Here is a 461373-nt window from a genome sequence, read left to right as displayed (position 1 = left end):
TGTTTTTTCAGATATAATTTTAGAACTATCTAACAGCTTTTTCAGACTTAATAAAATCTGATTAGGATTAACGGGTTTAATTAAATAATCTGCAATATGCTTACCAATTGCGTCTTCCATTATATGCTCTTCTTCAGATTTAGTCACCATAATAACAGGTAAATTAGGTCTTAATTCTTTAATTTTAGGCAAAGCTTCAAGACCAGTTAATCCGGGCATGTTTTCATCAATTAAAACCGCATCATAATTCTCATTTTCTAAAATTTCTAACGCATCAGTTGCATTGTTGCAAGTGGTTGTTTCGTATCCTTTTTTTTCTAGAAATAATAAATGAGGCTTTAAAAAGTCAATTTCATCATCAACCCATAGTATTTTAATTGGCATATTGTTTTTGATTTACGCATTATATTTTGTCACAATTCTTTCAAATATAAAGATTTTATAAGCATTAATTATCCAAATTCTTTGTTAAGATTTTCCCTACAAAAAATCAAATTTATACTTAGTTATAATATGATTATCTTTGTTGTATAAATTGGTAATTTATTACAATAAATGAAGAATAAATTTAAAATCATAAACGATCCAGTTCACGGGATTATTACGATCCCAAACGCATTAGTTTATGATATTATTCAGCATCGATATTTTCAAAGACTTCGTAGAATTTCTCAAAACGGTTTAACAGAATTAGTTTATCCAGGTGCTCAACATTCACGTTTTAATCATGCGTTAGGTTGTATGCATTTAATGCAAGTTGCAATACAAGTATTAAAGGAAAAAGGTGTTGAAATATCGGAAGATGAGGAAAAGGCTGCATATATTGCAATTTTATTACACGATTTAGGACATGGTCCATTCTCACATTCATTAGAATACTCTATAATTGATGGTTCTCATCATGAAGAAGTTTCTTTACAATTAATGGAGAAATTAAATGTTGAATTTGACGGTCAGTTAAACGAAGCGATTCAAATTTTTAAAGGACAACATCCTAAGAAATTTTTATCTCAATTAGTATCGAGTCAATTAGATGTTGATCGACTGGATTATTTAAAAAGAGATAGTTTTTTTACCGGAGTAGTAGAAGGAAATATCAATCCGGAACGTATTCTTTCAAGTTTAAATGTCTATGAAAACGAGCTTGTTCTTGATGCTAAAGCAATTGCATCAGTAGAAAAATTTTTGATGGCCCGTATATTTATGTATAACAATGTGTACTTGCACAAAACGTCTTTTTCAGCTGAAAATTATTTAATTCAGGTTTTAAGAAGAGCGAAGGAATTAATTGCTTCTGGCGAAAAATTATTTGCAACATCAGCATTTAGTTATTTTTTAGAAGGACATGAAAAGGGAAAATTATCGGATTATGGTTTAGAATTGTTTACCAATTTAGATGATAGCGATGTAATGTCAGCAATTAAAGAATGGCAAAATCACGACGATATTATTTTAAGCAAACTAGCAAAAGCTATAGTTGAAAGGAAATTACCAAAATCAATAATTCTATTACAACCATTCTCTGAACAAGAAATCGAGATGGAACAGGATAGAATTAAAAATGCTTTGAATATTGATGATGCTAGCTATTTTGTGCAACAGTCTGAAATTAAAATAACTCCATATCAGGTAAATAAATATCCAATTAAACTAATGTTTAAAAATGGAAATGTTGAAGAAATTATTCATTCTGAACAAAGTTTATTGAGAGAAGTTTTAAAACAAGACGTTGTTAAATATCATTATCATACGTTAAAAGTAAAATAAGATTTGACAAATTTGTTAAGTTTTGAAAGAAATCGTATAAAAATTTAATTAAAATTCTTAGTTTTGCAGACTATGAAATTTAAAGCTGCAGAAATTGCAAACTTATTAAACGGAGAGGTTAAAGGTAATCCTGATGCGGAGATTTGGACATTGTCTAAGATCGAAGAAGGTGCGGATGGAAGTATTTCATTTTTAGCAAATCCTAAATACGAAGAATATATTTATACAACTGGTTCTACGGTTGTAATTGTAAATAAAAGCTTTGAACCATCTCAACCAATTAATACAAATTTAATTGTTGTTGAAGATGCTTATTCTGCTTTCACAGTGTTATTAAATCATTACAACAAAATAAAAAATAACAAAACTGGTATCGAAGAATTTGCACGTGTATCTGAAACTGCCATATTAGGAGAAGATATTTATGTGGGAAGTTTTTCGTATATTGGTTCTAATGTAAAATTAGGAAACAATGTAAAAATTTATCCTAATTCAACAATTAGTGATAATGTTGTTATTGGTGATAATACGATTATTTATTCCGGAACTCAAGTTTACGAAGGGTGCGAAATAGGTAAAAACTGTATTATTCATGCAAATGTTGTAGTAGGTTCTGATGGTTTTGGTTTTGCACCAAATCCTGATGGTACTTTTGAGAAAATTCCTCAAATCGGTAACGTTGTTATTGAAGATAATGTAGAAATTGGATCAGGTTCAACTATTGATCGTGCAACTATGGGTTCAACTTATATCCGAAAAGGAGCTAAGTTAGATAATCAAATCCAGGTGGCACATAATGTAGAAATTGGTGAAAATACTGTAATAGCGTCACAGTCTGGAATCGCAGGTTCTACAAAAGTAGGTCGTAACTGTATGATTGGTGGGCAAGTTGGTATAGTAGGTCATATTAAGATTGGTGATTTTGTACAAGTACAAGCTCAATCTGGGATCAATGCTGATGTGAAAGATGCACAACAAATGTATGGATCTCCGGCAATCAATGCGATAGATTATAAAAAGTCTTACGTATATTTCCGTAAGTTTCCAGAAATTGTGAAGAGATTAGATCAATTAGAAAAAGAAAACAAACAAAAGTAAAAGTTAATGTCTGATAAGCAAAAAACTTTAGCGAAAGAAGCTGTCCTTTCAGGAGTTGGGTTACATACAGGAAATCATGTAACAATGACTTTTAAGCCTGCAAACGTAGATACAGGATTTGTATTTGTTAGAACAGATTTAGAAGGAACTCCATTAGTAGAAGCCGACGCACAATATGTGGTTAGCACAGCTCGTGGAACAACTTTAGAAAAGAAAGGTGTAAAAGTACATACAACAGAGCACGTTTTAGCAGCTTTAGTTGGTATGGATATAGATAACTGTATTATTGAAATTGACAACGCAGAACCTCCAATTATGGATGGTTCTTCTAAATTTTTCGTTGAAGCAATTGAGCAAGCTGGTATCGTAGAACAAGATAAAGAACGAGAGTATTACAAAATTAAAGAAATCGTAACTTATGTTGATCCTGAAACTGGTTCTGAAATCACAGCTATCCCAGCAGATGAGTATCAAGTAACTACTATGGTAGATTTTGGTACTAAAGTTTTAGGAACTCAGAACGCGACATTAACATCAATAAAAAACTTCAAAAAAGATATTTCTGATTCAAGAACTTTCTGTTTCTTACACGAATTAGAACAACTTTTAGCTGCAGGTTTAGTAAAAGGAGGTGATTTAGACAACGCAATTGTTTACGTTGATAAAGAAATTACTCCAGAAACTAAGGAAAGATTATGTAAAGCATTTAACCGAGAAGATGTTGCAATACGTCCAAACGGCATTTTAGATCATTTAACATTACATCATCCAAACGAAGCAGCTCGACACAAATTATTAGATGTTGTAGGAGATTTAGCGTTAATCGGTACTAAGTTAAAAGCAAAAATTATTGCGACTAAACCAGGTCACCAGATTAATACAAATTTTGCAAAAAAATTAAGCAAGCAAATCAAATTAGCTCAACGTAACAAAATACCTGAGTTTGATTTAACTGCTGAACCGGTATACGATATCAATGATATCATCAAATTATTACCTCATAGACCACCATTTTTATTAATTGACAAAGTAATCTCTAAAACTGATACTGAATTAATTGGTGTGAAGAATGTAACAATGAACGAGCCTTTCTTTGTTGGACATTTTCCCAAAGAGCCAGTTATGCCAGGAGTTTTACAAATTGAAGCGATGGCTCAATTAGGTGGTTTATTAATTTTAGGTGAGTTGGAAAATCCGCAAGAATATTCAACTTACTTCATGAAGATTGAAAATGCTAAGTTTAAAAGAAAAGTTGTTCCTGGGGACACTTTAGTTTTTAAATTAGAATTATTAGAGCCAATTAGACGTGGTATCGTACATATGCAAGGTTACGGATATGTAGGGAATCAAATTGCTGTAGAAGCAGAAATGATGGCCGTTATTACTAAAGAATAATAAACAAATGGAAGTTATGAATTATCCGATGGCTTATGTACATCCAACAGCTGTAATTGGGGAAAATGTAACAATAAGTCCTTTCTCGACTATTATGAACGATGTCGAAATCGGTGACGGAACTTGGATTGGTCCAAACGTAACGATTATGGAGGGATCGAGAATTGGGAAAAATTGCAAAATTTATCCAGGTACTGTAATTTCAGGAGAACCACAAGATTTAAAATACGAAGGTGAAAAAACCTTAACTTTTATTGGAGACAATACAACAATACGTGAGTGTGTTACAGTAAATAAAGGTACGAAAGCTTTAGGCTATACAAAAATTGGAAACAATTGTCTTATAATGGCAACTGCACATATTGCACATGATTGTATCTTAGGTGATAATGTTGTTGTTGTAAATGGATGTGGTTTAGCTGGACATATAGAAATTGGAGATAATGCTTTTATCGGAGGTATGAGCGCAGTTCATCAATTTACTAAAATTGGAGAGCACGCATTTATCGCTGGTGCAACACAAGTTCGTAAAGATGTTCCACCTTACGTAAAGGCAGCTAAAAATCCAGTAGCTTACGCTGGTGTTAACGCAATCGGATTACGTCGTAAAGGTTTTTCTTCTGAAGATATATACGAAATTCAAGGGATGTACCGTATATTATTTCAACAAAAGAATAATGTATCACAAGCAACAGAACAAATCCTAAATAACTTTCAACCTTCAGTTCATCGAGATAAAATTATTGATTTTATCACTTCAAGTGAACGTGGTGTCATGAAAGGATATGGTTCAGGATCATAAACATAAATAAAATATAAAGCATAAATGGCAACAACTTCTGATATCAGAAAAGGTTTATGTATCATTTTTAATAACGATACATACAAAATTATCGAATTCTTACACGTAAAACCAGGTAAAGGTCCTGCTTTCGTAAGAACGAAATTAAAATCATTAACAACAGGTAAAGTTTTAGATAATACATTCTCTGCTGGTCATAAAATTGATGAAGTACGTGTAGAAACTCGTAATTACCAATACTTATACGAAGATGATAATGGTTTCCACTTTATGAACAATGAAGACTTTGCACAAGTATATTTAAACAAAGACTTAATTGAGAATTCTCAATTTATGAAAGCTGGTGATGAGGTTAAGATTATCTTCCGTGCTTCTGATGAAGTTGCTTTAGCAGCTGAGTTACCAAACACAGTTGTTTTAGAAATTACTTACACTGAACCAGGATTAAAAGGTGATACTGCAACAAATGCAACTAAACCTGCAACGACTGAAACGGGTGCTGAAATTCGTGTTCCTTTATTTATCAACGAAGGTGATAAAGTAAAAATCAACACTGAAGACGGTTCTTACGTAGAGCGTGTGAAAGAATAATTGAATAATCAATTTAACATACAAAAGCCATCATTTTTTGATGGCTTTTTTTATTTAGGGCGTTCCCTTCGGTCGGGTTTTTCATTGCAATCTTTTGTTTTTTCTAAAAAATAATGTAATCCAAAAAAACAAAAGGATTTCCATTACAATCCCTAACGCGTTTTTGCATTAGTCTAACTTTTTTAAACTTATTAATCTTAGTTGTCAAAGAATTTTGTAGATAAGTTTTCTTAAAATTATTCACCTAAAAAATTTCACTATTTTAGCTAAAACTATTTGAATGACTGCTCAGAAAACTACTCTCGAAAAATTAGATCAGAAAACTCTTTTAAAATACATCCAGCCAGAAAGTCAATTTACAAATGATGCAAAAATTATTGCTTTTCAAATATTAATAGAAAGAAATTATAAATTCTCAGAATTAGAACAGAATTATCTCACTGAATTAAAAATTAAAAAGACTGATGAAATTGAACAAAATAAATTTATTCATCCAAAATACATAACAGCATCTAATTTTGTTTTTATTTCTGCTGGATTAGGAATTATTAGTTTTTCTTTCTCATTATTTGTAAGAGATATAGGAGAAGTAATAGGTGGAGCTATTTCTTTAGGTTCAGTTTTTTTAATTGGATATCTTATCAGAAAAGGAATTTCTGTTATGAAACATGTATTATTAGTCTTTTTTCTGTTAGGAATTTTACTTTCATTAAAATTCCTTCCTGTACTTATTGTTTTTTATCCTATTGAAGCGATTATATTCTTAATTCAATCAATTTTACAATTCCTAGCAATTATTTTTTTGTATCGTATACCAAAGGTTGGTAAATAAAATATTAATAAAGTTATTAAATCTATATAAAAAAGACTTGGATTAATGTTCCAAGTCTTTTTGTTATATAAAATTTGTTAAATAATCTTGTCTATTCAATTCCCAATAAAAAAAATCATTTTCTTGATCTATTTTAATGAAATGTAAACGTTCTAATAACTGTATAGAAGCTTTATTATCAATTAGAGTTGTAGCTGTTATTAAAGATAATGATTCATTCTTATAAGCCCAATTGATTAAACCTTTTACAGCTTCGATTGCAAATCCTTTTTTTCTTTCGGCTTCGATAATACCATATCCAATGTCAGCTTTGTTAAAAATGGTGTTATATCCTTTAAAACCAACATCGCCGATAATTTCTTTTGTATCTTTTTTTACAATCATCCAAGATTCGAAACCTGTAGGAGCGATTACTTTAGATAAATTGAATACTATTTTCGGTAATGTTTCAATAATTTCTTGATCAGGCCAATTTTTACCACATGTTAGATTTAAAGCTTCAATTGATTTAAAATTTGAGTCTAAAATTTCTTGCGCAATTTCTTTTGTATAAGGAATTAGGGTTAATCTTTCCGTTTCAATTGGTTTAATTTCAAATGGATTTATATACAAAGTATTTTATTTAATATTTGAAAAATAGGCTCTTAAAATTGAATCGTTTGCAGCGTTTTTAGTATCAATTTCTAAAATTTTTGGACGATCACTTTCAGCATAAAAATCAGCATATTGATTTTCTAAATCACTTAAATTTGAAACTGATTGATATTCAAAATTGAACATTTTAGCTAAATGTTCAGCCGTTAAATGATGTTTTGTTTCAAAATAATCTTCAACAACATCTGTTTCGGAAGGTCCAGGAATAAATTTAAAAATATTTCCACCTCCGTTATTGATTAAAATAATTCTAAAATTCTTCGGCATATTTACATTCCATAGCGCATTAGAATCATAGAAAAACGAAATGTCGCCAGTAATCAAAACTGTATTTTCGCCTGAAGCAATACATGCACCAACTGCTGTAGAAGTAGAGCCATCAATACCGCTTGTCCCTCGATTACAGAAAACAGGATTTGAAGCGTTGTGATCAAACAATAATCCATAACGAATTACGGTAGAATTTCCGTATTGAATTTGCCAATTTTCAGGGTAATTTCTGATGATTGAATCAAAAGCTTTTAAATCCGAAAATGGAATCATTTGAATATATTCTTGGTGCTTTTTCTCATTATTTAAACGAATTGCATTCCATTTATCGTAATAATCAGATGTTTTTGGATTAACAAAACCAATTAATTGTTCTAAAAAGAACTCTGGTTTAGTTTCAATTTTATCCGTTAAAATTTGATAAGTATCAGGTTGCCAAAATTCATCTAAATGCCAATGTTGTTCAGCTTTATGTTCACGTAAAAAACGTTTTACTTTTTTAGAAACAATATTCTGACCAATTGTCAATAAAATTTCAGGTTTCAAATCTTCCAATTCTTCTTCAGGATAAGGAAATATTACTTGATCAATTTTATTAAAAAATTTTGGATGATGAATATTTGAAGTTACTTCGTTTAAAATTACAACAGAATCATCTTGAGCCAATTGGCCTAATAAATTATTTAAAGCTTCATTTGGGGAATGCATTCCGACTAATACCAATTTTTTAGCAGCAGAATTCCATCTACGCATATAATCAAATACGTCAATTTCTGGAAATTCTTTTTCGTCTATTGTAATATTATCAATCACAATATCAGGTTCTGTTACAAATTCGTACAAAGGTTCCGAAAACGGCATGTTGATATGAATTGGTGCAGATTTGTGGATACAATCTGTTAAAGCATATTTTGTAAGTAACATATTGCGAGTCAAATCGTCTGTTTCTTCACTTTCAGATAATTGAACGTTATGTACACTATGCGTTTCGAATATATTTTTTTGTCGGATTGTTTGTCCATCAAAATTATCTACCAAATGTTCGGGACGATCTGCTGAAAGAACAATTAATGGAACATTCTGAAAAAACGCTTCAGTAATAGCAGGGTAGTAGTTTGCAGTTGCAGAGCCGGAAGTACAGCAGACTACAACAGGTTTTTTGATTTGTTGCGCCACACCAAGTGCAACAAATCCAGCCGAACGTTCGTCTACAACGCTATATGTTTTGAATCGTTTATCATTTGCAAATTGCATGGTTAGAGCACCATTACGAGATCCTGGAGAAAGTACAATATGATCAATTCCAAAAGCTATTAAAGTTTCGGCAATTAATTGTACATTCAGTTTTTTTGATATTTTTCTCAAGATAAATTGTCTTTAAAATACAAAGGTTTTGAATAGCAAATGTACTAAACAAAACCTTTGAAAAGATATGATATTTTTAAGATATTATGTGTGCATACCTCCGTCAACACTTAATACTTGTCCTGTTACATAGCTTGATAAATCTGATGCTAAGTATAAACATGCGTTAGCTACATCTTCTGGTTGGCCACCACGTTTTAATGGAATTCCAGCTCTCCATTCTTCAACCACTTTAGGGTCTAAAACTTCAGTCATTTCAGTTTCGATGAATCCTGGTGCAATTGCATTACAACGGATGTTACGAGAACCTAACTCTAAAGCGACAGATTTAGTAAAACCAATTAAACCAGCTTTAGAAGCGGCATAATTTGCTTGACCAGCGTTACCTGTAATTCCTACAATAGAAGACATATTCACGATAGATCCTGAACGTTGTTTCATCATAGGTTTGATAACAGCTTTTGTTAAATTGAATGCAGAATTTAAGTTTGTTTGAATTACTTTTTCGAAATCATCAGAAGACATTCTCATTAATAATCCATCTTTTGTAATACCTGCGTTATTAATAACAATATCAATTTGTCCAAATTCAGTTAAAACATCATCAACTAATTTTTGAGCTGCCTCATAATCTGAAGCGTCTGATTGATATCCTTTTACTTTTCCAAATTGAGATAATTCTGCTTCTAATGCTTGTGCTTTTTCAACAGAAGATGCATATGTAAAAACTACATTGGCACCGTTTTTTACAAAAACTTCAGCAATACTTTTTCCAATACCACGAGTAGCACCAGTAATAATTGCAGTTTTTCCTTGTAATAAATTCATTTTATTGATGTTTATTTTCACCAAAATTACACTTTTTTGTGAGACTTAAAAATGTTAAAATTTAAATTTTTATGCTCAGATTATAAAGAATGATGATTTTTGGTATTATGGTTGTATTTCAGATTGTGATAATTATTTAAAAACAATCTTATTATGAAAAATCTATTAAAGTTATTTTTACTGTCAATCTTTGCTTTATTCGTTTTTACAGCATGTTCTAATGATGATGATCCTGCTGATAATGATTTATTTGTAGGGACTTATAATGGTGCTGTGAGTTATATTTCTGGTGATACAAATATAAACAGTAACGTAGGGAATGTTAGAGTAGTAAAAGTTGGAAACAAGTACAATTTTATTTTTTCTAATAATATTCCAAACATCACTGGAGTAGAATTTATTAAAGAAGATGCGAATTACAGTATTAATGTAGGTGGTTCTGATTTGTCTTATATCAGAATTAATGCAAATACATTAAAAATATTGTATGTAGTAGATGGTAAAACTTGGAGAGCAGACGCTACAAGGTAAAATAAAAAAAACTCGGTCATTTGACCGAGTTTTTTTATGAATTATATTTTGAATTAAATATTAAATGCTGATTTAACTTGATCAACGAAATCTAATTTCTCCCAAGTAAATAATTCAACTTCAACTTCAACAACATCGATTCCGTTAGCTGATTCAAAACGTTTTGTAACAGTTTCCGGTTGACGTCCTAAGTGTCCGTAAGATGCAGTTTCTTTGTAAATAGGATTTCTTAATTTTAATCTAGTTTCAATTGCGTAAGGACGCATATCAAAAATTTCAGATACTATTTTAGAAATTTCACCGTCAGTTAAGTTAACTTTTGCAGTACCTTTAGTATCAACTAATAAAGAAACTGGAGCAACTACACCGATAGCATAAGAAACTTGTACTAAAACTTCGTCAGCAACACCAGCTGCAACTAAGTTTTTAGCAATATGACGAGCAGCATAAGCAGCTGAACGGTCTACTTTTGATGGATCTTTTCCAGAAAACGCACCACCACCGTGAGCACCTTTACCACCATAAGTATCAACGATAATTTTACGACCTGTTAAACCAGTATCTCCGTGAGGTCCTCCAATTACGAATTTCCCTGTTGGGTTGATGTGATACGTAATGTTTTCGTTAAATAATTCACGAATATGAACAGGTAATTGCGATTTAACTCTTGGAATTAAGATGTTGATTAAATCGTTTTGGATTTTATCACGCATCGCTTGTTCATTAGCAAAATCATCATGTTGAGTAGAAATTACAATAGTATCTATACGAACAGGATTATTATCGTCATCATATTCAATAGTTACTTGAGACTTTGCGTCAGGGCGTAAATATGGTAATAAATCATTTTCGTATTTACGAATATGAGCTAATTCTTTTAAAATACGGTGAGATAAATCTAATGCTAAAGGCATATAGTTATCTGTTTCGTTTGTTGCGTAACCAAACATCATACCTTGGTCACCAGCTCCTTGTTCTTCATCAGAAGTACGGTCAACACCTTGATTAATATCAGGAGATTGTTCGTGGATTGCAGATAATATACCACAAGAGTTAGCATCAAACATGTATTCGCTTTTCGTGTAACCAATTTCTTTAATTGTTTCACGTGCTACTCTTTGTAAATCTATATATGCTTTAGATTTTACTTCACCAGCTAAAACTACTTGTCCTGTTGTAACTAAGGTTTCACAAGCAACTTTACTTTTAGCATCAAAAGCAATAAAGTGATCTAATAATGCGTCTGAAATTTGATCAGCGATTTTATCTGGATGTCCCTCTGATACTGACTCAGATGTAAATAAATATGACATTTTGTATAAATTTAAATATATAAGTCGAGAGGAAATGCGATAACTGAAGTATCCTGGTTTAGCATTTGTTTAATGAGGTTGCAAGCAGTCAAATCATTCCTCTACCTAAATTTGTAGGGCAAATATACAATCTGTTTATGAATCTAAAAATTTTTTGATGTTAGATTTTCTTTATTTTAAAAATATTTCAGAATCTATATTCTACTTACTTCATAGACAAAATAATTATTTGTTTATTTCAATTCTTTAGAAAATTTTTCAGTCTATCTGAAACCAATAAACTTAAGTTTTGTATAATAATAAGTGTTTGACGATAATTTATGAAAATTATTCTATTAATAATGGTTAAATAAGAAATTAATCAAGTTGTTTTTTGTTATATTATATGTAATTTAGAATAAAATTTTTTCTACACCTATTATGAAAATAGACGAATTAGATCAGCAACTATTAATGCATTTGCAAGAGAATAGTAAAATAACTTATAAAGAATTGTCAGATAAATTGAATTTATCATCAACAGCAATTCATGAAAGAATAAAAAAGCTTGAAAAAGCAGGAGTAATTAACAAATATGTAGCTTTAATTAATAGAAGGTTTATTAATAAAGAGTTATTAGTTTTTAGTCATGTAAAATTAAGTCAGCATTCTCAAGAAAATATTTCAGTATTTGAATCTGAAATTAAGAATTTGAAAGAAGTACAATCATGTTTCCACGTAAGTGGCGATTATGATTATATTGTAAAAATGGCTTTTGAAAGTATGGACGAGTACCGTGATTTTATGGTTAATAAACTAACAACAATCAAATCTATCGGAAGTACACATAGTACTTTTGTGATTGGTGATATAAAAGATGATACATCTTATCAGTTAATTTAATTTTTTTTAATTTATATAACTTAATTATTTATGGCGATTGAAACAGCAATTTTTGGAGCTGGATGTTTTTGGTGTGTTGAAGGAGTTTATAATTTATTAAAAGGAGTAGAGCTTGCTACTTCTGGATATTCGGGAGGTGATATAGTTAATCCAACATACAAAGAAGTTTGTACAGGAGAAACAAACCATGCCGAAGTTGTTAAAATTGATTTTGATTCTTCTATAATTTCTTACGAAGAATTATTAGAAGCATTTTGGGCAGTTCATGATCCAACTAGTTTAAATAAACAGGGTGAAGATGTAGGAACTCAATACAGATCTGTGATTTATTATTTAAATGAAGAACAGAAATTGAAAGCTGAAGAATCTAAGGTAAAATTGGATGCGTCGGGTTATTATGATAAACCAATTGTAACAACGATAGAACCTTTTGATGTTTTTTATGCGGCAGAAGATTATCATCAAGGGTATTATAATGAGAATCCAACCCAACCATATTGTTCAGCAGTTGTTGGACCAAAAATTCAAAAATTCAGAGCAAAGTTCAGTGATAAGTTAAAATAATTTTAAATTTTAAGATAATTTTGGCATAGTCATTGATTAAGTTTAAATAACCAATCTAAATCAATAAAAACCAACCAAACCAACCGTAGGCGAAAGAAGGGCTTAATTAAATAAGAACTGCTTTCGCCTTTTTTATTAATTATTTTTCCAAAATGCTGGAGTAAATAGAATCAAAATAGTAAATAATTCTAATCGACCTAGAACCATTAAACCTGAGCATAATAATTTCGCAGAATCAGTTAGATTATTCATAGTTTGTCCTGGTCCAAAATCGCCAATACCAGGCCCTACATTACCTAGAGTAGAAGCAGTAATGGTTAATGAAGTTAAAACATCTTCCATATTCATCGTTATTCCAAAGTTTAATAATCCAAATAATATTGAACTAATGATCCATGTAAACATGAACATAACAAAAAATGCCATTACATGGAAAACAACAGCTTCAGGTAAAGATTTGTTATTGTAACGTACAGGTACAATCGCGTTTGGGTGTAAAATTCGTTTAAATTCTACAAAACAGTTTTTTAATAAAATTACTTGTCTTATTACAGTTACACCTCCAGAAGTAGACCCCGCAGATCCACCAATAAAAAATAATGCAAAAAATATTAGTGTAATTATGCTTAACCAATTGGTGTAATCTTCAATATAAAATGCAGTTGTAGAAACAATAGAAATTACATGAAATAAAGAAGTTCTGAAAGAATGTTCGATGCTAGCCAGACTATAAATATCACTTCCAATACTAGGAAAAACCACAAAAAATAATCCTGAGAAAACGACTAATGTCGTAAGGCTAATCAATGCAATATACCATCTAAATTCTTCATTTTTCCAGATTCTTTTAAATTGTCCTTTGGTCATCAGATAAATCAAAGAGAAATTAGTTCCGCCAATAAACATCAATATCATTAATAAATATTGTACAGGAATATTGTCGCTCCAAAAAGCAATTCCTTGATTTTTGGTTGAAAATCCACCCGTTGAAATAGCACTCATTGCATGATTGGTTGCATCAAACAAATTCATACCAGAGAAATACAGGAAAATAGAAAATATTAGCGTTAAAGCAACGTATAAAATCCAAAGATTCTTAGCAGTATCAGTAATTCTTGGGTGTATTTTATCTGTATAAATTCCTGGAGCTTCAGCTAAAAATAATTGTCGACCTCCAATACCTAAAAATGGTAATATGGCAATTGTTAAAACAATAATTCCCATTCCTCCAATCCAATTGGTTGTGGTTCTCCAAAACAAAATACTCTTTGGTAGATTTTGAGGATCATTAAAAATGGAAGATCCAGTTGCTGTATATCCAGATACAGTTTCGTAAAGGATATTGATAATATGAAACTGATTATGAACTAAATCATCATCAGGTAAATAGAAATATGCTAAAAAATAGGGTATACAGCCAGTTAAGATTAAAAATAACCAGCCTATAAACACAACGAGGTAACCTTCTCGTTTTGAAACGTGTTTCCGACTATCTTTTGTTGAATAAACCATTAATCCTCCTAAAATTCCGATTATCGAACCTGAAAATAAAAATGAATATGTTAAAGCGTCACCAAAATAAATGCTTACAAACATGCTTACAAACATAAATAATGCATTTAAAAGTAATAAAACTCCAGAAAGATTAAGGATTACTTTATAATTTATGGATTTCATTACTTAAAATATTTTGTCACTTTAGAAATGATATTGGCTTGACTAAATACAACAACACGATCTAAAGGTTCTAAAATAAAATCTTGAGTAGGAATCCAACCTTCGTTTCGACGCACAATTCCGGCGATGATTGCATCTTGTTGATAAGGAAAATCGCTAATTTTTTTGTAAGCTGCAGTTGAGTTTTCCTGAATTTTAAACTCTAAAACTTCTGCATCTAAATCAGAAATTCCTGTTACATCCATTACTTCACCTGGACGAATATATCTGAAGATACTATCTGCGGTTAATAATTTTTTATTAATAAATGCATTAATCCCAACTTCTTGAGCCAAATGAATGTAATCGATATTTTCAACCAATGCAATTGTCTTTTTAACACCTTTTGATTTTGCTAAAAGACAAGACATTATATTAGTTTCTGAACTACCTGTTACCGCAATAAAAGCATCAGAATCAGAAATTCCTTCTTCAACTAAAAGTTCACCATCACGACCATCACCGTTGATGATAAGCGTACTACTCATTTCATCAGCTAAATCAAAAGCTTTATGACGATTGATCTCGATTAGTTTTACATTATGCTTATTTTCAGAAAGAATTTTAGAAGTTTTAATTCCGATACTGCCACCTCCAAGAATGATAATGTTTTTGAAATATTCTTGTTTTTTACCTAAAATCTTATAAATCTCGATAATTCCAGATTTTTTTACAATAAAGTATATTTGATCTCCGATTTGGAATTCGGTATCGTTTTCAGGTATGATCGTATAATATTCACCACGCTCGTTGCTACGAATAATAGCGATAGGCATAAAAAGATTTTCAACACCTCCTTTGGATGTTAAATACATATCTTTAAACTTTTTATTCAGAATTTTAGCGTCTTTGTCTAAAATTGTTCCAGCTAAGAATAATTGCCCATTTGCGAATGAATGCATGGTATTAAATGCTGATTGCTGAATTAAAGAATATATTTCACTAGCAGCTAATTGTTCTGGCGAAATAATAATATCAATTCCTAAACTTTTAACCCAAAGTTGATTATCTGGATGTAAAAATTCGGGGTTAGAAATACGCGCAATAGTTTTTTTTGCACCCATTTTCTTCGCAATCATGGCGCTAGTCAAGTTTGTGTTCTGAAGATGAGTTACCGTGATAAACATATCAGCTTCGTCTGCTTTTATTTCGCGTAAAGCTTTAAAAGAAGTAATATCGCCTCGAAACGCCATTACATCTAAGTTGTTCTCGATAAAAGCAAGTTTATCTTTATCCATATCAACGATAATAATATCGTTTAACTCATTGGATAATAATTTAGCCAGATGGAAACCAACTTCTCCAGCGCCACCAATAATAATTTTCATAATAGCAGTGTGAAATTACACTATTAATTAGATGTTTCTTTTTGTCCCATTAACATTAGGAAAGACTTTAAGAATTCATCAATATCACCATTCATTACAGCATCAACATTTCCTGTTTCAGTACCTGTACGAACGTCTTTTACTAATTTATATGGATGCATAACGTAATTACGAATCTGAGAACCCCATTCGATTTTCATCTTATTCGCTTCAATTTCGTTACGAGCAGCCATTTTCTTTTCTAATTCAATTTTATATAACTCAGATTTTAACATCTCCATTGCACGTTCACGGTTGGCTAACTGTGAACGTTCTACTTGACAAACTACAACAATACCTGTTGGTTTGTGAGTTAATTGAACTTTTGTTTCAACTTTATTTACATTTTGACCTCCAGCACCACCAGAACGAGAAGTTTGTAATTCGATATCGGCTGGATTAATTTGGATATCAATCGTATCATCTACGATAGGAGAGACGTAAACCGAAACGAATGATGTGTGACGTTTTGCATTAGAATCGAAAGGCGAAATACGAACTAAACGATGTACACCATTTTCTCCTTTTAAATATCCAAAAGCAAACTCACCATCAATTTCTAAAGTAACTGTTTTTACACCAGCAACGTCACCATCTTGGTAGTTCAGTTCTTTTACTTTGTAACCGTGTTTATCAGCCCACATTAAATACATACGCATTAACATACTAGCCCAGTCACAAGATTCTGTTCCACCAGCTCCAGCAGTTATTTGTAAAACGGCTCCTAAATTATCACCTTCTTCAGAAAGCATGTTTTTGAATTCGATGTCTTCTATGATTTTTAAAGTTGTTTGGTATTGTTCCTCAACTTCTTCATCAGTTACATCGCCTTCACGATTGAATTCAGTTAAAACTTCTAAATCATTAACAGCAGTTTCGATAGCTTTATATTCGTCAACCCATTTTTTCTTACCACGAAGAGTTTTCATAAAAAGTTCTGCTTCTTTTGGATTATTCCAAAATTCTGGAGAAGCTGCAGTTTCTTCTTCGTTTTGTATTTCGATTTCTTTTTGTTCGATTTCTAAATACGTATATAAATCAGCAGTTCGCTGTTGTAAATTTTTAAGTAACTCTGTATTAAACATAGTTTTGATTTAATAGATTAGATTTTAACCTTTAATTAATTGATCTTCTGATCCGTCCCAAGATAAAATTTTATATTCAATACCTTGTTCCATTTCCATCTCGTGACCTTTCAGGGCAAAGAAAGAATCGTCCCATTCACCTTCATCGTAAGCAACTACCCAAAACATTTCGTTTGAGATAATTCCACCTATAATATAGATAAGCTCTTCTACAGAATCAACAGCATAAGTAGTAAAGGGATGATCAGCACGAATCCAAATTTGATCATCATCTGATGTTTGAATATAAATGCTTCCCATTGGAGTTTTTTGATCGTTTTCGAATGTAAACTCTAATAAATCTGTATCTTGTTTATTTAGTCCCTCTAACTGAGGAAATAAAGTAATTATTTCGTTGTAAACTTCTGTAGAAAATGAATTCATAAATTCTTAAAATAAGGTGGCAAATGTATTGCATTTTGCTCAATTTTACATTAAACGGACTTTATATTTCCATTCAATAAATTGGAAAAAGTTAAATAATTTATACTCAAAATCTAAACCGTAATCTACATTAGAATCTAAATCAATGCTCACGGCATATAAATTTTGATCATAAACTGATGGCATCATGTGTCTTTGATTCCAAATTGAAGTATACATTCTATTTTTTGATTTATAAAATTCGTACGTGTTATATGTTTTAGGACGAGCGATAGATTTTAAAAATATATCATACTGAGGATCAAAAACAATAATGTCATATTCTCCATTATCATTTGGTTCAAAAGTTAATTTATTACCAGTTGTAGCATTGTTATTTGAAACTGAATTTGTTGTACAAGAGGTTATAAAAATTGAAAGTATTAAAATAGAAAAGAATCTTATCATTGGATTGAAATTTATTAAATTTATCAAAAAAATAGCAAAATGTACACCGTTTTACATAATTCAAGATGTGGAAAAAGTAGAGATGCCATTAAAATGATGGAAGAAGCTGCTGTAGAATTTGAAGTGAGAGAATATTTAAAAGATGAATTGTCTTTTGATGAGTTAAAAAATGTGATAACACAATTAAAAGTTTCCCCAATTGATATAGTTAGAACAAACGAATTGATTTGGAAAGAACAATTTAAAGGAAAAGATTTCTCTGATGATGAATTAATTAAAATTATGGTAGAAAATCCTAAATTAATTCAGCGACCAATCGTTTTACGAGATGGAGAAGGAGTAATAGGGCGACCTGCGGAAAATATAACAGAATTTATAAAAAAATAAAAGGTTCGAAATCGAACCTTTTACTAACCTAAATTACTATAAAAAAACACTATGAATTAAAACTAATTTTAAAGCTCAATCTTCTTTAAAATTTCGTTTTAGAATGAATATGAAAAAATTAATTTTATATTGCAAAGTTGTAGAATATTTATTCAGTTTTAATAAAAATATATACAAATTATTCTATTAAGAAATAGTTAGAAACTATTGTGTTCGTTATAAATGAGTTTTATCTCGATAAACACTAGGAGTTTTTATATGTAAAACAATGGTTAAAGGTTTATTCAATAATTGAAAATTTAACACAAATCAATTTTATAACTCCTTTTGAATTAATAAATTATATAAAAAAAAGGTTTTGCAAATGCAAAACCTTTTTAACCAACCTAAACTACTATAAAAAAACACTATGAATACAAAGGGATAATTTTTCAATCTTAATAATCAACTTCATTTGATTACCCCTTTACATGTCGAAAACTTTAATTTTCTATTGCAAAGATTGTTTAAATTTTTTAGCCGAAACGAATAAAATTAAGGAAATTTATCTATTAACAAATAGATTTAATTTATAATTTTAATCATGTTTTGTGTAAAGTTCCTATTCATGAGTGTTGAAAGCAGATTTTATTTTGAATAAATTAAATTCAAATTTTGAAGATTTAACAATTTTAACATATTGTTTTAATGATATTACATTTTCAAATAAAAAAAAACTACAGATTTCTGTAGCTTTTTTTATTGAATTATAAATAATTATTAGTTTAAAACTTCCATATCGAAGTATAAAGTTGCATTTGGTGGAACAACACCTCCAGCACCTCTTGATCCATAACCTAATTCAGCCGGAATGATTAAAAATACTTTAGTACCTTTTTTGAATAAAGTTAAAGCTTCCATCCATCCTTGAATTAAACCAGTTACACCAACTGTTACGTCTAATGGTTGATTACGATCGTATGATGAATCTAATTTTTCACCATCTGCTAAACGTAAAGTGTAGTGAGTTTTGATTGGTTCTCCATGTGCAGGAACTTCACCATTACCTTCTTCTAAAATTACATATTTTAATCCAGAAGCTGTTGAAGTAGCTTTAGATTCTAAATCTTTTTGACGTGCAATTTCAGCATCTAATTCAGCTTGTTTTTTAGTAGCAGCTTCAGCTTGTTTTTTAGCGTGATTTTCTTTTGCAGCAACAAATGCTTCAGCACCGTCATATTTAGCGTATTTATCACCTTTACGAGCAATTTCAACTTTCTCAATTGTTACAGGAACAACTGGTTTGTCGCTTGGTGTTTTTTCAACATTCGCAATAGAATCAATAACTTCTAATCCTTCGATAACTTTCCCGAAAATAGTATGACGACCGTCTAACCATGGAGTAGGAACTTCAGTAATGAAGAATTGAGAACCATTAGTTGCAGGTCCTGAATTTGCCATTGATAAAATACCTTTTGAATCGTGTTTTAAATCAGCATCAAACTCATCTTCAAAATCGTAACCTGGACCACCTGTACCAATACCATCAGGATCACCACCTTGAATCATAAAATCTTTAATCACACGGTGGAAAACAATTCCGTCATAAAATGGAACTCCTTTTGCTTTTGCTTTATTTTCGATTGTTCCTTCTGCTAATCCAACAAAGTTAGCTACAGTCATAGGAGCTTGTTCTTCGTAAAATTTGATTGTCATTGCTCCATGACTAGTAGTCATTTTAGCGTACAATCCATCTTCTAAATTTTTAAATTCTTCTTTACTCATCGTCTTTGGTATTTTAACGCCACAACTAACAAGAGTAGTTATGACTGTTAAGATTAATACTAATTTTTTCATTTAAATAATTCACAGGTGTTTTAATTATATTCGTTTAGTGTTTTTTAATTTCGTTAACTTTTACATCAAGTATAAGTGGCTGATTTGGTTCGATTTTATTATCATCACCATAACCAGCATAACCAAGAAATGAAGGGAGTAAAACACGCGCTTCCTGACCTGGTTCTATTAATTGTAAAGCAGCATGTAATCCACGTGCAATATCGGCTTTTCCTAAAATAATTTTTTGAGTTCCGATTTCACTATACGGATAGATTAAGTTTCCTTTTACATCATAAACTTGGTAAGTGAAATTAACATAATTTCCAACATTTGCCATAGTTTCTGTTTTTTGACCACTGTTAGAAATCCATAAACCACTTTCAGTTTTATTAAAAGTTAAATCTGAAGTTTTTTTGTATTCTTCAAACCATTGTATTTCTTCTTGTAATAACATTTTACCTCGTTCTTGTGAACGTTGCATAAAATCGTCGTTACTATAGCTTACTGGATATTGTACAATTTGATTATCACAACTTACAAATCCAATACTTGCAATTATTAATAAGGCAAATTTATTCATTAGATAGTTACTTTTGTAAGATTATCTTGATATTGAGGTAACAACGATTTGAAATAAGTTATAGTATCTTCCATTGATAAATCACTTCTTCCGCCTGCAGCATTCATATGGCCACCTCCGTTGAAGTGTTTACGCGAAAAATCGTTTACGTCAAAATCACCTTTTGAACGTAAAGATATTTTAATAAAATTATGAACGGTATCTTCGATAAAAATAACTGAAAATACATAATTCTCAACGCTTAAACCGTAGTTTACAAAACCTTCTGTATCTCCTTTCTGAAATCCATTTGCAAATAAATCTTCACGCTTTATGTACATAAAAGCTGTGCGAGATTCTGGAATAAAGGAAAGATTATTTAACGTTAAGGATAAAAGTTTTAATCGCGCTTCTGATTGTGAATCGTTTACGTATGAAGTGACTTTATCAACTTCAACTCCACGATCAATTAAATTGGCAACTATACGGTGAGTAGAGGCAGAAGTATTTCTAAATCTAAATCCACCGGTATCGGTCATCATTCCTGTATAAATACAGTCGGCGATATCTTTATCAATTTTGTCAACTTCTCCCATAGCCTCAATAAAATTGTAAACCATTTGGCAAGTTGCTGGCATTTCAATATCAGAATACATAAAATCAAATGTATCTGGTTCTCTGTGATGATCTATTAAAACTTTAGGGGCTTTTGATTTTTGTACCCAATCTCCTAAATCATCAATACGTGTTACCGTATTAAAATCTAAAATAAAAATAATATCAGCTTGATGAATAATAGCTTCAGCACGTTTTGCCTGATAATCTGCAATTACAATTTCTTTTGCAGCTGGCATCCATTTTAAAAATTTAGGAAAATCGTTAGGAGCTACAACGTTACACGTGTGGTTAAATTTCTTTAAAAAATGGTACATGGCTAAGGTTGAACCTATGGCATCTCCATCTGGATTTTTATGAGGTAAAATTGCAATCTTCTTTGGAGTAGAAAGCAATTCTTTTAACGTGTCAAAATTTGTCATTTGCATTGAGCAAAGATAATAAAACGAATTAAAAACTTCTGTTGTTTTACGGAATAAAAAAGCATGTTAAAATCTTTTTTTAACATGCTTTGTTTTATGATATTTTGAAAAATTTATTATAAATCTCTCTTTTTAATTAATAGGTATGATAAGCCTAAAAACAGAATCGTATAGAAAATATTCATCCCGAAATGATCCCATTGAACATGAGATTCTGTAAAGAACTTACCGTTCATCATGTATTGTGAAATACTTCCTGGAGGAAATCCTATAATTTTACCATTAGATGTAATTGGTAAATAAGATGTTATGAATGTTAGTTCTTCATCATTTATCTGATTATTTTTTAATCTAATAAAAGCTTCAGATCCTCTAAAAATAGATTCGATAATAAAAAGAACGAAGATTGATAATGTTGCAAACGTGCTTTTCTTAAGAAGAAACGCTAAAAACATAGCAAATGAAATGAATGTTATAATTTCTACTAAAAATCCAGCTAAAAATTCGATTCCATTAGTCAAATTAAATTCTTTTGAAAAATTTAACCCCAAACCTAAAACAATAAATAGTACTAATAAAGATGAAGCTATAGCAAATAAAATATTCATTATTAATTTACTACTGAAAAATTCTAACTTCGTTAATCCATCAATTGTATTTTGTTTAAAAGTTCCGAAAGAATATTCATTGGAAATATTATTAATTACAATAATAGCTAAAAAGAATTTACCAAATCCTACAACCCAAGCAATATTGTGCCAAATTACAGGAAATTCTAAAGCTCCAAGTTTTATAAAATCAACTTCAATCCCGTTTAAATTTGGTTTTATGTTAGGTAAAACCGCACCCATAATCGCAATTAAAATAAAATACAAGATTAAAAAAATTCTTGTTCCTTTGTTATAGAACATTTTGTTCCATTCGATACGTAATAATCTATTCATTTTATTTATTTTCTTGGATTAATTGGAAGAATTGATTTTCTAAACTTTCTTTTCTTTGAACTAAGTGTGATAACACAACACCTTTTTCAAATAAGATTTTATTTAATTCTGCAGAAGAAATTGCTTGATTAAGTTTAGCTTCAATGAATTTGTTTTTCTCGATAACTGAATCAAAATAGGGTAATTGATTTAATGCATTCGTTAATAATTGCTGATTTTCTGCTTGTAAAATGAAGATACCAAAGCTATTATTCATATTATCAACTTCACCAGCATAAAGCATTTTTCCCTGTTTTAAAACTACAACGTGAGAACATACTTTTTCTACTTCATCTAATAAATGAGAAGCTAAAATAATTGTAGTTCCCATTTTAGCAATTTTCTGAATCAATTCTCGTATCTGAATAATTCCTTGAGGATCTAATCCATTCGTTGGTTCATCTAAAATCAAAACCTCAGGATCATTTAACAAAGCACCAGCAATGGCTAAGCGTTGTTTCATTCCTAAAGAATATTGTTCAAATTTATTTTTTTTTCGATCTAATAAACCAACTAATTCAAGTTTTTCATCAATTTTAGAATAAGGAACTTCTTTGATATCAGCTACGATTTGTAAATTTTTTTCGGCTGTTAAATAGGGATAGAATTTTGGACTTTCTATAATTGCTCCAATTTTCTTTAAAGAATTATTATCAGAAGATTTTCCAAACCATTTCCAACTACCGTTCGTTGGGTTTAAAACATTTAAGATCATTCCTAACGTTGTAGATTTCCCACTTCCATTAGGTCCTAACAATCCATAAACGTTTCCTTTTTCAACTGAAAAACTTATATCATTTACAGCCGTAAATGTTCCGAATTTTTTAGTCAGATTATTAATTTCAAGTACTTTTTGCATATTAAATTCAGATTCTTTATCAATTTAGTAGATGATTTCTTTAATTTGTTACATCAACACTATTTTATAATTATGAGAAATAAATTATTTAACCTATTTATATTACTCTTTACCCTTATTTCTGTATCAGGACAAGATTTAAAAGCTTTTCAATTTTACAATCAAAAAGGAAAACCTGTTGTGTTTGATAAAATGGTCAAAGAGTTAGTAAATTATGATGTCGTATTATTTGGTGAACATCATAATAATTCGATTAATCATTGGTTGCAACTAAAATTAACCGAGGCAATATATCAAAATAAAGGCAACAATTTAGTTTTAGGTGCTGAAATGTTTGAACGAGATAATCAAGAAGGTTTAAATCATTATTTAGCAGGGAAAATTCTAGATAAAGATTTAAAGGATCAGGTTAGATTATGGAATAATTTTAATACGGATTATAAACCTTTGTTGGATTTTGCAAAAAATAATCAATTACCATTTATAGCAACTAATGTTCCTCGTAGATATGCATCTGCTGTATCAAAAAATGGGGTAGATTCTTTAACTGATTTACCAGATTATGAAAAAAAATGGATGGTAAAATTACCTTATACAATTGATTATAATGCGCCAGGTTATCCAGAAATGATAAAAATGATGGGCGATCATGCGGGAACTAAAGCGAAACAATTTGTTGCTGCACAAGCTATAAAAGATGCTACAATGGCAGAGTCTATTATATTGAATCTTAATCAAAATAAATTGTTTTTACATTATAATGGTGATTATCATTCTAAACAATATGGAGGGATTTATTGGTATTTAAAGTTATATAAACGAAGTTTAAAAGTAGCAGTGATTCAAATTTTAGAATCAAAAAATATTTCGCTTAAACTAGAAATACCTGAAAATGAAAATTTCATTTTAACTGATTTTACTTTAGTTTTACCAGAAGATATTACAAAAACCTATTAATTAAATATACATAACACATTATGAATAGAAGATCTTTCTTACAAAACGCATCTATTGCAACATTTGGTGCATTAATTCTACCACAATCTTTGTTTGCGTTTGATTCTACATCAAAAAAAGTTAGAGTTGGATTAATAGCTGTCGGAATGAGAGGACAAGTTCATTTAGACGAGCTTTTAAAACGTGAAGACGTAGAAGTTGTAGCGATTGCTGAACCAGATCAAAGAATGATTGAACGTTCAAATAAAATTTTTGCTAAACACAACAAAAAACCGGTTCAATATTTTAGTAACGGAAATTATGATTATCGTAATTTATTAAAATTAAAAAACTTGGATGCGGTTATTATTTCAACACCATGGGAATGGCACGAGATTCAAGCTATCGAAGCTATGAAAGCTGGTAAAATCGTTGGATTAGAAGTTTGTGGAGCAATTTCTGTTGACGAATGTTGGAATTATGTAAAAGCTTACGAGGAAACGAAAGTTCCGATTTTTATGATGGAAAATGTATGTTACCGTCGTGATATAATGGCTGTGTTTAATATGGCTCGTAAAGGTAAATTTGGTGAAATTGTGCACGGACAAGGTGGTTATCAGCACGATTTACGAAATGTTTTATTCAACGATGGTAAACAACCGTATGGCGGAGGTGTAGAATTTGGTGAGAAAGGATTTTCAGAAGCTGCTTGGAGAACAAATCATTACCTAAAGCGTAATGGAGAATTATATCCAACGCATGGTTTAGGTCCGGTAGCAACAATGATGGATGTAAATCGTGGAAATAGAATTACACATTTAACTGCAATGGCTTCTAAACAAGCAGGTTTAACGGATTATATTATTAAACAAGCTGGGAAAGATCATCCAAATGCAAAAGTAGATTTTAAACAAGGAGATATTGTTCAAACAATCTTAAAATGTGAAAATGGTGAAACGATTCTTTTAACACACGATACATCATTACAACGCCCATATAATCTTGGATTTAGAGTACAAGGTACAAACGGGATTTGGCAAGATATAGGTTCAGGTGGTTTTAATCAAGGATTCTTATATTTTGAAGATGAAATGCAAAAAAATCATAAATGGACAAATTCGGAAGATTATTTAAAAAATTATGATCATCCTCTTTGGCAAAAAAATGAAGCAAAAGCAGCTGGAGCTGGACACGGAGGAATGGATTATTTCTTAATTAATGATTTTATTGAATGTATCAAGAATAACCGAGAATTCCCATTTGATGTCTACGATTTAGCAACTTGGTACGCTGTGACACCTTTAAGTGAAAAATCAATCGCTGAAAATGGTTCATCACAAGAAATGCCAGATTTTACAAAAGGAAAATATAAAACAAGAAAACCAATTTTTGGATTTGAAAACAACATCTAATCTTCTTTCATTAGTTATACTAGCTGGCGGTATGGGAAGTAGATACAATGGCCAGAAACAAATTGATCCTATCGGTCCAAATGGCGAAAGCTTAATGGAATATGCAATTTTTGATGCAATGGAGGTAGGAATTATGCATTTCGTGTTTATTATCAATCAACAGTTTGAAAATGAAACACGAAAATATTTTCAAAAAATTATTGAATTAAAAGGTGGTAGTGCAGAGTTTGTGCTTCAAACCACTTATACGTCAGTTCCAAGAAATTATTTTGATGATATTATAGATCGCAAAAAACCTTGGGGAACTGCACACGCATTGTTGGTTGCAAAAAATCATTTACTTAATAATTTTATTGTAATTAATGCAGATGATTTTTACAGCAAAAATTCGTTTCAGAAAGCAGTTACATTAAATTCTGAAGGTAAAATTGCGGCCAATCAATATGGAATTGTTACTTATTTATTAGAGAATACTTTGAGTGATAACGGAAGTGTTTCGCGTGGAATTTGTAAAATAGAAAAAGGAATTTTGTACGACGTTGTAGAACGAACAAATATTTTCAGATATGAAGATAAAATCATTTTTGAGGATGAAAATATTTCAGGTGTAATTGACAATAATACGTCAGTTTCTATGAATTTTTGGATTTTAAATCCTTCTATTTTTAGATTTTTAGAGGATAAATTCGATTTATTCATGAAATCGTATGCAAATGATCAAAAAAAGGAATTCTTTTTACCACAAGTAATCAATCAATTGATTCAAGAAAATAAAGTTGAGGTTTCCGCTTCAATATCGACTGATCAATGGTTTGGAATGACTTATCCAGGTGATAAAGATCTTGTAAAAGAAGAAATTTATTCTAAAATAAAACAAGGTTCTTATCCAAAAAAGTTGTGGTATTAATGGAAAACGTATTATCAAATTATTTCGAAAGACCTGAAGATGTTAACGTTTTTCCAATAAATCAAGGATATATAAATTCTACGTATAAATTATCGTTAGGTTATAACAATTATATTTTACAAAAGATAAATACTTCGATTTTTTTACAGCCCGAAATTATAGTTTCCAACATGTTGACGGTTGCAAATCATCTAAAATCGAAAAATTATACCAAAGCGATTCTTGATGTTATTCCGAATAAAAATGGAAATTATTTAACTTTTTTAAATGGTGAAACTTGGCGTATGACGAGTTTTGTTCCGAATTCTGTTTGCTACGATAAAGTGCTTTCAAAAGAACAAGCTTTTGCTGCAGCAAGTGCTATAAGCGAGTTTCATAATGTTTTAAATGATTTGTCAATTAATCGAATTTCTGAAAGTATTCCAGGTTTTTTAGATTATAAGAAACGTGTTTCAGATTATAAACTTGCCTTAATCAACGGAAATAAAAATAGAATTGAACGTGCTCAGAATGAGATTAATTTTATTCAAGATCATATATTTTTAATAGATAAATATTTAGAAATTGAGTTTCCTAAAAGAGTTGTTCATGCGGATGCTAAAATCAGTAATTTTTTATTTGATTCTGAGAACGAAACCAAAGTTGCAGGACTTATAGATTGGGACACGATTTTACCAGGAAATATTTTATGCGATTTTGGCGATATGATTCGTACCTATTCAAATTTAAAATCTGAAGATGATCCAGATCCAATCAATAATTTCTCATTGGAAAATTATCAGGCTGTAAAGGATGGTTTTATTTCGAATTTAAAAGATATTTTAACAGAAGAAGAGTTAAAATCTATTGATTTAACGGCATTTGTTGTTATTTTGATTCAAGCCATTCGTTTTTTAACTGATTTTATTTCAGACGATGTGTATTATCACACTTCAAAGGAAAATCAAAATTTGGATAGAACGTTAAATCAAATCAATCTTTTAAAATCTATAAATCAGCATATATGTATAAATTAAGTTACATCAAATTTGAAGAAGTAGATTTCGATAGCTATCATAAAATTGTGAATTCAGATAATGTTATGAAATATATTACAGGTTCTGCTTCTACTTTAGAACGTAGTACTGAGCGTTTCAAATCAATTATGGAAACGAATGAATCTCATCAATTGGGTGGATATTTTAAAGTCTATGATCGCAATCAAATAATTGGTTTAGCTAAATTAGAAAATTACATACATGAGGAAGATACTATTGAAGTTGGATATATTTTGATGGAAGATTTTTGGGGAATGGGTTATGGAACAACTATTTGTCAAGATTTAGTATCATTCGCCCGTCAGCATGAGTTGGCTAAATTTATCATTGGTATTATAGATCCCGAAAATATAGCATCTAAAAAAATATTGATGAATGCAGGTTTAGAAAGTTATTATATAGGAGAAGATAATAATTTACCTACAGAAAAATTAAGATTAAAATTATAATTTCGTATTTATGAAAGTAAAAGATTTTACATCAGCTTTAGAAGAAATTGCTCCGCTAAATTATGCGGAAGATTTTGATAATGTTGGTTTATTAGTTGGTGATTATAACGATGAGGTAACAAAAGTTTTAGTTTGTTTAGATACAACTCCAGAAGTTGTTGAAGAAGCTAGGAGAGAAGGTGCGAATTTGATTATTAGTTTCCATCCAATAGTTTTTTCAGGATTAAAGAAATTGAATGGGAAAACCTACGTTGAACGTGCCGTTATTAACGCAATAAAATACGGAATAAATATATATGCAACTCATACAGCTTTAGATAATTCTTTCGATGGTGTAAATCGTGGAATTGTAAATCAATTAGGTTTATCTAATGCAAAAGTTTTGATACCAAAAAATGAAGTATTAAAACAATTAGTTACTTATGTGCCAACTGATTCTGCAGAAAAATTAAAATTAGCTTTATATGAAGCAGGAGCGGGGAAAATTGGTAATTATGATTCATGTGGATTTTTAGTTGATGGAATTGGAAATTTCAGACCATTGGAAGGTTCTGATCCTACGATAGGAAATATCGGATCGTTAACGGAAGTTCCAGAAACAAGAATAGAAATTGTAGTTCCACAACATTGTGAAGCTACAATTATGAAAGCTTTGTTTGATAACCATCCATACGAAGAAGTGGCTTATAGTCTTATCAATTTAGTCAATAAAAATCAGTACATCGGTTTAGGTATGATTGGTGAACTAGAATCTGAAATGGACGAAAAATCATTTATATCTTTTGTAAAGGAAAAAATGAACACTCCAGTTGTACGTCATTCTAATTTGTTAAATAAGCCAATTAAGAAAGTTGCCGTATTGGGTGGTTCGGGTGCTTTTGCAATAATAAATGCTTTAGCAGCAGGTGCTGACGCTTATATTACATCAGATTTAAAATATCATGAGTTTTTCTCGGCTGAAAACCAAATAGTTTTGATGGATATTGGGCATTATGAGTCAGAACAATTTACAATTAATTTAATTTCTTCGTATCTTAAAGAAAAATTTAGTAATTTTGTCATCTTTAATTCTGGAATTATTACCAATCCTGTTAATTATAGTTAACTATGTCTGAAACAAAAAATATTAAGGAAATGAGCGTTGAAGAAAAACTACGCGCATTATTTGATTTACAATTAATTGACTCACGTTTAGATGAAATCAGAAACACAAGAGGTGAATTACCTTTAGAAGTTGAAGATTTAAAAGATGACGTGATTCAAATGGAAACGAGAATTCAAAAAGTCGTTGAGGAAGCTAAAGGTTTGGAAGAAGAAATCAAATTAAAGAAAGAAGCAATTAAAAATGCTGAAGCTTTAATAAAAAAATATACTAAGCAACAAGATAATGTACGTAACAACCGTGAGTATGATGCCTTAGCTAAAGAGGTTGAGTACCAAGGATTGGAAATTGAATTAGCTGAGAAGAGAATTCGTGAGTTCACTATTAAAATTGAACAAAAGAATCACCAAATCAGTGAAGCAGAAATTAAATTAGCTGAAAAAAGAGAACATTTATCTCATAAACAAGCTGAGTTAGAAACTATTGTAAAAGATACTGAGAAAGAAGAAAATTTATTAATTAAATTATCTGCTGAGTATTCTGCAAATATCGAAAATCGTTTAATTCAAGCTTACAATAGAATTCGCGGATCTGTTAAAAATGGTTTAGCTGTTGTTCCAGTAGAGCGTGGAGCTTCTGCAGGTTCATTCTTTACTATTCCACCACAGCGTCAAATGGATATCGCTCAACGTAAAAAAATTATTACTGATGAGCATTCAGGACGTATTTTAGTTGACTTAGAATTAGCTGAAGAAGAAAGAGCAAAAATGGAAGTTATCCTTAAAGGGTAATCCTTAAAACTCTTACAAAATATAAACTCCTTAAAGTAAAATTTTAAGGAGTTTTTTGTTTTTAGTAATTATCACATTGCATAAGTAGATATAAAAAAAAAGAAGAAGCTTTAGGCTTCTTCATGTTTTTTACGATTCTTAGGGAATTTTCTATAATCCTTAATGTTGTGTTTGTAATCTTTCTTTGTAGGTCTTGTGATAATTCTTAAAGAAGTATCGTCAGTAAAGAAAGACTGCATCCAGTTCATAAAAATAAATAATTTGTTACGAACGCTTAAAATTAACATTAAGTGTAAGAACATCCAAGTAAACCAAGCTAAACGTCCTTGGAATGAGAATTGAGGTAAATCTACAACAGCTCTGTATTTTCCTACAGTTGCCATAGATCCTGGATCGTTATATTCAAAATCCACCCAGTTTTTTTCTTCAGTTCCATGTCCTAAGGCTATAAAGTTTTTAGCTAAATTTAAACCTTGGTTAATTGCTACGTTTGCTAATTGAGGGTGCCCGTTTGGATAATTAGGAGTCTCCATGTAAGAGATATCACCGATAGCAAAAATATTATCAGTCCCAACAACTTTGTTGTGTCTGTTTACAGTAATACGGTTACCTCTTTGAATAGCAGATTGATCAATTCCATCTAAAACATTTCCTGTAACACCAGCTCCCCAGATTACAGTTTTAGTTTTGATGCTACGACCATCAGCTAAAGAAATTACTTTACCATCGTAACCAGTTACACGTCCTTCTGTCCATACTTGTACACCTAATTCCTCTAAATATTGACGAGATTTTTGGTGAGACGCAGAAGACATTGGTCCTAATAAATTTGGTCCACCTTCAATTAAGAAGATGTTTAATCCTGAAAAATCAAAATCAGGATAATCTTTTGGAAGAATCTTAGTTTTCATCTCCGCAATTGCACCTGAAAGCTCAACACCAGTTGGGCCACCACCTACAACCACGATATTCATGATTTCTTCTAATTCTTCCGGTGATGCAGAATAAGCGCTCTCAAAGTTTGTTATTAATCTATTCTTAAGCGTAATTGCTTCGTCTGTAGATTTCATTGGGAAGGCTAATTCCTCAATTTGTTTATTACCAAAGAAATTTGTGGTACATCCATTGGCTAAAACAAGGTAATCGTAAGAAAAATCTCCGATTGTTGTTTCAATTTCGTTTTTATCTTTATTAATTCCTGTTACGTCAGCTAAACGAACTTGAACATTATTACTTCCCTGAAATACTTTACGTAATGGGAAAGAGATGTTACTAGGTTCAATCCTTGCAGTGGCAACCTGATAAAACAAAGGTTGAAATTGATGAAAGTTATAACGGTCTATAAGTGTAATAGAAAAGTTTGGGTTGTTTTTTAATTCTCTAGCTAATCTAAGGCCTGCAAATCCAGCACCTACGATGACAATCTTTTTCTTTTCCAAAATTCACTTTTTTTGTAAAATTACGAAGTTTATGAAGTATAATGCAACAAAATAGGTTAATTTTTACAAACATTTTAAATCGTTTATACTACTACTTTGATTGATAATGAGTTGTAGATCGCCTATATTTCGTGTTTTTTACGTGAATTTTTATTTATATTTTAGTTTACTAAACAATAAAAAAAATGTCATTACTTTTTGAGCCAATAGAAATAAATGAAAATCTAATTTTAAAGAATCGTCTTGTCATGTCTCCGATGTGTCAATATTCTGCTATAGATGGATTTCCAAATAGTTGGCATTATACACATTATGTAACTCGTGCAATAGGAGGTGTCGGTACAATAATACAAGAAGCAACAGCGGTTAGCCCAGAAGGAAGAATTTCTTACGGTGATTTAGGAATTTGGAAAGATGATCATATCGAGGCATACATTGATATGGTGGAAGAAATTAAAAAATATAATTGTGTTCCTGGTATTCAACTTGCACATGCTGGCCGAAAAGCGAGTTGCGGTAAACCATGGTTAGATTATCATCAAATAAAACCTAATGAAGTGCATGGATGGCAAACTTTTTCATCTTCAGAAATTCCATTTCATTTAAGTGATCATGCTCCAATAGCTTTAACTAAAGAAAGAATTGATAAGGTTATTAATGATTTCAGAAAAGCTGCTAAAAGAGCAATCAAAGCTGGATTTCAAATCTTAGAAATTCACGCGGCCCACGGATATTTAATACATCAATTCTTTTCACCTTTAATTAATAATAGAACTGATGAATATGGTGGAAGTTTTGAAAACAGAATTCGCTTGATTATAGAAATTGTAGAAGCAATTAAAACTGAAATCACATCAGAATCATTATGGATCAGAATCTCAGCTACAGATTGGGCTGAAGGTGGTTGGAATATCGAGGATTCTAAAAAGTTAGCTCTAATTTTACAAGAAAAAGGTGTTGATGTAATTGATGTTTCTACTGGAGGCGCAGTATCACATCAACAAATAAAAGTTGAAAAAGAATATCAAGTTTCATTTGCCAAAGCGATTAAAGAAGTTGCATCAATTAATATCGGAGCTGTTGGATTAATAGAATCTGGAACAGAAGCAGAAGCTATACTTCAAGATGATAAAGCAGATTTAATTTTCGTTGGTCGCGAATTATTACGAAATCCATATTTTCCACTTTTTGCTTCACTAGAAATAGGAGCTGAAGTAAAATGGCCCAATCAATACGAACGTGCGAAACCAAAACATTAAATAATGTTACAATTAAAAGACATTCATCATATTGCAATAATTTGTTCTGATTATGAAAAGTCCAAAAAATTTTACGTCGATATTTTAGGGTTCTCAATAATTCAAGAAGTTTACAGAGAAGCAAGGGATTCTTATAAATTAGATTTAGCTTTGCAGAATAAATATTGTATAGAATTATTTTCTTTTCCCAATACACCCGAAAGAGTTTCTCGACCTGAAGCAAGAGGTTTAAGGCATTTGGCTTTTTCGGTTGATAATTTAGAAGAAAATGTTGAATTCTTACAATCTAAAAATATAATGGTAGAACCTATTCGGGTGGACGAATTTACAGGTAAAAGATTTACTTTTTTTGAAGATCCAGACGGTTTACCATTAGAGCTGTACGAATTATAAGAGAAATGATACAAAAAAGTTTAGTTGCATTAGCGTTAGGAGGATTAGCCATCGGGATGACAGAATTCACTATGATGGGTGTGTTGGAGGATTTTGCAAAAGATTTAAATATTACAATACCGCAAGCAGGGAATTTTATTTCGATGTATGCATTAGGAGTTATGGTCGGTGCACCAACATTGATTATGGCGACGAGTAAATATTCACCTAAAAAAGTACTGATGTTCTTCATGGTACTTTTTGCTATTTTTAATGCACTATTTGTCATTGCCCCAAGTTATTACACTTTGTTAATTGCTCGATTTTTATCTGGTTTACCACACGGAGCCTTTTTCGGTGTAGGATCTGTAATTGCAAGTCAATTAGCAACAAAAGGTAAAGAAGCGCAAGCCATAGCTTTTATGTTTATGGGATTAACAGTTGCAAACTTAGTAGGAGTTCCGTTGGGAACATGGTTAGGACAAGCAATGTCATGGCGCTATACTTTTGCAATTATTGCAGCTTTAGGATTGGTAACTGTTTTAGTTGTTCAACTTTGGGTACCGAATGTTAAAAATTCAAATAAAGGAAGCATTTTAGATCAATTATCTTTCTTTAAGAAATGGCAAGCTTGGATGTTAATCGCAATGATTTCAATTGGTACTGCCGGTCTTTTTGCTTGGATTAGTTATATTTCTCCTTTAGTAACTGAAGTTGCTAAATTGAGTAAAGAAACCGTTCCTGTCATCATGATTTTAATCGGATTAGGAATGTTTGTAGGTAATTTAATTGGTGGAAAAGTAGCAGATTCATTATCGCCAAATAAAGCAACGATTATTTCATTTGCTGCAATGTCAATTTGTTTAGTTGTGGTTTATTTCACTTCCGAAATTCAAATTATGGCTTACATCATGTCGTTTATTACAGGTTTAATTGCATTTACAATTGGTTCTCCAATTCAAATGATGTTAATTAATAATGCGAGAGGTTCCGAAACGTTAGCAGCAGCAGCTGGTCAGGCAAGTTTTAACATCGGAAATGCATTAGGTGCTTATTTTGGAGGAATTCCTATCGCGATGAAGTTAGGTTTTAATTCTCAATTATGGGTTGGTGTTGTTATGGCTTTGATAGGAGCTTTAATAGCTTTCGCATTTTTGAAATTGAATCCGACAAAGCAAAAAATTAAATTTTAGCAAAGTTAAAATATTGAAGTTGTGCAAATTTGCACAACTTTTTACATTTAAATTAAATATATAATCAATCAAACTATTACCATGTACAAAGCAATTATAATCGACGATGAATATCATGCACAAGAAGGTTTAAAAAAATTGATTGCTCATACAGCTCCCAATTTTTTTTCTAATATTTTGGTGGCAGATTCTGTGAATCATGGGGTAGAGTTGATACGAGAATTTAAGCCTGATTTAGTGTTTTTGGATATTCATTTACCTAATGAATATGGTTTTAAACTATTTGATTATTTTGATGAAATCAACTTTGAGATAATATTTACAACCGCACATTCTAATTATGTTTTAGAAGCTGTAAATCAATGGGGTTGTTTAGGTTATTTAATGAAACCAATTTCAATCAGCGATTTAGAATTTGTATTAGATCGATTCAAAAACGTGTTAAATCAAAAGAAATCAAAAGAAAATTCTGATTCTTTAAATCCTAATTCTGAAGAATTTGAAGTTGTCAATGAAATTAAAACAACTTTAAATCAAGAAAATGGAATTTTACTTTTTTCTTCTGTTAATGAATTGAATTTCATTAAAATAGACGAGATTATTTATTGTAAAGCTTCAGATAATTATTGTGAAATTTATACCATTTCAAAGTCTTTTACAATTTCAAAGCCACTTAAGGAAATTGAAAAATCAATCAATAGAAATGTATTTGTCCGAGTTCATCGTTCCTATTTAGTTAATCTGGATTATGCTGTTCGATTGGATAAACGCAATAATATCTTAATTGTTCAAAATCCAAAATTAGATACAGCAAGTGAAATTTTAGTTCCTGTAACTGCTTCAGGTTTAAAGATTTTAGTCAATGCAATTTCTTAGACTTTTTATATTATCTATTTTCATTTTAACAGGAATAAATGTTAAAGCTCAATACATTGTATCTGAGAAATACATGGATGGAAATAGTTTAGATTCTAACGAGATTTTAGATATGTATATGGATTCCAGACAGTTTTTGTGGGTAACTACAAAGTATGGAATTTATATAAAAGACATGGGAAAATTTAAACTCTTAAAGAGATTTAAAGAGATTAAATTTAATAATGTTTATGACATTTTCGAGGATAAAAATAATAATATTTGGTTCGCAAGTTATGGTCATGGAGTGGCTCGTTTTGATGGATCTAAAGTTGTGCATTTAACCGAAAAAAATGGTTTAGTATCTGATTTAGTTTCTAAAATAATAACACACGATGGAAAAATTTATGCTGCTGGTGTTAATGGAATTTCGATCATAAATATGGATGATTTTTCCATCAAAAAAATAGAACAAAAATCTACAACTAAAAGAAATTTTCATGTTATTACCTTTTTCGAACTTGGTAAAAAATTATATGCATGTACCAAATATCATGGTGTTTTTGAAGTAACAGATAATGAGCTAAAATTTGTTTATGATTCTGGCGAAATTTTAAACTCTTATTCATACAGAAATAACGTAATTTTTTCTTCGATAAAGGGAATTAAAATTTTATCGAATACTGAATTTTTAAATAATGTTCCGAAAGAAAATAGTGTTGAACTTCCAATTATTTGGGACTATGAAAAAGTTGCCAATAATAAGATTTGGATGGTTACACACGATATTGTTTCTTCAGCGGGTGGAATCCTTGAATTTGATGGTACTTCGATGAAAAGTATCACGTCAGAATTAAATTTAGCTGACATTGTTCCTAATCGTATAGTTTACGATAAGTTTAATAATGTGGCTTATATTTCTACATTAAACCAAGGTTTGATGCGTTTTGTATTTAATACCCCTTATAAATATTATCCTACAGATCATTCTTCAGTCGAAAGTATCAAAGAGTTTCAGTCGAAAGAGTATTTAATTACTTCTAACGGTTTATATGTAAACGATGGTGATAAACCAAGAATCATAACTTCTAAAAATGAATTTTGGAAAAGTTATCAGAATAATAAAGAGAAGTTTAAGAAAATATTAAGTTCTAAACCAAAATTCTTTAGAGTAAATGAAAATCTAAGAGAATTTGATATGAAATTTTACCGTTTAGAAGTCGAAAATGGAAATCTTTGGGTAAACTCAAATATTGGTTTATTTAAGATTAATACTTTTGGTAAAATCTTGTCTTATTATCCTATTTACACTCAGTATTTTTCTTTTAATAATAATCAGTTAATCGAAGCTCAACCGAGTGGTGGGATGAAAATTTATCGAAATTTAGATCAAATCGATTACGATTATATTTCAGATGGTGGAAATAACATTCCTGATAATGTTGTTTCAATATCAAGAAACTCAAAAGCGATTTTTATCGGATCTGAATTTGGTGGGCTTTATAAATACGAGAATGGTGTTTTTACTTCATATTTTAGAAATAATCAGTTTAATGAAAAGAAAATTAAATTGGTTAAAGCTCTGGGAGAAGATAAATTAGCAGTCGCAACACAATTTGGAGATGTTTATATTATTAAAATTAATAAGGATAAACTTCACATCATAAGAAAAATTTCAAGCAAATCGATTGATTCGGTTAATATCAATTTTGTTGAAGAAGTTGATGGAAAATTAATAATCGGTTCATTTTCAAATATCGTTGTAGTAAACGGCGATAAATTTTATTATATAGACAAAGCGCAAGGAGTTAATTATAAAACACTTTCTGCTTCAGCTGTTAATCAAGGAAATATTTTAGTTGGAACTGATAATGGTTATTATCTTATCAATTTAGAAAGTGTTGCAAACATACAGCCCACGCAACCTAAAATTTCAATAACAGGTTTACAGATTAATAATCATAAGTTGGATCGAGATCAATTTTATTGGTTTGATTTAAAGAATAAAAATTTAAGTTTAACTCATGATCAGAATAATATTTTTATTGATTTTACGATTCTAAATCCTAAATATTCTACAAAATATAAATACAGATACAGGTTTAATAAAGAAGAGTGGAGCGAATATTTTACTGATGAAGTAATTCGTTTTAATTCTTTAAAAGCTGGTTCGTATGCAATAGAGTTGGAGATTACAAATTTAAGCGATGGTAATAAATCGATAATTCCGTTGATTGATTTAAAAATTTATCCACCATTTTATTTCAATCCATTTTTTTTAAGTGGTTTAAGTATACTTATCATTTTGTTATTTTTAAAATATTATCGCAACAAGATTCGAAGTATAAATGAAATTAACCAACTGAAAATTAAAAATATACAAGAAATAAAAGACGAGGAAAATAAACGTATTACCTTAGAAAAAAAGTTTTCAGAAGTAAGATTAATGGCTCTTCAAGGGCAAATGAATCCACATTTTATATTTAATATTTTAAACTCAATTCAATATTATATCATTGATAATGATGTGAATAATGCTTTGGAATCATTAAGTCAATTTGCAAAATTGATCCGAAAAATGCTTGAATTATCAAGTAAAAATGAAATTACTTTAAAACAAGAGATAAATTTCTTAGAACTGTATGTTAAAATTGAAAATTTCAGGTATAAAAATAAAATTGATTTTAAAATTGATATAAATCCTGATATTGATATTTATAACATTCACATTCCACCAATGCTGTTGCAACCACTTGTAGAAAATTGTTTCGTACACGCATTTAATCCATCTGTCGCAACTAATAAGATTAATATCTACATCACGAAATGCAGTAATTTCTTAGAAATTATAATCGAGGATAATGGAAAAGGAATGGAACAAAATAAAAACAAGGATAAATTTTACGAATCGAAAGGTTTAGGAATCATTAGAGAGCGTCTACAACTTTTCAATGGATCGAACGACGAATTTTTAAAATTTGAAACAAATTCGAATGGAACAAAAGCAATTTTAGCTCTCAAATTGTTTAATTAATGCTTGTTGTGAATAAATTCACCCAAGTTTTATTGTAATTCACCTTACGAAAATGCACTTTAACGAAAAGCGTTTAAAAACATTTTTATGCAATTACAAACTATTCTACATTTGCAGTAACAATATTAATAAAACAACCGTTCTTTTTACTAACCATAGAAGAACTACTATGAGAAATATGTTATGTTTCTAATTAACTTACTATCGTAACATTATAAGTTACAACCAACTGAAAAAGCTATGATTTTATCCTAGCTTTTTTTTTGTGTTATCAATTTTTTGTTTAACTTTGAATTTCAAAGCACTTTTATCATGAACGAAAATCCATTAGATAGTTTAAACGAAATCAAATCGATGATGCAAAAATCTTCAAAATTCACAAGTATTAGTGGATGGAGTGGAGTATGGGTTGGATTTATAGGTTTGCTATCTGCAGCCATAGCATATTTCATTATATTAGAAAGTAAGATGCAATTGTATTCGTTACAACCAGATGATAAAAGAGATTTGTATCTCGTTTTACTTGCTTTAATTACTTTAATTTTAGCTTTGGTTGGAGGTTTTTATTTCATGATAAAAAAGTCTTCAAAAGATAATATTACTTTTATAAATCCTACAACGAAGAGAATTCTAAAACGTTTTTTGTTTGTATTGATAATTGGAGGTTTCTTATGTTTAGCTCTTTATAAACACTTAAGTTTTGTCTATATAGCGCCAACAACTTTGTTGTTTTACGGTATGGCTTTGTTGAATGTAGAGCGTGATACTGTGACAGAAATTAGATATTTGGCTTATACAGAGATTTTTTTAGGTTTATTGGCTTTTATATTTATTGCCAACGGTTTAGCATTTTGGAGTGTAGGTTTTGGTTTAGTTCATATCATTTTTGGTGCGTGGATGGTGCGTAAATACGATTACAAATCTTAAATTTGCAATATGAATTTTGATTTAAATAAGTTAAATAAAGTCTTTGATAATCGTATTCGTGTCGGAATTATGAGTGCTTTGATTATGAATGAAGAAATTTCATTCAAAGATCTAAAAGAGTATTTAGAATTAACTGACGGGAACTTGGCTTCGCACCTAAAAAATTTAGAAGAAAACGAGTATATAACTGTACATAAAGGTTTTATTGGTCGTAAAACCAACACGACATACGCCATAACAGAACTTGGAAAATTTGCTTTTCAGGAGCATTTGGCGTATTTAGAAAAATTAATAAAAAACATGAAATAGTATATTTTTTTGTATTTAAACTTTGGAATTCAAAGCACTTTTAAAAACAAGTAATTCATAACTTATGGAAAATCAATTCGAAGAAGAAATTCAACAAGAAGTTGAAACTTCAAAATCTACAATGACTAAAGGATTAATAATTTTAGGATTAACATTATTGATGTTAATTCCGATTCCTTTCATTTTAAATTTAATTATAGAAAGGCAAGAATCGCAAGAGAATGTAATTAAAGAAATATCTACAAAGTGGAGTGGAAGTCAGGTTGTTTACGGGCCATTTTTACAAATAAAACACAATATAGTTGGTAAAGATGAAAAAGGAAAACAGACCATTTCTCAAGAAATTATTTATGTTTCTGCAAATGAAAATTGGATTGATGCAGATGTAAATAACACGATTAAAAGAAGGAATTTATATGATGTTGTTGTCTATAATTCCAAATTAAATTTAAAATCAAGCTTTCCTACTTTTGATAAAATAGTAGCTGAAGCGAACATCAAACCTGAAAATATAGTTGATACCAAATTGGTTTTTGCAATAAAAGATGAAAAAGGATTTAATAATAAAATAATCGCAAAAGCCGGAAATAAAAGTTATCCTTTAAACTTTGATGACCAAATTAAATTCAAATCTGGTGAAGTTGTAGTTGTAAACAACGGGTATGAATTAGAAATGCCAGAATCTAATAATGTAGATTTAAACTTTTTGAGTCGCTCAATCGATCCCAAAACATTCGATTATAATTCAGTTATTTTAAATATTGATATTAAAGGATCTAACAGTTTAAAATTTTTACCATCTGCGTTACATACAAATGTTAATTTATCTTCCAATTGGAAAGATCTAAAATTTGATGGTTATGTTTTACCTTCAGATTCATTAATTACCACAAATAACAAAACTACGGCTCAGTGGAAAGTGTATCAACAAAACCCGATGAATGGCCAATTTTGGAAAAATAATATTGATTTTGAAACGTATGCATTTGGTGTCGATTTCTTACAAATGAACGATCATTACGATAAAACGTACCGTTCAACGAAATATGCAATATTGTTTATCGGACTTACTTTTGTGGCATTTTTCTTCATAGAAAATAGAAATAAATTCAATATTCACATCGTGCAATATGCATTGGTTGGTTTTGCAATCTGTATCAATTTTGTCTTATTACTTTCAATTTCAGAATATTTAGGATTCGATTATGCTTATTTTATTTCTGCGTTTGCAACTTTAGGTTTAATCACGTTTTTTATCAATAGTTTCCTAAAATCTTGGAAATTAACCGTTCGCATCACAATGATTATTTTATTGCTTTATCTATTTATTTATAGTGTATTGCAATTAAAAGAACATGCATTATTAGTAGGAAGTATAGGTTTGTTTATTATCCTAGCAATCATTATGTATTACTCTAAGAATATAGAATGGATTTCAAAAAAATAACTCTAACTGAGTGTTTATTTGCAGTCATCGTTATAGGTTTTATACTTGTAACGATGACATTTTCAGCGCCATATTATAATGAAAATTATGATATTTCATTCGATTTTCAAATGTATAGTTTAAGTGCCTTTATTTTAACAACATCTATTTTTGTATTATTAATTCTGTATTATTTTAAAATAAATACTTTAAAAGAACTTCAATTTATCATCAATTTTAATTCATCCTATCATGTTTTAATATTGGTAAACATTAATATCTTATTTTTCGTTATAGCCTTTGTGTTTGATAATTTTATGCATAACAAAAATTGGTTAGATACGATTGAATTTTTTATTTTATTAGCACTTGTACCGTTTTTAATTGGAAATTTAGTCGCAGTTTTTTCGGTTGCTTTTATCAATTTTAATAGTCCAAAATTCTTTTCCATTGGAAAAATAACTTTAGAAAATTCTTTCGGGTTATTGTATTATTTATTCTGGAGTTTACTTTTTTTCGTTCTCACTTTTGTATTGGTTTATGAAGGCTATCCCTTAATCGGAGTTTCGATGATGATTTTTGGTTTGATTAAAGTCAATTTACTATCAAATTGTTCCTATTAGATTTAATTATTTAAAATTCTTCACGTTTTATTTAGTGATAATATTACTGTATTTATCAAATAATGACAAAAACGCAATTTTTTAAGAATCTTATGCAACTTTTTGCTATTAAGTTTAGTTATAGATTGAAATATTTATAATTTGCGACCGCATTATAACGAAAAAATAATAATCCAAAGTAGAATAGAGGATGGAGAAAAAGAAGTTAAATAATATCTTAACATTAGGTTTTGCACTTTTTGCAATGTTTTTTGGAGCCGGAAATTTATTGTTACCACCATTAATTGGGGTTCAAGTTGGTTCTAATTTTTTAATTGCAATGATCGCTTTTGGTTTAACAGGGATTTTATTGCCATTTACAGGAATTTTATCTGTCATTCAATCAGGTGATAATTTCAATGATTTAGGAAATAGAGTTAATAAATATATTGCTGCAATTTTGGGTACAATTATTATGATTTGTATTGGACCATTAATTGCAATTCCAAGAACTGCTGCAACTACTTTCGAGGTTGGTTTAAAACCTTTTTTTCCAGAATTAAATCCTTTTTGGGGTTCTTTAGCATTCTTTATTATAACATTAGTTTTAGCCATACGTCCATCTAAAGTTGTTGATGTAATCGGAAATTATTTAACTCCGATTCTGTTATTGTTATTAGCAATTTTGATTTTTGTTGGAATAGTAAATCCAGTGGAAACACTAGAAGTTTCTAAATTAACGATGATGGATTCGTTTTCATTAGGATTTATTGAAGGATACCAAACCTTAGATGTATTGGCTTCAGTTATATTTGCTGGTATAATTATTTCAGCTGCAAAAGCGAAAGGCTACAACGATACAAAAAGTAAAACTGAAGTAACTATTATTTCCGGAGCATTATCAGCGATATGCTTATTATTTGTTTACGGTGGATTAATTTATTTAGGAGCAACTTCGGGAGTTTCTGATTCTACAATCAAAAGATCTGACTTATTGATTCAGATTTCTACAAACTTACTAGGTCAATATGGTTTAATTGCAATAGCAGTATGTATGGCATTTGCGTGTTTAACAACAGCAATTTCTTTAACATCTGCAGTAGGTTCTTTCTTTAGCGAATTATTCAATAATAAAGTTAGTTATACAACAGTAGTTATCGCATGTACTGTAATCTCATTCGGATTATCGATCAAAGGAGTGGATGAAATTATCAATTTTGCATATCCACCATTAGCATTTATATACCCAATTGTCATAACGCTAGTTTTATATATTGTTTTATTTGGTAAAGTAATTAAAGACAAAGCACCATATATAGGAGCACTAATAGCATCTACAATAATTGGAACTTTAGGATTATTTAAATTATTAGGATTTTTTAGCGATGAAACAATTACAACTTTAAATAAAATACCATTTTTTGAATATGACTTAGGGTGGGTTTTACCATCAGTAATTGGATTTGGTTTAGGATTTTTATTCAGAAAAAAGTAATAATTATACAATTTAAAAAATAAAAAAGGGTTGAAGCTATTCAACCCTTTTTTTATAAACCAACCTAAAATACTATGAATTCAATAAAGCTTGTAATAACCTTACATCTGAATGAATTATTGTACTGCAAATTTATAGTTGATTAGTATTGTTTTAAATAAATCCTTAATGAATTTATTTATAATGGTAGTGATTTTATTTATAATCCTTTATTAATCAATGTTGTAGAATGATTAATTAAAGAAATTAGTAATTTTTTCTCTTAAACTATTTGCTTTAATAGTTTCATTTGTAGCGTCTAAAGCATCTGCATATTCAACTAAAAATTTCTTAATCTCTTCATCCTCTGGATTCGAAAAATTCTCTAAATATTGATTAAAACCAATCGGTTCGATAATTTCATCAACAGTTTCAATAACCTTTTTCATATCGTTCATTTTAAAGTATAAAGACGCAATTGTATGATTGATATAAAAACGATTAATATTCGCTTGTTCTTGATTTTCCTCGTTTTTGAAATAGGGATGATCTAAATATTGGTTGTAAGATTCAATAGCTTTATCATATTCATTTAATGCCTCGTAACAACGTCCAATGAAAAACTTAATTTCATGAAATTCATTAGCATCTAACTTAGAAAAGAAAGTAATAGATTCTTTAGGATTTACATAAAATTTGCGGTAGCCAATGATAAAATCTTCAACAAAATCAACATTTGTTTGCTCTAGCGCATATTCTAAAACTTTAGCAGATTGCTCTTCCGTTAATTGTCCGATAAATGCTTCCCAATAATTAACTAAAGTGTTGAAATCATAAGATAAATCTTCAACAAAAATTTGAGCTGCAGTACGTAAAAAATGTGATTGTAACTGATCGATTATCGTATGATCTTCATCTGTTAAATCAGAAGGATTATATAATAAAGTTTCGATAACTTCAGAAGCTGATTCTTCCGAATATTCGTTTAATAATTTTTTTAAAGCTGATGTTATATCAAATTCAGACATGGTCTAATGTTTTTAAAATGAACTGCAAATATACGTTATCTTAATTTTGTACGAATTGGATCTTCAAAAAGCAAGTTAATTAATTATATTCGTTTAATTATTTTATAAATTTTTACCTTAATTGAAATTTGAAAATGAATAAATTTACAAGTTGAAATATTACGATTTTCAAATTTTATTTGATTCAAGTATTATTTATAAATTATAATTTGATGAGATCAATCTTTGTATTACTATTTATAGTATTACCATTTTTTTCTTTTGCACAAAAAGAAAATCATCTTAAAGCATATCAAAATTTTAGAAAAGATTTTAATTCTAAAGATTTTAATGCAATTTATCAAAGTTTTACTCCTGCCATGCAAAAACATATGGCATACCAAGGATTAGAAAGATTTTTGATGGATTTAAGATTTAAAGCTGGACCAATCGAAACGTATGAATTTATAAAATATGAAGATGAAAAATTAGCTTCTTTTCGAAGTGATTTCAATATTAATTCGTACAAAATTGATATTTCAGTTGATAAAAATGATAGGATAAACGGTTTATTTGTTAATCCATATAATGGTCCAAAAAAGGCGCCAGTTGTAAATAGTCTTGCACATAAACAAAACAATGTAATTGAAGCTATTTTTTCTAAATCAAATCCAATTGTAGATTTAATTTATTCACATACAAAGTATCTTCCAAATAATTCTCAATTATCCATCGCTTTAATAAATAAAGATAAAACTGAATTTTTTGGCGTAAAAAAGGAAAATGACACCATAAATTCAATTGAAAATCAAAATAATAATTTTGAAATTGGTTCTATTTCACAAGTTTTGACTTCTTCCGTATTAGCTTCATTAGTAACAAATAATAAATTGAAATTATCAGATGAAATTAATCAATTCTACCCATTCGAATTTAAAGATAATCACAAAATTACTTTTCAGGAATTAGCAAATCACACTTCAGGTTTAGGTAAATTATCAATAGAAAATAAAGTTATAAATGATACGATTAATCCTACAAACTTGCATCAAGAAAAGCTGTATTATTATTTAAGAAATGATCTGAAGATTGATCATATTTCATCTAAATCTTATGTTAATTCAGATTTTGGAACAGAATTATTAAGCCTTAGTTTAGGCTTATCACAAAATTCAGCGTTTCAAAAATTATTTCAGGATAATATTTTATCTCGTTATCATATGACGAAAACAATTTTATCTAAAAATGGATTAAATTCTGAGTTGGCGAAAAATTCTAATGATTTAGTTCCTGATTTTAGCATTTTGTCAACGGTTGTTGATTTAGAAAAATTTATTCAAGCTCAATTCAATTCTTCAAACAAAGATTTAGCATTAACACAACACCCAACTTTTGAAGTAAATAAAAATAAGTCCATTGGTTTAGGATGGAATATTATGAAAAAAGGTAGGGATATTCTGTATTTAAATGATATTGGAACTGCTGGTAATTCTTCAAGCATAATTCTTAATGCTAATAAACAAACGGCAATTATTATACTTTCTAACGTTCCAATTTCTGATGAAAGAGCATCAAATATTCATGATTTAGCTGAAAAATTGGAAAAAATTAACAGATAAATATCTATATAAATCCATTTTAAAATGCTGAAAATGAATACTTCTGATTAAGTAAAATTTTAACCAAACTTACTCGTTAAACCTAATTTTATTCTGTTTATAATCATTTTAAAGAATATTTTCAACTATATTATTAACGTTTTATTAATAATACACATAGGTTAAAAGTAAATAATACTTCATAATTTTGCAAAACATTTTTAAAACTAAAACTTAGAGTTAAGATTTCTCCTCATCTGTTATTTTAACAGCATTAGAATTCCTTAACTCTTTTTTTGTGCCATATAGTTTGGTTTCCTAACTTTGAAAAAAATTATAAAATGGGTGTTGCAGAATTGTTATTTAAACGAAAACAAGAATTAATCGAAAAAAATAGATTAGAAGGAATTGCTTTTCGAGAAGAATTTGCCAAAGAAGAAAACGTTATTGTGTTGCCAAGTGGTTTGATGTACCAAGTTATTACAATGGGTGAAGGTCCAAAACCAACAATGGCAGATAAAGTTTTGTGTCATTATCACGGAACAAATATTCATGGAGAAGTATTTGATAGTTCAGTTCGTCGTAAAGTTCCTGCATCTTTTCCATTAGAAAATGTAATTAAAGGTTGGGCAGAAGGTGTACTTTTAATGCCTGTTGGAAGTAAATTTAAATTTGTTATTCCACCAGAAATTGGATACAAAGAACGCGAAATCTCAAAAGAATTAGGACCATATTCAACTATGGTTTTTGAAATTGATTTATTAGCTATATTATAAAATAAAAGCCAAAATCTATAGATTTTGGCTTTTGTTTTATGTAGGGATTTCTACTTTATAATTTTGTATTGATTCTATTTTTGGTAAAGTATTTCCAGGGTAATAGAGTGCAAACATTTCGTTTGATTCTATAATTTTTAAATCTGAATTCCAAACTTTCCAATCAAATGAAATTGGCAATAATACTAAACGATCTTTTGTTTCAATTTCGTTTGCCTCTTTAAAAATCTCTGTAGCTTTTTTATTCAATTCAAATTCAAACAAATCCTTTGGTTTAGACTTTTGATTGGTATAATAGTCGATCGCGATTAATTGTAACAATAATTCATCGTTGAAATTGGCTTTAGTATATTCTAAAATTGTTTCATAAATTTCAATGATTGTAAATTTATATGCGTGATTTCTTTCACCAAAATATTTACCTAATCCCATTAAATAATCGAAAATACTATAATTTTCAGAAACATATTTTAAGGTATTAAATGCTCTTGGTTTGTTCCAATAAATCTCTAAAGCATTTTCTAAATCTGTAATATCCTGTAATTCTTGTGCGCTTAAAAAATTACTTTCAATGATTTGATACGGTGGTTCTGGATCAAATTTGTAACCATAGTTTTCGTATTTTTCACGAACAGGAGTTCCTTTCAAAAACTTTAAAAAACCTAATTGTAATTCGGGTGGATACAATTTAAATGTAGATTCAAAACTAAATTTTAAATCTGAAATATATTCTAAAGGTAATCCTACAATCAAATCTAAATGCATTTCGATGCGCTCTTTTAATTGATGAATTACGTTAGAAGTTTTCTCGAAATTCTGTTTACGACTAACTTCTCTATTACTTTCTTGATTAACAGTTTGAATTCCAATTTCAAATCGAAATAATCCAGGAGGAACTTTCTCGTTGATAAATTTGATAATATCAGGATGCACAATGTCAGCGGTAATTTCGAATTGGAATACATTTCCAGGTTTATGATGATCTAAAATAAACTGGAATAATTCTATTGTGAAATCACGTTTAATATTAAAAGTTCGATCCAAAAATTTAATCGTTTTCCCATGTTCCATTAAATACAACAAATTTTGTTTAATGGTATCCATTGGTAAATAACGCATTTTGTTATCTAAACTGGCTAAACAAAATTCGCATTTATAAGGACATCCACGAGAAGTTTCGATGTAGCAAACTCTATTTATTAAAGTCGATGGATCATCGTATTGATAAGGATTTCTGCCTTTTAGATTTTGAATATCGAAGGTTACATTTTCTTTATTAAAGATAATTTTTCCCTCTTTTTTATAAACTAAATTAGGAACATTTTCAACAGTTGGATAATGCTCAACGAACTTTTCAAACGGAATTTCACCTTCACCAACAATTATATAATCTACACAATCTTGTGCAATTACATCATCGTATTCGTAACTAACTTCGGGTCCACCCAAAAGTATTTTTGTGTTAGGAGAAATTGATTTGATTCGTTTACAAACTTCTAAAGTTTGAGAAATATTCCAGATATAACAACTAAAACATACAATATCATATTTTGCACATTTCGTTGCGATTTCATCAAAATCTAATTTAATCGTAAATTCTTTCCAATCAATATTTCCACGCTTGTGGTTAAGATCATAAAGAATTCTAATCGCAAGATTTATGTGTATATATTTTGCGTTAAGAGTTGTTAATAATATTGAGGGTTGCATCAATTCTGAATTTAAGATGCAAAATTATAATAATTTAAATTAATTTAACGATGACCAAGCCCGACACTAGCAGAAATAGTAGTTTTTTTGATTTTTTTAGGTAAATTTTTCTTGATTTTGATGTCAAATATAATTGGTTCGATTGGAACATCGTTTTTATCTGTAGCTTTCTGACTTATTTTTAAGACATGATCTAAACCTTCCACAACTTCACCAAAAACTGTGTAATCATTATCCAATCGAGGTAAACCACCATTCTTTAAGTATTCTTCTCGTTGTTGAGAGGTGTATTTTATACCTTTTTTCTTTTCGAAAAGTTCTAAATCAATTGGATTTATTTTTTTTCCGACAACAAAATAAATTTGATTAAAATATGATCCTTTACTAGAATTATCATCACGACCCGCACCTAAAGCACCAATTTTGTGAAATGCCTTTGGATGAAATTCGGGATTTAATCTAATAGGTTTTACATTAGGATTTTTAGCTTCTTTTAATAAAATTGAATCATCTAATTCTCCACCTTGAATTACAAAATCTTTGATTACACGATTAAATTGAGCGTTTTTATAGGTTCCTTTTTTTATTTCAGTTAATATTAAATCTCGATGATTTGGAGTGAAATCATATAGCATTACGCTAAATTTTCCTTGATTAGTTTTGAACTTTAACGTGTAGGTTTGAGCTTGTATTTGAACACCAAATAGTAATACTAATATTGCAGAAATGAAGTAAGTGATTGAGAATTTCATTGTGATTCAAATAATTTATTCAACGTAATTTATTATGCTATAATAGTGGCAAAAAGTGCCTAGCAACACAAAAATATGAAATATTGCATGGTTGAATGGAATTTTTTTAATGCTATATAAAACGGCTCCAACAGTATAGGAAATACCTCCGGCAATTAGCCAGTTAATACCTTCAACTGAAATGTTTTTTTGCAAATCTGTAAACGAAAAAACAATCATCCAGCCCATTAATACATACATCAATGTAGAAATGATTTTTAATTTTCCGGTAAAAAATAATTTGATTATAATTCCGATTAGTGCGAACAGCCAAACGATTACAAATACATTAATACCTCCATCATTTATCAAAGAAATTAAAGTGTATGGCGTGTAACTACCAGCAATTAATATATAAATAGCGACGTGATCAAAAATTTTTAGTTTAAATCTTTTTTCAGGATTGGTAGCAGAATGGTAAAGGGTAGAAGCAAGGTATAACGTTATCATACTTAAACCAAATATGATAAAGCTTATAGTTGCCCATTTATTTTCGATTACGAGTGATTTTTTAACTAAAAAATATAATCCTATAACACTTAAAATTAAGCCTAATAAATGGCTATAAATATTTAACTTTTCTTCGTTTGGATTGTATGTATTTAGGCTTTCATTTTTCATATTACAAAAGTAAAGAAACATTATTCACCGAAGAAAATAACTAACAGTTTTTAATGATTAATAGTTAGAAACAATGATTCATTTTTATATTTGACTAAATTAAGAATGACGATTAAAACGTATTGATTTTTAGTGTTATAATAATTTATAATCATATAAAGATTTATTTAATTCGCATCATGGTAACTAACGAAGTTGCCACATGTTTTTCATTTGTTAAATCATCATTTACAGTAAAAATTTCTGTTCGTATCACACATATTTTTTTTCCACCTTTCACAACATAAGATTTAGACAATAAATTATCGCCTAAAGCTGCGTTTAGGAAATTTACTTTTAATTCTACCGTAACAACATAACAATCATCTTCGTAATTACTCACTGCAGCATAGCCTGAAGAAACATCGACCAATGACGATATTGTAGCACCGTTAAACATACCGTGTTTACGCGTCATAAGCGATTGTTTTGGAATTTTTATTGAAATAAATCCAGTTTTAGATTCAATTAATGAAGCATTATAAAATTTTAATGTTTCTGATCTGTTGAAACTTTCTTCAATTAATTTTCTTTTTTCAGGTGTCATAATTTGATTTATACTAATTGTTTTGCAAGAATAAATTAATTTTGTGAAAACAACTCAAGAAAAGATGACTTTTATAACTGCTCAAGAAGCTGTAAAAGCTGTACAATCTGGCGATAGAGTTTATGTACATGCTGCATCTATGACGCCAACTATTTTAACAGATGCATTAACTGATCGTGCTTCTGAATTATCTAATGTTGAAATGTGTCATATCCATACTTATGGTGTGGCAAAATATGCTGATATCCAATACAAAGACTCGTTTTTTGTCAATTCGTTGTTTGTGGGCGCAAATGTAAGACACACAATTAAACAAGGAAATGGATCTTATACTCCAATATTTTTGGGGTCGATGCCAAAGGCAATTTTAAACGGTGATTTAAAAGTTGATGTATTATTAATCCAAGTTACCGAACCAGATGAACACGGTTATTGTTCATTGGGAACATCAATAGAAAATATACATGCAGCTGCAGAAACTGCTCGTGTGATTATTGCTCAAGTTAATAAATATGTACCTCGTACTTTTGGTGATTCATATATCCATGCATCAAAAATTAATTATTTTGTTGAAAATCACACTCCTTTGTACGCTTTTGCAATGCCAGATTCTACAAAAGATGAAATTACAATTGGGAATTATATTGCAGAATTAATTGAAGATAAAAGTTGTTTGCAAATGGGAATTGGATCTATTCCGAATGCGGTATTGGCAAATTTAACGAATCATAAAGGTTTAGGAATACATACTGAAATGTTTTCTGACGGTATTATTCCTTTGGTAAAATCAGGTGTTATAACAGGTGAACATAAAGGTATTTTAAAAGGAAAAATTGTTTCAACCTTTGCCGATGGATCACAGGAATTATACGATTTTATTAATCAAAATCCTGTGATTGAAATGAAACCAACTTCATTTTCTAATGATCCTTATAAAATTGCAAAAAATAATCGCTTAATTTCTATCAATTCAGCAATTGAGGTTGATGTAACTGGACAAGTCTGTGCTGATTCTATCGGAACAAATGTTTTTTCAGGAGTTGGAGGACAAATTGATTTTATAACTGGAGCATCTATGAGTAAAGGAGGGAAGTCAATTCTTGCATTAACTTCAACTACGAATAAAGGTGTAAATAAAATTGTACCAAGCTTAAAGCAAGGTGCAGGCGTTGTAACTTCACGTGCTCATGTCGATTATATTATAACAGAATTCGGCGTAGCAAAACTGTCGGGAAAACATATCAGAGATCGTGTAAAGGCAATGGTAGAAATTGCTCACCCAGATTTTAGAGAATCAATTGAAAGAGAATATTTTGAATCTATTAAATAATAAAAAACCGATGATTATTCATCGGTTTTTTTTATTTGATTTCTATTGCAAATTCTTCCATTGGAATACGAACTTTTTTCAAATTTGCATTCCAATCATTTTCCATATCTCTATAACCTATAGGTAACATCAAAACGCTTTTTAAACCTTTCGATTTTAAATCTAAAATTTCATCAACTTTATCATTTTCAAAACCTTCCATAGGTGTAGCATCTATTTTTAACTCTGCAGCTTGCGCTATTGACATTGCCATACCAATGTAAGCTTGTTTAGCTGTGTGTGAAAAATTTTCTTCTATTGATTGTGATAATAATACACGTTTTAATTTTTCTGTATAAGAGCTAAATTGTCCACGAGGTAATTCTCTAACGTCTGTAGAAAAATCAGCGGCATTATCTATAAGATCTTCGGTATATTTTTCCCAAGAAGCAAAGACTAACAAATGCGAGCAATCTTTTACAATTTCTTGTCCAAATGATACTTCAACTAATTTATCTTTAATTGTCTGATTAGATATTACAAGAACACGAAATTGTTGTAAACCTGAAGAAGTTGGTGCTAAACGTGCAGCTTCTACAATTTTTTGAACATCAGTTTCATTTACTTTTAGAGATGAATCATATTTTTTTGTGGCATATCTCCACTGTAAATTATCTATTAATGACATTTATAATCTAATTTGTTTGCAAATTTAAGGTAAATTAAACCAACGATTAATTGATTTATGTCAATTAACAAATTGTAATGAAATGATTTTTATTAAATTAATAATATAGTCTAAAACCCATTTTAACGCACAAATTATAATGTTTTTCGAATAAATTTTCAACCAATTCTACAGGATCATAAAATTCTTTCGCAAATTCAAAAAAATGTTGATCCAAAATTGTGCTTAATATCGGAGCTTCATTTACATAACCAGATACAGCTTTTGCACCTGTAACGTCTAAAAAATATTGAAATGTATCATCCTCAAGATCTAAACATTTGGTGTTAGAAAAATGGATGATTTTGTCAGTCAATCGACCCTGAAATAATTCAGAAATTTCCTCTAAAGAATAATAATATCCATCAATTTCGATGTTGTGATTTTGTCCATTAAAAACCAGATAAATGATTTGATATTCCCTAAAATATCGATCATGAAACAATAAATTTGAGATGCTTTCTTCAAAACCTTCAAAACTATCACAAGCCTGATAAACATTCGTAATTCCTTTATTTAGAGCTAAATGTTCTAAAAAAGGATATAATTTTGATTTTTCTTCATCCTCAATGTCTTTAACGCCTTCGAGGCAAAATATTTTAAAGTCATCAAATTCTTCATCATATAATTTCAAATCCATAATCTGTTTTCAACAAATTTAAAGATTCAGGATTAAATACTTTTAATTGTCTAAAATACCTATTTGGTTAATTAAAAACAATGATTCATTAATTCATATAAAAACGAAAGGATTGGGTGGCTATATTTGTTCAAGAAAATAAGATTTTCCTAACTAACTAAACTTTTATGTATCATTAATTAAATCTCTTTATAAGTTATTTAATTTTGATGCGATTATCAAGGTAATCTCAATTATAATTAAAAGCTTATAATGTAGATTTATGTATTTAAATATTGTAATTTTTTTTTGTGTAATTTTTATTTCAAGTTGTCAATTAGCAGAAAATGAATCAATAAAAGATTACACTATAAACGAATCAAGTATTAATAATAAAATTAAATTTAACGAAAATAATACAGGAAAACCATTTGGAAATATATATAGATCTGATGGTTTTTCAAAAGACGTTAATAGTGAGTGGTTTCAGATAGCTTTCGATAAAAGTACTAACCGAATTTTAGGAATTTGGTATTGGACATCTAATAATATGGATAAAAAATTTATCGAAGTTTGGAGTCAGAGTTTAAATGAAGGTGGAATTTCATTAATATCTGGCGAAATATTATTTCAGAAAGAAATAATTCCATTTGAAATTATCGAAGATAGATTCATGATAGTTAATGACAATAAAAAACAAGCTTTTGATTACGAAAATGTAGAAGAAAACGAATTGTAATCTGTTTTGCTTTTTATGATAATTAATGTTTTTTATAATTTTTCAAGTTAAAACCTTCTGTCTGAAAATACAGAAGGTTTTTTGTTTATATATAAGTTACAGAAATTTTGAAATTTTTTGTCCTTCTTGTTTTAATTATCATATAATTCAGGGAAAACTAAAATTATGAATGATAAACTGAATGAATAACCGTAATTTTGCATTCGATTTCTGAATTTGAAATCAAAAAGTAGTTGTAGTAATGATTATAGAGACTGAAGAAGAGTTAATTGGTATGAAAGCAGTGAGTGAAGCTGTTGCAATTACTCTTAAAGAAATGAAAGATTATGTTAAACCAGGAATGTCAACTTTGGAGTTAGATATATATGGTTCTAAAATTTTAGAAAAATTTGGAGCTAAATCTGCACCTTATGAAACATATAAATTTCCAGGTTTTACTTGTTTGAGCGTTAATGAAGAAATCTGTCACGGAATTCCAAAAGCGGATAAAATCATAATGGAAGGTGACGTAATTAATATTGATGTTTCAGCTGAATTAAATGGTTTTTGGGCTGATAATGGTGGTTCTATTGTTGTTGGAGATGATATTAATGGGTATCAAAAAATTGTTGATGCTTCAATTTCAGCTTTACAAAAAGCGATTAATGCAGTAAAATCTGGTGTTAAAATTGCTGATATTGGTGGAATTATTGAAAAGGAAGCTAAAAAACATAAATTTAGTGTAATAGAAAATTTAACAGGTCATGGCGTTGGTCGTTCGTTACATGAAGAACCCTTAGATTTATTAAACTTTCGTGATCCTGATGATAAACGTCGATTACGTAAAAATTCGGTTATCGCATTAGAAACTTTTATTTCAGAAAACTCATACGAAGCAATAGAACAGGCTGATGGTTGGACAATGATTGGAAATGAACCAGGAGTTTTTGCACAACATGAACATACTGTTTTAGTAACTTCTGAAGGTCCAATGATCTTGACGCACATGAATGGGAATTGGTAATAATATTATATGAAGAAAAATACATACGAACAAATCGATCGTGAAATCGTGAAAAAAATGAGTGCTGATATTCAAGCTTATTTAATTGAAAATAACTTAGAGCGTGTAAAAACGAAGGATATGATGCCATTTTTAATCGAAAAAGGATATTTTCCACACGATCGAAAAAAAGGTTATCCTTTACGTCAAATCTTAACAGATTTAAAAAAGTCTGAAGAATTACATCTAATGCCACAGGCAACTCCGGAGTATTTAGAAGTAGAAAATAAAAAAACTTCAACGTATTGGTACTTTAGCCCGATCAAATAAAAAAAAACACTTACAAATTTGTAAGTGTTTTTTTATTGTAATAATTTGATTTTCATCTATTTTGGAATATTTATTGAGAGGTTTTATGGATCATTCAAGATAATTTTTTAAAAAATTAATTTCTTGACTTACATCAATATTCTGTAGAAAAAACCATTCTACATTTGCCTTGTTCAATTATTAAAGTGAAACAAAATACAATGAAAAAATTATTATTATCTGCAATGTTCGTAGCTATGTCTGCAACAGCTTTTGCTCAAAACTATACAAACGATAAATATCACTCTCAATTAAATTTCTCAGTTCCTCACTTAACAATCTCTGACGTTAGTGGAGAATTTAAAAATTTTGATGTTCATTTAAACTTTACTAAAGCTGATTTATCAGATGCTAAATTCCATGTTGTTGCTGATGTAGCATCGATTAATACAGGAATTGAAGCACGTGATAATCACTTAAAGTCAGCTGATTTCTTCAATGTTGCTAAAAACGGTAAATTAGAGTTTTCATCAAAATCTATTTCTAAAGTTAAAGGAAATCAATACAAATTATCTGGAGATTTATCATTAAATGGTGTTACTAAACCAGTTGTTTTAAATTTAATTTACAATGGAAGTGTAGATAACCAAGGGGTTAAAACATACGGTTTCACAGTAAAAGGAAAAATCAAAAGAAGTGATTTTAATGTAGGAACTTCAATTCCAGATGCAGTAGTTGGTGATGTTGTTACCTTAACATCAAACCTTGAATTTGCAACACCAAAAGCAAAATAATTAATCAACATAAACGACATAACATGACACAATGGAATTTAGATGCTTCTCACTCAGAAGTACAATTTAAAGTAAAACATATGGTTATTTCTACTGTTACAGGTAGTTTTGATCAATTTTCAGCGAATGCTGAATCATTAGCGAATGATTTTTCAGATGCAAAATTTGCATTTACAGCAGATGTTGCATCAATTAATACAAAAAATGCTGATCGTGATACTCATTTAAAATCGGAAGATTTCTTTTCAGCAGATCAATATCCACAAATTAAATTTGAATCTACGTCAGGAATTGTAGATGGAAAAATTGCAGGAGAGATTGAAATTAAGGGAACTAAACAACCTATTGTTTTATCTGCTGATTTTGGAGGTGAAATTGTAGATCCATGGGGAATGACAAGAGTAGGTTTTGAGTTTGAAGGTGAAATTAATCGTAAAGATTTTGGTTTATCTTGGACTGCTACTACTGAAGCAGGTGGTTTAGTGGTTTCTGATAAAGTAAAATTAATCGTTAATCTAGAATTTGTAAAGGCATAATTTATTTTATCCACTTTATTAACTATATGAGGTGTAACATTTTTGTTACACCTCTCTTTTTTAAGTTTTTCTTGGTCAAAATTGAATATTCAATATATTTGTTCAAACTATTATTATAATATGAAAAATCGATTTTTATTGTTAAGTTTTTTATGTGCAAACTTTGCGTTGGCACAGGAAGAAATTACTCTGCAAACCGAAGATCAAACTTCAAAATTATTGGATCAATATCGTTTAGAAATTAATCAATTAAAAAATGATAAAGAATCTTTACAACATACGATAAAATTACACGAGGAGTTATTAAATTCTTTACAAAAAAATAATAATTACAATAATAGTACAAAGTGGACTACGATAAAAAACAATATCATAAATGGTGTTGAAAGTTATCGTCATTTGAATGATAAAATCCAGATTTTAAAAACAGTTTCTAAAACAGCAACTTATGTGAATTACACTAATTCTTTGAGTGGAATTACAGATAATCCACTTGGATTTTCTTTTAAAGATAAAATAGAAAGTTCATACAAATCTAATTTTACAGATAAGAAGAAGCAGCCTAAGTTTGCAAAGATAATTGAGGCGATTACAACAAGTCCTTTAATTCAATTAGTTCCGATAGCTTCTCAAGCTTCAACGGTTACAAATTCTGTATTAAATATTTTGTATACAAATGAAGCGACAGCGAAAGAAAGTGAGTTAGCTAACATACAGAAATTTGAAAAAGACATCAGTAAATATTTAAAGTATTTCAACGAAATGTCTGCTCAAAATCAAGAGTTAAGCGTAAATAACACAACTTACGTAAAAGGTTTAGAAAGTATCCAGCAAGATATGGTGAAAGACGTTGTTGTGATTCGTGAAAATTTAGGTTTAAATGTAAGACCTCGAAACGAAAAAACAGAGACGATTGATGCCTATTTAAATTACTTATTAGAGGATATGAATTCTGACTTTGTTTTAGCACATTTAACAAAATTATCGTCTAAGCATAAGAACATTGAGATTCTATTACAATCTGAACCATCTGTTTTTACCATTAATAATAATTTTGAAAATTTAGAAGAATACGCGAATCGTTTTAAAAGTACGTATGATTTTTATATTTCATTTAATAAATCATATGTAGCCAATTTAACTAAAATTGTAAACGAGGCTAAATCGAATAATATAATCGAAGCGAAAGATAGTAAGTCGGTAGATAAAATTCATCAAGATGTAATTGATCAATTAAGTAAAATTAGCAACGAGAATTTACAATCTTTAGAAAATACAATTAAGATTAATCAATTAGAAAATAGCGTAAATAAAATAAATTATATCAAGTTTTTGTAATTTGATTTCAATTAAAAAAGGGATTTCAATTTTATTGAAATCCCTTTTTTAGTGTTATATTTTTAAAATTATTTATTCCAAAAATCAGCATTTTTAATACCTACATCTTTCGCATTAAAAGTAGGGTTTAAAATACCTTGTTTCTTTTTCGTACGATAGTCATTCCATACTTTAATGGCAACTCCACCTAAAAGTAAAATAGCTATAATATTAACCCAAGCCATCAATCCAACTCCGATATCACCTAAAGCCCAAGCTGTTTCTGCAGATTTTACAGTACCATAATATACAGCTAATAAGAACACAATGCGTAAAATCCAAATAACAACTTTAGTATTTCCATTTTTAAAAATATAAGTGATATTAGTTTCAGCATAATAGTAATATGCCATAATTGTAGTAAAGGCGAAGAAGAATAAAGAAAATGCAACAAATTCATTTCCAATTGAAGGGAAATGGTGCGAAACAGCAGCTTGTGTAAATCCTGTGTAATCTTTTCCTGCTACATTTTGTACAATAAATTCACCGGCTTCGTTTTGTACATTATACTGACCTGTAAATAAAATCATAAAAGCGGTAGCTGTACAAACAAATAACGTATCGATATAAACAGAAAAAGCTTGTACTAAACCTTGTTGTGCAGGATGAGATACTTCTGCCGCCGCCGCCGCATGTGGAGCAGTACCTTGACCAGCTTCGTTTGAGTAAATTCCACGCTTAATTCCCCATGCAATGGCCATTCCGAAAACACCGCTATATAATGATTCCATATTGAATGCTGAAGCAAAAATTAATTTTAAAACTGAAGGAATTTGAGAAATATTCAACCCAATAATTACTAAAGCCATTAAAATATAAGCACCAGCCATGAATGGTACGATGTATTCTGAAGCTTGACCTAAACGTTTAACACCTCCAAAAATGATTATCGCTAATAATGCAATTATTATTAATCCGATGTAATTGATTGGAATTCCACCAACATAAGTTGTTGAGATTTGGAAAGCGTTGTTCATCGACGAAGCGATACTGTTACTTTGCACACCAGGTAATAAGAATCCTGTACTAATAATGGTTACAACTGCAAATAAAATCGCATACCATTTAATTCCTAATCCTTTTTCGATATAATAAGCTGGACCTCCACGGTATTCACCACCAATTTCTTGTTTGTAAACTTGTCCTAAAGTTGCTTCAACAAATGCTGATGCAGAACCCATTAATGCAATAAACCACATCCAAAATATAGCACCTGGACCACCCATTGCAATGGCTGTTGCTACACCAATTATATTTCCAGTTCCAACTCGCCCTGAAATAGCTAATGAAAAAGCTTGAAAAGGTGTAATTCCTTTATCAGTTTTTTTACCACTAAATAATAAGCGAACCATTTCTTTGATGTGAGTAAATTGTAAGAATCCTAACCTTACAGAAAAGTAAATGCCAGTTATACCACATAATGAAATAAGTGCGGTAGACCAAACATAATTATTAATCGATTGAATAATCGCGTCCATGTGTTTGTTTTATTTGTGATGCTAATTTGTAGAAAAAATTACAAATATTTCACATGGTTTCTTAACTATTTTTAACAAATTAAAAAAAAGCATACAATTTTGTATGCTTTTTTGATAATTATATAATTTTCTTATTTGATTAAGATATTATTTTAAGTTTTGCGAAATTAAGAAGTAGCTTTTTTTCTCCTGCTGTATCAAAATGAATGATAGCTTTCATGTCAGATGGATCACCTTGTAAATCTTTAACCTCACCACGTCCAAAACGATCGTGTAAAACAACTTGACCAATTTGTAATCCCAAATGATTTGCTGTGTTTGCTGAAGTTGATTTTGTTTCTCCAACTGGTTTGAAATTAGCTTTTGGTGGAGTAGGTGTTGCTCTTCTGATATTAGGGTTTTGTCTAGCTGCTGATTTTTCTCTTGATTCTGACGAATATCGAGCTGGAGCAGAATAATTATCATCTCCAAATAAATCTGCCGAAAGGCCACTGTTATTAGAATTTCTTTGGGTTGGAATATGTAAATTCTTCCAATCTAAATAATTGGAGTCAACTTCTTCTAAGAAACGAGATGGTTCGCAATCAATAATTTTTCCCCAACGAAAACGTGAAACAGAATATGTAAAATAAGCAACTTTCTCTGCACGTGTTAAAGCAACATAAAATAATCGACGTTCTTCTTCTAATTCAGCTCTTGTATTAACAGCCATCATAGATGGAAATAGATTTTCTTCTAATCCAGCGATGAAAACTACAGGGAATTCTAAACCTTTAGCTAAGTGAACAGTCATTAAATTAACTTGGTTATCATCTTCATCCGTATTATCAGCATCAGTTGCTAATGCAATATTTTCTAAAAATCCACTTAATGAAGCATCACCATCTTCCAATTGTTTTTGCTCGTCAACATAACCTTGAATAGAGTTTAATAACTCTTGTACGTTTTCTAAACGTGAAATTCCTTCCGGTGTAGAATCTTCTTTTAAAGTTCTTAATAAACCTGTGGCTTTTGCCATTTCCATCGTTACTTCGTACACATCATGTGTTTTAAGCATCACTTGGAAACGTTTAATTAATAATGCAAAATCATTCAATTTATTTGAAGTTCCAGCATTTATACCAATTGTTGGCGCATACATCGAAATATTTTCAACAATATTAAATAAAGTTGATTGATGCTGATCTGCAGCAACTAATAATTTAGAAATTGTTGTTTGCCCAATTCCTCTTGCTGGATAATTAATGGTACGTAATAACGCTTCTTCATCATTTTGATTAATTAACAAGCGCATATATCCAACCATATCTTTAATTTCTTTACGTTGGTAAAATGATGTTCCACCAAAAACACGGTATTTGATACCACGCTTACGCAAAGCTTCTTCTAACGCACGAGATTGTGCATTGGTACGATACAAAATTGCAAAATCTTTCGGTTGTAGATGGTCACTAATTTGTCTTTCCCAAATCTGAGAAGCAATATAGCGAGCTTCATCAGCGTCTGATAATGCACGATAAACAGCAATTTTTTCACCTTCCTCGTTTGATGTCCAAACATTTTTTTCTAACTGATCTTGATTATGAGCAATAATCGTGTTAGCAGCTTGAACAATATTTTGTGACGAACGATAATTTTGTTCTAAAGGATATAATTGTGCGTCTGGATAATCTTGTTTGAAAGATAGAATATTACGAATATTAGCACCACGGAATGCATAAATAGACTGCGCATCATCACCAACAACACAAATATTTTCATAACGAGAAGCCAAAGCTTTTACAATTAAATATTGTGAATGATTGGTATCCTGATACTCATCTACCATAATATATTTAAAACGCTCTTGATATTTTGATAAAACTTCAGGAAAACGAGTTAATATTTCGTTAGTTCTTAATAACAAATCATCAAAATCCATTGCGCCTGACTTAAAACAACGATCGACGTAAGCGCGATATATATCACCCATACGTGGTTTCATTGCCTCAGCATCAGCTTCTATTAAAGCTTGATTATTATGGTATGCACGAACTGTGATTAAATTATTTTTATATTGAGAGATACGCCCTAAAACTTGTTTAGGTTTATAAATATCCTTGTCTAAATTCATTTCAGTAATAATTTTAGACATTACAGATACTGCATCTTGTTGATCATAGATTGTAAAATCTGATGGATAACCTAAAAGTGGAGCTTCAACGCGCAGCATACGAGCAAATACCGAGTGAAAAGTTCCCATCCATAAATTTTTTGCTTCTGAATGGCCAACCACATTTGCAATACGTTCTTTCATTTCTTTCGCTGCCTTATTCGTAAAAGTTAGCGATAAGATGTTGAAAGAATCTACACCTTTATTTAGTAAATGCGCGATACGGTACGTAAGTACACGCGTTTTTCCAGAACCAGCACCTGCAATTACCATTACAGGACCTTCTGTTGCTTCCACCGCTTTTCTTTGCGGCTCATTTAATAAGTCTAAATAATTTTCCATCGTTGGCAAATTTAAAGTTTTCTGATTACTTTATCATAGGAGCTGAGGTTTAAAATTTCCTAAAGTTTCAGATCTATTTATTTTTAAATGTTTAATAAAAGAATATATTTGCAGCAATTAACACAATAATACATAATGAAAAAACAACTATTTAGATTTGCGTTTGCATTTTCTATGGTAGCAACTATCACATCTTTTTCTTCTTGTACCGATGATGATACTGAGGAAATTGATGAAGTAAATAACAGAACACACTTTAATCCACCAGCATGGATTCAAGGGAAATGGATCTTAGGAATAATTGCTGGTGAACATCATTTGTTACAATTTAAAACAAATAATTTTTTAGAAGTATTTCCAGAAGCACATCTAGAAAAAGATTATAATGATAATATTAATCAAAGAATTAATGAATTAAACCAACCAACAATAGTAACTGAAACGACAATTTCAGAAACTATCTATGAATTTAATATTGATTATTCTCCAGAACCTGATACATCTAACGATAAAGTAATTTATAGATTTACTAAAGTTAGTAATGATAAAATTCAGCTACAATTTTTACATGAGAATGGAGAAGCGTGGTCAACAAATTTATTAGTTAGATATACAAGATAATTAACAATAAAACATAAAGAAAAAAGCGACAAAATTTTGTCGCTTTTTTTTATTGATTTAACTTATATTATTATTGAATATTCGTTTAGAAAAGGACGTTGAAACGCTTATCTAGATTAATTTTAATTCATATATTTACAGCAAATTTATTTTATGACAGACGAATCAGTAAAATTAAGCAACTACGAAACAGTAAAACAGGTTTTTACAAAGTTCTTAGAAGATAATGGACATCGTAAAACACCAGAACGTTATGCTATTTTAGAAGAAATATATTTTACAGATGATCATTTTGATATTGATATGTTGTACATCAAAATGAAAAATAAAAAATACCGCGTATCTCGTGCAACTCTATATAATACGATCGAATTATTAATGGATGCAAAACTTGTGCGTAAACACCAATTTGGAGATCAACAAGCTCATTACGAGAAATCATATTTCGATAAGAATCACGATCACATTATTTTAACGGATACTGGAGAAGTTTTAGAATTTTGCGATCCACGTATTCAAACGATCAAAAAAACGATTGAAGAAATTTTTGATATTGAAATCGAAAATCACTCGTTATACTTTTACGGGAAAAAGAAATCATAATAATTTCAATTAATGAAATATAGTTTTTCGCTCTTATTACTACTTCTTTGTTATTCGACTTTTGCTCAGATTCAACCGCAAAAACCTCGATTAAATCTTAAGAATTTTGATGTTGCCGAACGTAATCCAACAGATTATGAAGGTAATCAATTAATACATGGAAATGTAGTATTAGAGCATAACGGAGATATGCTTTATTGTGATAGTGCAGTGTATTATCACGACAAAAATAAAGCTGTTGTATGGTCAAATGTTCGTTTAGTTAGTAAGGATAAAAATATTACAGCTAAAAAAATGGAATATGACGCCAATACTACAATTGCAAAAGCTTGGGATAATGTACAATTTCGTGATGCAACATCTTCTGTTGATGCTGATTTCATGGAGTATAATCGTACGTCAGAAATTGCTCATGCTTTGGGAAATGTAGTCGTTCGTAGTCCTGGAAATAATATTGATACCAACGAAATCTTCTATAATCGTAAGACAGAAACTGTAACTGTTCCTGGAAATTATAAAACGATTGACAAAGATGGTACGATAGTAGAAGGAAAAGACGCCGTTTATAACGTAAAAGATAACGGAGCTGTTTTTAATTCGGAAGTTTATATTACGTCGAAAGATTATTTAATCTATTCTCGTAAAATGACAACGAATGACAGAACTGGTTTAACAACTTTTAGAGATTATTCTAAAATTACTTCACGCAAAGATCCAACTCAGTTTGTTATTACGAATAATGGCGATTTTAATAAAATTACGCGTGAAGTTTGGTTAAGAGATAATTCTGAAATTCATTACCAAGGAAAAACTTTAAAGGCAAAGGATATTTATGCGAACGATAAAACTGGTTACGGAAAAGCAACTGGAAATGTAACGCTTGATGATCCGGAACAAAAAATGTTTATCAAAGGAGAATTTGCTGAAGCATTTCGTTCAGGAATCGATTCAGTTTACTTCACAAAAGATGCATATTTTGTAAAAGGCTTTGAGGAAGATTCTCTTTATATTCATGCGGATACTTTAATGGCTGTTCGTCGTCATGATAAAGATTCAACTGAAATTGTAAGAGCTTTTCACAATGCTCGTTTTTACAAATCGAATGTTAATGGTAAAACTGATTCATTAGTTTATAAAAGAACTATTGGTGAATTAGAATTTCATAAAGATCCCTTATTTTTCTCTGGTGAAAATCAGTTATCTGGTAAATTTATCAAAGGTTATTTGAATCCTAAAACAGAAAAATTCGACTCTATTAATATTTTAGAGAATGCATTTGCAATTTCAAAAGTAGATTCTTTAAAAGAAAACGAATTTAACCAAGTGAAAGGAAAAGATATGACGGTATATTTTTATAACGACGAAATTGATTTTATGCGAGTTGTAGGAAATGCTGTTGCTTTAAGTTATATGGATGATACAGATCAGAAAACAAAACTGAAAGAACGTATGGGAATCGATGTAACGTATTGTGGTATTATTGAGGTTGATGTTGTTGGAAAAGAGTTTGAAACAATAGCTTGTAGCGTAAAAGCGAACGGAAAAACATATCCAGAATCTAAATTTCCGGAGGAATTAAGATATTTACCCGATTTTAAATGGCGTTTTGCTGAAAGCCTAAAATCATGGAAAGATATTTTTATAACTAAACCTTAATATATTTCTATCTTTGATAGATTAGACACTATAAATCATGAAAAAATATACCTTACTACTAGTTTCATCTTTAGTACTTTGTAGCTGTTATTCGTATAAAGTTTATGAACCAGAGACAGATTCACAAGCAGTTGAAAAATCTAATAATTCGCCTTTGTCTTTGCGTGAAACATCAGTAAGAACAGCAAAACAAGCCAAAGAATCATCAGACCCAAATCAAGATATGTTGAATGAAGGTAAAGTTGGTGCTTCTACAAAAATTGCAAATTTAAAGAATACAGAATCAAATTCTACAGGAGAAATTTCTGTAAAGTCAATCATAAAAGAAAAAGGGTATTACCAAGCTGAAGTTTTCGACAAAACATATAAAATGGAAGCTGTAAAATGGCTAGGAGATACATTAGTGGCTCATGTTAAAGGTCAACCAAAGAAAGAATTAAAATTTCACGAAAAAGATATCCAAAATTTAAAAGTAAGACAATTCTCTAAAGGTCGTTCAGATGCATTAACAGTTGCAGCTTACGCCACAGTAGGAATTGGGGTATTTTTATTATTAAAATAAATGGAAAATTTAAAAGAAGGTTTTTTTAAATACCAAGCACAAACTACAAATTTTGCTTCAGGTTTTGAAGTAGATTATGCAAAAGGATCTTATATCTACGGGAAAGATGGCAAAGCGTATTTAGACTTTGTTGCCGGAGTTTCTGTAAATACTTTAGGGCATAGTCATCCTCGCATTAATCAAGCGATTATAGATCAAGTCAATAAATACATGCATGTTGCTGTATATGGCGAATATGCACAGGAAAAACCAGTTGCATTATGCAAGAAATTGGTTGACATGACTCCAGATGGTCTAGATCAAGTTTATTTAGTTAATTCAGGAACAGAGGCAATTGAAGCATCGTTAAAATTAGCTAAAAGAGCTACAGGTCGTCAAGAAATTATTTCTTTCAGAAATGCATATCATGGTAATACGCATGGTTCATTAAGTGTTTCTGGAGATGAAAGAAAAAAAGCTGCCTTTAGACCTTTGTTACCAGAAGTGTATTTTATCGAGTTTAACAATGAAGATGATTTACAACGAATTACAACAAAAACTGCTGGAGTTATTGTAGAAACAATTCGTGGTGCATCTGGATTTAGAGTTCCACTAAATGATTATTTAAAAAAATTAAAAACTCGTTGTGAGGAAGTTGGAGCAAAGTTGATTTTTGATGAAATTCAGCCTGGTTTCGGTCGTACAGGAAAACTTTTTGCTTTTGAACATTATGGTGTTACGCCTGATATTTTGGCAATAGGAAAAGGTATGGCTAGTGGTTTGCCTGTTGGTGCTTTTATGGCTTCTAATGAAGTGATGAGCACGTTAAAGGAAAATCCACATTTAGGACATATTACCACATTTGGTGGAAATCCTGTAATTGCAGCAGCTGCTTTAGCTTTATTGGAAGAGTTGGAAGAAACGAATTTAATGCAAGATATTGATCGTAAAGAAGCATTGTTTCGTGAACATTTAAAGCATCCAAAAATCAAAACTATTCATGGTCGTGGACTAATGTTAGCACCAGAATTATCTTCGCCAGAATATACTTTGAGAGTTCAAGCAGAATGTATGAAACGTGGTTTAATTTTATTCTTTTTAATGTATAGTATTGAAAATTTAAGAATTACGCCACCAATTAATATTTCTGATGAAGACATTATCAAAGGATGTAATATTTTGAAAGGTGTGTTAGATGATTTAGAAGAATAACAAAATTCGATATAAAATAAAAGCGAACTCATAAAGTTCGCTTTTTATTTTAATCTCTCGGTATCGAATCTAATGGTACACCAATAAATAACTCCTTTTCATCAATTTCTTTTTTGTATTCCTTGTTTATCCTCAACTTGAATAAATCATCAATATATTTCTGACTATAATCTTTCAAAATTGTTTGTACTAAGAAATAATTAGGATTAAATAAATGTTGTTTGTTGTTCGTATTTAACAAAGCGGTTTCAATAAATTCATTGATTTTGTAGCCAGGAATATTCAAGTCAATCTTAAAATAATTATCTCCATAATAAGCTCTAATTTCTGAAATTTTGTACGCTTTAGTTTCATACTCAATCAAAGCTTTTCGTTTTCTAAGATCACCAGAAAATACATCATAAATACGACCTACATCCATCCCAGTTAATCGAATGTCACCATTAAATAAACCAGTTTTTAAAGCTGCTGTATCCTTCATTGGTTTAATGTCTGGATTTATGTTTAGCAAACGATATATACGAGTAACATCATCTTCTTTTTTTCCTACAACAACATCTTTCTCAAGTATTCCAGTAAGTTTTTTTGTGATTAATGCTTCGCTTAAATTAATTGTTTTGATTGCCAAATGAACTACAATTTGATCTTTATTGTATAAAACTGGTCGAAGAATTATATTTCTATTTTCATACCAATCTGAACGGAAAATAATTGTATCATTTGGTTGAACTTGCATAAAAAAAGTACCAGCAAAATTACTTTTTGTCGTATGATTTGTTCTTTTATTCGTTACATAAACTCCTTCAGCAACTTCTTCTGAATTATCAATAATAATATTTCCTTGTATCCATTTTTGTTGCGCATCTATTTGATTTGGTACCAAGAAAAATACCATATAAAGTAGCGATAATAAAAATGATTTCTTTCTTATAGACATCTGTCTTTTTCTGCTTTAAATCTCTTGCTAATATAAGTGAAACAATAGATAAGGTAGAAATGTTAACGAATATTTGTAGATATTTTATCAATATGTTAAGATTTTAAATATCATCTGTTGTATTTGAATTATGATTGATTTAATTCTTTTAAGTATAATTCGGCAATTGGTTCAAGTTCTAAGCCAATTAATTCAAATTGACGATTCAGAACTCTTGATTTAATATTAATTTTTTTATCTGCATATTGAAGAAATTCGTGAACTTTATAATCAGGAATTTTTAAATCATTAATAAAAAATTCGTCAGGAAAATAATTAATCACTTCATTCAGAATCCCTTGATTGCGTTCGAATAATTGAATTTTACGTTGTTTTTTATAATGACCATTCACATGACCAATTAATCGAACAGGATTCATAATATCAGTCGCTCTAAATTTCGAAATATCTTTTTTAGGTTCTAAATCTCTTAATCTTTGATTTAAACCTATTTGATTATAAATTTCTCCCTTTAAATCTCGTCTGTAATGTAAATTATTACGCAAATTTTTATCTAAATCACCAATCAAAGCTTCGCTTAATTCTATCGTTTCTACGTCCAAATGGGCTTGTAAAACACCTTTGTCGTATAAATTTTGTGAAATAACAATTTTACGAGGAACAAGATAGCTTGAACTAAATTGTATTGTATCGCCAACCATTACGGGAATCGAATAATATCCGTCTGCATTTGTTACAGTTTTTGCAAAAGATCGCAAATTGTCTATTCGTACATTGGATGGCGAAGTATATTCGTCTACTTGATCTATAATCACAGCACCAGTAATCAGTTTTGTCTGAGCAAAACTGAAAGAGCATAAGATAAAAAGAATTAAGGAAACGAGTTTTTTCATTAAAATAATTTTTGTTTCATTTTTTTCCAACGGTAATTACGAATAAATCTTTCTTGTTCTACAGTTACCATTTTAGGTTGTTTTTTTTGCCAAGCTTGTAAATACCCTTGAATATAATATCCAATGTACGATAATTTTTTCTTGCGTAAAGCTAATTTAGAAGCCGCGATAAGCGTTATCCAAAATCCATACCCAAGCGCATAATATGCAGTTCCTTGTTTGTATAAAGCACTTTTGGAATAAACTGCTCCCGTTGGTTTTAGATGTTTAATTTGTAAAGTTTCGTCAGTTTTAATTTCCCAATTATAATAACGACATAATAATTCATCTACCGTGTCCCAACCCATGTGAGAACGTAATCCACCAATTTGATCGTAAGTTTCTTTTCGATAAGCTTTAAAAGCACCACGAATATGATCTTTATCTGTTAGATTTTCTAATATCCAATTCCCATTTTTCTCGATATAAGCAAATCCACCAACCATTCCATATTTTGAATTAGCATTGAAATGCATCAATATAGTTTCGAAATAATTCGCAGGGATGTCTAAATCAGCATCCAATTTTACAATAAAATCGAAGTCTTTTTTCAAAATTTCGTAACCAGCTAAAAAGGTTTGAATTACTTTACTTCCTGGTTGATGTTCACCCTTCGAAATTCGATTTAATATTGAAATCCAATCATATTTTTTCGCATATTCTTCAATAATAGATTGTGTATTATCAGTAGAATTGTCATTAACAACAACAACTTGATAAGGTGTTACAGTTTGATGTACCAAACTATCCAAAGTAATTTTAATAAAATCTTCTTCGTTATGAGCTGGAATTACAATTGAGTATTTATTTAAACTCGAAATCTTTGTTTCGTTCTGCGTAAACGGCATAATATCTGGGTGTAATTTTTCTTAAAAATGGACGTATTCCAATTTTATTTGTAGGATGTGTCCATTTGTGACGATGAATAATTTTCCATCCGGCTTTTTCCAATAACATATCAAATTGCCAATCTTCAAATTCGTGATAATGCACATCTCTTGGATCATTTTTATTTCGATAAGCAGGAGCAAACCATAATCGCATAGGAATAGTAGCTAATAATTTATCGCCAGGCAGATTTCTTAAAACTTCCATCGGATTTACTAAATGCTCTAAAATTTCTAATGCAGTTACAAAGGTAACATCATTATTCTTTAAATTATGATAATGATAATCTAAATCTTCGCCTGAAGTATTAATAATGGTGTATCCGTTTTCTTCCATCACATCAGAAAAAGGATTTTTAACACCCAAATCAAGAATTTTATCTTCAGTTGATGCGAATTTATGGAGTAGTTTTAATGTCTCATTATATCTTTTTTCAGGATATATTTTATACATAGTTGGTTATATTTTCGGTTATAAATGTAATTGAAAAATCATTTCTATAGATGAATAATTTCGTATTTCCGAGAATATTTTACAATTATATTTTGGCTGAAATTGATAAATGATATTTTTGAATTTTTAATTAATTAGATGTATATCAATTATTAAAAAAAATATTTGTATAAATTTATTATGCACGAATAACGACTGTTACAAAATGTTAAGGTTTGTTTGAATATTTCTCCTAAATTTGAAATGAAAAAATAAATACTATGTCATACGGATTACTTAAAGGTAAGAAAGGAATCATCTTTGGAGCATTGGATCAAAATTCAATCGCTTGGAAAGCGGCTGAACAATGCCACGAAGAAGGAGCAGAGTTCATTTTAACAAATGCCCCTGTAGCTTTAAGAATGGGTGAATTAAATGCATTAGCAGAAAAAACAGGATCTGAAGTTGTTGGAGCGGACGCTACTTCAATGGAAGATTTAAATAAATTATTTGATATTGCAATTGCTAAATTCGGTAAGATTGATTTCATTTTACATTCAATCGGAATGAGTGTAAACGTAAGAAAAGGAAAACATTATACAGATTTAAACTACGATTGGTTAACTAAAGGATGGGATATTTCTTCTGTATCTTTCCACCGAGTAATGAAATGTGCTTGGGATAAAGACGCTATGAATCAAGGAGGTTCTATCTTAGCTTTAACTTATATTGCTGCTCAACGTACTTTCCCTGATTACAATGATATGGCTGATAATAAAGCATATTTAGAATCTATTGCTCGTTCATTTGGATATTTTTGGGGTAAAGAAAGAGGGGTACGTGTAAATACAATTTCTCAATCTCCAACGCCAACTACTGCTGGTAACGGTGTTAAAGGTTTCTCAGGTTTCATGGGGTTTGCTGATAAAATGTCTCCACTTGGAAACGCAACAGCATTAGATTGTGCAAACTATATTGTAGCAATGTTCTCTGATTTAACTGCTAAAGTTACTTTACAAAATTTATTCCACGATGGTGGTTACAGTAATACTGGAGTTTCTCAGGAAGTTATTGAAGCTATGGACGCAAATAACAAAGAAGACTAATTATCTTTTTATCAAATACAAAAAAATGAAGAGCCGGATTTTATCCGGCTTTTTTTATGTCCAAAATTGAAGATTTATAAATGATTTTTAAATAAAAAACACTTTGGTAACCTTTTTGATTGTAGCATATTACGAGTTTAATAATATAGAAATTTAATGTAAAACACTATCAACCTAAATACTAAATTATGATGATTCAATTAAATCCTACAATTTTAGTAAATACTCCACTTGGACGTGGTCACGCAATTTTTTTGATCGATTATGGAATGCATCAAAATACATGTTGGGTAGTTACCATGGAAACAAACGGTGTCGTTAAACATTTTGATTGCAATGACATTATTGTTTGTACCAATTATACCTATCATATCAATACCGAAAAAAACTGTTTTCAGAAATCTGAAAAAGAAACTTCTTTAGTATAATATTAACCAACCAAAATTTTGAGAATGAAAGAAAATTCGAAAACAAAACAAATGAAAGAGCACGTAGTGGATTCTTTTGATAAGTTGATGACTACCAATGATGGATCGCCTGTACATGATAATAATAATACTCTGAAAGCAGGTGATAGAGGTCCATCTCTTTTACAAGATCATATCTATTTAGACAAAATGATGCATTTTGACCGTGAGCGAATTCCAGAAAGAGTTGTTCATGCTCGTGGTTCAGCGGCACATGGTGTTTTTGAAGCAACAGAAGATATTTCTGATTTAACAGTTGCTAATTTTTTAAAAAAAGGGACTAAAACACCAGTTTTTGTTCGTTTTTCAACTGTAGCAGGTTTTAAAGGTTCAACTGATTTGGCACGTGACGTAAGAGGATTTTCAGTTAAATTTTATACTGAAGAAGGTAATTATGATTTAGTTGGAAATAATATTCCTGTATTTTTTATTCAGGATGCAATGAATTTCCCAGATTTAGTACATGCTGTAAAACCAGAACCGCATAACGAAATTCCACAAGCAGCTTCTGCACATGATACGTTTTGGGACTTTATCTCATTAATGCCAGAAGCAACTCATATGGTTATGTGGGCAATGTCCGATCGTGCCATTCCTCGTTCACTTCGTATGATGGAAGGTTTTGGAGTTCATACTTTTAAACTTGTAAATTCAGAAGGGAAAGGAACATTTGTTAAATTCCATTGGAAACCAAAATTAGGTGTACACGCAGTTGCTTGGAATGAAGCTCAAAAAATTTCAGGATTTAATTCAGATTTTCATCGTGAAGATTTATGGGAAGCAATTGATAAAGGAAATTTTCCAAAATGGGATTTAGGAATTCAAATTATACCTGAAGAAGATGAATTGAAACATTCATTTGATATTTTAGACCCTACGAAATTAGTACCAGAAGAACTGTACCCTGTGAAAATCATTGGTACAATGACTTTAAATAGAAACCCTGAAAATTTCTTTGCTGAAACCGAACAATCTGCCTTTGATCCAGGTCGTTTAGTGCCAGGAATAGACGTATCTAACGATCCATTATTACAAGGACGTTTATTTTCTTACATGGACACACAGAATTACCGTTTAGGTGGACCAAATTTCCATGAATTACCAATTAATCGACCAATTAATGGAAAGCATAATAATCAAAAAGATGGTTTTTCTCGATTTGATATTCCAAAAGGAGAAGTAAGTTATTTCCCGAATAGTAAAGCAACTGGTTGTCCATATCATGCAATGTTAAAGGGTGAGAAAGGTTTTCAATCACACGAAGAAAAAATTGATGCTTCAAAAGTGAGAAAACGTTCAGATTCTTTTGCTGATCATTTCTCTCAAGCTAGATTATTCTTTAATTCTCAATCTAAACCAGAGCAACAACATATTATCGATGCATTTTCATTTGAATTAAGTAAAATTAATGATGCAAAGATTAGAGAAAGAATGTTAGCAAATCTAAACCAAGTTAGTGAAGAGTTAGCTACAAAAATTGGTGATAATTTAAACATTAAACCATCCAAAGAATTAGACGAATTAACGCTGAAATTTGCTCGCCAAAATCATCCAGATTATCCTTTAAAAAATAAAAAATCAGAAATTGAAAAGTCTGAAGCTTTATCAATGCTTGTGAAACCTAACGAAGGGACAATTGAAACGAGAAAAGTCGCATTTTTAGTTGAAGATGGAGTTTCTAAAAAAAGTGTTGACGATTTAAAATCAGTTTTGGAGAAGGAAGGAGCAGAAGCAGTATTAATTTCAGGAAAAGTAGGTCCTTTAAAATTTAAAGAAGGCGATACAGAAGAAATTCAACACACTTATAAAACTGATGTTTCGGTATGTTATGATGCAGTTTATACTCCTGACGGGGATTCTATTGCTAAATTAATGAACACGCCAGAATATTTTCAATTTATTGAAGAGGCATTTATGCATTGTAAAGCTTTATGTTTTGGTGAAGAAGCAATAAAACTTTTAAACCATTCGAAAGTTAAAAAAGATAAAGGTGTCATTACTGCAGAAGATAAAAATTGGCAAAATTCATTTGTTGATGTGATGAAGTTACATCGAGTTTGGGATTTGGAAGAAGATCGTAAAAATCCTTCTTAAATCTTGTTAAAAATATAATAAAACGGATAGTTTGAACAGTCAAATTATCCGTTTTACTTTTATCCTGCAATTAACCTTACTATTTTTGCAAAAACATTGTTATGTACATTATTGATTCACCTTCGCACGACGCATATTTTAATATTGCTTTAGAAGAATATCTTTTATATAAATATCCAACAGAAGACATCTTTTTATTATATGTCAATGATCCGTCAATTATCGTAGGTAAATTTCAGAATACTTTAGCTGAAATTAATCTTAATTATGTAGAATCAAACAACATTAAAGTTGTTCGACGTATGTCTGGTGGTGGTTCTGTTTATCATGATTTAGGAAATCTAAACTTTTCGTTTCATACCTTATTGGGATCAAATGATTTTATGGATTTCTCTAAATTTACCGAGCCAATTGTAACTTTACTTAACGAACTTGAAGTTCCGGCTAAACTAGAAGGTCGTAATGATTTATTGGTAGATGGTAAGAAATTTAGTGGTAATGCAAAATTAGCTCGAAATGGAAAAATGATTCAGCATGGAACAATTTTGTTTAATTCGGAAATGAATGTTTTAGGAGATGCACTTAAGGTAAATCCTTTAAAGTTTGTGGATAAAGCTGTAAAATCAAACCGAGCTCGTGTTACAAATCTTGCGCCTTACTTACCGGAAGGAATGATTACAGATGATTTGAAGGAATTGTTGATTGAAGTTATGCTAGAAACGAATGAAGATGCAATAATTTATGAACTAACATCTGAAGATAAAGAAGGTGTACAGCAATTAATAAATGAAAAATACAGTACTTGGGATTGGAATTTTGGATTTTCGCCGAAATATAATTTTAAAAATGCAAAGAAAATTCCTGCTGGATTTATTGAAGTTCACTTGGATGTTGATCGTGGTGGTATTATTGAGAAAGCTAAAATATTTGGAGATTTCTTTGCTTCAAAACCAATTGAAGAGTTTGAAGAAATGCTAATTGGTAAAAATCATAACTTCAATGAATTAAATTTATTTTTTGATACAATTGATCTTACCGCTTTCTTTGGAAAAGTTGAAAAAGAAGAAATTTTAGATTTATTTAAATAAAAAAATTAAAACCATTACAATTAGTAATGGTTTTAATTTTTTGATCAATTCTATTGAGATTTTAAACAACATATTTTCGGATGTATTTATAAAAATCTGATTAATAATATTTTAATTTGAAATAATTGTTAAAAATGATGATTTATAAATTGTCTAAAATTGAATATTTGGACTGTTTTTTGATTTTGAAAATTAAAAATTAATCCATGTTATTAAATAATCCAACCTTAGATTACTTACCTCAACACATAATTGATTTAATTCCGAAACACGAAAAAGGGAATAACAGAGATACTATTGTTTTTAAAACTTCAGCTATAGAGTTGGCTTCATCTAATTTTGTGTTTATTAAACAAAGATTATTAAACGTAAATAACTGGGGGAATTTCTGTACAAAAACTCCTGTTGAATTTAAAGTTTACGATTCAAATTGCTCATTAAATGAAGGCTATGTTAATCTAAACGATTATATTAAAATACAAATTGATTTACCTACATTTTCGCGTAGATTAAGTGAACTTGTTTCTGATTGGGTTGAGGTTGTTAGGATTGAAGAACATACAGATTCTAACTCTGCTTATTTTTTAATGCAATTAGCACCTATAGAATGTCCATCTAAAGAAACCAAAGAAATTGAACATTTTTATTCGAATAATGCAACAAAAACTTTTATTTTATATAGAAATAATCAGACAATTTCATTATCTATACATGGTAGAAATGAAGAGGTAAATTTTAAAGTAAAGAGTAAGACGAAAGCATTTCGAAATTTTTTGGTAGCTAATTTTGGAGTAATTGGAATTGATAATTATTTGTGGAACGATTTTGCAATAAAAATTTTAAAGCATTAAGATGAAAAATGATGTAGTAATATACGATGGCGATTGTGGTTTTTGTAGCTTTTGGGTTCAATGGTTGTTGAATAAAGACAAAAATAATATTCTGAAATTTGCTTCTTTACAAGGAAGTTATGGACAAGAATTTCTCAAAAAAAACAATTTAAATACAACTGATTTTGATACTATTTATTATCATAAAGAAGAAGGTATTTTTTATGATAAATCAAATGCTATTCTTGAAATTCTTTCCTCGTTAGGAGGATTATATTCATTGATGAAGGTTTTTAAAATTATTCCTCGATTTATTAGAGATGAGGTTTACATGCTGGTATCAAAGAATCGTAAAAAGTTCGCGCAGAATAATTGTCTTTTACCAAGCCCTTCGCAACGCTCACAATTTCTAGACTAATATTTATATTTTTTTTAACAATAATATATTATAGTTATCGTTATGCTTTTAAATTATTAATTTTCATGAGATTAAAATAAATTTCTTTTGAAAATTCTGATATTAAAGTATAATTGATATGAAAGAATTAAATTCAATTAATAAAAAATCGTTTGATTTTATCAAAGAAATTCCATACTTCGAGGAATTACAAGAGAAAATGACAACTGCAATCATGGAATCTTTTGATGATATCATAAAAGATAGAATTTCATATCATTCTAATTATCAATTTTACCAAATAGATGAATCTGCATTAAAGAAAACCTATAATTCTTATGCAAATAAGGATGGAATAATGAATGGATTGGGAAATATAGTACCTGGAGGATCTTCTTATTTTACAATGTTGCCTTTGATTATTAATTCCTACAAAAATCAAACAAAAATGATTTGTGATTTGGCTGTTCAGATGGGAAAAAAAGATTCATTGCATTCAAAAGAAGTGGTAATGGCCATTTTATTATCTACGGCGGGAGAATCAGCAAATCAATTGATGGCTAATCAGGCTAATAAAATTTTAATCAAAAGCATTTCATCATCACTAACACCTAAATTGATGGAGAAAATTGGAACAAATCTTTTATCAAAAAGTTTAAGTTCAATTTTTACAACTGCAGTGCCAGGAATTGGAGCGTTAGCAATAGGTATGTTTGTAAGATATAATACGAAACAATTAGGAAAAATGAGTATTTCTATATTAAGTAAGGATATTCAAATTTCTAATCATTTTAATTCAGAAGCACCTACGGAAGATATAAATGTTAGTTATAATGCAACAGAAATTAGGGTAGAAGTGATAAAAGTATTTGTGAATTTGATGAAAATAGATTCAAATAAACAAAGTTCTGAAATTGGATATATTTTATCTCTTATCAAATTTTCTAATTTAGATGATAAGGATAAAATAATGTTGTTTGACTCGCTAACTGATGAAAAATTCTTTCATTTAAATTATGATATTTTGAAATTAGTATCTGATAAAAATCTATTAGTTTTTGATATGCTTGCTTTTTGTAATATTGATGGAGCTATTTCATTAAAAGAAATTGCTTATATAAGTAAGATTTTAAAAAGGCTAGAATTGGGAACAATTTGCGATTATGTTATTTAATCAATTTGAATATTATCGAAAATAATCTAAAAATCAAGATATAAAAAAAAGTGTTGAGATATAATTTCAACACCTTTTTTCTATTAAATAAATCAAATTAAATTGCTTTTGTTTTATTTCTTAACCAAGATTTCTCATCTACAGATAATTTAGATTCTAATTGATTGTAAACCCATTCGTTGTAGTTGTTTAACCAATCAATATGAATTTGATCTAAAACTGATTTTTCAACTAAATCTGTATCAATGTAACAAACAGTTAAAGTTTCAAAATCCATAAAATCTCCATATTGAGATGATTTTAAATCTTTAGATAAAACTAAATTTTCGATACGAATTCCGTATTCACCTTCTTTGTATAAACCTGGCTCGATAGATGTTATCATTCCAGCTTCTATTGCAATATCCGTAGGTGTACCATTAAAAACGTGTGGACCTTCATGTACATTTAAGAAGAAGCCAACTCCGTGTCCCGTTCCGTGTCCGTAGTTTCTAAGTGTTTGCCACATTGGTCTACGCGTAATAGCATCAATTTGGTAACCACGTGTTCCTTTTGGATAAATAGCCATAGATCCTTCAATAGTTCCTTTTAAAACTAATGTGTAATCTTCTTTTTCTTCTTGTGTAATATTTCCTAAAGAAACAACACGAGTAATATCTGTTGTTCCAGTTTCGTATTGTCCACCAGAATCAACTAATAATAATCCATTTTGTTCTAATAACGAATTACTTTCTGGTGTAGCTGAATAATGAGGTAAAGCTCCGTGAGCTTTATATCCAACGATTGAACCAAACGAAATATCTTTAAATCCAGGTTGTTCAGCACGTAAATTTGCTAAATAATCAGCAACCGAGATTTCAGTTAATTCTCCCGAAGCAACATTTTCTTCTAACCATTTAAAGAACTTTGTTAATGCAACACCATCGTTAATCATTGCATTACGTGTATGTTTAATCTCTACATTGTTTTTTATTGCTTTTAACATTGTAGAAGGATTCATGTCTTCGATAATTTTTACACCATCAGGGATAGAATCATAAACAGCGAAACAAGTACGTTTTGGATCGATTAAGATAGAAGTTCCACCTTGTAAATTCTTTAATTTCTGATAAACTTCTTCATATGGTTTTAATACAACACCATAACTATTTAATTCTGCAATAGCTTCATCATTTAACTTACCATCAGTAATATATAAAATAGTTTCTGAATCGCTGATGAATGCAAATCCTAATACAACAGGGTTACAAGGAACATCCGTACCTCTAACATTTAATGCCCAAGCTAAATCATCCAATGAAGAAATTAAATGAGCATCTGCACGTTTAGCTTTTAACTGAGCTTTTATTGTATTTAATTTATCAATTGTTGATTGACCAGTTGTAGAAACAGGTAATGTATACGCGTGATTTATTGGTAAACTTGGGCGGTTTTCCCAGATAGAACTTAATAAATCTGCATGTCCGTCAATTGTATATCCTAAAGGAGCTAATGTGTTTTTTATCGTATTTGCAACTAATAAAGATGCTAAATTCCCGTCGAAAGCAACTTTTGCTCCAACTGGTAAATTTTCACTAACCCATTGTACATATTCAGGTGAGTGTTGAACTTTTAATTTTACTAATTCAAAACCAGTACCATCTAATTGATCTTTAGCTTGTACAAAGTAACGAGAATCAGTCCATAATCCAGCAAATTCTTGTGTAATCATAAGTGTACCAGCTGAACCTGTAAAACCAGATGTCCATTCGATACATTTGTAAAAATCAGGTAGATATTCGCTAATATGTGGATCAGAAGAAGGTATGATGTACGCATCAATGTTTTGTTCTTTCATCAAAGAACGAATCGCTTGAAGCTTTTCTAAATGTGTCATTTTAATTATGAATTAATTGTAGTCTAAAGGTATAAACATTGTCTTGAATATACCAATGAAATATCGAATTTCTTTTTTACGTTAATATTCATTAATTCTTAATAAAATCAAAAATAAATCTAAAAAAAGTGCAGTATTTTCGCATCTTTATAGCGATTATGAAAGAAGCAATACTGAATCATTTTAAACCAAACGGTCCAATTAACATCAAAAACGAAATTTTAGCAGGTTTAACCGTTGCTATGACGATGATACCTGAATCATTATCGTTTGCAATTCTTGCTGGTTTAACACCGTTAGTTGGTTTGTATGCTGCATTTATAATGGGAATTGTGACTGCAATTTTAGGTGGTCGTCCCGGAATGGTTTCTGGTGGTGCAGGTGCAACGGTTATAACCTTAATTGTTTTAAATCAAATACATGGTGTTGAATATATTTTTGCAGCAGTTGCGTTAGCCGGAATATTTCAAATTTTGGTCGGAATTTTTAAGCTTGGAAAATTTGTTCGATTAATTCCTCAGCCAGTTATGTACGGTTTTTTGAATGGTTTAGCTATTGTAATCTTTATGTCACAAATCAATCAATTTAAATCTTCGTCGGATGGAATGGTTACTTGGTTAGAAGGAATGCCTTTATATACGATGATTGGATTAACAAGCTTAACAGTTTTAATAGTTTATTTTTTCCCAAAAATCACGAAGGTTATTCCAGCTTCTTTAGTTGCAATTATGGTTGTTTTTGCTTTAGTAATTGGTTTAAACATTGACACGAAAACTGTTGGAGATATTGCTGCTATCAAAGGTGATTTACCATCATTTCATATTCCAAGTGTGCCTTTTACTTTAGAAACTTTAGAGATTATTTTACCTTATTCAATAATCATGGGTTCGGTAGGATTAATTGAATCTTTATTAACGCTAACTCTTGTAGATGAAATCACTAATACTAAAGGAGAATCTAATAAAGAGTCAATTGCTCAAGGAGTTGCTAATATTACGAATGGATTTTTTGGTGGAATGGGAGGATGTGCGATGATTGCCCAGACATTTGTTAATTTAGATGCAGGTTCACGATCTCGAATAGCCCCGGCAATTGGAGCAATTACCATCTTGATTATTATATTAATCGGAGCTCCGGTTATTGAAAAAATTCCGATGGCAGCATTAGTAGGAGTTATGATGATGGTCGCCATTTCAACATTTAAGTGGGGATTTTTTAATCTTTTATTTAAAATGCCTAAGTCAGATATTTTTGTTGCAATTGTAGTGGCAGCAATTACAGTTGTATTACATAATTTAGCATTAGCTGTTTTAATAGGAGTAATTATCAGCGCGTTAGTATTTGCTTGGGATAATGCAAAACGTATCAGAGCTAGAAAATCTATAGATGAAAAAGGTCAAAAAATTTATGAAATTTATGGACCATTATTTTTCGGATCTGTATCGGCTTTTAATGAAAAATTTGATTTTATAAATGATCCAGAAGTTGTAGTTATTGATATGAAAGAGAGTCGAGTAGTAGATATGAGTGCAATTGATGCTTTAAGTGTAATAACAACAAAATATGCATTAAGAAATAAGCAAGTTATCCTACGACACCTAAGTAAAGATTCTATCAAATTATTAAAAAATGCACATGGTGTAATTGAAGTAAATATAGAAGAAGATCCAACTTATAAAGTTATGCCTAATCATTAATACTATAAACGTTAATAAACAAAACACAATATGAATAAAAACATTCAAATTAATAAACTGTCATTTAATTTAGCAACCAGCTTATTGGCATTAGTACTAATTGTTTTAATCTTATATTTTACTCAAACAATTGTATTACCAATTTTATTTTCAATTATTTTGGCAGTAATGGTTTATCCAATAGCGAATTTATTAGAAAAGATTAAATTCAACAGAACATTTTCTACTATTTTCAGTTTGCTAATAGCCATGTTAGTTTTTTCTGCAATTAGTTATTTAATCGTAAATCAAGTGATTGATATTTCGAAAGATGCAGCAACAATTACGGTTAAGCTAGAGAAATTGTTCAACGAAAGTTTAAAATGGGTGACGAAAACATTTCAAATCTCAGAAAACGAATTAGCCAATAAAGCTTTAAAGGAATTAGAAAGTGCAATGGCAACGATTAGTAAATATGCGATGACCTTTTTCTCTTCTTTTGGTAGCATATTAACTTCCGGAATTTTAGTGCCAATTTTTGCATTTTTCTTTTTGTATTACCGTGATTTTTTCAAAACGTTTTTCTTAAAAGTTTTCAAATCAACGCCACAAGATAAAGTAGAAGATACATTAAGTAAAATGTACGATGCGCTTCAGAATTACATGGTTGGTCAATTAACGGTAATGGCTATTGTAGCAGTTCTAAATACGATTGGATTATATTTAATTGGTTTAGAATACGCATGGTTTTTTGGAGTTTTAGCTTCATTGTTAATGATTCTTCCATACGTTGGAATCGCGATCGGATCTATTTTCCCAGCAATTTTTGCTTTAGCCACAATGGATTCTCCTTATTATGCATTAGGTATTATTGGTTGGTTTCAAGTTGTACAATTTTTAGAAGGAAATTTTATTACACCAAATATTGTGGGTGGTAAAGTTTCTTTAAATCCAATGGCTTCTATGATTGCAATTATTCTAGGCGGAATGTTATTTGGATTTGCAGGTTTTATTTTAGCATTGCCAATAGCTGCTTTATTAAAAGTTGTTTTTGATTCAATTCCTCAATTAGAAGCATTTGGTTATTTATTAGGAGATCCTGAAATTGATAATACAAAACAAGAAAATCAAACGAAAGCTCTTGAGAATGAAGAAGAAATTGAAGAAGAAATACCAGATGAACAAAAAGAAGAATCAATTTAATTTGATCAATTAAAACTTAATTTTAAACTCTACAAACTACTAAAATGTTACTTGAAGAAAAAGATTTTACCCAATTACGCTCTAATAGAGCACGCATGAAAAATGTGTTGTTAAGCTTTTATAGCTTAATAGGGTTATTAATTCTGAATGCAATTTTTGGCATTTATTATTACTTCCAACTTATTAAATTAAATAATTCCGATAATTATGATATTTCAACAATAGAATTGATTTATGGTGTTTTAAATATACTTTTAGGTATAAATATTATTGCAACAGTTGTGTATTTTATTCTTTGGTTTAGAAGGTCTTATGCAAATTTAGGTCGTATAGGATTGTACATGGAAAACAAAGAAAATATGGCTTTTTGGGGATTTGTTATACCGATTCTTAATTGGTTTAAACCGATTAAAATGGCCAAGGAAATAGATTTAAAATATGATTATTTGGTTGAAGAATTAGATGAAAATCATAATAAGAATTTAAACAATTATTCTATCATTACGGCTTGGTGGATTTTGTTTTGGGTAGATTCAATTTATACGCGAATTACATATAAAATAGATTTTGAAACTATAGAACAAATGATAGAATATCAATTGTATGATATTATTGGTTTTGCTATTACTTTATTATCTGCAATTCTAACAATATTATTAATTCAAAATCTGGGAAAAACACAAAATAAACTTGAAGATCTTATTGAATTAGAAACATTAAATAGCAATAACGATAATCAGTAACAATAATTCTTAATGATTATAAATTATAAAAGCAACTCTAATGAGTTGCTTTTCTATTTTAAATGATCTAACAACATTTCGGCTGTTGCAGGGTTTGTAGCTAACGGTACATTATGCACATCACATAAACGTAATAACATATTTACATCTGGCTCATGAGGATGTTTTCCCATCGGATCACGGAAAAAGAATACCATATTTGTCTGACCTTCAACTACTCTGGAGGCAATTTGAGCATCGCCACCTAATGGTCCTGAAAGAAATTTTGTAACAGTTAAACCTGTTTGTTCAGCATATTTACCAGTTGTTCCTGTGGCAATAAATGTTATTTTGTTATTCTGTAAAGCTTCTTTGTGTTTCATCAAAAAATTCACCATTTCAGCTTTTTTACCATCATGTGCAATCAATGCAATTTCCATACTTCTAATTTATTTTTAATGGATAATATATTACTTTTGTACAAATTTAATCAAGATATTAATTAGTAAAGGGATTATTTTACAATAGTTCAAAAGCTTAAATAAAGATATATAATGAAATTTCATTTATTAAAAATTAAAGCCATTCAACGCTTAACTGCCGATGCTGTTCAAATTACATTTGACGTTCCGACAGATTTACACGAAGAATTTTCATTCACAGCCGGTCAATATATTACATTAGACATTAATGGTGAAAGACGTGATTATTCAATTTGTGAATCTCCGTTAAACAAGGAATGGAGTATAGGTGTTAAAGCGATGCAAGGTGGTAAGATTTCTACTTACTTAGTAAATGATTTAAAAGTAGGAGATGAGCTAAAAGTTTCTACACCAAACGGACGTTTTACAATTCCTTCAAAACCGAATGAAAAACGTACTTTATTAGCATTCACTGCTGGATCAGGAATTACGCCAATTATATCTATGGCCGAATTTGCTTTACAAACGGAAGAATGGGTTACGTTTAACTTATTTTATGTGAACAAAAATAGCGAATCGGTTATGTTCAAGGAAAAAATAGCTGATTTACAGGCTAAATATCCAAACCAATTTAATGTCTACAATTTATATACAGCGCAAGATCAAGAAAACTTCATTTTTAACGGACGTATTGATGAACATAAATTCGATTTAATTTTAAATCAAATTATCGACATCAATGAAGTAGACGAAGCGATGCTTTGTGGTCCTGAAGAGATGATTTTTACATTAGCTAAGAAAATTAACGAAGCCGGAATTATTGAAAAACATATTCATTTTGAATTATTTACAACTTCCGTAAAACCTGAAGAGATTTTTGAGAAGAAAGAGGATGAGGTTTTAGAAGTAAATGTAAAAGTTACTTTAGATGGTGAAGAGTCTGAATTTGTTTGGAATCGTGAGAAAAACTTGATTGATGCAATGTTAGATAACGACATCGATGCTCCTTACTCTTGTAAAGGTGGTGTTTGTTCATCTTGCTTGTGTAAGATAACTGAAGGTGAAGTTCATATTGGTGATAATTTTGTTTTAACAGATTCTGATTACGAAGATAAAATGACGTTGGCTTGTATTTCAAGACCAAAAACTTCTAGTTTATCAATTGATTTTGATGATGTTTAATCATTAATGAAATAATATTTTAAAGGCTATTCTATTCAGAATAGCCTTTTTATTTTGTATCTATTTCAAAATTAATTATGTAGATGATTGTGATGGTACTTTTTTTGATACTGAAAATCAATTAATAAAATTTATAAGTGGTATTAATTTTTAATATTTAATTAATATTAATTAGTTCGGTTAAAAACGAACCAATTTGTATATTTGCAAAATTATTATTGAAAAAATGGATGAAAATAATATAGCATGTGATTTAGAGCTTTTTGAAAGTTTTAGCGCACATTTAGAGAAAACGTACAATTTTCCTCCTTTATCTGCAAAGATATTAGCTTATATGGTCATGCAATCAAGTGTTGATGGATATTCCTTTGACCGATTGCTTGAAGTATTTAAAGTAAGTAAAAGTTCGTTATCCAATTCAATCAATTTGTTACTTTCCTTAAATCAAATTGAATACATCAATAAAATTGATTCACGCAAAAGATTTTTCAGACTTAATCCAAATTATGTTCCTGAAAAATTAGATTATTTGTATGAAATGATTTCGAATGATATCTATTATACAAAAAGAATAAACGATTTCAGAATCGCAAATAATTTGAATAGTCAAATAAATAACTCTGGTATCTTAGATGTCTATTTGAACTATTTGGCGGAAGCTCAGAAATTATTAAACGACACAATAAATAAAATAAAAACAATTCAACTAGAAAATAAGTAATATGAAGAATGTTAACGTTATGTTAGTTGGTGCATTAGCTATTGCACTTAGTTCTTGTGGTAAAAAGGACGGTCAAGGAGCACAACAAGCACAAGGGCCTATGCCTTATGATGTTGTAGATGTACCAACAAAAGTTGTAACGAGTTATGACGAATTCCCAGCAAATATAGAAGGGGTTGTAAACAATGATGTTCGTGCTAAAATCCAAGGGTACATTACGCAAGTATTAGTAGACGAAGGACAATATGTAGAAGCAGGAAAACCATTATTTAGATTAGAAACTAATGTTTTATCTCAGAATGCTGATGCTGCAAAATCTGGTGTAAGCGCTGCATCTGCAAGTGTTAGTGCTGCAGCAGCTAATGTACAATCAGCAACTGCTAATGTAAAAGCTGCGCAAGTAGAAGTAGATAAATTAGTACCATTAGTACAAAAAAATATTATCTCTAATGTACAATTAGAAACTGCAAAAGCTAAATTAGCTCAAGCTCAGGCTCAGGCGGCTCAAGCAAAAGCTGCTTTAGCACAAGCACAAGCAGGGAAGTCACAAGCTCAGGCTAATTACAAAGGAGCACAAGCAAATGTAGATTACTCTGTCGTTAGAAGTGACATTTCAGGTGTTGTAGGTGCAATCAATTTCCGTCAAGGAACATTAGTTGGTCCATCAGATCCATCTCCTTTAACTGTTGTTTCAAATACAAGTAGTGTTTATGCGTATTTTTCTATGAACGAGAAAGAATATTTGAATTTCATCTCAAAAACGGAAGGAGCTACATTACAACAAAAATTAAATAATATTCCGCCAGTAGAATTAGTTTTAGCGAATGGTGAAGTTTATCCAGAAAAAGGGAAAATTCAAACTGTTACAGGTCAAATTAATCCAACAACTGGATCAATTCAATTCCGAGTTAAATTTAGTAATGCGGCTAAAATATTATCAAACGGTAATTCAGGTACAATTCGCGTTCCTAAAACGTATGTTGATGCTACTGTAGTTCCAGAAGCTGCAACGTTTGAACAACAAGGTATTGTTTATGTTTACAAAGTAAGAAATGATTCTGCTATTGCAACTCCAATTAAAGTTACTGCAAGAGCTCAGAATATGGCTATCGTTACTGATGGAGTTAAGAAAGGAGAAAAAGTTGTAGCGCAAGGTGTAGGAAAATTACGTGATAAAACTCCAATTGCACCAAAACCAGCGAAATTTGAACAAATCGTAGAATCTACAAAACCAATTTTCTAAAAGGTAGAAATATGTTAAAAACATTTATTGAAAGACCCGTTTTATCCACGGTAATTTCTATCATGATATTCGTATTGGGTGTCTTGGGATTGGTTACTCTCCCAGTTACTCAATATCCTGATATCGCTCCTGCCACAGTTAAAATTTCTGCTTCATATCCTGGAGCGAATGCAAAAACTGTTATGGAATCGGTAATTATTCCTATCGAGGAACAGGTAAACGGTGTTGAAGGAATGGATTATATCCAATCTACAGCATCTAATAATGGTTCGGCATCTATTGATGTTGTTTTCAAACCAGGTATTGATGGAGATATTGCACAGGTAAACGTACAAAATCGTGTGGCTCGTGCTACACCTTTATTACCAGCAGAGGTAACTCGTTCTGGTGTTGTTACTCAAAAGCAACAAACTTCTGCTTTAATGTTCGTTTCATTTGGATCATCTAATCCAAAATATGACAACATTTATTTACAGAATTATCTGAATATTAATATTATACCTGCATTAAAACGTATTAATGGTGTTGGTGATGCATCAGCATTTGGTGCACAAACTTATGCAATGCGTATTTGGTTAAAACCAGAACGTATGGCAAATTATGGTTTAGTTCCATCTGATGTACAAACTGCTCTTGCTCAGGAATCTTTAGAAGCTGCAGCAGGTTCTTTAGGAGAAAATTCTGGACAATCATTCCAATACTCAATTACATATTCTGGACGTTATAAAACGGAAGCACAATATGAAAATATTGTTATTAAAGCTTTACCAGGAGGTCAAGTATTACGTTTAAAAGATGTAGCTGATATTACATTCGGAGCACAATCTTACGCTGGACGTTCAGAAATGAGAGGTAATCCTGCACAAGCATTTGCAGTTTATCAAACTCCAGGATCTAATGCGCAAGAAATTACGAAAGCATTACATGAGGCATTAGAAGAAGCATCAAAAGATTTCCCAGAAGGATTATCTTACACGGTAATGATGGATACGAATAAATTCTTAGATGCTTCAATTTCTAAAGTTGTTACAACAATGATTGAAGCTTTTATCTTAGTTTTTATTGTTGTATATATTTTCTTACAGGATTGGCGTTCAACTTTAGTACCATTAATTGCGGTACCAGTTTCGATTATTGGTACATTCTTTTTCTTAAATCTTGCAGGATTCTCAATTAACTTATTAACGTTATTTGCATTAGTACTGGCCATCGGGATTGTTGTGGATGATGCCATCGTTGTAGTGGAAGCTGTACATGCACGTATGGAAACTAATCACGAATCGCCAATGGATGCAACGAAGAATGCAATGGATGAGATTTCAGGTGCGATTATATCGATTACATTAGTAATGTGTGCGGTTTTCGTTCCGGTTACATTTATTACAGGTCCTACGGGAGTTTTCTATAAACAATTTGGTATTACATTAATTGTAGCGATTTTAATTTCTGCAGTTAATGCCTTAACGTTATCTCCTGCATTATGTGCTTTATTCTTAAAATCACATGATGCTAATGAAACGAAAAAACGTAGTTTTATTCAACGTTTCTTTGACGGATTTAATAGAATGTTCAACAACATGACGCATAGTTATGGACGTTCATTCAATTTCTTATTCAAACACAAATGGGTTACATTCTTAATCTTAATTGCTAGTGTAGGAGGTATTTTTGGAATCAGTAAAATGATGCCTTCAGGATTCGTACCTACAGAAGATCAAGGATTTATTATCGGTAACGTAGAATTACCAGCAGGTGCTTCTATGGATCGTGTATATCAAGTTCAAAAACAATTTGAAGCGCAAGCATCACAAATCCCAGGTATTGATGGAGTTACTGTAATTTCAGGAAACTCAATTATTTCTGGAGCAGGTTCTAATTACGGGATGATTTTAGTGAAGCTAAAATCTTTCGAAGAGCGTACAACAGAAGATACATCAATCAAAACGATTACAGGGAAATTATTCGGAGTAGCCGCTGGATTTACAGATGCACAAATGATTTTCTTCCAACCACCATCAATTCCAGGTTTCGGTATGTCATCAGGATTTGAATTAAAATTATTAGATAAATCAGGTGGAGATATTAATTCTTTTGACAAAGTAGCGAAAGAATATTTAGGTGCATTAATGCAACGTCCTGAAGTAATGTATGCTCAAACATCATTAAATACAGGATTCCCACAATACGAAATTGACGTAAACATTGAACGTGCAAAACAAGCAGGAGTTTCAGTTAGTACAATTTTCTCAACTTTACAAGGATATATTGGTGGATTATATGCTGCAGATTTCACACGTTTTGGTAAACAATATCGTGTGTATGTACAAGCAGATCCAAATGATCGTATTAACGAATCTTCATTAAATAAAATGTTTGTTCGTACTACTGATGGTCAAATGTCGCCAATCTCTCAGTTCGTTACATTAAATCGTGTATATGGACCAAACTCTGTTAACCGTTTCAATTTATTTACATCAGCAAATGTAACAGGAGGTATTAATCCAGGATATTCAACAGGGGATGCGATCAATGCGATTAACCAAGTTTCTGAACAAACATTAGCATCAAATTATGGTGTAGATTTCGCAGGTTTAACTCGTGAGGAGATTAAATCTGGTTCTCAAACGGTGATCATTTTCGCATTATGTATATTATTCGTATACTTCATTTTATCAGGTCAATACGAATCTTATATTTTACCATTTGCTGTTTTATTTTCAGTTCCATGTGGTATTATGGGAGCTTATTTAGCTCAGTGGTTAGCTGGATTAGAGAATAACATCTATTTCCAAATTGCCTTAGTTATGTTGGTGGGGTTATTAGCCAAGAATGCCATCTTAATTGTTGAGTTTGCTTTACAAAGACGTCAATCAGGAATGTCTATTGTTGCATCTGCAATTGATGGAGCAAAAGCTCGTTTACGTCCAATTTTAATGACTTCATTAGCATTTATCGTAGGTTTATTACCATTAGTTTTTGCTTCTGGTGTATCATCTGTTGGTAACCGTTCGGTAGGAACTGGAGCTGCATTTGGATTATTAATCGGAACAATATTAGGAGTATTTGTTATCCCTGTATTATTCGTAATCTTCCAAAATATTCAGGAAAAAATCAAACCAGTTAAGTTCATTCAAAAAGAAGAAACAAAATCAGTTCACTAATGAAAAAGTTTAGAATTTTAAAAGTTTCGTTAATTGCATTTGGATTGTTTTCTATTCAATCTTGTTTTGTAGCGAAGGATTATAATCGTCCAGCAAACGTGGAAAAAGAAGCACAATTCAGAACTGATATTGTAGCTTCACAAGATCAAACAATTGCAAATGTTTCTTGGCAAGAGTTTTTCTCAGATGCTACGTTAAAATCATATATCACAAAAGGTTTACAGAACAATCTTGATATTCGTACAGCTTTACAAAATATTGCTGTAACGGAAGCTTATGCAAAACAAGGTAAAGCCGGATATTTACCAACATTATCGGTAGGTCCAGGTTATACTTATACTAAAACTTCTGCGAATACTCAATTTGGTCGTATTACTGGATCACAATCTTTATCTCAATATGATGTAACAGGAAATTTCTCTTGGGAAGCTGACATTTGGGGTAAGATTAGAAGCAATTACCGTGGAGCAACAGCGAATTATTTACAAACAGTTGAAGCGCACAAAGCAGTGCAAACTAACATCGTTTCAACTATTGCAAACACGTATTATCAATTAATTGCTTTAGACGAACAGCGTAAAGCGATTGTACAAACGATAGGTTTTCGTGAGCAAAGTCTTGAGACAATAAAAGCGTTAAAGGAAGCTGGAAATGTAACGCAAGTTGCAGTGAACCAAACTGAAGCACAATTGTATAATGCAAAAGCATTATTAGTTGATGTTGATGCGAATATAAAATTGAATGAAAATATCTTAAGCGTTTTATTAGGTGAAACACCGAAAGTTTTAGAACGTGGAACTATTGATAATCAACAATTATATTCATCATTAGGAGTTGGAATTCCAGCGCAAATTTTGGAAAATCGTCCTGATGTTAAAGCAGCTGAATATGCATTAGTTAACGCATTTGAGAATGTGAATATAGCAAATGCAAATTTCTATCCTTCTTTAACCTTAACTGCTTCAGGTGGTGTACAAGGAATTGATATCGACAAATTATTTGATGCCCAATCTTTATTTGCAAATGTTGTGGCTCGTTTAGCTCAACCAATTTTGCAAAAAAGACAAATAAAAACAGCGAAAGAAGTAGCTTTAGCAAATGAAGAAAAGGCTTTATTAGCTTATAAGAAAACGATTCTTACTGCGAGTAAAGAAGTTTCAGATGCATTGGCTAGATTTCAGGCAGCTGACGAAAAAATTCCGTTAAAAGATAAAGAAGCAGCTTTATACAATCAGTCGATTGAATATTCTGAAGAATTATTAGCTTACGGAATGGCTAATTATTTAGAAGTTATTACGGCTAGAGAAGCAGCTTTGAATGCTGAATTAAATGCTATTAATGCTAAACTTACAAAACTTAATTCTGTTGTAGAATTATATCGTGCTGTAGGTGGAGGTTGGAAATAATATTTCTTTCATCAATATAATAAAATGCATCTCCTTTTGGAGATGCTTTTTTTATTGTTAAAACTTTTTGAAGTTTAGAATTTTTTCTAATCCGAAAACACATAAAACACTAATGCAAGCTATTGTTCCTAATAAACCTCCAAAACCAGAAAACATGTTAGAAATATGCTCGTAAAGTGTACAGAAAATGAAGGATGATATTATGAAATCTATTTTTTGATGTTGATGATTTTTTGCAATCATACCCATAAATGTTGCTCCCATCATAATTAAAAAATAATCTTTTAAAAATTCTGTATTGAAATTTGTTTTAATTGATAGTTGATAACATAAGCCAATAAGTACAGCTAAAGTAGCAGATGCTTTTACACTTCCCCATTTTCTTGTATTATTTAGATGATATGTTAACCAATATATTACAAAACAGCAAATAACTTTACTAAAGAAGATCATAAGAAAAGTATTTATAAAGTAACACACCAACGATTACAGAAGATAAGGCAATTGTACCTAATTTACCACCAACGCCTGAATAGAAATTTTTGCTCAAATAAAACAGAATTCCAGCAATTAGTCCAATCATCAAGATTAAATATATACTATAATTGTTGTCTGGATTTGTCATCCCTACAAATGCTCCACAATAGATAGGTAAAGATGAAATTGTTTCACTTCTTTTTTCAAGAAATACAGCTATTAAACCAACTATTCCTGCAGCTAATATTGAATTGAAATCAGCATAAATCTGTAAAAAATAGGTAGTAATAGTTCCGACTAAAACCAATGGAATAGAAATTAATTTATCGGTTTCGAAATCAGTTTTTAAAAATTTTGGTTGTCCAATTCCTATCAATAATAATATTCCTACAATTAAAACGAATAGTAGTTTTTGAATTGAATAATAGTTTTCTGCTCCTGCGAAATAAAGGAAAATTATAAATGGAAAACAAAAAAATAGATGGAATATAAAAGCTAAAAATTTCTTCATATTACAAATAAAAAAGCCTTAACAAAGTAAGGCTTTCGTTTAATATTTAAGATTTGAATTCTTTCAATAACATTGCATGTACAGCTGTTTCGTAATATAAAATTGCACACGTTTGTAAAAATTCGGCATGAGTAGAATTTTCAATTACATCATCAATTTTCATTTCATAATAATTTTCTATTAAATGTGAAATTGATCCTTTAAAATCATCGCGCGTCATGGTTTTATCTTTCAATTCCTTCATAATATAATTATCAGATTGTAAAAAGTGTGATCTGTAATTTCCTATTATGGTTTTACGAATATTCATCGCATTATGAACAATCTGAGATATTATTACACCACGTTTTTCTTTCTCAAAATTCCATTCTTTACGAACTTTTCTTGGATTTTGTGTGTAAAATAATTGGTGATGGTATTGATGAACATATTTCGCAATATCCGTATTTGCATTTAAGTAAAAGAATTGTAAAATAGAACTAAACAAATGGTTCGCATTCAATTCATTTGGATGATATGTATATAATAACGGATATGAAAATAAGGTTTTAAATACTGGTGATAACGTATCAATAATCGTTAAGTTCAGGAAATTTGTTCCTTCAAAATCAATCGATTGATATTTTTGATAAAAGTTAATTCCGGCAACGTAACATTGTGTATTATCTAAATGTAAAGCTTTTAAATACTGACCAATGTATTCGAAAAACTTAAGGTTTAAACGATGTAAAGTAGCTAATTTATATTTACTGTCCTTAAAATCGTTCGTCCAATCCTCTAAAACATTAGCATCAGAAATGATACTTGAAAAATTAGGGTTAGATTTTACATATTTTCCGATTTCATCTTCTTGCTTTAACAACTCATGTAATACGATATGATTATACGTTAATATTGCAGATGAAATAGGAGTAGACTCAATTTCATTAAATGGATCATAAGCTTCATTTGGTTTAGCATATAATCTAATTAAATAATGTAATTCTTCTTGTATTCTAGTTTCGTCAGTATAACGATTTAAAATTTGATCTGTATTTGCAGTAACAATGCTAGTTCCTAAAAAAAATAATAAACCCTTTTGAACTTCTTCGCTCCATCCACATCTTTCTAATGTTTGGTCAAAAAAGGTTTTAAATACTGTATCTGTATTGGTTAAGTTTTCCATTGTGTATATCAATAATCATGGTAAAAGTACTTTTTTTTTTCAAATAGATTATAACAATCTCTTGTTTGAGCGAAAATCAAAAGTTGGAGTTTTATAAAATTCTGATTTTTAAAATTTTAATATTTATAATCTAAAGTTTAATGATTGAATCATTTATAAAATTTAACCATCATAAAATTTTTAGAAATAGAATCCTCTTTTATTCAATCACAATTTTATTACGATTATTCTTTTTGTTGATTATGAAAATATAACTTACTAAGCAACAAAGCCCAATAAGAGCAGCTAAGAAATATGTTAATTTGAATCCAAAATTTGAAGAAATCATTCCAAATACAAATGATCCTAATCCGATTCCAATGTCGTATAATAAGAAAAATGTTGCAGATGCTGTTCCAGCTCTAGCAGGTTCTGCTGAAGAGATACATAAGGTTTGAAATGACGGAAATACAGCGCCATAACCTAAACCAATAATACCAGCAGCAACCAATAAAATTGTTGTATTTGTTGAAAATCCAACAATAAATAAGCCAATAATTAGTAATGTTAATCCTGGATAAACTAATGTATTTGAACCTTTCGAGTCATAAATTTTTCCAATTTTAGGTCGAGTAAGGATGATTACTAAAGCCAAACAAATAAAGAAAAACATAGAATATTTAGCTTGTCCAATTTCAGAGAAATAAAGCGCGATATAAGCAACAATAGCACTATAAGCAAATGCTAATAAAAAGGCTGTAAAACATATTGGTAAAGCTTTTCGTTCTATATATTGATCAATGCCTTTTACTTTTGGTTTATCATTTTGCTTTAGTTCATTAATTGGTTTTTCAGCTGTAAAGTAGCTAAAAATCATCGATAAAATTGCAAATATAGAAGCAACAATTAATAAAACTGAATAATCGAAATTATTAGCTAAAAAGATTCCTAAAGCTGGACCTACAACCATTGCAAGGCTCATAAATAGTCCAAAATAGCCAATTCCTTCTCCTTTTCTTTTTGATGGAATCCAATCCATTGCTAATGCAGCAGTAGATGTTGTAGCGGCCGAAAATCCGAATCCATTTATAAATCGGACAATTAACAATGGTACGATCGCTTGTGTTCCTAAATAGACAAGATTACAAATGATAAATATGGTTAAAAACACCAATGCAATTTTTCTTTTTCCGTACTGGTCGGCCCATTTTCCAGTAAATGGTCTTAATAATACAGTTCCTAAAATATACAACGAAACGATTAAACTGATATGTGTTGCGCTACCTTGTAAATCGTTTTTTACATAAATTGGCATGGTAGCAGTTAACAAATAAAAGTTAGAGAATATGAAGAAAGAACTTAAACATACATTTATAAAGTTTTTGTTCCAGAGTTTTTGTTCCATTGAAAATCTTAAATAATTTGAAAGCGCAAATGTCTTTATTTATTCTACGTCTGTATGTTTAATTCAGGACATAGATTTGTTTAATCGAGCCAATTTATCAAATCAAAAATTTTATGGTCTTTGTTTTGTTAGCAATTAGAAAAAATAATTTATGGATTGGGATGTAATAATTAAAAATTGGGAAAATGAAGATTTAATTAAAATCATATTATCCTTATTTGCTGGTTTATTATTAGGGATTGAAAGGGAAGTTAAAGATAAATCTGCAGGTTTTAAAACGATAACAATTATTTGTTTGGGTAGTACATTATTTACGATATTATCCTTTAAAATAGGAGCAGGAGATTCTGAAGATGCGACTCGTATTGCGTCTTATGTTGTTAGTGGAATAGGTTTTTTGGGTGCAGGTGTAATTTTTAAAGATGGTGTTAATGTAAATGGTTTAACTACAGCTGGAATAATTTGGATTTCTGCTGCAATCGGAATGTCATTCGGTTTTGGAGAATATTTAATTGGAATTGTGTTTTTAATATGTAGTTTCTTAATCATATTTTTTGGAAATCTTATTTCTAAAAACTTTATAAGTAAAACTAGTTTTAAAATAATTTCCATTAAATTTAACAGAGATAATTATGATTTTAAAAATCATATTATCAATGATTTAAGTGAGTTTTGTTTAACTGTAAATTCAAGGTCAATTACCGTAAACGAAAATGATATTACATGTATTATTGAAATAACTTACAAAGTAAATAATCTTGAATTAATTGAAAACTATTTGGTTACAAACGATAAAATAATAGAAATGGATTTTTAATTAAATTTTCATAAAATCTTGTTCTAATAAATCATCTAATGGACTTTGTGCGATTGAAGTTGGTAATTTTCTAAAGGTAAAATCACGAATTGTTGTCAAAAATTTATTCTCTAATTGCGCGACTTTTCCTGCTAATCTCGAAGTTTGAATAATGTAATGCGTTCTTTTTAATCGTCTTTTATTATAGTTTTCAAAACATTTAATAATATCATCAGGATTTCTATTTAATTCGTCAACCAAAACACAAACATCTTCAACAGCCATACAAGCACCTTGGCCCATGTTAGGCGTTGTTGCATGCGCAGCATCTCCAATTAATAATATGCGATTATATTTATAAGCTGCAATTGGTTCCAAATCCATAATTGGCGTTGTAATTAAATCTTCTTGTTTTGTTTTTTGAAGCGTAGAACGAATAATACCAGAATATTCAGCAAAATTTCTTCTAATATCTGTCAAATCCCATTGATAAACTTCACTGTTTAGAGGAGTATTTTTACATGCATACCAATAAATTTGATTGTCTTTTAATGGAGTCAATCCAAAACGACCATTTGATCCCCACGTTTCAATAGATTTTTTAGTATTGTAATTTTCATCTTTGATAACACCTCGCCAACAAATATAGCCAGCGTATTTTGGAGTAGATTTAGGAAGTAATTTTTGTCTAATTGATGAACCTATACCATCAGCTGCGATTACAAAATCAGCTGTAACTGAAGTCTCATTATCAAAGTATAGAATTACCTTTTCGTAATTTTGTTGTAAATCAACAACTTTTTTTCCTACAACTACATTTTTTGCATCGATAGATTGATATAGAAATTGATGTAAATCAGCACGATGTATTGCGAAATTATCAGTATTGTAATTCTTTCGTAATCGGTTGGTATCAGCTTTTAAAATTGTTTTTTCTTTCCAATTCTGAATTTCAAAATCTTCTAACATGTGGCCAAGTGGAATAATTTTGTCTTCATAACCTAATATTTCAAATGCTTTCATTGCATTTGATGCTAATCCAAAACCAGCACCTATCCCACGAACTTCGTCAGCTTTTTCATATAAAGTGTATGAAATATTTAAATCTTCAAATGCTTTGGCTAAGCATAATCCAGCAATTCCGGCACCAACAATTATAAAATTCTTATCAGTCATTTTTTAATTTAAAAAATGCCTTAATCGATTAAAATTAAGGCATTAAATATATAATTCGATTATTAAATTTTACTCTTCAGTATAATATTTAAAGAAGTATGGAATAGTTTCAATTCCTTTATAGAAATTGAATAAACCATAATGTTCGTTAGGAGAGTGGATCACATCAGAGTTTAATCCGAATCCCATTAATACAGATTTTGTTCCTAATTCTTCTTCAAATAATGCTACAATTGGAATTGATCCTCCAGCTCTTTCTGGTAAAGCCTCTTTTTCAAAAGTTTCAGCTAAAGCTTTTTTAGCAGCAATATAACCTTTATCAGTAGTTGGTAAAATATATGGTTTACCACCGTGATGAGGTTTTACTACAACTTCTACAGAAGATGGAGCAAGAGTAGGGAAATATTCTACAAATTTGCGTGTAATATCTTCATGGTCTTGACCTGGAACTAAACGCATAGAAATTTTAGCATAAGCCATTGATGGAATAACAGTTTTTGCACCTTCACCAATGTAACCACCCCACATTCCATTAACATCTAAAGTTGGGCGAATAGAAGTTCTTTCTATCGTTGTATAACCTTCTTCACCTTGAATGTCAGCAATTCCAATTGATTTTTTGTAATCATCAATGTTGAAAGGGATTTTAGCCATTTCAGCTCTTTCTTCTTCCGTTAATTCGATTACATTATCGTAAAAACCTGGAATCGTAATTTCTCCTTTTTCATTGATTAATTTAGCAATCATACCAGCTAAAATATTCAATGGATTTGGAACTGCACCACCATAAACACCTGAGTGCATATCGCGATTAGCTCCTTTAACTTCAACTTCTACATAAGATAATCCACGTAATCCAATTGAGATTGATGGTTGCTCGTTAGAAATCATTGAAGTATCAGAAATTAAAATCACGTCGTTTTTTAATTTCTCTTTATTGTTTTTAACGAAGTTAACTAAAGATGGTGAACCAATTTCTTCTTCACCTTCAATCATAAACTTAACGTTACAAGGTAATTCGTTAGATTTGTTTAAAGCTTCAAAAGCTTTCACATGCATAAACATTTGACCTTTATCATCAGCAGATCCACGTGCAAAAATTGCTCCATCTGGATGAATTTCTGTTTTTTTGATAACAGGTTCAAAAGGTCCTGATTCCCATAATTCTAAAGGATCAGCTGGTTGTACATCATAGTGTCCGTACACTAAAACAGTTGGTTTTGTAGGATCTACAATTTTTTCTCCATAAACAACTGGGAAACCTTCAGTTTCACAAATTTCTACATTATCAGCACCAGCGTCTGTTAAATATTTAGCGATTAAATCAGCAGTATTTATAACATCCTGTGTATAAGCTGTATCTGCACTAATTGAAGGTATTTTAAGTAATTCGATTAATTCATCAAGAAATCTATCTTTATTTTCTTGTATAAATTTTTGCGTATTGTTCATTTCTGTTTTTTATGAATAATGCCTAAAGTTAATGATAAATATTAATAATGATGATATAATTTAGTATTTATTAGGATTCAAAAAGTGGTGTATCTTTGTAAAAAATTGAAATATGATATTATATAATACAACTTTTGTTGTTGAAGATAGTGTACACGATGAGTGGTTGCCGTGGTTTAAAGAAACGCACATAAATGATTATCTAAATACGAAGTGTTTTTTAGGAGCCAGATTAGGTCAAATTACTTCACATGCAGAACCAGGATTTCAAACATATTCTATCCAGTTTTTTGTAAATGACGATTTGACTTTGGATCAATTTAAAAATAATTTTTTATCTGATATTCAACAAAAATCATTAGAAAAATTTGCTACAAAGGTACTTTCATTTTCTACCGAAATGGATCATTTAGGAGATTTTAGTTTATAAAAATAAAAAAGCAGATTCAATTTTGAATCTGCTTTTTATCTTTCTAATAGAGAAGTATTTTATAATTCGAAACTTCTTACAGCTTCTAAAGTTTTATTAATTTCAGCATCTTTGATTGCATCAGAAATAAACCAAGTTTCATATCCAGATGGAGCAATGTAAACTTGATTTGATAATAAATGATGGAAAAATTTATTAAATGTTTCGTGGTTGCATTTTGTAGCAACGTCATTAAAATTATTGATGTCTTTATCTTCTGTAAAGAAAACTGAGAACATCGAACCTAAACGATTGGTATGATGTGCGATTCCTTTTTCTGCTAAGATTTTAGAAATTTCAATATCTAAAATTTCAGTTGTTTTATCTATACGATTAAATAATTCGCGATCGTTATTAATGATATTTAAAGTTGTAAAACCAGCGCGCATTGCAATCGGATTTCCTGATAATGTACCTGCTTGATAAACAGGACCAAGTGGAGCTAAATGGCTCATGATTTCTTTACGAGCAGCAAATGCACCTACTGGGAATCCACCACCAATAACTTTACCAAAAGCAACAATATCTGCGTTGATGTTTAATCTTTCTTGTGCACCACCCATTGCTTGGCGGAAACCAGTCATTACTTCATCAAAAATTAATAAGGCTCCGTTTTCAGTACATAAAGTGCGTAATCCTTCTAAGAAACCTTCTTTTGGTACAACACATCCCATGTTTCCTGCAATTGGCTCAACAATTATTGCAGCAATTTCACCTTTATTTTGTTCAAATAAAGTTTTAACAGATTCTAAATTATTATATTCTGCTAATAATGTATCTTTTGCTGTTCCTTGTGTAACTCCTGGAGAATTTGGGTTTCCGAATGTTGCAGCGCCAGAACCAGCCTTGATTAAAAATGAATCTGAATGTCCGTGATAACAACCTTCAAATTTTACAATTTTATCTCGGTTAGTGTAACCACGTGCTAAACGAATTGCAGACATACAAGCTTCTGTACCTGAATTTACCATACGAACCATGTCTACGTTTGGTACAACAGATGTAATAAGTTTAGCAATTTCAGTTTCTAATTCAGTTGGAGTTCCGAAAGAAAAACCTTTCTTCATTTGCTCAACCGTAGCTGATAAAACTTCTGGATGAGTATGACCAATAATCATTGGACCCCAAGAATTGATATAATCTACATAATCACGACCATCTTCGTCGTAAATGTATGCACCTTCTGCTTTAGAAATGAAAATTGGAGTTCCACCAACTGATTTGAATGCTCTTACAGGTGAATTAACTCCTCCTGGTATATAATTTTGTGCATCTGCAAATAATGCACTACTTCTTTGATACAACATAATAAACTGTAAAATAGTTATGCAAATTTAACGAAACTAGCTTGAATAAAGAAAGATAATCCTCCTGATTTGCCTAAAATTTATATCATTTTAAAATATTTAATAAATAACAAATTACACATATATAGGTATATTTTTAATTAAATGACTACCTATATTTGCATCACAAACTAACTAAATTAAACTTACTGTCAGTAATGACTGACGATAATCTAAGTAGAAAATCAAATTATTAAGGATTTGATTTTCTTTTAGAATATATTTATTCCCAATCAAGAATAATTGTTCCTTCGCTCTAGTTAAAGCCACATTTAATTTTCTATCAACATCACCATTATCATTCATATTAACTAAAGAATTTAACTGTGCAAAATGTGTTACAGCAAAACTATAAATGATAATATCTCGTTGGCTTCCTTGGTAACGTTCAACTGTATCTACCGTAATTTGGTCGAAATCAGGAATGTTAGCTAATTCTAATTTTTGTTTTATTAAAGCAATTTGATTTCTAAATGGAGCAATAATACCGATCGTCTTTTTAGGATTGAATTCTTTTTGATTGAAGTTATATATTTTAATAATTTCTCTTACCAATTCAACAACCAAATCAGCTTCTTGGTAATTTGTTTTTGGTAACGATGGATGCTCTTCAACTTCTAAAAATGCAAAACGTTTAGTTGTTAAAAGCTCTTGCAAATGATTGTTTTCAAACGATTTTAAATTCAATTCTGCACGTTGTCGAGCTAAATTTTGCTTTGCATCATTATTTAAATGTTCCAAATCATAAGCTACGTTCAACTTTCCTCCATAAAAATGTTGGTTCGGAAAATCAGCAATTTCGTAATGCATACGACCTTGATAAGTTAATTGATCGTAGGCATTTTCATATTTATTTTTCTCACAAAACTCATATAATCTTTCAAATAAAGAATTTTTACGGTTTACTAATCCGATTTCTTCTAGTTTTTCAGAATTTGTTTTAGATAATTCAGGAGATTGTAAAACAATAGCAGGTAATTGTTTATGATCTCCAATCATAATAAAGCGTTTAGTTTTTGGTAAAATTCCAATGATTTGAGGTTCTAAGATCTGTGAAGCTTCATCAATAATAATCGTATCGAATTTTTTAAGCTTTAAAATATCCGATTTATTGGTAATAGAAGCCACTGTTGAAATGAAAATTCGTTGATTTTGAATTAAATCAATAATTGTTTTACGAGTAAATTTTTCGCCAATTTGTTTTAATTCTTCTTCTTTTTTACGAATAATAACATTCAATAAATTTTTATGATGTTCAGGCGAAGTTGTTAATTCGCTTCCGATTCGAATAAATTTCTGGTTGATTGAATCATCAATTGCATCATTTATACTTTCACACAATTCATCTACGGCACGATTGGTATAGGCTAACAGCAATATATTGGACTTAGAATTTTGGTATAATTCTTTGACCAATTCATTGATGATGATTGAAGTTTTACCCGTTCCTGGAGGGCCATTTAATAAGAAATAATCCTCGCAAGAAAGTGCTTTTTTCAAGATGCGATTTTGTTCTTCAGATAAATAATCTTTATGGAAATTATAATCCAAAGGATTAATTGGTTCTCGTTGATTAAGTAATAATTGTTTGGTGTCGGATTTACTTTTCATAAATGCATAAATATTTCTATACATTGATATGAATGAATTATCCATAAAATCACGTTCTAAAGCCCATTTGGTATCAGTTCCTAATGTGTCAAAGAAGTGAGTATTTGGTTGTTTATATCTGAATTGAAGTGTGATTGAATCTTTTTTAATTGAACGAATTGTACATTTAAAAATTTGATTTGATAATGCTGTTTCTCCATTGTTGTTTCTTGGATATAGTACGCAAATATCTCCTTCGCGAATTGATATAAAATCGTTTGCCGGATTGGTACGCTTCAAAACAATTTGTCGTTTGTCTTGATGAATAGAATTTTCTTGAATCACTAAATCATAAATGATTTCATAATTTCTAGCTTTTTCATCAAATGTATTCAACCACAAACTTGCTAATCCGTTATTCGAATTTGATTGTCCAAGTCCTAATTGCCCCAAATATTGTTCTTTCGCAATAAAGCTTGCAAAACTATAGAAATATTCTTTTTCTAAGGGTGTGCTTGTTTTTATCGGAAGCTGAAATGCTTCTATCTGATTACCAACTAATTCCTTAAACTTTGGGTTTAAGTTTTTTAACTTAATTAGCTCATTTACATTAACTTGATTAATTAAATTTTCAGTTAAATTTCTATCACCAGAACTTAAAATATGTTCATTAATAATGATTAAATTTCTTAAATCTAAGATCGATTGAACTCGACTTAAATTAGGTTTGTCGTAACGTAAATTTCCAGAATAAACTTTAGAATAGAAAATGTAACCATCAGTATGATTCGCAATATCTTTAAATTCTAAATCGAATAATACACCAATTATTTGATAATATAAAAATAACTGAACCGCATGATTTGGCTTAATTTTCACACCTTCATGATCTCCAAAAGGAGCACTTCCAGATTTTAATTCTATAATTTTATTTTTACCATCAGGATTTAAATCTAAAATATCTAAACGACCTTGAATCCCAAATTGTTCACACAAAAAAGAAGGTTCTAAAAGGATGCGATCTAATGAAATATCATACTTTTTAAAATCTTCTTCCATTACTTTTTTTATACGATCGTAATGGCCTTTGGCTTCTTGGTAATATTCTTTAAATTTTTCTGAATTAGTTAAGTCTTCACAAGACGAAAATTCTAACGGATTTGTTTTAAAATCTTCCATAAAAAGCTCATCGAAATCTGTGTTTTCAATTCCTTCAGTGGTTAAAGCATCAACAACTTGATTGGCAAAATTTCCTAATCGGATGTGTTTTGAATTCGGAGATTCTTCAAATTTGCTTTTAATAAATTGCATAGGAGAAGTTCCATAATCTTGGAAACATTCAGCAATAGAGGAAATATTGATTAAATAATCAGGTTCTAAAATGATAAATCTTGGGTGATAAATATCTTCTTCATCAACCGAAACATTAATCAAATTCAGTTGTGCGCCAATCCAGAATTTAGAAGTTGATTTAAAACGTTCATTGATTCCATCTTCATCAATTCGAACTGTAATATATTCGCCGTCTTCAACTTCTTCGTAATCACAAATCAAACAATCCATCTTAATTTCAATCACCTGAACACGCATTTTTTTAATGCGTTTGCGCGTAGTGATTTTATTTGTATAATAGGCTTTTGCAGGAAAAAAGTACATTAATTCTGCAGGAGTCATGACTTCGTAAATTGAAGCAATAAACTCCGAAACATACATTAAATGTGTAAAATATTCTAATTCTTCTGGCTGATAAGATTGTGTTTCGACTTTTTTAACTGTTGCACGAAACGAATGAATTTTTGTAGAAACTTTGTATGTATTACAAATAAACGAAAGTTTAGAGAAAAGATTCGAGAATTGTAAACTTTCGTTTTTAGTTAATTCGAAAGCCAAATTTTCAACCACACGTTTTAGGTCTAAATATTTAGAAACTATTGGCTTGTTAGTTTGTTGTATGGCTAAAACTTCCTCTAAATAACGAGTTCCGTTCTGTGAATTCATGCAGGTGATATTTTTGCAAAAATACGTTTAATCTTCAATAAAATTACTCCCAAGTTTTCCAATCATCACTTGTGAAATTCCATTCAGGTGTATAAATATTTCCTTCTTGAATTTTATACCAAGGCGATTCATCTGAAGTATTTGGATTATTTAAAATTTGTAACTCTTGCGCTGGCATGTAGCTTTGTGCAATTAAAACATATGTTTCAGTATCATTTTTAGCTAAATCAACAACCATTACCGCATGACCATAAGGATTTCCTTTTTGAATCAGAATATCTCCAATTTTTATATTTTGATAAGAAACAGATGGTAATTGATTTTTTAATGAAGCCGTATTGGCATAATTGAATACATGTTCTAAATATTCCCAATATTTCGATTCAGAATAATCTCCGTTTACATATTCTGTGTAATATCGTGGTTGTCCGTCCGAAACGAAGTTGAATGCGATATTTTTGTAAAGTTTTTGTTGATATAAATAATCTGCACGTAAACGCATGGCTGCATCTGCACATTGATGCAAATCTTTCGTTCCAATTGGTAAATCAATTACTGCATTATATACATTTTGGTTGTCTTTTTCTTCTCCAGAATAATATAAAACGCTACTTCCATAAGGTTTTAAGGGTAAATTTTGCAAGAAATAACCGAAATCAGATTCGCTGTAATTTTCTCTTTCCGTTCCGTCTGGAGTATTATATCTATCCAAAATAGTACTCCCGTTTGTATTGATAAAATTTCTTTTATTTTCTTGAGAAATTTCAGTGGATTGTATAGGATTTGAATCTTTATGACCAGATTTCGATTCGCATGAAAGCATGAAAACAAGTAGGAGTAAAGGAAGTCCTTTTAAGGTATTAATTGTAATTTTTGTTTTTGGATATTTTGTAACTGAACGGACTAAAGATTTTGCTAAATCTTCAACTTTTAGCGGATTATATTTTTTTAGTAATCCAAATGAATTTAATAAATGAATAGCTTTTACACCAAAATTTTCGCCAAAACGGTTACTATTTGGGCGTTGTAATAGTCCTGGTTGAAAAATAATTAATTGTTCGAAATTTAATTTTTTAATTTCATCTTCAAGTTCACCTTTTATTTTAGAGTAAAAGATTTTTGAATTACTATCAGCATTCATACTAGAAACTAAAACAAAAGAATTGACTTGATTATGACTAGCAATTTCTGCATATTTTAATTGGTAATTATAATCAATAATTCGTTGTCTTTCTTTACTCCCAGCATCTTTTAGCGTTGTACCTAAACACGAAAATGCAACATCTCCTTTGATGAAATCAGCATAATTTTCGAGTTGATCAAAATCTACAATGATTTGCTTCACTTTTGGATGTGAAATTTTAGCATCACGACGTACAAGAATTACGATTTCTTGATAATTAGAATCATTAATTAATTCTTGCACTAAAGGTTTTCCAGTTGCGCCAGTGGCACCAATTACAATAGCTTTCATATTCTACAATAGAAATTCTAAGATAAAGAAAAAGCCTCAATAAATTGAGGCTTTATATTATTTCAGTAAATCTGGTCTTCTTTCTTTTGTACGTTCAATTGCTTGTTCGTGTAACCATTCTTCAATTTTAGGAAAATTACCTGAAAGTAAAACATCAGGGACTTTATGCCCTTTATAATCTGATGGACGTGTATAAACAGGTGGCGCTAATAAATTATCTTGAAATGAATCTGACAGAGCAGAAGTTTCATCACCAATTACACCTGGAATTAATCGTATAATTGAATCAGCTAAAATAATTGCTCCAAATTCTCCACCAGAAAGTACATAATCTCCAATCGAAATTTCTTTTGTCACATACATATCACGAATACGTTGATCAATCCCTTTGTAATGACCACAAATCATCATCAAATTACCTGCAGATGATAAATTATTTGCCATATTTTGGTTTAATGTTTCACCATCTGGCGTTAAATAAATGATTTCATCATATTCACGTTCATCTTTCAATTTGGTAATCATTTTATCTAATGGTTCACACATAATCACCATTCCAGAAGTTCCACCATAAGGATAATCATCAACGTGGCGGTATCTACCTTTACCAAATTCTCTTAAATCATGTACATGAATTTCAGCTAAACCTTTGTCTTGCGCTCTTTTCATAATTGAGGCTGAAAAGGGACTTACTAATAATTCAGGTAAAACTGTGATAATATCTATTCGCATACTGCAAAGATATTTTTAAAAAATGGTTTAACAAATTGATTAGTTATTAATCTTTGTCATGTTCTGTCCACACTAAACGATCTAAATCATATCCAGCTTCTTTGGCTTTCTTTAAGTAATTTTGTTTAGTTTCTTCTGATATTGTTTTAGTTCGAGATAAAATCCAAATGTAGTCTGTACTTTCACCAAAAACTAAAGCTGTTTGATAATTAGGATCCATTGCAACCACATTATAACCGGCATAAAAAGGTCCAAAAAATGAAACTTTAAGAGCACCTTGTGTGATTGGTCCATTGAATTTAGCTTTTCCAATTTTTTCTTTCCATTCATTTTTGATGTAATCAAAACCACGATTTACAACTTTGATAGATCCATCTTCATTTATCGTATATTCAGCAGTTACATTGCTCATATCTTTTTCGTATTTGAAATCAAAACGTGCAATTTCATACCATTTTCCGCTATAATCTTTGGAGTTAAAATATGATACTGGTTTTACATGATCAGGAACTTTTACACTACAAGAAGATAAGAATAAAAGAGTTGATAGTGCAATTGTGCTAAATAATAGTAAATTGTTTTTTCTCATAAATGATGTTTACTTATTTAAATCAATTTTTATTCCATTAATGAATTGAAAAAAGTTGAATATTATCATAAATAGAATTGATATTATTCATTCAGAAATTATAAACAAAAACAAGTAACTTTGTTTAAATTCTAAGAATAATAAAATGTTCATTTATAACAGACATAGAAGACTTCGTAAAAACGAATCTATTCGTAGTATGGTTCGTGAAAATCATTTAACAACTAATGATTTTATCATGCCATTATTTATTGCTGAAGGTGAAGGAGTAAAGGTGGAAGTGCCATCAATGCCAGGTATTTACCGTAATTCTTTAGATAATGTAAAGAAAGAAGTAAAAGAAGCTTGGGATTTAGGAATTAAATCTGTAAACATATATTGTAAAGTTAGCGATAACTTAAAAGATAATACAGGAAAAGAGGCATGGAATCCGAATGGATTAATGCAAAATACAATCAAATTAATTAAGGATACTTGTCCTGATATGATTGTAATGCCAGACGTTGCATTAGATCCTTATTCTATTTTCGGTCATGATGGTATCATTGAAAATGGACAAGTTGCAAATGATCAAACGGTTGATGCTTTGGTTCGAATGACTTTATCTCATGCAGAAGCTGGTGCTGATTTCGTTGCGCCATCAGATATGATGGACGGACGTATTGGTGCGATGCGTGAAGCGTTAGAAGAAAATGGTTTTGATAACGTAGGAATTATGTCTTATGCGGCAAAATACGCTTCTTCATTTTACGGACCTTTCCGCGAAGCTTTAGATAGTGCTCCAGTTGATAATATGGAAATTCCGAAAGATAAAAAGACCTATCAAATGGATTACCACAATTCGCAAGAAGCATTACGCGAAGCAATGGCTGATGTTGAGGAAGGTGCGGATATTTTAATGGTAAAACCAGGTATGGCTTATTTAGATATTGTGAAGTTAGTAAAAGATAATTTACAAGTTCCTGTATCTGTTTATCAGGTTTCTGGTGAATATGCAATGATTAAAGCTGCTGCTGAAAAAGGTTGGATTGATCATGATCGTATCATGTTAGAAACATTAACTTGTATGAAACGTGCAGGTGCAGATTTAATCACAACTTATTTTGCAAAAGAAGCTGCAAGATTATTAAATGATCAATAAAATAATAATATATAGATAAAAAAAACCTCAACATAAATGTTGAGTTTTTTTTATTTATCTATCCCACTCATCGGTAGAATTTGTTTTTTTATTTGTATTATTTTTATTATTCTGAGTTGGTGCTTTCGGTGTAAATTGTTGATCTACTGTGCCGAATGGATTTCCTCCAGGCATTGGTGGAACAAAATTTTCATCTTCTTCACTGGTTACTTCAGTGTTAGAATTACTACCTTCTTTATCCGTATTTTTTCCTGAACTTGCATTTGTTAATGCCGATTTATCAGGATTTCTTAAACTTTCTAATAATTGTTTCGCTCGTTTCGCTTCGTCCGTTTTATCGTAAGCTAAAACCACAATTTCTAAAGCTTTTTCAAAATTTTCTTTTGATTCGGTTTTCGAAACTGCAAAAGCATTAAGTAAAGCAAATTTAGCAATAATAATCTCAGTCGGATATTTTGTAATTGCTGCGCTTACACGTTGTTTTACTTCTTCATATTTCTCCTCTTTATAAAGCGTATAAGTTGCTTCGTAATCAGCTAAAGCTTCTTTTGTTTCGGCTGTAATAAAGTCAACTTCAGGATTTAAAATATATCCAGCGTAAATCGTATTACCATACTTTTCAAGAATAATATTTTTGTATTTATCTTCTAACGTTTTGTCGCGATCTTTATGAATACGATACAATTGATACAGAGCTTGAACTTCGACTTCTTTTTGCTTAGGCGGCGAAGCTACCAACTTTTCTAAAGTAGATGCGGATAATTTAACATCGTTAAAATGATCGTAATAACCTGTACCTAAAGAAAGTTGTGTTGTATCTCTTGTAATTTTTAAATTGTTTAAATCATTAGCAGTTTTAGGAATTTTCTCTAAATAATAATCAATCTCAAAACGACGAGGATCTCCAGCTGCAATATTTCCTAATAATTCGTTTTCACGATCTGCTAAATTTCCACCTGGATTGGAAGCCGAATTTCTCCAATTATCTTTTAAAGAAGGTGAGTTCCAAACACGTTGGAATTCAGCCAAACCATTATTTTTTAAACTTTGATTGTAGAAGTAAAATTTATTAGAACCTGAATTATCAAAACTTGATGTAAAACTTGCAACTTTTCCACCCAATTGGAATTCTGCCATTTCTTGCTGTTCTTGAATAACTCGTTCTTCTTCTTCTTTTTTAATTTTTGCAATATATGCCGTAAAATGATCTTTTTGCTCATCTTTAGACATAGAAGCAATGCGCAAAATACTATCATTCTTTTGTACCAAGTAATGCATTTCCATTAACTTTTTAAGAATAGTATTTTTTTCATTAATTCTGTTCTTGTCAGATTCTTTTGTGAAATTTGTTACAGCAGAATCAAAATAAGAAGTTGCATGAAGATAATTTCCTTGGCTAAATTCGATATTTGCATAATTTTCATATGCTTTAGCTCTAATGTAAGGGTCTGAAATAGGTTCTTTTAGAGATAATTTTGAATATTCGATAGCTTCATTAATATTTCCATCACGAAACGCCATTTCAGCAATAGCGTAATAGAATTCATTCTTTTTAGAAGTATAAATACCTTTTTTACTTTGGTCTAAAATATGTTCTTTGTACGAACCGTAGGTATTGATTTTTGGATCAAAATTTTGAGCAATAGCTAACTGTGATTTTACTTCCATATCAAATCCTGGACGAATTTTATATACTTGTGTAAAAGCTTCACCAGCTTCTTCTTGCATTCCTAATTTAGAATAAACTTGACCTAAAGCAAATAAAACACGCGCTCTATTATCAGATCCTTTGCTGTAATATTCAGCTCTTTGTAGCGATTCTAAAGCTTCTTCGTACATTTTATTTTCGATCAAGAAGTCTGCATAATTAGCTGCAGTTAAGTAATTTAATTCTTTACTTAATTTGTCTTCTTTATCGTAAAGTTTTAATAGTTTTTCTTGACCATCAAAATAATTTCCACCACGAATATCAGCTAAAGTTTGGTATAACAATGCTTCATCGTAATATTTTGATTTTGGGAAGTTTTTGGTTACATAATTTAAAGCATCTAATGCTTCATAATATTTACCTCTGTTAAACCTTGCCTTTCCAATTAATAAGTACGCACGCGCAATCATAGTGTTTTTCTCATTACCACTAATCATCATAGAGTGTTTCTCTATTACTTTATTTGCTTTAGATTCAACAGCTTCGTAACCTGTAGGTTTATTTGAATTATTATCGTTTCCATTCAAATTACCTGGAGTCATATTAAGTAAAGAACCATCAAATTCTTGTGAATTATCATTTTTTCCAAAATAATTTTCACCCAATGGTAAAATCTCACTGTAATCTTCAGTATAGGAAGATTTCAGTTCAATCTGTTTTTTATTTAATTCTTCTTCTGCGTTAAAAAGGCCATTAAACCAAGAAGTCATTTTGTGGTAATTTCTATTCTGAAAAGTATCTTTTCGTGTAGAACAACCCACCAAAAGACTTGCTACAATGATGCTAAATGCGTATTTCTTCATGGTCAACTATATCGACAAATCTACAATAAAACGAAAGAATACAAAAAATCTTGTATTCACAAAAAGTTTTAGATATTTGTACTATTGGATTATGTTGGTTAGGTTAATTTAATAATGTAAGCTAATCTACAACATTTTCATTAAAAGTTATGTAAAGTAACTAATTGAAAAGGATAATTATAAATCGAAAACAATAAATTATTTGCGTTCGGTTTTATTAATTTTAAATGAAGTTTATGAAAGCTATTTTAGCTAAATTTTATGCAAAATATATTGTCAATAAAGATCTAAAATGGATGAATAATCCAATTTATACACAAGAAAAGACTTTATTAGACCTTGTAAAATTTGCAAAAAACACAAAATTTGGTCAAGATCATCATTTTGATAAAATCAAAACTTATGATGATTTTAAAAAATATGTACCGATCAAAGATTATGAAGGTTTACGTATCTATTTTGATGAAATGGTTGCAGGTAAATCTGATGTACTTTGGCCAGGTAAACCAATTTATTTAGCTAAAACTTCTGGAACAACTTCAGGTACTAAATACATTCCATTAACTAAAGAATCGATTCCTTTTCATATTAATTCTGCAAAAAATGCTTTGTTGCATTATATCAAAGAAACTGGAAACGCTAAATTCTTAAATGGTAAAATGATTTTTCTACAAGGAAGTCCAATTCTTGAGGAAAAAAATGGATTAAAATTCGGACGACTTTCTGGAATTGTAGCGCATTATGTTCCTAAATACCTTCAAACAAATCGAATGCCTTCTTGGGAAACGAATTGTATAGAAGAGTGGGAAGATAAGGTAGATGCAGTTGTTAAAGAAACTATACCTGAAAATATGACTTTGATTTCTGGTATTCCGCCATGGTTAATTATGTATTTTGAAAGATTATTAGCTGTATCTGGAAAAGAAAATATCCAAACTTTATTTAAAGATTTACAATTAATGGTTACTGGTGGGGTAAATTATGAACCTTATCGTGAGAAAGTAAACCAATTAATTGGTAGAAATATAGACTGTATACAAACCTATCCAGCATCGGAAGGTTTTATAGCATATCAAAACACACAAAAAAGCGAAGATTTACTGTTATTGTTAAACAACGGAATGTTCTATGAGTTCATTCCAGTAGATGAATTTCACAACGAAAATCCAACACGTATCTCAATAAAAGATGTGGAGATTGGAAAAGATTATGTATTAATTCTGAACACAAACGCCGGTTTATGGGGTTATAATATTGGTGATACAGTTCGTTTCACTTCTACATCTCCTTATAAAATTGTAGTATCGGGAAGAATTAAACATTTTACATCAGCCTTTGGCGAACACGTAATTGCACATGAAGTAGAACAAGCATTGCAAAAAACATTAGAAAAATATCCAGCGAGTGTAAATGAATTTACAGTTGCACCTCAGGTTAATCCAACTTCAGGTTTACCTTACCATGAATGGTTTGTTGAATTTGAAAATTATCCTGAAAATATGGAAGTTTTTGCTGGTGAATTAGATGCACAAATGCGTTTACAAAATGTTTATTACGATGATTTAATTGGAGGAAATATCTTGAAACAATTGGTTTTATCGCCAATTAAGAAAGGAGGTTTCCAAGAATATATGAAATCAATTGGAAAATTAGGTGGACAAAATAAAGTTCCTCGATTAGCCAATGATCGTTCTATTGCTGATGAATTTTATCGATTGAATTTAATAAACATCACACAATAACAAAAATGATTTATAAAACAGTAGAAAGTTCCTTGATAACTTTTTCGCAGTTAATGTTACCATCACACTCGAATTTTTCGGGTAAAATTCACGGAGGATATTTATTATCATTAATGGATCAAATTGCATTTGCATGTGCATCTAAATACTCCGGAAAATATTGCGTAACAGCATCTGTTGATCGAGTTGATTTTTTAACTCCAGTAGAAGTAGGGGAATTAGTAACATTAAACGCTTCGGTGAATTATGTTGGGAATACATCGATGGTCATTGGAATTCGCGTAGAAAGTCAAAATGTACAGACAGGAGAAATTAGACACTGTAATTCGTCTTATTTTACAATGATTTGTAAGGAAGAAAATGGTGAAAAAGCAGATGCTCCTAAATTAATTTTACGCTCAGCGAACGAGGTAAGACGTTTTTACAAAGCTCTGCATCGAATTGAAGAGCATAAAAAAGCTGCCTTACAAGTAAAAAATCCAATGGATTATCATTCAGAAGATTTAATCAATTATTTATTAGAACATTATAACGTTAAGATTCAATTAGATTCAAGATTATAATAAAAAAACCTCCATTAATTGGAGGTTTTTTAATACTTATTATTTAAATATTAAATAGATCTTTATTCATTTCGAAATACATTTTCTTATGTCTTTTTACAAGCTGCGAAATCAAAATTACATTCCATTCTGCTAGTTTATCAATTCTTTCAAAACCTTCTTTATTGTAAATTCCTTTTTCGTAATAAACAATATTGCAATTTGCTTCGTTTAATAAAAAATCAATAATTGAATTGGGAAATAAATTTCTTACTTCTGAATTGTTTAAATTCTTATTTATTTGAACTTTTAATAAATTGATTAGTTCATCATATTTCTTAAATAAATCTTCTAATAATTTATGTCTTGTTTCATTATAAATCTCATTCTTTATGTCATATAATTGATAATATATTTCATTTGCTGTACTTTCATAATCAATTAATTCGTTAATTGTTTTAATAAGGTTCGTACTTTCATCCGCATGATTACTTTTAAGAAAGATGTACAAATTTTCTGTAAAGTTATTAATGAAGCTAAAGTTGTTATTTATCTTATTTTCAATTGATAACAATAATTTATTTATTTCCCTATCTGTTTCATAATAAATACCTTCATATTCTAAAGAATCCAAATTTCTTATAAATTTATAATCTATCAATAATGAGTTTGCCTGTTTGATGAAATCAATATTTTCTTGGTTAATAAGATTTTGTTTCGTGATACTATTTGATGAATCTTTTGGTGAAAATTGAATTTTTTTAAAGTCAAATTCAATAAAATTATTTAAAATATTAATAAACTCAGGATAATTAGTTTTTTGAAATAAATTCTGAATTGTATTTACAAAATCTACTGAATTTTGCATCTCATTACAGTTATTGTTTTCTGTTAAATTTACTTCATATTTTTCTTGAAAATTTAATTTAAAGCGATCAACAGATTCTTTATTTTCTGTTATAAATTTTTCTTCCTTAGGTTCAAATTTTGAATAATCTTGAAAATAATAATTTACTAAATGAGTATTAAAAAATGCTGAATAAAAATTGACATTGTAATGTGAAACCAGAATTTGTTTTTTAAACTCGAATCGATTTAAAATTTCTCGAGTTAACTCAAATTTATTCAGTGTACCGTAATAATTATTAAATGTTTGAGAAATCTGATTTTCTACAAAATTATTGATTACAATAAATTCTGTGATTTTTGTTAATGCGCTATGGTATTCCTTTGTATATACCTTTTCTGAAGAATTTATTTTCTTTAATATTTCTTCATATTGCTGAGTTAATTTAGATAATTTTAAAAAAGTTCTGATTAATATTTTTTCACAGCAATAGATATAAAAAAATAAAAAATAGTAAATCGATCTTTTACTTTTTTCAGTTAATTCAGACGTGTAAAATTTTATACTTGTACTAAATTCCCAATTACGAAACTTAATTAAATCTAATTCATTTTTATTATTATACTTACTTAATTCGTTGATAATTAATGATTTTAATTCTTCTCTTGTAAGTGATTGAAAATGATAAATTCCTACGATTAAATTAATTTTAGAAGGACGAAAAAGTGAATCAAATTGGTTTGAATATTCAGTTAATATCACATCAACTTGTTCTAAAAATAGTTTAGGAATTCTTTTTAATCCCAATTCAATTTTAATTTCATCAACGAGATCATATAATTCAGGTTCATCTTTTTTAGTAATTTCATTTCGCCCAAAACTAATTTTTTGAAATAGTGTAAGTACATATCTTATCGGTAACAAACTCGTAATAAAGCCCAGAATGATTAAAAAACAAGGCAGCATAACACCAAAGTGCCAATTGTAAATATTAAAAATGTTAAATGAAACAGCTGTTAGAAAAGCAAAATAAATTAATGCTCCAATTGAGAAAAGCAAAAACCCAATTCTAAGTAGAATAAGAATTTTGTTTATATTATTTCGAACAAGAATAAGTTGTTCATGTTCAGGAGATTTAGTGGTCATTCGAGTTAGTTTGAACGAAAATAAAAAAAACCTGAAGAATAATCATCAGGTTTTCATATGATTTATTGTATTTTATAAAATTTAAAATTCTGCAGCTGTTTTACGGATGATTTCAATACATTCCATTAACTGTTCTTCATTCATTACTAACGGTGGAGCAAAACGAATAATGTTACCATGTGTAGGTTTTGCTAATAACCCATTTTCCATCATTTTAACACAGAAATTCCAAGCTGTTTCAGATTCTGGAGTATCGTTGATTAAAATCGCATTTAATAATCCTTTACCGCGAACAGATTTGAATAATGGAAACTCTTCAATTAATTTATTAATTTCTGAACGGAAAATTTGACCTAATTTTTCGGCGTTATCAGCTAATTTCTCATCTAAAACTACTTGTAAAGCTTCACGAGCCACTGCACAAGCTAACGGATTACCACCATAAGTAGAACCGTGTTGTCCTGGATGAATAACATCCATAACTTCGTTGCGTGTTAAAACTCCAGATACAGGATAAACACCACCAGATAAAGCTTTACCAAGAATTAACATGTCTGGTTTGATATTTTCATGATCAATGGCTAACATTTTACCTGTACGTGCAATTCCTGTTTGAATTTCATCAGCGATAAATAATATGTTATTTGCTTGACATAAATCGAAACATGCTTTTAAATATCCATCAGAAGGTACATTAACACCAGCTTCTCCTTGAATTGGTTCGACAAGGAATCCACATATTTTATCACCTTTTTCAGCTATAATTTCTTTTAAAGCATCAACATTATTATATTCTACCGCAATAAAACCAGATGTATATGGATCAAAATGTTTACGCGCATCTTCGTCATTCGAGAAAGAAATAATAGTTGTTGTACGTCCATGGAAATTATCTTTACAAACAACGATTATACCTTCACCAGAAGGAATCCCTTTCTTTTCGTATCCCCATTTACGAGCAATTTTTAAAGCAGTTTCTACCGCTTCAGCTCCCGTATTCATTGGTAAAATTTTATCAAAACCGAATAATTCAGTTACGAATTTTTCATAAATGCCTAATTCAGCATTGTAAAAAGCACGAGAAGTTAAAGTTAATTTATCTGCTTGTTCTTTTAATTTATTGATGATTCTTGGGTGTGAATGTCCTTGATTAACTGCTGAATATGCAGATAAAAAATCGAAATATTTCTTTCCATCAACGTCCCAAACATATACACCTTCACCTTTTTCTAGTACGACAGAAAGTGGATGATAGTTGTGTGCACCGTGTTTTTCTTCTAAATTAATTAATTCTTGAGCAGAATAAGTTGTGTTCATGTTTTATGTTTTTGTTTGTTATTGTTTATAAAAAAAACCGGACACTTATAGCGCCGGTTGGGTATCTAATCTTTTCTCGATCAATTTAATATCTTTTCCAAAAAATCTTTTTGAAACTTTTAAGAAGTTATCCGTATAGTCAGATAGAAAGAAATCATAAGTCGCATTATGATTTTTAGAAGCTAATTTTCCATCTCTACCTAATAAATAAATCAGATGATTTACAACAATTAGTGGAGAATTAATAATGTTAACTTTCCCTTCAAAAACCTGATTAATTTCTTTTTCTACAAGTGGATAATGTGTGCATCCTAAAATTATAGAATCAATTCCGTCTAATTTTTTATTGGTTAAATATGCTTCTAAAACAGCCTTAGAAATAGGCGAATTCGCATAACCTTCTTCGATCACAGGCACAAGCAAAGGAGTCGCCATTTCGATGACTTTTACATGTTTGTTGTATTTACGTATCGATTTTTTGTAAGCTCCAGAATTGATAGTTGCTTTTGTAGCGATAACACCTATTTTTTCTCTTAACTCGAATGCAACTTTTTCGGCAACTGGCGATATCACGTCAATTACAACAACATCTTCTCCTGCAGCATCCTTAATAGCGTCAATAGAATTTGCTGTTGCAGAATTACATGCAACTAAAATTGCCTTACAATCGTGTGATTTTAAGAAATTAGTAATATCAACAGAAAAACGCGTTATTGCTTCTTTCGATTTTTCACCATAAGGCAAATGTTGAGTATCACCAAAGTAGATCAAACTTTCGTTAGGTAATAAACGTTTAATTTCTTTCGCAAAAGTTAATCCACCTACACCAGAGTCAAAAACCCCAATCGGTCTGTTATCATTCATAGTTGCAAATTTATAAAATTAATCAACGTAAAATAGGCGAGAAGCTATTCCGTCCGCGAAAAATTTAGCTTCTTTAGTTAAAACAATTTTACCGTCAATTTGTTGCACTAAATTTTCTTTAAATAATTGTTCAATTTCTAAATCAAAATGAGCTGAAATTAATTTACCAAAAGTAGATTTAACTAAAATTGGATCAATTCCGTAAATTGTTCTTAAGCCAATCATCATCATTTCGTTGTATTGATCTTTTAAATTTAATGTTTCTATCTCTAATGGTAAATTGTTATTTTTTAAATTATTAATATATTTTGCATTATTTGCTATATTCCAAGCACGTTTATTTCCAAAAAAGGAGTGAGCAGATGGTCCGAAACCAATATATGGAATGCCTTTCCAATAATTAGAATTGTGTTGGGAAAAATATCCTGGTTTACCGAAATTAGAAATTTCATACTGAATAAATCCGTTAGATTCCAGGAAATTAACTAAATAATCAAACTGATCTGATTGGTGTTTATCATTGATCGGCTTCCATTCACCTTTTTCAATTTTACGATTCAAAATTGTTTTTTCTTCAACCGTTAGCGCATAAGATGAAATATGATTTATTCCTAAATCAACCGCTTTTTGAAGATTTTGACGCCACATTTCGTGCGTTGTTGTATTTGAACCGTAAATTAAATCAATCGTTAAATTATCAAAACCAAAATCTTGCGTAAGTTTAATGCAATTTTCAGCTTCTAACGCGTTATGAGCACGATTCATTAAGCGCAAATCTTCTTCAAAAAATGATTGAATCCCGATTGAAAATCGATTGATTGGTGTGTTTTGGAAATAGGCTAATTTTTCTTTCGTTAAATCATCGGGATTGGCTTCTAATGTAACTTCTTTTACTGATGATAAATCGAAGTGCTTATTTAATTTATTAAATATAGAATCCAATTCTTGATTGCTTAGAATAGAAGGAGTTCCGCCACCAAAATAGATGGTTTCGATAGGTTCGTTGATTTCCTGATACCTTAATTCAATTTCTTTTAACAATGAAGATATAAGCTCATTTTTAGAGTTTAAATTCGTTGAAAAATGAAAATCACAATAGCTGCATTTTTGTTTGCAATAAGGTATATGTAAGTAAATTCCGGCCAAAAGTAAATATTTTTACAAAGGTAATTTTAAAAACTTTAAATTATCAAGTAGTGGATTTTGAAAATTATTTAAAATTAATTATTAAAAATTATAATTTTTTAAATAGAATGATTTATCTTTCCACAATAATTATAATACTATGAACAAAGGAACTGTTAAATTCTTTAATGAAGAAAAAGGATTTGGATTCATTAAAGAAGATGGGTCAGGAAAAGAATATTTTGTACACGTTACAGGATTAATTGATAAAGTATCTGAAAACGATGAGGTTACTTTTGAATTAGCTGAAGGTAAGAAAGGTACAATGGCTGTAAATGTAAAATTATCATAATCATTACATATTTCTTGAATACAAAACCACTTCCTAAAGAAGTGGTTTTTTTATTTAAAATTTAAATGTTTTAGGGTATGATTTTATAATAATAACCTAAAGTTTTACATTTTTTTATCTTCATAAAAATCAAGATCATTAAACACTTGATCAATAAATTTATAAATTTCTGCTAAATGATCTTTTGAAATGTGTTGACCAATTTTTGAAGCGACATAAGTACCTAAAGCTAATAAAATAGCTGAAGGAATGACCCAAATCCAATTACTCGAACCGGTTACATAATATTCAGAAATAGAATATGTGCCTAAAGTAATAAATAAAGCTCCGGATAATCCGTACAAAAACATAAACATAGTCCAAATACTTGGTCTTGGTCCAATTACACCACGAACAACCGTTACATTATGATGTTCTTCATCAATTTCCCATCTAATTTGTAGTTGTGGAGCCCAATATTTTTCCTTCTCACGTCTTAATCTTACCATAGCAAATTCTTGGTTTGCATATCCACCGATTTCTTTATTATGTATGGCTAATTGAATTTTTATTGTATTGATTAATTCTGTTTTAGAAGCTTTTGTATAAACCTTAAAACGAGGTCTACTCTTAAGCGTTTTGATTCTAACTTTATTCTCCATTATATATTAGCATTCATTAAATTTACAATAAATCAATTAATTATGGAGAATGAAATATCGGAGAATTATAAAATGATATACGATATTGTTAAGCAAATACCAACCGGAAAAGTAACAACGTATGGAATTATTGCAAAAATAATTGGGGCTGGATTCTCTGCGCGTGTTGTTGGTTATGCAATGAATCGAGTGCATCATTTAGATGATATTCCTGCACATCGTGTGGTAAATAGGAATGGACTATTAACGGGAAAACATCATTTTTCACCTCCAGAATTAATGATTCAACTTTTAGAAAATGAAGGTGTCAAAATAAAGAATGAGCAAGTGGTAAATTTTAAAGATCATCTTTGGAATCCTTTGATAGATGAAAATAATTTGTAACGTTTTTCATTATCTTCTTACTAACTTTGTAAATTCAATTTATATACAAAATGGACTACTTATTACAAGCAGAAAATTTAACAAGACGCTACAAAGATAAAGTTGCATTAAACAACTTTAGTATAAATATACCTCAAGGTTCAATTTATGGACTTTTAGGACCAAATGGTGCAGGAAAAACTACTTTTATTAGAATTGTTAATCAAATTACAGCTCCAGACGAAGGTCGAATTTTATTAAACGGTGAACCTTTAACCAAAAAATCAATTGCTCAAGTTGGTTACATGCCAGAGGAACGTGGGTTATATAAAAATATGAAAGTAGGAGAGCAAGCCATTTATTTCGCAAGATTAAAAGGTATGTCATCAGCCGAAGCTAGAAAACGCACCCAATATTGGTTTGAAAAATTAGACATGATGTCTTGGTGGGATAAAAAATTAAGTGAGCTTTCTAAAGGGATGGGGCAAAAAGTTCAGTTTGTGGTTACAGTTATACACGAACCATCTTTACTGATTTTTGATGAACCATTTTCAGGTTTTGATCCAGTTAATGCGCAATTAATTGCAAATGAAATTTTAGAACTTCGTAAAAAAGGAACAACAATTATCTTTTCAACTCACAGAATGGAATCGGTTGAAGAAATGTGTGACCATGTTGCTTTAATTAATCAATCCAATAAGGTATTAGATGGAACTATAGAAGAGGTTAGAAATCAATTCAAATCAGGTGAGTTTAATATTGGAATTCATAATATTTCTGAATATAATTTAGCACTTTTAGGAAATAAATATCAAATTAGAGATGTTAATGTAAAAGGTGATATGACTTCTTTTAATTTATTGATTGATAAATCGATAGCGTCTAATGTTTTGTTGAATGAATTAATAGAAATGGGACAAATAAATCAGTTTAAAGAAATCATTCCATCTATGAATGATGTATTCTTACAAGCCGTAAAACAATCAAATTCAGCTCAAAACATTTAACAAATAAAGAAGATGAAAAATATATTTTTAGTAGCATCAAGAGAGTTTTTTTCGCAAGTAAAAAATAAATCTTTTTTAGTCATGACGGTTTTAGCACCTTTGTTAATTGTTGGTGCAGGAGGTGTAATATTTTGGCTGACGGCAACTAATAATGCTGAAGTTAAAAATATTGCTGTAATCGACGAAAGTGCTCAATTCGTAACAACATTTAAGTCAGACGAAAATATGATTTTTAATATTTATACGCCTGACGAAGCGAAAGCAATAAAAGATACTTTAAGTGGAAGCGAATATTTAAATGCAGTATTAGAAATTCCGGCCAATACAGATGGTAATTATACCAATATTGAGAAAAATACAAAACTTTCAACGAATGGTAATTTAGGAATTACAGATCGTGAAAAGATTTCGAGCATGATGTCTTCAAAGATTGAAGAATTTAGAATGAAAAGTTCTGGTATTGATCAAGAAAAATTAAAACAAACTGATTCTAATGTTTCGCTTAATGTATTTAATGTAAAAGAAGGTAAAGAAGATAAGGGAGTTGAACTTAAAATCGCATTATCAGGTGCATTGACATATATTATTTTTATGTTCATCATGATTTATGGGGTAAAAGTAATGCGTTCTGTTGTGGAAGAAAAAAACAACCGTGTTGTAGAAATTATCATTTCTTCGGTTAAACCTTTCCAGCTGATGATGGGTAAAATTCTTGGAACAACTATGGTTGCTGTTACCCAATTTACTATTTGGATTACCATGACATTGGGACTTTTAATGATTTTTCCAGCAATCGCTGCAAGTCGAGTGGAAATGGCTACAGATGCGATGCAACAAGCAAAAATTACAGAACAAAATCCTGAATTAATGCAAATGGTGGCTGAAACAAGTGAAATATTACTTTCATTCAATTACCCGTTAATTATCTTTACATTTATTATTTATTTCATTTTAGGATATTTATTTTATTCAGCAATTTTTGCAGCAATTGGTTCTGCGGTTGATAACGATACAGATACGCAACAGTTTACTTATTTCCCGTTAGTTCCTATGATGATTGGACTTTATGGTTCATTCTCTACTTTACAAAACCCTGACGGTCCGGTTGCATTTTGGCTATCAATGATACCATTTACATCTCCAATATCAATGATTACAAGAATACCTTTCGATATTCCGATATGGGAATTGGTATTATCTATTTCAATCTTATTTGTAAGTACAATAGGAATGATCTTTTTAGCCTCAAAAATTTATCGTATTGGAATTTTAATTTACGGTAAAAAACCAACGGTAAAAGAAATGTTGAAATGGATTACTTATAAAAACTAATTAAATTTCTAAAAATTAACTACATCATAATTTCAACTTAAAAGAATTTGTAATGTGGTAGAATTAGCGGTAATAAATTCAAAGATCTATACTGATAATAAATAAAAAACCAGCCTTTATGGCTGGTTTTTTAATTCTTTATAATTTATCAATCCTATCATTTTTAATGATTTTTTGAAGTAAAATTCATAGTTGTCCCAGAAGTTCATTTTTCTCAATTGGGTATCAATACCAAGTAAAACCACATCTTAGTTGATGTGGTTTTTTTTTGTGTATAAATTTCTTTTTGTATCTTTTTTCCACACTCCATTTCGTATATTTAACCACCAATAGAACAAAAATGTCAGGAGATCAAAAACAGCAACTAGAGCAAAAGCTTTGGGATATTGCAAATACCTTACGAGGACGAATCAACGCAGATGAATACCGTAACTACATATTAGGATTTATCTTCTTTAAATACTTATCAGAGAAGCAACATTTATACGCTAACACTCTTTTAGAGGACGAGGAAGTGAAGGAATACACACTTGTGTCTGATCCTGAAACTTTAGAAGCTATTCAGGAAGAGTCGTTGGCACAATTAGGTTATTACCTTGCACCAAACCAGTTATTCGAGATCATTGCAAAGAAAGGTGAGAAAGAATACATTATTGAAGAATTAGAAGCGACACTGAACTACATCGAGCAATCGACAATGGGTACAGAGTCTGAAGAAGATTTCAATGGTTTGTTCCAAGATGTGGATCTAGCTTCAAGTAAGCTTGGTAAGACTCCAGACAAACGTAATGAAGTAATTGTAGAAATCTTAGGCAAGTTAGCTGAAATCGACTTTAAACTTAACGAAATCGATTCTGATGTTTTAGGTGATGCTTACGAGTATTTGATCTCCAACTTCGCGGCTGGTGCAGGTAAAAGTGCTGGAGAATTCTATACACCTCAACAAGTTTCTACGATTCTTGCGAAGATTGTAACATTAGGAAAAGATAAGATCCGTTCGGTTTATGATCCTACATGTGGTTCTGGTTCCTTATTGCTTCGTGTTGCGAAAGAATCTAATGTGGCTGATTTTTACGGACAAGAATTAAACCCAACAACATACAACTTGGCTCGTATGAACATGATTTTGCACGATGTGCATTTCTCACGTTTCAACATCGAGCAGGATGATACACTAGAAGAACCTCATCACTTAGAACAACGATTTGAAGCAATTGTCGCAAATCCTCCATTTTCTGCTAACTGGAAAGGTGATGCGAATCCTTTAAATGCTTCAGATCCACGATTCAACCAATTTGGAAAACTAGCACCCAAAACAAAAGCCGATTTTGCGTTCTTACAACACATGTACTACCAATTGGCAGATAACGGAACAGTGGCTTCTGTTTTTCCTCATGGGGTATTATTTCGTGGTGCAGCAGAAGGTGTAATACGTGAGTATTTCATCAAAGAATTAAATGCCATTGATGCAATCATTGGTTTACCTGCCAATATCTTTTACGGAACATCGATCCCAACATGTATAGTGGTACTGAAGAAATGCCGTAAAGCGGATGATAACATTGTCTTTATTGATGCAAGTGGTGAAGAGAACTATACCAAAGAAGGTACACAGAACAAACTTCGACCAGAAGATATTGATCGTATTGTGGATGCTTATGCGAACCGACAAGAGATAGAAAAATATTGTCATATCACGACTTTAGCAGAGATTGCTGAAAACGATTATAACTTGAATATCCCACGTTATGTGGATACGTTTGAGGAAGAGGAAGCAATTGATGTAGATGTGGTGTCAGATCGTTTGAAAACGATTAATAAAGAACTTTTAGAGGTAGATAAACAATTGGCTGACTTCTGTAAACAATTAAATATCCCAACACCGTTTTAATATGGAAATACAATTACAGCCTAAGTTGAGGTTTCATGAATTTAATGGGGATTGGAAAAGTTATAGACTAGGATCAATAAGTCATATAATAACAGGTTCTACACCATCAACTAGTAATAGAACATACTATGGAGGTGAATATCTTTTTGTTAGTCCATATGATATAAACGAGAATAAATATGTTACCCAAACAAAAACAACTTTAACTAAAAAAGGATTCGATAAATGTCGTAAGGTTTCAGGAGGTAGTATTGCATTTGTATGTATTGGTTCTACAATAGGTAAATTAGCTATTGTACCAATCGATTATACAACTAATCAGCAAATAAATTCATTAACAGCATTTGATGATTTCTCTAATGATTTTATTTATTATTCCCTGGAGAAAAGACAGAATATTATTAAAATGATAGCTGGTACACAGGCTGTCCCTTTAATAAATAAAACTGATTTTTCTAATATCAAAGTATATACAACTTCCCTCCCAGAACAACAAAAAATTGCCGATTACTTAACAACCATCGACAAGAAGATCGAGTTACTCGAAGAGAAGAAAACAGAATTATCACGCTACAAAAAAGCGATGATGCAAAAATTGTTTACACAAGAAATTCGTTTTAAAGATGAAAACGGCAACGACTATCCTGAGTGGGAAGAGAAACGTTTGGGTGAGATTTTTATAGAGATTAAAGATAAAGTAGGAAACAAGAAAATTGCAACTTACAGCATATCTGCTGGTAAAGGATTTATAAGTCAAGAAGAAAAATTTGGAAGAGATATTTCAGGAAAACAGAACGCAAATTATATTATATTAAATAAGGGTGATTTATCGTACAATAAAGGTAATTCTAAGACATATACATATGGTTGTGTTTATTTATCTAATTTTGATTATCAAATTTCAGTTCCTAATGTTTTTATAAGTTTTCGTCCATTAAATGTCAGTGAAGTTTCAACTAATTTCTATGCAAAACTTTTTGAAAATCATTATTTAGATAGAGATTTAAGAAAATTAGTATCTAGTTCTGCAAGAATGGATGGATTACTTAATATTAGTAAAGATGGTTTTTTTAAAATAAAATTACCGTTTCCAAATTACCATGAACAACAAAAAATTGCCGATTTCTTATCTGCAATTGATGAAAGTATCACCAAAGTAGAGCAACAGATCAAAGAAACCCAAAACTTTAAGAAAGCGATGTTGCAGCAAATGTTTGTATAAGCATATTAATCCTAAACTTAACTAAGCCATTATGAAAAAATATTACCTATTTATTGATGAGAGTGGAGATCATGGTTTGATTAATCTTGATCCGTCATTTCCAGTTTTCCTTTTGTGTGCTGTACTTACAAGTGAGGATAATTATCAAGTGATTAAAGACTCTATTAATTCTATCAAGACAAAATTCTGGAGAGATAAAAAAGTAATTTTACATTCAAGGGATATACGTAAATGTGAAAAAGAGTTTCAGATTTTATTTGATATGGAGTTAAAAAAAGAATTTTACCATATGATAAATTCTTTAATATCAGATAGTAAATATAGAATATTAGCATCTGCTATTAAAAAAGAAAAATATATTAATATGTATGGTAAGCTTTCAAACGATGTATATGAACTTGCCCTCTCTTTTATTATTGAAAGAGCAATATTTTCATTAGATGAAGTAAGAGGTGTAAGGAAAGAGTTAGAGATTATAATTGAAAAACGAGGTAAGAGAGAAGATAAGAAACTTGAGGAACACTTCCAACGACTTTTATCAAGAGGAACTTCCTTTGTTAAACCTGAAAGATTAAAAGAAGTTAATTTAAAAATTTTCTTTAAATCAAAAAAAGACAATATTAATGGATTACAATTAAGTGATCTGATAGCATATCCAATAGCAAGATATGTTATTGAGCCAGATAGAGCTAATCCATCTTTCGAAGTGTTAAAGGAAAAAATTTATCAAAAAGAAGGGAAGATATATGGGATTAAGATTTTCCCTTAAAAACAAAAGCCAATCATAAGATTGGCTTCTGCTCGACCGGGGACACCCCAATCCTTTTTATATTCTTTTGTTAAAGACTTAATTATGGTACAAATATAGTTATAATAATCATATATATAACAATTTTATAAAAAAATGTGTTGAAAATAATGAACGCACAACCAGAACAACTACTAGAAAACAACTTAATCGATCAGTTGGTGGGATTAGGCTACGAACGCATTACACTTCGTCAGGAAGCAGATGTTGTGGCTAACTTCAAACAACAGATCGAAAAACATAATAAAATAACCCTAACAGATTCAGAATTTAACCAGATTCTAATCTATATCAACAAAGGGAATACTTTCGACCGTGCAAAGACATTGCGTTCGCGTATTCCTTATGTCAACGAATTGGGTGAGAATAAAACCATCCAACTGATCGATGCTAAGAATTGGTGTAAAAACGAGTTCCAAGTTTCGAATCAAATTTCGATGAAAGGTGATTACCAAAACCGTTACGATGTTACCATACTAATCAATGGTTTACCTTTGGTGCAGATCGAATTGAAAAGACGAGGTTTAGAACTAAAAGAAGCTTTCAATCAAATCAACCGTTACCAAAGACATTCGTACGGTGCAGGTTTCGGATTGTTCCAATTCATTCAACTTTTCGTGATCAGTAATGGCGTTAATACGAAATATTACTGCAACGGACGAGTAAAGGATCGATCGTTTAAACAAACTTTTTACTGGGCTGATAAAGAAAATGAACTCATCACTAATTTATCTGAATTTGCTGATGCGTTCATGAATCCATGTCAGCTATCAAAAATGATCACACAGTACATCGTACTGAATGAAACACAGAAAGCGTTAATGGTTCTTAGACCTTACCAATACTATGCTGTTGAAGCGATTATCAACCAAGTAAAGACGACAACAGATTACGGTTATATTTGGCACACGACGGGATCAGGAAAAACTTTAACATCATTTAAAGCTGCTCAGATCTTAACAACATTACCAGAAGTTCATAAAGTGGTGTTTGTGGTCGATCGTAAAGATTTGGACACACAAACGGCAAAGGAGTTCAATAGTTTTAGCAAAGGTTCAATTGATTCTACCAACAACACCAAAACACTGGTTGATCAAATGACGGGTAAGAATAAACTGATTGTAACAACGATACAGAAGCTAAATAACGCGATTTCTAAGCCATATTACCTAAAGGATATGAAAGCCTTAGAAAACGAGCGTATCGTCTTTATTTTTGATGAATGTCACCGTTCACAGTTTGGACAAACCCACGAAACCATTAAGAATTTCTTCAAAGGTTGTCAGATGTTCGGTTTCACTGGAACTCCAATTTTTGCTGCAAACGCAGGAACGAATGATTATGGAAAACGAACGACAGAAATGTTATTTGGTAAACCGTTACATAAATATGTGATAACTGATGCCATTCGTGATGGGAATGTTCTTCGTTTCGCAATTGAGTATATCAAAACCTTCAAAGGTAAGGATGATATTCAGGACATCGAGATTGAAAAGATCGATGAAGCTGAGGTAATGAATTCTCTAATACGTAGAAAAGCCATCGTTAATCACATCATCCAAAACCATCAAAAGAAAACCCATAATAAGGAGTTTACAGCAATGTTTTGTGTTAGTGATACAGATGCAGCAATTGCTTATTATAAACTCTTTAAGGAAGCAAAAGAGCGTGGGGAACATAACCTGAAAGTGGCTACTATTTTTACTTATGCAGCGAATGAGGAGGAGAAGAAAAATCCAGAATCTAGTTTCATTCCTGATGAAGATGAAATGGATGTTGCAGCTGAAGAACAAACACCATATTTAGCAAAATACAAACGTGAGGAGTTGGATGATTTTATCAAGGATTACAATGCCATGTTCCAACGAAATTATTCAACGAAAGACTCAGCGTTGTTCTACCAATATTACAATGATATTGCAGACAAAGTAAAAGCAAAACAGATTGATATATTATTGGTCGTAAACATGTTTTTAACGGGATTTGACAGCAAAACCTTGAACACGTTATATGTTGATAAGAATTTGAAATATCATGGATTAATTCAAGCCTATTCACGCACAAATCGAATTCTTGATGAGGTTAAGAGTCATGGGAATATCGTTTGCTACCGAAACTTGAAAGATGCTACGGATGAAGCGATTGAATTATTTGCAAACAGAGATGCTGTAAGTGAAATTATCGAACCACCATACGAAGCATTAGATGTAAAGTTACAAGAGAAATATCAATCATTACTGGCAATTACACCAACTGTTGATAGTGTAAACAAATTGCGTAACGAAGAAGAACAAGCTGAATTTATTCAAGCGTTTAGAGATGTGATGCGTTTGATCAATAAAATGAAGCAGTACGGTGATTTTAGTTTTGATAATTTACCAATATCTCACCAAGAATTTGAAGATTACAAAAGTAAATATCTGGACATTTACGAAGAGAAAATCAAACCTCCAACAGAAGATTCTACTTCACATTCAATTTTGGATGATTTAGATTTCGAGCTAGAATTAATCCATCGTGATGAGATTAATGTTACTTACATTATGAACCTTTTGATTAAGTTACAAGCAGCACCAGTTGCTGAGAAACCATCACAAGAGAAGATGATTCAGGATCTTTTAAACTCAGACATCAAATTACGAAGTAAGAAGGAATTAATTGAGAAGTTTATTCAGAAAAATTTACCATTGGTAACAGATCCAGACCAAGTGATCCAAGCTTTCGATGATTTCATTGTAGCTGAACGTAGAGAAGCAATGTTATCATTGAGTCAAGAAGAAGCTTTAGATCCAACGAAAGTTGAAAACGTTATTGGTGAATACCTTTTTACGGAGAAGAAACCTTTGCGTGATGACATTGTAGGCACAATGCTGACGAAACCAACTTTAAAAGAAAGAAAAACAAAAATAGAAAGAGTAACACACCGAATCTACGACTTTGTAAATACTTACGTTGTAGGGTTTGGTAGATAATCATTGATTATGAATAATTTATACATTGTGGCAGTAATGCTAATTTCAGGGTTTGTTAATGCTCAGGAATGGGTAGAAATAGGTGAAACATCAGAAGGAAATACTTATTTTATGCAAGATAAATACTCAAAAGTTTTTGCCTCTAATAATAGAAAAGTATGGACAAAGTATTTTAGTGATGAATTTGAATTATCAAATAACGTTAAAATTAAAAATGGTTATGCATTAATCTTACATGAATATAACTGTGAAGAAAATACATCTATGATGCATGAAATGATATTCTATAATTCAGAAGGTAAAATTGTAGAGAGACATAAAGTAGAAATTTATAATAGAGAATGGACTGATGCAGTACCAGACTCTTTAGGAGAAATAATGATGGAATACGCATGTTCATTATAACATACAAAGCAGGATTTATTCCTGCTTTTTTTTGGATTTGATTATTGTAATGGTTTCACTAAATTTGCTTATATTTATTTGGAAACTATTTTCAATAAAACCTTTCAAAATGAACAAAGACTCAGATATACTAAAATTAGAAGAAACTAACGTTCTTAATCGTTTAGCCAAGTCTGCATCTCAAACTGCAATAAGAGTTTCGGAAGCATTAGATTTATCGGTTCAGTATGTTCAAGGGAATCGAATTGTAGAAAAACAACCAAATGGTGAGATTAAGGTTATCAAGACTATTGATCGTGTTAAGGTTCCAGCTGAATTAAAAAAAGGTTCTAAACTATGCCTAAAATAAAACGTTTACGCGTTTTTGCTGGTCCAAACGGATCTGGAAAGTCTACACTATTCGAAACCATTTCATCTAAATTTAATGCAGGATATTTCATCAATTCTGATCTGATCGAAAAGGAAATTTCATTAAAAGGGTTCATAGATCTTGATCGATATGAACTGAAACTTACCGAAAAGGATTTTTAAGATTTTAAAACAGAATCAGCATCAATTTCTCTTTTTGAGAAGGCAAAATTAGAGGGTAAATCCATTGATGTTATATTCAAAAATAATGTGTTAGTGGATAAATCGAAATCTACGCACAGTTATGAAGCAGCATTTATTACATCATTTATACGCAAACACTTATTAGTTAAAGGTAAATCCTATTCATTCGAAACTGTAATGAGTCATCCATCGAAATTGGATGAGATTATGGATGCTAAAAGGCGTGGGTTCAAAACATATATGTATTTTGTATGTATTGAAGATCCTTTGATTAATATTTCTCGTATAGAGAATAGGGTTGAGAAAGGGGGACATCCAGTACCAGAAGAAAAGGTAATTAAGCGTTATTACTCTACTTTGAAAAATTTATTTCCAGCACTAAAATTGGTTGATAAAGCCTATATTTTTGATAATTCGACTAAAGAAATGAAGCTTTTCGCACAAGTTAAAAAAAGTGAATTAGAAATCATGGATGATAAAGTACCCAATTGGTTTATCAAATTATTACAATAACTTCAGCAGGATTCATTCCTGCTTTTTTTATACCCATAGATTTTTAAAACGTGATTCAAGTTTTTAATGAATTGAATATCATTCTAAGGCATAATAATTGTTAAGATTAGTTGTAAATAAACCATTTGAAATCAATTTCAAATGGGAAGGTTATTGCTAGTGGTTTTAATCTATTAAGTTTTTCATGCTTTTAAAATTTACAAACAAAGGAATATACTGTATTCCGGGCAAATTTTACATCGATCCTTGGCGACCAGTTGATTTAGCTGTGATAACGCATGGGCACGCAGATCATGCTCGTAGTGGAATGAAAAAATATCTTTGTCATCATTTTACCAAACCGATTCTACATTCTCGCATTGGTAAAGACATCACTTGTCAAAGTATTTCTTATGGTGAGGTTCTAAATATAAATGGGGTTAAAGTCTCTATGCATCCTGCTGGTCATATTATAGGTTCTGCTCAAATTCGTATGGAATATAAAGGTTTTGTTTCAGTCGTTTCAGGTGATTACAAAACACAAGATGATGGGATTTCAACTCCTTTTGAAGTCGTTAAATGTAATGAATTTGTTACCGAAAGTACTTTTGGACTTCCTATTTATAATTGGTTAACTATATCTGAACAAGAGCAAATGTTAAGAAATTGGGTTTTGAAAAATCAAGAAATTGGAAAAACATCAGTTTTCATTGGGTATTCATTGGGTAAATCGCAACGTATAATGAAAGCTTTGGAAGGTTTAGATGAAATGTATGTTCATTATTCTATTGCGAAATTAAATGAAGCCTACGAAAGTGTTGGAGTCCGATTACCAGATTATAAAATAGCGGATTTACGCGAAGACAAAAAAATTCTTGATAAAAAAATAGTTATTTTACCTCCTGCATTAGTTGAAAATCCTGGAATGAAGAAAATTCCAAATTTAGCATATGCTATTTGCTCTGGATGGATGCAGATTCGTGGAGCTCGTCGTTGGAGAAGTGCTGATGCTGGTTTTGCTATTAGCGATCATGCTGATTGGCAAGGTTTGATAAGTGCTATTAAAGATACAGGTGCCGAAATGGTTCATGTCACTCATGGTCAAACTGCTGTGTTTTCAAAATATCTAAATGAAATTGGAATCAAAGCTGCAGAAGTTAAAACTGAATATGGAAATGATGAAGTAACTCTTGAATCTGAGAACGAATGAGAGAATTTGCAATTTTAATTAATGCATTAGAAAGCACAAACAAAACTTTATTAAAACAGGAAGCAATAATTCAATATCTAAATGTTGCTTCTTCAGAAGATAAATTGTGGTTTTTGGCTTTGTTCACAGGTAAAAAACCAAAGAGAAATGTAAATTCTACTTTGATTAAACAATGGGTGATGGAAATTACTCAAATCCCAGAATGGTTGTTTGTCGAAAGTTATTCTTCTGTTGGTGATTTGGGCGAAACGATTTCACTTTTACTTCCTCCGCCAAAGTATAAAATAGAGAATTCTTTAGCAGATTGGATGCAGAAAATTATTGAATTGAAAGATAAATCTGAAGATGAAAAAAAAGATTTTGTGCTTCAAGCATGGGAAGGTTTAGATACGATTGAACGTTTTATTTTCAATAAATTATTAGGTGGAAGTTTCAGAATAGGTGTTTCTTCAAAGGGATTAATTAATACACTTGCAAAGTATTATGACATGGATTCTAGTGCTGTTGCACACGCAATTATGGGAGATTGGAATCCTCAAGATGTGGATTTTGATTCCTTGATAAAAGGCGAGTATACTGACACTAATTTGTCAAAACCTTATCCATTTTGTTTGGCTTATTCACTCGAAAAAGATTTGGAAGATTTAGGTTCGGTTAACGAATGGCAAATCGAATACAAATGGGATGGAATTAGAGGCCAAATGATTAAGCGTAATGAAGAAATTTTTATTTGGTCGCGTGGTGAAGAATTGGTTACAAATCAATTTCCTGAAATTCATGAAGAACTTTTAAATTGGAAAGGAAATTTCGTTTTAGATGGAGAAATTCTAGCTTATAAAGAGGGGAAAGTTTTAAATTTTAATGAACTTCAGAAAAGGTTAAATCGTAAAACGTTAAGTAAAAAAATGTTGGATGAAATTCCTGTCGTTGTTTTTGCTTATGATTTATTAGAGTTTGAAGGCGAAGATTTACGAGAGATACCACTTGCTGAAAGACGTAAAATGCTTCAACATATTTTAATGGATAATCCTTCTGAAAGAGTTTTTATTTCAGAAGCTATCAATTTTAAGAATTGGAACGATTTAATAAGCATACGTGAAAATTCTAGAAATATTAATTCCGAAGGATTGATGTTAAAAGCGACTAATTCACCTTATCATACTGGGAGAAAAAAAGGGGATTGGTGGAAATGGAAAATTGATCCATTAACCATAGATGCAGTTTTAGTTTATGCTCAGAAAGGTAGTGGTAGAAGAAGTGGATATTATACAGATTACACATTTGCAGTTAAAAAAGAGGGAAAATTAGTTACAATTGCTAAAGCTTATTCTGGTTTAACTGATAAAGAAATACAAGAAATCAGCAAATTTATTTCTAAAAACGTGGTAGAAAAATTTGGTCCCGTTCGTACTGTAAAACCTGAACTTGTGTTCGAACTGGCTTTTGAAGGTATTGGTTACAGCAGCCGACATAAATCTGGAGTTGCCCTACGATTTCCACGAATTATAAGATGGAGAAAAGATAAAAAAGTTGATGAAATAGATGATATCGAAGAGATAAAAAAACTAATAACGTGAGCAATAAATTTGAACAATCAACAGGATATCAAATAATTCATAACTGGATGACCGAGAAAAATATTGAGCCTTTTTCTTTTCAGAAAGAAGCATGGCAAAGATTTTCTAATGGTTATTCAGGTATGGTCATTGCGCCAACAGGTTTTGGTAAAACTTATTCTGTTTTTATCGCAGTTTTAATTGATTTTTTTAATCAACCAGAGAAATATTCCAAAGGTTTAAAATTAATTTGGGTTACTCCATTACGTTCGTTAGCAAAAGATTTAGGTCGAGCGATGCAACAAGCGATTGATGAAATAGGATTAGATTGGGAAGTTGATGTACGAAATGGAGATACCGATCCAAAGAAAAAAACACAGCAGGTTAAAAACATGCCTGATGTTTTATTGGTAACGCCAGAAAGTTTACACTTGCTTTTAGCACAAAAAGATAATCAACGCTTTTTTAAATCGACTGCTTGTATTGCTATTGATGAGTGGCATGAATTGTTAAGTACGAAAAGAGGTGTGATGATTGAATTGGCTTTGGCTATTTTGAAACATCGAAATCCAAAACTTAGAATTTGGGGAATCACTGCTACAATTGGAAATTTAGATGAAGCTTTAGATGTTCTGATTCCTTATGAAAAGAAAAGAACTAAAGTAGTTGCCAAAGAAAAGAAAAATATCGAAATCATATCTGTATTTCCTCCAGAAGTCGAGATTTTACCTTGGGCAGGTCATTTAGGTGGAAAAATGGTAGAAGAAATTGTACCGATAATTTTAAATTCAAATTCAACACTAATTTTTACTAATACCAGAAATCAGGCAGAAATGTGGTATCAATTATTGTTAAATGCATATCCTGATTTTGCTGGTCAAATTGCTTTACATCACGGTTCTATTGATGCCAATTTGCGAGAGTGGGTAGAAGATAATTTGAGTAATGGAATGCTAAAGGCAGTAGTTTCAACATCTTCTCTTGATCTTGGTGTCGATTTCAAACCTGTGGATACCGTGATACAAATTGGTTCTAGCAAAGGCGTTGCACGTTTTATGCAACGCGCTGGTCGAAGTGGTCATTCACCTTTTGAAACTTCAACCATCTATTTTGTTCCAACACATTCTTTAGAATTAATTGAAGCTTCAGCATTAAAAGAAGCAGTGAAACAGAAAAAAATAGAAAGTCGTGAACCTTTTGTTTTAGCATATGATGTTTTGGTGCAATTTTTAGTGACTCTGGCATTAGGAGGTGGGTTTAAAAGAGATGAGATATATCCAATTATAAAGAAAACTTTTGCGTTTTCAGAATTGACTGAAGATGAATGGAAATGGTGTATTTATTTCATCACGCAAGGCGGTAAAACGGGTGAGAATTATGAAGATTTTCATAAAGTTGTTCAAAATGAAAATGGATTACTTGTCGTTGAAAAACGTAAAATCGCAATGTTGCATCGAATGAATATTGGAGCTATTGTAAGTGAAGCCATGTTGCGCGTTAAATTTATGTCGGGTGGATATATCGGAATGGTCGAAGAATATTTTATTACGAAATTAAATAAAGGCGATAAATTTATATTGGCCGGTCGTGTGCTAGAATTTGTGATGTTAAAAGAAATGACTGTGCTCGTTAAAGCTTCTAGTGGAAAGGCAATTGCACCAAGTTGGTTAGGAGGACGTTTACCATTAACATCAAATTTAAGTTTCTTTTTACGAAAAAAATTAGCCGATTCTTTAAGTTCAAACGCTCGTGAAAAAGAACTGCGTTTTTTACATCCATTATTATCAGCTCAAAGTGAAAATTCTTTCATTCCAAAAGAAGACGAATTTTTAGTCGAGAAAATTAAAACGAGAGAAGGTTATCATTTGTTTTTTTATCCATTTGAAGGTCGATTAGTTCACGAAGTCATGTCTGCATTGCTAGCTTATCGAATTTCGAAATTATATCCAATCAGTTTTTCTATGGCAATGAATGATTATGGTTTTGAATTATTCTCGGATACAGAAATAAACTTAACTGAAGAAGAATTAAAAATTGTCTTGTCTAAAGAAAATCTTATGCAAGATGTTATTTCTAGTGTTAATGCAGCAGAAATGGCGAAACGTAAATTTAGAGATATTGCTGTTATAGCAGGTTTAGTAGTGCAAACAATGCCTGGCAGACAAGTAAATAATCGTTCGTTACAATCATCTTCGGGTATAATTTTTTCGGTTTTAGATGAACACGATCCTGAAAATTTACTTTTAAGACAAGCGTACACGGAAGTTTTTAATTTACAATTGGAAGAAGCTCGTTTGCGTGCTGCCTTTGAAAGAATTCATGACAGTAAAATAATTTTAGTAAATTCAGATCGTTTTTCTCCTCTAAGTTTTCCAATAAAAGTGGATAGTTTAAGACAATCATTATCGAGTGAAGATTTAGCAACACGAATTCGTAAAATGCAAGAAGCGACTTTAAAAAAGAAAGCAAAAAAGAATGAAAATCGTCGAAAAAGAAGTTAAGTTAGGATTAGAAAATTTGATATTAACGAATCAAAGGGCGATGTTTTGGCCAAAAGAAAAATCTTTAATTCTTTCCGATTTACATTTAGGAAAAACAGCACATTTCAGAAAACATGGAATTGCGTTGCCTTCCAACTTGATTAATGTGGATTTGCAGCGTTTATCAAATCTTATCAATCATTTTTCAGCTCAAAAATTAATAATAGTGGGGGATTTTTTGCATGCTGGTAAAAATTCAGAGTTTGAAACGTTTAAAAATTGGAAATCGCAGTTTAAAACTTTACAAATAGAACTTATAAAAGGAAACCATGACAGAATTTCTAATGAATATTTTAAAGATTTAGGAATTCTTAACATCCATTCAATTCTTAAAATGGATACTTTATTATTCAGTCATGAAGAGGTTGTAGTTGATAAAGCTTTCGTTATTTCAGGGCATATTCATCCAGGTGCATGTATCAAAATGACAACAAGAAATACTATAAAACTTCCATGTTATGTAGTCGATCAAAATCAATTAATATTACCTGCATTTAGCTCATTTACAGGATTGGATACGAAAGATTATTTTCCAAATTCTAAAAAATATGTATTTAACGATGATTTTATAATGGAGTTGTGAGATGCTTGTTTATTGAATTTTGAGGTTCATTTATGTAAAGGTATTTATATATACCTTTTTTGTTATGATCAAATGTATATTAAAAAATCTTCGACTTAAGTTAGTTATGTAATCACATAATTATTTCTATAAAAATTTTAAATCATAACACATCTATTTATTACTTATCAATACTTTTCTTTATAAATTGAAAATGTATTTTACCTAATCATATTTTATTATAATAGTAAATAGAATTTTATAATACTATATAATCTTATATTTATGTTAAAATAGTGCTAAAAAAACCTAACATTAAAAATAATAGTATAATTTAGTACTATAATTAAAACCAATAAAATAAATATGAAATTAAAATCAATGGTAAAATCGATGACTAAAGTTGGTCTAGGTTTAGTAATGGCAGGTTCAGTTTTGGTATCTTGTAATGATGATGACGACAATCAAGGGATTGCCCCTAATGATCAGACAATAGCTGGAATAGTAACTTCTAATTCTTCATTTTCAACATTAAGTCAAGCAGTAACTAAAGCCGGATTAGGAGCAACTCTAAGCGGTAACGGTGAATTTACTGTTTTTGCACCTAATAATGCTGCTTTCGAAGCGAGTGGAATTACAAGCGCAACTTTAGCTACACTAACTACAGATCAAACTAAAGATATATTATTGTATCATACTTTAGCTAGTAAAGTTGCATCTTCGGCCGTGCCAGCAGGACCAAATGCAAAAGTTACAACAGCGCAAGGAGATCCTATTTATGTTACTAAAGATGCTCGTGGTGTATTTGTAAACGGATGGAAAGTAAATCAAGCAGATATTATGGCGTCTAACGGTATTATTCATTCAATTGAACGAGTGTTATTACCAGCTCCAGGCAATTTAGTTGAAACAGCTCAAGGAAATGAGAATTTAACTTATCTAGTTGCTGCTGTAGTAAGAGCCAGTCAAGGTAATACAAATGTTGCCAATGTATTAGCTTCTACTGAAGGTTTAACTGTTTTTGCACCAACAAACCAAGCGTTTATCAATGCAGGTTTTCCTACAATTGCTTCTATTCAAGCAGCAGATCCTGATGTTCTAACATCAATCTTAACTTACCATGTAGTAGGAGCGAGAGCGTTTTCTTCGGATTTAACGAATAATCAAGCTTTAAATACAGTTCAAGGTGGAACTTTATTGGTTAATATAGGAAATCAAGTAACTATAAAAGGTAGAACAAATTCAACTGCATCAACTGTTATAGCTCCGAATGTTTTAGCAACAAATGGAGTAGTTCACGTAATTGATCAAGTTTTGTTACCGTAAATTAATTTATGTGTGTAAAGCCTCAAGATTTCTTGAGGTTTTTTTATAATTATATTTTATTGATTGAATTTGATCATTACTTTATAAGAATTATATCTAATCCATTTGTTAAAGTTTTCCGCTTATATATTTTTTATTCATACTAAATAGTGCAAAAAATATCATTCCTATATTGATAAAACTAACTTTGTATTATTAATCAAACCAACTTAAAATGAACTACTTCGACAACATCAGGAATTGGTTATATACATATATTTTTTATTATGGGATTGACGAGACACTATCTAAAGATGACCGCGAATTTAAAATGGTGATTAATCAATATTCTTTGGTATTATTTATTGTTTTCTTCATCATTTCTGTTTTCAATTATATCCACTTCAATTTTTCAATAGATGTTTTTATCATTTCAATTTTGGCGGTTGGATTTGGAGCTTCACCTTATATTTTTAAAAATTTAAAACCAAATCGAAAGATTATCTATGTTATAACCGTAATCATTACACTTATTATTAATTACTACTCACATTTTTGTGGGCTAGAAAGTGGTGTATTTTTATACTTTCTGCCATTATTGATTACAGTAGGTGTATTATTTAATCAAAAGAAAGATCCGATTTATTTTCATGGTCTTATTTTATTCATCATCCTAAATATGTATTGTGCAGTAATCTTGGAAGATGTACTAATAGTTCCAAAAAGTGAAATAAATCCTTTTGAACAAAAAGCATTACAATTATTAAATCTGAGTTGTATTCTGATTGTTAAGTTTTTAATTTATTTAATAATTGTTGATAAATGGGAAGGGTATCATTTATTAGAGCATCGAAATATTTTGAAAAGAGAAGAAATTAGTCACCTTCAATCAGAAGTAATTCGCTTAAAAGCTGTATTAAATTCTAATATGATTTCTGAAGATTTCTTAAATGAATTAATAGAATGTATTCCTTTAAGTGATACTATTTTTATAGAAAAATTTGAAATTATATATCCCGATTTCTTTGATAAAATTAAAGCTTTAGCTCAACAACCATTAAATCAAAGTGATTTAAAATATTGTGCTTTATTTAAATTAGGATATTCAACCAAACAAATAGCAATTTATACTGATACAACGATTAAATCTGTTGAATCTCGTAAATATCGCATCAGAAAGAAACTTAAATTAAATTCTAATAGTTCTACTTTTTTAGAAAATTTTTGATGTAGTCAAACGATTATATATATCAATCCTTAAAAATTCTGCAATTAAATTTTATAATATCGGAAAAAATCCCTCAAATATTCTTTTGAGTGGTTTTGAAGGTGCTTAAAATTCAATCTTATACCTGATGATAAATACATTTGCGGTGTAATTATAAAACACGAAACAAATAACATTTAAAAGTTAAATAACCAACCTATATCTATTATTATGAAAAAAATTATTTTTATTCTCTTTTCTTTTTTAATCATTTCGCCCCTCATTGCGCAGGTAGGTATTAATACCTCAACACCTGAAAAGAATACGTTGTTACATGTTTCAGAAAAGATGGACGATCAGTCGATTATTAAAAAAGGTATAATGATTCCCCGTTTGACTGAAACTGAAAGAGATGAATTAACCTACGAAAATCCATTGGCAAATCCGAAAGTGTTACAACTTCAAGCAAGTGACAATAGTTTATTAATATACAATACAACCGAAGATTGTTACAATTATTGGAACTTTATTGAACAAGAATGGAAAAGTTTATGTGGTAAACTTGGAAAATCTGAGTTTACGTTTAATTGTCCAACGGATGTAGCCGTTTTCGGAACTTATATTGAAGGAAAAGAAGTCACAGCTAACAATTATGTAAGTATAAAAGTAAATGTTACAAAACCTGGTGATTATGCAATTTTTGCTATATCAGGAAATGGATATAGTTTTTCTTCTACAGGTACATTTTTAGAAAAAGGTACTTATACCGTGCGATTAGAAGCACAAGGTACACCAATTGAAGTTGGAACAGATGCATTATCGATTTCTGCGAATGGAATTGACGTAGAATGTGATCCTTTACCAGAGGTAAATGTTTTAACAGCAGCTGCTACTTATAGTATCAATTGTCGCACTGCAATCGTTAATGGTGTATATAAAAAGGGTATCGCTTTAGATAATTCGAATACAATTACACTAACAATTCAAGTTTCAAAATTAGGTAGTTATGACATTACGTCCAATACTGTAGATGGAATTTCTTTCCGTGCTTCTGGAACGTTTACAACGATAGGTCAGCAAATTATCCAATTAATAGGGAATGGAACACCTACATCTATTGAACCAAAAACGGTTACATTACTTACTAATAGTGCAGATGGAGAAGCTTCTTGTTCCGTTAAAATTACAATGACTATTCCAGTAAAACGATTACTAACTATTGGTTCGGGAGAGAATGGATTTGGTTATAATTTTTCTGGTAATGCCGCTTCAGGAAGAATGATTTCTGCTCAAGATAATTTTGGATCAATAGTTAATAGTTTAGTTAAATCTGAAGGATTTACTCGAATCAATGGGACATCGCTTCCAAGTATTTCAAATTTGCAAAATTGGTTAATCAACGATCCTGTAGATATTGTTGTAATTGGATTTCCTTGGACAATGTCTGAAGCAGAGGCTGATCTTTTTACCGAATATCTGTCAAAAAAAGGTGTTGTATTAGCATTTAGTGAATCTAATGTGGGAAATCAACGTTTAATGCGAAATATATTCAATGATAATACAATTACAAGTGGAACAGTAAATGCTGCCGGTGCTTTATATAAATTACCTTTACTTAACGATAAAATTGTCAATGGTCCATTTGGAGATTTAAGAGGAAAATATTGGGGAGAAGATGCTTCTTTTACTTCTTATCTACAAGGTTTACCAACGAATGAAATTGATATTTATTCAACCGATTCAGATTATTCTCAAAATAATCCTGGTGGTACAGCCGGACGAGTTACAGCATTCAAGCACAAGTCACTCCATCTTATTTGGGTTGGTGATGGTGGATTTAATTCAAATTGTGGTACAAGTAATACCATTTGCCCTTTCAATGTTAATGGTAGTAATCGACCAATTGCCAAACCTAATTATGGTCGAAATAACCGAGCTGATGTTTACAATTCACAATTTACAGCAAATGCTTTTGCGTGGGCTATTGAACAAGCAGAATTTGATGGAATCAATTCTTTTAAATATTAACCAATTTAAGCCAAAGCCTTGTCTTGGTGTAAATACTATTGTTTATTTATGGGGGGATCTAGTTTTACTAGGTCCCTTTTTGTATTATTTTCAATGATAAATTTTATTTTTGTTTCAAATTAAATTAAAATGATCAATCCAAATTATCGTTTACTTGTAATAAGCACAAGTACAATTCATGGTAGTGGATATTTAGAATATATTCGAGAAGAGATTTTAGATTTTTTACAAACCAATGAATTATTGTTTGTACCATTTGCTCGCCCTTCTGGTATTACACATGATGAATATACGCAAAGTGTTAAAAATGCATTAAATCCTTTTGGAATCAATGTTACTGGGCTACATTCTTACGAAAATAAAAAAGAAGCAATTCTAAATGCTAAAGCAATTTTTATTGGAGGTGGAAATACATTTCTATTACTAAAAACTTTATATGAATTAGGTTTAATTGATACGATAAAAGAAGTTGTGGCGAATGAGATTCCATATATGGGAAGTAGTGCTGGAAGTAATTTAACTGGTTTAACTATTGGTACAACCAATGATATGCCTATTGTTTATCCACCAAGCTTTGATGCCTTACAGTTTTTGCCATTTAATCTAAATCCGCATTATTTAGATCCTGATCCAAATTCTACGCATAAAGGCGAAACGAGAGAAACACGTATTAACGAATTTCATAAATTTAATACTCAAACAGTGATTGGATTACGAGAAGGAAGTTGGTTACGTGTTGAAAATTCGGTAATCGAATTAAAAGGGAATTTAACAGCTCGAATTTTTAAGCCAAATCAAATTCCTGTGGAAATTGTGGCTGGAATTTTAAACGAAGAAATTTATAAATAATTTAATATAATGAGCAGCGAACAGAAATGTTCGCTGTTTTATTTTTAGTACATTTATAAAAACAAGCATTTGTATTTATGGAGAATTTAAATTTATCAGACACAATTTTGAATGTGATTAGAAAACTGGATTATATTTCTTTAGATTCAGATAATGAAGAACAGAAAAATATAATTGCTGAATGTAGAAATCAACTATTTAAGTTTTTTCCACAGTCCCAAATGTCATATAAATACAAAGGGAAAATTGAAGATATTATCATCGAAATGAACGAAAAATATAGTAATCGTATCATTGATCATCATGAAAAATTTGGGATCACGATGGATGTATTTTGTCCGAAAGAATCTGAACTATTTTTTGGAGATATTCATTTATTAAATGATTGTATAAAACTTCATTTTCCAGAATGTAGTTTTAAATTATCTGTATTTAATTCTGAAGCGATAGATACCGATGAATTATTACTTTTGGTAAATTTTGTAGATAAAATTGACGATGAAGATGAATACTAAAGTTTTTAAAATGACCTTCGCCAGCGTCTATCCACACTATTTAAAGAAAGTGGAATCAAAGGGTAGAACTGTTGAAGAATTACACCAGGTAATTGAATGGTTGACAGGTTATACTGCATCTGATTTGAATCAAATAATCGAAAATAAAATTGATTTCGAAACTTTTTTTAATGAAGCAAAACTAAATCCAAACGCTGCTAAAATTAAAGGTGTTATTTGTGGGTATAGAGTGGAAAATATAGAAGATCCTTTATATCAAAAAATTCGTTATTTAGATAAAATCATTGATGAATTAGCTAAAGGCAAAGCTTTAGATAAAATCCTAAGAGAATAATTTTACAATAATGTAATGAGTTAAAATAGAATGACAAATAAAAAAGCGACCCGTTGAGGTCGCTTTTTAATAATAAAATATTTAAATTACTTTTTAGAAGTCATTTTATCAGCTAATTGTACAGCTTTTAAGGCATCAACAACACCACCTGTTACAGATATTTCAGTTAATTGATCATTTTTATTAACCGATTCCATAATAATTTGTTTTACTTGTACTGCAGTTAAGCTTGGATAATGAGACCAAACTAATGCCGCAACACCAGCTACTACTGGAGAAGCCATAGAAGTACCTGAGTTAGATTTATACGCACCATCTCGTGTAGGGATAGCTGAATAAATTTCAGATCCTGGAGCAAAAACGTCAACAGATTTTTTACCGTAGTTTGAGAAACTTGATTTTAATAAAGATGAATCACTTGTAGATGATCCTACAGTAATTACGTTATTAGAAACTGCAATTCCTTTATCATTGTAAACTGTTGGGTAATGAATATCTGTATCAATATTTAAATCATCGTTACCAGCTGCTTTTACTAATAAAACACCTTTGTCAGCAGCATATTTAAATGCTTCCCAAACAATTTCTTTGTCAGGAGAATAATCTTTACCAAAAGACATATTTAAAATTTTAGCTCCATTATCTACCGCGTAACGAATTGCATTTGCTACATCTTTGTCACGTTCATCCCCATTAGGAACCGTACGTATAGACATAATTCTTACGTTACCATCACCAGCGATTCCGTCAATTCCTAATCCATTTCCACGTTTTGCAGCAATAATTCCTGATACATGAGTTCCGTGGTTAGAATCTGGCCCATCAACATCAGCATTACCATAAGATTTCTCTTTGATATTAGCATAGTCATCACCAACAATAGAACGAGGATCAAAATCTAAATTTAAATTATATTTCTCTTGATCTGAATAATGTTTGTAACCTTCGTTTATTTCGTCTAAAATTTCTTTCCCGAAAACTTTCATTGTTTTACCAGCCCATGCTTCCTTAGGAACCATAGCAAATAGCATCATTCCTTGTTTAGCTTCTTCAGATTTAGGTTCGTACGATAGCATAAATTCTTCAGTTAACTTCTGATCACCTAATTCATTGATTAAAACATCTAAAGGTTTAGAAAGATTATCAGAAATCATTTTCATTTGCGTTGCCATTTGTTTAGCTTCAGCAAATTTAGTTTCATACTCTTTCTTTAACTTAGTATATTCTTCGTACTCTGCTGGGAATTTAGTTTTGTTAGTAGCAGCGTCTTTACTCGTTTCAAATTTATCTTTTAATTTTTTGAATAATCGAGTTAATTCTAAAGTATCAGCATCTACATTTTTTCCATCTTTTCCACCGATAAAATTCCATCCATGTATATCATCAATGTAGCCATTTTTATCGTTATCTTTTCCGTCCTTTTTTTCTTTCGGATTGACCCAAACATTATCTTTTAAATCTTCGTGTGTAACCTCAACTCCAGAATCTAATACAGCAACAACAAGTGTATTTCCTTTCTTATTTTTTTGTTTTAAAAATTCTAATGCTTTCTGAGTATTTACACCATAAACTCCTGATTCCTCATATGACTTATGTTGCCATGATTTTAAATCTATATCTTGTCTTGGCGTTTGTTGAGCAAAAGTTGATGTTGAAACCATCAAAGCTACAGCTAAACTGTAAACTATTTTTTTCATATTGTTAATGTTTTTTGTCAATTTTCAAATTAGTAGATTAAAAGTATAAAATGTTACGCTATTAACCTACAATTACATTAAAACAAAAAAGGCTCCAAACTAAGTTGGAACCTTTTTATTTATAGAAATTTTAAAAAAATTATTTTAATTTTCTTTGTTTGTAGATTTCTTCAGCACGTTGTACAGCTTTGTAAGCATCTACAACACCACCAGTTACAGAAATATCTTTTAATTGTTCATTTTTGTTTACTGTTTCCATTAAAATAGTGCGGATATCAGCAGCACTTAATTTTGGATAATGTGACCAAACTAAAGCAGCAACACCAGCAACAGCAGGAGATGCCATAGAAGTTCCGTTTAAGAAACGGTATTGATCTACACCTGGGTAAGTAGCGTAAATTTCAGCTCCAGGTCCGAAAACGTCAACTGATTTCTTACCAAAGTTAGAGAATCCAGCTTTTAATTTATCAGATGTACGAGTTGATGCACCAACTGTTAAAACAGCGTTAGATACTGAAGTACCATCAGCTTTGAAATTTGTAGGGTAGTGGATGTGCGTATCGATATCTTCGTTACTATTACCAGCCGCTTTTACAATTAAAACACCTTTGTCAGCTGCATATTTAAATGCATCCCAAACGATATCTTTGTTAGGAGAGTATTTCTTTCCAAAAGACATATTTAAGATTTTCGCACCATTATCTACAGCGTAGTAAATAGAGTTTGCAACGTCTTTGTCTCTTTCGTCTCCATTAGGAACTGTACGAACTGACATAATTTTTACGTGATTTCCTCCAGCAGTACCTTCGTTTCCGATTTTATTTCCACGAACAGCTGCAATAATTCCTGCAACATGAGTTCCGTGCGAAGACTCAGGTCCATTAGAATCACCGTTTCCGTAGTGTCTTTCTTTTAAATCGTTTGGATTATCTACATCTTTACGATCAACTAAATTTAAGTTGTAGTGAGAAGTTAATCCATCAGCTTTTGCTTGACGACGAGCCATTCCTAAGTAAGAATTTGCTACTTGAGTCATTGTTTTACCAACCCATTGCTCTTCTTTTAACTCACCAAAAATCCATAAAGATTCGATAACTTGATTATCGATTGGTTGGTAATTAGCGATAATATCTTTAGTTAATTTAGTATCACCAAATTCTAAAACCATTTTATTTAAACCTGGCTCGATAGCGTTTAATTTTGCTTGAGCAACTTGTTGGTTATATTTAGTTTTTCCAACTGTTTCTAAATATTCTCTTTTGATTTTTACATATTCAGCATATTCAGTAGGATTTTTTACGATAGCATCATGATTCTTTTTTTGATCGTAAGAATCGTATTTTTCTGCTAACGTTTTGTAGATACGAGTTAATTCTACAGAATCATCATTGTAGTTAATTCCTTTAGCTGTACCTAAATAAGACCATCCGTGTACATCGTCAATGAATCCGTTTTTATCATCATCGATTCCGTTACCTGGAATTTCTTTTTTGTTCACCCACATGTTCGCTTTTAAATCTTCATGGAAATGTTCCACACCAGAATCTAAAACACCAACAACAATCGTTTGTGGCTTTCTTTTTTTATCTTTTAAAAAGTCTAACGCTTTTTCAGTATTTACACCGTAAACACCAGTTTTTTCAACATCTGCATGATACCAAGTTTCTTTTGGAACTTCAACAGTTTGTGCTTGTGCAAAACCTACAGAGAAAGCAAATGAAAGGGCTAAAACTAATTTTTTCATTTTTATGTTTAATTTATAAATTTTTTAAATAAATGGCTGCATGTGGCCCTTGGCTAAATAAAATATCAAGAATACTTAAACCTGATGTAAAGCCAAATTTTTCGTCAAATACTTGTACATATTCAGGGAAATGTACTTCAGGATCTTTTTTTGCGCTGTATTTATTTCTGAAATCGAATTGTTCATCTAATTTTTGATATGATTCTGTCTTTGTAACTACAGTATCAACTTTTAATTTTGATAGAATAAATTCGATTGTTTTGATGTTAAAATCTAATAAATACGTTTCTTTTTCATCATAAAATTTAGCAATCTCATCTTCATAATATTCGAAATAAGGAGAGCTTAAATATGCAGATCGTAACGATTTGAAATGTTCTTTTTGCCAATTATGATCGTACGAAAGTTTAATGTCTTTCATGCTACGTTTTCCGTCGTGTACTAAGGGAATAGTTAAAGATAATTTACCATTAGCTCCTAAAATGTTTGTACGACTTCTGTACGTTTGTTTCTGAAAGTTTTCGCAAACTTCTAAATCAATTGCTTCACTTTTTACGATATCAGCGAAATAATTAATCGGTCCAAAGTAAAAAGCTGGAAATGTATTTTTCATTTCAATTATTAATCTTAATATTTATTTTTCTGTTTTTCTTTTCTTGCTTTCCAGATATCATATCCAATCCATCCAATAAAAGCGATTAATACGTAAATACCGTATGATGTTTTATTTGGGTTATCGTTATTGATTGATGTAAACCATCTTTCCCAAATGAATTTTTTAGGTGCTTGTTCGAACATTCCATTCATGTTTGCCCAAATTAAAATTGGACGTCCAATGATATGATCTTCTGGAACATAACCAAAGAAACGAGCGTCTAACGATTGGTTTCTGTTGTCCCCAACCATAAAGTAATAATTTTGTTTGATTTCGTATTTATCCGCTTTTTGATCGTTGATAAAAATATCATATTTTCCATTTGCAGAATCAACACGTAATGTGTTTTGCTCGTATTTACGAATTACGTTGATGTATTGTGGTAAAGTTTCTTTGTTAATGTCAACTACATCTCCTTTTTTCGGTATGTATAATTTACCATATTGATCTTCGTTCCAATCCTTGTTTACAGGGAAAATTGTATAAGTACTATCAATTTGGTTACCGTAACGGATACGCTCAGTTTTATCACCTTTTGCTTTTAAAACTGGCTCTACACTGATGATGTTAGAGTTGTTTTTGAAGGCAGTTACGTGTGCTTCAGTTAAAGCTGGGAAACCATAAACAAATGTGCTTCCTTCTTGGTAAGATGTTCCTTGGTAATCTGTTGGGATTATTCCAAAATCTTGATATAAAACTGCTGGAGATAATTGAATTTTAGAAACAACTTTATAAGAATGTTGTACTAAAGCATCTAATTTTGGTTGGAATTTTTTTCCGTCAACATATAATATTCCGTTGTTAATTTCAACCGTTTCACCTGGCATACCAACTAAACGTTTAACGTAAGCATCTTTACGATCAATTGCCGAGTAAACTGAATCTGTTGGGTAGTTGAAAACGACAATGTCATTTGATTTTAAATCTCTCCAACCTGGTAAACGCATATAAGGTAATCGAGCTTTGTCGATAAATGCATCACGATAAATAAATTCAGAAAATGGAATTCCTAATGGAGTAGTAGGTACGCGAGCACCAAAACTAACTTTTTCTACAAATAAAGCATCACCAATTTTGATTGTATTTTCCATCGAACCTGTCGGAACAATCATCGGTTGGATAAACCAATTGTGTACCAATGTTGCTAAAACTAAAGCAAATAACAATGAAGATACAATTGTAGAAGTACGTTTTTCAGCTCCTAAATATTTTGGATTATCTGAATAATTGATTGCGAAAATGTATAAACCTAAAGTTAAAACCATAATGATTTTATCCTTTAATTCTACTTTTCCGTATGTATCAGCTAAATCTACATACATTACTAACCAAAAAATAGGACCTACAATTGGTAAATAGAACAATATAATCCACCATTTAGGTCTATCAATAATTTGTAATCCGTTCCAAATGTTTAAAAAGGGTATAAATGCTGACCAAGCTGGTTTGCCTGCATTTCTATATAATTTCCATGTACCTGCTCCGTAAAGGATGTTATAAAGTACAAAACCAATAACCCAATAAATGATTAGTGACATAAGTATTTTTTATTTGTAGTTTGTTAATTCAATTCTAAAACGTCTTTCATCGAGAAGACACCTTTTTTATCAGCAATCCATTCAGCTGCAATAACAGCTCCTAATGCAAAACCTTTGCGAGAATGTGCAGTATGAGAGATTTCGATAGTATCTACTTCACTTGTGTATTGCACAATATGTGTACCAGGTACATTTTCAATTCGTTTCGCTTCAATAGGAATAATAGCATCACCTTGTTCTTCCATCGACCAATTATTGTAAGATGAATTATCAATAATTCCTTCAGCAATTGTAATAGCTGTTCCTGATGGTGCGTCTAATTTTTGAGTATGGTGAATTTCCTCTAAATTAATATTGTATTCAGCTCTGTATTTATTCATCATTCGAGCTAATTGTTGATTTAACTCAAAAAATAAATTAACACCTAAACTAAAATTTGATGCATATAAAAATGCAGTATTATTTGAAATAGTTAATTGATTAATTTCTTCTTGCTTATCTAACCAACCTGTTGTTCCACAAATAGTTGGTGTGTTTGATTCTAGTAATACTTTAAGATTGTCGTAAGCATATTCAGGTCGAGAAAATTCAATTGCTACATCAACATTTTTTAATTCTTCAGGTGTTGGAGTATGAGAAATTTTTAATACAACTTCATGTCCTCTTTCAACAACAATTTCTTCAATGGCTTTACCCATTTTTCCATATCCAATTAATCCTACTTTCATCATTTATCCTTCTTAAAATTTAAAATTTAAATTCAACCCCATTACAGGCTGATATGTATTTTGATCTTGAATAATTACTGGTTTCCAAGTAAAATCAGGATCATTTTTGATGCTAAATAAATGCGCATCAACAGTTGCATCAACAATATTAAGTATATATGCTAATACCGTTAGAGCCATGCTATAATCACGATTTCTTTTATATTCATCCTGATAAACAGCTAATTGCTCAGCATTTAAAATTCCAGTATATTCATGCGTTCTACCTTCAAGTTCAGCGATGTAAGCTGATCTAAATTTATTTTGCAATCCATTGTAATACGCTGTAAAACCAATTCCTGTTCCAACTAATCCCAAAGCAATAGGTGCTTTCCACCATTTTTTATTGTACAATTGTCCTGCACCTGGTAAAACTGCAGAATACAAAGAAGCTTTTATAGGGCTTAACTCTTTAAGAGTTAACTTATTGATAGAGTCTGTTTTTACTGTATCTACAACAATTTCATCCGTAATAATTTGTTGACCATATCCAAATTGAGAAAGGAAAACAAATGTTAGGATTAAGATTTTAGTTTTCATTTAAAAAACTTCTTAAACGTTCAAATTCTTCATCAGAAGCAAAATCAATTATGATTTTACCTTTTCCATTTTTCGCACGTTGAATTTTAACAGCTGTATTTAATCGTTCTTGGAAACGATTCATAGCAGTTTGATAATGTTCTGGCAATTCAACTTTATCCTTCTGTTTTTCTTCTGGTTGTTGTCCTTCTTTTACAGCTTTTATTAACTTCTCTGTTTCACGAACAGATAAATTATCACGAACAATTCGTTCATAAATTTCGAACTGCTTATCCGCATCAACAATAGCCATTAATGCACGTCCGTGACCCATCGCAATCATACCATCTCTAATTCCGGTTTGGATGATTGGATCTAATTTTAAAAGACGTAAATAATTAGTAATAGAAGAACGTTCTTTACCAACTCGTTTGCTTAATTCTTCTTGCGTTAACTTTACTTCATCAATTAATTGTTGATAGGAAAGCGCAATTTCTATGGCATCTAAGTCTTGTCGTTGAATATTTTCAACTAATGCCATTTCTAACATTTCCTGATCATTCGCTAATCGAACAAAAGCAGGAATTGTTTTTTTATCGGCAATTATTGAAGCACGAAAACGACGTTCACCAGAAATTAATTCGTATGTGCCGTCGTTTTTCTTTCTTACTGTAATAGGCTGTATTACGCCTAATGCTTGAATAGAAGTTACTAAATCTTCTAAATTTCTTTTATCAAAATTTGTCCTTGGTTGCCAAGGATTAGCAGTAATCTTATTTAATTCAACTTCGATTATGTTTCCAACTAATTTCTTAGCACCATCATCCGAAGCTGAATGCACAGTAGGTTCATCTTTTAATAAGGCTGATAATCCTCTACCTAGACGATTATTCTTATTAGATTTTGCCATATTATACGGTATCGTTGTTATTTATTAAAAATTCTCGAGCTAAATTTAAATAATTTTCTGCTCCTTTACTTCCTGCATCGTATTGTATAATCGTTTCACCAAAACTTGGAGCTTCGGATAAACGAACATTACGAGCAATTATCGTCTTGAAAACCATTTGTGGAAAGTGATTACTAACTTCATCTAAAACTTGGTTAGATAAACGTAAACGCGAATCATACATCGTTAATAAAAGACCTTCTATATCTAAATCTTTATTATGATGTTGTTGAATTCCTTTAACGGTGTTTAACAATTTACCTAAACCTTCTAAAGCAAAATATTCACATTGAATTGGAATAATCACAGAATCTGCTGCAGTTAATGCATTAAGAGTGATTAAACCTAAAGATGGAGCACAATCAATCACAATGTAATCGTAATTATCTTTGATTTCTGCCAAAGCAGTTTTCAACATATATTCACGATTTTCATAATCTACAATTTCAATTTCTGCTGCAACTAAATCTAAATGTGCAGGCATTAAGTCTAGATTTGGAGATTCAGTTTCAAAAATTGCTTCACTTGCTGCAATTTGATTTTCTAAAACTTCATACGTACCACATTCAATGGTTTCCAAATCGAAACCTAATCCAGATGTTGCATTTGCTTGTGGATCGGCGTCAATTAATAATACTTTTTTCTCTAATACTCCTAATGAAGCTGCTAAATTAACAGAAGTCGTAGTTTTACCTACACCACCTTTTTGGTTTGCTACTGCTATTATTTTCCCCATATTTTATATTCAAAACGATTTCAAAAATACAATAATTCAGTTATGGAAACCATTAGATATACAGAAATTTATAAACAGATTTTAAGAAATATCATCCGTATAGTTATTTAAGTGTTGGTTTTCAATTCATAAATTGTAAGTGAAAGTAATTAAATTTTACGATTAATTTATCATTCATACTCTTTTAAATTCTATATATTTGCAAAAGCAAAAGTTTTTTAATTATTAATGGGTGTTGACCTTTTATTCGAGAGAACTGAGGTAGGGAGGAACCTAGGTTTTCTGGCTTTTCAAAAAAGCAGCGGATTAAAAAAAATATCTTCTCAAAATTTACTTCGCCAAGTATATTATGCTATACGTGTTTAATGGTTATTTCTAAAAGTAAAATTCTTTTAGAAACGCATTTTTAGTACCATAAATTTTACACGTAACATTTTATAAAAATAATAGCATAATGAAAACTAAATACATCGACTTAATCACTCAATCTTTTGATTTTCCACAAGAAGAATTCACTTTAGACGGAGAATATTTAAAATTTCATGGAATCGACTTAATGAAGTTGGTTGAAGAACACGGAACTCCATTGAAATTTACTTATTTACCTAAAATTTCTCAGAATATTCAAAAAGCAAAAGGTTGGTTTGAGAAAGCACGTCAAGAATTGAACTACGAAGGAACTTACAATTATTGTTATTGTACTAAAAGTTCTCACTTTAAACATATTGTAAAAGAAGCTTTAAAGAATGATATTCATATCGAAACATCTTCTGCTTACGATATTAATATTGTTGAGAGTTTATTGGCGGAAGGATTAATGAACCATGACCAATACGTTGTATGTAACGGTTTTAAACGCGAAGAATATGTTGAAAATATCGCGCGTTTAGTTAATAATGGTCATCGTAAAACAATAACTGTAATTGATAATTACGAAGAAGTCGATTTATTCTCGGAAGCAATCGAGGGAGATTTTGAAATCGGGATTCGAATTGCATCGGAAGAGGAACCTAAATTTGAGTTTTATACATCGCGTTTAGGAATAGGTTATAAGGATATTGTTCCTTTTTACCAAAATATGGTAAAGCCTAATGATCGTATTAAATTAAAGATGTTACACTTCTTTATCAATACAGGAATTAAAGACAACTCGTATTATTGGAACGAATTAACAAAATGTTTACGCGTTTATGTAAACTTAAAGAAAGTTTGTCCAGAGTTAGATAGTTTAAATATCGGAGGTGGTTTTCCTATTAAATCGTCTTTAACTTTTGAATACGATTATCAATACATGGCAAAGGAAATTTTATCTCAAATCCAATCAATTTGTGAGGAAGAAGGAATTCCTGTGCCAAATATTTTTACAGAATTTGGTTCTTTTACAGTTGGTGAATCTGGAGGTGTAGTGTATAAAATCTTATACCAAAAGAAACAAAACGATCGTGAATATTGGGATATGATTGATTCTTCTTTCATGACAACATTACCAGATGCTTGGGCAATTTCTAAGCGTTTTATCATGTTGCCTGTAAACCGTTGGTATGACAAATATGAGCGAGTTTTATTAGGAGGATTAACTTGTGATTCTGACGATTATTATAACTCAGAGCAGCACACAAATGCAATCTATTTACCAAAATACGATTCTGCAAAACCATTATATATTGGTTTCTTTAATACAGGTGCTTACCAAGATAATATCGGTGGTTTTGGCGGTGTACATCACTGTTTAATTCCACAACCAAAATATGTGTTAATTGACGAAAACTACGATACAACAGTTTATTCGGAAGAGCAAGGACACGAAGGAATTTTAAAAACATTAGGTTATACAGTTTAATATAATAAAATAATAATAAAATGAGCAAAGGGCCAATCAGTCAATTTATTGAGCACAACTACCGTCACTTCAATGCTGCGGCATTAGTTGATGCTGCGAAAGGATATGAAGCACACTTAGATGCTGGAGGAAAAATGTTAATCTCATTAGGAGGTGCAATGTCTACTGCAGAGTTAGGTGTATCTTTAGCTGAGATGATTCGTCAAGATAAAGTTCACTTCATTTCTTGTACAGGAGCAAACTTAGAAGAAGATGTGATGAATTTAGTGGCACACTCTCACTACAAGAGAATTCCTAATTATAGAGATTTAACTCCAGAGCAAGAGCGTGAATTATTAGATCAACACTTTAATCGTGTAACTGATACTTGTATCCCAGAAGAAGAAGCATTCCGTCGTTTACAACAACACTTAGAAGATGTTTGGCACGCAGCTGAAGCTAAAGGAGAAAGATATTTACCACACGAGTATTTATACCAAGTTGTAAATTCAGGAGTTTTAGAGCAATACTATGAAATTGATCCTAAAGATTCTTGGATTGTTGCAGCTGCAGAGAAAAATTTACCAATCGTTTGTCCAGGATGGGAAGATTCTACAACAGGTAACATTTTCGCATCTAACGTAATTAAAGGAAATTTAAAAGCTGATACTGTAAAATCTGGTATTGAGTACATGATTTACTTAACAGAATGGTATCGTGCAAATTCAGACGGACACGGTGTTGGATTCTTCCAAATTGCTGGTGGTATTTCTGGAGATTTCCCAATTTGTGTGGTTCCAATGATGTACCAAGATTTAGAGTGGACAGATGTTCCTTTCTGGTCTTATTTCTGTCAGATTTCTGATTCAACAACATCTTACGGTTCTTATTCAGGAGCTGTTCCAAATGAGAAAATTACTTGGGGTAAATTAGATGTTGATACACCTAAATTCATGATCGAATCTGATGCAACAATCGTTGCACCTTTAGTATTCGCTTACATCTTAGGTCAATAATAGAAAATTCTATTTAACATATTAAAGCGGTTGAATTTATTCAATCGCTTTTTTTTTGGATAAAAAGAATTAACTTAACATTATAATGATTATAGAATAATGAAACAGAAATTCAACGTTAATCACATACCAGCTTTAAAACAAGAAATTCTTGATTTACCTGAAAAAGAGAAAAATCAATTATTAATTCGATTAATTAATAAAGATCAGGTTTTAATAGAGCAGCTTCTTTTTAGATTATTAGAAGATGAATTTGATTTGAATAAACGTTTTGAAGATTTAAAAACTGAAATTGAATCAACTTTAAATGATAATTATAAAGCTATCATGAATGTAAAATTTAATGATAAAGGAAGAATGTATTTACGATTAATTCGTGGATTATCTTCAAAAATCAATCATTTTGCTAAGGTTACTAAAGATGTTAATGGTGAGCTGCGTTTAAGAACATTTTTATTGATTGAATCGACAAAAAAATATAATCAATTACAAAAAGAAGATACTGTAATTGGTTATAAAACAAGATTATATCAGGTTTCTAAAATTAAAACTATGATTTCTTTATTTGGAAAGTTACACGAAGATTTGAAATATGATTATTCATCAGAATTTTATGAAATATTAGAAGAAATTATCGTCAATAATTTGGGAACAGAAATTAATCAATCAAAATTAAAATATCAAATTCTATCTAATGATTAAATTGTAGAATAAAGCTAATGTTGTAGAATTCTACTATCTTTGGAGCCTATTAAGAATAAAATGGCAGAGATATTAAACTTAGGAGAAGAACAAATTCGAATTAGTCAAAAAGTTTACGGACAAATCGAATATTCAATTACGAAAGGTAAAACTTGGAAAATGCGTTTTAAAGGGGATTATCAAGTCGGTGAATTTAAAGATTTGATTGATCTTGGTCCAGTAATTTTAGCAATTGCAGAAAAGGGTTTATTCTTTTCTAACGACAACGGAATTAGTTGGGAAAGACGATTTAAACCAAATGCATTTACAGGAGATTTTATTAAATTAAACTTTAATGGAACTCATTTATCTGCAGAAACAACAAGAGGAATTAGATATTCTCCAGACGAAGGTCGCCGTTGGGAGAAAAATCCAAGATAATTATGAAAAAAATCTTTTTTATACTTTCGCTATTCAGTAATTTTTTATTTGCTCAAATTTCTCAGGAAGAAATTGAATTAATAAAAACTTACAAGCAAAATATAATTGATAAAGATTTAAACAAGACAATTCAATCTTTACAAAAATTGATTGAATTTCATAAAGATGAAACACATTATCACATTTCGTTAGGTTTTATTTATCAATTACAGCGTAATCGAAAATTAGCCAATCGTCATTTAGAAAAAGGGCGTTCATATGTTATTGATGAATTAGTAACATCTACAAAATTATCGATGTCCAATAAAGAATCGATGGATCATATAGTAGCACTGTGTTTTGCTGGTTATGAAAAAGATTGCGAGGAAATGTTTATGTTAACCGAATCTAGATTTGTGAATGATGATTATTATAAAGATTATGATTTCGAAACAATAAAAAAGTTAGGTGAAAAACAACGTAACGTGATGAAATCATTTTTTAGCACAAAATAAAAAAACGGATATCTTAAAGAATCCGTTTTTTTTGGTTTAATTAATTTTAACTGAATAGAAGTAATTTTCGATTAAATTAACATTTTTAAATTCAGTTGGGGTTTGCTGAGCATATTTGCTTCTTCTAACACTGTTTCTATCTGATTGAAAATTCAGAAATAATGTTTCATCTGTATCGCTTTTATTTGTATACATAAATGATAAAGCAATTTCTAAATCATTTCCTTGTAAGCCTTGAAATCCTGTTGTACCAATAATTGGTGTATCTTTAGTATTTTGGTTAGTAACTTTACTCCAATCAAGCGTACTCACATAAACTCTATTATATACATTTCTTGTACTAGAAAGTGAAGAGTTATTATTTAGTATATGAATACGATAATAGATCATGTGCGTTACAGGAGTAACTTTAAGATTCGCAATGGAATTCCAGTTTACATTATTTATGTTTGTGTTAGCTGCCCATGTATATGTGCCATAAATTTCATCTGCTGAAAAAAGACTTTTCCAAGAGGCAATTCCATTTTTATCAGACATTAATACTTTTCCATTTCCTTGTGTTCCGTCTACTAATTTTAAACCTTTAGCAGTTTCTTTCGCTTCTATATGTAAAGCAGTTTCAGGTTTTTCAGTATTAATACCTACTTGTGCATAAGTAAACATAGCTAAGCATACTAAAGCACCTGATGATAATTTTTTCATTAATGATTAATGTCGTTTATATTTTTTCCGGGCGCAAAATTATATGGCTGCATTTTTATTGATCTATGATAATTAATAGAATATTGTGATTTTATTTAAAAACCAGCTTTAAGCGTAAATTCTATAAATCTCATCATTATTTATATAAAATATAAAATGGTTATTTATGATAAATCATGACAAATTTTCACATAAATTCTCTAGAATTGTGAATATGGTCAATTGGCACAAATTGTGCTTAGTTAATAAAAACTAAGAATTATGAGTGATTTCAATATCAATTTTCAAAATATAGAAGATAGTGACGGTTTAAACAAAGAAGATTTCTACGTTAAATTTAAAGAAAGATTAGACGACGTTACTTCTTTTCCTGCAGATTATACTTACAAATTCATATATCCTACAAGTGAGGAAATTATGAGTAAAGTAAAGGAAATCTTTAAAAATGCAAATCCTAATTTTGAATATAAAGCTTCTAAAAATAGAAAATATACATCAATAACAGTTGTAATTTATGCGTTAGATTCAGATCAAGTTATCAGTTTTTATCAAGAAGTTTCCCAAATTCCGGGAGTTATGATGTTATAATACAAAAAAAGAGTTCAATATTTTGAACTCTTTTTTTTGTAATTATATAGGATGTAATCTTGTACAAGATTGCCAATGACGTAATGTCATAAAATACAGCCAAATAATTTTGAATTTGAATTATGATTTTGCGTTATTTCTTCTTCTCTTTTTTTCTCTATTTGTTGATTTTAATAACTTATACGCAGGATCTTTTAACTTGTTAACTAATACTTCTAAGTGATTTTTTTGTTTTTCGTTTGTCATAATGATAGATTTTGATTTGTTTAAATTAAAGTTAAATCATTGATAGTAAACAAAGAAAAAAACAATGTTAAAGTTGTGCTATAAAACTTATTAAAATCAAATAAATTTGTTTTCATTAGAAAACATTCATGAAAAAAGCAATTCAACTCACATTCGGAAACTACGGTCATACACTGCATCATTGTCAAGTTTTTTCTCCAGATAATCATTGGATAGTTTATGATACACGTAATGAGGATTCACAGATTGGTACAACAACTCGTATAGAACGTGTAAAAATCAATACTAAACAAATTGAAGTTTTATACGAAGTTCAAAATCCTAATGAATTTGGTCCAGGAGTTGGTGCGGCTACTTTTTCGCCCGAAAAAGATAAAGTAATCTTTATACATGGTATTCAGAATGCGTCACAAAGTAAACCTTATGGTATTTCTCGTCGTACAGGTGTAGCAATAGATCTTTCAAATCCTAATATTCCGATTCATATGGATGCAAGAAATATTTATTCTCCGTTCTCAAAAGGTGCATTACGTGGAGGAACGCATTCGCATTGTTGGAATTATGATGGATCAATGATTAGCTTTACTTATAATGATTATGTGTTAGCATATAATAAGGTAAAAGACGAACGTGTAGTTGGTGTAATGTTTCCTAAAAAAGTAAATATTCCGTCAGATTCTTCTTTAGAAAATATAACAGGAGAAATGTTTTCAGTTATAGTTTCTAAAATTGTTGATGATGCAGTTCATGGTTCAGATGAAATTGAAAAAGCATTTGATGAATGTTGGTTAGGAAATACGAATAAATTGGTTTTTCAGGGTTGGGTAAGAGATTTAAATGGGAATCGTAAAACAGAAGTTTTTATGATTGATTTGCCTGATGATTTAACACAACCAAATGATGTTCCGCTAGAAGGTACAGAAATTCTTCGACCTGGTGTACCAAAGGGTGTAATTCAAAAAAGAATGACTTATACAGAAAATGGAATTTCAAATTTTAGACATTGGCTAAGATCAAATCCAGCAGGTGATGTTGTTTATTTTTTAAAAGAGGATAGTGTAGGGAATACTCAATTGTATTCTTATAATATAAATCAATCAGAAATTAAAAAATTAACTGATCATACAACTTCTATTCAATCTCCATTTAATATAGCTCCGGACGGAAAAACAGCCATCTACAAACAAAATGATTCTTTAATACTCCTTGATTTAGTATCACTTAAAACTGAGGTTATATATAGTAATAAACACATATCTGGTATTCCAAATTTTGATAAAACAGGAAATAACATTGTTTTTAATCAATATGTATTAAATGATGAAAATAAACTTTGGTTACAAATATTCACGATTAATTTATTAAATGGGTAACATGTACACTTCTATGTTTTTTTGGTGTCTTTTTATGATAAACTAACAAAAATTGATTTTTAAAGGTATAAAATTGTTTAAAATATTGCTTTAATTAATAATTTTATATTTATTTTATCGTTAGTGTACAAAAAACACTTACTAACATTTGTTCGTTTCATTTTTTTGTATAATTTTAACACATTATCACAAATAAAATGAAGAGAACATTATTAAATTTTTCCCTGCTAACCATTATGTTTACTGGTGTAGAAGGGGTTGCGCAAGATATTGTAACGTTAAAATCTAATGATACAATTGTTAAAATTGATAAACCAGATTTAACAATTGGTAAAGATCAGAAGGTTGATGTTAATTTTTACGGATTTGTTCGTAGTGACATATTTGCTGATAGTAGGCAAAATATTGGAGCCGGAGAAAATGTTGTAATGTTATATCCTAAAGATAGACAATTAGACGCCAACGGACAAGATATTAATGCAACAGGTAAATTTCACATGTTATCTGTAATTTCTAGAGCTGGAGTTACACTTAAAGGTCCAGAAATTTTAGGAGCTAAATCATCAGGAGTTTTAGAAGGAGAATTCTTTGGAGCTACTGAGGGTGGTATTAACGAATTTCGTTTACGTCATGCGTATATCATGTTAGATTGGGAAAAGACTCAATTAGGAATTGGTCAATATTGGCATCCATTTGTAGTTTTAGAAGCGTTACCTAATGTTGTAAATTATGGTACAGGTGCACCAATCTATGGTTTAAATAGAAATCCACAAATTAGATTAACTCATAAATTCACTGATAATTTAAAAGTTATCGCTACAATTCATTCTCAAAGAGATTTTACTCCAAATACAGATCCTTACCGTAATGGTGGTCCTGCTGGACATTTACAGGTACAATATAAAACAGATAAATTTGTAGTAGGTGTAGCAGGTCAGTATGAAAGCCAAAAACCTAAATTAGTATCTCAGGATTTAAAATCTAATGAACGTGCTGAAGGTTTTTCTGCATCGGCTTATGCTAAAGTGATTACAAAACCTGTTACAATTACAGCTACAGGATATTTAATGCAAAATGCATCTTCTTTTGTACAATTAGGTGGCTATGTTGGTTACCAATTACCAGGACAAGTTGAAACTTATAAGCCAATAGATACAGAAGCCGTTTGGTTAGATGTGCAACAAAATACAACTGGTAAATGGGCATTTGGTGCTTTTGCTGGCGTAGTTTACAACAGAGGAGTTGATGAGCCAATCGAAGGAGCATCTTCTACATCGTATGGAGTTACGACAAATTGGGGTGCTGTATCTGCAACGCCAGGAGGTAGAACTGTGAATTATTTATACAAAGTAGTTCCACGTTTGGATTTTACTCCTAATAAAGCTCTTAAATTCCGTTTAGAAATGGAACGTTCTTCTGCTCAATGGGCTGACGCAACAAATAAAGCAATTGGATTTGATAACAAGTTTTTAGCAACAAATTATCGTGTTCACTTGACAACTACTTTTAGTTTTTAATTTAAAAATCATTTAATATAACACAAACATGGAGACATCTGCAAATTCTTCACAAATTGAAAAAAAGGATAATAATATTTTACAAGTTATTATTGCCTCTTCAGTTGGTACACTTATCGAGTGGTACGATATGTTCTTAGCTATTATTTTAGCTGGAGTTTTATCTACACAATTATTTCCTAACGACGGTTCATCTCACTTTTTAGAGACTTTGGCTGTTGTTGTTTCATCATTTATGTTCCGTCCAATTGGATCATTGGTTTTTGGTAGTATTGGGGATAGAATAGGTCGTAAATATTCGTTCTTAGTTTCATTAATCATGATGGGAATTGCAACTTTCGGTATTGGATTAATTCCAACTTTCGAATCAGTAGGTTGGTTTGCACCAGTTCTTTTATTAATCTGTCGTATTTTCCAAGGTTTAGCAATTTCTGGTGAGTATGCTGGAGCAGTAATTTACGTTGCTGAACACGCACCTCAAGAAAAACGTGGACACTACACTGGTTTTATTCAAGCAACAGTTCCATTAGGTTTATTAATTTGTTTATTAGTAGTATATTTTACGAAAGCTATTATGACAGAAGAAGCATTTAACTCTTTTGGATGGCGTATTCCTTTCTTATTTTCAGGAGTATTAGTTTTAATCAGCTACTTTATCCGTAAAAAATTACACGAATCACCAGTATTCGAACAATTAAAAAAAGAAGGTAAAACTTCTAAATCTCCAGTAAAAGATACTTTCACAACTCCAGGTAATATTAAAGTGATGTTAAAAGCTATCTTTGGAGGAAATGCTGCTCAATCTACAATTATGCAAACAACATTATTTGTTACGTTATTCTTTTTACAACGTGCTGTAATGTTACCTTACGAAACGGTATTAGTAATTGTATTAATTGCAACATTATTCAGTTCATTCTTCTACCAATACTTCGGTTCATTATCTGATAAAATTGGTCGTAAACCAGTAATGTTAGGAGGTATGATTGCTTCATTTATCTTAATTCCATTTTCTTTCTATATGTACATGTCGATCGGAAATCCAGAAGGTTTAAAAGAAGTCCACGAAATTGGTACTCCAGCAATCTTAGCAATAGCAGGTATTAGTTTAATAACTTCTATTGCAGGTGCAGCAACTTATGGACCATTAGGAGCGTTTATGTTAGAAATTTTCCCAACAAAAATTCGATACACAAGTATGGGATTCGCTCAAAATATGGGTAATGGTTTTATTGGAGGTGCAACAACTTTCGTAACCGAATTATTAAAAAGTACATTAATTGTATCGGCAGCTATGTCACCATATGTTGGTTTAACTTATCCGTTAATATTAATATTTATAGCAATCCTAGTCAACTTTTTTACAGTTCCAGAAACTTACAAAACAGATTTAACAAAGGATTAAAAACAACAATAAAAGGCTCATTTATTTGAGCCTTTTTTTATTTGAACTAACATTCGTTTGTTTCAAAAACAAAAATATTTAATATCTTCAACTTTCAAACTGCAAACTACTAAAATGAATATAATTGAACTTACTATTCCTAAGTTAGGGGAAAGTGTATCAGAGGTTACTTTATCTAAATGGCTAAAGCAAGTTGGTGATACGATTCAACTTGACGAAACTATTGCCGAAGTCTCTACAGATAAAGTTGATTCTGAAGTGCCTTCTACGCATGCCGGAATAATTAAAGAGTTAAAATTTGAAGAAGGTGATACAATTGCGATTGGTGATGTGTTCGCTGTGATTGAAATTTCAAATTCTGATGTAACTAATCCAATTAAGGAAGAAGTTGTTGTAGATAATTCCAATACCGAGATCAATAAAAAAGAAACTTCTACAAAAATAGATCAATTTCTTTCTCCTTTAGTGAAACGAATTATAAAAGAAGAAAATCTTAATCTTGATGAAGTTTTAAAAATTAAAGGATCTGGTTATAATGGTCGTATTTCTAAAAATGATGTTTTAAATTTTATCAATAATACTTCAGAGCAAACTTCAAATGATAATCCAGTTATTTCTTCTGCTTCTCTAAATGGAAATTCAGAAATTATAGAAATGGATAAAATGCGTCTTTTAATTGCAAAACACATGAAGAATAGTAAAAAAACTTCTCCTCATGTTACTGCTTATGTAGAACCAGACGTAACTAATTTGGTGAAATGGCGCGAAGCGAATAAAGATAAATTTGAAGCGAAGTACAATCAAAAATTAACATTTACACCAATCCTTGTAGATTGTGTCGTTCGAGCAATTAAAGATTTTCCTTTAATTAATGTATCTGTTGATGAAACAGAAACAAAGATTATAAAACACAATGACATTAATATCGGAATTGCGACTGCTTTACCAAATAATAATCTGATTGTTCCTGTAATTAAAAATGCAAATACCTTAAATCTTGAAGGACTTGCAAAAGGAGTGAATACCATTGTAGATAAAGCGCGTAATAATAAATTATCTCCTGATGATATAACAGGTGGAACATTTACTATTTCTAACGTTGGTGTTTTTGGAAATTTAATGGGAACTCCAATTATTAATCAGCCAGAAGTTGCCATACTTGCTACTGGTGTAATTAAGAAAAAACCTGCCGTTTTAGAAACTGAATATGGAGATATTGTTGTCGTAAGACAATTTATGTATTTATCACTTTCTTTCGATCATCGCGTTGTTGATGGTTCATTGGGAGGAGTTTTCTTAAAACGAATTTCAGACTACATGGAAAATTGGGATATTAATCAATCCATTTAAAAACCACAAAATCATTAAAAAATGGAACTTCAAAAAAATCAAATTCATATAGACATCGTAAAAAAGGCTTTCAAACATTTAGTTACTGCTAAAACATTGGCTGAACTTTACGAAGATCAAAAACATATAACAGGTAAATACGTTCATGCAACATCTCGTGGTCATGAAGCAATTCAAATCGCAACCGGACTTCATTTAACAGCTCAAGATTATTTAAGTGCATACTATCGTGATGATGCGATGCTTTTAGCTATCGGGATTACACCTTACGAATTAATGCTACAATTACTAGCTAAGCGTGATGATGTTTTTTCTGGTGGTCGTACTTATTATTCTCATCCAAGTTTAAAACGTGAAGGTTTTCCAAAAATCCCTCATCAAAGTAGTGCAACAGGAATGCAAGCGATTCCAACAACTGGTATTGCAATGGGTATACAATATTCGCAACAAATAGGTCTTTTGAAAGATGAAAAACCTTTAGCTGTTTGTTCTCTTGGTGATGCTAGTTGTACTGAAGGCGAAGTTTCTGAAGCTTTGCAAATGGCTGTGCTAAAAAAGCTTCCTATTTTATATTTAGTTCAAGATAATGAATGGGATATTTCAGCATCGGCTGATGAAATTCGTGCACAAGACATGACGCATTTTGCAAAAGGTTTTAAAGGACTTGAAACATTTACAATTGATGGTACAGATTTTATAGAATCTTATACTACGATTGAAAAAGCTTTTAATATCATTCGTAATGAAAATCGACCGGTTTTAGTGCATGCAAAAGTTCCTTTATTAAATCATCATACTTCTGGTGTTCGTAAAGAATGGTACCGTGATGATTTAGAAGAAGCTCAATCTCGTGATCCTTATCAAAAACTTAAAGAACTTTTATATTCTTATGATGTGGAGGTTTCTGAAATTGATCAAATTGAAAAAGAAATTTTTGAATTAGTTCAATCTGATTTTAAAAAAGCTTGTGAAGCGGAAGATCCAAAACCTGAAGATCTATACACGCACGTTTTTGCACCTACACCAATCACTGAAGAAAAAGGTAATCGTTCCCCAGAAGGAAAAGATAAAACTGTTATGGTTGATTCTGCTCTTTTCGCTATCCGTGAATTAATGGCTAAACATCCAGAAGCTTTATTATATGGTCAAGATGTTGGTTTACGATTAGGCGGTGTTTTTAGAGAAGCTGCAACTTTGGCAAAACAATTCGGTCAAGAACGTGTATTTAATACGCCAATTCAAGAAGCTTTTATTATAGGTTCTACTGTTGGTATGTCTGCAGTTGGTCTAAAACCTATTGTTGAGGTTCAATTTGCAGATTATATTTGGCCAGGACTTAATCAATTATTTACAGAAGTTGCTCGTTCGAATTATTTATCAAATGGGCAATGGCCAGTTTCTATGATTCTTCGTGTTCCAATTGGTGCTTATGGTAGTGGTGGTCCTTACCATTCAAGTTCAGTAGAAAGTGTTTTAACTTCTATTAAAGGAATTAAAATTGCTTATCCATCTACGGGTGCTGATTTAAAAGGTTTAATGAAAGCTGCATATTATGATCCAAATCCTGTTGTGATGCTAGAGCATAAAGGATTGTATTGGTCTAAGATGAAAGGGACTGAAGATGCTGCAACGATTGAACCTGATGAAGATTATGTCCTTCCATTTGGTAAAGCTCGTATTGTAAATGAAGTGGCAGTTCGTCCAGATAAAAACACTGTAACGATTATTACTTATGGTATGGGTGTATATTGGGCAAAAGAAGCGGCTAAGAATTTTGACAATCAAGTTGAAATTATTGATTTAAGAACTCTTGTTCCTTTAGATGAAACTACAATTTTTAATAGTGTCAAAAAACACAGTCGTTGTATCGTCTTAACAGAAGAGCAAATATCTGGTTCTTATGCTGAATCAATTTCTGGCCGTATTTCGAAAGAATGTTTTCAATTTTTAGATGCTCCAGTTGAAGTTTTAGGTGCTAAAGACTTGCCAGCTATACCTTTAAATAGTGTTTTAGAAGCAGAAATGTTACCAAATGCTGAAAAATTAAAACGTCTAATTGATTCATTATTAGATTATTAATATATTAAATTGGTTGTGGTGTAAAAAAAACAACAACTTTTACTAACAAATGTTAGTTTGTTTCATTTTTTTATTTAAATTTGGAATAACGTATTTTAAACACCACAACCAAAATATGATCTTCAACCCAGAAATGGAATTGATGCCAATCGAGAAATTGCGCACAGTTCAAAATGAAAGATTAGTTAGTACGCTGCAACGTGCTTACAATAACATTCCTTTTTACAAGGATTTATATGATCAAGCAGGAGTAAATCTTAGCGAGATTAAATCGGTTAACGATTTACACAAACTTCCATTTACGAAAAAAAATCACTTACGTGATAACTACCCTTTCGGAATGTTAGCTGTACCACAGACAGAATTATCTCGTGTACATTGTTCTTCTGGAACTACAGGAAAACCAACTGTAGTAGCTTACACTAAAAATGATATTGAAGTGTTTTCTGAAGTTGTAGCTCGTTCTTTAGCAGCTGCAGGATGTAGGCCAGGTATGAAATTACAAAATGCTTATGGATATGGTCTTTTTACAGGTGGTATCGGAATTCACTACGGAGCTGAAAAATTAGGAATGGCAGTTGTTCCAATTTCAGGGGGTGGAACTGAGAAACAAATCATGTTATTAAAAGACTTCCAAGCAGAGGCTTTAACAGCTACTCCATCTTATGCTTTAACTATCGCAGAAGAATTAAAGAAAAGAGGAGAAGATATTAGAGATTTTAATTTAAAAGTTGCTGTTTTAGGAGCAGAACCATGGTCTGAAGCTTTACGTACTGAAGTTGAGCAAGGATTAAACTTAAAAGCTTCTAATATTTATGGTTTAAGTGAAATTATAGGTCCTGGAGTTTCGAATGAAGATTTCGAAGAGCAAGGAACTGGAAGCTATATTTGGGAAGATCATTTCTACCCAGAAATTGTAGACAAACTTACAGGAGAACCATTACCATACGGTGAGCCAGGTGTATTAGTTTTAACTTCTTTAACTAAAGAGGCAATGCCAATGGTTCGTTATTGGACAGGTGATATCACTACAATCACTTACGAACACTCTGAAAAAAGAACTCACATCAAAATGGGACCAATCATTGGTCGTGCAGATGATATGATGATTATTAGAGGTGTAAATTTCTTCCACACACAAGTAGCGGATATTTTACCAGATTTCCCACAATTATCAGTAAATTATCAAGTAGTTTTAACTCGTCCAAAAAATATGGACGCAGTTGAGGTTGGTATCGAAATTAATCCAAGTTATTTCAATCACTATGGTATTCCATTTGATGATTTAAACGGTGGTGCACCAGATGAGGTTAAAAAATTAGTTTCTAACATTCAAAAGAAAATCAAAGATAATATTGGTTTAGGTATGAGTGTTAAATTATACCAAAATGGTACTTTACCTCAAAGTGATGGAGGTAAACTTAACCGTATTATTGATAATCGATAGTTGAAAATATATGGCGAAACAGAGTAGGAAAGAACTTATAATTAATGAAGCTGCCATTATTTTTAAACAAAAAGGGTATTCGGCAACATCTATGCGTGAATTAGCCGAAAAAGTTGGAATAGAAGCAGCTAGTCTTTATAATCACATTCGTTCAAAAGACGAAATCTTAGAAGAGATTTGTTTCAGTGTTGCGCACGAATACTTGTCTTTTATCACTGAAATTGAAGAAAGAGATTGGACGTATACTGATAAATTAAAAGGTTTAATAGATTTACATATTAAATTAATGATTGAAAGACCAAATGATGTATCAGTTGCAAACAACGATTGGAAAAATCTTTCAGATCCTAAAAAGAAATTATACAAAGAAGTTCGTAAAGGATATGAAAATCGTATTGCTAATATCTTAACAAAAGGTATGCAAGCCGGCGAATTCAGACAGTTACATGTTTCAGTGGCTCTTTTCACCTTATTATCATCTTTACGTTGGATTGAATTATGGTATCGTCCTGGACGTGATGTAACACCTGACGAATTAAAACATGATTTAACAACGTTTTTAGTACACGGATTAAAAAATTAAGCTTAAAGTAATGGCAATCAATTTTCACAAATTAACAGTTAAACAAGTAAAACGCGAAACGCCTGAATGTGTTTCTGTTGTTTTAGATGTGCCAACTGAATTACAAAACGAATTTAAATTTAAACAAGGTCAATACCTTACGTTTAAAGATATTAAAGACGATCAAGAAATTAGACGTTCTTACTCTATTTGTTCTTGCCCAACTGAAGGCGAATTAAGAGTAGCAGTTAAAAAAATTCAAAACGGAGTTTTTTCAACTTATGTAAATGATTCTTTACAAGTAGGAGATACATTAGATGTAATGACTCCTCAAGGAAATTTCTTTACAGAAGTTGAAAGTACTAACGAAAAATTATATGTAGGAATTGTTGCAGGATCTGGTATTACTCCAGTAATGTCAATCATGAAAGCAGTTCTTAACACAGAACCTAATAGCAAATTTGTGCTATTATACGGAAACCGTAACAAAGGAAATATCATCTTCAAAGAAGAAATTGAAGCATTAAAAAATAAGTACATGGATCGCTTAAGTGTTTACAACATTTTGAGCCGTGAAATCGCTGATGCTGAAATTTTAAGTGGTAGAATCGATCGTGAAAAAATTGATTATTTTTTACAAAACATTATCGATCCTAAACAAGTTGATGAAGTATTCTTATGCGGACCGGAAGAAATGATTTTAAGCGGTCGTGACGCTTTCGTTGAAGCAGGTGTAGATAATAAAAAAGTTCATTTCGAATTATTTTACAGTGCTACAGCAGAAGCTAAAAAGGTTGAACACCAAAATGCAGTAACAGATTCTGATGATACAATGAGTAAGTTAACAATCAAATTAGATGCTTCGGCTTTAATTATTGATTTAGGTTACCATGGTGAGACAATCTTAGATGCAGCTTTAAAAAATGGTGCCGATTTACCTTATGCTTGTAAAGGTGGTGTTTGTGCTACATGTAAGTGTAAAGTTGAAAAAGGTGAGGTACATATGGATATCAATTACTCATTAGAGCTAGATGAAGTTGAGGCAGGATTTGTTTTATCATGTCAAGCGCATCCTCGTTCAGAAGAAGTAGTAGTTAATTTTGATATCAAGTAATTTATTCAACTGAAAAAAGAAAAAGCTATGAGCGCTAAAGAAATTGATTTACAAAAATTATTCGACGAAAAAATCGATAATGAGGTTCGTATCGAACCAAAAGATTGGATGCCTGAAGCATACCGCAAAACATTAATTAGACAAATCTCACAACATGCTCACTCAGAAATTGTAGGGATGTTGCCAGAAGCAAATTGGATAACAAGAGCTCCTTCTTTAAACAGAAAGAAAATCTTGTTAGCAAAAGTTCAAGATGAAGCTGGTCACGGATTATATTTATATTGTGCAGCAGAAACATTAGGTGTTTCTCGTATTCAAACATTAAATGATTTACATTCTGGTAAAGCAAAATACTCATCAATCTTTAATTACCCAGTTTTAACATGGGCTGATATAGGTATGATTGGATGGTTAGTTGACGGAGCAGCGATTTTAAATCAAGTCCCATTATGTCGTACTTCTTACGGACCATACGCTCGTGCAATGGTACGTGTTTGTAAAGAAGAATCTTTCCACCAAAGACAAGGGTACGAATCTTTAGTAGTTTTATCTCGTGGTTCAGAAGAGCAAAAAGCAATGATGCAAGATGCAATGAATCGCTGGTGGTGGCCAACTTTAATGATGTTTGGTCCAAAAGACGAAGATTCTTCAAACTCAGAATTATCAATGAAATGGAGAATTAAACGTTTCTCTAATGACGAATTACGTCAACGTTTCGTAGATATTACTGTTCACCAAGCTGAATATTTAGGATTAACTATTCCTGATCCAGATTTAAAATGGAACGAGGAAAGAGGTCACTACGATTTCGGAGAAATTGATTGGGAAGAATTCTGGAATGTTGTTAAAGGTAACGGAAAATGTAACAAACAACGTTTAGATGCTCGTCGTAAAGCTCATGAAAATGGAGCTTGGGTACGCGATGCTGCAACAGCTTACCAAGAAAAGAGAAAACAAAGACAATTAAATCAAGAACAACGCAAAAACGCATAAAATAAAATGGAAAATAGAGATTGGCCTTTATGGGAAGTATTCATTAGAAGTAGACAAGGATTAGATCACAAACACGTTGGAAGCTTACACGCTGCTGACGAAAAAATGGCATTAGAAAATGCTCGTGACGTTTATACTCGTCGTATGGAAGGTGTTAGTATTTGGGTTGTTGAATCTTGTAATATTCATGCTTCAAATCCAGATGAAGCGGAGCAATTTTTTGATCCAGCTGAAGATAAAGTTTATCGTCATCCAACATTTTATGATGTTCCTGAAGAAATTAAAAACATGTAATTTATGACTGCAACAGTATATCAAAACAATCAAAATTACATCGATTTTATCTTGCATTTAGCAGATACTAATCTAATTTTAGCGCAACGCCTTGCTGAATTATGTGGTCATGGACCAATTTTAGAGCAAGATATTGCAATCACAAATATCTCATTAGATTTATTAGGTCAAACATCTAATTACTATGAGTATGCTGCTGAAATGATTGGTAATGGAGCTACTGAAGATACTTTAGCAATGTTGCGTGAAGAACGTGAATACAAAAACTTATTATTAGTTGAATTACCAAACGGTCATTTCGGTGATACAGTTGCACGTCAATTTTTCTACGACACTTACCATGTAATGTTGTTAGAGCAGTTGTTAAAAGCAAAAGATTTAAAATTACAATCTATCGCAGAAAAATCATTAAAAGAAGTAAAATACCATGCTAAATGGTCTTCTGAATGGATGATTCGTTTAGGTGATGGTACGCAAGAATCTCACGATAAAATTCAACAATCTGTTAATGATATTTTGCCTTACGTAAATGAAGCTTTCATTCCAGCTTCTTACCAAAAAGCTTTAATCGAAGAAGGTTTAATTGATGATGCAGCTGATTTTAAAGCAGCTTGGTTAGCAAAAGTAAACGAAATCTTAGAAGAAGCTACTTTAACTGCAGATATTGAAAATGCATTTGCACAAAAAGGTGGTAAAGAAGGTGTTCATACAGAACATTTAGGTTATATTTTAACAGAGTTGCAATATATGCAAAGAACATATCCAAACTTACAATGGTAACAGAAAAAGAGATTTGGCAATGGTTGGAGGAAGTTCCTGATCCTGAAATTCCAGTGATTAGCGTCCTTGATTTAGGAGTCGTTCGTAAAGTTGAAATTTTAGAAGACGACAAGGTTAATGTAACCATTACACCAACCTATTCAGGATGTCCTGCAATGAGCGCAATTTCAATTTCAATACGACTAAAGTTAGTAGAAAAAGGATTAAAAAATATTAATGTCATCAATCAGTTGAGCCCTCCGTGGTCAACTGATTGGATGTCAGAAGAAGGAAAACAAAAAATGAAAGCGTACGGAATTGCGCCACCTACAAAAAATCCTTCTACAGACGCACTTTTCTCGGATGAGCAAAATATTGAATGTCCACAATGTGGTTCAGACAACACGCGTCTAATCAGTCAATTCGGTTCGACTGCCTGCAAAGCGATGTATCAATGTAATGATTGTCACGAACCGTTTGATTATTTCAAATGTCATCACTAAAAAATTATGGAAAATTCAACATCAATCCTATATACACAAGAAGGAGGAATTGCTACGATTACGTTGAATCGTCCTTCGGTCTTTAACAGTTTTAACCACGAAATGATTCATTCACTTCAACATCATTTGGATGTTGCAGCTCAAGATTCTTCTGTTCGTGCAGTCGTTTTAACGGCTACAGTAAAGGCATTTTGCGCTGGACAAGATTTGGGTGAAGTGTTAGAGGAAAAAGACATCGATTTCAATAAAATTGTAACAGAAAATTATAATCCATTAGTTCTTAAAATTAGAAATATGGATAAACCAGTTATTGCCGCTGTTAATGGTGTTGCTGCTGGAGCAGGTGCAAACTTAGCTTTAGCTTGTGATATTGTAGTTGCAAAAGAATCAGCAAATTTTATTCAGGCTTTTTCTAAAATTGGTTTAATCCCAGATTGTGGAGGAACTTATTTCTTACCTCGATTAATTGGAATGCAACGTGCATCAGCCATGATGATGTTAGCAGATAAAGTTTCTGCTGCTCAAGCCAAAGAAATCGGAATGATTTACGAATTCTATTCGGATGATACATTCGAAGAAGAAGTTTCAAAATTAGCTTCAAAATTAGCAAATCTACCTACGAAAGGCTTAGCTTATACCAAGAAGTTATTGAATCAAACATTCCAAAATACAATGGAAGAGCAATTAGCACAAGAAGGAATTTTTCAAGACAAATCAGGAAAAACTTCAGATTACCAAGAAGGAGTAGATGCGTTCTTAGAAAAAAGAAATCCAATTTTTAAAGGAGAATAAGCCATGAAAAAAATAGGTATTATTGGTGGTGGAGCTATGGGATCTGGAATTGCACAAGTATTTGCGCAATCTGGACATGAAGTAGTTTTATATGACACAAACCAAGACGCGTTAGATCGTTCAAAACAAAATTTAGCAAAGACTTTTGAAAAGTTAGTTGCGAAAGAAAAATATACTTCTGATCAAGCACAAGAAATTCAAAATAATATTGAATATGCAGCAGATTTAAATGCATTTGCAACTTGTGATTTAATCATCGAAGCAATTATCGAGAATCTTGATATCAAAAAATCAGTTTTTAAAAACGTGGAAGAAATCGTTTCTGAAAACTGTATTTTAGCTTCAAATACTTCCTCTTTATCGATTGCATCAATCGCTTCAGCGTGTGCAAAACCAGAACGTGTAATTGGAATTCACTTTTTCAACCCAGCGCCATTAATGGCTTTAGTTGAAATTATTCCAGCAGTACAAACGCATGAAGGATTAGCTGAAGAAATTAAAGCTTTAATTCAATCGGTTAATAAATTACCGGTAATTACAAAAGATACACCTGGTTTCATTGTAAATCGTGTTGCTCGTCCATTTTACAGCGAAGCTATTCGTTTGTTAGAAGAAGGCGTTGCTGATGCAGAAACAATCGATTATGCAATGACTTCTGTGGGTGGTTTCCGTATGGGACCATTCGAATTAATGGATTTCATTGGCCACGATGTCAATTATCGTGTGACTGAATCTGTATTCGAATCATTCTTTTATGATCCTCGTTTCAAACCTTCATTTTCTCAAAAACGTTTATTCGAAGCTGGTTTTTACGGTCGTAAATCTGGACGTGGATTCTATAACTACGCGGAAGGAGCAACGAGAAATGAACCATCGCAAGATCAGGCTTTATTAGAAAAAATCTACAAACGTATTTTAGTGATGTTAATTAATGAAGCAGCTGATGCATTATTCTTAAACATTGCGACGAAAGAAGATTTAGATACAGCAATGACGAAAGGAGTAAATTATCCAAAAGGATTATTGAAATGGGCGGATGAATACGGGATTGAAAATGTGCAAAATGATTTAGACGAATTGTACAACTATTACCACGAAGATCGTTATAGATTGAGCCCAATTATACGTAATATGGTGAAAGCCAATCAAACTTTTTACTAAAATTTTATAAACTACAAAACACACAAAAAATGGAAGCTCAAAGATTATTATCTGCAATGACTGAACACGATAATTTTAGTAAATGGTTAGGTTTAGAAGTTTTAGAAGTTAAAGAAGGGTACTCAAAATTACAAGCAACAATTCGTCCAGAAATGATGAATGGATTTGGAATTGTTCACGGTGGAGTTACTTTTTCAATGGCTGATTCAGCTTTTGCTTTTTCATGTAATATGTATAATAATATTTCTGTGGCTTTAGATGTTCATATTTCATTTACAAAACCTGGTAAATTAGGTGATGTACTTACAATTGAATCTAAAGAAATTTCTACAACAAGAAAAACAGGAATTTACGATATCACTATAACAAATCAAAACAACGAGTTAATTGCTTTATTTAAAGGAACTTGCTTTAGAACAGGTAAACCTTTAATTGAAGAATAAATTTAGTTTTAAGTTTTATGTAATAAGTACTAATTTTTAGTTACTTATCATGTAAAACCTAATACGTAAAACGTAAATAAAATGAACCAAACATATATAATTGACGGAGTAAGAACTCCAATTGGTAAATTAAAAGGTGGATTAGCTGCTGTACGTCCAGACGATATGGGAGCAATGGTAATCGCTGAATTATTAAAAAGAAATCCATCAATTGATCCTGCTGCTTTTTACGATGTAATTTTCGGAAATGCGAATCAAGCAGGGGAAGACAATAGAAATATTGCTCGTATGTCGGCTTTATTATCAGGATTACCTTACACGGTTCCTGGTGAAACAGTAAACCGCTTATGTGCTTCAGGTTTATCAGCTGCAATTGCTGCATCAAGAGCAATTCAAGTTGGAGATGCACAATTAATGATTTCAGGTGGAGCTGAATCGATGACTCGCGCCCCTTTAGTTGTTTCTAAATCAGCTTCTCCATTTGGTGGTGATGCTCAGATTTATGATTCTACTTTCGGATGGCGTTTCATTAACCCTAAAATGAAAGAAATGTGGGGTGTTGATGGTATGGGGTATACAGCCGAAAATTTAGCTGAACGTGATAATATTTCTCGTGAAGATCAAGATTTATTTGCTGTTTGGTCTCAACAAAAAACTGCTGCTGCTCAAGCAAATGGTCGTTTAGCAAAAGAAATTGTTCCTGTTGTTATTCCTCAACGTAAAGGTGATCCAATCATTTTTGATACAGATGAATTCCCTAAGAACAATACTACAATGGAGATTTTATCAAAGTTACGTCCAGCGTTCAAAGCGGATGGTACAGTAACTGCTGGTAATGCTTCTGGTTTAAATGACGGTGCTGCTGCGAACATTTTAGCTTCAGAGCAAGCGATCAAAGATTTCGGATTAACGCCAATGGCAAGAATCGTTTCTTCTGGTGTTGCTGGAGTTGAACCTCGTATCATGGGAATCGGACCAGTTAATGCATCTAAAATTGCATTAGAAAAAGCTGGTTTAACTATGAATGATATTGATGTTATCGAATTAAATGAAGCTTTCGCTGCACAATCATTAGCGTGTACTCGTGCCTTAGGTTTAGCAGATAATGATTCTCGTATCAATCCAAACGGTGGTGCAATCGCTTTAGGTCATCCACTTGGAATGTCAGGAGCGCGTATCTTAAACTCTGCTGCTTACGAATTACAAGCTACAGGTAAACGTTATGCATTAGTTACAATGTGTATCGGATTAGGACAAGGATATGCTGTAATTATTGAAAGAGCGTAATATTCGTGATTCGAAATTCGAGATTAGTATTTCGTTAAAACTAACTTCGAATTTCGTTAAACGAAAAACTATATTGAAATGATTTACGAATTCAAAGGATATAAACCCGTTGTTCATCCAACAGCATTTATTCATCCACAAGCAGTGGTAACAGGAAATGTGATTATCGGGAAAGATGTATATATCGGTCCAGGATGTGCTTTACGTGGCGATTGGGGACAAATTATTATCGAAGATAATTGTAATGTACAAGAAAATTGTACAATTCATATGTTTCCAGGAACGACTGTTCGATTAAAAGAAAAGGCACATATTGGTCATGGAGCAATTATTCATGGTGCTACAATCGGACGTAATTGTATGGTTGGAATGAATGCAGTCGTAATGGATAATGTAATCATCGAAGATGAATGTATTATCGGTGCTTTAGCTTTTGTAAAAGCTGATACCCATATTCCAACAAGAAGCGTTGTAGTGGGCAATCCTGCGAAAATCGTAAAACAAGTTTCTGATCAAATGATCGAATGGAAAGATCAAGGAACTCAACAATACATGCAATTACCAAGTGATTGTCATGAAAGTTTAAAACCTTGTGAACCATTAACTGAAGTTCCAGATTACTATTACGAGTCGATGGCGAGTAATTATAAAACTTGGAATGAAACGAAATAATTGTATTATGTAAAATGGATCAAGTATTATGTTATTCTGAAATCGTCACTGAGCGAAGACGAATTGCTACATCACATCAAAACTATGAGATTGTGCTATTATTTCAGATTGACAAAACATAATACTTACGACTTAATACTTATAACTAAACACAACAAACAACATAAAAAATGGCTAATCAATTAGAAAATTATGCTTTAGGACAATGGACAAAAGGTTCGTCTGAAGGGCAAATGTTATATAATGCGATTACTGGAGAAGAAATCGCAACAGCATCATCAGCAGGATTAGATTTCGGTGCGATGATGGATTATGCGCGTACAGTTGGAGGACCAAAATTACGCAAAATGACTTTCCAAGAAAGAGGTTTAATGTTAAAGAAATTAGCATTATACTTAATGGAAAGAAAAGAAGAATTCTATGCAGTTTCTTGGGCAACTGGAGCAACGCGTTCAGATTCTTGGGTTGATATCGAAGGTGGAATTGGTAACTTATTTGCAAACGCATCATTACGCCGCCAATTTGGTGATCAACCTTTTTATGTTGAGGGAGAAACACACAAAATTTCAAAGAATGGAACGTTCTTAGGAACACATATTTTAACACCAAAACGTGGGGTTGCAATTCATATCAATGCTTTCAACTTCCCAGTTTGGGGTATGTTAGAAAAAATTGCAGTTAACTTTTTAGCAGGTGTACCAGCAATTGTAAAACCAGCAGCTATTACATCTTTCTTAACAGAAGCTGTAGTTCGTGCAATTATCGAATCAAACATTTTACCAGAAGGAGCTTTACAATTAATCACAGGTTCTGCAAACGGAATTTTAGACAATGTAGAGTCTGAGGATGTGGTAACATTTACTGGATCAGCTTGGACAGGACAAATGTTAAAAGCACACCCAAGAATTACATCAGAAGGTGTTCCTTTCAATTTAGAAGCAGATTCATTAAATGCGTGTGTATTAGGAGAAGATGTAAAAGTCGGATCTCCAGAATTTGATATTTTCATCAAAGAAGTAACACGTGAAATGACTACGAAAGCAGGTCAGAAATGTACGGCTGTTCGTCGCGCGTTAGTACCAACACATTTAGTAGAAGATGTACAAATTGCATTAGGACAACGTTTAGCTACGACTACAATTGGAGATCCAAATGTGGAAGGTGTTCGTATGGGAGCATTAGCAGGTGCTGCTCAAGTTAAAGAAGTTCGTGATAAAGTTGAAGAATTAGCAAAATCACAAGAAATTGTTTTTGGTGATTTAGATAACTTCGAAGTGAAAGGAGCGGATAAAAACAAAGGATCTTTCATTTCTCCAATTTTATTCTTAAATAACGATCCATTCAATAAAACAGATGTTCACAACATCGAAGCATTTGGACCAGTTTCTACAATTATTCCTTACAACGGAACAGCAGAAGCGGTTGAATTAGTTCGTATGGGTAAAGGATCATTAGTTTGTTCAATTGTAACGGCTGATAACGATATCGCAACAGAATTTGTTTTAAATGCAGGATCTTTACACGGACGTATCGTTATTTTAGATGCAGAATGTATCAAAGAATCAACAGGACACGGTTCGCCATTACCATTATTAGTACACGGTGGTCCAGGTCGTGCAGGAGGTGGAGAAGAAATGGGTGGAAAACGTGGTGTTTTACACTATATGCAACGTACTGCAATCCAAGGTTCACCAAACAAATTAACAGCTGTAACTCAACAATACCAATACGGAGCAGATTACATCGAAGAAGATAAACATCCATTCGCGAAACACTTCGAAGAAGTTAAAGTTGGGGATACATTAATCACAGCGAAACACACAATTCAACAATCTGATATTAATGCTTTCGCTGCATTATCAGGAGATAATTTCTATGCTCACGTTGATGCAACTTCATTAGAAGGAACTATTTTCGAGCGTAATGTTGCGCACGGATATTACTTATTATCTAAAGCAGCAGGTTTATTCGTTTTAGCGAAAAAAGGTCCAGTTTTATTAAACTACGGATTAGATGAGTGTCGTTTCGTAAAACCTGTTTATCCAGGTTCTACAATCGGAGTTCGTTTTACTTGTAAAGAGAAAATCGATCAAGAGAAAAAGGACGAAAATGATATCGCAAAAGGTATTGTTCGTTGGTTAGTAGATATTTATGATGAAACTGGTGAAACAGTTGGAATCGCGACTATTTTAACAATGGTTAAAAAATTAAATCAAGACTAATTTTATTAATTATATAATGTGATAGTTCGTTAATTATCGAATTAATTTTCAAATTATCACATTCTCACATTAACAAATTAAGACATGGAAGCTTACGTAAAATCGGAAATACAAAACGGAATTGGTACTATTGAATTTTACCACTACCAAAGTAATTCAATGCCAGGAAGTCAATTAAGAAACTTGGCAGCTGAAATTGAAAAATTAGGAAACGATGAAACGGTAAAAGTAATCGTTTTAAAAAGTGCTGGAGAGCGTACATTTTGTGCAGGAGCATCTTTCGACGAGTTAATCTCAATCAAAGATCGTGAAACTGGATTAGAATTCTTTTCTGGATTTGCACACGTAATTAACGCGATTCGTAAAGCACCAAAATTTGTTTTAGCACATATTCAAGGTAAAGCTGTTGGAGGTGGAGTTGGTATTGCTTCTGCTGCAGATTATACTTATGCAACACAACATGCATCTGTAAAATTATCTGAATTAGCAGTAGGAATCGGACCTTTCGTAGTTGGACCTGCTGTTGAACGTAAAGTTGGAACTTCAGCTTTTACTCAAATGGCAATTAATGCAACTGAGTTCCAAACAGCAGAATGGGCAAAAGAAAAAGGTTTATACGCAGAAGTTTTTGAAACTATTGAGGAAATGGATGCGTCGATCAATTCTTTAGCTACTAAGTTGGCTAACTCTAATCCAGATGCAATGATGCATTTAAAGCGTGTATCTTGGGAAGGAACAGAAAATTGGGATGAATTATTAATCGAACGTGCGAAAATTTCAGGTGAATTAGTTTTATCGGAATTTACAATCAACGCGATTAACAAATTCAAAGCTAAATAAGATTACTATTTATTGATTGTATTATTTATTATGAGAAAAAAACCACTTCAATTGAAGTGGTTTTTTTGTTTTTATAGTTGATAATATGAATCGTAAAAATGGGAATTTGACTTAAAATAAATCGTTTTAAAATCTGGAGAAAAAATCCAATTAAATCGTTTAATTAAATCTCCTCCAAAGATATTGATATATTGAATTTTTACTTGGCTATCAAAATAAGAAATTGGCACGTTCTTAAATTTAATAGTATTAATGTTTAATTGATTTAATATAGCAGTTTTCGATATAATTTCATTTCCAGCTGCATCGCTAAATTTAGTTTGTCCAGTTGGTTTAATTTTTTCTAATAATTGATTATTTCTTACATACTCGTCCGAGAAAATAATTGCGCCTGAATAACCAGTATGAAACATAAATTCGGATTGGATTGGAAGATTTTCTATCATTGGAAAAAGCTTCAAAAAATAATGATTGATTTTCATACCTCGATTTTAGTTTTTGAAATGTTGTAATCGATTCAGGCATCTCATCATAAACTTTTAATTTATTTGAATCAAAATCAATTTCGAGATATTTATTTTCGAAATATTTCATTCCAATTTTTCCATCTGTTTCATGTCCGGATTGTTGATCGATGAAAATTGGAGTTTTTTTGAATTTTTTTTTACCAAGAATGATCAAATTATTAAAACTCATTGCTTGATCTGAATAACCCGCCCACGAAGTAACATCTTTAATTGTATCATTTAGTTCAATAGTTTTAAACTTTGGTAAACTTTTTTCAATGATAGAAATATAATCAGATCCTGTATGAAACATTAATTGCAAAGTATCTTTATTATTCAAAATCACTGGCAATACAATATTGTTGAATTTCGTAAGACGGAAAGGGATTTCGTTTTGAGGATTTTGAGCATTTGCAATGAAACTCAAAAAAAATAAATAAAAAAATAGGGAAACCTTTCTCATAGAATTCATTTCCCTAAATCTACAACAATTTTTAAATATAAAATTTAAAACAACATTTTGAAATCTTTAGTTTGAAAGAGATCATTAAAAATTGAATTTGTAAATTCGTTTACCTTTGCTTGTGTTTTATTTCCGCTACTAATACGATGTATTCCTAAAGATTTTATTTGGTTGTAATCGTTTAAATTTGGAGTTAAAAATATGTTCAAAGCAATATTAACGGTTTGTAATAACGTTCTGATTTCGTGTTCGTCTTCGATTAATGGTACAAATATGCCATCGGCTCCAGCTTCTTCATAAATTTGTGCACGATTCAACGTTTCATTAAATGCTTCAGGATGTTTTGTTGTGTATGTATCAATTCTTGCATTAATAAAAATGTCTTTACCTTTTGAATGCAAATGTGATTTGATTGATTTTATTTTGTTTTCTAAAATACTTGTATCGGCTAATTGACGAGCTGCACCATTAGTAATTCCATCTTCTATATTAATACCGCTAACACCAATATCAACCAGTTTTTCGATATAATTGTTTAGAGTGTTTAAATCTTCTGTATAACCAGCTTCAATGTCCAAAGAAACAAGGAGTGGAGTAGTGCTTGAAATACGTTTTGCAATATAAAAAAGTTCTTCAAAATCCATCGTTTGCCCATCTTTATGTCCAAGCATATCAGCAATTGGATGACTAGAAGCGGCTGCAACAGTAAATCCAGCTTTTTCAGCAGCATTTGTACTTATCACATCCCAAACATTTGCAACAAGTAATGGTTCATTTTTGTAGTGTAACTTTTTAAATTCTTGATATTTATTCATAATGTTTTTTTTTAATTGAATCAATAATTATGCTAAACATTAATATATTTAAATAATATAATCTATCGTATTACTAGGATTATATTGTTATTTCTAATGAAATTTAATCAAAAAAGGGGTGAAAATCCGAAAATAAAAAAAAAATCGAACACTAAATGCTCGATTTTTTTACTTCTATATTTTCAATAATTTTATCAAATTCAAAAGGGGAGAACCACTCCACAGATTCATCTTTTTTAAACCATGTCATTTGACGTTTAGCAAATCGACGAGTATTTTTCTTAATTTCTTCGATTGCGAATTCTTTAGTAATATTACCCTCGAAATAGTCGAATAATTCTCGATAACCCACAGTTTGCAAAGCGTTTAATTCTTTTAAATGAAATAAATTTTTAGCTTCACTCAACAAACCGTTATTCATCATAATATCAACTCGTTTGTTAATTCGGTCATACATTTCTTCTCGTGGTAATTTTAATCCAATTTTAATAATATTAAAAAATCGCGGATTAGTATTTTGATTTCTAAAAGATGAAAATGGTTTTCCTGTTCCTCTAATTATTTCTAAAGCACGAATAACTCGTTGTTTATTTTGAATATCAACTTCGTTATAATAAGTTAAATCTGCCGCTTTTAATTCTTCTTGAAGTTTTTCAATACCAAATTCTTCCAATTCTTTATTTAAATCTTCACGAATTTTAGGATCTACATCAGGAAAAGAATCAAAACCAACAGTAATCGCTTTTTCGTATAATCCAGAACCACCAACCATGACACAAACGTCATTTTCTTTGAAATAATTTTGTAAAAAGGCAAGTCCATCGCGTTCAAAATCTCCAACAGAATAATCCCCATTTATTGAAATATTTTGTATGAAATGATGTTTAATTTCAGCCAATTCATCATCCGAAGGTACTGCTGTTCCAATTTTCATTTCTTTATAAAATTGTCGACTATCGCAAGAAATAATCTCGCAATTAAAGTGTTTCGCAACCTGAATAGCTAAATTAGTTTTCCCAATTGCAGTTGGACCAACAATACTGATAAGTGTTTTTGTATGTGATAAATTTTGCATTTTCTTATTTCAACCTTCGTTTAATAGGCATGCAAGATAGTTTGTATTTTTAGGATAGAAAAATAGTATGAAAAAAGTCCGTTCAATTTGAACGGACTTAGAAATAATTTTATCTTATGATTTTAGCATCTTCTACATGCTCATATTTTTTATGATTTGATTCCCATTGCAAGAAATTGATAACTTCTTTATCAAAATATTTCATTCCGAACATTAGAATACCAAAATCATCAATTAATCCAAATGGCCCTAATAATGCTTCTGGCAAAATGTCAATTGGTGATACAATGTATAACACTGAAAGAAATCCAAATATTAGATTTGATAATTCAGGTTTGTACTGTTTTTTTCTGAAAGCTGACACCATTCTGAAAAAAGCTTTTACTTTATCAAAGAAAGATTTGTCTTGTTGTGCTTTCATCGCAGCAGCACCTGCTACTTTAAAAAACTTAGATTTGTTCATTTTCAATATATAAAAATTTAATTAACGTACTATGTATTACAAAGTATATGCCAAAACAATATTTAGTTTTATTAATAGATTATTAAATTTGAAAAGATTTTAATCTTCACTATCAAACGCTTCTTCCTCAAATTCTCCTTGGTCATTTTTTGCAAAAGCAATTCCGTGTGGAGCCTCTAAATATGGGATAATGCTTTTATCATAATGAGCAATAATATTGATATTCATTAACTCGATATTCGCTTCATTGTCTAAATAATCTTCATCTTCATCACCAGCAAAAAAACGCCATCCACTGTCTTGTTTGTTGTCAGGTTCTTCACGATACATGTAGTTAATTGATTGTCCATCAACTAATATTCTGTCAGTTACTAATCCATAACCCATAGGTTTTGTAATTATTTCACTCACTTCATCCATGCTTTTTAAGAAAATTTTATCTTTCATTTTGTGTATTCAAACTCTTTTCGCAAAGATTGTTATAAAATATGAAACAGCATTCTAAAAAAATTATAATTTAATAAAAAAGCCCTAGAAATATCTAAGGCTTTTGGTTTATAAACTATAAAAATCTTTTGGTTTGTAAGGACTTGGTACCTGTTCTTGCTCGTTAATTAATTGTTTCAAATTAATATCTATAGTTGTTGCAATAGATGTTACAGGAATATCAGATGGTCTATTTTCGAATGGATCTTGCATATGTGTTGCAGTTTTCTCTAACAATAAAAATGTTGAAGAAACTACAATTAATAAAGGAAGTTCAAAAACACTATTTATCTCACCAAGTGCTAATGATAAAGTAATTACGAAAATATATATCATAAAATGCAGTAACATACGATAAGTCATAGGGAAAACTGTGTTTTTGATGCGTTCTGCCATTCCCATAGAATCTGAAAATCTGCTCAAAATATTTGATAATTGTACATGGTTAAATTCAGATAATTGATTCTTATTTTTCAGTTCAGCTAAATGCAAAGTATTTAATTGTAAAATACCTAATGGTTTGTTTTGATGATTTGATAAGTGGTTTCTTTCATTTTCATCAATCAAATTTTCAGTGTTTTCTAAAGGATTTAATCCTCTTAAATTCTGTCCTAACGAATAACACCAAGCAATTTGTCTGTAAGTTATTTTTCTAATATCATCTTTATTATCATCCGATAAAAAAGATTGTAAGTACAAAACCAAAGTTCTACTATCGTTTACAATGGCTCCCCAAACTTTACGAGCTTCCCACCATCTGTCATAAGATTGGTTTAATTTGAATGATAAAATTACAGAAATGGCAGTACCAATAAACGCTGGGATAGATAAGGGCATTTCAGGAATATAATCTCTGAATTGACTGGCAAGAAATTTTACTATAATAGCAATTACTACAACATAGATTAATTCAATTTTAATCTTTTTGATAATGTAAGTAAACGGAATTTTAGTATTTAAAAGCATAAATGAATAAAAAATTCAATTTTTATTCCAATTATCAAGAATAAAACCAATATTGTTTTGCAATATTAATTTAATGTTAAGTTTAATTTTTAATTCATATCAAATTTTGAAGAAATGAATAATTATAAATCTAAAATTCTAAGGTTTACTAATAAGTTTTATTTTAAATTTGTACTTTTAAATAGTTACTTATTATATAATTAAATGAGTTTAGAAGATCAACTAAAAGCATTATTTCCTGATCATATTCCTACTGTAGAAGAGGAAGTACAAGAAGAAGCACATGAATTATGGATTCAGAAAGAACCTTTAATTTGTAAGTTTGAAAAACGAAAAGGAAAGGTAAATACTATCATAGAAGGTTACGAAGGAGAAATTGAAGATTTTAAACTTTTAGCCAAAGAAATTAAACAATTTTTAGGAGTTGGTGGTAGTTTTAAAGACGAACAAATCATAATTCAAGGTGATTATCGAGATAAGATTATGGCCTATCTTAAGGACAAAGGATTTAAAGTGAAAAGAGTAGGTGGTTAATAACTTTTTTTGATAGATTAACTTTTCAGTAGTATCTTAGTTGTTTATTTTTAATATTAAATACCATGAGTAAAGCATCATCAGAATTGATATTAAATGCAGACGGGAGTATTTACCATTGTAATATTAGACCAGAACATTTAGCAGACATAGTAATTACGGTTGGAGATCCTAATCGTGTAGAAAGAGTGTCACAACACTTTGATTCAATAGAACATAAGGCTTCGAAAAGAGAAATTGTAACACATACAGGTACTTACAAAGGTACGCGTATGACTGTAATTTCGACAGGAATGGGAACTGACAATATTGATATTGTTTTTTCTGAATTAGATGCTTTAGCAAATATTGATTTAGCTACAGGCGAGATTAAATCAGACTTTAGAAAATTATCTTTCGTACGTTTAGGTACATCAGGAGCTTTACAAGCTGATATTCCAGTAGATTCTTATGTGATTGGTTCTCATGGTCTTGGTTTAGACGGGTTATTACATTATTATAAAGGAAGTGAAGATGTAATGATGCCAGAGGTTGAAGATGCTTTTATTTCTCACGTGAATTGGTCTGATAAAAAATCTCGTCCATATTTAGTAGAAGCTTCAGCATCTTTAATGAATAAATTAGCTTCTGATCAAACAAAACAAGGGATTACTGCAACTGCATGTGGATTTTACGGTCCTCAAGGTCGTTTTTTAAGATTAGAACCAAATCCATCTGATATTAATGAATACTTAACATCATTTTCTTATAATGATTTGAGAATCACAAATTTTGAGATGGAAACATCTGCAATTTATGGTTTAGCAAAAATGATGGGACATGAAGCGTTATCATTAAATGCGATTGTAGCCAATAGAATTTTAGGAGAATTTAGTCAAGATCCTTATACAACTGTAGATAATATGATTGTATATGCTTTGGATCGATTAGCACTATAAAATCAAATTATAATAAAAACCGGTATACAAAGTATATCGGTTTTTTTTTGAATATGAATACAAAAGATCAACAAAAGCTCTGGACTCCAAGTTTTATTTTTGCTTGTTTGGCAAATTTATTAACAGGTGTTGCGTTTTACCAAATTAGTGTAACACTGCCATTTTTTATAATCGAACAATTCAAAGTTGATAAAGCAGAAATGAGTATCATCATCTCATCTTATGTTTTAGCAGCACTTTTCATTCGGCTATTTTCTGGATATTTAGTCGATAATTTTTCAAGAAAAAAAGTCTATTTAATTTCATTCATTTTATTTGTATCTCTATTTTTAGGTTACACTATTGCATCTTCCATTGCATTTATTTTTATACTTCGAATTTTTCATGGATTAAGTTGGGGAGTGATCACAACATCAAGTAATACTTTGGCAATAGATTTATTACCAGCCAAAAAAAGGGGAGAAGGAATTGGATATTATGGATTGATGTCTACTTTGGCAATGTCAATTGGACCAATTATCGGAATGTATATTTATGAAAATTACTCGTTTAACTATATTTTTTATTCCGCTTTAATTTTTGGAATTATTGGGATTATCAGTGTAATTTTTATAAAAGATCCGAATGTAAAAATTAAGTCTATCAAACCAGAATCAACTAAAATATCATTAGATAAATTCATTATAACTTATGCAATTCCTTTAGCAATCAATGTTCTAATTTTAGAAATTACTTATGGTGCGTTATACACTTTTGGTGTAATGTATGGTAAAGAATTAAATATTTCCGGTGCAAGTTATATGTTTTTAAGCATCGCACTTGGTATTGCTTCATCAAGAATTTTTAGTGGAAAATTAATAGATCGTGGTTGGATTAACCAAGTTAATATTTTAGGAATTTCGTTTATAGCTTTAGGATATTTTTTTATAGCATTTCCGTATTTTGATTGGTTTTATTTTTTAGGAGCTTATTTAATTGGATTAGGATTTGGAGTTTCAATTCCAGCTTTTCAAACACAATTTATGAATATGACTTCACCTGAAAAAAGAGGAACTGCGAATTCAACTTTTTTCATTGCGATTGATTTAGGTTTAGGAATTGGAATGGTTGCTGCAGGAAAATTTGTAAATTCTTTAGGCTTTCAAATGCTATTTTTAGTATCAGGAATTCTATGTGTTTTGGCAGTTTTATACTATTATTTTATTTCATTGCGTATGTATAACAAACATAAAAAGGTTTAAATATTAAAAATTTCATTTAACATAATATATGTCAATTTAAATAAAAAAATCCATCTTTTAAGATGGATTTTTTTATTTATTGGTACATTAATTTTTGAGCCTGATCTATTGCAGCATCGGTGATATCTGAACCAGAAATCATCTGAGCAATTTCTCTAAGTCGTTCATTTTCTGATAATTCAACAACATTAGTCTTCGTCATTTCATCAACAACTTCTTTGTAAACTTTGATTTGATAATTACCTTTTGAAGCTACTTGTGGAAGGTGTGTAATGACTAAAAGTTGCATATTTTCAGCCATAGATTTCATTACTTTTCCAGTTTCGTTTGCAACTTTACCAGAGATTCCTGTATCAATTTCATCAAGAATTAACGTTGGTAAATGTGTATGTGTAGCAAGTAACTTCTTGATTGCCAGCATCAAACGTGAACGTTCACCACCAGAAACCGATTTTTCAAAAATACGTGGTTCCATTCCTTTATTTGCTGAAAATAGAAATTGAACTTGATCTTTTCCAGTAGGAGTAAAATCTGAAACTTCATCTAATTGAATAGTCAATTGAGAATTTTCCATTCCTAATTGAGCTAAAGTTGCTAAAATATTATCCTTAATTGTATTAATCGAACTTAAACGATTTTTACGAATTTTTTGAGCTAATTTTTCTAAATTTTCTCCAATTAAATTTAATTGCTTCGTTAATTGAATAATTAAATCACTTAAATTATCAAAACCAGAAGTTTGAGTTTCTAGTTGATCGCGTACAATTATTAATTCGTCAATTGTATTCGAATTATGTTTTCTTAATAAACGATGTAATAAATCAAATCGTTCATTTAGCTCTTGTAATTTTTCTGGATTTAATTCCGTACTATCAATTCTTGCTTGTAATTCACTTGCAATATCATCCAATTCAATTTTAGAAGAAATCATACGTTTATACAAATCTTCTATATCAGAAGCATAACCTGTAATTTTGTTAATTTTATTACTCGCTTCGTTTAATTGTGAAACGATTCCCATTTCTGGATGATCCAAAAATTGATAAGCTTCTCCTAAAGTAGAAAGAATTTCCTCCACATTAGCAAGTGCTTTAATTTCTGTTTCTAAATTTTCTAACTCGTCTGCTCTTAAATTTGCATTACTTAATTCTTCCCAAAGATGAAGTTTGTAATCTAAATCTTGCGATTGATTCTCTAAAGAATATTGAGCTTCTTTAATTTTCTTTCTAACATTTACATATTCAGTATAAGACTTTTTATACTCTTTCAGTAAATCTTTATTTTCACCGTAAATATCTAACATGCTTAATTGGAAATCATGTTCGAAAATTTTTGGAGTATTAAATTGTGAATGAATATCAATTAATTGTTCAGACAGTAAATGTAGATCATTAATTTTTACAGGAGTATCATTGATAAAAGCACGTGATTTTCCTGAAGGTAAAAGTTCACGACGTAAAATAGATTCATCTTCGTAATCTAAATCATGTTCTTCAAAAAAATCTTTTAAATCTAAATTTTTGATGTCAAAAACAGCTTCAATAATACATTTTTCATTACTGTTTTTCAATGCTTTAAGATCAGCTCTTTCACCAAGAACTAATTTTAAAGCACCCAAAAGAATTGATTTTCCTGCTCCGGTTTCCCCTGTAATAGTGGTCATACCTTGTTGAAAATCGATTTCTAATTGATCTATAATTGCAAAATTATTGACGCGTAATGTTTTAAGCATTTCTATTTTTTCAAATTATTCCAAATACTAGAATTCTTAGGAGAAATTGAATTAAAAGTTTCTTTTAATTTCTCAATATTAACAGTTGAAACTTGACCTCCTCCAAAGATTTTACCAATTTCATCTTTTTTAGCTGTTATGAAAATTTCTAAAGGATAGAATTGAGCATAACTTCCTTTTGTGTAAAACTCTAATTGTAATAATGCATTACCAATCGCATTTTTACCACGTAATTCATTATCAGCCATGATATCTAAACCATTACGATGATATTGATAATTTAAAGTTCTTAACGTTTTATTGTCAGCTTTTAAAATGTTATTAATCAATGAAGTACGTGATTGTAATCCATCCAATTCACTCCAGCCACTAAAGCGAGAACTTTGTCCAAAGCTTGAGATGCGCTGAGCTGTTTTAAAATATTCAGTTCCGCCATCGCGTGCAAATGAATCTGCATCAAAACCTAAAATCAAATAAATATAATATGTAATTACATCTGTAAGATTTTTACCACTAAACTTTCTTTCATTAAAAATTAATTCTTCATATTCTGTATATTCGAATGTGAAGTTTGTGTCATTCAAATTTAATAAAGGAGTGTAGTACGTCGAGTTGAAAACAGGGCGACGAGATTGAACTTGGATACTAGCCGTGTATCTGTTATTTTCTCTTTTTGAAACTAAAATTAAAAAATTAGCTTCTATTCTTTCATGTGGTTTTAAACGATCATCAGTCCATTTTGTTGAATTAATAAAATTAATTAATGAACGTTGTAATGTTTCATAAACCTGTGTATTAGAACTTTGTACTTGTGAATAATCCACCTTTACATCTGCAATAATACTTTGCGAAAGAGCAACTGCACAAACACATACAGAAAAGAATAATGATGCTAATTTTCTCATTTTATAGTTTTTTTACAATGACATTTAGGATATCTTTTGCAACCTCAGCTTTAGATTTTGCTTCAAAAGATTGCATAGACATATCTTTGTCAATAATAGTAATTTTATTGGTATTTTTTTGAAATCCTGCGTCTTTATCTTGTAAAGAATTTAACACGATAAAATCAAGATTTTTCTTTGCTAATTTTCCTTTAGCATATTCTTCTTCATTATTGGTTTCTAAAGCAAAACCAACTAATAATTGATTTTTCTTACTATCACCTAAAGATTTTAAAATATCAGGATTCTTAGTTAACTCAATAGTTAAATCCTCATCATTTTTTTTAATCTTTTGGTTAGCAACTTCTTTTGGTCTATAATCAGCAACAGCTGCAGACATAATTACAACATCAGCTGCATCATATTTTGCATGCATAGCTTCATACATATCACGAGCAGAAACTACATTAATTCTTTCAATTGGAAACCCAGCAACAGATTCGTGACTTGGTCCTGAAATTAAGTGTACATTTGCACCCATCTTAGATGCTGCTTTAGCAATTTCAAACCCCATTTTTCCTGAAGAATAGTTACCAATAAAACGAACTGGATCTATGTTTTCGTATGTAGGACCTGCAGAAACAACAATGTTTTTCCCAAAAAGAGGAAGAGTAGAAGCAATATGATTTTCCATGTAAGAAATAATATTCTCAGGTTCAGCCATACGACCTTCTCCGACTAATCCACTAGCTAATTCTCCACTTTCGGCAGGAATTAAAATGTTTCCATTTTTTACAAGTTGATCAATATTTTCTTTCGTTGTTGGATGTTGATACATATCTAAATCCATTGCAGGAGCAAAAAATACAGGACATTTTGCTGATAAATAAGTCGCCAACACAAGATTATCGCATGTACCATCGGCCATATGAGATAGTGTATTAGCTGTACAAGGAGCAATAATCATATAATCTGCCCAAAATGCATATTCAACATGATTATTCCAATCTCCTTTATCACCAAAAAATTCCCATTCAACAGGATTTTTAGATAAAGTTGAAAGTGTAAGAGGAGTTACAAAATGTTGAGCATCAGGAGTCATAATCACTTTAACTTCAGCACCTTGTTTAATAAGTCCTCTAACAAGAAAAGCGGCTTTATAGGCCGCTATTCCGGCAGAAACTGCCAATAAAATTTTCTTACTATGTAAAACAGACATTATTTATCCTCATTTGGATTTCTGTAGTAAACATCGTTATCTAACCATTCTTTAACCGCAATAGATGTCGGTTTAGGAAGTCTTTCGTAAAATTTAGAAACTTCGATTTGTTCTCTGTTTTCAAATACTTCCTCTAATGAATCAGTATGTGCAGCAAACTCATCTAACTTCTGAATTAATTCAGATTTCATTTCTTGATTGATTTGCTCAGCTCTTTTCCCCATAATAACGATCGATTCGTAAATGTTTCCAGTTTGCTCTTCGATTTTAGTACGGTTGTAAGTTTGTGTTGTCGTTGCAGCACCGATATCTTTGAAATTCATATCAAAAGAATTTTATATAATTAACTTATTTTATTTATTATTTGCGATTGCCTCTTTTTTAGCTTTTTCAATTTCAGCTAATTCTTTTTTGGATTTTTCTAAATCTGCTTCAATATTTTTCAATAATTTTTCAGCTTCTGATTTATATTGTGAATTAGGATAAAATTTACTTAACTGACGGTATTGTGTTCTAGCTTCTTGTAAACGTAAATCTTTATTTTCTATACGGCTAAAATTAATTGCTAATTCAGCTTTAGAACGTAAAGAATACATCATTGCTTCCTCACGGAATTTAGAATCTGGATATTCATCAACCATGTTATCAAAAGCAACTCCAGCTGCTTTATATTTCATGGTTTTGTAATATACTTTACCAATTTCAAAGGCTTTTAATTCTAATTTCTGACGTAGTTCTGTGATGTATTTATTTGCATCATTTACGTGTTCAGAATTAGGGTATGAATTGATAAAACCTTGTAACTCATCAATAGCTGTAAAAGTACTCGTTTGGTCTAAGTTATACTTAGGAGAGTCTTTATAGTATGAAAAAGCTGATAAATACAATGCTTCTTCAGCACGTTTATCCATTGGATATGATCCAGAAAAGTTTTTAAATAAGTGACCCGCTAATTTAAAGTTTTGATCATTAAAGTGTGCATCAGCTGTATTGTAAGCAATATCAGCAGCTTGCTCAGTTCCTACAAAAGATGTTGAAATACGATCATATAATTCAATTGCTTCAGTATATTTCTTTTGGTTATATAACTGAGTTGCAATATTAAAGATCTCATCTTTATCTGTACTTTTCATGGCTTTATTATATTCTTTGTTACAAGAAGATAATGCAAGTCCAACTAAAACTATTAAGGTTAGTTTTTTTAACATTCTGCAAATTTAGTAAAAAAGAAGACTAATGTAAAAAATATTTACATTAATCCCTATTTTATAATAAAAAGTTATTATTCAGCTCCAGCAACATCAAGATTAACGATATCACGGTCAAATAAATATAAACCACCTTTATCGCTACCAATCATTTCTAATTTATCTAACACAGTACGAGCTAAACGTTCTTCTTCGATTTGTTCAGAAACAAACCATTGTAAGAAATTATGAGTTGGGAAATCTTTGTGTTCTAAAGTTAAAAAAACTATTTCGTTGATTGATTCTGAAACAAAAATCTCGTGTTTTAAAATTGCAGAGAATACATCTTTTAAAGATTCAAAGTTTTGTGCTGGTTCTTCGATTTGAGGAACAAAAGCTTTTCCACCACGTTCGTTAACGAATTTGATTAACTTTAACATGTGTGTTCTTTCTTCGTCTGCATGAGAATATAAGAAATTTGAAGTTCCTTCAAATCCTTGACATTCTGCCCAAGATGCCATTGCTAAATATAGTTGAGAAGAATCACCTTCTAATTTAATTTGCTTGTTTAAAGCATCTAAAACTTCTTGCTTAATCATAATGTATTAATTTAAAGATTAAAATTGGTTAAGTAAATCAGCAATTTTTGCCGATAAATTGTCAGTTGCCTGTACTAATGGTAAACGTACATAAGGTTGACAAATACCTCTATTAGCTAAAACAGCTTTGATTCCGATTGGGTTTCCTTCCTCAAAAATAGCACGAGTAATTTCAACTAATTTATAGTGAGAATCATATGCTGCATCAACTTCTTTGTTTAAACCTTTTCGAATCATATCTGTAAATTCAACTGGTAAACCTTGTCCCATTACAGAAATTACACCTTTTCCACCAGCTAAAGTCATTGGTAAAGCAAATTCATCATCACCAGATAAAACAATAAAATCTTCACGCGTATTTAAGCGTAAGATGTTAGTTGATTGTAAAAAATCTGGAGATGCTTCTTTTATCGCAACAATGTTTTTAAACTCATTTGCTAAACGAACAGTAGTTTCTGGTGCAATGTTAGACCCAGTACGTCCTGGAACGTTATATAAAATAATATTTGCATCAGTACTTTCTGCGATAGCTTTGTAATGCTGATAAATACCTTCTTGTGATGGTTTGTTGTAATATGGTGAAACTGTTAAAATTGCAACATAATCAGATAAATCTGTTTCGGCATATTCTTTAATAATTTCAGCTGTACTATTTCCTCCAATACCAAGAACCATAGGAACACGACCATTATTATATTTCTTGATAGCAGAAACAACTTCCTTTTTTTCTTCTTTAGTTAAAGTTGCAGATTCTGCAGTAGTTCCTAAAAGAACTAAATATTCAACACCACCATCGATTGAATAATTAACTAAATTTTCTAAACCGTTGTAATCAACGCTACCATCTTGGTTGAAAGGTGTAACTAAAGCAACACCAGTTCCGAATAATTCTTTCATTTTGTATTAAAAGTTATTTTTTATGAAATCTATGATAAAGGTCGTGATTTAAATTTAAATTTTCAAACCTTAACATTTATTTACAATATGTTTTAAATTAATTTAAAATTAGAGATAAATTGAATAAAAAGCTGCAAATTTGCAAATAATAATTTTCTAAATATCACTTTTCAAAAGTAATCAATAATGAAACTTTTTAAAAATAATATTCTTGCAATTTCTATGATATTGCTTACCTCTTGTAGCAGTTCATATTTGCAGTTAGCACCACAATACAAGCCTAACACAACTATTAATTCTGATATAGAATCTGATCAAGAAATAGTTTCAATCATCAATCCTTATAAAGAAGAATTAAAAGCTAAAATGGATCGCGTATTAGCATACTCGCCAATCGATTTACACAAAAATGGATATTCATCGCCATTGTGTAATTTGGTAGCAGATGTTACTTTTGAATCTATTCAAGATATTTACACGAAACAAAATAAAGGGAAAATTGACGCCATTTTATTAAATCATGGAGGTATTAGAAGAACTTTTACAGCAGGAAATTTAACTGTTGGGAACGTCTTCGAATTAGCACCATTTGATAATGAAATTTTAGTTTTAGATCTAAAAGGTGAAACTATTAAAGAAATGGTAGATTTTTACTTTAAACAAACTGTGGCACATCCAGTGGCTGGAATTACAGCGACTTCTACCGAAGATATTAAAATAGGTGGTCAACCATTAGATTTAAATAAAGTTTATAAAGTTGTTACTAGCGATTATTTATCTACTGGAGGGGACAATATGTTTTTCTTTACTAAGGCTTTAAATAAAGATATCCTAAACATCAAGCAACGCGATATTTTATTAGATTACTTCGAAAAAATTGATACTGTACAAGTTAATACTAACAAAAGAATTTATAATTAATGGAAAGAAGAGATTTTATTAAAAGAACATCTTTAGTAGCTGGATTATCTCTGTTACCTAGTGTTCCATTATTAGCGAATGATAATAATAAAGTAAAACGTATCACGATTTTACATACAAATGATCAACATTCTCGTATTGAACCTTTTGAAGTTTCAGCAAATAAAGTAACATCAGACAAAGGCGGATTTGCTCGTCGTGCAACAATGATTCATAAAATAAGACAAGAAGAAAAAAATGTTTTATTATTTGATGCGGGTGACGTTTTCCAAGGAACACCTTATTTTAACATGTTTGGTGGAGAATTAGAATATAAATTAATGTCGAAACTAGGATATGATGCCGGAACTTTCGGTAATCATGAATTTGACAATGGTTTAGAAGGTTTACAAAAAGCTATACCACACGCAAGTTTTGATTTATTAACTTCTAATTATGATTTTTCTAATACCATTTTAGATGGTTTAACGAAACCTTATAAAATCATCAAAAAAGATGGAATCAAAATCGGAGTTTTTGGGGTAGGTATTGAATTGCACGGATTGGTTGATCCACGCATGTACAAAGAAACTAAATACTTGGATCCAATTGAAATTGCGCAACATTACGCAAACAAATTACGTCACGAAGAAAAATGTGATTTAGTAATATGTTTATCACATATTGGGTATGGATATAAGAATTCAGATCAAGTTTCTGATCGAATTTTAGCTCAAAAAACAAAAGACATCGATTTTATTATTGGTGGTCATACACATACATTTTTACCAGAACCAGAAGTTCATCAAAATGCTGATAATAAACCAGTTTTAGTAAATCAAGTTGGTTGGGCAGGATTGTATTTAGGTCGTATTGATTTTAATTTTCAGAAAGGAAAACTTAAAGGGTTTACATCTTATAAATTAAATGAAATGGTAATTAACGAGTTTGTATAAACAAGTTATATTCATTGATAAATATAAAAGCCACTTTGTTGAGTGGCTTTTATATTTGAATATTTTCTATAAATCCATCATCGGATAACAAATTTTTATTTACTATATGTTTAAAATTTAATAGAGAAAGAGGTAAGGATTCTACGAGAACTATCTTTTTTGCACTCAATTTATATAAATCATTACTAAAAGGTAATTCGGCCCATTCTTTTGTTAAATGATAACCAGATACAATTTTCATATTCTTAGGATTAACTTCTAAAACCATCAAATCATTAAAAGTTTGTATTTCACCAGTAAATGATTCACCTATATAATTCGCTGCAAAATGATAGATTCTATTATTTCCTTTATTAGTTTTGAATTGATTATTTGAGAAATTTTGGTAAGATTTAATTTGTATTGAATTTAAGTCCTTAATAGCTTTTTGATCAATTATAGCATTTTCTTCTATTGAAATTAATTGATATACTTTTTGAGGCAGAGAATAATTAATTTTAACTATAATTTCTTTTTCACCACTATGTAAATCTGGTGAATTAATAAAAATGATTTCATCTATTAAATCAGGGTTTAATTCTAGAAAATTGAAAGTTTTTTTCAAATGAATACTATCGGTTTTTGTATAATAATGTTTTTCATTTATAACGAACCTATCATACTCACTTATAAAATCAATTAAACTATATTGAGAATATACGTTTTGGAATATTAAAAAGAATAGAATTGTAATTTGTTTCATGATATTTTATATAAGTATTTCAAATATACAGATTAATTTATAGAAAATGTTCCGTATATAAACGGAAAAATTGTATCTTTATTACAAAGTTCTAATTATGGCAACAATTGAATTAAAACGTAGAAAAAAAATTATTAATGAATTACCAGAAGTAAATGATTTTACAAACGTATATTTCTACGTAAATCATTATAATGTAGACCAAGAATATATTAAGCTTTTAGATGAATTATCGGGTTTAAAGGACGAAATTATATCTAAATGGTTAAATATTACGACACGAACATACCGTAATTACAAAACCAAAAACGTTTCTTTAAAAGACAATACAAAAGAACATCTTGTATTAATTTTATCTTTATATAAACATGGTTTAGAAGTTTTTAATACAAAAGAAGAGTTTGAACAATGGTTAACTACGCCAAATTTTTTATTGGATCATAAAGCTCCTATGGAATTTTTAGATACGGTTTCTGGGTTGAAATTTATAGATAATCGCTTAACAGCTATTGAATTTGGTGAAAACGTATAAATATGTTCGTTTATAATATTCGAAAAGAAAAATATGCCAATTCGTTGCGTGCGTCTGGAGTTGCCAACAGATGGAACAAAAATGACGAATTTGTTATATATACCGGAAGTTCAAGATCTTTATCAACTTTAGAATTAGTTGTTCATCGTAGTGGAATATCAATCGATAATTCTTACAAATTATTGGTCATCGAAATTAATTGTACAACCGAAGAAATTCTTGAGATTAAAACTTCAGATTTACCAAAGAAGTGGCAAAATGTTGAATCCTACCCAAAATTGCAAGCCATAGGATCTGAATGGTATAAAAGTTTTAAATATTTGGTGATGAAAGTTCCTTCTGCAATTATACCTAAAGAATGTAATTATTTGATTAATACCAAACATCCTGATTTTGAAAAAAAAGTAAAAATTTATGAGATTGAAGATTATCAATGGGATAAAAGATTGCTGTAAATGTATTAATTTAAATATAAAAAGGCGAACCAAATGGTTCGCCTTTTCTATTTAAATTTTACGGTAATTCAATAAAATACTATTCGTTACCACACTAATGCTACTAAACGCCATAGCTGCGCCGGCAATCATAGGATTTAAGAGAAAACCGTTGTAATTGTATAAAACGCCAGCTGAAACTGGAATACCAATTACGTTGTAAATAAATGCCCAAAACAAATTCTTTTTAATCGTTTTGACTGTTTGTTTTGATAAATTAATTGCTTGAACAACTTTATTCAAATCTCCATTCATAATAGTGATTTGCGCGACGTCCATCGCGATATCAGAACCATTTCCCATCGCAATAGAAACATCAGCTTTGGCTAATGCAGCAGAATCATTAATTCCGTCACCAACCATTGCTACAATTTTACCACGCTTTTGCAATTGTTCAACATAATCTAATTTTTGGTTTGGTAAACAATTTCCAATCACATGATCAATTCCGACTTCATTTGCGACTTTTTCACCAGCTTTTTGTTGATCTCCAGTTAGCATAAAAACTTCAATTCCTTCCTTTTTAAGATTTTGAATTGCGATTTTTGATGTTGATTTAATCTGATCTGCAATCCCAAATATTCCGATTAATTCTTGATTTTTTAAAAAGACTGAAATCGTATAATTTTGATCAACATATTGATCTATAATTTGTTTTTGATCAGAATTAATTTGAATGTTTTTTTCATTTATCCAATCTAACTTACCAATAGAATAGCTAGAATTATTGAACGTAGTTTCTAATCCAAAACCAATGACTTCAGAAATTTTTAAATTATTTTGAACAATAATATTATGCGGAATAACATTTAAAATAGCTTTAGAAATTGGATGATTAGTATTTTGTTCTAAACTTTTTAAAACAGAGTAATCTTCATCATTTCCAAACCATTTAAATCCAAGGACAACAGGTTTACCTTCTGTAATTGTACCAGTTTTATCTAAAATTATGGTATTAACTTGAATTGCTTTTTCTAAACTTTCGGCATCTTTAATTAAAATTCCATTTCGTGCACCTTTTCCCATCGCAACCATTAAAGCAGTTGGCGTAGCTAAACCAAGAGCGCAAGGACATGCAATGACAAGAACCGTAATAGAAGTTAATAAGGCTAAGTTTAAATTTTCTGATGGATTTGAAATAAACCAAATTAAGAAAGTTAACAATGCTAAAATCAACACAATTGGAACAAAAATTCCAGCAATTTTATCTACTAATTGTTGAACCGGAGCTTTTGAAGCTTGAGCCATTTGTACAGAATGTATAATTTTAGCCAAAACAGTATCATCTCCAATTTTATCTGCACGATAATGTATGATTTGCGTTTGATTAATTGTTCCAGTAAAAACTTTAGAATCAATTCCTTTATCAACTGGTAAAGGTTCCCCAGTTAAAGAACTCTCATCAAAAGAAGATTCACCTTTTAAAATAGTTCCATCAACAGCAATTTTTTCACCTGCTTTCGCAATTAAAATATCATTGATTTTAACCTCTTCAATTGCTTTAATTTTAATCTCATCTCCATCTAAATAACTCACTTCTTTTGGTTGCAATTCCATTAAACCTTGTATGGCTTGAGTGGTTTTAAATTTTGCTTTTTCCTCTAAATATTTTCCAATTAAAATAAAGACGACAATGATCCCAGCAGCTTCAAAATAAATAGGAGCGTGGTGTTCGCCAGGTTGATGAAAAGTGTGTGGAAAAATGTAGTTGTACAAACTAAAAATGTAAGCTATTCCGGTACTTAGTGCAACCAAAGTATCCATGTTAGCAGTTCTATTTTTTAATTGCTGTAACGCATTTACAAAGAATTTTTGACCAAAAATGAATAGAATCATTGAACTTAAAACCCACATAGAGAAATTAGCCCATTCCCAATTCATAAAAAACATACCAATGATAAACAAAGGTAAACCTAACACAACAGCGCCTAATGTGTTATTTTTTTGCAGTTTAAGGCGTAAAGCCATCATTTCATCAAATGGCATTACATCATCATCTTCCTCATCCGGAACTACAAGTTCAAATCCAATTTCATCAAGTTTTTCTTTTAAAATTTTAGGATTTGTTTTTGACGGAACATACTTGATTGTACCAGATGTATTGGCATAATTTACATCAGCAGATATTACGCCATCTTGTCTTCTTAAAAAAGATTGAGAACTCGTTGCACAAGACGCACACGTCATGTTTAGTATAGGGAAAGTTTCAGAAGTAAACTCGTATTTAATTCCAAAATCATCAAGAGTTTTGTAAACAAATTCTGTTATTTTAAAGATTTTTTTCGCTTCAATTGTTATTGATTTTGAAGAAGAATTAATAGATACTTGATCTATCAATTCATTTGTTTTAAGTTGATCCAAAACCTTTTGATAATCGGTGTTTTGATCAAAATTTAATATATCTATAGTAAGGGTTAACATGTGTAAAATATATCTTAAAGATCGTGATAATTCGTGTTATGATTCAATAACTTATATCAATTAATTATTTTTAAAAACTATTTAATCCAATTTTATAAGTTTCAATCGCACGTTGTCTAGCAAAATCGTGCGGAACAATTGGTTCAATATAATTTTGTTCATCAAAATTTGGGATCCATTTTTTGATATATTTAAAATCTTTATCAAATTTTTGTTGTTGTAAAGTAGGGTTAAAGACTCTGAAATATGGAGTTGCATCGCATCCAGAACTTGAAGCCCATTGCCAATTACCAACATTAGAAGCCATTTCGTAGTCATTTAATTTTGATGCAAAATAAGATTCGCCCCAACGCCAATCGATTAAAAGATGCTTACAAAGAAAACTTGCTACAATCATACGTACACGATTATGCATAAATCCTGTTGCATTTAATTCTTTCATTCCTGCATCAACAATTGGGTAGCCAGTTTCGCCTTTACACCAAAGATCAAACTCTTTTTCGTTATTGATCCATTGAATGTTATCATATTTAGGCTTGAAAGCAGAATAAGTTGTAGCAGGGAAATGAGCTAAAATTTGTATAAAAAAATCTCTCCAAATTAATTCATTTAACCAAGTTTCTAATTGATGATTATGAGCAAATCTTACACATTTATGAATAGAAATGGTTCCGAATCGTAAGGGTAAACTTAATTTAGTAGTAGAATTTAAACTTGGAATATCACGAGTTTCCTTATAATTGGATAAAGAATCGAGTGGGATATTGGGTGAACTAAATTCTATATCAGTTTTTTGAAAACCTAGTGATTGAAGCGTTGGAAAATCAAATTTTGAAGTATAAAAATTATTTAAATTTAGTTCATATTCCTTAAAATCTGAATCAGTAAGTTTTAATTTCCATTGTTTAGAATAGGGTGTAAATACGGTATAAGGAGTATTATCTTTTTTAAGAATTTCATCAAATCTGAAAATCACATGATCTTTGAATTGATGTAAATTGAAATGCTTTTTTACTTCGTTATCACGATTAATTCCATACAATTCAAAATCTTCATTACAAAAAATGTTTTCAATATTATATTCATTTTTTAATTGTAGTAAAACTTCAATTGGATTACCATATCTAATTAATAATGATGAATATAGTTTTGAAAGTTGATTATTTAAATTTTCTAAACTTTGGTGTATATAATCTACACGACGATCGTACTTATCGTTTAATTCACTTAAAATATTATGATCAAAAATGAATAAAGGAAGTACTGGTAAATCTTGCTTAAGTGCATGATATAAACCAATATTATCTTCTAATCTTAAATCTCTTCTAAACCAAAAAATATTAACTCTATCCATAGTAGTATTCTAATTTAAAAAAAAAGCGACTTTTTTTAAGTAAAGTCGCTATTTGTTATATATTCATAGTCCAGTTTTATTTTGGTAATTCTGGAGCTCTCATTTTATATTGATTTTGTTTTAAACTCATTAAGAAAGCTTCTAAAGCATCCATTTCAGCTGCATTTAAATTCAATTTCTGAATCAATGGAGAAGTTTTAGGAAACAAAGAATCATTCTTTTGCTTTTCGTTTGGTTGAAAATGGAACATTCCTGCGTTATACATATTTAAAACACCACGAATAGTTGGGAATAATCCGTTATGCATATAAGGTGCATTTTGTGGAACTTCTCTTAAAGATGGAGTTTTAAATTCACCAACATTTTTAGCTAATTTAGTAGTGTTGTATAATCCTAAATCTTCGTATTCACGACCATAATAAGTTAAACCAATATTATGGAATTTACTATCAGAAAATAATGCTGTATTATGACAGTTTATACAACGCGCTTTTGTACGAAATAGGTGTAATCCTTGAACTTCCTGATTAGTTAATTGGGTAGAATCACCTGCAATAAATTTATCAAATCTAGTTTTTGGAGATAAAATCGTACGTTGAAAAGTAGCTAAAGATTGTACAATTCTTTCGTTCGTTACTTTTTCATCACCAAATGCATCTTTAAAAAGCTTTTTATATCCTTGGATTTGCGCAATTTTTTTTGTTGCAAAATCGATGTGATGATTCATCTCTTTTGGATCTTTAATAGGAAAAACAGCTTGTTCTTCTAAAGTTGTTGCACGACCATCCCAAAACATTGCTTTTGTGTAAGCAACATTCATTAATGAAATAGAATTACGAGCACCTTGCTGACGATCTTCCCCATAAGGAACACGTCTTGCATCACCCCAATTTTGTTCAGGATCGTGACAGTTGGCACAAGAAATTTGATTCGAATTTGATAAACGAGGATCAAAGAATAATGATTTTCCTAAATCAGCTTTTTCTTTCGTGTATGGATTATCTTCAGGAAAAGGAACTTTTCCTAATGAGCCAATATCCTCGAAACCATCAGCGTAAACGCTAGCATCAACAGTTGGTTTTGGCCATTTTGATTGGTCACCACTTGAGTATAATGTTTTCAATTGATCGATTGTATAACCTTGATCAATTACATTATTAGGTTTCAAAGCTAAAAAAGTAAAAGTAACACCAAGTGCAACTAAAGGAATCGCCTTTTTCATTCTCATTTATTAATAATTAAGTTGAATACCAAAGTTTACTTGATAAGTAGTTTCTGTATTCAAATCAACATTTAAATTTCTATTATTATCTAATGCGAATATACTTCTTAATTGTGTATATATTACGACATTTTTGTTATTTTTAAGAGGCAAAATGTAGCGTACATCAGCATTTGCATTCAATTTATCCATCGAGTTATATGCAAAATCATGTGCTATAACTTCCTTAAAAAATACATTATCTGTAGCACCTGAAAGGTTTAAGAAATTTAGTTCATTTTTTAACGCTGTATAGTAATTGAATCCAACTCCAACATTAAATTTCGCCTGATTTTTAGAATCAATATCTTTATTAGCATAAATCCCAGCAGTTAAAGAATTAATTTTTTGATCAACATAGCCTAATTGATCCATGTATCTATTTTGGTTATACGCAGCAAATGCACCGATATGATATTTCACAAATTGCTTATCATTTTGGTTCAATAAATTAACATCGAAAGTAGCATTTCGCTGACGATTCATGTAATTCGTTCCTAATGATTTAATATCATAATTTTTAGAAGTAGTTTTATAACCACTTAGCGATGAACGTAAAACTTTTCCATCAATATTTTGGCGTAATTTCACGCCTCCTTGATAAGAAATTGTTTGGTATTGAAAACGTTTGAACTTATCATTTTCAAATTCATCATCAAACCAATTTTCTAAGTTTTTTTGATAGATATAATGAGCAGTTATAAGCGTATTTTCTAAATTCAAATTATATCCAGCACCAGCTTTTTTATAAGTTGTACGAGAAAAATATCCAGCACCATAATTTAAATAAGGACGATTGACTACGCGACCGAATCCAGAGTTGAAACGCATGTACGTTTCTGGATAAGCAATATTATTTAGCTGAGAATTGCTATAATAGTAATTATAATCTTTGTCTTTGCGACCATAACCAGCTAAAACAAAAAGTTGATGCGCACCTAAAGTATATCCTGCTTGAATTTCTCCACTTAATTTACGGTTAGAAATTTCTGGTCTTGGATCTACCTGACGAGCTAACTTATTGGCATATAATCCTGCCTTAGCAGCCAAATTAAATCCACCAAAATTCTTTATGATTCCTGCATTTATATCATATTGTTGATTGCTCCAATCTGAAGCTCTTGGCACAAAATAATATTGAGGATGCAATACTTCAATGTCGTCTGTTCGGGTATCATCTAAAGTATAAGCCAAGTTTTTCTCGTTATATTTTTGTAAATCAATATTTCCGAAAATTTTTAAATCAGGATTTACATTATATAAACCATGTGTTTTGAAACCGTAACGTGTAGTTTCAGCTGCAGTTTGTTTACGAGCAAATTCGTTTTTTTTGAATTTGAAATAAACTTCTGTATGCGTAAAATCTTTTACATTTTGGTTTGCATAGGTGATAGGTAACAAATTTAATTGATCAATATCTTGTTGGTGTAAAGGATTTGAATCAATTTTTATTGTATCGTTATTTTGAGCAAACGAAATACCGCCTAATGTCGCCGCCATTAAGAATAAAGCCTTGTTTGTACTTTTACGCACAAACAAGGATATATCATATGAATTTAAATCTAATGTAGATTTCATTCTTTAGTTTTTTGATTAATTAGCGAAAGCTTTTGGCTCTGCTTTAATTGTTACGAAATCTTCAGTCGAATTATTCGTGTCTTTTAAGATAATACGACCATTGATTACTTTCTGAGTTTTTCTAATAACTGACTGAGAACTAAACGCTCCAGTTGGTAAATAAGTTACACCAGCATCATCTCTAACATTTAATTTTTTAGGGACTAAATTATTAGCTAAATCTCGCGTTGTATCTAAACCATCAATAATTAATGAATTAGGTATTTGTAAGTATAAATTATTATTAGCTCCACTCGGATTTCTAAGTTTATCGAAAGAAGCAATTTCGTCAGGAGTTGCTTTAAAAATTATAAATCCATCACGTCCCTGATTATCTAAAATCATATCTTGCCCAGAAACCCAATGTACAATTTCTAAATCTGGAACATTTGGATTTTGGATGTCGTAACGGTATTGATTTCCTGTGTATGAAGTTAAATTAGCTTCAAAATCAGCGTTAGATAAATCAACAGTTAATTCAGGTTCTTGTATACTTACTGAATTTCCGTTATTGTCTGTGTAATTTGATTTATGATTAATTGCTGTTGCTGCAATGATAATACTTTTTCCTGGTTGAATAGGATATTGCTCTCCTGAACCTGGAATACGATAAACATTATCTGCATAAACATAATCTGTATTTGCTGCATTACCTTTCGTATTACCTTCGCTCATTGCCCAATTTAACTGGCCTGATGGTAAGTTAAAAGGTTCTGTACCAATTGTATTATTACCAAATAATTGTGCGAAAATTAATCCATCTGCGTAAATAACTTCATTGGAATTGTTGTAAATTTCAACAAATTGATCACGGAAAGAAGCGCCTCTTGTTGTGTGCGATCCACCATAATAAACTTGTTTAATAACTAAACCACCGATAGAATTTACTGAAAATAATTCAACTGTAATTGTTGTGCCACTTGTTAGAATATCAATATTCTGTGTAACTCCATTGAAAATAATATCATCTTCTGAACCAGAATTATATCCAAAATATTCTTCGAATTGAGTAGGAGTTAGAGAAAAATTAACTGTTGCTGTATATTTTCCAGGTAAAATTGTTGGTAAAACATAATTACCGTTTGCATCTGTGATACCTATATATTCTACACCTGTATCTACATTACGAAATGTAACATTTGCATTTACGGCTTGTTTATCCGTTACAAAATCACCTCCAAATTTAACGTGAGTTGTTACACTTACAGGAGTTAAATTCATTCCTCCAAAATCATCATCCGAACATGAATTAAATAATAATCCAGCGATAAATGGTGTTAAGACAAGTAACTTTTTGTACATATATAATATGTTTAGTAGTAATAATTATTAAAATGAATATTCTAATTTTCCACCTAATGAAAATTGTGCAATAGGGTAAATTTGTTTTACTCCATTAGTATCGAAATATGTTGGTTTTAAACCAAACACATTTGTTGTGTAAACTGAAATTTTAAATCCATTCATGAAATCTTTAGATAATCTAAAATGAATGTTATGAATTGAATTTTGTAAACTTTCTTCCCCTTTTACAGATGTTTTTATAAGATGACCATACAAATCAGTATTCATTTGATCTTCGACAGGAATTGCATGATATTGCATTTGATCATCTAAATAACCAATTGGAAATCTGTTCTGATTTCTATTATGATTCATTCTTAAAATATGCTCAGTTCTTAAAGAAACTAATAAACCTACCTTGCGTAAGTGATAATTAAAATTAGAACCTAATGTTAACTGGTCAGTTTTAGATTCTAAACCGTTATACACTGCATATTTTTCTGGCTCTGTTAAAACCGTAGATTGTGAATATTGTAATTTATTTGGTGTATTCGTCGTCTTAATGTAAGATGAATTGACTTGAATATCTAAATTAAGTGGTTTGATACGTTTGAATGTCATAAACGCCTCAAGTCCTAAATCTTCAGATTCTAAAGCATTTCTTAATTGTGAACCAAAGAAACCTATATTTCTTTCACCGATTACATTATAAGATGGTGTTGAAGATGATGTATCTAAAGCAATTTCGCTTATTGTACGTTGAAAAGGATCATCGATCGATGTAATTCCATCAGTCATTTTATTGTAAAATCCAGTAACGTTAAGCGTACCAAATTTAAAATTAAGATCAACTCCAAATTCAGTATTCATTGAACGAATTGGTTTTAAATCTGGATTATCAGCTGGTAATTCAAAAGTCTGAATCCAACCAACTAATCCTGCACCTGGTACAGAATAAATTCCGTCACCTAATAAATAATCGTAGAAACGATTACCAGTATATAACTGATTAAGAGAAGGTGTTTTACTCGCCATACCGAAACCACCTCGTAAACGTAAGAATTTATTAAATCCATAAGATGTATTGATACGAGGTTGTAATGTTGAAAATCCTAATTGATTTTCGTAACGTAAACCAAGATCTAATTTTAAAACTGCATCTCCATCAAAATATTTTGTAATTTGATCTTCTGCATAAGCGGAAAATTGAAAAACAGTTTTTGTATTTCTGAAATTATAATCACGATAACCTAATGAACCACCAGCACCACTTAAAGTTAAATAATTAGGTACACCATTTCCCGTAGTATAACGACCACGACCTTGATTTGAACTTGTACGAGTTGATAAACCAGCAGAAAATGTATGAATCCATTCGTTTTTAGATTGCAAAGATTTAACACCTTCAATGTTTAAATAAGTCGAAATAGGAATTCCTTCCACATTCATGTTATAAAAATATTGAGCAGGAACTATAATCGCTTGATGAATTCCTTCTGAAGTTGAATCAGTTATAGCTGCATTACCTAAATTTCGCCATTCTTCTTTATACGAATTTGATTTTTCGTAGTTTAAATTCGCATCAACATTAATTGTTTCAATCCAAGATTTATTTAAATTCCATTTCAGATTATTAGAAATACGAATTGTAGTTCTATCATCTTTTACTTTTGCATCTGCAAAATCATCTGGATTATTTTTTAATTCATCCGCACGATAACCAATATTTGCAGTCAACGTATTTGTTAGAGTAGAAGCAAGGTTGTTCGTTTTCCAAGAGATATTTCCGTTTAAACGATTGTATTTTGTTAAACTATTTCGAGGATCTGAATTAGATTCTAAAAAGTTAATTTGTGCATTAACAAAATTTCTTGAGCTTAGTCTAAATCCTTTAGATAAATTGTATTCTGTTGTTGCATCGCGCATAGAAATTGAAGCTCGGTAAGGAGTTTCACCAACTTTAGTCTGTATTAAAACCAAACCAGAAGTCATGTCACCATATTTTGCCGAAGCAATACCTTGTACAACTTTAATTTCTTCTATGTTATTGGTTGCAACTTCGCGTAAATCAACTCCGTAATTTGCATTAGAAAACGAGTAATCAGAACCATCTCCAAACGTATTTCCTGAATTATAACTGAATGCACCAGAAGTATTAGGAGAGAAGGTTTGCATATTTTCGTTGTTAGATAACGGGATATCATTAACGACGATAGATGTACCAAAAGCACGATTGGCAAAATAATCTTGTCTATCTCCAGAAGCATTTGTTAATTTCGTAATATTAGCATTGTTATTAGCTGTACGAAAAACAATGTTTTTGAATTGATTATTATTAAAATCAGGAGTAAATTGCCCAGGCAATTGTTCTAAAACTTCGTTAATAGAAAAAGCTTGTACATTTTCAACAGCTTCTTTACCTAAAACGATTTCAGAATATTCTTTTTTACGTTTAGGGAAAATAACAACTTCTTCTAAACGCAAGTTTTGTTTGAAAAGAGTTGTTGTAACATTATTAAAATCCGGATCAACAATTACTTCTTGTAAGTCTTTCCCTAACTGAGAAATGATTAAAGTTGTATTGTCACTTGAAACTTCTATTTTATAAGTTCCATCTTCTTTTGTATGCGTCCATTTTTTACTAATTGGTTCTTGTACCAATACATTAGATAATGGTTTATTGTTCTCATCAACTATTTTACCTGTAATAATCTTCTGAGCTTGTAAACTAGTTAGTGTACCAAGTAATAAACCTAATGTAATTAACCCTTTTTTCATTATAACTGAATTCGGGTACAAATTTATTTTAAATTAATCTAAATAGCAATAGTTTAGAAAAGTAATTAAGACCGATATATATGATATAAGTAAGTTTTTATTCAATGATGATTTATTATGTTAAATAGATAGATCTCAAAATTTAATTGTGAAGAAGGTATGCAGCTTAGAATCTTGTTATAAAATGAATAATTAGAAGTCTATTAATGTTGAACAATGTTGTAGGTAGTTTAAATATCTAATCATAGAGATAAGGTTTAACTAAATAGTATAATCTAAGCAATTAGGAATTAAGATATAAGTAGAAATAATTATTATTTAACATAATAAAGATTATTAATAATAAAATATCTATGATATTTTTATTATTATAATATATATTATGTTAAATTGATATATTCTGTATACACTATTAAGTATAGAAATATTTAAATCATTCTGGTGTTACAGGTTTTCTTTTAGTATGAATTGGATAAATAAATTTTTCTGGTTGCAGTTCCGGAATATATTTTAGAATTATATAATCTGTAAACATTATGATTGAAGAGATTTCTTTGTTCTCGTAAACAGATTTAGGATTATTAATAATTATATTATTATCTATAACGATTTGATGACCGATTCTAAAATCTAAAATTGTATCTGTCTTAATACTTTCTTTCGATAGCTTAGCTTGTATCATTCTATAAAGCATAACATCTTTTGGTTCTAATTTAAAATTATAACCTCCAGCGTAATCAGTTTCAGAAATTTCCAAAGGAAAGTTTTTACCAGCTTCTATATTTGCCTTAACCATAAAATTATCGCTTATATTAATTTCATAAGGCATTGTAAAATTTTTTGGTTGTGCGTAATAGTAATGTAATTCGTTGCTTACGATTAAATCTACAAATTCGACCTCGTTTTTTGTAACCTCGTTTGCTAAAGCTTTATAATGATGTTTAATCTTATAATTATTAGTAATAGGTTTCTCATCAGCTGTTGTAATTGAATCCACTATTTGAATTGAATCTTCATCTGACAGTTGATTTTCATTTTTTTTACTATTATAATGATATTGTATTAAATAAGAATATTTACCATCATTTAAATTCCAAATCAACTGTTTATCATTATTTGCCAATTCATAACGTACATCAATTAATTCTTTATTTTTAAATTGATGACAACTACATATTATGCTCCCAGCTGCTAAACAAATTCCTATAAAAATTTTATTCATTTTAGTCTTAGTTATATTAAATATATAAAAATTCACTTACACTTAGTCTAAAACTTGATTGGTTGTAATTACAGAAATTTCTATTTAACATAATATTTCTTGATAAAATAAAAAAAACCTCCAATTTCATGAAGGTTTTAAATTATATAGATTACGATCTAAATTACATTTTTGGCATACCACCTGGCATTCCTGGGAAACCACCAGCCGGCATATTTTTAGCCATAGATTCCATCATTGATTTTCCTTGAGAAGAGTTCATGAATTTCATCATTTTACCCATCTCAGAGAATTGTTTTAATAATTGATTAACCTCCTGTAAAGTTGTTCCAGAACCAGCTGCGATTCTTTTCTTACGAGAATTATCAATAATATTTGGATTCTTACGCTCTTTCGGAGTCATCGATTTTATGATTGCTTCAACACCTTTAAAAGCATCATCATTAATTTCAACATCTTTTAAAGCTTTACCAGCACCTGGGATCATTCCGATTAAATCTTTCATGTTACCCATACGTTTAATTTGCTGAATTTGCTTTAAGAAATCATCAAAATCAAAACTATTTTTTGCAATTTTCTTTTGTAAACGTTTAGCTTCTTCTTCGTCGAATTGCGCTTGTGCACGTTCTACTAACGAAACAACGTCCCCCATACCTAAGATACGGTCAGCCATACGTTCTGGATAGAAAATATCTAAAGCTTCCATTTTCTCACCAGTCGAAATAAACTTAATTGGTTTATCTACAACTGTACGAATTGTTAATGCAGCTCCACCTCTAGTATCACCATCTAACTTTGTTAAAACAACACCGTTATAATTTAATACATCATTAAAGGCTTTTGCAGTATTTACAGCATCTTGACCAGTCATCGAATCCACTACGAATAATGTTTCCGTTGGGTTAACTGTTTGGTGAACACGACGAATTTCATCCATCATTTGCTCATCAATAGCTAAACGACCTGCAGTATCTATAATAACAACATTATTTCCGTTTTGTTTGGCTTGCGCTAATGCGTTTTGTGCAATTTCAACTGGATTTTTGTTTTCTAAATCAGCGAAAACATCAACACCAATTTGCTCACCTAAAACTTGTAACTGATTAATAGCGGCAGGACGATATACGTCACCAGCAACTAATAAAACTTTTTTGTTTTTAGAAGTCTTTAAATAGTTAGCTAATTTACCAGAGAAAGTTGTTTTACCAGAACCTTGTAAACCTGCAATTAATATAATAGCTGGGTTAGCTTCTATATTTAAATCGGCTTGCTTACCTCCCATCAATTCAGTTAATTCGTCGTGAACGATTTTAACCATTAATTGACTAGGGTTTAATGATGTTAATACATCAGATCCTAATGCTTTTTTCTTTACTGTATCTGTAAAATCTTTAGCTACTTTATAACTAACATCGGCATCAACTAAGGCACGCCTTACCTCTTTTATCGTTTCAGCAACGTTAATTTCTGTAATTTGTCCTTTTCCTTTTAAGGTATGTAAAGCTTTGTCTAATTTATCTTGAAGACTTTGAAACATGTCTATATTGTTTTTTTAAAGGTTTACAAAGATAATAATTTCTTTCTATTTGAATAGAATATAAAAATTTTAGTATCTTAATAAATAAATGTTTAACTTTAATTTATTGACACTAAACATAATATAATTATGAAACATTTTTACCTTTTTGTAGTTGGGTTATTCATTTCAACCCTTGTTTCTTCTCAAACAAGAACAAAAAATAATGTTAGCGAAGATTCAACTTTCTATTTTTACACCATTCATTATGGCTATAATAAAGATATTTATGTATCAGATGTATATGCTTTGGATATAAATAGAAGTGATTTATATAAAAACACAAAAGAAAGATTTGAAGATGTAAAAGAACATATTATCGGTCATGGGATTGCGAAAGAAATCCAAACAGGATATGAGAAAAACTACTTCAAAAAAGTACAAGCAGATACTGAAAGAGATTATTTGATGAGTCAATTTAAAAATCAAGATTATAAAGTAATTACGTTTAAATATAAATAAGAAAAGCCGTTCGATTCGAACGGCTTTTTTATATCTGTATATTGAAATCTTATTTTAAAGATCCAACCATTTCTTCAGGTTTAACCCACTCGTCAAATTCTTCAGCAGTTACATATCCTAATGCAATTGCAGTTTCTTTTAATGTAGAGTTATTTTTGTGAGCTGTTTGAGCGATTTCAGCCGCTTTGTAGTAACCAATTTTAGTATTTAAAGCAGTAACTAACATTAATGAGTTATCTACTAATTCTTTAATACGATCATAGTTAGGCTCAATTCCTTGTGCACAGTGCTCGTCAAAAGAAACACAAGCATCACCGATTAAACGTGCTGATTGTAAGAAATTAGCAGCCATTACTGGTTTGAAAACGTTTAATTCGTAGTGTCCTTGTGTACCACCAATTGTAATTGCAACATCGTTACCCATTACTTGTGCAGCAACCATAGTTAAAGCCTCACATTGTGTAGGATTTACTTTTCCTGGCATGATAGAAGATCCTGGCTCGTTTTCTGGAATTAAAATTTCTCCAATACCTGAACGAGGTCCTGATGCTAACATACGGATATCATTCGCAATTTTGTTTAATGAAACAGCTAATTGTTTTAAAGCTCCGTGAGTTTCAACGATTGCATCGTGTGCAGCTAAAGCTTCAAATTTATTTTCTGCCGTTACAAATGGGTGTCCTGTAAATTCAGCAATGTATTTAGCAACTAATACATCATATCCTTCTGGAGTATTTAATCCAGTTCCAACAGCAGTTCCACCTAAAGCAACTTCAGATAAATGTGCTAATGTATTACGTAAAGCTTTTAAACCGTAGTTTAATTGAGCTACATAACCTGATAATTCTTGTCCTAATGTTAATGGAGTTGCATCCATTAAGTGTGTACGACCAATTTTTACAACGTTCATGTACTCAGCAGCTTTTTTAGCTAAAGTATCACGTAATTGTTCAACACCTGGAATTGTAACTTCTACAACAGCTTTGTAAGCAGCAATGTGCATACCTGTTGGGTAAGTATCATTAGAAGATTGTGATTTATTTACATCGTCATTTGCTTTTAAAACTGGTTCACCTTCACCAATTTTACCACCAGCTAAAACTTGAGCACGGTTTGCAATAACTTCGTTAACATTCATATTAGATTGAGTACCTGATCCAGTTTGCCAGATAACTAATGGGAATTGGTCAGCTAATTCACCTGCTAAAATTTCGTCACAAACTGCAGCAATCGCATCACGTTTTTCAACTGGTAAAACACCTAATTCAGCATTTGCATAAGCAGCAGCTTTCTTTAAGTAAGCAAAACCTTCAATGATTTCTTTTGGCATTGAAGCAGCTTCACCAATTTTGAAGTTATTTCTTGAACGTTCTGTTTGAGCTCCCCAATATTTGTCAGCAGGAACTTTAACTTCCCCCATTGTGTCTTTCTCAATTCTGTATTCCATTTTTTTGTAAATTATTTCGTTAATTGAAATGTTATATGTTACAAATTTAAGCAATCGATTTGTTAAAGAAAAGTGATAATTATTAGTTTTAATACTAAAAATATTATCATACTTTTGTAAAACTAAATTATATGTCATGGCACAATTCTTAGGATTTTTTGCATGGTTATTTATGGAATTTGCTGGATTCTGGTGTATTGCTTTCTTAGCAACTATCCCATTTATCTGGATTCCAATGTGGATGAACAATACTCGTAAAGAAAAAGCTGGTATTATCACTGCTGAAGAGCCACGCCAAACAATTGCAAATCAAGAAGGATATACTGTTTTATACAAAAAGTAAGACCTTCATTTTTTCGAAAAAATGAAAAGGATTCAATATTGAATCCTTTTTTTATTTGTCTTCGACGTAATTTCTTAATGAAATTTCTAATAACTCTTCCCACCCAGCCTCAAAACTATTTCTTGAAAAATTAGTATCATCTTGTGGAAAACTTGCAATTCCTTCATGAATTAGTTTTAAATGACTAACATTATCAAATTCAAGATCTGGATTTATGATAAAACTTACCACCGATTCACCATCATACATTGGATATGTCCAGGTGTAAACCAATTTGTGATATAAAAAGATATCTTCTATTTTACATTCATGAAGATATTCACCAGCATAAAATTCAAATTTATTTCCAATTTTTAGCTCAAAATCCTTTACATCAAAATACCAATCTTTCATCGCATCTGGTTTTGAAATGGCATTCCATAAAGCTTCAATTGAGCAATTGTATTGCTTTTCGATAATTATAAGATTTCCTATCATAATATGTGGTTTTAAGATCAATTAGAATTCATTCAATTATAATTCCAAAATTCACATTTAGATAATATTGCATCATTATTAATATGCTTAAATTTGTGATCTAAAACAAATACACATGAAATTTAATAAAACATTTATTGGTGTTTTATCTCTATTTGCGAGTTTATCGCTTAATGCGCAACAAAAACAATCTGATAAACCAAAATTAGTAGTTGGTATTGTAGTAGATCAAATGCGTTGGGATTATTTATATCGTTTCCAAGATCGATATACAAATGAAGGATTTAACCGATTATTAAACGAAGGTTTTTCTAACGAAAACACCTATATTCCTTACGTTCCTACATATACAGCAATTGGCCATAGTACAATTTATACAGGATCTGTCCCTGCTATACATGGTATTGCTGGAAATGATTTTATCATTCAAGCGACAGGACAAGATATGTATTGCACCCAAGACGATTCGGTAAATGGTGTTGGTACGACATCTAAAGCTGGAAAAATGTCTCCTAAAAATCTATTAACTTCAACTGTAACTGATCAGCTGAAATTATCAAATAATTTTCGTTCAAAAGTTTATGGTGTTTCATTAAAAGATCGTGGTGGAATTTTACCTGCTGGTCATTTTGGTGATGCAGCTTTTTGGTTTGATGGCGAGACGGGAAATTGGATTACGAGTACATTTTATATGGATGAATTGCCAAAATGGTTAACGAAATTCAATGAAAAAAAATATGTTGAAAAATACTTAACAAAATGGAATACATTATATCCTATTGACACCTATTTACAGAGTGAAAAAGACGGAAATCCATACCGAGCAAATTATAAAGGAAATGAAGCGATGAGGTTTCCTTATGATTTAAAAGCAATGACGAAAGAGAATGGATTAGGTTTAATTCGCTCAACTCCATTTGGAAATACGTTAACTAAAGACATTACTTTAGCAATTATAGAAAATGAAAAATTAGGTAAAAATGCCGAAGGAATTACAGATTTTATTGCTGTTTCATTTTCTTCTCCTGATTATGTAGGTCATCAATTTTCGCCAAATTCGATCGAAATTGAAGATACTTATTTACGTTTAGATCAAGATTTAGGTGAAATTTTTAAATATTTAGATAAAAACATCGGAAAAGGTGAATATTTAGTTTTCTTAAGTGCTGACCATGGTGGTGCACACAATCCAAAATATTTTCAGGATAAAAAAGGTAATGCTGGTTATTTTCAGACGAGTACAGTAAAAAAAGATTTAAATGCAATTCTTGAAAAAGAATACAATGCGAAAGAAATTGTACGCTCGTTATCGAATTATCAAGTTCATTTAAATTATGATGTAATTGAAAAACAAGACCTAGATGAAGAAGAAATTCGTGAAGATATTGTAAACTATTTACGAAAAGTAGATGGTGTTTCTTTTGCCGTTGATATGGATAAAATTGGACAAGCTCCAATTCCTGCATTATTAAAAGAACGTATGATTAATGGATATAACAGAAAACGAAGTGGAGTTATCAATTATATTTTAGATCCACAATGGTACGGTGGAAAATTAAATGCTGGTGGAACAACACATGGAACTTGGGGTTCTTATGATTCGCATATTCCATTCGTTTTAATGGGTTGGGGAATTAAACCAGGTAAAAATTACAATCCGGTTTATATGACTGATATTGCTCCTACAATTTCAGCCTTATTAAAAATTGAAGAACCTAACGGAAACATAGGAAAACCTGTTGTAGAAGTTTTTCAAAAATAAATTTTAAAGCGACCCGATGAGGTCGCTTTTTTTTATAATTTAATCAATTCAACTCGCCTATTTTTTGCTTTATTTTCTTCTGTATCATTAGCTACTAAAGGATTTTCTGCACCCAAACCCTTTGCTGAAAGTCTATTTTTATCAATCCCAGATTGAACTAAATTTTTTAGCACTTCATTCGCCCGTTCACTTGATAATTTTTTATTGTAATTTCCATCACCCGAATTATCTGTATGTCCTTCTATCGATATTTTTAAAGAATGATCTTTTTTCAAAGCTTCTGCGATTTGTGAGATAAGTTCTTTACCATCATAAGAAACTTTAGATTTATCAACTTCAAAATTAATGTATAAAATAGATTTGCCTTTTTCATTCAAATCTTTCACAATTACATCAGATGTAACTTTCTTAATCGTTTGATTTAGTTTGCCTTCTTGTAAAATGTTTAATTTACCTGAAGCATTATCAGCACTAAATTGTACGTAAATATTTCCTTTTTCTTTGGTACGAATTATATAACATTTAACTGCTTCATTTTCATATCCAATATCTCCTTCATTGCCAATGTTTGGATCATTGTCCTTTCTTTCTTGATATTGCTCTTTCGTCAATTTTCCATCAAAAACCTTCACTGCACCTATAGAGGTTAAATAATCTTCTAAACTTTTGATAAAATAATGCTGTGAAAACGGAACCTCACTTGTACCTTTTATATTCGCTTTATATATTTTACCTTCAATAGGCTCATATTCCTTTTCTATTGGGAAATATATGATGTCAAAATCTCGAACCAAAGGTTTGTTCATTTCTACAATATTCTCAGGAAGGGTGAAAAATGGAAAATCGCCAATATAAGCGGTTATAAATGGTATTTTTTCGATAGAAAATGGATTTGAAACTGTGATACTATCATTGATAATTTTTTCATTCGTTTTTATCTCAGTCTTATTTTCAGATTTACTACACGAAAATAATAAAGTAGTTGTGCCAAGTAATAGTATAATTCTTTTCATAAAATGCTAATTCATAATTAGATAAATATATGAAAGCTCTATAAATAAACAAATTACAAATAGTTAAATAATTATTATTTGTTTCAATTACAATAATGATTTAAATGAAATATTTTACAATTAATTCTCGAAAAATTATATTTTTACACTAAACACTACAAAACGATGAAGTTTCAACAACCTATTATTTCTATACAAGCATTAGAAACTATTTTAGATGATCCAAATCTTATTTTATTAGATTGTTCTATTGATAAAGTTGGAAAAAAATTAGATGATTTGAATATTGAATTGATACCAAATTCTCATTTTTTTGATATTGAACATCGATTTTCTGACTCACGTTCTGAATTGCCACACACACTTGTTGATGAAAAAACATTTACAAAAGAAGCACAATTTTTAGGTATAAATAAAGATAGTGTAATTGTTTGTTACGACCGTTGGGGAGTTTATTCAAGTCCGAGAGCTTGGTGGATGTTCAAGGTAATGGGATTTGCTGAGGTTTATGTTTTAAATGGTGGAATTATAGCTTGGAAAAATGCAAATAAAAATATTTCAAAAACATATCAAATCGCTGAAAATTTAGGGAATTTTGAAGCAAAATTGAATGAAAATTGGTTAGCTAATGTTAACGATGTTTTAGATGCTATTGAGCAACCTTCTATCAAAATAATTGATGCTCGTTCTTCTGTAAGATTTAATGCTGAGGTCGATGAGCCACGTCCAGGTTTAAGAAAAGGTCATATCAAAAATGCTGGAAATATTCCTTTTGAATTGGTTTTAGAAGATGAATTTTATAAATCTAATGATGATTTGGCTATAATTTTTGAAAAATTCAATGATAAAGAAGAACTAATTTTTTCTTGCGGATCTGGAATTACGGCTTCTATTTTAGCTTTAGCGAATCATCAAATTAATCAACAACAAGTAATAAAAATATATGATGGTTCTTGGGCTGAATGGGGAAAAGATGAAGAATTACCGATTGAATAACAAATGTTGATTTACAAAAACTACGACGAGTCTACGTTACAATTAAATAATATTTTAAAGTATAGTTTCTATATTATAATTTTAATACTTGGATCAGTAATTTTATATATTTTGATTCAAGAAATCATCTTTGAATTCACCATATTCTTTTTCATTTATTTAATTCTATTCGGATATTATATTTACAAAAAAACATTATCTGTTGAATATTTCGAATTGCATGAAGAATATGTTTTAACGAAAGGATTATTTGATCTTAATTGGAAGAAAACACCAATTCAAGAAATTACGTATGATTATAATTACAAAAAAGATATAGAATATTTAACCATCCATTTGGGTGATAAACTATTTGAATTTGAAGCATCATCAAATCTGACTATTTCAGCTTTTTTTGAATCAAATTGTGAAAAAAATATCTTTTATCAACGATCTTGGAAATATAAATTCTATTATTTTTTATGTTTTACACCTTTACTATTAACAATTATTTTTGGTGTTGTATTAAGACGTAAGCAAGATCAATTAATGCAAGCTTCTGTTCAGGAAATTGGATGGATTGAATTGAAAGATCAAATAAATGAGATTCGTTTCAAAGGAAGAAGCGCTACTGCAACCATTGATTTAAAAAAATACAAGGATTTTGATTTTTCATATGAAGATGATTCAATTCGATTAAAAAATTTAAAAATTGGAGATTCAATAAAATTCTATATTTCTCCTTACGAATATGAACGAAAAATCTTGAAAACTAAACCATTAAATTGGTACGATCGAAATTTTGGATACAATTCCTTTAATCCATATAAAGTTGAAAAATTATAAAATTCTTATCATGTTAATTTACAAAAATTACGATGAATCCAAAGCTCAGTTACATCGATCAATTATATATGTAACTTATGGTAGTTCAATTCTTTTATTAAATTCCAGAACGAAAATATTTTTAAAAATCTGAGTGGTTTGCTCCTTTTGTTTCATAAATTTCATTTGAAATCACATATTACTCTATTAATACTATAGAATATATTATTTATATGTATTATTAAAACAAATAAAAAGGTTAAAATACTGAATTCTAACCTTTTTTATATTATTTTCTTAAATGTCCGAAATCTAATCGTAATGAAAAAATGTTTGAGTACAATCCTAAACCTTGATCTCCGAAATTAGTTAACGCATAATCGATTGAAATTCCACCATACTTAAAACCTACTCCTATATTTGGTTGAATACTCGTTTTCTTATCGCCGTTAAATTGCTCTATTTCTTGTAAATTATTTAAACCACCACGAACAAAAACCATATCATCGTAACCTAATTCAAAACCAACCATTGGATTGATTGAGAAATTACCCATAGATAATGCTGCATTTGTTTCTTGGAATTCCATCCCTAAATCGACTTCACCTAATAACGACCAACGATCATCAAATTGGAACTTCTTCCCTACTCCGACTTGTAATTTTGGTAAAGTTAATTCTGTCCCTTCAGCTGGTAAATCATTCAAAATTGTTTCTTCAGGATCAGCAGGTCCATCAACTATGATTGGTTTTAATTCGTTATAATTAATTTTCCAAGCATTAAAAGTCGTTGTAATATCACGAGCCATAGCACCTAAATACCAACCATCATCTGTACGATATTGTAGACCTAAATCTAATCCAAAACCTATCCCTTTCGCAAATTTCCCAATGTGGCGATATACAACTTTTGCATTTGCACCAACTTGTAAATCTTTATTGCCTAAGAAATAACCTGCATAAGACATTGTTAAAGCATAATCAGCAGTAGAAAATTTTGTGATTTTATCGTAATTAATATTTCCTTGATTATCGATTAATTCAGTTGTATTTAAAATATCATCTACACCAAAGCGCATCAATGAAAAAGCAACTGTCGAATTACTTTCTCTTAATGGAATAGCAACAGCAGCATAGTCAAACTTAGCAACCGATTGGAAATATTCAGCATGCATTGCAGTAGCATCAACTCCCCAATATACTTCTGTTAAACCCGCAGGATTCCAATAACTGGCGTTCGCATTTCCAATATTGGCAACAACTGCATTACCCATTGCAAAAGAACGTGCATCAACACCAATATTGAGAAATTCGTTAGAGTATTTTCGAGCAGTTTGTGCCTGAATGCCTAAACTTGTAAATACGCTTATAAGGAAAACAATTTTTTTCAAAGGTTTTAAATTATCAATTTAGAACTCAAAATTAAATGAAATATTGTATTTTCTTTACTATAATCGCTTTTGTTTGTACTTTTGTAGCTGAAATTTATTTACATGAAATTATTTACAATCCCTAATTATCTGACCTTATTAAACTTATCGTGCGGAGTTTTATCTTGCGTTCTAATCGCATCAAGCAATGGAAACGTAACTACACAAACGGTAACTTTAGTAATGATATTCATGATTATTTCTTTGGTTGCAGATTTTTTAGACGGAATGGTCGCACGTTTATTAAAACAAAGTAGTCCAATTGGTGGAGAATTAGATTCATTGGCAGATTGTATTTCTTTCGGAATGGTTCCAGGTTTAATGTTATTTGCAATGCTGAATAATTTATCGTCAGATTTTATATTTGAAAATGAAAATTTAAATATTTCTGCATTGTCTCTAATTGCTTTACTTGTTCCAGCATTTTCAGCTTTACGTTTAGCTAAATTTAATTTAGACGAAGATCAAACAACATATTTTAAAGGATTAGCAACACCATCTAATACTTTATTTATATTCTCTATTTTTTCACTTTATTATACAAATGGAAAAATCATTAGCCCTGAAATTGATACGTATTTATTAATTGCAATTTCTATTGTATTTAGTATTTTATTAATTGTAGATTTACCGTTGTTTGCTTTCAAATTCAAAGGATTTGGGTGGCAAGAAAACAATTATAAATATATATTTTTAATAATTACAATTGCCTTATTAGCATTATTTCAAATATCAGCTATTCCTTTTGTAATTTTATTATACGTAATCATTTCAATTTTGTTTAGAAAAAAAATCACAAATGAACTTGACTAAAAACATCTGTTTCTTTGATTTAGAAACGACAGGAATCAATATATCTAAAGATAGAATTGTAGAAATTTCTATTGTTAAAGCATTAACGAACGGAGAAAAAGAAGTAAAAACTTGGAAAGTAAATCCAGGTATTCCGATTCCTCCAGAAACAACTGCAATTCATGGAATCAGTGACGAAGATGTAAAAGACGCTCCATCTTTTAAAGAAATTGCGCCGCAAATCATGGAAATGATAAAAGATTCTGATTTAGGCGGTTTCAATTCAAACCGATTTGATATTCCTTTATTAGCTGAAGAATTAATCCGTAATGGTTTTGATTTTGATTTAACGAAACATCGTCCTATAGACGTTCAGGTGATTTATCACAAAATGGAACCGCGTAATTTATCTGCTGCTTATAAATATTATTGCGATAAAGATTTAGTTGATGCGCATTCTGCTGAAGCTGACACTTTAGCAACTTACGAAATTTTTAAAGCACAGGTTGAGAAATACGAAGAATTAGAAAATGACAATCAATTTTTAAGCGAATTTTCGAGCCAAAGAAAAACTGCAGATTTAGCAGGTTTTATCCATATTGATGCGCAAGGAGATGAAACGATTAGTTTCGGGAAATATAAAGGTCAAAAAGTGAAAGATGTATTCGCTAAAGATCCGGGATATTACGCATGGATACAGAATGCTGATTTTCCATTATATACCAAAAAAGTTTTTACAAGAATTAAATTAAAATCATCATTCTAACGATATGAAAATTATTTGTGTTGGTCGCAACTACGAAGAGCATGCTAAAGAACTAAATAATGAAGTACCTGATGCGCCAATGTTTTTTATGAAGCCTGATTCTGCTATTTTAAGAAAGAATTTCCCGTTTGTAATTCCTACGTTTACAAAAGAAGTTCATTTTGAAACTGAATTAGTCATAAAAATTGATCGTGTTGGTAAAATGATACAACCTCAATTTGCAGATCGTTATTTTTCTGAAATTGGTTTAGGTATTGATTTTACAGCTCGTGATGTGCAACAAGAATTAAAAGAAAAACGTTTTCCTTGGGAAATTGCCAAAGCATTTGATGGATCGGCATTTGTATCAGAATTTTTTCCGAAAGAAAATTTTGATTTAGAAAACTTAAATTTTTCAATGAATCGAAACGGAGAACAAGTTCAAACTGCAAATACAAAAGATATGATTTTTAATATCAATACGTTGATTGCGGAATGTTCTAAATATTTCACATTAAAAAAAGGAGATTTAATCTATACAGGAACTCCGGCAGGCGTTAATAAAATCAATTCAAAAGATACATTGGAAGGTTTTATCAACGATGAAAAAGTATTCGAAGTAAAAGTATTATAAAAGTTAAGCGTTCCAAATGGAACGCTTTTTTTATATTTAAACTTTAATACACTATATGAATAAACTTTTACTTACTGCATTTTTATTGCTATTTACAAATGAAATGAAGGCGCAAATGCCTGTTGATTTAGCACGAATTGAGACTTTAGCAAAAGATTCAACAAATACAGAATTTTATTTCGAAAACTTAAAAGAAAAATTTGAGAAGAACCCACAAGATTTATCAAAACATCAGTTACAAGTGTTGTATTATCAGCCGATAAACACGTTAGGAAGTTTTAAATATGATATAAGTACTACAGGAATATATGCTAAATTTAAAGAGCTAAAATTCAAAAAATTCATACAAGAAGCTGAAGCTAAATTAGAAGAAATGCCTGCTAATTTAACTATATTGTTCTTACTTTCTCTTGCCTATGGAGAAACAAAAGATGGAACTAATCAAGCAAATAATTACTCGAAAAAATTTAAGCTTGTATTTGAAGCTATAAAAGAAAATAAAAGTCTAACAGATTTAGACCATTTAATTGAATTAAACTGTGTTGTCGATGAATATATTATTTTACAAATTTTAGGATTAGATTCAAATTCATTAAATCGTACTTCTAAAATGAGTAAAGATTATACCATAGATACATTTGAAAAAAATGGTGAAAAAATTCACTTTAAAATTTTAAGAAATAATATTTTTAAATAAAAAAAGGAGCTTTAAAAGCTCCTTTTTTTATGATAATTGCTGAATAAAATTCGCATCAATAGTATTAAAATCTTCACAAATCCAAGTTGCTTTTGATAAATCTTGTCGTTTCGTATTTTGACTTACATAACCTAATACTTTAATATTAGCTCTAACACCGGCTTCAATTCCGTTGGTCGAATCCTCTATAATGATGCATTCATCTTTTGTAGAATTTGCTAAAGAAGCTGCGTGTAAAAAAATTGCTGGATCTGGTTTAGATTTAGGAAAATCTTCGCCCGAAACTTTAGCTTTAAAAAATTGATTCAAATCAAAACGATTAAACACACGATCAATCGTTGATTTAGAAGCCGAAGAAGCTAAAATTAATTCAAAACCATTGGTATGTAAATCTTTAATCAAATTTTCAACACCTGAAATTAATTCTAAATTAGGTTTCGTATCAAATGCTTCGTTGAAAATTGCTCGTTTTCTTAAAACTAACTCATTCACCTCTTTAGTCAAATTAAATTTATCCTTTAAAATTTGATAAACATTTTTAGTCGATTGACCTGTGAAAGTTGCAAATAATTCTGGAGTTACTGGAATATTTAATTCCTTATAATGTTCATGATAAGCATAGTGGTGAACAGGTTCCGTATCCACAATTACACCATCCATATCAAAAATTACAGTTTTTATCATTTGTGTTTGTTTGTGCAAAAGTAAAAAACTAAACTTACTTTATGGATTGTAATTCATTATTAAATTCTGAATAATTACTTTTTTTAAATTACCGAGATACTAAAACTATTTTTATCTGATTTATAAATGAAAAAAGCAATTCGTAAGAATTGCTTTTTATATTTTATTTATGTTCAATTACATCAGGATTTTGATGATTTGAATTTGCTTCTAATTTCTTATCATATTTCTTTTTGATATAATCAGCAGCTAATGACACCGCTACACCACCAACAATTCCGTATATAGAACGTTTCCCTAAAAAACGAGCTACAGTAACACCTGTAGTCGCTGCAGTTGCTAATAAACCTAATTTTGTACCTTTTGTTTTAGAATTATTTCCTAAAATATTTAATAATGTTTTCATAGAATTTATGTTTAGAAGGATTAAATCAAACAATATTCCAAAAATTAAATCCATAAAAAAAGCTTAGATTTCTCTAAGCTTAAAAGTTATTAATATTGAATAACGATGTAATCTATTTGTTTTTTTAAGTCAACAAATTCAATTAATAATTGTTGTTCAAGTTCTTTTTCAATCACATAGTTATGTAATTTCTTTGCTATTTTTGCTGTTAGATCTTTCTTTTTATCGTCTTTATTAGATTTTTTGTCCTTCTTGTTTTTGTCTTTTTTCTTCTTAGACTTTTTCTTTTTCTTCTTATCTTTTTTAGACTTTTTATCTTCTTTTTCTTTTTTCTTAACTTCTTTACGAATAACTTCTAATTGATCTAAAATTTCTTTAAAAGCTGGTAAATCGTCAATTTGCTCTTCTAATAACTCGTCTAAATCTGTCGTTGCAGCTAAAGTAATTAATTCTGCATGTGCATTATCTAAAATAATTGGACGAATTGTAAATGCTAAACCTTCGTTATTGTCATCAACTTCTTCTTCCTCATCTTCCATTACAAGGTACGAATCTTCATCATCCAATGTAATTTCTTCATTTAATTCGTATTCTTCAATAATTTCATCACCATCAACTACAATGTAAGACTCTTCATCATCTAAAGAAATTTCAGCATTTTCTTCGTATTTAACACCTTCTGCTTCCTCTTCAAAATTTTCATCTTCATCAACTTCTGCAGGCTCTACAACTTGATAAGTTTCTCCTTTAACGATTAAAAATAATTGATCATCTTCATCTGTAAAAAACTTTTCAACTTGCGAAAATTCAACTGTTGAAGTAATGCCATCTTTATGTACGAAAAAGATTAATTTTTCTAATGCTTCTGCTACTAATTCGTTTGAAATATTAAAATCAATATCATCAAATAAACGAACAAACATTACGGCGATTGGACGTAATTTTTTTTCAACTTCTACTGAAGCTACTCTTTCTTCAATCAATTGAAATAATTGTGAAGTAATGTAATAATTATGAATTGAACTCATAGCATTTTTATATTGAATTTACTCAAATTTAGCACATCCGATTCATAAAAACAATTGTAATACAAAATCAAATTTTAGAAAACTGAAGATTAAAGGTTTAACATAAGAAAATAAAGCAATCAATCCATAATTACTCCATAATGCTCCACTATCCTTCACTTATTAGTATAATTAAATATTTACTTTGATATGAATTGATTTTAACTTATTTTAGATTATCAAAGAAACTTAAAACTATGGCTCGCATTGATAAAGATGGTTTAATAAGAGGTAAAATTGGAGATTTTGTATATCGTAATTATCGAGGGAAACAAATTGTACAACGTGTAGCTGATGAAACTAAAACTTCAGAAAAAGTAAAGAAAAATAATAACGAATTCGGTTACGCCAGTTCTAAGGAATCAGCCATTCGTAATTTTTTCATTCATCAATTAGATCTAATCAATGATGGAAATTTACACAACCGTCATCGCAAAGTTTTATATGAATTATTAATCCATAATCATGCGAAGGATGCAAACGAACGTAAACTTTTAGATGGAAACCCGAAACAATATATTGGTTTAAATTTTAATGTAAATTCCAAATGGGAAGATTTTATGCCATATTATCTGCCTGTTAATGAAGATAACAATAAATTAACTATTACAATACCTGAACTTTATACCAAGTCATTTCAACAAAAAGTAAAAGATAAACCTTTTGATCATCTGAAATTGAGCCTAATATTATGTTCAATCGATCCTGATTTAGAACAAAATCCAAACGCAATTATTTACAATCAACGTGAAATTACGTTATATCAAAATCAGAAAGTTGAAGAAATGAAATGGGAAATCACAAACCTCCCTCCTAACCGATTCTTATTACTTTTAGGTAAAATCGAATATTTTGAGATGAATTCTATTTTTGGATTAAAAAGTCTAAAAACAAAAGATCTATGCCCCGCTTGTGTTTTATATGCTGCGAAATTTTAGCTTTTCGATCTGGAAATTTCAATTTGAATCATTAACAAATCAATACTATTTAAGCGTATAAATTATATTTTATCTAATTCGTTTCGGGATTGAATTATGAATATCTTAATAAACGAAATAAAAAGGCATTTTTAAAGCTTTTACAAGCAAATTATGTAGTGGAAATCTAAAGACTTTGGCTTAAATATTAGATTATTTAAAAATTTAATAATTATTTATACTTTTTGTTGGGTTTTATCTAAACCTCATCGAGAAGGAATTATCAAATTCACAACACAAAAAAAGCCAAATCGATTAGATTTGACTTTCTATATTTTTATTTTGATTTGGTTAAAAATTGATTAATACAACACTACTTATTATCCAATAATAATTTTTGAAACTCTTTTCCAATCACCGGATTTATAAGATAACTTTTATCTTGTTGCAAAGTAAAAATACTAATCGTCGCATTAATTTCTGGTGAATATAAAACTTCAGTTCCCCAAAAACCACCATGTGCATAAACGCTGAAACCTAAATCAGAATGAAAAGTATTTGAAATTCCTAAACAATAATCCGTTTTCTCAACTGGCAAAACATAAGAAATCATTTTATTTAAAACCATTTGATTTTTGATGATATTACCTTCAAACAAATTATGGTAAAATAATGCTGCTTCTTTTGCTGTCGATGCATAACCACCACCGCCATAAAGATCCCAAGAAGGATTGATTTGATAAGAATCCATCTTATTTTTAGTAGAATATTGATGTGCCAAAGCCAGCGTTTGATTTGGATACTTCTCTAAATTAATAAACCATGTTTTCGATAAACCTAATTCTTTAAATTTAAGTAAATCTCTCATCGATTTATAAAACGGCTTTTTATTTATTTGCTCAATAATTTCCGTTAAAAGCAAATAATTGATATCTGCATACAAGAAATTTTCACCTACTTTTTGAGGAGTTCCAACCTCAACAGCTCTTTTCATTTGCTCTTCTTTCGTCCAATTGTAAGTTGGATTCTGAATAACAAAATCAAAATAAGATTGGTCAGCGTAATCTTGAATTCCAGAAGTATGTGATAATAAATTTTTTACAGTTATTTCTTCTAAATTATATCCATCATCCTCAAATAACTTTCGAGTTTCTTTAGATAATAGATACTTAATTGGTTGATCTAAACTAATTTTTTCGAGTTCAACTAAACGTAAAATAGCAGCAGAAACATAGGTTTTCGTATTACTAGCGATTAAAACTGGTTGATTTGAATTTAAAATCGAATTAGTTGTAACATCAGAAACACCTTTTGCATAACTCCAAGATATATTATGATTAGGAGCTTCAACATGTACTATAATTCCTATCGCATCCTTATTTTTTTCGTAAATAGAATCGATTTTTTCTTGAAAAACAGGTTGTAATTGACTAAACGCTAATGTTGGCAATAATAATATTGAAACGATAAATGGCTTATACATAATGAATAATTTAACGAAATAAATCTTGATTTGAAATACTTATATATTTTTAATATTGTTTTGAATTGGATTGAAATGATAAAATATCATAAAAATAGATGATGCTAGCCAGAATAAGTAACCTACGGGAAAAGATTCATAATTTATCACATTAATTAAATTTATTCTTAAAATCAAATCCAAACCGAATAAGGACATTTGTACAAATGCTAAAACACTTAGAAATTTACTTACTTTATTTTTCCTAAAGAAAATCCAACTTAGTAAAATTGTTAAATTTCCAAGCCAACAAATAAAGTCTATTTTTTCATCAAAAATTGTTATATAACCACAAAGTAAATACAATAAACCAACTGAATGAGAAAAGTTGAATTCTTCAAATGATTCTGACAAATCATATTGTACTGGTAATGCAAGACTTAATAAAAAACAAGCTATACTTATTAAGAGATAATTTTTAGTTTTCATCTGCTATAATAGCTTTTTCTTTTTGGAACAATTTTGTAGCTACAATCTGTAAAAGCATAGCTATAATCCAAAACCAATATCCAAATAATGTTAAATCATATTCACGTACTTGCATAAAATTTAACTGAGTGACATGATTAATTCCGAAAAGAAAAGCTAAAAAAGTTCCGATTGAAACCAAATAATTAGCAAATTTTTTACGATAGAAAATCCATGAAATCAATAAAGTAAAATTAGCTAACCAACAGAAAAAATCAACGTAAGCAAATAACATCCATCCTAATGCAACAGCTTGATAACCAAAAAAATCATAAGAAATTATTTTATCAGCTATAATATCTTTTGGAAAGTAGATCGGACAAAACAAACTGATTGTATAGACTACAATGCTAGCGATCAAAAAATATTTACTTTTCAAACTTATTTTCTATTTCCTTGATTTGATTACCTATTGCCTTACCTACTTTTTTTAATTCACTTTTCGGTGCAAATAAAGTATAAATAGCTAATCCGACTCCAATTCCAACTAAAGCACCTATTTTTTGATTTCTATTAATTCCTTTCGAAATTGCAATTCCTGCAGCAGCCCCAGTTGTAACAATTGAAACTGTATTTTCAAAATCTTTAGATTTTGTATTTAATGTATCTAAAATGTTATTCATATTTATTTCTTTAAAGTAATTAAATATAATGACTCTTAATTTATTTTAAAAATTGTGCTTATTAAATCTACGAATTATCTTTGCTTACAAGTTTTAAGACTATGAATATTCAAGAAAGAATCCTTGCTTTACGCGAAGAAATCAGTCAACATAATTACAATTACTACGTTTTAGATAATCCTTCAATTTCTGATTTTGAATTTGATTTGAAATTGAAAGAATTGATAAAATTAGAACAAGAAAATCCACTATTTTTTGATGTCAATTCACCTTCTCAACGTGTTGGTGGTATGATCACTAAAAATTTCCCAACGATTCAACACGAATTTAGAATGTATTCTTTAGATAATTCTTATTCAGTTGAAGATTTACAAGATTGGGAAAAACGTATCGAGAAACAATTAGGAGACGAAAAAGTAGAATTTGTTTGTGAATTAAAGTATGATGGTGCGTCTATTTCTATTTATTACGAAAATGGAGAATTGAAACAAGCCGTAACTCGTGGTGATGGTTATCAGGGTGACGAGATTACAAATAACATTCGTACAATTCAATCCATACCTTTAAAATTAAAAGGCAATTTTCCGGAAAGATTTTATATGCGAGGCGAAATTACGATTCCTTTGGATACGTTTAAATTGATTAATGAAGAACGTGCGAATAATGGATTAGAATTATATGCCAATCCTAGGAATACAGCCTCAGGATCTTTAAAATTACAAGATAATACTGAAGTATCTAAACGTGGTTTACAATGTTTTCCGTATTATTTTGTAGGTAACAATTTACCATATGCTACACAATGGGATATGCTACAAGGTGCAAATGAGCTTGGCTTTAAAGTTCCGAATACGTCAAAATTATGTTCTTCTTTAGAGGAAGTTTTAGAGTTTGTGAATTATTGGGATACTGAACGTAAAAATTTACCTTACGAAACTGACGGAATTGTTATAAAAGTTAATTCATTAGCACAACAAGAAGAATTAGGATATACAGCTAAAGCTCCACGTTGGGCAATGGCTTATAAATTTAAAGCCGAAGCTGCCGAAACTGAATTATTAAGTATCGATTACCAAGTTGGTCGTACAGGAGCAATTACACCTGTTGCTAATTTAGCGCCTGTATCATTAGCTGGAACGATCGTAAAACGTGCATCAGTTCACAATGAAGATATTATTAAGAAATTGGATATTCGCATTGGAGATAAGGTTTATGTGGAAAAAGGTGGAGAAATTATACCAAAAATTGTTGGAGTAAATACAGATGTTCGCGAACCTGGAACTCAAGAAATCGAATTTATTAAAGAATGTCCGTCTTGTGGTACAGAATTGATTCGTAAAGAAGGTGAAGCGCAACATTATTGTCCGAATGATACGGGTTGTGAACCACAAATTATCGGAAAATTAGAACATTTTATTTCTCGTAAAGCGATGAATATTGATAGTATTGGTGGCGAAACTGCGGCTCTACTATTCCAAGCTGGGTTAGTTAATAACGTAGCTGATTTCTATACGTTACAAAAGGAAGATATTTTACCATTGGATCGAATGGCTGAAAAATCTGCTCAAAATATTATTAATTCGGTTGAAAAATCGAAGGAACAACCTTTTGAGAAAGTGCTTTATGCAATAGGAATCCGACACGTAGGTGAAACGGTTGCCAAGAAATTAGTAAAACATTTTCAAAATATTGACCGATTAATGGCTGCTACGATGGAAGAATTAGTTTCGGTTGGAGATATTGGAGAAAAAATTGCGATTTCAATCAAAGATTACTTTAAAGATGAAGATAATTTAGCTTTAATTGAACGATTACGTGCATACGGATTAAATTTTGAAATTGGCGAAGAAGCTAAACCATTATCAGATGCATTAGAAGGAAAAACTTTCTTATTTACAGGAACTTTAACAAAATTTACACGAACTGAAGCGCAGAAAATGGTCGAAGCCAACGGAGGAAAAAATATATCTGCCGTTTCTAAAAACTTAAATTACTTAATTGCAGGAGAAAAAGCTGGAAGTAAATTAAAGAAAGCTGAAGAAATTGGGACAGTTGTAGTTTTAACTGAAGATGAATTTTTAACAATGATTAACGGATAATGGGTGCTGGTTTTGCTGTGATTCTTTTAGGAATCATTATTTTATTGTTGGTTCCATTTATTTATTTCGGAATCAGAATGGCAGGTTATCCAAGAGCTGCTATTGGTATAAGTTTAGGTGTTTTTTTAGTTGTTTCTATTCCTTTGATAAGTTTGGCTTACAGAGGGAAAATGTACAGTAAAGATGATGCTTTAGTTGACTTTCAAGCGGCTAAAATTCAGGTGAAAGGACCTCTAAGAATTCTTACCAATGATATTTCAGGTTTTAAGTCTGTTCAACAGGAAACTACTTTTATTTTAGATTCGACTGAAGTGAATGAAATCATTAAAAGAATTGAAAATAGAAATGATTTTTTAATCTCTCCAACTTTATTGAATTTGAGAGATGAAATGAACCGTAAGCATGGAAATAATGTAATACGAAACTATCGACATAAAGAAATGTATATCATTGAAACTTATGATAAGTTAGATGAATATACAGTTAAATCTTCTGAGTTTATTTTTAAGAAAAATAACGATACCGTTCAATTTAAGAAGTTAGAAGATTATTAAAACTTAAAAAGCGACCCGATAAGGTCGCTTTTTTTTATTTAATTATATCAATCATTTATCGTATCAAAATTGTAATTAATATCACCGTATCGATCTTCAATAGACATAAGATATAGACCAAAACATAGAAATCCGGCAATTATAATTATAATAAAAGCAAATAATAAAATCACCCATTTTAATTTCACTTTACTCAAATATCTATTTTCAATCATTTATCGTATAAATTTTATAATATGCTATTTCAGATTGATTTATTTTCTTTTGCAGTTGAGCTGAATCAAGTTGAAAGTGATTAAAATCTTTAGCCGTTCTTGGTTTGGTTAAGTACATTCCTAAGACAGAATCTTTACGATTTATTATTCCAAATTTATATTGGTTAATCTTTAAAGTATCAAAATATAACGTATCATTCCTAACTATATAATTACCTACTTTTCTACTCGGTCCGAAACAAAAAGATTCTTGAATATAGATCCCATTCTTTATAAAAGAAAATGAAGAACTACAACTTGCTACACCTTCTTTATAAATAAACAAACAAAACATCATCACCATAAATCATTTTATCATTTATAAAACCGAATGGTTTATATGCAATTAGTCCTAATATAATACTGCTTATACATAAAGCGACTATATGAGAACGTATTGGATTATTCATCCATTTATAAATCCCAACTAGAATCATTACTAGAATTGAAATGAATAATAAAATTTCAACGATATAAAGGACAAAGCTTATTACTTGCAGATTTAAAAATCTTTGAAATTGGATAAAAATAAATAATGATAAACTTATAATTAATAGTGTTTTGAAATATCTAGACATTTCGAATAATTTTAAATAAACCCAAGATTAAACTAACTATACATAATGCAAATCCAAAATACATTATTGCTATAGCAATGAAAATTCCTTGATTAAACCAAGGAATGAATCCAGTCCAAATTAATGCGTTAAAAATCCATCCGATAATTATTAATAATATCGATAATAGAAACAATTTAGTAAACGGAAATGTTTTAAACATAAATTCAAAACGGAGAATAATTAAATCTATTGCAAAAAAAAAGCGACCTCATCGGGTCGCATATATATTAGATCTAAAACAATTTTTATTTAGAAGTTTCGTGGAAACGATTTGCTCTTCTGAAAGTTCCCAAATCATTAAATCGTACACCATGAGCCTTCATTACTTCGTGAGCTTTTTTACGAGCAATATGACGTACATAAAATGTTTCGTTAACAACAAAATGATGAATTGCATGTGTCCAACCAAAAAAGAAACAAAAGATTTGGAAAGGATAAGTCCACCAAACAGTTAAAACTTGTGTTTGTTCAATTACATTTCCTTTTTCTACATCACCAAAATAATGAAGATTAGAAGTAATGAAATGCAAAGAAAATTGACGTAATAAGTTTGGTAATAAAACAATGTAAATAATAGGATTACTCCATTGTAAAACAGCGTCTATCCAAGTAGGTAAAACAAAATCTGTATTAAAAATTCCATTAATAAAATTTACTACCGCATCAGCAGAATAAATGTATAACAAAATGTGAGCAATAATTGTTAAAGGAATTAAACCAAATACCCCGTAAAGTTTTAATTTATTTGCAACTTCAAATTTTAAGTTACCATTTTCAACTTCTTTTTTGATGTCACCAAATAATCCAACAACGCGTAATAAATTACCTAATACTAAATCTGGCGTAAAGATTAAACGTTTTAATGACCATTTTTCTCCATTCGTTACTCCACGCTCTTCAACATCATGTAAAGTTCCAGAGAAACGATGGTGATGGAAATGAAGAGTTCTACGGAACCAAGGATTAAGTGTTAATGGTCTTAAAATCCAAATCCATCCTAACATAAAATTATGAACCGCTCTGTTACTTTTAAAATACATATAATGGATTAAATCGTGTTCTAATTCGTGTAATAATCCAAATAAAAATGCATTGGCAGGTATTAAAACCCAAGCAGGAACAATACCGATGTACCATAAATAACCTAATAATAAACTTAACACTACTGCAAATGCAAAAATTGCAAAACCAATAGCATTTTGATGTTTAAGAACGGGATATTTCGCCTTTAAGTCTTTATATGATTGTGTAATTTCTTTACGAATTGCACTTGTTCTTTGTTGATGCGTCACGTTATGAATTTTATTAATAAATCGCAATTTAGTCAATTATATGCAAACTAGATATAAGTATTTATTAAGTTAACTAAATCACAACATATTAATTTAATTTATTAACACTTTTTCTGCGATATTATAAACTAAAAATCAATTATCTAATTAATGTTTTATCTATAAACGAACAAAGAGAAATTATTTCTAATTTCTCTTTGTTTTGATATTTATTTTAAAGTTTATATAACTTCAATCGTAGTTTCAACAGTATTCCCTTTTTCAAGTAATTTATGAACTGGACAAGCATTTGCAATTCCTCCAATTCTTTTTTTCTGATTGTCATCAAATGATCCTGTAACTCTAACTACACGTTTAAAAGTAACTGGATAAGAAGAATAATCAAAATCGATATCCACTTCAACTTTATCGTATTCCCAACCTTTATGATTAAAATACATTTGTAACGTAATAATTGTACAAGACGATAATGCACCACCAATTAATTCCATCGGAGTTACTGCGGTATCTTTCCCACCTTTATCAAATGGCTCGTCAACAATAAAATTTAAACCTCTTGTCGATAATTCTGTAATATAATTTTCTGAAGTAGAATTTCCTTTAATTTCAACACTCATTTTACTTATTTTCTATTTTTTATAATCAGGCATTGGAACATAATCGTCGTCTCCCGGAACTAAAGGAAAACGATGGTTTTTCCAATCTTCTTTAGCTTGTTCTATTCTATCTTTCGAAGAACTAACGAAGTTCCAATATATAAATCGTTCTTCAGGAAAAGGTTCTCCTCCGAATAAATAAATTGTTGTACCAGCTTTTAAATTTAAAGTACATAATGTAGAATCTTTGGCGATTAATAATTGTTTTTCACCATAAATTTGACCTTCATCTATTACTTCACCTTCTAAGATATAAAGTGCTGATTCTCCGAATAGTCCTTCACCTAAATTTACAACTCCATCTACGTTAGCTTTTGCTTCAATATAATATAATGGAGAATGTACAGGAACTGGAGATTCTAAGTCTTTGTATTTACCTGCAATCAGTTTAAAATCGATTCCATTTTCTGACCAAGTTGGTAATTTATCGGCTTCTATATGCGTAAAACTTGGATCAATTTCTTCCTTTTCTTTAGGTAAAGCAATCCAAATTTGTAAACCATGTAAAACCTTATCAGTTGTACGTAAATATTCTGGTGTGCGTTCTGAATGCACTACACCTTTACCACCATCCATCCAATTGACAGCTCCTGGAGTAATTTCTAAATCATTTCCTAAACTATCTTTATGTTGGATAGAGCCTTCGAAAAGATAAGTTAATGTAGAAAGTCCGATATGTGGATGTGGGCCAACATCTAAATTTTGATAATCTTTTAAATGTGCAGGTCCCATATGATCTATAAATACAAATGGTCCAACTGATCTTTTTTGGCGGAATGGTAAAAGACGACCAACAAGGAAGTTTCCTAAATCAGCAGCTCTTTCTTCTATAATTAAATCAACGTTTGACATAGTGATTGTTTTTACAAATTTAGGATTAAAACTAAATTTAATAGTTGATGTAAGATAATAAAAAAAGTCAGCCTTATGGGCTGACTTTTGAAATATTTTAGATATAAATCTTAGTAATCGTAAGAGTTTTGTGTTTCACCACCAAAATTCCAAGATACGCCGAAACGTAAAGTATTTTCTAAAGCATTGTTCGTTTTAGAAGTTGGAATTAAGTAAGAAAAATCAATTCCGAAAGAATTATATTTTAAACCAGCTCCTAAAGTTAAGTGCTGACGATCTCCTTTCATTTGATTTTCATGGAAATAACCTGCTCTAATAAATAATGCTTCGTTATAAGAATATTCAGCACCAACAGAGTAAGTGATTTCTTTTAATTCTTCTGCACTTCCACCTGGAGCATCTCCGAAAGAACTAAAAATTCCATCAATTGGACCTTTGTTAGGAATGTATCTGTAACGTACATTTCCCTCTTCATCAAATTCGTATTGTGGAGTTGGAACTAATAATTTTGCAAATTCCGTAGACACAGATACTTTATTATAATCATCAAATTTGAAATCATAACCAGCTCCTAAACGTAAAGTTGTTGGTAAGTATGATGAATTATCTTCTTGATTAGAGTAATCTAATTTTGGACCAATGTTAGATACTTGAAAACCTGCACGTAATTTACCATCAAAACTATTTGTACTCATCGTTTCTGATTGGTAGAAACCTGCAATATCAACTGCAAAAGAATTTGCTGGTTGTACCGTAGCATCATTTAATCCGTTGAATAAATCTGAACGAATAAAACGACCTGTTACAGCCATCGAATAATAATCTGATAATCTTAAACCGTAAGATAAATCGATAGAAAATTCGTTTGGTTTGGCAATACCATCATTTTGAATTTGACCAGTTGCTGCATTTAAACTATTTAACTCGATTTCACCCATGTTAAAATAGTAAATACTAGCAGCTAATGTACTACGTTCTTCCGTTCCTAAAAATGTGAAATAAGTTGCGTTTAACAAGAAAACATCGCTTGTTAAAGAACTCATATATGGTGTGTAAGTAAATGCTACTCCTGAATAATCTTTACTGAAAGCATATTTAGCTGCATTCCAATATTGAGAAAAATTATCTGCTGATGTTGCAACCCCTTGATCTCCTAATGATCCAGCACGGGCATCAGGCGAAATTCTTAAGAAAGGTGCACCTGTTAAAATTGGGTTTGGTTCATTTGGAATTTCTTGCGCAAATAAAGCTACCGACATTAACATCAACAAGCTACTGGTAATCTTTTTCATCCTCGTATTATTAGTTATTTATTTTTTAATAGTAAAAGCTTGTAAATATACACCCCTTTTATGTAAAAAATGGATTAACAATGTTAAAAATTAAACTTTTCAAGTTGTTGTGTATTACTGCAAGCGTATCTTTCTTAATTTCAAGTCTTATTCGAATAAGAAAAATTAATTTTTTATTTAAATACGTAATTTAGGTTGTCTAAAATATATGTTTATAACGAAACTTAATTTAATATATTGCAAAAAGGTCAGTTAAAGAACTGACCTTTTTTATTATTTAAGTATAACTAATTTTTCGATTGCTGTTGCATTCCCTTTGCAAACTTCAGAATTAACTCCTTTAACATTTACTTTATAGATGTATGTTCCTTTTCCGATTTTATCACCAAAATCATCTAAACCATCCCACTCTATATCATATTTACCAGTTCGGTAACCTTCTCTAAAAGGTTCTGCAGATACAGTTTGCTTAATTGTTCTGACTAATCTTCCTGAAACCGTGAAAATTTGAACTAAAACTTCTAACTCAGAATCACAATTATGTTCGAAATGAAAGAATGTATTATTTGTAAATGGATTTGGCCAATTTAATAACTTGTCAATATGCAATTGGTTTGATCCATTTTCCATCACTACGAAATCTAAAGTAGCTGTATTAGAATTATTATTAATGTCCCAAAATTTAAGTTCAACTTTATGATTACCTAATTCTAAATTTTTTAATTGATATAAAACTTGTCCTTTTTGATAATCTTCAAAATTCTTGTTCACACATGGATTACTATCTCCAGATTCAAAATATTCATTTAAAACATAAGAATCCTGAATACGCCCATCTAATGTTGCAACAACATCATGCCCAATACTTGTACCAGTTGCATTAATTCCTGTGTTATCAGTTAAACAACCAATTAAATAAGGATCGCGATCTGTAATTCCTCCATTCGCAAAGTTTAAATTATTCATATATAATTTTCCTTGTGGAATTTCGTCATCATTGATTCCATTTTCATTTAATCCTCCAACGATAACTTTAGAATTCATTACCGCATCACTGTTGTCACTGTACGCATAAAGAACTAATTTTCTTTCTCCTACTTCGTAATTAATATCTTTAGGAACGTAATATTTAATCGTGAATTGACCATCTGTAACGTTAGAATTTCCTTTGTAAATCGTTTTAAATTCTTCGGTAAATGAATACGGCGTAAAACCACTATGGCCTTTATTGTTTCTTAACGCTTTTTCTACAGGTTTTTCATATAAAATATTCTGTACATTCCCGTTAAAATTGTTATCAATAGCTAACGATTCATTTAAAACTTCTCCTTGAATCTCAACAAAATCTAACGCTTTAATTTGATGAGAATTATAATCTACATCTACTCCATTAACTTTAAAATTTGTTATGCGGATATCTTGTTTTGGACGCGAAACCGCAACCATTGGATCTCCTAATAAATTTACTCGAGAATGATCTGTTGCTGTAACTGCATATGATTTCTTCGCATTCATTAAAGCTTTTCCTGTCGAAATGTTTTGATGATTATCTAATCGAAATAATTCTTTTAATATATATCCATTAAAAGCAGAACCGTAAACTGTACCAATTGGTCGATTAGTAGTTAACATTGTTAAAGCACCACCGTTGTTATTTTTCAGCATCATTTCTCCAGCTGAATTATATTGAGGTAAATCCCAAACAGTAAAATCACATGTTATTGTCGCCACAATTGGAACACGCGCGAAAGTATTTGTAAAATTAGAAAGATTCGTTAATTCTTCTCCTGTAATAATACGTTCTTGCGCCCAAGATCTTGGCCCTCCATGACCATAATACATCATGAAATTAGTTCCTAACTCTAAATTATTTAAAATAGAACTGTTAATCATTGGATAACGAAGACCAGCAGAAGTTTGTTCAGGTTGATAGGCATCAATATATAACTTATTTACAGCATAAAATTTATTTTGATTTTGATCAAAAACCGAATTAAAATCTTGGTCAAATCTTGGTGTATTTACTTCAATACTTGAATATTCAGGATCATCAGAAATTGCAGCAATTTTTGTTCTCCAATCTCCGTACGAATTCCCTTTATTCGGAATTTTCTCGTAATAAGAAATAATTTTATCTACTAACGTTTTAGCTTCTGACAAATTAGCAGCTGGTAAACGACCAATCGCAATGTCTAAATTATTTGCATTATAAGTATATGTTCCATTCCCTGCATCCAAAGCAAAATTTGCCTGATCACCTAACATTGCATAGTAATCATCGGATGTAATCGAATTTTCTAATGATTCAGAATTTAGATTGTAAAAAGATGGAATCAAATTTATATTACCTTGTACTCTATCTTTCGGATCGTAAGTTGTTGCTCCTAACAGGATCGCATATTCTAAAGGATTTCCATTATCTTTTAAATGTTTTAAGAAATCACGAATTGCAATAGGATCTTTAGAACCCGAAGAGAAATCATTGTAAATTTCATCCGTAGTAACAACTGCTACTTTAATATTATTGTGTCGCTCTCTAAATTCAGCTAACCTTAAAGCCTGTTCTTTTAAACTTGGATGGGTAATAATTGCTAACGTTACATCATTAAAAGATCTAATATTTTGATTAGCTATACGTCCAACAAACGTAACATCTGTAAATAAATGTTCATCTTTAAATGCTATAAATTCATTCTTAAAATCTTGAGAACTTGAAGTGTAATTATAAGTTGATCCGTTTGGAATAATTTGATACGCTGAAGTTATATCTGATACATCCCAAACTTTTACACCTGAATTGTTATTTAACGTAAATCCATAAGTTTCACCCGTATTTAGATTTGATAAATTTCTGAATGAAAACTGATTTACACCATATTGTAATTTTTCCTTGTACTTTAATTCAATAAAATTAATAAAGGCTAAACCTGCTGGATTTGAAGCATTATTATAAGCAACATTTACATTAAAATCATTTCCCTGAATAGGAAATTGAACTTGATTTGTTCTATTATTAAATGCTGTAGAATTAAACGATTCTGTACCTATTGTTGATCCATTTAATGTAATTGTTGCAGTCGTTGATTGTGCATTTTTCCCAACAACAGAATATTTTATGAATCCTGTTTCACCAGCTTGTACATCATTAGCTTTAAAATTTTTAGTAAAAAAATTACTTCCATTAAGCATTTCTCCTACCCACTGACGTCCAACTTGATTGATATTTAAAGAATCATTTTCATGAAATTGGTAAGCATCGTAAGTATTGAAAGTCCTAATCGGAGTTGAATTATTTTCACGAGAATTTATTCTTTTACCATTATTACCATCAAAAGTGATATAATAATATGAATAATCATCATATATATTATAACGTAGAAATACATCAGCTAAACTACTCTCATTTTGTCTGTACCATTGGTGTGGTCCTTTTGCATAAAAAGTAATATAATCATTCGCATCAAACGAATTATCTTCACTTCCTAAAAACTCAATCGGAATTTCTTGTAAAGAACCGTAACGAAATTCGCTAGCATTTTCCATCATTCTTCCATTACCGTTTCCATAAATCTTTAATGAAGAAAGATTGTAACCAGAAGTTGGAATACCGTGAGTTGTGAAAAAACTTTTGTTTAGTTTAAAAACTCCAGTTTTATCTACTTTTATCTTAAACCAGTTTCCTTCCTTTAAAACACTACTTCTATCATCACTAAAAATTCTTGATTGAACTAAAGATTTATTGCTATTTGTAGATTTTTTAATGTCAAAAGAAAGTAATTTATGGATAGAATTACCTTTTTTCACATAAGGAAAAACTGAAATTAAAGTTTTTTGAACATTATTATCAAAATAATTCTGTCTTGAAAAACTAATTTTTTCAGCTACTATCTCAAATGCTCTAAATTGTACTAATTCAGCTGTTGTTAAAGGACTTGTAACCGGATTTATAATTTCAACTTGATCTACTCTTTCATTTAATACGATATTAAAATTAGGCGTATAATACTCATTCAGAGAATATTCTGTTGAATTATCAAAAAATGGAACCTTTATTTTTTGACCATTAGTTAATGTATAGTCTTTGTTATTTTCCCAATTTATTTTGTAATTTTGGGAGAATAAATGACTATAATTTAATAATGATATTGCTAGAATTATGTATTTCTTCATACTTGGAAAACGATTATAGCACAAATATATTTTTAGATTGATAAAATAAAAAAATAAATATTTCGTTTGAGTTAAATAAATAAGCGTTCAGCGTTGTTAAATTGCTGTTAAATGCTTTTATTTGCAATAAATTTAATATTAGATAACCATTAAGTATTCTATGAAAATGAATAAAGGACGTATTTTTTCTTTAGTGCTTGCTGCAGCATCTCTTACTGCTTTTGTAAGTTGTGCATCAAGTGGCGGAAAGAAAAAAGGTGGTGGAACAAAAAATTTCACAAGCCGTACAGGTTGGAAACCTAATGATAGCAAAGGGTGGTTTTTTTCCGGAAAACAAAAACAAAATATTAAAGGATGGCCTGGTATGGTTTACATTGAGGGAGGATCTTTCACTATGGGACTTACTAAGGATGACGTAATGCGTGACTGGAATAATTCTCCTGTTCGTATGCAAGTTAAATCTTTCTACATCGGAGAAACTGAGGTAACTAACTACGAATATCGCGAATACTTAACTTGGTTAAAAGTTGTTTTCCCTCCTGAAGAAACTTTATACAAAGATATCTACAACGGTGCTTTACCAGACGAGTCTATCTTCAATAATACATTATCTCGCGATGATTTCTCAACAGAAAACTACATGTTTTCACCAGAATTTAGCTACTATCCTGTAGTTGGAGTTACTTGGTTACAAGCTGTAAACTACTGTGATTGGTTAACTGACCGTGCGAATGAAAAAGAATTAATGAACAAAGGAATTCTTGCTAAAGACTACTACTCTAATGAGGAGTACAACTACGGTGAGAAAACTTTTAATGCTGAACAATACAAACAAAACGATTCAAACGTTGCTGAAGCTATTGATTCAACTAAATTATTAAAGTCTTACCAAATTAAATCGACTAATACACGTATCCAGAATGCTAACCGTTCTACACGTTCATTAGAGATTCAACCATTCCGTTTACCTTCTGAGGCAGAGTGGGAATACGCTGCTTTAGGATTAGCTGGAAACAGAGAATTCAATCAATACCAAGGTAAAGAAGTTTCTCAAAACTCTTTCCGCCAAGAAAAAGGTAAAAACAGAGGTCAATATTTAGATAACTTCAAACAAGGTCGTGGAGATTATTCTGGTATTGGAGGATTTGGAAATGATGGTTCTGCAATTACTAACGATGTTAAAAAATTCCCATCGAATGATTTCGGAGTTTATGGTATGTTAGGTAACGTTGCTGAATGGACTGCTGATATCTACCGTCCTATTATCGATGATGAGGCAAACGATTTCAACTATTTCCGTGGAAATACTTTCAAACAAAATATTGATAATGGATCTGGAGGTTTTGTTAAATACGATGAAACTAACTTAGAGTTTGATACATTAAACAATGGACGTTTAGTCTACAAAGGTTTACCAGGTTCTTACAAAAAAGAAATTACTAAGGATTACGGTAACTACCGTGACGGTGATAACAGATCTTCATTAGTAATTAATAATGATGAAAATGTTGGAACTGATGATATGTATAACTCACCAGTACGTACTTTCGTAGTTGATGCAAACGGAAAAGTTGTATTAGAAAAAGATGGTGCAGAACGTGTTACAGAAATTTCTGATGGTGTTCGTGTTGTAAAAGGTGGTTCATGGAACGATCCTATTTACTGGGTTGATGCTGGTCAAAGAAGATACATGCACCAAGCTGACGCAAAATCTTGGATTGGTTTCCGTGTAGCTCAAGATTACAAAGGAACTAAAGAATCAAAACGTAAAAGAAGAGGAGTTTAATTCTCTGATGATATAAATTAAAAGCTCGATGTTTTCATCGAGCTTTTTGTTTTAGATCTAATTATTTTTACAAAATCTTAAGTCATTCTGCACTATCTTTACACTAACTAAAATTAATAGTATTTTTAATATAAATGAGAACTCAAGAATTATTCAATTACTTTTTAAAGACTAAAAAAATTACAACTGATACACGTAATATTTCAAAAGACTGTATCTTTTTTGCTTTAAAAGGAGCTAATTTTAATGGAAATCAATTTGCTGAAATGGCAATTAGAAACGGAGCATTAGCTGCAATTGTTGATGAAAAAGAATATGAAAATACTTCTAAAAACATATTTTATGTAAATGATTCTCTTGAAGCGTTGCAAGATTTAGCAAGAGCGTACCGCAATTATTTAAAAATACCATTTATTGGATTAACAGGTTCTAACGGAAAAACAACTACAAAAGAATTAATTTCTTCTGTACTGAAAGAAAAATATAAAGTTCATTTCACTTTTGGAAATTTGAATAATCACATCGGTGTACCATTAACAATTCTTTCTATTCCTGAAGGAACTGAAATGGGTGTAATTGAAATGGGTGCAAATCACAAAAAAGAAATTGAACTTTTGTGTACAATTGCTCAACCTAATTATGGTTACATAACAAATTTTGGAAAAGCACATTTAGAAGGATTTGGTGGATTCGAAGGTGTTATTAGAGGAAAATCAGAATTGTATGATTATTTAAGAAATCACGAGAAAATTGCTTTTGTGAATTTAGATGATCCAATTCAGATTGAAAAAACGAAAGATCTTGAAATTATATCTTTTGGAATTGAAGAAGGTAAATACATCATATCTCCTATCGAATCAAATTCAGATTATATTGCTGTAAAATTTGATGAGACTAAAATTCAAACAAATTTAACTGGATCTTACAATTTCAGTAATATTTCTTGTGCCATTGCAATTGGAAAACACTTTGAATTAAGCACTGAAGAAATTAAAAGAGGTCTTGAAAATTATTTTCCTACAAATAATCGATCACAAATCATTGAAAGAGAAGGTTATAAAATAATCATGGACGCATATAATGCAAATCCATCAAGTATGGAAGCTTCATTAAAAAACTTTTCGACTTTTACTGGAACTAAAACTGTAATTTTAGGTGATATGTTCGAATTAGGTGAAACATCTGATAATGAACATCTTAACATTGCAAAAATAGCTTTATCTTACGGATTTGAAAATATTTATTTGTTAGGAATTAACTTTCAAAAAACTGATATTCAATCAGATAGAATTAAGAAATTTGAAAATCGTAATGATTTTGAAGATTATGTTAAATCAAATTTCACGTATACAGATAACATTCTAATCAAAGGTTCACACGGAATGAGATTAGATTTATTAGAATCTATTTTATAAAATTATTTTGTCATTAACATAATTTTATAGTTTATTTTTTGTTATATATTTAACCAAATATAAAATATGATCATAACACTCGCTTATATATTATTGAACACTGTTCAACCAAATTTTATAACACAACAAAAAGTAGATCCATCAATCGATTGGTCTGAAAAAAAATTAACTTTCAACGAATTTAAAGCAAAGCCAAAAACAACAAAAGGTGTTGAAGGTGAATTTTCTACTAAAATTTCATGGACGATTACAGAAGAACCTGGAAAGTTACCAAATTATCGTGTTTACAATAAAATGAATCCGAATGAATCTTGGATGTCAGTAAAACATGATGAGCTTTTAAAAGAATATCAATTTACTTGGAATTTATCTGAATTATACACAAGAAAAATCCGCAAGGATGTTGAAGAATTAAATCGAAGAAAAAGTAAAGACAAAGATGCATACAGGAAAGTAATAACTAAACATGTTGCATATTTTCAGAAAGAAAGATTTAAATACAAAGGTGTATTGCAAAATCAACCAGATTTATATAATATCTTAGATAAGCAATATCAAGATTCTATAAAAATGTTCAGTAAGTACAAACAAAATTTTAAATAATAAAAAAGCGATTCAAAATTTGAATCGCTTTTTTTATTTTATGCTTTAGGTAAAAAGATTTCTGCCATCATACAACGGGCAGAACCACCACCCAATTTTTCAATCATATCAATTTTCACTGGTAAAATTGGATTGTATTTTTCAATTGCAGCAATTTGTTCTGTAGTTAAAGAATTAAAAGCAGTTTGTGACATTACTAAATATTTCTGCCCTAACCCACCAACTTGTAACATATTTCCTGCAAATTGATGCATTTGCTCTTCCGTAATTGCAATAATCTCTTTTCCAGTATCTTTCAAATTCTCAACAACGTATTTTCTTTCCTTTTTATCGTCTATTGTAGACAAACAAATTACTGCATATTCATCAGCAATACACATCATTACATTTGTATGATAAATAGGTAAACGCTTACCATCAACTGTTTGATTCGCTGTAAATATCATTGGAGAATATTCTAATTCTTCACAAAATTCTATAAACAACTCTTCATCAGTACGTTGAGAAATTGCCGCATAAGCAATATCATTTTGACGATCTAAAATAATACTACCTGTACCTTCTAAATAAATTTCTTCTTCCTCTGCAGTTGTAAAATCTAAAACATCAATTATGTTAAATCCCTTTTCCTCTAAAAGTGAAAGCACATCTTCTTCCCTACGTTCAAGCCTTCTATTTTCAGCATACATTGGGTATTGTACCACAGTTCCATCTTCATGAAATGAAATCCAATTATTTGGAAAAATAGAATCCGGAGTATGAGGATTTTGGGTATCTTTTATGGTGATAACATTTACTCCTTTTGATCGTAAAGCCGAAACCATATTTTTAAATTCTTCTAACGCTTGATTTTGAACAATTTCTGCTTGTTCATCAGCTTCATTCTGAAAATAATTGTTTACAGCTGTCTGTGGATTATAATTAAAATTCACAGGTTCAACCATCAAAATTGTATTAGTATATTGTTGTTTTTTCATTTTATTTATTCTCTTATTAATGGCATTGTTGAACAACGTAAAAGTCCTCCCATTTTTGAAACATTTCTATAATTAATAGGTTCTACAGAAATATTCCAAATATTTTGTAAATGATCATTCAGTCTTGTAAAATTCTTTTCGCTAACAACTACATTTTCTGAAATTGAAAAAACATTTGGACTCATCCAATACATTTCTTCTTTTGTTACTTCAAATAAATTTTCTTGACCAAAAATATCAACTAAGATTTGAAAATCTTTTTCGAACAAAAATCCATCTTTATAAATTATTGCTTTGTCTTTTCCAACTGGCTGAAATGTACAATCTAAATGTAAAATACCTTCGTATGGATTAGTATCATGCTTTTTCAAATCAAAATTTAATACCTTTTTATTTGGAAATTTTTCTTTAATATAATTTACAAATTCAATATTTGTTCTACCGGTTTTAAAGTTTTTAAAATCGGGTTGATCGTATGTTCCAACAAAGATATAATCATTATATAAAATAACATCACCACCTTCCACATAGATATTTTCATCTAAATATGTGATTTTATTTCCTTTAAATTTTTCTTTGATTTGGTTATAAGCTTGCACTTCTTCAGCACGATCCGGAATGATATTCGAAACAAAAAATTCATCATCAATTACAAAACCAACATCGCGAGAAAATACTTGATTTACATTTTCAATTAAAGTTGGACGTAAAACTTCAACATCATATTTTTTTAAAATAGATTCAAATTCAGCCATTTCACTGACTAAATCTTCTTCTTTAGGAAAATCATTATTTAAAACAGTTTCATAAGATTTTGCATCGAATGTTTCTTCTAATGTCGGAATTGCTCCGTTAGATTCTGCTCGTCCAAGTACTACAACTTTTAATTTTGCACTTTCATTCTTTACGTTTAATTTCATGGCTTTTTAATTTAAGTAAAATGAGATTCCAAAAAAAATCTCGCATAAAGCGAGATTTTTTTATTCTGTATAAATATACATTTTATTTTTTAATTCCTAAGGCTTTTAAACCATTATCAGTTGCAATTTCTGCTAATTTATCAACATCATAAAAGTGACAAGACTCTAACATTACACGTAATTCTGTAAGTAAATGTCCATCAGAAAATGGTTTATAAATATCATTAATATTATCTGTACCAAAGGCTACATTTATTCCTCTTGGAATCATCTCATCTACAGGTGTAACCGAATTGTGAGATGGCGCTAAACGTTCTGTACGGTTATGATCAATCCAAGCAGTTGGACAAGAAATGATATGCATATCAGCTTCTTTAATTAAATCATATAATTCAAAACGATATTTTCTTGGATGCGCAGCAACTGAAATTGAGTGAACCGCAGAAACTTTACCTTGCATTCCGTGTTCTATTGTTTTGCGAGCTAATTGTTCAGTTTCTTTTTCTTCGTCTGTATTAAATTGATCCACGTGAACATGAACTAATTTATTTTTAGCTTTTGCAGTTGATAATAAAATATCTAAATGTTCATCTTCTCTACCGAAATCTTTCGCAGGTAAACCTCCGATAATATCAACGAAATCTGAAGATAAATCAAACCACTGACGAGCTTTTGGATCAATAACTCCTTTTAAAACTTGATTCGCAAAACGAATTTCAATGTCTTTTCCGTAGTTATCTTTTAATCGTTGAGCCGCTTGAATTGAGCGATCTTCAATTACCTCATCACAATCAATAAAAGAACCAATTGCCTGAGCACCTTGTTCTAACATATAAGTTATGGCTTTTTCCATACGGAAATAGATGTCGTCTACTGACGAATTACGCTTCATATCATCTACTAAATGCCATTTTTCTTTTAAGTAAGAATTTGATAATGCAAAAGTATCTGGTGTTAATGAATAAGCACGATCTAAGTGAGAATGTGCATTAACCCACCCTCCTTTTGATTTCACTTTTTCTAATACTTCTTCGATTGGATTATAGTTCTTTGAGTTCATTGTGTGTTGTTTGTTTTCGGGATGTAAAATTAGTAAGGATTTGCTTGATTTCTTAACGAAATACATAGGAAGTATTCTAAAAGATTTCTGTAACTTTGTGCCTTTATTACTAGTTTCAACGAAAAAGTCCGACAATCAAAGTCGGACTTTTTTATTTATATTTATATGTGATTTTAACTAATCCATCTGGATATTTTGGATCGTCTTTTACGATGATTATATTTTTAATTAAATCAAGATTTAGTTTTAATGCTAAATTTCTATCTACAATACTATCATTCACCATAAAAGTTGGCTCTTTTATAGATTTAGAAATTCTATCATTAATTTTAATTTCTGTTTTTGTAACAGATTTATCTTGAGCAAAATTAAAGATTGGAAAAAATCCTAAAATAAGTATTAGTATTTTCATCTTAGTTTTTATAAGTTCTTTTAACTGTTTGTATTCCTTCAATTTGCTCTAACTCTTTCATTACATCTTCTAATTGAGATTTATTTTTAACCGAAAGTGTAATTTTTCCATTAAAAACACCTGCTTCTTCAGACAGGTTAATGCTATGCATGTTTAAAGCATTGTTTTTAGATACAACCAAAGTTATATCCGAAACCATTCCTGGACGATCCAATCCTTCTAATTCTAACAAAGCCTTGAATTCTTGTTGAGTAGAATCAATCCATTTCGCTTTAATGATACGATAGGCGTAATTGGCTTGTAATGAAACTGAGTTTGGACAATCAACTTTATGAACCTTAATTCCTTTTGAAACTGTAATAAATCCAAAAACTTTATCACCAGGAATTGGACTACAACAAGTTGCTATTTCATAATTTAATCGTTCTTCATCATTTCCAAAAACTAAGCTATCTAACTTAGATTTGTCCACAAATTCTTGCGGTTTTGGTTTTGCTGGAGATGAACTGAATGTTGATTTTCTGAATCTATTAAATAATCCTGTAAATCCAGTTGTACTATCTACATACTTTCTTAATTCATTATTATCAATGATTCCCATCGCAACGTTATAAAATAAATCCTGACTAGAATTTAATTTAAAAAATTGCTGTAATTGATTGACTGTTTGTTCTGAAAAATCCACTTTTAAATGGCGAAGTTTACGCATTAAAACTTCTTTACCATCTTCGGCAACTTTACGTTTATCCGAATTTAATGAAGCTTTAATTTTACTTCTTGCTTTAGATGTAATTGCATATTCTAACCATTCAATCTTAGGTTTTTGCTGATAGGATGTGATAATCTCAACCTGATCACCCGATTGTAGTTTATAAGAAAGTGGATATAATTTTCCATTTACCTTAGCACCTAAACAACGATCGCCAACGTTCGTATGTATAGCATAAGCAAAATCTAAAGAACTTGCTCCTTTTGGCAACGAATGTAAATCTCCTTTAGGCGTAAACACGTAAATTTCTTTAGAATACAAATTAAACTGGAAACTATCCATAAATTCAATCGCATCTTTCGTGTCCTCTTGCTCTAACATTTCACGAACTTGATGAATCCACTCGTCTACTTTTGTATCTTCTTCGTTATAATTTTCTTTGTATTTGTAATGTGCAGCGATACCCATTTCAGCAACTTCATCCATACGCTCAGAACGAATTTGAACTTCAATCCAACGAGCTTCCGGCCCCATCACCGTAACGTGTAAAGATTCGTAACCTGTTGATTTTGGATGAGTAATCCAATCTCGCATACGCTTAGGATTTGGAATATAAATATCCGTAACCATAGAATATATTTTCCAGGCTAAGAATTTTTCATTTTTACGATCTGAACGATAAATAATTCGGATTGCAAAAAGATCATACACCTCTTCAAAAGGAATTCCTTGTTTTACCATTTTACGGTAAATGGAATTAATAGATTTTGAACGGCCTTTAATTTCAAATTCTAAACCTTCTTCATCTAACTTATCTTTTAAAGTACGAATGAAATCTTTTATATATTTCTCCCTTTCTTCCTTAGTTTCACTTAATTTACGTTCAACCCCGAAATAATCTTCAGGTTTTGTATAACGTAAACTTAAATCTTCTAATTCAGATTTTATATTATACAAGCCCATTCGATGAGCTAAAGGTGCATAAATAAAAATCGTTTCAGATGCGATCTTAAGCTGTTTATCTTCACGCATACTTTCAAGCGTACGCATGTTGTGTAAACGATCAGCTATTTTGATTAAAATTACTCGGACATCTTCAGAAAGCGTCAATAATAATTTTTTATAATTTTCTGACTGAATAGAAACATCTTGTTTATTTAAAACAGAAATTTTAGTTAAACCGTCAATGATTTTAGCAATTTTCTTCCCAAATAACTTTTCAATATCTTCTATTGTATAATCAGTGTCTTCAACTACATCGTGCATCAATGCAGCAGCAATAGAAGTAGCTCCTAACCCTATTTCATCTGCAACTATTTGAGCAACTGCAATCGGGTGATAAATGTATGGTTCACCTGTTTTTCTGCGTTGATCTTTGTGCGCTTCAACTGCTAAATCGAATGCTTTTCTAATTAATTTTTTATCATCATCTGACAAGGTTACATAGGTGTTTTTCAACATCACTTTATAACGTCTTGTAATCTCTATATTTTCTTGCTCAAGTTGCTCTTGAGTCATCACTAACGGAGCTGTCATCTTTAATTTAGTTTTGGGTAATAGTTAGCTTAGTCTAAACTTTAAATTTAAGTTTATAAAACTAAATATACGAGATTTTCCTTTAATTTATTTAAATGTTATTACTATTAATGATTATAAATAATCAAAATAAAATATTATAAAAATTAAAATAACTTAACCTTTATTCACAAGTATAAATTAAAGAATTAATCACAAATTAATTTTCAATAATTTAAACTTAATAATAAAGTTAAATATGACGATTAAAACTGAAAATTTGATCATAAAATTTAAACAAAAAAGGAGAACTTACGTTCTCCTTTCTTATTATAAAAGATCTAAAATCTCTTTATTTTCTTGCAAGATAGCGTGATCTTTTGCCGTTTTCCCACTGCTATCTTTTATTGTCAAATCAGCTCCGTTTTCAATTAACAATTTAGCAATATCATTGCGACCAAATGTTACCGCAAAAATTAAAGATGATGCATTATTAAAATTAACTTGGTTTACATCAGCTTTATTTTCAATTAAAAGCTTTGCCATTTCAGTATAACCTTTAAAAGCAGCACCCATTAAGGCATTATTTCCAGATTTATCTTGCGCATTTGGGTTTGCTCCTTTGTTTAATAATAATTTAGCAACATCTAAATTATTGTTGTAAACAGCTAAAATTAATGGTGTAAATCCACGTTCATTAGCTTTATTAATATCTGCTCCTTCACTTATTAATTGTTCCATTAAAGCAACATTATTCTCTCTTGATGCAGAATATAAATCCTGAGCTATTGCCAAATTTGAAGCAAAAACTAAGGCTAATGTTAAGATAAACTTTTTCATAATTGATTGTTTATTTTGAAAGTCATGGAGCCGAAATCAATCGACTCCAATCTATAATTAATATATTAAATATTATTTTGGTAAGTATTGTTTTACATCATTCATTGAAGTATTTGTAGCCTTCATTAAACGTGTACCGTACTCAGTATTTGCTTGGTAGAAATGAGCAATCATTTTGTGAACGATTACTTTATTTTTAACAGCATTTAAAGCTCCAGATAAATTTTTAATTAAGTTATCTTGATCTTTTTTAGAGAATGATTTATATAAATCTCCTGCTTGTGCAAAGTTATTTTCTTTATCAATTTTTCCTTGAACTGTAGTTGTTCCAGCTGGGAAAACTGATTTAGAATATTTGAATTTTGCGTTATCTACAATTGCTGGTGCATTTGTAGATGGTTGATAATTAACATCTCCTTTTTGCTCACGAATAGACATATATCCATCAGAATTGTGAGTTGTTACTTTGTTTTTAGCTGCGTTCACAGGAATCTGTTGGAAGTTTCCAGTTAAACGGTGACGCTGCGTATCAAAGTAAGAGAATAATCTACCTTGTAATAATTTATCTTCAGACGGCTCGATACCAGGAACTAAAGTCGCTGGAGAGAAAGCAGCTTGCTCAACTTGTTGGAAATAATTAGATGGATTTTCGTTTAATGTCATTGTTCCAACTTTAACCATTTTAGCAACAGATTCTGGCCAAATTTTAGTTACGTCAACTGGATTGAAGTCTAATTTATCAAAATCTTCTCTCTTTAACATTTGAACGTACAAATCCCATTTTGGGAAATTTCCTTTAGCGATTTCGTTATGTAAATCTAAAGTTGCATGCTCAATACTATTTGCTTGGATTTGAGAAGCTTCTTCAGTAGTTAAATTTCTTTCACCTTGGTGAGGTTTGAAGTGGTATTTTACATAAGTAACCTCTCCTTTTGCATTAACCCATTTGTAAGCGTGTACTCCGTTACCAACCATTTCACGGTAGTTTGCTGGAGTTCCGTAGTCTGAAAATAACCAAGTTAACATGTGAGTTGATTCCGGAATATTAGAGAAGAAATCAAAAACACGATTTGGATCAGACGCTCCGTTTGTTAATGGAGATGGTTTGAATGCGTGTACCATGTCTGGGAATTTGATGGCATCACGAATAAAGAAAACTGGTAAGTTATTTCCAACTAAATCGTAGTTCCCTTGCTCTGTATAAAACTTTACTGCAAATCCACGAGGATCACGGTAAGTTTCAGGAGAACCAGCTTGGTGAGTTACAGTTGAAAAACGTAAAAATAAAGGTGTTTTTTTACCTGCAGTAGATAAAAAATCTGCCATCGTAACGTCAGAAAAATCTGCAGCAGCAACGAATTCTCCGAAAGCTCCAGCTCCACGAGCGTGTACAACACGTTCTGGAATACGCTCACGGTCGAAAGCAGCTAATTTTTCAATTAAATGGATGTCTTCTAATAAAACTTGTCCATTGTTACCGATAGTTTTTGAATTTTGGTTGTCTCCTACTGGCGTCCCAGTATTTGTAGTTAATTGTTGTGCGAATCCTATCGTAGATAAGAAAGCTAACCCTAAAACTAAACTTCTTTTGATCATTTTATATTTGTTTTGTTCTATTACTAAATTTTTACAGAGCAAAACTAATGATGGTTGTATTATAAATCAAATCTATAAAATCTATGAATTATAATTAAATCTTATAACGTTTGAATTTAAAGATATTAGAGCGGTAAATTGTAAATATTGTATTTTTTGATAAATAAATAAGTTTTATCTATCCTGCGCCAATAAAGACTTTTCAAAGTTAAATCAAAAAAAAAATAGCTTACAAAATCGACTTGTAAGCTATTTAAACTTGATCTTTCATAAAATAAATATTAACGTGCTCGTTGGAATGAAAGATTTGGTTTCGATGTAATGGTTTGATTTTCTAACAAAACCATTAAATTTTGATGATGGTTAAATAACCATAAAGAATTACCTTCTACATCTACGCCTTGTAAAGACCTCACATGATTAGTGTTATAATACTTCATTTTAAAAAGATTTAAAATTAAAATTATGTTAAAAATTGTTATATGTGTTAAAATTCAATATTAAATTAGAGTTAAATCTAAGAAAACCTTTATTAATAACGCTCTCTAACACACTAATTTATAAAACATTAATCATGCCAAAAATATTTAAACGCAAATAATTAACAACATTAAACTACGAAATTTTACTCCAACCAACTTTATCTTTAAAATTGTCTACAAAAAAGTTACGAGTATTTTGATGTTCTGGAAGATTTAAATTTGGATCAATTTTTAAGATATGTTCAACGCAAGTCCTCGCCGCTTGTAGTATTTTTTTATCTTTCGTAATGTCTGCAATTTTAAAATCTAAAACACCACTTTGTTGAGTGCCCATCATATCTCCAGGACCACGTAATTCTAGATCGATTTCAGCCAACTGAAATCCATCATTCGTTTCACACATTGCCTCAATTCTACGTTTGCTCGTTGGATTTAATTTACCACCAACCATCAAAATACAGTATGATTGTTCGGCTCCACGACCTACTCTACCACGCAACTGATGCAGTTGAGAAAGACCAAAACGCTCAGAATTTTCAATAATCATAACTGAAGCATTGGGCACATTTACACCCACTTCAATCACAGTAGTAGCAACTAAAATTTGTGTTTCACCACGCTTAAATCGTTGCATTTCAAACACCTTATCTTTCGCTTTTTGTTTTCCATGAACTATTCCGACAGCATATTTTGGCAACGGGAAATGGCGTGTAATAGAATCAAAACCGTCCATCAAATCCTTTAAATCTAATTTTTCAGATTCTTCAATCAGCGGATAAACCACATAAACCTGACGTCCTTTTTCGATTTCTTTTTTCATAAAATCGAACAATTGTAAACGATGAGCGTCAGTTTTATAAAGTGTTTGAATTGGTTTACGACCTTGCGGAAGTTCATCAATAATAGAAACATCTAAATCACCATACATCGTCATAGACAACGTACGAGGAATTGGCGTTGCTGTCATCACTAAAATATGTGGAGGAAGTTTAGCTTTTCTCCAAAATTTAGCTCGTTGTGCAACTCCAAAACGGTGTTGTTCATCAATGATTGATAAACCTAAATTTTGAAATTGTACCGTATCTTCTAATAAAGCGTGTGTACCTATAATGATTTGTAATTTTCCTGACAACAAATTTTCAAGAATTGGTTCTCTTTTCTTTTTTGTTACCGATCCCGTTAAAAGTGCAACCTCAACATTCATATCTCCCAACATTTCTACAATACTGTTATAATGCTGCTGAGCTAAAATTTCAGTTGGAGCAATTAAAGCTGCTTGATATCCATTATCCAAAGCAATTAACATACTTAATAACGCAACCATGGTTTTACCAGAACCAACATCTCCTTGTAACAAACGGTTCATTTGCGCAGGTTGTTTTAAATCCATTCGGATTTCTTTTATAACTCGTTTCTGAGCACCAGTTAGTTCAAAAGGTAAATGATGGTTGTAAAATGTATTAAAATAATCTCCAATTACAGGAAATGAATTTGATCTATTTTTAGCTTTATTTTGGATTTTTTGAGAAAGCATACTCATGTTCAGAAAAAATAATTCTTCAAATTTCAAACGATTTTCAGCTTGTTTTAAATCATCTAAATTCAAAGGAAAATGTATTGTTTTATACGCTTGTTCCCTTGACATCAGTTTAAAATGTTGAATTAAATTTTGTGGAAGATTTTCTTCAATTTTGATGTGCTCATCAAAAATAGCAGTTACCATTTTCTGAATTATTCTGTTCGAAATTCCTTTCTTTTGAAGTTTTTCTGTACTTGAATAAACAGGAAATAAACCTTGAGGAGCTTGTTTAGCATCTTCAATAGTTTCAATTTCTGGATGAACTATACTGTAATTGCCATTAAATTCGTTCAATTTTCCATAAACAACTACTTCTTTATAAACGTCATTCTGAAGTTTTTCTCGTTGCCATTTTGTGATTTTAAACCAAGTTAATTCCAACGTGCCAGTTCCATCCTGAAATTTAGCAACTGTACGTTTAACTTTGCCTTGATTAATATCTTGAATTGAAACAATTTGACCTTTCAATTGAATTTCAGCAGCTGTAGATCTAATTTCATTTATAGAATAATACTTTGATCGATCTACATAACGAAATGGAAAATGATTCAATAAATCTTCATATCTAAATATTCCTAATTCAGACTGAAGAGATTTTGCACGTTCAGGACCACAACCTTTTAAATATTCAATTGTTTTTTTTAGTGGATTACGATACATCATTTACTGCTTTATCTTGCGAATTTAGTGATTTTTAGCGACAAGAAATGTCTCGCTATATTCAAATCATAACCATTAATTTAAACTATATTTGCAAAAAATAAGAACAATGACTTTATTAGACTACATAAAGAATGGATATAGTTTTGAAGATTATCTTGAAAAGATTGAAGATCAATTAGAAGAACAAATAGAATTGGATGATCCGAAAGAATTAGTACCTTATTATGCTATCAATTTAAAGCAAAGTAGAGAAATCAGAAAGAATTTTAGATATAATCCAGGGATGGAAAAAAAGGCAAAATCATATAATGCCGACATAAAATTCCTTATAATTTCTGAAGGTTGGTGCGAAGATGCTTCACAAATTGTTCCAGTTGTAGATCGTTTGGCTGAAACTATTGGTGTGGAATGTAAATTTGTTTTTCGTGATGAGAACATTGAATTAATGGAGGAATACAACACAAATGGATCACATTCAATTCCTATTATTATTGGTGTAACGCCAGATGGTGACGAAGCATTCCGTTTTGGTCCACGCCCTGCTAAAGCAATGATTTTTACAGAACGTTTCAAAAGAGATCCAGACAAATATTCGAGAGCTGATTTTGAGGAAGATTTAGATCGATATTATTTAGAAAATCATGGTCAGGATATTATTACTGAAATTTTAGAACTAATTGAAGAATATACAACTTCATTATCATAAACAAAGAGAGGAAATTATCCTCTCTTTTTTATTTATAAATGTTTTTAAATACTTATAAATAATAATTTGAAATTAATTGAAAATTTATATACAAATTGTTTTAATTAATTGATTTTAAATAATTAATTTAATGTTAATTATCCAAAATATGATAAACCATAAAACTAAAGCTGAATGGGATTTTTGGTTTAAACATCCTAATAATATTGATACCGTACCAACTAAAAAACCAAAGATAAATCCTAGTTATTATTTTATATTTAACTGTTTAACGAATGAAATACTTTATACTAGTGAAAGTTTTAAAGAAATTTTAGGGTACGATAAAGAAGATTATACATTTCTTGAAATAATAGAGTTTTTGCATGCTGATGATTACAATTATGTGATGGAATGCGAAAGGAAAGCAATTAATTTTAACCTGTCGTTATCAGAAAGGGAACAGTTTAGATTTGTTGTAACATATACTTATAGAACTAGAATTTTGTCTGGTCAATATATCCGCGTGAAACAAAGTTACCATGCTTTGGACGTGAATGAAAATGGGAATATGACACGCGCATTGGTTTTTCATGAACTGATCAATTATAATGAAGAAAGATCAAGTGACGATTTTAAAATTTTTGACAGACAAACCAATAAGTTTGTTCAAATTGAAAATAAATATAATTTAACTAAAAGAGAAAATCAGATTTACGATTTAGTGAGAGAAGGATTTACAAGTCATGAAATTTCTACCAAATTACACCTAAGCAAACATACAGTAGATACCCATCGAAAAAACATACTATCAAAAACAAATTCCCGCAACTTTATGACATTAGTAAAGGAGGAAATCATTTTATAAAATTTGTGCAATATTTTTTTTGTCATCATCTTTGTAAACAGAATTAAGAATTAAAGGATTTAACATGAAATCAAATAAACAAATTCTTTTGGCTGTAGCTGTAGTCGTGGGTTTAATCGCTATAATGTTTACTCCGATTGGAACTGCAATCAAGAATATGATGGAAGGAGATGAACACTTAGTAGCTTCGAGAGATGAAAATTTAAGTGACAGTGATTTTGATATTGATTTAGCTGGACATAATGGAGCAACTAATAGCAATTTATTAGATTTTAAAAACTCTGGAGATGTTGTGTTTATTAATTTTTGGGGAAGTTGGTGCCCTCCTTGTGTAGAAGAAATGCCAAGTATCCAGAAGTTATATGAAGCAAAAGGACAAAAAGTAAAATTTGTTTTGGTTACCATTCAAGATAAACCAAAAACATTCAATGCATTTTTACAAAAAAACGGTTATACAATGCCTGTTTACGAACCAACAAGTCCGATTTCTATCAATATGTTACCACACGTTTTTCCAACGACTTATATCTTAAATAAAAAGGGAGAAATTGTTTTAAAAGAAACTAAAACAAGGGATTGGAACGATGCTGAAATCAACCAATTATTGGATAAATTAATCGCAGAATAATATAAAAAAGCCACTCAAATGAGTGGCTTTTATTTTATTTATAATTTTTCTTTTAAAAATTGGCCGGTAAACGAAGCTTCTATTTTAGCAACATCTTCTGGTGTTCCATCAGCAACTAAGTAACCACCATTTTTACCACCTTCTGGACCTAAATCTAAAATCCAATCTGCTACTTTTATAATATCCATATTATGTTCAATCACAAAAACTGAATGACCTAAATCAATCAATGCACGTAAAGCTTTTATCAATTTTTGAATATCATGAAAATGCAGTCCTGTGGATGGTTCATCAAAAATAAATAATGTTTTATCTGCTGCTTCTCCTTTTGTTAAGAAATACGCAAGTTTTACACGCTGCGCCTCTCCTCCAGATAAAGTATTTGAGGATTGACCAAGTTTTACATAGCCTAAACCAACATCTTGTAAAGGTTTTAACTTATCTACAATTTTCTTTTGCTCGAATTTTCCAAAGAAATCTATTGCTTCATCTATTGTTAAATTTAAAACATCAGAAATTGAAAGATCATTAAACTTAACTTCTAAAACTGATTTTTTAAAACGTTTTCCGTTACATTCTTCACAAACTAAATCAACATCAGCCATAAACTGCATCTCAATCGTAATTGTTCCTTCTCCTTTACATGTATCACAACGACCACCATCTACGTTAAACGAAAAATATTTTGCTTGGAAGCCGTTTAATTTACTCGCTTTTTGAGTTGCAAATAAATTACGTATATCATCGTATGCTTTAACGTAAGTAACTGGATTAGATCGAGAAGATTTACCAATTGGATTTTGATCAATTAACTCAATACCATTTAATTGATTTAAATCGCCAACTAAACCATCGTGTTCCCCGATTTTATTTCCAAAAATCTCAAAATTACGTTCTAATGCAGGCGTTAAGATTTCTTTCATTAATGTTGATTTTCCAGATCCAGAAACTCCAGTAATAACTGTAAGCATATTCAGTGGAAATTTGACATCAATATTTTTAAGGTTATTTTCTCTCGCTCCTAAAACTTTTAAGTAATTCTGTGGTTTGATACGATGTTTCGGAATTTCGATTGCTAAATCTCCATTCAAATATTTCGCAGTTAAAGTATCAGCTTTTAAAAGTTCTTCGTAAGTTCCTTCAAAAACAACTTCTCCTCCATTTGTTCCAGCTTCAGGCCCAATATCAATAATATAATCAGCAGCTTTCATGATATCTTCATCATGTTCCACTACAATTACAGTATTTCCTAAATCACGCAAACGATGCAAAATTGAAACAAAACGCTCTGTATCTTTTGAATGTAAACCAATAGAAGGTTCATCTAAAATATACATCGAACCAACTAAACTACTTCCTAAAGATGTTGCTAAATTAATACGTTGTGATTCACCACCTGACAAAGTATTAGAAGCACGATTTAATGAAAGATATTCTAAACCTACATCTAATAAAAATTGTAAACGAGAACTGATTTCATAAATTATTCGACTCGCTACTTGACGATCAAACGCTGAAAATTCAATTGATTGGAAGAAATCATTTAACTCATTTAATGGCAAATCAACTAATTCTGAAATTGCTTTACCATTAATTTTAACATAAGTAGTTTCTGGTCTTAAACGACGACCTTTACAAGTAGGACATGTTGTTTTTCCTCTGTAACGAGACAACATTACACGATATTGAATTTTATATGTGTTTTGTTCTACCATAGAAAAGAAACCATCTAAACCTTCCCATTTCTCATCTCCACGCCACAAATAATCTTTTTGTTCGTCAGATAATTCGAAATAAGGTTTATGAATTGGAAAATCTACTTTTATAGCAGCTTTCATAAAAAATGATTTCCATTCGCTCATTTTATCTCCTTTCCAAGCTACAACAGCATCTTCATAAATAGAAATAGCTTTATTCGGTATGATTAGATCTTCGTCAATTCCGATAACTTTTCCATAACCTTCACAAGTTGGACAAGCTCCGTAAGGATTATTGAAACTGAAAAAATGAGTATTTGGTTCGTTGAAAATGATTCCATCCATTTCGAATTTATTCGAAAATGATTTTGTCACTTTATCTTCTAAAATCTGAAGTTTAATATCTCCTTTTCCTTCAAAAAATGCAGTTTCTAAAGAATCCGCTAAACGATGAAAAAATGATTCTTCTGCATCTTCAGGAATAGAAATACGATCGATAATTAATGCAACTTTATTTTCGGGTTGCGGTTCGAAATTAAAAGAAATTAAATCTTCAATTTTTACTTGATTATCATCTACAGCTAATCGAGTAAAACCTTGTTGTTGTAGAATATTTAGATGTTCTACAAAAGATCTATCCTCTGGAATTATTAAATCAATCGATAAGATAAATTTAGATTCAGCTGGATAAGATTTCATAAAATCAATAACATCCGTAACCGAATCTTTTTTAACTAATTCCCCCGAAATTGGCGAATAGGTTTTACCGATACGAGCGTACAATAATTTAAGATAATCATAAATCTCAGTTGAAGTTCCAACAGTTGAACGTGGATTGGTAGAATTTACCTTTTGTTGAATCGCAATAGCAGGTGCAATTCCATGGATAAAATCAACCTGAGGTTTGTCTAATTTCCCCAAAAACTGTCGTGCATAAGAAGACAAACTTTCTACATAACGTCGCTGACCTTCTGCATACAAAGTATCGAAAGCCAATGTTGATTTTCCTGAACCTGACATTCCGGTAATCACGACTAACTTATTTTTAGGAATTGCAACATCAATATTTTTTAGATTATGAAGCTTTGCTCCTTTAATCAAAATATATTCCTTCGGATCTAATTTGCTGATATCTTTTTTCATCGAATCGCAAATTTAATCAATTCAATTTGTTTCAAAAAGTTTAAGAGTTTTAATCTTTCACTCGATTCGACTTATCTTTGCAGAATATGACAATTCAAGACATTCACAATCGTTTCATTGAAGAATTACAAAATTTGTATGATTCAACTGAAATTCAGGCGATTTTTAGATATTATATAGAAATTCGATTAAATATTATTGATAGCTACTTATTTAATGATGATAAGTTAGATTTTGAAATTAAAGGTTTTGATTCTGATTTAAATCAATTAAAAGAAGGAAAACCAATACAACAAATCGTAGGAAGAGCATTTTTTTATGATTATTTCTTTAGAGTTAATGAATATACATTAATTCCACGCCCAGAAACGGAAGAACTTATTTATTTAATCAGTGAGCAATATAATAAAGAATTAGAGCTAAATGTAATTGATTTAGGAACAGGATCAGGCTGTATTCCTATCACGATTAAAAAGATTTTCCCACGAGCAAATGTTTCAGCAATCGATATTTCCAATGAAGCTTTAGCTGTTGCAAAACAAAATTCTGAAGAATTAAATGCTCCGGTTAATTTTATTCAGCAAGATTTACTTTTGGAATTTGATTTGAATCAAAAGTTTGATATTATCGTATCCAATCCACCATATATCCGCGAATTAGAGAAAGCTGATATGCATAAAAACGTATTGAATTATGAACCTCATTTAGCCTTATTTGTCACAAATGAAGATCCTTTACTTTTTTATCGTCGTGTTGCAGAATTCGGATTATCACATTTAAATACAGGTGGAAAAATTTTTTGTGAGATCAATCAATACCTTGGAAAAGAAACAAAAGAAATGTTTCAACAATTTTACAAAAATGTAATTCTACACCAAGATATATCAGGCAATGATCGTATCATTGAAGTTTATAATTAACTAAAAATTATAGTTTTATAATAATAATTTTATTAATTTTAATATGATATTTAATTAAGTAAGAATTAATCGGCTTAATTATTGTATATATCAAAAACCATTAAAATAAACTTAAAATTACAATTATGAAAAAAATGTTCGTATTAGCTGCTGTTGGAGGATTAGCTTTTGTAGCTTGTAAAACTGAAACAGATAAAACTGTTATAACTGATGCTAATGCAGATACTGTAGCTGTTGTTGAGACAACAACTGAAGTTGGAGTTGTTTCTGAAGCTGAAGCGAAAGCTGCTGTTGATAAAGCACAAGCTGATTTAGATGCTGCTATTGCTAAAGGAGATAAAGCTGCTGAAGAAGCTGCTAGAAAAGCTTTAGATGATGCAAATGTAGCTTGGGAATCTGCTAAAAATGCTGTTGGAGCTGCTGCACAAGATGTAAAAGAAGGTGTTAACAATGCTGCTGATGCTGTAGATGCAAAAGCACAAGACGTTAAAGCTGATGTAAAAAATGCTACAGCTGAAGCAAAAGAAGACATCAATAAAGCTGCACAAGACACAAAAGAAAGTGTAAACAAAGCTGCTGAAGATGCAAAACAAGGTATTAACAATACATTAGAAAAAGCAAAAATTAAATAATAATTTTTGATACAATAACTAAGTGCCTTGATTTTTATCAAGGCATTTTATTTTTATATAAATATGAAAAACTTTAGAAAAGCCACACCAAATGATGCATCGATAGTTGCACAACTTTTAATGTTTTCTATGCAAGAAATCGTTTTTGATTTTATTGGTGAGAAAAATTCTGAGAAAGCAATTGAATTTTTAACAGAATTGATTAAAATTGAAAATAACCAATACAGCTATGAAAATACATGGATTTATGAAATTGATGATAAAATAGCAGGAACATGTATTTTATATGATGGCGCTTTATTGGAAATATTGAGAAAACCTGTGTTAGATTTATTAGCATCGCAATATAATAGAAATATAAACCCTCAAGACGAAACAGAATCTGGTGAAATATATATTGATAATGTAGCTATTTTTCCAGAATATAGAGGAAAAGGAATTGGTTCTGAAATTTTTCAATTCATTATTGACGAATTTGCCATTAAACAAGGTAAAACACTTGGATTATTAGTTGATTTTAATAATCTAAGAGCTAAAAAATTATATGAATCTTTAGGTTTTAAAGTAGTTGGAGAAAAACAATTAATGAGCGAAAATCATTTTCATATGCAATTAAAAAAAGGAAGCTAAAAACTTCCTTTTTATTTATATCATTACTCCTATTTGTTTTAAAATTTTTTCCTCATAAGGATCAATTTTAAACTGTTCAAACGGAATAAATTCTTGCTTATCTTTTAAATAACCTAATTGGTAATTTTGCCTAATAACTGGTTTTCCATCAAAACTTTCTAATATTGGTAATTCCGAAATTGCATCAAGAATAACTTTATTATCAATAGTAATTAAACCAAATTTCATTAAATAATTATCTGGATTCAGAAAATATGGGAAATAAGCTAATATATCCGGACGATCTACTTTAAAATCGGATGCTTTCCCAAAAGTTAAGAAATTTTCATCCACTGGTGTTAAATATTCATATTGATAATCAAGAATTAATTCATTTTTCTTATTAATCACACCCCATTTATCATTTTTTACAACACCTGCTATTCCACATCTAAAATCTGTACAACCCTCATAATCAAACGGAATAATAATAGAATTTAATAAATCAATAAAACCCCATTTACCGTCTTTTTTAACTGCACAAACATTCTCGATAAAATCTGATGTCAAATCATATTCAATCGGTATTAAAATTTGATTCGATTTCGTAATGAAGCCCCATTTACCATTCTTAGAAACGCTATAAGCATTAACTGTCGACATAACAATTGAATCGTATTCGAATGGAATAATTACATCTCCGGAAGAATTTATCAATCCGAAAATATTGTCTTTGGAAACTGGAGCCAATCCATTTCGATCGAATGTAGTTAATTGATCAAATGTAGTTTCATCACCATGAATTAAGCTATCAAATTGATCTACATCTTTTGGTATAATTTTCATTTACTATAATTATAGCTGCAAAATTATAGAAACTTTCAAATCTTGACCACCAAATAAAGTTTAATTAATGATTTTTTATTATTTTCACAACTAAATGTAAGAAAGAATCTAAAATTTATCTTAATTTTGTAAAACAATACTTAAAAGAGTACCTATGAATAGCTTTAAAAAAATCTTAATAACAGCAGCAATTATATCTGGAAATTATGCATTTTCACAACACACGGTTGTGATAAATGATTTACCTGCTAGTTATAGTAGTCAACAATATGAATTTCGTGGTTCTTGGGCTATCAAGAGTGACGATATGAATAATTCATATATTATAAATGGTTCTCAGATCATGAATAATACAAATACATTATCAAATGACTTAGGAATTGAAGTGTATTTTGTACCAACTCAAAGTAAATATTCTATTAAAGAATTACCAAACAAATTAAATAAAGAAACTGTACTAGGTAAAATTGAAGGAAATAGAACTAGTTTTAATAATGTTCGTATTCAATTCAGCCAAAAAGAAATGGAACATTTAACACCAGGTTCTTATAATACAGTTTTAGTTTTAAGAGATTTAAAAACGAAAGAGATTAAAAACTATAATGTTTTAAACAATACATTTAGATTCGTTGATGAGCAATTTAGATTAGTTGATGAAACTAGTACAAACTATTTATTAAATGGTGAAAAAGCTGACAATACTTTATCTAACATTTACTCAACTGTAAAAAGTTCTATTAGTTTAGCTTACGTTCCAAATCAAAAAGTTTTAGCTGGTGAATGGAAATTAGACGTTGATTTTGCAACATTAACTGTGAATATTGATGGTACTAATAACAGCATCCAAAATAGAACACAAAAGGATACAAATAATTTAAAATTATTAGTTTATTTCTCTGAAACTCCTGCAGCTGAGTATGCAACGGTTGAAGGTTATGAATTATTAAATGTAGATATTAAACCAATTTCTAAAGGATCAGAATTAAGAAATCCTGTTATTAAAACAAATATCACAAAACCAATTCCATCTGGTGAATACTATCCAATTTTAGTTTTAACAGAAGCTGATGAAAATGGTGATTATAAAGTAAAATCTGCGATTCGATTTGCAGAAAAGTATACATTATAAAAAATTATTGATATAATATAAAAAAAAAAGCTAATCGTTACTGATTAGCCTTTTTGTTTTGCATAGAATTATAGTAAACTACCAATTCGATATATTTAGAATAAGAAACTATTCCCTCTTGGTTATTCGCTTTTAAAAATTGATCATTGATATTGGAAAACCAATCATTCAATTTTCCATCATACTTTTTATAATATTCTTTTTCCGCTTCACGATCTAATTTGATTCCTTTCGGAAGGTTATCCAATTCGTTTTTTACGAAGATAGAATCATGTCTATAAATTGCATTTAATAATGAAAATGTAGTTTTAAAATGTGCTGCATATTTTATCTCAGGATTAGATGAATTTACACCCAAATAATAAGCTATAAAATTTGCTTCATTTTCAGTTGCGAAACCTAACTGATGTGCTAATTCATGGCTTATTGTAAAAGGAGTTTTTAAATCAGAATTATTACTATTAATGTTACTCTCTATCGTAAATGGATTATAATATCCTAATACACCTGAATAACTTAATAAAGTTGAAAAAATTGACTCTTTAACTACTAATTTTTCCGGTAAAATTATTTCATTTATCCACGATTCTTTTTCTAATTTTTTTAGATTTTGTGAAACATCCTTCAAATAAACATCATTATTATAAGTAAAATCTATCGTACCTTTTTCGTTAATTTTCAATTCTTCTCTAAGGATGTTTAATTCTTCTAAATTATTGTAATACAATAATTTCAAATCATTTACTTCAACTTTAAGTTTATCATTATTTATATTAAAATTTTCTTTATAATTGACTACTCCCCAAAGCGAATTATAGATAAATAATACAATGGAAAAGACTTTGAAAAGAAGCGAAATTTTTTCGGTTTTAGATTTTTTTCTAAGAATTACAAATAGCAAATATACCAGGCCGATTATTAAAAGAGTATAGACTATTTCACCAATTGGAAAGTTAATTTTACTTGTTAAGTTGTAGATTATTTGATTATAATTCTGGGTTATATTTTCATACCAAAACGCAACAAAATTTTGATTTCTAAACAATAATTTCCAACCAATAAATTGAATAAAAAATATAACAACCCAACTACTCCATTTCATTTGCATATTGTGTCGCTTTATAACTTATAAATAATAATTGAAAAGTATGATAAACCATGATTGGCAATAAGAAGATTCCAATTTCTGAACCGAAAATTACACTTCCCATAACCGAGCCGTGTACTAACGATTTTTTTGTACCACAAAATTGAATGGCTATAAAATCTTGCTTATTATATTTCCAGAAACGATTGTTTAAAAATTGTATTAAATAAAATACGATGAAAAATAAAATTACAACTCCGAAAATTGTTATTAATAAATTCAGAATACCTACACTTCCGAAAATATTTTCTTGAAAAGTATGACTAAAACTAGTATACACGATTAAAACGATAGTTAGTTTATCTACATTAACTAAGGTGGTTTTATATTTATCATACAACTTACCTAAGTACGGTTGAAGTATCGCACCCAAAACAACCGGTAAAACAACATTCAAAATCAAACTAAAAAATATTGAGCTGGAATCGAAATCACCATCTTGTTTAAAAACCAAGCTAATCCATAATGGTGTGAAAATTATACCTAATAATCCTGATAAACTTGCATTAAAAATCGCTGAGGTTACATTTCCTTTAGCTAAAGAAACCATCACAACTGATGAAGAAACCGTGCTTGGTAGACAACATAAATAAAATAAAGCTAAGAACAATACATAAAACTGTTCATCTATCATAACCATCGGATAAAAAATAAATCCTAACAATGGAAACAATAGAAAAGTTATTAATTGTATACGAACGTGTAATTTCCAGTTTAGTAAATCTTTAAAAACTTCGTTCCATTTTAATTTTAATCCGTAAAAAAAGAATACAATTAAAACCCCAATATCTATAACCATATTTATATCAAAACCTTTATAATTTATAAAACTTAATTGGGGAAAGATATACGCCAATACTAATGATATACCCAAGAATAATATAAGTGGATCAGGAAAAAGTTTTTTATAAAGAGACATTATTATATATAGTTTTAGCAACACAAGATAATATAATCTGTTAAATTATAAGATAAATTTTACCATCTGAAATACAAAGGTTTAAATAAAATTAATTAAATTTATTACCCAATTTTTTACACAAAGTATTTATGAAAAAAAATCTATTTAGTATAATCATTATTGCCTTATCTCATTTTGGTTTGGCTCAGGCACCAAGTGGTTATTATAATTCTGCTACCGGAACTGGTTTCACGTTAAAAACCCAATTATACAATATTATTAAAGATCACAATACTAAATCTTATGGACAACTTTGGGGCTTATATACAGGTTACCCAAATGCCTTTAATGATAATTGGTATGACGCAAGTGACGCAGATAAAATAATGGATATTTATAGTGAAAACCCAAATGGTCCAGATCCATATACATATATACCTGGAACAAATCAATGTGGAAATTATTCAACAGAAGGAAATTGCTATAATCGCGAACATTTAATTCCTCAATCGGTTTTTGGTGAAAGATCTCCAATGGTTTCGGATCCATTTCATATATGGCCGACAGATGGTAAAGTTAATGGAGAAAGAGGTAGTTACCCTTTTGGAGTTGTAGGTAATAACGTGGATTTTAGATCCAGAAATGGTTCTAAACGAGGTAATAATTTAAATTCTGGATACTCAGCTGGATATTCCGGAATAGTTTTCGAGCCCTTAGATGAATTTAAAGGTGATATTGCTCGTGCGTATTTCTATTTTGCTACACGTTATCAAGAAAATAACATACAAAGTTGGAATTATGCAATGTTTGATGGAACAAAAGACAAAGTATTTAAAGATACTTTTCTTAAAATTTTAATGACATGGCATATTAATGACCCAGTTTCACCAAGAGAAATTGCTGTAAATAATGCGATATTTACTTTCCAAGATAATAGAAATCCATTTATTGATAATCCAGAATATGCACAACAAATTTGGGGTTATAATTTAGGTTCTACAGATTTTGAATACCAAGAAAGATATGATATTGATGTATTCAAGAAGAACAATAACACCTATACCGTAACATCAAAACAAGATGACGGAAAAATAAAAGAAATCTATATTTATAATTTAAACGGCCAATTAATTCAGAAAATTGAGAATGTTTCAAACAAAAAATCAATTGATATAACAAATTTAAAAAAAGGAGTTTACATCATAAAAGTTATGGGTAATTCATTCGAAATCAATAAAAAGATAGTAATTTAATAAATATTTAAGTTATCGTTTAAATACCTAATTGTAGGTAATTTATTTAAGTATTATAATTATTTTTTAATTTAAATTAAATATTTAATACTTTTGTAAAGTATAACCTAACTTAATTAAATTTATGAGAAATTGCTTGCAATGCGACCAACGACTGTTTGGCCGTAGAGATAAGAAATTCTGTAATGACTTTTGTAGAAATACGTTTAACAATCAACTAAATAAGGAAAACGTTGAAGTCATTAGAATCACAAATAATAAATTAAAAAAGAATCACAAGATTTTAAGAAATTTATTAGAAACTAACAAAGATACAGTTACGAGAACAGAATTAGAATTATTAGGATTCGACTTCAATTTAGTTACTAGCTTTGACTTAAACGATGGTAAAATTTTTAGAAGAGTTTACGATTTCGTATTACAACAGAATGAGGACAATAACCTCTCATTAAAGCAAATCATATAAGAAAAGGGTTCCAAATTTGGAACCCTTTTTTTATTCATATAATCTTATTTCGATTGATATTTTTCAATACCATTTTTCAACCAAACGTAGTATTTTTCAATATCTAATTCTGCTTCTAATGGAGCTGTATATCTATTTAAATCTTTATCTACAATAATGTAATAAGGTTGCGCATTTGCATTAAAATGTTCAATTTCAAATGCTGTCCATTTATTTCCAACTGTTTTTAATTTTCGACCATTTAAAGCCGTTGAAATTACTTGTTCCTCTAATGGTAATGGTTTTTGATCATCTACATATAAAGAAACTAAAACAACATCGTTCGATAAAATTGATTTAATTCTAGGATCTACCCAAACTTTTTCTTCAACCTTACGACAGTTGGCACAAGCAAAACCTGTAAAATCTAACAACAAAGGTTTATTCGTTTTTTCAGCATAAGCTACTGCTTGGTCAAAGTCTTTAAAAGTTGGAATTCCATGAGGTCCAGCAACCATATTTGGATCTTCAAATTTTGCAGAAGCTCCACCTCTATTATTTACGCCTTCGTGAAATCCTCTTGGAGATTCAGCATACGTCATTGGCGGAGTTAAACCACTTAATAATTTTAATGGCGCGCCCCATAAACCTGGAATTAAATACACTACGAAAGTAAACGTTATTAATGCAAAAAATAATCTCGGAACTCCTATTGTTTGAGTTGGTGCGTCTAACTCTAATCTAAATTTACCTAATAAATATAAACCTAACATTAAGAAAACTGCGATCCAAATTGCTAAGAAAATTTCACGAGGTAACCAATTCATTTGCCAAACTAAATCTGCATTCGATAAGAATTTGAAAGCAAATGCTAACTCGATAAATCCTAATGAAACTTTAATTGTATTTAACCATCCTCCAGATTTTGGCATCGAATTTAACCAACCTGGGAACATTGCAAATAATGTAAATGGTATTGCTAAAGCTGATGAAAAACCTAACATACCGATTACTAAAGATAAGTGATTCCCATCTTGGGTTGCTTGTACTAATAATGAACCAATAATTGGACCTGTACAAGAAAATGATACCAATGCTAATGTAAAAGCCATAAAGAAGATTCCAATTAATCCTCCTTTGTCAGCTCCCTTATCAGCAGCGTTAATCCATTTACTTGGTAATGTTAATTCGAATGCTCCAAAAAATGAAATCGCAAATATGATGAATGTTACAAAAAATGCAATATTTACCCAAGGATTTGTAGACATTTCATTTAAAACGGATGGACCAAAAATTACAGTAGCTAATAAACCTAATGCAACATATATAACAATAATAGATAAACCATAAATAAATGCTTTACCAACTCCTTCTCCTTTAGATTTACTTTGCTTCGTAAACATACTTACAGTTAAAGGAATCATTGGGAAAATACATGGCATCAATAATGCGGCTAAACCACCTAAAAATCCTAAAGAGAAAATTTTTATTAGTCCTGAATTTTTCTTTTCATTTTCTCCTAATAGTTCCTCATCAATTGTTGAAGCATCCTTATTTGTTGAGCTGTTTATAGAATCTTCCGTAACTGATTCAGTAGTGATACTATCAATTATAGTAGTAGAAACCGAATCAATAACTTTGTTTTCTTCCTCTGCTTCATCCGCTGCCTTTTCTTCCGCAGCAATTACTTCTTCTGCTTTTGCCGATGGAGTTACTTTCACTGATCCTGAAGTTTCATCAGGTGGTAAACAACGTTCTGCATCACACATCTGAAACTCGATGGTATAATCTACATTAACCGGTTTATCACCAGTTACTTTAACTTTTTGAACAAATTTTACGTTCTTTTCGTAATATTTTTCATCTTGCTCAAAAACAGTACTATATTTATCAATACGTTTTCCAACTTCTTTAAAACCTTCAATTAGTTGACCTCCATTGCTCGTTTTAAATGTAGCACTCGCAGGAATACCAATTCCACCATCTGGGTGTTTTGATGAATATAAATGCCAACCTGCATCAATTTTACCTATTACTTCTACCTCAAATTCATTTTTTCCTAAGTCTTTAACATTTGTAGACCATTTTGCTGGTGTAAATAATTGAGCTTGTACTAAAATTGGAAACAAAAAAAGTATCCAAAGTTTTTTTAACATTCTATAATATTTAAAAAGTTCTTACTATTCTCTTCTATTTTAAATCGTTCGTCTAATCTATAATTAACGATCCAAATTATTTTTTCATCTGCATTCACTAACAACCAAGTATCTTCTTTTTCAACTTTGGAAAGTTTAATATCCTTATAAAACTTACTAACCAACTTCTTCTTACCGTTCATACCTAGTGGATAAAAGAAATCGGCAGGCTGAGCTTTTCTAAGCTTTAAAGGATATTTCAATTTATCAAAATCTAAAATTTCCTTAGCCTTACTTAGTTTAGTATTTGACTGAACGAATTTCAAATTTAATGAATTGATTTCAACTTGTTCTTGTTCTATGATAATTTCATTAATATCCGACTTTACAATTTTTTGTAAAATTAAATCTTCACGATCTTTTATCAAACGATATGTTTCAGATTTAAGCTCACTACTATTATCAGCAACCTTCAATTTATTAATTAACTCAACCTTATTAAATCCATATTTATCAAATAGATAGAATAGAATAAAATCACTATTCTGTAGATTTTCCAATTTATTAATTGAGATTTTACATGAGCTTTCATTTGAAATTAATTCACTTCTAATCTTTTCAATTTGATTATCAATAAAAGAAGATGTATCATTTAAAATTGATAAAGTTTTTTGAAAATTATCTTCAAAATTAGGATGAACTTCATTCAGAATTGGCGTAATGTGATGTCGAATTTTATTCCGAACATAATCATCTGTTTGATTCGTGTAATCTTCTCGCCACTTTAATTGATTAGATTCAGCATAATCTATAATGGATTGTTTTGAAAACTCAATTAATGGTCTAAAAATATTGTCTTTATTGATCGCCATTCCTGTTAAGCCTTTAATTCCAGTACCACGAGAAAGATTAATCAAGAAAGTTTCGATATTATCATTTAAATGATGAGCCGTAACTAAATAATCCAAATGATTTAATTTCATCACTTCTTCAAACCAATCATAACGCAAATTTCGGCAAGCCATTTCGGTAGAATAATTTCCTGTTTTTTTATAATCATCTACATTAAAACGTACTGAATGAAATGGAATCAGATTTTTTGCGCAATAATTTCGTACAAATTCCTCATCTCCAATAGAATCGTCACCTCTTAATTGGAAATTACAATGTGCAACATGAAATTGAGTTGATGTTTGACGAAATAAATCCAATAATACCATACTGTCTATTCCACCACTAATTGCCAAAAGATATTTAAATTCTTTTGTATTATGTTTCAGTAAGATATCTCTAAATCTAGCGTAAACACTGATATTCATAGCAATTCTTAAGGATTAATACTTTTATATTTGCTTTTCAAAAATAAGAGATATTAATGAAGAAGGTACTATTTATTTTCGGTTTTTCTGCCCTTACAATTTTAAATGCACAAATGCCGAAATATTATAAATCAATCAATTTTAATAAAAAAGGAAATGATTTAAAAAAGGAATTAGCTAGTCTAATTAAAACTACACATAAAAATAATTTAACATACAAAGAGCTTTGGAAAGCTTTAGCTATAACAGATGCTGATACTAAAAATCCTAAAAATGTCGCGTTGATTTATGGTTTTAATGATCAATCTAAAAATAAAGATGAAAACAGAACGCGTTCTAAAACAAACACAGGTGGGAATAAAGGTCAATGGAGCCGTGAACATGTTTATCCAAAATCATTAGGGAAACCAAATTTAGGTCAATCTGGTCCAGGTGCAGATGCGCATATGATGAGACCAGCCGATGTTACAAGAAATACAAAACGAAGTAATTTACCGTTTATAGACGGAACTGGAAAAAATTCTAAAAGAGATAACAATGCTTGGTATCCTGGCAATGAATGGAAAGGTGATATCGCGAGAATCATAATGTATATGTATGTACGTTATGGAGATCAGACACATCCAAATCGTGTGGCAAAAAGTAAAAATACTTATCACAAAGACATGCCAGATTTATTCTTAAAATGGAATGCTGACGATCCTGTTTCTAAATTAGAAATACAACGTAATAATTATTTGGGTAACTTAGCCAATACTTTTGGTCAAGGAAATCGCAATCCATTTATTGACAATCCATATTTGGCAACTAAAATTTGGGGTGGACCAAAAGCAAAAAATAATTGGAAAGAAATTAAATAATTAAATTAACAAAACATACTTATATTAATATATGACAATGAATTACAAAATATTAATACTATCACTATTTATATCTATTCAAACTTCAATATCTTTAAATGCACAAGTTGTAAATCAAGATGAAATTGGATATGATATTAGTACAATGGAAGAAAAATATCCAGAGGTTTTTACAACTATTAAACCTCAAAATCCTGATACAGCATACGAAATTGGTAAAAGAACTCAGGGATTTTTACAAGATTTTATTGGTGAAAATGGAAAAGCTCAATTTTATTTAATTTATGCGCAACATTTACAAAAATTAAATCAATCTGAACAAATCACAGCTTATAGACCAAAAGTAATTTTATTATTACAATCAATTAATAGAATTAATCAACTAATAGACACAAAAGTTGCGTATTACGATCAAATGCAAAGTTTATTAGTCGCTTATGCAGAACATGCGCTATTTGAAGCTCAGTCAATAGATCCATCGAAGTTTGAAAAAGTTGATGTGAATAAACAAAAGAAACTATTCATTAAAAGTATTCAGCAAAAAGTAAAAACTAAAAATCAGCAATTAAATTTGAATACATTTCCGAATTACAATAAAAATCAAGAAATTATTGAGCAAGAAATTAAATCAATTGAAAACTTAATTTCAGATACATTTTTACTAAAATCAGCTCAAATATTTCATTATACATATTACTAAAAAAAAGCCTGAAATTTCTTTCAGGCTTTTTTTTATCTTAAACTAGCTAAGGATTTATTTTCTAATATTTCCAAAGTAGAATCTCTCAGTTCAGTCATTACTTTATTCAACTGACAAACGCCTTCATTAGGGCAATCATCACATTTTTCGTAGTAATTTTTACTCACACATGGCAATAAAGCAATCGGTCCTTCTAACACACGAATCAAAGAAGCTAACGATATTTCTTCAGCAGTACGCGCCAAATAATATCCTCCTCCTTTTCCTTGTTTTGAGTTTACAAATCCTAATTTCTTTAAGTCTAATAATATAGCCTCTAAGAACTTCTTAGGTATCATTTCAACCTCAGAGATTTGCCCAATCAAAACTGGCTTACTACTTTCTTGTCTGGCAAGGTAAGCCATCGCTTTTAAACCGTATTTAGTCTTCTTTGATAACAATTTAGTTTATTTTATTACAACAAAAATAACCTTTGAAATGATATTTAACAAATTTAAGAGCGTAAAACGGTTCTATAAATACTTTATCATTAGATTAATAATTTTTTTTGTGAACGAATTATAAGGATAATTTAAAAATTTCGTTAGAGAAAACATTTGGTTCACTTTTAAAACTGGCTTTTGATGTGAAAAATCTAAAAATCCAAAATACCCAGTTGAAGATCCTATTCCTGAATGATTTAATCCACCGAACGGTAAATTTGGATGTAAAATATGAATCAATAAATCATTTACTAAAACAGCTCCAGAAGATGTATGATTCGTCACATTTTCTATCAATTCTTTATTATTAGAAAAAATATATAATGCTAATGGTTTTTCGTCTGAATTGACATAATTAATTACATTTTCAACCGAATTATAGGTAATAATTGGAAAAACTGGTCCAAAAATTTCTTCTTTCAAAATTTCTGCATCTTTAGGAACATTCGTTAAAATTGTAGGTTTAATATATAATTCATACCCATCATATTCGTTTCCATAAGGACAATTCGCTCCTAATTCGATTGCATTCTGAATCAAATCTTTTACACGATTAAAATTACGTGTATTAATCATTCGGGCTAAATCTTCAGAATTCTTTGGATCGGATCCAAAAGTTTTATCCATTTGTTTAATAAATTCATCAACAAATTCTTGCGCTTTATCTTCATGTATTAAGATATAATCAGGCGCGATACAAGTTTGACCATTGTTGATTAATTTTCCCCAAATAGCTTTAGAAACAGCCTTTTTTAGATCAAAATCTTCTCCAATAATTAAGGGTGATTTACCTCCTAATTCTAAAGTTACTGAGGAAAGATGTTTCGCTCCAGCTTCCATTACAATTTTCCCAACATTTGGCGAACCTGTAAAATGAATATGATCAAATTTCTTAGACAAAATATATTTTGTTTCCTCAACTTCGCCATATATCAATTGTACATGATTAGAATCAAAAACATTCCCCAAAATTTTATTTAAAACGCTATTTGTATGCGCTGTAAATTCAGAAGGTTTTATAATTGCTGTATTTCCTGCTGCAATACATGGAATTAGATGCATTAAAGCCAATTGAAAAGGATAATTCCAAGGCGAAATAATAAGACAATTTCCCTTTGGTTCGTTTACAATCTCAGCTTTAGAACCAAAAAATACTAGATTATTTGAAACTGATTTAGATTTAGACCATTCCGACAGATTTTTGCAAAACAATCTAATTTCAGATAAAACTGGATATATTTCAGTTGATTCGGTTTCAACTTTACTTTTTCTAAAATCTTTTCCTAAAGCTTCTACAATCTCCTCACGATGTGCAATAATTTCCTTTTCAAGCTTTTTAAGTAATGCTATTCGTTGTTTAATGGTCAAATTTTGAACAACACACTTATTCTCAACTTGCTGATTGTATATTAAATCGATATATGGATAATTTTTATCAGACATTTTACTATGATTTTATTAAATATAGTTAATTTTAAATTCATTTTAGAATTAATACAATGTCCGAAAAAAATACATCAATTATTGATAAGTTAAACTTAATTAAAAACCTTATTTTACTTGGAAAAAGTGATGATAATTTAACTGAAAGAGAAATTGATATCATTACACAAATTGCTAAACATCACCAATTAACTTACAAGGACATTGATTATATAGTTTCAAATACAGATAAAATTCCATTTAGTATTCCCTCAACTTTTACAGAACGCTTAGCTGCCTTATATGATTTAGTTGTTTTAATGGTTTCTGACTTTGATATTCATGAAAATGAAGTAAATTTCTGTATTGATTTAGCTAAAAAATATGAATTTAATCCACAAATAATTGAAGAATTAATTGAAGATGTATTATCCTTTATTGTAGATGGAAAAGAATGTGATGAAGTGATGGATTATTTAATTAAATATGCACATCCAAAACCGAATTTAAACTAAAATTTTATGCAAAATATAGAAGATCCACAAAAGTATTTTTGTGGATTTTTATTTGAAAAAAACTTGATAAGTCGTTAATAAAGAAACTACTGAAGTAATTCCTCCGATGATGTAGTTTATGTTCTTTAAGATAAATGAGTTATCTTCTGATTTTTTACTGAAAAACTTCAGGTATAAACCAAAAATTATCATTGAACCGATTGCAACTCCTAAAGAAAAAATTGAACTATTAGGTTGACCAAATACTGATATTTTATACGAAACTAATGTTGCGCTTAAGAACACATAAAATGGAATAGGGAAAATATTTAAAGCTGCTAAAATTAAACCATAAATAAATTTATTTTTTTGCTTCACCTCTCCTATTTGTTCCATTTTTTTCTTCTTCTTTTTATTGTCACGTTTTTGTGCAAAAAACAAAAAATAAATCGTGATAAGAACAAAAACTAACAATCCTATTTCTCTGAAGATTTTGGTCACTTCTTCATTAAAATTGATGAATTTTGCTAAGAAAATCGCGATATAAACTTGCAATGTAATCGTGATAGCTGTGCCAACCATAAATGTATAAGCACTTTTATAACCTTCTTGTTTGCCAATTTTAACAACAGTCATATTTAACAAACCAGGGATTGAAGATCCTATGATTGCAGTGAAGATTCCGATTAATAAAAGTTGAATATAATCCATGGTAATTGGTAAGTTGTGCAAATTTAAGGATTATCAATTCTAATCAAAATAATAAAACAAAAAACCACTCTAATATTAGAGTGGTTTTTAAATTATGTTAATCTAAAATTTACACTAAATTATAATGAAGCTAATTGCTCTTCGATTTGTGCAATTTTAGCTAAAGCATCAGCTTCTTTTTTACGTTCTGCATTAATTACCTGTTCTGGTGCACCAGCAACAAATTTTTCGTTAGATAATTTTTTACGAACTGAATTTAAGAATCCTTGGTTGTATTCTAATTCTTTTTGTAATTTTTCGCGTTCAGCTTCAACATCGATATTATCTGACATTGGAATCATAAACTCTAACGTACCCACACGGAAACCGAAACCTTTTTCAGGTTTATCACCTGTATTAAAGTTAGAAACGTTTCCTAATTTAGAGAATACATCAACAAAAATTTCGTTCGCTGCATTTTCGTCTGCGAAAACTTCTAATGCTTCTTTTGGAGACATTCCTTTTTCTGAACGTAATCCACGAATAGCAGTTGTCGCTTCTTTCGTATTTTCGAAAGCTTTGATAATTGTTTCGTCGAAAGAAGTAACTGTTGGATATTCAGAAATAATTAAAGCTTCATCTTCTGTACGATCAGCAATTAAGTGCCAAATTTCCTCTGTTAAGAAAGGCATAAATGGATGTAACACTTTTAATACATTTTCTAAGTAACCGATTGTTGCATCATATGTTTTACGATCGATTGGCTCACTAAATGTAGGTTTAATCGCTTCTAAATACCAAGAACAGAAATCATCCCAAATTAATTTATAGATCGCCATTAACGAATCTGATAAACGGTATTGATCGTAGTTGTGCTCGATATCAGCTAAAGCTTGTTGGAATTTATTCTCGAACCAGTTTACTGCTTTTGCTTGCGCAGAAGTTTGTTCTAATTCTTCATTAATCTCAAAACCTTTGATTAAACGGAAAGCATTCCAAATTTTATTTGCGAAATTACGCCCTTGTAAACATAAATCTACATCAAATGGTAAGTCATTTCCTGCTGGTGCAGTTAATAACATTCCCATACGTGTTGCATCAGCTCCGTACTCGTTCATTAAATCAATTGGATCTGGGGAGTTTCCTAAAGACTTAGACATTTTGCGTCCTTGCTTGTCACGAACGATACCTGTGAAATATACATTCTCGAAAGGTAATTGTCCTTTAAACTCATACCCAGCTACAATCATACGCGCAACCCAGAAGAAAATAATGTCTGGACCCGTTACTAAATCCTGAGTTGGATAGTAATATTTGATTTCTTCGTTCTCTGGATTATTGATTCCATCAAAAACTGAAATTGGCCATAACCAAGAAGAGAACCACGTATCTAATGCATCTTCATCTTGACGTAAATCTTCGATTGTTAATGCAACATTTCCTGATTTCTCTTGTGCTAATGGTAACGCTTCTTCTTTTGTTAATGCAACAACGAAATCTTCGTTTCCATCACCATAAAAGAATGCCGGAATTTGGTGTCCCCACCATAATTGACGAGAAATGTTCCAATCTGTAACATTTTCCATCCAGTTACGATATGTGTTTTTAAATTTCGCTGGGTGAAATTTAATTGTATCGTTCATAACATTGTCTAATGCAGGTTTAGCTAAATCTGTCATTTTTAAGAACCATTGGTTCGAGATTTTAGGCTCGATAACCGCTCCTGTTCTTTCAGATGTTCCTACATTATTTTTATAATCTTCTACTTTTTCAAGTAAACCTTTTTCTTCTAATTCTTTTTCAACCTCTTTACGTGCTTTGAAACGATCCATTCCGGCATAGTTTAATCCGTAATCGTTTAATTTCGCCTCATCCGTAAAAATATCAATGAATTCTAAGTTATGTTTTTTTCCTAATTCGTAGTCATTTGTATCGTGAGCTGGAGTTACTTTTAAACATCCAGTTCCGAATTCTAAATCAACATACTCATCTTCGATGATGTTTACTTCACGACCAACTAAAGGAACAATTACTTTTTGTCCTTTTAACCATTCGTAACGCTCATCGTTTGGATTGATACAAACAGCAGTATCCCCAAAAATTGTTTCTGGGCGAGTTGTTGCAACAACGATATATTTATCAGAACCTACTACTTGGTATTTTAAGTGGTATAATTTTCCGTTTTTCTCTTTGTAAACAACCTCTTCATCAGAAATATTTGTTTTCGCTTCAGGATCCCAGTTTACCATACGGTAACCACGATAAATTAATCCTTTGTTGTATAAATCAATAAATACACGTTGAACTGATTCAGATAAATCTGGATCCATCGTGAATTTTGTACGATCCCAATCACAAGAAGCTCCTAATTTTTTTAATTGATCTAAGATGATTCCACCGTGTTTGTGAGTCCAATCCCAAGCGTGATTTAAAAATTCTTCACGACCGATATCAAATTTAGAAACACCCTCTTCTTTTAATTTAGCAACGACTTTCGCCTCTGTTGCAATTGAAGCGTGGTCAGTTCCAGGAACCCAACATGCATTGAATCCACGCATACGTGCACGACGAATCAATACGTCTTGAATCGTATTGTTCAGCATGTGCCCCATGTGTAAGACGCCAGTGACGTTTGGTGGTGGAATTACAATTGTGTAAGCTTTTCTCTCGTCTGGTGTAGATTTAAAGTATTTTTTCTCCATCCAGTACTGGTACCATTTTCCTTCAACCTCTGTCGGCGTATATTTCGATGCGATTTCCATTGTGTATTTATTCTTAAAAACAAATTTGGGCAAATTTAAACAATCTACCCAACAAATATTGTATTTGAGTAATTTTATTTAAATATATTTATTTAGGATAATTATTATTTCTGTGTTCTTTTCTATAACGTCTAATTTGATCTAAATGTTTTTCAATTTCTTTAATATCTTCCTCACGGTTTTGAACCATTTTAAAACCAGATTTAATATTATTTGGATTAATTAATTCAGGATGTGATTTTTGACGTAAGTAATGATTTAATAATTTACTAGCAATCGTAGGTTGTCTTAAGTCTAAGCTACGATCACTTGTAATATTTACATTTGTATTAAAATTAAAAATATTGCTCTTATACCCTTTAGTATAACGATTTTTTGTAAGGATTAATTGATTAAATTTATATTTAGAGGGTCTATTACGAATTACAAAATTTTCATCTTTTATACTAAATAAACTTTTTGAAAAAACGAAACTAAAAGATGCTAAAATAATTATTGGCAAAAAAAGTTTAAGCTTAAAGTTTTTATTATATAAAAACACACAACTAATTAGTAAAAGTCCGTCAAAAACAAATCGATACTGCATACTAACATTTAATAAAAAAACCATTTTTATAAATATTAATATTCCTAAAACAACCCAATCAATATTCTTTTTTACTATAAAATATATTGTAAAGATGAATGTAGTTAATATTAATGTGAAATAAATCTTAATCGATATATTAAAATCTTGCACAAGAAATTTATAATAATCTAAATTAGTCCATTTTTCATATACATCAAAAGCTGGTAAATTATTTATATCAGACTTAGAAATTATTAAAAATCTGACCAATAAATCATTTAATTTATACATCTCTACAGAAACTGAATGTATATTATTTGTGATCCCAGATTTTAACGGAAAAAACAAATTACCAGTCAAATAATAATTCTTACTTAAGAAAATCAGTAAAATCGAACCTATGATTAAAAATACTTTATAATTAAATCTTTTCAGTTCTTTAAAAATTAAAAAGAGAAAGAAAAAAGGTAAAACTATTGATAAAGGCTTGATTAATACCAATATTGCTGCTAAAATGATTCCAAGATATATAGAATCTTCATTTTTAATATTTAAATAATTTAATATTACAATAACAGAAAAAATAAAAACCGGCAATTCTGTAGATGGTGAGGCTATGAAGAAATAAAACAAAGGCAAGAAAAAACTAAATTTCTCTTGCTTGGTTTCGAAAAGATATATTAGAAAAATTACAACTAATGTAACATTAATTTTATATGTAAAATCTATTGTATTATTAAAAGAAGCTTGTAAAATATGCCACAAAGACATTTGACCTAAATTGAAATCAAAATTTGCTAATCCTTTCACTAATCCATAATCGTCAAGCCATTTAATAGAAGGTAAATAATATAAAAAAGTATCATAAATAAATGCATTCATACTACCTACAAATAACGTAAGAACCATTAAAATCGAAAACATCCACTTATAATTAAGCTTAAATTTTTTGAAATTTAGCCATGCTTTATGAGTGATAAATAGCAAGATTCCCGAAATGATTAAACAAATTTCATAAGTGATATTTAATGGCAAAAAAAATGAAATTATACAAGAGATTATACCAACAATGCTAAGTCCTTTTAATAATTCTAAACTTAGTAGTTGATTTGAATTATATTTAAATTTTGCAAGTAAACTAAAACTATAAATTACAAACAATTGAACTATTACTGTAACAAGTAAAAAAAACATGGCTATTAATTTTTATTAGAGCTTAAAATATTTTGAAGATGATTTTCTATATCTTTTATATCAATTGATTTTAAAGGGGTGCTTTTAAAACCTTTCTTTATCGAAGTTGAGTCAATTAGGACAGGAATTAATTGATTATTACTATAAATATTTAATAACCTTTTATTTATTGCTGGTTGTTTTGCATCAGACGAAACATCTAAAGTAACAACTACATTAGTTATTATATTTGAAATTTTACTTTCATAATATCCAACTGAGTAATTTATTGGTTTTAATAAATTTAAAACCTCATAACCACTAACCATTCTCATAAAACTATTCGAATTATTCAGTTTAAGGTCTTTCGCAAATACTAAAGTTATTGCTGCTAAAAAAATGATAGGATATAAATACTTTAATATATTATTGTTTATTTTATATAGTAAAAATACATTAATTAGTAAGAAAATATCTAATATAAAACGGAATTGCATTGATATATAAAGAAATACAAGTGTTTTACAAACAAAAAGTGCACTTAATAAAATTAATACCTTACTCCTTATTGCACAATTATAAGAAAAATACAGAAAAGTGACAAACGTTAAAACACAGTAAATAAAAATGGAAATTTGAAAATTTGAAAAAGATAAATATAATATTGTACACTAGACCAATTTAAAAATTCTGAAAACTCAATCTTATTTTCTGTATCTAATAAAATATAACGCCCTTCTAAAGTTGAAATTCTATACAATTCAACAGGGACAGAAAATGGAAGTTCACTTATATTTCCAAATCCAATAGGAAAAGTAAAATTACCTGTTAAAATTATATTCTTAATAAAAAATAGTATTGCTAGACAACCTACTATAAAATATAATTTAAGATAATTGTTATAATTTTTAAGTGAAATTATTAAAAAGAAAATTGGTAAAACAAAAGCAATTGGTTTTATTAAAACCAAAAATGCACTAAGCAATAATCCGTATCTTATTGAATCTTCATTTTTATAAATAATCCAATTTAAGATAGTAATTATTGATAATACAAATATTGGTAAATCAGGAGATGGTGAGGCTACAAATAAATAAAATAGAGGTAGAAAAATTATATATTTTTTTAAATTATTTTCATAAATATAGATTAGATAAATTATTATCAAATAAGCATTCAATTTATACGATAAATCAATTGTATTATTTGTAGATGCTTGAATTATATGCCATAAAGAAGTTTGGCCTAAGTTAAAATCAAAGTTTCCTAAACCTTTTAATAATCCAAAATCATCAAGAAATCTAATTGTTGGTAAATAATAAGAGTAAGTATCATATATAAAAGAATCCATACTTGCGATAAGACAAGTTATTACCGCGGGGATTATAAATGAATAATTAAATTTAAATTCTACTTTCCAGAATTTATAATATATAGCTAAAATTATCCCAGCTAATGAAATAACAATTTCATAATTTATATTTAATGGTATGACTATTGAACTAATAAGAGAAATAATACCGATAAATAGAATTCCAATTAATAATTTTAAACTTAGAAGATTATTAACTTGAAAATATTTATTTATCAAACTTCCAAATCCAAAGGAAATAATAAAATAGATAAAAATTGATATAATTATAAAAAGCATATTTAACGTAATAAATTGGTCACGAATTAAATAATATTTTTTTAAATTTTTAACGTATTTAAAAAAATCTTTTTATAAATTTGAAATAACAATTGTGAAATAATTATGAAAAAAATAATGTTATTAGGTGCTTTTGTAATGGGGTTTTCAACTTTATTTGCTCAAGAACTTAAATTAGGATCAGATAATTTAGAATTAGGAGATGTTAAATTAGGAACAACTGTAAATTCTGTAATGAAAATTACAAATACAGGGAAAGAACCATTGGTTATCAAAAGTGTTGTGGGATCTTGTGGTTGTACAGTACCTGAATATCCAAAAACACCTATTGCTCCAGGAGAAAGTGCAGATATTAAAGTAAATTATTCTGTAGGATCATCGGCAGGAGTTTTTAATAAAACAGTTACAATTACTTCTAATGACCCAGTTGCTTCTCGCAAAATCTTTAGAGTTAAAGGAACAGCAAAATAATATAAATTGAAAAGGAAGCAAATTGCTTCCTTTTTATTTTACTAATAAACGAGAGGTAACTTCTAAACTAAACACCTCAACTCTATTATCCTTCAAAAATCTTACAGTCATTGACTGATCGAAATTCTCAATATGCTCAATTATAATTTGGTCACCAAGATGAATATTCTTCGAATTCAAAAATTTTAAAAATTCATCTGATGATTTTGTAACAGCACAAAATTCCACTTTATCTTCAATTTTAAATTCATTCAAGAATTTATAATTCACACTTTTAAAATTTCCATCTTTATCTGGAATCGGAGATCCATGCGGATCAATAGTTGGATAATTTAAAATTTCATCCATTTTGTCAAAAAACAATTGACTTTTTATATGTTCAACTTGCTCGGCAATGTCATGAACATGTTCCCATCCAATTCCCATCTTCTCTACCAAAAACATTTCTGTTAATCTATGCTTACGCACAATTAATGCAGCTTTCAGCACACCTTGCTCAGTTAAACGAAGTGGTTTATAAGTTTCATAAAACACTAAATCCTTTTCAGCCAACTTTTTCATCATACTATTTACAGTCGGCATTTTAATATTTAGTGACTTACTCAAATCCTTAACATTTACTTCACCTCGACCATTTCCTGATAGATGAAATAGTGTTTTTAAGTAATTTTCTTCAACTAATGAATTCATTCAACAAATATAAATTATATATAAATACATCTTATTTGTTTTAGCTTAATTTAATTTTTGTTAGATTTGTCTAACAAATAAAATACATCAATCTTATTATGAACAAAAAATTCATTTCCTTATTACTTTTAGCAACTTGTATAACACATGCACAAGAAATAACTAATGATTCAGTTCAAATTGAGAATGAACAAAATGAATCTCTAAAAGAAGTAGTTTTAACAGGAACGATGAAACCCGTTTCTAGAAAAGATTCATCTGTACCGGTTGAAGTTTATACATCCAAATATTTTAAAACCAATCCCAATCCATCATTATTTGAATCCATCGGAATGATTAATGGTATTCAACCACAAATTAATTGTAATGTTTGTGCAACTGGAGATATTCATATCAATGGTATGGAAGGACCTTATACTATGATTTTGATTGATGGTATGCCAATAGTTTCAGCATTATCCACTGTTTATGGATTGAATGGTATTCCTAATAGTTTAATTGACAGAATTGAAGTTGTAAAAGGACCTGCTTCATCGCTATATGGAACTGAAGCAATGGGTGGTTTAATCAATATCATCACAAAAGATGCTAGCAAAGCAAATACATTTCATGCCGATATATATTCTACAACTTGGTTAGAAAATAATATCGATTTAGCCTATAAATTTAAAGTCAATGATAATGCAAGTAGTTTAATAGGTCTTAATTATTTTAATTTTGGTAATAAACAAGTCAAGAATAACGACAACTTCACAGATGTAACACTTCAAGATAGAATTTCAATTTTTAATAAATGGAATTTTAAACGCACAGACAACAAGATTGCAAATTTAGCTGCACGATATGTTTATGAAGATCGTTGGGGTGGTGAAATGCAATATGATAAAAATATACATCGCGGAAGTGACGAAGTTTATGGCGAAAGTATATTTACTAATCGTGCTGAAATTCTTGGTATGTATCAACTACCAACAACAGAAAATATTTACACTCAATTTTCTTACAACTATCATCAACAAGATTCATTTTACGGAACAGATTCTTACCAAGCTAAACAACATGTTGCATTTGGACAAATCTATTGGGATAAACTAATTGGTAAACATAGTTTATTAACTGGAGCTACGTATAGATACACACTTTATGACGATAATACACCTGGAACGTTAAGTAACGATGGATTATCTAATTCACCTATGGAATCTCCTTTACCTGGAGTTTTTATACAAGATGAAATTACATTTAATCCTACTCATAAATTATTATTAGGTTATCGATTTGATTACGATAAACATCACAAAGGAATTCACTCGCCTCGTGTTGCGTATAAATTATCACCGAATAAAACTCATACAATTCGTGCAAGTTTTGGAACCGGATTTCGTGTTGTAAATCTATTTACAGAAGATCATGCAGCTTTAACTGGATCACGAGATGTTATTATTAAAAATGATTTAAATCCTGAAAAATCATACAACGGAAACATAAATTATGTATACAATAATACATTCAATTTCGGTAACGTAAATTTAGATGCAACTGCATTCTATTCCTATTTCACAAACAAAATTATTGGCGATTTTGAAACAAATCAAGATCAAATTATTTATGATAATTTAGATGGTCATGCCATTTCACAATGAATTTCTGTCAATGCGGATATTGTTTTCAATTTTCCTTTAAAAATTAATCTTGGAGTTTCTTACATTGATGTATTTCGAAAAGAAAAAAATGAAGAAAATTTAGAAGTAACTATTCAACAATTACATGCACCAAAATGGTCTGGGAATTATACAATTTCCTATGCTTTTCCTAAAAAATGGAACATCGACTTGACAAGAACTTGGTATGGAAAAATGAGATTACCAATTTTAGAAAATGATTACAGACCTGAATTTTCTAAAACGTACATGCTAAGTAACGTTCAATTAACTAAATCTTTCAGTAAATTTGAAATCTATGGAGGTTTGAAAAATATTTTCAATTTTGTACCAGACAATCCTTTAATGCGACCTTTTGATCCATTTGATTATGAAGTTGACGATCCGATTAATAACTCAAATGGTTATACGTTTGACACTGGTTACAATTACTCTCCTTTACAAGGAATACGAGGATTTTTAGGTGTTAGATATACGATTAGATAATATGAAAAATTGGCTATTTGCAATTTTATGTTTTGGTTTAAATCCTGTTCATGCTCAGATTGACTTAAAAGATTTTAATCAACAATTTAAACAAAATCCAAAACCTATTTTCCTGTATTTCAATACAGATTGGTGTAGGATTTGTAAAATTCAAGAGAAAGAAATTGAAAAAAATGAAAGTATTAAATCTGAACTGAATTCCAATTTCTATTTTATAAAATTGAATGGAGAATCTTTGAACGAAATAGAATTTTTAGGTCAAAAATATCAACCTAATATTCAAACCAAAACTCATTCTTTTGTTACAGAATTTATTGCATATCAAGATATTGCATTTCCATTATGGATAATTTTAGATGAAAACTTAGAAGTTATAGGAAAGTTTTCTGGATTGATAAAAAAGAAAAATTTTAATCAATTATTTCAACAAATAAAAAAAGAGTAACACAAATGTTACTCTTTTAATTAACCACAAAAATTACTCGAATACGATTAAAGATAATCTTTTATCATTCAACAAATTCACATTCTTTAGTTGATGAATAGAAATTGTTCCTATAATATGATTGTAAGAATTACTTTGGTATCGTTCTTCAATATCTTCAAAAAAATTCTGGATTCCAGAAACTTCCGTTTTATAACCCAAGTAAACTTTTAACTTACCTGATTCATTTATTTTTAAAATTTTATCAGATTTTTTCCTAATCGAATATTCATAGTCATATTGCAAAGCCGAAATATCACTTAAAACTGCCGAAGCAGTAGGAAATCTACCAGCGCCATTACCATATAAAAACTGCTCATCCGACAAAGAACTTCCGATTAAAACGCCATTATACTCATTATTTACTAAAGCTATCGTTTTATCTAGCTTGACAAATGTTGGCAAAACAGTCGAATTTAAATCTCCATTTTTATTAATGATTTTAGAATTTGCAATCAATTTTATTGTATAACCTTTTTCTCTTGCATACTCAAAATCCTTAGTTTTCAATGAAGTAATTCCTTTTCTAATCACATCAGCTATCTCAATCTTCGTACCAAAAGCATGTAATGTAATGATTGATAGTTTATGAGCCGCATCAAAACCCTCAACATCTGCTGTCGGATCGGCTTCTGCAAATCCATTTTTTTGTGCAGATTTTAATGCATCTTGATAGGATTCATTTGCATTTGCCATTTTAGTTAATATATAGTTTGTTGTTCCATTTACGATTCCAAAAACATAATTCAATAAATCATTATCAAAATATTCTTCAAGATTTCTAATGATCGGAACCGAACCACAAACTGAAGCTTCATACAAGAAAGAAACATCATTTTCTTTTTGCAATTTTATTAATTCAAGATGATGTTCTGCTATCAATTTTTTATTTGCACTTACGACATGTTTATGTTTAATAAACGCTTTTTTTATGATTGAATAAGCTGCATCAGAATCCGAAATTAATTCAACCACCACATTTATTTCATCATCATCTAAAATATCATCAGGATTTGTAGAAAAAAGTTCATTTGGAGCATTTCTAAACTTGTCTTTATCCTTGATAACAATTTTTTTGATTGATGCATTTAACTTCGGTTTATCCTCTAAAACCTTATAAATACCTTCCCCAACTACTCCAAACCCAAAAAGGCCTATATTTAATTTTTTCATGATTTTAACGGAAATGGATTAAAAGTTGAAGATTTATTTTCGATTTTTTTAGAATTTAATTTCGAAAAATCACTGTAATAAAATAGTAATTCGAGCCTTGATTGATTCATATTTATTTTGTTTTTTATTAAATAATACAAACAAAATATCACAGAAGAAGTAGTTGAAAATTGATAAAATATCAATCAAATTACGATATATATATTATGACCTAATCGTAATGATTTGATAAAGATTTCTCTCATCTTTCCTTTAACTAAGGATGGAATTAGCACCTTGATTAAATAAATCAGGTTGCTAAAGTTTCTCAGGGCCATGTCCCTCCACTTTTCTTGATAAATTGAAATATTAATGAACTAATTTTAAGCAAATTTAGAGAAATTAATTTCTAAAAACCTAATTTATAAAATGTTAAAAATTAATAATTTTCTATTACAACAACATAATAATACATTTTTTAGAATAATATTTTTTATAAAACTTGGTTATCTGAAAATTATCAACAATTTAATCTGTATTCTAAAAAACAATTTCTACTTTATTATTCTACTAAATCCATAGATTATTTATAAATATGAAAAGATTTCTAATAATTTAAAATAAAATGAAAATAAACATCACAATAATAGTATAAATTTCAATCTTATTATGTTATTTCAATTCAAAACAGAATACAATACTTAAATTAATACACTTACTTAGAAAAATTTTCTAAAATTAAAATTATAATTATAAATTTGCATTAACCTTATAACGAAAGATGGAGGGAATAGGCCCTATGATATCTTAGCAACCCAAATTTTGTTGGGTGCTACATCCTACTCTATTTAGAGAAAAATAAGGAAATGGAAATTCTTCTACTTTCGCTATATGGTTTAAAATTTTTTAAATGACTTTAAACGATATACTAAAAGAACGAATCTTAATTCTTGACGGTGCGATGGGAACAATGATCCAAAAGCACAATTTACAAGAAGAAGATTATAGAGGTGATAGATTCAAAGATTTCCATACTTCTTTAAAAGGAAACAATGATTTATTGGTCCTGACTCAACCTGAAATTATCAAGAATATTCACCGTGAATATTTAGCAGCTGGTGCAGATTTAATTGAAACCAATACTTTCAATGCCAACATCATTTCGATGCAAGATTATGATATGGTCGATTTAGTGGACGAGTTAAATCATGAGGCGGTTCGCTTAGCGAAAGAAGCTTGTGCTGAATATTCTACACCAGAAAAACCTCGTTTTGTGTTAGGTTCTTTAGGTCCAACTAATAAAACTGCTTCAATTTCTCCACAAGTTAATGACCCAAGTTTCCGTGATATTGATTTTGACACATTAGCCCATGTGTATTACCGTCAAGCAATAACCATGATTGAAGCTGGTGTCGATGCTCTTTTAGTGGAAACTATTTTTGATACTTTAAATGCAAAAGCCGCATTTTATGGGATTCAGGATGCTTTAGAAGAAATTGGAATGGATATTCCTTTAATGGCTTCTGGCACCATTACCGATAAATCGGGACGAACACTTTCTGGTCAAACAACTGAAGCATTTTTGATTTCATTAGAACATATCGATTTATTATCAGTTGGTTTAAACTGTGCGTTAGGTGCAACAGATTTAATTCCATACTTAGAAGTATTAGCAGATAAAGCGCCATTTTATGTGAGTGCTTATCCTAATGCTGGATTACCAAATGCGTTTGGTGGATACGATGAAACAGCAGAAATGATGCGCGAACATATTAAACCATTTTTAGAGAAAAAATTAGTTAATATCATCGGTGGTTGTTGTGGAACTACTCCAGATCATATCCGTATGATGGCGGAGATCGCTAAAGAATATGAACCAAGAAAAATAGCTGGACAATGTCAGAAGTAAAAATTCAATTAGCTGGATTAGAACCTTTAATTGTACGCGAAAATTCAAACTTTGTAAATGTTGGTGAACGTACTAATGTGACAGGTTCGAAAAAATTCTTGCGTTTAATTAAAGAAGAAAAATACGAAGAAGCACTGCAAGTTGCCCGTGATCAAGTTGATGGTGGGGCACAAATCATCGACATCAATATGGATGAAGGAATGATCGACGGTGTAGGTGCAATGACAAAATATTTACGTTTAATCGCTTCGGAACCGGACATTTCTCGTGTCCCAATTATGATTGATTCATCCAAATGGGAAATCATTGAAGCCGGTTTAAAAAACGTTCAAGGAAAAGCGATAGTCAATTCAATTTCCTTAAAAGAAGGAGAAGCTTTATTCATCGAACACGCAAAAAAAATCAAACGTTTTGGTGCAGCTGCCGTCATTATGGCTTTTGATGAAAAAGGTCAAGCAGATAAATACGACAGACGTATCGAAATAGTAAAACGTTCGTATGATATTTTAGTAAATGAAGTAAAATTCAATCCAAAAGACATCATTTTCGATGTAAATATTTTCCCTGTTGCAACTGGAATGGATGAACATCGTCGCAACGCGATTGATTTCTTTGAAGCTACAAAATGGATCAAAGAAAATCTTCCACACGCATTGGTTTCAGGTGGCGTTTCTAATGTTTCGTTCTCGTTCCGTGGAAACAATACAGTTCGCGAAGCAATGCATTCCGCTTTCTTATATCATGCAATTCAACACGGAATGGATATGGGCATTGTGAATCCAGAAATGATTGAGATTTACGATGATATCGATCCTAAATTATTAGAACACGTGGAAGATGTTTTATTGGATCGTCGTGAAGATGCTACTGAACGCTTGATTGAGTTTGCGGAAGGACTAAAAGGCATTACGAAGGAAAAGAAAAAAGATGATTCTTGGCGCGAATTACCATTAGAAAAACGTATTGAAATTGCTTTAGTTAAAGGAATTACAGAATTTATTGATGAAGATACTGCTGAAGCGCTGGAACAAATCGGTTCTCCACTTCGCGTGATTGAAGGTCCACTGATGGATGGAATGAATGTCGTTGGAGATTTATTCGGTAGTGGAAAAATGTTTTTACCGCAAGTTGTAAAATCGGCACGTGTAATGAAAAAAGCCGTAGCGTATCTTACACCTTATTTAGAAGAAGAAAAATTAAGAAATAAAAGCGATAAAGAACCTGCTAAAATTTTAATGGCCACTGTAAAAGGTGATGTTCACGATATTGGGAAAAACATCGTTTCTGTTGTTTTAAGCTGCAATGGTTTTGAAATTATTGACTTAGGTGTGATGGTTCCGCCTGAGAAAATTTTAGAAGAAGCACAAAAACAAAAAGTAGATGTCATTGGACTTTCTGGTTTGATTACACCTTCGTTAGATGAAATGGTTCATGTTGCCAAGGAAATGAAACGTCTAAACTTAGAGATTCCGTTAATGATAGGTGGAGCTACAACTTCTAAAGCACATACTGCTGTAAAAGTTGCTCCTGAATACGACAAGGCGATTCATGTGTTAGATGCATCTCGATCAGTAACGGTTTGTCAGAAATTAATTGGGCAACAACAGACTGAATTATTAGAAGATACTCAAAAAGATTATGATAAAATTCGTGAAGGGTTCTTGAATCGTGCAGTTGCAAAAGATTATTTGACGATTGATGAAGCGAGAGTCAATAAATTAAAACTTGATTTTAATGAAAATGCGCCTTTCAAACCCAATCAATTAGGCGTATTTACGCACACAGCAACTGTTACTGAATTAAAAGATTTCATCGATTGGACACCATTTTTCCAAACTTGGGATTTACACGGAAAATTCCCAGCGATTTTAGATGACGATGTGGTTGGAACAAATGCAAAAGAATTATACGTAGATGCTTTAGCAATGTTAAATCGCATTGAAACGGAAAAATTAGCACAACCAAAAGGAGTATTTGGTTTATTTAAAGCCAATACAATCAATGATGATACGATTGAATTGTTAGATGAAAACGGAAATAAAATCGATGAATTCTACACCTTACGCCAACAATCGAAAAAATCAAAAGAAGCTCCTAACCTATCGATTGCTGATTTTATTGCACCGAAAGATTTAGAAATAGACGATTATATCGGTGCATTTGCAGTAACAGCTGGAACTGAAATTGAAGATTTTGCGAAATCATTTCAAGATAATTTAGATGATTATAATTCGATATTAGTGAAAGCGATTGCTGACCGTTTAGCAGAAGCTTATGCAGAATTTCTACATAAAGAAGTTCGAACAAAATATTGGGGCTATGCGGCAGATGAAAATTTAGAAAATTCCGAATTAATCGCTGAAAAATACAAAGGAATTCGACCTGCGCCAGGTTATCCCGCTTGTCCTGATCATTTAGAAAAACAAACGATTTTCAAGATTTTGGATGTAGAAAATAATGCTGGAATCAATTTAACGAGTTCATTAGCGATGTATCCCGTTTCTTCAGTTTCTGGTTATTATTTCGGAAATCCGAAAGCGAAATATTTTGGTGTTGGAAAAATAAAAATGGATCAAGTTGAAGATTTTGCACAACGCAAAGGAATTACGATTGAAGAAGCGGAACGCTGGATAAGTCCGAATTTAGCTTAATTGATTTGATTCTGAAAAATTCAGAATGACAATTCATTAATTCGACAGGCTAAATTTAGTTCAGCTTCTCATTAAAATGATAAAAATTTAGATGCGATTCTGAAACGAGTTCAGAAAGACAAATCACTTAGAACTTAGAAAAAAACACGAAAAACGATTTTCGAATTTCGTTAAACAATATAAAATGAAAGTTACTGAACATTTAGAACGTGCAAACGGAAAACCTTTGTTTTCGGTGGAGATTTTACCTCCATTAAAAGGACAAGATGTGAATTGTACGTTTAAAACTTTAGATCCTTTAGTGGAACTAAATCCAGCTTTTATCGATGTAACCTATCATCGACAAGAGTTCATTTACAAGCAAAAAGATAACGGATTATTGAAGCGTTACCAAGTAAGAAAACGACCTGGAACAGTAGCGATTTGTGCAGCGATTCAAAATCATTATAAGATTGACGCAATTCCACATTTAATTTGTGGCGGATTTACGAAAGAAGATACTGAAGATGCTTTGATAGATTTGAATTTTTTAGGCATTGACAATGTATTGGTTTTACGCGGAGATCCTATTAAAACAGAAAAAACATTTGTACCTGAGGTTGGTGGAAATGCGTACGCATCTGAATTAATTGAACAAATAACATCATTAAACAAAGGAAGTTATTTAGATGACGAAATTCAAGAATCTCACCCTATGGATTTTTGTATTGGAGTTGCAGGTTATCCAGAAAAGCATTTTGAATCTCCAAATTTGGCAATGGATATGTATTACCTAAAAAAGAAAGTGGAATTAGGTGCTGATTACATCGTAACTCAAATGTTTTTTGATAATCAGAAATATTTTGATTTCGTAAATAAATGTCGTGAAATGGATATTAATGTTCCGATAATTCCGGGCATTAAACCATTAACAACCTTTAATCAATTAACTAAAATTCCTCAGAATTTCTACATTGATTTACCAGAAGATTTAGCCATCGAAGTTTTGAAAGCAAAAGAGAAAGAAACAATTAAGGAAATTGGAATGGAATGGTGTATTAATCAATGCAAAGAATTAATAGATTTCGGAGTTCCTGGATTACATTTTTATACAATGAGTAATTCAATTAACACTCAAAAAGTTGCAAAAGCTATCTTTTAAAAAAATAACCTCATTTTATAAATGAGGTTATTTTTTTAAGAATTAAGTAAAAATGATTGAATCATATATTAGATGTTATGTTTAACTTCTATATTAATCAAAATATTTATGGTGTTGTTACTGAAGGTGGTATAGGATTTTGAGTAGCAGAACCACTATTAGAATCAAGTTTATGTAATTGTGAATCTAATGTATTTATCGAATTGTTATTGATAACAAGCACATCAATTTCCCATAAGAAATAAGAATCTACTGCAGAATTTGCTCGGTATGGTGCAGTATTCACAAAGTCAGCTCGTACTCTCCATGTATTTCCTTCTACAAAAGGAACAATATTCGGTAACACTTGTTTGTAATCTTTAACATTTTCAGAACCAGCGTTGGTATTGAAAAGATTGATATATGCATTTGCATCCGAATTATTAAATGTTTCTCCATTAATATTTGATTGACGCAATACCGCAGAAGTTATAATTAAAGTATATTTAGTTGCATCAATTAATGTATTAAAATTATTAATCCAATCTTCATTTTTACTTGCTCTCAGCTTATATTTAAAATTATAAAATGGTCGTTGTACCAACGTTGTAGATAATGATTTAGTCTCCGGATTCCAATAAACTGGTTTAGCTACATCCGCATTATAGGTATCCATCGTTTCAACTTTAAGATTTCCATTCACGTGTAATTTTGCAGTTGGTGTTTGCGTCCCAATCCCTACATTGCCAACATCTTGAATAAAAAAATTATTGTTCGCTGTACGAGTTTCACCTTTAGATGTAGTAGCTAATTCTACCCTAGAATTCGTTTCATTATTAACCCAAGCATCATTTCGCAATTGGTTGCCAGCGTTGACCATCAAAATAATAATATCCAAGCGTTTTGATGTTTGAAACTTGCGAAAGACTTGTCCCAGAATTTACATTTGTAATCGTATCGACATAAACTATTGCACCAATATGATCGATGGTATAAACACCACTTGCTTTATTAGCCAAATTCTATTTAGAAATTTTTGGAGCAATAACACCATCAGCGACGTTAGCGACGTTTGGTTTTCCTGCAATGACTAATGTTGTTTGAGGTAGATTAGTGCCAATCCCAACTTGGGCAGACACATTTGTACATGTATAAATAGCACATGCACTTAGAAATAAGAATGTCTTTTTCATTAAATTTTAAGTGTGATTTAGTGTGTTTTTTATAATTATAAAAAACAAGTTGGTTTACTTCTTAATTAAGAAGTGTATATAAATAGAAAATTCTATTGGATGGTAGTATCGGATTTATAAGAAGTAATCTAAATCCTTATCGAAAGTAAATGCATAAATATATGGCTATTTTTAGGTTGGTTGATATACAATATTTGGTTAGAATATTGTGGTCCAAATATAGAATATTATTATAATCATTACTGTTAAAGTTTTTTATTTAACATTTCTTAAAAAAGATTAATAAAAATTATCATATTAATAAATTGATTTATTTTAATTAATCTTGAATAAATATTTATAAATGAATAAGTTTCTATTTATAACGTGATTTCTAGTAATAAAAACATTATCAAATAAAAAAAGGAGTGCTCCGATGGAACACTCCTTAAATTTTGAAAACTATAATAGATTTATAATCCTTGTTTTTTGAATATTGATTTAGTCGCAACAGCATAAAATGCTAAATAAACAAAACATAAAACACATAGGATATAACTAAAATGGATTGACGTAAAATCTGCTAACATTCCTTGAAGAGAACTGATTATACCTCCACCAAAAATCATCATAATTAAAAAAGACGAACCTTGAGATGTATTTTTACCTAATCCATTAGTTGCTAACGCAAAAATACAAGGCCATAACGTACTACAAAATAATCCGACAGATGTAATTGCATATACAGAAACTAATCCTGAAGTATTCATTCCGATTAGTAAAGCTATAATACCTATGATAGAGAATATTAATAACATACGCGCAGGATTTCCTTCTGTAGCAATATCAGCGATGATTAAAATCAAAATAATTAATGCGTAAAAATAGAAAGGTTTTAAATCGTGTCCGGCGATGTAATTCACTAATAAGAAAATTCCAAAAGCTAAATATGGAGCAACAACTTTCAAAAACATTGTTTTAGCTTTATCTAAACCAAAAGCCTCTGCAGCACCACCCCAGCGACCAATCATCATACTTGCCCAATATAAGGAAACATATGGTGTAACTTGAGAAATAGAAAATCCTAATTCGTTTTCCATATAAGCTGGGAAATTACTTACTGTAGAAACTTCTACACCAACGTATAAGAAAATAGCAATCATCCCTAAAACCAACTGAGGATATTTTAAAGCTGATGATCGATCAACTTTTTTAGCCACAGCAGGTTTATCTTCTTTGTCTAATCCAAAATATAAATCATCTTCTTCAACTTCTTCCTCAATATGATTTGGTAATTTCGAGAATTTTAAGAAAACTGCAACCAATGTAAATGCGATACCTAAACAGATGTATGGAATTTTAACAGCTTCGATGCTAAGATCAGAATCTTTCGCATCAGCACCACCGAAAATTGCATAAGCAACAATTAATGGACCAATGGTAGTTCCTAAATTATTAATTCCTCCAGCAAGTGTTAGACGTTGAGAACCAGTTTTTACATTTCCTAATGCGATTGCTAACGGATTTGCAACAGTTTGTTGAACCGAAAACCCTAACGCAACTGTAAATAAACCGGCTAACATTAATTCGTAAGATCCAGTATTAGCTGCTGGTATAAATAGTAAAGTACCTAAAGCTGAAACTAATAATCCAAAAACTAAGCTATTTTTATAACCGAATCTATTGATTAAATCTTTTCCTGTGGCTAGAGAAATTAACATGTAAATAACTGAACCTACGGTGTAGGCAATATAGAATGCTAATGATACGAATTGACTTTGTCCTTGTGTTAAATCAAACGCTTTTTTAAATACTGGAATTAAGATGTCATTACTCGCAGCAACAAATCCCCAGAAGAAAAAGACCGTAACTAAAGGTATAAATTGTGCCCAATTAGTTTTTTGTGATTGACTCATATGTTTGTAATAGATTTAATTAAAAAAAACTACCTGAATAATCAAGTAGTTTCTAAATATATGTTAAATCTAACTTAAAATAAAAATCTTTTTAACTTATCTTTAAATTCACTTCAAATACTTCTTCAAAGTGTTTTTGAACGAATCCTTTAATTTCTTCCATGTCAATTTCTCGATTAAGTTCACGATCAAGAGAAGCCACAGCTTTGTCTTTTATCCCACAAGGAATTATATATTCAAAATAACGTAAATCCGAATTTACATTTAAAGCAAAACCATGCATAGTAACCCATCTAGAAGCTTTAACACCCATTGCACAAATTTTACGTGCATATGGTTTACCGACATCTAGCCAAACACCTGTTTCACCTTGAGAACGCTCACCTTTTAATCCGTATTCTGCTAACGTTCGGATAATAACTTCTTCCAAATTTCGCATGTATAAATGAATATCAGGTTTAAAAGTCTCTAAATCAAGAATTGGATAACCAACCAATTGCCCTGGTCCGTGATAGGTAATATCTCCACCTCTATTTGTTTTTACAAATGTCGCTTGGATTTCGTTTAATTTATCTTCGTTGGCTAACATATTTTCTACATCGCCACTTTTCCCTAAAGTATATACATGAGGATGTTCAACAAAAAAAAGATGATTTTTTGTCGCTTTAAAAGCTGTTGAACCTTCTTTTTCTTGACTTCTATTATATTGCTTAATGGCTACATTTTCTGCTAATAACTCTTCCTGAAGATCCCAAATCTCTTGATAATCTCTATTGATTCCTAAATCCTGGAAGAACACTTCTTGCTTCATTAAATAGTAATTTTGTGCAACAAATTTACAAAACGTTTTATAGATAGCATCAACAAAAAAAACACCTTAAAAAGGTGGTTTTATATTTAATCTTCTAATTCTACTTTAAAATTTCCTAATGCTGGATCACCAATTAATTGATCTAAACTATATTCTTTAATAAATGATTTTCCGTCTGATGTAAACATAACATCTTCAATATTTACAGATTTAATTTTACGAGGGAAAGTATATTTGTATTTAAATTTCATTTGCTTCATCATTCCCGCAAACATTTGCTTCTCCTCTTCTGTTTCAAATTCTTCAGATTGATAATCTTTTAAATATTTTTCCGAATCTATTGTTTTAGAAAATGTTTTCCCATCAAAAGCATATTTCATGCTCGAAAAATTTGAAAGTGGATTATCCGAAAATAATTCGTCAAATGGTGAACCTTCCTCCTGATTTTTTTTCTTTTTCTTCTTTTTCTTTTTAGATTCTTCTGCTAATTTTACTGCTTCAATTCTAGCTTTTTCTTTTTGGCTAATTGTAGCAAAAGTATTTTCTATGATAACAGAATTTGAATTAAATTCATCAACAGATTTAGATCTATTAATAACTTCTAAAGCAAAATTATCTCGCATATCTAATCTAAACTTCACAAAATCAATAGCATCCAATTCATCTTTATAAATTGAAAAATCTTTCAAATTATTAGCTGATTTTTTTGAACCCATCGTTTGCATTTTCTCTAGAAATTCTAAATATGTAAATTCAGTATTAGAAATCTGATTCATTTCTATTTTCTCATCCATATCAACTGCACCCATCATTGCTGCCATTTGTGGCATTTCAATTTTTTGTACATAGTCAACTCCTCCTGTTTCTGTTACAACAACTTCTTCTGCAATGGTACAAGAAGTAATAGTTGCTGCACCGATAAATAGAGTAAAAATTTTCTTTAGCATCTTTATATAATAGTTTGTTAATTTAAGTATTGCTAAACTAATTTAAATATTTAATATTTTCTATGATAATAACTAGTAAATCAACTTTAGGAACTGGCTCATAATTTTTACAAATTATATATGGGAATCCACTCCGAATCTGTTATATTTGGGAAAGTTTATATATTATAAAAAGAAGAATCATGAAAAAAATGATGGTTAGAGGATCATTATTATTCACTTTGTTAGCAAGTTATATGGGATTTGCACAACAAGGTGGTGGAATGTGGATCCCTACAGAGTTGAATGAGAAAGAAATGAAAGAGATGGGATTACAAATCTCGTCTAAGGATATTTTTAGTACAGGTGATAAAAGTATTAATAATGCAGTAGCACACTTTGGTGGCGGATGTACTTCTGAAGTAATTTCACCTCAAGGATTATTATTAACAAATCATCACTGTGGATATGGTCAAATTCAATCACACTCATCATTAGAAAATGATTATTTAACTGATGGATTTTGGGCTAAAGAATTAAAAGATGAATTACCTAACAAAGGTTTAACCGCAACTTTTATTACTAAAATTGAGAACGTTACAAAGAAAATCTTAAAAGGTGTAAAACCTGAGATGACTGAAGAACAACGTGAGTCTATTGTGAAAGCAAATATTGAAAAATTAACTGCTGAAACAAAAACATCTCAATACCAAAAAACTTTTACAAGAGCATTTTATAAAGGAAATGAATACTACCAATTTACGACTGAAACATTTAACGATGTTCGTTTAGTTGGTGCTCCTCCATCTGCAATTGGTAAATATGGTAACGATACTGATAACTGGGTTTGGCCACGCCATACCGGAGATTTTGCTATGTTCCGTATTTATGCAGATAAAAACAACAATCCAGCGGATTATTCTCCAGACAATGTTCCATACAAACCAAAGCACCACTTACCTGTAAATATTGGTGGAATCAAACAAAATGATTTTACATTTGTTTATGGTTTTCCTGGATCAACAGACGAATATTTACCAGCATCTTCTATCGAGCAAATTAAAGAATCTTTAAATCCTGCTCGTATCAATGTGCGTACTATTGCTTTATCACACATCGATAAAAAGATGAGAGAGGATGATGCAACACGTATCGCGTATGCTTCTAAACAAGCGCGTATTTCTAATGCTCATAAAAAATGGATTGGTGAAAACTTAGGTTTAAACCGTTCGAATGCAGTTGAAAAACGTAAACAATATGAAGCCGAGTTTACTAAAAGAATTCAGAACAACAAAAAGTTAAAATCGGAATATGGAACAATTATTAACGATTTAAATACTGTTGTAAAAGCAAACGAAAAATACAATTTAGCTTATAATGTTTATGCGGAAACTTTCGGTTCAAATTCTGAAACGTATCGTATGGCATTGGCTTTAAACAATGTATTAAATGCTGTTGGTAAACCAAATTACGAAGAAGTTAAATCTCGTGCAGTAAACCAATTAGCTGGGATGCACAAAGATTATAATGCTGAATTAGATGCTGCAATTTCTTCAGACTTAATTGATAATTACTTTAAAGCAATTCCGACTGAATTATTACCAACAACTACAAATCCTGCTGCTGTAAAAGCTGCTATAGGAAATTCTGTTGTAAACGGAACTAAACAAGTTAACGGTAAATCTTTCGTAGGAAATATTAAAGAAATCGCTGCTAATGATGCTGCATTTATCGCTGCATTAAAAGAAGATTCTTTAATCAATGAATTACAAAAAGTAGTTGATGCAAACCAAACAAATGTTGCTCCTTCTTACTTAGCAAACAACGCGCAGATTACTAAATTAATGCGTACTTATATGAAAGGGCAAATGGAAGTTTTCTCTGACAAGAAAATTTTCCCAGATGCAAATTCAACATTACGTGTAACTTACGGAAAAGTTGATGGATATAATCCTCGTGATGCTGTTCGTTACGAACCAATCACTTATATAGATGGTGTAATTGAAAAATACGTTCCTGGTGATTATGAATTCGATTTACCAAAACACATGATAGAATTATATGAGTCTAAGGATTACGGAGATTACAAAGATGCGACAGGTAAATTACCAATTAACTTTATCGCAACTAACCATACAACTGGAGGAAACTCTGGTTCGCCAGCTTTAAATGCTAAAGGTGAATTAATTGGTTTAAACTTTGACCGTGTTTGGGAAGGAACAATGTCTGACTTAAATTACGATCCAGAAATTTGCCGTAACATTATGGTAGATGCTCGCTACATTTTATGGGTAGTTGAAAAATATGCTGGAGCTCAACGTTTAATAGATGAAATGACAATTGTAAAATAAAATATTTTCAATTAACTTTAAAAAGCGCTTACATTTTGTAAGTGCTTTTTTTAATAAACATTATTATGGTTACGAAAAAAACAATTGAGTTTCCGTTTTATATCAAACTTGCTTGCTGCTTAATTTCAATATTACTCCTTGGTTGGTTTGCAATAATTGGGCAAACTATATTAATTCCATTAATTTTAGGTTCTATCATTTCGATATTACTTGTACCCTTTTGTAATTTTTTCGAAAGATTTTTATTTTTCCCTCGTGTATTATCCAGCCTTTTTACAACTATTCTATTTTTTGGATTTATAACTGGAATACTTTATATTTTAATCAATCAATTGATTGATATCGCTGATGAATGGCCCGCTTTCCAAGCACAGATAACAGAATTAATCAGCGATTTACAACGTTGGATTTCTAGAAACTATGGTGTAAGTTCTCGTATGCAAATCAAGTATTTGAATGATAATTTGAATAAAACCTTTGATTTTGGAACTGTTATTATTGAACGAATCTTGAGTGGAATTACACGCTACTCTATCTTATCCCTGTTTACATTTTTATATATTGTTTTTATCTTAATTTATAGAAGACATTTAATACGTTTTGTGTTTTATATCTTTCATGAAAGACAACACAAAGACGTTCTTTCTGTTATTTATAACACACAAAATATGGTAAAACAATACTTAATTGGGTTGTTTTTACAAATGTTAATTGTATCCGTTTTAACTTATATTTCATTAAGTTTCTTAGGTGTTAAATACAGTTTTGTATTGGCATTATTAACAGGAATATTAAATATTGTGCCTTATGTAGGGATTACAATTTCTGTAATATTATCGGCAATTCTAACATTAGCAACAGGCTCGCCAAGTCAGGTTTTATTTGTCTTTATAGCTTATATCATTGTACACGCAATTGATGGAAATATTGTAATGCCAAAAATTGTTGGATCTAAAGTAAAAGTAAATTCATTAATCATCATTATTGGATTAGTAATCGGCGAAATGACGTGGGGAATCATGGGAATGTTTCTATCAATTCCGATATTAGCTATGGGAAAAATAATATTTGATCATATTCCTGAAATGAAACCTTGGGGATTTTTATTAGGCGAAGAAAAGTCTGAAAAGTTAAATCCAAACGTTGAAAATTATTTTAGAAAAAATCGAAAAAAATTCTTTCAAAATCAGAAAAAAAATAATTCTGATAAATAAAATATTTTAGAATACTAATCGATCATCCCGAAATAATAAAATTACTATTTAACATAAAAAAGCTCAGATTATATTTAATCTGAGCTTTTTTATTATGTTTTAAAATTTATTCTAAACTTGATTTATATTTTTTTGTAATCCAATAATAAATATTCAAATAAAGGATTCCGAAGAAAATACCGATTAAAGTTCCGAAGAAAATATCACCCGTATAATGTACTCCTACGTAAACTCTACTATAAGCAATCATCAATGCCCAAATCAATAAAGCATAAATTAACCAACTGTAATATTTCCGTAAAACCATTCCTACAAAAATCGCAACTGCCATGTGATTAGAAGCATGTGCAGATGTAAAACCATATTTACCTCTACCCTCGCAACCAATTGCTCTGAACATTCCTTGAATATCAGGATTATGACATGGTCTTAAACGTTGAAAACCATTTTTTAAAACATTCGTTAATTGATCTGCACAAGTAATCATTAAAGCTATGCATATACCAGCAACTAATGTTTTTTTCCAACCTACTTTTTTATAAAGTAAAATTAAAAATATGATGTATAATGGTATCCATGTTTCCTTTTCAGTCGCTATTAACCAAAAATTATCCCATTTTTCAGTTCCTAAATTATTAAAATACAAAAAATTTTGTACGTCCCAATCAAAAAAATCTTGAATCATTAGCGACTAATTGAACCTCCGTTACCTAGTTCTTGTTCCGTTTTAATTTCAATTTCAGTTTTAGCAATTTCAATTGTTTCTTGCACTTGCTTCACTTTATCTTCTACAACTTCTTTCGTTGTATTTTCTTGATCTAAAATAGATTTTTCTAAATCATTAATTGGATCTTCCAAAGCTTTTGTAATATCCTGAGTAGGATCTGCAGATTTAAAAGCATCTTGTATATCTTTTGTAGGATCAAGATCTGCAATAGTTTCACGAATTTCTTTTGTAGGATCTATGTCTGCAACAGGATTCATAATTTCTTGCTTAATATCTTCTGTAGCTTCCTTCATTTTACGAACTGCTTGTCCAAGTCCACGTGCAATTTCAGGGATCTTTTTAGGTCCAAAAATTACAACTGCTACTACTAAAATAATCATAATTTCCTTGAATTCAAGGAAAGCTGGGTATATCACTAACATATTCACTCAACAAAGTTAAAAGACAAAGTTACAAAAACAAAAAAACCGTCAAGTAACTTGACGGTTTTTTCTATAAAAATTATTTTATTATGCTTTTGATTTATTTTTTTCTCCTGTCATATCGTATAATAACGGTGACGCTACGAATAATGATGAGAATGTACCGATTGCAACACCGATTAACATTGCGAACATAAATCCTTTGATTGAATCTCCACCGAAGATAAAAATACATAAAACAATTAAGAACGTTGATAACGAAGTATTAATTGTACGAGATAATGTTGTACTTGTTGAATCGTTGATGATATTGTAAAAAGATTCTGATTTCTTTAAACCTAAGTTTTCACGGATACGGTCTAAGATGATGATCGTATCATTTAACGAATAACCAATTACAGTTAAAATCGCTGCGATAAATGATTGATCAATCTCCATGTTAAATGGTAACCAAGTTCTTAAGAAAGAGAAAACTCCTAATACAATGATAACATCGTGCGCTAAAGCGATGATTGTAGATACTGAATATTGCCAGTTTCTGAATCGGATAAAGATGTAACCACCTGTAATTAATAAAGCTAAAGCTACTGCAATAAATGATGCACGAGTCGTATCATCCGCAATTGTAGGACCTACTTTAGCAGAAGACATTAATCCGATAGTTGCATTATCTTCAGAGAAATCTTTAGTAGAAATTCCTTGAGGTAAATATGGTTTTAAACCTTCAAATAATTTAGCTTTTATTTCATCATCAACATCAGTTCCATCTTGATCTGATTTGTAAGATGTTGTAATTTTTACTTGGTTTGCACCACCATAAGTTTTTACTTGTGGAACAACTGCTTCCCCATCAATAACAAATACTTTTCCTAAATCTTCAGCAATTTCAGTAGCTTCAACATTTTTATCAAAACGAACTGTATAAGTACGACCTCCTTTAAATTCGATACCTAAATCAAATCCTTTTGTGAAAATAGAAACTAAAGACGCAATTACTAAAATTATAGAAATGATGTAATTTACTTTACGTTTCTTTAAAATATCTACATTGATATTTTGTAACCAGTGCATTGTAAAATTCGTGTAGAACTCAACACCTTTACCTTTTGCCATTCTACCTTCAACAAAGTATCTCGTAATGAAAATAGCAGTAAATGTAGAAGTTAAAACACCAATCATAAACGTTGTTGCGAAACCTACAACTGGACCTTTACCTAAGAAAAATAACACTAATGCTGTTAAGAAAGACGTAACATTCGCATCAATAATTGCAGATAAAGCACCTTTCCAAGAATAAGCAAAATCTACAGCTTGGCGTAAAGTTCTACCTTTTCTAATTTCTTCTTTTACACGTTCGTAGATGATAATGTTAGCATCCATTCCCGTTACTAAAGTTAAAATGATCCCCGCAATACCAGGTAATGATAAAGTTGCTTTTAATGAAACTAAGAATCCTAATAAGAATAATAAGTTAACTACTAAAGCAATATTTGCATAAATACCAGCACGGCTATAGTAGAATACCATCCAAACTAATACAATAATAAATGCAGCTGCAAATGCTACTACAGAACTAATGATTGCTTCTTGTCCTAATGATGGACCTACAACTTCAGCAGAAACAATTTTAGAAGATGCTGGTAAAGAACCTGCTTGTAAAATGTTTGCTAAATCTTGTGCTTCGTCTAATGTAAAGTTTCCAGAAATCATTGATGATCCACCAGAAATTTTATCATTAATATTTGGAGCAGAATATACTAAGTTATCTAAAACAATTGCTACACCTTGACCTAATTGACCAGGACCTGCAGGTTTTAACTCGTCAGTAATACGAGCCCATTCTTGCGAACCTTGTTGGTTCATTTGCATTGAAACTACTGGTTCATTAGCGATAGAACCTGCGTTACGTTCACCAGATGCTGATGCTACTTTATCACCAGTTAATAATGGTTCTTTTGTACCGTTTGCACCTTTTAATGCATATAATTCTAATACTGTTGGTTGCCCAGCTCCTAAAGCTAAAGGTTTATTTGCCCAAGAGTATTTGTAGTTTCTAATATTAGCTGGTAAAGTCGTCATTAACGCTTTATCTGCTAAAACTCTGTTTACAACAGCTGTATCTTTTACGTCAACTACAAATGATGCGTTAGAACCAGATGGTTGTAAAACTTCACCTAAAGTTGCGTAAGGTTTTCCTGTTGCTGGATTATTTACGTTGTATTTATCTGTTTTGATTCCCATGAAATGAGATTGAACAGTTAAATCACCACGTACCGCTTGCCAAAATTCTAATTTAGCAGTAGATTGTAATAATTTTTTAACACGATCTGTATCAGAAACCCCTGGTAACTCAACCAAGATACGTCCGTCACCTTTATCCCCTAAACGTTGAATAACAGGTTCTACAACTCCAAATTGGTTAATACGAGAGCTAATTACGTCATAAGCTGTAGAAACTTTAGCTTCAACATCTTTACGAATTACTTCTTTTACTTTATCGTCAGAATCGTTAAATGCAACTTTGTCTGCATTAGATTTATTTCCGAATAGATCTGGAGCAGCGTATTTTGTAGCTCCTTTAATCTTGTCAAATTCTTCAAAGAAAATTTCAACGTATGGTTTATTACCATTCGATTTATGTGTTACATCAGCATTATCCAAAGCTGTAGTTAACATAGGATTTTCTGAATTAGAAGCTAATAACATGATTAAATCACGCTCAGATACTTGTAAGATTACGTTAATCCCACCTTTTAAATCTAAACCTAAGTTAATTTCCTTGTTCTTCGCATCGTTATAATCATACTTGATGATCCCTAAATCTAATGGTTTTTGTGCCAAACTGTCTAAGATACGTGGCTCGTCGGCTGGCTTAACTGCTAGACGCTTTGCTTCTTTCTCGACTTTGTTTGTGTACCAAGTATAGCTTAGCTGCTTGATGCACAAAAGACCTAAAATAATTGCGAATATCGCAATCAGTCCTCTTCCTCGCATAATTGTGTCTTTAAAAATAATTTTTAACGGGCAAATATAATAGTCTTAAGAAAACTTTCACAATTATTTGTGCATTATCTTATCGCAAATTGACCCATTTTTTTACAAAAATTATGTGTTGTTTATATAAATTAATTGGTTTTAGTATATATCCTGAAAATTTTTTGAAACATTTAATTCATAAATTTTAGATGTAACTGAATCATCATCGTTGTCTTCACAAACTAAAAATGTATAACCTTTTGATGATTTCTTTTTTAATGTAATCCCTTCAATTTTCTGTTTTTCTGCAATAATATGATATTTTTCTACCTGAAAAGTTTTCATATTTATTATACCTATAATAGATTCTTTTACTTGCCCATCTCTTTGTGTTGATGACTCAGCTTCTATTGTAGCCGTAAATATAATTTTATTATTTACAATTATTGCATCAGAGAACGTAGTTAATTCATTATTTATTATTGGTAACTGAATTGGAATAAATTCAGACTTATTTAATTTTGTATCATGAGGCAATCCTTCAAATATAAAAATTCCATTGATTTTATTTTTCCCATTACCTCTATTAAAAAGATAAGATTTTCTTTTTTTGTATGCAAAACCTTCAATATTAAAATCTTTTACATCAAAATCAAACTTTGTTCTTAATTCATTATAATTATCTGAAATATCATATCTCGAAAAAATTTTAGTTTCTAAATTATAACTATGTAATTCGTTACGATTTGCATTAGAACCTGAACCTAATGCTAATATTTGATTATGAACAATTGCTAACGATTCGAAATCTAATTTATTCTTTTTTGTCATCTCCTCTATTGGCAATAATGTATTAAAATTAGATTTGTTTTGAGAATTATCTAAAATATCATACTGAAATAAATATGGTAAATCATCAGAAACAACATAAAGTTGATTTTTATGATAAACAATTCCTGAAGAAGCTCCAAGTCCATTAATTAATATGAATAGTTTTAGAAATAAAGATTGCAACATCGTTTGCTTAGGTTTATGAAATTAAATTTTCTCAAATGTATAAAAATCTAGTATTAAAGCGTAATTGATAGAAAAAAATAATAAAATACATCTTACTTTTGCACCGGAAAATTTGAATATGAAAAAGATACTAAAAATATATATAGATTCGTACAGTGGTTTATCAAAAGAATCTTGGATGTTGGCTATTGTAATGCTATTAAACAGAACAGGATCTATGGTATTACCATTTTTAGGAATATACCTAACTGATAAATTAGGATTTACGTTAGAAGATTCCGGAATCGTTTTAAGTTGCTTTGGAATTGGTTCATTAATTGGTTCATTCTTAGGTGGATATTTAACAGATAAACTTGGAAATTTTAAAGTCCAGGCAATAAGTTTATTTCTAAGTGCTCCATTATTTGCTATTTTACCTCATTTCCAAACTTTAGAATCAGCAGCATTAATGATGTTAGTTTTAAGTACGGTTACCATGATTTTTTTACCAGCAAATTCGGTAGCAATTACAAAGTATGCAAAGAAAGAAAACATTACGCGTGCATTTTCATTAAATCGTATGGCTGTTAATTTAGGATTTTCGTTCGGTCCTGCTTTAGGAGGATTTTTATCAAATTACTCTTATGATTTATTATTTTACGGAAACGCAATCGCAGCTGGTATTGCAGGAATCGCCTTTATAAAATTCTTTTACAATAGAAAAGAACGCAACGAAGTTGATCCTACAGAAGCTGAAGTACAAGAAGTTGAAACTCCTGTAAAAGAACGAAATGCATATACAGATTGGAAATTTATATTATTTACAGTTTTCTGTTCAACGTTTTGTATTGCATTTTTCCAAATTTTAAATACACTTCCATTATTTTATAAAGAAGTAGTTAAATTATCTCAAAATGAAATTGGATTATTAATTGGTTTCAGTGGTTTTTGTGTATTCTTATTAGAGATGTTATTAGTGCATTGGGCAGAAAAGAAATTTACAATTACAGAAATTTTATTTTATGGTTCTATCATTACCGCAATCAGTTATTCAATTTTTGGATTTACACATGCATTAATTATCATGTATATGGCAATTTTCTTGATGAGTATTGGCGAAATGTTGGTTTTACCTTTCCTGTCTACCGTTACCGCTTTACGAGCTGGTGTTAAAAATAAAGGTGCTTATATGGGAATAAATGGACTTTCTGGAGCATTGGCTTTTATAGTTTCACCATTTATTGGAACATGGATCGCAACGAAATATAATTTTGAAATGTTATGGTTTGGTACTGCAATAGTTTTATTAATTACGGCTTTTGGTTTCAAATTATCAACTAAGCTATTAATTGGTAATAAATAAAAATCATTACTTTTAAAATCATTAAAAAAACAACATGAAAATTTATACGAAAACTGGAGATAAAGGAACTACATCATTATACGGAGGTACAAAAGTTGCAAAGGATAACATTAGAATTGACACCTACGGAACTGTTGATGAATTAAATTCTTACATTGGATTAATTAGATCTTATCCTATCGATGCTAAGCTTAATGAAGAATTTATTACAATTCAGAAAGATTTATTCAATATTGGTGCTGAATTAGCTACACCAGCTGATAAAATTATGCTAGCAAACGGCACACCTCGACTAAAAGTAATGATAAAAGAGGAAGACATTACACAATTGGAAAATTGGATTGATGCGATTGATGCTGAGTTAGAAATAATGACACATTTTATTCTTCCAGGTGGAAATCAAGCGTCTTCTCATGCACATGTTGCTAGATGTATTTGCCGAAGAGCTGAACGATTAATCGTTAGTTTATCGCATGTTGAAGAAATTAGACCAGAATTAGCAAAATACATTAATCGTCTTTCTGATTATTTATTTACAGCAGCTCGTAAAATAGCAAAGGATAATAATCACGACGAAATTAAATGGATTCCTGGTGAATAAAAAAGCGATTCTATTTCTAAACGGAGAAGTTCCAGATAAAACTCCAATCATCACAAAGTATCAAAAGATTTTTTGTACTGATGGATCGTATGAATATCTTAAAGATTTAGGAATAATACCAGATATCATCACAGGCGATTTTGATTCGATTCAAACAGAAAAATTTCCCGAAAGTTCTGAAATAATACATACTCCGGATCAAAATTTCACGGATTTTGAAAAAGCATTGCAAATTATCAAAAATCAAGGCTTTAATTCAGTTGATGTTTTAGGAGCAAGTGGAAAACAACAAGATCATTTTTTAGGAAATTTAAACGCAGCGTATAAATTTAAAGATTCATTATCGATTACTTTTTATGATAATTATTCAACATATAGCTTCATTTCCAGCCCTTTTAAATTAAATAATATTTTAGGGAAAACCATTTCACTTTTTCCATTTCCTGAAACGAAAGGAATTATTACAAAAGGATTAGAATATCCAATAAATAATGAAGATTTGAATATTATAAATCGAATTGGAACAAGAAATATAGCTGTTGATGATGAAATTGAAATCACTTATCAATCAGGTGATTTAATTTTGTTTATCATGGATTAATATCATTCGCATTTCATTCATATTGGCATATCATTTGAAATATTTATAATGTAACCTAAAATCTATATTATAAATATGAACAAAACATCTTTAATTGTTGCAACCATAGCGGCAATTGCTTTAGTAACTGCTACATTAATTATCGGAAATGCCTATAAATATAAATTTAACAGCAACGAAAATATAAATGTAACAGGAAATGCTTTAAAGGATTTTGATGCTGACTTAGTTAAATGGAGAGCTACTTATAGTCGTAATAATTTTGATTTAAAAACGGCTTCAGATCAATTAAAACAAGATCAAATTGTAGTTAAAAATTTTTTAATATCGCAAGGAATTAAAGCTAATGAAATAGTTTTTGAAGCGGTTAATATTACAAAAGATATACAATATGGAACTGATGTGAATGGAAATTCAATCAGCCATTTTAATGGATATATTTTATCTCAGGATGTAACAATTGAATCGAAAGATTTGGATAAAATTGAAAAAGCTTCAAGAGAAATTTCAAATTTAATAAGTCAAGGAATTGAATTAAATTCATCAAATCCGAACTATTATTATTCAAAATTAGAAGATTTGAAATTAGAATTAATCGCACAAGCTTCAGAAAATGCAAAACAGCGCGCTGAAAATATTGCAACGAAAGCTGGAAGCAATTTAGGTGAATTGAAAAAAGCTGATTTAGGAATTTTTCAAATCACAGGTAAAAATGATAATGAAGTTTATTCTTATGGTGGATCATTTAATACGACTTCCCGACAAAAAACTGCTCAGATTACAGTAAAAACTAGTTTTGGAACGAAATAATTAAAAAACCACTTCTTATGAAGTGGTTTTTTTTATCTAATTGATTAGAATTTCTCACAAAGTAAAGTGTAACTATTTGTATCTCCCGAACCACTTAACGATTGCATTGTTCTTGCAATAAAAGTTAATCTATAAAAATCTTCGTCTCCTGGATAACTTAGATAAACTTCAATCAATTCATTTATAGAATAAGAACTACTTGTTTATAGCTAAATTTATAAAATTAGATTTATCCACTGTGATCGTCTTATTTGTTTCTAACTTAGCAGAATTACCAAAACCATTTTAAGAACTATTCTTTTTAGAAATAATCGAATAAAAAATATTTTCTTGTAAATTTTCTGTATTACTATTTAATTTAATCTGAGGAACTGGATTTACCGTTGTATTATTTGGACTAGCTTCAGCAAATCTAATTAAAAATTTACCACAAGGTACTTGTTTTGTAATATCTGGTGTTGTAGATATATAATGTTTTTTGTCTCTACACTATATTCATATACATTATCAATTATATTCTGTTTTATCGTGATAATCAATATTTCCATCTTTATCGACAACTAACACATTTTTATAGTTGGATCAGTATTTTTAATTTCTGTTTTATTAATTTTTAGGTCACCATTTATATCTAGTGTAGCTTTTGGATTTAAATTATTGATACAAACTTGGGCAAAAGAAAATTATTATCCAAGTCTGAAATTCTTAAATCACCATTAATGTCCAATTTTCGTGTAGGTTTATCTGTATTAATCCCTACTTGTGCATTTAATGATGATACTAAAAATTAACTTAATAGTATAAACAGTTTATTAATATACATAATTTTTTTTTGTTATTTCCCTTATTTAAAAACACTTAAATTTTAAGCAGCCGCAAATATATACTATAAACCTATAGTAAAAAAATAATACGTAAATTATAATCAGACTATATTAATTAGATTTTAATTATTTTTGTACAATGATAAATAACGATACAATTTGCGCTTTAGCTACAGCCAACGGAATGGGTGCCATAGCCGTTATACGAATTTCAGGACCAGAAGCCATCACCAAAGTAGCTCAGATTTATCAATCAAAATTTAATAAGAACAAATCATTAACTGATGCAGAATCACATACCATACACTTAGGTTATGTTATGGATGATGACACAATTATTGACGAAGCTTTATTTTCTATATTTAAAAATCCACATTCATACACAGGTGAAGATGTCGTAGAAATTTCTACACACGGTTCTATTTATATACAGCAAAAAGTTTTAGAACTTTTAAATAAAATAGGCATTCGCAATGCCAATCCAGGAGAATATACATTTAGAGCATTTTGGAATGGAAAAATGGATTTAACTCAAGCCGAAGCCGTTGCGGATTTGATTGCCTCAGATTCTAAAGCATCGCATGAAGTTGCCATTAAACAAATGCGTGGAGGATTTTCTAATCAAATTAAAGATTTGCGTGATCAGATGATTAATTTCGCAGCTTTAATGGAATTAGAGTTAGATTTTTCTGAAGAAGATGTAGAATTTGCTGATCGAACTCAATTTTATGCTTTATTAAATCAGTTACAATCAATTTTAAAACGTTTGGCAGATTCGTTTGCCTTCGGAAATGTTATTAAAAATGGTGTACCTGTTGCTATTGTCGGAGCTCCAAATGCAGGAAAATCTACTTTATTAAATGCCTTATTAAACGAAGAACGTGCAATTGTTTCGGATATTGAAGGAACAACTCGTGATACCATCGAAGAAACAATCTATATCGAAGGTGTTGGATTCCGTTTCATTGATACTGCCGGAATTCGTAAAGCTGGAGATACAATTGAACAAATAGGTATCGAAAAAACTTTCGAAAAAATTAACGATGCAACTATCGTGATTTACCTGTACGATGCTAATATTACCGAAGAAAATCAAATTGCGCAACAATTAGATGAACTTCAAGGTAAAGGAAAAATCCTATTTAACGTTGCCAATAAAATTGATGTAACAAACAAGCAATCGGCGATTTCTGATGCTATTCGTCAAGAATTTAAAGATGTAGTTCATTTAGAAATTTCAGCAAAAGATCAATACAATATTGATGCATTAAAAGAGCAGTTGGTTTATCAAATGAAATTGAAAGGTTCTAGTCAAGATGATACAATTGTAACCAATTCACGTCACTTAGAAGCTTTACAAAATACGTTAATCCAAATTGGTAAAATTAAACAAGGAATGGACAGTGGTCTTCCAGGTGATTTATTAGCCATGGACATCCGCGAAGCCTTAACTTATTTAGGACACATCACCGGAGAAATTGACGTGGACCAAGATATTTTAGGAACTATTTTCGGGAAGTTCTGTATCGGAAAGTAAACTCATCTAAGTAAACCATAACAAAACATATAACAAACCTCTTAAAACGCTGATTTTAGGAGGTTTTATTTTTCACAAAATACACTTTATTTATATCCTCTTAGATATTGATTTTTTTACTATAGTTTTTCTTAGAAATGAGTGAAATAAAGGTCCTTAATTCCTCTTAATAAAGCTATAGTAATTTTATATTTTTTAAATGAATTAGCTAAAATCTTTGATCCTAAGCAATTATACAGATCTGTGTATCTGATTATTTAGAAAAAGTTGCCACAACTAAACAACGTAATAAAGGATATGATTTAGCTGATTTTCTAATTAATCACAACTGGCAATTGTTCAGAAATCATAATTAATGTAGATAATGTTATTTATGTAGCATTTAATAAAACTTCAGACCCTCATTTATTTGAGGGTTTATTTATATATTTAAATAACAAAAATTACATTATTATGGAAGTAGAAATTAAAAACGTCGAAGTAATTCTTAAAAAAACTAAAATTAGTAGTACAATTTTAAAACAAACTATTAAGACTACTTATTCATTATCAAAAAACAAAAATTATGAGATACTGGGATGGTGTTTATATAATAATATAAAGACTGCGGTATTCTATAATAAAAATGATAATACAATAAAAAAGTGTGAGCTTTATACTAATATTATGATAAAAGATAATATTCTAATCCTCAAATTTCAATCAAAAGATAATAATGATAATTATACTAAAAGTAAAGAATATAAAGACATTAATCAATTAAATGAAGATTATGAAAACTTGAAATCTATACATAAAAACATTATAGATAAAGGGCAATTTTATATTTAAAAAATGAAAAAACTAACCAACCCTAAAGAAATACTTGTATTAACAACCACAACAGTTGGAAATTACAAAATAGTACAACATTTTAATCCAGTAACTTCTCATGTAGTAGCTGGTACAAACTTAATCTCTGATTTTATCGGTGGCCTTTCAGACGTATTTGGAGGTCGCTCTATCGAATTTCAAAAACAAATAGCTTCTATCTATGATGAAGCAATTAATAAGCTGAAATTAGACGCTTATAGACTTGGTGCAAATTGTATCGTAGGACTTAAAATAGATGTAGATGAAATCTCAGGAAAGGGAAAATCTATGTTTATGATTACTGCAATCGGTACACCAATATTATTTGAAAATAATGAGGTTCAAAAAGATCAAAACAACATTGTTTCAGCTGATTATTTAAACAACCTAATTAAAACTCGTAAAACAATTAAAGAATTAACTGAAAATAAAGCTAATATCACAAATGAATTTTGGGAATTAATAATCAATAATGAAATAAAAGAAGCTTTTGATTTCTTAATTGTTATATATGAATATCTATTAAAAAATAATGCAGAAAATGAAATAGAACCTTTTAAAGTTCAATACTCAAGATATTTACAATCCTTAGATAGTGATATTGTAATAGATAAACTTTACAAATACTTAAAAAATAGTAATAATACAGAAATGAACGTTGCTATATATAAAATCATAGAAGAATTAAATCTAATAGATTTTAATAAGATTAAACATTTATTACAATCTGAAAACCACATAGATAAAAAAATAGCTATTCTTCTAACAAGATTTGATAAAGCAATTTATGACTCCAATGATATAGCAGAAATAGAAGATGTTTTAAACTCGATAAACAACAATGTAAAAGAAATTGTAACATATACGACTAAGAAAAAAGGAATGTTTTCTTCAGAAGAAATTGAAGTTTGGAAGTGTACAAATTCAAATTGTGGACATACAAACAATAAAGAAAATGAATATTGTGAACATTGTTACCATGATAAATATGGCTTTAATGCTAAGTTTTATAATAAAAATTCAGCAATTGAAAATCTAACAGAAAAAATTGAAATATTGAAAGAGCAATTGTTATAAAACAAGCAACCTCAACTAAAATTAATAGTTGAGGTTGAAATATTTATAATTTACACTCAGAATAATCAATATTGAAATTATACTTTTTATCTGAAACTTTCTCAATTGAATTATTATGTTTATGATCTGGTTTATATGAAGCTCCTGAAGCTAAATCAACAACAATTCCTGGTAATCCCCATGAAATAACACTTAAAATAAAGTTTCCAGTTCTAAATGTTTTTTCAAAATTCTGTGACTTTGGTTCACAACCATCTTGTTTTACTTCAATCTTTAAATCTTTGTTTCTTTTAAATGATTTAGAAACTTCTCCTTCTCCAATCTTTTCTCCATTTGCATAAATTTGAGCATTTGGATGTTCAGCAACTTTTATATTTGCATCATAATGGCTACCTCCAAACATTACTCCACAACTACTTAAAGAGAATGTAAAAGTTATTAAACCTGCTAATAGAACAGCTTTTTTCATAATTGTACTTTATTGTATTTAGTATGTTGCAAACATATTAATTATGAAATAAATATTCTAATTTTTTTTCATTTAAAGATTTATTGATTTACTACATTATGTAAAACAAATATTTATATCAATACTATTCCAGTCATTCTACCGCAAGTATCCTGCCTTTATCTTGCCTTTATCCTGCCTTTATTTATAGTATCTTATTGCCACTAATTAACTATCATCATCACTATTTTATGTGAGAGATGAGTAAAAATAAAATGATAGATTAGACTAATTAATAAAATAAGTTCTCCGATAATTATATACTGGAGAAGAGTATGAATTATCATTATTCTAAAGTTAAGAGTCTAAATGTTACTATTGTATACTTATCATTGATTGTAAAAAACATTTAAATACTTTATACAAAAGCAGAAAGTACAATAACTATATTTTTATTATAAAAGCAGTAAACAAAAAATAGTCTATGAATTAAATTCATAGACTATTTTTACTTATATAATATAGTGTGCTTTTATAACAATTTATTTTTTTAATAATTGCTCTATATAAGTTAATTTTTCCTTTTCAGCAGCTAACAGACGCTCGTATAATTTTTTATTCTCTTCATATGCCTCTACCAGTTTATCTAAAGGGTTGAAGGTTGTATACATTCCTTGGTTAAAACTATTACCTTGAGATGAGCTATTGTCGTAGAAATTATTTACGTAATTAATCATTCGTTCATCCGAATATTCTTTAATGGCTTGTGTAGGTACTTCAAGGGCTTTCGCGATATTGTCCAGTTTTGCATCTTCCAAATCCGGTGTGTTTTCAATTACCGACATTTTTTGTTGGCTAATACCTAACAGTTCAGCTAAAGTTTCTTGTTTCATTCCCTTCATTTCACGAATGCGACTGATGTTGCGTCCTATATGTTTTTTTTGTGTCGTTACCATAAGCCAAAATTATATATACTCAAATATAGGCTATTTTCTTAAAATATTCTCTAAAAATTTTCCCTCAATATGTTATTTACCACGTAATCATGGTACGTTACTTTACTTTATGGTTCGATACCTTGTTATAATTAATCAATTTTGATGTATTCATTATTTAAATTGTTGATTATGAAAGAAATAAATACATTAAACCTACCAAAAGACTTGGCAATGCCTGTTCAAAATTTTATTACCCATGCGGTATGTAGTTTAGAACTTATGTTGGTGTTTTATACCGTTGTGGTTCACAGTAAACTAAAAATATTAACCATAGTCGTTGATAAACAAAATTATGATGCTTTAGTTTGTGAGTTACAACCACAAATAGATGCCTTAAATGCTTTAGAAAAGTATGATATTTTAATAACCATAAATTATCATACCGTTTCATCAAATGATTCCCATTTCCATTTTAGTTATTTGCAATTGCATTTACAACCTTATTATGTTATTTACAGCAATCATATTAAGCGATGGAACAGTTTATTCCAAAATTATTACTGTACAGATAAACAAAAGTCTAAACTTCATTTCCGAAATTACATTAAGGAAGTTGATAATAAAGTACATGAAGCTATCTCTGTATTTGTTGATCCATTGGTCAAACAGCAACATTACCAATCGGCACATTTAGCTTTACTTGAAGTCTTTTCTTACTATTATGACTTGTTAAAAAATATGCTGCTTCCAAATAGCCTCCATCACAGGTATAACGAGGAAGAATTTATTTTATTTATAGATGCGTATTATCCAATGTTCTCAAAAATCGTCTATAAAATCACTAAAATGAAAGAGGTTTTATTTATCGATCAATCGCACTATACACTGGGAGAAACTCCCAAAAGTATTTTCGATAAAACCATGAAAAGCGCATTAGATCTCCTAACGCATGGATTTAAACGAACGAATATCTTTTACTCGAAACGAATCGATGCACAACTACCGGATCGTTTAAATGAAAAAACGCTATTAAAAAATCTCGTTACTTTTTTAATCAGTAAATATAAAATAGATGCCATTTATCTATTAAGTACAGAAAAAATAAATGACTCAAATGGCACCCATACTTATAAGTTTAATCTGCTTATAATTGCCCCAACACTTCGTATTCAACAACACGATGCATTAGTTCAAGAGGTTTCTAATCATTTCAAAAAGGAAGTAGAAGTATTTTGTTTAATTCATACGTTGGAATGGCTTCAAAAAAATGAAGAAACTTTACAGCTATTTTTAAATAAATACATATTACATCAAAATGTTTTGTATATGAAAAACAACTTAGTAATAAACAAAAAGCTTTATAAAGCTAATAATACCAAACAATTACAAGAAAAGTATTGGACACAACGCTTAACCTATATTTCGCCTTGGTTTACTGCTTTTCAAAAGCAGGATTTAGTCTACCAATCCGGACATATTTTACTTCTTAAAAACATCTTGCAACAGTTAATTCTTGGGCTTTTATATCAAAAGCTACAATACATTCCTGCTATTTACAGTAGCAGATATTTAATAAAATTATTTCAAGCCCTTTTACCTGAAATATACTTTAAATATATTGACTCTATTGAAGTCCAAACTATACTTCATTTACTAAGTACTCCAATAGACTTCTTACCTAAAAATAATATCCTATTAAGAGATATCGATCAGCTTTCATGTGCAAAAACCTTAGGACTTTGCGAAAAGCTGTTTAATGAAATACAACTTGAGAACAATTAAACTATAGTGTAATGAATATTCAAGAAAAAAGAAACAGTAAAACAGTTCGATTCCCAGATGAATTAAACTGTAAATTGGAAGAAAGTATTCGTTCAAAAGCAATTCGAGCTATTTGGTTTGATAAAACCGAGCGTACGGAGTATCATATTTTATGGTTAAAAGTGATAGATAAAAAAGAAATTGAAAAATCAATTTCTGTCGATTACCAAAATGCTATTTTAAGAGAAAATCAAATTTTAATTGTCTTTCTTGATAAGAAAGATTTTGAATATTCTCTGCGATTTAACGATTTCATACTCGCTCATTTACTTTATGAAGATAATTGTTTGTATAGCACTGAAAAAGTAACACAGCATACGTATTTAAAAGAGACCTATCATATGAAAATAAGGGATAGTTATGAAGAAAAACATCAGCTATTAAATAAGATAAGTACAGATTTTATAACAGAAAAATTACAAGGCGCTTGGCAATTTATCATAAAAGCATTTGCAAATGATATTACGTATTTAGAACTCATGGTTTTCGGAACTTCATTTGAAAATAAAACAATAACGCAACGCATGTTGATTTTAGAGCGTTTTATTCCAGAAATGAAAAAACTATTGGTTAAAAAAGATGAACAAACTTACTTTTTAATTGATTATATCATTCATGATGATGATTCAGGCTATTACGACGATTTTGGAAAAAGTCTTCAAAAGATTCAGAAATTATTCTACAAGTTAGTTCATCAAAATATCACACTATATACGGATAAATATAATGGTAGTCCCATACTAAGGGTTGAAAAAAGTAATGAAGTTTACGGTCATGAATTAATGCATCATGAAGCTTTAAATCAATTGAAAAAGTTTGATGAGGTTGAAGAATTGTTTGTGTTTCATCAAATCACAACTTTTGGTAATAGTGGACTGCACGAACATCTTTATGTATTTGTTGTAATTAAACAGAAAGCAACAGAAGAACTAAAAACCTATTTGCAACACATAGAACATAATCCCATTGAAGATGTTTGTTTAACAAGTATTTGCTATACACGCTATCAAATTCAAAGTAAACTTTATAAATATCAATGTTTTTTTAAAAAGGTAATGAAATCCAAGAATAAAATTTATAGCGCTGGTTATTATCCTAAAATTCATTGGCACAATGAAGAAATCTGTACTATAGATGATTTAAAAGGATTATACGAATTGAATTTGTTTCATTATGAATCCAACATTAAACCGATATTAGAAAGTAAAAACACTAGAAAATATATTTCCAAGAAAATGTTAGTTGATTTCTTCATAAATCATTTAAAAACATTTATTTATAGTGAAATTATTTACAAACCACAATCAAAAAACCTCATAACACTATGGAATTTAATGATTTTTGCAAATAATACTTTACTTGATAAATTTTCTACTACCGAAATAAATCAGCTTAGTTCCTTATTGCAAAAATTACAAAATGAATTTATAGAAGAAGGTCAATTGCTCTTAGATGAATCCACCTGTACCTTAGTAGATAAGTTTGTTACCACATTATTTGCCCACCTTCAATCTTCAAACGAATTTAAAAATTAGATCTCATGAAAAAAGAAAAGTTATATCTAAGAGCCGAGCTTTGGCATGGAAACAAAATTAAAGATCCATATAAACTAATTCAAGTGTTTTTTGAAACGGAATCGATCACTAAAATAAAGACAAATTTTAATCAAATCTTAAAACATGCATTTGATGATAAATACGAAATCTACACAAACCCTTTTGAGTCTTTAAAGTTTTTCACAATGACAAATTCGTTAATTCGCGCAAGTTTTAAAATTTTAAGGAATATTGATCAATATGAACGTAAAAGTGAGTCTAATGATGTATTACATTCGAAGTATTTAGTCTATGCATCTGGTTTAACCTACGAGCAATACTTAAATCCATACCTGATTATTAAGCATGTTTTTAATGAACAAAGCTTTTCACAAATTGAATTAGATTTAGAAGATATTATGGAGCATACTTTAGGGAGTTATGGCAGTTGCCCATCAGAAGATATTTGTATTTCATTTATCAACATCAATAGGTTGTTAGATGCATGCTGGTTAATTTATAATCGTGAAATTTATGATGAAGATGTTTGAATTAACTTTAGATTCCTATTATTGGACGAAAGATCAGGTTGAATGCCCGTATGAACTTTTGGTTTTATTAAAAGAACAAGCAGGTATGGAATATTTTCATCAACAATTAGATCATTATTGTTTATATTCCTTAAGTCATGTAATGTATGATAGAAGAAGAGTTTCAGAAGTAATCTATGATACCATTGTTTTTCAGTCTATTATAAAATTAGGGTATAAAATTTTTATAAATCCAGAGGAATTTAATAGAAGGAATTTTTGCGAATATCATTTCTCTGAAAAACGGTTGCAAGAAGTGAAATATTTAGATCTAAATGAGACTGAAAATCCCTATATCGTTTTCGAAAATATTTTTAAAAAGCATCGAATTGAAAAGGTTAGTAAATCATTTTTTAATCTAATACTTGCCGCAATGGCTGATGACACTTATGGAAAAGACTTTGTTTGCAGTGTATCAATCCTTGATTATCATAAATTACTTGAGGCTTGTAAACTTATACAGCAGCGATGTTTAACGAGTGAACGGTAGATTTTTATCCAAATGTAATTTAATAACTAAGACTAAAATGTTCGTTATTTCATACAAAATAGATGTTTTTGATTGAAATAACGGTCATTTGTAAATTTTTTCGAGGCAGATATCAAGAATGCTAACAGGATTGCCGTCAAGATGGTGTGTAGGCTGGCCAGCATGACAGCATGCAATTCATTATACCCCCTCGAATGAAAGCTGAATATTATTTAGCAGAGAAATGAAAACTATACTGAAAAATTAAAAGTTTTAATGCTTATTACAATATTTGCATTCAACTAAGATGGGGTAGCTATTACTAATATAAATAAGTATACTTTCTTTTTCACCAGAAGTAGTTCGACAAAAGAGTTTTGAAAAAAAAGTTCCCGAATTGGGAAATAATTTGTAAATTTGTATAAAATATTTTAATTGAGAGTTATAGCAATAAAAACATTACGTGTTTTTTGGACAAAACATGCAGATAGTGAACAGCAATTAAAAGCTTGGTATCAAGAGGCAGAAAAAGCAACTTGGAAAAATAGTAATGAGATAAAGACCGAGTATCCAAGCGCAAGTATTTTAGAAGATAATAGAATATGTTTTAATATTAAGGGAAATCATTACCGATTAATTGTTAAAATAAACTTCATGCATCAAATGATGTGGATTCGTTTTATAGGAACCCACGCAGAATATGATAAAATTAATGCCAATACCATTTAAATTATGAAATTGAAACCTATAAAATCAGAACAAGATTACGAAACAGCTTTAGAAAGACTAGAGGTGATTTTTGACGCACTTCCTGGAACGGAAGAAAGTGATGAATTGGAGATTTTGGGAATGTTGATTGAAAAATATGAAAAAGAACATTATCCTATGGATTTACCAGATCCAATTGAAGCAATTAAATTTAGAATGGAACAAATGGGCTACACACAAAATGATTTAGCAGAAATGATTGGATTAAAAAGTAGAGCAAGTGAAATTTTAAATAGAAAGCGAAAATTATCTCTTGAAATGATCCGTACTTTAACCCAAAAATTACATATTCCTTCCGAAGTTCTAATTCAAGTATATTAAATAAAGCCTCCAACTTCGGAGGCTTTACTAATTTTAAATCGACTGTATAATCTCAACAAGTCGATTAAAAAGCCTACGAATCAATTAATTATCATAAAGATTAATGAGGGGTTAATTTTCATTCAATAGCTCAATCAGTTTTTTAATGTGGTATTTATACACATCAGAATATTCAAAGCGATTATTTTTTTTAAAAACTCACCATTTCTAAAGATTTCACTTCTTTTTTGTAGCGTTTTTCCATTATACTATTTTAATGAGCGTCTTCTAATGCTTCGTTACTTACAATTCATAAACTTCTTCATTCAAAGGAACCAAATTAATTAATTTTATATATACTATTTCAATTCTGTCAACGGTTGTATGAATAACTGTTTTATTCTACTAGTCAATTCAACTCCTACAACATTTGCCTAAATATTAATTGTCTATTTTTCCACTTCCCTCCTATCTTATTCTATGTTATTTGATACAACACATTTCCAAACGACTTATTTTGACGTTATAAATATTTATGTTTGTTAATATCATTACAAATAGGTTTAATAGTAAGTAATTATCTTTTGTTATGATTTCATTAGCAGTAAAACGATTAGTATATTTACAACTTAAGTACAGATTAACAATATGGCCAAAAAAGTACAAACCAAAAGTACAGAAGAAATCCTTTGGGATGCAGCAAATAAATTACGTGGTTCAATAGAACCTTCAGAATATAAACACGTGGTATTGAGTTTAATCTTCTTGAAATTTGCAAGTGATAAATTCATCAAACGCAGAGAAGAATTAAAAGCTGAAGGTAAAGAAGCCTTCTTAGAAATACCAGAATTTTATCAGGCAGAAAACGTATTCTATTTGCCTGAAGTATCGCGTTGGGAATACATTATCGAAAATGCCAAACAAGAAGACATTACGCTAAAAGTAGATACCGCACTTAAAACCATAGAACGTACCAACAAATCTTTAGAAGGTGCGTTACCTGACAACTATTTCTCAAGATTAGGATTGGATCAATCTAAGTTTTCGGCTTTATTGGATACTATCAATAACATCGATACGCTTCGTGATGAAGCCCAAGATATTGTAGGACGTGTGTACGAATATTTCTTGAGCAAATTTGCCATTGCCGAAGGAAAAGGGAAAGGAGAATTCTATACGCCAAAGTCGATTGTAAACTTGATTGCCGAAATGATTGAACCCTACAAAGGGAAAATCTATGACCCTTCTTGTGGTTCGGGTGGTATGTTTGTACAATCGTTGAAGTTTATTGAGAAACACCAAGGAAACAAAAAAGACATTTCCATTTACGGACAAGAGTTAACGAATACCACGTTTAAACTGGCTAAAATGAACTTAGCCATTCGTGGGATTTCTGCCAATTTAGGAAACAAAGCGGCCGATACGTTTGGTGACGATCAGCACGCAGCATTGAAAGCTGATTACATCATGGCGAATCCTCCGTTCAATTTAAAAGATTGGCGCGCGGAAAACGAATTAACGGATGATCCACGGTGGACTGGTTACGAAGTTCCTCCAAAATCCAATGCCAACTATGCGTGGATTTTGAATATGATTTCTAAACTATCGCAAAACGGTGTCGCTGGTTTTATCTTAGCCAATGGTGCGCTTTCGGGTGGTGGTGAAGAATACAAAATCCGTAAACAAATTATAGAAAACGACTTGGTAGAAGCAATTGTAATTTTACCAAGAGCGATGTTTTATTCTACAGATATTTCGGTGACACTTTGGATTTTGAACCGTAATAAAATGGAACGCACTGAAGTAAGGGCGAATTGCGATTCTCCCCGACATTACCGTAACCGCGAAGGTGAAGTGTTGTTTATGGATTTACGTCAAAAAGGTGAACCGTTTGAAAAGAAATTCATTCAGTTTTCTGAAAAAGATATTGAGCAGATTGCATCAACCTATCATAACTGGCAGACACTTAGCGGTGAAGAAATTGGCGACGATGAGAGAGAGAAAGAGCGATTGTACGGGCGAATTGCAATTCGCCCCAACTTACGCAAACGTTCCCGAATATTGTTACAGCGCAACTTTAGAAGAAATTCGTAAAAAGGATTATTCGTTGGTACCAAGCAAATACATAGCGTTTGTAAACCGTGACGAAAACATCGACTACGATACCCAAATGCAATCGTTGCAAACCGAACTGAAAGAGTTATTTCAACAAGAAGAAGCATTGAAGCAAGAAGTAGCAAACGTATTTAAATCGTTGGGCTATGAGTTATAAAAAGTTGGGTGATTATATTCAACAAGTAAATAATCGTAACAGAGATTTACAAGTTGATACATTGCTTGGTGTAAGTATTACAAAAAAACTGATTCCATCCATTGCAAATACGGTTGGAACGGATATGTCTACATATAAAATTATTGAAAAGGGACAATTCGCATACGGAACCATTACATCAAGAAATGGAGATAAAATATCTATTGCATTAGCTGATGAATATGAAAAGGCTTTGGTTTCTCAAATCTACATAGTATTTGAAGTAATAGATAAAAATGAATTGCTACCTGAATATTTGATGATGTGGTTTTCTCGACCAGAATTTGATCGTTATGCTCGTTATCATTCGCATGGAAGTACAAGAGAATCTTTTGACTGGGAAGATTTATGTGAAGTAGAATTACCTGTTCCCTCCATCGAAAAACAACGCGAAATTGTAGCCCAATACCAAGCGGTAGCAAAAAAAATCAAAGTCAACGAACAAATCTGCGAGAAGTTAGATGCCACTGCTCAAACCTTATACAAGCAATGGTTTGTCGATTTTGAATTTCCAAACGAAGAAGGTAAACCTTACAAATCTTCTGGTGGTGCAATGGTGTACAACCAAGAATTAGAAAAGGAAATCCCTGGAGGTTGGGTTATTTCAAATTTAGGAGACATAACTTATGTAATAGATTGCTTACATTCTAAGAAGCCTGAAGAAATAAAAGAAAGTAATAGTCAAAATATTCTTTTGCAGGTAAATAATATAGGTAAATATGGGTTATTAGATCTTAGCAAAAAATATAATATTTCAGACGAAGATTATGAGTTATGGACATCACGTATTGAGCTAAATAACAGTGATTGTTTTATTACAAATGTTGGTGTTGATGGCATTGCTCAAATACCAAAAGGTGTAAATGCAGCATTAGGTAGAAATATGACTGCTTTAAGGTTAAAGGAAGGTTTTAATTTTCCATCATTTTTAATAACGTTATTACTATCTGATTATATGAAAAAAGAAATTGATGATAATAAAGATACAGGTACTGTAATGCAAGCATTAAACGTATCAACAATCCCAAAGCTAAGATTTTTAAATCCTACATTGGATTTAGTTGAAATATTTGATAATAATATATTAATTATAAGAAAAAAATTAGAGAATTTATTTTTGCAAAACCAAAAACTCACTCAACTCCAATCATTGATGTTAAGTCGCTTAGCAACGTTGGAGGGGTAAAGAAAAACTAAACACTGATAACTTAAGAAACACTATGAATTATGTATATTTCTAACTTAAAAATAACTAATTATCGAGGAGTAAAAGAAACGCGCTCAATAAATCTTGCTAGATTTTCATCAGTAGTTGGTAAAAATGATGCTGGTAAAACAATAGTATTAAATGCAATTGCAACATTTTTAGACATTAAAAGTTTCACCATAACACAAACAGATTTTAATGATTTAAGTAAACCAATTGAGTTTGAATTTCAATTCAGCTCAGATTCAATTTCTGATTTACTTGAAACTAAAGTAAAATCAAAAGTAAAGAAGACTGAAGGGTTAGATGAATTTATTAATGATTTGATTTTCGATAATTCTATTATTTATAAAAGAATAGCATATAATATCGGAAAATCTTGGAGTGAAGAGCATATTCTAATTAATGATTTTGAAAATTCTGAAATTCAAGGTTTATATTTTAAATCTGATGAAGAAATCACAGCAATTGTAGAAAAATTTGGAATTGTAATTCCAGTAGAAGGTAAAGGAAGAAATTCTAAAGCTGAGAAAATAAAATTTATAAAGGAGCATTTTAAAGATGAGCCTAGAGCTAATTTTTGGATTCCTGATGACATGAAGATTTCATCATTATTTCCAGAAGTAGAAATGTTTAAAGCAGATTATGGCTTAGAAGCTGATACAAAATTTAAAACAGCTACGGTCACAGAAATTGAGGAATATTTTAGTCGTGTTGAAGATAGGTTAGTAATTTTTAAGAATGAGATTAATGCTGAAATGAAAAAAGAAGCTGATATTCTTAAAACTTATATGCAAGAATATGCTTCTAATTTATTAGATATTGATATTAGTCCAAATGTTGCGTGGAAAGATGCAATCAAAAGTGTTGATGTTTCCTTTCAATTCGCAGGTGATGATAAATTCATCCCAATGACTCATAAAGGTACAGGCTATCGTAGATTATTTATGGTTGCTAGATTTAGATATCTGGCTCAGAAAAGTAAAGGGAATAATATCATTTATTTAATAGAAGAACCTGAAACATTTTTACATCCAACGGCTCAGCAAGATTTATTGAATGCTTTAAAAGAATTATCGAATGAAAACCAAGTTGTTACCACAACACACTCTCCTGTATTTGCAGGTGCAACACATATTGAAGGTGTCGTTTTATGTACAAAAAGAACTCAATCAAATTATGAAAATGCAGTTGAAGGTAATGAGAGAGAATTTTTATTTAAAATCATTGATGAGTTAGGAATTAAACCATCATTTAATTTAAGAGATAATCATGAAAGTATCTTATTTGTTGAAAGTACAAATGACATGAAATTTTATGATATAATATGTCGAAAACTATTAGATTTTAATTTGATTGGAAATCCAAAAGTTTTGGTATTACCATTTGGCGGAGGAGCTGATATAGATAGCTTTTTAAATCTTGACTATTTTGATAATTCTGGTCGAAAATTATTTTTATTAATTGATAGTGATAAACAACAAAATAAACAAGATTCACAACATCAAAAAGCTCAAGATTATATCAATCGAAAACAAAACGCTCAAGCATACGTAATATTCCGAAGTTGTATTGAAAATTACTATCATCCTAGATGTATCGAAAGAGTTTATGATTGCGAATTAGAAACTTTTCCAAATTTTACACCAGAAGATAATGTCAAAACTTTAATAAAAAATATTGTTTCTGAAAAAGGTTTAGGTTACAAGAATATTAGAGAAAAAAATAATTTCAAAATTTTCGAAAATATGACGGTTGAAGAATGGCAAGAAGTAGTTGAAGAAGAATTGTTAGATTTTCTTGTGTTACTTAAATAATTATGAAACACTTCTAATCACATACAAACAAAGTTTATAAGCCTTTTAAAACGAAAAAAACACAAAAGCTATTTTGTAACAAATTTTCACTAAATTTGTTACAAAACAAAAAGATAAAACAAGGTGAAATCATCTAAAAATCAAATAGAAACAAAGATTTTAAAATCATCATTAGGCGAAATATTTTTCGCTGAAGATTTCTATGCGTATGGTTCACCAGGTAATATCCGTTTAACACTTTTTCGTTTGGTTAATGAAGGTATATTAGAACGTTTGGCTCAAGGCATTTATCTAAAACCCAAAAGAGATCCTTTGTTAGGTATCCTCTATCCTACTACGGAAGAAATAGCCAAGCAAATAGCACAACGCGACAAAGCACGTATTGCACCAACGGGTGTGTTCGCTTTGTATTTGTTGGGGCTAACCACACAAGTTCCTCTAAAAGCGGTGTATCTGTCCGATGGTTCGCAACGAGAAATTAAAATAGGAAACCGTACCATTCAATTCAAAAAAACGGTTCCTAAAAGTTTTGCCATAAAAGATGAATTGTTGCATTTGATCGTGCAAGCATTCAAAGAGGTGAGCCAAAATAAAGTAACCGAAATTTTTTTAGAAAAAATAAAGCCTTCTGTAGTGCAGCTAGACTCCCAAGTGGTCCAAAAGCAGGTAAAATATGCACCGGTTTGGATACAGAAACACATCAATAATATTTATACACAAAGATAAAATTTGTAACAATTTCTACTATACTAATTACAAAAGCCAAAAAAACACAACATGAAAAATTTCTTTGAAATTCACCGAACACTAATTAACAAGCTTTTATTAGCCTTTTGTTGATAGAGGATTAATCAAGTTTTTTGAAACAGTGGCCAAAGTTAGTATGGGCGAAGATAGTATGGGCGAATTGCAATTCGCCCCAACAAAAAACTATCAGTATATTATACTTTTAAATAGCTAAGTTATGGAACAATACAACCCTTATAAACACCATCGAAAGTCGATACGTTTGGTTGGCTATGATTATAGCCAAGCGGGATTGTATTTTGTTACTTTAGTTTGCCAAGATAGAGCGCATTTGTTTGGTGATATAAAAGATGATATCATGTATTTGAATGAATTTGGGCAACTTGTAGCTGATGAGTGGTTACATACGCAGGAAGTTCGAGATAATGTTGTAATACACGAATTTATAGTAATGCCTAATCATATCCATGGTATTATAGAAATACTATATCCTAAAGAATCCAGCAATATTGTAGGCGCTTTTAAATCGCCTTCCCAAACCATAGGTGCAATCGTAAGAGGCTATAAAATAGCTACTATAAAAAGAATAAAAGAACTTATAAAACGAACAGAAGATAATAAGGGCGAAGATAGTAAGGGCGAATTGCAATTCGCCCAAAAAACTATCAGTATATTATACTTTTAAATAGCTAAGTTATGGAACAATACAACCCTTATAAACACCATCGAAAGTCGATACGTTTGATTGGCTATGATTATAGCCAAGCGGGATTGTATTTTGTTACTTTAGTTTGTCAAGATAGAGCGCATTTGTTTGGTGATATAAAAGATGGTATCATGTATTTGAATGAATTTGGGCAACTTGTAGCTGATGAGTGGTTACATACGCAGGCAGTTCGATATAATGTTGTAATACACGAATTTATAGTAATGCCTAATCATATCCATGGTATTATAGAAATACTATATCCTAAAGAATCAAGCAATATTGTAGGCGCTTTAAAATCGCCTTCCCAAACCATAGGTGCAATCGTAAGAGGCTATAAAATAGCTACTATAAAAAGAATAAAAGAACTTATAAAACGAACAGAAGATAATAAGGGCGAAGATAGTAAGGGCGAATTGCAATTCGCCCCAACCGCCCCAACTTTCCCAACTAATCCAACGAGGGAAATCATAAAATCCTTAGATTATAAAATCTGGCAACGTAACTACTATGAACATATCATAAGAGATGAAAAGGCTTTTATCAATATTAGTAATTACATTATTGAAAATCCTAAACGATGGATAAACGATGAATATAACCTATCACAGTAATATCATAAGTATGGGCGTAGATAGTAAAGGCGAAAAAAGTAAGGGCGAATATAGTAAGGGCGAATTGCAATTCGCCCCAACCGCCCCAACTGACCCAATGGAAATAAAGGAGAATATAATCTATTATGAAATACACTGAATCACAATTAGAAAAAGCATTTATAAGCCTTCTGGAAACAGAAGGCTATCACTATATTAATGGGAAAGAATTAATTAGAACTTCTAATCAAGAGGTTTTACTCAAAGAAGATTTACGTTCTTTTCTTTTCAACCGCTATCCCGATTTAGAAGAAGTTGAAATTGAAACGTTAATCAATGAGTTAGCTTTTCAGTCGACTTCTACTCTATACGAATCGAATAAAACAATTTGTAAGCTTTTGGCAGATGGTTTAATTTTTAAACGTAATAATCCCAGCAAAAAAGACTTGCATATTCGCTATATTGATATAGAAAACATCAAAAATAATACCTTCAAGATTGTTAATCAATTAGAAATTCAAGGAACAGAATTACGAATTCCTGATTTGATTTTATACATCAATGGGATTCCTGTCGTGGTTTTTGAATTCAAAACATTAATTGAGGAAGAAATAACAATCTTTAAAGCATACGAACAATTAACTACACGTTATAAAAGAGATATACCCGAACTATTGAAATACAATGTGTTTTGTGTGATTAGTGATGGGGTGAATAACAAAGCCGGAACAGTATTTTCTCCTTACGAATTTTACTACGGTTGGAATAAAATTACTGGAGCAGAAAAGAAAGCTTTAACAGGTATTGAAACTACGACTTCTTTGGTGCAAGGAATGTTGAATCAAACACGATTGGTTGATATTATCCATCATTTTGTTTTGTTTCCTGATACTTCAAAACACGAGCTAAAGGTTTTAAGTCGTTATCCGCAATATTATGCAGCCAATAAATTGTATCAAAACATCTTAGTCCATCGTAAACCTGAAGGTGATGGTAAAGGAGGTACGTATTTTGGTGCTACGGGTTGTGGAAAGAGTTATACGATGCTGTATTTAACGCGTTTATTGATGCGTTCGACCGATTTTGCTAGTCCTACGATTATTATCATTTCAGACCGTACCGATTTAGACGATCAATTGTCGAAGGATTTTACTAATGCCAAGAAATTTATTGGGGATGAAAATATCATCAATATCGAATCAAGAGCTGATTTACGATCTCGTTTAAGAGGAATTGAAAGCGGTGGTGTTTATTTAACGACTGTTCAGAAATTTGCTGAAGATGCTGAAATCTTATCCGACCGTACCAATATCATTTGTATTTCGGATGAAGCTCATCGATCGCAAGTCAATTTGGATTTAAAAGTGACTATTGATCACGAAAAACAAACGGTAAACAAATCGTATGGTTTTGCAAAATATTTGCACGATTCGTTACCGAATGCAACTTATGTAGGATTTACAGGAACACCTATCGATAAAACGTTAGAAGTGTTTGGAGACGTGGTGGATCAATACACCATGTTTGAATCGGTAAATGATGAAATTACCGTTCGTTTGGTTTATGAAGGAAGAGCCGCCAAAGTCAATTTAGATTACAATAAAGTTCAAGAAATTGAAAATTATCACGAAAATGCAGTAGCCGAAGGCGCATCTGAATATCATGTAGAAGCCAGCCAAAAAGCCATTGCCAAAATGGAAGTGGTATTAGGAGATACCGACCGAATCAAAGCTATTGCACAAGATTTTATTGCGCATTACGAAAAGCGTATCGCAGAAAAAGCTACGGTAGCAGGAAAAGTGATGTTTGTTTGTGCTTCTCGCACCATTGCTTATAAATTGTACCAAGAGATTTTGGCTTTACGACCTGAATGGGGAGAAGTAAATATTTCGGAAGGATTAAATGAGAAAGAGCAAAAAGAAATCAAGCCAATAGAGCGTGTCAAAATGGTGATGACACGTAATAAAGATGATGAAAAAGAGCTTTGGGAACTTTTGGGTAATAAAGATGAACGAAAAGAATTAGATCGACAGTTTAAACAAATCAAATCCAATTTCAAAATTGCGATTGTCGTGGATATGTGGTTAACAGGATTTGATGTGCCTTTTTTAGATACCATTTATATTGATAAGCCTTTACAAACGCATAATCTAATTCAAACGATTTCTCGTGTCAATCGAAAATACGAAGGAAAAGATCGTGGATTAGTGGTTGATTATATTGGAATCAAAAAGAACTTGAACAAAGCGTTAGGGATGTTCAATAACCAAACAGCCGATGATGATTTTGAGGACTTAAATCAAGCTGAAATCATCGTTAGAGACCAAATGGATTTATTACGTCAATATTTCCATCAATTTGATGCTACTGATTATTACCAAGGAAATCCTGTTGAGCGTTTAAATTGTTTAAACAAAGCTTCTGAATTTGTTTTACAAACCGAAGATTCAGAGAAATTCTTTGTCAATGTAACGAAGAAATTAAAGTCAGCTTATAATTTAGTGAGTGGTTCTGAATTGTTCACGCCTAAAGAAGTTGATGAAATTCATTTCTATTTTGCTGTCAAATCAATTGTAGTAAAATTGACGAAAGGCGAAGCACCTGATACGGCTCAAATGAATGAGAAAGTAGCTAAAATGGTAGAAGATGCGATAATTTCTGAAGGTGTAGAGGAAATCTTTAAACTGGATGATCATAAAGCCAATGCGATTGATTTGTTTAACGATAAATTCATTGAGAAAATCTCTAATCTTGAATTACCGAACACAAAGATTAAAATCTTAGAACGTTTACTTAAACAAACGATTACTGACTTTAAAAAAGTGAATAAAGTTAAAGGTCAAGATTTTGCTGATCGTTTAAAAAGCATTGTGGATCGTTACAACGAACGTAGTGAAAAAGATATTTTAGATTATGATGGTATTCAAGCTGATACAGCAGAACAAATGCTAGATTTAATCATCAAATTACGCACTGAAATGGCTTCATTTGAAGATTTAGGAATCGATTATGAAGAAAAAGCATTCTACGATATTTTGGATGTCATCTGTAAAAATTATGGATTTGAATTCGATAAAGATAAAATGCTAGAACTAGCTCGTGAAATAAAAAAGATTGTAGACAATGCCTCTCAATATCCAGATTGGGCTGAACGTGATGATATTAAAGCACAATTGAAAATGGATATTATCATCAAGCTTCACGAATTTGGATATCCTCCAATCACGCAAGAAGATGTGTATAAAAATGTTTTAGAGCAAGCTGAGAATTTTAAGAAGAATAGATGATGGAAAATTATTTTAATGATTTAGTACTTAATAATGATACTAATTTTTATTTAGGAACTGGTAATCCTTCTTCTAAAATTTTAATCATTGGTAAAGAGTCTGCGATTGATAAAATTTCTAATTATGAACAATATGAAAGAGAAATTTTAAATAACGCATTAGATTGGAAAAAAAATATAGAGGATAATATCCATCAAGATTCTGTAACTTCTTGGTTTATTGATTATCCATTATATAACCCTTTATATCCTTATAAAGGTCAGTTAAATAAAATTCAAAATAAAAGAACTGGTAACAACGGAGGTACAAGTAGAACATTTTATAATTATCAGAAACTTTTAGATAAAATTTATAATGAAAATCGAAAAAGCTCAAACATTAATTTTCATGAAAAATGCTTTATTACTGAGTTAAATAGTTCTACTGCAAAATATAGTCATTTAGTTAATACAATTGATCGTAAGAATAGTATTAATAACCGACAAGAATTGTTAACACATCCTTACTATCAAAGCTTTCCAATAGTACTATTTGCTGTTGGGAATTATGTAAGAGATTTTAATATTGATATACAAAAACTCTTTAACGTAAAATTTGATGCTGAAACTGGAACTCTACCAATCACTAAAACTAATTACATTAATTTACATTACGATGATATCACTAATCCATCACGATTAGTAATCCATACAAATCAATTAAGTATTAATATTTCAGACTTATTATTAAATGAATTAAGTCAATATATAAGAGAGCACTTAGAATTAATATAGATTTATTATTATGAATCAATTCTATTTATAAATATTTCCAAAATGCACAAGGAGAATACTCTTTAGTGCATTTTTACTTTATATCTATTTTAATTTCTTTAATCGATGCTGATAACTTTGTAAATAATTTCGTTTTAGTTTCTCTGATAAAAACGATCTTTCAATTAAATCTACCACTTGATCTTCTTTCGAAGTTAGATTTTGAAGGACTTTTATGATAGATTTCTCTGTTATTCCTGCCTTCTGTCCAAATACCATCAATTGATCAATAACTTTTCCTTTTGAAATTGATTTGGGTAATATTCCTTCTTTCAAAGCAAAGTCAGCATCCTCAATATGAATTTTGGTATTAAGTAAATCATAAGCAGGACTTAGTTTAAAACCACTTTAGATCTCCTGCCCTTTTTCCTTTATATAAAATTTGAGCTATTCTCATGATTCAATCGATTTAACCTCTAATTTAATTTCTAATCCTAAGGCATCACACAACTTTTGAAGGGTTTCTAACGTTGGATTCCCTTTGCCACTTTCAAATTGTTTTATCGTACGTAAACCAACACCTGAAATCTCAGCTAATGTTTCTTGTGAAATAGCTAAAACTTTACGTCTTTCTTTGATTTGATGAATTATCAATAGTGTCATATATTGCACTTTTATAGATATATTACTGTTTATTTAATATAAAGCGTAAAATTAGTGCTATATATTGCACTAATTTATTAACCTGACTACATTTTTACAATCATATACCCTAAAGGGTATAAATATAGTTATAAAACAAAATTTTATACCCTAAAAGGTATAATTAAAAATTATTTCATATATTTATACCTTAAAGGGTATAATATGAATTTATCAATTGCAGATTTTGTAAAACAAACAAGTAGAAAATGAAAAGCTCCATAGTCTAAACTCGGTGTAATTGCTAATACTAGTTTCTAAGAGATTTTCAATTAATTTCTATGAAATAATGTTAAACTTTCATTAAAATCACTTCACCAAAACTACACCTAATTATGTATAAACACTTATAAATAAAGACTTTTACATATTCTGTATCGGCAAATAAGAGCCAAATACTACCTTTGACTGCCACATTTCTATAATATATAAAAGAATATTTTATCTTTAAAAATTTGTGTTATTTGCTTCTCCAAATTTCTCATTTTATGTGATTAATTAATCGTTTTGAAGTTATCTAAGCTTGTCGTACTTCATAACCTCGTAGACTTTAAATATAATTATTTTAGTTTAGATTTTAGTATTTCATAAGGTGTTTTTCCTTTAAATGAACCCATGAGGCCTATTGAAATTATAAAAGTTTTCCCATTCTTCCAGTTTCTGATTTAAATCCACATCATCTGTGTAACTTAAAAGTTGATAAAACTCTTTTTTATCTGTTAAATGAGATCGTTCAACTTTTCCATTTAATTGAGGTGTACCCACTTTTATAAATCGGTGTCTCATTCTTAAATCTTGAACATGCCAATGAAACTTTGATTGAAATTCGTGTCCATTATCTGTTTGAATTGTATTAATTCTAAAAGGGAATTTTTCTACAACATAATTTATGAAATCAATTGAACTTAATTGATTATATTTATCATAGATTTAAACGCTCTAATTCGTGTAGCATTATCAATCGCTGTGTATTGAAATCTCTTGATTTTAGTTCCATTTACCTCATGGAATATTAGAAATTTAACATCAACTTGTACATGATGACCAGGTGTTTCTTTTTCATACCTGATACTATGCATGGCTCTTCTAGTCACCTTTCTGTCTAATCTAGCAACATTATTACGCTTTAGAATACGATAAACACTTGATTCCGATATCAAAATATCATGATAACGTTCTAAATACCATTTAATTCGCCAAGTCCCTAATTTATGTTCTTTTCGAAGTTCTAATACTTTATTTACAATCTCTTGCTTAATTTGATTGGGAAAAGTCCGAGGAATTGGTTTCTTTCTAAGTAAACCTTCTTCTCCATGTTCTTCATAGCTTTTTTCCATTTGTAAAACGTACTCTTTTTTATACCATAAAATTTATAAGCGATTGAATTATTTCCATATTCTTTAGCGTATTTTAGAACTTGCAATTTTTTAATATAAGTTAAGTAAGCTTCAATTTCTTTTGTCTTTTTCATGATCATAAGGCTATATTAGTTTTTTACTAATTTAGTCTACGAGGATCGGACGTACCCACAATTTATATTTGTTATTTAGGCTAAATACTGAGAAAACAATGTTAACTGATATTATTTTTAAATTATAATGTAACTAATTTCAATCTTTGTTGTCTTATAGAATAACGATAACATGAACAGACTATTTTTTCTATAGCCTTCCTTAGAAGCTCAAATTTTTCAGAATGACAGTCCAAAAACATTTATAGAAAAGTCATTGAACATTATATTATGCCGCTAAGTTTATTAAATTAAAGAATAATTTTTTCTTTGTTTAATTGGTTTATATAATTTCCTGGTGTAATTTGTTTCTCTTTTTTAAAAGCGTTTATAAACTTACTAGATGATGAAAAGCCACATTTATCAGCTAAATAACTGATTTTATATTTGCGATAAACAGGTTCTTGATTTAATTTATCAACAATATAATTAATTCTTAGTGAATTTATGTAGTTATTAAAATCTTTATTTTTATGTGAATTTATAAAATGAGACATATACTTTACATTTGTATCGCAAAATGTGGCTAATGAAGCTAAAGTTATTGTTTTCTTATTAAAGAATAAATTGGTTTCAAACAGTTCTAATTTTGCCAATATTTTTTTTTCAACAACAGCAGATATAACAATCTCTCTTTTATCTTTTTGAAATTCCTTATCTTTCAATTGAAAAAGCTCTCTTTTAATTATTTTTAGATTATTTTTATATTTATTTCTATATAATAAGAAACATAAAATTCCAATAAGGCTAATTATTGAAATTGTTAATGCATAATAAAGATTATAGGATTTTTTTTTGTTTAAATTCTGATTATTTATCAATAATTTTTCTTGCTCTTTATTTACTAAAGTATTAATATTCTCTTGAATTTTATTTGATATAGAGTCTCGTGATTTACGAATTTCCAAGACCACCTCTGTTTTATTTTCTAATTGACCAAATTCTTCAATCGTTTTTAAAAGTTCTTCTTTTAAAGATAAATATTCAGAACGGTTAAGAACATCCTTTAGTAATATTATATATTCTTTTGCTTTTGAAAGATTATTTCTTTTTATATAAATCTTAGCCAAACCATTGTAGGACAATATTTTTATATGATTATTAGGATGGTCTTTGAAAAGATCTAATGATTTATTATAATGCATAAAAGAATTTTCCAAATCATTTAATTGATAATAGCATAAACCTAGTAACTGTTCATTACTTGCTGTAAAAAAATTATAATTGGAATTTTTATTGATTGTAAAATATTTTTGTGATGAATTGATATGATTAATAGCATTAAGATACCTTTTTTTATCTATTTCTAAATAAGCTTTTTCTTGGTATATAATACCCAAAAAAGTTGATTTTTGCTCAATCGCTTTTATTTTTTCTGATTCTTTTATTGCAGTTTGTAAATAAAAATTGGACTGATAAAATAAAGAAGACAATCTATATTGCGTTGCTAAAAAACCATATATTTTCATTTTCTGAATTGGTTCCTCTGTATCTTCTGCTAGTTTCTGTGCGCTAATCGCATATTCTATTGCTTTTGTATAATTACTTTTTTGTTGCCAAAGCGTAGCGGTAAGCATTAAACTTTTAATACGATACGGTATTGACTCTGAAATCGAATATAATGAATCTGAAATCTCCAAGGCTTTCTCGAAATTCTCTTGGGAGATTTCTAAATATACCTTCTTATAAATTTCTTCAAATTTATCCGGATTTTGAGCTAAGCCCAAATGTGGAAAAAATAGTAGTGAGATAAATTTTATAAAAATTTTCAAAATTATTAATTTGTTTTAAATGTAAATATTTAACAAAATATTGAATATGCTTACTTAAGATTAATAGTATAAGTGGACTAAAGGTTTACTTTGAAAAACTTATAGAATTCATTTTTGATATTAAAAATATTATGGTTGACCCTCAATCTATACGTGAACAAAAATATTGTTATAAATATAAATATATAAACGAAATTTATTTGATAAATATCTTTACAATACTCTAATTGTCATATTTGGGTTAATATAAATACTCCTTTTTATCATTATTACTACTCACAAGCGTTTGCTCTCACAATTGTTTATTTCATTACGGGTTACATTACACAAGATCTTTAAAATAGTATTTTAAGTTTTATTAATAATATAGGAAAGATTGGCTACTTCTTATATTTAGAGGTTGAATTTTCTGATTCAACCTCTTTATCGAAGATCTGTATATATTCTATAAAGAGTAATTATTCCTTTCTTATTGCATTTTAATTGCAATCTTTTATAAAAGAGTCCAAAACAATACTTTTTAAGTGTAATTTCATATTCATTCGATGTAATCTTTTTTGCTGTGCTATTATAAAGAGCTTCTGTCTCTTCTAATGTTTTACCTATTAGCGACATACTCTAGTTTTAATTTGTTTTAATTTGATTATTACATTTTGACGTTTCAAAACTACCTTTTGCTTTAAATAGGTTTTTAGGTTTTTCATAGATTACGTAGTTTATTTTATACTAAAAATAGTTTTTTCCATTTTGCAACTGTATTTCGACTTAATCTAAAATGAGTTGCTAATTGAGAATTATTGAGACCTTTTTCCTTTTGGTAATCTATTATCTTCAAAATATCTGATTTTTTATACGAACGAAATTTCTGACTATCATTAATAATTCCTTTGCCAAATATTTTTGCATTTATTTCTATAATGTCTACAATTGAGAGCGTTGTTTTATTAAGAATATTTTCGCATGCATTTCTTTTTTCAGGGTATTTTCTATCTAAAATATCTTTAAAAATTTGTTTATAATTAGGGCTTGATTTTTCCATATTCTTATTTAACTTTTATTCTTATTACTCCATCATAATTAAAATATATAAAGAGTTTTTTTTCTACTTAACAAAAATTTTTAATCCTTATTATTAATCATAGGTACTATATATTCTATTACCAAATATCATATTCTGAGTGATATTTACTGTATCCCAAGATGTTCTTTATATCTATTTTGGTTTTGTTTTGAAACAAAGTAATCATTTTTTGATGACGAATTATTTTTATCATTTTTTGATCAGATTTTTATACTGTAAAATGAAATTGGACTATACCTTATTTGGTATATTTACTTATCCATTTATATAGAGTCGTTTTTGGAATCCTGTAACAATCCATTATTTCATTTTTTGTCATCTGTTTTGTTTCTAATTGTTCTAATATAAATTCTATGATTTCTTTTGTATAGATATTTTTACGAAACTGTGGAAGACTAGTTTGTTTCTTTATACTATCTTTCGGTTTGTCTGCTCCTATTGGTGCATATAGAATAAGATGTTGAGAGTATAATCTAAAAAAATCATATTCTAATAGTTTACTCCATTTTAGTAAAATCTCTGTATCCAATATTTTTGATTCATACATTTTCTTTATTCTCCTTTCATCACAATTTATAAAATTGCAGATACGACCTATCTCTATTTCACTTTCTACAACAGCTTTTTGAATAACCGATCCAATATGGATATCTTTATAATTATCACTCATTATTTCTAAATGCTTATTTTTTTTAATAAAGCAGTCTTTATAAAAAGACTGCTTTATTCTACTTATTTCCAGTAACTCCAATTTGTACCATCGTACACAGCTAGAGTATCTGATGTTGTATCATACACTATATTACCTGCAACAGGACCTATTACAGTGGTATTAGGATCAGCAACTTTAGGTAGAACCAATGTTCTTGTTTCTGATTCTAAAATCAAAACACCTGGTTTACTACTGGTTTCTGCTCCAATAATTATCCCTTGTTTGTTAACAGATTCTCCAGTACTCACATAAGGATTTAGTTTGCCTCCTTCTTGAGATGCGTATAACTTCGCTGAAAGAGAAGTCCAACGATCATTTGTACTAGTTCTTCCTTCTCGAACTTGCACCTCTTTAGTTGCTACATTGAATATGAATGTTCCGTTTACAGCATCTGTAGGAGCTGTAGTAACAGAAGGCAAAATAATACCTCTAAGATTTGTAGCTTCATCGCCAAATTCTAATAATACACTATTATTTGTAATGCTACTTTTTCCGATAGCGACTTGAGCTGATACAGCTACAGAAGCAAAAAAACTCGCTGTTACTAACATTTTAATCGCTAATATTTTATTTATACTCATTTTATTTATCTTTTATTTTGAGATTACTATCTCATTATTTTGTTGTAATAGTAACTAGAAAAAAGTTTTTGGTAAAACAACTAAGTTTTACCAAGATTGCTTTTCTTATCAAAAAAAATTATGAAAAACTCTTATTCGTTACAACCTCTTTCCAAACAGTTCCATCCTTTTCTTGAAGGATCAATCAATGGGGATTCACCTCTGTATAATTGGACACATTTTTCTGTTGTGTTGTAAATAAGCATTCCTTCAACCGCTGTTAGTGCGTCTCGTTGTGTTGTAGTCATATGAGGAATTACTAAACCAGCATTTGAACTTTCTAATGCGATATATCCATTTGGTACAACTTCTGGCCATCCCGATGTTACATTTGCTTTTGTTGAAACTCCTACATTCGTACGAACTGATGAGGTACCTGAAGCAGCTGGTTTAACACATTTTGGTGCAGCACATGGAACTGCTTTTTTACCATAACCAGTACCTATCATAGCTGTAGGTGGCCATAAAGTACTTTGTGTAGCTAGTATTGTATTACTTGAAGTTACATTCCAATTAACACGGTTTAAAGTAGCACCGTTTATCAATTTCAGTTTTTCAAATGGAGCTGTTGCACTTCTTCTACCCCAAAGTGTAACATTACCTGTGGGGTCTATATCTATGCGTAATGCAGGTACTTTACTGGCTGCATTTCCGATTTGCCAAATATTTGGTATACCATTTATAAAAGTAGGGCCATATCCAGCATCGTCTGACTCAAAACGAACATTAGAAACCATGCCTCCTTGATTATGAAATTCTATTTCCATATTTGACAGTTTACTACCATTAATTTCCATATTAAATGAATTATCTAAATAGTAAATATCTAATGTAAAGCCTTGATCTGCTCCAGTTGGTTGAATAAAAGTTTTGCTAATTGTATTATTAACGATTGGATCTGTAGCATTACTCATACTGAAATCTTCTCCTAAAATTGGTTCTGTACATTCAGAAGGCTCAAAAATATCGACTGGCACTACACAAGATGGTACACCTACTTTGTTTTCGAAGTACATAATATCATCTATCAATGTATGCCCAAAAGTTGTACGGTTACCACGGATTTGGATATCCATTGTTTTTCCTGTAAAATCTATTGTTCCAATATTAATAGCTGCTTTTAGCGGCACCCAACCAAAAGAAACTGCTCCTGGTCCTGGTAGCGGATTATCTGCTTTTAACTGTGCTGACGCATATACTTCACCAGTATTACGGTCTACCAAATCCATGTACATATAATCTGTGTTAGCCGTATAGTTTATATACGAAAACAATTGTAATGTATATGTTTTACCCATCTCTGGCTTAACATCATCTATTCTATAGAATGGTCGAATGCCTTGATATTGAGATACATTACCCTTTACAAGAAAAGCTGCACCGTTTAAATGACCTGACATATCTAGTACATTTAGAACAGAAGGATCTGCTGGGTTGTCCCAAGGGTAGGTATTTGTCCAGTCATATACTTGTGGATATGATTGTCCAGGTGCCCAATGTGGAACTATTGCAGAAGAACCGTTTACAGTAGTATTGTCTGTAAACGAACGAGGATCCCAGCCAAGTCTAACAAAAGCAGGCGGTACTACTGCATAGCTACCATCCCCAATATGGGAATCGAAATACTTGATAGGGCCAGAAGGTGTAGCTCCAATACCTGTTGGTAAGTGAGTTCCAATATAATTAGGATCATATAGCGGATCGTTGTAACCTGGTGAAAAACGGTAACCGTTGGTAATAGCACCTCCATTAGAAGTTAACGTAGATGACAATATATTAGGTTGATTCACCCACGGGATTCTACCATCTTTAATCAATGGAGATGAAGTATTAAAATTCTGATAGTGAATAACTCCAGCGTTATAACTAGCTCCTTCATCATATATATAATCCATCATACAATCTTGTAAGATGAAAATACTAGCACTACTCATATTTCTATTCCCTCCGTTAACAGTATTTAAAGCAATCTCATTATAAATATCTGTTGGAGGTGTATTTACCGAATTGTTAGTTGCCATAGGGTCCACGTAATCTGCTGGGCGCAATACACTTGCTGTAAAAGTACGTACAACTGGTGCAAAACTACCAGTAATACTGGTTGCATTGGTATCTGTATGGTCAACCACTGCAGAAAAAATAAATTCTATATGACCTACACCAAAATTAGACTTCTTACCAGTGTATCTTCTTAATACTGGATCATAAGTTAATGTAACACCTCCGTTATTTGATACATTGGTGATTCTTACACCATTTGGTATTTCAAACATTATTGTTGCTTCTGCATCTGAAGAAATAGCATCTGGACCGTTATTCCAAATATTTGAATAAAACCCAAACGCATCACCTTCTGATAAAGATGGATTTATGCCCGAAACCCCTAAAACATCTGTTATATTAGCTGTTGCTGATAAATCACTTTTTTTAATAGCAACTGTTGTGTTAACTGTTGTTACAGGTCCTTTTATATATGACCAAGTATCTATAGATTTATTGTTACCAAATCCTTGAGAAAGGTTAGTACTACTTAATGGACTGGTATTGTTATTTTGCTGTCCCCACATATGTCCTCCAGTACCTGTAGGTCCACTAAGCGAACCTGCTACACTTGCATCAAGTGGATTAGGGGCTTTCCCGTTATTGTTTGTGCCAGCAACTCTTGAAATATCGCTATCATCCCAATAAACACGAAAACGTTCTTCAGAAAGAGGATTGTTTCCGTTCAAAAGTTCTAATACGAGTCCATTAGGATTAATTTCCATATCAATAAATGGGAAATGCACCTCTGCTCCACGTAACTGTACTTTCACTAACACAGAGGCATTAGTTCCTGGAAGATAGTTGTTATTACCATCCTTACCATCCCAAAATATTTTGTTATTACCCGCAATCGCAGTTCCCGTTAAAGTTCTGGTTGCAAAAGAAGGCAGGCCAGAACTTTCTATTGTAATAGTATAAATCCCTTGCGCATCTGCTGTAAAATTAATATACCCTCCTTTTAATCCCAATTCTCCAACTGTTCCTTCAGCTCCTACAATACTAATATTACTTGCATTTGGAGTAATAGGGGTATTTTTCAACCATGTACTATTATTTGGGACGCTACCATTAGCAGAAGTAGGTAAATCTTGAGCTGGTTGACTATAAAAAATTTTATGTGTTATATTATCCTCTGCATCTGCTGCCAAAGGAGAATGTACAAAAGAAGAAATACCAGTTGTGAAATTTTTACTTTTATAAGAAGGGCTAGTATCATTTACGTCAGTCAAAAAACCTTTGTTATTTATAAAAAATGTAAAACCTACACCATTATTCCCGTTATTATTTACCTTATAAATATATCCATCTTTTGTCAGCGCATACATATTTCCATAAAAACCTGCCGTTTGACTACCACTAATGTGTAAATTCATTACATTGGTATAAACTCTTCCTGGCACCCAAGCTCCTGCACTCTCTACAGATACATCCCAAGCTGCAATAAGCTCTGAGCTTGTACCTTGCGTCCAGCTACCATTAGCTGCAATATTAGAAACAGTAGGAGTTCCTGTAGAAGATACATTTCCTGTCGGTAAAAATTCTATTTTCCAAACCCCTTCTTCTGCCGTTAAAGCAGTACGGTTATAAGTTGCATATCGATTGCCTCCTGCAGCTTGCGACGCTAATCTTGGACCAGCAAGCTCTGCTGTTCTATTGGTTATTTGTCCTGTTGTTCCTGAGGAAGTATAAACAGTACCATTTGGTGCTGTTAATCTAATTATACCATTTCCTATTCCTTGTGCACTGGAAGCTGTATGCAGTATTTCACCAGCTTTAACGTAAGCATAATGTGTTCCTTCTGTTTTGAAGGGCCATGATCCTACTGTAGATCCTATAGTACCTGTATAAGAGTTACTATACAAAAAAGCACGTCCACCTGTTACTCCATTTGGATATAGATCTTTAGATCCTTCTGCATAGGCATTACTCCCACAGAGTAAGGCTATTGCAAGAGGTAAAACTTTTCCACCTTGAGAAAGTAGTTTTTTAATATTCATATTATTTAAGTTTGTTTATGTAAAGCAATACATGTTTAACACTTTATATTTTTGTTTCGTTATATATCGTTCGAATTTTACTTACCATAACTGTAACTAGTTAATTACAGTAACCGAAATTCTGAGTACCCATTACAGAGTAATATTCTAAACCTATCCACTCTGTGTGCTACCAGAAAAAATAAAAGGATATATGGTAGTGGACGATTTTTAAAATACGCCACAAGGGTTTTGTGTACAAAGACTTCTTTTCTATATTTATTATTTTCATCTCTTAGTATGAGAGACATGTATAGTTCTAGATCATTGGCTGATGTTGCAGATATGCACTTATTATTTTGATAAGTTTGTACTGCCATTATTTGTATCCGTTTATCTGAAGAAAGTCGACTGCTGGAAGTATTAGAATAATATAATGATTTTACTTTTTGGGTAACTTCACTCAACTGTTTTGTTGTTGAGGTAGCATTCTTTTCCCTTGGTCGAGATTGAACAATATGTTTCTTCGCTTTTTTCCCGACAACTTTACCACAATGTATAATCTCAGTATTTTTTAACTGATCAGCATTTGTTATAAATGAATTTCCTTTTATATATAGCTTTGTTTTTTCTGTTTTTGCAGGAGTAACAACATGTAGTAGATAAACATTTCTTATTGTTGTCTTCTCTCCAATATATAAATAAGTTTCACTATTTTTTTGAGAATCATTAACCGATGAATTGCTATACACCTGTGTAGATATAGCCTGTACAATAACACACAAAATATAGGCATACAACTTCATATTAAACTGTATGCCTGAAAATAATAGGTTTATATGACGATTATTATTCATCATCTGGTTTTAGTTGGGTATAAAATAGGTTTTAGGTTTAAGTTTTCAACTTAACTTACATATGGTTTAATTTTCAGAATAATGAAAATAATAGTTATGCAATTTTAGAACAAAAATGACTTTAGATACAAGTGTACCTATTGCCGTATGAATGAATACAGCACTGTTTTTGAAAACATTTAAAACAATGATTTTGAATATTATAACTTTTATAAAAAAGGAATATAAAATATCTACAAAATGCAGGTTAATTCAAAGAAAAAGATTTCTTTATTACAAGAAACAGATCAGATAAATTATAAAAATTGGGGTAAAATAAATTGAATTATTAGACTATTCTTTCGAAATATTTTAGGACTTATACCTGTTTTCAATTTGAAAAATTTCAAAAAATGACTCACATCATTAAAACCTAATATATATGATATTTCACTAATATAACATTCTTTCTTCCTCAAGAGGATTTTCACCTCAAAAATAATTCGACTATCAGTAAACTCTTTAGCAAAATTTTATGTAAAGCATTTAAATAATATATGTTATTTAGTCAAATTATAAATTAATAATCTCTATTGAGAAAGTACTAAGTACATATAAGTGGAGTTATAAGGTCACGGATTGCAAATCCACAACATCAAGGGTATATTAATAAAAGCAATAGACTATATAGGAGGTAGAGTTAGTTTTTTTATGAGTATAGAAATATCCTCTACTCTTATGACCATGCCTTACACTAATACTACATAACCTGTATATAATTAACTAAACAAATTTATAATGAAAATAGTCAGACACATAGAAGAGTTTAATAATTCAAATGATAAATTAAATAATGAATATTGGAATTACAAACAAAATTTAGACAAAATGAAGTTTAGCATTTAAGCCGCATTAATACTATTTAGTTGTTCGTTTTCAAAAATTGTTAAATTACATAAATGACTATGCCTTCTTTTTTTATAGTACCAAGTTTCTATATACTCAAAAACAGATAGTTCTAGTTGTTTTCTAGTTTGGTATTTATTGTGATAAATAAGTTCTGTTTTTAAAGTTTTGAAAAAACTCTCGGCTACTGCATTGTCCCAGCAGTTTCCTTTACGACTCATACTTTGAATGATATTTTTAGATTTTTAAAGTTCGTTTCTAAAAGCATCACATGCATATTGAACTCCTCTGTCTGAGTGAAAAATAAGTTGTTGTTGGTCACTTATCGGTCGATTAATTTTTGCCATTTTAAAAGCGGGTATAACTGTTTGTGTGGCGTGCATTCTACTACTCAATGACCAGCCAATAACTTTTCGATCATATAAATCAATAATGGTAGTAAGATAAAACCATCCTTCTTTTGATCGAAGATAGGTTATATCTGAAACCCAAACTTGATTAGATGTATCAGTGATGAATTCTCTATTCAAGTGGTTTTTAGCAATGGTAAACTTATGTTCAGAATTTGTGGTAATCCTAAACTTTTTCTTCACAATGCTTCTTAATCCTAATTCTCGCATTAACTTAGCCACTAAGGGTCTTGACGCCTTAATGCCTTGACAATTCAATTCAACAGTAATCCTAGGGCTACCGTAACGTTTTTTACTTAATTCGAAAACACGTTTTATTTCGGCTTTAAGTTCTTCTCTACGTTTTTCGCGTAAAGATATCTTTCTATTAAGCCAGGCGTAATAACTACTTCTTGATATTTTCAAAATAGTACACATCTTCCCAACCCTAAACTCATCCATATATTTTTGGATAAATAGATATAAAGTAATTATCGGTCTTTTTTCTCGGAGAAGATGCCCACCACCTTTTTTAAAATATCTCGTTCTTCTGTAACGTCTCGTAATAATCGCTTTAAGCGAATAATTTCTTCCTGTTCAGCTGAATGGTTAGGTGCACCTTTTTCAAACTTACCTTCAGCGTAGGCTTTGTACCAACGCTGTAAGGTTTCATAGCTAATATTCAATTCAGAAGCTACGGTGCTTAGATTATTTCGTGATTTACTTAATTCTACAGCTTTTATTTTAAATTCGGTGCTGTAACGAGTGCCTTTACTATTCATAATTTCAAAGATAAAGACTTAAAATCAAACTCTATTTTGTCTATGTAAAGTTAGCAACTCCATCCTGAACGTGCTGGTATTTCTAGATCAACATTAAGTTTAATAGAAAAAAGAGAATCTAGTGTTGCTATGGGAGCTTATTTTAATGTTTTAAGAGTGTTAGGTTTACAAGATGATTTCTTTCAATTAGCAGCAGATGATGAGTTTGGTAGAAAATTACAAGATATAGAATTACTGTAATTAACCCGTAGTGCATTTAGATAATATTAATTTTTAAGTTGTTAATATTTCTATTTTGGTTTCTGTTTATTGTTTGAATAATAGTAAGCGTTAGTATTTTTGATAGTATCCTTGTTTTAAAGCCTAATAAGCTTTTAGTATAATTACGTCTAATCATGAACTGGTCACAGAGTTGAGAGAATAACGTTTCTATCCTTTTTCTGTATTTGCGTATTACAAAAGGCTGATCTTTATAGTTTTTTTGATTTGTTCTCATAGGAACTTCCAGCTTTATATTGTGCGATGTAAACAAATCCAATTGGTATTCTGCGGATAAATATCCTTTATCAGCTAAGAGCGTACAATTTTTAAACTGCTGTTTTATATCTTTCAGATAATGAATATCATGCACTGAAGCTGGACTAATATCCAAACTTTGAAAGACACCTTCCGCTGAGCAAACCGCATGAAGTTTATACCCATAATAATGCATTTTCTGTGAAGCATAATAACCTTTATTTGGAATTGCATAATCGGTTTCTCTGCATATTTTACTACGTGAGCTTCTTGATAATTTGCAAACTTCTAAAGGCATGCTATCCACAATAAAATACTTTTCAGAACCATTAAATTTTTCTGCTAACAGTTTTCGAATACGTTCCATATGTATAAATAATCTTCTTTTTCATCTATTATAAACACTGCGTTCTATAAGTGATTTAATATCAGAAGGTAATATTCTAAAAAGTTGATATTCACTATCAATACTCATGTATTCTGAAGTCAGATTTAGGGCAACTAGTTTCAAGTCAGATAATCTGGGCTTTCGTATCTGAAATAAAAAATTCTCACTTTCAAGATCTAAACTCTTTAATACTTCTAAAATTTTATCGTAATTTGCTCTAAAGTTGTGCATTGAATTGTTTGTGTAGTAACTACAATTTACTGCTTTTTAGCAGCTTGTACAACTTTTATATACAATATAATACAAATGCACTACCGGTTAATTACATTTTTTAAATTAATATTTGTCACAAATTTTTACTAAATTTGTGACAAATATTACAGTATAAATATGGTAGAAACATCTAAAAATAAGATACAAACAAAGATTTTAAAATCATCTTTTGGCGAAATATTTTTTTTAGATGATTTTTCAAAATTTGGTTCTTCAGATAACATTCGTAAAGTACTTTCTCGTTTAGAAAATGAAGGTTTAGTTGAGCGTTTAGCTCAAGGTATTTATCTTAAACCTAAAAAAGATCCGTTGTTAGGTACTATTTATCCCACAACTGAAGAAATTGCGAAACAAATCGCAAAACGAGATAAAGCACGTATTGCTCCTACAGGTGTATTGGCTTTATATTTATTAGGGTTAACAACTCAGGTTCCTTTAAAAGCTGTATATCTAACTGATGGATCTCAACGCGAAATCAAAATAGGAAATCGTACCATTCAATTCAAAAAAACAGTTCCTAAAAGCTTTGCCATTAAAGATGAATTATTACACTTGATAATTCAATCTTTTAAAGAAATAGGTCAAAAAAATGTGACAGATGAATTCTTAAATCAAATACATCCTAGTATGCTACAACTAAATAATGAAGTAGTTCAAAAACAATTAAAGTACGCTCCTGTTTGGGTTCAAAAACAAATTATTAACCTTACGAAAGACAATAACAATGTGGATTAACCTTACGAAAGAACAAAAAATTCAGATACTTGAACAGACAGGTATAGCCAAAGGTTTACCTGCCTTTGTAATAGAGAAAGATTGGTGGGTTTGTATTTTGTTGAAAGCTATTTTTCAATCACAATATGCTAATTCAATTATCTTTAAAGGTGGAACATCATTAAGTAAAGCTTATCATTTAATTGATCGGTTTTCTGAAGATATTGATTTAATTATTGATCGTCATTTGTTAGGATTTGATGAATTAAATTCAAAATCTCAAATTAAAAAATTACGAAAAGCTTCAGGTGGATTTATTATCAATGAGTTTAGAGAAGAATTAATTCAGCAGTTGGATCAATTGGGAATTAGCAAAGAATTATATGAAATCAAATATAACGATCATGTTGATGATACGAGTGATCCCAATACATTAGAAATTCATTATCATCCCCTAGTACCTGTAAATAATGCCTATATTCAACAACAAATTAGTTATAAAAATGTAGCTTAACTTATTCTCCAATTTTTGTTTGCATTTCAAGTATTTTTTTAATTTCCTTTACGATAGAATGAATATCTTTTCCATTTATTTTAAGATATTTGTAATATGGATGGTAAAACAAGAGCAAATATAAAATCAGGAACACTGGTTAATATTGTATTGAAAAAGGATCAACGAACTGGCGAATTAACTGAGGGTGTAGTGAAAGATTTATTGACTTCTGCGCCTTATCATCAACGTGGTATAAAAGTTCGTTTGATGGATGGACAAATTGGACGTGTACAGGAAATTATTGAAGACGATTTTTAGAACGCATTAAACTATAAATTAAAAGCTCTTATCATTATTGATAAGAGCTTTTAACATTTTTATTTCTATTATTTCACTTATAAAATTACGTTGAAAAGAAGGAATAACTACCCTATTTTCCTTGTATGATAAATTATAAAAAAAGTGATAAGGAAATCTCCTTGTTCATCTTTTTTACTCTGTAACTATTCTCAGTTTCTTCAATTGACGCTGATAACTTTGTAAATAATTGCGTTTTAGTTTCTCTGATAAGAACGATCTTTCAATTAGATCCTTCACTAAATCATCTTTCGAAGTTAAATTTTGAATAACTTTTATAATTGATTTCTCTGTTATTCCTGCCTTCTCACCCAATACCATCAATTGATCGATAACTTTTCCTTTTGAAATTGATTTAGGTAATATTCCTTCTTTTAAAGCAAAATCAGCATCCTCTATATGAATTTTAGTATTTAGCAAATCATAAGCTGGACTTAATTTAAAAATCACTTTAGAACTCCTGCCCTTTTTCCTTTATATAAAATTTGAGCTATTCTCATGATTCAATCGATTTAACTTCTACTTTAATTTCTAATCCTAATGTATCACACAGCTTATATAGTGTTCCCAATGTAGGATTCCCTTTGCCACTTTCAAATTGTTTCAACGTACGTAAACCAACACCAGAAATCTCTGCTAATGTTTCTTGTGATATCGCTAAAACTTTACGTCTTTCTTTGATTTGATGAATTAATAATAGTGTCATATAATGCACTTTTAAGGAGTCTTTTTTTATATAATGTTTAAAAAAGTGAAATTAGTGCAATATAACGCACTAAATAGATAATCTAATCATATTTCTATAATTATATACCCTAAAGGGTATAAAAAAAACTATATAACATTTTCTATACCCTATAAGGTATAATTAAAAAATATCTTCTATATTTATACCTTAAAGGGTATAGTATGAATTTATCAATTGCAGAATTTGTAAAACAAAAACGAAAAAGATTAAAGATTACTCAGCCAGAACTTGCAGAAAGAGCTGGTGTTGGTCTTCGTTTCGTCCGTGAATTAGAACAAGGTAAACCAACTTTAAGATTAGATAAAGTAAATCAAGTATTAGCATTGTTTGGATCTGAAGTTGGCGTTATTGATAAAATTGAGATATGAGAGAAGGATTAGTATACTATAAAAACAAATTTGCAGGTATAATTTCTGAAAATGAGGACGGATTTATATTTAAATATGACATAGAATATTTAAAAAATGAATATTCTAAACCTATTAGTTTAACCCTGCCAAAGCAATTTGAAAGCTATGAAAGCAAAATATTATTTCCATTTTTTGATGGCTTGATTCCTGAAGGTTGGCTTTTAAATATAGCTGTGAAAAACTGGAAATTAAATACAAAAGATCGATTTGGGCTACTACTTATACTTTGTAAAGATTGTATAGGTAGCATATCTATCATACCAAAAAATGAGGAAAAATGAATAAGTGTTTAAGCTGTTATAAAGAACTATCAGAAAACGAAATTGATTTCCATTCTAAATGTGCTAAAAAAATATTTGGTAAACAAACTTTACCACAGATTGATTTCGATAATAAACAAATTGAAGAATTAGCTAAGAAAATTATTAATAAAAGTATAGCACTGACAGGAGTACAACCAAAGCTATCTTTAAGCTTAGTTAATGAAGAAAATAAACAAACGAGATTTACGATTGTTAATCTTGAAGGAAACTATATACTAAAACCTGCATCAAATGACTATATAAATTTACCTGAAAATGAAGATTTAACTATGCATCTAGCTGAATTAGTAAAAATTAAAACAGCTAAACATACATTAATTCGACTTAAATCAGGTGAATTAGCTTATTTAACAAAAAGATTTGATAGAAAAGAAAATCAAAAAATTTCAGTTGAAGATTTTTGCCAATTAAGCGAAAATCTAACTGAACATAAATACCGTGGATCTATAGAAAAAATAAGTAAATTAATCTATAAATTCACCCGAAATAGTGGTTTTGAAGCACAAAAGTTATTTGAAATAGTACTATTCAATTATTTAATTGCTAATGCAGATATGCATCTTAAAAACTATTCATTAATTGAAAATGAATTTAATGAGTATGAGTTATCACCGGCTTATGATTTATTAAATACACTAATTCTTATACCAGATGACAAAGAAGAAACAGCATTAACCATTAATGGAAAGAAAAATAGATTAAAAATTGAAGATTTTGATCAATTAGCAAAATCTCTTAAAATCTCTGAGAAATCTTTACAAACTATTTATAAAAAATTTATCAATGTAAAACCAAAATGGGATGAATTTATACAACTAAGTTTTTTAAATGAAGATATTAAACTAGAATATCAAGAAATAGTAAATAACAGATTTAAGAAGATTTTCAATTAATTTCTATGAAATAATGTTAAACTTTCATTAAAATCACTTCACCAAAACTACACCTCATTATGTGTAAACACTTATAAATAAAGAGTTTTACACATTCTGTATCGGAAAGTAAAACACCTAAATATAGCTTTATAAAACAAAAAAAGTTCTGAATAAATCAGAACTTTTTTTTTGTTTTTACAATTTGAAAATTACTATTTAATAATAATTTTTCTAGAAATTTTGATATTATCTCCTTCTAAATTAATGATATAAACACCTGCAGGTAATTGTAATGAATAGTTTTTAAGTAATTCTCCACCATTGTGATTAATTACTTCCTTCTTAACAACTTTACCAGTTAATTCGATTACTGTTACAGTAATTTTATCTTGTTTTAAATTTTTAGCACTAATATTAATATCTCCTTTTGATGGATTTGGATAAATATTTAGATTGACATCTTTTACAACGTCAGTCACGTTTAAAACTTGTACATCACGTTTACAAACATCTATACTAAAAGAATTAATTTGTCCTGTACTACCAGGCATATTATCCGAAGCATAAATTTTCCATTGACCTTCTGGACTTTTTCCGTTAAAAATCTTCAATAATTCACTAGACTTAATTTCACCTGAAATTGGAGAAACTGTACAATTTACAGTAGTACCATCATCTATGAAAGTTGCATTAATATTTGGTCTATTTGCACACGTTCTGTCCCAAACTAAAGCTCTATTCCCTTGTGGATTTTCAATACCAATATTTAAGTTCCCTACTCTTGGATGCGTTACATTTAAAGCTACCTTAATTTTAGTAATATTTCCGTCTTCTGTAATATCTAATGGAGCTGTAACTTCAGGAGAAGTAATCGAGTTTCCTCCAGGACCATCTGTAATTACAATCGGACTTCCTGTGTATGTGTATGTACTACAAACCTCGCCTCTTACTTCATAATCTACCACGAAACTTGGACTTATTGCATAGTAAACATTATTTACAGCTTCTACAATAAAGTAGGCATTATCAGTTTGAGAGTCTGCAGGAATAGTCACTGATTCTTCACCATCATTAGCAGTATCCTGAACTAAATAAGTAAATGTTTTTCCTCCATCTTTAGAAAATTTAATATTAACTAACGAAGTATTGATCGGGGCTACATCTGTATTTGCTACATCCCACTTGACTAAAAATGGTTGACCAGATTGAGTTGATTCACCAACTACAGGTGAAGTAACTACGAATGGTCCTGCCTCTGCCACAACCGTTACTTTAGCATCATCTCTCGTTGTTTGTGGATCTGTTGGGTGATTGTTACGAGTAGTTAATGAAAAATTTAAATTTCTATTTACATTAGAAACTGATTCCCATTTCGTCGTTAAAACACCAGCTAATACATTGTTAAAATTTGGAAAATAACGGTAAGTTTCCGCTACAGGTAACAACGCTTTAAACATTGGTCCCGCAATTTTGGCAGGATATGCAATTGAATTATTTCCTAGCTGAGCAGTTGTAGCTAAATCGATTTGCTCCCAATTATTGGTGTAATTTGAACTTTCTGGTCCTGTCACAACTCCATTTAATACAAATGGTGTACTAGCAGGAATAGTATAATCAAGTCCTGCATCTACAACCGGAGGTTCAGTTGGCATTGGTGTCGCTACACCACATGAAGTTCCGTTAATTCTACTTTTAATTTGAGCAATACTAGCGGAATGAAAATAATCATATGAATTCGCTTGTACATCTAGATTTCCTGTAATTCCTGTGTACGCCATAATTGTATTACCACTACCTAACTCTACAGTTCGATCAGATTGAGTTGAATAATAGGTATAAGTATGTCCTGCACCCAATTGATGCCCCATTTCGTGCGCCACATAATCTATATCATAAAATGCTCCGTCAGGAATATTATGTGCAGTCCAGCCACCAGCTTTACTACTGTTGTTGCATAAACTTCTTAGATAAGCTGCTCCATTTGCATTTTCTTTGTCCAACAAGTGGCCCATGTCATAATCGTTCACATTAATTAAACCACTAATAACACTATGCGCTTCGTCTGGACCTCCACTCGAATATGGATCTGTAGAAGGGCTTAAAAATATTAATTTATCTACAACATCTTCAATTAGATTAAAATGGATCGATAAATCTTTCTCAAATACACCATTTAGACGCGTCATTGTATTATTCATAGCTGCAAGAACATCTTCTACCGTACCGCCATGGTAAACACCATATTCACCTGTATTTGATAAAGCTAAACGATAAGTTTTAAAATTTCCAGCTAATACTTTTGATTCGTCTATAGTAGAAGTTGAATCTTCAGCGTTTTCATTTGCTACTGTACAATTGAATTCTTTAAATTCTTCTGGCTTTTTCGTATTTGTATCGTATAGAATATAATTCTTGTTTGAAACATCATAAGGCTCTATATAAGTAGAGATTCCTTTGTCCATAATCATTACAGACAATCCTTTTTGAGATGAACTGAAACGAACGATTTTGTTTGGAGATGTTTTACTATACCCTGTAAATGCTCTAATATTTGGAAAGCGACGTTGTAATGCTTCATCAAAATTTGATGTCTCCCACACTACAAACGTTTCCATTTTCCCATTAGAATTTGGGAAATTAATTTCCGTTCTTTGCTCTGGAAATTTATAATTTAATTGATTTAAAGAATTTTCGATTGATTGGTGATCCAAAGCATAAATAGTAATAGGAGCTATATTCTTTTTAGAATCTTTTATTTCCACAATATTTTTAGAATTTGCTTGATTCCATTGTGAAAACCCAAATATTGGCAAGCTTAATGCCGATAAAAGAATAAAATATTTTCTCATAGATTTATAATTGATTAATTTATAAAATGTTAACTTAGTAAAAATAAAAATTATTATGAATTTAAGGCTACAGTTGATAATTCTTTTTTTTATTACGTTAATTATTGGATGTAAATCAAATACAATCTTTGATTCAAAGAATAAAACCACTAAAATTGAATTTATCGAACTCGTTCAAAATACAGACACAACAACCAGTAAAGTTAAAATTTACCCTAATTATTATATCGTTACTAATTTTAATAAGGATTATAAATATCCATTAGAAGAAAAACAGTGGAATGACTTATTAGAACAAATTAGTGTTATTGATTATAAAAATATGGATGATATTATTTCACCTTCATCAGATGATCTTAAAAACGGTAGATTTAATATCACAAATTTAAAATCTGTAATAAAAATTAAAGACAATAAGAATATTTATCAAACAAAATCATTCGATTCAAATGCTAATCTTAATGAGTTAGAAAATTTATATAAATCGCTCGAGTCATTTTTACCTCAACATTAAAATTGAATTGCAATCACATTTATTAAAAATAAAATCAAACACCTCTTAACTTTAGTTATAGAGGTGTTTTTATTTAAAAAGATTATTCAATATTGACATTAGCGAAATATAAACTTAAATCTTATTTTTGCACAAAATTTAGTAAACCTACCATCAATTGAGCGTAATTCAACATTCTATCTTTTGTCCATCATGCTATGGAAATGGGCAAAAAAGTCAAGGCATTTCTAAACGAAAATTGCAACGTTACGAAGCTGCTTTAAAATTATATCAACAGAATGAATCTAAAATTGAAGAACCTATAAAACCAAAAAGTTCAATTCAATTGTGTGCTAATTGTTCGGGAACTGGTTTAATAAAAACAAACGAACGACCTACAGCTAATCATGATCAATTTCCACATATAGCCATTATTGGTGCAGGTATTGGCGGAATTGCATTGGCATTGGCATGTTTACATCGTCAAATTCCTTTTACACTTTTTGAAAGAGATAAATCTTTTAATGATCGATCTCAAGGATATGGTTTAACGTTACAACAAGCCAGTAAAGAGATGAAAAAATTCGGAATTTCTAATTTCGAAGAAGGTATCGTTTCTACACTTCATTTTGCGCATAAAACTACAGGTGAAGTCGTTGGCGAATGGGGTTTACGAAAGTTGGAAAACAAAGATGAAATCCAAAATAAGAATAAAAATAAATCAACAAATTTTCATATCGCTAGACAAGCTTTACGTCATAAATTATTAGAGCAATTAGGTGGTAGTGAACATGTAAAATGGAATCATCAACTGATAAATTATTCGGTTGACGATAAAATTGAATTGACTTTTGACGTTGATGGAAAGCTAACTAATTACAAATTTGATTTATTAGTTGGTGCAGATGGAATTCGTAGTACTGTTCGTCGATTAATGAAACATAATGATACACTTCCGCTTAAATATTTAGGTTGCATTGTTATTTTAGGAATTTGTCCATTAAGTAAAATTGAGCACACAAAAAGCCATTTATTAGACGGAAAAACTGTTTTCCAGACAGCAAATGGAACCGAACGTATGTACATGATGCCGTACGACCAAGATTCGATTATGTGGCAATTTAGCTTTCCGATGGATGAAATTGCTGCGAAAAATTTAAGTAAAAATGGCGCGATTGCTTTAAAAGATGAGGTTATAAAACGTACCCAATGGCACTCTCCTATTCCTGAAATTATTGAAGCTACATCTACCGAAAAAATTACAGGTTATCCGGTTTATGATCGTGATTTATTGACTCCGGAATTTTTTGATGAAGCTGGACCAGTATCTTTACTTGGTGATGCTGCACACCCAATGAGTCCCTTCAAAGGGCAAGGTGCAAATCAAGCATTATTAGATGCACTTTTACTTGCTAGAAAAATTACATCTGCAAAAATAGAAGATCGTAAAAGTGATACGATTCGTCAAAATGTTTTAGAATCTTTCGAAAAAGAAATGATTGAGAGAAGTAATATAAAAGTTCAACAATCTGCAAATGCAGCACAATTCCTACATTCAGAAATTGTGCTTGAAAAAGGTAATGTAACATTTGGTTCTAAATGGTCTTCTTCAAACTCGAAGGATATTTAGCCTAAATATTAAACATTAGTAAGTTGATCCAATTGCTTTTGGATTTCTTCATTTTTAATTTTTCGATGAGATGCATTGTACACACATTTTCCATCTTTTATAATTAATACCTGAGGTGATTCATGCTGAATACCGTAACGACGTTCAATTTCATTAGAAATTGGTCTATACGTCAAGAGATCTAAATAATTTAGTTCAAAATCACTTTCTTTTACAATGTCCCAAATAATATCACATAAACCACATGTTGTACTGTGTTTATAAATGATTTTAGGCTCATTAAATGACGCTTGATCAATTTGATCTAAATGCTCTAAACTTGTAATATCTATTTTTTTCATATTGTTATTTTTGTCTAATTATAGGTATTGTTTAACGTATTTAAAGATTATTCTAACAAATTAATAATAATCTTAATTCATTGTTTTTTTCGATCGGTGCGCGATGCACACAAGGTAAAACAGGCTGATCTGGATGATCTACAGCTAAACGCCAAAGATGACCATTTCCTAAATTTAACGGAGTCGAATTTTCATGTAATTGATAATGTAAATCAAAGAAATTTTCTTTTAAAAATTCATCAAAATCTCCGTCTGATTCGTCGTAAAATTCTCTTAACTTATTTCTAATTTCTGGAATCAAAATTTTCTGAGTTACCTGTTCGTTTGGAATTATATCACTCGAAGCGCCATAATAAGTACACAAATATGTATCAATTAATAATGGTGAACGATCGACGTGGAAAGAATAAACATCAGTAGAAATAAAATCAAAATCAGTATCTCGTGAATAGGATTTCAATAAATTTAAAGTGGGTTGAGCTCCGAATTTCGTTAGTTCCTTCAAATCTGAAATTATAATATTTCTTGCTAAATTCCCTTTTTCAGTTAAATCTAAAACCAAAAGATCGTCTATTGAAACTTCCGTAATATCCTCTTTTAAAGCTAATTTATTCGTAATCTCCTCAAAATCTCCAATTAATTTCCTTTCCCAACATACAGCATTTTTTGAACCGTAAAAATTAAAATCTACTAAATTCGAAAAACTGTCAACAACTTCAACTTGATTTGAATTGGAATGCATGGAATGTATTTATTCGACAAAATTACATTTTATGTTTTGGAATAGTAGAATTTAAATCAATTTGAATTGAAATTTCATGTTCTATTAGAAAGTTACACGAATTTGCGATAAAGCATAATTCGCTCGCTTTTTGATGCAAATCTTTTGCTAATTGCACATTTTCTTCCTCTTTAATCGTTACAGTTGGTTTTAGAATAACTTTAGTAATTTTTCCACTACCATCAGCATTAACTTCTAAAAAAGCTTCTGAATTATCTTGATAAGAAATGATTTCTAAATTATTAATAGAACAACAATATAAATACGACATCATATGACATGATGTTAAACTGCTTAATAACAAATCTTCAGGATTATATAAGCTTGGATCGCCTTTAAAAGCTTTTGCTGCTGAAACTTTTAAATCTTCTTTACCTTCAATCTTTATGGTATGAGATTTTGAATAAAACCGAACAGATTTATCACTTGATTTTTGATTAGAAATCCAATTCAATCCTACTTTGAATGTATGTTTCATTTTTTGCTTCTTTTTGTTTCCAATCAATTTTTTGCTTTCCTATACTTTCCAAATATGCATTTGTTTTAGAAAATGGTTTACTATCCCAAAAACCTCTATAAACAGACAAAGGCGAAGGATGTGCAGATTCTATAACGCAATGTTTATTTCGATCTATTTTAGCACCTTTTTTCTGCGCATAACTTCCCCAAAGAATAAATACAATTCCTTCTTTTTCATTAGCTAATTTTTCAATTACAGCATCTGTAAAGATTTCCCAACCTTTCTTTTGGTGCGAACCTGCATTAGAAGCTTCTACAGTTAAAATAGAATTTAACATCAAAACTCCTTGCTTTGCCCAATTACTTAAATCTCCTGAAGTTGGTATAGAAAAACCTAAATCATTTTGTAATTCCTTGTATATATTTTGCAAACTTGGTGGAAATTTCACACCATTATTCACAGAAAAACTTAAACCATTGGCTTGATTTGGTCCATGATATGGATCTTGACCTAAGATCACAACTTTTACCTCATTGAAAGGTGTATAATCAAAGGCTGAAAAAATATGATTAAAAGGTGGATATATCGTTTTTGATTGAAATTCATTCTCTACAAATTTTATCAATTTTAAAAAATAATCTTTTGAAAATTCATCTTCTAAAACATCATTCCAACTTTGCTCAATTTTCAATTTCATGATAATATTTTCAATAAAATTAATATAAAATAATTACTTCTTATTTGTTATAAATTAAGATCCATATAAATTTTATTCTTTGTTCTATTACAAGCTATTTTATAAAATTATAATATTATGTAATTTTGCTGTAATGCAAATATCAAATCAAACCTTAAAAGATTTAGAGTTTCATGTTGTACAATCAGAGATTGCAACATTTGCTTATACAGATAAAGTTGTAGAACATATTACAACGTTACAGCCTTATCTAGATCATAACGAATTAATTAAAGATTTACATACAACCAACGAATATTTAGCGAGTTTTGAAAATGGAAATACTTTTCCTTTTGCTGAATATTTTATTATTGACGAATATTTAAAGCGCTTAGAAATTGAAAATTATTATCTGCCAGCAGAAGAATTTTTCAAAATAAAATCGAACGCTTTACAAGTAAAAGAAATTTTAAAGTATTTAACTAATTTTCAAGAATATACTCCTACTCTTTTTACAAAAGCTTCTTCAATTCAATATGAAAAAGAGATTGTTAAATTAATTGACACCGTTTTTAATAAATTCGGAGAAGTAAAAGATGACGCAAGTCCTGAACTTAAAATTGTGCGTGATCGTTTGCGACACTTAAATTCTCGTATCACTGAATTATTTAATAAATCGATGTCTTATCATTCAGATTATTTAGATGATATTCGAGAATCTGTTATAGGAAATCGTCGTGTTTTAGCAGTAAAATCTTTTCAGAGAAAACGTGTAAAAGGTCAATTTTTAGGTACTTCAAAAACAGGATCTATTACATTTATAGAACCTGAAAGTGTGCAAGGTCCACGACGTGAATTTGAAGAATTAAAGGAAGATGAAAAGCACTTAATTATACAAATCCTATTGGATTTGACAGCTAAAATTGCTGTTTTCCGTCCAAATTTAGAAGAATATCAACGTTTTTTAGAATATATAGATTTTACGCAAGCAAAAGCTAAATATGCGCAAAGTATAAACGGAATTTTACCAAAAATCAATAAAGATAGTTTACAAATAAAGCTTGTAAATGCTTATCATCCTTTATTATATCTTAATAATTTAAGAAATAACGAACGTACAATTCCTCAAAGTTTATTTCTGGATAAGGATTGTAGAATAATTATTATTTCAGGTCCTAATGCAGGTGGAAAATCTATCACATTAAAAACCATTGGATTATTACAAATCATGGTTCAATCAGGTGTTTTGGTTCCTGTCGATGAAGAAAGCGAATTCGGATTTTTCTCTCAAATTTTTACTGATATTGGAGATAATCAATCCATTGAAAATCATCTGTCAACATACAGTTATAGACTAAAACAGATGTCTTATTTCTTGAAACAAGCTGATGAAAATTCTTTATTATTAGTAGATGAATTTGGAACTGGTTCTGATCCTGAATTAGGTGGTGCTTTGGCAGAAGTTTTCTTCGAAGAATTTTACGAAAGAAAATCTTTCGGAGTTTTTACAACTCATTACACCAATATAAAATTAAGTGCCGAACGTTTGCCTGAGGCGATTAACGCTTGTATGTTATTCGATAAAAAATCGTTAGAACCACTTTATCGATTAGAAATAGGTCAGGCCGGAAGTTCGTTTACGTTCGAGGTTGCTGAAAAGAATAAAATCCCTTTCAGATTAATTAACCGAGCGAAGAAAAAAGTGGAGAGTGAAAAAGTTAGTTTGGACAAAACGATTTTAAAACTTCAGCAAGAAAAATTTGAAATTCAGAAAACTAAAGATCAGGTTGAAGAATTAAAAGAAACTAGTTTGGTTCAGAATGAAGAATTAGAACAAACAAAAGAGAAAATTCAGCAAAAATTGTATGATTTCCAACAATTATATGATCGTGAACAAAAAACGATGATGCTTGGAAAGCGAATTGTAGATATGTCTGATTCTTATTTGAAATCAAAAAACAAAAAACAATTAATCGCTAATTTCTTGAAAATTGTTGAAATGGAAAATGCGAAAAAAACGAAAGAAGTTCAGCAATTAAAGAAAATTGAAAAAATAATTGAAAAAGAAGTTCAGCGCGAATTAAAAGAAAATTCGAAAGAAATTTCGAAACAAAAAGAAGTGATTGAGCAAAAAGAAAAAGTTGCAACGCAAAAGAAAATAGATAATTTAAAAGTGGGTGATCGAGTTAAGATTCATGGATCAAGTTCGGTTGGAACCATTGATAAAATAAGTAAAGATGTTGTTTTTGTAAACTACGGATTATTTACAACACAGATTAAAGTTCACGAAGTTTATAAAATTTAAAATAAAAGCCATTACAAAATTGTAATGGCTTATTTTTTTTCACTTTTCCACCAAGGAATTGTATTTTCATCTACATAATTCGGATATTTTTCTGGCTGATTTATAACCTCAAAAATTGAATTAGTTTTGAAATTATTTCTTTTACTTTCGTGCTTATAAAGCCTAACACCTTTTTCGTTAAAAAGACTAATTGCAATATAATCTTCAATTAAAACTTTATTTTCTAAAGTGTTCAAATTAGTATTGAACGATTGAATTGAATCTTTCACACTATCATTATTAAATATGATTTCAAAACCTTCACCAATGTCAAAGCAATTTATTTCTAACGAAAATTCTTGGAGATTATAATTTGATTTAAGTTTTTCAAATTCAGTTTCACCTAATCTAAACATTTGTTGTAGTGTATTCATCATAACCAGTTAATTATGTATAAAACTACAACTCTTAGAAGACAGAATATGTCGTTATAAATCAGTCAATCCAATTAAATGCTAATCATGGTTGATTTTATTAAACCCTTTGAAGAAAGATGAAATAAAAAGCATAAAAATATAAGTAAAGGGAACTAGAAGAATTACAAGTGATATAATAAATAATTTTGTCATGATGTGATAAATTTAGGTTAAATAATCTATTAACTAATGTTTTAATGATACAGAAAATATATTGGATATAATTAACATATTTTTCATTAATATAATTAATTTTTTACACATAACAGCAATTTTAACAACTATCATTAAAAATTTAACAATTTAATAAAATGAGATTTTTATGGTTTTATCCATCAATAGATAAGTATCAATTAGTTATGAAATATTTATTTTCATTTAACTAAAAACCTTATCCATTATTGTTAAAAAAAACTTACATTTGCATCCCAAAATTTAAAAGAAAACTAAAATTAATACATGAAAAATTTAACTACAATTCTATTATTTTTGACTTGCATAATTACGCAAGCACAGCAGTCTTACTATGATGGAATTAATTTCAATAAAAGAGGTGTTGCATTAAAAGAAGAATTAGCTTATTTAATCACTTCTACGCATACTAGATCATTATCATACAGCAATGTGTGGAACGCTTTAAAAGTAACAGATTTAGATCCAACAAATAATAGTAGAGTAATCCAATTATACGGATATAACAAAACATCTACTGGAACTGATGCGTACTATAATGGAAAAAATAATAACGGAGGAAATAATGGTCAATGGAACCGTGAGCATACTTATCCAAAATCATTAGGAAGTCCAAATTTAGGTGAATCTGGTCCAGGTTCGGATGCACATCATTTACGTCCTACTGATGTTCAAAGAAACTCAAACCGTGGAAATTTAAAATTTGTAGCGGGTTCAGGTAATTCTGCAAAAACAAATGGAGGTTGGTATCCTGGAGACGAATGGAAAGGAGATGTTGCACGTATGATGATGTACATGTATTTAAGATATGGTGATAGATGTAAACCTTCAAAAGTTGGTGTAGGAAGCTCATCTGCAACTCCTGATGATATGATCGATTTATTCTTAAAATGGAATGCTGAAGATCCTGTATCTGAACTTGAAATTCAACGTAACGAATACATGGGGAACAGAAGTAATCCTTACGCACAAGGAAATCGTAACCCATTTATCGACAATCCATATTTAGCAACTTTAATTTGGGGAGGTCCAGCAGCACAAAACTTATGGTCTTTCTTAGGTACTGATAATTACTCAATGACAGAGAATAAAATCAATACTTACACAAATGGATCTAGCATTTTTGTACAGTCTACAAATGAAGTGATTCAATCAGTTTCTATTTATACTACAAACGGACAATTAAATAAAGTTTTCAATAATACTTCAAATCAAAAAAATATTGAAATCCGTAATAACAATAAAGGTATTCACATCTTAAAAATTACAGGAAACAATATTAATGAAACTAAAAAAGTAATTATTAAATAAGATTATGAAAAAATCTATCTTCTCTATACTATTATTAAACTTAGGTTTTTCAGTATTTGCTCAAATTCCTCAAGGATACTATGATGCTGCAACGGGAACAAGCTATACATTAAAAACTCAATTACACGAGATAATTAAAACTAACCACGTTGACAGAACATATAATGGTTTAAAAGATTTATACAAAAGCACTGATCCTTTAAATGGATTTAGAGATAAATATTACGAAAATGATAATACCGTTTTAGATATTTATTCAGAAAACCCGACAGGACGTGACCCTTACAACTATATTCCAGGAGATAATTTAGGAGCTGGTCAAGAAGGTGGAGGTTACAACAGAGAGCATTTAGTTCCACAATCATTTTTTGATGAATATAGAACTAATCCAATGCGTACAGATGCTTTCCATGTTTGGCCAACAGATGGAAAAGTTAATGGTTGGAGAAGTAACTTCGCTTTTGGTGAAGTTGTGAACAGAAATTCTGCTTCAGCTTGTAACAGTGGTGCAACTAATACGCCATGTAAATCTTTAAATGGAACAACAAAGGGGAAATATGTTTACAATGATGATATAACTGTTGTTGAACCTATCGATGAGTTTAAAGGTGACATTGCAAGAGCAATTTTATATTTTACAACTCGTTATGAGGATATGATGCCTGATTTTTACAGAACTACAAGAAGTAATTCTAAAGTTATGTTTGACGGATCGAGAGATAAAGCTATTTCTGACGAATTTTTAAGTCAATTATTAACTTGGCATGTTCAAGATCCTGTTTCTCAAAGAGAATTAGACATCAACAATTTAATTTACAACTACCAAGGAAATAGAAATCCATTTATCGATAATCCTGAATATGCTCAACGTATTTGGGGAACATTATCTTCTACTGATTTCAATTACCAAGAAAGACCTGATATCAATGTTATTAATACAAATAATAACTCTGTTATTGTTGAATTAAAAAATAATGATAAAAAAATTGATAAAGTGATGGTTTATAACATGAATGGACAAATGGTTCAGGAAAATGTAAACCAGTACAATCAAAATAAATTAGAGGTTAAATTCCAATCTAAAGGAATTTACATCATCAAAATTGTAGGAAATGGACTTGAAGTAAACCGTAAGGTTGTAATCAAGTAATAATCTAAATATATTAAAAAAGCCACTCGTAAGAGTGGCTTTTTTAATATATAAACTAATTGTCTTTTGTGTAGTTGTAAAACTAATTCGATTAAGAATTAGCTTTCGCGTGATCTGCTAAAAACTGAGCTAAACCAGAATCTGTTAAAGGGTGTTTTAATAATCCTAAAATAGACGATAATGGTCCAGTCATTACATCAGCACCAATTTTAGCACAATTTACAATATGCATCGTGTGACGTACAGAAGCAGCTAAAATTTGAGTTTCAAATAAATAGTTATCATAAACTTCACGAATTTCTTCGATTAAGTTTAATCCATCCATCGAAATATCATCTAAACGACCTAAAAATGGCGATACATAAGTTGCACCTGCTTTGGCAGCTAATAATGCTTGACCAACAGAGAAAACTAATGTTACGTTTGTACGAATTCCTTTGTTTGAAAAATATTTACAAGCTTTGATTCCGTCTTTTGTCATCGGAATTTTTACTACAATTTGTGGATGTAAAGCGGCTAACTCCTCACCTTCTTTAATCATACCTTCAAAATCTGTAGAAATTACCTCTGCTGAAACATCACCATCAACGATTTCACATATTGCTTTATAGTGATTAATTACATTTTCAGTTCCTGCAATTCCTTCTTTTGCCATTAACGATGGGTTTGTAGTAACCCCGTCTAATACTCCTAAATCTTGAGCTTCTTTAATATCAGCTAAATTTGCTGTATCGATAAAAAATTTCATTGTTTGTTTGTGTTACGTTTGTGCAAAATTAAGGATTAATCAACTAAAAAACTGCTAAAATTCGAAAGAAAATCTAACAATAACCTATACTGCTGTGTATCCACCATCTACAAGATAATATCCACCAGTCATAAATGAAGCTTTGTCTGAACTTAAGAATAAAACTAATTCTGCAACTTCCTCTGGCTCACCTAATCTACCAATTGGATGTTTTGTAACTAAATATTCTAATTGTTCTTTTGATAAATTATTATCTAAAAGCGGAGTCTTGATATAACCAGGTCCAACAGCATTACAACGAATGTTTTTCGGACCATATTCTGCCCCAATGTTTTTTGTTAAACCTACAATTCCGTGTTTTGATGACGTGTAAGCAGAACTCATAGGTGCAGCCACTAAACCATGAATTGAAGCCATGTTGATAATAGAACCACTACCATTTTTCTCCATTGCTTCTAATTGATATTTACATCCATAAAAGACACCATTAAAATTAATATCAATAACTTTTTTCCATGCTTCTAAAGTATAATTTGCAGTTTCAGCAGCCAATCCACCAATTCCTGCATTATTACAAGCAATATCTAATTTTCCATATAATCTAATAGCTTCATCCACTAATGCTTTATTTTCTTCAGCAGTAGATGTGTCAGCTTTAAAAAATGATGCAACTCCTCCATTTGCTATAATTTCAGCCACAACTTTTTCTCCACCTTCTACATCAATATCAGAAACAATTACTTTTGCACCTTCTTTTGCATAAAGTTCAGCTACCGACTTCCCAATTCCTGATGAACCTCCCGTTACAATTGCTACTTTATTTTCTAAAATTCCCATCTTTTATTTTAAATTAAATTTCTATATAAATTTAAAAAATAATATAAAAACAATAATACTTATAATGTAATTTATACTCAATTGATATTACATCTAACACTCGATATATTAATGATATTTTTTGTATTTTTAAAAACTCTACAAACCACTGAACATAAATAATTTATAGGCAATGGTTAAAAATGCTACAAATTTCTTGTAATGTCAATTTCCTTAAGCATATCAATTATAATAGAACAAAATAATAATCGCTTTTGATAAACTTGTCATAACATATTTTGACTAAAATTCACAAAGTTAGATTGTAAATAAAGGGCAATATACTTTTGTGATTGGAAATTCTTCTACGGATTTATTCAACAGAATTACCCTTCAAATCAATAAAAATAAATTCAAAGATTAGGATTCATAACCATGCTATTTTCTATTTATTCCTTTAAATTTGGATTAAATATCAATTAAGATGAAAACAATTCTTTCAACTATATTTTTAGCAACATTAGGATTTGCTAATGCTCAAGAAATCAAAGATTACAAATACGTACATGTACCTGATGCATTATCATCATTCGGGGAAAATCAATACCAATTAAATTCTAGATTAGGTTTTTATTTAGGTAAAAAAAACTATACCATCTTAAAAGATGATAAATCAGTTTGGCCAGCAGAAGCTCTAAATGATCCTTGTACAATGGTACGCGCAGATTTAGTTAAGGCGAAAAGTTTAACGACAAATAAATTAAACGTTAATTTTATTGACTGTAAAAACCAAATTATCAGCAGCATCGAAGGTAGTTCTATTATAAAAGAATTTGACAAAGGTTATCAAGATGCTTTAAAAAGAGCTTTAGATAAAATTGAACCAAGTGTTCCTACTGTAAAATCTACAAAATCGATGGTAGCTTCTCAACCTGTAAATACACAACTTATAAAGCAGGAACCTGTCCAAATAACAGTGAAAGCAAGTGATAATGCTAATGTAGCTCCACTTTTAACTGATGGGAAGAAGAATTATCAGCTAATTGAGTTAAATCAAACTAATTTCATCATCATGAACGAAAATGCAACGCAAGTAGTCGCGAAGTTCGAAAAAGCGTTAAAACCTGGTGTTTTCCGTGTAGCAGTTACAAACGGAGATTCTACATACAATTCAATCGGTTATTATAACGAAAATTCAATTTCTTTCGAAGTCAAAGAAAATAACGTTTGGAAAGAAGTCATTTTAACTGAAAAGAAATAATTCATGAAAAAGCTTTTAGTCGCATTTTTCTTACATTCAGTTTCTTTTTCGTTTGCACAACAGGTTAGTGATTACAAGTATGTTATTGTTCCGAATACGTTTGTTGATTTTGCAAAAGAGGATTATCAGCTAAATACCTATCTAAAAACTTTACTTCGCAAAAAGAAGTACGAAATTATTGTTGAGGGTTCAAAGGATATTCCTTCGGATTTAAAACAAAATTTGTGTTTGGCGAGTAAAGCTGATATTCAAAACATTAAAAGTTCTTTTCAAAATAAATTGAAAGTTGTTTTTAAAGATTGTAATGATACTATCCTTTCGGAATATGAAGGAGTTTCTAAGATAAAAGATTTTGAAAAAGGGTATCAAGAAGCCTTAAATCTTGCAATAGTAAAATTACCTTTGCAAAATGCCAAGGAAATAAAAAAGCCAACCATTACTAAAAAAAGTGTGGAAACAAAAACTTACATAGTTATTGGTGAGGAAAATGGTGAAATCAAAATTCCTATTGATTCTTCCAAAATAAAAAACAATGATATTTTATTTGAGTCAAAAGGAGTTACTTATCGATTAATTGAACTTGCTAAAGACAAAGCGCAATTAATTAATGTTCAAAATCAAAAACCAATTCTTAACATTTATCCTTCAAGTAAAGAAAAAGTTGTACATGTAGAAGTTTTTTCTGAAAAAGGGAATTATAATACTCTTGGATACGTAGAAGATCAAAATCTTATCATCGAATTTAAAGAAGGAAATGAAACTTGGACTAAAACCGAATTTGAGCAAATAAAAAAGCCCTAAATTTGCACCTTTAAAATTAAAATTATGCAAGCACCTGTTGCTAAAAAAATAGAAAAGAAATTAGAAAAACACGGGGATATTCGTATCGATAACTATTACTGGTTGAACGAACGCGAAAACCCTGAAGTTATTCAATATTTAAAAGAAGAAAATAAATATACTGAAGCAATTTTAAAACCGACAGAAGAACTTCAAGCAAAATTGTTCGAAGAAATGAAGTCGCGCATCAAAGAAGATGATTCTTCAGTACCTTACAAAATAAACGGTTATTGGTATTTAACTGAATTCCAAAAAGGAAAAGAATATCCTATTCACAAACGTCGCAAAGAGTCTTTAGAAAACGAAGATGAAATCTTATTTGACGTAAATCCAATGGCTGAAGGTCATGCGTACTACAAATTAGGTGGTTTATCTGTTTCGCCAAACAACGAAATGTGTACATTCGGAGTTGATAATGTTTCGCGTCGTATTTATACGATTCAAATTAAAGATTTAACAACTGGAGAAATTTTAGCTGATAAAATTGAAAACACAACTGGTGGTTCGGTTTGGGCTGCTGATAACAAAACGTTGTTCTATACAAGAAAAGACGAAACATTACGCGCTTATCAAATTTGGAAACACAAATTAGGAACAACTCAAGAGGAAGACGTTTTAGTTTTTGAAGAGGAAGACGATACTTTTTCAGTATATATTTATAAATCAAAATCAAGAGATTATATTATCATTGGCTCTTCTTCAACTGTTTCAGATGAATATCGTTTTATTCCAGCAAATGAACCAGATGCAGAATTTAAAATCTTTCAAGAACGCGAACGTGATTTAGAATATTCGATTGAGCATTTTGGAAATGAATTTTATATTCAAACCAATAAAGATGATGCCTTCAACTTCAAATTAATGAAAACGCCTGTTGATCAAACAGGACAAGAAAATTGGGTTGAGGTAATTCCACATCGTGAAGAAACATTTATCGAAGGTTTTGAAATTTTCAAAAATTATTTAGTAATCGAAGAACGTACAAATGGTTTGATGCAAATGAATATCAAAGCATGGGACGGATCGGAAGATTATTATTTACCATTTAACGAAGAAACATATACAGCAGGATCGGGAACTAATCCAGATTTTGATACAGATATTTTACGTTACGGATATACTTCTTTAACAACGCCTACTTCTGTGATTGATTTCAACATGAAAGACAAAACTTTTGAAGTGAAAAAGGAACAAGAAGTTTTAGGTGATTTTAATAAAGACAATTATGTTTCTGAACGTATTTGGGCTGAAGCACGCGATGGAGAAAAAGTTGCGATTTCTTTGGTTCATCACAAAGACACAAAATTGTCAGCTGAAACGCCTTTATTATTATATGCTTACGGTTCTTACGGTTACACAATCGAACCTAACTTTAGTTCAGTTCGTTTAAGTTTATTAGATCGTGGATTTGTATATGCGATTGCGCACATTCGTGGTGGACAATATTTAGGTCGTGAATGGTACGAAGACGGTAAAATGTTAGATAAGAAAAATACTTTCTTTGATTACATCGATTGTGCAAAACACTTAATAGAAAAAGGCTATACTTCTACTCCACACTTATACGGAATGGGCGGATCAGCCGGAGGTTTATTAATGGGAGCAGTTATTAATTATGAGCCAACATTGTTTAACGGTATTGTAGCTCAAGTTCCTTTCGTAGATGTGGTAACAACCATGTTAGATGATTCGATTCCTTTAACAACTGGAGAATACGACGAATGGGGAAATCCAAACGAGGAAGATTATTACTTCTACATGAAAGAATATTCGCCTTACGATAATGTAGAAGCCAAAGCCTATCCAAATATGTATGTTTCGACTGGTTTACACGATTCGCAAGTACAATATTGGGAACCTGCGAAATGGGTGGCTAAATTACGTGAGTTAAAAACGGATAATAATATTTTACTTTTAGATACGAATATGGACACAGGTCACGGAGGTGCTTCTGGCCGTTTCGAATCTTTAAAAGAAGATGCAAAAGAAGATGCTTTCTTATTTATGTTAGAAGGAATTACAGCATAAATTTAAATAGCCAACTCAATCAAGTTGGCTATTTATCTTTTTAATTCTTGCTTCTGCTAAATCGTAAATATCATATACTTTCGTGACGAAAGATTGCCCACTTGGATTGATTTCAAAATGCGTATCAGGATATAAAAAATGATTTCTTTCGTACTCTTCTCTATTATAAACGTAAGGAAACCTCACTGTAATTGGTTGATAGATTTCTAATAAATCAGCAATTAAATAATCAAAAATTCCATACCAATTATTATTTATAAATAGCGCTTGATCCCAAGTATATTTGTACTGAAAATATTCTTTCTTTTCTTCATCAAAACCTAAATAAACAATAGGATTTTTTTCTTTATACATTGGTGGAACACCATAGTGATCAAAACTTACAAACTCTATTATTTCCGACTTAAACTCATTACAGACCGGTTGTAATATTTTATATTTTGCAACAAACATTTGATCAAAATAAACTGGAGATTTTTCTTTATCCAACTTATAATATTCTTGATAATCTACTTTTCTATATTCAATCAATTCTCCAATAAATGCATAAACTTTTACCTCTTTAGCTGAAACTATTAAAGGAAATAGCAATGCGATTAAACGTATAATTTTCATGTTTCTATTTTAATAACAACAACAAAGGATTGAATTTATTTTAAATTATAATTAATTTTATAACTATCAATACCTTTACTATGGTTAAAATAATTCAAAATATTATCTTTTTTCTATTCGTAGCGAACAGCCATGTTATTGCGCAAGATGTAATTCCTCGTCATGAAACTATTGAATTATTTTCAAAAATATTAAATGAAAATAGAAAAATAAATATCTGGACGCCTAACGATTATTCAACTTCGAATAAAACTTATACTGTTTTATACATGTTAGATGGTGGAATAAAAGAAGACTTTCCACATCTAGCCTATACAATCGCTGAATTAGTGAAAAAAGACAAAATAATTCCAATTATTTTAGTAGGAATTGAAAATACTGAACGAAGGAGAGATTTTACAAGTTTTACTACAGTAAAAAAAGACAAAAAAATAGCTCCTAATTTTGGTGGATCTACAAATTTCAGGTCTTTTTTATCAGATGAATTGATTCCAGAAATTAATAAACTTTATAAAACGAACAACAGAAAAGGAATTATAGGCGAATCTGTTGCTGGTTTGTTTGTGATCGAATCCTTAGTTGAAAAACCTGAATTATTTGACGACTACATTGCATTTGATCCTTCTTTGTGGTGGAATAATCAATATTTGGTAAAGCATTCTTCTACTAATATAAAAATCCCAAGAGATAAAGAAATTAGGTTATGGTTTGCAGGTTCTAATGCAGCTGATATTGCTCCTTATACTCAAAAATTAGCTCAAAATTTTCTTAATCAGCCCGTTTCTAATTTAATTTGGAACTATTCTGATGAACCTAAAGAAAAGCATCATACAATTTTTAAAGCAACTAAAGAAAAAGCTTTGATCTGGACTTACAGGAAATAAACTTTTCAAGAGACATTATATGTCGTTCAAATAAACTATTTTTACGCAAAAGCTACTACGATTTGACTGCAAAAGAAGTTTTAAATAGATATTGGGGACACAGCGAATTTAGAGAACCTCAAGAAGAAATCATCACTTCAGTTTTAAATAAAACAGATAATTTGGCTGTTTTACCTACTGGTGGTGGAAAATCATTATGCTATCAAATTCCAGCTTTATTATTACCAGGAGTTACATTGGTTATTTCTCCGTTAATCGCTTTGATGAAAGACCAAGTTAATCAATTAAAATACACAGGAATTCCTGCCGAATTAATTTCGAGCGAGTACACACAAACTCAAATTATTGAAATCCTTGATCAAACGAAACGTGGTGAAATTAAACTTTTATACGTTTCTCCCGAACGATTATTAAGTTCTATATTTATAGAGCATCTTCGTTCCGTTCTACTTTCTCTTATAGCAATTGACGAAGCGCATTGTATTTCTGAATGGGGACATGATTTTAGACCAGCATATCATAAAATTGCTCGTATAAAACAAGTTTTTCCAAGTGTTCCAATTTTAGCATTGACTGCAACTGCAACTGATCTTATTAAAAAAGAGATCATACAAAAACTTCAATTATTTGAACCTCATGTTTTTCAATCAACCTTAAAACCTGAAAATTTATCCTATCATGTGGTAAATTCACAGGATAAATACGGCGATTTGTTGCGTTATTTTAAAACAAGAAAAGAAAGTGCAATCATCTTTGTTCGCAACCGTAGACAAACACAAGAAATTGCTCAATTTTTACTAAATAACAATATTGATGCAGCATATTTTCATGCTAAATTAACAAAAGAAGAAAAGGAACAACGACAAACAGATTGGACCAAAAGTAACAGCCAAATTATGGTTGCTACCAATGCTTTTGGAATGGGAATAGACAAAGCTGATGTTCGAACTGTTTTCCATATTGACTTACCTCCAAGTATCGAATCTTATTACCAGGAAGTTGGCCGAGCTGGTCGTGATGGTAAAAAAGCGAGAGGAATTTATTTATATACAAAAGAAGATCAAATCAATGCTGAAAATATATTCAAAGCAAATCTTCCTTCAAAAAAAGAATTCTTGCGCATTGCTAATGCTTTATTTAGCCATTTAATTATTGGTGAAGGAGAACTGCACGATTTAGATTATACTTTAGATGTTCCTCTTTTTTCTGATAAATATGCAATTAATGCCAAAACCATGGTGATGTTTTTAGATTTCTTGAATACACAAGGAGTTATTTATCAGAAGAATTTTAATCAATTAAGTACAATACAAATTAATATTGCACCACAAACTGCAAGTGCAATGAATAATCCTATTCTTGATTATTTACAACGCACTTCTCCTGGAATTTTTATGCAACATCGTGAAATTAGTGAAGGTCGTATGAGTTATGAATTAGGTCAAAGTATCACTGAAATCAGACAAAAAATAAATGAATTAAAAGATCGACAAATTCTTGAATATTCTGATCGTTACTTAGCCAGATTTAGATTTTTAGTTCCACGAGAAGATTCTTTATTCACTAATAAACTTTGGACAATATTTGAAAACATTCAAATTTCGCAATGGAAACGATTACAAGCCATTTCTTTTTATGCAGAACAAACAGAAAATTGCCGTGAACGATTATTATTAGCATATTTTAATCAAAAATCAGAATCTAATTGTGGACATTGTGATGTGTGCAGAAAACGCAAAAAAGCGAAAGATATAAAACAACAAATTTTAGATTTTATCGCAACTGGTCCTAAAACTAACGAAGAAATTCTTACTAATTTCATAACTTCGCCAAAGGAAAAAATCCTTCAAACACTTCAGATTCTAATAGACGAATTGAAAATTGAAAATGAAGGTTTTGCGAGTTATAAAATTAAAGAATAAATATATGCGCGTAGTTTTTATGGGAACTCCAGGTTTTGCTGTTGCTTCCTTAAACGAAATACATAAAAATAGTAATCACGAGGTTGTTGGTGTTGTTACAGTTCCTGATAAACCAGCAGGACGTGGACAAAAATTAAATATATCTGATGTAAAAAAATATGCATTAGATAATGATTTAAAACTTTTACAACCAGTAAAATTAAAAGACGAACAGTTTTTATCAGACCTAAAATCTCTAAATGCTGACGTTTTTGTAGTTGTAGCTTTCCGTATGTTACCAAAAGCTGTTTGGTCTATGCCAACAAAAGGTACATTTAATCTTCACGGCTCTTTATTACCACAATATCGTGGAGCAGCTCCTATTAACTGGGCAGTAATGAATGGTGAAACAAAAACAGGTGTTACGACTTTTTTAATTGATGAAGAAATTGACACTGGAAATATTTTAATTACTGACGAGGTTACAATTGGCGAAAATGATAATGTTGGAGTGATCCACGAGCAATTAATGGAAATTGGAGCACGTTTAGTTGTTACAACTTTAGATGGTTTAGCTAATGATGAACTAAAACCGCATCCACAAGACGAATCAATTGAACTAAAGCACGCTCCTAAGATTTTTAAAGAAGATTGTAAGATTGATTGGAACCAATCGATTGACACAATTCATAATAAAATTAGAGGTTTATCACCTTATCCTTGTGCATGGACAACTTATGGTAATGAGGAATCTTTTAAAACTTTAAAAATTTACGGAGGAATCAAAACTGAAATTGAAAAAACGGGCGAATTATTTGAGTTAGTTCGTACTAAGAACAATTTATACGTTCATTTAAATGATGGAATGTATGAAATTTTAGAACTTCAACCGGAAGGAAAACGTAAAATGTCTGCTAAGGATTTTATAAATGGCCACCAAAACGAAGCTCAAATTTTCGTTAAATAATAAACAAACATAAAATTTTTGTATTTTTTTATGTTTTCTCGATTTTTTTTTGCTTGTAAACTTGCACAAATAAAGGGAAAGACTATATTTGTGTATAAATTAATTATAAAAAGTTACAACTATGAACAAATCAGAACTTATTGATGCAATTGCAGCTGACGCTGGAATTTCTAAAGAAGCTGCTAAGAAAGCCTTAAACTCATTCACTTCAAATGTAACTAAAGCTTTAGCTTCAGGAGATAAAGTTGCTTTAGTAGGATTTGGTACATTCTCAACTTCTGAAAGAGCTGCGAGAACTGGTATCAACCCACAAACAAAAAAAGAAATCAAAATTGCTGCTAAAACTGTAGCAAAATTCAAAGCTGGATCTGAATTATCTGATGCAGTTGATACTAAGAAAAAGAAATAATCCTTAAAAGATTATTCATATAAAAAAACCCATTTCGAAAGAAATGGGTTTTTATTTTATTTAGAATTAAGGAGCTAATCTTTCTTTTTTCCAATCATAATCTTCTTGCAATACATATCGAACCCTATCGTGTAAACGATTTGGACGACCTTGCCAAAATTCAATTTCGATAGGTTTAATAATAAATCCACCCCAATGTTCTGGTCTCGGAATTTCTTTGCCTTCGTATTTTTTTTCTAAATCTAAAACTTCAGCTTCCAAATCCTCGTTTTCATCAATTACGCTACTTTGTTTAGAAACCCAAGCACCAATTTGGCTACCTCTTGGTCTAGTATCAAAATATCCATCCGATGTATTTTCAGACGTTTTTTCTGCAATTCCTTTAATTATAATTTGTTGTTCTAAATAAGGCCAGAAAAATGACGCAGAAATCTTTGGATTCTCTATTAATGCCTTTCCTTTTTGACTATCATAATTTGTATAGAAAATAAATCCTTCGTCTATATAACGTTTTAATAATACCACTCTGGTTCTCGGAAATCCATCTAATCCAATGGTAGAAATAGACATTGCGTTTGCTTCATCTACCCCATCGCATTCTTCAGCTTGTAAAAACCAATCACGAAATTGTTCTAGCGGATTATCTTTCAAATCTTCAAATTTCATTGATTTTTTTTCATACGATTTACGGTGATAAGATAAATCCTGTTTCATCATTAATGTTTTAAATAATTTATTATATTTAAATAGTGTTTTAAATAATTTATTATATTTAAATAGTGTTTTAAACTAAATCATTCCAAATTTAAGAAATAATATGCCCAACACAAGTATAAAAAAAGGTAGTATTTTGATTTCAAGACCTTCTTTAACTTTAGATATTTTTAATCGAAGTGTTATTCTAATTGTAGAACATTCCGATGAAGGAACTGTGGGCTTTATTATCAATAAATCAACGGAATTACCTATTAATATATTTGTTTCAAATTTAGATAGTTCAGAAATAGTTAATGAAGGTGGCCCGGTTGATAAAGACAATATTTATTATTTACACCGAAGACCTGATTTGATTGAAAATAGTTTTAAAATTACAGACGAGATTTATTGGTCTGGCAATTTTGAAGATGTAAATAAAGCTATTAAACATGGATTATTTAATAAAAATGACATCAAATTTTTTCTTGGATATACAGGATGGAGTAAAAATCAATTAATGAATGAAGTTGAGCACATGAAAGAATGGAATGTGCTAAATAATTTAGAAATTGATTTATTTTCAGACATCAAAAATGATCTGTGGAAAAACATTATGAAAAAATTAGGAGGTGAAAACCTAATTTGGTTTAACACCCCCTCTGATCCTTCTATGAATTAATCTTTGAAATATATTTCGAAGATTTTCTTTGTTTCTGTTGATTGATAATTTTTCTTTCTGTTTTGACTGATAGATTGAATTCCAACTCCATCAATTAAAACAAAAACTTCATCAGCTTTCTGAATTTCGAATGGAAAAATTTCTACTTCCTCTACGGTATAATCTTCTTCTTTCGAAATTACTTTGATAAAATTATTTCGCAAAGCGCTTGTGATAACTCCTTCCGACGATTTTGGCGTTTTTAAAATGTTATCCTTTAAAACGAAAATGCTACCTTTTAAAGTTCTTGCCATTCTTTTATCGTTATTTAGTAATACAAGATCTTCGTATTCATTTTCTAAGCGATAAATTTCTGCAATATACTCCTCTGGACGTTGCGCATTAACTAAAGAATAAAATGATGTATTTACTGTAAAATCTTTGTAAACATCAATTTCTGCATCACCATCTAAAAATTCCCATTTATTATTACTTCCCTCAATCGTTACAATATAATTGATTGAAGCTTTTAATAAATCTGCATCATCTTCACGAAATGTAAAAAATGTAATCTTTCCGTTTGATAAATTGTTTGCTTGAGCAACTAAATTAATCTGTTCTTGAAAAAATTCAGGTGTAAAAGACAAAGGAATATTCATGCGATAAATACGCATTGAAGCCATTAAATTGAAGTAATGATCTTCCCAATCTTTAATTTCACCATTAACTAATCGTAAAACTTCTTTAACCGCGTCACCATGAGAAAAAGCACGATTTGTAATTTTAATCGTTGATAATTCTTGGCCTTCGATTAATCCACCAACATTAATTTTCAAAATAAAGTAGTTTTCTTATTTAGATCCTAAGATTTTCTTTAAATCTTCAATTTGACTTTCCCAAAGTTCTTTAGATTCTTCTACTTCATCTTCTTCAGCAAAATCTGTGATTACTAAAGAAACATCGTTCGTTAATTCGTCAACAACAATGTTTAATTCGTAGAAATATTTAGTATCTTCATCATCTTCCCATTGGAAACGAACGTATGTATCTTGCTTAGATTTCATTAAAAAAGCAGATTCCTCGTGACCATCCCAAATAAAAGTATACTTTTCTCCACGCGAATTTACATTACCAGCAAACCATTCTGATAAACCAGAAGGATTTGAAATATAGTTATATAATAATGATGGAGAAGCATTAATTGAAAACTCTATTTGATATTTCTTTTTTGGCATAATTCTTATTTATTGAGGTCGCAAGATATAAAATGAATTGAATTTACCAAAGAAAATGAAATAATACTTTGACAATATTTTTAAAATAGTTTATATTTGCAAAACATTAGAAAATGGCGAGGTAGCTCAGATGGTTAGAGCGCAGGATTCATAACCCTGAGGTCGGCAGTTCGATTCTGCTCTTCGCTACAAAAAAGCCCGATACAATAAATTGTATCGGGCTTTTAAATTAACGTTTAGCTTAAATATCCAACCACTTGATATACTCTTTCACCTCTGTGGTATATTTTGTCGTATAAAACACCAGCATACTCATACAAATATTCTCCGTAATAATCAATTTTCTCATAACCGTAAGGTAATGCGTAAACAATTGCTCCCATCGGAGGTTCTATCACGCGATAATCATTGATATACTTTTCATAATAAATTCCTTCGTAAAAGTAAAGCGGTCTAGAACCTAAATTGATCGAAATAAAACCAGCTGGTAAAACATTTACTCTAAAACCAACAGGTGGCATAAATCTCACATAACTGTTGTTATAATGTCTATAATAAACTCCATCTTGACCATAGAATTTTACATTGTTAAAATGATATGAGTTATATCGTTTATGATCAAAGTTTTTAACTGGTTTACTATAACTATATTGTTTATTAGAGTTATTAATTTTAATCGGCTCTTTTCGAATTGGACGAACTCCTGGCTTATTTGCTATTTGCACATGTGGTCTTTCAGTTCGTATATCTCTACCTTTACTATCTTGTTTTAAAGTAGGTACATTTCTTACACCTCCTTGGTTTGTAGACGGTTGCTGTCTTATTTTTTCATTTTTTGGTCTGCTAGTAATAATTCTATTTTTATTTGTTTGTTCTATTCTAACTTTTGGAGCTTCTGATCTTTGAGCTTTCTGATGGTTTTCAACATTAGTTTTACTTCCTACATTGCGCTGTCCTTCACCTCTACCTCCTCTTTCTTGTGCATTAAGTTCAACCACCAAGCTTGATGTAATTATTAAACTTAAAAATGTAAATCTCATTAATTTCATAACCAATCTGTATTAATAATTAAATTATGTAAACTACATTACTATATTTATGCCAAGATTTAAATTTTCATCTAATTTGATGTGTAAAAATTAAACTTTTATTTGAATAAAATATTTAATCATTTCATTATCAATATTTTAGTTTAACAAAAAAGTCTAACAAAATTGTCAAAAAAATTAATAGGAATAGTTATAAAACTTTAATTATTTTTACGACTTAATTAGAATTCGATAATGATTGACGTTAAAAACGCTTACATAGGCTTTATAACTTTACAAAAAGTTGGACATAAAATTCGTGAAGAAGCAAATATTTTTGCACAAGAAACAATGCCTTTAGACGAAAAGAAAGAAGAAGATTTAGTTCCTTTCTTATTAGCACCTTTCAGAAAGAATTTAGAACCTCATCACTTTACTCATTATACTGAAAAATTAGAATTTAATGTTTTATACAATTCTGCTATTTCCGTTTTTGATGACGAAGTAGATTTTGTTGATTTTTCTAATGATACATTAAGCCATTTATTTGAAAAATCTTTACACCCACAAATTAAAACCGGTGAAGTATTTATGGTATTATTCGAAAATATGCAGTTCGAAGAAATTCCATGCCGTGGTTTGGCCATTTATAAATTAGAGAATAAAAAGAAATTTATTCGATTTGATGAATCTCAAGGAATTGATTATAACATCTGGAAAGGTTACAAGTTAGAAGGGATTGACAAAGCTTGTTTAATTTTGGATGTTCATCGTGAAGATGGATTTAGAGTTTTTTCTATTGATGATCAACACCAAGAATCTGAATATTGGAAAAAGAATTTCTTGGAAATCGATATGATTAAAAATAATTCGTATCATACTAAAAAGTATTTAGAGTTAATTCAGGATTTTTCGAACGAAGTTGTATTAGATAAAAACGATAAAAAATCTCAAGCTGAGTTTATTTCAAATACAATTCAGGTGATGCAAAACAATGATTTTATTTCACCTGAAGTTATTGAAGAAGAATTAATTAAACCATTTGAGCTAATTGATGAATTTAAAGATTTTAAGAAAAATTACGCAGAAGAACGTAAAGTAGATTTTGTTGAAAATTTTGAAGTTTCTTTTCCAACTTTAGCCAAAGAATCTAAAAAATTAAAGTCAGAGATTAAATTAGATACTAACATCAATTTAAAAATTGATTTACACGATCCTGATGCTGCTGAAGAATATTTAGAGCGCGGATACGACGAAGAAAAGAAAATGTACTATTACAAAGTATATTTTAATACAGAGAAATAAACAATAGAGTTTTAGTGTAATTTCTAAAACTAATGTCTCAAATAAAAAAGCGAACTCCAAAAAAGAGTTCGCTTTTTTATTTTAATTATCTACATCAATTGATTTTGATTGTTCCATCTGATATAATTCAATCAAATCACCAATCGGATAATTCATCCAATCAACCTGTTTAATTATCTTATGGTTTTTATCAAAGTATAAATACGTTGTAAACTTCATTGGTGCAAATGTAAATCCGTTATAGGTATACGAATTAAACTGACCATTGACTACTGCCATAGAATCATTTGCGATTACGCCATCAACCTTTAGAACTTTATTGTTTTCGTAAGCTAAAGATTTATCGTTCCAAGCAAAAAGTTCGTTTAGCAAATAACCAGTTTCAAATTTAATTACAGATGTATTTTGAATTACATTTTCGTAATCAACAGAATCGTTGTAAAACGATTTCATTTGATTATAATCTGTTTTTGCCGAATAAGTTTCGAAATATTTTCTCGCAACCTCTTCAGATTTTGATATTTCTTTATTCTGACAACTGAATAATAAACTTGCAGTTGCTAAAAATAAAATTTTAAATTTCATTATTTTTCAATTCGTGTTAAATAGTTTCCTCCTTCGTCATCAGCTGTACCATCAGAATTTAAAATCATAATTGTAGAGTTGTCAGACCATTTTAAAAATTGGAAAGGCAGCTTTTTTTTAGAATCAAATTCCATCAAAGAACCATCATCTTTTTTGTACCACTCGCCTTTAATTTTATTGTTTTTATATAAAATCGTAAAATCTCCATCATTATCTAACTCCAATTCAATTATTTGATCAAAATATTCTCCTTTGAATTTTCCTTCATAAATAATTGATTCATAACTGAAAATAGAACTTTCTTCGATAGAAAGTACATCTTCAGGTGTTAGACCACCATAACTTTTATCTTTTTCTTCTTCTTTACAACCAAAAATGGAAATAGTTAAAATTAAAAAAAGAATAAAACGATTAATCATAACTAAGATTATTTTTTCACGTACAATTTTACATCTTCTCCTGTAATTGGATTAGAACCTAAAATTAATAAACGCTCCACTACGTTTCTTAATTCGCGGATATTTCCTGTCCAATCAATAGCTTTTAATTCTTCATGTGCTTGTTCGTCGAATGATTTATTTTCTAATCCTAAATTAGTTGAAAAATCTTCTGCAAAATATTGAACCAATGCCGGAATATCATCTTTACGATCATTTAAACCTGGAACATTGATAATGATAACGGCTAAACGATGGTATAAATCTTCACGAAAACGACCTTCTTCAATTTCTTTTCGCAAATCTTTGTTAGTTGCAGCTAAAACACGAACATTTACATTAATTTCTTTTTCAGAACCAACTGGCGACACTTTTCCTTCTTGCAAAGCACGTAAAACTTTTGCTTGAGCTGAAAGACTCATATCCCCGATTTCATCTAAGAAAATTGTTCCACCGTCAGCTAACTCAAATTTACCTTGTTTATCCTTAACCGCTCCTGTAAATGATCCTTTTACATGACCGAATAATTCAGATTCAATTAATTCAGTCGGAATCGCAGCACAGTTTACCTCAACCAAAGGCTTTTTGTTACGTGGGCTTTGTTCGTGTATATGATGCGCTACTAATTCTTTACCCGTTCCATTAGGTCCTAAAATAAGTACACGAGCATCTGTTGTAGCAACTTTCTCTATCATTGTTTTCACTTGAGTTAACTCAGGTGAATCGCCAATCATGGTATATTTTTTAGAAACTTTTTTCTTAAGTTCTTTGTTTTCTTTCTTTAAAGCTTTATTTGATGACTTTAAAGATTTATGATCTAATGCAATACGAACAGTATTTAACAATCGATTTAAATCTGGTGGTTTTGATAAGAAATCAAATGCACCTTTCTTTAAACAATCCACTGCAATTTCTATATCTCCGTGACCAGAAATCATTACAAATTGCAAATCCGGATTATGTTCCATAGCTTCTACTAATACCTCTGTACCGTCTTTCATCGGCATTTTAATATCACTAATAACTAAATCGTATTCATTTTGTTTGATTTTCTCGATTCCAACAAGCCCGTTTTCTGCTTCATCAACAACCCATTTTGGGTCTTCATCCATCAGAATGCTTTTTAAGACATTCCTAATTGCTTGTTCGTCCTCAATTATTAATATTTTAGACATAATATTTTAATAGTTTATTTTTCTCTGTTCTCAAAAATAATTGATTTTTCGCTATAAATCTATTATAGGTCGAGCATTTTTTATGAAGTTTTAATCATTTTTACATATTCTAAACCTAACTCTTTTGTAGAAATATCTCTCATTTCAACTTTTCTAATTTTTCCTGAAATTGTCATAGGAAACTCTGTTACAAACTTCCAATATTTAGGACGTTTAAAATGAGCTATTTGTAAGCAAAATTCTTTTAATTCGTCTTCAGTTAAATTCATTCCTTCTTTCACTTTTACCCAAGCCATTACTTCTTCGCCATATTTTTCACTCGGAACTCCTATAACTTGAACATCAGAAATTTGATCATGAGTATATAAAAAATCTTCAATTTCTTTGGGTGAAATATTTTCACCACCACGAATGATAATATCTTTGATACGCCCTGTAATATTAATATAACCCTCTGCATCCATTGTTGCTAAATCGCCAGAATGTAGCCAGTTATTAGCATCAATTACTTTGTTAGTAGCTTCAGGATTATTCCAATACTTTTGCATGACTGAATATCCTCTTGTACATAGTTCTCCCGCGATTCCACGTGGTAGAATATCTCCAGTTTCTGGATCTATAATTTTAATTTCTAAATGATTTTGAACTGTTCCTACAGTAGAGACCTGCTTTTCTATTGGTGTTCCTATAATTGTTTGCGTAGATACTGGAGAAGTTTCTGTCATTCCATAACAGATCGAAACTTCTTTCATATTCATCTTAGCTTGTACTTTTTTCATAATCTCGATAGGACATGGAGATCCAGCCATTACTCCGGTACGAAGTGAAGATAAATCAAAACGATCAAAATTTGGTAATTCTAATTCAGCTATAAACATCGTTGGAACGCCATAAAGAGAAGTACATTTTTCTTTTTCCACCGCATTTAAAGTTAATTCGGCATCAAAACTTTCCGAAGGAATTACCATACAAGCTCCATGCGTCACACAAGCCATATTACCAATTACCATTCCGAAACAATGATAAAATGGAACTGGAATACAGACACGATCTAAATGAGTATAATTTAATCTAACACCAATAAAATAACCATTATTTAAGATATTATGATGAGTTAGAGTCACACCTTTAGGAAATCCCGTAGTTCCGGACGTGTATTGAATATTAACTGCGTCATCAAACTGAACACGTTGCTCAGCTGCCATTAAATCGATACTTGAAATACTTTCGGCTAATTGTAAAAAATCACGCCAAGAATCTTCAAAAATTACAACATGCTCTAATGTTTCCGTTTTTGAACGAACATTTTCAAGCATTGATTTATAATTACTTGTTTTAAATTGACTTGCTGCAAATACAGCCTTAATTCCGGCTTGGTTTAGTACATATTCTAATTCATTCTCTCGATAAGCTGGATTAAGATTAACTAAAATTAAACCAATTCTAGCGGTAGCAAATTGTAATAATGTCCATTCAGAACGGTTAGGAGACCAAATCCCAACACGTTCACCTTTTGTAAGACCTAATCCTAATAAAGCTTTTGCAATTTCTTCAGTTTGTGAATAAAACTCGGTATAAGTTGCTCTATAATTCTGTTGAATACAAACCAAAGCCTCTTGCTGAGGATGTTTAGCTACTGTATTACGTAAATTTTCTCCAATAGTTTCTCCTAAAAGAGGATCATTTGATGGACCACTAGCATAAGATAATGATGTATTCATTGCACACACATTTTTAAAATTTAAATTTTGTAGTTTTTAAAAAACTAATCAAACTTATTTAGAAATTTTAATCCGTGGAGTTAGAAACACTTACAAAACATCTACATTTATAAAATGAATAAATTTCGAAGAATTTATTATTAAATAATAAAATATTAACTTCAAATTTTGTCAATCTTACAACTTAAATGTTATATTTAACTATCAAAACTACAATTATGAACTATAACCACAACGATTATATTTCTAGTTACGATGGCATTACTGTAAACGATGCTTTGGAAATTAGAATTGAGGAAATTAAAAAAACTTTGAAGCTAGTAACCGATTTGAATAAATGGGATTATAGGTATGCCGAAGGAAAATGGAATATAAAAGAAGTAGTACAACATTGTATTGATTGTGAGCGAATCTTTAGTAATAGAGCTTTGCATATTGCGAGAAATGATCAGAATACTTTGTTTACTTTTGATGAGAATGAATATGTAACAACATTAAATTCTGATCAAATAAATCCAGAAATTCTTGTCAAAGAATGGTTACATTTGATGAATGCAACTTATTTTCAGTTTGAAGGATTTAATAAAGAAACCTTAAATAAAAAGAGATTCATTGGAGAAAATGAATTATCTGTAAAGAAAATTGGATATATCATTGCAGGACACTCTATCCATCACATCAATGTTATAAAAGAAAGATATTTATAAAAAAAGGTTGCTCACGTCATGAGCAACCTTTTTTTATGCTAATTTTTGCAAGACAAAATCAGGATTTTTAGGATCGATTACAATTTCAATGTATTGATTTTCTGAAATATTTTTTTCTTCAGAAATACTTGCATAATAATCTAAGAACGTATGGTAAAGCTTATGATTTTTTGGATGCTCATAAATCACTTCTAATATATAATTAGGAGCTGATTTAATTGCAAGTAAAGTTTTTTGAACCTTTACTATTCTTGCCTTTGTTTTGTAACCTTTATTTAAAACTTTACGTTTTGTATAAAATATAGTTAAATTATTTATCCCTGAAATCAGAAATAATCCAGAAATAATTAATAACAAAGTACCAACCAATTTTTCGAAAAGGAATGTAAAATCCAGAAAGAATATTGGGATTGCTAATATCAATAAGCAAATTACAATACTTAAAATTCCTACATAAAACCTCATAACTAAAATTTTAAGTAGAAATTCTAAAAACGTACCAAAAAGTACTGTTTAACAATAATTTATAATAATCTTAATAACCTGCTGTAAAACGTCTTTTCGTGAAATTTTGCTTTTCAACTTCATCTGCAATTACAACTGCAACATCTTCTACAGATAAAACTGAACGTCCATCTTTACCTACTACAGGATTATCTAAACCTAAACGGTATTTACCAGTACGCACTCCTGAAGTTCCTTGATGCATCTCTATTGCAGGCGAAAAGAATTCCCAATCTATTTGATTTTCATTCTTTAAAAACTCTAAATATTCAGCTGCTGCCTGTGCACCTGGTTTTATTTCTTCAGGAAATTGTGGTGTATCAATCACACGTAATTCTTCATCTAACAACAAGCTTCCAGCCCCACCAATAACGATAAATCTTTTAACATCTGCTTTCTTTACAGCTTCTTGTATATTTTTAGCACCTGTTAAAAATTCTTCATAAATATTAGGATTAGTCCATCCAGGATTAAATGCTGAAATAACCACATCTGCTCCCTTCAAATCAGCGGCTAAAGCATCAGTATCGTTTACATCTATTTGAATTGGAACTACGTTATTAGATTCCGATTCTGTATTAATTGAACGAGAAATCGCTTTGATTGAGTGATTTCTATCCGTTAATTCTTTTAAAATTGCTGACCCAACAAAACCTGTTGCTCCAATTAATGCTACTCTCATATTATAAAGTTTGATTTTAATTAAATTGTGATGAAAATTCTTTCAACGTTGTTTTACTTAATTGATTGATTAAATTATTTTCTACAGAAACAAATAGTTGATCCAACGTTTCATTCATTTTTTTTCCGATTGGACAAACGGGATTGGGCTGATTTTTTTTAGCAAAATCCATATCTTTCGTTATAATCTTATAAATTTCGCCAAATGTAATTTCATTTGCATCCTTGATAAGAAAACAACCTCCGTCCTTCCCTTTTTTTGATCCTAAAATTTCTGCATCTTTTAAAACCTGAATTTCTCTTCGTACTACAACCGGATTTACGTTAATACTACCAGCAATAAAATCTGATGTAATTAACTCGTCTTTAAACTTTTCAGTCAAAACTAAAATATGTACGATTGTTGCAAAACGTAAATTATTCATTCCTTAAAATTCTATTACAAATGTAAAATAAAATTTTAATTGTAACACATTTTGTTACAATTAAATTTTTATTAAAATATTGCCCTATATTTGCTAGTAAATAAAAGCTTTCATGCAAAATTTTATTAATCATTTAAGAAATCAAATTGATCTTACCGATGAGCAAATCGAGATCATATTAAATTATATTACGGTAAAAAAATTGACTCGTGGTGAGATGATATTAAATGCTGGAGAATTTTCTGACGATTATTTTTTCGTAGAATCTGGCGTAATTCGTTCATACATTATCGATGACAATGGAAAAGAACATATTGTACAATTCGGAACTGAAAACTGGATTGTGAGCGATCGCAACAGTGCAATGTGTAAGCAAGAAGCTAAATTTTACATTCAGGCAATTGAGGAATCTACAGTTGTAATTCTAAATGATGGTGTAAATGATTTAATTACAAGTTTAAATCCTGATTACACTAAAAAACAAGTTCCATTGTTGCAAAATCATATTCGACACATGCAGGACAGAATCACATCTTTATTAAGTGCGCCTGCAAAGACACGTTACCAAGATTTTATAAAATTATACCCAACCATTACAGCTAAAGTACCACAGTGGATGATTGCATCATATTTAGGCATCACTCCTGAAAGTTTAAGTAGAGTTAGAAAAGATATTGCATCAAATGGATAAATATAGTTTTGATCGATTCATCAAACAAAAGAATCAAAATAGGTTAAATAAAATTCTAAAATTAGTTGTTACATTTCTAATTTTATCAGCCATTAGTTATGTTTTCATTGAACTTGAAATTTTTAAAGGCAGCAACACAGCTTTTTATATTTTCATGATAATTTTGGCGACAATTGCTGCTTATTTTAATGGATATTTTAAAGCTCCGAAAGAAGATTTAGAAGGTTATTTTGATGGTAAAATTACTTTTACTAAAGATTCAATCTCAATTGGTAATGATTCTTATTCCATTCAAGATATTGAAAGTATTACAATTCACAATAACGATTATGTTGGGAAAAAACTTTATGAACAACATGAATTTGAAACGAAAGGAAAATCGCAAGGTGTCGATAATCAATTAATTTTAGATTTAGGTAATCGAAAATTTATCGAAGCTGAATTTAAACAATACACGCTTGGTGAATTTGAGAAAATGAAGAAAATTTTAATTTCATATCATAAAGCTGATAAATTAACCTTTGATGATTTAGTGTACATTATGAAATTGGAATATGATATTGATAAGAACGAACTTAAAAAACAAATCAATAAGAGAAGTTAATATCAACTTATATAACTTGATTGAATTTCTTATCACTAAATTTGTAACATAAATAATAATTATAATTATGAAACCAACTGCAGAATGGTTAAAAATTTGGGAAGAAAAGCGTGAATTTACGCTAGCACCAAATGATTTAGATATGTATTTTACTTCGAAAGAAATAAACGATATTAAAGTGGATCAAATTTCTTTGGGTGAAATCTCTTTACCTACAGGACAAATTATCGTAAATGATCCATTAGGACAATATTTAGCATTAGACAATAATCCATATTTCGTAGAAACTCCAAAAGGAAATTTCCCTTTACAAGCAAGTATTATTACTTACGAAGATGATGGAGATGTGGAAAATTTAATTTCTTGTGTTAAAATTGCTTTCACAGACGAGAAACCTGTTCGTTACGAAGAAGCTTTAAAAGGAATTGAGTCGATTGAAGATTTAAATGAAGGAGAATATTTTGGATTTGCTTCAGAAAGTGGTTTAACTACAATTGTTGATTTCAGTGCGAAAGAGGCATTTACAACTTTTATTGATGAAGTGGAAGCTAAAGATCAAAATTTATATGATGATTATTTCGCACCATTATTTACTGAAAATGTAAAAAATAATCCTGCTTACCAATCAGAAGATGGTGAATGGATTAACTGGACAATTCCTAATACAGATATTAAAGCGCCAATTTTCCAAGCTGGTTTTGGTGAAGGTGTTTATCCTTCTTACTTCGGTTACAATGCTGCCGGAGAAATTGTTGCATTCTACATCCAATTTATTGATGCTGAATTGGAAGATGACGAAGAAGATGATGAGTGGGTTTAATTCCTAAATCAAATAAATAAAAAAATCCCATTGATTACTCAATGGGATTTTTATTTATATTCTACTTATTTTGATAAGGTAATTTGATAGATTTTTTGAATTATTTTAACCAACGCAACTACTATTAAACCAATAATTATTGAAATAATCATTTGCTTAAATATAGCTGGAATAGAAAAATCTAAATGATGGATATATTCAATATTATGATCAAAAATTTCTCCTGAAACCATTAACAAAGCAATAGTTCCAATCACAGCCAAAGACTTTATAATTAAAGGTAAGCCCTTTACTAAAAGATGACCAATTGTAGCCATAAATCCTTTATCATTCGATTGATTGATTAATTTATATCCTGCGTCATCCATACGAACAATTAATGCTACAACACCATAAACCCCAACAGTTGCAATTATAGCTACAACAGAAACAGTTAAAATTTGTGTGGCAAGTGGTTTATCCATTACACTTCCTAACGCAATAATTATAATTTCAATAGATAAGATGAAATCCGTTGTAATTGCAGATTTAATTTTAGTGTTTTCTAAATCATCTGCATTTTTTACCTCCTCTTCTATCACTTCAGTACCTGTTTTTTTACGATGAAATAGATATTCTATTATTTTCTCTACTCCTTCATAAGCTAAAAAACATCCACCTAAAATCAATATATATTTAATTATATCTGGATAAATCCATTGTAAAAGAAAAACAATTGGAACAATAATTACTTTATTTAATAACGAACCCTTTGTAATCTTCCAAAGTACAGGTAATTCTCTTGAGGATAAAAAACCTGTTGCTTTTTCAGCATTTACAGCTAAATCATCTCCTAAAATTCCAGCTGTTTTTTTTGTAGCAATTTTACTTGCAACAGCTACATCATCCATTAACGCTGCAATATCGTCTAATACCGCAAATATTCCCGAAGCCATAGTTTAATTTTTATAGTGATGTAAATTTATTAATTAATTGTTTTCCATTCTCTTTTAGTCAAAATATTTATGAAATATTTTATGCTTACGAATCGATACATTTGGATTAAATTTGCAACCTATTTTGTATACGAAATGTCAAGCTATTTTCACTCTTTTAAACAATCAATCAAAAATCACACATTACCAACATCTTTAGATTATCCATTTTATTATAAGCCTCATCCAATTGCACAATTAGCATGCGAAGAATTGCAACAATATTTGGAAAATCAAACTGATTTTGAACACAATTTTGGATTAAAATCACATGATTCTACTTCTGCAATTGGTAAAATGTTTGGAGTTTTAGTATGTAAAAATTCCGATGGAGATATAGGTTATATCGCGGCATTTTCAGGTAAATTGGCTAATACAAATCAGCACAAGCACTTTGTTCCTCCGGTTTTTGATATGCTTAATAAAGATGGATTTTTCCTTCAGCAAGAAGTTCGTTTAAACGAAATCAATTCTATCATCGAACGATTAGAATCTGATCCAAAATACATTTCTCTAAAATCAGAATTGAACACTTTTGAAAAGGAAGCAACTAAACAAATTGAAGAAGGTAAAAAACTTCTAAAATCAAATAAAAATGATCGCAAGCAACAACGTGATCAAATCGTTCCAAATTTATCTGAGGATTTAGCAAAAGCTTACGAAGAAGATTTAGTAAAACAAAGTTTAAGAGATAAACACGAATTCAGAAAATTAACATTAGAATTAGAGACAGAACGTGAAAAAATTCTATCTAAAATCAATGTTTTTGAAATAGAAATCACAAATTTAAAAGAAGAAAGAAAAACTAAATCAAACGCTTTACAAAACCAACTATTTGATCAATACCAATTCTTAAATCAAAACAAGGAGAAAAAAGGATTGCTTGATATTTTTAAAGAAACTTCATTCCAACAACCTCCTGCTGCGGCTGGTGAATGTGCTGCTCCTAAACTGTTTCAGTATGCTTTTCAAAATAATTTAGAACCTATTTGTATGGCTGAATTTTGGTGGGGAGATTCTCCAAAATCAGAAGTTAGAAAGCATAAGCATTTTTATCCTGCGTGTACGGGGAAATGTGAACCAATATTAAAACATATGCTTGATGGATTGAAAATCGATGATAATCCTTTGTTTAAAGAACAAACAACTGGCCATCTATTAGAAATTATTTATCAAGATGACGACATTGTGGTGGTAAACAAACCTGAAGAGTTTTTATCGGTTCCTGGCATTGAATTACAAGATTCGGTTTATATGAGAATTAAGCATCAATTTCCGAATGCAACTGGCCCTTTGATCATCCATAGGTTGGATATGGCGACATCTGGAATTTTAGTTTTAGCTTTAAATAAGGACAGTCATAAACAAATTCAACAACAATTTATTAAACGTAAAATAGAAAAAAGATATATTGCTTTACTTGACGGAATTGTAGTAGAAAACGAAGGAATTATAGATTTACCTTTGCGTGTAGATTTGGATGATAGACCTCGTCAGATGGTTTGTTACGAACATGGAAAACCAGCGCAAACTAAATACAAAGTAATTAAACGAAAAGACAATAAAACTTTAATATATTTTTACCCAATTACTGGTCGTACGCATCAATTGCGTATGCATGCATCGCATCAGTTAGGATTAAATACGCCAATTATAGGAGATGATTTATACGGTACAAGTGCAAATCGTTTGCATTTACATGCTGAATATTTAGAATTTACACACCCAACAACAAAAGAATTGATGAAATTTCAGGTTGAACCTAATTTTTCTCTTTAATTTTGTAATATAATATTGAAGATGGAAGAAAAACAATTAACGATTAGAGATGTTATTTACCGTGATATGGATGCAATGATCATGGCTAAATTAAAAAATGATGGGAAAATTTCAATTGATGATTTAATTGACATTTCATCTTATTTAGCTGCTGGATTGTTCCGTAAACGTTGGCAACAAAAAGGAGAATTAACTGAAAGTGAAGTTAGTGTCGTTTTAGGAAATATTGGAGATTTTTGTCACGAGCATTTCGGAGGAAATTTCACACAAAACGATTATGATAAAATTGTGAAAATCTCGCAATTACTATTACAAAAACCAACTTTTGATGATGATTCTAAATCTTTTTTCGAAAATATATTAAAAAAATAAGCAGTACTACAAGTACTGCTTTTTTCTTATAATAAGGTTATATAATTTAAAACTAATTATTTATTAATTTTTTTCCCGTTAAGACCCGAAGCACATCCACCAAAATATTTATCGATGTTTACTTCTAACCCATGTTTTTCAAAAATATCTTTTACATTTTCAGAACTTTGAAATTTACTGGTATAAATCCACAACATTTTATAATCCTCAGGATTTCCTAAAAATATTTTACCAAGAATTGGAATAATTTTACCTAAATAAAAACTGTAAAAATACAGTAAGACTTTATTTTTAGGTTTAGAAACTTCAACGAAACTAAATTTTCCATTCGGCTTTAAAATTCTATGAACTTCCTTTGCAATGATATTTAGCTGTTCTTCATTAAAGGTTTTCAAACCATAAGCACAAGAAACAATATCGAAACTATTAGATTCTAACTTGTTATCTAATAAATTATCGCAAATTAGATTAAGATTCTTGCCAAATATTTTATCTGCTTTTTGCTTGGATAGATTTATCATGTTTTCAGAAAAATCTAAAGCATAAAAGTTTGAATTAGGAAAATTACGTTTTAAAAAAGTCCAATTCTCGCCCAAACCTGAAAGTAAATCAATTACATTTAATTTTTCTTTTGAATTTCCTAATTTATCAATAAATTAATTTCTCCAACGAATTGAAAATCCAAAAGATGTTATGTAATTCATTCTTTCATACGAACTCGACATTTGGTTAAATAACTTTTTTACAAATTCTGGTTCGTAAATATTATCCATTACGCTAAAGGCTCTAAACCAAGAATTATAAATTCTTCTTGATAAATTCGATTACTTTTTCGTTAAAAATTTGTGGCTGATCTACATTCACTACGTGTCCACTATTTTCTACAACATATAATTGAGCCGATTGATAATGTTGTTGAACCAATTTTTGTATTGTCGGTAAAAACATATAATCTTCTTCGCCCATAATATAAAATGTAGGAATGTTTATTTCAACCTGTCTAAACCATTTTAATAAAGGATTTACATCAGAAGTTAATTTAAACCATTTTAAAAATTCTTTCTGATATAATTTTTTGGCTTCGTTTATAAACAAATTTCTCGACTCTTTGTGCGCATTTTTAGGCATAATAGCAAATGCGAAAATTTTGTATAAAAATAAATACGGAAATACATTTTTGAAAATATTACCTATTTTCATTAAAATTTGACCACGAAAATTCATTTTCATCACAGCTCCACCCATTACCATAGAAGTAACACGGTCTGGATAATCTTCAGCGATTTGCCTAATAATTATTGTTCCCAACGAAACTCCAACAAAGTGTGTTTTATCAATTTTTAAATGATCCAAAACATCAACAACATCATTGGAAACAGATTTAAAAGTATATCTTTTTTCGAAGATTGATTTTAAATTATTTTTTGATCGACCATGTCCACGTAAATCAAGAATAAGAATATTAAAATGTTTACGAAATTCTCTAATTTGTTTAAACCAAATAGTAGAACTACCTCCTGCTCCATGAACAAAAGTAACCCATTCTTTACTTGTCTCGTGCTGATATATTGTATGTGCTAACAAATTATGTAATTAATTTAAAATCAAATTAACAATAATTATTCCTAAAATACTACACTTCTATAAGCTGTTGTATTATTTAGTTTGATAATATACTTCGTTTACTTCTTCAGCATTCTTATAAGTTGAAGATTCCTGCTCTAAAACTCTATCTGTAAACAACTTACCGATCAAATGATCATATTCATGCTGAAAAATAACCGCAGTAAAACCTTCAATAATTTCTTCGAATTGATTACCTTCTAAATCAAAGTAATTTAATTGAATAGCTAAACTTCGGTGCACTTTACCAAATTCTTCTGGAATTGAAAGACAACCTTCTCGACCGTATCGTAAAATTGATGAATACCAGGTGATTTTTGGATTAATATAAAACTCAAATGGTTGACCATCCTTATCAAAACGCTGTACCCAAAATGCATTTCTGTTAATGCCAATTTGTGGAGCTGCAATACCAACACCTTTACTTTTTTCGTCTTGTACTGTTGCAAACATGCGATCGGCCAATAATTTTATCATTGGATCCTTAGGATCAATATCCTTAGAAATAGATTGTAAAACTTTTGTATCAGCAGAAGACGTTGTAAGTAAAACACGCATTGGAGTTTGCGCCGATTTTGCTTTTATTAAATTGATTTCTTCCTTTGTAAGCTTTTCGTAAGCTGCATTCATAGGCTGTGCATTTAGAAAATATGAGCAAACGAAAACAACTAAACTAATTATTTGTTTCATTTATTTCTCAATAAAGAGTCTACTGAATATTTACCTGCTCCTGATAAAAATAATACTAAATAATTGATTAGATAGAATAAACCAAGTTCTTTTTTTCCAAAATCATGATCTAAGTGAACCACAAAAACGGCAACTATCATCGTGATAATTAAAGGAATAGAAGCTAAACGTGTAAAAAGACCTACGACAATAAAAAAGGCACAAAAAATTTCTGAAAAAACAGTTAATGCTAATGAAATTTCAACACCAAGTCCAATAGGATCACCAAATTCGAAGTTTCCGTTAACTAATTTAACCAATTTACCCCAACCATGTGTAAACATAAATCCACCTGCGGCGATACGTAATAATAATAATGATAAATCAATTGCAGTAGTTTGGTTACCTACTAAAGAAAATTTTGTACTCATAAATATTTAATGTTTTTCAAATATATTTAGAAATCTAAACTTAAATGCCAAAAATAGGATTAAACGATAATAATCATAATTTATTCTTACTTTTATGAACCTAAAATTATATCATTATGATCAAAAAATTTAGTTCAATTTTAGTTTTAATTGGCGGGATTTTATTTGCTCAAACTTCGGATTTAGAAAAAGAAAAAATTAAAAATTCGCCTAAATCAGTAGAAGAATCATTTACAAAAGCACTTATACGAGCGAATATAATTGAAGATTATATTCAGGAATTTCACACCAAAACAAGTTATAATGCAAAAGGTTTTATCAATGTAAAAGAATATTATTCTGATGCAGGTGATTTGTTATTTACAGAAAATTTTACTTATGATGATCTTGGAAAATTAGTTAAAAGAGAATTGATTTCTAATGATGAATCTATCACAAAAATTCATGATTTTGAGTACACTTCAGAAGGTTACAAAGAAACCTTGAGTGAAAATGAAATTATTGTATCTGAAATAGTTTATAAAATTGTAGAAGATAAAATTGTTCATCAAAAAGAGACTTATTTCCTTGAAGAAGGCATTTTTACAGAAAGAACGAATGAATATAAAGGATATTTACTGATAAAAACTAACGTGAAATATGGTAAAGAAGGTTATGTTGTGAGTTATAAATACAATCAAAATCAATTACCTATTGAGGAAGTTGTGCATGATTTAAAAGGACAATTAGTTTCTAAAAAGCGTAGAATGTTTGACGAAAAAGGTAACATAGTCGAGGAAAATTTGTACGACAATTCAGGTCGTTTAAAAACAAATAATCGTATAAATTATGTATATGATGATAAAGGGAATTGGACATTAAGAACACAATATGCAAATAATCTTGAGCAGCCCGTTTCAAATTCAAAAAGAACTATAAGGTATTAATAATTAATACCTTATTTTTTTTGCTCTTTCAAAAAAATTGTTATATTTATATACCAACTAGCAAGTTATGAGTTTTGAAATTAGCATTAATGAATTTAATAGGCAGTTTCAACTTTATCAGAAAGGAGAACGATATAATTTAAATCTGTATAAAATAGATTTGAATCACATTATTGTTACTTTTTTTAATGAAATTATAGAAGATTTAGAAATAAAATACGCTTGCAAAGAAAATGATAATATTTACTCTCATACCATAAAAAACACTACCTTTAATTTATTTTTCGAAAGCGTTGAAAATCTATTAGACCATAAAGTAATATCTTTCCAAGGATATTTCACCAATTTAGATATGTATTTTGTTACTAAAACAGATTATCTCGAAATAAATTACATCAAACGAGAAGTACTTTTTGATATTGTAGATCGATTATTAAATGGTATTGATTGTAATTATAGATCTCGTTTAAAAACCGAGCTTTTAATTAATATGGAATTTGATTAAATAGATATTTTCTATCTCGTCATAAATTAATATAACCTAATAACTTATTTTTATTTAAACACTTAAAATCAATTTAACATTCTCATTTTTACTACCTTTAACCAACTAACTAAACTAAACATGAGAATTTTTATACTTGATCATCACAAGATTGTGATTGACGGGCTAATAGCACTTTTAAACAGGAAAAAAGGGATTGAAATCGTTGGTTTTGCTACCACTCTACATGAAGCAAAAGAATGGTTAACTAAGAACGAAGTCGATTTGGTTATTACTGAAATCAAATTTGACAATGATGATGCTACTGACTTAATAAAACTTATTAAGCATATGCACAAAAACACTAAAATTCTAATCCTTACTGGTGATAATAGAATTAAAAAAGTTTCAGGACTTTTTAAACTAGGAATCAACGGTTTCATCGAAAAACATAACGAAACAAAATTTCTTATTGAAGCGATAAAATGTGTAAGTAATGGAGAATCTTATATTGGTGAAGATTTAAGAAATAAGATTATTCAGAATTTTAGTAATCCATATTTATCTACAAACTCTAATTTTAATGAAGTTTTAGGAAGTATTACCAACCGTGAATTAGAAATTATAAAATTAATTTGTGAAGGTTGTAATAGTAAAGAAATTTCTAGCAAATTATTTATTAGTTTCAATACAGTGGAAACTCATCGTAAACGAATCTTTCAAAAACTACAGATCAAAAATTCAATAGCATTAATTCGTTTTGCTATAAAACATGATTTAATCGATAATAATCTATAAAAAATGTAATCCCTTCAGTAAACTGAAGGGATCACTAACTAATAATGTAACCTATTCCCAATCTGGCATCCATGCATTTTCAAATAGTAGGGTTCTAGTAAGTCTACCATCATTGTCTGCGTTTAAGGATACCTTATAGATATCTTTTTGTGATCTTCCATCATTAGAAGTCTGAGTAAAAATCACTTCAGCTTCATTCGGAGAAAACCTTGGGTCAATATCTATAAATCCACTAGGAATGTTTGATAAATCAGATATATCCTCAACATTATCTGAATTTAAGTCGTAAATAAATATATGCGTATTTAATTGTCTATAAAATTGATTTTGAAATCCTGATATATCTCTCGTAAAAAGAATTTTACTACCATCTACCGATATATCTAAACCTCCAGCTGCTCCATTTACATTTTCTAGGATTGTTTTAATTTTATTTCCCATTAAATCAATCATGTAAATTTTTACATTATAACCTTCAATATTATTTGTTTTTAAAACAATTTTTGAACCATCGTAACTCCATGCACATTCTGTAATAAAATTACCATCATCAGTTGTATATACTAGATTAGTTCCACTTCCGTCTTTATTAACTCGATAAAGTTTATTATAATTCGGATAAAGGAATTCACTTCCATTTGCACTCCAAGCGTAATCAATTTCATTGTTATTAAATCCCGCTAACGGAATTTCTGTTACTCTAAAAGAATCTGATCCATCCAGTTTTGCTGTAAATAAATGCATATTACCTTCTACCATTCTCAGGAATGAAACTAAACTCGCTGAATTATTTTTTCGCGGTCTTAGAGAATTAACTGATTCTTGAGTAAACTTAAAATTATTACCTGTTTCATCACTTGAATAGATCACATGGTTATTACCTTCTAATTTTACATAATGAAATCTATTCTGAGGAATTGAACTCGTAGTAAATTTAAACGTGTTACTATAAACTTCATCATTTATACCATCCGAAGCAATAACTTGCCAAAAGTAGCTTGTACCAAAAGTTAAATTCTCGAACGTGAAGAATTTTTCAGTTATATTTTCATAAGTTAAAACCTCATCATTTTTATTATTTTTTAAAATAAGTTTATATGTCAACTCATCACTATCTGCATCTGTACAATTCCATGAAACTTCAACATTTAATCCTAATTCTGATGCATTATCAGCTGGTGTTAAAAGTTGAGGAACACTAGGTGGACTATTTAAGGAATTATCATCCTTCATTTCAAAGACTAAACCTACTTCCTGTCCATAATCTACTAAATTCGCTCCTTGAATTTCCATCAAATACCCTCTTAATTCAGCTTTGACTGAATAATCTCCAAGTGGAACATTTTTAATAATAAACGATCCATCTTCAGAAGTAAAAACTGTCTCAGTTGTAGGAGCTGTTGTAATTTTTACATTAGCTAAAGGCTCATTGGATTGATGTTTTACAACAATGCCTTTTATTGTGCCTTTCTCTGAACCATCTACGTAATCTTCACTACATTGTATAAATGAAAGACTAAATAGGAACACATTCAAAAGAAAGAAATATTTTGAAATTATATTTTTCATTATCAATAAATCTTGTTTAGATTATTTTTACCAAAATAAAAGTTAACTCCGACTCCAAATACAATTTGGCTGTCTTTACGTTTACCACCAACATAGTTATCCCAATCATCGTTCAAACCAAAATCATATTCACCATGAATACGAATTCCTATAAAGGATTTTGGTAAAAATTCAAATCCGGCACCAACATTTACTTTTCCTCTATAATCACTACCTGTTTTCTGGGGAGTAATTAAACCTACACCACTATAAACAAATGGTGAAAAAGTATCCTCTGGTAAAAAAATATATTCTAAATTCAAATCCATTGCATTGAATTTCTGATAAAATATATTTTTGTTCTCTAAACTAAAATTTGAAAAGGATGCATCAAAATTGATATTCTTTGAAATAAAAAATTTTGTACCAAGTTTAAAACCAGTTTTAATTTCACTTTCAGTGTAATCACCCTTTATATTATGGCCATTTAAACTACCATAAACAGAATATTTACCTCTTTTAGGCGTTAAAATTCTGTTATCTACTCTAAAATTATTTATTGAGTCTTCTTTTTCAGCTGCAACAATTAGCTTATCAAAATCTTCTTTGTGATTTTTAGAAACACTCCATAAATTTTCTTTAGATCCTTCTAAAATCAGATCATAAACTGCTTTTTCAATAGCCTCTTTTACTGCCAGGTGAACTGGTTCATTTTTAGTAACACCTACTTCAGCTTCTAATAATCTTTCCAAATCAATGTATCGGAAGAAACTTCCATTCATCGATTGTGATAAAATTGTTTTTGAAGTATATACAGTTTTTAAGATTTTTCCATTGTTTGTAGAAACAGCTCTTAAATAAACAGAAATTCTGTCTTGTCTATATTCAGTACTTCCTCCAACACCAAAATATCTCGCACCTGCTCCACCTGTCATGATGTTAGAATCGTAAGAAACGATTCCTCCTTCTATGATAATTCCTGCGAATAATAAGGGTGGTAAAATTTGGTTTGTTAATTTTTGCTCTTCTGGTGATTGAAAGGCAGCATATTCTTGTCTCGTTGATTTTATGATTTGTCTTTCATTTAACAAATCACTTATATTTTCTCTTTCAATGGTTGTAAACCATCTTGAATCTTCTAAAGCTTTTAATAATATAGATGTTGTCCCTTGAGGTATAGCTGTACTCCAATTAGCATTATATTCAGACGGTTTATATTGACCGGTCTGATCTTTAAATTTATAAACCGCAACAACTACCTTTTCATTTGGTAATGGAAGTGATTTTAATTTTTGAGTATAAGGAGTTACTTCACCTAAAGTTGAAATTTCTTTGTCTGTAGGAGCATTCATTAATGCACTACAACTATTAAAAACTATTAAAAGTAAAATCAAAAGAGAAAAATGTATTTTTGGTCGGTTACATATTAGTTTGTACATTTTGTCTAATTTTACTTTAAAATTTTAATAAGAATTCGGCAAATTTATATTTGTCTGTTCTCCGGTTTTGATATCAATGATCACGATATTCAATCCGCCATAGTATTCTGAAATAGATACATTCAAAGAACCAAGATTATAAACGCCGGGTTGCATTGTGGTTTGATCGTAGTTATTCCCAAATAATCCGTTAGATATATTATTTAATAATTGCCTATTAAGATTATCTTGAAAACTTCCAATCGGTGAGTTTTGATTAAGATTGCCATAATTCATGCTTACTTTGAATTGATTCTGAGCATTAGCTGAATTTAACAACCAATTGTAGTTGTATGTATCTCCCCCGAAACTAGAATTTATCGGTTTATACACCATTTGCTGAGAAAAGGCAAAACTAAAGGAGGTACAGAGAAATGTAAGTAATAAAACGGTTCTCATAATTAGTTAGTTTAATGTTTTAAGGAGCTGATATTTGATCCTTTATAAATTTAATTTCATTGTAATATTGATTTAATCTTCTTAAAGTAAATTCTACTTGTGACACTAAAAAATCTTCATTAGGAGTTACCCTAAAACTGTATAAAATTTTATCAGCATCTTCGATTTGAATGATTGAATTTCTACCAATACCTGGAACTTCGGTGATAGTCGTAACAAAAGGGAATTTTTCGCTTAATAAATTATATTTAGAATAAAATAAATCAAAGAAATCTCTTCCGCCTTTTGTTTTAGTTTGATCAACTACTAAACCTCTTAGTATAAATTCATTCGTTTTAATTTGTACAGGTTGGTTTGTGTATTGATTTAACTTAATATCATTGCCATCGTATTGTAAGAAAATTGAATCTTTTGCAATTAAACTGTTATTTAATTCATCACGAATAAAGAGGTATGATTTTAATTCATCTCCAGGAGACAGATTCATTTTTATTTCAGATAGTTCCTTTTTTTGATTTGGCTCTACCACAAATCTTCCTTCTTGTTTTTGATTTGACAAATTATTACTCTTTCCTTTTTTGATAGTGATTAACAAAAAATTTAAATCATGTATAATTTCTTCATTATTGAGTATCACACCTTTTAATGATACCATATTTTCAACAGAATTGATTTCAATTGAGGGTTTTAATGATTGGGCTTGAAGAAAGTAAACTGACAAAAAAATTATAGTGAAAAGATAATTTCTCATATTCAATAATTTACCTATTAATGATTTGTACAACTTTATTATTACCAATCACTTCAACTGACATCCCATTTGATATAGAATTAGAACCTAGAATCTGAATACTATTATTATTTCCAAATGTATTTACTTGAATATTGTGGTTTTGCTGGTTTACACCAACATAGTTTACCACATTATTATTTCCAAGTTGGATGATTTCAATAGATGTATTTTTCATTAATAAATTAAGATAGTTATCATCACCATGCTGTACGTATGTTGCATTGGAATTATTTTCTGAAAAATAGGCAATTACATTGTTAGAATTGATTGAATTAAAATCTTGACTAAAAATTACTTGATGAATTACAAATGAAATTATAAAAAAAATTTCTTTCATAATTTTCATATAAAATATAAGAGGAAGGAAGCAATTTCCCTCCTCTTATTTTCAAAAACTATTAAAAATTTGATTGATTTACTATCGCAAGGTTATTAGATCCAACTTGTAATCCGTTGTGGCTGTGACCTAATCCATTTTGAGTAACGATTGCTGCATTACCAACACCAAATTGTACATCTAAAGCTGTATTAGACATTCCATTTTGTGTTTGTAAAATCATGTTATTCGATCCTATTTGCATTCCGTCAGCGTTGTTACCGTATCCAGTTTGCGTTTGAATTGAAAGATTTGATTGACCTAATTGAGTTGATGTTGCACTATTGTTGTTACCTGATTGATATTGGTAAGCAAAATTACTAAGTCCAACCTGAGTAACTTCTGCATCATTCATGTTACCTAACTGAACTTGTAAAGTTTCATTGTTATCTCCATCTTGATCATTAGATGCACTATTAGCGTTTCCAAATTGAATTTGGTTAGCTGAATTAAAGTTACCATCTTGAGAATTCATAGCCATGTTCATATTACCAACTTGTAATTGATCTGATGAATTTAACCAACCAGATTGATTACTTGAAGCTATATTCATATTCCCTAATTGTGTTTGTTCAGATGAATTCACCCAACCAGATTGATTATTAAAAGCTAAGTTATAATTCCCTACTTGTAATTGTTCTGATGAATTGTAATAACCATCTTGATTATTTAAAGCAAAATTGTTATTACCTGATTGTGTTTGAGAATTAGAATTACTATCTCCCATTTGGATATTCATAGCATTATTACTATCACCCATTTGGAATTGACCAGAAGTATTACTGTTACCTAATTGACCAGAAGTTGCACTGTTAGAATTACCCATTTGGAATTGATTCGAAGCATTTGAATTACCCATTTGGAAATTTTCAGCTGAATTAAACATTCCTAATTGAACTTGATTAGACATGTTATTTACTCCCATTTGGTCAACATCTCCATTATTTGCTAGTCCAACTTGATATGTTGAATTCTCATTTGAAACACCTACTTGATCAACTGTAGATATATTATATGATCCTAAACTTGTTGTAGTATTATCGTTGTAGAAACCAGATTGGTTAATAATAACAACATCAGAAGTACCAACTTGTAAAATTTTGTTAGTATTTCGAACTCCTTCTTGATCAACAAGAGCTACGTTTGAATTTCCTAACTGAACAGTTGTGTCTTGATTGTACTGCCCAAATGCAACACTCGATGCGAATGCTACAAATAAAGATAAAGTGATTTTTTTCATAATTTAAGTATTTGATTAATTAATATTCCAAATTTACAAATCACTTTAACTAATGTAAATCACTATTTTAGCTATTTTATTTTGTCACTGAATTTAGTTACCCTAAAAAATGTAGACTTATTATTTAAATTTCAGAAAATTATTCTAGTCAAAATTCGAACCAAATTGTAATTAATTTCAAACTTTATTTTTAAAGAATATATAAATAAAAAACCGCTAAATTCGTTAATGAATTTGACGGCTTTAAAAATCAAAAAATTACTGTATGTATTATTATAAGTTTCCTCGTTTAGCTTGTTCTCTTTCCAATGCTTCAAACAAAGCTTTAAAATTACCAGCTCCGAAAGATTGAGCTCCATGACGTTCGATTATTTCATAAAATAATGTTGGACGATCTTCAACTGGTTTAGTAAAAATTTGTAATAAATAACCTTCCTCATCACAATCTACTAAGATTCCTAATTCTTGTAATTTTTTGATGTCTTCATCAATTTCACCTACGCGATCTGGAATCATATCATAGTATGCTTCTGGTGGCGCAGATAAAAACTCAACCCCGCGCGATTTTAATTCAGTTACAGTTTTGATAATATCTTTTGTCGCAACTGCAATATGTTGTACACCTTCTCCTTCGTAAAAATCTAAATATTCCTCAACTTGTGATTTCTTTTTACCTTCAGCTGGTTCATTAATTGGGAATTTTGAAAAACCATTTCCATTAGACATTACTTTAGACATTAAAGCTGAATATTCAGTATTAATTTGTTTGTCATCAAAGGATAAAATGTTTACAAATCCCATTACATCTTGGTACCATTGTACCGTTTCGTTCATTCTATTCCAACCAACATTTCCTACACAGTGATCTACATATAATAAACCACAATCAGTCGGCTGATAAGTAGATTCAGATTTAACATAACCAGGCATAAATGGACCATTGTAGTTTTTACGCTCAATAAACATATGTATAGTTTCACCATATGTATAAATACCAGCCATTTTTACCTCACCAAATTCATCAGTAATTGTAGTTGGTTCCATATATGGTTTTCCACCACGTTTTGTTGTTTGTTCAAATGCATCGTAAGCATCATCTACCCAAAGTGCTAAAATTTTAACTCCATCACCGTGTTTTTTTGCATGCTCACAAATTGGCGAATCCGATTTTAAACCTGAAGTTAAAACTAAACGAATTTTTCCTTGTTGTAAAACGTATGATGCTCTATCTCTTACTCCGGTTTCTGGACCAGCGTACGCAATTTCTTGGTAACCGAAAGCTGTTTTGTAGTAATGTGCAGCTTGTTTTGCATTTCCTACATAAAATTCAATATAATCAGTTCCATTAATAGGAAGAAAGTCTTGTGCTTGTGCTATTTTTTCAGCAAATGTTTGTGTGCTCATTTATAGTGTGTTTTTATTGTAATTGTAATATGGTTTAATTCTTTAATCTTTGAGATCCTGAAAAGAGATCAGAAATACATTTAGAACTTAGAACTTAGAACTTAGAACAAATCTAATATAACCATGATTTATAATAATCTGGATCTTCTAATTCTAACGCTTGTTCAGTTAGCATTAAAGGTCTAAAAGGATCTATCATAACAGCAAGTTCATGTGTTTCCTTCGCTCCTATCGATTTTTCCACAGTTCCTGGATGTGGACCATGTGGAATTCCTGCTGGATGCAATGTGATTTGACCTTTTTCGACAGATTTTCTAGACATAAAATCTCCATCCACATAATATAAAATCTCATCAGAATCTACATTACTATGATTATATGGTGCTGGAATCGCATTTGGATGATAATCAAAAAGTCGTGGAACGAAACTACAAATTACAAAACCTGCACCTTCAAAAGTTTGGTGAACTGGAGGCGGTTGATGAATACGTCCCGTAATTGGTTCGAAATTATGAATAGAAAATGCCCATGGATAATGATATCCATCCCAACCTACAAAATCGAAAGGATGTGTTCCATAAACATAAGGATAAATTAATCCTTCTTTTTTTATCATGATTTTAAAATCACCATGCTCATCAAATGTTTCTAAATCCTGTGGACGTTTAATGTCACGTTCACAAAATGGCGCGTGCTCCATTAACTGACCAAAATGATTTCTGTAACGACGTGGTGTTTCAATCGGACTAAAGGATTCTGTAATAAATAACCTATTATGCTCATCATTAAAATGAAGCTGATAAATAATTCCTCTCGGAATTACCAAATAGTCACCATATTCAAAAGGAATTTGACCATATCCAGTTTTTAAAATTCCAGAACCTTCATGAATAAAAATAACTTCATCAGCCATCGAATTTTTATAGAAATAATCAGTCATCGATTGTTGTGGAGCAGCCAATGAAATATGTAAATCATTATTTACTAAAACTGGTACACGAGATTCTATATAATCCTTTGTTGGCTTTACTTTAAATCCTTTTAAAGAAGTGTGTTTTAAATGTTTTGCGCGAGCGATTTTAGGTTCAACCGAAAATGGTTCGTTTATTTCCTTTACCAAAGTTGGCGGATAACAATGATAAACATTAGAATACGTGCTCGAAAAACCATGAGTAGATACTAACTCTTCTGCGTATAAATCCCCATTTGGTTTTCTGAATACCGTATGTCTTTTCTGAGGAAAATTCCCCAAAGCATGATACAATGGCATAAATAAATTTTTTGTGTGTTTTGATAAAAAGTGAAAATAGCAATACGCACAGTATATAGATACTGCGATACAATACTAAAATGAGTACTGTGCAAAAACAATCTTAGAAAGTAAAGCAACAGTTTGCTTATTCATTCCTAAAAATAAAGGTTTTAAGTTCGCCTTCATTTAATTACTATTCTTTGTGATTAAGCCAAATATAGGAAAGAAATTTAATTGTACAAAATACACTAAGATGTTTATTGAAGGATTTTTAATCTTAGAAATAAATTACAACGATTAGATTATGATTAATTTTTAGTTTATAATTGATAAAATATAATAAATAAAAAAACCGCCTAAAAATTAGACGGTTTTATTTATATTATTTTATACAATTAATAATGCTTCTTCTTTGATTTGATTGACTGCTTTAGAGTAAATGAACACTTCAAAATCAGAATTTGTAGTTTCTTCAAAACTTTGTTTCATTTTCTGGTATGAAATAGGTTTGTCTGAAGTTTTTAATTCCTTAATAAAATCGATCAGCCACTCACCTTCTTCTTTTTCCAACATCACTTCTAAGTAATTGCTCTTGGTATGAAAAGTTAATACAGCATTTTCAAATGTTCTTCCTTTTTTCGTTTTTGTACGAATTTCCAATGTCGGAATTCCACCTAACCAAACTACTTTTTGAGTCGGTTTATGTGAAACAAATAAATCTTGATTTAAAATAGATTCTATATGATTTGATTGAACCGAAGTTTTAGGAACTTTCATATCAAACCATTCTTGTAATGGAATTTCAAAACCAACCCCATGCATATAATTGAATAAAGATTTATTTAAACCAAACGAAAATTGATTATGATCTAATCCAGTTTTTTCCTCATGCACCATATCATTATTGGCAAATGTTCCAATTTCTGTACTGTGATTAATTACATTAAATTTTTCTGGATCCAAACCAACAGGGCTATGTGAAGTCATCGCAAATTGATGCCAAAATCCAGATTGAAGAATACCTAATTCGAACATTTGTCGAACCATTTCTAAACTGTCAATCGTTTCTTGCTTCGTTTGTGTTGGAAAACCATACATTAAATACGCGTGTACCATAATTCCGGCTTCAGTAAAATTACGATTTACAACCGCAACTTGATCTACGGTAACTCCTTTATCAATTAACTTTAATAATCGATCAGAAGCAACTTCTAATCCACCGGAAACAGCTATACAACCGGAAGCTTTAAGTAAACGGCACAAATCTAATGTAAAACTTTTCTCGAATCGAATATTAGTCCACCAAGTGACAGTTAGTTTACGACGTAATATTTCTAACGCAACTTCACGCATTAATGCTGGCGGAGCAGCTTCATCAACAAAATGGAAACCAGTATTATTTGTGGTTACAATCAATTCTTCCATTTTATCCACGATTTGTTTTGCTGCAATTGGCTCATAAACTTTTATATAATCCAACGAAATATCACAAAACGTACATTTCCCCCAATAACAACCGTGTGCCATTGTCAATTTATTCCATCGTCCATCACTCCACAAACGGTGCATAGGATTAATAACCTCAATTACAGAAATATATTGATCCAAATTTAAATCAGTGTAATCTGGCGTACCAACTTCACTAAATTTATAATCTTTGACTAATGGATTATTAATATACTCAACCTTATTATCAATTAAAGTAAAAGTCCTTTTCAATTCAGAAATTTCAATTTCTTGATTATTTAATTTCAATAATTGTTCAACTGGAGCTTCACCATCATCTAAAGTTATAAAATCAAAAAATTCAAAAACACGCGGATCTGAAAGTGAACGTAATTCTGTGTTAGGAAATCCACCGCCCATCGAAATTTTTATCTGTGGATGATTCTTTTTAATATATTGAGCACAACGAAAAGCTGAATATAAATTTCCAGGAAATGGGACAGAAAAGCCGACCATTTTCGGATTTGTATGTTGAATTAACTTTTCGAGTTCGGATAAGGTGATACGATCGATAAAAGTTATATCTTTTTGTAATTCACCATATAATTCATCAAATGAATTTGCCGAACGACCTAATCGTTCAGCATAACGACTAAATCCAAAATTTTCATCAACCGTTTCAATAATAAAATCCGATAAATCTTCTAAATATAAAGTTGCTAAATGTTTCGCTTTATCTTGAAAGGACATCGATCCAAAAGCCCAATCCAAATCATCCAATTCTGCAAAGCGAGAAGCTTCAGGCAAATATCCATCTTGAACAATGGAATCTGCTAATGTGGAATTCTTACCTTGTAAAAATCGAATAACATGATCAATAGAATGAATATAATCTTCACGAAGTGTATAAATTCTATAACTATTTTCCCCTAATTCTATTTGAGAATCTTCAATTAATTGAAATAAATCTGAAAGTCCTTTCTTGCTAAAAAGTTGTAAAATAACGTCTAAACCTAAGTCGGCTTGAAAAGTTATATAATTTAAGTTATTCAAAAATCCTTTTAGATAGACAGTTCCAGGATAAGGTGTATTTAACTGTGTAAATGGAGGTGTGATAAGTAATAAATCCGATTTCAATGGTAAGAATTTGTGCAAAAATAAGATTTCTTAACGAAAGAACTTTACAATTGAATATTTTAAAACTTTATGTAATTTGCAACAAACCACAAACAAAATAAAATTCGTTACTTATATAGAGCAAGAAAAAGTCGGCTTATTATACCAAGATGAAATTTATGATTTAAGTTTAATCAATTCAGCATTAGAGAATACCAAATTTTACTTTAACAATTGAGAAAAAACTGAAAAATCACATTATAAAATAATTAACAAGAAAACTCAATTACCACACATTATCAATTGTTTAGATTTTTAAAATTCAGAATTCAAATACTAACATTATTTATATTCTCGAATACGAATAATTGATAATACATTATCGTTTACATTATGTTATAATTTAGGGGAAATTTTAACTAAATGAAAAAAACCTTAATCCTTTTATCTATTTGTATTTCTAATTTTATATTTGCGCAAGTAGGTATTAATACTGAAAATCCTAAAGCTACTTTAGATGTTTCTAAAAGTATAGACAATAATTTATTAGACGGTATCATTGCTCCCAGGCTAACTGCAAACGAATTAAATTTAAAAACATATACAACTAATCAAATTGGTGCAATCGTTTATGTTACCGAAAATATAGTTTCTTCAGAAACTAATCCAGTAATACCGACAGAACAATTAATTAACGTAAACCTGCCAGGATATTATTATTTTGACGGTGTTGTTTGGCAAAAATTTAAAGACAACTCTTGGAAATTAGATGGTAATATTTTAAAAGAAAATTTATATGTAACTGAAAACGAAGAAGAAATAATGACAAATTCATTAGGTTCTAATTTAGTCGCATCAACACAATTTTATGCATCTACAAAGGGTAATTTAAAATCTGGAGATTTTTTAGGATCAATTAATCAACAAGATTTAGCATTTAAGACAAATAATGGTTATGTTGGATTAATTAATTCTTATAATATTTCATTCGGTAAAGGTGCCTTTACAAAACGAATAAACATTGATAATGATGGTGTTATTAAAACTACTGCTTTTAATAATAATATTATTGCAATTGGAAATTGGGCACTTACAAATAATAACGGTGGAAATGGAAATATTGCAATAGGTGGCGAAACTTTAATATCAAATACAACTGGAAGTAACAATATTGCTATTGGTCATAGAAGTTTACAGAAAAATACAAATAATAGCAATACAATTGCAATCGGATTTGGTGCAATGCAAAATCATGAGCAATCAAAAAACTTTGTGACAAATGATAATTTAAATATTTCAAATAACACATCAGTTGGTGTTAATTCATCAAGATTTTCCATTAATTTACAAAGTCATTCCGCTTTTGGTATGGGAGCAGCTCAATATCTAACGAAGGGAAATTTTAATACTGCAATTGGATCATCTGCTTTGGAAGGTAAATCTAATTTAATAAATTTTGGCTCTAATAATACTGCTGTTGGGTATCGTGCTTTACCAAATCCATTCTCAGAAACAAAAGGAAATAACAATACAGCTATTGGAACTTATTCAGGAGTAAATACAAGAGGAAATAATAATATTTTTATCGGTTATCAAGCGAGTTTTGCAACAAGGAATCATTCTTTAGCAACTGAAGAAAATCAGTATGAGGATAATTTCAGTAATGCAATGAATATAGCTAATATTTTATTTGGTAGAGACATTTTAGATAATGAAAACTATACGAATAGTACGGCTAGAATTGGAATTGGATCTTACGAACCAGAAGCAAGATTACATATTAAAGGAATTGCAAATACAGAAATTTTAAAACTTGAAAATATCACAACTGGTACAGGTTCTCTTTTAGTTATAGATGAGAATGGTTTTGTGAAAAAATCTACTTCTTCAATAGGACGATCTAATAATGATTCTATCTATGAAGAACAGAATAATAAAATAAATCAACTAACTGAATTGATTCAAATTTTACAAGAAAAAATTCAAATTCTTGAAAATAAAACAAGAAATTTAGAAGAATAATGAAACAAATTTGGTTACAAAATCTATTCATTAAAATAAAAAAACCGGTTGAAAAACCGGTTTTTATTAATCAATATTACTTTTCATTATTTAATTTATGGATAAAATCAGAGGGAGAAATTCCTTTGTATTCTTTAAATAAAATCGTTAAACGATTATTAGATGAAAAACCAACTAAGTTTGCCAAATAATCTAGTTTGTATTTCCTAATTTTAGGATCTTCAATCAATAAAGCGATTAAATAATCAATACGATTTTGATTGATATATTGACTGTAATTACAATTTCTATAATTTTTTAAGATATAAGAAACATATTTGATGTTCGTATTCAACTCAGTTGCTAAAATTGAAATTGTCATGTCTGAATCTGTAAATTTTTTAGATTTCTCAAATAAATTTAAAGCTTCTAATATTTCTTCTTCTTTTGCTTTTGAAATAAACTCGTTTGTTGATTTGGATTGTTGTTTTTCTATTGGTTGAATCATATCAACTTTAGATGCTACATTTTTATTGTATGATGCTAAAATTTGATCAAATTTTCTTTTTTCTTCCCTTTTTTTTCTAAACAAAATAAAAATTATAGCAGCTAAAAAACAAACGATAAATCCTGCAATAAAAATTAAATAACTTTTAGATTCTGATTGATTATCAATCTCTTGTTTAGCCTGATTAATTATTTTATTAGTAACAATATTATTAGTTTCAAGCTTGTTTTTTAATACTTCTTTAGTCTTTGCAAACTCTATATTTGCTATAGAATCAGATTTTGTTTCATTTCCTAATTTATCGTAAATTATAACTAATTGATCATTAATACTGGAAATGTAAAATTCAATTTCATATTTATTAGCCAAAGCAAGAGCTTTCTCTAAAAATTCTTTAGATTTATTGTAATCTTCTTTTAATTTATAACAAACCCCAACATTCAAATAATAATTGATAGAGAATAGTTTATTATTTACATATTTGGTATTAATATCATTCATTTTAGAAAAAGTCTTGATAGACGAATCCAAATCATCTTTACCGTAAAGAATAGCCAAATCATTATAAGCCTTTAATAATGTTTTGGTGTACATCTTTTTATCCTCTAAAAATTCGATACTTCGTTTATATTCAATTAAAGCATTTTCGTGATCTTTTATGTATGAATAATAATTTGCCAATGATAATAAATTACCTGCTTTAACTTTTAAATAATGCTCATCTTTCGGCCATTGTTCAATTATATCATTTATTTCCTGTATGTTATCTTTATACTTGGCATACATTTTTAAATTTTGATACACTCCATTTAACATGAATAAAGCTGTAACTTTTTCTTTCGTAAAATGATTTGCTTCAATGATAGAATCAGCCATATTTAAATTCTCATAAGCTTGATGATAATCATTAGAATAAAGGCCTATGTGCGCTTTATAGAAATAAGAATATACCCTTTCATTTGCATTTTTTGCATTTTTCAAAAGGGAATCTGCGATTATAATCTGCTTGTTTGTGGGATGATTTTCAATATTATTATAAATTTCTTCGTAGGAAGATTTTTGTTGACTTAATAATATAGCTGGTGTTAAAATAAATAAAAGGCGTAAAACTAAAAACATTGAAAATAATTACTATAAATACATATTGTAATTCACAAAAATACATTTATTCATTCAATTTTTAAATAATTATTCATCTAAGACATAATAATTTAAAATTCATCCGTGAAACATTTAAAAAATATATTCATTAAGATTTAAATCCTAATAACTTAATTCTTTTTATATTCACTCTCAAAACTACAAACAAAATGAAATTCGTTACTTATATAGAGCAACAACAAGAAAAAGTCGGCTTATTATACCAAGATGAAATTTATGATTTAAGTTTTATCAATTCAGAATTACAAAAAGACTTAATTCAAATATTAGCTGATTCAGATTTCACATTTCCAATCATTCGATTAATTCAAAAAGAAATCAATTTAGGAAACTATCAAAATGCAATCGTAAAAAATCCTCAATTATTAGCTCCTATTCCACATCCGCCAAGTTTTAGAGATGCTTACGCCTTTCGTCAACATGTAGAAACATCTCGTATGAACCGTGGTTTAGAAATGATTCCAGAATTTGATGAAATTCCGGTTTTTTACTTTTCCAATCATCAAGCGATTCAAGGTCCAGGTAAAGTTTATGCGATGCCACATCATTTTAATCAAATGGATTTTGAGTTGGAAGTTGCAATTGTTATCAAAAAAGAAGGAATAAATATTAGTGCTGAAAATGCTGATGAATACATTGGAGGATTTATGATTTTAAATGATTTATCGGCAAGAGCTTTGCAAATGCAAGAAATGAAATTGAACCTTGGTCCGGCTAAAGGAAAAGATTTTGCTTCGATGATGGGACCTTATTTAATTACACCTGATGAATTAGAATCATACAAAGTTGCTCCAAAAGAAGGGCATGTCGGAAATTGTTATGATTTAGAAATGACATGTTCTGTGAATAATATTGAAGTTTCTCGTGGAAATTTTAAAGATATGCATTGGACTTTTGCTGAAATTATTGAACGCATTTCTTATGGTGTTAAATTATTCCCTGGCGATATTATTGGTTCAGGAACCGTTGGTACTGGTTGTTTTTTAGAGTTAAACGGAACTGGTAAACGCTTAGATGAGAAGTACAATCCGCAATGGTTACAACCTAACGATATAATTGAAATGGAAGTAAGTGGATTAGGAAAATTAACAAATTCTGTTCATCTTTATAACGACAATTGATACGACTATGCAAGAAACAAAATCATTCGAACCGAATACAAAATCATTTGATAATTTACTAAAACATGCTATTTCTCCACGACCAATTTGTTTTGCAAGTACGGTTGATAAAGAAGGTAATGTCAATTTAAGTCCGTTTTCGTTTTTTAATATCATGGGGCAAAATCCACCTATTTGTGTATTTTCTCCGTTAAGAAAAATGCGTGATGGTTCTACAAAACATACACTGGAAAATATTTGGGAGCAACCTGAGTGTGTAATCAATATCGTGAATTACAATATTGTTCAACAGCAATCTTTATCGAGTGTTGAATATCCAAAAGGAGTCAACGAATTTGTGAAGGCGGGTTTAACTCCAATCCCTTCGGAAATGGTTCAACCACCTCGTGTAGCAGAAAGTCCATTTCAGTTAGAATGTAAAGTGCGTGAGGTAATTTCAATTTCCGATCAACCTGGAGCAGCAAATATTGTCGTTGCGGAAATTGTAAAAATGCACGTACAAAAACAATTTTTAAATGATGATGATAATGTAAGTCCATATGATTTAGATTTGGTTGCTCGTATGGGTGAAGATTTCTATTGTCGTGTAATACCCGAAGCCATTTTTGAGGTTGAAAAACCAACGCGTACTATTGGTTTAGGTATTGATTCTTTGCCAGATGAAGTTAAATTTTCTAAATTTTTAACGGGAAATCATTTAGGGCAATTAGGAAATGTGGAAGCATTACCGTCACAGGAATTAATAGATAATTTCAAAAATCAGTTAGCATCCAGATTAGATATTAATAAATTTAAACCGATTGAAGTTCGTCATCAAGTTGCTTCAAAATTATTAGACCAAGGTGATGTTCAAAGTGCTTGGTTTTGGTTATTAATGGATATCTAATTTATTAAAAAACAGTTTATGAATATTAAAAAAACAGTTTTACTTCTGTTACTATCAATCAACACATTCACTTTTGCTCAAGAAAAAACTTACACAATTAAAGAAGTTGAAAAAATAGCAATTTATCCAGGATGCGATGAAACTTTGGATAATAACGAACAAATTAAATGCTTAAATAATAAACTATTGAGTGATTTATTTTCACAACTATCTGACTCAGTCAATAGAATGACTGCTAGTAATAGAAGTGGGCATTTTAAGACTTTTAATACCTTTGTTATCAATTCTAATGGAGATTTTGTTGATATCGTTTCTAATGGAGATAGACAATTAAGTGATGCTGTAAAAAATGCATTCAAAAAATTAAATAAAATACAGACTAAAACCAATAAAAAGATTATTCCTGCAAAAAATAGTGATGGAGAAAATGTTAATTTAAAATTCTCAATTCCTGTTAGTGTCAGCATCAGTAAATAAGATAATTATTAAATTATAGAACAATTTTAGAAGTGATAAATAAATAATATGATTTTAATAGCTGTAATTTTTCCTTCATTATCTTTTTTATTAAGAGGTAAAATCCTGACTGCTATATTTTGTTTTTTATTACAATTCTTAATTATAGGTTGGATTCCAGCTTCAATTTGGGCTGTAGCATCATTACTTGATGAGAGAAATAAAAAAAGAATCAAAAAATTTAAAAATCATGATTACGATTAGAAATATACTATCAATACTTATAAAATTAATTGGGTTCATTTTTATTCTCATCAGTTTTATTTACATTTTACCTGGATATTTTCATTTGATTTTTTTAGATGATGTCATGTATTCAGATGAAATATTGGAAAATCCTGATGTAAATATGTCCACAACATTGGTAATCACAGATATCATCATCAATATTGCGTTATATTTTTTATTAATTTATAAAACAGATTTAGTTATAAAATTACTTCGAATTGATAAAAGTTTTATAGATATGCCAATAAATTCATTGGATATCAATCTTCAAAAATATACACAAATAACACTTTCTGTTGCTGCAATTGTTTTGTTTGTGCTTTCTATTCCAGAGATTATAATTTCAACTATTCAACATTTCAGAGTAAAGAATGAATATCTAAGTTTAGATAGTTATGCATTAATTGATAATATCTTTATCGGAATAATTTCAGTTTTACTAATAGTTTTTAATGATAAAATCTCACGATTATTAACAAAATAAAATCAGCCGTTTTCATCATTGAAAGCGGCTGATTTGTTTTTAAAATATATAAATTTAGATTGGTTAAATTCCATTAAAACGAACACCAAAACTGATCCAACGACCTGGCATTGGAATGGCTCCAACTTCGTTATATACTGTATTAAATAAATTTTGCGCATCTACATAAACAGAAAACTTATCTTTAATTATATGATTAATTCTTATATCTGAAATCCAATACGATTTGTATGAATAACGCGTATAATATCGATTTGCGAAAGTTATTGAGGTATTATTCATTTCATAATTTATCGTTGCGATAAACTGATGTTTCAAACTTTCAATTTTATATTTGGAATTATACTCTTCCGCAGAATTTATAAATTTCGGATCTAAATAAGAATAACTTACACCCATTTTTAACCTCTGATTTGAATTGATCGGAACCAAAACACTCGCTTTCGAATTAAATCCAACCGTACGAAGATCTCCATAATTATTTGCTTGCCAAGGTTCGTCCGTAGTCAATCTAATCCAATCAATAAAATTTGTAATGTTTCGGTAAAAATAATATGCATCAAAACTCCATTTTCCTTTTAAAAACTTGAACCCAATTTCCGTCTGAAAAGCTTTCTCCACTTCAACCTTTTCATTACCAATATTTCCTGGTCGCTGATCCAAATACAAATCTGTAAACGAAGGAATTCGTTGAGATGTTCCTGCATTTGCAACCAATTTTAAATTCGGAATTAATGTATAACTTGCATCAATTCCAGGAAAAATTTGCCATCCATAATTAGAATTATAATTGAGGTATGTACCAATATTTGTATTTAATTTTGGCGTAATATCCGTCTTATATTCAGCATAAAAACCAAAATTATTTCTTGTATGCTGTTTAATACTTGTAGAATTTATTTGTTCATTTCTATATTCTGCACCCAATCCCAATTGTCCTTTATTTAGAAGATAATTTGCATTAATTTCTCCTGCAATGGAATTGGAATAATGCAAAGATCTTGCTCGATTCAGATCATTTTTAAAATAACGATAATCATCAAAATTATAACGATAACTTACTCTCGGTAAAACTGTAAAATTATTTGAAACTTGATGTTTTGATTGAATCGTTACCAAAGTTGTTTCTACAATTTCTTTAGAATTTTTATCGCCCGGAGCTGCATAAAATCCATTTGCTCCAAATCCATTTTTCACGTAGCCATAAGCTGCTTCTAACGAATTATTTTCATTCAACTGAAAATTCCCTTGGTAATATATTTTATTATTCTCGTAAGCCGTATTGTACCTATAACCATTTCCTTTTTCGTGGCTTAAATGCAATTGATGTTGCTGATTTTCTTTAGATAAACTCCCTCCTATTTGAAACCCTTTATTAGTAAATGTATCTCCAGTTTCTTCCTCATCCTTTTTAAAATTTGAACCGAAGTATGAATGAGCAAAAACACCGGTTTTTTGAATTTTCTTCGTTACAATATTTACAACACCTGTTAAGCTATTGTTGCCATAAACACGAGCTGCAGGTCCACGAACAATTTCAATACGTTCGATCATTTCTAAAGGTACTGGTAAATTTAACGTGTTATGTGCTGTTTGATGATCTACAATTTTTACTCCGTTCAAAAGAATTAAAGTTTGTTCAAAACTTCCTCCATCCATGGAAATATCTGCCTGTGAACCAAATGGACCACGTTGCCTAACATCGACTCCGGAAGTATATTGTAGTATTTCTTGTAAAATTTTTACCGGTAATTTCTTTATTTCTGATTTACTGATGACATAAATATTTCTATTTTCATTGGAAATTTTTGTGTTTAAGCGATTATTAATCACAGAAACTTCATCTATTGCAATTGTATCATTTGTATTTTGTGCTAATCCAAAAGAACTAATCAAAACAAATAATATCGAAATTTTCTTCAATTTATAAATATTAAGTTATTGGTATAATTTGTTCAAAATTATTACCTTACCAACCTACACAAATAGTCCAGTTTATAAGAAAATGAATAGTCCGGTTGAACCAAATTTCGATTTTATTAAATTAGATCATCAAGCTGATTTACCATTGTATATTCAATTAGTTGATGAATTTATTAAAGCTATACAATTAGGAAATTTAAAATATGGAATTAAATTACCTGGCACACGAAGATTATCGGAAATTCTTAAATTAAACAGAAATACAATTGTTAAGAGTTTTGATGAATTAGCTTCTTTAGGTTGGATTGAAATAAAACCGAATCGTGGGACATTTATTGTTCGCCAAACTGGAATTGAATCCCAGAAACTAAAAGCAAATACTGATTTAAAATTTCCTAATAAAGCAAGTTTCAATTATAACAAATCTTTTCTTTTAGAATTACCAAACGATGAAAATACTTGCAAATTACGATTGAATGACGGTATTCCTGATTATAAATTGAGTGATTTTAAAACTACAGCTAAATATTATTCGTCAGTTTTAAAACGTAAAAATTCATTTCAAAAAGATTCATTCAATGAAAACCCGTTTTTTATAAAACAGCTTACAAATTATATCAATATTTCTCGAAATTTTGGCATTGATTCATCACAAATTCTGGTTACTCGTAATCGTGAAATTGCTTTGCAAATGATTACGAAAACGTTGATTCAACCAGGTGATTATATCGCTGTAAATGAATTGAGTTATTACAAATCGAATATGATTTTTCAGGAAAACAAAGCCCGAATTGTTCCGATAGCGTGTGATGAATTTGGTTTAAAAACAGATGCTTTAAAATCAATTTGTGAAACAAAAAAAATTAGAGTTCTATATCTTTCATCATACAATTATCCAACAACTATAGCTTTAAATAAACAGAGAAGGTTAGAAATTAAACAATTAGCCAAATATTTTGGGTTTGTAATTTTAGAAGATGATCCTGATTACGAATTTCACTACTCTACTCGACCAACATTTCCATTAACAACGAACAATTTTGATGGAAATATTATTTACACAAGTGTATTTGGAAAACATTTACCTTCCGGTTTTCAACTAAGTTATATCATTGCACCTTCGGATTTTATAACTGAACTGAAAAAGCAATTGTATGTTTATGATTCTTTTGGCGATCCACTGATTGAACAGACTTTAGCTGAAATGATTACAGAAGGTGAAATTTCTAAAAATTTAAAAAAACATCGCAATATTTATAAAGAAAAACGAGATTATTTTTGCAACTTATTGCTTTTACACCTTAGAGATCAAATTGATTTACAGTTACCAAAAAATGGATTTGCAGTTTGGGTTGAATGGAAAATTTCTATCAACCTAATGCAACTTAAAAAAGATGCTGAAGAATTAGATTTATATATTCCGCAGAATATTTTATACCAAACCAATAAAAAAATTGGAATGCGTTTGGGGTTTGCTCATTTGTCGGAAGAGGAAATGCATCAAATTACAGAAATTCTAAAAATTTGTTTTAATAAACAATAAAAGCTTTCAGAAGAAAGCTTTATCCATATTTTAAGATTTCAATTTAAAAGACCAAGTAAATTCGAACTCAGACACAACATCATTTTGCTCATCAACACCTTTGCTTTTAACTATTATAGTTACTCCTTCTCCAGTTTGTATCGCTTTATTTATTGCAGCTTCAATCATTTCACCATCATTACAAGTAAAAATAATTTTACCTACTGCTTTCTTTAGAAATTTAGATTGCATTCCAAGCACCAACATCGATACGTTTTTTCCTGATTCTTGAATCTTTGCAGAAGCCATTAATCCTGAAGAAAATTCAGCAGCCATACCTTGTACAGCCCAAAACATACTCTTAAATGGATTTTGATTCAATAATCCTAATTTTATTTTGGTTGAACATGTATTGTTTTTCCACTCATGTAAACGTACACCTGCTATCCAAGCGATTGGAATTTGTGTCGAAATAATATTTCGGAAGAATTCTTTATTCATTATAAATAATTTTTTTTGTGGTTTAATTATGATAATTAATAGCCAATTTAATAATCCTAAACTATATATTTGCAAAAAAATTAATTTATTACAATTTATATGATAGGAGTAATCATATTGTTCATTCTACACTGGTATGGATCATTATTTTTCCAGACTTTCTTCTTACACCGTTATGCATCACACGCAATGTTCACAATGTCAAGAAGATGGGAAAAGATCTTCCATGTATTAACTTGGATTTTCCAAGGAACATCTTATTTAAGCCCTTATGCTTACGGGGTTATGCACAGAATGCATCATAAACATGCAGATACAGAAAACGATCCACACTCTCCAATTTTTGATAAAAATATTTGGAATATGATGTGGAAAACTCGTATTTATTATAAAGAAGTTGGAACTGGTGAAAAACAAATCGAAGAAAAATACATTAAAGGAGTTCCTGCTTGGCGTTCTTGGGATAAGTTCGCTGAACATAACTTAATAAGAGTAGCTTGGATTTTTGTTTATATCGGATTATACTGGTTAGTAGACGCACCATTGTGGGCATATTTTGTATTTATCCCAATGCATGCATTAATGAGCCCATTACACGGAGCTATCGTAAACTGGTTCTCGCACAAATACGGTTATAGAAACTATGAAGTTAAAGATACTTCTACGAATTTAATGCCTGTAGACTGGTTAATGTGGGGTGAATGTTTACATAACAATCATCACAAATTTGGAGGACGTCCAAACTTCGCAGTAAAAAAATTCGAGTTTGATCCGATGTTCCCATGTATCCGACTAATGGAAAAATTGAATATCATTCAATTCAAAAAAGGAAAATTAGACACCGATTATATGTAATCAAAAAGACCTCAACTTGAGGTCTTTTTTTATTTCTTATATATTTTGGATTGAATATAATTGCCAAAATATTCCTTCCCTTCTATCAATTCAAAATCATCGAATAATCCATTCACTTTTGGGAAATCCTTTGCTTCTATTCCTGCAACTAAATTAAAAAAAAGTACCATGGACTTAGTTAGAAATCTTTGGATAAAATTTTGTTCTTCACAAAAATCAACATAAGCCCATTTGCCTTTTTTCTTTAAAAATTGATTGTATTTTTTGAATAATATTTCACATTCTTTTTCTAAAAAATGATCAAAAACAAATGCTGTAATTATTACATCATAATTTCTGTTTGGCACGAATTGAAAAAAATCTTCTTGATAAAAATTAACATTAATATTCGATACTTTTCTCGCTTTAGCTTTCTCTATCATTACAGTTGATAATTCAACATAATCAATTTCTAAATCAATATTTAATTTATTAATATCCTCAAGAAACCATCCACTACCTCCACCTAACCATAAAATTTGATCACCAGAATTTAAATGTTTTAATATGATTTTATGAGCCAATTGTTGTCGATTTAGAAAACATATTCGGCTTAATAAATCATAATATGGAGCGATATAATTATAATTCATACTCGAACAGTATTACACTTAGGATTCCGAAAATAGCTTTCAAAAATATCATTCCATCAATTGCGATTAAATAATATAAAATTGATTTCGGACGGTTTAATTTAAAAGCAAAAATTGCCATCAAGATTATCGGAACTAACATAAAAAGTATGCGATGTAATGGTAAATCATACCAAAATCCGAATAATATAAAACTTAAAAAACCTAAGAAAATTAAAGGTAGAATAACGCGATTCAACATCAATTGATTTCCATATTTTACAACAAAGGTTTTTAATCCTCGATTGGTATCATCTTCATAATCCTTCATATCAAACATAATTGCATTAACGATGAAATACATAAATGTTTGACTAAATAGAAAGTAAAATCTAGCATCCCAATTATTAGATATTCCTTCGGTTAATTGCAATATCAATAATGGTAAATATACAGTTGTAATTGCCCATGTCCAAGCTATTAAAGTTGGTTTAAACCAAGTATATTTTCTAAGAGAAAATCCAAACTTCCAGTTGTAGTAACTTATGGCTAATAAAAAAGTTGCAATTAAGATTAAATAATGGATCCAATGTAAGGTAAATAGATTCTGATAAGTCTTTATAAATATACTTATTGCAGATAAACAACATATGATATAAAGAATTATGTTAAATGTATGAATCGATTTTCGGTGGTCAATATAGAATTGTGTTCGTTGATTGGATGATTTGATCTTTTTTATCGGAATTTCATACGCAAATAAGTAAAAAATAACGCTCAAACTACTGATAAACAAATAGTAATCTAAATCATTTAATTGTAAACCAAGTTTTATGTTAGTTTCCAAATTTAATCCTATAGATAATAAACCCATAAAAAAATTGGAGAAAAAAATGTATTCGATGATTCGATTTACTATTCTCTTCTCCATTTTAAACTCGTTTTAATCTTTTCAACACAATGATTAAAAATTTTCTACAATCGAAAATTCAATGTGATTCAAATATAGAACATTATTAAATATCGATTATTTTTTTCTTTAAAAAGATTGATAATTTAAGGCCTAGACTTTTAACTTTTATTATATTTAACTATCAAAAAATGAAACCACAAAAATATGATTAATAAAACAGTAAACTCCATAGAAGAAGCCTTACAAGGTGTAGAAAGCGGAATGACATTGGCTTTTGGAGGATTTGGGTTAAGTGGAATTCCAGAAAACTTAATTCAAGGTTTGGTAGACAAAGGAATAGACAACTTAACTTGTATTTCAAACAATGCAGGTGTTGATAATTTCGGTTTAGGATTATTATTACATCGCAAGCAGATTAAAAAAATGATTTCATCTTATGTGGGAGAAAATGCTGAGTTTGAACGCCAAATGTTATCAGGTGAACTAGAAGTTGAGTTAATTCCACAAGGAACATTAGCAACAAGATTAATGGCTGCCGGTTTCGGAATGCCTGCTTTTTTTACACCAGCTGGTGTAGGAACTGAAGTTGCTGAAGGAAAAGAGATCAGAAAATTTACTTTTCATGGAATCGAAAAAGAATATTTATTAGAAAAGGCTTTTGAACCTGATTTCGCGCTGGTAAAAGCTTGGAAAGGTGACACGGCAGGAAATCTAATTTATCGTGGTGCAGCAGGAAATTTCAACCATCCAGCAGCAATGTGTGGGAAAATTACAATTGCTGAAGTAGAAGAATTGGTAGAAGTTGGCGAATTAGATCCAAATCAAATTCATACACCAGGTGTATATGTAAATCGTATTATACAAGGTGCTAAATACGAAAAGAGAATTGAAAATAGAACTGTACAACCTAAAAAAGATTAATTGCCATGTTAGATAAAAACGGAATTGCAAAACGTATCGCAAAAGAAGTAAAAGATGGATACTATGTAAATTTAGGAATTGGTATTCCGACCTTGGTTGCAAACTATATTCCTGAAGGAATTAATGTTGTCTTACAATCTGAAAATGGTTTATTAGGTATGGGGCCTTTCCCTATTGAAGGCGAAGAAGATCCTGATTTTATCAATGCGGGTAAGCAAACGATTACTACACTTCCTGGTTCTTCTTTTTTCGATTCTGCTATGAGTTTTGGAATGATTAGAGCACGAAGAATAAATTTAACCATTTTAGGAGCAATGGAAGTTTCTGAAAATGGAGATATTGCCAATTGGAAAATTCCAGGTAAAATGGTTAAAGGAATGGGTGGCGCAATGGATTTAGTTGCTTCTGCAGATAATATAATTGTTGCTATGCAGCATGTAAACAAAGCTGGTGAATCTAAACTATTACCAGAATGTACTTTACCTCTTACAGGGATAAAATGTGTCAAAAAAATTGTTACTGAATTAGCTGTTTTAGAAATTTTACCAACTGGTGGATTTAAATTACTTGAAAGAGCTCCTGGTATTTCTGTGGAAGATATTAAGAAAGCTACAGCTGGTAAACTTATTATTGAAGGCGATATTCCTGAAATGACTTTTTAATATTATACTTAAAAAAATAATAATTTTAAAATACCTCTATATCATATAGAGGTATTTTTTTTAAATATAACTTACAAATTAACTACAGAGTTTCTTAAATATTATACCATTTACAACACAAATTATAATTAATAATTTTGCTGAAATCTATTATTTTTTCAATTCTAATTATTCATTATCAGTTATTTATTTTTTTATAATAAATTTTCTAATTATATTTATTGTAACACTAATACGAATTTTTATGAAAAAATCTTTACTAAGTCTGGCATTTATTGCTACGATTTTCTCAAATGCTGATGCACAGTATTTCACCGAAAACTTTGATGGAAATGGTCCAGGAATTGGATCTTGGACAGTACTAGACATTGATGGGCAGACTCCTGATCCAAATGTTGCATTCATTACTAATGGATGGAATGTATTAGATTTAGATGGAATAGATGGACTTTTTGGAGGACCAGCAGGTGATCACGCTGCTGCGAGTACTTCATGGTATTCTCCAGCGGGAGTATCTAACGATTGGTTAATTACTCCTTTAATTAATTTAACTGATGCTATAACTCCTCGTTTAAGATATTCTGCTAAAGCCCAAGACCCAACATATCCTGACGGATACCAATTAAAAGTAGCTCCAAATGGTGGAAATACAATAGCTGATTTTACAGATACATTAGCTATTATCGAATCAGAAGGATCTCATGAAGGAAAACCTTGGACAGAAAAAGTTTTCGGATTAGAACAATATGCTGGACAATCAATTCGTATAGCTTGGATTAATAATTCAGACGATATGTTCATGTTATTTGTAGATGACATTATAGTTGAAGAAACTCCTGAAAATGAACCACAAAGTCTTCCATTCCACGAATCTTTTGATTCGTCATCATCTAGTAGAACATTTTGGACAAATATTAATGTTGAAGGTTCATCAAACTGGACATATGCTGTTGGTTCAACAGGTGTAGTTACAACGACTAAAGCAGGAGATGCAAATGCACGTTTTGTTTCTGTTATGGGTGAAAATACACCTATTACAAAATTAGTTTCTCCTATAATTCAAGTTACTTCTAGTGATGCTTATTTAGAATTTTATCATGCAAATCCAGCTTGGGCTAGTGATATTAACGCTTTAAAAGTATATTATAGATTATCTGAAACATCAGAATGGGTTGAAATTTTTCACCAAACTGAAAGAACTGAAACTTGGACTAAACAAGTTATTCAACTTCCAGAAGTATCTGCAACGATGCAAATCGCATTTGAAGGTATCAACAACTGGGGGCGTGCAAATGTTATAGATGAGGTTAAAGTAAGAGCAGGATTAATTCCTATGACAACTACTTTACCTTTCAATGAAACATTTGAAGACGATTCAACAACAAGAGCTGGTTGGACACAACAAAATGTTTTAGGAAACCGAAACTGGACTTTTGCTGCAGGATCAAATGGTGGTATCACAACTGCTAATAATGGACAATTAAACGCACGTTTCTATTCTGGTTCTGGAGTAAGTTCACCTGTTACAAAATTAATTACTCCAATGATTGACGCTGGTAGTGTAAGTGATGCATATTTACAATTTAGCTATGCACAACCAAATTGGTTTGGAGATAATAATGCATTAAAAGTATACTATAGAACAAGTGATTCTGAAGACTGGATTAAAATATATGATAGCCCTGGAGCTGTAGATGCATGGAAAGAAAAACGTATACAATTACCTGCCCTATCTAGCGAATTACAAATTGCATTCGAAGGTATTAACAACTACGGATACGCTAACATTGTAGATGATGTACAAATTATTGAAGGTACATTACCTCCATTACCAGAAGTTTGTGGTATAAATAATGTTTCTAATAACCTTGAAAATGGTATAGGAAATTTAACAATGTTCGCTTACGCTAATGATTTCCGTGTTAATGCATATTCGACTATAGATGTTTCACAAATTTCATTTAATTTAATTACAGCTACAGAGGGAATTTCTACAGCAACATATTCTATTATAGAAGATGTTAATGGAACGCCAAGTGGAGACGTTGTTTATACATTCACAGGTGCGCCATCTGTAACAGAAAGTTTAGGTACTAATTTTGGATATAGCTTCTCTAAATATACTTATGATTTACCTGAAGTTGTAAGATTAGAAAATACAACTAATACTCATAAGAGATATTGGTTACAAGTTGAAGCAGTTCAACCAAATTCTGGTGAAGATGCTTATTGGGAAACTACAACTGTAGAAAATACTTCTGAATATAATATGATGGTATATGACACTGATGTAGAGGCTTGGGAAGAAACATCAGGTGAAGGTGTATTTACTATTGTTGGTGAATGTAACGAGATAGAAATGCCTGAGACTTGTGAACAAGGAAATCCTTCAAATAATATAGAAAATGGACAAGGATCTATTTCTGCAGCTGAAATTGCACATGATTTCCAAATTGAAGAAAACACACAATTTACTTTAAATTCAATTAAGATCAACGTTTTAACATCAACTGGATTAAATTCTGCTACAGTCAAAGTTTATTCTGATAACAATGGTGTTCCAGGTGATGTATTAACAACATTTACAGGTGTTCCTAGTACAAGAGTAAACGTTGGTTCTACGTCTGGATTTGATAGTTCTACTTATACATTTAATTTACCTGAAGCATTACCATTAGAAGGTGGAAATACTTATTGGGTTGGATTAACAGGTGCTGTGTATGCATCTGGTACAAATGGATATTTCGAATCTAGTACTATCATGAACACGTTATACACTGGTAAATTTAATGGAACTCCAGGTTCTCCAAACTGGGCTGATTTCACTTCTGGACAATGGGATGGTGTATTCTCAATTGTTGGTACTTGTGAAACATTATCTATCGGTGATCAAACGATTGAAGTAAATAAATTATCTGTTTATCCTAATCCTATAACTGATGTATTATACATCAAACACAAATTAGCTGTTGCTAACGTTGAAGTTTACAATGTAACAGGTCAAAAAGTTGTAACAACTAAAGTTAAAGCTGACGGATCAGTTAATTTAGCTAGTTTACCTCAAGGAGTTTATGTTGTAAATGCTACTTTAGAAGATGGTACAAACCAAACATTTAAAGTAATTAAGAAATAATTTATCACTCAATAAATTATAAATTTTTACCCCCATGAATTTCATGGGGGTTTTTAATTTTCATAAAAACCATTATTAAATATTTAATTTTACTTTATATATTTATTGAAAATTTAACACTTTTATGAAAAAATTATTGTTCACCCTTGCATTAGCAATGGGAACATCTATGACGGTAAGTGCTCAGGATATTGTAGAACCTGAGTTTGTTGGAGAAGTTTTATTAGTTAAAGCAGATAAAACATCTGAATTATTAGAGAAAAGTACATCACAGAACAGAGAAGTTGCTTCTACTGGTTTAATGATTACTGGAATTGGAAAAATAAGAAGACAAATACAGATAGATGGTTGTTGTGCAGGTATTAAATTCAAAAAAAATGAAGATGTACAGTTTATCGTAAAAAATATTGATAACAATACTGATCCGATGGCTATCATTCAAATTTTTAAATTTGAACCTAAGAAAAAAGTTAGACGTGCAGAAATCGCATCAATTAATAGTTTTGGATCTGCAAAGTCAAATAATTTAACTTATGTTCCGTTTAAAGGAAAAAAATACGGAACTTCTTCATACATCATCACATTATCTAAGAAAGAAGTTGGAGAATATGGAATTGTAGTAAATAATCCTAATTCATTAGACGAAAAAGCTACTATCGTTTCTTCATTCGCTATTATAGATTAATATAAAAAACCCCTTATTGTTTATCCAATAAGGGGTTTTATTTATAAAGTATTTAAAGATTTTTTAATCAATTACTTTTCCGATTAAATCAAATTCGTAAGCCTCGATAATTTCAACATTTACAAATTCTCCAACTGGTAAATAAGTATCGACTGCAGAAATTAAAATTTCATTATCAACGTCTGGCGAATCATGCTCAGAACGACCAACAAAATTATCCCCTTCTTTACGATCGATTAAAACTCTGAAAGTTTTTCCAATTTTCTCTTGGTTTAAATCGTAAGAAATTTGAGATTGAATTTCCATAATTTCTTCTACACGGCGTTGTTTAACTTCTTCAGGAACATCATCCACTAAATTATAAGCGTGTGTATTTTCTTCGTGAGAATATGTAAAACATCCTAAACGATCAAATTTTTGTTCTTGTACCCATGCTTTCATCTCTTGGAAATCTTCTTCCGTCTCTCCTGGATAACCACAAATTAACGTTGTACGAATTGTCATTCCTGGAACTTTAGAACGGAAAGCATCTAATAAAGCATTCGTTTTTTCTTTAGTTGTTCCACGACGCATCGATTTTAAGATGTTTGTAGAAATATGTTGTAATGGAATATCTAAATAGTTACAAACTTTAGGTTCTTCACGAATTACATCTAATACATCCTCTGGGAAACCAGCTGGGAATGCATAGTGTAAACGAATCCATTCAATACCTTCCACTTTTACTAACTCTTTTAATAAACGAGCTAATTCACGTTTTTTGTATAAATCTAACCCGTAGTATGTTAAATCTTGAGCAATTAAAATTAACTCTTTTGTTCCGTTTTTAGCTAATTTTTCAGCTTCAGTTACTAAATCTTCGATTGGACGTGATACGTTACCTCCTCTCATCAATGGAATTGCACAGAACGAACAAGGGCGATCACAACCTTCTGCAATTTTTAAGTAGGCGAAGTGACGAGGTGTTGTTGTTAAACGTTCACCAACTAATTCATGTTTGTAATCAGCTCCTAAAGCTTTTAATAACAATGGTAATTCGCGCGTTCCGAAATATTGATCAACATCCGGAATTTGCTCTAATAAATCTGGTTTGTAGCGCTCAGATAAACATCCTGTAACAAAAACTTTTTCAACTAAACCGTCTTCTTTACGTTGAACATAATCTAAAATCGTATCAATACTTTCTTCTTTTGCATTATCAATAAAACCACAAGTATTAATTACAACAATATCACCCGATTGTTCGTGAACTACTTCTTTCCCATTGGCTTTTAATTGTCCCATTAAAACCTCTGAATCATAAACATTCTTAGAACATCCTAATGTAATAACGTTGATTTTCTTTTTTCCAACCGATTTTGTACGCATTGCTAAAATTTAAGTCTGCAAATTTACGAAAAAATATTGTAGAATGGTATTAAATTAAGCCTTCCACAAGATTTATAATTCAAAAAATGAAATAACTATTTCATCTTATTTTTAAAAAATTTGAAAAAGTAAATATTCCATAAAAATAAAGAATAACCATAAACGGCATCTTCAATAGGAATTGTTCCGATTCGGAAATTTAAAAATTCGTTTGGATTGTAATTTACAATTGGATTTTCTAGACCAGTTCCTGTCAAAATTCCATTTACAGGAAAAAATCCTAACATCAAAATGGAATATATTAAAGAGGCCTGACCAATCCAAGGAGTTCTAGTAATTAGATGCAAATATATTATTGTTAATGTAGTTAAAATGGCTGTAACTAAAGTGTAAGTTTTATCGAAATTCAATAACCCTACAACTACACACACAATAATAGTAACAAAGCAAATTATATTATTAAAACCGTTTGCCCAATTTAGATTAAAAAACCTTGTAAGGCAATAATATGTAAATATACATGAAAAAGGAATACAATAAAAAAACAATAACTCTTCTAACGGTAATCCTAATATTCTTAAACCAATTAAATAAGTATCATTAAACCACCATATACCTATTTTAGTAAACCATGCATCCCATAAAATAAACGGAATTGCGACAATTGTACAAGATATTAAAAACGTTAAAAAATATCTACTAAACTTGATCCTTTTATCAAACGAATAAATAAAACATATTATAATCGTAAAGAAATTAATTAATAAATAAGTATAATTTTCCATTATGATTTTTTAGAATAATACATTTTAAAATATTTAAGAGGTACATAAAGAAATCCAAAACATTCACCATCTTCTTTTGTAATGTATTTATGATGTTGTTTATGCGCTCTTCGTATCGCTAAAAAATAAGGATTTTTAGTATTTCTAAATATTTTTATACGTTGATGAATAAATATATCATGAACAAAAAAGTAAGCGATTCCGTAACATGTTATACCCAATCCGATATAAAATAAATAATTATAATTATTTATAGATCCAAAATAAAACAATGCAATAGCAGGAATTGCGAATATTATAAAGAAATAATCATTCTTTTCCAGTTCGCCTTCAGTACTATGGTCGTGATGATCTTTATGTAAAACCCATAAAAATCCGTGCATTACATATTTGTGGATCAACCAGGTTAAAGGCTCCATTATTACAAAAATGAATAATGTAAGTAGTAAATAAATCATAATACAGACTTTATTAATTCTTTTAATTCTACTGATTTTACATCAGAGCGATGTTTTTCAATGTATTTTCTATCTGCTTCACGTTCGTGATGATACCCTAAAAATTTAGGCGCGTTTTTTTGTATCGCGTATCTAACTAATCGTATTTCTAAACTTATTTGATTCATTGATATTGCTTTCTCAATATTATTTTTACCTTTTCTAAAAGTCGAGAGTTTATTTACAGGATTTATCACATGATTCGCCCAAATTGTTTGGTATGCACCTAAATAGGCGATATGAATTGGATTATTATCATTTTCAGAAATTGATTTAATCATATTCTGACAAATGGATTTATTTTCTGATGCAACCGCTAAATTTTTACGCAATTCTTGTAAATTCTGACTGTAACAAAACGTTGAAAATAATATTAATATCAAATAAAACCTCATTATACTAAACTTGCAATTTTATAATCAAAATAACAGCGCGATAACATTAACAATTTATTACTATCAGGAATACGAATACGTTCATTCAAAACTGTATGCGCAGTAGATTTTTTGATTTTCTCGAATAAAGAATAATAATATTTATAAGCTAAATAAACCCCAAATCTTGAAGTTATTGGTAATTTTTTAATTCCAATTAAAGCTTCTTGAAAATCAAGTTGAATATCTTTTTCTATATCTTTTTTGATGTGATCATTAAACTCTGTTAAATCTACACCTGGAAAATAGGTACGCCCAAGAATGTGATAATCATCTTTTAAATCTCTTAAAAAATTAATTTTTTGGAAAGCAGCACCAAGTTTCATTGCATAAGGTTTCAACTCATTATACTTAGTTGCATCACCTTCCACAAAAACATGTAAACACATTAAACCGACAACTTCTGCCGAACCTAAAATATATTCTTTATATAAATCTGAATTATATTCAACTTTCTCTAAATCCATTTCCATACTATGCAAAAATTGATAAATCAACTTTTCTTCTATTGCATATTTTTGTACAACTTCCTGAAAAGAATGTATGATTGGATTTAAAGATATACCATCTTTTAAAGCCTTATTTGTTTCAGCTTTAAAATCATTTAATAAAACTTTTTGATCATAATCATGAAAACTATCTACAATTTCGTCTGCTAATCTAACATAACCATAAATGGCATAAATGGCTTCTCTTAACTCGGGGTGCAACGCTTTTATACCCAAAGAAAAACTTGTACTGTATTGTTGTGTAACAATTTTACTTAGTTTGTAAGAAACATCATCGAATAATTTTTTCATAGGATTAAATTTAGATTTTAATTTCGTTTGCAGCTATTTTTCCAGAAATGATAGAAGGCGGCACGCCTGGTCCTGGAACTGTTAATTGACCTGTATAAATTAAATTTTTAACTTTTCTATTCTTCACAGAAGGCTTTAAAACCGCCGTTTGGTTTAATGTATTTGCCAAACCATAGGCATTACCTCCGTAGGCATTATAGTCTAACTTAAAATCGTTGATACAATAACTTCTCTGATAATCAATTTTTGACTTTAGATCTTTAACGCCAGTTTTCTTTTCTAAACGCTCAATCATTTGATCTAAATAAGATAATCTAATTTCCTCAGAATCTTCAATATCAATTGCGATAGGCATTAAAAGAAATAAATTTTCGTGACCTTTCGGCGCAACATTATCATCAGTTTTTGATGGACAACAAGCATAAAACAAAGGTTTCGTTGGCCATTTCGAATCTTTATAAATTTCATCTACATGTAAATCCAAATCATGTTCAAAGAATAACGTATGATGAGTTAAATTTGGAATGATTTCATTAATTCCTAAGTAAAAAATCAAGCATGATGGCGCAAAAGTTCTTGATTTCCAATATTCTTCAGAATAATTTCTAAAAGATGTTTCTAAAAGAGTTTCTGTATGATTATAATCAGAAGAACTGATAACAAAATCGAATGATAAAAATTGATCATTCACTTTAAGAGATTTAACCTTTTTATCTTCAACTTCAATCTTTTCAATTGTTGAATTTAGATGAATTTTTACTCCCAACTCTAAAGCAATTGATTCCATAGCTTTAATCAAACTGAAAAATCCACCCGTTGGATACCAAGTTCCAAGTTTGTAACCCCCATAATTCATTAAACTATATAACGCAGGAATTTCTTTAGGAGAAGCACCTAAAAATATAACTGGAAATTCCATAATCGCCTGTAAATATGGATGCTTAAAATAAGATGCAACATACGATCTGTAATTCGTAAGCAAATCTAATTTCATCGCATTTACAATAACATCTAAGGAAATAAATTCGAACCAACTATGACTTGGCTTTTGAACAAAATTATTCATTCCAATATCATATTTCCTTTCAGCTTCGTTCATAAATTTTTCCAACTTTTTACCCGCACCTTTTTCTAAAGATTCGAATAAATTAAAAATATCTTCAAAACTTTCTGGAAGATGAATTGATTGGTCTGGAAAAATTATTTCAAATTGAGGATTTAACGAAATCAGATCATAATAATCTGAGGATTTTTTATTAAAATCTTGAAAGAAATTTTCAATAATATCTGGCATCCAATACCATGATGGTCCCATATCAAAAGTATATCCATTTGAAGTGGAAAATTGTCTGGCTCTTCCACCTAATGTGGAATTTTTTTCATAAATATGAACTTCATAGCCAGCTTTTGCCGCATAACATGCAGCTGATAAACCGGAAATCCCTCCTCCTATTATAGCAATTTTCTGTTGATTTGAAATCATTGAGGTATATTATTAAACTAATTTAAATGACAATAAAAGATAATATGAAACAAATATAGTATAATATTACACTTTAATGCAAAAAATATTAGAATATCTAATAATATTAAGTAATTCTACTATAAAAATAAAATTTTGACTCAATAATATTAATAGATCAACTTAAAATTTAAAAGACTTATTTAGAATTTAAACATTCTATATCTAATTTAAAAATTTAAATATCAATTATTTAAAAACAATACAAACTTAAAAGTATTATATTATACTTTAAAAATATAGTCCTTAATTGTTTTTTAATCTTCTAAATGAAAATGTGTAGGAAATGCTTTTTTAGGATCTTTTTTTAAAACATTCAGCTTAATTTGACTTTCCAAAAAGCCAAAACCATAATTAAAAAACTGAATTAATGTTGTTTGCATAGATAAAATTCCAACTTTTATAGATTTAAATCTAATCGTTGCAAAAACAAAAATCAACAGTATATATATCATCCAAAATACAATTGGGATGAAAAGAATTAGTTGATAATCTTTGAATATGAATCCTAATAGTGTAGTAGTAAAAGCTAATAAAGTTCCTAAAAAAAATAAACTCGGAAACCAAAAGGTCGGTTTCACATAATTAGGATGAAGTTGATTTAGGATTGGGCGAGCAACGCCAAATTGATATACTTGCTTTGCGAATTTCCTTAACGATGTTCGTCTTTTATGTATAACTTTTGAGTTCTGAAACAATCTAGTTTCAAAACCATTTTCCCATAAACGCATTGATAAATCTGGATCTTCTCCGATGCGCATCGCAGCAAATCCACCGGTAACATCGTAAGCTTTACGAGAAATTCCCATATTAAAACTGCGTGGTTGAAATTTACTCACTTGTTTTTTTCCTCCTCTAATTCCACCTGTTGTTAAAAAAGATGTCATAGAAAAAGTTATAGCTTTTTGATAGTCATTGAATGATTCATCCGCATCATCTGGACCACCAAAAGCATCGACGAAATTAGTAGTTAATTCATCAAAAACTGATTGGATATAAGTGGGTGGGATAATCGTATCCGAATCCAAGAAAATAAAATAATTTCCGTTAGCTTTTTCCATACCGAAATTACGTGATTTTCCAGGACCTGAATTCGATTTATAATAATATATAATATTTAATTGATCTTGAAATTTAGCACAAACAGCATCTAATTTATTCTTCGAACCATCATCTACAATAATAATTTCGAAATTTTGATTGGTTTGTTTTGATAAACTCGTCAATAATTCAGTTAATTCATCTTGACGTTCGTAAACAGCAACAATAATTGATAACTGCAAATTTGTTGTATTCAAAATCAATAAAAGCTATTAATTTATACTTTCTTTAATGTCTAGCGCAGCACGTTTAATTTCTCTAATATCCTTAGCTAAATGTATCGTATATGCAATATCTTTTTGGATGATATAATGTACAATTTCTAAAATACAATCAATTGGAGAAACTTCTTCTCCTTGTAAATCAGCATTGAAATTAAAACCAGCCAAAACAACTTCTTCAATCATACCGAAAAGCCATTCTTCCAAGAAAACATTTAAATCAATAGATTCAATTTTATGATTAGCCCATTGATTTTTTCTCGCTTTATTGGCATTTTCTTCAGATGACCAAAAACAAATAACTTCTAAATTAGAACCATCTTCGTATTCATATTCTTCCGAATAAGAGATCGCAAACCCTTCTTCAGAAGTCAATAAATAGACTTTTTGGTTTTCAATTATTTCTTCAATAAAATCTTTCTTATCCAAATCAAATAATTTTAAGCGTTATCTTTTTTTGCCTTTTTAGATCCTTCGTACATTTCGTATTGTAAGAAATCACACTCTAATTTACCGTTGAAAACCTTTAATTTCTTCGACGGTTTTAATCCTACGTATTTTTTAGCTGATAAATCTGAAGTAACAAACCATGCTAAAGTATTTGGATAACTTGATTTTAATGTGTCTCCAATTTGTTTGTAGAAAACTTGATTGTCATTCTCTAAACGTTCGTTGTAAGGCGGATTAAATACAACAGAAACTGGGAATAAATCTTTTTTTGATGTAAAGAAATCCTGTTGACGAACTTCAATAATATCTGATAAATCAGCAGAACGAATATTTTCTTCCGCAATTTTTACCATCATTGGAGAAATATCACACCCTACAATTTTGTAATCGAAATCACGAATACGATTAATTCTAAAGTTTCTTATTTCAGCAAATAATTTCGGATCATAATCTGGCCAATTTTGGAAAGAGAATTCTTTACGATGAATTTGTGCTGGTATATTACAAGCAATCATCCCTGCTTCTACCAACATTGTTCCAGAACCACACATTGGATCTAAGTAATTTCCTTTTCCATCCCAACCTGAAGTAATTAATAGACATGCTGCTAAAACTTCGTTAATTGGAGCTGGTCCAGTTTCAGATCTGTAACCACGTTTGTGTAAAGATTCACCTGAAGAATCGATAGATAATGTTACTTTATCGTGAGAAATATGTAAGTTGAAACGTACATCTGGATTATCTTTATCAATACTAGGACGACGACCTGTATTTTCTTGGAAACGATCAACAATAGCATCTTTAACTTTTAAAGCCGCGTAGTGTGAATGTGTAAAGTAGTCTGAAAAAACAGTTGGATCGATCACAAAAGTTTGATCTACATTAAAATAATTTTCCCAAGGAAATTTTTTCATTCTTTCATACAATTGGGTATCAGTTTTAACTGAAAATGTATGGATTGGTTTTTGAATTCTTAAGGCTGTTCTTAAGCTATAATTCGCTTTGTACATAAAACCTAAGTCACCGTAAAATTCTACCATACGATTACCAATTTTCACATCTGCTGCTCCTAAAGCCTTTAATTCTTGTGCTAATATCTCTTCGAAACCATAAAAGGTTTTCGCCTGCATTCTAAAGTTTTCCAACAATCAAAATTTTTACAAAAGTAAGGCTTTTATTACAAAAACTCATCATTTCGCATCTATTGTTCCTTGAATTTAGATTAAATTTTCAACAATTTTATACCTTAAATAAATTTGAATTTTTAATAATTTTCGTATTATTGCAACAGATTTGCATTAAGAAATGAAACGCAGAAATACACCACAAAAACAAGCTATATTAAATTTGTTTGAAACTTGTTCAAGTGCTTACAATCAAGATGCTATTGAAAAACAATTGTACGGAAAAATGGATCGTGCTACGATTTATCGTATTTTGAAACGTTTTTGTGAAGATGGAATTTTGCATAAAGTGTTAGGCGATGACGGAATTGCTTATTATGCCAAATGTAAATCGTGCGAACACGAAAATCATCAACACAATCATTTCCATTTTCAGTGCGAAGATTGCAACGAACTTACGTGTTTGAAAGAAGAAGTAAATCTTAATCTTCCGGAAGGCTACGAAATGAAAAACTACAACTGTGTAATTACTGGGATTTGCCCAAAATGTAAACAAACAATTAAATAAATTATGGATTGGTTCAAAGCTTGGTTTAATACACCATATTATCATACTTTATATAAAAATAGAAACGACGAGGAAGCAAGCACATTTATTAAAAATGTTACAAAATTCATCGATATTCCTACAAATGCAAAAGTTATGGATTTGGCTTGTGGTAAAGGAAGACATTCTGTTACGTTAAATCAATTGGGTTATGATGTATTAGGATTAGATTTATCCGAAGAAAGCATTGCTTACGCAAAACAGTTTGAAAATGATCATTTACATTTTGATGTACATGATATGCGTAAAATTTATAAGGAAAATGAATTTGATGCCATTTTTAATCTATTTACAAGTTTTGGTTATTTTGATAATGATGAAGAAAATGCATTAGTTTTTGAATCGATAAAAAAACAATTGAAACCGAATGGAATTTTAGTTTTTGATTATTTGAATGCAGAGAAAATAGTTAAAAATCTTATTCCATACGAAGAGAAAGAAATTGATGGAATTTTATTCAAAATCACAAAATCTATTACGGATAAAAATTTCATCAAAAAAGAAATTGATTTTTATGCTGATGGACAAGATTGGCATTTTGAAGAATATGTTAAAGTCTTATACAAAAAAGATTTTGATGTAATGATCGAGAAAGCTGGTTTTAATATAAAACATGTTTTCGGAAATTATCAATTAGGTTCATTTTTTAATGATACTTCTTCAGATCGTTTAATATTAATCTTAGAAAATGCTTGAAATTAGTGTACTTATAGGAAGTGTTATTATTGGAGTTTTATTTTCCAAATACTTCTTAAAAAACAAACACAATTCAAAACTACTATTAACTTTTAGTGGTGCTTATTTTCTTGCAATGACTGTGCTTGAAATTTTACCTCAAGTTTATGGACAACATGTAGGTGATCATTCGCATCATACCATTGGATTATTTGTATTAGCCGGTGTTATAATTCAATATATTTTAGAAACTATAAGTAAAGGGGTTGAACATGGGCATGTGCATTTACATGGACATAGCGACAAATTTCCTTTAGGAATTTTTGGTGGATTATTCTTACATTCTTTGATTGAAGGAATCCCTGTAGCTAATGCTCATTCGCATGATTTTTTATGGGCAATTTTTATACATAACATTCCTGTTTCGATGATTTTATATGCAGCTTTAAGCAAGCATACACCATCTAAAATGAAACAATTTTTGTTCATGTTTTTATTTGCTATTGCTTCACCGATTGGATTTATTTTAGGAAAATTTACTCCAATTTCAAATTATACGTTAGAAATTAATGCCATCGTATCCGGAATTTTCTTACATATTTCTACCGTAATATTATTTGAAACAAACGAAGGACATAAATTCAACACGAAAAAATTTGCTGTAATTGTCATCGGATTCTTGCTTGCTTTTGCAACAGTTTCTATGCATACTCACAGTCATTAGAATAGAAAAGCAACTCCAACGAGTTGCTTTTTTTATTTATATTTATCATTCAAACACTAAACATGAGATACATTAAATATAGTCTAATAATTTTTACAAGTTTTTTATATTCTTGTAATTTATTGAATGATGATACAGATTATGAAAACTTCTATACCTGCTCAATGTTTACCGAGATAGTTAATAGTTCAAAAGGTGTAAATCCTTGTACATATAATATTAATTACAACAATACTTCTCAATTTTATAAAACAGGTTATTTTCAAATCACTCTAAAAAACTCAAGAAGCAGCTATAATATTAATAGTAAAACAGTTACTTTAAACGAAGGTAGAAATACAATAACTATTAAAATTGATAACTGTAATTTTCAAGACGAAATTCAAAAAATTTGTTTCATGACAAAATAATAAAGCCACTACATATGTAATGGCCTTTTTTTTACAAATAATATCTTCGATCCAATACTAAAAATTCGCCGTTTGACATAAATTTCCATTGTTGGTTATTTTTACATTCATCTGTTTCGTTTTCAGATTGAATATTAAACTTCACTTCTTTCCCATTCATGGAAACATCTACATCATAATTACAATTTTCATAGGAAACCTTTGTAGATGCTTTATCTTGCGTCAATAAATCATTTTCAGAAATAGATTTTATCGCATCATTTATTATATTCAAATCCATTTCAGTATAAAGTAAATCAAATTGATCACGAATAACATCTGTAGATAATCTCGAAGAATTAGATTCAATCGCATTTCTAATTTTAGAATTTTGCATACTTAGTTCTATTTCTTCTACACGTTTTGGAGAATCTAAATATTCAGCCACACGATCTGTTTTGCGTTCTTCTAAATCTTTTTGAAATTGAATAATCTCTTTTACCAATTGTTTCTTCTCTTCAGAAATTGTAGATAAATCAACTAATTCAACAGAATCCTCTTTTATGATTTCTGTATTTTGACTTTGATTTTTACAATTATAAAATAAGGTTAATGGTAATAAAATAAGTAAATTTTTTATCATAGTATAAATGGTTTTTGGTTGCTTTAATTTATAAATTATTTAGATATAAATCAATTATTTACAAAATTTTAAAATCAGATAATTTAAAACAAAAAAAAGAACGATTAAATCGTTCCTTATTATCATAATCAATCATGGATTACTCCTAGTACCAATTACTTTTGATGATATAATTTATTAGAGTTTTTACTGATATAATGTTAAATCAATATTTAAAATATTTCCAACTTTATTAAACTCATCGTTCACTTTAGCATTTATCTTCAAAGGCTTATTTGTAATTGGATGATTAAAGCAAAGTTCGTGCGCATGTAGCATCATACCCGTTACTCCAAAATTCTCTAACCATAATTTATTTTGTTTGTTACAACCATGTGGACGACTTCCTAAAATTGGATGAAAAATATGGCGAAAATGCTTGCGTAATTGATGCATTCTACCCGTTTCAGGAATAGCTTCCACCAAACAATATCTTGAAGTAGGATGATTATTATACGCTAAATCAATTTCGGCTGTTTGCAAACGATGAAAATAAGTAATCGCATTCTGTTTCACGCCATCATCATTTGTCAAATCATAATCTATCGTTAGTTCTTCTGGAGCCCAACCTCGTAAAATTGCTAAATATTTCTTTTCAACTCCGCGTGTTGCGAAACGATCATTCATAATCTTCAACGTTTCTTTATCTAAAGCGAATAATAAAACACCTGAAGTTTTTCGGTCCAATCTATGAATCGGATAAACATGTTGCCCACCAATCTGATTGCGTAATTCCTGAACTGCAAATTCCTTTGCATCTCTTGCATAATAAGATTTATGAACCAATAAACCACTTGGTTTATTTATCGCGATAATATATTCGTCTTGGTAAAGAATTTCTAACATGAGGCAAAAATAAAAAGAGATTTCAATTGAAATCTCTTTTCTGAAATATTATTTAAATTTTAATTTACAGATTTGAAAAACGCAGGAGCATTTCCGTAAATAGGTGTTTTACCATCCCATTTCTCGATAAATTGTTGCTGAATTAACAGTTGATTTAAGGATACTTTTCTTAACTCATTTGCTCTCGCTTCAGATTCAGCTAATACAATTAATTTTTTCGCACTTGCTTCTGCTACTTTTAATTCGTTTTCTACTCGTTGAGCTTCTTGTATTGCAGCATTCTTTGCATTAATTGCTTTTGTAATCGCCTCAGGATATTGTATTCCACTAGTTAATTGTTCTAACACGAAACCTTCATCCTTTAAAAAAGCAATCATTTTAGCTTGTACTCCATTTTCAAAAGCCTCACGACTGCTGATAATTTGATCTGTTGTATATTTATTAAACTCGATTCTATAAACGTCTTTAATATGATTGACCAAGGTATTTTGTAAAACTTCGTTGATACCTTTACGATATTTTTTAAAGATTTGAGGCGATTTACCATCAATTACTTTCAACGAAATTGTTGGATCAACCGTAAATACAGATCCATCTTTTGCATTTACTGTAAACGCATCATAATTTACAGTTTGTACATAAGTCGGAATCTCAAAAACTTGTTCTGTTAACGGATTATACCATACACGACCTGTTACCAAAGCAACATCTTGTACACCCTTGTCCGATCCATACATTTTAACTTTTAACCCTTCGTGTCCAGCATCAATACGTTCTGTACAAGCTAAAGCTATGATTAATAAGAATAAGAAAACAATTCCTCCAGCAGTTAATTTAATAAGATTTTTATTCATGGTTAAAATAGATTTTTTTAAAAATTAATAAAGTAATAAAGATTAAGCAGCTAAGTAAAACAACTCCAAATGCCACTTTTAATGTATCAGGTTCGCTGATTAATCCAAAAATGTATTGAATAGCAAATAAAATAAACAGTAACCAAATGGGTACAAATGCAATTTTGAAGATTGTTTTATTAGACATTGGCGATGTATTTTTCTTAAAATTATCATAAATAAATTTAATTTATAATGTTAATCATCATTGTAAATAATATTTATTATTACTATCTTTATAAAATGATTTGATTACAATGAAAGAAGTATTAATTATAGGCAAAGGATGGATTGGCGAAAAGCTAGAAAAGCAGTTAAAAAACCAATTTAAGATTACTACAACCAAAAGAAATTCTGACGCTGAAAATTCTATCTCTGTTGATTTTGATTCAGCTAAAATCATTTCTATTGATTCTACAAAATATGATTTCATTATTATTACGATTCCTTTTGGTAAACGAAATACAATGGAAGAATTAAACTTTCGTTTTGATAATTTAATCCAGTTTATTGGCAACTACAATAAAAATATTTTACTACTTAGCAGTACTGGAATTTATACTGAATCGAATGGTTTTATTTCTGAAAATACCTTTCCAGATGCTCAACTAAATGATCCCTATATTTCTATTGAAAATAAAATAAAAACTAAATTTCCACAAGCATCCATTTTACGTTTGGGTGGAATAATGGGTAATACTCGTTATTTGTCGAAGTACTTAGATTTAGATCGTGAAAGTTTGGATGAAGTTGCCAATCATGTGCATTATGAGGATATTCTGAACGTAATTAAAACTTGTATTGATAATAATATTACAAACGAAATTTATAACGTAGTTGCTCCACAACACCCTACAAAAGAGGAAATTTTAGAATATCAAATCAATCATAAAATAATTAAAACAGAAACAAAAAAAGGTAAAACAATATCGTCTCAAAAACTTATGAACGAATTGAATTACCAATTTTTATATGAAAATCCTATTTATTTTAAAGACTAAATAAATATTATAGACTTTTCTTATTTCTATTTTTTTTGTTCTTTTTATTCAAAACAAATACAAAACCGAAGGTCGAAATTACAGAAATCAATATCGTATCCCAATAATTTGAGATTAAGGCTTGAAATGAAGTTTCAGGTGATTTTTCTACACTTGCTAATTCAATTCTTTTATGAATTAATGGAGATTCAAATCCATATTTAATTGCGTGTTCATAAACTTCTTTGGCTTCAGCATATTTATCATTTAATAATAAACCATTTCCGTAATCAAATAACAATTGTGCAACAATTTCATCTTTTGGAGCTACAAAAGAACGACGCTCATTTAACTGAAAATACATCTGAGTTAAAAGTTGTTCTAAATCTTGCTTAGATAAATTAGTTTTCGGAAAATCTTCAGTTCCAAAATCTGTATTGATTAAATTTTTAGAAGTTAAATCAAATTGACCCAATTTATACTTTAAAATATTGACGTGAATCCATTCCGATTTTTCATGCGAATTAGGATTTAATTCTAAAGCTCTTTCAATCCATTTCAACGCATTTTTATTATCACCAATCAATTCATAAGCTGTTCCTAAATTAGAAGCTGTACTGTATTGATTTGGATTTTCCTTTTCAATTTTCAAATATAAATCAATCGCTTTTTGGTAATCTTTAGCAATGATGTAAACAATTCCTTTTTGATTCAGAAAATCTGGACTAGGTTCTACCTGATATAAACTGTCTAATTTTCTTAATTCTGTTTGTGGGTCATTTAACCAAAATTCATGTCCATAAGGCACATGACCTTCATGATCGATATACAACGTTGTTCCTGTAGATAATACTCTATTAGGCCCATTGATGCATGCGAAGGAATTAGTTACAGCGAATAAAGAAGTTATAAATAGGGATTGTTTTATAAATTGCATAAAAGTATTTTAGATTTTAAATATAATAAAAAAGCGACTCCTTACGAAGTCGCTTTTTAGATATATCAATTATTTTAATTATGCGTGAATTGCACGATTATCAGTTGCAGCTAAAGCAGCTTCTTTAATTGCTTCTGAGAATGTTGGGTGAGCGTGTGACATTCTTGTTAAATCTTCTGCTGAAGCACGGAATTCCATTGCTGTAACTCCTTCAGCGATTAAATCAGCAGCACGAGCACCGATGATGTGCATCCCTAAAATTTCGTCTGTATTTTTATCAGCTAAAATTTTAACAAATCCATCAGTATCCATAGAAGCACGCGCACGACCTAAAGCAGCAAATTTGAAAGTACCTGATTTGTATTCAACACCAGCTTCTTTTAATTGCTCTTCTGTTTGACCTACACCTGAAACCTCTGGCCATGTATAAACAACACCTGGGATTAAGTTATAGTTGATGTGAGGTTTTTGACCTGCTAAATATTCAGCAACTAAAGTACCTTCTTCTTCAGCTTTATGAGCTAACATAGCACCAGCAACAACGTCACCAATAGCATAAATGTTTGCAACATTAGTTTGTAAGTGACCGTTAGTTTTGATACGACCTCTTTCATCAACTTCGATTCCTACATTTTCTAAACCTAAAGAACCTGTAAACGCACGACGACCAACAGCTACTAAAGCGTAATCACCTTCGATTGTTAATTCTTCACCTTTTTTAGATGTAGCAGTTAAAGTAACAGTATCTCCGTTGTTTGTAACAGAAGTAACTCCAGTAGAAGTATGGAACTTCATACCTTGTTTCTTTAAGATTTTTGTTAATTCTTTAGATAAAGCTCCGTCCATTCCTGGAATTACACGGTCAGCGTACTCAACAACAGTAACTTCTGAACCTAAACGTAAATAAACAGATCCTAACTCTAAACCAATTACACCACCTCCAATAACAATTAAATGTTTTGGAACTTCTGGTAATTCTAACGCTTCAGTAGAAGTGATAATTCTTTTACCGTCTGTTGGAGCGAAAGGTAATTCTGAAGAAACAGATCCAGTAGCGATAATTGTATATTTCGCTTCAACTTCTTGAGTTGATCCGTCAGCTGCAGTAACAACAATATGAGTTGCATCTTTAAATGCACCAGTACCTTCTAAAACGTCAATTTTGTTTTTGTCCATTAAGTATTTGATACCAGAAACAGTTTGATCGATAACTCCTTGTTTACGAGCGATCATTTGTCCAAAATTAACTTTAGGCGCTTCAACTTCGATTCCGTGCTCAGCAAAATGCTTAACAGCATCGTGATAGTGGTGAGATGAATCTAATAAAGCTTTTGATGGAATACAACCAACATTTAAACAAGTACCACCTAATTTATTTTTTTCGATGATAACAGTTTTAAATCCTAACTGAGCAGCACGAATAGCTGCAACATATCCACCAGGTCCAGCACCGATAACGGCAACATCATAAGAACTCATATAGTTTATATTTTAATTTTTATTATTTTTCTTAAAACGATACAAATATAACGTATATAGTAAGAAATGTGTTAATAAAATAGAGGAATTTTATCTTCTTTCAATTATATCAATTATAAATTCAATTCCAATCGATTAAACTTCTTAATTTAATAGAAATTAAATTATTTATTAATTTTAACAATTGTAGTAGTGTACATTTTCCACTATTTTTTGGAATGATTTATTTTGGAATTTTAAACTTGAATATTAATAATTTTAAAATTTTATTATTATCAAAAAATAACAATTTAATCTCTCATAATATCTTTATTTAAATATTCAATAATTTCATTTTCATTGCATAACTCTACGTCTGGTTTAATACCATTAGGAAAAATATTTTTATTACTATCCATCATATATCCTGAAGTCATAACCAATTTATCTCCATTATTCAATAGAATATTTGCATTCATAGTTGCGGCTCCGTAAGTTTTTTGACCTAATATTATAGTATTTGGAAGTGACTTTAACGAAATCAAAACAGCTTCTGCAGCACTACTAGTATTATGATTAATTAATACATATATTTTTTTGGCATTAACTTTAAAATTTAATCTAGTTCCAATAATTTGTTCTGTTATGTTTGTCGTATCATTAAAAATTGAACCATTTCTCTTAGTCCAAGAGATTTCATCATTTAAGGTTTTTGTATAACCTAAAATTCCATCATTATAAAAGGGTAATAATGAGCTAATCATAACCCAATTAGAACCTCCTGAATTATTTCTTAAATCTATAATCCAAAATTTAGAATTTACACTTTCAGAAATAATTTTCATTTTATTAAAAACATACTCCTCGTCTTTGATTACTTTTTTATAACCATGACTATCAATATTTAAATAAGATACATTAGAAATTTTAGTAAATTCACTTGAAGAATTATTCTTCAATAAACAACTACTGTCCATAGCAATTTTAGGGAAGCTTCCAAATATAAATCTGCCTTCTTTTGTAATGTAATGGGTATGATTATTTCCTATAGAAGTTAATAATTCCTTAATTACAGAATCCTTTGGTTTGTCATTTAGTTCTGACAATTTATTCTCTAAAATTATCCAATTTATTTTATCTCTATCAATAAATCCCTTTTTTAAAAATTCTAATAATTCAGTATAATTAGAATCGATAGGTACTTGTATTTTTTCTTTCTCATCTTTTTCACAACTAATTGTAAATAAAAATATAATAAAGAATAACATTACAATTTTCTTCACCAAGTATTAGATTTTGTTTATCTAAAAAAACCTTTCACTTTATGTGAAAGGTTTTAAAATATTTTACCATTTAATCAAAACAGAACCCCATGTAAATCCTGCACCAAAGGCAGTAATCAATACTGTATCTCCTTTGTTAATTTTTCCGGCTGCCTTAGCCTCACTTAACGCGATTGGAATAGAAGCTGCTGTTGTATTTCCGTATTTCTGAATGTTATTAAAAACTTTTTCATCAGGGAAACCTAATTGACGTTGTACAAACTGAGAGATTCTTAAGTTTGCTTGATGAGGAACAAATAAATCTACATCTTCTGGTTTAAGATTCGCGTCCGCTAACGCTTCTTGTATAGATTCAGGAAAACGAGTTACTGCATGTTTGAAAACATAGTTTCCATTCATGTGTGGATATAATTCCTTTTTTGTAATTCCATGATCATCTTTCAAGATTTCATCAGACCATCCAAGTTTTGTACCTGGAAACAAAACTGCAAGTTCCTCAGCATATTCACCTTCAGAATGCATATTTGTAGAAATAATTCCTCTATCTTCTGTTGTTGCAGAAACAACTACCGCTCCTGCTCCATCTCCAAAAATTACTGAAACTCCTCGACCTTCATCCGACATATCTAACCCGAAAGAATGAACTTCTGCACCAATAACTAATATGTTTTTATATTTTCCTGCTTTGATGAATGCATCAGCAGTAGATAAAGCATAAACAAATCCTGAACATTGGTTACGAATATCCATTGCCCCTATTGTTTTACAACCTAAAGCTTTTTGAACTAAAACACCATTTCCTGGGAAATAATAGTCTGGCGATAAAGTAGCGAATAAAATAAAATCTACGTCTTGTGCTGTAATTCCTGCATCTTTTAATGCGTTTTCTGCAGCTTTTACACCTAATTCTGTTGAAGTAATTTTAGAACCTGGTTCAATATGTCTTCTTTCTATAATTCCTGTTCTTTCTTGGATCCATTCATCATTAGTATCCATAACTTCTGCTAAGTCATAGTTTGTAACGATTCTTTCCGGAACATAATGCCCTACACCTGTAATAATAGAGTTAATCATTTTTATGTTATATTTTGATAAAAACAAATATAAAATAATCTTGTTAACTTGTGAATATTAGGTTATAAAAAACATGAATTTGATAATTTTTAAATATTTAATTTATCAAATAATTAGTTCAATGTTTTTTGTCGAGCATTTTTAAAGATTCCATTGACGATAATTGATAAAATCATAATAGCCGTTGCAATATAAAAAACAGGCTTCATCATTTCTGATTCGCCAAAAACTAAACTGGCTAAAATAATACCATAAATAGGTTCTAAATTAACATTTAATAATATCGTATAAGGTGTAAAATATTTGTAAAGATTTACAAATTCTATTTGAGCAAATGCAGTAAATACAACTCCTAATAAAGCTAACCATATAAAATTTGACCAACCTACATTTAATACTTCAGTAATTGTTTCAGGTTGAAAAATTAGCATTAAAAAATTCATCATAATAAAACCTCCAATCATTTCGTAAAAAGTAATGGTTGTGGGTTTTACAGATTCTTTAAAAGTAGAATTTAGCACCGAAAATAAGGCGGATAAAAAACTACAAATTGCGCCGTATATAATTCCTAATTTATATTCTGGCGATGCCTGAAATATCAAAATCACACATCCAGAAACGATTGTTGCTAAAATTATTTCTGATAGGACAACTTTTCTTTTAAAAATTATAGGTTCGATAATAGAAGTAAATAACGCTCCAAGTGAAAGTGTACTTAACGCAATTGCTACGTTTGAAACTTTTATCGATTCGTAAAAGAAAAACCAATGTAATCCTACAATTATACCTATACCTAATAATTGAAATAAATGTTTTTTTGAAACTAAAATCGAGTCTTTTTTCCATTTGATATAAATGAAAACTGCAATTGCGGCAATTAACATTCGGTACCAAACCATTGGTAAGGCAGATATGGTAACTAATTTTCCAAAAAGACCTGTGAATCCCCAAAGTAGGATTAAAAATTGGAGACGGAATTGAACTTTAGAAAACATGGTATAATTTTAAAATAATTGTGTGGCCAAAGTTAATTTCAATTCCTTTAATATTCATTTTTATTTTAACTATTTAAGAATTATTAAATATGTAAAAATGTTATTGACAAAATCCAAAAACATTGTATTTTTGAAATCTATACAAAAATCATGGACTTTAGTATTTTTTTACAACCAGATGCGTTAATCGCATTATTCACCTTAACAATGTTAGAAATTGTTTTAGGTATAGACAATATTGTTTTTATCTCAATTTTAGCAGGTAAACTCCCAAAAGAACAACAAAAGAAAGCGCAACAACTTGGGCTTTTCTTAGCAATGTTTACACGTGTTTTACTTTTATTTTCATTAAGTTGGGTAATGAGTTTAGTCAATCCATTATTCAATTTAGGTTCATTAGTCGGTATAACTGATCCTGAATGGGTTGAAAAATTAGCAATTTCCGGACGTGATTTAATATTATTAATCGGAGGTTTATTCTTAATTTACAAATCGACTGTAGAAATTCACCACAAAATTGAAGGTGTTGAAGAAGGAACTGGTAAAGTGAAAGTGCATTCATTTGCAGGAACAATTGTACAAATTTTAATTTTAGACATCGTTTTCTCTTTAGATTCTGTTATTACCGCTGTTGGTATGGCAGATCAAATCGAAGTTATGATCGCAGCTGTAATTATCGCAGTAGCTGTTATGATGTTATCTGCATCTGCAGTTTCAAAATTCGTTAACGATCATCCTACAGTTAAAATGTTGGCATTATCATTCTTATTATTAATCGGTGTTTCTTTATTAGCTGAAGGTTTTGATCAGCATATTTCTAAAGGTTACATTTATTTTGCGATGGGATTCTCTGTTTTAGTAGAATTCTTAAACTTAAAAATGAAGAAAAATAATACAAATCCAGGTATGATAAGAAACTTGGTTGGTGACGCAGAAGAACAAAATAAAAATTTATAATTTTACAGACCTCTACGGAGGTCTTTTTTTATGACTATGAACTACGAAAATATAAAACTAATTGTCTCTGATATGGACGGAACTTTGTTACGTTCTAACCACGAACTAAGTCCAGAATTTAAAGAAGTATATCATCAATTAATTGATAAAGGTATTCAATTTGTTCCTGCAAGTGGCCGTCAATTTTATAGTATCACAAGCTATTTTGACGAGGAACAAATAAACATGCCAATTATTGCAGAAAATGGAACTTATGTTACTTACAATGGCAAAGAAGTTTTTGTAGATGAATTAGATAAAGATATCGTAAAAGAAATAATACTTGAGTCAAGAAAGATTGATGGGGCTCATTTAGTTTTAGCTGGTAAAAACGCTGCTTATGTGGAATCTAAAGATGCTGATTTCTTAGAATTCTTTCAAAATTTTTATTCTAAAAATGTAATTGTTGATGATTTATTGGCTATCGAAAACGAACAATTTATAAAAATAGCAATTAATCATCCAAATGGTTCTGAAGAAAATTTATACCAAAATTTTAAACGATTCGAAGCCAATAATCTAAACATTGTTATTTCTGGTGAAGTTTGGTTAGATATCATGAATAATGGTACAAACAAAGGAAAAGCTTTGAAAGAGTTACAAAATAAATTAAACATTTCTGCAGAAGAAACCATGGTTTTTGGTGACTATATGAATGATATTGAGATGCTAAAACTTGCTAAATATAGTTTTGCAATGGAAAATGCTCATCCAGATGTGAAAGCCATTGCGAATTTTGAAGCTCCGTCTAATGATGACGATGGAGTCTTACAAATTATTAAAAATTTGATCTAAAATATTACAATTAGGAATGAAGAAATTCATTCCTTTTTTTATTCAAAATTTATGATATTATCTTATTATTATTCATTCTAAATTATTACTTTCGCGATAGAATCACAATCAATTGAAATCAACTACCCTAACATATCTAAACCTATTAATTATAAGCTGTTTATTCTTATTTTCAGCTTGTAAAATTCCTGAAACAAAATCTTTTTTAGATGAGCTGAATTTGAGTGAAATTTATTCTGATTTTTCAACAGATCATGATACTATTTCGACCAAACAATTAACTTCTACAGCAATAAAACCAGATTCATTATACAATCAATATAAAGATAATGTGCAGGTTATTGATTCTACCAAACAATATGTTTACTTAACTTTTGATGATGGACCATTTAAGGGAAGTGAGAAAATCAATAAAATAATCCAAGAAGAACAAGTAAAAGCTACTGTTTTTATTGTAGGAATGAATGCATACACTGATAAGTTGCGACAATATTTAAAAAATTATGAAGAAAATGATTTAATCGAAATTTCTAATCATACATATTCACACGCGAACCGAAACAAATTCAAAGAATATTACGATAATCCTGATGTGGTTTTGAAAGATGTGGTAAAAAATGATAGTATTTATAATTTCAAAAATCGTTTTGTTCGTTTGCCTGGTAGAAATGTTTGGAGATTAGGCAACCAAAAGAAAAATGATTACGACAAAGGTTCTAGATATTCTAGCGATCATTTGGCTAAAAATCAATATTTTGTTTTTGGGTGGGATTACGAATGGAATAAGAAATCCAAAAAGAGTAAATTGAGTAATCCTGATGATATTTACCAAGGAATTGTAAATCGATTAAACAATAAAGAAACGTTTACAGAAAAGCATTTGGTTATTTTAATGCACGATGATATGTTTGATAACGATGAAGATGCAAACCAATTACGATCATTAATTAAGTTAATCAAATCAAATAAAAATATTGTTTTTGAAGTTGCTTCTAATTATCCAATTTCAATAAGCTAAAAAAAAAAAGGGAATCATAAGATTACCCTTTTTTTTGTTTCATTTGTTTGATGATTTCTAATGTTTTTTTATCTGTTTGTCCTTGATAAAAAGTATCTAAAACCTTTTTAATAATTACTTCTTTTGGTTTGATAAAATTAAATAAAGTTAAACTTGACTTTAATTTCATTGCGTCATTTTTCCCAAAGATTAACTGTGGTAAAGTTCCTTTATGCATCATTAAAACTTCTAAAAGCTCTAAATAATTTCCCCATAATTCTTCATTCTGCACATAAGCTCTCGCCTCTTCTATGGACGCAATTCCAAATTCTAATGAAGAATCACTTTTACCTAAACCAACAACCTGAGGAAATGTAAATATTACCCAATTGGTTTGCACTTTACCTGCATGTACTTCCATTAACGCTTCGTCAAAAACAAATGCTTGTGCATTCTCAAAACGTTGTAAATTATATCTATCGTTTGGTTTCTTTTGTAATAAATCACCTATTTTCATAAAGTTAAATTTAGAAAAAATACCTCATCAAAAATGACAAGGTATTTTATTACTGAATATTATATTTTCAATCTTACATTCTTTCAGGAACACCAATTCCTAATAAACGTAAAGAAGATTGAATTGTATTTGCTACCCATTGAGATAAGTATAAACGGAAATATTTCACATTTTCTTCCTCAGCTTTCAATACTGAATTGTTTTGGTAAAATGAATTAAATTGCTTCACAAGTTCGTAAACATAATTAGCAATTAAAGCAGGTGATAATTCATCTGAAGCCTTTTTGATTGTATCTTCAAAATCATTTAACGTACGAATAATTTCTTTTTCCGCTTGGTTTAATTCAATTGTAGAAAGATCAAATTCTTGTGGTGCTTCTTTTCTTAATAACGATTGAATACGAGCGTAAGTATATTGAATAAAAGGTCCTGTATTTCCGTTAAAATCTACTGATTCTTGTGGATCAAATAAAATACGTTTCTTAGGATCTACTTTTAAAATGTAATATTTTAAAGCTCCCATCGCAATTTTCTCGTATAAAGCAGCTTTTTCTTCTTCCGTGTAACCGTCTAATTTTCCTAATTCTTCAGAAATTTCTTTCGCTGTGTTGTAAATCTCAGACATTAAATCATCTGCATCTACTACTGTTCCCTCACGAGATTTCATTTTACCGTTTGGTAAATCAACCATTCCGTATGATAAGTGATGTAATGCATCAGCCCACTCATATCCTAATTTCTTTAAAATTAAGAATAAAACTTTAAAGTGGTAATCTTGCTCGTTTCCTACAACGTAAGTTAATTCTTCTAAAGATGGTGTATTTTTAAAACGCTCTACTGCTGTTCCTAAATCTTGTGTGATGTATACTGAAGTTCCGTCTGAACGTAAAACTAATTTTTCATCTAAACCATCAGCTGTTAAGTCAATCCAAACAGAACCGTCCTCTCTTTTGTAGAAAACACCTTTATTTAAACCTTCCTCAACAATATCTTTACCTAAAATATAAGTATTTGATTCGTATAAAACTTCGTCAAATGCAACACCTAAACGCTTATAAGTTTGTGCAAAACCATCATAAACCCAACCATTCATTTTCTGCCATAATTCAATAACAGCAGGATCATTTGCTTCCCATTGGCGTAACATTGTTTGGGCATCTAAAAAGATTGGAGCTTGTTTTTTTGCTTCATCTTCAGCCATACCACCATCAACTAATTCCTTGATTTCAGCACGATAATGTTTATCAAATTCTACATAGTATTTACCTACTAAGTGATCACCTTTAATACCAGCTGAAGTTGGAGTTTCTCCATTACCGAAACGTTCCCAAGCAATCATCGATTTACAGATATGAATCCCACGGTCGTTGATAATTTGTGTTTTAATTACATTATTACCTGCAGCTTCCACAATTTGAGAAACTGAATAACCTAATAAATTATTACGAACGTGACCTAAGTGTAAAGGTTTGTTTGTATTTGGAGAAGAATATTCTACCATTACTGAACGAGATTCAGCTGTTGGTACATTGATTCCGTAATTTTCATTTAAAGCGTTTTGAGTAAAATCAGCTAAAAATTCAGCTGAATTCATGCTCATATTTAAGAAACCTTTTACAACATTGTATGCCGTGATTTTTCCGTTTTCAACTAAATAATCACCAATTTTTGCACCAATATCTTCTGGTTTACCTTTTAAAGTACGAATTAATGGGAAAACAACTAATGTATAATCACCTTCAAACTCTTTCCTTGTGAATTGTATTTCAACAGATTCTGGAGTTAACTGATATACATTCTGAATCGCGTCTAAAACGTATTGCGTGATTTGTTGTTTTAAATTCATTTCTTATTGTTTATTAATCGACTGCAAAAGTACGAAAATTTAAGCTTGTAAATAGCCAAAAAATGGTTCTTTTCTATTAATCTATCGGATTTTGCAAAATCGTTTTATCAGAAAGCTATATCTTTGCAGTATGGATTATATGGATATTACATTCGAAGATTTCAATTTTCCCAAACAATTGAATGAAGCTTTAGAAAAGCTAAACATTACGACACCTACTCCAATTCAGGTTAAAACATACAAACCTATCTTATCTGGTAAAGATATTATGGGTATTGCACAAACAGGTACAGGTAAAACATTAGCTTACTTATTACCTTTATTAAAAGAATATAAATTCTCAAAATCACATATGCCTAAAATTATGATTCTTGTTCCTACACGAGAATTAGTAGTTCAGGTTACAGATATACTAGATCAATTAACAGAGTTTATCAACGTTCGTGTTTTAGGAATTTACGGTGGTGTAAATATTAACACACAAAAAGAATTCATTTACGAAGGCGTAGACATTTTAGTTGGAACGCCAGGACGTGTGATGGATTTAGCTTTGAACAATGATTTACAGTTTAAAGATTTAAAGAAATTAGTGATTGATGAGTTTGACGAAATGTTAAGTTTAGGTTTTAAACCTCAATTACGCAACATCTTCTCGATGATGAGTGAAAGAAGACAAAATATTTTGTTTTCTGCCACGATGACTGATGAAGTTGATGATATGTTACAAGAATACTTCAACAATCCTGAAGAAATTTCATTAGCTCGATCAGGAACACCAGTTGAAAAAATTTCACAATCTGCTATTCCAGTTACAAACTTCAATACAAAATTGAATTTAATTGTAGATCAATTAAGAAATGATGATTCTATCGAAAAGGTTTTAATCTTTGCGAACAATAAGAAACACGCAGATATAATTCACGAAACATTAGAAGAAGAATTCCCAGAACAATTTGGTGTAATACATTCAAATAAATCTCAAAATTACCGATTACGTGTAATGGATGAATTCCGTAAAGATCAAATTAAAGGGATTGTAACTACGGATATTATGGCGCGTGGTCTTGACTTTCCGGATATTTCTCATGTCATCAACTTTGAAATTCCTGAAGTTCCTGAACAATACATTCACCGTATTGGTCGTACTGGTCGTGCAGAAAAAACTGGTAATGCAATATCATATTATACAGAAAAAGAAGAAATTCTTTTAATTGAGATTGAAAATTTAATGGGTAAAGAAGTAGAAATGGTTTCTTTCCCTGATCATGTTAAAATCAATCCTTCGAAAAGAGATTTTGAAAAAGAAGTTGTAAAAATGAAAAATGCTACAACTGTCAAAATTGATGTTGAAAGAGGTGCTGCATTCCACGAGAAAAAAGATAAAAACAAAAAAGTTAACTTAGGTGGACCTACAAAACGTAAACCACCAAAGACGAAAACTGCCAATCGTGGGCAACAAAAACAGAAATCGAAAAAACGTAAATAATAAAAAAAGCAGTCCTTTAGGATTGCTTTTTTATTTAAGGAAAGTTATCTAACTTTGATTTAAAATAAATTTAATATGTCAGAATTAAAATTCAAAACAAATATAAACTGTGGAAGCTGTATCAAATCAGTAAAACCATTTTTAGATGAAGTTGTTGGTGAAGGTAATTGGACTGTAGACACTGATAATCCAGACAAAATATTATCTGTAAAAACAGAAGAAGAAATTTCTGAAGTGGTAGAAGCAGTTACAGATGCTGGTTTTAAAATTCAGAAAATCGATTAATTATAAAAGAAAAGCCACTCTTTCGAGTGGCTTTTTTTGATTTAATATCAAGAATTATTTTTTCACAATTTTTTGGCTAACTTGTTGTCCATTCACTTCTCCTGTAATTACATAAACACCTTTAGGCAATGAAGACACATTTAATTTTGTTCCATTTGCAACTGATGCTGTTTTTACTAATTGTCCATTTGAGTTGATGATTTGAACATTTTTAGAATCTGCAGCAAATAAAATTTCAGATCCAATTACAGTATTTGAAACTAATGCATATTTAGATTGAGCAACTTCACCAATACCTAATTCAGATTTCTTAATTACTGAAAAATCATCAAAACTAACAGATCCACCATTATAAGCTCTCACACCTAATTGTAAAATTGGAAATCCAGCTGGAGTTGTGAATTCAACCGTATGTGAAGTCCAAACATTAGATGACGCAAGCCAATCGTTATTATTTCTTAAAGGATCTTCACTTGATGGTCCAGAACCATTTAGATTAGTAAAGTTTCCATTTCCATCAGCAAAAGATGACCAAATTCTACTATCACTTCCATCTCCTGAAGATTTGTACCAAAAAGTTAATACATATACTTCTCCGGGAACAGTTGTTACGTTTTGATAAAAACCTGTCGTAGCAGTTGCATTATAAGTAGCAAACCAATCCCCTGAATGTGCGTTTGCAGGATTTTCTACAAGTGTAGGTTCTGTATAAGAATTTGTCCAACCAGCAGCCCAAGGAGCCATTTCACCAGCTTCAAATCCTGGATTCTGAACTAAATTTGTTTGACCAATTGCAAATGAAGCGACTAACACTGAAATTAATGAATAAAAATTTCTCATAGTAATAATTGTTTAATTAATATAAAGGTTGATATGCAAATATATGACAATATTTTAATACATATAACTAAAAATCAATCAGTTAAACAATAAGCTTATATCTAAAATTATCCAAATAAAAAAGCCTCGCAATAGCGAGGCTTAGCAAATATATTTAGAAATTTTTCTAATTATTTTTTAACAACTTTAGTTGTAACAGTTTTACCGTTTTCAGTAGATTTAACTACATAAACACCTGCAGCTAAATCAGAAACATTAACGTTTTTGTTTCCGTTAACTTCGAAAGATTTAACTAATTGTCCGTTTACATTGTAAACCTCAACTGATGCATTTCCTTTTGTAGAAAATACTGCAGTGTTAGTCCAAACTGTATTTTTGATAGCTTTAGCAGCTTCTGCATAATCAGCAACACTTAAAGTTCTTGAAAAAACAACTTCAACTTCTTGGATTCTAATTTGAGCAGAAGAACCTGTTTGTCCATTTTTAATAGTAACATTTTGTGCTGGAGTATCAAATTCTATTACATAAACACCATCTTCAATAAATGTAGGTACAACAACCCCGTCTACTGTAATAATAGCTGTGTTTGGAGCGTAATCAGCGAAAGTATCAGTTTTAATTAATACTGAATGAATTCTAGCTTCTCCTACAGTTTTAATAGCGTAAGAATTTCCATTTCCATCAGCATTGTTAGAATATAATCTTAAATTAGATCCTGTATCATAGTATTTTGGTCCATTAGAAGAACCGTTTTTCTTAGCTTCATAAGTAATGAATCCTGCAAGAATATTTCCAGTATTAATATCTTGTGCGTTAGCAAAACCTTGATCAGCTAAAACATAGTTATAAGTTTCTTGTTGTGCATTAACAGATAAAGATAACGCAGCTACTGCCACTAAAGAGTAGAATTTTTTCATATATATAATTTTTAAAGTTTTTTACGTTTAGTAATATTGCGATGCAAATATAACTTTAATAATTTATTTATCACAACTAATAAAAATCATGAATCAATAATTAATATTAAATTAACCTTGAAGTAATTAATTCTTCAATAAAATACTTCCTGATTTTACCTCAACTTTATCTTTAAAAATTCTATACCAATAAGTTCCTGTAGCTAATTTTCGATTATTATAATACCCATTCCATGGTAAAATATCTTTCAACAATCCTTCAATCAAAATCTTTCCTTGGCGATCAAAAATTTGAATACTATAATTGTTTTCTTCTAACTTTAATTTTGATCTTATATCCCACTTATCATTAATTCCATCCGAATTAGGACTCAAAAATGTGAAAAAATTTGAAATATCATAAGTAAATGGTCCAAAAACGCAACCTTGATTATTTTTAAAATAAAATGTAAAAAATAAATCTGTTGAATTATTAAAAATATTAGAATCTTGCCAAATTTCTCCGTCAGTTGAGTAACCAGAAATTAAATTCGGATCCTCTGCTTCAATAATAACTTGAGTCATTGTAGAACGAACATTTTTAATATAATTTTCACCCGTTTCTTGTGTTACATTGATCGTAATTGAAGATCTACAACCTGTACTAACATCAAAAAAAACTTCCCACTGACCTACATTATTTATATTGACTTTAAATTCATCCGAAACTAAATTACCATTGTGGTACCATTCAAAATTATTAAACTGAAAAACATTATTGCGATCAAAAGGTCCTTCAATTTCATAAGGTACACCGCAAAATGTTAAATCTTTATTCGGAATATAATTATCAAAATTAATAGTACTTAATTTTAAACTGTAAATGGAAACGCAATCTGAAATTATATAATCAGAATTATAGCCGACTTTTAAAAAAATACTTTCGTCGGATTTAGACGCTTGGTAATTTTCTAACTCAAAATCAGGTATCGGATTCTGATTTAAACTCGCGTCTTGAAAATTTTTATAAAATGTAAAATTGTAGTAATAATTGTAACTATAAATATCAAAAAGTGCTTTGTTAAGATTATAAACATTAGTTTCATTATCCAACTCGCAACCAATCACTTCGAAACCATATCTAATTGGTGGTTGAATAGCAAAATTAACTTGATATTTAATTATTACTTTTCTCGGATTTTCTAATAAATTTTCATCCAATCGTAAATAAAATATTGCAGGATTAGAAATTTCAAATTCCACCAGTCTTCCTACGACATCGCGCTCGTAGGGATTCGTATTATTATAGGCGTCTAAAGCAGTTGGATAAACATAATTCGCAATAGTCCAATATCTTTCATCATAATCTGTAAAGAGTGCAACAAATTCATTTTTTATTGAACGATAACTTGGCGTATAAGTTGGATTTTCAAAAATAGTGAAGCTTGTAGGAATTGTTTGAACACATTGATTTTTCACAATTTCTTTGATTTCGTATTGCGAAAAACCGAAAACAGGAAGTAACCAAAATAATATGTAGTAATAAAATTTCATCCCTGTTGATTCATTAAAATTAATGTTAAATAATAAAGTTATAAAAAAAAACGATACCGAACTAACGATATCGCTTTAATATTGAATTATTTAAATCTATTAATCTAAATATAATTGTACACGTAAATCAACGTTTTTATAACCACCTCCTGGTTTAATAAATCCAAATTCTTCTCCGTTTAATTGGAAAGATTCAGATTCTAACATCTGTTTACCATCTACATTTACAATGTGACCTTTAACATTAATTGCTTGAGAAACACCTTTTACTTTGATGTTTCCTTCCATGTTAAATTGAAATTTATCATTCGTTAATTTCGTAATCTTAGTTGATGTAAAAGTAGCATCTGGGAAAACGCTAATATCAAAGAAATCTGCAGATTGTAAGTGAGAAACTAAACGACCTTGCATCGCATCTGGTAAATCGTAATTTGTCATTTTAGATAAATCAACTGTAACAGAAACAGCTTCAGGAGAATTGTTTTTCATCTTAACTTTAGCATCCTTTAACTCAACTTTACCGTTGTGCCATTTATCTTTATTTTGAGCTTGATCAAATTTAGTACCTTTCCATTCTACATGGCTTTTTACTAAATCTGGAGCATTTGTTCCTTCAAAATCAGCAATTTCATTGTGATTAAAACTTAAAATTGATGCTGAAACACCAACTGCACATAGAACTCCGAATAATTTTTTCATTGTAATGTATTAGTATTAATTATATTAATTTTTATTGAGTATTAGATATGAATTGCATGTCCGTATGCGTCTTCTACAGCTTCCATAATTGCTTCAGACATCGTTGGGTGTGGATGAACAGATTTCATAATTTCATGAGCAGTAGTTTCTAATTTACGTGCTGCAACTGCTTCTGCAATCATTTCAGTAACTCCGTCTCCAATCATATGACAACCTAACCATTCACCATATTTAGCATCAAAAACAACTTTTACAAAACCATCGGCTGCACCATTCGCTACTGCTTTACCATTTGCAGAGAATGGGAATTTACCAACTTTAACTTCGTAACCAGCTTCTTTTGCTTGTGCTTCTGTCATACCAACAGATGCAATTTCTGGTGAACAATATGTACAACCAGGAATATTTCCGTAATCAATTGCTTCTACCTTTTCCCCAGCAATGTGTTCAACACACAAAATTCCTTGAGCTGATGCTAAGTGAGCTAAATCTGCACCTTTTACAACATCACCAATTGCATAGTATCCTTTAACAGATGTTTCGCAAAAATCATTAATTACAATTTTTCCTCTTTCAGTTGCAATTCCTACAGCCTCTAACCCTAAGTTTTCTGTATTTGGTACAACACCTGCTGCTGATAAAACAACTTCAGCTTCTAAAATTTCTTCACCTTTAGCCGTTTTTACAGTAGCTTTTACAAGATCTCCTGTAGTATCTACACCTGTAACTTCTGCATTCGTTAAGATTTTAATTCCTGATTTCTTTAAAGATAATTGTAATTGTTTAGAAATATCTTCGTCTTCAACAGGAACAATTCTTGGTAAATATTCTACGATAGTTACATCAGTTCCTAAAGTATTGTAGAAATGAGCAAACTCAACTCCAATAGCTCCAGAACCTACAACAATCATAGATTTTGGTTGTTTTTCCATAGCTAAAGCACCACGATAACCAATTACTTTTTTACCATCTTGTGGTAAAGAAGGTAATTCACGAGAACGCGCTCCAGTTGCAATAATTATATTTTCAGCTGCGATTTCTTTAGATGTTCCATCTGCTGCTGTAACTTTTACTTTTTTCCCTGGTAAAACTTGCGCTGCACCTTGTATTACTTCGATGTTATTCTTCTTCATTAAGAACTGAACACCTTTGCTCATACGGTCTGCTACTCCACGTGAACGTGCAACAACATTTCCGAATTCAAAAGAAATATCTGATGGTTTATTTAATCCAAAATCTTCCGCGTGATTTAAGTATTTGAATACTTGAGCACTTTTTAATAAAGCTTTTGTTGGAATACAACCCCAATTAAGACAGATCCCTCCAAGTTCTGCTTTTTCAACGATTGCTACTTTTTTTCCTAACTGAGAAGCTCTAATTGCTGCCACATATCCTCCTGGTCCGCTTCCAATAACAATAATGTCGTAACTCATTTTTTCCATAATTTGAATGCTAATTTATATAAATCTAAAACGAAATAAAAGCAATTCGGTAAAATAGATTAAAATTTCTTAAATTTGCACTGTGAAAATATTCTTTGAAAATTACGCCGACAATTTATGCGTCGAAACGGACTTTCCTTTAGTAGGAAGTTTAGAACAAGCTATTGATATTTTCCATAACCTACCAGATTATGATGGTAGTTTTATTGGATTTGTAAATGACGATGGCAATACTGTTCAGATTTCTAAATACGACCGATTTTTATTTTTGGTCGAAATACCAGTATATGATCAAGGTGCATCTTATTCTAAATTATTAAATTACTTCCAAGTAAAAAATTTAATAGAACATTTGTATAATGGTTTTGATCCTTACGATATACCTGATTTAAAATTCGAACAGTATATAACAGAAAAAGCGACTAAATAGTCGCTTTTTTATTTTATACAATAATGATACAAATAACAAATATTCCTAATATCAAATGATATGATTGGTCTTCTTTTATGATTTTAGTTTTCTCTTCTTTTGAGTAGAAACTTAAAGTTAAAATCAACCAATAAAATCTATTACCAAAAGCTTTAAATACTTTAAGTATAATTCATTCGAATATAATTGTTATTAAAAATTCTATCACAAGATTTATTTAATGGTGTATTTACCTATTAAAAAATCTTCTTTTTCATTAAATAAATAATATTCAAAATCATTATTGTAAGAAGGATGAATTTTAAAATAAATAGTATCTGAATTACTAATTAAACCGAATCTATAGGTTTTATCTAAATTAGCTAATCTTCCAGGATCACTTGTTGAATATACTTGGTTTAAATCTAACTTTGTACTATCAATAAAATTTTTAGTATTTAAATAATAATAGACTTCCGAAATATGAATTTGAAACTGAAAATTTTGTAAGTTATTTTTCGCTTTAAAATAATCTTTAATCATAAATGTAATTACCATAATAGGAATTATTCCTACTAAAAATAATTTAAAAAAATTCTTTATTTTTTTTACCATTACTTCTTCTCCATTTTATAGAATAACAAAATCACAAAACTAATTGTAAACGAAAATCCCATTGCAAGTACAGAAGTTTTCATACCTTCAGTATATTCAATCAATAAACCATAAATCACTAAACCTAAAAATAATGCTAACTTCTCGAATATATCGTAAAAACTAAAATAAGTTGTTGTTTCTTCAGTTTCTGGTAATAATTTCGCGTAAGTAGATCGAGATAATGCTTGTAAACCTCCCATTACTAAACCAACTAAAGCAGCCATAGAATAGAAATGAATTTTTACATCAGGATGATCTGGCTGAATTAAATAGCCAATAATGCAAGTTACAATCCAGATAATAATTCCTATTAAAATCGTGATTTTATTTCCAATTTTACCAGATAAATACGAAAAAATCCAAGCTCCTAAAATGGCTTCAACTTGTATTAAAAGAATCGTCATAATCAATTCTTGACTTTCCATTTTTATTTCTGAACTTCCGAACATTGCAGCCATCAAGAAAATAGTTTGCATCGCTAAACTATAAAAGAAAAAACCTGCTAAAAATACACGGATATTTTTATAACTGTTTAATTCTTTAAATGTGTTTGATAATCCTTTAAAACTGCTTTTAAATATATCTTTCGGAACTTCGCGATTATTCTTTTTATTAGGCAATTTGGATAAAGCAATTTGGCCAAATCCCATCCACCATAAACCAGTTAATAAAAAGCTAATACGCGTTAATAATGAAGAATATTCTTCTGGCGCAAAAAGAATCATTGCTAAACAAATAGATAATAACACAACAGAGCCAATATAACCATTCATATAGCCTTTTGCTGAAACAGAATCCATTTTTTCTTCCGTTACAATTTCTGGTAAAAAAGCGTTGTAAAACACTAAACTACCCCAAAAACCAATACTTCCTGTAATATTTAAGAGTAATGCAAACCACGTTAAATCAGAGGAAGTAAAAAAGAACATCCCAATACAAGATAAACTTCCTAAATAGCAGAAAAATCGTAGAAATTTAATTTTATTCCCAATCAAATCGGCAATGGATGATAAAACAGGAGATAGTACAATAACAAAGAAAAATGCAATCGCCAATGAAAAATTAAAAGCCGATTCGGGTAATAATCCTAAAAATTTGATTGGAGAACCATCTTCGCCTCTTGTCATTGCAGTATAATATACAGGAAAAATCGCAGATGCAATAACTAAAGAATGAACAGAATTTGCCCAATCGTATGAAACCCAAGCTTTGATTAAGTTGGGTTGATTTTTTTCTATTGTACTCATTTTGCTTTTATAATTGTGTTAAATTAAGCATCTCAAATGTAAAATAAAAATGGAATCTGAACGATTAATTTTTCGTGAATTAAATATTTCTGACGCGACTCGATTATTTGAAATTTATTCTGATAAAGATGCTATGAAATACCGACAATCTAAGCCTCATAAAACTTTAGAAGATACTTTAGCAATGTTGAAACGTGATGAAGAAGTAAAAGCTTCTAAATATGAATTTAGATTTGGAATTATTGAAAAGGATTCCGGACAATTGATTGGTACAATTATGTATCAACCCATTTACAGTAAAGCTATTATTGGTTATTCTTTCGCAAAAGATTCTTGGGGAAATAGCTTTGCAACAGAAGTTGTAAAATGGATAATTTCTTACTTAATAACTAAAAATTTCAAAACAATTGAAGCTTGGGTTATAAACGAAAATATTGCTTCTTGTAAAGTTTTAGAAAAGAATCATTTTCGTTTAGTTTCGCAAACGATTTATCCTGCATCTAAATATTATCAGTTAAACATTTAAATGATAAGACATAAAAAAAGCTACCTAAAATTAGATAGCTTTTATATTTTTAAATTTCTTTTCTTAATCTTGCAACCGGAATGTTTAGCTGTTCGCGGTATTTAGCAATAGTTCGACGAGCTATTGGATAACCTTTTTCTTTTAAAATTTCAGTTAATTTCTCATCTGTTAAAGGCTTACGTTTATCTTCGTCTTGAATCACATCTTGAAGAATTCTCTTAATTTCGCGCGTTGAAACTTCCTCTCCTTCCTCATTTGTTAATGATTCTGAAAATAGATCTTTAATTAAAAACGTTCCATAAGGCGTCGCTACATATTTAGAGTTTGCCACACGAGAAACTGTTGAAATATCCATTCCAATTCGATCCGAAATATCTTTCAGAATCATTGGTTTAATTTTCGTTTCATCACCCGTAAGGAAATATTCTTTCTGGAATTTCATAATAGCTTCCATCGTGTACATTAATGTATTACGACGTTGTTGCACTGCATCAATAAACCATTTTGCAGAATCTAACTTTTGCTTTACAAAAATTACAGCTTCTTTTTGCTGTGCTGATTTATGTTCAGTTTTTTTGTAAGTATCCAACATTTCAGCAAATGTATTCGAAACACGAAGTTCAGGTACGTTACGACCATTTAAGGATAATTCCAATTCACCGTCATTAATATTAATGGTAAAATCTGGCGTAATTTGTTCTACAATTTTTCCACTTGAAGAGAATGATTTACCTGGTTTTGGATTTAATCTCTCAATTTCAGAAATTGCTTCACGTAATTCTTCTTCGTCCACATCATACTTCGCTAACAATTTAGAATAATGTTTCTTAGTAAAAGCATCAAAAGATTCAAAAATTAATTTTTCTGCTAATTCTACAGCTGGAGTTTGATTTTTATTTTCTAATTGAATTAAAAGACATTCTTGCAAATTACGAGCTCCGACACCAACCGGATCAAGCTTTTGAATGTAATTAACCAAAATATTTTCGACCTCTTCATAAGACACGAAAATATTTTGCGTAAATGCTAAATCATCTACTAAAGATTTTAATTCACGACGAACATAACCATCATCATCGATGTTACCTAAGATAAATTCAGCTATTTTAAATTGTTGTTCTGTTAAACGATACGTAGAAACTTGGCTTGATAAAAACTCTATAAAACTTATACCTTGCGCATAAGGAATTGATTTTTCCTCATCATCATCGCTATAATTATTGGTGTATGTTTTATAATTCGGAACATCATCATCACTTAAATATTCGTCAATATTAATATCACTCGTATCAATTACTTGATCGTCGCCATAATCATCACCATCATTTTCCCAGTCATCTTGTTCATTTGAATATTCATCATCATATTCTGAAGATTGGTCATCTAATGCAGGATTTTCCTCCAACTCTTCTTGTACGCGTTGTTCAAATGCAACCGTAGGAAGTTGGACTAACTTCATTAATTGAATTTGCTGAGGCGATAATTTCTGTTGTAATTTTAAATTTAATTCCTGCTTTAACATAAAAATGAAATAAGTTAAAAAATGGGTTTAATCACTATTCTAATATAATAAAATTTGATTAAACCCAACTTTATATTTTAAATTCTATTAATTAGAATTCTGCATTATTTGGAGTTCTTGGGAAAGGAATAACGTCACGAATGTTACCCATACCTGTTACGAATAAAACTAAACGCTCTAATCCTAAACCGAAACCTGAATGTGGAACAGTTCCGAAACGACGCGTGTCGCGGTACCACCATAATTCTTCTGGATCAATACCGAATTTTTTCATTTTTTCGTCTAAAACTTCTAAACGCTCTTCACGTTGAGAACCACCGATAATTTCACCGATTCCTGGGAATAAAACATCCATTGCACGAACTGTTTTTCCATCTTCGTTCATACGCATGTAGAATGCTTTAATTTCTGCTGGATAATCAAATAAAATTACTGGAGTTTTGAAGTGTTTTTCAACTAAATAACGCTCGTGTTCTGATTGTAAATCAGCTCCCCAACCTTCAATTGGATATTTGAATTTTCCTTTTTTGTTTGGTTTAGATTCTTTTAAAATCTCAACAGCCTCAGTATATGATAAACGAACGAATTGGTTGTTTAAAACATATTCTAAACGCTCAATTAATCCTAATTCTGAACGTTCTGCAGCTGGTTTACCTTGTTGCTCTTTATCGTAACGTTGCGCTAAGAAAGCTAAATCATCTTTACAATTTTCCATTGCATAAGAAATCACATATTTCATGAAATCTTCTGCTAAATCCATGTTTTGATCTAAGTCAAAAAATGCAATTTCTGGTTCAATCATCCAGAATTCAGCTAAGTGACGAGACGTATTAGAGTTTTCTGCACGGAAAGTTGGTCCAAAAGTATAAACTTTACCTAATCCCATTGCAGCAGTTTCCCCTTCTAATTGTCCAGACACAGTTAAGTTCGTTGATTTACCAAAGAAATCTTGTGTATAATCAACTGCTCCGTCTTCTGTACGAGGTAAATTATTAACGTCTAAATTTGTTACGTGGAACATTTCTCCAGCACCTTCTGCATCAGAACCTGTGATAATAGGAGTATTTACGTAAACAAATCCATTTTCGTTGAAATACTTGTGTATTGCAAACATTAACGAGTTACGTACACGGAAAATAGCTCCGAATAAATTCGTACGAAAACGTAAATGTGCTTGTTCTCTTAAAGTTTCTAAAGAGTGTTGTTTTGGTTGTAAAATTGTTCCTTGAACTTCATCTGAAGGAGCAACACCTAAAACCTTAATCTCTTTAGCAATAATTTCAATTTCTTGACCAGCACCTTCACTTTCAACAACTACACCTATAACAGATAAAGATGCAGCTGTAGAAATTTGTTTTATGATTGATTCGTCAAAATTTTCGAAATCTACTACAACTTGTACATTATTAATTGTAGATCCGTCATTTAACGCCACAAAGCGATTACTTCTAAATGATCTAACCCATCCATTAACAACTACTTCTTGTTGTAACAAATCTTTACCTTTTTCTAATAAGGCTTTAATTCCGTACGATTGCATATTATTATTAAATTTATACTTACAAATTTAGTTATATTTCTATCTTAGAAAAACTAAAGGCATAATTTTTGCGAAAAAGTTTCAATAAAAATAAAATCCGTTAAGAATTTAAACTTTCTTAACGGATTTTTTATAAATGTTTAATATTTTATGTGTTTAAAACAAATTCAAATTAAAAGTTAGTTTCACGTGTAAATTATCTTCAAATTTTGAATGAGAATATGCACCTAACCTATAATAAACTCCTAAACCAAAATTTCTTAAAAATATATTATTTACTTCTAATCCAGTTTCGTGGAAATAATGATTTGGGGTTTTAAAATCAAATAGATTATGATTTTGTTTGTGGCTCATTGTACCTAAAATTCCACGATAAACAAACTGAGGTAAAATTACATTTTGTCCGATACGAACGCCTGCAAAAATATGTTTGATTTGAAATGAAAAATATCGATCTGAGTAAAACTCGCCAGGTAACATTGTTTCAAAATTATTCGCTGTTGCAACTCCAAAATTTTGAAAAACAGGTTTATTTTTAGCATTTCCCATTCCTTCAAAAAGATTCATTAAAGCCATTTCTCCGAAAACTGCTCCTGTAGATACATTTAGTTTAGATTTACCCAATCGAGTTTCAAAAATATCTGAATAAGTTACATTTAAACGAATGGCATCGAAATCAGAATTTCCAAGCTTCCAATATTTATTTGCTAAAATATTGAAAACTGATTGCCCTTGTTTTACTGTTACTTTACCATATGGCGTTCTCAAATATTCGTCTTTTGGTGCCCAACGAACTGCAACTTGTGTGGAATAAAAATCTAACCAACCATTATTGTTTTCGTATTGATAAACGAATTCATTCTTTTGTTTCTCATAATTCATCGAAACATTAAATGTTACATTTCTAAAAATATCTTGTTCGTATCCCGCACTATATTTTTTGTATGAATAATATTGATCGTTGTATAAATTTTTTAAAGTTCCGTTTACAAATCGAGTAAAATTACTTTGTAATAACATCGGAATATGACCAGATGCATTTACATCTTGCATATAGTTTCCGAAAATTCTACCTGAATAAGCTTTATTTACAAAATAATCTCCACCAAATCCAAACTTGATCGTTTCATCTTTAAAACCATAAGCAGTATAAGCGTTGATTGAATAATTTGAACTTAATTTTTCGTTGGTATTTAACGCAGCTCCTAATCGTAAACCTTCAAAATTATTATAGCTTAAAACTTTTGTTAAATCTAAATCTACTTTACCAATATCAACCTTACCTCCTTTTTGGATAATACGCATCAATTTCATCTTCCCTTCGATATTATATTTCTCAGAAATACTATCCATTTTAACGTAAGTCATATTGTCTTTCGCAGAAAATTCGCCACGATATTCTTTTAAAACTTTTTCAGTTTTTTCAATTGTGTTGGTATCAAAAGCTGCTTCAGTCGAATAACCTGCAAATTCGTTGGATTTATATTGAACTGGAGTTTGAATATTTTTGAAATTTACTTGATGAAAAATCCATAATTTTTCGTCTTCTTTAACTTCTTCATTTGATTCAATTTTAATTCCGTCCATGTTCAAATAACCACTTTCCATACGATAAATTTGGTAAGCCGGAAACCAATGATTATTTATTAATTGCCATTCCGCATCAAAATCTGCATAAAATTGATCGTCTGTATTTTCAGCAATAATTTTTACTAACGCTTTCGTTTTTTCATCTATCCAAAATTCCCCTCGTAATTGACGTTTATTTAAAAGCTGTCTTGGCGTAAAACCAACGATTGTAGTTGTACGACCATTTAATTGGAATTCTTCGATGATTTTATAACGATAATAATTTAAACCATCTGAAGATATTGGATTTTCGATTCCACGGAAAAAGAAATCAAATTTTGATTGATCTAAATTGATTAAAACAGGTTGCATTGCATCCAATTCATAAATTGGAGTTTTAAGACCTGAAATTCGAGAAGATTTGATGATATTTTTTGTTCCAAATCGACGCGAATATTTATGATCCATCGCTCGTTCGCTTAGAAAAATATGACTTTCATTCAAAAATTTACGCCAATTATTAATAGAAGAATCTTTTTTATCCTTCGGGTTTAAAATTAAACGTAAAGAATCCTGCTCTACTGTACTCCAAAATTTGGTATAGGATTGAAAAAAATACGAATCAGCTTTTTTCAATGAATTTTTAGATTGATGACGAATTACTTTTTTTACATAATTTCTCGCAATCGAATCATTTGAAAAAAATTCTGCAGCCGATAAACTAATTGTGCTTTGTTCTAAAAAAACTTCAATTAATTTCTGATTATCAACCTTTAAATTTTGAGTTGAAAAACCCTCACTTTCAACATTAAACTCTTTTATTGAATCGTTCAATTCTAATTCTCCTACATCATTTGTATATCCGATAGTTTTAAAATCTTTATCAGAAATTTTTGCATTAGAGATTCTGAACTCATCACGCGAGTCATAAACACGAACTTTTTTTTGTGCTGTAAGGTAGATGGATAGCAGTAAGAATAAAAAACTGTAAAGTTTTCTCATATTATAAAATTGAACCGCAATTTAACGAAAAAAGCAGCGATTTTA

Annotated in this window: 433 protein-coding genes, 1 tRNA gene, 6 pseudogenes and 2 riboswitches (1 of these 442 cut by a window edge); of the genes and pseudogenes, 223 read left to right on the top strand and 217 right to left on the bottom strand. The window is 30.1% G+C overall.

The annotated features are described in order from the left end of the window. Window positions 1-384, bottom strand: the beginning of a protein-coding gene (gene porX, locus J9309_RS12820) for a T9SS response regulator signal transducer PorX (RefSeq protein WP_230476279.1). It extends 1170 nt beyond the left edge of the window; the window shows 384 of its 1554 coding nt (coding positions 1-384); its start codon is at window positions 382-384; its stop codon lies off the left edge, out of view. A 171-nt stretch (window positions 385-555) separates the two neighbouring features. Between porX and J9309_RS12815 the strand changes: the two genes are divergently transcribed. From J9309_RS12815 to J9309_RS12790, 6 genes are all read left to right on the top strand, one after another. Then, window positions 556-1767, top strand: a complete 1212-nt coding sequence (locus tag J9309_RS12815) for an HD domain-containing protein (RefSeq protein ID WP_230476278.1) — start codon at window positions 556-558, stop codon at window positions 1765-1767. Between the two features lie 72 nt (window positions 1768-1839). Next, a complete protein-coding gene (gene lpxD / locus J9309_RS12810) occupies window positions 1840-2865 on the top strand; it encodes a UDP-3-O-(3-hydroxymyristoyl)glucosamine N-acyltransferase (RefSeq protein ID WP_230476277.1) in 1026 nt (341 codons plus the stop codon). Window positions 2866-2871: 6 nt separating this feature from the next. Next, complete coding sequence (locus J9309_RS12805; RefSeq protein WP_230476276.1) at window positions 2872-4260, top strand: bifunctional UDP-3-O-[3-hydroxymyristoyl] N-acetylglucosamine deacetylase/3-hydroxyacyl-ACP dehydratase; 1389 nt, start codon at window positions 2872-2874, stop codon at window positions 4258-4260. A 16-nt stretch (window positions 4261-4276) separates the two neighbouring features. Beyond that, window positions 4277-5062 carry an acyl-ACP--UDP-N-acetylglucosamine O-acyltransferase gene (lpxA, locus tag J9309_RS12800; RefSeq protein WP_230477878.1) on the top strand — a complete coding sequence of 262 codons (786 nt, stop codon included), beginning with the start codon at window positions 4277-4279 and terminating at the stop codon, window positions 5060-5062. A 24-nt stretch (window positions 5063-5086) separates the two neighbouring features. Beyond that, the gene (gene efp, locus J9309_RS12795; RefSeq protein ID WP_230476275.1) at window positions 5087-5653 is read left to right on the top strand and encodes an elongation factor P; all 567 of its coding nucleotides are present in this window, start codon (window positions 5087-5089) and stop codon (window positions 5651-5653) included. Window positions 5654-5933: 280 nt separating this feature from the next. Next, window positions 5934-6485, top strand: coding sequence for a hypothetical protein (locus J9309_RS12790; protein WP_230476274.1), 552 nt, complete (start codon window positions 5934-5936; stop codon window positions 6483-6485). A 63-nt stretch (window positions 6486-6548) separates the two neighbouring features. Here J9309_RS12790 and J9309_RS12785 read toward each other — a convergent pair whose 3' ends face one another. The 3 genes from J9309_RS12785 to fabG all read right to left on the bottom strand — a co-directional run bounded on the left by J9309_RS12785 (window position 6549) and on the right by fabG (window position 9602). Beyond that, window positions 6549-7097, bottom strand: coding sequence for a GNAT family N-acetyltransferase (locus tag J9309_RS12785; protein WP_230476273.1), 549 nt, complete (start codon window positions 7095-7097; stop codon window positions 6549-6551). A gap of 6 nt (window positions 7098-7103) precedes the next feature. Further along, entirely contained in the window at window positions 7104-8774 is a 1671-nt protein-coding gene (menD, locus tag J9309_RS12780; protein WP_230476272.1) for a 2-succinyl-5-enolpyruvyl-6-hydroxy-3-cyclohexene-1-carboxylic-acid synthase, read from the bottom strand. An 84-nt stretch (window positions 8775-8858) separates the two neighbouring features. Beyond that, window positions 8859-9602: a 3-oxoacyl-[acyl-carrier-protein] reductase gene (fabG, locus tag J9309_RS12775; RefSeq protein ID WP_230476271.1), complete on the bottom strand. Its 744-nt coding sequence runs from the start codon at window positions 9600-9602 to the stop codon at window positions 8859-8861. Window positions 9603-9755: 153 nt separating this feature from the next. Here fabG and J9309_RS12770 point away from each other — a divergent pair, with 153 nt between their 5' ends. Then, complete coding sequence (locus J9309_RS12770) at window positions 9756-10133, top strand: hypothetical protein (RefSeq protein ID WP_230476270.1); 378 nt, start codon at window positions 9756-9758, stop codon at window positions 10131-10133. Between the two features lie 53 nt (window positions 10134-10186). On the opposite strand, the gene metK is transcribed toward J9309_RS12770, so the two are convergent. After that, entirely contained in the window at window positions 10187-11446 is a 1260-nt protein-coding gene (gene metK / locus J9309_RS12765) for a methionine adenosyltransferase (protein ID WP_230476269.1), read from the bottom strand. Window positions 11447-11866: 420 nt separating this feature from the next. Here metK and J9309_RS12760 point away from each other — a divergent pair, with 420 nt between their 5' ends. Continuing rightward, entirely contained in the window at window positions 11867-12328 is a 462-nt protein-coding gene (locus J9309_RS12760) for an Lrp/AsnC family transcriptional regulator (protein ID WP_230476268.1), read from the top strand. Window positions 12329-12358: 30 nt separating this feature from the next. Then, window positions 12359-12892 (top strand): peptide-methionine (S)-S-oxide reductase MsrA, encoded by a 534-nt coding sequence (msrA, locus tag J9309_RS12755; RefSeq protein ID WP_230476267.1) that lies wholly within the window; start codon window positions 12359-12361, stop codon window positions 12890-12892. 135 nt (window positions 12893-13027) lie between these two features. Here the strand turns inward: msrA and J9309_RS12750 are convergent, their stop codons facing one another. From J9309_RS12750 to J9309_RS12730, 5 genes are read right to left on the bottom strand one after another with little or no spacing between them, the layout of a single operon-like run. Further along, window positions 13028-14569: a TrkH family potassium uptake protein gene (locus J9309_RS12750; protein WP_230476266.1), complete on the bottom strand. Its 1542-nt coding sequence runs from the start codon at window positions 14567-14569 to the stop codon at window positions 13028-13030. Continuing rightward, the gene (gene trkA / locus J9309_RS12745; RefSeq protein ID WP_230476265.1) at window positions 14569-15936 is read right to left on the bottom strand and encodes a Trk system potassium transporter TrkA; all 1368 of its coding nucleotides are present in this window, start codon (window positions 15934-15936) and stop codon (window positions 14569-14571) included. Before trkA ends, J9309_RS12750 begins: the two co-directional genes overlap by 1 nt. Window positions 15937-15959: 23 nt before the next feature. Beyond that, a complete protein-coding gene (prfB, locus tag J9309_RS12740) occupies window positions 15960-17060 on the bottom strand; it encodes a peptide chain release factor 2 (protein ID WP_230476264.1) in 1101 nt (366 codons plus the stop codon). Window positions 17061-17084: 24 nt separating this feature from the next. Next, window positions 17085-17483: a hypothetical protein gene (locus J9309_RS12735; RefSeq protein WP_230476263.1), complete on the bottom strand. Its 399-nt coding sequence runs from the start codon at window positions 17481-17483 to the stop codon at window positions 17085-17087. 45 nt (window positions 17484-17528) lie between these two features. Continuing rightward, entirely contained in the window at window positions 17529-17930 is a 402-nt protein-coding gene (locus J9309_RS12730; RefSeq protein ID WP_230476262.1) for a DUF6146 family protein, read from the bottom strand. A gap of 39 nt (window positions 17931-17969) precedes the next feature. On the opposite strand from J9309_RS12730, the gene J9309_RS12725 reads away from it, so the two are divergent. Then, window positions 17970-18317: an arsenate reductase family protein gene (locus J9309_RS12725; RefSeq protein WP_230476261.1), complete on the top strand. Its 348-nt coding sequence runs from the start codon at window positions 17970-17972 to the stop codon at window positions 18315-18317. A 759-nt stretch (window positions 18318-19076) separates the two neighbouring features. On the opposite strand, the gene J9309_RS12720 is transcribed toward J9309_RS12725, so the two are convergent. From J9309_RS12720 to J9309_RS12700, 5 genes are all read right to left on the bottom strand, one after another. Next, window positions 19077-20153, bottom strand: coding sequence for a peptidylprolyl isomerase (locus J9309_RS12720; protein ID WP_230476260.1), 1077 nt, complete (start codon window positions 20151-20153; stop codon window positions 19077-19079). A 34-nt stretch (window positions 20154-20187) separates the two neighbouring features. Further along, window positions 20188-20715, bottom strand: coding sequence for an FKBP-type peptidyl-prolyl cis-trans isomerase (locus tag J9309_RS12715; protein ID WP_230476259.1), 528 nt, complete (start codon window positions 20713-20715; stop codon window positions 20188-20190). Next, the gene (locus J9309_RS12710; protein WP_230476258.1) at window positions 20715-21737 is read right to left on the bottom strand and encodes a DHH family phosphoesterase; all 1023 of its coding nucleotides are present in this window, start codon (window positions 21735-21737) and stop codon (window positions 20715-20717) included. Before J9309_RS12710 ends, J9309_RS12715 begins: the two co-directional genes overlap by 1 nt. Window positions 21738-21847: 110 nt before the next feature. Continuing rightward, window positions 21848-22675, bottom strand: a complete 828-nt coding sequence (locus J9309_RS12705; RefSeq protein WP_230476257.1) for an ABC transporter permease — start codon at window positions 22673-22675, stop codon at window positions 21848-21850. Between the two features lies 1 nt (window position 22676). Further along, on the bottom strand, window positions 22677-23573 hold the full coding sequence (locus J9309_RS12700; protein ID WP_230476256.1) for an ABC transporter ATP-binding protein: 897 nt from the start codon (window positions 23571-23573) through the stop codon (window positions 22677-22679). A 72-nt stretch (window positions 23574-23645) separates the two neighbouring features. Here J9309_RS12700 and J9309_RS12695 point away from each other — a divergent pair, with 72 nt between their 5' ends. The 7 genes from J9309_RS12695 to J9309_RS12665 are packed head-to-tail and all read left to right on the top strand — an operon-like array spanning window position 23646 to window position 30207. Further along, window positions 23646-24530 carry a ChaN family lipoprotein gene (locus tag J9309_RS12695; RefSeq protein WP_230476255.1) on the top strand — a complete coding sequence of 295 codons (885 nt, stop codon included), beginning with the start codon at window positions 23646-23648 and terminating at the stop codon, window positions 24528-24530. A 20-nt stretch (window positions 24531-24550) separates the two neighbouring features. Then, entirely contained in the window at window positions 24551-25921 is a 1371-nt protein-coding gene (locus J9309_RS12690) for a Gfo/Idh/MocA family protein (protein ID WP_230476254.1), read from the top strand. Continuing rightward, window positions 25905-26828 carry a nucleotidyltransferase family protein gene (locus J9309_RS12685; RefSeq protein WP_230476253.1) on the top strand — a complete coding sequence of 308 codons (924 nt, stop codon included), beginning with the start codon at window positions 25905-25907 and terminating at the stop codon, window positions 26826-26828. The genes J9309_RS12690 and J9309_RS12685 overlap by 17 nt, the downstream gene beginning before the upstream one ends. Continuing rightward, complete coding sequence (locus J9309_RS12680; protein ID WP_230476252.1) at window positions 26828-27844, top strand: phosphotransferase enzyme family protein; 1017 nt, start codon at window positions 26828-26830, stop codon at window positions 27842-27844. The genes J9309_RS12685 and J9309_RS12680 overlap by 1 nt, the downstream gene beginning before the upstream one ends. Further along, window positions 27832-28314: a GNAT family N-acetyltransferase gene (locus tag J9309_RS12675; RefSeq protein WP_230476251.1), complete on the top strand. Its 483-nt coding sequence runs from the start codon at window positions 27832-27834 to the stop codon at window positions 28312-28314. The genes J9309_RS12680 and J9309_RS12675 overlap by 13 nt, the downstream gene beginning before the upstream one ends. A 10-nt stretch (window positions 28315-28324) precedes the next feature. Beyond that, on the top strand, window positions 28325-29419 hold the full coding sequence (locus J9309_RS12670) for a Nif3-like dinuclear metal center hexameric protein (protein ID WP_230476250.1): 1095 nt from the start codon (window positions 28325-28327) through the stop codon (window positions 29417-29419). Between the two features lie 2 nt (window positions 29420-29421). Beyond that, a complete protein-coding gene (locus J9309_RS12665) occupies window positions 29422-30207 on the top strand; it encodes a zinc ribbon domain-containing protein (protein ID WP_230476249.1) in 786 nt (261 codons plus the stop codon). Window positions 30208-30317: 110 nt separating this feature from the next. On the opposite strand, the gene J9309_RS12660 is transcribed toward J9309_RS12665, so the two are convergent. Further along, window positions 30318-31646, bottom strand: coding sequence for an NAD(P)/FAD-dependent oxidoreductase (locus J9309_RS12660; protein WP_230476248.1), 1329 nt, complete (start codon window positions 31644-31646; stop codon window positions 30318-30320). 185 nt (window positions 31647-31831) lie between these two features. Between J9309_RS12660 and J9309_RS12655 the strand changes: the two genes are divergently transcribed. From J9309_RS12655 to brnQ, 10 genes are all read left to right on the top strand, one after another. After that, window positions 31832-32905, top strand: a complete 1074-nt coding sequence (locus J9309_RS12655; protein WP_230476247.1) for an NADH:flavin oxidoreductase/NADH oxidase — start codon at window positions 31832-31834, stop codon at window positions 32903-32905. Between the two features lie 3 nt (window positions 32906-32908). Continuing rightward, window positions 32909-33298 (top strand): SMU1112c/YaeR family gloxylase I-like metalloprotein, encoded by a 390-nt coding sequence (gloA2, locus tag J9309_RS12650; protein ID WP_230476246.1) that lies wholly within the window; start codon window positions 32909-32911, stop codon window positions 33296-33298. Window positions 33299-33306: 8 nt separating this feature from the next. Next, window positions 33307-34470: an MFS transporter gene (locus J9309_RS12645; protein WP_230477877.1), complete on the top strand. Its 1164-nt coding sequence runs from the start codon at window positions 33307-33309 to the stop codon at window positions 34468-34470. Window positions 34471-34551: 81 nt separating this feature from the next. After that, window positions 34552-35346: a LytR/AlgR family response regulator transcription factor gene (locus tag J9309_RS12640; protein WP_230476245.1), complete on the top strand. Its 795-nt coding sequence runs from the start codon at window positions 34552-34554 to the stop codon at window positions 35344-35346. Beyond that, complete coding sequence (locus J9309_RS12635) at window positions 35333-38359, top strand: sensor histidine kinase (protein WP_230476244.1); 3027 nt, start codon at window positions 35333-35335, stop codon at window positions 38357-38359. Before J9309_RS12640 ends, J9309_RS12635 begins: the two co-directional genes overlap by 14 nt. A 312-nt stretch (window positions 38360-38671) precedes the next feature. Continuing rightward, window positions 38672-39286, top strand: coding sequence for a hypothetical protein (locus tag J9309_RS12630; RefSeq protein WP_230476243.1), 615 nt, complete (start codon window positions 38672-38674; stop codon window positions 39284-39286). 9 nt (window positions 39287-39295) lie between these two features. Further along, complete coding sequence (locus J9309_RS12625) at window positions 39296-39595, top strand: winged helix-turn-helix domain-containing protein (RefSeq protein ID WP_230476242.1); 300 nt, start codon at window positions 39296-39298, stop codon at window positions 39593-39595. 64 nt (window positions 39596-39659) lie between these two features. Continuing rightward, complete coding sequence (gene creD, locus J9309_RS12620) at window positions 39660-41042, top strand: cell envelope integrity protein CreD (RefSeq protein ID WP_230476241.1); 1383 nt, start codon at window positions 39660-39662, stop codon at window positions 41040-41042. A gap of 53 nt (window positions 41043-41095) precedes the next feature. Continuing rightward, the gene (locus J9309_RS12615) at window positions 41096-41644 is read left to right on the top strand and encodes a hypothetical protein (RefSeq protein WP_230476240.1); all 549 of its coding nucleotides are present in this window, start codon (window positions 41096-41098) and stop codon (window positions 41642-41644) included. Between the two features lie 190 nt (window positions 41645-41834). Further along, entirely contained in the window at window positions 41835-43118 is a 1284-nt protein-coding gene (gene brnQ / locus J9309_RS12610; protein ID WP_230476239.1) for a branched-chain amino acid transport system II carrier protein, read from the top strand. Between the two features lie 233 nt (window positions 43119-43351). On the opposite strand, the gene J9309_RS12605 is transcribed toward brnQ, so the two are convergent. After that, window positions 43352-44125 (bottom strand): tetratricopeptide repeat protein, encoded by a 774-nt coding sequence (locus J9309_RS12605; protein WP_230476238.1) that lies wholly within the window; start codon window positions 44123-44125, stop codon window positions 43352-43354. A 212-nt stretch (window positions 44126-44337) separates the two neighbouring features. Here J9309_RS12605 and J9309_RS12600 point away from each other — a divergent pair, with 212 nt between their 5' ends. Together J9309_RS12600 and J9309_RS12595 are read left to right on the top strand one after the other, a co-directional pair. Next, on the top strand, window positions 44338-45723 hold the full coding sequence (locus tag J9309_RS12600) for a serine hydrolase (protein WP_230476237.1): 1386 nt from the start codon (window positions 44338-44340) through the stop codon (window positions 45721-45723). 320 nt (window positions 45724-46043) lie between these two features. Beyond that, window positions 46044-46478, top strand: a complete 435-nt coding sequence (locus J9309_RS12595) for an FKBP-type peptidyl-prolyl cis-trans isomerase (RefSeq protein ID WP_230476236.1) — start codon at window positions 46044-46046, stop codon at window positions 46476-46478. 36 nt (window positions 46479-46514) lie between these two features. Here the strand turns inward: J9309_RS12595 and J9309_RS12590 are convergent, their stop codons facing one another. From J9309_RS12590 to J9309_RS12575, 4 genes are all read right to left on the bottom strand, one after another. Beyond that, entirely contained in the window at window positions 46515-48188 is a 1674-nt protein-coding gene (locus J9309_RS12590; protein ID WP_230476235.1) for a B12-binding domain-containing radical SAM protein, read from the bottom strand. 44 nt (window positions 48189-48232) lie between these two features. Further along, window positions 48233-48940 (bottom strand): peptidylprolyl isomerase, encoded by a 708-nt coding sequence (locus tag J9309_RS12585; protein ID WP_230476234.1) that lies wholly within the window; start codon window positions 48938-48940, stop codon window positions 48233-48235. Between the two features lie 15 nt (window positions 48941-48955). Next, window positions 48956-49600 carry a PAQR family membrane homeostasis protein TrhA gene (gene trhA / locus J9309_RS12580; protein WP_230476233.1) on the bottom strand — a complete coding sequence of 215 codons (645 nt, stop codon included), beginning with the start codon at window positions 49598-49600 and terminating at the stop codon, window positions 48956-48958. 163 nt (window positions 49601-49763) lie between these two features. Further along, a complete protein-coding gene (locus tag J9309_RS12575; protein WP_230476232.1) occupies window positions 49764-50186 on the bottom strand; it encodes a PaaI family thioesterase in 423 nt (140 codons plus the stop codon). A 64-nt stretch (window positions 50187-50250) separates the two neighbouring features. Here J9309_RS12575 and J9309_RS12570 point away from each other — a divergent pair, with 64 nt between their 5' ends. After that, entirely contained in the window at window positions 50251-51516 is a 1266-nt protein-coding gene (locus tag J9309_RS12570; RefSeq protein ID WP_230477876.1) for an acetyl-CoA hydrolase/transferase family protein, read from the top strand. A gap of 31 nt (window positions 51517-51547) precedes the next feature. Here the strand turns inward: J9309_RS12570 and J9309_RS12565 are convergent, their stop codons facing one another. Then, the gene (locus tag J9309_RS12565; protein WP_230476231.1) at window positions 51548-52183 is read right to left on the bottom strand and encodes an NAD(P)H-dependent oxidoreductase; all 636 of its coding nucleotides are present in this window, start codon (window positions 52181-52183) and stop codon (window positions 51548-51550) included. A 97-nt stretch (window positions 52184-52280) separates the two neighbouring features. Further along, on the bottom strand, window positions 52281-52862 hold the full coding sequence (locus J9309_RS12560; protein ID WP_230476230.1) for a DUF6642 family protein: 582 nt from the start codon (window positions 52860-52862) through the stop codon (window positions 52281-52283). Window positions 52863-53124: 262 nt separating this feature from the next. Here J9309_RS12560 and J9309_RS12555 point away from each other — a divergent pair, with 262 nt between their 5' ends. The 6 genes from J9309_RS12555 to J9309_RS12530 all read left to right on the top strand — a co-directional run bounded on the left by J9309_RS12555 (window position 53125) and on the right by J9309_RS12530 (window position 57539). After that, complete coding sequence (locus J9309_RS12555; protein WP_230476229.1) at window positions 53125-53580, top strand: hypothetical protein; 456 nt, start codon at window positions 53125-53127, stop codon at window positions 53578-53580. Between the two features lie 241 nt (window positions 53581-53821). Continuing rightward, on the top strand, window positions 53822-54583 hold the full coding sequence (gene map, locus J9309_RS12550; RefSeq protein WP_230476228.1) for a type I methionyl aminopeptidase: 762 nt from the start codon (window positions 53822-53824) through the stop codon (window positions 54581-54583). 9 nt (window positions 54584-54592) lie between these two features. After that, window positions 54593-54892 (top strand): hypothetical protein, encoded by a 300-nt coding sequence (locus J9309_RS12545; RefSeq protein ID WP_230476227.1) that lies wholly within the window; start codon window positions 54593-54595, stop codon window positions 54890-54892. Window positions 54893-55092: 200 nt separating this feature from the next. Beyond that, window positions 55093-55665 (top strand): YceI family protein, encoded by a 573-nt coding sequence (locus tag J9309_RS12540; RefSeq protein WP_230476226.1) that lies wholly within the window; start codon window positions 55093-55095, stop codon window positions 55663-55665. A 23-nt stretch (window positions 55666-55688) separates the two neighbouring features. Continuing rightward, window positions 55689-56201, top strand: coding sequence for a YceI family protein (locus J9309_RS12535; protein WP_230476225.1), 513 nt, complete (start codon window positions 55689-55691; stop codon window positions 56199-56201). A 120-nt stretch (window positions 56202-56321) separates the two neighbouring features. Continuing rightward, window positions 56322-57539, top strand: a complete 1218-nt coding sequence (locus J9309_RS12530) for a hypothetical protein (protein WP_230476224.1) — start codon at window positions 56322-56324, stop codon at window positions 57537-57539. 68 nt (window positions 57540-57607) lie between these two features. Here the strand turns inward: J9309_RS12530 and J9309_RS12525 are convergent, their stop codons facing one another. Together J9309_RS12525 and J9309_RS12520 are read right to left on the bottom strand one after the other, a co-directional pair. Then, window positions 57608-59056: an alanine/glycine:cation symporter family protein gene (locus J9309_RS12525; protein WP_230476223.1), complete on the bottom strand. Its 1449-nt coding sequence runs from the start codon at window positions 59054-59056 to the stop codon at window positions 57608-57610. 139 nt (window positions 59057-59195) lie between these two features. Beyond that, the gene (locus tag J9309_RS12520) at window positions 59196-61550 is read right to left on the bottom strand and encodes an ATP-dependent helicase (RefSeq protein ID WP_230476222.1); all 2355 of its coding nucleotides are present in this window, start codon (window positions 61548-61550) and stop codon (window positions 59196-59198) included. Between the two features lie 135 nt (window positions 61551-61685). On the opposite strand from J9309_RS12520, the gene J9309_RS12515 reads away from it, so the two are divergent. The 5 genes from J9309_RS12515 (at window position 61686) to J9309_RS12495 (ending at window position 66183) form a co-directional block, all read left to right on the top strand. Further along, window positions 61686-62171, top strand: coding sequence for a hypothetical protein (locus tag J9309_RS12515; RefSeq protein WP_230476221.1), 486 nt, complete (start codon window positions 61686-61688; stop codon window positions 62169-62171). Window positions 62172-62324: 153 nt separating this feature from the next. Then, window positions 62325-62774, top strand: coding sequence for a Fur family transcriptional regulator (locus tag J9309_RS12510; RefSeq protein WP_230476220.1), 450 nt, complete (start codon window positions 62325-62327; stop codon window positions 62772-62774). 12 nt (window positions 62775-62786) lie between these two features. Next, window positions 62787-64430, top strand: a complete 1644-nt coding sequence (locus J9309_RS12505; protein ID WP_230476219.1) for an OstA-like protein — start codon at window positions 62787-62789, stop codon at window positions 64428-64430. 37 nt (window positions 64431-64467) lie between these two features. Then, on the top strand, window positions 64468-64992 hold the full coding sequence (locus J9309_RS12500; RefSeq protein WP_230476218.1) for a hypothetical protein: 525 nt from the start codon (window positions 64468-64470) through the stop codon (window positions 64990-64992). After that, a complete protein-coding gene (locus J9309_RS12495; protein WP_230476217.1) occupies window positions 64993-66183 on the top strand; it encodes an aspartate aminotransferase family protein in 1191 nt (396 codons plus the stop codon). 49 nt (window positions 66184-66232) lie between these two features. Here the strand turns inward: J9309_RS12495 and J9309_RS12490 are convergent, their stop codons facing one another. The 4 genes from J9309_RS12490 to J9309_RS12475 all read right to left on the bottom strand — a co-directional run bounded on the left by J9309_RS12490 (window position 66233) and on the right by J9309_RS12475 (window position 69393). Further along, entirely contained in the window at window positions 66233-67120 is an 888-nt protein-coding gene (locus J9309_RS12490) for a hypothetical protein (RefSeq protein ID WP_230476216.1), read from the bottom strand. Between the two features lie 128 nt (window positions 67121-67248). Next, the gene (locus tag J9309_RS12485; RefSeq protein WP_230476215.1) at window positions 67249-68013 is read right to left on the bottom strand and encodes a hypothetical protein; all 765 of its coding nucleotides are present in this window, start codon (window positions 68011-68013) and stop codon (window positions 67249-67251) included. Further along, the gene (locus J9309_RS12480; protein WP_230476214.1) at window positions 68013-68900 is read right to left on the bottom strand and encodes a glycosyltransferase; all 888 of its coding nucleotides are present in this window, start codon (window positions 68898-68900) and stop codon (window positions 68013-68015) included. Before J9309_RS12480 ends, J9309_RS12485 begins: the two co-directional genes overlap by 1 nt. Then, window positions 68857-69393: a class I SAM-dependent methyltransferase gene (locus J9309_RS12475; RefSeq protein WP_230476213.1), complete on the bottom strand. Its 537-nt coding sequence runs from the start codon at window positions 69391-69393 to the stop codon at window positions 68857-68859. The genes J9309_RS12480 and J9309_RS12475 overlap by 44 nt, the downstream gene beginning before the upstream one ends. A gap of 260 nt (window positions 69394-69653) precedes the next feature. On the opposite strand from J9309_RS12475, the gene J9309_RS12470 reads away from it, so the two are divergent. The 7 genes from J9309_RS12470 (at window position 69654) to J9309_RS12440 (ending at window position 76528) form a co-directional block, all read left to right on the top strand. Further along, window positions 69654-70478: an enoyl-ACP reductase FabI gene (locus J9309_RS12470; protein ID WP_121934856.1), complete on the top strand. Its 825-nt coding sequence runs from the start codon at window positions 69654-69656 to the stop codon at window positions 70476-70478. A 188-nt stretch (window positions 70479-70666) separates the two neighbouring features. Then, window positions 70667-70906: a hypothetical protein gene (locus tag J9309_RS12465; protein ID WP_230476212.1), complete on the top strand. Its 240-nt coding sequence runs from the start codon at window positions 70667-70669 to the stop codon at window positions 70904-70906. Between the two features lie 24 nt (window positions 70907-70930). Then, a complete protein-coding gene (locus J9309_RS12460) occupies window positions 70931-73039 on the top strand; it encodes a catalase (RefSeq protein WP_230476211.1) in 2109 nt (702 codons plus the stop codon). 101 nt (window positions 73040-73140) lie between these two features. After that, window positions 73141-74127 carry a lipoate--protein ligase gene (locus tag J9309_RS12455; RefSeq protein WP_230476210.1) on the top strand — a complete coding sequence of 329 codons (987 nt, stop codon included), beginning with the start codon at window positions 73141-73143 and terminating at the stop codon, window positions 74125-74127. A gap of 206 nt (window positions 74128-74333) precedes the next feature. Further along, window positions 74334-74978, top strand: coding sequence for a hypothetical protein (locus J9309_RS12450; protein WP_230476209.1), 645 nt, complete (start codon window positions 74334-74336; stop codon window positions 74976-74978). A 1-nt stretch (window position 74979) separates the two neighbouring features. Further along, window positions 74980-75375 (top strand): thiol-disulfide oxidoreductase DCC family protein, encoded by a 396-nt coding sequence (locus tag J9309_RS12445; RefSeq protein ID WP_230476208.1) that lies wholly within the window; start codon window positions 74980-74982, stop codon window positions 75373-75375. A 118-nt stretch (window positions 75376-75493) separates the two neighbouring features. Further along, the gene (locus J9309_RS12440) at window positions 75494-76528 is read left to right on the top strand and encodes a hypothetical protein (protein WP_230476207.1); all 1035 of its coding nucleotides are present in this window, start codon (window positions 75494-75496) and stop codon (window positions 76526-76528) included. Between the two features lie 97 nt (window positions 76529-76625). Here the strand turns inward: J9309_RS12440 and J9309_RS12435 are convergent, their stop codons facing one another. Further along, on the bottom strand, window positions 76626-78404 hold the full coding sequence (locus J9309_RS12435; RefSeq protein WP_230476206.1) for an aminopeptidase P family protein: 1779 nt from the start codon (window positions 78402-78404) through the stop codon (window positions 76626-76628). Window positions 78405-78562: 158 nt separating this feature from the next. On the opposite strand from J9309_RS12435, the gene J9309_RS12430 reads away from it, so the two are divergent. The 3 genes from J9309_RS12430 to J9309_RS12420 are packed head-to-tail and all read left to right on the top strand — an operon-like array spanning window position 78563 to window position 82026. After that, window positions 78563-80101 (top strand): SulP family inorganic anion transporter, encoded by a 1539-nt coding sequence (locus tag J9309_RS12430; protein ID WP_230476205.1) that lies wholly within the window; start codon window positions 78563-78565, stop codon window positions 80099-80101. A 30-nt stretch (window positions 80102-80131) separates the two neighbouring features. Continuing rightward, window positions 80132-81283, top strand: a complete 1152-nt coding sequence (locus J9309_RS12425; RefSeq protein ID WP_230476204.1) for an AI-2E family transporter — start codon at window positions 80132-80134, stop codon at window positions 81281-81283. Window positions 81284-81327: 44 nt separating this feature from the next. Further along, on the top strand, window positions 81328-82026 hold the full coding sequence (locus J9309_RS12420; protein ID WP_230476203.1) for a DUF4328 domain-containing protein: 699 nt from the start codon (window positions 81328-81330) through the stop codon (window positions 82024-82026). Between the two features lie 53 nt (window positions 82027-82079). Here J9309_RS12420 and J9309_RS12415 read toward each other — a convergent pair whose 3' ends face one another. Next, a complete protein-coding gene (locus J9309_RS12415) occupies window positions 82080-82445 on the bottom strand; it encodes a methylglyoxal synthase (RefSeq protein WP_230476202.1) in 366 nt (121 codons plus the stop codon). 114 nt (window positions 82446-82559) lie between these two features. Between J9309_RS12415 and J9309_RS12410 the strand changes: the two genes are divergently transcribed. The 5 genes from J9309_RS12410 to J9309_RS12390 all read left to right on the top strand — a co-directional run bounded on the left by J9309_RS12410 (window position 82560) and on the right by J9309_RS12390 (window position 90140). After that, entirely contained in the window at window positions 82560-83609 is a 1050-nt protein-coding gene (locus J9309_RS12410) for a 2Fe-2S iron-sulfur cluster-binding protein (protein WP_230476201.1), read from the top strand. A gap of 226 nt (window positions 83610-83835) precedes the next feature. Continuing rightward, entirely contained in the window at window positions 83836-84330 is a 495-nt protein-coding gene (locus J9309_RS12405) for a transcriptional regulator (protein WP_230476200.1), read from the top strand. A 1-nt stretch (window position 84331) separates the two neighbouring features. Then, window positions 84332-85573 carry an efflux RND transporter periplasmic adaptor subunit gene (locus J9309_RS12400; protein ID WP_230476199.1) on the top strand — a complete coding sequence of 414 codons (1242 nt, stop codon included), beginning with the start codon at window positions 84332-84334 and terminating at the stop codon, window positions 85571-85573. An 11-nt stretch (window positions 85574-85584) separates the two neighbouring features. Beyond that, window positions 85585-88734, top strand: coding sequence for an efflux RND transporter permease subunit (locus J9309_RS12395; RefSeq protein ID WP_230476198.1), 3150 nt, complete (start codon window positions 85585-85587; stop codon window positions 88732-88734). Next, on the top strand, window positions 88734-90140 hold the full coding sequence (locus J9309_RS12390) for an efflux transporter outer membrane subunit (protein WP_230476197.1): 1407 nt from the start codon (window positions 88734-88736) through the stop codon (window positions 90138-90140). Before J9309_RS12395 ends, J9309_RS12390 begins: the two co-directional genes overlap by 1 nt. 57 nt (window positions 90141-90197) lie before the next feature. Here J9309_RS12390 and J9309_RS12385 read toward each other — a convergent pair whose 3' ends face one another. The 4 genes from J9309_RS12385 to J9309_RS12370 all read right to left on the bottom strand — a co-directional run bounded on the left by J9309_RS12385 (window position 90198) and on the right by J9309_RS12370 (window position 93677). Continuing rightward, window positions 90198-90593: a hypothetical protein gene (locus tag J9309_RS12385; protein WP_230476196.1), complete on the bottom strand. Its 396-nt coding sequence runs from the start codon at window positions 90591-90593 to the stop codon at window positions 90198-90200. Then, on the bottom strand, window positions 90580-91128 hold the full coding sequence (locus J9309_RS12380) for a hypothetical protein (protein WP_230476195.1): 549 nt from the start codon (window positions 91126-91128) through the stop codon (window positions 90580-90582). The genes J9309_RS12385 and J9309_RS12380 overlap by 14 nt, the downstream gene beginning before the upstream one ends. Window positions 91129-91174: 46 nt before the next feature. Next, entirely contained in the window at window positions 91175-92293 is a 1119-nt protein-coding gene (locus J9309_RS12375; RefSeq protein ID WP_230476194.1) for a hypothetical protein, read from the bottom strand. A gap of 199 nt (window positions 92294-92492) precedes the next feature. Next, window positions 92493-93677, bottom strand: a complete 1185-nt coding sequence (locus tag J9309_RS12370) for an MFS transporter (protein WP_230476193.1) — start codon at window positions 93675-93677, stop codon at window positions 92493-92495. A 151-nt stretch (window positions 93678-93828) separates the two neighbouring features. Here J9309_RS12370 and J9309_RS12365 point away from each other — a divergent pair, with 151 nt between their 5' ends. After that, on the top strand, window positions 93829-94494 hold the full coding sequence (locus tag J9309_RS12365; RefSeq protein ID WP_230476192.1) for an MgtC/SapB family protein: 666 nt from the start codon (window positions 93829-93831) through the stop codon (window positions 94492-94494). Here J9309_RS12365 and J9309_RS12360 read toward each other — a convergent pair whose 3' ends face one another. Next, window positions 94495-95649: an FAD-dependent monooxygenase gene (locus J9309_RS12360; protein ID WP_230476191.1), complete on the bottom strand. Its 1155-nt coding sequence runs from the start codon at window positions 95647-95649 to the stop codon at window positions 94495-94497. Between the two features lie 69 nt (window positions 95650-95718). Next, window positions 95719-97101 (bottom strand): dipeptidase, encoded by a 1383-nt coding sequence (locus J9309_RS12355; RefSeq protein ID WP_230476190.1) that lies wholly within the window; start codon window positions 97099-97101, stop codon window positions 95719-95721. Between the two features lie 112 nt (window positions 97102-97213). On the opposite strand from J9309_RS12355, the gene J9309_RS12350 reads away from it, so the two are divergent. Continuing rightward, window positions 97214-97531, top strand: a complete 318-nt coding sequence (locus J9309_RS12350; protein WP_230476189.1) for a DUF4286 family protein — start codon at window positions 97214-97216, stop codon at window positions 97529-97531. A gap of 59 nt (window positions 97532-97590) precedes the next feature. Here J9309_RS12350 and hemL read toward each other — a convergent pair whose 3' ends face one another. The 5 genes from hemL to J9309_RS12325 form a co-directional block, all read right to left on the bottom strand. Beyond that, a complete protein-coding gene (gene hemL / locus J9309_RS12345) occupies window positions 97591-98877 on the bottom strand; it encodes a glutamate-1-semialdehyde 2,1-aminomutase (RefSeq protein ID WP_230476188.1) in 1287 nt (428 codons plus the stop codon). 174 nt (window positions 98878-99051) lie between these two features. Continuing rightward, on the bottom strand, window positions 99052-102504 hold the full coding sequence (locus tag J9309_RS12340; protein ID WP_230476187.1) for an ATP-dependent helicase: 3453 nt from the start codon (window positions 102502-102504) through the stop codon (window positions 99052-99054). A 43-nt stretch (window positions 102505-102547) separates the two neighbouring features. Then, entirely contained in the window at window positions 102548-103978 is a 1431-nt protein-coding gene (locus J9309_RS12335; protein WP_230476186.1) for a DUF4846 domain-containing protein, read from the bottom strand. A gap of 57 nt (window positions 103979-104035) precedes the next feature. Continuing rightward, window positions 104036-104710, bottom strand: a complete 675-nt coding sequence (trmD, locus tag J9309_RS12330) for a tRNA (guanosine(37)-N1)-methyltransferase TrmD (protein ID WP_230476185.1) — start codon at window positions 104708-104710, stop codon at window positions 104036-104038. A gap of 46 nt (window positions 104711-104756) precedes the next feature. Further along, window positions 104757-105299 carry a lipocalin family protein gene (locus J9309_RS12325; protein ID WP_230476184.1) on the bottom strand — a complete coding sequence of 181 codons (543 nt, stop codon included), beginning with the start codon at window positions 105297-105299 and terminating at the stop codon, window positions 104757-104759. A 145-nt stretch (window positions 105300-105444) separates the two neighbouring features. Here J9309_RS12325 and hemB point away from each other — a divergent pair, with 145 nt between their 5' ends. After that, entirely contained in the window at window positions 105445-106440 is a 996-nt protein-coding gene (hemB, locus tag J9309_RS12320) for a porphobilinogen synthase (protein WP_230476183.1), read from the top strand. A 54-nt stretch (window positions 106441-106494) separates the two neighbouring features. Here hemB and porW read toward each other — a convergent pair whose 3' ends face one another. Further along, window positions 106495-108951, bottom strand: coding sequence for a type IX secretion system periplasmic lipoprotein PorW/SprE (gene porW, locus J9309_RS12315; protein ID WP_230476182.1), 2457 nt, complete (start codon window positions 108949-108951; stop codon window positions 106495-106497). 236 nt (window positions 108952-109187) lie between these two features. On the opposite strand from porW, the gene J9309_RS12310 reads away from it, so the two are divergent. Both J9309_RS12310 and J9309_RS12305 read left to right on the top strand, forming a co-directional pair. Continuing rightward, a complete protein-coding gene (locus J9309_RS12310; protein WP_230476181.1) occupies window positions 109188-110693 on the top strand; it encodes a GH3 auxin-responsive promoter family protein in 1506 nt (501 codons plus the stop codon). Between the two features lie 5 nt (window positions 110694-110698). Next, complete coding sequence (locus J9309_RS12305) at window positions 110699-111256, top strand: acyl-CoA thioesterase (protein WP_230476180.1); 558 nt, start codon at window positions 110699-110701, stop codon at window positions 111254-111256. A 43-nt stretch (window positions 111257-111299) separates the two neighbouring features. On the opposite strand, the gene J9309_RS12300 is transcribed toward J9309_RS12305, so the two are convergent. The 4 genes from J9309_RS12300 to hemW form a co-directional block, all read right to left on the bottom strand. Continuing rightward, window positions 111300-112889 (bottom strand): hypothetical protein, encoded by a 1590-nt coding sequence (locus J9309_RS12300; protein ID WP_230476179.1) that lies wholly within the window; start codon window positions 112887-112889, stop codon window positions 111300-111302. 420 nt (window positions 112890-113309) lie between these two features. Then, on the bottom strand, window positions 113310-114545 hold the full coding sequence (gene rocD, locus J9309_RS12295; RefSeq protein ID WP_230476178.1) for an ornithine--oxo-acid transaminase: 1236 nt from the start codon (window positions 114543-114545) through the stop codon (window positions 113310-113312). Between the two features lie 45 nt (window positions 114546-114590). Beyond that, the gene (gene murI, locus J9309_RS12290; protein WP_230476177.1) at window positions 114591-115409 is read right to left on the bottom strand and encodes a glutamate racemase; all 819 of its coding nucleotides are present in this window, start codon (window positions 115407-115409) and stop codon (window positions 114591-114593) included. An 18-nt stretch (window positions 115410-115427) separates the two neighbouring features. Further along, complete coding sequence (gene hemW, locus J9309_RS12285) at window positions 115428-116555, bottom strand: radical SAM family heme chaperone HemW (RefSeq protein WP_230476176.1); 1128 nt, start codon at window positions 116553-116555, stop codon at window positions 115428-115430. A 139-nt stretch (window positions 116556-116694) separates the two neighbouring features. On the opposite strand from hemW, the gene J9309_RS12280 reads away from it, so the two are divergent. Next, on the top strand, window positions 116695-116886 hold the full coding sequence (locus J9309_RS12280) for a cold-shock protein (protein ID WP_230476175.1): 192 nt from the start codon (window positions 116695-116697) through the stop codon (window positions 116884-116886). A gap of 104 nt (window positions 116887-116990) precedes the next feature. On the opposite strand, the gene J9309_RS12275 is transcribed toward J9309_RS12280, so the two are convergent. After that, complete coding sequence (locus J9309_RS12275; protein WP_230476174.1) at window positions 116991-117527, bottom strand: hypothetical protein; 537 nt, start codon at window positions 117525-117527, stop codon at window positions 116991-116993. Between the two features lie 42 nt (window positions 117528-117569). Here J9309_RS12275 and J9309_RS12270 point away from each other — a divergent pair, with 42 nt between their 5' ends. From J9309_RS12270 to J9309_RS12170, 21 genes are all read left to right on the top strand, one after another. After that, a complete protein-coding gene (locus J9309_RS12270) occupies window positions 117570-117911 on the top strand; it encodes an MGMT family protein (RefSeq protein ID WP_230476173.1) in 342 nt (113 codons plus the stop codon). Between the two features lie 50 nt (window positions 117912-117961). Then, window positions 117962-118897: an ABC transporter ATP-binding protein gene (locus J9309_RS12265; RefSeq protein WP_230476172.1), complete on the top strand. Its 936-nt coding sequence runs from the start codon at window positions 117962-117964 to the stop codon at window positions 118895-118897. Window positions 118898-118909: 12 nt separating this feature from the next. Next, on the top strand, window positions 118910-120229 hold the full coding sequence (locus J9309_RS12260; RefSeq protein ID WP_230476171.1) for an ABC transporter permease: 1320 nt from the start codon (window positions 118910-118912) through the stop codon (window positions 120227-120229). Window positions 120230-120569: 340 nt separating this feature from the next. Continuing rightward, entirely contained in the window at window positions 120570-122120 is a 1551-nt protein-coding gene (locus tag J9309_RS12255; RefSeq protein ID WP_230476170.1) for a type I restriction-modification system subunit M, read from the top strand. Window position 122121: 1 nt separating this feature from the next. Beyond that, complete coding sequence (locus J9309_RS12250) at window positions 122122-123342, top strand: restriction endonuclease subunit S (protein WP_230476169.1); 1221 nt, start codon at window positions 122122-122124, stop codon at window positions 123340-123342. A 31-nt stretch (window positions 123343-123373) separates the two neighbouring features. Beyond that, window positions 123374-124111 carry a DUF3800 domain-containing protein gene (locus J9309_RS12245; RefSeq protein WP_230476168.1) on the top strand — a complete coding sequence of 246 codons (738 nt, stop codon included), beginning with the start codon at window positions 123374-123376 and terminating at the stop codon, window positions 124109-124111. A gap of 149 nt (window positions 124112-124260) precedes the next feature. Further along, window positions 124261-127122, top strand: a complete 2862-nt coding sequence (locus J9309_RS12240) for a type I restriction endonuclease subunit R (protein WP_230476167.1) — start codon at window positions 124261-124263, stop codon at window positions 127120-127122. A 9-nt stretch (window positions 127123-127131) separates the two neighbouring features. Further along, window positions 127132-127527 (top strand): surface-adhesin E family protein, encoded by a 396-nt coding sequence (locus J9309_RS12235; RefSeq protein ID WP_230476166.1) that lies wholly within the window; start codon window positions 127132-127134, stop codon window positions 127525-127527. A gap of 109 nt (window positions 127528-127636) precedes the next feature. Beyond that, on the top strand, window positions 127637-127876 hold the full coding sequence (locus tag J9309_RS12230; RefSeq protein ID WP_230476165.1) for a hypothetical protein: 240 nt from the start codon (window positions 127637-127639) through the stop codon (window positions 127874-127876). Beyond that, window positions 127864-128058 carry a hypothetical protein gene (locus tag J9309_RS12225; RefSeq protein ID WP_230476164.1) on the top strand — a complete coding sequence of 65 codons (195 nt, stop codon included), beginning with the start codon at window positions 127864-127866 and terminating at the stop codon, window positions 128056-128058. Before J9309_RS12230 ends, J9309_RS12225 begins: the two co-directional genes overlap by 13 nt. A gap of 93 nt (window positions 128059-128151) precedes the next feature. Continuing rightward, window positions 128152-128592, top strand: coding sequence for a hypothetical protein (locus tag J9309_RS12220; RefSeq protein WP_230476163.1), 441 nt, complete (start codon window positions 128152-128154; stop codon window positions 128590-128592). A gap of 184 nt (window positions 128593-128776) precedes the next feature. Then, window positions 128777-129781 carry a ligase-associated DNA damage response exonuclease gene (locus J9309_RS12215; protein ID WP_230476162.1) on the top strand — a complete coding sequence of 335 codons (1005 nt, stop codon included), beginning with the start codon at window positions 128777-128779 and terminating at the stop codon, window positions 129779-129781. Next, window positions 129778-131358, top strand: a complete 1581-nt coding sequence (locus J9309_RS12210; RefSeq protein WP_230476161.1) for an ATP-dependent DNA ligase — start codon at window positions 129778-129780, stop codon at window positions 131356-131358. Before J9309_RS12215 ends, J9309_RS12210 begins: the two co-directional genes overlap by 4 nt. After that, the gene (locus J9309_RS12205) at window positions 131355-133838 is read left to right on the top strand and encodes a ligase-associated DNA damage response DEXH box helicase (RefSeq protein WP_262897269.1); all 2484 of its coding nucleotides are present in this window, start codon (window positions 131355-131357) and stop codon (window positions 133836-133838) included. Before J9309_RS12210 ends, J9309_RS12205 begins: the two co-directional genes overlap by 4 nt. After that, a complete protein-coding gene (pdeM, locus tag J9309_RS12200) occupies window positions 133813-134460 on the top strand; it encodes a ligase-associated DNA damage response endonuclease PdeM (RefSeq protein WP_230476160.1) in 648 nt (215 codons plus the stop codon). Before J9309_RS12205 ends, pdeM begins: the two co-directional genes overlap by 26 nt. 345 nt (window positions 134461-134805) lie before the next feature. Continuing rightward, window positions 134806-135765, top strand: coding sequence for a fasciclin domain-containing protein (locus tag J9309_RS12195; protein WP_230476159.1), 960 nt, complete (start codon window positions 134806-134808; stop codon window positions 135763-135765). A 214-nt stretch (window positions 135766-135979) separates the two neighbouring features. Then, window positions 135980-136972: a helix-turn-helix transcriptional regulator gene (locus tag J9309_RS12190; RefSeq protein ID WP_230476158.1), complete on the top strand. Its 993-nt coding sequence runs from the start codon at window positions 135980-135982 to the stop codon at window positions 136970-136972. Window positions 136973-137182: 210 nt separating this feature from the next. Beyond that, window positions 137183-138979, top strand: coding sequence for a hypothetical protein (locus tag J9309_RS12185; RefSeq protein WP_230476157.1), 1797 nt, complete (start codon window positions 137183-137185; stop codon window positions 138977-138979). 129 nt (window positions 138980-139108) lie between these two features. After that, a complete protein-coding gene (gene pepE, locus J9309_RS12180; protein WP_230476156.1) occupies window positions 139109-139828 on the top strand; it encodes a dipeptidase PepE in 720 nt (239 codons plus the stop codon). Between the two features lie 77 nt (window positions 139829-139905). Next, window positions 139906-140343 carry a hypothetical protein gene (locus tag J9309_RS12175; RefSeq protein WP_230476155.1) on the top strand — a complete coding sequence of 146 codons (438 nt, stop codon included), beginning with the start codon at window positions 139906-139908 and terminating at the stop codon, window positions 140341-140343. Next, entirely contained in the window at window positions 140327-140677 is a 351-nt protein-coding gene (locus tag J9309_RS12170; protein ID WP_230476154.1) for a DUF2200 domain-containing protein, read from the top strand. Before J9309_RS12175 ends, J9309_RS12170 begins: the two co-directional genes overlap by 17 nt. Before the next feature lie 86 nt (window positions 140678-140763). On the opposite strand, the gene J9309_RS12165 is transcribed toward J9309_RS12170, so the two are convergent. From J9309_RS12165 to J9309_RS12130, 8 genes are all read right to left on the bottom strand, one after another. Beyond that, window positions 140764-142374 carry a S8 family serine peptidase gene (locus J9309_RS12165; RefSeq protein WP_230476153.1) on the bottom strand — a complete coding sequence of 537 codons (1611 nt, stop codon included), beginning with the start codon at window positions 142372-142374 and terminating at the stop codon, window positions 140764-140766. Between the two features lie 139 nt (window positions 142375-142513). Beyond that, complete coding sequence (locus J9309_RS12160; RefSeq protein ID WP_230476152.1) at window positions 142514-144118, bottom strand: S8 family serine peptidase; 1605 nt, start codon at window positions 144116-144118, stop codon at window positions 142514-142516. Between the two features lie 13 nt (window positions 144119-144131). Next, window positions 144132-144731 carry a WbqC family protein gene (locus J9309_RS12155; RefSeq protein WP_230476151.1) on the bottom strand — a complete coding sequence of 200 codons (600 nt, stop codon included), beginning with the start codon at window positions 144729-144731 and terminating at the stop codon, window positions 144132-144134. Between the two features lie 14 nt (window positions 144732-144745). Then, window positions 144746-146311 carry a signal peptidase I gene (gene lepB / locus J9309_RS12150; RefSeq protein ID WP_230476150.1) on the bottom strand — a complete coding sequence of 522 codons (1566 nt, stop codon included), beginning with the start codon at window positions 146309-146311 and terminating at the stop codon, window positions 144746-144748. Between the two features lie 23 nt (window positions 146312-146334). Beyond that, window positions 146335-147039, bottom strand: coding sequence for a 4-hydroxy-tetrahydrodipicolinate reductase (gene dapB, locus J9309_RS12145; protein WP_230477874.1), 705 nt, complete (start codon window positions 147037-147039; stop codon window positions 146335-146337). Window positions 147040-147051: 12 nt separating this feature from the next. After that, window positions 147052-147618: a DUF5683 domain-containing protein gene (locus tag J9309_RS12140; RefSeq protein WP_230476149.1), complete on the bottom strand. Its 567-nt coding sequence runs from the start codon at window positions 147616-147618 to the stop codon at window positions 147052-147054. Continuing rightward, window positions 147608-148507, bottom strand: a complete 900-nt coding sequence (locus J9309_RS12135; protein ID WP_230476148.1) for a ParB/RepB/Spo0J family partition protein — start codon at window positions 148505-148507, stop codon at window positions 147608-147610. The genes J9309_RS12140 and J9309_RS12135 overlap by 11 nt, the downstream gene beginning before the upstream one ends. A gap of 1 nt (window position 148508) precedes the next feature. Further along, complete coding sequence (locus J9309_RS12130; RefSeq protein ID WP_121935609.1) at window positions 148509-149282, bottom strand: ParA family protein; 774 nt, start codon at window positions 149280-149282, stop codon at window positions 148509-148511. A 454-nt stretch (window positions 149283-149736) separates the two neighbouring features. Here J9309_RS12130 and J9309_RS12125 point away from each other — a divergent pair, with 454 nt between their 5' ends. The 5 genes from J9309_RS12125 (at window position 149737) to J9309_RS12105 (ending at window position 153733) form a co-directional block, all read left to right on the top strand. Next, window positions 149737-151122 carry a type III PLP-dependent enzyme domain-containing protein gene (locus tag J9309_RS12125; protein ID WP_230476147.1) on the top strand — a complete coding sequence of 462 codons (1386 nt, stop codon included), beginning with the start codon at window positions 149737-149739 and terminating at the stop codon, window positions 151120-151122. Window positions 151123-151142: 20 nt separating this feature from the next. Continuing rightward, window positions 151143-152117, top strand: a complete 975-nt coding sequence (locus J9309_RS12120) for a deoxyhypusine synthase family protein (RefSeq protein WP_121935611.1) — start codon at window positions 151143-151145, stop codon at window positions 152115-152117. A 99-nt stretch (window positions 152118-152216) separates the two neighbouring features. Next, entirely contained in the window at window positions 152217-152819 is a 603-nt protein-coding gene (locus J9309_RS12115) for a hypothetical protein (RefSeq protein ID WP_230476146.1), read from the top strand. Window positions 152820-152879: 60 nt separating this feature from the next. Then, a complete protein-coding gene (locus tag J9309_RS12110; RefSeq protein WP_230476145.1) occupies window positions 152880-153239 on the top strand; it encodes a beta propeller repeat protein in 360 nt (119 codons plus the stop codon). 2 nt (window positions 153240-153241) lie between these two features. Beyond that, on the top strand, window positions 153242-153733 hold the full coding sequence (locus tag J9309_RS12105) for a hypothetical protein (protein ID WP_230476144.1): 492 nt from the start codon (window positions 153242-153244) through the stop codon (window positions 153731-153733). Between the two features lie 36 nt (window positions 153734-153769). On the opposite strand, the gene J9309_RS12100 is transcribed toward J9309_RS12105, so the two are convergent. Next, a complete protein-coding gene (locus tag J9309_RS12100) occupies window positions 153770-154435 on the bottom strand; it encodes a hypothetical protein (protein WP_230476143.1) in 666 nt (221 codons plus the stop codon). A 261-nt stretch (window positions 154436-154696) separates the two neighbouring features. Between J9309_RS12100 and J9309_RS12095 the strand changes: the two genes are divergently transcribed. Continuing rightward, complete coding sequence (locus J9309_RS12095; protein ID WP_230476142.1) at window positions 154697-155023, top strand: YbeD family protein; 327 nt, start codon at window positions 154697-154699, stop codon at window positions 155021-155023. Window positions 155024-155143: 120 nt separating this feature from the next. On the opposite strand, the gene J9309_RS13605 is transcribed toward J9309_RS12095, so the two are convergent. Beyond that, window positions 155144-155269, bottom strand: coding sequence for a hypothetical protein (locus tag J9309_RS13605; RefSeq protein ID WP_262897268.1), 126 nt, complete (start codon window positions 155267-155269; stop codon window positions 155144-155146). A gap of 128 nt (window positions 155270-155397) precedes the next feature. Between J9309_RS13605 and J9309_RS12090 the strand changes: the two genes are divergently transcribed. From J9309_RS12090 to J9309_RS12000, 19 genes are all read left to right on the top strand, one after another. Continuing rightward, window positions 155398-156642, top strand: coding sequence for a DUF3748 domain-containing protein (locus J9309_RS12090; RefSeq protein WP_230476141.1), 1245 nt, complete (start codon window positions 155398-155400; stop codon window positions 156640-156642). A gap of 197 nt (window positions 156643-156839) precedes the next feature. After that, window positions 156840-158159, top strand: coding sequence for a hypothetical protein (locus tag J9309_RS12085; RefSeq protein ID WP_230476140.1), 1320 nt, complete (start codon window positions 156840-156842; stop codon window positions 158157-158159). Between the two features lie 28 nt (window positions 158160-158187). Then, window positions 158188-159564, top strand: a complete 1377-nt coding sequence (locus J9309_RS12080) for an MFS transporter (protein WP_230476139.1) — start codon at window positions 158188-158190, stop codon at window positions 159562-159564. A 114-nt stretch (window positions 159565-159678) separates the two neighbouring features. Next, window positions 159679-160914, top strand: a complete 1236-nt coding sequence (locus J9309_RS12075; RefSeq protein ID WP_230476138.1) for a dihydrolipoamide acetyltransferase family protein — start codon at window positions 159679-159681, stop codon at window positions 160912-160914. A 21-nt stretch (window positions 160915-160935) separates the two neighbouring features. After that, on the top strand, window positions 160936-162993 hold the full coding sequence (locus J9309_RS12070) for an alpha-ketoacid dehydrogenase subunit alpha/beta (protein ID WP_230476137.1): 2058 nt from the start codon (window positions 160936-160938) through the stop codon (window positions 162991-162993). Between the two features lie 115 nt (window positions 162994-163108). Beyond that, window positions 163109-164440 carry a phenylacetate--CoA ligase family protein gene (locus J9309_RS12065; RefSeq protein ID WP_230476136.1) on the top strand — a complete coding sequence of 444 codons (1332 nt, stop codon included), beginning with the start codon at window positions 163109-163111 and terminating at the stop codon, window positions 164438-164440. Window positions 164441-164450: 10 nt separating this feature from the next. Further along, window positions 164451-165023: a TetR/AcrR family transcriptional regulator gene (locus J9309_RS12060; RefSeq protein ID WP_230476135.1), complete on the top strand. Its 573-nt coding sequence runs from the start codon at window positions 164451-164453 to the stop codon at window positions 165021-165023. 10 nt (window positions 165024-165033) lie between these two features. After that, a complete protein-coding gene (gene paaE / locus J9309_RS12055; protein ID WP_230476134.1) occupies window positions 165034-166116 on the top strand; it encodes a 1,2-phenylacetyl-CoA epoxidase subunit PaaE in 1083 nt (360 codons plus the stop codon). 27 nt (window positions 166117-166143) lie between these two features. Further along, complete coding sequence (paaA, locus tag J9309_RS12050; protein WP_230476133.1) at window positions 166144-167109, top strand: 1,2-phenylacetyl-CoA epoxidase subunit PaaA; 966 nt, start codon at window positions 166144-166146, stop codon at window positions 167107-167109. A gap of 6 nt (window positions 167110-167115) precedes the next feature. Next, window positions 167116-167403, top strand: coding sequence for a 1,2-phenylacetyl-CoA epoxidase subunit PaaB (gene paaB / locus J9309_RS12045; RefSeq protein WP_230476132.1), 288 nt, complete (start codon window positions 167116-167118; stop codon window positions 167401-167403). A 3-nt stretch (window positions 167404-167406) separates the two neighbouring features. Then, window positions 167407-168183, top strand: a complete 777-nt coding sequence (gene paaC / locus J9309_RS12040; protein ID WP_230476131.1) for a 1,2-phenylacetyl-CoA epoxidase subunit PaaC — start codon at window positions 167407-167409, stop codon at window positions 168181-168183. Further along, a complete protein-coding gene (gene paaD, locus J9309_RS12035; protein ID WP_230476130.1) occupies window positions 168177-168665 on the top strand; it encodes a 1,2-phenylacetyl-CoA epoxidase subunit PaaD in 489 nt (162 codons plus the stop codon). Before paaC ends, paaD begins: the two co-directional genes overlap by 7 nt. A 6-nt stretch (window positions 168666-168671) precedes the next feature. Beyond that, window positions 168672-169457, top strand: a complete 786-nt coding sequence (locus J9309_RS12030) for an enoyl-CoA hydratase-related protein (protein WP_230476129.1) — start codon at window positions 168672-168674, stop codon at window positions 169455-169457. 3 nt (window positions 169458-169460) lie between these two features. Continuing rightward, window positions 169461-170618, top strand: coding sequence for a 3-hydroxyacyl-CoA dehydrogenase NAD-binding domain-containing protein (locus tag J9309_RS12025; protein WP_230476128.1), 1158 nt, complete (start codon window positions 169461-169463; stop codon window positions 170616-170618). 29 nt (window positions 170619-170647) lie between these two features. After that, window positions 170648-171061: a hydroxyphenylacetyl-CoA thioesterase PaaI gene (gene paaI / locus J9309_RS12020; protein WP_230476127.1), complete on the top strand. Its 414-nt coding sequence runs from the start codon at window positions 170648-170650 to the stop codon at window positions 171059-171061. An 81-nt stretch (window positions 171062-171142) separates the two neighbouring features. Continuing rightward, complete coding sequence (gene pcaF, locus J9309_RS12015; protein WP_230476126.1) at window positions 171143-172348, top strand: 3-oxoadipyl-CoA thiolase; 1206 nt, start codon at window positions 171143-171145, stop codon at window positions 172346-172348. A gap of 78 nt (window positions 172349-172426) precedes the next feature. Then, window positions 172427-173020 (top strand): acyltransferase, encoded by a 594-nt coding sequence (locus J9309_RS12010; protein WP_230476125.1) that lies wholly within the window; start codon window positions 172427-172429, stop codon window positions 173018-173020. 170 nt (window positions 173021-173190) lie between these two features. Beyond that, a complete protein-coding gene (paaZ, locus tag J9309_RS12005) occupies window positions 173191-175242 on the top strand; it encodes a phenylacetic acid degradation bifunctional protein PaaZ (RefSeq protein WP_230476124.1) in 2052 nt (683 codons plus the stop codon). A gap of 84 nt (window positions 175243-175326) precedes the next feature. Further along, window positions 175327-176082: an enoyl-CoA hydratase/isomerase family protein gene (locus J9309_RS12000; RefSeq protein WP_230476123.1), complete on the top strand. Its 756-nt coding sequence runs from the start codon at window positions 175327-175329 to the stop codon at window positions 176080-176082. 71 nt (window positions 176083-176153) lie between these two features. On the opposite strand, the gene J9309_RS11995 is transcribed toward J9309_RS12000, so the two are convergent. The 7 genes from J9309_RS11995 to J9309_RS11965 all read right to left on the bottom strand — a co-directional run bounded on the left by J9309_RS11995 (window position 176154) and on the right by J9309_RS11965 (window position 180856). Next, window positions 176154-176495: a hypothetical protein gene (locus tag J9309_RS11995; protein ID WP_230476122.1), complete on the bottom strand. Its 342-nt coding sequence runs from the start codon at window positions 176493-176495 to the stop codon at window positions 176154-176156. Further along, a complete protein-coding gene (locus J9309_RS11990; protein WP_230476121.1) occupies window positions 176437-177015 on the bottom strand; it encodes a hypothetical protein in 579 nt (192 codons plus the stop codon). Before J9309_RS11990 ends, J9309_RS11995 begins: the two co-directional genes overlap by 59 nt. Before the next feature lie 80 nt (window positions 177016-177095). After that, complete coding sequence (locus J9309_RS11985; protein WP_230476120.1) at window positions 177096-177866, bottom strand: isocitrate lyase/PEP mutase family protein; 771 nt, start codon at window positions 177864-177866, stop codon at window positions 177096-177098. 151 nt (window positions 177867-178017) lie between these two features. After that, on the bottom strand, window positions 178018-178941 hold the full coding sequence (gene miaA / locus J9309_RS11980) for a tRNA (adenosine(37)-N6)-dimethylallyltransferase MiaA (protein ID WP_230476119.1): 924 nt from the start codon (window positions 178939-178941) through the stop codon (window positions 178018-178020). Between the two features lie 109 nt (window positions 178942-179050). Further along, window positions 179051-179404: a YkvA family protein gene (locus J9309_RS11975; protein ID WP_230476118.1), complete on the bottom strand. Its 354-nt coding sequence runs from the start codon at window positions 179402-179404 to the stop codon at window positions 179051-179053. Window positions 179405-179503: 99 nt separating this feature from the next. Continuing rightward, window positions 179504-179824 carry a DUF2185 domain-containing protein gene (locus J9309_RS11970; protein WP_230476117.1) on the bottom strand — a complete coding sequence of 107 codons (321 nt, stop codon included), beginning with the start codon at window positions 179822-179824 and terminating at the stop codon, window positions 179504-179506. A gap of 135 nt (window positions 179825-179959) precedes the next feature. Next, window positions 179960-180856 carry a bestrophin family protein gene (locus J9309_RS11965; protein ID WP_230476116.1) on the bottom strand — a complete coding sequence of 299 codons (897 nt, stop codon included), beginning with the start codon at window positions 180854-180856 and terminating at the stop codon, window positions 179960-179962. 204 nt (window positions 180857-181060) lie between these two features. On the opposite strand from J9309_RS11965, the gene J9309_RS11960 reads away from it, so the two are divergent. The 3 genes from J9309_RS11960 to J9309_RS11950 all read left to right on the top strand — a co-directional run bounded on the left by J9309_RS11960 (window position 181061) and on the right by J9309_RS11950 (window position 183569). Beyond that, on the top strand, window positions 181061-181390 hold the full coding sequence (locus tag J9309_RS11960) for a translation initiation factor (RefSeq protein WP_230476115.1): 330 nt from the start codon (window positions 181061-181063) through the stop codon (window positions 181388-181390). 65 nt (window positions 181391-181455) lie between these two features. Further along, entirely contained in the window at window positions 181456-182328 is an 873-nt protein-coding gene (locus tag J9309_RS11955) for a nucleoside phosphorylase (protein WP_230476114.1), read from the top strand. 53 nt (window positions 182329-182381) lie between these two features. Next, complete coding sequence (locus J9309_RS11950; RefSeq protein ID WP_230476113.1) at window positions 182382-183569, top strand: MFS transporter; 1188 nt, start codon at window positions 182382-182384, stop codon at window positions 183567-183569. Window positions 183570-183645: 76 nt separating this feature from the next. On the opposite strand, the gene recN is transcribed toward J9309_RS11950, so the two are convergent. From recN to dapA, 7 genes are all read right to left on the bottom strand, one after another. Then, window positions 183646-185301, bottom strand: a complete 1656-nt coding sequence (gene recN, locus J9309_RS11945) for a DNA repair protein RecN (protein WP_230476112.1) — start codon at window positions 185299-185301, stop codon at window positions 183646-183648. Window positions 185302-185303: 2 nt separating this feature from the next. Further along, entirely contained in the window at window positions 185304-186206 is a 903-nt protein-coding gene (porD, locus tag J9309_RS11940) for a type IX secretion system protein PorD (protein ID WP_230476111.1), read from the bottom strand. Between the two features lies 1 nt (window position 186207). Next, on the bottom strand, window positions 186208-187404 hold the full coding sequence (gene coaBC / locus J9309_RS11935) for a bifunctional phosphopantothenoylcysteine decarboxylase/phosphopantothenate--cysteine ligase CoaBC (RefSeq protein ID WP_230476110.1): 1197 nt from the start codon (window positions 187402-187404) through the stop codon (window positions 186208-186210). Beyond that, the gene (locus tag J9309_RS11930; RefSeq protein WP_230476109.1) at window positions 187404-187727 is read right to left on the bottom strand and encodes a DNA-directed RNA polymerase subunit omega; all 324 of its coding nucleotides are present in this window, start codon (window positions 187725-187727) and stop codon (window positions 187404-187406) included. The genes coaBC and J9309_RS11930 overlap by 1 nt, the downstream gene beginning before the upstream one ends. 30 nt (window positions 187728-187757) lie before the next feature. Continuing rightward, window positions 187758-188612, bottom strand: coding sequence for an outer membrane protein assembly factor BamD (locus tag J9309_RS11925; protein WP_230476108.1), 855 nt, complete (start codon window positions 188610-188612; stop codon window positions 187758-187760). Window positions 188613-188686: 74 nt separating this feature from the next. After that, window positions 188687-189190: a ferritin gene (locus J9309_RS11920; protein ID WP_230476107.1), complete on the bottom strand. Its 504-nt coding sequence runs from the start codon at window positions 189188-189190 to the stop codon at window positions 188687-188689. 18 nt (window positions 189191-189208) lie between these two features. Then, on the bottom strand, window positions 189209-190087 hold the full coding sequence (gene dapA / locus J9309_RS11915) for a 4-hydroxy-tetrahydrodipicolinate synthase (RefSeq protein ID WP_230476106.1): 879 nt from the start codon (window positions 190085-190087) through the stop codon (window positions 189209-189211). Window positions 190088-190273: 186 nt separating this feature from the next. Between dapA and J9309_RS11910 the strand changes: the two genes are divergently transcribed. Both J9309_RS11910 and J9309_RS11905 read left to right on the top strand, forming a co-directional pair. Continuing rightward, a complete protein-coding gene (locus J9309_RS11910) occupies window positions 190274-191008 on the top strand; it encodes a 5'-nucleotidase C-terminal domain-containing protein (RefSeq protein ID WP_230476105.1) in 735 nt (244 codons plus the stop codon). Continuing rightward, a complete protein-coding gene (locus tag J9309_RS11905) occupies window positions 191008-191943 on the top strand; it encodes a bifunctional metallophosphatase/5'-nucleotidase (RefSeq protein ID WP_230476104.1) in 936 nt (311 codons plus the stop codon). The genes J9309_RS11910 and J9309_RS11905 overlap by 1 nt, the downstream gene beginning before the upstream one ends. Before the next feature lie 49 nt (window positions 191944-191992). Here J9309_RS11905 and J9309_RS11900 read toward each other — a convergent pair whose 3' ends face one another. Then, window positions 191993-192685, bottom strand: coding sequence for a hypothetical protein (locus J9309_RS11900; RefSeq protein WP_230476103.1), 693 nt, complete (start codon window positions 192683-192685; stop codon window positions 191993-191995). A gap of 97 nt (window positions 192686-192782) precedes the next feature. On the opposite strand from J9309_RS11900, the gene J9309_RS11895 reads away from it, so the two are divergent. After that, window positions 192783-193217, top strand: a complete 435-nt coding sequence (locus J9309_RS11895; RefSeq protein WP_230476102.1) for an antitoxin Xre/MbcA/ParS toxin-binding domain-containing protein — start codon at window positions 192783-192785, stop codon at window positions 193215-193217. A 2-nt stretch (window positions 193218-193219) separates the two neighbouring features. Continuing rightward, window positions 193220-193672 (top strand): RES family NAD+ phosphorylase, encoded by a 453-nt coding sequence (locus J9309_RS11890; protein WP_230476101.1) that lies wholly within the window; start codon window positions 193220-193222, stop codon window positions 193670-193672. 51 nt (window positions 193673-193723) lie between these two features. Here the strand turns inward: J9309_RS11890 and J9309_RS11885 are convergent, their stop codons facing one another. The 8 genes from J9309_RS11885 to ffh all read right to left on the bottom strand — a co-directional run bounded on the left by J9309_RS11885 (window position 193724) and on the right by ffh (window position 207185). After that, complete coding sequence (locus J9309_RS11885; protein ID WP_230476100.1) at window positions 193724-196132, bottom strand: heavy metal translocating P-type ATPase; 2409 nt, start codon at window positions 196130-196132, stop codon at window positions 193724-193726. 70 nt (window positions 196133-196202) lie between these two features. Further along, complete coding sequence (locus tag J9309_RS11880) at window positions 196203-197486, bottom strand: cryptochrome/photolyase family protein (RefSeq protein ID WP_230476099.1); 1284 nt, start codon at window positions 197484-197486, stop codon at window positions 196203-196205. Window positions 197487-197562: 76 nt separating this feature from the next. After that, window positions 197563-198714: a cytochrome-c peroxidase gene (locus tag J9309_RS11875; RefSeq protein WP_317192134.1), complete on the bottom strand. Its 1152-nt coding sequence runs from the start codon at window positions 198712-198714 to the stop codon at window positions 197563-197565. Between the two features lie 3 nt (window positions 198715-198717). Then, window positions 198718-200325 carry a DUF6850 family outer membrane beta-barrel protein gene (locus J9309_RS11870; RefSeq protein WP_230476098.1) on the bottom strand — a complete coding sequence of 536 codons (1608 nt, stop codon included), beginning with the start codon at window positions 200323-200325 and terminating at the stop codon, window positions 198718-198720. A gap of 15 nt (window positions 200326-200340) precedes the next feature. Beyond that, window positions 200341-201666 (bottom strand): DUF4876 domain-containing protein, encoded by a 1326-nt coding sequence (locus tag J9309_RS11865; RefSeq protein WP_230476097.1) that lies wholly within the window; start codon window positions 201664-201666, stop codon window positions 200341-200343. 27 nt (window positions 201667-201693) lie between these two features. Further along, window positions 201694-204426: a TonB-dependent receptor gene (locus J9309_RS11860; RefSeq protein WP_230476096.1), complete on the bottom strand. Its 2733-nt coding sequence runs from the start codon at window positions 204424-204426 to the stop codon at window positions 201694-201696. A 433-nt stretch (window positions 204427-204859) separates the two neighbouring features. After that, entirely contained in the window at window positions 204860-205648 is a 789-nt protein-coding gene (locus J9309_RS11855) for a hypothetical protein (protein ID WP_230476095.1), read from the bottom strand. Window positions 205649-205811: 163 nt separating this feature from the next. After that, on the bottom strand, window positions 205812-207185 hold the full coding sequence (gene ffh, locus J9309_RS11850) for a signal recognition particle protein (protein WP_230476094.1): 1374 nt from the start codon (window positions 207183-207185) through the stop codon (window positions 205812-205814). Between the two features lie 129 nt (window positions 207186-207314). On the opposite strand from ffh, the gene J9309_RS11845 reads away from it, so the two are divergent. Beyond that, window positions 207315-207686 carry a hypothetical protein gene (locus J9309_RS11845; RefSeq protein WP_230476093.1) on the top strand — a complete coding sequence of 124 codons (372 nt, stop codon included), beginning with the start codon at window positions 207315-207317 and terminating at the stop codon, window positions 207684-207686. A 49-nt stretch (window positions 207687-207735) separates the two neighbouring features. Here the strand turns inward: J9309_RS11845 and fumC are convergent, their stop codons facing one another. After that, window positions 207736-209133 carry a class II fumarate hydratase gene (gene fumC / locus J9309_RS11840; protein WP_230476092.1) on the bottom strand — a complete coding sequence of 466 codons (1398 nt, stop codon included), beginning with the start codon at window positions 209131-209133 and terminating at the stop codon, window positions 207736-207738. 136 nt (window positions 209134-209269) lie between these two features. Between fumC and J9309_RS11835 the strand changes: the two genes are divergently transcribed. Next, window positions 209270-209476 (top strand): hypothetical protein, encoded by a 207-nt coding sequence (locus tag J9309_RS11835; protein ID WP_230476091.1) that lies wholly within the window; start codon window positions 209270-209272, stop codon window positions 209474-209476. A gap of 51 nt (window positions 209477-209527) precedes the next feature. On the opposite strand, the gene J9309_RS11830 is transcribed toward J9309_RS11835, so the two are convergent. Beyond that, window positions 209528-209953, bottom strand: a complete 426-nt coding sequence (locus J9309_RS11830) for an SRPBCC family protein (protein WP_230476090.1) — start codon at window positions 209951-209953, stop codon at window positions 209528-209530. Window positions 209954-210068: 115 nt separating this feature from the next. Between J9309_RS11830 and pafA the strand changes: the two genes are divergently transcribed. Further along, entirely contained in the window at window positions 210069-211715 is a 1647-nt protein-coding gene (pafA, locus tag J9309_RS11825) for an alkaline phosphatase PafA (protein WP_230476089.1), read from the top strand. A gap of 32 nt (window positions 211716-211747) precedes the next feature. Here the strand turns inward: pafA and J9309_RS11820 are convergent, their stop codons facing one another. Continuing rightward, window positions 211748-212728, bottom strand: a complete 981-nt coding sequence (locus tag J9309_RS11820) for an OmpA family protein (protein ID WP_230476088.1) — start codon at window positions 212726-212728, stop codon at window positions 211748-211750. A gap of 165 nt (window positions 212729-212893) precedes the next feature. On the opposite strand from J9309_RS11820, the gene J9309_RS11815 reads away from it, so the two are divergent. Next, window positions 212894-213724, top strand: a complete 831-nt coding sequence (locus tag J9309_RS11815) for a sulfurtransferase (protein WP_230476087.1) — start codon at window positions 212894-212896, stop codon at window positions 213722-213724. A 3-nt stretch (window positions 213725-213727) separates the two neighbouring features. Then, window positions 213728-214549 carry a hypothetical protein gene (locus J9309_RS11810; protein WP_230476086.1) on the top strand — a complete coding sequence of 274 codons (822 nt, stop codon included), beginning with the start codon at window positions 213728-213730 and terminating at the stop codon, window positions 214547-214549. Window positions 214550-214817: 268 nt separating this feature from the next. Here the strand turns inward: J9309_RS11810 and J9309_RS11805 are convergent, their stop codons facing one another. After that, window positions 214818-215918 carry a putative type IX sorting system protein PorV2 gene (locus J9309_RS11805; RefSeq protein ID WP_230476085.1) on the bottom strand — a complete coding sequence of 367 codons (1101 nt, stop codon included), beginning with the start codon at window positions 215916-215918 and terminating at the stop codon, window positions 214818-214820. Between the two features lie 102 nt (window positions 215919-216020). Here J9309_RS11805 and J9309_RS11800 point away from each other — a divergent pair, with 102 nt between their 5' ends. From J9309_RS11800 to J9309_RS11785, 4 genes are read left to right on the top strand one after another with little or no spacing between them, the layout of a single operon-like run. Further along, entirely contained in the window at window positions 216021-216770 is a 750-nt protein-coding gene (locus tag J9309_RS11800) for a CDP-alcohol phosphatidyltransferase family protein (protein WP_230476084.1), read from the top strand. Then, window positions 216757-217515 carry a 3'-5' exonuclease gene (locus tag J9309_RS11795; RefSeq protein WP_230476083.1) on the top strand — a complete coding sequence of 253 codons (759 nt, stop codon included), beginning with the start codon at window positions 216757-216759 and terminating at the stop codon, window positions 217513-217515. Before J9309_RS11800 ends, J9309_RS11795 begins: the two co-directional genes overlap by 14 nt. Window positions 217516-217519: 4 nt before the next feature. Then, entirely contained in the window at window positions 217520-218128 is a 609-nt protein-coding gene (locus tag J9309_RS11790) for a fumarylacetoacetate hydrolase family protein (protein WP_230476082.1), read from the top strand. Window positions 218129-218183: 55 nt separating this feature from the next. Then, entirely contained in the window at window positions 218184-218825 is a 642-nt protein-coding gene (locus J9309_RS11785; RefSeq protein ID WP_230476081.1) for a DUF4919 domain-containing protein, read from the top strand. 27 nt (window positions 218826-218852) lie between these two features. Here J9309_RS11785 and J9309_RS11780 read toward each other — a convergent pair whose 3' ends face one another. The 3 genes from J9309_RS11780 to J9309_RS11770 all read right to left on the bottom strand — a co-directional run bounded on the left by J9309_RS11780 (window position 218853) and on the right by J9309_RS11770 (window position 220943). Beyond that, window positions 218853-219509: an HAD family hydrolase gene (locus tag J9309_RS11780; RefSeq protein WP_230476080.1), complete on the bottom strand. Its 657-nt coding sequence runs from the start codon at window positions 219507-219509 to the stop codon at window positions 218853-218855. Window positions 219510-219672: 163 nt separating this feature from the next. Then, a complete protein-coding gene (locus J9309_RS11775; protein ID WP_230476079.1) occupies window positions 219673-219915 on the bottom strand; it encodes a hypothetical protein in 243 nt (80 codons plus the stop codon). Window positions 219916-220004: 89 nt separating this feature from the next. Continuing rightward, window positions 220005-220943, bottom strand: a complete 939-nt coding sequence (locus tag J9309_RS11770; protein WP_230476078.1) for a hypothetical protein — start codon at window positions 220941-220943, stop codon at window positions 220005-220007. A 236-nt stretch (window positions 220944-221179) separates the two neighbouring features. Here J9309_RS11770 and J9309_RS11765 point away from each other — a divergent pair, with 236 nt between their 5' ends. Then, the gene (locus J9309_RS11765; protein WP_230476077.1) at window positions 221180-221920 is read left to right on the top strand and encodes a hypothetical protein; all 741 of its coding nucleotides are present in this window, start codon (window positions 221180-221182) and stop codon (window positions 221918-221920) included. Between the two features lie 352 nt (window positions 221921-222272). On the opposite strand, the gene J9309_RS11760 is transcribed toward J9309_RS11765, so the two are convergent. Genes J9309_RS11760 through J9309_RS11745 form a run of 4 tightly spaced genes read right to left on the bottom strand, consistent with a single transcriptional unit; the run spans window position 222273 to window position 224512 of the window. Next, window positions 222273-223382, bottom strand: coding sequence for a serine hydrolase domain-containing protein (locus J9309_RS11760; protein ID WP_230476076.1), 1110 nt, complete (start codon window positions 223380-223382; stop codon window positions 222273-222275). A gap of 39 nt (window positions 223383-223421) precedes the next feature. Then, a complete protein-coding gene (locus tag J9309_RS11755; protein WP_230476075.1) occupies window positions 223422-223850 on the bottom strand; it encodes a hypothetical protein in 429 nt (142 codons plus the stop codon). Then, a complete protein-coding gene (locus J9309_RS11750; RefSeq protein WP_230476074.1) occupies window positions 223840-224250 on the bottom strand; it encodes a hypothetical protein in 411 nt (136 codons plus the stop codon). The genes J9309_RS11755 and J9309_RS11750 overlap by 11 nt, the downstream gene beginning before the upstream one ends. 7 nt (window positions 224251-224257) lie before the next feature. Beyond that, the gene (locus J9309_RS11745) at window positions 224258-224512 is read right to left on the bottom strand and encodes a hypothetical protein (protein ID WP_230476073.1); all 255 of its coding nucleotides are present in this window, start codon (window positions 224510-224512) and stop codon (window positions 224258-224260) included. 101 nt (window positions 224513-224613) lie between these two features. On the opposite strand from J9309_RS11745, the gene ligA reads away from it, so the two are divergent. Together ligA and J9309_RS11735 are read left to right on the top strand one after the other, a co-directional pair. Beyond that, the gene (gene ligA / locus J9309_RS11740; protein WP_230476072.1) at window positions 224614-226611 is read left to right on the top strand and encodes an NAD-dependent DNA ligase LigA; all 1998 of its coding nucleotides are present in this window, start codon (window positions 224614-224616) and stop codon (window positions 226609-226611) included. Further along, window positions 226611-227165 carry a hypothetical protein gene (locus J9309_RS11735; protein WP_230476071.1) on the top strand — a complete coding sequence of 185 codons (555 nt, stop codon included), beginning with the start codon at window positions 226611-226613 and terminating at the stop codon, window positions 227163-227165. The genes ligA and J9309_RS11735 overlap by 1 nt, the downstream gene beginning before the upstream one ends. 207 nt (window positions 227166-227372) lie before the next feature. Here the strand turns inward: J9309_RS11735 and J9309_RS11730 are convergent, their stop codons facing one another. From J9309_RS11730 to porU, 6 genes are all read right to left on the bottom strand, one after another. Continuing rightward, on the bottom strand, window positions 227373-227717 hold the full coding sequence (locus tag J9309_RS11730; protein ID WP_230476070.1) for a hypothetical protein: 345 nt from the start codon (window positions 227715-227717) through the stop codon (window positions 227373-227375). Window positions 227718-228284: 567 nt separating this feature from the next. Beyond that, the gene (locus J9309_RS11725; RefSeq protein ID WP_230476069.1) at window positions 228285-229331 is read right to left on the bottom strand and encodes a hypothetical protein; all 1047 of its coding nucleotides are present in this window, start codon (window positions 229329-229331) and stop codon (window positions 228285-228287) included. Window positions 229332-229552: 221 nt separating this feature from the next. Then, window positions 229553-229948, bottom strand: coding sequence for an OsmC family protein (locus J9309_RS11720; RefSeq protein WP_230476068.1), 396 nt, complete (start codon window positions 229946-229948; stop codon window positions 229553-229555). A gap of 12 nt (window positions 229949-229960) precedes the next feature. After that, window positions 229961-230839, bottom strand: coding sequence for a pirin family protein (locus J9309_RS11715; RefSeq protein ID WP_230476067.1), 879 nt, complete (start codon window positions 230837-230839; stop codon window positions 229961-229963). A 110-nt stretch (window positions 230840-230949) separates the two neighbouring features. After that, window positions 230950-232131: a type IX secretion system outer membrane channel protein PorV gene (gene porV, locus J9309_RS11710; protein WP_230476066.1), complete on the bottom strand. Its 1182-nt coding sequence runs from the start codon at window positions 232129-232131 to the stop codon at window positions 230950-230952. A 273-nt stretch (window positions 232132-232404) separates the two neighbouring features. Continuing rightward, the gene (gene porU / locus J9309_RS11705) at window positions 232405-236301 is read right to left on the bottom strand and encodes a type IX secretion system sortase PorU (protein ID WP_230476065.1); all 3897 of its coding nucleotides are present in this window, start codon (window positions 236299-236301) and stop codon (window positions 232405-232407) included. 166 nt (window positions 236302-236467) lie between these two features. Between porU and gldJ the strand changes: the two genes are divergently transcribed. From gldJ to J9309_RS11690, 3 genes are all read left to right on the top strand, one after another. Further along, the gene (gene gldJ / locus J9309_RS11700; protein WP_230477872.1) at window positions 236468-238087 is read left to right on the top strand and encodes a gliding motility lipoprotein GldJ; all 1620 of its coding nucleotides are present in this window, start codon (window positions 236468-236470) and stop codon (window positions 238085-238087) included. Between the two features lie 134 nt (window positions 238088-238221). Continuing rightward, entirely contained in the window at window positions 238222-239502 is a 1281-nt protein-coding gene (locus J9309_RS11695) for a UDP-N-acetylmuramoyl-tripeptide--D-alanyl-D-alanine ligase (protein ID WP_230476064.1), read from the top strand. 66 nt (window positions 239503-239568) lie between these two features. Further along, entirely contained in the window at window positions 239569-240105 is a 537-nt protein-coding gene (locus tag J9309_RS11690; RefSeq protein ID WP_230476063.1) for a hypothetical protein, read from the top strand. 38 nt (window positions 240106-240143) lie between these two features. Here the strand turns inward: J9309_RS11690 and ctlX are convergent, their stop codons facing one another. The 9 genes from ctlX to recG form a co-directional block, all read right to left on the bottom strand. Beyond that, entirely contained in the window at window positions 240144-241082 is a 939-nt protein-coding gene (ctlX, locus tag J9309_RS11685; protein WP_230476062.1) for a citrulline utilization hydrolase CtlX, read from the bottom strand. Window positions 241083-241087: 5 nt separating this feature from the next. Next, on the bottom strand, window positions 241088-242002 hold the full coding sequence (locus tag J9309_RS11680) for a dimethylarginine dimethylaminohydrolase family protein (protein WP_230476061.1): 915 nt from the start codon (window positions 242000-242002) through the stop codon (window positions 241088-241090). Between the two features lie 82 nt (window positions 242003-242084). Further along, window positions 242085-243062, bottom strand: coding sequence for an amidohydrolase family protein (locus tag J9309_RS11675; protein WP_230476060.1), 978 nt, complete (start codon window positions 243060-243062; stop codon window positions 242085-242087). A 151-nt stretch (window positions 243063-243213) separates the two neighbouring features. Next, window positions 243214-243474 carry a hypothetical protein gene (locus J9309_RS11670; RefSeq protein ID WP_230476059.1) on the bottom strand — a complete coding sequence of 87 codons (261 nt, stop codon included), beginning with the start codon at window positions 243472-243474 and terminating at the stop codon, window positions 243214-243216. Between the two features lies 1 nt (window position 243475). Beyond that, window positions 243476-245719, bottom strand: coding sequence for a RelA/SpoT family protein (locus tag J9309_RS11665; RefSeq protein ID WP_230476058.1), 2244 nt, complete (start codon window positions 245717-245719; stop codon window positions 243476-243478). Between the two features lie 309 nt (window positions 245720-246028). After that, window positions 246029-246538 carry an ankyrin repeat domain-containing protein gene (locus tag J9309_RS11660; RefSeq protein WP_230476057.1) on the bottom strand — a complete coding sequence of 170 codons (510 nt, stop codon included), beginning with the start codon at window positions 246536-246538 and terminating at the stop codon, window positions 246029-246031. A gap of 72 nt (window positions 246539-246610) precedes the next feature. Continuing rightward, window positions 246611-248134, bottom strand: a complete 1524-nt coding sequence (locus J9309_RS11655) for a catalase (RefSeq protein ID WP_230476056.1) — start codon at window positions 248132-248134, stop codon at window positions 246611-246613. 281 nt (window positions 248135-248415) lie between these two features. Beyond that, entirely contained in the window at window positions 248416-248574 is a 159-nt protein-coding gene (locus J9309_RS11650) for a hypothetical protein (protein WP_230476055.1), read from the bottom strand. 175 nt (window positions 248575-248749) lie between these two features. Further along, the gene (recG, locus tag J9309_RS11645; protein WP_394369302.1) at window positions 248750-250855 is read right to left on the bottom strand and encodes an ATP-dependent DNA helicase RecG; all 2106 of its coding nucleotides are present in this window, start codon (window positions 250853-250855) and stop codon (window positions 248750-248752) included. A 109-nt stretch (window positions 250856-250964) separates the two neighbouring features. Between recG and J9309_RS11640 the strand changes: the two genes are divergently transcribed. The 3 genes from J9309_RS11640 (at window position 250965) to J9309_RS11630 (ending at window position 253039) form a co-directional block, all read left to right on the top strand. Further along, window positions 250965-251564 carry a thioredoxin family protein gene (locus J9309_RS11640; protein ID WP_230476053.1) on the top strand — a complete coding sequence of 200 codons (600 nt, stop codon included), beginning with the start codon at window positions 250965-250967 and terminating at the stop codon, window positions 251562-251564. 130 nt (window positions 251565-251694) lie between these two features. Beyond that, window positions 251695-252411, top strand: coding sequence for a LuxR C-terminal-related transcriptional regulator (locus J9309_RS11635; protein ID WP_230476052.1), 717 nt, complete (start codon window positions 251695-251697; stop codon window positions 252409-252411). Between the two features lie 64 nt (window positions 252412-252475). Beyond that, window positions 252476-253039: a TlpA family protein disulfide reductase gene (locus tag J9309_RS11630; RefSeq protein WP_230476051.1), complete on the top strand. Its 564-nt coding sequence runs from the start codon at window positions 252476-252478 to the stop codon at window positions 253037-253039. A 38-nt stretch (window positions 253040-253077) separates the two neighbouring features. Here J9309_RS11630 and uvrA read toward each other — a convergent pair whose 3' ends face one another. Further along, window positions 253078-255879 carry an excinuclease ABC subunit UvrA gene (gene uvrA / locus J9309_RS11625; RefSeq protein WP_230476050.1) on the bottom strand — a complete coding sequence of 934 codons (2802 nt, stop codon included), beginning with the start codon at window positions 255877-255879 and terminating at the stop codon, window positions 253078-253080. Window positions 255880-255965: 86 nt separating this feature from the next. On the opposite strand from uvrA, the gene prmC reads away from it, so the two are divergent. From prmC to J9309_RS11610, 3 genes are all read left to right on the top strand, one after another. Continuing rightward, window positions 255966-256799: a peptide chain release factor N(5)-glutamine methyltransferase gene (gene prmC / locus J9309_RS11620; protein ID WP_230476049.1), complete on the top strand. Its 834-nt coding sequence runs from the start codon at window positions 255966-255968 to the stop codon at window positions 256797-256799. A gap of 125 nt (window positions 256800-256924) precedes the next feature. Continuing rightward, a complete protein-coding gene (locus J9309_RS11615) occupies window positions 256925-257431 on the top strand; it encodes a hypothetical protein (protein ID WP_230476048.1) in 507 nt (168 codons plus the stop codon). Window positions 257432-257494: 63 nt separating this feature from the next. After that, window positions 257495-258061, top strand: coding sequence for a GNAT family N-acetyltransferase (locus J9309_RS11610; protein ID WP_230476047.1), 567 nt, complete (start codon window positions 257495-257497; stop codon window positions 258059-258061). Between the two features lie 15 nt (window positions 258062-258076). On the opposite strand, the gene J9309_RS11605 is transcribed toward J9309_RS11610, so the two are convergent. Then, entirely contained in the window at window positions 258077-258886 is an 810-nt protein-coding gene (locus J9309_RS11605; RefSeq protein WP_230476046.1) for a WG repeat-containing protein, read from the bottom strand. 154 nt (window positions 258887-259040) lie between these two features. On the opposite strand from J9309_RS11605, the gene J9309_RS11600 reads away from it, so the two are divergent. Next, complete coding sequence (locus J9309_RS11600; protein ID WP_230476045.1) at window positions 259041-260015, top strand: hypothetical protein; 975 nt, start codon at window positions 259041-259043, stop codon at window positions 260013-260015. A gap of 37 nt (window positions 260016-260052) precedes the next feature. Here the strand turns inward: J9309_RS11600 and J9309_RS11595 are convergent, their stop codons facing one another. Both J9309_RS11595 and J9309_RS11590 read right to left on the bottom strand, forming a co-directional pair. Beyond that, on the bottom strand, window positions 260053-261117 hold the full coding sequence (locus J9309_RS11595; RefSeq protein WP_230476044.1) for a DUF3810 domain-containing protein: 1065 nt from the start codon (window positions 261115-261117) through the stop codon (window positions 260053-260055). Further along, window positions 261104-262081, bottom strand: coding sequence for a bile acid:sodium symporter family protein (locus J9309_RS11590; protein WP_230476043.1), 978 nt, complete (start codon window positions 262079-262081; stop codon window positions 261104-261106). Before J9309_RS11590 ends, J9309_RS11595 begins: the two co-directional genes overlap by 14 nt. A 131-nt stretch (window positions 262082-262212) precedes the next feature. Here J9309_RS11590 and J9309_RS11585 point away from each other — a divergent pair, with 131 nt between their 5' ends. Next, the gene (locus J9309_RS11585; protein ID WP_230476042.1) at window positions 262213-263316 is read left to right on the top strand and encodes an endonuclease; all 1104 of its coding nucleotides are present in this window, start codon (window positions 262213-262215) and stop codon (window positions 263314-263316) included. Between the two features lie 510 nt (window positions 263317-263826). Here the strand turns inward: J9309_RS11585 and J9309_RS11580 are convergent. Further along, complete coding sequence (locus J9309_RS11580; protein ID WP_230476041.1) at window positions 263827-265917, bottom strand: protein-disulfide reductase DsbD family protein; 2091 nt, start codon at window positions 265915-265917, stop codon at window positions 263827-263829. Continuing rightward, window positions 265911-267215: a tRNA lysidine(34) synthetase TilS gene (gene tilS, locus J9309_RS11575; RefSeq protein ID WP_230476040.1), complete on the bottom strand. Its 1305-nt coding sequence runs from the start codon at window positions 267213-267215 to the stop codon at window positions 265911-265913. Before tilS ends, J9309_RS11580 begins: the two co-directional genes overlap by 7 nt. A 56-nt stretch (window positions 267216-267271) precedes the next feature. Here tilS and J9309_RS11570 point away from each other — a divergent pair, with 56 nt between their 5' ends. Beyond that, window positions 267272-268075: an endonuclease I family protein gene (locus J9309_RS11570; protein WP_230476039.1), complete on the top strand. Its 804-nt coding sequence runs from the start codon at window positions 267272-267274 to the stop codon at window positions 268073-268075. A gap of 37 nt (window positions 268076-268112) precedes the next feature. Beyond that, a complete protein-coding gene (locus J9309_RS11565) occupies window positions 268113-268775 on the top strand; it encodes a hypothetical protein (protein WP_230476038.1) in 663 nt (220 codons plus the stop codon). 32 nt (window positions 268776-268807) lie between these two features. Here J9309_RS11565 and J9309_RS11560 read toward each other — a convergent pair whose 3' ends face one another. Next, window positions 268808-269215, bottom strand: a complete 408-nt coding sequence (locus J9309_RS11560; protein ID WP_230476037.1) for an RrF2 family transcriptional regulator — start codon at window positions 269213-269215, stop codon at window positions 268808-268810. A gap of 72 nt (window positions 269216-269287) precedes the next feature. Then, window positions 269288-270700 carry an aldehyde dehydrogenase family protein gene (locus tag J9309_RS11555; RefSeq protein ID WP_230476036.1) on the bottom strand — a complete coding sequence of 471 codons (1413 nt, stop codon included), beginning with the start codon at window positions 270698-270700 and terminating at the stop codon, window positions 269288-269290. 56 nt (window positions 270701-270756) lie between these two features. On the opposite strand from J9309_RS11555, the gene J9309_RS11550 reads away from it, so the two are divergent. Beyond that, entirely contained in the window at window positions 270757-271194 is a 438-nt protein-coding gene (locus J9309_RS11550; RefSeq protein ID WP_230476035.1) for a hypothetical protein, read from the top strand. Between the two features lie 48 nt (window positions 271195-271242). On the opposite strand, the gene J9309_RS11545 is transcribed toward J9309_RS11550, so the two are convergent. The 5 genes from J9309_RS11545 to J9309_RS11525 form a co-directional block, all read right to left on the bottom strand. Continuing rightward, window positions 271243-271905, bottom strand: coding sequence for a LysE family transporter (locus J9309_RS11545; RefSeq protein ID WP_230476034.1), 663 nt, complete (start codon window positions 271903-271905; stop codon window positions 271243-271245). 98 nt (window positions 271906-272003) lie between these two features. After that, a complete protein-coding gene (locus J9309_RS11540; protein ID WP_230476033.1) occupies window positions 272004-274625 on the bottom strand; it encodes a valine--tRNA ligase in 2622 nt (873 codons plus the stop codon). An 88-nt stretch (window positions 274626-274713) separates the two neighbouring features. After that, window positions 274714-276387, bottom strand: coding sequence for an LIC_10190 family membrane protein (locus tag J9309_RS11535; protein WP_230476032.1), 1674 nt, complete (start codon window positions 276385-276387; stop codon window positions 274714-274716). Window positions 276388-276392: 5 nt separating this feature from the next. Further along, window positions 276393-276863: a hypothetical protein gene (locus tag J9309_RS11530; protein WP_230476031.1), complete on the bottom strand. Its 471-nt coding sequence runs from the start codon at window positions 276861-276863 to the stop codon at window positions 276393-276395. Window positions 276864-276973: 110 nt separating this feature from the next. After that, on the bottom strand, window positions 276974-278017 hold the full coding sequence (locus J9309_RS11525) for an LIC_10190 family membrane protein (protein WP_394369283.1): 1044 nt from the start codon (window positions 278015-278017) through the stop codon (window positions 276974-276976). 105 nt (window positions 278018-278122) lie between these two features. Between J9309_RS11525 and J9309_RS11520 the strand changes: the two genes are divergently transcribed. Continuing rightward, window positions 278123-278488, top strand: a complete 366-nt coding sequence (locus tag J9309_RS11520) for a DUF1573 domain-containing protein (protein ID WP_230476029.1) — start codon at window positions 278123-278125, stop codon at window positions 278486-278488. Window positions 278489-278521: 33 nt separating this feature from the next. Here the strand turns inward: J9309_RS11520 and J9309_RS11515 are convergent, their stop codons facing one another. Beyond that, window positions 278522-279178 (bottom strand): metal-dependent transcriptional regulator, encoded by a 657-nt coding sequence (locus J9309_RS11515; protein WP_230476028.1) that lies wholly within the window; start codon window positions 279176-279178, stop codon window positions 278522-278524. Window positions 279179-279276: 98 nt separating this feature from the next. On the opposite strand from J9309_RS11515, the pseudogene J9309_RS11510 reads away from it, so the two are divergent. Together J9309_RS11510 and J9309_RS11505 are read left to right on the top strand one after the other, a co-directional pair. Further along, window positions 279277-281325: pseudogene (locus J9309_RS11510) on the top strand (TonB-dependent receptor plug domain-containing protein). A 1-nt stretch (window position 281326) separates the two neighbouring features. After that, window positions 281327-281770, top strand: a complete 444-nt coding sequence (locus J9309_RS11505) for a thioredoxin family protein (RefSeq protein ID WP_230476027.1) — start codon at window positions 281327-281329, stop codon at window positions 281768-281770. A gap of 33 nt (window positions 281771-281803) precedes the next feature. Here J9309_RS11505 and J9309_RS11500 read toward each other — a convergent pair whose 3' ends face one another. After that, entirely contained in the window at window positions 281804-282982 is a 1179-nt protein-coding gene (locus J9309_RS11500) for a homoserine dehydrogenase (RefSeq protein ID WP_230476026.1), read from the bottom strand. A 238-nt stretch (window positions 282983-283220) separates the two neighbouring features. Beyond that, window positions 283221-283324, bottom strand: a riboswitch (SAM riboswitch). 403 nt (window positions 283325-283727) lie between these two features. Next, window positions 283728-283826: riboswitch (SAM riboswitch) on the top strand. 45 nt (window positions 283827-283871) lie between these two features. Between J9309_RS11500 and J9309_RS11495 the strand changes: the two genes are divergently transcribed. The 3 genes from J9309_RS11495 to metF all read left to right on the top strand — a co-directional run bounded on the left by J9309_RS11495 (window position 283872) and on the right by metF (window position 288662). Beyond that, window positions 283872-284870: a homocysteine S-methyltransferase family protein gene (locus J9309_RS11495; RefSeq protein WP_230476025.1), complete on the top strand. Its 999-nt coding sequence runs from the start codon at window positions 283872-283874 to the stop codon at window positions 284868-284870. Further along, entirely contained in the window at window positions 284858-287521 is a 2664-nt protein-coding gene (gene metH / locus J9309_RS11490) for a methionine synthase (protein WP_230476024.1), read from the top strand. The genes J9309_RS11495 and metH overlap by 13 nt, the downstream gene beginning before the upstream one ends. A 184-nt stretch (window positions 287522-287705) precedes the next feature. Next, window positions 287706-288662 (top strand): methylenetetrahydrofolate reductase [NAD(P)H], encoded by a 957-nt coding sequence (metF, locus tag J9309_RS11485; RefSeq protein ID WP_230476023.1) that lies wholly within the window; start codon window positions 287706-287708, stop codon window positions 288660-288662. Between the two features lie 106 nt (window positions 288663-288768). On the opposite strand, the gene J9309_RS11480 is transcribed toward metF, so the two are convergent. From J9309_RS11480 to J9309_RS11455, 6 genes are all read right to left on the bottom strand, one after another. Then, window positions 288769-289539 (bottom strand): hypothetical protein, encoded by a 771-nt coding sequence (locus J9309_RS11480; protein WP_230476022.1) that lies wholly within the window; start codon window positions 289537-289539, stop codon window positions 288769-288771. Next, window positions 289490-289660, bottom strand: coding sequence for a hypothetical protein (locus tag J9309_RS11475; RefSeq protein WP_230476021.1), 171 nt, complete (start codon window positions 289658-289660; stop codon window positions 289490-289492). Before J9309_RS11475 ends, J9309_RS11480 begins: the two co-directional genes overlap by 50 nt. A 3-nt stretch (window positions 289661-289663) precedes the next feature. Then, a complete protein-coding gene (locus J9309_RS11470) occupies window positions 289664-289834 on the bottom strand; it encodes a hypothetical protein (protein WP_230476020.1) in 171 nt (56 codons plus the stop codon). 452 nt (window positions 289835-290286) lie between these two features. Then, window positions 290287-291729 (bottom strand): MFS transporter, encoded by a 1443-nt coding sequence (locus J9309_RS11465; protein WP_230476019.1) that lies wholly within the window; start codon window positions 291727-291729, stop codon window positions 290287-290289. 91 nt (window positions 291730-291820) lie between these two features. Then, window positions 291821-292540, bottom strand: a complete 720-nt coding sequence (gene lipB, locus J9309_RS11460) for a lipoyl(octanoyl) transferase LipB (protein ID WP_230476018.1) — start codon at window positions 292538-292540, stop codon at window positions 291821-291823. Window positions 292541-292626: 86 nt separating this feature from the next. Further along, complete coding sequence (locus J9309_RS11455) at window positions 292627-293487, bottom strand: hypothetical protein (protein WP_230476017.1); 861 nt, start codon at window positions 293485-293487, stop codon at window positions 292627-292629. Window positions 293488-293669: 182 nt separating this feature from the next. Between J9309_RS11455 and J9309_RS11450 the strand changes: the two genes are divergently transcribed. Further along, window positions 293670-295817 (top strand): S46 family peptidase, encoded by a 2148-nt coding sequence (locus J9309_RS11450; RefSeq protein WP_230476016.1) that lies wholly within the window; start codon window positions 293670-293672, stop codon window positions 295815-295817. Between the two features lie 65 nt (window positions 295818-295882). Beyond that, window positions 295883-297031 carry an AI-2E family transporter gene (locus tag J9309_RS11445; protein WP_230476015.1) on the top strand — a complete coding sequence of 383 codons (1149 nt, stop codon included), beginning with the start codon at window positions 295883-295885 and terminating at the stop codon, window positions 297029-297031. A gap of 106 nt (window positions 297032-297137) precedes the next feature. Here J9309_RS11445 and J9309_RS11440 read toward each other — a convergent pair whose 3' ends face one another. The 4 genes from J9309_RS11440 to J9309_RS11425 form a co-directional block, all read right to left on the bottom strand. Next, window positions 297138-297716: a phosphatase PAP2 family protein gene (locus tag J9309_RS11440; RefSeq protein ID WP_230476014.1), complete on the bottom strand. Its 579-nt coding sequence runs from the start codon at window positions 297714-297716 to the stop codon at window positions 297138-297140. Continuing rightward, window positions 297716-298180 carry a Sec-independent protein translocase subunit TatA/TatB gene (locus J9309_RS11435; protein ID WP_230476013.1) on the bottom strand — a complete coding sequence of 155 codons (465 nt, stop codon included), beginning with the start codon at window positions 298178-298180 and terminating at the stop codon, window positions 297716-297718. Before J9309_RS11435 ends, J9309_RS11440 begins: the two co-directional genes overlap by 1 nt. A gap of 87 nt (window positions 298181-298267) precedes the next feature. Then, the gene (gene secD, locus J9309_RS11430; protein ID WP_230476012.1) at window positions 298268-301174 is read right to left on the bottom strand and encodes a protein translocase subunit SecD; all 2907 of its coding nucleotides are present in this window, start codon (window positions 301172-301174) and stop codon (window positions 298268-298270) included. 141 nt (window positions 301175-301315) lie between these two features. After that, window positions 301316-302173, bottom strand: a complete 858-nt coding sequence (locus J9309_RS11425; RefSeq protein WP_230476011.1) for a DUF6929 family protein — start codon at window positions 302171-302173, stop codon at window positions 301316-301318. A 118-nt stretch (window positions 302174-302291) separates the two neighbouring features. Here J9309_RS11425 and J9309_RS11420 point away from each other — a divergent pair, with 118 nt between their 5' ends. The 7 genes from J9309_RS11420 to J9309_RS11390 all read left to right on the top strand — a co-directional run bounded on the left by J9309_RS11420 (window position 302292) and on the right by J9309_RS11390 (window position 309817). Then, the gene (locus J9309_RS11420) at window positions 302292-303515 is read left to right on the top strand and encodes an MFS transporter (protein WP_230476010.1); all 1224 of its coding nucleotides are present in this window, start codon (window positions 302292-302294) and stop codon (window positions 303513-303515) included. Window positions 303516-303549: 34 nt separating this feature from the next. Beyond that, window positions 303550-304116, top strand: coding sequence for a cob(I)yrinic acid a,c-diamide adenosyltransferase (locus J9309_RS11415; RefSeq protein WP_230476009.1), 567 nt, complete (start codon window positions 303550-303552; stop codon window positions 304114-304116). Further along, window positions 304109-304717 carry a thiamine diphosphokinase gene (locus J9309_RS11410; RefSeq protein WP_230476008.1) on the top strand — a complete coding sequence of 203 codons (609 nt, stop codon included), beginning with the start codon at window positions 304109-304111 and terminating at the stop codon, window positions 304715-304717. Before J9309_RS11415 ends, J9309_RS11410 begins: the two co-directional genes overlap by 8 nt. A gap of 75 nt (window positions 304718-304792) precedes the next feature. Further along, complete coding sequence (locus J9309_RS11405; RefSeq protein ID WP_230476007.1) at window positions 304793-305527, top strand: SIMPL domain-containing protein; 735 nt, start codon at window positions 304793-304795, stop codon at window positions 305525-305527. Window positions 305528-306490: 963 nt separating this feature from the next. After that, window positions 306491-307888, top strand: coding sequence for a tRNA uridine-5-carboxymethylaminomethyl(34) synthesis GTPase MnmE (mnmE, locus tag J9309_RS11400; RefSeq protein ID WP_230476006.1), 1398 nt, complete (start codon window positions 306491-306493; stop codon window positions 307886-307888). 453 nt (window positions 307889-308341) lie between these two features. Further along, complete coding sequence (locus J9309_RS11395; protein ID WP_230476005.1) at window positions 308342-308719, top strand: hypothetical protein; 378 nt, start codon at window positions 308342-308344, stop codon at window positions 308717-308719. Window positions 308720-308722: 3 nt separating this feature from the next. Next, complete coding sequence (locus tag J9309_RS11390) at window positions 308723-309817, top strand: YbjQ family protein (RefSeq protein WP_230476004.1); 1095 nt, start codon at window positions 308723-308725, stop codon at window positions 309815-309817. A gap of 43 nt (window positions 309818-309860) precedes the next feature. Here J9309_RS11390 and J9309_RS11385 read toward each other — a convergent pair whose 3' ends face one another. Together J9309_RS11385 and J9309_RS11380 are read right to left on the bottom strand one after the other, a co-directional pair. Continuing rightward, a complete protein-coding gene (locus J9309_RS11385) occupies window positions 309861-310286 on the bottom strand; it encodes a hypothetical protein (RefSeq protein ID WP_230476003.1) in 426 nt (141 codons plus the stop codon). Between the two features lie 521 nt (window positions 310287-310807). Beyond that, window positions 310808-311221 carry a helix-turn-helix domain-containing protein gene (locus tag J9309_RS11380; protein ID WP_230476002.1) on the bottom strand — a complete coding sequence of 138 codons (414 nt, stop codon included), beginning with the start codon at window positions 311219-311221 and terminating at the stop codon, window positions 310808-310810. 171 nt (window positions 311222-311392) lie between these two features. On the opposite strand from J9309_RS11380, the gene J9309_RS11375 reads away from it, so the two are divergent. The 15 genes from J9309_RS11375 to J9309_RS11305 all read left to right on the top strand — a co-directional run bounded on the left by J9309_RS11375 (window position 311393) and on the right by J9309_RS11305 (window position 328127). Beyond that, window positions 311393-312985, top strand: coding sequence for a hypothetical protein (locus J9309_RS11375; RefSeq protein WP_230476001.1), 1593 nt, complete (start codon window positions 311393-311395; stop codon window positions 312983-312985). A gap of 11 nt (window positions 312986-312996) precedes the next feature. Beyond that, window positions 312997-314559 carry a hypothetical protein gene (locus tag J9309_RS11370; protein ID WP_230476000.1) on the top strand — a complete coding sequence of 521 codons (1563 nt, stop codon included), beginning with the start codon at window positions 312997-312999 and terminating at the stop codon, window positions 314557-314559. Window positions 314560-314564: 5 nt separating this feature from the next. Further along, window positions 314565-315110 (top strand): hypothetical protein, encoded by a 546-nt coding sequence (locus tag J9309_RS11365; RefSeq protein ID WP_230475999.1) that lies wholly within the window; start codon window positions 314565-314567, stop codon window positions 315108-315110. Then, window positions 315094-315639, top strand: coding sequence for a hypothetical protein (locus J9309_RS11360; protein ID WP_230475998.1), 546 nt, complete (start codon window positions 315094-315096; stop codon window positions 315637-315639). The genes J9309_RS11365 and J9309_RS11360 overlap by 17 nt, the downstream gene beginning before the upstream one ends. A gap of 414 nt (window positions 315640-316053) precedes the next feature. Next, window positions 316054-316347 (top strand): type II toxin-antitoxin system HigB family toxin, encoded by a 294-nt coding sequence (locus J9309_RS11355; protein ID WP_230475997.1) that lies wholly within the window; start codon window positions 316054-316056, stop codon window positions 316345-316347. 3 nt (window positions 316348-316350) lie between these two features. Continuing rightward, complete coding sequence (locus J9309_RS11350) at window positions 316351-316707, top strand: helix-turn-helix domain-containing protein (RefSeq protein ID WP_230475995.1); 357 nt, start codon at window positions 316351-316353, stop codon at window positions 316705-316707. 627 nt (window positions 316708-317334) lie between these two features. Continuing rightward, window positions 317335-318780 (top strand): type I restriction-modification system subunit M, encoded by a 1446-nt coding sequence (locus J9309_RS11345; protein WP_230475994.1) that lies wholly within the window; start codon window positions 317335-317337, stop codon window positions 318778-318780. 13 nt (window positions 318781-318793) lie between these two features. After that, entirely contained in the window at window positions 318794-318958 is a 165-nt protein-coding gene (locus J9309_RS13660) for a hypothetical protein (protein WP_230475993.1), read from the top strand. Next, window positions 318948-320183 (top strand): restriction endonuclease subunit S, encoded by a 1236-nt coding sequence (locus J9309_RS11335; RefSeq protein WP_230475992.1) that lies wholly within the window; start codon window positions 318948-318950, stop codon window positions 320181-320183. Before J9309_RS13660 ends, J9309_RS11335 begins: the two co-directional genes overlap by 11 nt. Before the next feature lie 41 nt (window positions 320184-320224). Beyond that, window positions 320225-322021 (top strand): AAA family ATPase, encoded by a 1797-nt coding sequence (locus J9309_RS11330; protein ID WP_230475991.1) that lies wholly within the window; start codon window positions 320225-320227, stop codon window positions 322019-322021. Between the two features lie 123 nt (window positions 322022-322144). Beyond that, window positions 322145-322747 carry a DUF6088 family protein gene (locus tag J9309_RS11325; protein WP_230475990.1) on the top strand — a complete coding sequence of 201 codons (603 nt, stop codon included), beginning with the start codon at window positions 322145-322147 and terminating at the stop codon, window positions 322745-322747. Between the two features lie 238 nt (window positions 322748-322985). Beyond that, entirely contained in the window at window positions 322986-323453 is a 468-nt protein-coding gene (locus J9309_RS11320) for a transposase (protein ID WP_230475988.1), read from the top strand. 11 nt (window positions 323454-323464) lie between these two features. Next, a complete protein-coding gene (locus J9309_RS11315) occupies window positions 323465-324088 on the top strand; it encodes a transposase (RefSeq protein WP_230475987.1) in 624 nt (207 codons plus the stop codon). A 125-nt stretch (window positions 324089-324213) separates the two neighbouring features. Next, window positions 324214-327354 (top strand): type I restriction endonuclease subunit R, encoded by a 3141-nt coding sequence (locus J9309_RS11310; protein WP_230475986.1) that lies wholly within the window; start codon window positions 324214-324216, stop codon window positions 327352-327354. Then, a complete protein-coding gene (locus J9309_RS11305) occupies window positions 327351-328127 on the top strand; it encodes a hypothetical protein (protein WP_230475985.1) in 777 nt (258 codons plus the stop codon). The genes J9309_RS11310 and J9309_RS11305 overlap by 4 nt, the downstream gene beginning before the upstream one ends. 84 nt (window positions 328128-328211) lie before the next feature. Here the strand turns inward: J9309_RS11305 and J9309_RS11300 are convergent, their stop codons facing one another. The 12 genes and pseudogenes from J9309_RS11300 to J9309_RS11250 all read right to left on the bottom strand — a co-directional run bounded on the left by J9309_RS11300 (window position 328212) and on the right by J9309_RS11250 (window position 342570). Then, window positions 328212-328442 (bottom strand): hypothetical protein, encoded by a 231-nt coding sequence (locus J9309_RS11300; protein WP_230475984.1) that lies wholly within the window; start codon window positions 328440-328442, stop codon window positions 328212-328214. A gap of 117 nt (window positions 328443-328559) precedes the next feature. Next, the gene (locus tag J9309_RS11295) at window positions 328560-328769 is read right to left on the bottom strand and encodes a helix-turn-helix transcriptional regulator (RefSeq protein WP_230475983.1); all 210 of its coding nucleotides are present in this window, start codon (window positions 328767-328769) and stop codon (window positions 328560-328562) included. Between the two features lie 599 nt (window positions 328770-329368). Beyond that, window positions 329369-330279 (bottom strand): annotated as a pseudogene (locus J9309_RS11290) (IS481 family transposase). A gap of 290 nt (window positions 330280-330569) precedes the next feature. After that, window positions 330570-332090: a helix-turn-helix domain-containing protein gene (locus tag J9309_RS11285; protein ID WP_230475982.1), complete on the bottom strand. Its 1521-nt coding sequence runs from the start codon at window positions 332088-332090 to the stop codon at window positions 330570-330572. Between the two features lie 721 nt (window positions 332091-332811). After that, window positions 332812-333129, bottom strand: a complete 318-nt coding sequence (locus J9309_RS11280; protein ID WP_230475981.1) for a helix-turn-helix domain-containing protein — start codon at window positions 333127-333129, stop codon at window positions 332812-332814. Between the two features lie 280 nt (window positions 333130-333409). Next, window positions 333410-333841: a transposase gene (locus J9309_RS11275; RefSeq protein ID WP_230477871.1), complete on the bottom strand. Its 432-nt coding sequence runs from the start codon at window positions 333839-333841 to the stop codon at window positions 333410-333412. 62 nt (window positions 333842-333903) lie between these two features. Then, window positions 333904-334464, bottom strand: coding sequence for a hypothetical protein (locus J9309_RS11270; RefSeq protein WP_230475980.1), 561 nt, complete (start codon window positions 334462-334464; stop codon window positions 333904-333906). 131 nt (window positions 334465-334595) lie between these two features. Continuing rightward, window positions 334596-338543, bottom strand: coding sequence for a hypothetical protein (locus tag J9309_RS11265; RefSeq protein WP_230475979.1), 3948 nt, complete (start codon window positions 338541-338543; stop codon window positions 334596-334598). 104 nt (window positions 338544-338647) lie between these two features. Continuing rightward, entirely contained in the window at window positions 338648-339382 is a 735-nt protein-coding gene (locus J9309_RS11260) for a hypothetical protein (protein ID WP_230475978.1), read from the bottom strand. Between the two features lie 293 nt (window positions 339383-339675). Beyond that, window positions 339676-339870, bottom strand: a pseudogene (locus J9309_RS13655) (helix-turn-helix domain-containing protein); the annotation flags it as partial. 390 nt (window positions 339871-340260) lie between these two features. Next, window positions 340261-341435: pseudogene (locus tag J9309_RS11255) on the bottom strand (IS3 family transposase). A 256-nt stretch (window positions 341436-341691) separates the two neighbouring features. Further along, window positions 341692-342570, bottom strand: a pseudogene (locus J9309_RS11250) (IS982 family transposase). A gap of 159 nt (window positions 342571-342729) precedes the next feature. Here J9309_RS11250 and J9309_RS11245 point away from each other — a divergent pair. The 3 genes from J9309_RS11245 to J9309_RS11235 all read left to right on the top strand — a co-directional run bounded on the left by J9309_RS11245 (window position 342730) and on the right by J9309_RS11235 (window position 344140). Next, on the top strand, window positions 342730-343347 hold the full coding sequence (locus tag J9309_RS11245) for a DUF6088 family protein (protein WP_230475977.1): 618 nt from the start codon (window positions 342730-342732) through the stop codon (window positions 343345-343347). Then, the gene (locus J9309_RS11240; RefSeq protein WP_230475976.1) at window positions 343337-343840 is read left to right on the top strand and encodes a nucleotidyl transferase AbiEii/AbiGii toxin family protein; all 504 of its coding nucleotides are present in this window, start codon (window positions 343337-343339) and stop codon (window positions 343838-343840) included. The genes J9309_RS11245 and J9309_RS11240 overlap by 11 nt, the downstream gene beginning before the upstream one ends. Window positions 343841-343936: 96 nt before the next feature. Continuing rightward, on the top strand, window positions 343937-344140 hold the full coding sequence (locus J9309_RS11235) for a YwbE family protein (RefSeq protein WP_230475974.1): 204 nt from the start codon (window positions 343937-343939) through the stop codon (window positions 344138-344140). 174 nt (window positions 344141-344314) lie between these two features. Here J9309_RS11235 and J9309_RS11230 read toward each other — a convergent pair whose 3' ends face one another. Beyond that, complete coding sequence (locus J9309_RS11230; protein WP_230475973.1) at window positions 344315-344629, bottom strand: HipA domain-containing protein; 315 nt, start codon at window positions 344627-344629, stop codon at window positions 344315-344317. A gap of 46 nt (window positions 344630-344675) precedes the next feature. Further along, window positions 344676-344885, bottom strand: coding sequence for a helix-turn-helix transcriptional regulator (locus J9309_RS11225; protein ID WP_230475972.1), 210 nt, complete (start codon window positions 344883-344885; stop codon window positions 344676-344678). A gap of 203 nt (window positions 344886-345088) precedes the next feature. On the opposite strand from J9309_RS11225, the gene J9309_RS11220 reads away from it, so the two are divergent. From J9309_RS11220 to J9309_RS11210, 3 genes are read left to right on the top strand one after another with little or no spacing between them, the layout of a single operon-like run. Continuing rightward, a complete protein-coding gene (locus J9309_RS11220) occupies window positions 345089-345295 on the top strand; it encodes a helix-turn-helix transcriptional regulator (RefSeq protein ID WP_230475971.1) in 207 nt (68 codons plus the stop codon). Beyond that, window positions 345292-345618 carry a HipA N-terminal domain-containing protein gene (locus tag J9309_RS11215; protein WP_230475970.1) on the top strand — a complete coding sequence of 109 codons (327 nt, stop codon included), beginning with the start codon at window positions 345292-345294 and terminating at the stop codon, window positions 345616-345618. Before J9309_RS11220 ends, J9309_RS11215 begins: the two co-directional genes overlap by 4 nt. After that, a complete protein-coding gene (locus J9309_RS11210; RefSeq protein WP_230475969.1) occupies window positions 345615-346553 on the top strand; it encodes a HipA domain-containing protein in 939 nt (312 codons plus the stop codon). Before J9309_RS11215 ends, J9309_RS11210 begins: the two co-directional genes overlap by 4 nt. Before the next feature lie 194 nt (window positions 346554-346747). Here the strand turns inward: J9309_RS11210 and J9309_RS11205 are convergent, their stop codons facing one another. Then, window positions 346748-349384: a reprolysin-like metallopeptidase gene (locus J9309_RS11205; protein WP_230475968.1), complete on the bottom strand. Its 2637-nt coding sequence runs from the start codon at window positions 349382-349384 to the stop codon at window positions 346748-346750. Between the two features lie 55 nt (window positions 349385-349439). Between J9309_RS11205 and J9309_RS11200 the strand changes: the two genes are divergently transcribed. Next, a complete protein-coding gene (locus J9309_RS11200) occupies window positions 349440-349898 on the top strand; it encodes a hypothetical protein (protein WP_230475967.1) in 459 nt (152 codons plus the stop codon). Window positions 349899-350055: 157 nt separating this feature from the next. Beyond that, window positions 350056-351507, top strand: coding sequence for an FAD-dependent monooxygenase (locus J9309_RS11195; protein ID WP_230475966.1), 1452 nt, complete (start codon window positions 350056-350058; stop codon window positions 351505-351507). Window positions 351508-351515: 8 nt separating this feature from the next. Here the strand turns inward: J9309_RS11195 and ytxJ are convergent, their stop codons facing one another. From ytxJ to J9309_RS11175, 4 genes are read right to left on the bottom strand one after another with little or no spacing between them, the layout of a single operon-like run. Next, window positions 351516-351848 (bottom strand): bacillithiol system redox-active protein YtxJ, encoded by a 333-nt coding sequence (ytxJ, locus tag J9309_RS11190; protein WP_230475965.1) that lies wholly within the window; start codon window positions 351846-351848, stop codon window positions 351516-351518. 52 nt (window positions 351849-351900) lie between these two features. Next, the gene (locus tag J9309_RS11185) at window positions 351901-352590 is read right to left on the bottom strand and encodes a DUF1826 domain-containing protein (protein WP_230475964.1); all 690 of its coding nucleotides are present in this window, start codon (window positions 352588-352590) and stop codon (window positions 351901-351903) included. A gap of 22 nt (window positions 352591-352612) precedes the next feature. Then, the gene (locus tag J9309_RS11180; protein WP_230475963.1) at window positions 352613-353107 is read right to left on the bottom strand and encodes an OsmC family protein; all 495 of its coding nucleotides are present in this window, start codon (window positions 353105-353107) and stop codon (window positions 352613-352615) included. Continuing rightward, entirely contained in the window at window positions 353067-353786 is a 720-nt protein-coding gene (locus J9309_RS11175) for a uracil-DNA glycosylase (RefSeq protein ID WP_230475961.1), read from the bottom strand. Before J9309_RS11175 ends, J9309_RS11180 begins: the two co-directional genes overlap by 41 nt. 133 nt (window positions 353787-353919) lie before the next feature. On the opposite strand from J9309_RS11175, the gene J9309_RS11170 reads away from it, so the two are divergent. Next, window positions 353920-356070: an endonuclease MutS2 gene (locus J9309_RS11170; RefSeq protein ID WP_230475960.1), complete on the top strand. Its 2151-nt coding sequence runs from the start codon at window positions 353920-353922 to the stop codon at window positions 356068-356070. 29 nt (window positions 356071-356099) lie between these two features. Here J9309_RS11170 and J9309_RS11165 read toward each other — a convergent pair whose 3' ends face one another. Beyond that, on the bottom strand, window positions 356100-356486 hold the full coding sequence (locus tag J9309_RS11165; protein WP_230475959.1) for a hypothetical protein: 387 nt from the start codon (window positions 356484-356486) through the stop codon (window positions 356100-356102). 498 nt (window positions 356487-356984) lie between these two features. Between J9309_RS11165 and J9309_RS11160 the strand changes: the two genes are divergently transcribed. Further along, on the top strand, window positions 356985-358028 hold the full coding sequence (locus J9309_RS11160; protein WP_230475958.1) for an endonuclease: 1044 nt from the start codon (window positions 356985-356987) through the stop codon (window positions 358026-358028). A 4-nt stretch (window positions 358029-358032) separates the two neighbouring features. Next, entirely contained in the window at window positions 358033-359178 is a 1146-nt protein-coding gene (locus tag J9309_RS11155) for an endonuclease (RefSeq protein WP_230475957.1), read from the top strand. A gap of 91 nt (window positions 359179-359269) precedes the next feature. Here the strand turns inward: J9309_RS11155 and fsa are convergent, their stop codons facing one another. Both fsa and J9309_RS11145 read right to left on the bottom strand, forming a co-directional pair. Continuing rightward, window positions 359270-359926, bottom strand: coding sequence for a fructose-6-phosphate aldolase (fsa, locus tag J9309_RS11150; RefSeq protein ID WP_230475956.1), 657 nt, complete (start codon window positions 359924-359926; stop codon window positions 359270-359272). 84 nt (window positions 359927-360010) lie between these two features. After that, window positions 360011-360763 carry an SDR family NAD(P)-dependent oxidoreductase gene (locus tag J9309_RS11145; protein WP_230475955.1) on the bottom strand — a complete coding sequence of 251 codons (753 nt, stop codon included), beginning with the start codon at window positions 360761-360763 and terminating at the stop codon, window positions 360011-360013. A 463-nt stretch (window positions 360764-361226) separates the two neighbouring features. Here J9309_RS11145 and J9309_RS11140 point away from each other — a divergent pair, with 463 nt between their 5' ends. The 3 genes from J9309_RS11140 to J9309_RS11130 are packed head-to-tail and all read left to right on the top strand — an operon-like array spanning window position 361227 to window position 364871. Beyond that, window positions 361227-362003 (top strand): hypothetical protein, encoded by a 777-nt coding sequence (locus tag J9309_RS11140; protein ID WP_230475954.1) that lies wholly within the window; start codon window positions 361227-361229, stop codon window positions 362001-362003. Window positions 362004-362006: 3 nt separating this feature from the next. Further along, entirely contained in the window at window positions 362007-362804 is a 798-nt protein-coding gene (locus J9309_RS11135) for a hypothetical protein (RefSeq protein WP_230475953.1), read from the top strand. Window positions 362805-362828: 24 nt separating this feature from the next. Next, a complete protein-coding gene (locus tag J9309_RS11130; protein ID WP_230475952.1) occupies window positions 362829-364871 on the top strand; it encodes a S9 family peptidase in 2043 nt (680 codons plus the stop codon). 15 nt (window positions 364872-364886) lie between these two features. Here J9309_RS11130 and J9309_RS11125 read toward each other — a convergent pair whose 3' ends face one another. Further along, a complete protein-coding gene (locus J9309_RS11125; protein ID WP_230475951.1) occupies window positions 364887-365486 on the bottom strand; it encodes a hypothetical protein in 600 nt (199 codons plus the stop codon). Between the two features lie 80 nt (window positions 365487-365566). Here J9309_RS11125 and J9309_RS11120 point away from each other — a divergent pair, with 80 nt between their 5' ends. The 4 genes from J9309_RS11120 to J9309_RS11105 all read left to right on the top strand — a co-directional run bounded on the left by J9309_RS11120 (window position 365567) and on the right by J9309_RS11105 (window position 369647). After that, window positions 365567-366370, top strand: a complete 804-nt coding sequence (locus J9309_RS11120) for an alpha/beta hydrolase (protein WP_230475950.1) — start codon at window positions 365567-365569, stop codon at window positions 366368-366370. Window positions 366371-366432: 62 nt separating this feature from the next. Then, entirely contained in the window at window positions 366433-368292 is a 1860-nt protein-coding gene (locus J9309_RS11115) for a RecQ family ATP-dependent DNA helicase (RefSeq protein WP_230475949.1), read from the top strand. A 4-nt stretch (window positions 368293-368296) separates the two neighbouring features. Next, window positions 368297-369238 (top strand): methionyl-tRNA formyltransferase, encoded by a 942-nt coding sequence (gene fmt / locus J9309_RS11110; protein WP_230475948.1) that lies wholly within the window; start codon window positions 368297-368299, stop codon window positions 369236-369238. 121 nt (window positions 369239-369359) lie between these two features. Next, window positions 369360-369647: an HU family DNA-binding protein gene (locus tag J9309_RS11105; RefSeq protein WP_230475947.1), complete on the top strand. Its 288-nt coding sequence runs from the start codon at window positions 369360-369362 to the stop codon at window positions 369645-369647. 66 nt (window positions 369648-369713) lie between these two features. On the opposite strand, the gene pdxH is transcribed toward J9309_RS11105, so the two are convergent. Beyond that, window positions 369714-370361: a pyridoxamine 5'-phosphate oxidase gene (pdxH, locus tag J9309_RS11100; RefSeq protein WP_230477870.1), complete on the bottom strand. Its 648-nt coding sequence runs from the start codon at window positions 370359-370361 to the stop codon at window positions 369714-369716. A 103-nt stretch (window positions 370362-370464) separates the two neighbouring features. Here pdxH and J9309_RS11095 point away from each other — a divergent pair, with 103 nt between their 5' ends. Further along, complete coding sequence (locus tag J9309_RS11095; RefSeq protein WP_230475946.1) at window positions 370465-371022, top strand: YqgE/AlgH family protein; 558 nt, start codon at window positions 370465-370467, stop codon at window positions 371020-371022. On the opposite strand, the gene J9309_RS11090 is transcribed toward J9309_RS11095, so the two are convergent. Together J9309_RS11090 and J9309_RS11085 are read right to left on the bottom strand one after the other, a co-directional pair. Beyond that, on the bottom strand, window positions 371019-371837 hold the full coding sequence (locus J9309_RS11090; RefSeq protein WP_230475944.1) for an aminotransferase class IV: 819 nt from the start codon (window positions 371835-371837) through the stop codon (window positions 371019-371021). The two genes, J9309_RS11095 and J9309_RS11090, sit on opposite strands and share 4 nt — an antisense overlap. 15 nt (window positions 371838-371852) lie before the next feature. Further along, window positions 371853-372236, bottom strand: coding sequence for an START-like domain-containing protein (locus tag J9309_RS11085; RefSeq protein ID WP_230466745.1), 384 nt, complete (start codon window positions 372234-372236; stop codon window positions 371853-371855). A gap of 115 nt (window positions 372237-372351) precedes the next feature. Here J9309_RS11085 and J9309_RS11080 point away from each other — a divergent pair. After that, window positions 372352-372425 (top strand) — tRNA-Met (locus tag J9309_RS11080). 47 nt (window positions 372426-372472) lie between these two features. On the opposite strand, the gene J9309_RS11075 is transcribed toward J9309_RS11080, so the two are convergent. Beyond that, complete coding sequence (locus J9309_RS11075; protein WP_230475943.1) at window positions 372473-373285, bottom strand: DUF6515 family protein; 813 nt, start codon at window positions 373283-373285, stop codon at window positions 372473-372475. 234 nt (window positions 373286-373519) lie between these two features. Between J9309_RS11075 and J9309_RS11070 the strand changes: the two genes are divergently transcribed. Next, window positions 373520-374569 carry a nucleoid-associated protein gene (locus tag J9309_RS11070; protein WP_230475942.1) on the top strand — a complete coding sequence of 350 codons (1050 nt, stop codon included), beginning with the start codon at window positions 373520-373522 and terminating at the stop codon, window positions 374567-374569. Between the two features lie 81 nt (window positions 374570-374650). Here the strand turns inward: J9309_RS11070 and J9309_RS11065 are convergent, their stop codons facing one another. The 4 genes from J9309_RS11065 to J9309_RS11050 form a co-directional block, all read right to left on the bottom strand. After that, complete coding sequence (locus J9309_RS11065) at window positions 374651-375154, bottom strand: hypothetical protein (RefSeq protein ID WP_230475941.1); 504 nt, start codon at window positions 375152-375154, stop codon at window positions 374651-374653. Beyond that, a complete protein-coding gene (locus J9309_RS11060) occupies window positions 375154-375573 on the bottom strand; it encodes a hypothetical protein (RefSeq protein ID WP_230475940.1) in 420 nt (139 codons plus the stop codon). The genes J9309_RS11065 and J9309_RS11060 overlap by 1 nt, the downstream gene beginning before the upstream one ends. 8 nt (window positions 375574-375581) lie before the next feature. Continuing rightward, window positions 375582-376766: a sigma-54-dependent transcriptional regulator gene (locus J9309_RS11055; protein ID WP_230475939.1), complete on the bottom strand. Its 1185-nt coding sequence runs from the start codon at window positions 376764-376766 to the stop codon at window positions 375582-375584. An 80-nt stretch (window positions 376767-376846) separates the two neighbouring features. Further along, window positions 376847-378487, bottom strand: a complete 1641-nt coding sequence (locus tag J9309_RS11050; protein ID WP_230475938.1) for an AMP-binding protein — start codon at window positions 378485-378487, stop codon at window positions 376847-376849. 218 nt (window positions 378488-378705) lie between these two features. On the opposite strand from J9309_RS11050, the gene J9309_RS11045 reads away from it, so the two are divergent. Continuing rightward, on the top strand, window positions 378706-379194 hold the full coding sequence (locus tag J9309_RS11045; RefSeq protein WP_230475937.1) for a DinB family protein: 489 nt from the start codon (window positions 378706-378708) through the stop codon (window positions 379192-379194). A gap of 33 nt (window positions 379195-379227) precedes the next feature. Here J9309_RS11045 and J9309_RS11040 read toward each other — a convergent pair whose 3' ends face one another. The 3 genes from J9309_RS11040 to J9309_RS11030 all read right to left on the bottom strand — a co-directional run bounded on the left by J9309_RS11040 (window position 379228) and on the right by J9309_RS11030 (window position 380804). Further along, window positions 379228-379659: a DUF1574 domain-containing protein gene (locus J9309_RS11040; RefSeq protein WP_230475936.1), complete on the bottom strand. Its 432-nt coding sequence runs from the start codon at window positions 379657-379659 to the stop codon at window positions 379228-379230. Window positions 379660-379729: 70 nt separating this feature from the next. Continuing rightward, window positions 379730-380380, bottom strand: a complete 651-nt coding sequence (locus J9309_RS11035) for an NAD(P)-dependent oxidoreductase (RefSeq protein WP_230475935.1) — start codon at window positions 380378-380380, stop codon at window positions 379730-379732. A 16-nt stretch (window positions 380381-380396) separates the two neighbouring features. Further along, window positions 380397-380804: an RrF2 family transcriptional regulator gene (locus J9309_RS11030; protein ID WP_230475934.1), complete on the bottom strand. Its 408-nt coding sequence runs from the start codon at window positions 380802-380804 to the stop codon at window positions 380397-380399. Window positions 380805-380916: 112 nt separating this feature from the next. Between J9309_RS11030 and J9309_RS11025 the strand changes: the two genes are divergently transcribed. The 3 genes from J9309_RS11025 to J9309_RS11015 all read left to right on the top strand — a co-directional run bounded on the left by J9309_RS11025 (window position 380917) and on the right by J9309_RS11015 (window position 382919). Continuing rightward, window positions 380917-381495, top strand: a complete 579-nt coding sequence (locus tag J9309_RS11025; protein WP_230475933.1) for a Crp/Fnr family transcriptional regulator — start codon at window positions 380917-380919, stop codon at window positions 381493-381495. Next, a complete protein-coding gene (locus tag J9309_RS11020) occupies window positions 381488-382099 on the top strand; it encodes a hypothetical protein (RefSeq protein ID WP_230475932.1) in 612 nt (203 codons plus the stop codon). The genes J9309_RS11025 and J9309_RS11020 overlap by 8 nt, the downstream gene beginning before the upstream one ends. A 67-nt stretch (window positions 382100-382166) precedes the next feature. Further along, complete coding sequence (locus J9309_RS11015) at window positions 382167-382919, top strand: DUF4241 domain-containing protein (protein ID WP_230475931.1); 753 nt, start codon at window positions 382167-382169, stop codon at window positions 382917-382919. 65 nt (window positions 382920-382984) lie between these two features. On the opposite strand, the gene J9309_RS11010 is transcribed toward J9309_RS11015, so the two are convergent. Further along, on the bottom strand, window positions 382985-383854 hold the full coding sequence (locus J9309_RS11010; protein WP_230475930.1) for a DUF808 family protein: 870 nt from the start codon (window positions 383852-383854) through the stop codon (window positions 382985-382987). A 135-nt stretch (window positions 383855-383989) separates the two neighbouring features. Between J9309_RS11010 and J9309_RS11005 the strand changes: the two genes are divergently transcribed. Beyond that, a complete protein-coding gene (locus J9309_RS11005; RefSeq protein ID WP_230475929.1) occupies window positions 383990-385672 on the top strand; it encodes an RluA family pseudouridine synthase in 1683 nt (560 codons plus the stop codon). Between the two features lie 21 nt (window positions 385673-385693). Beyond that, window positions 385694-386044 (top strand): hypothetical protein, encoded by a 351-nt coding sequence (locus J9309_RS11000; protein ID WP_230475928.1) that lies wholly within the window; start codon window positions 385694-385696, stop codon window positions 386042-386044. A 56-nt stretch (window positions 386045-386100) separates the two neighbouring features. On the opposite strand, the gene J9309_RS10995 is transcribed toward J9309_RS11000, so the two are convergent. From J9309_RS10995 to J9309_RS10980, 4 genes are all read right to left on the bottom strand, one after another. Beyond that, a complete protein-coding gene (locus J9309_RS10995) occupies window positions 386101-386697 on the bottom strand; it encodes a class I SAM-dependent methyltransferase (protein WP_262897297.1) in 597 nt (198 codons plus the stop codon). A gap of 145 nt (window positions 386698-386842) precedes the next feature. Next, window positions 386843-387628 carry an alpha/beta fold hydrolase gene (locus J9309_RS10990; RefSeq protein WP_230475926.1) on the bottom strand — a complete coding sequence of 262 codons (786 nt, stop codon included), beginning with the start codon at window positions 387626-387628 and terminating at the stop codon, window positions 386843-386845. Between the two features lie 72 nt (window positions 387629-387700). Next, window positions 387701-388357, bottom strand: coding sequence for a peptide deformylase (def, locus tag J9309_RS10985; protein WP_230475925.1), 657 nt, complete (start codon window positions 388355-388357; stop codon window positions 387701-387703). Continuing rightward, the gene (locus J9309_RS10980) at window positions 388354-388767 is read right to left on the bottom strand and encodes a DoxX family protein (RefSeq protein WP_230475924.1); all 414 of its coding nucleotides are present in this window, start codon (window positions 388765-388767) and stop codon (window positions 388354-388356) included. The genes def and J9309_RS10980 overlap by 4 nt, the downstream gene beginning before the upstream one ends. A gap of 116 nt (window positions 388768-388883) precedes the next feature. On the opposite strand from J9309_RS10980, the gene J9309_RS10975 reads away from it, so the two are divergent. The 3 genes from J9309_RS10975 (at window position 388884) to J9309_RS10965 (ending at window position 390975) form a co-directional block, all read left to right on the top strand. Next, entirely contained in the window at window positions 388884-389693 is an 810-nt protein-coding gene (locus J9309_RS10975) for a hypothetical protein (RefSeq protein ID WP_230475923.1), read from the top strand. A 67-nt stretch (window positions 389694-389760) separates the two neighbouring features. After that, on the top strand, window positions 389761-390198 hold the full coding sequence (locus J9309_RS10970) for a hypothetical protein (protein ID WP_230475922.1): 438 nt from the start codon (window positions 389761-389763) through the stop codon (window positions 390196-390198). A 120-nt stretch (window positions 390199-390318) separates the two neighbouring features. After that, entirely contained in the window at window positions 390319-390975 is a 657-nt protein-coding gene (locus tag J9309_RS10965) for a LuxR C-terminal-related transcriptional regulator (RefSeq protein ID WP_230475921.1), read from the top strand. Between the two features lie 51 nt (window positions 390976-391026). On the opposite strand, the gene J9309_RS10960 is transcribed toward J9309_RS10965, so the two are convergent. The 9 genes from J9309_RS10960 to J9309_RS10920 form a co-directional block, all read right to left on the bottom strand. Continuing rightward, a complete protein-coding gene (locus J9309_RS10960; RefSeq protein ID WP_230475920.1) occupies window positions 391027-392544 on the bottom strand; it encodes a carboxypeptidase regulatory-like domain-containing protein in 1518 nt (505 codons plus the stop codon). A gap of 2 nt (window positions 392545-392546) precedes the next feature. Next, entirely contained in the window at window positions 392547-393875 is a 1329-nt protein-coding gene (locus tag J9309_RS10955) for a CsgG/HfaB family protein (RefSeq protein ID WP_230475919.1), read from the bottom strand. A 111-nt stretch (window positions 393876-393986) separates the two neighbouring features. Next, on the bottom strand, window positions 393987-394400 hold the full coding sequence (locus J9309_RS10950; protein ID WP_230475918.1) for a curli assembly protein CsgF: 414 nt from the start codon (window positions 394398-394400) through the stop codon (window positions 393987-393989). Window positions 394401-394419: 19 nt separating this feature from the next. Continuing rightward, on the bottom strand, window positions 394420-395055 hold the full coding sequence (locus J9309_RS10945) for a curli production assembly/transport protein CsgE (RefSeq protein ID WP_230475917.1): 636 nt from the start codon (window positions 395053-395055) through the stop codon (window positions 394420-394422). Window positions 395056-395161: 106 nt separating this feature from the next. Then, window positions 395162-395530 carry a hypothetical protein gene (locus J9309_RS10940; protein WP_230475916.1) on the bottom strand — a complete coding sequence of 123 codons (369 nt, stop codon included), beginning with the start codon at window positions 395528-395530 and terminating at the stop codon, window positions 395162-395164. A 61-nt stretch (window positions 395531-395591) separates the two neighbouring features. After that, window positions 395592-396809 (bottom strand): hypothetical protein, encoded by a 1218-nt coding sequence (locus J9309_RS10935; RefSeq protein WP_230475915.1) that lies wholly within the window; start codon window positions 396807-396809, stop codon window positions 395592-395594. A 273-nt stretch (window positions 396810-397082) separates the two neighbouring features. Then, on the bottom strand, window positions 397083-398213 hold the full coding sequence (gene hppD / locus J9309_RS10930) for a 4-hydroxyphenylpyruvate dioxygenase (protein WP_230475914.1): 1131 nt from the start codon (window positions 398211-398213) through the stop codon (window positions 397083-397085). Between the two features lie 112 nt (window positions 398214-398325). Further along, entirely contained in the window at window positions 398326-399483 is a 1158-nt protein-coding gene (locus tag J9309_RS10925; RefSeq protein ID WP_230475913.1) for a homogentisate 1,2-dioxygenase, read from the bottom strand. A gap of 369 nt (window positions 399484-399852) precedes the next feature. After that, window positions 399853-402048, bottom strand: coding sequence for a B12-binding domain-containing radical SAM protein (locus J9309_RS10920; protein ID WP_230475912.1), 2196 nt, complete (start codon window positions 402046-402048; stop codon window positions 399853-399855). Between the two features lie 402 nt (window positions 402049-402450). Between J9309_RS10920 and J9309_RS10915 the strand changes: the two genes are divergently transcribed. Further along, the gene (locus J9309_RS10915) at window positions 402451-404049 is read left to right on the top strand and encodes a hypothetical protein (protein ID WP_230475911.1); all 1599 of its coding nucleotides are present in this window, start codon (window positions 402451-402453) and stop codon (window positions 404047-404049) included. Window positions 404050-404125: 76 nt separating this feature from the next. On the opposite strand, the gene J9309_RS10910 is transcribed toward J9309_RS10915, so the two are convergent. Continuing rightward, entirely contained in the window at window positions 404126-405655 is a 1530-nt protein-coding gene (locus tag J9309_RS10910; RefSeq protein WP_230475910.1) for a helix-turn-helix domain-containing protein, read from the bottom strand. Window positions 405656-405846: 191 nt separating this feature from the next. Between J9309_RS10910 and J9309_RS10905 the strand changes: the two genes are divergently transcribed. The 4 genes from J9309_RS10905 (at window position 405847) to J9309_RS10890 (ending at window position 408932) form a co-directional block, all read left to right on the top strand. Next, a complete protein-coding gene (locus J9309_RS10905; protein ID WP_230475909.1) occupies window positions 405847-406818 on the top strand; it encodes a fumarylacetoacetate hydrolase family protein in 972 nt (323 codons plus the stop codon). Window positions 406819-406825: 7 nt separating this feature from the next. Further along, entirely contained in the window at window positions 406826-407704 is an 879-nt protein-coding gene (locus J9309_RS10900) for a flavin reductase family protein (RefSeq protein WP_230475908.1), read from the top strand. A gap of 18 nt (window positions 407705-407722) precedes the next feature. Beyond that, a complete protein-coding gene (locus J9309_RS10895) occupies window positions 407723-408181 on the top strand; it encodes a hypothetical protein (protein WP_230475907.1) in 459 nt (152 codons plus the stop codon). 229 nt (window positions 408182-408410) lie between these two features. Continuing rightward, a complete protein-coding gene (locus J9309_RS10890) occupies window positions 408411-408932 on the top strand; it encodes a hypothetical protein (RefSeq protein WP_230475906.1) in 522 nt (173 codons plus the stop codon). A gap of 63 nt (window positions 408933-408995) precedes the next feature. Here the strand turns inward: J9309_RS10890 and J9309_RS10885 are convergent, their stop codons facing one another. Next, a complete protein-coding gene (locus J9309_RS10885; protein ID WP_230475905.1) occupies window positions 408996-410855 on the bottom strand; it encodes a TonB-dependent receptor plug domain-containing protein in 1860 nt (619 codons plus the stop codon). 82 nt (window positions 410856-410937) lie between these two features. Between J9309_RS10885 and J9309_RS10880 the strand changes: the two genes are divergently transcribed. Further along, window positions 410938-412398, top strand: a complete 1461-nt coding sequence (locus J9309_RS10880) for an aminotransferase-like domain-containing protein (protein ID WP_230475904.1) — start codon at window positions 410938-410940, stop codon at window positions 412396-412398. A 30-nt stretch (window positions 412399-412428) separates the two neighbouring features. Here the strand turns inward: J9309_RS10880 and J9309_RS10875 are convergent, their stop codons facing one another. Beyond that, the gene (locus J9309_RS10875) at window positions 412429-412878 is read right to left on the bottom strand and encodes a DUF4442 domain-containing protein (RefSeq protein WP_230475903.1); all 450 of its coding nucleotides are present in this window, start codon (window positions 412876-412878) and stop codon (window positions 412429-412431) included. A gap of 99 nt (window positions 412879-412977) precedes the next feature. On the opposite strand from J9309_RS10875, the gene J9309_RS10870 reads away from it, so the two are divergent. Next, window positions 412978-413733, top strand: a complete 756-nt coding sequence (locus J9309_RS10870) for an acyl-CoA desaturase (protein ID WP_230475902.1) — start codon at window positions 412978-412980, stop codon at window positions 413731-413733. Between the two features lie 29 nt (window positions 413734-413762). Here J9309_RS10870 and J9309_RS10865 read toward each other — a convergent pair whose 3' ends face one another. Both J9309_RS10865 and J9309_RS10860 read right to left on the bottom strand, forming a co-directional pair. Beyond that, a complete protein-coding gene (locus J9309_RS10865; protein WP_230475901.1) occupies window positions 413763-414365 on the bottom strand; it encodes a class I SAM-dependent methyltransferase in 603 nt (200 codons plus the stop codon). Beyond that, window positions 414355-415275, bottom strand: coding sequence for a UbiA prenyltransferase family protein (locus J9309_RS10860; RefSeq protein ID WP_230475900.1), 921 nt, complete (start codon window positions 415273-415275; stop codon window positions 414355-414357). The genes J9309_RS10865 and J9309_RS10860 overlap by 11 nt, the downstream gene beginning before the upstream one ends. A gap of 186 nt (window positions 415276-415461) precedes the next feature. Here J9309_RS10860 and J9309_RS10855 point away from each other — a divergent pair, with 186 nt between their 5' ends. From J9309_RS10855 to J9309_RS10840, 4 genes are all read left to right on the top strand, one after another. Continuing rightward, the gene (locus J9309_RS10855; RefSeq protein ID WP_230475899.1) at window positions 415462-416178 is read left to right on the top strand and encodes a CoA transferase subunit A; all 717 of its coding nucleotides are present in this window, start codon (window positions 415462-415464) and stop codon (window positions 416176-416178) included. Between the two features lie 5 nt (window positions 416179-416183). Continuing rightward, complete coding sequence (locus J9309_RS10850; protein ID WP_230475898.1) at window positions 416184-416840, top strand: 3-oxoacid CoA-transferase subunit B; 657 nt, start codon at window positions 416184-416186, stop codon at window positions 416838-416840. Between the two features lie 244 nt (window positions 416841-417084). Next, window positions 417085-419973: a T9SS-dependent choice-of-anchor J family protein gene (locus J9309_RS10845; protein WP_230475897.1), complete on the top strand. Its 2889-nt coding sequence runs from the start codon at window positions 417085-417087 to the stop codon at window positions 419971-419973. Window positions 419974-420097: 124 nt separating this feature from the next. Further along, window positions 420098-420658, top strand: a complete 561-nt coding sequence (locus tag J9309_RS10840) for a hypothetical protein (protein ID WP_230475896.1) — start codon at window positions 420098-420100, stop codon at window positions 420656-420658. 63 nt (window positions 420659-420721) lie between these two features. Here J9309_RS10840 and rimO read toward each other — a convergent pair whose 3' ends face one another. The 10 genes and pseudogenes from rimO to J9309_RS10790 all read right to left on the bottom strand — a co-directional run bounded on the left by rimO (window position 420722) and on the right by J9309_RS10790 (window position 428966). Continuing rightward, entirely contained in the window at window positions 420722-422026 is a 1305-nt protein-coding gene (gene rimO / locus J9309_RS10835) for a 30S ribosomal protein S12 methylthiotransferase RimO (protein ID WP_230475895.1), read from the bottom strand. Between the two features lie 95 nt (window positions 422027-422121). Beyond that, on the bottom strand, window positions 422122-422436 hold the full coding sequence (locus J9309_RS10830; RefSeq protein WP_230477869.1) for a lycopene cyclase domain-containing protein: 315 nt from the start codon (window positions 422434-422436) through the stop codon (window positions 422122-422124). A 99-nt stretch (window positions 422437-422535) separates the two neighbouring features. Beyond that, window positions 422536-422811 (bottom strand): annotated as a pseudogene (locus tag J9309_RS10825) (lycopene cyclase domain-containing protein); the annotation flags it as partial. Further along, a complete protein-coding gene (locus tag J9309_RS10820; RefSeq protein WP_230475894.1) occupies window positions 422811-423269 on the bottom strand; it encodes a sterol desaturase family protein in 459 nt (152 codons plus the stop codon). The pseudogene J9309_RS10825 and the gene J9309_RS10820, both read right to left, overlap by 1 nt. Further along, window positions 423266-423691 (bottom strand): hypothetical protein, encoded by a 426-nt coding sequence (locus tag J9309_RS10815; protein ID WP_230475893.1) that lies wholly within the window; start codon window positions 423689-423691, stop codon window positions 423266-423268. Before J9309_RS10815 ends, J9309_RS10820 begins: the two co-directional genes overlap by 4 nt. An 11-nt stretch (window positions 423692-423702) precedes the next feature. After that, window positions 423703-424542: a phytoene/squalene synthase family protein gene (locus J9309_RS10810; RefSeq protein ID WP_230475892.1), complete on the bottom strand. Its 840-nt coding sequence runs from the start codon at window positions 424540-424542 to the stop codon at window positions 423703-423705. 10 nt (window positions 424543-424552) lie between these two features. Beyond that, the gene (locus J9309_RS10805; RefSeq protein WP_230475891.1) at window positions 424553-426025 is read right to left on the bottom strand and encodes a phytoene desaturase family protein; all 1473 of its coding nucleotides are present in this window, start codon (window positions 426023-426025) and stop codon (window positions 424553-424555) included. A 296-nt stretch (window positions 426026-426321) separates the two neighbouring features. Continuing rightward, complete coding sequence (locus J9309_RS10800; RefSeq protein WP_230475890.1) at window positions 426322-427362, bottom strand: glycosyltransferase; 1041 nt, start codon at window positions 427360-427362, stop codon at window positions 426322-426324. A 15-nt stretch (window positions 427363-427377) separates the two neighbouring features. Next, the gene (locus J9309_RS10795; RefSeq protein WP_230475889.1) at window positions 427378-427815 is read right to left on the bottom strand and encodes a DUF2750 domain-containing protein; all 438 of its coding nucleotides are present in this window, start codon (window positions 427813-427815) and stop codon (window positions 427378-427380) included. 11 nt (window positions 427816-427826) lie between these two features. Continuing rightward, window positions 427827-428966 (bottom strand): THUMP domain-containing class I SAM-dependent RNA methyltransferase, encoded by a 1140-nt coding sequence (locus tag J9309_RS10790; RefSeq protein WP_230475888.1) that lies wholly within the window; start codon window positions 428964-428966, stop codon window positions 427827-427829. A gap of 175 nt (window positions 428967-429141) precedes the next feature. Between J9309_RS10790 and J9309_RS10785 the strand changes: the two genes are divergently transcribed. Genes J9309_RS10785 through J9309_RS10775 form a run of 3 tightly spaced genes read left to right on the top strand, consistent with a single transcriptional unit; the run spans window position 429142 to window position 430966 of the window. After that, window positions 429142-429528, top strand: a complete 387-nt coding sequence (locus J9309_RS10785; protein WP_230475887.1) for a Fur family transcriptional regulator — start codon at window positions 429142-429144, stop codon at window positions 429526-429528. 3 nt (window positions 429529-429531) lie between these two features. Continuing rightward, window positions 429532-430263, top strand: a complete 732-nt coding sequence (locus J9309_RS10780) for a class I SAM-dependent methyltransferase (RefSeq protein WP_230475886.1) — start codon at window positions 429532-429534, stop codon at window positions 430261-430263. Next, the gene (locus J9309_RS10775) at window positions 430256-430966 is read left to right on the top strand and encodes a ZIP family metal transporter (protein WP_230475885.1); all 711 of its coding nucleotides are present in this window, start codon (window positions 430256-430258) and stop codon (window positions 430964-430966) included. The genes J9309_RS10780 and J9309_RS10775 overlap by 8 nt, the downstream gene beginning before the upstream one ends. Before the next feature lie 441 nt (window positions 430967-431407). On the opposite strand, the gene J9309_RS10770 is transcribed toward J9309_RS10775, so the two are convergent. The 3 genes from J9309_RS10770 to J9309_RS10760 form a co-directional block, all read right to left on the bottom strand. Next, window positions 431408-431998 (bottom strand): hypothetical protein, encoded by a 591-nt coding sequence (locus J9309_RS10770; protein WP_230475884.1) that lies wholly within the window; start codon window positions 431996-431998, stop codon window positions 431408-431410. A 186-nt stretch (window positions 431999-432184) separates the two neighbouring features. Continuing rightward, window positions 432185-432883, bottom strand: coding sequence for a pseudouridine synthase (locus J9309_RS10765; RefSeq protein WP_230475883.1), 699 nt, complete (start codon window positions 432881-432883; stop codon window positions 432185-432187). 59 nt (window positions 432884-432942) lie between these two features. Continuing rightward, window positions 432943-433737 (bottom strand): SPFH domain-containing protein, encoded by a 795-nt coding sequence (locus J9309_RS10760; RefSeq protein WP_230475882.1) that lies wholly within the window; start codon window positions 433735-433737, stop codon window positions 432943-432945. 296 nt (window positions 433738-434033) lie between these two features. Here J9309_RS10760 and J9309_RS10755 point away from each other — a divergent pair, with 296 nt between their 5' ends. Beyond that, window positions 434034-434777 (top strand): Rossmann-fold NAD(P)-binding domain-containing protein, encoded by a 744-nt coding sequence (locus J9309_RS10755; RefSeq protein WP_230475881.1) that lies wholly within the window; start codon window positions 434034-434036, stop codon window positions 434775-434777. Window positions 434778-434784: 7 nt separating this feature from the next. On the opposite strand, the gene J9309_RS10750 is transcribed toward J9309_RS10755, so the two are convergent. From J9309_RS10750 to J9309_RS10730, 5 genes are all read right to left on the bottom strand, one after another. Beyond that, window positions 434785-435693 (bottom strand): tetratricopeptide repeat protein, encoded by a 909-nt coding sequence (locus J9309_RS10750; protein WP_230475880.1) that lies wholly within the window; start codon window positions 435691-435693, stop codon window positions 434785-434787. A gap of 78 nt (window positions 435694-435771) precedes the next feature. Then, window positions 435772-437172 (bottom strand): dihydrolipoyl dehydrogenase, encoded by a 1401-nt coding sequence (gene lpdA / locus J9309_RS10745; RefSeq protein ID WP_230475879.1) that lies wholly within the window; start codon window positions 437170-437172, stop codon window positions 435772-435774. 290 nt (window positions 437173-437462) lie between these two features. Further along, a complete protein-coding gene (locus J9309_RS10740; protein ID WP_230475878.1) occupies window positions 437463-438434 on the bottom strand; it encodes a S41 family peptidase in 972 nt (323 codons plus the stop codon). A gap of 63 nt (window positions 438435-438497) precedes the next feature. Further along, window positions 438498-439508 (bottom strand): 3-oxoacyl-ACP synthase III family protein, encoded by a 1011-nt coding sequence (locus J9309_RS10735; RefSeq protein ID WP_230475877.1) that lies wholly within the window; start codon window positions 439506-439508, stop codon window positions 438498-438500. Window positions 439509-439621: 113 nt separating this feature from the next. Then, the gene (locus J9309_RS10730; protein ID WP_230475876.1) at window positions 439622-440503 is read right to left on the bottom strand and encodes a DMT family transporter; all 882 of its coding nucleotides are present in this window, start codon (window positions 440501-440503) and stop codon (window positions 439622-439624) included. Between the two features lie 150 nt (window positions 440504-440653). Between J9309_RS10730 and J9309_RS10725 the strand changes: the two genes are divergently transcribed. From J9309_RS10725 to J9309_RS10715, 3 genes are all read left to right on the top strand, one after another. Next, window positions 440654-441460, top strand: coding sequence for a TerC family protein (locus J9309_RS10725; RefSeq protein WP_230475875.1), 807 nt, complete (start codon window positions 440654-440656; stop codon window positions 441458-441460). 36 nt (window positions 441461-441496) lie between these two features. After that, on the top strand, window positions 441497-442294 hold the full coding sequence (locus tag J9309_RS10720) for an HAD family hydrolase (RefSeq protein ID WP_230475874.1): 798 nt from the start codon (window positions 441497-441499) through the stop codon (window positions 442292-442294). A gap of 220 nt (window positions 442295-442514) precedes the next feature. Beyond that, window positions 442515-443312, top strand: a complete 798-nt coding sequence (locus J9309_RS10715; protein WP_230475873.1) for a polysaccharide deacetylase family protein — start codon at window positions 442515-442517, stop codon at window positions 443310-443312. 22 nt (window positions 443313-443334) lie between these two features. Here J9309_RS10715 and J9309_RS10710 read toward each other — a convergent pair whose 3' ends face one another. Both J9309_RS10710 and argS read right to left on the bottom strand, forming a co-directional pair. Next, complete coding sequence (locus J9309_RS10710; protein ID WP_230475872.1) at window positions 443335-443808, bottom strand: DUF1810 domain-containing protein; 474 nt, start codon at window positions 443806-443808, stop codon at window positions 443335-443337. A 73-nt stretch (window positions 443809-443881) separates the two neighbouring features. Further along, complete coding sequence (gene argS, locus J9309_RS10705; protein WP_230475871.1) at window positions 443882-445654, bottom strand: arginine--tRNA ligase; 1773 nt, start codon at window positions 445652-445654, stop codon at window positions 443882-443884. Between the two features lie 139 nt (window positions 445655-445793). Here argS and J9309_RS10700 point away from each other — a divergent pair, with 139 nt between their 5' ends. Then, window positions 445794-447140 (top strand): DEAD/DEAH box helicase, encoded by a 1347-nt coding sequence (locus J9309_RS10700; RefSeq protein ID WP_230475870.1) that lies wholly within the window; start codon window positions 445794-445796, stop codon window positions 447138-447140. Window positions 447141-447215: 75 nt separating this feature from the next. Then, complete coding sequence (locus J9309_RS10695) at window positions 447216-447425, top strand: heavy-metal-associated domain-containing protein (protein WP_230475869.1); 210 nt, start codon at window positions 447216-447218, stop codon at window positions 447423-447425. Between the two features lie 54 nt (window positions 447426-447479). Here the strand turns inward: J9309_RS10695 and J9309_RS10690 are convergent, their stop codons facing one another. The 5 genes from J9309_RS10690 to lpdA (J9309_RS10670) all read right to left on the bottom strand — a co-directional run bounded on the left by J9309_RS10690 (window position 447480) and on the right by lpdA (J9309_RS10670) (window position 452847). After that, window positions 447480-448265, bottom strand: a complete 786-nt coding sequence (locus J9309_RS10690; RefSeq protein WP_230475868.1) for a T9SS type A sorting domain-containing protein — start codon at window positions 448263-448265, stop codon at window positions 447480-447482. 170 nt (window positions 448266-448435) lie between these two features. Beyond that, a complete protein-coding gene (locus J9309_RS10685) occupies window positions 448436-449182 on the bottom strand; it encodes a T9SS type A sorting domain-containing protein (RefSeq protein ID WP_230475867.1) in 747 nt (248 codons plus the stop codon). A gap of 126 nt (window positions 449183-449308) precedes the next feature. Next, window positions 449309-450715: a T9SS type B sorting domain-containing protein gene (locus J9309_RS10680; RefSeq protein ID WP_230475866.1), complete on the bottom strand. Its 1407-nt coding sequence runs from the start codon at window positions 450713-450715 to the stop codon at window positions 449309-449311. 99 nt (window positions 450716-450814) lie between these two features. Continuing rightward, window positions 450815-451414: a YceI family protein gene (locus J9309_RS10675; protein ID WP_230475865.1), complete on the bottom strand. Its 600-nt coding sequence runs from the start codon at window positions 451412-451414 to the stop codon at window positions 450815-450817. Between the two features lie 41 nt (window positions 451415-451455). Then, window positions 451456-452847 (bottom strand): dihydrolipoyl dehydrogenase, encoded by a 1392-nt coding sequence (gene lpdA / locus J9309_RS10670; protein ID WP_230477868.1) that lies wholly within the window; start codon window positions 452845-452847, stop codon window positions 451456-451458. A 91-nt stretch (window positions 452848-452938) separates the two neighbouring features. Here lpdA (J9309_RS10670) and J9309_RS10665 point away from each other — a divergent pair, with 91 nt between their 5' ends. Beyond that, window positions 452939-453286, top strand: coding sequence for a hypothetical protein (locus J9309_RS10665; RefSeq protein ID WP_230475864.1), 348 nt, complete (start codon window positions 452939-452941; stop codon window positions 453284-453286). 213 nt (window positions 453287-453499) lie between these two features. Here J9309_RS10665 and J9309_RS10660 read toward each other — a convergent pair whose 3' ends face one another. Together J9309_RS10660 and J9309_RS10655 are read right to left on the bottom strand one after the other, a co-directional pair. Continuing rightward, window positions 453500-453880, bottom strand: a complete 381-nt coding sequence (locus J9309_RS10660) for a hypothetical protein (RefSeq protein ID WP_230475863.1) — start codon at window positions 453878-453880, stop codon at window positions 453500-453502. Next, window positions 453880-455169, bottom strand: coding sequence for an MFS transporter (locus J9309_RS10655; RefSeq protein ID WP_230475862.1), 1290 nt, complete (start codon window positions 455167-455169; stop codon window positions 453880-453882). The genes J9309_RS10660 and J9309_RS10655 overlap by 1 nt, the downstream gene beginning before the upstream one ends. Window positions 455170-455218: 49 nt before the next feature. Here J9309_RS10655 and J9309_RS10650 point away from each other — a divergent pair, with 49 nt between their 5' ends. Next, complete coding sequence (locus tag J9309_RS10650; RefSeq protein WP_230475861.1) at window positions 455219-455695, top strand: GNAT family N-acetyltransferase; 477 nt, start codon at window positions 455219-455221, stop codon at window positions 455693-455695. Between the two features lie 49 nt (window positions 455696-455744). Here the strand turns inward: J9309_RS10650 and rpoN are convergent, their stop codons facing one another. From rpoN to J9309_RS10635, 3 genes are all read right to left on the bottom strand, one after another. Further along, window positions 455745-457217 carry an RNA polymerase factor sigma-54 gene (gene rpoN / locus J9309_RS10645; RefSeq protein ID WP_230475860.1) on the bottom strand — a complete coding sequence of 491 codons (1473 nt, stop codon included), beginning with the start codon at window positions 457215-457217 and terminating at the stop codon, window positions 455745-455747. 91 nt (window positions 457218-457308) lie between these two features. Next, the gene (gene asnS / locus J9309_RS10640) at window positions 457309-458757 is read right to left on the bottom strand and encodes an asparagine--tRNA ligase (RefSeq protein ID WP_230475859.1); all 1449 of its coding nucleotides are present in this window, start codon (window positions 458755-458757) and stop codon (window positions 457309-457311) included. A 156-nt stretch (window positions 458758-458913) separates the two neighbouring features. After that, entirely contained in the window at window positions 458914-461328 is a 2415-nt protein-coding gene (locus tag J9309_RS10635; protein WP_230475858.1) for a DUF5686 family protein, read from the bottom strand. Window positions 461329-461373: the final 45 nt, after the last annotated feature.

The sequence above is a fragment of the Faecalibacter bovis genome (assembly GCF_017948305.1).
Lineage (GTDB): Bacteria > Bacteroidota > Bacteroidia > Flavobacteriales > Weeksellaceae > Empedobacter > Empedobacter bovis.
This window is presented reverse-complemented; position numbering and strand designations above follow the sequence as displayed.

Excerpts from the sequence above, each read along its gene's own strand:
- J9309_RS12355 (WP_230476190.1), bottom strand. The coding sequence starts at position 97,101 with ATGAACAATACGCAAAAATTTATACAAGAAAATAAAGATAGATTTCTT.
- J9309_RS12090 (WP_230476141.1), top strand. The coding sequence starts at position 155,398 with ATGAAAAAAGCAATTCAACTCACATTCGGAAACTACGGTCATACACTG.
- J9309_RS12210 (WP_230476161.1), top strand. The coding sequence starts at position 129,778 with ATGAGAGAATTTGCAATTTTAATTAATGCATTAGAAAGCACAAACAAA.
- J9309_RS10900 (WP_230475908.1), top strand. The coding sequence starts at position 406,826 with ATGCAAGAAACAAAATCATTCGAACCGAATACAAAATCATTTGATAAT.
- J9309_RS10685 (WP_230475867.1), bottom strand. The coding sequence starts at position 449,182 with ATGAAAAAATTCTACTCTTTAGTGGCAGTAGCTGCGTTATCTTTATCT.
- fmt (WP_230475948.1), top strand. The coding sequence starts at position 368,297 with ATGCGCGTAGTTTTTATGGGAACTCCAGGTTTTGCTGTTGCTTCCTTA.
- J9309_RS11735 (WP_230476071.1), top strand. The coding sequence starts at position 226,611 with ATGGGTGCTGGTTTTGCTGTGATTCTTTTAGGAATCATTATTTTATTG.
- J9309_RS11040 (WP_230475936.1), bottom strand. The coding sequence starts at position 379,659 with ATGAGGTTTTATGTAGGAATTTTAAGTATTGTAATTTGCTTATTGATA.
- J9309_RS11095 (WP_230475946.1), top strand. The coding sequence starts at position 370,465 with ATGCCCAACACAAGTATAAAAAAAGGTAGTATTTTGATTTCAAGACCT.
- J9309_RS11875 (WP_317192134.1), bottom strand. The coding sequence starts at position 198,714 with ATGAGAATGAAAAAGGCGATTCCTTTAGTTGCACTTGGTGTTACTTTT.
- J9309_RS12120 (WP_121935611.1), top strand. The coding sequence starts at position 151,143 with ATGAGCAAAGGGCCAATCAGTCAATTTATTGAGCACAACTACCGTCAC.
- J9309_RS10940 (WP_230475916.1), bottom strand. The coding sequence starts at position 395,530 with ATGAAAGAAATTTTTTTTATAATTTCATTTGTAATTCATCAAGTAATT.
- J9309_RS12115 (WP_230476146.1), top strand. The coding sequence starts at position 152,217 with ATGAAACAGAAATTCAACGTTAATCACATACCAGCTTTAAAACAAGAA.
- J9309_RS11305 (WP_230475985.1), top strand. The coding sequence starts at position 327,351 with ATGATGGAAAATTATTTTAATGATTTAGTACTTAATAATGATACTAAT.
- J9309_RS10730 (WP_230475876.1), bottom strand. The coding sequence starts at position 440,503 with ATGTTTTCTAAAGTTCAATTCCGTCTCCAATTTTTAATCCTACTTTGG.
- J9309_RS11360 (WP_230475998.1), top strand. The coding sequence starts at position 315,094 with ATGATGAAGATGTTTGAATTAACTTTAGATTCCTATTATTGGACGAAA.
- trmD (WP_230476185.1), bottom strand. The coding sequence starts at position 104,710 with ATGCGAATAGATATTATCACAGTTTTACCTGAATTATTAGTAAGTCCC.
- J9309_RS12615 (WP_230476240.1), top strand. The coding sequence starts at position 41,096 with ATGACATTTTCAGCGCCATATTATAATGAAAATTATGATATTTCATTC.
- secD (WP_230476012.1), bottom strand. The coding sequence starts at position 301,174 with ATGCGAGGAAGAGGACTGATTGCGATATTCGCAATTATTTTAGGTCTT.
- J9309_RS12350 (WP_230476189.1), top strand. The coding sequence starts at position 97,214 with ATGATATTATATAATACAACTTTTGTTGTTGAAGATAGTGTACACGAT.
- J9309_RS11525 (WP_394369283.1), bottom strand. The coding sequence starts at position 278,017 with ATGCTTTTTATAATTATATCAATTTTTATCTATTTTATTATTTCCTTT.
- J9309_RS11320 (WP_230475988.1), top strand. The coding sequence starts at position 322,986 with ATGGAACAATACAACCCTTATAAACACCATCGAAAGTCGATACGTTTG.
- J9309_RS12190 (WP_230476158.1), top strand. The coding sequence starts at position 135,980 with ATGAACTACTTCGACAACATCAGGAATTGGTTATATACATATATTTTT.
- metF (WP_230476023.1), top strand. The coding sequence starts at position 287,706 with ATGAAAGTTACTGAACATTTAGAACGTGCAAACGGAAAACCTTTGTTT.
- J9309_RS11965 (WP_230476116.1), bottom strand. The coding sequence starts at position 180,856 with ATGCTTTTAAATACTAAAATTCCGTTTACTTACATTATCAAAAAGATT.
- J9309_RS11745 (WP_230476073.1), bottom strand. The coding sequence starts at position 224,512 with ATGAATAACATTTTAGATACATTAAATACAAAATCTAAAGATTTTGAA.
- J9309_RS12130 (WP_121935609.1), bottom strand. The coding sequence starts at position 149,282 with ATGGGGAAAATAATAGCAGTAGCAAACCAAAAAGGTGGTGTAGGTAAA.
- J9309_RS11860 (WP_230476096.1), bottom strand. The coding sequence starts at position 204,426 with ATGAAAAAAGGGTTAATTACATTAGGTTTATTACTTGGTACACTAACT.
- J9309_RS12010 (WP_230476125.1), top strand. The coding sequence starts at position 172,427 with ATGATTTACGAATTCAAAGGATATAAACCCGTTGTTCATCCAACAGCA.
- J9309_RS12470 (WP_121934856.1), top strand. The coding sequence starts at position 69,654 with ATGTCATACGGATTACTTAAAGGTAAGAAAGGAATCATCTTTGGAGCA.
- J9309_RS11120 (WP_230475950.1), top strand. The coding sequence starts at position 365,567 with ATGGTTAAAATAATTCAAAATATTATCTTTTTTCTATTCGTAGCGAAC.
- J9309_RS11060 (WP_230475940.1), bottom strand. The coding sequence starts at position 375,573 with ATGATTAATCGTTTTATTCTTTTTTTAATTTTAACTATTTCCATTTTT.
- J9309_RS11770 (WP_230476078.1), bottom strand. The coding sequence starts at position 220,943 with ATGAGTTCAATTCATAATTATTACATTACTTCACAATTATTTCAATTG.
- J9309_RS11265 (WP_230475979.1), bottom strand. The coding sequence starts at position 338,543 with ATGAATATTAAAAAACTACTTTCTCAAGGTGGAAAAGTTTTACCTCTT.
- J9309_RS12585 (WP_230476234.1), bottom strand. The coding sequence starts at position 48,940 with ATGAAATTCTCAATCACTTACTTCATTTCTGCAATATTAGTATTACTA.
- J9309_RS11000 (WP_230475928.1), top strand. The coding sequence starts at position 385,694 with ATGGAAGAAAAACAATTAACGATTAGAGATGTTATTTACCGTGATATG.
- J9309_RS12125 (WP_230476147.1), top strand. The coding sequence starts at position 149,737 with ATGAAAACTAAATACATCGACTTAATCACTCAATCTTTTGATTTTCCA.
- J9309_RS11125 (WP_230475951.1), bottom strand. The coding sequence starts at position 365,486 with ATGAAAATTATACGTTTAATCGCATTGCTATTTCCTTTAATAGTTTCA.
- J9309_RS12530 (WP_230476224.1), top strand. The coding sequence starts at position 56,322 with ATGAAAAATCGATTTTTATTGTTAAGTTTTTTATGTGCAAACTTTGCG.
- J9309_RS12250 (WP_230476169.1), top strand. The coding sequence starts at position 122,122 with ATGGAAATACAATTACAGCCTAAGTTGAGGTTTCATGAATTTAATGGG.
- J9309_RS11005 (WP_230475929.1), top strand. The coding sequence starts at position 383,990 with ATGTCAAGCTATTTTCACTCTTTTAAACAATCAATCAAAAATCACACA.
- J9309_RS11670 (WP_230476059.1), bottom strand. The coding sequence starts at position 243,474 with ATGAAAATACTAATACTTATTTTAGGATTTTTTCCAATCTTTAATTTT.
- J9309_RS12545 (WP_230476227.1), top strand. The coding sequence starts at position 54,593 with ATGAAGAAAAATACATACGAACAAATCGATCGTGAAATCGTGAAAAAA.
- J9309_RS11085 (WP_230466745.1), bottom strand. The coding sequence starts at position 372,236 with ATGCCAAAAAAGAAATATCAAATAGAGTTTTCAATTAATGCTTCTCCA.
- J9309_RS11975 (WP_230476118.1), bottom strand. The coding sequence starts at position 179,404 with ATGAACAAATCTAAGTTTTTTAAAGTAGCAGGTGCTGCTGCGATGAAA.
- J9309_RS12135 (WP_230476148.1), bottom strand. The coding sequence starts at position 148,507 with ATGGCAAAATCTAATAAGAATAATCGTCTAGGTAGAGGATTATCAGCC.
- J9309_RS10710 (WP_230475872.1), bottom strand. The coding sequence starts at position 443,808 with ATGAAAATAGGTGATTTATTACAAAAGAAACCAAACGATAGATATAAT.
- hppD (WP_230475914.1), bottom strand. The coding sequence starts at position 398,213 with ATGAGCACACAAACATTTGCTGAAAAAATAGCACAAGCACAAGACTTT.
- J9309_RS12420 (WP_230476203.1), top strand. The coding sequence starts at position 81,328 with ATGTTACTTGAAGAAAAAGATTTTACCCAATTACGCTCTAATAGAGCA.
- porW (WP_230476182.1), bottom strand. The coding sequence starts at position 108,951 with ATGAAGAAATACGCATTTAGCATCATTGTAGCAAGTCTTTTGGTGGGT.
- prfB (WP_230476264.1), bottom strand. The coding sequence starts at position 17,060 with ATGTTTAATACAGAGTTACTTAAAAATTTACAACAGCGAACTGCTGAT.
- J9309_RS11180 (WP_230475963.1), bottom strand. The coding sequence starts at position 353,107 with ATGAAACATACATTCAAAGTAGGATTGAATTGGATTTCTAATCAAAAA.
- J9309_RS11455 (WP_230476017.1), bottom strand. The coding sequence starts at position 293,487 with ATGCTAAAGAAAATTTTTACTCTATTTATCGGTGCAGCAACTATTACT.
- J9309_RS12275 (WP_230476174.1), bottom strand. The coding sequence starts at position 117,527 with ATGGAGAATAAAGTTAGAATCAAAACGCTTAAGAGTAGACCTCGTTTT.
- J9309_RS12245 (WP_230476168.1), top strand. The coding sequence starts at position 123,374 with ATGAAAAAATATTACCTATTTATTGATGAGAGTGGAGATCATGGTTTG.
- J9309_RS11790 (WP_230476082.1), top strand. The coding sequence starts at position 217,520 with ATGAAAATTATTTGTGTTGGTCGCAACTACGAAGAGCATGCTAAAGAA.
- J9309_RS11405 (WP_230476007.1), top strand. The coding sequence starts at position 304,793 with ATGAACAAAACATCTTTAATTGTTGCAACCATAGCGGCAATTGCTTTA.
- J9309_RS10635 (WP_230475858.1), bottom strand. The coding sequence starts at position 461,328 with ATGAGAAAACTTTACAGTTTTTTATTCTTACTGCTATCCATCTACCTT.
- J9309_RS10805 (WP_230475891.1), bottom strand. The coding sequence starts at position 426,025 with ATGATTTCAAATCAACAGAAAATTGCTATAATAGGAGGAGGGATTTCC.
- J9309_RS11020 (WP_230475932.1), top strand. The coding sequence starts at position 381,488 with ATGGATAAATATAGTTTTGATCGATTCATCAAACAAAAGAATCAAAAT.
- J9309_RS11370 (WP_230476000.1), top strand. The coding sequence starts at position 312,997 with ATGAATATTCAAGAAAAAAGAAACAGTAAAACAGTTCGATTCCCAGAT.
- J9309_RS11185 (WP_230475964.1), bottom strand. The coding sequence starts at position 352,590 with ATGCATTCCAATTCAAATCAAGTTGAAGTTGTTGACAGTTTTTCGAAT.
- J9309_RS12565 (WP_230476231.1), bottom strand. The coding sequence starts at position 52,183 with ATGTCATTAATAGATAATTTACAGTGGAGATATGCCACAAAAAAATAT.
- J9309_RS11595 (WP_230476044.1), bottom strand. The coding sequence starts at position 261,117 with ATGAAATGGAGTAGTTGGGTTGTTATATTTTTTATTCAATTTATTGGT.
- J9309_RS11870 (WP_230476098.1), bottom strand. The coding sequence starts at position 200,325 with ATGAAATCTACATTAGATTTAAATTCATATGATATATCCTTGTTTGTG.
- J9309_RS10750 (WP_230475880.1), bottom strand. The coding sequence starts at position 435,693 with ATGCAATTTATAAAACAATCCCTATTTATAACTTCTTTATTCGCTGTA.
- J9309_RS12555 (WP_230476229.1), top strand. The coding sequence starts at position 53,125 with ATGTATTTAAATATTGTAATTTTTTTTTGTGTAATTTTTATTTCAAGT.
- J9309_RS11495 (WP_230476025.1), top strand. The coding sequence starts at position 283,872 with ATGACTTTAAACGATATACTAAAAGAACGAATCTTAATTCTTGACGGT.
- J9309_RS12640 (WP_230476245.1), top strand. The coding sequence starts at position 34,552 with ATGTACAAAGCAATTATAATCGACGATGAATATCATGCACAAGAAGGT.
- J9309_RS12305 (WP_230476180.1), top strand. The coding sequence starts at position 110,699 with ATGATTTATAAAACAGTAGAAAGTTCCTTGATAACTTTTTCGCAGTTA.
- J9309_RS10860 (WP_230475900.1), bottom strand. The coding sequence starts at position 415,275 with ATGGAGAAGAGAATAGTAAATCGAATCATCGAATACATTTTTTTCTCC.
- lpxD (WP_230476277.1), top strand. The coding sequence starts at position 1,840 with ATGAAATTTAAAGCTGCAGAAATTGCAAACTTATTAAACGGAGAGGTT.
- J9309_RS11880 (WP_230476099.1), bottom strand. The coding sequence starts at position 197,486 with ATGGATAGAGTTAATATTTTTTGGTTTAGAAGAGATTTAAGATTAGAA.
- J9309_RS12280 (WP_230476175.1), top strand. The coding sequence starts at position 116,695 with ATGAACAAAGGAACTGTTAAATTCTTTAATGAAGAAAAAGGATTTGGA.
- J9309_RS12215 (WP_230476162.1), top strand. The coding sequence starts at position 128,777 with ATGCTTTTAAAATTTACAAACAAAGGAATATACTGTATTCCGGGCAAA.
- J9309_RS11885 (WP_230476100.1), bottom strand. The coding sequence starts at position 196,132 with ATGTTAACCCTTACTATAGATATATTAAATTTTGATCAAAACACCGAT.
- J9309_RS12365 (WP_230476192.1), top strand. The coding sequence starts at position 93,829 with ATGGATTGGGATGTAATAATTAAAAATTGGGAAAATGAAGATTTAATT.
- J9309_RS12450 (WP_230476209.1), top strand. The coding sequence starts at position 74,334 with ATGTTATTAAATAATCCAACCTTAGATTACTTACCTCAACACATAATT.
- J9309_RS11205 (WP_230475968.1), bottom strand. The coding sequence starts at position 349,384 with ATGAGAAAATATTTTATTCTTTTATCGGCATTAAGCTTGCCAATATTT.
- J9309_RS10770 (WP_230475884.1), bottom strand. The coding sequence starts at position 431,998 with ATGATAAAAAATTTACTTATTTTATTACCATTAACCTTATTTTATAAT.
- J9309_RS12430 (WP_230476205.1), top strand. The coding sequence starts at position 78,563 with ATGAAAGAAGCAATACTGAATCATTTTAAACCAAACGGTCCAATTAAC.
- J9309_RS12170 (WP_230476154.1), top strand. The coding sequence starts at position 140,327 with ATGAAGATGAATACTAAAGTTTTTAAAATGACCTTCGCCAGCGTCTAT.
- J9309_RS12370 (WP_230476193.1), bottom strand. The coding sequence starts at position 93,677 with ATGGAACAAAAACTCTGGAACAAAAACTTTATAAATGTATGTTTAAGT.
- J9309_RS10765 (WP_230475883.1), bottom strand. The coding sequence starts at position 432,883 with ATGTTAGAAATTCTTTACCAAGACGAATATATTATCGCGATAAATAAA.
- J9309_RS12500 (WP_230476218.1), top strand. The coding sequence starts at position 64,468 with ATGAAAAAATATACCTTACTACTAGTTTCATCTTTAGTACTTTGTAGC.
- lipB (WP_230476018.1), bottom strand. The coding sequence starts at position 292,540 with ATGAAGCAAGAAGTGTTCTTCCAGGATTTAGGAATCAATAGAGATTAT.
- J9309_RS12605 (WP_230476238.1), bottom strand. The coding sequence starts at position 44,125 with ATGTCTGAATTTGATATAACATCAGCTTTAAAAAAATTATTAAACGAA.
- J9309_RS11170 (WP_230475960.1), top strand. The coding sequence starts at position 353,920 with ATGCAAATATCAAATCAAACCTTAAAAGATTTAGAGTTTCATGTTGTA.
- J9309_RS12435 (WP_230476206.1), bottom strand. The coding sequence starts at position 78,404 with ATGACACATTTAGAAAAGCTTCAAGCGATTCGTTCTTTGATGAAAGAA.
- J9309_RS11390 (WP_230476004.1), top strand. The coding sequence starts at position 308,723 with ATGAAAAAACTAACCAACCCTAAAGAAATACTTGTATTAACAACCACA.
- J9309_RS11270 (WP_230475980.1), bottom strand. The coding sequence starts at position 334,464 with ATGAGTATAAATAAAATATTAGCGATTAAAATGTTAGTAACAGCGAGT.
- J9309_RS11715 (WP_230476067.1), bottom strand. The coding sequence starts at position 230,839 with ATGTCAAACGTTGATTTAATTATAGAAGAAAGAGCTGCTGATTTAGGA.
- J9309_RS12485 (WP_230476215.1), bottom strand. The coding sequence starts at position 68,013 with ATGAAAAAACTCGTTTCCTTAATTCTTTTTATCTTATGCTCTTTCAGT.
- J9309_RS12805 (WP_230476276.1), top strand. The coding sequence starts at position 2,872 with ATGTCTGATAAGCAAAAAACTTTAGCGAAAGAAGCTGTCCTTTCAGGA.
- J9309_RS12635 (WP_230476244.1), top strand. The coding sequence starts at position 35,333 with ATGCAATTTCTTAGACTTTTTATATTATCTATTTTCATTTTAACAGGA.
- trkA (WP_230476265.1), bottom strand. The coding sequence starts at position 15,936 with ATGAAAATTATTATTGGTGGCGCTGGAGAAGTTGGTTTCCATCTGGCT.
- J9309_RS12460 (WP_230476211.1), top strand. The coding sequence starts at position 70,931 with ATGAAAGAAAATTCGAAAACAAAACAAATGAAAGAGCACGTAGTGGAT.
- J9309_RS12000 (WP_230476123.1), top strand. The coding sequence starts at position 175,327 with ATGGAAGCTTACGTAAAATCGGAAATACAAAACGGAATTGGTACTATT.
- J9309_RS12395 (WP_230476198.1), top strand. The coding sequence starts at position 85,585 with ATGTTAAAAACATTTATTGAAAGACCCGTTTTATCCACGGTAATTTCT.
- J9309_RS11275 (WP_230477871.1), bottom strand. The coding sequence starts at position 333,841 with ATGAGTGATAATTATAAAGATATCCATATTGGATCGGTTATTCAAAAA.
- J9309_RS11010 (WP_230475930.1), bottom strand. The coding sequence starts at position 383,854 with ATGGCTTCGGGAATATTTGCGGTATTAGACGATATTGCAGCGTTAATG.
- J9309_RS11555 (WP_230476036.1), bottom strand. The coding sequence starts at position 270,700 with ATGTCTGATAAAAATTATCCATATATCGATTTAATATACAATCAGCAA.
- hemL (WP_230476188.1), bottom strand. The coding sequence starts at position 98,877 with ATGTTGTATCAAAGAAGTAGTGCATTATTTGCAGATGCACAAAATTAT.
- J9309_RS11570 (WP_230476039.1), top strand. The coding sequence starts at position 267,272 with ATGAAGAAGGTACTATTTATTTTCGGTTTTTCTGCCCTTACAATTTTA.
- J9309_RS11420 (WP_230476010.1), top strand. The coding sequence starts at position 302,292 with ATGAAAAAGATACTAAAAATATATATAGATTCGTACAGTGGTTTATCA.
- J9309_RS10790 (WP_230475888.1), bottom strand. The coding sequence starts at position 428,966 with ATGCAGGCGAAAACCTTTTATGGTTTCGAAGAGATATTAGCACAAGAA.
- J9309_RS10910 (WP_230475910.1), bottom strand. The coding sequence starts at position 405,655 with ATGTTTTTAGTTTTACGCCTTTTATTTATTTTAACACCAGCTATATTA.
- J9309_RS12590 (WP_230476235.1), bottom strand. The coding sequence starts at position 48,188 with ATGCAACCCTCAATATTATTAACAACTCTTAACGCAAAATATATACAC.
- hemB (WP_230476183.1), top strand. The coding sequence starts at position 105,445 with ATGTTCATTTATAACAGACATAGAAGACTTCGTAAAAACGAATCTATT.
- J9309_RS10675 (WP_230475865.1), bottom strand. The coding sequence starts at position 451,414 with ATGAAAAAATTATTCGGAGTTCTATGTGCAGTTGGTGTTTCAGCATCA.
- J9309_RS11215 (WP_230475970.1), top strand. The coding sequence starts at position 345,292 with ATGAGAGAAGGATTAGTATACTATAAAAACAAATTTGCAGGTATAATT.
- msrA (WP_230476267.1), top strand. The coding sequence starts at position 12,359 with ATGGCGATTGAAACAGCAATTTTTGGAGCTGGATGTTTTTGGTGTGTT.
- J9309_RS12105 (WP_230476144.1), top strand. The coding sequence starts at position 153,242 with ATGAAAAAAATCTTTTTTATACTTTCGCTATTCAGTAATTTTTTATTT.
- J9309_RS11900 (WP_230476103.1), bottom strand. The coding sequence starts at position 192,685 with ATGAAACAAATTACAATTCTATTCTTTTTAATATTCCAAAACGTATAT.
- J9309_RS12155 (WP_230476151.1), bottom strand. The coding sequence starts at position 144,731 with ATGAAAAATACATTTCCAGCTTTTTACTTTGGACCGATTAATTATTTC.
- J9309_RS11795 (WP_230476083.1), top strand. The coding sequence starts at position 216,757 with ATGAACTTGACTAAAAACATCTGTTTCTTTGATTTAGAAACGACAGGA.
- metH (WP_230476024.1), top strand. The coding sequence starts at position 284,858 with ATGTCAGAAGTAAAAATTCAATTAGCTGGATTAGAACCTTTAATTGTA.
- lpdA (WP_230477868.1), bottom strand. The coding sequence starts at position 452,847 with ATGAGTTACGACATTATTGTTATTGGAAGCGGACCAGGAGGATATGTG.
- J9309_RS12255 (WP_230476170.1), top strand. The coding sequence starts at position 120,570 with ATGTCAGGAGATCAAAAACAGCAACTAGAGCAAAAGCTTTGGGATATT.
- J9309_RS12760 (WP_230476268.1), top strand. The coding sequence starts at position 11,867 with ATGAAAATAGACGAATTAGATCAGCAACTATTAATGCATTTGCAAGAG.
- J9309_RS12575 (WP_230476232.1), bottom strand. The coding sequence starts at position 50,186 with ATGACACCTGAAAAAAGAAAATTAATTGAAGAAAGTTTCAACAGATCA.
- J9309_RS10660 (WP_230475863.1), bottom strand. The coding sequence starts at position 453,880 with ATGGTAAAAAAAATAAAGAATTTTTTTAAATTATTTTTAGTAGGAATA.
- J9309_RS11505 (WP_230476027.1), top strand. The coding sequence starts at position 281,327 with ATGAAAAATTGGCTATTTGCAATTTTATGTTTTGGTTTAAATCCTGTT.
- J9309_RS10680 (WP_230475866.1), bottom strand. The coding sequence starts at position 450,715 with ATGAAATTTTATTACTACATATTATTTTGGTTACTTCCTGTTTTCGGT.
- J9309_RS11730 (WP_230476070.1), bottom strand. The coding sequence starts at position 227,717 with ATGATGTTTTGTTTGTTTATTTATAAAGAAGGTGTAGCAAGTTGTAGT.
- lpxA (WP_230477878.1), top strand. The coding sequence starts at position 4,277 with ATGAATTATCCGATGGCTTATGTACATCCAACAGCTGTAATTGGGGAA.
- J9309_RS10970 (WP_230475922.1), top strand. The coding sequence starts at position 389,761 with ATGAGTTTTGAAATTAGCATTAATGAATTTAATAGGCAGTTTCAACTT.
- J9309_RS11995 (WP_230476122.1), bottom strand. The coding sequence starts at position 176,495 with ATGTTTCATACTGGTTATTCAGGCGCAATTATTTTCTCGGACGAGTAT.
- J9309_RS12630 (WP_230476243.1), top strand. The coding sequence starts at position 38,672 with ATGAACGAAAATCCATTAGATAGTTTAAACGAAATCAAATCGATGATG.
- J9309_RS11025 (WP_230475933.1), top strand. The coding sequence starts at position 380,917 with ATGCAAAATTTTATTAATCATTTAAGAAATCAAATTGATCTTACCGAT.
- J9309_RS10880 (WP_230475904.1), top strand. The coding sequence starts at position 410,938 with ATGAATAGTCCGGTTGAACCAAATTTCGATTTTATTAAATTAGATCAT.
- J9309_RS11835 (WP_230476091.1), top strand. The coding sequence starts at position 209,270 with ATGGCACAATTCTTAGGATTTTTTGCATGGTTATTTATGGAATTTGCT.
- J9309_RS11865 (WP_230476097.1), bottom strand. The coding sequence starts at position 201,666 with ATGTACAAAAAGTTACTTGTCTTAACACCATTTATCGCTGGATTATTA.
- coaBC (WP_230476110.1), bottom strand. The coding sequence starts at position 187,404 with ATGTCTGTTTTACATAGTAAGAAAATTTTATTGGCAGTTTCTGCCGGA.
- J9309_RS12790 (WP_230476274.1), top strand. The coding sequence starts at position 5,934 with ATGACTGCTCAGAAAACTACTCTCGAAAAATTAGATCAGAAAACTCTT.
- J9309_RS12475 (WP_230476213.1), bottom strand. The coding sequence starts at position 69,393 with ATGTATAAAATATATCCTGAAAAAAGATATAATGAGACATTAAAACTA.
- J9309_RS11720 (WP_230476068.1), bottom strand. The coding sequence starts at position 229,948 with ATGAGTGTTGAAATTAAAGGAAATTCTACTTCAGAAAATTATATTACA.
- recG (WP_394369302.1), bottom strand. The coding sequence starts at position 250,855 with ATGTATCGTAATCCACTAAAAAAAACAATTGAATATTTAAAAGGTTGT.
- J9309_RS10980 (WP_230475924.1), bottom strand. The coding sequence starts at position 388,767 with ATGAGTACAAAATTTTCTTTAGTAGGTAACCAAACTACTGCAATTGAT.
- J9309_RS12030 (WP_230476129.1), top strand. The coding sequence starts at position 168,672 with ATGGAAAATTCAACATCAATCCTATATACACAAGAAGGAGGAATTGCT.
- J9309_RS11345 (WP_230475994.1), top strand. The coding sequence starts at position 317,335 with ATGGCCAAAAAAGTACAAACCAAAAGTACAGAAGAAATCCTTTGGGAT.
- paaZ (WP_230476124.1), top strand. The coding sequence starts at position 173,191 with ATGGCTAATCAATTAGAAAATTATGCTTTAGGACAATGGACAAAAGGT.
- J9309_RS12070 (WP_230476137.1), top strand. The coding sequence starts at position 160,936 with ATGGAACTTCAAAAAAATCAAATTCATATAGACATCGTAAAAAAGGCT.
- J9309_RS11925 (WP_230476108.1), bottom strand. The coding sequence starts at position 188,612 with ATGTTAAAAAAACTAACCTTAATAGTTTTAGTTGGACTTGCATTATCT.
- J9309_RS12240 (WP_230476167.1), top strand. The coding sequence starts at position 124,261 with ATGAACGCACAACCAGAACAACTACTAGAAAACAACTTAATCGATCAG.
- J9309_RS10905 (WP_230475909.1), top strand. The coding sequence starts at position 405,847 with ATGAAATTCGTTACTTATATAGAGCAACAACAAGAAAAAGTCGGCTTA.
- J9309_RS11055 (WP_230475939.1), bottom strand. The coding sequence starts at position 376,766 with ATGTCTAAAATATTAATAATTGAGGACGAACAAGCAATTAGGAATGTC.
- J9309_RS13605 (WP_262897268.1), bottom strand. The coding sequence starts at position 155,269 with ATGACAAACGAAAAACAAAAAAATCACTTAGAAGTATTAGTTAACAAG.
- J9309_RS12465 (WP_230476212.1), top strand. The coding sequence starts at position 70,667 with ATGATGATTCAATTAAATCCTACAATTTTAGTAAATACTCCACTTGGA.
- J9309_RS12540 (WP_230476226.1), top strand. The coding sequence starts at position 55,093 with ATGAAAAAATTATTATTATCTGCAATGTTCGTAGCTATGTCTGCAACA.
- J9309_RS11445 (WP_230476015.1), top strand. The coding sequence starts at position 295,883 with ATGGTTACGAAAAAAACAATTGAGTTTCCGTTTTATATCAAACTTGCT.
- J9309_RS11175 (WP_230475961.1), bottom strand. The coding sequence starts at position 353,786 with ATGAAATTGAAAATTGAGCAAAGTTGGAATGATGTTTTAGAAGATGAA.
- J9309_RS12445 (WP_230476208.1), top strand. The coding sequence starts at position 74,980 with ATGAAAAATGATGTAGTAATATACGATGGCGATTGTGGTTTTTGTAGC.
- porD (WP_230476111.1), bottom strand. The coding sequence starts at position 186,206 with ATGAGAAAATTAGCATCATTATTCTTTTCTGTATGTGTTTGTGCAGTT.
- J9309_RS11820 (WP_230476088.1), bottom strand. The coding sequence starts at position 212,728 with ATGAAAAGAATTATACTATTACTTGGCACAACTACTTTATTATTTTCG.
- J9309_RS10890 (WP_230475906.1), top strand. The coding sequence starts at position 408,411 with ATGATTACGATTAGAAATATACTATCAATACTTATAAAATTAATTGGG.
- J9309_RS12185 (WP_230476157.1), top strand. The coding sequence starts at position 137,183 with ATGAAAAAAATTATTTTTATTCTCTTTTCTTTTTTAATCATTTCGCCC.
- J9309_RS11165 (WP_230475959.1), bottom strand. The coding sequence starts at position 356,486 with ATGATGAATACACTACAACAAATGTTTAGATTAGGTGAAACTGAATTT.
- J9309_RS10895 (WP_230475907.1), top strand. The coding sequence starts at position 407,723 with ATGAATATTAAAAAAACAGTTTTACTTCTGTTACTATCAATCAACACA.
- J9309_RS11655 (WP_230476056.1), bottom strand. The coding sequence starts at position 248,134 with ATGATCAAAAGAAGTTTAGTTTTAGGGTTAGCTTTCTTATCTACGATA.
- J9309_RS11550 (WP_230476035.1), top strand. The coding sequence starts at position 270,757 with ATGTCCGAAAAAAATACATCAATTATTGATAAGTTAAACTTAATTAAA.
- J9309_RS12265 (WP_230476172.1), top strand. The coding sequence starts at position 117,962 with ATGGACTACTTATTACAAGCAGAAAATTTAACAAGACGCTACAAAGAT.
- J9309_RS10945 (WP_230475917.1), bottom strand. The coding sequence starts at position 395,055 with ATGGTATCATTAAAAGGTGTGATACTCAATAATGAAGAAATTATACAT.
- J9309_RS10960 (WP_230475920.1), bottom strand. The coding sequence starts at position 392,544 with ATGAAAAATATAATTTCAAAATATTTCTTTCTTTTGAATGTGTTCCTA.
- paaC (WP_230476131.1), top strand. The coding sequence starts at position 167,407 with ATGACTGCAACAGTATATCAAAACAATCAAAATTACATCGATTTTATC.
- metK (WP_230476269.1), bottom strand. The coding sequence starts at position 11,446 with ATGTCATATTTATTTACATCTGAGTCAGTATCAGAGGGACATCCAGAT.
- J9309_RS11470 (WP_230476020.1), bottom strand. The coding sequence starts at position 289,834 with ATGAAAAAGACATTCTTATTTCTAAGTGCATGTGCTATTTATACATGT.
- J9309_RS11910 (WP_230476105.1), top strand. The coding sequence starts at position 190,274 with ATGAAACTTTTTAAAAATAATATTCTTGCAATTTCTATGATATTGCTT.
- J9309_RS12815 (WP_230476278.1), top strand. The coding sequence starts at position 556 with ATGAAGAATAAATTTAAAATCATAAACGATCCAGTTCACGGGATTATT.
- J9309_RS12400 (WP_230476199.1), top strand. The coding sequence starts at position 84,332 with ATGAAGAATGTTAACGTTATGTTAGTTGGTGCATTAGCTATTGCACTT.
- J9309_RS10725 (WP_230475875.1), top strand. The coding sequence starts at position 440,654 with ATGGACTTTAGTATTTTTTTACAACCAGATGCGTTAATCGCATTATTC.
- J9309_RS10820 (WP_230475894.1), bottom strand. The coding sequence starts at position 423,269 with ATGATTTATTTACTACTTACATTATTCATTTTTGTAATAATGGAGCCT.
- efp (WP_230476275.1), top strand. The coding sequence starts at position 5,087 with ATGGCAACAACTTCTGATATCAGAAAAGGTTTATGTATCATTTTTAAT.
- J9309_RS11665 (WP_230476058.1), bottom strand. The coding sequence starts at position 245,719 with ATGACAGCTCCGTTAGTGATGACTCAAGAGCAACTTGAGCAAGAAAAT.
- J9309_RS12495 (WP_230476217.1), top strand. The coding sequence starts at position 64,993 with ATGGAAAATTTAAAAGAAGGTTTTTTTAAATACCAAGCACAAACTACA.
- J9309_RS12195 (WP_230476159.1), top strand. The coding sequence starts at position 134,806 with ATGAAATTAAAATCAATGGTAAAATCGATGACTAAAGTTGGTCTAGGT.
- J9309_RS10870 (WP_230475902.1), top strand. The coding sequence starts at position 412,978 with ATGATAGGAGTAATCATATTGTTCATTCTACACTGGTATGGATCATTA.
- J9309_RS12670 (WP_230476250.1), top strand. The coding sequence starts at position 28,325 with ATGAAAGTAAAAGATTTTACATCAGCTTTAGAAGAAATTGCTCCGCTA.
- J9309_RS11050 (WP_230475938.1), bottom strand. The coding sequence starts at position 378,487 with ATGAATACATCATTATCTTATGCTAGTGGTCCATCAAATGATCCTCTT.
- J9309_RS11810 (WP_230476086.1), top strand. The coding sequence starts at position 213,728 with ATGTTGATTTACAAAAACTACGACGAGTCTACGTTACAATTAAATAAT.
- J9309_RS11985 (WP_230476120.1), bottom strand. The coding sequence starts at position 177,866 with ATGAATAAATATCAAGAATTTAAAAAGTTACACTACAAAAATGAACCA.
- J9309_RS10875 (WP_230475903.1), bottom strand. The coding sequence starts at position 412,878 with ATGAATAAAGAATTCTTCCGAAATATTATTTCGACACAAATTCCAATC.
- J9309_RS11350 (WP_230475995.1), top strand. The coding sequence starts at position 316,351 with ATGAAATTGAAACCTATAAAATCAGAACAAGATTACGAAACAGCTTTA.
- J9309_RS12505 (WP_230476219.1), top strand. The coding sequence starts at position 62,787 with ATGAAATATAGTTTTTCGCTCTTATTACTACTTCTTTGTTATTCGACT.
- J9309_RS11950 (WP_230476113.1), top strand. The coding sequence starts at position 182,382 with ATGAATACAAAAGATCAACAAAAGCTCTGGACTCCAAGTTTTATTTTT.
- J9309_RS11240 (WP_230475976.1), top strand. The coding sequence starts at position 343,337 with ATGTGGATTAACCTTACGAAAGAACAAAAAATTCAGATACTTGAACAG.
- J9309_RS11220 (WP_230475971.1), top strand. The coding sequence starts at position 345,089 with ATGAATTTATCAATTGCAGAATTTGTAAAACAAAAACGAAAAAGATTA.
- mnmE (WP_230476006.1), top strand. The coding sequence starts at position 306,491 with ATGATAAATAACGATACAATTTGCGCTTTAGCTACAGCCAACGGAATG.
- J9309_RS12335 (WP_230476186.1), bottom strand. The coding sequence starts at position 103,978 with ATGAAAGCTATTGTAATTGGTGCCACTGGCGCAACTGGAAAACCTTTA.
- dapB (WP_230477874.1), bottom strand. The coding sequence starts at position 147,039 with ATGAAAGTAGGATTAATTGGATATGGAAAAATGGGTAAAGCCATTGAA.
- J9309_RS10755 (WP_230475881.1), top strand. The coding sequence starts at position 434,034 with ATGAAAGAAGTATTAATTATAGGCAAAGGATGGATTGGCGAAAAGCTA.
- J9309_RS10780 (WP_230475886.1), top strand. The coding sequence starts at position 429,532 with ATGGATTGGTTCAAAGCTTGGTTTAATACACCATATTATCATACTTTA.
- J9309_RS12560 (WP_230476230.1), bottom strand. The coding sequence starts at position 52,862 with ATGGATTTGAAATTATATGATGAAGAATTTGATGACTTTAAAATATTT.
- J9309_RS12065 (WP_230476136.1), top strand. The coding sequence starts at position 163,109 with ATGATCTTCAACCCAGAAATGGAATTGATGCCAATCGAGAAATTGCGC.
- J9309_RS11830 (WP_230476090.1), bottom strand. The coding sequence starts at position 209,953 with ATGATAGGAAATCTTATAATTATCGAAAAGCAATACAATTGCTCAATT.
- J9309_RS12570 (WP_230477876.1), top strand. The coding sequence starts at position 50,251 with ATGACTTTTATAACTGCTCAAGAAGCTGTAAAAGCTGTACAATCTGGC.
- J9309_RS11775 (WP_230476079.1), bottom strand. The coding sequence starts at position 219,915 with ATGAAAACATTATTAAATATTTTAGGAAATAATTCTAAAACAAAAGGT.
- J9309_RS11690 (WP_230476063.1), top strand. The coding sequence starts at position 239,569 with ATGATCATAACACTCGCTTATATATTATTGAACACTGTTCAACCAAAT.
- creD (WP_230476241.1), top strand. The coding sequence starts at position 39,660 with ATGGAAAATCAATTCGAAGAAGAAATTCAACAAGAAGTTGAAACTTCA.
- J9309_RS10840 (WP_230475896.1), top strand. The coding sequence starts at position 420,098 with ATGAAAAAATTATTGTTCACCCTTGCATTAGCAATGGGAACATCTATG.
- J9309_RS11960 (WP_230476115.1), top strand. The coding sequence starts at position 181,061 with ATGAGTTTAGAAGATCAACTAAAAGCATTATTTCCTGATCATATTCCT.
- paaB (WP_230476132.1), top strand. The coding sequence starts at position 167,116 with ATGGAAAATAGAGATTGGCCTTTATGGGAAGTATTCATTAGAAGTAGA.
- J9309_RS10925 (WP_230475913.1), bottom strand. The coding sequence starts at position 399,483 with ATGCCATTGTATCATGCTTTGGGGAATTTTCCTCAGAAAAGACATACG.
- paaD (WP_230476130.1), top strand. The coding sequence starts at position 168,177 with ATGGTAACAGAAAAAGAGATTTGGCAATGGTTGGAGGAAGTTCCTGAT.
- J9309_RS12060 (WP_230476135.1), top strand. The coding sequence starts at position 164,451 with ATGGCGAAACAGAGTAGGAAAGAACTTATAATTAATGAAGCTGCCATT.
- J9309_RS11590 (WP_230476043.1), bottom strand. The coding sequence starts at position 262,081 with ATGTCTCTTTATAAAAAACTTTTTCCTGATCCACTTATATTATTCTTG.
- J9309_RS12415 (WP_230476202.1), bottom strand. The coding sequence starts at position 82,445 with ATGGAAATTGCATTGATTGCACATGATGGTAAAAAAGCTGAAATGGTG.
- fabG (WP_230476271.1), bottom strand. The coding sequence starts at position 9,602 with ATGAATTTATTACAAGGAAAAACTGCAATTATTACTGGTGCTACTCGT.
- J9309_RS11075 (WP_230475943.1), bottom strand. The coding sequence starts at position 373,285 with ATGAAATTAATGAGATTTACATTTTTAAGTTTAATAATTACATCAAGC.
- J9309_RS11565 (WP_230476038.1), top strand. The coding sequence starts at position 268,113 with ATGAATTACAAAATATTAATACTATCACTATTTATATCTATTCAAACT.
- J9309_RS11070 (WP_230475942.1), top strand. The coding sequence starts at position 373,520 with ATGATTGACGTTAAAAACGCTTACATAGGCTTTATAACTTTACAAAAA.
- J9309_RS12385 (WP_230476196.1), bottom strand. The coding sequence starts at position 90,593 with ATGATCTTCTTTAGTAAAGTTATTTGCTGTTTTGTAATATATTGGTTA.
- J9309_RS12405 (WP_230476200.1), top strand. The coding sequence starts at position 83,836 with ATGGATGAAAATAATATAGCATGTGATTTAGAGCTTTTTGAAAGTTTT.
- porV (WP_230476066.1), bottom strand. The coding sequence starts at position 232,131 with ATGAAAAAGATTACCAGTAGCTTGTTGATGTTAATGTCGGTAGCTTTA.
- J9309_RS12175 (WP_230476155.1), top strand. The coding sequence starts at position 139,906 with ATGGAGAATTTAAATTTATCAGACACAATTTTGAATGTGATTAGAAAA.
- J9309_RS12515 (WP_230476221.1), top strand. The coding sequence starts at position 61,686 with ATGAAAAAACAACTATTTAGATTTGCGTTTGCATTTTCTATGGTAGCA.
- J9309_RS12700 (WP_230476256.1), bottom strand. The coding sequence starts at position 23,573 with ATGCAAAAAGTACTTGAAATTAATAATCTGACTAAAAAATTCGGAACA.
- dapA (WP_230476106.1), bottom strand. The coding sequence starts at position 190,087 with ATGAAAGAATTATTCGGAACTGGTGTTGCTTTAGTTACACCTTTCAAC.
- fumC (WP_230476092.1), bottom strand. The coding sequence starts at position 209,133 with ATGGAATACAGAATTGAGAAAGACACAATGGGGGAAGTTAAAGTTCCT.
- J9309_RS11815 (WP_230476087.1), top strand. The coding sequence starts at position 212,894 with ATGAAGTTTCAACAACCTATTATTTCTATACAAGCATTAGAAACTATT.
- J9309_RS12520 (WP_230476222.1), bottom strand. The coding sequence starts at position 61,550 with ATGGAAAATTATTTAGACTTATTAAATGAGCCGCAAAGAAAAGCGGTG.
- J9309_RS12410 (WP_230476201.1), top strand. The coding sequence starts at position 82,560 with ATGAAATTTCATTTATTAAAAATTAAAGCCATTCAACGCTTAACTGCC.
- J9309_RS11905 (WP_230476104.1), top strand. The coding sequence starts at position 191,008 with ATGGAAAGAAGAGATTTTATTAAAAGAACATCTTTAGTAGCTGGATTA.
- J9309_RS11425 (WP_230476011.1), bottom strand. The coding sequence starts at position 302,173 with ATGTTGCAATCTTTATTTCTAAAACTATTCATATTAATTAATGGACTT.
- J9309_RS11155 (WP_230475957.1), top strand. The coding sequence starts at position 358,033 with ATGAAAAAATCTATCTTCTCTATACTATTATTAAACTTAGGTTTTTCA.
- pafA (WP_230476089.1), top strand. The coding sequence starts at position 210,069 with ATGAAATTTAATAAAACATTTATTGGTGTTTTATCTCTATTTGCGAGT.
- J9309_RS12230 (WP_230476165.1), top strand. The coding sequence starts at position 127,637 with ATGAACAAAGACTCAGATATACTAAAATTAGAAGAAACTAACGTTCTT.
- J9309_RS11640 (WP_230476053.1), top strand. The coding sequence starts at position 250,965 with ATGACTTTATTAGACTACATAAAGAATGGATATAGTTTTGAAGATTAT.
- lepB (WP_230476150.1), bottom strand. The coding sequence starts at position 146,311 with ATGTCACTAATCATTTATTGGGTTATTGGTTTTGTACTTTATAACATC.
- J9309_RS11015 (WP_230475931.1), top strand. The coding sequence starts at position 382,167 with ATGAAACCAACTGCAGAATGGTTAAAAATTTGGGAAGAAAAGCGTGAA.
- paaI (WP_230476127.1), top strand. The coding sequence starts at position 170,648 with ATGGAAGCTCAAAGATTATTATCTGCAATGACTGAACACGATAATTTT.
- J9309_RS12730 (WP_230476262.1), bottom strand. The coding sequence starts at position 17,930 with ATGATAAGATTCTTTTCTATTTTAATACTTTCAATTTTTATAACCTCT.
- J9309_RS12750 (WP_230476266.1), bottom strand. The coding sequence starts at position 14,569 with ATGAAATCCATAAATTATAAAGTAATCCTTAATCTTTCTGGAGTTTTA.
- J9309_RS10735 (WP_230475877.1), bottom strand. The coding sequence starts at position 439,508 with ATGATTAACTCTATTATTACAGGTGTAGGGCATTATGTTCCGGAAAGA.
- J9309_RS12665 (WP_230476249.1), top strand. The coding sequence starts at position 29,422 with ATGTCTGAAACAAAAAATATTAAGGAAATGAGCGTTGAAGAAAAACTA.
- J9309_RS11330 (WP_230475991.1), top strand. The coding sequence starts at position 320,225 with ATGTATATTTCTAACTTAAAAATAACTAATTATCGAGGAGTAAAAGAA.
- J9309_RS10775 (WP_230475885.1), top strand. The coding sequence starts at position 430,256 with ATGCTTGAAATTAGTGTACTTATAGGAAGTGTTATTATTGGAGTTTTA.
- J9309_RS11135 (WP_230475953.1), top strand. The coding sequence starts at position 362,007 with ATGAAAAAGCTTTTAGTCGCATTTTTCTTACATTCAGTTTCTTTTTCG.
- pdxH (WP_230477870.1), bottom strand. The coding sequence starts at position 370,361 with ATGAAACAGGATTTATCTTATCACCGTAAATCGTATGAAAAAAAATCA.
- J9309_RS12310 (WP_230476181.1), top strand. The coding sequence starts at position 109,188 with ATGAAAGCTATTTTAGCTAAATTTTATGCAAAATATATTGTCAATAAA.
- J9309_RS12595 (WP_230476236.1), top strand. The coding sequence starts at position 46,044 with ATGGGTGTTGCAGAATTGTTATTTAAACGAAAACAAGAATTAATCGAA.
- J9309_RS12325 (WP_230476184.1), bottom strand. The coding sequence starts at position 105,299 with ATGAGAAAAAACAATTTACTATTATTTAGCACAATTGCACTATCAACT.
- ligA (WP_230476072.1), top strand. The coding sequence starts at position 224,614 with ATGAATATTCAAGAAAGAATCCTTGCTTTACGCGAAGAAATCAGTCAA.
- trhA (WP_230476233.1), bottom strand. The coding sequence starts at position 49,600 with ATGAAAAATGAAAGCCTAAATACATACAATCCAAACGAAGAAAAGTTA.
- J9309_RS11210 (WP_230475969.1), top strand. The coding sequence starts at position 345,615 with ATGAATAAGTGTTTAAGCTGTTATAAAGAACTATCAGAAAACGAAATT.
- J9309_RS10865 (WP_230475901.1), bottom strand. The coding sequence starts at position 414,365 with ATGAATTATAATTATATCGCTCCATATTATGATTTATTAAGCCGAATA.
- J9309_RS11465 (WP_230476019.1), bottom strand. The coding sequence starts at position 291,729 with ATGAGTCAATCACAAAAAACTAATTGGGCACAATTTATACCTTTAGTT.
- J9309_RS10785 (WP_230475887.1), top strand. The coding sequence starts at position 429,142 with ATGAAACGCAGAAATACACCACAAAAACAAGCTATATTAAATTTGTTT.
- J9309_RS11515 (WP_230476028.1), bottom strand. The coding sequence starts at position 279,178 with ATGAATTCATTAGTTGAAGAAAATTACTTAAAAACACTATTTCATCTA.
- J9309_RS10760 (WP_230475882.1), bottom strand. The coding sequence starts at position 433,737 with ATGAATAAAAATCTTATTAAATTAACTGCTGGAGGAATTGTTTTCTTA.
- J9309_RS11930 (WP_230476109.1), bottom strand. The coding sequence starts at position 187,727 with ATGAATTTCAAAGATATCGGTGCTGCAACGACAACACAAACTTACAAC.
- J9309_RS12770 (WP_230476270.1), top strand. The coding sequence starts at position 9,756 with ATGAAAAATCTATTAAAGTTATTTTTACTGTCAATCTTTGCTTTATTC.
- J9309_RS11785 (WP_230476081.1), top strand. The coding sequence starts at position 218,184 with ATGAATAAACTTTTACTTACTGCATTTTTATTGCTATTTACAAATGAA.
- J9309_RS10810 (WP_230475892.1), bottom strand. The coding sequence starts at position 424,542 with ATGAAAAAATTATTCGATGATGTTTCTTACAAACTAAGTAAAATTGTT.
- J9309_RS11765 (WP_230476077.1), top strand. The coding sequence starts at position 221,180 with ATGGCTCGCATTGATAAAGATGGTTTAATAAGAGGTAAAATTGGAGAT.
- J9309_RS12455 (WP_230476210.1), top strand. The coding sequence starts at position 73,141 with ATGTACATTATTGATTCACCTTCGCACGACGCATATTTTAATATTGCT.
- fsa (WP_230475956.1), bottom strand. The coding sequence starts at position 359,926 with ATGAAATTTTTTATCGATACAGCAAATTTAGCTGATATTAAAGAAGCT.
- porU (WP_230476065.1), bottom strand. The coding sequence starts at position 236,301 with ATGAAGAAATACATAATTCTAGCAATATCATTATTAAATTATAGTCAT.
- prmC (WP_230476049.1), top strand. The coding sequence starts at position 255,966 with ATGACAATTCAAGACATTCACAATCGTTTCATTGAAGAATTACAAAAT.
- J9309_RS12535 (WP_230476225.1), top strand. The coding sequence starts at position 55,689 with ATGACACAATGGAATTTAGATGCTTCTCACTCAGAAGTACAATTTAAA.
- J9309_RS10850 (WP_230475898.1), top strand. The coding sequence starts at position 416,184 with ATGTTAGATAAAAACGGAATTGCAAAACGTATCGCAAAAGAAGTAAAA.
- J9309_RS12480 (WP_230476214.1), bottom strand. The coding sequence starts at position 68,900 with ATGCCGTTTACGCAGAACGAAACAAAGATTTCGAGTTTAAATAAATAC.
- pepE (WP_230476156.1), top strand. The coding sequence starts at position 139,109 with ATGATCAATCCAAATTATCGTTTACTTGTAATAAGCACAAGTACAATT.
- J9309_RS11585 (WP_230476042.1), top strand. The coding sequence starts at position 262,213 with ATGAAAAAAAATCTATTTAGTATAATCATTATTGCCTTATCTCATTTT.
- J9309_RS10975 (WP_230475923.1), top strand. The coding sequence starts at position 388,884 with ATGATCAAAAAATTTAGTTCAATTTTAGTTTTAATTGGCGGGATTTTA.
- J9309_RS11105 (WP_230475947.1), top strand. The coding sequence starts at position 369,360 with ATGAACAAATCAGAACTTATTGATGCAATTGCAGCTGACGCTGGAATT.
- J9309_RS12260 (WP_230476171.1), top strand. The coding sequence starts at position 118,910 with ATGAAAAATATATTTTTAGTAGCATCAAGAGAGTTTTTTTCGCAAGTA.
- J9309_RS11605 (WP_230476046.1), bottom strand. The coding sequence starts at position 258,886 with ATGAAAATTATACCAAAAGATGTAGATCAATTTGATAGCTTAATTCAT.
- J9309_RS12510 (WP_230476220.1), top strand. The coding sequence starts at position 62,325 with ATGACAGACGAATCAGTAAAATTAAGCAACTACGAAACAGTAAAACAG.
- J9309_RS12110 (WP_230476145.1), top strand. The coding sequence starts at position 152,880 with ATGGCAGAGATATTAAACTTAGGAGAAGAACAAATTCGAATTAGTCAA.
- J9309_RS11615 (WP_230476048.1), top strand. The coding sequence starts at position 256,925 with ATGAAAAAAATGTTCGTATTAGCTGCTGTTGGAGGATTAGCTTTTGTA.
- ytxJ (WP_230475965.1), bottom strand. The coding sequence starts at position 351,848 with ATGAAAAAAATAGATATTACAAGTTTAGAGCATTTAGATCAAATTGAT.
- pdeM (WP_230476160.1), top strand. The coding sequence starts at position 133,813 with ATGAAAATCGTCGAAAAAGAAGTTAAGTTAGGATTAGAAAATTTGATA.
- J9309_RS12725 (WP_230476261.1), top strand. The coding sequence starts at position 17,970 with ATGTACACCGTTTTACATAATTCAAGATGTGGAAAAAGTAGAGATGCC.
- def (WP_230475925.1), bottom strand. The coding sequence starts at position 388,357 with ATGAAACAAATAATTAGTTTAGTTGTTTTCGTTTGCTCATATTTTCTA.
- J9309_RS12440 (WP_230476207.1), top strand. The coding sequence starts at position 75,494 with ATGAAAGAATTAAATTCAATTAATAAAAAATCGTTTGATTTTATCAAA.
- map (WP_230476228.1), top strand. The coding sequence starts at position 53,822 with ATGATTATAGAGACTGAAGAAGAGTTAATTGGTATGAAAGCAGTGAGT.
- J9309_RS11260 (WP_230475978.1), bottom strand. The coding sequence starts at position 339,382 with ATGATGAATAATAATCGTCATATAAACCTATTATTTTCAGGCATACAG.
- J9309_RS11310 (WP_230475986.1), top strand. The coding sequence starts at position 324,214 with ATGAAATACACTGAATCACAATTAGAAAAAGCATTTATAAGCCTTCTG.
- J9309_RS11675 (WP_230476060.1), bottom strand. The coding sequence starts at position 243,062 with ATGAACTCAAAGAACTATAATCCAATCGAAGAAGTATTAGAAAAAGTG.
- brnQ (WP_230476239.1), top strand. The coding sequence starts at position 41,835 with ATGGAGAAAAAGAAGTTAAATAATATCTTAACATTAGGTTTTGCACTT.
- J9309_RS10950 (WP_230475918.1), bottom strand. The coding sequence starts at position 394,400 with ATGAGAACCGTTTTATTACTTACATTTCTCTGTACCTCCTTTAGTTTT.
- J9309_RS12140 (WP_230476149.1), bottom strand. The coding sequence starts at position 147,618 with ATGAAAACTAAAATCTTAATCCTAACATTTGTTTTCCTTTCTCAATTT.
- J9309_RS10690 (WP_230475868.1), bottom strand. The coding sequence starts at position 448,265 with ATGAGAAATTTTTATTCATTAATTTCAGTGTTAGTCGCTTCATTTGCA.
- J9309_RS12600 (WP_230476237.1), top strand. The coding sequence starts at position 44,338 with ATGAGATCAATCTTTGTATTACTATTTATAGTATTACCATTTTTTTCT.
- J9309_RS11435 (WP_230476013.1), bottom strand. The coding sequence starts at position 298,180 with ATGTTAGTGATATACCCAGCTTTCCTTGAATTCAAGGAAATTATGATT.
- J9309_RS11160 (WP_230475958.1), top strand. The coding sequence starts at position 356,985 with ATGAAAAATTTAACTACAATTCTATTATTTTTGACTTGCATAATTACG.
- J9309_RS10720 (WP_230475874.1), top strand. The coding sequence starts at position 441,497 with ATGAACTACGAAAATATAAAACTAATTGTCTCTGATATGGACGGAACT.
- J9309_RS12080 (WP_230476139.1), top strand. The coding sequence starts at position 158,188 with ATGGAGACATCTGCAAATTCTTCACAAATTGAAAAAAAGGATAATAAT.
- J9309_RS11065 (WP_230475941.1), bottom strand. The coding sequence starts at position 375,154 with ATGAAATTTAAAATTTTATTTTTAGCAACTGCAAGTTTATTATTCAGT.
- J9309_RS11895 (WP_230476102.1), top strand. The coding sequence starts at position 192,783 with ATGGCAACAATTGAATTAAAACGTAGAAAAAAAATTATTAATGAATTA.
- J9309_RS11600 (WP_230476045.1), top strand. The coding sequence starts at position 259,041 with ATGAATAGCTTTAAAAAAATCTTAATAACAGCAGCAATTATATCTGGA.
- J9309_RS11520 (WP_230476029.1), top strand. The coding sequence starts at position 278,123 with ATGAAAAAAATAATGTTATTAGGTGCTTTTGTAATGGGGTTTTCAACT.
- ffh (WP_230476094.1), bottom strand. The coding sequence starts at position 207,185 with ATGTTTCAAAGTCTTCAAGATAAATTAGACAAAGCTTTACATACCTTA.
- J9309_RS11280 (WP_230475981.1), bottom strand. The coding sequence starts at position 333,129 with ATGGAAAAATCAAGCCCTAATTATAAACAAATTTTTAAAGATATTTTA.
- J9309_RS12705 (WP_230476257.1), bottom strand. The coding sequence starts at position 22,675 with ATGAATAGATTATTACGTATCGAATGGAACAAAATGTTCTATAACAAA.
- J9309_RS11450 (WP_230476016.1), top strand. The coding sequence starts at position 293,670 with ATGAAAAAAATGATGGTTAGAGGATCATTATTATTCACTTTGTTAGCA.
- J9309_RS12695 (WP_230476255.1), top strand. The coding sequence starts at position 23,646 with ATGAGAAATAAATTATTTAACCTATTTATATTACTCTTTACCCTTATT.
- J9309_RS12525 (WP_230476223.1), bottom strand. The coding sequence starts at position 59,056 with ATGGACGCGATTATTCAATCGATTAATAATTATGTTTGGTCTACCGCA.
- pcaF (WP_230476126.1), top strand. The coding sequence starts at position 171,143 with ATGAACCAAACATATATAATTGACGGAGTAAGAACTCCAATTGGTAAA.
- J9309_RS11335 (WP_230475992.1), top strand. The coding sequence starts at position 318,948 with ATGAGTTATAAAAAGTTGGGTGATTATATTCAACAAGTAAATAATCGT.
- J9309_RS12075 (WP_230476138.1), top strand. The coding sequence starts at position 159,679 with ATGAATATAATTGAACTTACTATTCCTAAGTTAGGGGAAAGTGTATCA.
- J9309_RS11440 (WP_230476014.1), bottom strand. The coding sequence starts at position 297,716 with ATGATTCAAGATTTTTTTGATTGGGACGTACAAAATTTTTTGTATTTT.
- recN (WP_230476112.1), bottom strand. The coding sequence starts at position 185,301 with ATGCTTAAAACATTACGCGTCAATAATTTTGCAATTATAGATCAATTA.
- J9309_RS11845 (WP_230476093.1), top strand. The coding sequence starts at position 207,315 with ATGAAACATTTTTACCTTTTTGTAGTTGGGTTATTCATTTCAACCCTT.
- J9309_RS12710 (WP_230476258.1), bottom strand. The coding sequence starts at position 21,737 with ATGCAAATGACAAATTTTGACACGTTAAAAGAATTGCTTTCTACTCCA.
- J9309_RS12100 (WP_230476143.1), bottom strand. The coding sequence starts at position 154,435 with ATGAAAAAATTATCATCAGGTGCTTTAGTATGCTTAGCTATGTTTACT.
- rocD (WP_230476178.1), bottom strand. The coding sequence starts at position 114,545 with ATGAACACAACTTATTCTGCTCAAGAATTAATTAATTTAGAAGAAAAA.
- J9309_RS11855 (WP_230476095.1), bottom strand. The coding sequence starts at position 205,648 with ATGAATAAAATTTTTATAGGAATTTGTTTAGCAGCTGGGAGCATAATA.
- J9309_RS10935 (WP_230475915.1), bottom strand. The coding sequence starts at position 396,809 with ATGAAAAAAATCACTTTATCTTTATTTGTAGCATTCGCATCGAGTGTT.
- J9309_RS11200 (WP_230475967.1), top strand. The coding sequence starts at position 349,440 with ATGAATTTAAGGCTACAGTTGATAATTCTTTTTTTTATTACGTTAATT.
- tilS (WP_230476040.1), bottom strand. The coding sequence starts at position 267,215 with ATGAATATCAGTGTTTACGCTAGATTTAGAGATATCTTACTGAAACAT.
- J9309_RS12625 (WP_230476242.1), top strand. The coding sequence starts at position 39,296 with ATGAATTTTGATTTAAATAAGTTAAATAAAGTCTTTGATAATCGTATT.
- J9309_RS12235 (WP_230476166.1), top strand. The coding sequence starts at position 127,132 with ATGAATAATTTATACATTGTGGCAGTAATGCTAATTTCAGGGTTTGTT.
- asnS (WP_230475859.1), bottom strand. The coding sequence starts at position 458,757 with ATGCAATCGTACGGAATTAAAGCCTTATTAGAAAAAGGTAAAGATTTG.
- gldJ (WP_230477872.1), top strand. The coding sequence starts at position 236,468 with ATGAATAAAGGACGTATTTTTTCTTTAGTGCTTGCTGCAGCATCTCTT.
- J9309_RS11045 (WP_230475937.1), top strand. The coding sequence starts at position 378,706 with ATGAACTATAACCACAACGATTATATTTCTAGTTACGATGGCATTACT.
- J9309_RS12085 (WP_230476140.1), top strand. The coding sequence starts at position 156,840 with ATGAAGAGAACATTATTAAATTTTTCCCTGCTAACCATTATGTTTACT.
- J9309_RS11580 (WP_230476041.1), bottom strand. The coding sequence starts at position 265,917 with ATGTTAAAAAAACTTTGGATACTTTTTTTGTTTCCAATTTTAGTACAA.
- J9309_RS10695 (WP_230475869.1), top strand. The coding sequence starts at position 447,216 with ATGTCAGAATTAAAATTCAAAACAAATATAAACTGTGGAAGCTGTATC.
- J9309_RS10650 (WP_230475861.1), top strand. The coding sequence starts at position 455,219 with ATGGAATCTGAACGATTAATTTTTCGTGAATTAAATATTTCTGACGCG.
- J9309_RS11635 (WP_230476052.1), top strand. The coding sequence starts at position 251,695 with ATGTTAATTATCCAAAATATGATAAACCATAAAACTAAAGCTGAATGG.
- J9309_RS10915 (WP_230475911.1), top strand. The coding sequence starts at position 402,451 with ATGAAAAAAACCTTAATCCTTTTATCTATTTGTATTTCTAATTTTATA.
- J9309_RS11610 (WP_230476047.1), top strand. The coding sequence starts at position 257,495 with ATGAAAAACTTTAGAAAAGCCACACCAAATGATGCATCGATAGTTGCA.
- J9309_RS11920 (WP_230476107.1), bottom strand. The coding sequence starts at position 189,190 with ATGATTAAGCAAGAAGTTTTAGATGCTTTAAACAAGCAAATTAAATTA.
- J9309_RS12390 (WP_230476197.1), top strand. The coding sequence starts at position 88,734 with ATGAAAAAGTTTAGAATTTTAAAAGTTTCGTTAATTGCATTTGGATTG.
- J9309_RS12680 (WP_230476252.1), top strand. The coding sequence starts at position 26,828 with ATGGAAAACGTATTATCAAATTATTTCGAAAGACCTGAAGATGTTAAC.
- J9309_RS11225 (WP_230475972.1), bottom strand. The coding sequence starts at position 344,885 with ATGACACTATTATTAATTCATCAAATCAAAGAAAGACGTAAAGTTTTA.
- J9309_RS11535 (WP_230476032.1), bottom strand. The coding sequence starts at position 276,387 with ATGTTTTTTTTACTTGTTACAGTAATAGTTCAATTGTTTGTAATTTAT.
- J9309_RS11540 (WP_230476033.1), bottom strand. The coding sequence starts at position 274,625 with ATGGAAATCGCATCGAAATATACGCCGACAGAGGTTGAAGGAAAATGG.
- murI (WP_230476177.1), bottom strand. The coding sequence starts at position 115,409 with ATGAATGATAACAGACCGATTGGGGTTTTTGACTCTGGTGTAGGTGGA.
- J9309_RS12165 (WP_230476153.1), bottom strand. The coding sequence starts at position 142,374 with ATGAAAAAAATAGTTTACAGTTTAGCTGTAGCTTTGATGGTTTCAACA.
- J9309_RS12720 (WP_230476260.1), bottom strand. The coding sequence starts at position 20,153 with ATGAAAAAATTAGTATTAATCTTAACAGTCATAACTACTCTTGTTAGT.
- J9309_RS12340 (WP_230476187.1), bottom strand. The coding sequence starts at position 102,504 with ATGAATTCACAGAACGGAACTCGTTATTTAGAGGAAGTTTTAGCCATA.
- J9309_RS12655 (WP_230476247.1), top strand. The coding sequence starts at position 31,832 with ATGTCATTACTTTTTGAGCCAATAGAAATAAATGAAAATCTAATTTTA.
- J9309_RS11755 (WP_230476075.1), bottom strand. The coding sequence starts at position 223,850 with ATGAAAACTAAAAATTATCTCTTAATAAGTATAGCTTGTTTTTTATTA.
- J9309_RS10700 (WP_230475870.1), top strand. The coding sequence starts at position 445,794 with ATGGATATTACATTCGAAGATTTCAATTTTCCCAAACAATTGAATGAA.
- J9309_RS11315 (WP_230475987.1), top strand. The coding sequence starts at position 323,465 with ATGGAACAATACAACCCTTATAAACACCATCGAAAGTCGATACGTTTG.
- J9309_RS11365 (WP_230475999.1), top strand. The coding sequence starts at position 314,565 with ATGAAAAAAGAAAAGTTATATCTAAGAGCCGAGCTTTGGCATGGAAAC.
- ctlX (WP_230476062.1), bottom strand. The coding sequence starts at position 241,082 with ATGAAAAAACAACAATATACTAATACAATTTTGATGGTTGAACCTGTG.
- J9309_RS11970 (WP_230476117.1), bottom strand. The coding sequence starts at position 179,824 with ATGGATGAAGTGAGTGAAATAATTACAAAACCTATGGGTTATGGATTA.
- J9309_RS12675 (WP_230476251.1), top strand. The coding sequence starts at position 27,832 with ATGTATAAATTAAGTTACATCAAATTTGAAGAAGTAGATTTCGATAGC.
- J9309_RS11695 (WP_230476064.1), top strand. The coding sequence starts at position 238,222 with ATGAGAACTCAAGAATTATTCAATTACTTTTTAAAGACTAAAAAAATT.
- J9309_RS12715 (WP_230476259.1), bottom strand. The coding sequence starts at position 20,715 with ATGAATAAATTTGCCTTATTAATAATTGCAAGTATTGGATTTGTAAGT.
- rpoN (WP_230475860.1), bottom strand. The coding sequence starts at position 457,217 with ATGTTAAAGCAGGAATTAAATTTAAAATTACAACAGAAATTATCGCCT.
- J9309_RS11415 (WP_230476009.1), top strand. The coding sequence starts at position 303,550 with ATGAAAATTTATACGAAAACTGGAGATAAAGGAACTACATCATTATAC.
- J9309_RS11235 (WP_230475974.1), top strand. The coding sequence starts at position 343,937 with ATGGATGGTAAAACAAGAGCAAATATAAAATCAGGAACACTGGTTAAT.
- J9309_RS10655 (WP_230475862.1), bottom strand. The coding sequence starts at position 455,169 with ATGAGTACAATAGAAAAAAATCAACCCAACTTAATCAAAGCTTGGGTT.
- J9309_RS11760 (WP_230476076.1), bottom strand. The coding sequence starts at position 223,382 with ATGTATAAGCCATTTATCGTTTCAATATTATTATTGCCAACATTAGCG.
- J9309_RS12160 (WP_230476152.1), bottom strand. The coding sequence starts at position 144,118 with ATGAAAAAATTAGTTTTAGCCCTTTCATTTGCTTTCTCTGTAGGTTTT.
- J9309_RS12690 (WP_230476254.1), top strand. The coding sequence starts at position 24,551 with ATGAATAGAAGATCTTTCTTACAAAACGCATCTATTGCAACATTTGGT.
- miaA (WP_230476119.1), bottom strand. The coding sequence starts at position 178,941 with ATGCAAAATTTATCACATACAAAAACACTTATCAGTATTGTTGGTCCA.
- J9309_RS11890 (WP_230476101.1), top strand. The coding sequence starts at position 193,220 with ATGTTCGTTTATAATATTCGAAAAGAAAAATATGCCAATTCGTTGCGT.
- J9309_RS10855 (WP_230475899.1), top strand. The coding sequence starts at position 415,462 with ATGATTAATAAAACAGTAAACTCCATAGAAGAAGCCTTACAAGGTGTA.
- J9309_RS12095 (WP_230476142.1), top strand. The coding sequence starts at position 154,697 with ATGAGTGATTTCAATATCAATTTTCAAAATATAGAAGATAGTGACGGT.
- paaE (WP_230476134.1), top strand. The coding sequence starts at position 165,034 with ATGGCAATCAATTTTCACAAATTAACAGTTAAACAAGTAAAACGCGAA.
- J9309_RS12025 (WP_230476128.1), top strand. The coding sequence starts at position 169,461 with ATGAAAAAAATAGGTATTATTGGTGGTGGAGCTATGGGATCTGGAATT.
- J9309_RS11955 (WP_230476114.1), top strand. The coding sequence starts at position 181,456 with ATGAGTAAAGCATCATCAGAATTGATATTAAATGCAGACGGGAGTATT.
- J9309_RS11660 (WP_230476057.1), bottom strand. The coding sequence starts at position 246,538 with ATGAAAAAGTTTATCTTAACATTAGCCTTAGTTTTTGCTTCAAATTTG.
- J9309_RS12375 (WP_230476194.1), bottom strand. The coding sequence starts at position 92,293 with ATGGAAAACTTAACCAATACAGATACAGTATTTAAAACCTTTTTTGAC.
- J9309_RS12270 (WP_230476173.1), top strand. The coding sequence starts at position 117,570 with ATGGAGAATGAAATATCGGAGAATTATAAAATGATATACGATATTGTT.
- J9309_RS11130 (WP_230475952.1), top strand. The coding sequence starts at position 362,829 with ATGCAAGCACCTGTTGCTAAAAAAATAGAAAAGAAATTAGAAAAACAC.
- J9309_RS11385 (WP_230476003.1), bottom strand. The coding sequence starts at position 310,286 with ATGAAAAAAGCTGTTCTATTAGCAGGTTTAATAACTTTTACATTCTCT.
- gloA2 (WP_230476246.1), top strand. The coding sequence starts at position 32,909 with ATGTTACAATTAAAAGACATTCATCATATTGCAATAATTTGTTCTGAT.
- J9309_RS10965 (WP_230475921.1), top strand. The coding sequence starts at position 390,319 with ATGAGAATTTTTATACTTGATCATCACAAGATTGTGATTGACGGGCTA.
- rimO (WP_230475895.1), bottom strand. The coding sequence starts at position 422,026 with ATGCGTACAAAATCGGTTGGAAAAAAGAAAATCAACGTTATTACATTA.
- J9309_RS11650 (WP_230476055.1), bottom strand. The coding sequence starts at position 248,574 with ATGAAGTATTATAACACTAATCATGTGAGGTCTTTACAAGGCGTAGAT.
- J9309_RS11780 (WP_230476080.1), bottom strand. The coding sequence starts at position 219,509 with ATGATAAAAACTGTAATTTTTGATATGGATGGTGTAATTGTGGATACG.
- J9309_RS11245 (WP_230475977.1), top strand. The coding sequence starts at position 342,730 with ATGGTAGAAACATCTAAAAATAAGATACAAACAAAGATTTTAAAATCA.
- J9309_RS11145 (WP_230475955.1), bottom strand. The coding sequence starts at position 360,763 with ATGGGAATTTTAGAAAATAAAGTAGCAATTGTAACGGGAGGTTCATCA.
- J9309_RS10955 (WP_230475919.1), bottom strand. The coding sequence starts at position 393,875 with ATGAATGCTCCTACAGACAAAGAAATTTCAACTTTAGGTGAAGTAACT.
- J9309_RS11800 (WP_230476084.1), top strand. The coding sequence starts at position 216,021 with ATGAAATTATTTACAATCCCTAATTATCTGACCTTATTAAACTTATCG.
- J9309_RS11500 (WP_230476026.1), bottom strand. The coding sequence starts at position 282,982 with ATGAAAAAATTAAATATAGGCCTTTTTGGGTTTGGAGTAGTTGGGGAA.
- paaA (WP_230476133.1), top strand. The coding sequence starts at position 166,144 with ATGAGCGCTAAAGAAATTGATTTACAAAAATTATTCGACGAAAAAATC.
- uvrA (WP_230476050.1), bottom strand. The coding sequence starts at position 255,879 with ATGAAAAAAGATATCAGCAAATTAGATCCGAAGGAATATATTTTGATT.
- J9309_RS11295 (WP_230475983.1), bottom strand. The coding sequence starts at position 328,769 with ATGACACTATTGATAATTCATCAAATCAAAGAAAGACGTAAAGTTTTA.
- J9309_RS11380 (WP_230476002.1), bottom strand. The coding sequence starts at position 311,221 with ATGGTAACGACACAAAAAAAACATATAGGACGCAACATCAGTCGCATT.
- J9309_RS12225 (WP_230476164.1), top strand. The coding sequence starts at position 127,864 with ATGCCTAAAATAAAACGTTTACGCGTTTTTGCTGGTCCAAACGGATCT.
- J9309_RS12735 (WP_230476263.1), bottom strand. The coding sequence starts at position 17,483 with ATGAATTCATTTTCTACAGAAGTTTACAACGAAATAATTACTTTATTT.
- J9309_RS12425 (WP_230476204.1), top strand. The coding sequence starts at position 80,132 with ATGAATAAAAACATTCAAATTAATAAACTGTCATTTAATTTAGCAACC.
- J9309_RS11375 (WP_230476001.1), top strand. The coding sequence starts at position 311,393 with ATGAAAGAAATAAATACATTAAACCTACCAAAAGACTTGGCAATGCCT.
- J9309_RS11680 (WP_230476061.1), bottom strand. The coding sequence starts at position 242,002 with ATGAAATTAAACGTAAAGAATGAAAGTGCAAAATTAAAAGTTGTAGTA.
- J9309_RS11035 (WP_230475935.1), bottom strand. The coding sequence starts at position 380,380 with ATGAGAGTAGCATTAATTGGAGCAACAGGTTTTGTTGGGTCAGCAATT.
- argS (WP_230475871.1), bottom strand. The coding sequence starts at position 445,654 with ATGAATTTAAAACAACAAATCACGCAATACGTTTTAGACGCGATTCAG.
- lpdA (WP_230475879.1), bottom strand. The coding sequence starts at position 437,172 with ATGAGTTCTTATGATGTTGCCGTTATCGGTGCTGGACCTGGTGGATAT.
- J9309_RS11140 (WP_230475954.1), top strand. The coding sequence starts at position 361,227 with ATGAAAACAATTCTTTCAACTATATTTTTAGCAACATTAGGATTTGCT.
- J9309_RS11530 (WP_230476031.1), bottom strand. The coding sequence starts at position 276,863 with ATGCAATTCCGTTTTATATTAGATATTTTCTTACTAATTAATGTATTT.
- J9309_RS11030 (WP_230475934.1), bottom strand. The coding sequence starts at position 380,804 with ATGAATAATTTACGTTTTGCAACAATCGTACATATTTTAGTTTTGACT.
- J9309_RS12380 (WP_230476195.1), bottom strand. The coding sequence starts at position 91,128 with ATGAAGAAATTTTTAGCTTTTATATTCCATCTATTTTTTTGTTTTCCA.
- J9309_RS12490 (WP_230476216.1), bottom strand. The coding sequence starts at position 67,120 with ATGTCTATAAGAAAGAAATCATTTTTATTATCGCTACTTTATATGGTA.
- J9309_RS12360 (WP_230476191.1), bottom strand. The coding sequence starts at position 95,649 with ATGACTGATAAGAATTTTATAATTGTTGGTGCCGGAATTGCTGGATTA.
- J9309_RS11630 (WP_230476051.1), top strand. The coding sequence starts at position 252,476 with ATGAAATCAAATAAACAAATTCTTTTGGCTGTAGCTGTAGTCGTGGGT.
- J9309_RS10845 (WP_230475897.1), top strand. The coding sequence starts at position 417,085 with ATGAAAAAATCTTTACTAAGTCTGGCATTTATTGCTACGATTTTCTCA.
- J9309_RS11395 (WP_230476005.1), top strand. The coding sequence starts at position 308,342 with ATGGAAGTAGAAATTAAAAACGTCGAAGTAATTCTTAAAAAAACTAAA.